Genomic DNA, 461,373 nt, shown 5'->3' with positions numbered 1-461,373 from the left:
CCGGCAAACACCACGATCAGCAGAATCGCAAAGAGGAACGCCGGGATCGCATAGCCGACGATGATCGCCGAACTGGTCCAGACGTCGAAGTGGCTGCCGTGTCGCGTGGCCTTGGCAATCCCCAGCGGGATCGACACCAGGTACATGATCAGCGTGCTCCACAGCCCCAGCGAGATCGATACCGGCATCTTTTCCTTGATCAGGTCGATGACCTTGGCGTCGCGGAAAAAGCTGTCGCCGAAATCCAGCTTGGCGTAGTTCTTGACCATGATCCACAGCCGTTCCGGGGCCGACTTGTCGAACCCGTACATGTGCTCGATTTCCTTGATCAGCGCCGGGTCCAGCCCCTGCGCGCCGCGATAGGACGAACCGGCCACCGACACCTCGGCACCGCCGCCGGCGATGCGGCTGGTGGCGCCTTCGAAGCCTTCGAGCTTGGCGATCATCTGTTCCACCGGGCCACCGGGCGCGGCCTGGATGATCACGAAGTTGATCAGCAGAATGCCGAACAGGGTCGGGATGATCAGCAACAGTCGCCGAAAAATATACGCCAGCATCTGATTACTCCGTGCCCACAGGGTCGGCTTGCAGTTTGGTTTCGACTTCTATCGCCGGTTTTGCGTTCGGCTTGACCCACCAGGTGTTGATGCCGATGTCATACTTGGGTGAGACCTTCGGGTGACCGATGTGATTCCAGTAAGCCACGCGCCAGGTCTTGATGTGCCAGTTGGGCACTACGTAGTAGCCCCATTGCAGCACGCGATCCAGTGCGCGGGCATGGGCCACGAGGCTTTTGCGCGAGTCGGCGTTGATCAGGTTCTCGACCAGTTGATCGACGATCGGATCCTTCAGGCCCATGGTGTTGCGGCTGCTGGCCTTGTCGGCAGCGGCGCTCATCCAGTATTCGCGCTGTTCGTTACCCGGCGAGTTGGACTGCGGAAAGCTGCCGACCATCATGTCGAAGTCTCGCGAGCGCACGCGGTTGATGTACTGCGAAACGTCGACGCGACGGATCACCAGATCAATGCCGAGGTCGCTGAGGTTGCGCTTGAACGGCAGCAAAACCCGCTCGAACTCGGTCTGCGCGAGTAAGAATTCAATCACTACAGGCTTGCCCGTAGCGTCGACCATCTTGTCGTCGACGATCTTCCAGCCGGCCTCTTGCAGCAGTTGATAGGCCTCGCGCTGCTGGGCGCGGATCATGCCGCTGGCGTCGGTCTTGGGGGGCTCGAACGCTTCGCTGAACACCTGCGCCGGTAGTTTGCTGCGGAACGGCTCGAGGATCGTTCGTTGATCAGCATCGGGCAGGCCGGTGGCGGCCATTTCCGAGTTCTCGAAGTAGCTGCGAGTGCGGAAGTAGGCGCCGTTGAACAGTTGTTTGTTGGTCCACTCGAAATCGAACAGCAACCCGAGCGCCTGACGCACCCGCACGTCCTGGAACACCGGACGGCGCAGGTTGAAGACAAACCCCTGCATGCCGGTCGGGTTGCTGTTGGCAATCTGCTCCTTGATCAACCGTCCTTCAGTGACGGCCGGAATGTTGTAGGCGTTGGCCCAGTTTTTTGCGGCCATCTCCAGCCAGTAATCGAACTGGCCGGCCTTCAAGGCTTCAAGGGCGACGGTGTTGTCGCGGTAGTAATCGCTGGTCATCGTGTCGAAGTTGTAGAAACCGCGATTGACCGGCAGGTCCTTGCCCCAGTAATCCTTGACTCGCTCGTAGCGCACCGAGCGTCCGGCCTTCACTTCGGCGACCTTGTACGGGCCGCTGCCCAGCGGAATCTCCAGGTTGCCCTTGTTGAAATCACGATCGGCCCACCAGTGCTTCGGCAGCACCGGCAACTGGCCGAGGATCAGCGGCAACTCGCGGTTGTTGCTGTGCTTGAACTTGAACAGGACTTTCAGCGGGTCTTCGGCGATCACTTCGGACACGTCGCTGTAGTAGCCGCGAAACATCGGCGAGCCTTCCTTGGTCAGCGTGTTGAAGCTGAACACCACGTCGTCGGCGCGCACCGGGTGGCCGTCATGGAAGCGTGCTTCGGGGCGCAGGTAGAAGCGCACCCAGCTGTTGTCCGGGGCCTTTTCGATTTTGCCGGCGATCAGGCCGTATTCGGTGAACGGCTCGTCAAGGCTGTGCTTGGTCAGGGTGTCGTAGATCTGCCCGATGTCATCGGCCGGCACGCCTTTGCTGATGAACGGGTTGAGGCTGTCGAAGCCGCCGAATCCGGCCTGACGGAACACGCCGCCCTTGGGCGCGTCGGGATTCACATAATCGAAATGCTTGAAATCGGCCGGGTATTTCGGCGGCTCGTTGTACAGGGTCACGGCGTGTTGCGGGGCGGCAAAGGCCAGCCCGGCGAACAGTAAGCCGCTGGCCTGGACGAGCAGGGCGCGGATAGGGTTCATCGATCTTTCTCCGAAGACTTCAGCCACCACGCGCTCAAGCCCAGGGTGAAGGGCGGCGTAGTGACGAAGGCCAACCGGTTGCGGTAGGCCAGACGGTGATAATTGAGGTACCAGTTGGGAATGCTGTAGTGCTGCCAGAGCAGCACGCGGTCGAGCGCCTTGCCAGCGGCGACCTGCTCGTCGCGAGTGCGCGCGGCAAGCAACTGTTCGAGCAGGTGATCGACCACCGGGTTGGCGATGCCCGCGTAATTTTTGCTGCCCTTGACCCCGACCTGACTGGAATGGAAATACTGCCACTGCTCAAGGCCCGGGCTTAAGGTCTGGTTGAGCGTCATCGAGATCATGTCGAAATCAAATTGATCGAGGCGCTGTTTGTACTGCGCCCGATCCACGGTGCGCAGGCGCGCGTCGATGCCGATGCTGTTGAGGTTCTCGATGTAGGGCTGGTAGAGGCGCTCCAGGTTCGGATTGACCAGCAACAGCTCGAACCGCAGCGGTTGGCCTTCAGCGTTTTGCAGGCGCTGCCCGTTGAGCTTCCAGCCGGCTTCGGCGAGCAACGCCAATGCCTTGCGCATGGTTTCCCGGGGAATGCCGCGACCGTCGGTTTTTGGCAGAGTGAACGGTTCGATGAACAGCTTGGCCGGCAGTTGTTCCTTGTACGGCTTGAGCATCAGCCATTCCCCCCCGACCGGCAGGCCGGAGGTTGTGAATTCACTGTTGGGGTAGTAACTGGTGGTGCGCTTGTAGGCATCGCTGAACAGTGCGCGGTTGGTCCACTCGAAGTCGAACATCAGGCCCAGCGCTTCGCGGGTCTTCACATCGGCGAAGGTGGCGCGGCGGGTGTTCATGAACAGGCCCTGACTCTGGGTCGGGATCTGATGCGGAATCTGCGCCTTGATCACGTCGCCACGGCGTATCGCGGGGAAGTTGTAGCCGTTGGCCCAGTTCTTCGCCTGATGCTCGATGTAAATGTCGAATTCGCCAGCCTTGAACGCTTCGAAGGCGACATCGCTGTCGCGGTAGAACTCGACTTCCATGCGATCGAAGTTGTACTTGCCGCGATTGACCGGCAAGTCCTTGCCCCAGTAATCCTTGACCCGTTCGAAGATCAACTGCCGGCCCGGCGTGACCGAGGTGATGCGATACGGCCCGCTGCCCAGTGGCGGTTCGAAGGTTGTGGCCTTGAAGTCGCGGTCTTTCCAGTAATGCTGCGGCAGCACCGGCAATTCGCCGAGGCGCAGAATCAAAAGTGGATTGCCGGAGCGCTTGAGCACGAAGCGAATGCGCTGTTTGTTGAGAATGTCGACCCGCAGCACTTCCTGCAGCGCGGTGCGGTACAGCGGATGACCGTCCTTGAGCAGCGTTCGATAGGAGAACGCCACGTCATAAGCGGTGATCGGCGTGCCGTCGTGGAAGCGCGCCTCGGGACGCAGGTTGAAGACGACCCAGCTGCGATCTTCGCTGTATTCCACCGATTGCGCGATCAAGCCGTAACTCGACGCGGGTTCGTCACCGGATGGCGAATACTGGCCGGTGCCGACCATCAGCGGCTCGTTCAGCTCGTTGATGCCGTACTGAAGGAAATTCGCTGTGGTGACCGGGCTGGTGCCCTTGAACGTGTACGGATTGACCGTATCGAAGGTGCCGAACGCCATCACCCGCAACGTACCGCCCTTGGGCGCTTGCGGGTTGACCCAGTCGAAGTGGGTAAATCTGGCCGGGTACTTGAGCGTGCCGAACTGCGCATAACCGTGACTTTCGGTAATCGTCGCGCTTGCGGTTGAGCTCAAGGCCAGGCTGATCAGGAGCAGGAGGAGGGGACGCTTCAAGTCAGATCCGATCCAAGCGGCTTGGGCTTTGTGGGCCGTACAGTAACAGCTTGTCTGGGCAGGAAAAAGATGTGGGTTAATGCGCGGTTAATCGTTTGCGCGAAGAGCCCCTCACCCTAACCCTCTCCCGGAGGGAGAGGGGACTGATCGTGGTGTCTGGGCGAATTGCACCGACGTGTTGCACCGAGTCGAACTCAAGTTTTCAAAAGCCCCTCACCCTAACCCTCTCCCGGGGGGAGAGGGGACTGATTGCGGTGTCTGGGCGAATTGCACCGACGTGTTGCACCGAGTCGAACTCAAGTTTTCAAAAGCCCCTCACCCTAACCCTCTCCCGGGGGGAGAGGGGACTGATTGCGGTGTCTGGGCGAATTGCACCGACGTGCTGCACCGAGTCGAACTCAAGTTTTCAAAAGCCCCTCACCCTAACCCTCTCCCGGGGGGAGAGGGGACTGATTGCGGTGTTTGGGCGAATTGCGCCGACGTGTGATACCGAGCCGAATTCACGATTTGAGAAGCCCCTCACTAACCCTCTCCCGGAGGGAGAGGGGACTGACTGTGGTGTTTGCGAGAGCTGCGCCGACGTGCGATACCGAGTCGAACTCGGATGTTGAACAGCACGGAGGTCGGCTCCCTTTCCCCCTCGCCCCCTTGGGGGAGAGGGCTGGGGTGAGGGGGATGGATCTAAAGCACACCACAAAAACGTGATCAAAAAAAAGCCCCTGCAAACTCAGGGGCTCTTCGATCAGTGCGGCTGATAAACCGTGAGCATCTGCCCCGGCTTCAACGCTTTACCCGCACCCGGATTCCAGCGCTTGAGATGCTGCATCTCAACGTTGAAACGCTTGGCCACCACGTACAGCGTGTCGCCGCGCTTGACCTTGTACTGGGTCTGCTGCGCGCTGTCGTCCTTGCCTTTGTTCTTGCTGTTGGCCGCAATCACTGTGTTGACGCGCCCAGATTTGCGAGCCGGCGCACGCTTGGTGTTGTCCTGCATCACCAGGGTCTGGCCGACCTTGAGGTTCTTGCCGGTCAGCTTGTTCCAGCGCTGCAGATCCTTGACTTCAACCTTGTTGGCCTTGGCGATGGAGCCGAGGTTGTCGCCACGCTTCACGCGGTAAGCGCGCTTGAGTTTTGCCACCTCGGAAGGATCGGCACCCTCGAACACCGGCTTCAGCGAGCGCGGGCTGATCAGCTCGTCAGGCCGCATGGTCTGCAGGCTGGCGGTCAGCAGTTGCGCCTTCGACGTTGGCACCAGCAGATGCTGAGGGCCGTCGATGGTGGTGCGCTGCTTGAACGCCGGGTTGAGCTGGAACAGTTCGTCTTCGTCGATGTTCGCCACCGCGGCAACCTTGGACAGGTCCATGCGCTGGTTGATTTCGACGACCTGGAAGTACGGTTCGTTGGCGATCGGGTTGAGGTTGACCCCGTAGGCCTCTGGCGCCAGCACCACTTGCGACAATGCCAGCAGCTTCGGCACGTACGCCTGGGTTTCCGCCGGCAGCGGCAGGTTCCAGTAGTCGGTCGGCAGGCCAAGCTTTTCGTTACGTTCGATCGCGCGGCTGACCGTGCCTTCGCCGGCGTTGTACGCGGCCAGGGCGAGCAACCAGTCGCCGTTGAACATGTCGTGCAGGCGAGTCAGGTAATCCATCGCGGCCGTAGTCGAGGCAGTGATGTCGCGACGGCCATCATAGAAACGGGTCTGGCGCAGGTTGAAGTAACGCCCGGTGGACGGAATGAATTGCCACAGCCCGACAGCATCGGCGCGCGAATAGGCCATCGGGTTGTAGGCGCTTTCAATCACTGGCAGCAGGGCCAGTTCCAGCGGCATGTTGCGTTCTTCGAGGCGTTCGACGATGTAGTGAATATAGAGACTGCCGCGTTCGCCGGCGTTCTCGAGGAAAGAGGGATTGCTGGCGAACCACAGGCGCTGTTGCTCGATGCGCGGATTTACGCCGAGGCCTTCCTGCAACTGGAAGCCCTGGCGCATGCGTTCCCAGATATCCTGGGGAACCTGTGGGCTGGGCTTCTCGGTCAGCCAGATCGGCTTCTGCTTGGCTCGCGCAGCAATGTTCGGCGTATGGGTCGCTTCAGTCTGCGGAGCATGGCTGGAACAGCCCGCCAGCGTGGCGGACACAGCCACCGCGATGGCTTGCGCCAGGCGGGTCAATGCGTCTGAATTGACGGACTTACGTATGGATGACGACATTGGCTGGAAGTAAGTTCCGGGCAAAAATGTCGGGCGATTCTAGAAAGCGCACCCCTTGCGGTCAACCATTCAGAATTTTTGTACCAGGCAAGAGGGTGCTTAGAACTTATCTTTCCATGCCCGCAGAGCCGCAAATACCTCACTCGGCGCCCGGTTTTGAGCGCCTGCCCGTTCGTCCACTTTTTGTGTAACTAATGTTTCACTGGTGCGCAAAAACGGATTTGTGAGCTTTTCCAGGGCCAGGGTCGAAGGCAGGGTCATGACGCCGTTCTGCCGTTGTCGGGTGACTTTTTCCAGACGGGCGGCAATGTCCGGGTTCGTCGGCTCGACGGCGGCGGCGAACTTGAGGTTGCTCAGGGTGTATTCATGGGTGCAGTAGACCAGCGTATCTTCCGGTAACGCGGCGAGACGGCTGAGCGAGTGGTGCATCTGTTCCGGCGTGCCTTCGAACAGTCGCCCGCAACCGGCGGCGAACAGGGTGTCGCCGCAGAACAGCAGACCGTGATGGTAGTAGGCGATGTGTCCCAAAGTGTGACCGGGCACCGCATGGACAGCGAAGTCCCAGCCAAGCACGCTGACGGTATCGTTGTCCTTGAGCGCGACGTCGCGCCCCGGAATGCTTTCGCTGGCCGGGCCGTAAACAGTCGCGCCGCTCGCGGCTTTCAGGCGTTCGACGCCGCCGACGTGATCATGGTGATGGTGGGTAATCAGGATGTCGCTCAAGACCCAGCCCGGATGGGCCTCGATCCATGCCATCACGGGCGCGGCATCGCCCGGATCGACCACCGCGCAGCGTTGGGTACGGTGATCCTGTAACAACCAGATGTAGTTGTCGGTGAACGCGGGCAGGGCACTGATCTGTATCATCGTCGGAATTCGCCAAGCGGAAAACATTGGCGCATCTTAGTAGTTCCTGGCGCTTTGGAGAATGCGATGAGTGATAAAGCGTTCGCACAGGCTGATCCTGACTGGCTGGCCCTGATCGGCGCAGCCCGTGAATGGCTGTCCGGCCCGCTCGGGCAATTTCTGCTCGATGAAGAGCGGCGCATGCTCGAAGACGAGTTGGGCCGGTTCTTCGGCGGTTATCTGGTGCATTACGGGCCGTCGGCCGAAACCCCGCCGGCGGCGCCGCAGGTGCAGCGCAATGTGCGTCTTGGCGCGCCGTTGCCGGGCGTCGAGATTGTCTGCGAAGAGCAAGCCTGGCCGCTGAGCGAGCACGCCGCTGACGTGGTAGTGATGCAGCACGGTCTGGATTTCTGCCTGTCGCCCCACGGTTTGCTGCGTGAAGCGGCAAGCAGTGTGCGCCCCGGCGGGCACTTGCTGATCATCGGCATCAATCCGTGGAGCGCGTGGGGTTTACGCCATGTTTTCGCCCATGACGCCTTGCGCCAGGCGCGCTGCATCTCGCCGTCACGGGTCGCCGACTGGCTCAATCTGCTGGGCTTTGCGCTGGAGAAACGCCGCTTCGGGTGCTATCGTCCGCCGCTCGCGTCACCCAAGTGGCAGGCCCGCTTGGCCGGCTGGGAACGCAAGGCCGGTGACTGGCAACTGTCGGGCGGCGGCTTCTATTTATTGGTGGCGCGCAAGATCGTGGTTGGCTTGCGACCCTTGCGTCAGGAGCGCCGCGAGCCGATGGGCAAGCTGATTCCGCTGCCGATGGCCAAGGTCAATCGCCGCCGCATTGAACCGTAAACCTTCTTTTACTTGTGGCCGGGCATGTCCCGGCCCGGGCCATCGTCGATCCGTGATCGGCGAGGCAGGCATTTATTCTGGATAGAGTGGCATGAGCGAAAGCGTTGAAAGCGTCGACACCGTAGAGCTGTTCACTGACGGTGCCTGCAAAGGCAATCCTGGCCCGGGCGGCTGGGGCGCCTTGCTGGTGTGCAAGGGCGTTGAAAAGGAACTGTGGGGCGGCGAAGCCAACACCACCAACAACCGCATGGAATTGCTCGGCGCGATTCGCGGCCTGGAAGCCTTGAAGCGGCCGTGCGAAGTATTGCTGGTGACCGACTCGCAGTATGTGATGAAGGGCATCAACGAGTGGATGGCCAACTGGAAGAAACGCGGCTGGAAAACCGCTGCGAAAGAACCGGTGAAAAACGCTGATCTGTGGAAAGAGCTGGATGAGCAGGTCAACCGCCACAAGGTCACCTGGAAATGGGTGCGTGGGCACATTGGTCATCACGGTAACGAGCGGGCGGACCAGTTGGCCAACCGTGGGGTGGATGAAGTGCGCGGTTACAAACAGACCTGATTCCCTCCGTTGCACCATGGTGCCCCCAATCGCGAGCAGGCTCACTCCTACAATTGGAATGCATTTCCCTGTAGGAGTGAGCCTGCTCGCGATGAATGATGACGCGCTAACTCAGAAATACGCGTGTTAACATCCGCGTTTTTTGCAAGATCGACCCGTTGAGAGCTGAACACTGATGGCCACCAGATCCGTTGTACTCGATACCGAAACCACCGGCATGCCGGTGACCGATGGTCACCGGATCATTGAAATCGGCTGTGTCGAACTGATCGGTCGGCGCCTGACGGGCCGGCATTTTCACGTCTACCTGCAACCGGATCGCGAAAGTGACGAAGGCGCCATCGGTGTTCACGGCATCACCAACGAATTCCTCGTCGGCAAGCCGCGTTTCAACGAAGTCGCCGATGAGTTCTTCGAATTCATCAAGGGCGCGCAGCTGATCATCCACAACGCGGCGTTCGACGTTGGTTTCATCAACAACGAATTCGCCTTGATGGGGCAGAAGGATCGCGCTGACATCACGCAGCACTGCTCGATCCTCGACACCCTGATGATGGCCCGGGAACGTCACCCGGGGCAGCGCAACAGCCTCGATGCATTGTGCAAACGCTATGGCGTCGACAACTCCGGCCGTGAACTGCACGGCGCCTTGCTCGACTCGGAGATTCTCGCCGACGTCTACCTGACCATGACCGGTGGCCAGACCAGCCTGTCGCTGGCGGGCAATGCATCGGACGGTAATGGCTCGGGCGAGGGTGCGGACAACTCGGCGACCGAGATTCGTCGTTTGCCGGCAGATCGTCAGCCTGCGCGAATCATTCGTGCGACTGAAGATGAGTTGGCGGCGCATCTGGTGCGGTTGGAGATTATTGCCAAGTCTGCCGGTGGCCCGGCGTTATGGACGCAGATCGCCGAAGCCGACGCCCAAGCCTGAAGATCAAAAGATCGTCCGATCGCGGCCCGAACCTGCGGCAGCTCCTACAGGGGATCACATTCCAATGTAGGAGCTGCCGCAGGCTGCGATCTTTTGCTTATGACGCCATGAAGCCAACTGGCCACCCTCGCCACATTCGCTGCAACCCTCTACCCTGAGTGCATTGGCAGCTGTAAACCTGCCGCCTCAGGACACTGAGCCCCATGTACAAAGATTTGAAGTTCCCGGTGTTGATCGTCCATCGCGATATCAAGGCCGACACGGTCGCCGGTGACCGTATCCGTGGCATTGCCCGGGAGTTGGAGCAGGAAGGTTTCAGTATCGTTTCGGCTACCGACTACGCCGAAGGTCGGTTGGTGGCGTCGACCCATCATGGCCTCGCGTGCATGCTGATTGCTGCCGAGGACGCCAGCACTAATTCCCATCTGTTGCAGAACATGGCCGAACTGATCGGCCTGGCGCGGGTGCGTGCGCCGGAACTGCCGATCTTTGCCTTGGGTGAACAAGTCACGTTGGAAAACGCCCCTGCCGACGCGATGGCCGAGCTCAACCAACTGCGTGGCATTCTCTATCTGTTCGAAGACACCGTGGCGTTTCTCGCCAGGCAAGTCGCGCGGGCGGCGCGCAAGTATCTGGATGGTTTACTGCCACCGTTTTTCAAGGCCCTGGTGCAGCACACGGCGGACTCCAATTATTCCTGGCACACCCCCGGTCATGGCGGCGGTGTGGCTTATCACAAGAGTCCGGTGGGGCAGGCATTTCACCAGTTCTTTGGCGAAAACACCCTGCGTTCGGATTTGTCGGTGTCGGTGCCGGAGCTGGGTTCGCTGCTCGATCACACCGGGCCGCTCGCCGAAGCCGAGGCGCGCGCGGCGCGCAATTTCGGCGCTGACCACACCTTTTTCGTGATCAATGGCACCTCGACCGCCAACAAGATCGTCTGGCACTCGATGGTCGCGCGCGATGACTTGGTGCTGGTCGACCGCAATTGCCACAAGTCGGTGTTGCACGCGATCATCATGACCGGCGCGATCCCGTTGTACCTGTGCCCGGAGCGCAATGAATTGGGGATCATCGGCCCGATTCCGCTGAGCGAGTTCAGTCGCGAATCGATCCAGGCGAAGATCGACGCCAGCCCGCTGACCAAGGGGCGTGCGCCGAAAGTCAAACTCGCGGTGGTGACCAATTCGACCTACGACGGCCTCTGTTACAACGCCGAGCTGATCAAGCAAAGTCTCGGCAACAGCGTTGAAGTGCTGCATTTCGACGAGGCCTGGTATGCCTACGCGGCGTTTCACGAGTTCTTCGCCGGACGCTATGGCATGGCCACCTCACGCAGCGAAGACAGCCCGCTGGTGTTCACCACCCATTCGACGCACAAATTGCTCGCGGCATTCAGTCAGGCCTCGATGATTCATGTGCAGGACGGCGGTGCGCGGCAACTGGATCGCGATCGGTTCAATGAAGCGTTCATGATGCATATCTCGACGTCGCCGCAGTACAGCATCATCGCTTCGCTGGATGTGGCGTCGGCGATGATGGAAGGCCCGGCCGGGCGCTCACTGTTGCAGGAAACCTTTGATGAAGCGCTGAGCTTCCGCCGTGCGTTGGCCAATCTGCGCCAGCATATCGCTGCCGATGACTGGTGGTTTTCGATCTGGCAGCCGCCGGGCGTCGAAGGCATTGACCGCGTACAGACAGAGGACTGGCTACTGCAACCGGATGCCGACTGGCATGGTTTTGGTGAAGTCAGTGACGATTACGTCTTGCTCGATCCGATCAAGGTCACGCTGGTAATGCCGGGCCTCAATGCCGGCGGAGCGCTGAGCGACAAGGGCATTCCGGCGGCGGTGGTCAGCAAGTTCCTCTGGGAGCGCGGGCTGGTGGTCGAGAAGACCGGCCTGTATTCCTTTCTGGTACTGTTCTCGATGGGCATTACCAAGGGTAAATGGAGCACGCTGCTGACTGAATTACTGGAATTCAAGCGCAGCTACGACGCCAACGTGCGTCTGGAAAGCTGTCTGCCTTGCGTCGCCCAAGAAGATGCCGGGCGCTATCGCGGCATGGGGTTGCGCGATTTGTGCGATCAACTGCATGCCTGTTACCGCAGCAATGCCACGGCCAAACACCTCAAACGCATGTACACCGTGCTCCCCGAGATCGCCATGAAACCCGCACATGCTTACGATCATCTGGTGCGCGGCGAAGTCGAGGCGGTGCCGATCGATGCGCTGGAAGGGCGGATCGCTGCGGTGATGCTGGTGCCGTATCCGCCGGGGATTCCGTTGATCATGCCTGGCGAACGCTTCACCGAGGCGACCCGTTCGATCATCGATTACCTGAAATTTGCCCGCACGTTCGATAGCAGCTTTCCCGGTTTTGTCGCTGATGTGCATGGACTGCAACACGAAGACGAAGGCAATGGGCGGCATTACACCGTCGATTGCGTCAAGGAATGAGGACTTTTCCGAGTATGCAACCGGTCATGAATCCAAAATACCCAGGGCTGTCGGTGCGTGTCGCTGACGAAGGTTTTGCGCCTTATATCTGGGGCAGCGACTTCAGCTTCGAGGTCGCAGCCTACGGCGCAGCGGTGATTGGCAAAGCGGTCGAGCAGTGGCCGGTGACGCCGATCGTGCCTTATCGCAAGTGCTACGGCATCGACCCCGAGGAGTTCAGCAGTTACCGTGATGCGCCTGACAGCGCGATTTTCATGGCCTATCTGGACGATGAACCGGTCGGTCATCTGGTGATCAGTACCAACTGGAATGGCTTTGCGCATATCGATGAGCTGGCGGTGCACGCGCCGGCGCGGCGGCATGGCGTGGCCAAGGCGTTGCTGGATGTCGCGCAGTTCTGGAGTCGCAAGAAAAAGCTGCCGGGGATCATGCTCGAAACCCAGAACAACAACCTCGGTGCCTGTCGATTGTACGAGCGCTGCGGTTATGTGATTGGTGGTATTGACCAGTTGCGCTATCGCGGTATTGATCCGAACACCGCCGAAGTAGCGCTGTTCTGGTATCGATTGTTCGATAATCCGCTGGAGAGTCCCGTCAGCTCGCCAGCATCGCCTCGGCTTGTTCCGTAACGATGGTGAGCAGCGTCTGAATCGCCGCTGATGGCGCGGCGTGCTTGAAGGTCAGGGCGTACAGGCTGATCGGCACGGCCGGCGACAGCGGGCAGACATCCAGCCCGGCAGAGCGTGCGCCCAGTGCAGTGAACGGGTCGACGATGGCCAGGCCTTCGCCAGCCTCGACCATGCTGCGCATCATCTGATGGGTTTGCACGCGGGTCTGGATGCTCGGTGCGGGGCGCAGGGCCTGGAGCTTGTTTTCCAGCGCCGGGCTCAGTGGGTCCTGGCCTTCGAGGCCGACCATGGCCTGACCGGCCAGATCCTGCAGGGAAATGTATTTCTGTTTCGGTTGTAGCCAGCCATGAGGCGCGAGCAATTGCAACTTGCCCTGGGCCAGTGGCTGGCAATCAATGTCGGGATGTTCGGGGTCGTGCAGGCTTAGACCGAGATCACTTTCGCGCAGCAACAGGTTACGGACGATGTCGCGGGTCGGTGCACTGAGCAGGCTGCACGGCGCATCCGGCAGACGTCGGCGCAGGGCGGCGAGGCTTTGTGGCAGTAATTGTTGCGCCAGCGGTGGGGTGCCGATGATGCGCAGGGGCGGGGCGAGGTATTGCTTGAGACTGCTGGCCAAACGCTGCACTGGCTCCAGCGCGTCGTAGACGTGGGCGATTTCGACCTGCAATGCCCGCGCTTCGGGCGTCGATTGCAGGCGCCCGCGCACGCTGGCGAACAGCATGAACCCCAACTGACTCTCGGCTTCGCGCAAACGCTCTTCGACCTCGGCCACCGGCAACTGCAGCCATTCGGCGGCGGTGCCCAGGTGACCGGTCTGCAAGAGCGCCTGGATCACTTCGATATGACGTAAACGCATGCGTGAAGTCCATGTTCAGCAGGTGGGGTCAGTGGCTGAATCCTACCCCAAGTCTGCGCATATGACTTCTGCTCATAACGATGAGTTATGAAGCGACGGTTGGCTCAGGCTCACGGATCAGGGTGATCCCTGACTGAACCAGGAGAAACTCGTTCTCGTTGACCTTGTTGACGCGATCGCCAATGGCCAGTTTGTAAATAGGCTCCGAACCAGTGGAACCGTCTACCGACGGGTTGGATTCCTGGAACTCATGCACGGAATAAACGCGGCCTTCCGCATCTCTTGCATGGAACTGACCGACGAGTACTGCTGCCATCTGCTTAGAACCTCTGGAGATAAAACGCTTGATTTGCGGCTTGGTAGACCGCCATCAAGGCCTGTAAGTTTTCCTACAGGAAAAAAATAATCAACACGCGGGAATTTCCCTCGGGTGCTGGTGGAATCGTCACCGAATCATCTATAACTACTCGCTCCTCCCACGGACAATCGAGAGTCTTCCATGAGCAATGTCTACAACGTCGCGGTAGTGGTCGGTAGCCTGCGCAAAGCATCGATCAATCGCAAGGTCGCCCTGGCGCTGGCGGAGCTGGCCCCGGCGAACCTCAAGCTTGAGATTGTCGAGATAGGCGATCTGCCACTTTATAACGAAGACATCGACGGTGATTCACCGCCGGCAGCCTACAGTACTTTCCGGGAAAAAGTGGGTTCATCCGACGCGGTGCTGTTTGTCACGCCCGAGTACAACCGTTCAGTACCGGCGCCGTTGAAGAATGCCATCGACGTTGGCTCGCGGCCTTATGGCAAGGCCGTCTGGAGTGGCAAGCCGGGGGCGGTGATCAGTGTCTCGCCCGGTGCCATTGGTGGTTTCGGCGCCAACCAGCATTTGCGCCAGTCGTTCGTGTTTCTCAATGTGCCGTGCATGCAGCAGCCGGAGGCTTATCTGGGCGGCGCGGGCTCGGCGTTTGATGAGGCGGGCAAGTTGAGCGAAACGGTGAAACCTTTTCTGCAGAGTTTTATCAATGCGTACGGACAATTCGTAGAGCAACACAAGAAGTAACTTCACCGAATCCCCTGTGGGAGCGAGCCTGCTCGCGAAGGCGTCGTCAGCCGTTGCATCAATGGCGACTGACAGTGCGCTTTCGCGAGCAGGCTCGCTCCCACAGGTTATCTTTCTGGCTCGGCACTCGTCGTGGCCTTTTTACCTCACTCTTTGAAGGCTGTTGCGGATGCTCGCTGCGTCACTGATTTTCCTGCTGACCATCACCCTTGTCATCTGGCAACCCAAAGGCCTCGGCGTCGGCTGGAGTGCGACGCTTGGCGCAATCCTGGCGCTGATTTTCGGCGTCGTTCATCTCAGCGACATTCCGTTGGTGTGGCAAATCATCTGGAACGCCACCGGCACCTTTGTCGCGCTGATCATTATCAGCCTGCTGCTCGACGAAGCCGGGTTCTTTAATTGGGCGGCGCTGCACGTGGCGCGTTGGGGGCGGGGTAGCGGGCGCAAGTTGTTTGCTTTTATGGTGCTGCTTGGCGCACTGGTGTCGGCGTTGTTTGCCAACGACGGCGCGGCGCTGATTCTCACGCCGATCGTGATTTCGATGCTGCTGGCGCTACGCTTTTCCCCGGCCGCGACCCTGGCATTCGTGATGGGTGCAGGATTTATCGCCGACACCGCGAGCCTGCCACTGGTAGTGTCGAACCTGGTCAACATCGTTTCGGCGGACTTCTTTCACATCGGCTTCAACCGTTATGCGGCGGTAATGGTGCCGGTCAACTTCGTCAGCGTGGCGGCGACGCTGGGCATGTTGCTGTGGTTCTTCCGTCGCGACATTCCCAAGGCCTACGACCCGGAGCAGCTTGAGCTCCCAGAAACCGCGATCCACGACAAAGCCACGTTCTATGCCGGTTGGGCGGTGTTGGCGATTCTGTTGATCGGCTGTTTTGCCCTTGAACCGCTGGGCATTCCGATCAGCGCGATTTCCGCCGTGTGCGCCGCGCTGCTGTTGGGTATCGCCGCGCGCGGCCACAAGATTTCCACGCGCAAGGTGATGAAAGAAGCGCCGTGGCAGATCGTGATTTTCTCGTTGGGCATGTATCTGGTGGTCTACGGCCTGCGCAATGCCGGGCTGACCGGGTATCTGGCCGGTTGGCTGGATGTCTTCGCAGGGCACGGCGTGTGGGGCGCGGCCATGGGCACCGGGGTGCTGACGGCGTTGCTGTCGTCGATCATGAATAACTTGCCGACGGTGTTGATTGGCTTGTTGTCGATTGACGCCAGTCAGGCGAGCGGGGTGGTCAAGGAGGCGATGATCTATGCCAACGTGATTGGCAGCGATCTGGGGCCGAAGATTACCCCGATTGGCAGTCTGGCCACGTTGTTGTGGCTGCATGTGCTGGAGCGCAAGGGGATTCACATTGGTTGGGGCTATTACTTCCGGGTCGGGATTGTGCTGACGGTGCCGGTGTTGTTGGTGACGTTGGCGGCTTTGGCTTTGCGGCTTTCGCTCTAGACCAATTCGGCCCCAATCGCTGGCAAGCCAGCTCCCACAGGGATTTTCTGTGTGCTCACTACCTGGGCCACACCACAAAGCCAACTCCCACTAGCTCTGTGGTGGCTCACTACCTGGGCCGCACCACGAAACCTGTGGGAGCTGGCTTGCCAGCGATGGGGCCGGTACAGGCAATACAAAATCTCAGGCCTGGCCGGGTACATTCGGCCAAAGATCCGATACCAGAAACAACCGCTCAGCCTCTTCCCATTCCCCCCGCGCATTCTCGGTCAGGCGCACCATCAACTGCGCCGGGGCTAGCGGCTCGAGGTCTTCCAGCCACATCCGTAAATGCTCCAAAGTCCAGGTCTGATCCGCCGGATAATGCGCTGGTGCCAGCCAGGCATGCCGGGGCAGGGGTTGCCAGCGCCCGGCCGGGCGTTGTGCGACAAACGCTGGCCAATCCTTCTGATGCAACCAACTGCCGCGCAAATGCTGCGGATGTGCACCATTCGGTGAATCGGACTGCCCCGGCCACGGGTACAGCAAATAGCCGCCCAACCACAGTTGCGCGCTGAACACCTCGATATCCAGCGCCGCCAACACCTCACGGCTTTCCGCGCGCGCCGAGATCGGCAACTGATGTTCGGCCAGATGCGCCAGTTTACGATCGAGCCGATCATGACAACCCGGCCCCAGCCACTGCGCTGGATCACGACCGTCGCCATTCTGCGGGCCGAGGTAGAGCTTGATCGCCAATTCCAGGTGATGCACGCCATCGCGGTCACGCAGAAGCATGTCCAGCTCGCCAAGTGTGTGGCCCTCGCGGCGGATCGGCAGGTTGGCGGCAATCAGCTCAATGCCCGGCGCATGCTCCACGGCAAACTGCCAAAGTCGTTCGTAATACAGGCCCAGACGTCGCGTGCGTGCCTGCGACAACCAATGCAGCAAGCCATAACTGTCACGGTCGAGCTGACGCAACCAGTGCTCCAGACGTTCAGGGTCGGCCACCCAATCGCTGCCGGCCAGCGGATGACGCTGCGGCCACGGTGTGGTGGCGAGCATCGGAGGGGCGAGGATCACCCACGCCAGATCGCGCACTTCCGGGTGGCGTAATTGGTGAGGCAACTGGAGCAAATCTGGAAATAGGATCATCTTGCGAGCATAGCCGTAAACACGAGCGCACCCTTGAGGCTGAAAGGATTTTGTCTATCTGGCGCTTTCGCCCATAATCGGGTTTTTCGCGTTTTCGATTGTCCGCAGAGGTCCCATGGAGCAATTTCGTAATATCGGCATCATCGGTCGCCTGGGCAGTTCCCAGGTGCTGGATACCGTCCGCCGACTGAAACGCTTTCTGCTCGATCGTCACCTGCATGTGATCCTCGAAGACACCATCGCCGAAGTCCTGCCGGGCCACGGCTTGCAAACCTCGTCGCGCAAGATGCTCGGCGAAGTCTGCGACATGGTCATCGTCGTCGGCGGTGACGGCAGTCTGCTCGGCGCTGCGCGGGCGCTGGCCAAACACAATATTCCGGTACTGGGGATCAACCGTGGCAGCCTCGGTTTTCTGACAGACATTCGCCCGGATGAGCTGGAAGTCGAAGTCGCCAAGGTGCTCGACGGCCACTACCTGGTGGAAAACCGCTTCCTGCTGCAAGCCGAAGTGCGCCGGCATGCCGAGGCCATCGGTCAGGGCGATGCGCTCAATGACGTGGTGCTGCACCCCGGCAAATCGACGCGGATGATCGAGTTCGAGCTGTACATCGACGGCCAGTTCGTCTGCAGCCAGAAGGCCGACGGCCTGATCGTCGCGACACCGACCGGTTCTACCGCGTACGCGCTGTCTGCCGGCGGGCCGATCATGCATCCCAAGCTCGATGCCATTGTGATCGTGCCGATGTACCCCCATATGTTGTCGAGCCGGCCAATTGTGGTCGATGGCAACAGTGAGCTGAAAATCGTCGTGTCGAAAAACATGCAGATTTACCCGCAAGTCTCCTGCGACGGGCAGAACCACTTCACCTGCGCGCCGGGCGACACCATCACCGTCAGCAAGAAAGCGCAGAAGCTGCGGCTGATTCACCCGCTCGACCACAACTACTACGAAGTCTGCCGCACCAAGCTCGGCTGGGGCAGCAAGCTGGGTGGTGGAGGCGACTGATGCTCGATCCCGCGCGCAGTTATGACCTGATCGGTGACGTGCACGGATGCGCCCTGACCCTCGAACACTTGCTTGACCGACTCGGTTACCACAAGCAGGGCGGGGTCTGGCGGCATCCATCGCGCATGGCCGTGTTCGTCGGCGACATCATCGACCGTGGCCCGCGCATTCGCGAGGCGCTGCATATTGTCCATGACATGGTCGAGGCCGGTCAGGCCTTGTGCATCATGGGCAACCACGAATTCAACGCCCTCGGCTGGAGCACCCCGGCGCCACCGGGCAGCGGCAAGCAGTTCGTGCGCGAACACACGCCGCGCCACGCACGCCTGCTGCACGAAACCCTGACCCAGTTCGAAGACCATCCTGGCGACTGGCATGATTTTCAGCGCTGGTTCTATGAGCTGCCGCTGTTTGTTGACGCCGGACGCTTCCGTGTTGTGCATGCCTGTTGGGATGCCGGTCTGATCGAGCCGTTGCGCGCGCAATTCGCTAATGGCTGCATTGACGAACACTTTCTTCAGGCGTCCGCCGTGCCCGGCAGTTTCGCCTGCACCGTGTTCGATCGTCTGTTACGCGGCACCGACATGCGCCTGCCGGATGGTCTGACCATGACCAGTGGCGATGGCCTGGTGCGTTCGTTCTTCCGCACCAAGTTCTGGGAAGACGACCCGAAAACCTACGGCGACATTGTCTTCCAGCCTGATGCTCTGCCAGAACCGGTGGCGCAGAAACCGCTGACCTCCAGCGAAAAAAACACCCTGCTGCGCTACGGCGTCGACGAGCCATTGCTGTTCGTCGGCCACTATTGGCGCAGCGGCAAACCGGCGCCGATCCGCCCGAACCTTGCGTGTCTGGATTACAGCGCGGTGCTCTACGGCAAACTGGTCGCTTATCGTCTGGATCAGGAAACACGTCTGGATCCGCATAAATTTGTCTGGGTCGATGTCGAGCGGCCGGAGGTGCTGCAATGAGTGCGGTAGCGGTATTGCGTCTGCCATTGGCGGTGGACTTGAGCGGTTTCGTCAAACTGCTGCAACGCATGCAGGTCCCGCATCGGGTCAGCGAAGAGGCGGGCGAACAGGTGTTGTGGGCGCCGTCGGAGATCAGCGAAGACGTGCGTTCGCTGTACGAACGCTTCCCGGCCGGCGATCCTGATCAGCAACTGGACATCCCTGTTGCGCAGACCCTCAAGCGCCCAAGCTTCGCTGAGCAATTGAAGTACGCCAAAGCCACCGGTTTCATTCTGCTGTTGTGCCTGATTGTCGGCGGCTTGACCTACCTCGGCGAAAACCTGCAGACGTTGCGCTGGCTGACCTTCCTCGATTTTCAGGTGGTTGGTGAATACATCCATTTCGTGCCGTTGGCCGACAGTCTGGCGGCGGGGCAGTGGTGGCGTCTGGTCACGCCGATGCTGATCCACTTCGGCATCCTGCACCTGGCCATGAACGGCATGTGGTATTGGGAGCTGGGCCGGCGCATCGAGTCGCGTCAGGGCAGCATCAACCTGATCGGCCTGACACTGCTGTTCAGTCTGGTGTCCAACTACGCGCAGTTTGTCTGGAGCGGCGCGACCTTGTTTGGCGGCCTGTCGGGCGTGCTGTACGGTTTGCTCGGACATTGCTGGATCTTCCAGCTGCTGTCGCCGAACCCGGCCTATCGCCTGCCGCGCGGCGTGCTGGTGATGATGCTGGTGTGGCTGCTGGTGTGCATGTCCGGGCTGATCTCGATGATCGGCTTCGGCGAAATCGCCAACGCCGCCCATGTCGGCGGGTTACTCATCGGATGCTTCACCGGTTTGTTGGGCGGTTTGTATAACCGCCGTAAACTGGCCGCCTAAATTTTCAGCAGATAAAGAGCACGGAGACCCTGATGTCCTCTTTTAACGACATGATCAACAACATCACCCCGGACATCTACGAGAGCCTGAAACTGGCCGTGGAAATCGGCAAGTGGTCCGACGGTGGCAAGCTCACCGCCGAACAGCGCGAGCTGTCGCTGCAGGCGATGATCGCCTGGGAAATCCAGAATCTGCCTGAAGACCAGCGCACCGGTTACATGGGCCCGCAGGAATGTGCATCGAAGTCGATCGAAGTGCCGAACATCCTGTTCAAGTCGGATGCCATCCATTGATCGAGATTGGCCGCGGTGCAATCAGCAAAATGTCGGCGCGCCTTGACGGGCCGAACGTGCAATACGCGTTTCGTCTGGATGACGTCGAGGTGCCGGTCAACCCGTTGATCGGCACCACGGTGCGTCTGGAATACCTGGGGGCGATCCACTGCACCCATTGCGGGCGCAAGACCAAAACCAGTTTCAGTCAGGGCTATTGCTACCCGTGCATGACCAAGCTGGCGCAGTGCGACCTGTGCATCATGAGCCCGGAGCGTTGCCACTATGACGCCGGCACCTGCCGCGATCCGGCGTGGGGCGAGCAGTTCTGCATGACCGATCACGTGGTTTACCTGTCCAATTCGTCGGGCATCAAGGTTGGCATCACTCGTGCAACGCAACTGCCGACGCGCTGGATCGATCAGGGTGCGTGTCAGGCGTTGCCGATCATGCGGGTGTCGACAAGGCAGCAATCGGGCTTCGTCGAAGATTTGTTCCGCAGCCAAGTGGCCGACAAAACCAACTGGCGTGCATTGCTCAAGGGCGATGCGGCGGCGGTGGATCTGGCGCAGGTGCGTGACCAGTTATTTGAAAGCTGCGCCGAAGGCCTGCAAGGTTTGCAGGAGCGATTCGGCCTACAAGCTATTCAGACGATTGCCGATGTAGAACCTCTCGAAATCCGCTATCCGGTCGAGCAATACCCGGCCAAAATCGTCAGCTTCAACCTGGACAAGAACCCGATTGCCGAAGGCACCCTGTTAGGGATCAAGGGCCAGTACCTGATCTTCGATACCGGCGTGATCAACATTCGCAAGTACACGGCTTATCAGCTCGCCGTGCATCAATAAGGACTTCAGCATGCGCACCGAACAACCGAAGATGATTTATCTGAAGGACTATCAGGCGCCCGAGTACCTGATCGACGAAACACACCTGACCTTCGAGTTGTTCGAGGATCACAGCCTGGTACACGCGCAGTTGGTGATGCGCCGCAACCCGGCCCGTGGCCCGGGCCTGCCACCGCTGGTGCTCGATGGTCAGCAACTGGAGTTGCTCTCGGTGACCCTGGCCGATAAAGAGCTTGGCGCTGCTGACTATCAATTGTCCGAGAACCATCTGACCCTGCAGCCGACCACGGAAACGTTCACGGTCGACACCAGCGTCAAGATCCACCCGGAAACCAACACCGCACTGGAAGGCCTGTACAAGTCCGGCACGATGTTCTGCACCCAGTGCGAAGCGGAAGGTTTCCGCAAGATCACCTATTACCTCGACCGCCCGGACGTGATGAGCAAGTTCACCACCACCGTGGTCGCCGAGCAGCACAGCTATCCGGTGCTGCTCTCCAACGGCAACCCGATCGCCTCGGGCCCGGGCGAAGACGGCCGGCACTGGGCAACCTGGGAAGATCCGTTCATGAAACCGGCGTACCTGTTCGCGCTGGTGGCCGGTGATTTGTGGTGCGTTGAAGACAGCTTCACCACCATGACCGACCGCAACGTCGCATTGCGCATCTACGTCGAGCCGGAAAACATCGACAAGTGCCAGCACGCGATGACCAGCCTGAAGAAGTCGATGCGCTGGGACGAAGAGGTTTACGGTCGCGAGTACGATCTGGACATCTTCATGATCGTCGCCGTCAACGATTTCAACATGGGCGCGATGGAGAACAAAGGCCTCAACATCTTCAACTCCAGCGCCGTACTGGCCCGCGCCGAAACCGCGACCGACGCCGCGCACCAGCGCGTTGAAGCGATCGTCGCGCACGAATACTTCCACAACTGGTCGGGCAACCGCGTGACCTGCCGCGACTGGTTCCAGCTGTCGCTGAAGGAAGGCTTCACCGTATTCCGCGATTCCGGTTTCTCCGCCGACATGAACTCGGCCACGGTCAAGCGCATTCAGGATGTGGCGTACCTGCGGACTCACCAGTTTGCTGAAGATGCAGGTCCCATGGCCCATGCCGTGCGTCCGGACAGCTTCATCGAGATTTCCAACTTCTACACCCTGACCGTGTACGAAAAGGGTTCGGAAGTGGTCGGCATGATCCACACCTTGCTCGGCGCCGAAGGCTTCCGCAAGGGCAGCGATCTGTACTTCGAGCGTCACGACGGTCAAGCGGTCACCTGCGACGATTTCATCAAAGCGATGGAAGATGCCAACGGCGTCGACCTGACCCAATTCAAGCGCTGGTACAGCCAGGCCGGTACACCGCGTCTGGCAGTGAGCGAGTCTTATGACGCCGCCGCGAAAACCTACAGCCTGACCTTCCGCCAGAGCTGCCCGGAAACCCCGGACAAAGTTGAAAAACTGCCGTTCGTGATTCCAGTCGAACTCGGCCTGCTCGACAGCAAAGGCAACGAGATTGCCCTGCGTCTGAGCGGCGAAGCAGTGGCGCAAGGCACCACCCGCGTGATCTCGGTGACCGAAGCCGAGCAGACGTTTACCTTCGTTGACATCGCCGAACAGCCGCTGCCATCGCTGCTGCGCGGCTTCTCGGCGCCGGTGAAGCTGAGCTTCCCGTACAACCGCGATCAATTGATGTTCCTGATGCAGCACGACAGCGACGGCTTCAACCGCTGGGATGCCGGTCAGCAACTGTCGGTGCAGGTCCTGCAAGAGTTGATCGGCCAGCAGCAGAAGGGCGAGAGCCTGAAGCTTGATCCGCGCCTGGTCTCGGCACTGCGTACGGTGCTGTCGGACGAATCGCTGGATCAGGCGATGGTCGCTGAAATGCTCTCGCTGCCAGGTGAGGCGTACCTCACTGAAATCAGCGAAGTGGCTGACGTCGATGCGATCCATATCGCCCGTGAGTTCGCACGCAAGCAATTGGCCGAAGGGTTGTTCGAGGCGCTGTGGCTGCGTTATCAGGCCAACCGCGACCTGTCGAAGAAAACCCCGTACGTGGCCGAGGCCGAGCACTTTGCTCGTCGCGCGCTGCAGAACATTGCGCTGTCTTATCTGATGCTCAGTGGTAAGCCGGAAGTACTGGCGGCGGCGCTGGAGCAGTTCGAAGCGGCCGACAACATGACCGAGCGCCTGACTGCGCTGGCGGTACTGGTCAACTCACCGTTCGAAGAGCAGAAGGCGTTGGCGCTGGCCAGTTTCGCCGAGCACTTCAAGGACAACCCGCTGGTCATGGATCAGTGGTTCAGCGTGCAGGCCGGCAGCACTCTGCCAGGCGGTCTGGAGCGCGTGAAAGCGTTGATGCAGCACCCAGCGTTCAACATCAAGAACCCGAACAAGGTGCGTGCGCTGGTCGGCGCGTTCGCCGGGCAGAACCTGATCAACTTCCATGCGGCGGATGGTTCGGGTTATCGCTTCCTCGCGGATCTGGTGATTGAGTTGAACGGGTTCAACCCGCAAATCGCTTCTCGCCAATTGGCACCGCTGACGCGCTGGCGCAAATATGACGATGCGCGTCAGGCGTTGATGAAAGGCGAGCTGGAGCGGATTCGGGCGTCGGGGCAGTTGTCGAGTGATGTGTATGAGGTTGTGAGCAAGAGCCTGGCTTGATGGGCCCCTCACCCTAACCCTCTCCCAGTGGGAGAGTGGACTGACCGAGGTGTCTTTGCGCTGTCGCCGACCTGAAAGTCCGAGTCGAACTCAGAATCTGAAAAGCCCCTCACCCTAACCCTCTCCCAGAGGGAGAGGGGACTGATTGAGGTGTTTTTGCGCTATACGCAGACCTGAAAGTCCGGAGTCGAACTCAGAATCTGAAAGGCCCCTCACCCTAACCCTCTCCCAGTGGGAGAGGGGACTGACCGAGGTGTCTTTGCGCTGTACGCCGACCTGAAAGTCCGAGTCGAACTCAGGTTTTGAACGGCCCCCGATCTGCTCCCTTTCCCCCTCGCCCCCTTGGGGGAGAGGGCTGGGGTGAGGGGGTAAGATTTATGCATCAACACAACTCCCTAAGCCGTACGCACAAAAAAACGCCGCATTAACCAATGCGGCGTTTTCATTTCCCGAAAAATTACTTCAGATCAAACCGATCCAGATTCGTCACCTTCGTCCACGCCGCAACAAAGTCCTTAACAAACTGCTCCTTCGCATCCGAACTGGCATACACCTCGGCCAACGCCCGCAGTTGCGCATTGGAACCAAACACCAGATCAACCCTTGTCGCCGTCCATTTCACGTTCCCGCTTTTGCGGTCACGCCCTTCAAACTCATCCGCATCCCGTGAAGTCGGTTTCCACTCCACCCCCATGTCCAGCAGGTTGGTGAAGAAGTCATTGGTCAGCGCTTCAGTCTGGCTGGTGAAAACACCATGACGGGATTGCCCGACGTTGGTGTTCAACACCCGCAAGCCACCGAGCAACACAGTCATTTCCGGCGCAGTGAGGGTGAGCAGTTGCGCCTTGTCGATCAGCAGCGCTTCAGCAGAAACGGTGTACTTGGCCTTGCTGTAATTACGGAAGCCATCGGCAATCGGTTCGAGGAAAGCGAAGGACTCGACATCGGTTTGCTCCTGAGAAGCATCAGTGCGGCCCGGTGTGAAAGGGACAGACACCGAATGCCCGGCGTTTTTCGCCGCTTGTTCGATGCCAGCGTTGCCTGCGAGCACGATCAGATCCGCCAGCGAGACTTGCTTGCCGGCGGCACCACCGTTGAACTCGTTTTGAATCCCTTCAAGCGTACTCAGCACCTTGTCCAACTGCTCAGGCTGATTGGCCTGCCAGAATTTCTGCGGTGCCAGACGCAGACGACCACCATTGGCGCCACCGCGTTTATCCGAACCACGGAACGTTGACAGTGCCGCCCAAGCCGTCGAGACCAGTTGCGAAACGGATAGGCCCGACTCAAGGATTTTGCTTTTCAGTGCCGCAGCGTCGCTGTCGTCGATCAGCGGGTGCGTGACGTCTGGAATCGGATCCTGCCAAAGCAGTTCTTCGCTCGGCAGTTCCGGGCCGAGGTAACGGGACAGCGGGCCCATGTCGCGGTGGATCAGTTTGTACCAGGCGCGGGCAAAGGCATCGGCCAGTTGGTCGGGATTGGCGAGGAAGCGCCGCGAGATCTGCTCGTAGGCGGGGTCGAAGCGCAGCGCCAGGTCAGAGGTGAGCATGGTGGGCGAGAGTTTCTTGTTCGGATCATGGGCATGCGGAACGGTGCCGGCACCGCCGCCATTTTTCGGAATCCACTGGTGGGCGCCAGCCGGGCTTTTGGTCAGTTCCCATTCAAAACCGAACAGGTTTTCCAGGTAGTTGTTGCTCCACTTTGTTGGTGTGGTGGTCCAGGTCACTTCGAGGCCACTGGTAATGGTGTCGGCGCCCTTGCCGGTGCCGAACGCATTGCGCCAGCCCAGACCTTGTTCTTCGAGGCCGGCCGCTTCCGGCTCAGGCCCGACGTTGTCGGCAGGGCCGGCGCCGTGGGTTTTACCGAAGGCGTGACCGCCAGCGATCAGTGCCACGGTTTCTTCATCGTTCATGGCCATGCGGCCAAAGGTTTCGCGGATGTCGTGGGCCGAGGCCACCGGGTCCGGATTACCTTCAGGACCTTCAGGGTTAACGTAGATCAGGCCCATTTGCACGGCGGCGAGGGGGTTTTCCAGATTGCGTTCGCCCTGATCGGTGCGGCTTTCCTCTTTACCGTGCAAGTCCGGCTCGGCCACCAGTGTGCCGTCACCGGGCTCCTGCATCGGCGCCTTGTCCTTGCCATAGCGACTGTCGCCGCCGAGCCATTCGTGTTCCGAACCCCAGTAAACGTCCTCGTCCGGTTCCCAGACATCGGCACGGCCACCGGAATAGCCGAAGGTTTTGAAGCCCATCGATTCCAGCGCGACGTTACCGGTGAGGACAATCAGATCCGCCCAGGAAATGTTACGGCCATATTTCTGCTTGATCGGCCACAGCAGACGGCGGGCCTTGTCGAGGCTGACGTTATCCGGCCAGCTGTTCAGCGGCGCAAAGCGTTGCTGACCGGAGCCGGCGCCACCACGGCCATCGGCGGTGCGATAGGTGCCGGCGCTGTGCCAGGCCATGCGCACGAAGAGAGGGCCGTAGTGCCCGAAGTCGGCCGGCCACCAGTCCTGAGAGTCGGTCATCAATGCGGTGAGGTCTTGTTTCAGCGCCTGGAAATCCAGGCTCTTGAAGGCTTTGGCGTAGTCGAAATCCTTGCCCAGCGGGTCGGACTTGGGCGAGTGCTGGCTGAGGATTTTCAGGTTGAGTTGATTCGGCCACCAGTCACGGTTCGTCGTACCACCACCGGCGGCGTGGTTGAACGGGCATTTCGATTCGTTTGCCATGTTCGGGTCCTTATCAGGTCTGCTACGGCCGGCTCGTGCCGACTTCGGACTAGTAAGGCTAGACCCGACTTGGAGAGTCAGCTAATAGGCCGACTATTGGGCGCCGATAGGGAAAGTCTTTCGGCGCTTTCACAGTACGGTGCAGGACTCGGCATATGTCCGATGCCCGCCCGAAACCCTCGTCCTTGAGCAGCTGTTGTGCTGAGTGAAGCAAGAAACGTAATGACAGAAAGAAATGTTATTGTATAACATTAAATCGGTTTCATTTTGTTTCTGTCAGCGTTTTCTGCGAACGCTGACAGCGATCTTCACTTTTAGCTCATGGAAACTCTGCAATGCCTGCCCGTTCCCACCCCCTGCAACGACGCCTCAATCCGTTGGCTGCGGCGCTGCTTTTTGCAGCGCCGGTGTTCGCTGCCGACACCCTCGAGCTGCAACCGCAAGTCATCACCGGCAATCCGCTCGGCAGCCAGACACTCGCTTCGCCATCGACGGTGCTCAGCGGCGACGACCTCACGTTTCAACAGAAGGGCAGCCTCGGTGAAACCCTGAACAAGCAACCCGGCGTGTCCTCGTCGTACTTCGGTCCGGGTGCGAGCCGGCCGATCATCCGCGGTCAGGACGGTGACCGCATCCGCATCCTGCGCAACGGCGTCGGCGCGCTGGATGCTTCGTCGCTGTCTTACGATCACGCGGTGCCGCTGGACCCGGTCAACATCGTGCGTGTTGAAATCATCCGGGGCCCAGCAGCCCTGCTATACGGCGGCAGCGCCATTGGCGGAGTGGTCAACGCTTTTGATAACCGCATTCCGACCGAGGCTATCGACGGAATCCATGGCGCCGGTGAGTTGCGCTACGGCGGTGCCGACACCACGCGAAGCAGCGCCGGCAAACTCGAGGCCGGTAACGGTCAGTTCGCCTTGCACCTGGACGCCAGTGCCCGCGAGTTCAATGATCTGAAAATCCCCGGTTACGCGAAAACCGCTGGCGAACGCGCAAACGACGACGGCGACTCGAAAAAGCATCGACTGGCCAACAGTGATGGTCGCCAGGACGGCGGCGCGGTGGGCGGGTCTTACACTTGGGATGACGGATACGCCGGCCTGTCCTACAGCAACTACGACTCCAATTACGGTTCGCCCGCTGAACAAGACGTGCGCATCCGCATGCAACAGGAGCACTACGCCTTCGCCTCGGAGATACGCAATCTCGATGGGCCATTCAGTTCGATCAAGCTGGATGCGGGCTACACCGATTACGAACACCGCGAAATCGAAGGTGGCGAGGTCGGTACGACGTTCAAGAACAAAGGTTACGAGGCGCGTGTCGAAGCGCGGCATCAGCCATTGGGGCCGTTCAACGGTGTGATCGGTGCGCAGGTCAGTCGCAACGAGTTCTCGGCGCTGGGCGAAGAGGCGTTTGTCCCGCAAACCGATACCGATGCCGGCGCACTGTTCATTCTCGAAGAGTTGCAAGCCACCGACCGACTGCTGTTCACCCTCGGCGGACGGCTTGAGCACACCACGGTCGATCCGAACGCCAAGGGTAACGAGCGCTTCGCCAACGCCGATCGATCCAGCAGTTTCACCGCTGGCAGTCTGTCGTCCGGTGCGGTGTACACGCTGACGCCGATCTGGTCGGTGGCCGCGACGCTGGGCTACACCGAACGTGCGCCGACATTTTATGAGCTGTACGCCAACGGAGCTCACGTCGCGACCGGCACTTATGAAGTTGGCGATGCCGGGCTGTCGAAGGAAAAAGCCGTGTCCAGTGACCTGGCGCTACGTTTCGACAATGGTACGCACAAGGGCAGTGTCGGCGTGTTTTACAGCCACTTCTCCAATTACATCGGCTTGCTCGGCACGGGCCGAACGCTGAATGACGAGGGCGAAGAGGACGCCGACGGCATCCCTGAATACACCTACTCCGGCGTGCGGGCGCGCTTCAGCGGCATTGAAGCCCAGGATCACTGGAAACTCGGCGAAAGCGCCTACGGCAAGTTTGCCTTGGAGTTGTCCGGCGATTACACCCGCGCGAAGAACCTCGACACTGGCGAAGATTTGCCGCGCATCGCGCCGCTGCGGCTCAACACCGGGCTGCTGTGGGAACTGGACAAGTGGCAGGCGCGCATCGATGTCGAACACGCCAGTTCACAACATCGCGTGCCGGACAATGAAAGCAGCACTGACGGCTACACCACACTGGGCGCCAATGTCGGGTATCACTTCGATGTCGGTCAGAGCCAATGGCTGGCCTTCGTCAATGCCGAGAACCTGACCAATCAAACCGTGCGTTATGCCAGTTCGATCCTGCGCGACATTGCGCCGGCAGAAGGGCGCAGCATTCAGGTCGGGTTGCGCACAACGTTCTGATAATCACTGATTTCCACCGTAGGAGCTGCCGCAGGCTGCGATCTTTTGCTTTTAAAATAGAGATCAAAAGATCGCAGCCTGCGGCAGCTCCTACACAGACGTTGTCAGGTGGATTGAGCCGTGTCGTCCTCCGGCACGTCATCGAGAATATCCTCTTGCCCCGGCAATTCAGTAATCACACTGAAGTCCGTCACTTCAACTGCGCCCAATCCATAACCCAGCAAATGGAAAGAAAATGCTTTGCGCTCTTGCGGGTTGTCGAAGCTGAAGTTCATTTCCAGTGGTTGCTCGGCGGTTGCGACCATCTCCTGCGGCAGACCGATCTGCACGTCCTGTTCAAACTCCTTGGCCTTGAGCTGAATGTACGCTGCCTGTTGCGGATCGACTGAGCGTACGGTCAGACGCACGCGAGTGTGCGAGCCTTTGGGCATTTCCAGATACTGCGCGCCGATCAGGTTGTCGGCCCAGTCATCCTTGATCTGCGCTTGCAGCGGGATAACGTTGGTGCTGCCGAACTGATAGCGATGATTGAGCGGTGTGCGCAGCAGCGAAAGGTCGAGGGCATTGGCGCGGGCGGCGATCTGCCGGGCCGGGTGGCCGCTGTAGTTACCTTTATAGAGGGCATTTTCGGCGATGAACCCGGCGCTTTCGTAGTAGCGGCAGCGACGCGGCATGTCGCACTCGGAAAAGATCCCCTGACCGTTGTGATAGCGCAGCTTGCCGTTGGTGAACGACATGATTTCGCGGCCGCTGTCGTAATCGCGAAACAGCGAGCGACCGCTCAGCGCGGAAGGCACCGGCAAATCGAAGTAATCGAGAATCGACGTACTCAGATCGACGTGGCCATAAACGCCTTTGTTCAGTCGTGGCAGTTGCGCTTGCTCCGGCGCCAGGGTCAGATTGAAGCCCCACGAAGAAGCCAGTCGCACGCCGTCGATGCCGTGGGATTCGTCCGAGGTGATCACCACCAGCGTGTCTTTCAGAACGCCTTGGCGTTCGAGGCCGTTGAGAAACTGCTCCAGCGCATCGTCGAGATAACCGACGGCGGCCTGTTTTGGCGTTTCGAAGCGCTCCAGATATTCCTCGGGCGCGGAGTAGGGCTGATGGGTGCCGACGGTCAGTAACGTCAGCATCCACGGCTTTTTCTGCTTTTTCAGTTCGCCGACATAGTCCAGCGCGCCCTCGAAAAATGCCTTGTCATCCTTGCCCCACGGGAACTCCAGATAGTTGCTGTTGGTGAACCACTCCAGACCGTGCGTCGCATCGAAACCGATGTGCGGCATGATCTTGTCTTTGGCCATGAAGCGCAGCCCGGCACCTTGCAGATAGTGCGTGCTGAAGCCGTGTTCACGCAGTTGCGCCGGCAGGCAGGCCTGATTGCGCTCGTTGAGGGTCAGCATCTCCACGCCTTTGGGCGTGCCGTTGTTGAGCTTGTCATAATCGCCGCAGAGCATCGAGTACAGACCGCGAATGGTCTGATGTGTATGCAGCACGTAATCCGGGGTGTTCATGCCGCGCTCGGCCCAGCGACTGAGGTTGGGCATCAGGTCTTCCTGATAATGACTGCCGATGGCTTCGCGGTTGGCGCGAATGTAGGCACCGGGAATGCCTTCCAGGGCGATGATCAGTACGTTGCGCGCTTGCCCCGGTGCGGCCAGCAGTTTCTGCCCATTGAGGTCGACGTCGGTGAGACCGGCCATGGCCGGCGCGGGTTCTTCGACATCGCCGTCCAGCCATTCCTCGCCCCGAATCTGCAGATCGGCGACCTCAGTAGCCAGCAACTGGTGCGGCAGGTTGTACTGGCGCCACGGATCCGCTTCACTCGGCCACAGGTTCTGCGCGCCCCAGTGCGCGGCGAACAACACCAGCGGTGCGCTCCAGGCGGCGCGTGGCAGGGGCGGGCGCGGTAGATCGCGGTTGGCAAACCGGGTTGCTAACCAGAACAGCAGGGCCAGCAGCAAGGTGATACCCAGCGCAGGATGCGCCAGCCCGCCACCGGTGGAATTTTCCACGAACTGCGGATCGATCAGGTAATGAATATCCGAAGGCGTCGGCAGACGCCCGACGGCGCTGACCAGTTCAGCGGTCGCCACGGCCAGCAGTCCCCAGAACAGCAACACCGGCAAGGCCAGCCACCACGCCCGGCGATGCAGCAACACGACCAGCAGGCTGCCAATGGCCAAGTCCGACAAATAACCCAGAGGTGCCGACCAGCCCAGTGCCGCACGTAGGCACACCGGCACAATCAGCACGAGAAATATCAACGAAAAGAGGCGGGCATGCGGCTGCCGCAACCGGTTAAAAAGAGCGCTCACAAAAAAGACCTTCCAGCCATTAAGTCGTCATAAAAGTGTGCTCGATGATACCAAGGGTGGGCTGTCTGATCGCCCTTTTAAACGCTCAACTGATGCGCTGGTGCGCGAGCTCTCGAAGGTGACGTCGCGCCTGCAGCCCTGATCGGCCCTCGGGTCAAACGGCAATCGGCGATATTGCTACCGACGGATTTATTGTTTCAGGCTGTTTATGCCGCCAAATCATCACCGGTATCCAATGTAGTAACAGCGCAACGCTGCGATCTTTCTAAACCTCGGAATCAAAAGCCCGCAGGCTCATTGCGCTCAACAACCCGTGCTATCGATATGCGATAAAGATATTTAATTTCTATTTTTTATAGCGATAAAGTCAGGCCTTTCAGCACACCACCCCCATGCTGCGAGGTTGTCATGGCCACACCGTTCAAACGTTCCGCACTGACTCTATTGGCCGCTTCCCTGGCCGCGAGTTCGTTGTTCAGCACCGGCGCTCAAGCTGAGGGCAAGATCAGCATCGCTCAACAATTCGGCATCGGTTACCTGATTCTCGATGTGGTGCGCGACCAGAACCTCATCGAAAAACACGGCAAAGAGCAGGGTCTCGACATCAAGGTCGACTGGAACAGCATTTCCGGCGCCACGGCGATGAACGAAGCATTGCTCACGGGATCGCTCGACGTGGTGTCTGCCGGCGTGCCGCCAATGCTCACCGTGTGGGATCGCACCAAAGGCAAACAGAACGTCAAAGCCATCGCCGCACTGGGCTCAATGCCCAACTATCTGCTGACCAACAATCCGAACATCAAGACCCTCAAGGACTTCACTGACAAGGACCGGATTGCCGTGCCTGCCGCCGGCGTGGGCTTCCAGTCGCGCACCTTGCAGATCGAAACCGCCAAGGAATTCGGCGACGCGCAGTACAAGAAATTCGACGATATCTCGGTCAGCCTGCCGCACCCCGATGCGACGGCTGCGCTGATTGCCGGCGGCTCTGAGATCAACTCGCACTTCTCCAGCCCGCCGTTCCAGTACCAGGCGTTGCAGAATCCCAACGTGCACAAAGTGCTGAGCTCCTATGACGTGCTTGGCGGCCAGGCGACGTTCAACGTGCTGTATACCACGGAAAAATTCCACGACGAAAACCCGAAAACCTACAAGGCGTTCTATGACGCGTTGGCCGAGGCCGAGAAGATCATCAAGGCTGACAAGCCGGCGGCGGCTCAGGCGTACATTCGTGTCGAGCAGTCGAAACTGCCGCTGGCCCTGGTCGAGCAAATCGTCAAGGACCCGGAAATCGATTTCACCGTGGTGCCGCAGCGCACCTTCATCTATGCCGAGAAGTTGCAGGAACTGGGCGTGCTGAAGAACAAGGCCGACAGCTGGAAGGATTATTTCTTTGAAGAGGCGCATGACGGCGCGGGTAGTTGAGCGAATGGCATGAAGCCTCAAGAATCATCTTCACCGGGCGATACCAGTGGTCAACGTGCGCCGAATCATCTGATTCGGCGCAACGCATGGATTTTTTGACAGGCACGGTATTAAAGAATGCTACGGAAAGTTTGCAGCACATTGGCAACCTGGGGGGCTATCACTCTAAGTGTTGCCGTATTGAACGGGTGCACGACGGCGCGATACGACGGTCAGCGCGCGCCGGATCCGGCCAAGGCTGTGATTATCGGCTCCATCATCGAAGGCTATCTGACTCAGCCGCACGGCCTGACGGTCAACATCAAACAGCAGGGAGAGCCAGACACAGCCATTACCCTGACCACGCTGTACAACGAAGACGACCAGCCGTCCCCGAACCTGCTGGGGCATCTGTTCATGTACGAGGTGCCGCCAGGACGCTACGAATTCATCGATTGGAACTATCAGTTCTATATGGGGCACGCCGTTGCCCGGCCGTCCTCGACGGTATTCACCGTGAAGGCAGGGCAGACGCTTTACATCGGTAATCTCTACGCCAATGCGCTGACGTACTGTTTGTCCAACGTCAATGATGCCGAAGAAACCGTCGAGCGCCTCAAGGGCAAATACCCGATCCTGCAAAGCCGCACGATCATCAATCTGACCTCCGAAAGCGCCTTCAAACCGTGGCCCACCTCTGATGCCAAAGACAACGGCAAAGGGCTTTGCGTTTTTTGAAGCACCATCGGCCGGGCACTTTTTTCCAAGGAATAAATTGATGAATCGCACCGCACTACTTTGGGTTGGCCTGCTGGCCAGCCTGACCCTGCTCAGCGGCTGTGCCGCCGGGCCTGATTTGAAGGGACAACCATTTTTTACTGCAGTGGAAAAGGCGCAACCGGAGCAGGCGACACTGTACTTCTATCGGCCTGCCGCGAGTGTCGGTTACTTCGTGACCCCGACGATTACGATCAATGGAAACGCCGTCGGAGTTTTACCTTCCGGCGGGTTTTTCCGGACAACCGTGCCGGCCGGTTCCTACCGGATCGAGTCGACTACTCCGCCATTTGTCAGCAGCAGCGTCAACAAACGCTTCGACTTGAACGTCGAAAGCGGCCATGTCTATTTCATCGCCGATGAGACCAGTTCCCGAGCGTTCAGCGATGACCATGCGCTGGGTGAAGTGAACGACGCCTATTATTCGGGCACGCATTTCTACTTCCGTTATGCATTGGTACCTGCGGAAGAAGCGTTGCGGACGATCAAGTGGTGTCAGCAGGTGCCAGTGGCCGTCAAGTGATATTCGAAAACGGCAGAACCCGGTCAGTGTTCTGCCAATTCGTCCCGGTATTGTGCTACTGGCTGGTCCTTGCTTCAGCGCCGAACTCCTGGAGCTTATGGAGGCGCGGTCACGCCACCTCTTCGCGCTTCACCACCAGCGTCAAAATGTCATAACTGGCCACCAGATCACCGAGCTGGTTGGTGACTTCCACATCCCACGCCACCACTCCTTGCGCAATGCCTTGCGGGCTCTTCTTGCCCTGGTCGATCTTGCGTTTGCAGGTCAGGCGCGCCTGGATGGTGTCGCCGATGCCTACCGGGTTGATGAAACGCAAGGTGTCGAGGCCATAGTTGGCCAACACCGGGCCGGGGGCGGCGGAAACGAACGGGAGTTTGGTCGAACCGTGATCGAGGCTTACACCGAACTGAAATCCGTGTGCATCGCCCACTGACCTCAAACCCTGTAGGAGCTGCGGCACGCTGCGATCTTTTGATTTTGATTTTCAAGAAGCAGGATCAAAAGATCGCAGCGTGCCGCAGCTCCTACAGGGGGATCGTGTCAGGCTTCACCGTCGTCGAAGATGCTTTCTATGGGCATTTCAAATGTCCGGGCGATCTGGAACGCCAGCGGCAAACTCGGATCGTAGCGTTCGTTTTCGATCGCATTGATGGTCTGGCGCGAAACGTTCAAGCGTTCCGCCAGATCGACCTGCGACCATTTGCGCTCGGCGCGCAGTTCCTTGAGGCGGTTTTTCATTGGTAGCGGCGTCGCGCAATTTGCAGGCCGACAATCCACATCAGACCCATCACCGGCCACACGCACGTCCAGGGAATGTGCGGTGCGCCGACGTTTTCCAGAAAGCCATAACTGAAGGTCAGCAATGCCGAGGCGGCGAAGGCAAAACCCAGGGCTTCGAACTGGATGCGCAGATGCATTTCATCCATGCGGCGCATGTTGCGCACGATGGCCCAGCACATCAGGCCTGCCGGAAGGATCGGGGTCAGTGCCACTACGGATCGCAGAAAAATGTTGGCATCCAGCAGGTATTGGCTGGCGATCAGGGAAAGGCTCAACACCAACACGTAGAGAACCAATGCGGCGCCCAGTTCGAGGTAGTAGCGGTTCATTCTTCACTTCCTATGTAAAAGACCTTTTACATCCTCGCTGAAGCATTCCCTGATGTAAAGCACGCTTTCCATCAGTTCAAAAAAACGGGGCGGCATGATCATCAATCATGCCGCCCCGCAGATGTTTCAGTCAGTGCGATCAGTGCATTTTGCTGTGATCGTGACCTTCCATGTTGGTCAGCGCGCGAACCGGCGCTTTGACTTCGATGGTTTCTTTCTCGCCTTTGGCGTTCTCGACGGTCAGGGTCAGCGGCACGCTTTCGCCTTCCTTGAGCTGACCGGTCAGGCCCATCAGCATCACGTGGTAGCCGTTCGGATCAAGCTTGACGGCTTTGCCGGCTGGCAGCTCGACGAACTTCACCGGGCCCATGCTCATGACGTCATTCTTCATGGTCATTTCGTGGATCTGCACGTCTTTGGCCACGGGTGTCGCAACGCTGAGCAACTTGCTGTCGCTATCGGCGGTCAGGGTCATGAATGCACCGCTGGCGGACTGGGTCGGCACGGTGGCACGAACCCAGGCATCGTCGACTTTGGTCGCTGCAGTCGCCTGGAATGCCAGACCCAGCAGAGAAAAACCGATGACAGCGCGTTTGATGTGGTTCAGAACAGGTTGCATCAGCAAACCTCCATAACAGTAAGCAAATCTTCCGTGCATTGTTCTGCCGAAAGCGAGGTGGACAGACCGAGGCGCAAGCCGCCGTTGGAGTCGTAAACGTAACTGGTGGCGGTGTGCGAGATGGTGTAGGTGTCGCCGGCCGGGACTTTCTCGTAGAACACGTCGAATTCCTTGGCCGTGGCCGCGGTTTCCTCAAGCGTGCCGTACAGCGCAACGAAGGTCGGATCGAAGGCTTTCATGTAGGCGTCGAGGATTTCCGGCGTGTCGCGCTCTGGATCGAGGCTGATGAAGATCACCTGCAAACGGTCGCCATCGGCGCCCATCAGCTTCTTGATTTTCGCCGCGCGGGCAAGGGTGGTCGGGCAGACTGCCGGGCACTGGGTGAAACCGAAGAACACCATCGGCATCATGCCGCGAAAGCTCGACAGCGTCATGGTTTCGCCATCGGTGTTCTTCAGTTTGAAGGTGCGCCCCATGATCTTGTTACTCAGATCCTTGCCGTACTTGTACGACAGTTGGCCGCGGGTGTCGCAGCCGGCGAGCAGGCCGAGCCCGAGCACGCCCATTCCCGCAAGCACCTTGCGGCGAGTCAACAAAGCCGTCATCTAATACCGCCTTTTGCAGCCCGTCAGTCGGCAGGACTGGCGGGGGGTTAACCGTAAAAGCGGCGCATGATACCAAACTGAGACCAGACGACGGCTGCGGATCGCCGTGCGGTGTGGGATCGAGCGACAAAAGGTGTAAGAAAAAGTGACGTAGGCTCACTGCACGCGCGATTCATCTCCCCGCCAGCCGCCGCCCAGCGCGGTGTAAAGGTTGACCTCGGCGACCAGTTGCGCGAGACGGTCGGTGATCAATCCTTGCTGCGAACTGAACAGCGAGCGCTGCGCATCGAGGAACGTCAGGCTGCTGTCGACACCGTTCTTGTAACGATTCTGCGCGAGGTTGTAATAGGTCTGCGTGGCCTCGACCAGATCGCGTTGCGCCTGCAATTGCTGCTGATAGGTGGCGCGCGCCGCCAGCCCGTCGGCGACTTCCTGAAACGCCGTTTGAATCGATTTTTCGTATTCGGCGACGGCGACGTCTTTCTGCAATTTCGAATAATCGAGGCTTGCGCGCAGGCTGCCGGCGTTGAAGATCGGCAGGCTGATCTGCGGCTGAAACGTCCAGGCACCCGAGCCGCCGCCAAACAGTCCGGAAAGGTCGCGACTGGACGTGCCGGCGTTCGCCGTCAGGCTGACACTGGGGAAAAACGCCGCCCGCGCCGCACCGATATTGGCGTTGGCGGCTTTGAGTTTGTATTCGGCCTGGAGAATGTCCGGGCGTCGTTGCAGCAAGTCCGAGGGTAAGCCGGCGGGCAGTTGCTCGACCAGATCACTGGCCAGTGGTTGCCCGGGCAAGGACGGCGACACCGGTGTGCCGACCAGCAACGTCAGGCTGTTGAGATCCTGCGCGACCTGGCGCTGATAGCGCGCCAGATTGGCCCGTGAACTGTCGACGCTGGTTTGCGCCTGAGCCTGTTCCAGTGCCGAAGGTTTGCCAGCATCGCGATTGCGCGTGGTCAGGTGCAGGCTCTGCTCGTCGGCGACGAGGGTGTCGCGGGTCAGCTCCAGCAGTTCCTGGTCGGCGCGCCACGTCAGGTAGGCATTGGCGACGTTGGCCACCAGACTCAATTGCGCACTGCGCCGCGCCTGCTCGGTCGCCAGCCAGCTTTGCAGCGCCTGCTCGCTGAGACTGCGCACCCGGCCGAAGAAATCCAGTTCGTAGGCACTGATGCCGAGGTTGACCGTGTAGGTTGAATTGATCAGCGCTTTGCCTTGGGTCACGCTCGGCGGCATGCGCTGGCGTGATTCGCTGGCATTGGCCGACACCGCCGGGTACAGGTCGGCACGCTGAATGCGGTACTGCGCCTGGAACGCTTCGACGTTGAGCGCCGCGACGCGCAGGTCGCGGTTGTTGACCAAGGCGCTTTCGATCAGTTGCTGCAGGGCAGGGTCGTTGAACAGCGTGCGCCAGTCTTCGCTGGACGTTGCTGCCTGCGTTGGCTGCGGATATTGCGCGGCAACCGGTGAAGCGGGCCGCTGGTAGTCGGGTATCAAGGAGCAGCCGGCCATCAATATAGCTAAGGACAGCAGAGAAAATCGCAACGTCAACATCAAACAGCCTCGTTCATGAAAGAGCGGATGCCTGGAGTGAATAACCCGTAAGCCAGACCCTCCCCCCCGTAGGAGCTGCGGCACGCTGCGATCTTTTGATCTGGTTTTTAAACAAAGCAGAATCAAAAGATCGCAGCGTGCCGCAGCTCCTACAGGGGGGGGAAGTCAGTGGGGGATTTTGAACAGGCTCAGGCCCCGGCCATCCATTTCGCCAGCCCATGTCGGCCACTGACCCCCAGTTTTGCGGTGGCGCGCTTGAGGTAGGTCTCGATCGAACTGTTCTTGACCCTTAACTGTTGGGCCATCTGCGGCACCGTGCCACCGGTCAGGAGCCCCAGGCACACCTCCTTTTCGCGCACCGAGAGCACAATGCCGCTCAGCCCCAGGCGCTCATCAAATACCTGCGCCAGCGGGGCCTGATCCAGTTCAGCCAATGGCTGGCGCGGTTGTCGGGCGAGGATTTGCCGACTGATCTGCGCATGGCGCTCGATCAGCGGCAGCAAGGTGTCGGAGAGGCTCTTGAGAAATGACAGTTCCGGCAGGGAAAACACGCGCTGGGTGTGTGGTCGGAAAAACGAGATGACGCATCGGCGATTCGAGGTGCGCGAGACCAGATTGCACTGGTGGACGCTGTGCTGCGGATGGCGTGGCTGGAGCGAGGCTTTCAGTTGGATCAACAGTGAGTCGTTCATCTCGATCATCTTCTGCAACAACGGATGATCGTCCGGTCGCTGCAACGGGGCGGGCGGCGGGAAGGTCTGCACTTGGCCGGCGCTGCCCAACGGCTTGATCTCGACCACGCTGGCCTGACGCTCATCCAGCGTCCACTCGCTCAGATCGACACGGTTGACCGGTACCAGCGTGTCGACCAGCTGGAACATGTTGGTGGCGAAGTGATCGTCGCCCGTGCTTGCAATCAGTTCTCCCAGTTGCCAATAAAAAAGCGGGTTTTCCATGTTGCGAATGCTGCCGGTCAGATTCATATCCTTGTCATCCCTGGTTCAGAGCCATCACTGAATCGTCTGCCGTCTGTGTAAAAGCCGCCCACGCAGTCATTTCTCCTTGAACATGATCCGGAGCAGGATTTAAGCCTATGGATTTGTCCTACGTCTGTAGGGGAAAACAGGGACACAAAGTGCCACTATTTTTGAATCCTGGCGCCGGGGTTCTGGCGGGGCCGATGAGCGGCGACGGGTCGCAAGTGACTGTTCAGTCATGCAGAGGCCGCGAAAACCGGGGATTGGCCATGGCCGATCGGCGGCGTTCAGGCAAATGGCGGCGTTGCTATGTGGTTCTTTTCCTACAAGCTTTTCAGAATTTCCTCTCCGAACTTGTAGGCAGTGCCTGCGCTTACCGCGACAGTAAGATCAAACAGGCGCGTGCAGACGTTGTGGTTGTCCGGGTTTCAGGTGTCATGTCAGTGCGGGGGCCGATGCTTGAATACGCGGCAAATTACATGAGATGGATCTTATGCCGCCTATTTCTGCCAACGTGGCGGACGATCAGTCCGCGCCTGTCGAGACGTACCCTCTGACTGCCGCCCAGCGGGATATCTGGCTGGACCAACAGAGTCGCGGAGATTCGCCGCTGTATAACATTGGCGGTTATGTCGAACTGAGCGGGCCGCTGGACCCGCTGTTGCTGCAATCGGCACTTGAACGGCTGGTAGCCGCAAACGATGCCTTGCGCATTGTTCTGTCAACGAACGTTGGTCACGATGGGTTGCCGCTGCAGAAGTTTGCGCAGGATTTGCCGGTGGCCATGCCGCTGCATGATTTCAGCCAGCACAGCGATCCACGGTCGGCCGCTCAGGCGCTGGTGGAAAAGCACATGGCGCAGGCTTACACATTGAGCGGACAGCCGTTGTTCCGTTTCAGCCTGATTCGCCTTGATCGTCACCGTCACTGGCTGGCGGCGCAGGCCCATCATTTGATCATCGATGGCTGGGGGTTCGGTCTGCTGTTCAAGTCGGTGGGTGAAATCTACAGCGCGTTGTGCCGTGACGAGCAGCCAAACGTAGCGGCGCCGTCCTATGTCGGCTTCATCGACGATGATGCGTCCTACCAGCAGTCATCGCGTTACGAACTCGATCAACGCTACTGGCTGGACAAGTACCGCAGCATTCCCGAACCCTTGTTGACTCCCTGTCATCGCGAACCCCTCGGCGCTGAAATGGCGCCAGGCCAAATCCATGTCGAGGCTTTTCCGACGCTGTTGCACGAGCGCATGAAAGACACGTCACGGCAGTTGGGCGGCTCGGCGTTTCATGTACTGCTGGCTGCGCTGCACGTGTATTTCAGTCGTACTGCCCAACGTGACGAGTGGGTGGTCGGCTTGCCGATCCTCAATCGCTCCGGTGCCCGCTTCAAAGGCACTCTAGGGTTATTCACCCAAGTCAGTGCAATGCGCATGGGCTTTGGCCGAACACTGTCATTTGGCGATTTGATCAAGGCGATAGGCACTGGCCTGAAGCAGGATTTCCGCCATCAACGCTATCCACTGAGCGAGATGAACCGCGCGCTGGGCCTGTTGCGTGAAGACCGCTCGCAACTGTTCGAGCTGTCGGTGTCCTACGAACAAGACGACCATGACTACCGTTACGGCGATGCGCCGGGGCACGTGGTCAAGGTCTCCAACCAGCACGAAGCGACACCGCTGGCCATTCACCTGCGCAGTAACCGCTACAACGACAAGGCCTGGCTGCATCTGGTGTACTCGCCGGCCTATTTCACGGCAGACGAGATCGCATCGTTTACCGAGCACTTGGTGCTGATCCTGGAGCAAGGCCTGGAGTCTCCTGAGCGGATCGTCGCCGATTTCAACCTGATCAGCCCGGCACAACTCGCCCGGTTGAATGAATGGAATGACACCCGAGTCAGCTATCCGCAAAACCAGACCATTCATCAACGCTTCGAGTCGCGCGTGGCTGAACAGCCGGACGCCGTAGTCGCGACTTATCAGGGGCGGTCGCTGAGTTACGCCGAGCTGAACCGGCAAGCCAATGCGCTGGCCCATCATCTGCTGGGCCTCGGTGTACGGCCCGATGACCGGGTGGCGATTGTTGCCCGCAGAGGCCTGGAAAGCTTGGTCGGGCTGCTGGCGATTCTCAAGGCTGGCGCCGCTTATGTGCCGATTGACCCGGCGCATCCCCCCGAGCGCCTGAGTTATCTGCTCAGCGACAGCGCTCCGATGGCGCTGCTGACGCAAAGTGATGTGCGCGAGCGCTTGCCTGCCACAGCGCTGCCGGTGATTGAGCTTGATCGGCGCGAGTGGGCGCTCGACAGCGTCACCAATCCTGAGGTGGCCGGGCTGAATCCTGGCAACCTCGCCTACGTGATTTACACCTCGGGCTCGACCGGGTTGCCCAAGGGCGTGATGGTCGAGCACCGCACCTTGTGCAATCTGGTCGACTGGCACTGCGAGGCTTTCGGCCTCGGCCCAGGGCAGCACACGTCGAGCCTGGCCGGGTTCGGTTTCGACGCGATGGCGTGGGAGGTCTGGCCGGCGTTGTGTGCCGGGGCGACAGTGGATTTTTCACCCGCGAGCGACGGCAGCGAAGACATTGATGCGCTGCTCGCCTGGTGGCGTGCGCAGCCGCTGGACGTCAGCTTCTTGCCCACGCCGATTGCGGAATACGCCTTCAGCAAACAACTCGATCACCCGACCTTGCGCACCTTGCTGATCGGCGGCGATCGCCTGCGCCAGTTCAGCCGCGCGCAGGGTTTTGCGGTGATCAACAACTATGGCCCGACCGAAGCCACGGTGGTTGCCACTTCAGGACTGATCGCACCGGGGCAGGCGTTGCACATCGGCAAACCAGTCAGCAATGCCACGACTTACCTGCTTGATGATCAACAGCGCCTGGTGCCGATCGGCATCATTGGCGAGTTGTATGTCGGCGGCGCGGGGGTTGCACGGGGCTATTTGAATCGCCCGCAGTTGACGGCCGAACGCTTCCTCGACGACCCGTTCAGTGCGCAGCCGGATGCGCGCATGTATCGCACCGGCGATCTCGCCCGTTGGCGCGTCGACGGCAATCTTGAATACATCGGTCGCAACGATGACCAGGTCAAAGTCCGTGGTGTGCGTGTCGAGTTGGGTGAAATCGAAGCGGCACTCGCCAGCCATGATGCTGTGAGGGAAGCCGTGGTGCTGGTGCGTGACGGCCAACTGTTGGCGTGGTTCACCGAACGTGAATCGCTGGACATCCTGCAACTGCATGCGCACCTGACCTCGCGCTTGCCAGCCGCCATGTTGCCGGCCGCTTACGTTTGTCTGGCGAGTCTGCCCCTGACGGCCAACGGCAAGCTTGACCGCCAGGCCCTGCCGCCACCGGGGCCGGAAGCGTTGATCCGTCGCGAATACGAGGCGCCACAGGGTGACGTCGAAATTGCCCTGGCGCAGATCTGGGCCGAAGTCCTGCAGGTCGAACGGGTAGGGCGTCACGATCATTTCTTTGAGCTGGGCGGCCACTCGTTGCTGGCCGTCGGCCTGATCGAGCGCATGCGTCAGATCGGCATGAGCAGCGATGTGCGGGTGCTGTTCAACCAGCCGACACTGGCCGCGCTGGCTGCGGCGGAGGGCAGCGGCCGCGAAGTCGCGGTGCCGGCCAACCGTATTGCCGCCGATTGCACGCACATCACGCCGGACCTGCTGCCACTGGTGCAACTCGATCAAACGATGATCGAGCGTATCGTCGCAACCGTGCCGGGCGGTGCCGCCAATGTGCAGGACATCTACCCGTTGGCGCCGTTGCAGGAAGGCATTCTCTATCACCACATCACCGCCGCACAGGGCGATCCGTACCTGCTGCAATCACTGCTGGCGTTCGACACCATCGAGCGGGTCGAGGCCTTCGCCGCTGCGTTGCGTCAGGTCATGGCGCGCCACGACATCCTGCGCACGGCAGTGGTCTGGGAAGGGCTGACGTCACCGGTGCAGGTGGTGTGGCGCGAGGCGATTTTGCCGGTGCAGGAGGTCGAACTGGATCCTGCTCACGGCGCGATCATCGATCAATTGCACGAGCGTTTTGACGCGCGGCGCTATCGCCTCGATGTGAGTCAGGCTCCACTGCTGCGCCTGATGTTTGCCCGCGATTCCGCGCATAACCGCGTGGTCGGCATCTTGCTGTTCCACCACTTGGCAATGGATCACGTCGCACTGGAGGCGATGCGCGAAGAAATTCACGCCAGCCTGTCCGGGCACGGCGAACCGCTGGCAGCACCGGTGCCGTACCGCAACTACGTGGCGCAAACGCGCCTGGGCGTCAGCGAGCAGGAGCATGAAGCGTTCTTTCGGCAGATGCTCGGTGACATCGACGAACCGACCTTGCCGTTCGCGCTGCAGAACGTCCAGGGCGACGGCAGCAACATCGAAGAAGCCGAGCAAGCCGTGGCGCCCGAACTCTATCAACGCATGCAGCAGCAGGCACGTCTGGCCGGCGTGAGCGTTGCCAGCCTGATCCACCTCGCCTGGGCGCAGGTGCTGGCGGCGACGTCCGCTCAGCAAAGTGTGGTGTTCGGCACGGTGCTGATGGGCCGCATGCAGGGCGGCGCGGGGGCCGACCGTGCGCTGGGGGTGTTCATCAACACCTTGCCGCTGCGCGTTGATGTCGGCGAAGGCGCGCGCGTAGCGGTGAAATCCACCCATGCACGGCTGAGCGCTTTGCTCGGCCATGAGCACGCTTCTCTGGCGCTGGCCCAGCGTTGCAGTGGCGTCGCCGCACCCGCGCCGCTGTTCAGCGCCTTGCTCAACTACCGGCACAGCGATGATGTCGAGCAAAAAACCTCCCGCCAGACCTGGCAGGGTATCGAGACGCTGGCCAACGAAGAGCGCACCAATTACCCGTTTACTTTGAGTGTCGATGACCTCGGCACCGGTCTGAGGCTGACCAGCAGAACCTTGTCGAACATTGGCGCGCAACGGATTTGCGCTTACGTGCAGGCGGCTTTGAACGGTTTGGTCGAGGCGTTGGAAACTACCCCGCAACGGCCGTTGAACAGTCTGCCGTTGCTGCCGCAAGAAGAGCTGCACCAGCTGCTGGTCGAGTTCAACGATACGGCAATCGATTGCCCGATGGAGCAGCCGCTGCAGGCACTGTTCGAACAACAGGTTGTGCGCAAGCCGGATGCCATTGCGGTGCAATTTGCCGAGAAGTGCCTGACCTATCGTGAGCTGAACGAGCAGGCCAACCGCTTGGCCCATCATCTGCGCGGGCTGGGCGTTCAGCCGGATGCGCGGGTAGCGATCTGCGTCGAGCGCGGGCCGGAACTGGTGGTCGGTCTGCTGGGCATTCTCAAGGCTGGCGGAGCGTATGTGCCGCTCGATCCGGATTACCCGCTGCAACGGCTGAACTACATGCTGCAGGACAGCGCGCCGGTTGCGCTGCTGGTACATGCCGCGACGCGTGATCTGCTTAGCGAACCCGGCGTGCCGCTGCTCGATCTCGACCTCGTCGCCTGGCAGGACCAGCCGCACGATAATCCGCAGGTGCCGGGTCTCGGCGCGACGAATCTGGCTTACATGATCTACACCTCCGGCTCCACCGGCACCCCGAAGGGGGTGATGATCGAGCACCGCAGTGCCTGCAACATGGTGCACTGGGGCTCGCAGTTGGCGCCGCCCACCGAACACGGGGCGCTGCTGCAAAAGGCGCCGTACAGTTTCGACAGTTCGGTGTGGGAGATCTTCTGGCCGCTGTGCTCGGGCATGCGCCTGGTCCTTGCGCGCGCCGATGGCAACCGCGATTCGGCCTATGTGACGCAAGTGATTCGCGAGCAGAACATCACCGTGGTCAAATTCGTGCCGGCGCTGTTGCAGCAGTTCATCGAACAGAACGACGTCAGCCAGTGCACCAGCCTCACCGACGTGCTCAACGGCGGCGGCGAATTGACCGTCGCGCTGGCCCGGCAAGTGCGTGAGCGCCTGCCGTGGGTGCGCCTGCACAACGTCTACGGGCCGACCGAAACCACGGTCGACAGCAGCGGCTGGACGCTGGAACCTGGCGAGCCGCTGCCGCCGACACCGGTGCCGATCGGCAAGGCGCTGAGCAACACGCGGCTGTATGTCCTTGATGCCTGCGATCAACCGGTGCCGCTTGGCGTCAGCGGGCATTTGCACATTGGCGGAGTGGGCGTGGCGCGCGGCTATCTGGGGCTGCCGCAATTGCAGGCCGAGCGTTTTATCGACAGCCCGTTCGTGGCCGGTGATCGTTTGTATCGCACCGGTGATCTGGTGCGTTACGACGCTGACGGCAATCTCCAGTTCCTCGGGCGCAATGACTTTCAGGTCAAGCTGCGCGGGGTTCGTCTTGAGCTGGGCGAGATTGAAGCGCGTCTGCTCGAACACCCGGCCATCCGCGAAGCCGTGGTGCTGGTGCGCGATGAGCGACTGGTGGCTTATTACAGCGTCCGTTCCGAGCTGGCTGCACCGACGCTTGAAGCATTGCGCGCGCATGTGCTGGCGCAGTTGCCGGAGTTCATGGTGCCCGGCGCTTACGTGCTGCTGGCGGCGCTGCCGTTGACGCCCAACGACAAAATCGATCGCAGGGCGTTACCGCAACCAGGGGCGGAGGCGCTGCTCAGCCGGCCTTATGCCGCGCCCGAAGGCGACGTGGAAAGTGCCTTGGCGCAGATCTGGGCGCAGGTGCTCAAGGTCGAGCAGGTGGGGCGCGACGACAACTTCTTCGAACTGGGCGGGCATTCATTGCTGGCGGTGAGTCTGGTTGCGCGCATGCGTCTGGCCGGGCTGCATGTCGATGCGCGGACGCTGTTCAGCCAGCCGACACTGGCCGCGCTGGCGGCACAGACCTCGCGGCAGGCCAGGCAGGTCGAAATCGCCCAGACCACCATCCCGAGCCTCAACCGCAAACGCCGTCTCTGACGGCGACCACAAACCCTGTAGGAGTGAGCCTGCTCGCGATGGCGTCAGGTCAGGCGATATGTTCGTGACTGACACACCGCAATCGCGAGCAGGCTCACTCCTACAGGGGCCGGTTGTGTGGCCCAGATCCTATATGGCTTGTCCCCGCTTCCCATGTCAGACACCCACGCCCCGATGTTTTAGTTTTTCCAGGCTGCGCGCCGCGTGCACGGACTCGCTGCTGCGCGCTCCTTTTTTTCGTATTTACAGCAGGTTACCTCATGCATTTCAGCGAACTGATGGCTGTTATTTCCACCCATGCGATCCGCCTTCAACAGGAAGATGAAGACCTGGTCATTCTGGGCAGCGACGACGCGCTGGATGACGCGTTGTGGGACAGCCTCTCGGCGCACAAGGCGCAATTGCTGGAACTGGTCGCCCAGCATGGCGGCGACTGGCTGAGCCCGGCCTTTCGCATCACCCCGGACATGCTGCCACTGGTGAATCTGCAGCAGGATGCCCTCGACCGCATCATTGCCACGCTGCCGGGGGGCGCCGCCAACGTGCAGGACATTTATCCATTGTCCGCATTGCAGGAGGGCATGCTGTATCACCATCTCTCGGCGGCTGCCGGCGATCCTTACATTTCCCAGGCGCGGTTCGCGTTCGACAGCCAGCAGAGGCTGGACGCCTTCGCCGACGCGTTGCGCTGGGTGGTCAAGCGTCACGACATTCTGCGCACCTCCTTTGTCTGGGAATATCTCGACGAAGCGGTGCAGGTGGTCTGGCGCGAGGCGCCGCTGGTGTGTGAAGAAATCAGCGTCGACAGCGAGCGTGATGTGCTCACGCAGTTGCTCGAACGTCACGATCCGCAGCACTTTCGCCTCGATATGCAGCGAGCGCCGCTGCTGCGCATGGTCTATGCGCAGGATCCCGCGCAGGGCCGAGTCGTTGCGTTATTGCTGTTTCATCACATGATCATGGATCACGTCGCGCTGGATGTGTTGCGTCGGGAAATCCAGGCCTGTCTGCTCGGGCAGACTGCGCAAGTGCCTGCGGCGGTGCCGTATCGCGATCATCTGGCCATGGCGCGCAGTGCCGGCAATGAGCAGGCGCAGGAAGCGTTTTTCCGCGAGATGCTCGCCGACATCGACGAGCCGACACTGCCGTGTGGTTTGCAGGATGTGCAGGGTGACGGCCACGCTATCGAGGAAGCCGCGTTGCTGCTCGCCAGCCACTTGAGCCGGCAGTTGCGCGAGCAGGCGCGGCAGCTCGGCGTAAGCGTGGCAAGCCTGTTGCATCTGGCGCTGGCGCGGGTGTTGGGGCAATTGTCCGGACGCACGGCGGTGGTGTTCGGCACCGTGTTGCTGGGGCGGATGGACGCGGGCGAGGGCGGCGAGCAGGCGCTGGGGATGTTCATCAATACCTTGCCGCTGCGCGTTGATGTCGGTGAGCAAAGCGTGCGCGCTGGCGTGCTGGCGACTCATCGGCGCCTGACCGCTTTACTGGCCCACGAGCAAGCTTCGCTGGCTTTGGCGCAACGTTGCAGCGCCGTCGCGGTGCCAACGCCGCTGTTCAGCGCGATTCTCAACTACCGGCACAGCAGCGTCGAAGAAGTCGCTGACGTGGTCGACATCGCCCCCGGTGTGCAGGTATTGGGTGCCCGCGAGCGCACCAACTATCCGCTGACCATCAATATCGATGACCTCGGCGTGGATTTGCGCATCACTGCGTTGGCGGATGCGGCGCTGGGTGCCACACGCGTGGCGGCTTACCTGAATACCGCGCTGGAAAGTCTGGTCGCAACCCTGCAAAACTCGCCCGATGCAGCGTTGCATACGCTGCACATTCTGCCGACCAGCGAACGCGAACACCTGTTGCGTGGCGCCAATCTACCGCTGACGCAGTTCCTCGAAACCCCACTGATCCACCAGCAGTTCGAAGCCCACGCACAGGCTCGACCTGACGCCACGGCACTGATGTTCAACGGGCTGACACTCAGCTACGGTGAGCTCAATCGCCGTGCCAACCAGGTCGCCCATTACCTTCTGGCGCTGAACATTCGTCCCGATGATCGTGTGGGCATCTGCGTCGAACGCGGCCCGCAAATGATCATCGGCCTGCTCGGCGTGCTCAAGGCCGGCGCCGGTTACGTGCCGATCGATCCGGCTTATCCGCTCGACAGAATCAGTTTCACCTTGCAGGACAGCGCCCCGGTGGCGGTGCTGATGCAAGCGGCGACGCGTGATCGCGTGGCCGCTCTCGAGGTGCCGCAGATCGACCTCGACAGCGCTCACCTCAAGGCCGAACTCGACAGCGATCCGCAGATTCCCGGGCTGACCCCGGCGCATCTGGCGTATGTGATCTACACCTCCGGTTCCACCGGTTTGCCCAAAGGCGTGATGGTCGAGCACCGCAACGTGGTGCGGCTGTTTTCTGCCACCGATGACTGGTTCCAGTTCAATCAGCAAGACATTTGGGCGCTGTTCCATTCCTTCGCCTTCGACTTTTCGGTATGGGAAATCTGGGGCGCGCTGGCGTTCGGCGGGCAATTGCTGTTGATCCCGCAAGCCGTCAGCCGCTCGCCGGACGACTGTTATGCATTGCTTTGCGAAACCGGTGTGACCGTACTCAATCAGACGCCAAGCGCCTTCCGCCAACTGATCGCCGCGCAGGGTCGCAGCCAGTTGCAGCATTCCTTGCGGGAAGTGATTTTCGGTGGCGAAGCCTTGGAGCCGGGCCTGCTCAAACCGTGGTACGCGCGGGTCGGCAATGCCGGTACACGGCTGGTCAACATGTACGGCATCACTGAAACAACCGTGCACGTGACCTATCGACCGTTGCAGGCCGCCGACGCTCTGTTGGTCGGCGTCAGCCCGATTGGTGTGCGCATTCCCGACCTGCAACTGTATGTCCTCGATGCTCAGCATGAACCGGTTCCGGTCGGCGTGATCGGCGAGTTGTACGTCGGCGGCGCCGGGGTGGCGCGCGGTTATCTGAATCGTGAGGCGCTAACGAGCGAGCGCTTTATCAATGATCCGTTCAGTGAAAATGCCAATGCACGGTTATACAAAACCGGCGACCTGGCGCGTTGGGCCGCCGACGGCAGCCTCGAATACCTGGGGCGTAATGACGATCAGGTGAAAATTCGCGGTTTCCGCATTGAATTGGGCGAAATCGAAGCACGCCTGTCTGCCTGCGCAGGTGTGCGCGAAGCGGTGGTGATTGCCCGTGAGGACAGCCCTGGCGATCAGCGTCTGGTCGCCTATTGGCTGGCCGACGAAGGCGCCGCACCGGATGTCGCGCAATTGCGCGATCAACTGCTGGTGTCGCTGGCTGAGTACATGGTCCCTAGCGCCTTCGTGCGTCTGGACGCTTTGCCGCTGACCGCCAATGGCAAACTCGACCGCAAAGCCCTGCCGGCCCCGGACAGCGACGCCTTCGCCTATCGTGGTTTCGAAGCGCCGGTCGGTTCAGTGGAAAACCTGATTGCCGGGCTCTGGCAGACATTACTCGGTGTCGAGCAGGTCGGCCGCCATGACAATTTCTTCGAACTCGGTGGTCATTCGCTGCTGGCGGTGAAGCTGATCGAGCGTATGCGCCAACAGGATTTGCATTGTGACGTGCGCGTACTGTTTGGTCAGCCAAGCGTGGCAGCGCTGGCGGCGAACTTGAACAGCGAACGTGCCATCGTCGTTCCCGACAACCTGATCGAACCGGGTTGCACGCGCATTACTCCGGCGATGCTGCCGCTGGCCAATCTCGATCAAGCCGCGATCGACCGTGTCGTTGCAACGGTGCCGGGCGGCATCGCCAATGTGCAGGACATCTATGGCCTGGCGCCATTGCAGGCAGGGATTCTCTATCACCATCTGGCGACCAGCGCCGGTGATCCGTATGTGTTGCAGGCGCAATTCGCCTTCGACGGTTTGCCACAGATCAAAGCCTTCGTTCGCGCCTTGAACGGTGTAATCAAACGCCATGACATTCTGCGCACCGGCGTGGTCTGGGAAGGGCTCGAAGAGGCCGTGCAAGTGGTCTGCCGTGAGGCGCCGCTGGCGCTGGAACGCGTCGATGCCGATGAACTCGACGGCGACGTGCTGGAGCAGATGCAGGCGCGTTTCGATCCACGCCACTACCGTCTGGACCTCAATCGCGCGCCGCTGATGCGCTTTGTCTACACCGAAGATCAGCCGCACGAGCGCTGGATCGGCATTCTTCTGCTGCACCATATCGTCCTCGATCACACAGCGCTGGAAGTGCTGATTGCGGAAATGAACGACGTCATGCTTGGCCGCAGCATCGACTTGCCGCCGCCGGTGCAATACCGCCACTTTGTCGCACAGGCGCGGCTCGGCGCCGATGATCAGGCGCACGAGGCGTTCTTCCGCGAGATGCTCGGCGACATTGACGAGCCGACCGTGGCGTTCGGTCTGCAGGACGTGCACGGCGATGGCAGCGATATCCTCGACAGTCATTTGGAACTTGATGGCGGCCTCGGCCAGCGTTTGCGCGAGCAGGCGCGGCGCTTGGGTGTCAGCGTGGCCAGTCTGGTGCACCAAGCCTGGGCTCAGGTGCTGGCGCAGGTTTCCGGTCAGCAGGACGTGGTGTTCGGCACCGTATTACTCGGGCGTATGCAGGGCGGAGAGGGCGCTGATCGGGCGTTGGGCATGTTCATCAACACCTTGCCGCTGCGCGTCAGCGTCGGTGTCGAGTCGGTGGAGAGCGGCGTGCGTGGCACCCATGCGCGCCTGGCGCAGTTGCTCGGCCATGAGCAAGCCTCGCTGGCGCTGGCCCAACGTTGCAGCGGTATCGCCGGTTCGCAGACGCTGTTCAGCACCTTGCTCAACTATCGCCACAGTGCGCCGGAATCGGCCGCGGTAACGTGGGACGGCGTGCAGATTCTCAGCTCGCGCGAACGCAGCAACTATCCATTGGTGGTCAGCGTCGACGACCTCGGCGAAGGTTTCCGCTTGAGCGTACAAGCCGTGCCGCAAGTAGACGGCGCGCGGGTTTGTGATTACCTGCAAACCGCGTTGCACAGTCTGGTCACGGCACTTGAGTACACGCCGACGGCGCCGTTGCAGCAACTGACGATCGTGTCGCCAAGCGAACGCCAACGGGTGCTGGTCGGCTTCAATATCAGCGGTCGTGAATACCCGCCCGCGCAGACCGTACCGCGTCTGTTCGAAGCGCAAGTCGCGGCGCGGCCCGAGGCGCTGGCGGTGGTGCAGGGCGAGCAACAGTTCAGCTACCGCGAACTGAATCAGCGCGCCAATCGCCTCGCCCATCACCTGACCGGCCTCGGCGTGCAGGTCGATGACCGTGTTGCGCTGTGCCTGCGTCGCGGCCCGGACATGCTCGTTGCGCTGCTGGCGATTCTCAAGGCCGGCGCCGGTTATGTGCCGATTGATCCTGAATACCCGGCTGAACGCATCGCCTACCTGTTGCAGGACAGCGACCCGATCGCGGTGCTGGCGCAGGCCTCGACGCGCGACCTGCTTGGCGCTGTACCCGTGATCGATCTCGACGCCAACGACTGGCGGCACTTGCCTGACACCAACCCGGCCCTGTCGAGGCTGACTCCGGCGAATCTGGCCTACGTGATCTACACCTCGGGTTCTACCGGGCAACCGAAAGGCGTGATGGTCGAGCACCGCACCCTGGAAAACCTCGTGCACTGGCACGCCGAAGCTTTCGATCTGCACGCCGGCAGCCACACCGCCAGCGTCGCCGGTTGCGGTTTCGATGCCATGGCCTGGGAAGTCTGGCCGGCGTTGTGCGTCGGCGCGACTTTGCATCTGCCACCGTCATCGATCAAAAACGAACACCTCGATGAACTGCTCGAATGGTGGCGCGCGCAGCCGTTGCAGGTGAGTTTTCTGCCGACCCCGGTGGCCGAATATGCCTTCAGTCGTGAATTGGGCCATCCGACCCTGCGCACATTGCTGATCGGTGGCGATAAATTGCGCCAGTTCCCGCGAGATCAGACGTTCGATGTGATCAACAACTACGGCCCGACCGAAGCCACGGTGGTGGCGACGTCCGGGCGCATTGAGCCCGGCCAGGTTCTGCACATCGGCCGGCCGATTGCCAATGCGCGGGTTTATCTGCTGGACCGTCAGCAACAACCCGTGCCGAGCGGTGTGCAGGGCGAGTTGTATGTCGGCGGCGCCGGAGTTGCGCGCGGCTATCTGCATCGCCCGGAACTGACCGCTGCGCAGTTCCTCGACGACCCGTTCAGCGACGAGCCGCACGCGCGGATGTACCGCACCGGCGACCTCGCGCGCTGGCTGGACGACGGCAATATCGAATACCTGGGACGCAACGACGATCAGGTGAAACTGCGCGGTGTACGGATTGAGTTGGGCGAAATCGAGGCGGCGCTGAGTGCCCACGATGCGATCCGCGAATGCGTGGTGCTGGTGCGCGACGGACGCTTGCTCGCCTGGTTCACGGAAATCGCGTCGGTCGAGATCAGCGCCTTGCACCAGCATCTGCAAGCGCGACTGCCGGACACTTTAGTGCCCGCGGCTTACGTGCGCCTGGGCAGCCTGCCGCTGACCGCCCACGGCAAACTCGACCGCAAGGCCTTGCCCGAGCCGGATCAGGACGCGTGGCTCAGCCGTGCATATGAAGCGCCACAAGGCCCGGTCGAAACAGCGTTGGCGCAGATCTGGGTCGACGTACTCAACATCGAGCAGATCGGCCGCCACGACAATTTCTTCGAACTCGGCGGCCATTCGCTGCTGGCGGTGAGCCTGATCGAGCGCATGCGTCAGGCCGGTCTGAGCGCCGATGTGCGGGTGCTGTTCAACCAGCCGAGTCTGGCCGCGCTGGCGCGGGCCTTGGGCAGTGGCCGGGAAATCAAGGTGCCGGCCAATCTGATTGCGGCCGATTGCACACACATCACCCCGGACATGTTGACCCTGACCACACTGGATCAGGCCAGTATCGATCGTATCGTCGCTACGGTACCGGGTGGCGCCGCCAATGTGCAGGATATCTACCCGCTGGCACCGCTGCAGGAAGGCATTCTTTATCACCATTTGAGTGCCGAGCAGGGCGATCCGTACCTGCTGCAATCGCGTCTGGCCTTCGACAGCCTCGAACGTTTGCAGACTTTCGCCGCACACTTGCAGCAGGTCATCGACCGTCACGACATTCTGCGCACCAGCGTGGTCTGGGAAGGCCTGCCCAACCCGCAGCAGGTGGTCTGGCGTGAGGCGCAGATGGTCGTGCAGCAAGTGGGGCTGGATGCGCAGGACGGTGACATTCTCGAACAGTTGCACGCACGTTTCGATGCACGGCATTACCGCCTCGACCTGAATCAGGCACCGCTGATCCGCATGGTCTACGCCGAAGATCCGTTGCAGCAGCAAGTGGTCGCTATCGTGCTGTTCCATCACTCGATTCTCGACCACACCGCGATGGAAGTGATCGGCCGGGAAATGCACGCGTTGATGTTCGATCAACTCGACACGCTGACGCCGCCGATGCCCTACCGCAACTACGTGGCGCAGGCCCGCCTGGGGGCCGACGAGCAGGAGCACGAAGCGTTCTTCCGCGAGATGCTCGGCGATATCGATGAACCGAGCTTGCCCTTCGGCCTGCAGGATGTGCAGGGCGACGGGCGTGGCATCGAAGAAGCGCTGCAGCCGGTCGATGCCGCGCTCAATCTGCGTTTGCGTGAACAGGCCCGGCAATTGGGCGTCAGCCCGGCGAGCCTGATGCACATGGCCTGGGCGCAGGTGCTGGGCGTGGTCTGCGGGCGCCGCGACGTGGTGTTTGGCACCGTGTTGATGGGGCGCATGCAGGGCGGTGAGGGCGCCGATCGCACGCTGGGGGTGTTCATCAATACCTTGCCGCTGCGAGTTGATCTCGCTGAAGGCGTGCGCGCCGGAGTGAAAACCACGCACGCGCGGCTGACGGCGCTGCTCGGCCATGAGCACGCCTCGTTGGCGCTGGCGCAGCGCTGCAGCGCCATGACCGGTTCGACGCCGCTGTTCAGCGCGTTGCTCAACTATCGACACAGTGCCGCCGAGCAGCAGCCGCACGACGGCCAGGGCATCTGGCAAGGCGTGCGCATGCTCGGCGGCGAGGAACGCAGCAATTATCCGCTGACCCTGTCGGTCGATGATCTGGGCGAAGGCTTCGCCCTCAATGTGCTCGCGGTCGCAGAGATCGGCGCGCAACGGATTTGCAGTTACCTGCACACCGCGCTCGAACATCTGGTGACGGCACTGGAGCAGGCGCCGCAACGTCCGCTCAACCGTTTGCCGGTGCTTTCGGTGGCGGAATACGAACACTTGCTGGTCGGCTTCAACCAGCACTCAGCGGCCTATCCGCGTGGCGCGACGATTCAGCGCTTGGTCGAGGCGCAGGCCGAGCGGCAGCCGCATGCACTGGCAGTTGTTCAAGGCGCGCAGCAACTGACCTACGCGCAGCTCAATCAGCGCGCCAATCGTCTGGCCCATCACTTGCTCGGCCTCGGCGTGCAGCCCGACGACCGCGTCGCGGTGTGCCTGCGCCGCAGCCCGGACATGCTCGTCGCGTTGCTGGCGATCCTCAAGGCCGGCGCCGGTTATGTGCCGGTCGATCCGGCGTATCCGGCAGAGCGCATCGCTTATCTGTTGCAGGACAGCGCGCCGATAGCGGTGCTGTCGCAAGCTGCGACGGCTGATTTGCTTGGCGCCGTGCCGCTGATTGATCTGGACAATCCCACTTGGCAGCACTTGTCCGAGAGCAATCCGCAACTGCCGACGCTGACGCCAGCGCACCTTGCCTACGTGATCTACACCTCCGGCTCCACCGGCCAGCCGAAGGGCGTGATGGTCGAACACGCGACGCTGGAAAACCTCGTGCACTGGCACTGCGAGGCCTTTGACCTGCGCACCGGCAGCCACACGTCGAGCGTCGCCGGATTCGGGTTTGACGCCATGGCGTGGGAGGTCTGGCCGGCGTTGTGTGTCGGCGCGACCCTGCACCTGCCGCCGCAGTCGGTAAGCAACGAGCATCTCGACGAGTTGTTGGCGTGGTGGCGTGCGCAGCCGTTGCAGGTGAGTTTCCTGCCGACGCCGGTGGCCGAATATGCGTTCAGTCGCGACCTCGGCCATCCGACTTTGCGCACGCTGTTGATCGGTGGCGACAAGCTGCGGCAGTTGCCGCGTGAGCAGACCTTCGCGGTGATCAATAACTACGGCCCGACCGAAGCCACGGTGGTTGCCACCTCCGGCGCGGTCGAGGCCGGGCAAGTGCTGCATATCGGTCGGCCAATGGCCAACGCGAAGGTTTACCTGCTTGACGACCAGCAGCGCCCCGTCCCGGTCGGCGTCGCTGGTGAGTTGTATGTCGGCGGCGCCGGTGTGGCACGCGGGTATCTGCATCGCCCCGAGCTGACTGCCGAGCGCTTCCTCGACGACCCGTTCAGCGACGAACCGCAGGCGCGCATGTACCGCACCGGCGACCTCGCACGCTGGCTCGCTGACGGCACCGTTGAATACCTGGGGCGTAACGATGATCAGGTCAAGTTGCGTGGCGTGCGCATCGAACCGGGTGAAATCGAAGCGGCGTTGAGCGCTCACGAGGCCGTGCAGGATTGCGTGGTGCTGGTGCGCGACGGCCAGTTGCTGGCGTGGTTTACCGAACGCCTGAACGTCGACATCGAGGACTTGCGCAGTCATCTGCAGACGCAGTTGCCGCCAGCCCTGGTGCCTGCCGCTTACGTGCGCCTGCCAGCACTGCCGCTGACCGCCAACGGCAAACTCGACCGCAAGGCGTTACCGGAGCCGGATCAAACGGCGTGGCTGAGCCGCGAATATGCCGCGCCGCAAGGTGCGGTGGAAATCGCGCTGGCGCAGATCTGGTCCGAAGTCCTCAACGTCGAGCAGGTTGGCCGTCACGACAACTTCTTCGAACTCGGCGGGCATTCGTTACTGGCGGTGACGTTGATCGAACGCATGCGCCAGGTCGATCTGAGCACCGACGTGCGCGTGTTGTTCAGCCAACCGACGCTGGCTGCACTGGCGGCGGCGGTGGGCAGTGGGCGCGAGGTTGCAGTGCCGGATAATCTGATTCCGGCCGATTGCACGCACATCACTGCGGACATGCTGCCGCTGGTGCAACTGGATCAGGCCAGTGTCGAGCGTATCGTTGCGACCGTGCCGGGCGGCGCGGCAAATGTGCAGGATATTTACCCGCTGGCCCCGTTGCAGGAGGGGATTCTGTATCACCACCTCAGCGCCGCGCAGGGCGATCCGTACCTGCTGCAATCGTGCCTGGCGTTCGACAGCCTCGAGCGTTTTCAAGGGTTCGCGGCGGCGCTGCGTCAGGTCATGGCGCGTCACGACATCCTGCGCACGTCGATTGTCTGGCAAGGGCTCGCGGCGCCGGTGCAGGTGGTCTGGCGCCATGCCGAGCTACCGGTCCAAGCCGTGGCGCTGGCGCCCGCGCAGGGTGAAGCCATCGATCAGTTGCGTGCGCGCTTCGATGCGCGGCACTGGCGAATGGACTTGGATCAGGCACCGCTGCTGCGTCTGGTGTATGCCCTCGATCCCGATAATCAACGCGTCGTCGCCATGCTGTTGTTCCACCACATCGCCATGGACCACACCGCGTTGGCGGTGGTCAGTGAAGAAATGCAGGCGATTTTGCGCGGCGATGAGCGATTGCCGGTCGCCGCTGTGCCGTACCGCAATTATGTTGCGCAGACTCGTCTTGGTGTCAGCGAACAAGAGCACGAAGCATTCTTCCGCGAAATGCTCGGCGACATCGACGAACCGACACTGCCGTTCGGTTTGCAGGACGTGCACGGCGACGGCAATGACATCGAGGAAGTCAGCCAAGCGCTGCCCGCCGTGGTGGCGCAGCGTTTGCGCAGTCAGGCGCGCTTGCTCGGCGTCAGCGTCGCCAGCCTGTTCCATCTCGCCTGGGCGCGGGTGCTGGCGGCAACGTCCGGTCAGGAACGGGTGGTGTTCGGCACGGTGCTGCTTGGCCGCATGCAGGGCGGGGCGGGCGCGGATCGCGGGTTGGGCATGTTCATCAACACCTTGCCATTGCGCGTGGATGTCGATGAGTCCGACGTGCGCGCCGGAGTCAAGGCGACCCATGCGCGGCTCAGTGCGCTGTTGGCTCACGAACATGCGTCGCTGGCGTTGGCCCAGCGTTGCAGCGGTGTCGCCGCGCCGTCGCCGTTGTTCAGCGCAATGCTCAACTATCGGCACAGCGACAGTGAGGCCCGTCAGAACGCCAAGCGTGAATCCTGGCAGGGCATCGAATCCCTGGCCGGCGAGGAGCGCACCAATTACCCGTTGACCCTCAACGTCGACGATCTGGGCAGTGGCTTCCAACTGACGGTGATGACCCCATCGCGCATCGGTGCGGCACGCATCGGCCAGTTCATGCAGAACGCGCTGATCGCGCTGGTTGCAGCGTTGCAGCACACCCCCCAGCAACCGCTGAACCGCCTGACGGTGTTGCCGGAGGAGGAGCGGCAGGCGTTGCTGTTCGGCCTCAACGACACCGCCGTCGATTACGATTTGCAGCAGACGCTTCATGGCTTGTTCGAGGCGCAGGTGCAGCGTACGCCGGAGGCTGTGGCCGTCGTTGCCGGCGAACAGGCATTGAGCTATACGCAACTGAATGAACGCGCCAACCGCTTGGCCCGGCACTTGATCAGCCTCGGCGTGCAAGTGGATGCACGGGTGGCGATCTGCGTCGAACGCAGTCTGGAAATGGTCATCGGTCTGCTGGCGATCAACAAGGCCGGCGCCGGTTATGTGCCGCTCGACCCGGCCTATCCGCCGGAACGTCTGGCCTACATGCTTGAGGACAGCGCGCCGGCCGTGGTGCTGGTGCACCGGGCGACCCGCGAGTTGCTGGCAGACATCTCGGCACCGCTGATTGATCTCGACCAGAACACCTGGCAATCGCTGTCTGCCGACAATCCGAAGATCCCGGATCTGACGCCGCAACACAGCGCCTACGTGATCTACACCTCCGGCTCGACCGGCCAGCCCAAAGGCGTGGTCAACGAACATGCCGGTGTGGTCAACCGCTTGCTGTGGATGCAGGACGCTTATCGCCTGACGGCTGCCGATTCGGTGTTGCAGAAAACTCCGTTCAGTTTCGACGTGTCGGTTTGGGAGTTCTTCTGGCCGTTGATGACCGGCGCGCGGCTGGTCATGGCGCGGCCCGACGGGCACAAGGATCCGCAATACCTGAGCGAAGTGATCGAGCGTGAACACATCACCACGCTGCACTTTGTGCCGTCGATGCTCGACGTGTTCCTCGCCAACAGCGACACCGCGCGCTGCGACGGCGTGCGTCGGGTGATGTGCAGCGGTGAGGCGCTGCCGGGCAGTCTGGTGCGGCGTTTCAAACTCCAGTTAACGGGCAGCGAGTTGCATAACCTCTACGGCCCGACTGAAGCCGCCGTCGATGTCACTGCGTGGAACTGCGCCGGGCCTATCGAACAGACTCCGGACAACACGCCGATCGGCAAACCGATCGCCAACACCCGCCTGTACATCCTCGATGCGCAACAGCAACCGGTGCCGCAAGGCGTAGTCGGTGAGTTGTACATCGGCGGCGTGCAGGTGGCGCGGGGGTATCTGAACCGACCTGAGCTGAATGCCGAGCGCTTCCTCGACGATCCGTTCCAGGCCAACGGGCGGATGTACCGCACCGGTGACGTCGCGCGCTATCGGGCGGACGGCAACATCGAGTACCTGGGCCGCAACGATGATCAGGTGAAGATTCGCGGCCTGCGCATTGAACTGGGCGAAATTCAGGCACGGCTTGCCCGGATCGAAGGTGTGCAGGAGGCCGTGGTGGTCGCCCGCGAAGACGTGCCGGGCGACAAACGTCTGGTCGCGTATTACACCGGTGAACGGCTGGAAATCGACGTATTGCGCAGTCATTTGCTCGAGCACTTGCCGGATTACATGGTGCCTGCCGTGTTCGTGCATCTCGACGCTTTGCCGCTGAGCCCCAACGGCAAACTCGACCGCAAAGCACTGCCGGCGCCGGATCAGCAATCGCTGAAAGCACGCGAATACGAAGCCCCGGTCGGTGAAGTCGAAATCACCCTCGCACGGCTCTGGGCCGAACTGCTCAACGTTGAACGGGTAGGGCGTCACGACCACTTTTTTGAGCTGGGCGGTCACTCGCTGCTGGCGGTCAGTCTGATCGGCCGGCTGCGTCAGGAAGGCATGGAAGCCGACGTCAGGGCGTTGTTTGAACAACCGACCCTGGCCGGCTACGCCGCAATTACCGAAAGAATGGAGATCGTCCTGTGAATGTGCTCGAACTGTTGGCAACCCTGAAGGCAAAAGACATTCAGTTGGCGGTGACCGATGAGCAATTGCGCGTCAATGGCAACAAACAGGCGTTGAGCGACCCAGCGCTGCTGGCCGCGCTGCGTGAGCACAAACCGGCGTTGATCGAACTGATCAAGGCCGGCCAATATTCTGCCACCCGCGTCGGCCAGATCGATGTACCGGCCAACGGCATTCTTCCCGGCACTACGCACATCACCCCAGCGATGGTGACCCTGGCTGAAGTCGATCAGCCAACCCTCGACCGCTTGATTGCCGAGGTACCGGGCGGCGCCGCCAATGTGCAGGACATCTATCCCCTGGCGCCGTTGCAGGAAGGCATTCTCTATCACCACGCCAGCAATGAGCAGGGCGATCCGTACGTCATGCAATCGTACTTCGCGTTCAGCAGCCGTGAGCGCTTGCAGGATTTCGCCGAGGCGTTGCAAAAGGTCATCGATCGCCACGACATCCTGCGCACGGCGGTGCATTGGGAGGGGCTGGACGTGCCGCTGCAAGTGGTCTGGCGCCAGGCGCAGCTGCCGATGGAAGAAGTCGCGGTGGACGCCAGCGAAAGCGCTGTGCTGCTGCAATTGCACGAGCGCTTCGATGCGCGGCATTTCCGTCTCGACGTCAAGTACGCACCGATGATGCGTCTGGCCTACGCGTGGGATGAGGACGGCCAGCGTGTGGTCGCGACGTTGTTGTTCCATCACATGGCGCTGGACCACTCGGCGCTCGATGTAGTGCGTCACGAACTGCTCGCCTGCCTCACCGGCCAGGATCAATCGCTCGGGCGCCCCGTGCCATTTCGCAATTACGTCGCGCAAGCACGGCTGGGCATCAGCGAAGCCGAGCACGAGGCGTTTTTCCGCGAGATGCTCGCGGACATTGCCGAGCCGACGTTGCCCTATGGCTTGCAGGATGTGCAGGGCGACGGCCTCGGTATCGCCGAGCTGAGCCTGCCGGTCGATCCGCTGCTCGGCCAGCGTCTGCGCGCGCAGGCGCGGCAGCTTGGCGTGAGTGCCGCGAGCTTGTTCCATCTGGGCTGGGCGCAGGTGTTGGCGGTGGTCACCGGCAAGCAGAATGTGGTCTTCGGTACGGTACTAATGGGGCGCATGCAAGGCGCCGAAGCCACCGAACGGGCGCTGGGGATCTTCATCAACACCTTGCCGCTGCGGGTCGATGTCGATGCGCAAGGCGTGCGTGCAGCGGTGGAGGCGACCCACAAACGCCTGACCACGCTGATGCGTCACGAACACGCGCCGCTGGCGCTGGCACAGCGTTGCAGTGGTGTGGTCGCGCCGACGCCGTTGTTCAGTGCCTTGCTCAATTACCGTCACAGCCACACGGCGGCGACCGCGAGTGCCGAGACCCTGGCTGCCTGGGAAGGCATCAGCACGATCAGCTCCGAAGAACGCACCAACTACCCACTGACCCTGAGCGTCGATGATTTCGGCGATGCGTTCAGCCTGACATTACTGGCCACTACCGAGGTCGAACCACAGCGCCTCTGCGGTTACCTGCACTGCGCCCTGGAAAGTCTGGTACTCGCGCTGGAACAGGCGCCGGACACCGCGCTCAATCAACTGCCGATTCTGCCGGCGGCAGAGCGCGAGCAGGTGCTGCTAGCGTTCAATGCCACTTACGCCAACTACCCGACGACGTTGACCATCGCCCAACGTTTCGAGGCACAAGTGGCGCAGCGGCCCGAAGCCGTGGCTGCGCAATACCTCGGTGAGCAATTGAGTTATGCCGAACTCAACCGGCATGCCAACGCGCTGGCCCATCATCTGATCGCGCTCGGGGTCAAGCCTGATGATCGCGTCGCCATCGTCGCCCGGCGTGGCCTCGATACGCTGGTCGGGCTAGTGGCGATTCTCAAGGCGGGCGCCGGTTATGTGCCGGTCGACCCGGCGCACCCGGCCGAGCGTCTGCACTACTTGCTCAGCGATAGCGCCCCTGTCGCCGTGCTGATTCAGAACACTTTGCGTGAGCGTTTGCCGGCGCTGACGGTGCCGGTGATCGATCTCGACCCGTTGACCTGGCCGCTCAGCGAGACCCTTGACCCGCAGGTGCCGGGTCTGACCGCCGCCCATCTGGCCTACGTGATCTACACCTCCGGTTCCACCGGCCTGCCCAAAGGCGTGATGGTCGAACACCGCACCTTGTCGAATCTGGTCGATTGGCATTGCAGTGCATTTGATCTGTGCGCCGGTCGCCACACCTCAAGCCTTGCCGGCTTCGGTTTCGACGCCATGGCCTGGGAGGTCTGGCCGGCATTGTGCGCTGGCGCGACCCTGCACCTGGCACCGACTCACGAAGGCAGCGAAGACATCGATGCATTGCTCGACTGGTGGCGCGCGCAGCCACTGGACGTGAGTTTTCTGCCGACGCCCGTGGCCGAATACGCCTTCAGCCAGAACCTCGAACACCCGACGCTGCGCACACTGCTGATTGGTGGCGACCGCTTGCGCCAGTTCAGCCGCAACCAGCAGTTCGACGTGATCAACAACTACGGCCCGACCGAAGCCACCGTGGTCGCGACCTCCGGGCGAATCGAGGCGGGTGACGCTTTGCATATCGGCAAACCGGTAACCAATGCCACGGTGTACCTGCTCGATGAACAGCAGCGTCCGGTGCCGATTGGCGTCATGGGTGAGTTGTACGTCGGTGGTGCGGGGGTCGCGCGTGGTTATTTGAATCGCGCCGAGCTGAGCGCCGAACGCTTCCTTCATGACCCGTTCAGCACTTCGCTGAATGCGCGCATGTATCGCACCGGCGACCTCGCACGCTGGCGCGCCGACGGCACGATTGACTACCTGGGGCGTAACGACGATCAGGTGAAAATCCGCGGCGTACGCATCGAGCTTGGCGAAACCGAACCCCGCCTCAATCAGTTGCCCGGCATTCAGGAGGCCGTGCTGCTGGCCCGCGAAGATGAACCGGGCCAGCCGCGTCTGGTGGCGTATTTCACCGAGCAGAGCCAGGTCGAACCGCTGGCCGTGGCCGAGCTGCGCGCGCATCTGTTGACCCAGTTGCCGGACTACATGGTGCCGGTGGCCTTCGTCAAACTAGACGCACTGCCGTTGACCGCCAATGGCAAGGTCGACCGCAAGGCCCTGCCAAAACCCGAGCGCGCGGCGTTATTCACCCGCGAATACGAAGCACCGCACAACGAGCTGGAAAGCGCCTTGGCGCAGATCTGGGCGCAGGTGCTGCACGTCGAGCGAGTAGGGCGTCAGGATCACTTCTTCGAACTCGGCGGCCATTCACTGTTGGCCATGCGCATGGTGTCCCAGGTTCGGCAGCGCCTTGGCGTCGAACTGGCGCTGGGTGATTTGTTTGCCAACGCCGAACTGGCGGCGGTCGCCGAGGCCGTGGCGCAGGCCGGGCGCAGCACGCAACCGGAGATTGTCGCGGTGGTCCGCGACGGCGCCTTGCCGCTGTCGTTCGCTCAGCAACGCTTGTGGTTTCTGGCGCAGATGGAAGGTGCCAACACCGCGTACAACATTCCCATCGGCCTGCGTCTGCGTGGCAGTCTCAATGAACAAGCCCTGCAACAGGCCTTGGCGCGCATCGTCGCGCGGCATGAAACCCTGCGCAGCCGTTTCGCCCAGTACAACGATGCAGCGCAAGTGCTGATCGCCCCGGTCGACAGCGGTCTGCTGCTGCGCGTTGAAGACCTGCGCCAGCTCCCGCAAGCCGACGAGACCTTAGCGGCACTGATTCAGGGTGAAGCCTCGGGGCCGTTCGATTTACAGGACGATGCGCTGATTCGCGGACGGCTGGTGCGGCTGGCCGACGATCATCATGTGCTGTTGCTGACCCTCCATCACATCATCTCCGATGGCTGGTCGATGGGGGTTTTGACCCGTGAACTGATGGCGTTGTATCAGGCCTTCAGCCATGGCCAGCCAGATCCGCTACCGCCGCTGACGCTGCAATACACCGATTACGCGGTGTGGCAGCGGCGCTGGCTCAGCGGTGAGGTGCTGCAGCGCCAAAGTGAATACTGGCAACAGACCCTGGCCGGCGCGCCGGCGCTGTTGACGCTGCCGACTGACCGCGTGCGCCCGGCGCAGCAGGATTACGCCGGCAGTACCGTCGACGTGGTGCTCGACGAACGCCTGAGTGCCGGACTCAAGGCCTTGGCCCAGCGTCACGGCGTGACCATGTACATGCTCATGCTCAGTGCCTGGGCGAGTCTGTTGAGTCGGTTGTCCGGGCAATCCGAAGTGGTCATCGGTTCGCCGGTGGCCAACCGCACGCGGGCTGAGATCGAAGGCCTGATCGGCATGTTCGTCAACACGCTGGCCTTGCGTATCGATACCTCGGGCGAGTTGAGCAGCGAAGCGCTACTGGCGCAGGTCAAAGCGCGGACGCTGGATGCGCAGGCGCACCAGGACCTGCCGTTCGAACAAGTGGTGGAAATCACCAAGCCTGCGCGCAGCATGGCGCACAGTCCGTTGTTTCAGGTGATGTTCAGTTGGGACAGCGGCCATGGCGCCGGTCTGAGTCTCGGCGCCCTGACCCGGGAAAGCGTCGCCGAACCGAGCCACTTCGCCAAGTTCGATCTGTCGCTGACGCTGGCAGACGCGCCGGGCGGGATTCGTGGTGTGCTGGAGTACGCGATTGCCCTGTTCGACGAAGCAACCATTGAACGTTATGTCGGCTACTTCCAGCGACTGTTGCAGGCCATGGTCAGAAACGATCAAGCGGTGCTGGAGCGGGGGGCATTGTGGGACGACGACGAGCGCCAGCGTCTGCTGGTGGATCGGATCGCAGCCGCCGTCATCCACGATCTTGAGCAGACCGTTCACGGCCGCTTCGAAGCGCAGGTCTTGCGCACGCCTGACGCTGACGCGGTGGTGGCCGGTGAGCAGTGTTTGAGCTATGCCGAGTTGAACCGCCGCGCCAACCGCCTCGCGCATCACTTGCGCCAGTGCGGCGTGGGCTGCGATTCGCGGGTGGCAATCTGCGTCGAGCGCGGGCCTGAGCTGCTGGTCGGTCTGCTGGCGATTCTCAAGGCTGGCGGTGCTTATGTGCCGCTGGACCCGGGATATCCCGCCGAGCGTCTGGCTTACATGCTTGAGGACAGCGCGCCAGTGGCTGTGTTGGTGCATGCACCGACGCGCGCGCTGATCGGCGAGTGGGCCGGCGTGTTGGTCGATTTCGACCAGTGCACCTGGCGAGACCTTGCGCAAAGCAATCCGCAGGTACCGGGCCTGAGCGCCGCGAACCTGGCTTATGTGATTTACACCTCCGGTTCCACCGGCACACCGAAAGGCGTGATGGTCGAGCACCGCAACCTGGGCAATTTGCTGCACTGGAGCGCCAGCCTGTGTCCGCTGGCGACCGGCGCTGCGCTGTTGCAGAAAACCCCGTTGAGTTTCGATGCTTCCGTCTGGGAGCTGTTCTGGCCGTTGACCTGCGGCATGCGCCTGGTCCTCGCCGGCCCGGACGATCATCGTGATCCCGCCGCGCTGGTGCAGCTGATTCGTCAGCAACAAATCAATGTCATCCAGTTCGTACCGGCGCTGTTGCAGCAATTCCTTGAAGTGGAAGAGGTCGGCGAGTGCCGTAGCCTTAGCGATGTGTTCTGCGGCGGCGGTGAGCTGACTGGTGCGTTGGTGCGCAGCGTGCGTGAACGTCTGCCGCAGGTACGCCTGCACAACGTTTATGGCCCGACCGAAGCCACCGTCGACAGCACGGTGTGGACGCTGGAGCCTGATTCGCCGGTTCTGGAGAGCACGCCGCCGATTGGCAAACCGTTGTGCAATACCCGCGTGTATGTCCTCGACGCTCATCAGCAACCGGTGCCATTCGGCGTGGTCGGCGAGATCTATCTGGGCGGTGTGCAGGTGGCGCGGGGCTTTCTGAATCGACCTGAGCTGACGGCCGAACGCTTCCTCGACGATCCGTTCAGCGATCAGCCAGGCGCGCGTTTGTACCGCACCGGCGACGTCGCACGGTATCTGGCCGATGGCAACATCGAGTACCTGGGACGCAATGACGATCAGGTCAAGATCCGTGGTTTGCGCATCGAACTGGGTGAGATTCAGGCACATCTGGCGCACATCGACGGCGTGCGTGAAGCGGCGGTGCTGGCCCGTGAAGACGTGCCGGGTGATCAGCGCCTGATCGCGTACTACAGCGGCGAGCCGTTGGACATCGATCAACTGCGCAGCGAACTGCTCAAGCACTTGCCGGACTACATGGTGCCTGCCGTGTTTGTGCATCTGCCGGCCTTGCCACTGAGTCCCAACGGCAAACTGGATCGCCAGGCCTTGCCGGCCCCTGACCCGTCGGCGCTGCTGACCCGCGCCTACGAAGCCCCGCTCGGTGAAGTCGAAACCGTCATTGCCGGTATCTGGGCCGAGGTGCTGAAGGTCGAACGGGTAGGGCGCTTTGATCACTTTTTCGAGCTGGGCGGCCATTCGTTGCTGGCGGTCAATCTGGTCGCGCGCATGCGCCGCGCCGGCCTGTCGGCGGATATTCGCGTGCTGTTCGGCCAACCGACGCTGGCCGCATTGGCAGCGGCCGTGGGCGGGGAGCCTGAAGCGGCGGTGCCGGCAAATCTTGTTCCGGCGGGTTGCGCGCGCATCACGCCTGATTTGCTGCCACTGGTGGCGCTGGATCAAGCGACCATCGACCGAGTCGTCGCGAGTGTCCCCGGCGGCGCGCGCAACGTGCAGGATATCTACCCGCTGGCGCCGCTGCAGACGGGCATCCTGTTCCATCATTTGTCGTCCGCTCAAGGTGATCCGTATGTGCTGCAAGCGCAGTTTGCCTTCGCCGATGAACAGCGATTGCAGGCCTTCACCGAAGCACTGCAACGGGTGATCGAGCGCCACGACATTCTGCGCACGTCGCTGTTCTGGGAAGGCCTTGAAGAGCCGGTGCAAGTGGTCTGGCGTCAGGCTTTGTTGAGCTGCGAGGCCTTGGCGCCGGATGCCGAAGCGGGCGATGTGCTGAGCCAGTTGCGTGGCCGATTCACCATCGATAACTATCGCATGCCGGTCGCCGAGGCACCGCTGATGCGCGTGGTGTACAGCCGTGATGTGTCCAATCAGCGTGTGGTGGCGTTGTTGCTGTTCCATCATCTGGTGATGGATCACGTGGCGCTGGAGGTGTTGCAGCATGAGATGCAGGCGTTTCTGCTGGGCAACGCAGCTCACTTGAGCGAGCCGGTGCCGTATCGCAATTACGTGGCGCACACCCAGGCCGGTCTGAGTGAGCAAGAGCACCAAAGCTTCTTCCGCGAAATGCTCGGCGCAATCGATGAACCGACCTTGCCCTACGGTCAAAATCTTGCCCATGACGGTCCCGCGCAAGAAGCGCAGTTGACGCTGGAAAACACACTCAGCCACAGCGTCCGGCAACAGGCACGGCGCTTGGGTGTCAGCGCCGCCAGCCTGATGCACCTCGCCTGGGCGCAGTTGTTGGGGCAATTGTCCGGGCGCGATGCCGTGGTGTTTGGCACGGTGTTGCTCGGCCGATTGCAGGGCGGTGAAGGCTCGGAGCGCGCGCTCGGCGTGTTCATCAACACCTTGCCGCTGTGCATCGAGCTGAACGCTCACAGCGTCAAAGGCGCCGCACTGGCGACTCATGAACGCTTGAGTCAGTTGCTGGCTCATGAACATGCGCAACTGGCGCAGGTGCAGCAATGCAGCGGCATGCCGTCCGGTACGCCGCTGTTCAGCACGCTGCTCAACTATCGTCACAGCGCCCCGGTCGGGCCGATTTCCGCCGAGGTGCAAGCGGCGTGGCACGGTATGCAATTGCTCGAGGCCGAGGAACACAGCAACTATCGCCTGACCCTCAGCGTTGACGACCTCGGCGAAGACTTCCGCCTGAAGGTATTGGCCGGGGCCGGCATTGATGCGCAGCGCATCTGCGGGTACATGCAGGGTGCGTTAAGCGTGTTGCTTGATGCGCTGGAGCACACGCCGCACGCGGGCTTTGATCGGTTGTCGATCCTGCCGGCAGCAGAGCGCGAACAGTTGCTGGTGGATTTCAATGCGACCGAAGCCGACTACCCGCGCGGGCTGACGATTGCCCAGCGCTTCGAATCGCAGGTCGCCGAGCGTCCGCAAGCGGTGGCGGCGATGTTTGCCGGGCAGCCGCTGACTTACTTGCAGCTCAATCGCCAGGCCAGTGCGTTGGCGCATCACTTGATCGCCATCGGGGTGAAAGCCGATGACCGCGTGGCCATTGTCGCCCGTCGGGGTCTGGACACACTGGTCGGGCTGGTCGCTATTCTCAAGGCCGGCGCCGGCTATGTGCCGATCGATCCGGCGCATCCCGGCGAGCGGATCAGCTATTTATTGAGTGACAGCGCGCCGGTTGCGGTGCTCACGCAAAGCGATCTGCACGAGCGACTGCCGGTGCTGAGCGTGCCAGTGATTGATGTCGACCTGTGCGCATGGCCGGCGCAGGCGCAGCACAACCCTGCGTTGCCGAACTTGAGCGCTGCGCACTTGGCGTACGTGATCTACACCTCCGGTTCGACGGGGCTGCCCAAAGGGGTCATGGTCGAGCATCAGACGCTGTCCAACCTGATCGACTGGCACTGTGAAGCATTCGACTTGCACGCCGGCAGCCACACCTCAAGCCTTGCCGGGTTTGGGTTCGATGCGATGGCGTGGGAAGTCTGGCCGGCCCTGTGTGCGGGCGCGACCTTGCACCTGGCACCGACTCACGACGGCGCTGAAGACATCGATGGACTGCTCGACTGGTGGCGTGCGCAGCCGCTGGACGTGAGCTTTTTGCCGACCCCGGTCGCCGAATATGCATTCAGCCAGAACCTCGATCACCCGACCTTGCGCACCTTGCTGATCGGTGGCGATCGCTTGCGTCAGTTCAGCCGTCAGCAGCGCTTCGCTGTGATCAACAACTACGGCCCGACTGAAGCCACCGTGGTCGCGACTTCCGGGCGTATCGACGTCGGTGCGGCGTTGCACATCGGCCAACCGGTGGCGAACGCGGCGGTTTATTTGCTCGACGAGCAGCAACGCCCGGTGCCAATGGGCGTGATGGGCGAGTTGTACGTCGGTGGCGGCGGAGTCGCTCGGGGTTATCTGAACCGCGCCGAGCTGACGGCCGAACGTTTCCTGCGCGACCCGTTCAGCCGCACGCCGAATGCACGCATGTACCGCACCGGTGACCTTGCCCGCTGGCGCGAAGACGGCTCGCTCGACTACTTGGGACGTAACGACGACCAAGTGAAAATCCGTGGCATGCGCATTGAATTGGGTGAAATCGAGACCCGCCTCAATCAGCTCACCGGGATCAACGAAGCAGTGCTGCTGGCCCGCGAGGACCTACCCGGTCAGCCGCGACTGGTGGCGTATTTCACCGAGCAGGCCGAGATCGAACCGCTGGCGGTGAGCCAATTGCGCGCACAGCTGTTGACGCAGTTGCCGGACTACATGGTGCCGACGGCGTTTGTCCGGCTCGAGGCTTTGCCGCTGACCGCCAATGGCAAGGTCGACCGCAAGGCGTTGCCGAAACCGGATCTGGCCGCACTGCCCACCCGCGAATACGTGGTGCCGCAAGGCGAGCTGGAAACCGCACTGGCGCAGATCTGGGCCGAAGTGCTGCAAGTCGGACAGGTCGGCCGTTACGATCAGTTCTTCGAACTCGGTGGCCATTCGCTGTTGGCGATGCGCATGGTCTCGCTGATCCGTCAGCGCCTCGGCGTCGAACTGGCGCTGAGTGAGCTGTTTGCCGACGCGCAATTGAGCGCAGTCGCCGAAGTATTGAGCCGCGCCGGGCGCAGCGCGCTACCGGACATTGTGCCGGCAGCGCGTGATCAAGCGCTGCCGATGTCCTTCGCCCAGCAACGCCTGTGGTTCCTGGCGCAGATGGCCGGTGGTAACTCGGCGTACAACATCCCCGTCGCCTTGCGCTTGCGCGGTCACCTCGACGTCGATGCCTTGCAAAAGGCGCTGGCGCAGATCGTGGCCCGTCCCGAAACCCTGCGCAGCCGTTTCATCCCCGTCGACGACACCGCGCAGGTGTCGATTGCCCCGGTCGACAGCGGTTTGCTCTTGCGCGTTGAAGACCTGTACCAAGACTTGCAGGCAGAGCACACCTTGCAGGCATTGATGGCGCAGGAAACCTCGACAGCGTTCGATTTGCAGAACGACTCGCTGATTCGCGGGCGGCTGGTGCGCTTGGCCGACGAGCATCATGTGCTGCTGTTGACCGTGCATCACATCGTTGCCGACGGCTGGTCGATGGGCGTACTGACCACTGAGTTGATGGCGTTGTATCAAGCGTTCCGCCAGGGACAGCCTGACCCGTTGCCAGCCCTGACCCTGCAATACGGCGACTACGCCGTGTGGCAACGGCACTGGCTCAGCGGTGAAGTGCTGCAGCGGCAAAGCCAATACTGGCAGCAGAGCCTCGATGGCGCGCCGGCCTTGTTGACGCTGCCCACCGATCACCCGCGACCGGCGCAACAGGATTACACCGGCGGCAATATCGAAGTGCTGCTGGACCCGCGCTTGAGCGCAGAGCTCAAGGCCTTGAGCCAACGTCACGGCGTAACGCTGTTCATGACCGTAATGAGCGCCTGGGCATTGCTGATGAGTCGTCTGTCCGGGCAATCCGATGTGGTGATCGGTACGCCGGTGGCCAACCGTAGCCGCGCCGAAGTCGAAGGCTTGATCGGCATGTTCGTCAACACGCTGGCCTTGCGCATCGACACCTCGGGCGCTCCGAGTGTCGAAACGCTATTGGCGCAGGTCAAGGCGCGAACACTGGAGGCGCAAGCACATCAGGATCTGCCGTTCGAACAAGTGGTGGAAATCACCCGACCGCTGCGCAGCCTGGCGCATAGCCCGTTGTTCCAGACCACGTTGAACTGGGACAGCAGCGTCGGTCCGCAATTGGCGCTGGGCGAGCTGACACTTGAGGGCGTCGCCGGTTCGGGCGATGTCGCCAAGTTTGATCTGACGCTGACACTGGGCGAGGTCAACGGTGTGATTCGCGGTTCGCTGAACTACGCCACGGCGCTGTTCGATGCGCTGACGATCGAGCGGTACATCGGGTACTTGCAGCGCTTGCTTGAAGCGATGATCAGCAGTGATCAAACGGTGTTGGAGCAGGTGCCGTTGCTGGCAGCTGATGAGCGTCAGCGCTTGCTGCGTGACTTCAACGCCACGGCGCGCGATTACCCGCAAACACTGACCGTGCACGGTGTTTTCCAGCAGCAGGCAGCGGCGCATCCCAAAGCGGTGGCGGCGGTGCATGGTGCGCATTCGCTGAGCTACTTTGAGCTGAATGCCCAAGCCAACCGTTTGGCCCATCACCTGATCGCTCACGGCGTGCAAACGGGCGACCACGTGGCGATCCTGCTGCCGCGTTCGCTGGAACTGCTGGTGGCGCAACTGGCCATTGCCAAGTGTGCGGCGGCGTACGTGCCGCTGGACATCAATGCGCCGAGCGAACGCCAGGCGTTCATGGTCGAGGACTGTCAGGCAGTGGCGCTGTTGACCTTGAGCAGTGAAATCATCGCCTACGCCGCGCCGCGCATCGATCTCGACACGCTGACCCTCAACGGCCAGCCGACGCACAATCCGAATCTTGTGCAGTCCTCCGAGACGCTGGCGTACATCATGTACACCTCCGGTTCCACCGGCACGCCGAAAGGGGTGATGGTGCCGCACCGGGGCATTGGGCGGTTGGTGCTCAACAACGGATACGCCGATTTCACTGCGCAGGATCGTGTGGTGTTCGCCTCGAACCCTGCGTTCGACGCCAGCACCATGGACATCTGGGCGCCGCTGCTCAACGGCGGTCGCGTGGTGGTCATCGACCATCAAACCCTGCTTGATCCGAATGCCTTCGGCCGTGAACTGAGTGCCAGCGGCGCGACGATCCTGTTTGTCACCACCGCGCTGTTCAACCAGTACGTGCAACTGATTCCGCAGGCGCTCAAGGGCCTGCGGATTCTGCTGTGCGGCGGTGAGCGTGGCGATCCGGCGGCGTTCCGGCGACTGCTGGCCGAGGCCCCGGCATTGCGCATCGTGCATTGCTACGGCCCGACCGAAACCACCACTTACGCGACAACCTTTGAGGTGCGCGAGGTGGCGGAAAATGCCGAAAGCGTGCCGATTGGCGGCCCCATCGGCAACACGCAGGTGTACGTGCTCGACGCGTATCAGCAACCGGTGCCGATGGGTGTGACCGGCGAGCTGTACATCGGCGGGCAGGGCGTGGCGCTGGGTTACCTGAACCGGCCGGATCTGAGCGCCGAGAAATTCCTCCGCGATCCGTTCAGCGAAACACCGGGTGCGCTGCTCTACCGCACCGGCGACCTCGCGCGCTGGCTGGCGCCGGGGCAACTCGACTGCATCGGCCGCAACGACGATCAGGTGAAGATCCGTGGCTTTCGCATCGAACTGGGGGAAATCGAAAACCGCCTGCTGAACTGCCCGGGGATCAAGGAAGCGGTAGTGCTGGCGCGCCGCGACGGTCAGGACGCCACGCGTCTGGTGGCGTACTACACGGCGCACGATGGCGTCTTGGACAGCGCCGAACTGCACGCGCAGTTGCACGCTCGACTGCCGGAATACATGGTGCCCACCGCATGGGTGCAACTCGATGTCTTGCCATTGAACAACAACGGCAAGGTCGACCGCAAGGCACTGCCGGCGCCGACCCAGGAAGCGCTGCTCAGTCGGGTTTACGAGGCACCGGCCAATGCACTGGAAACCCGCCTTGCACGGGTCTGGGCCGAGGTGTTGCAGGTCGAACAGGTTGGTCGCCACGACAACTTCTTCGAACTCGGTGGTCATTCATTGTTGGCGATGCGCATGTTGTCCCAGGTGCGTCAGCAGTTGGGCGTGGAACTGGCGCTGGCCGATCTGTTTGCCAACCCGGAGCTGGCGGCGGTCGCTCAGGTCCTGGGTCAGGCCGAACGCAGCACCTTGCCCGAGATTCTGCCGGCACCGCGAGATCAGGCGCTGCCGCTGTCGTTCGCCCAGCAACGCTTGTGGTTCCTCGCACAGATGGACGGCGGCAACACCGCCTACAACATTCCTCTGGGCTTGCACCTGCGTGGCCGACTCGACGCCGTGGCCCTGCAACGGGCATTGGCGCGAATCGTTGCGCGCCACGAAACCCTGCGCAGCCGTTTCGCGCAATTCAACGACGAAGCCCAGGTACTGTTTGCCCCGGTCGACAGTGGCCTGCCGCTGATCGAGGAAGATTGGCGGCAACAGCCGCAGACCGACGAGGCCTTGCGCACATTGCTCGAAAGGGAAGCGCGCGGGCCGTTCAATTTGCAGGATGAGCCGCTGATTCGTGGACGTCTGGTACGTCTGGCCGATGATCACCATGTGCTGTTGCTGACGATGCACCACATCATCTCCGACGGCTGGTCGATGGGCGTGCTGACCCGCGAACTGATGGCGCTGTATCAGGCGTTCAGCCATGGCGAGGAGGATCCGCTGCCGCCGCTGACCGTGCAATACGCCGACTACGCGGTGTGGCAACGGCGCTGGCTGAGCGGTGAGGTGTTGCAGCGTCAAAGCGATTACTGGCAGCACACGCTGGCCGGTGCGCCGGCGTTGCTGAGCCTGCCGACTGACCGTCCGCGTCCGGCACAACAGGATCACCACGGCGGCAGTGTCGAAATCGTGCTGGACGAGCAGACCAGCGTCGGTCTCAAGGCGTTGTGTCAGCGTCACGCCGTGACGCCGTACATGGTCATCATGAGTGCCTGGGCGATGTTGCTGGCTCGCTTGTCCGGACAGTCCGATGTGGTGGTCGGCTCGCCGGTGGCCAACCGCACTCGCGCCGAGATCGAGGGGCTGATCGGCATGTTCGTCAACACGCTGGCTCTGCGTATCGATACCTCGGGCGATCTGACAGGCGCAGCGCTGCTGGCGCGGGTCAAGGCGCAGACCTTGGCGGCGCAGGCGCATCAGGATCTGCCGTTCGAACATGTGGTGGAAATCACTCGACCGTTACGCAGCCTTTCTCATACACCGTTGTTCCAGACTCTGCTGAGCTGGGACAGCAGCGTTGCGCCCGCTTTGGCACTGGGCGGCCTGACGCTGGAAGGCGTCGCTGGGGAAAATCACTTTGTGAAGTTCGACCTGTCGTTGAGCCTCGGTGAAACTCTGCAAGGGGTTCGCGGCTCGTTGCGCTATGCGACGGCGTTGTTCGATGAGTCGACGGTGCGTCGTTTTGTCGGTTACTTCCAGCGTTTGCTGGCGGCGTTGGTCAGTGATGATCAGGCTGTGTTGGCGCAAGTCGGGCTGCTGGCGGCGGATGAGCAGCAACGCCTGCTCGGCGAATTCAATGCGACGGCGGTTGATTGCCCGGTCGAGGAGCCGATTCAGAGCCTGTTCGAAGCGCAGGTGCAGCGTCAGCCGGATGCCATTGCCGTGCAGATCGGCGAACACAGCCTGACTTATCGCGAACTGAATGCCCGCGCCAACCGTCTTGCGCATCATCTGCGCGAGCAGGATGTGGGGCCGGATGCGCGGGTGGCGCTGTGCGTCGAGCGTGGACTTGATCTGGTGGTGGGTTTGCTCGGCATTCTCAAGGCCGGTGGCGCTTATGTGCCGCTGGATCCGGCTTATCCGGCGGAGCGCCTCGACTACATGCTCAGGGACTGCGCGCCGGTGGCAGTGCTGGTGCAGACGGCGACCCGATCGCTGTTCGCCGCGACCGATGCGCTGCTGATCGACTTTGATCAATGCACTTGGCATGACCAGGCAGACAGCAATCCGCAGGTGCCCGGTCTGAATGCTTCGAATCTGGCGTACATGATCTACACCTCGGGTTCGACCGGCACACCAAAAGGCGTGATGCTTGAACACCGTGGCCTGTGCAATCTGGTGTATTGGGGCTCGCAGATCTGCCCGCCGACCACAGACGGCGCGCTGTTGCAGAAAGCGCCTTTCAGTTTCGACGGGTCGGTGTGGGAGTTCTTCTGGCCGCTGACGGCGGGGGTGCGGCTGGGATTGGCACGGCCGGGCGGTCACCGGGAACCGGCGTATCTGGCGCAAGTCATTCGTCAGCAACGCATTACGGTGGTCAAGTTTGTGCCGGCGTTGTTGCAGCAGTTTGTTGAACTGCAGGACGTCAGTGAATGCACCAGCCTCACCGATGTGTTCTGTGGTGGCGGCGAACTCACGGCGGCACTGGCCGCTGCTGTGCGCCAGCACCTGCCGTGGGTGCGCCTGCATAACGTGTATGGCCCGACCGAGGCCACGGTCGACAGCACGGCGTGGACGCTGGAACCGCACATGCCGGTGCCATTATCTGAATTGCCAATCGGCAAGGCTATCTGTAACACCCGACTGTATGTGCTCGATGCACACGATCAGGCTGTGCCGCACGGCGTTATTGGCCAGTTGCACATTGGCGGTATCGGCGTGGCACGCGGTTACAGGGGACTGCCGCAGATGCAGGCCGAGCGCTTTATCGACAGCCCGTTCGTAGCCGGTGATCGCTTGTACCGCACTGGCGATCTAGTGCGTTACCGCGCCGACGGTAACCTCGAATTCCTCGGGCGTAACGACTTCCAGGTCAAGCTGCACGGCTTGCGTCTGGAACTCGGTGAAATCGAAGCGCGGTTGATTCAGCACCCGCAGGTGCGCGAGGTGGTGGTGCTGATGCGCGACGAGCGACTGGTCGCCTATTTCACTGCGGTTGATCGCCGTGCTGTGCCGGCGATCGATACGCTGCGCGCGTTCGTCCTCGAGCAGTTGCCCGAATACATGGTACCGGGCGCGTTTGTTGCGCTCGACGTCTTGCCGTTGAGTCCCAACGGCAAGATCGACCGCCAGGCGCTGCCGGCACCAGGCCTCGACGCCGTGCTCAGCCGGCACTACGAAGCGCCTCAAGGTGAGGTCGAAACCTTGCTGGCGCGGGTCTGGAGTGAGGTGCTGAATGTCGAGCAGGTTGGACGTCACGACAACTTCTTCGAATTGGGCGGGCATTCATTGCTGGCGATGCGTCTGGTCAACGTGCTGCAGCGGGCGGGGCAACAAGTGACGCTGGCGGAGCTGTTCCAGCGGCCGAGCATCGAGGCGCTGGCCGCGCTGCTCAGTCAGCGCAGTGGTGTGCCCGAGCAGCCGGAAGGACTGGTCGTGGTGCGACCGGGCGAGGGCGGCAATGCGCTGTTCCTGATCCATGAATTCAGCGGTCGGGATGTGTATTTCCCGGCATTGGGGATGCACATCGAGGGGCAGTTTCCGATTTACGGTTTGCCCGGTGTGCCGTTGGGGCAGCCGCAATTGCGCACCCTTGAATGCATGGCGGCGCGGATGGTCGGGATCATGCGCTCGGTGCAGCCGCACGGGCCTTACCGTCTGGCCGGGTGGTCGTTTGGTGGCTTGCTGGCCTATGAAATCGCACAGCAATTGCTCGGTCTCGACGAGGCGGTGGCGTTTGTCGGCCTGCTCGATACCTACGCCCCGCACTCGGCCAGCCAGGATAAAACCCGCTGGAGCGGCGAGCATCGTGACAAGCGTCAATTGCTCGAACATTGTCGGGCGCGTTCGCAGATGCTTGGTGAACAAGGGCTGCAAGCGTTGGCTGATGTCGAAAGGCTTGAGGCTGAAGTCGAACTCATCGCGTTCGATGAACTGTTCCAGCGCTGCTGCGAACAGCAATTGCCTGACCCGGAACTGGCCGCACTGAGCGCAGCAGATGCCTGGAGTTACTTTGACCGTGAGGCCGCTCATGGCCTGGCGCTGGCGCATTATCGGGTCAGCCCGGCCAGCCAACCGGTGCACTTGTTCCGCGCTCAGTCACTGATGCCGGGGCAGGCACAGCCGAGTCCGACCCGTGGTTGGGAGAACAAGGTCGGCAGCGGTTTGCTGCGCTGCATCGATGTGCCGGGGGATCACCGCAGCATGATGAAAAAACCGGATATCCAGGCACTCGGCCAGGCCTTGAGTCAGGCCATGGCCGCTGCGCAGGCCCCGCAACCACAGGCTTATCAACCCATGTTGACGATCCAGAGCGGGCACGCCGGGCATGCGCCGATCTTCTGCGTGCCGGGGGCGGGCGACAGTGTCACCGGGTTCATTCACCTGACCGAAGCACTGGGCCCGGAATGGCCGATTTTCGGTCTGCAACCGCGCGGGCTCGATGGCAGTGGCGTGCCGCACAGTTCGGTGGAAGCGGCGGCGAAGTGTTATCTGCACGCCGTCGAACAGCTGTGTCCGCAAGGCCCGGTGCACCTGATCGGCCATTCGTTCGGCGGCTGGGTCGCGCATGCCATGGCGGCGCAGTTGCAGGCGACGGGGCGTGAAGTGGCGTCCTTGACCCTGATTGACAGCGAAGCACCCGGTGGCAACGGCACGGCGGGCAAACCGTATACGACGACCGCCGCGCTGGAGCGTTTGATCGAGACGTTGCAACTGTCCAGCGGCAAGTCGTTGGGCATCGATCCGCTGGTGTTCGCCGAGGCTGACGACGCTACGCAAATGTCCCTGCTGCACGAGGGCATGGTGCGCGCCGGTGTGTTGTCTGCGCGTTCGTCAGCGCAGGCGATGCACGGCCCGGTACGCACTTTTGCCACGGCACTGCGCACGGTCTATCAACCGCAACTGGCCTACACCGGCCCAGTGCGGCTGGCGCTGGTCGATGACCCGACGCTGGATTCGTGGGGCAATCAGCGCGAGCAGGCGGCGATGGTTGAAGGGTGGCAGCGCCAGGTCGCGGATCTGGTGGTGTGGTACGGGCCGGGCAACCATTTCACGATTCTCAAGGCGCCCAACGTCTTCAGTTTCGCAGCGTGGTGGCATGACGGCCGGAAAGTGCCAGCGGGCGAAATATTGTCCTGATTGTTGTTTATCTAGCAGAGCCCGGCGTCACGCCGGGCTCGATCCTGAACGGACTTGTGGGCATTTATGGAAAAGTCGAAGTGGCGCAAAGCCGGTATGGGTTTGGCGTTGGCGGTGGTGGCGGGTTTGGTGTTCTACACGGTGCAGGCACCGGCCGAGGCGCCGCAGTACCTGACCGCCACGGTCGAGCGCGATGACATTGAGAACGCAGTGCTGGCCACCGGCGTGCTCGAAGGGATCAAGCAGGTTGATGTCGGTGCGCAGGTCTCTGGCCAACTGAAGTCGCTGAAGGTCAAGGTCGGCGACAAGGTGAAGAAGGGGCAGTGGCTGGCGGAGATCGATCCGCTGGTGTTGCAAAACACCCTGCGTCAGGCTCAGGTCGATGAGGAAAACCTGCAGGCGCAAAAACGCGCCACGCAGGCCCAGCTCAAACAGACCAAAGCGATTTACGAGCGCTATCAGAACCTGCAGGAAGATGCGTCGATTTCGCGCCAGGATTTCGAAACCGCCGAATCCAACTATCAGGTGCAGCAGGCCAATCTGATGTCGCTGGATGCGCAGATCAAAAGCGCGCACATCCAGATCGACACGGCCAAGGTCAATCTGGCGTACACGCGGATTGTTGCGCCGATCGATGGTGACGTGGTCGGCGTGGTCACTCAGGAAGGCCAGACAGTGATTGCCAGCCAACTGGCGCCGGTCCTGCTGAAACTGGCGGACCTGGACACCATGACGGTCAAGGCGCAGGTCTCCGAAGCCGATGTAATCCATATCGCGCCGGGGCAAGAGGTGTATTTCACCATTCTTGGCGAGGACAAACGCTACTACGCGAAATTGCGCGGTACCGATCCAGCGCCGCAGAATTTTCTCGAAACCCCGCCCGCCGGCACGCCGAAGCAAAGCAGCGCGGTGTTCTACAACGCTTTGTTTGAAGTGCCGAACCCCGACCATCGCCTGCGCATTTCGATGACCGCGCAGGTGCGCATCGTCCTCGACACCGCCAAGGCAGTGCTGACCGTGCCGGTGGCGGCGCTCGGCCCGCGCAATGCCGATGGCAGCTTTCCGGTGCGGGTGCTGGATGCCAAGGGGCACGCGCAGTCGCGCAATGTGCAGACCGGGATCAACAACAACGTCAAAGTGCAGATCAATGATGGTCTGGCTGAAGGTGATCGCGTGGTCATCGGTGATCCGCTGACTAATGTGGCGGGGGCCTGAGCATGACTGAGCCACTGTTACAGCTGACCGGCATCACCCGCAGTTTCACTGCCGGCGACCGCGAATTTCTCGCGCTGAAGAACATCAACCTGACGATCCATGCCGGGGAAATGGTCGCGATCATCGGCGCCTCGGGCTCCGGCAAATCAACGCTGATGAACATCCTCGGTTGCCTCGATTACGCCACCGCCGGCAGCTACAAGATCAACGGTCAGGAGACCCGTGATCTGGACAATCAGGCACTCGCCGAACTGCGTCGTGACTACTTCGGTTTCATCTTCCAGCGTTACCACTTGCTGCCGCACCTGAGTGCGATGCACAACGTCGAGATGCCGGCGATTTATGCCGGTACCCCCCAGCTGCAACGCCATGCCCGGGCCCGAGAGCTGTTGGCGCGACTGGGCCTCGAAGGCCACCTGACGCATCGGCCGAGCCAGTTGTCTGGCGGCCAACAGCAGCGGGTCAGTATCGCCCGGGCGTTGATGAACGGCGGCGAAGTGATCCTCGCCGATGAACCCACCGGCGCCCTCGACCCGGCCAGCGGCAAAGAGGTGATGCGCATTCTGCTGGAGCTTCACGCGGCCGGGCACACGGTGATTCTGGTGACCCACGACCCGAAAGTCGCGGCCAACGCCGAGCGCATCATCGAAGTCAGCGACGGCGAAATCCTCAGCGACCGTGCCAACGAACGTGACACCACGCACTTGCTCAGCGATGAGCCGGTGGCGCCGAAAGCCGCTGCGTCGCGGCGCCTGGTCGCCAGCCTCGGACTGTTCAAGGAAGCCTTCAGCATGGCCTGGGTCGCATTGATCTCGCACCGCATGCGGACGTTGCTGACCATGCTCGGCATCGTCATCGGCATCACCTCGGTGGTATCGATCTCGGCGGTCGGCGAGGGCGCCAAGAACTACGTGCTCAAGGACATCGCGGCCATCGGCAGCAACACCATCGATGTCTATCCCGGCACCAGCTACGGTGACAAGCGTGCGGCGGCCATCGAAACCCTGACGCCGGCCGATGTCACGGCACTGAGTCAGTTGTACTACGTCGACAGCGCCACGCCGATGATTGGCCGCAGCCTGTTGTTGCGCTACCGCAATATCGATCTGGATGCCCAGGTCAACGGCGTCAGCGATCAGTACTTCAAGGTGCGCGGCATCAAGATGGCGGCGGGTATTGCGTTCAGCGAAAGCGATGCGCGGCGCCAGGCGCAGGTGGTGGTCATTGATCACAACACCCGTCAGCGTTTGTTCGGGCAGGATGTCGATCCGTTGGGCCAGGTGATCCTGATCGGTAACCTGCCGTGCACGGTGATCGGCGTCGCCGCACAGGATAAAAGCCTGTTTGCCTCGGGCAAGACCCTCAACGTCTGGGTGCCCTATGAAACCGCTGCGGGGCGGGTGTTGGGCCAGCGTTATCTGGACAGCATCAGCGTGCGCATGAAGGACGGCCAGCCGAGCAAAGTGGTGGAAGAGCATGTGACCCAACTGCTGCTGCAACGCCATGGCAGTAAGGATTTCTTCACCAACAACCTCGACAGCGTTTTGCAGACCGTGCAGAAAACCAGTCGTTCGCTGGCGTTGTTGCTGTCGCTGATTGCGGTGATTTCCTTGGTGGTCGGCGGCATCGGAGTGATGAACATCATGCTGGTGTCGGTGACCGAACGCACCCGCGAGATCGGTATTCGCATGGCGGTCGGCGCGCGGCAGTCGGACATTCGTCAGCAGTTTTTGGTGGAGGCGGTAATGGTCTGCCTGTTGGGCGGGGCGATCGGGATTTCCCTGTCGTACGCGATCGGGCATCTGTTTTCGCTGTTTATCAAGGAGTGGGAGATGGTCTTCTCGTTGACCTCGGTGCTCACGGCGGTGATCTGTTCGACATTGATCGGCATCGTCTTTGGCTTCGTCCCGGCCCGCAACGCCTCGCGCCTCGACCCGATCGAGGCACTCGCCCGCGATTGACAGCCCGCGCTTGTTGATCGTTCCCACGCTCCGCGTGGGAATGCCTTTAGGGACGCTCTGCGTCCAGTGACGCGAAGCGTCACGGGCTGCATTCCCACGCAGAGCGTGGGAACGATCAACAGCGGCGTTATCGAACAGCGGTTCTGCAGTGTTATCAGGCAGCGCTCGATGCCGAGGTTTCCTGTGGCGAATACATCCAGCGCATCAACGAATGCCGGCCACTGATGCCCAGCTTGATCGCCGCCCGTTTGAGATAGCTCTCCACCGTGTTGACCTTCAGTTGCAATTGCTCGGCCAGTTCCGGTGCCGTGTGCCCGGCGAGCAGGCCGATGCACACCTCGGTTTCACGGTTCGACAGGCTCAGGCCCAATTGCTGCAAACGTTCGGTGAAGCGCAAGCGCAGGGTTTGCAGCCCGGTGCCCTCGGGGGCTTCGCTGGGGCTTTCGGCTTCAGGGCAGGCGGGTTGCACGGCGTTGATATGTTTCTCGACCATCGGCAGCAGCACTGGGGAGATGTCTTGCAACAGGCTGCGCTCCCGGGCGGAAAAACGTTGCGACTGACCGTTGCGGTACACCGAAATCACGTAGCGAAAACCGTCCTTGCGTCGGGTCAGGTGCAGTTGCGAGGCATCGGTGACGTTGGCTGATTCTGCCGGCGGCAGCTCGTCGCTGGGCATCGCGCTGTGTTCCGAGAACAGCGTTTCGGCCAGCAGTGCTGGCTCTTTCAGCGGTTCGGGGCCGTTGCGAAGGGATGTACGGCTTACCGACTCGACACGCATCTGGCGGATGTGCGTGGCGTCCACCGCCAGTTGAGTGAGGATCAGGTCGTGAAGCATGCGCGGAAAATGCCGGCTGCCGGTGCTGGCAATTACTTTGCCAATCTGCGGGAACAGCTGTGAGTTCATGTCATTCATCCATGAGTTGCAATGGGCGGCTCGTGTCCCGCAGGCGCCGGGGGTGAAGCTCCTTGACCGGTGAAAACGCCTCGGGAACTGGATCCTATCCTAGTACAACGTTTCAGCGACCGCTTAATGAAGGTGTTATTAGTTCATAACCGACGCACACCTCGCCTTGCCGACGGCCGTTTACTTGCGCAACGCCAGGTAGGATTTGCCCAGATCGCCGGCCCAGCCGTCCAGCACGATCTTGACGTCATCGGCGCTCAGCGCCTGTTTGTCGTTCTCCAGTGGCACGCCGATGCCCTTGCGGATCACTTCGGCGACCACCTCGCCGGTCGAACCATCCTCGAACGATACTTCGGTGGTAATTTCGCTGTCCTGGTCGCGAATGCCGGTGGCGATGCTCACGCCTGCTGCGACCAGCGTGACCGGCAGCCATTCATAAAAGCGCAAACCCTGGGTGCGGGTCGCGACCCGGGTAATCGCCGGTCGCACGATGAGGGTGTCGGGCCCCGGTGTCGACACCAGGCGCATGACTTTGCCCAGTTCCTGTCTGAGCGCCGCGTCATAGTATTCGGTCACGCCGGACAACGTGCTCAGCGGAATCCGCTCGGTCGGTGCGACGCTCGGGTAGAACTGGCTGGGCGCCAGATAGGCCTGGGTATAACGGCCTCGGGCCAATGCCGGGCTGACCCATCCGAGTACCGTCTGCCCCGACGGTGACTGGCGTTCGCTCAACAGGCTGTAGTCATGCAGAAATCCACTGTACATCTTCGGTTCGACGGTTTTATTGCTGCATGCCGGCAGGCTCAAGGTGGCTGAAAGCACCAGCGACTTCGAGAAATTGCTGATCATCAATGGCTTTCCTTGTGGGCTGGCGGGGCGTTGTCCGAGCACTCGATATGCAACTGGCCGTGGCGCATGATCCAGTGCACGAGGTCGGCGACTGGAATCGAATGCACGTATTCCACCCAGTGCGCGTTGTCCGGGCTGAATTGTTCGAAGTAGCGGCGCAGGACGATGCGCTCCTGATTGCCGGTCAGGCCCAGGCATGACTCCTGAAACAGAATCGGCGTATCGTGCCCGGGTGCCGTAGTGCGCTGGCTAAGGATCAACGGACGATGGCTGGCGCGGCCCTTGGCGGTGTACCTCTGATTGAATTCCTTCATGGGAGCCCCCTGCGATGAAAGTCCCGCAGAGTGCCCGAGGAGGATTGCCCGGGAATGTCCGATTGTTGTCGGCGCGGAAGGAATGTTGCGTGATTGAAATAAATGACCCGAACGGCGAAATGGTTTTAGATGCGCTCTTTTTTGGCCCTTGGATCCTGTGACCGTGAGCAGATTGCTGATCGTCGATGACGACATGGAAGTGCTGTCCCTGCTGAAGAAGTTCTTCGTTCAGCATGCCTACGAGGTCGATGTCTCGCCAGATGGCGTGGCGATGTGGGCGGCCATTGCGCAGCAGCGCCCGGACACCATTATTCTCGACGTCATGCTGCCCGGCGAAGGCGGCCTGAGCCTGTGCCAGAAAATCCGCGCACAGATGGGCATTCCGATCATCATGCTCACGGCCATGGCCGAGCTCAGCGATCGCATCGTCGGCCTGGAGCTTGGCGCCGACGATTACCTGACCAAGCCTTTCGCACCACGCGAATTGCTCGCGCGGGTGCGCGCCGTGCAGCGTCGTGCCGGCGAGCAGCCAAGTCCCGCCAGTGAACGCCCGCGACCGGTGATTGTGTTCGCCGGTTGGCACCTGGATATCACCTGTCGCGAGTTGCGCTCGCCGGAGCAGGTGATGATTCCGCTGTCCGCTGGCGAATTCGACCTGTTGGTGGTGTTTCTCGATCATCCCCAGCGCATTCTCACCCGCGAACAATTGATCGACCTGACGCGTGGCGAAGGCCACGACGCCTTTGATCGCAGCATCGATGTCCAGGTCAGTCGCCTGCGACGCAAGATCGAGCCCGACAGCAAGCGTCCAGACCTGATCCGCACTGTGCGCAACGGAGGCTACATGTTCACCGCCAAGGTCAGCCGTTCGTGATCCGCCGTCTGTTGCGCCGCGATACCCTGCGACGGCGGATTGCCCTGACCATCCTCGCGGCGATGCTGGCTTCACTGGCACTCAATGCCTTGTTCGTCCAGGTCGCCGGCATCTGGGCGCGCCCGCCCATTGAACGCACCGGCCTGCTCGAACAGATTGCCGTGACCACGCGGCTGATCGAAGCCGCCCCGACGTCGCTGCGCCCGCAACTGGCCAGCGCGGCAACCAGTTCGATGCTGAACGTGGTCTGGCACGCTCGGCGCGCCGACTTCGATCTGCCTGCGATCGGCACGCCAATCGAGGCGGGCAGGGGGCCGGTGATGCAACAACTGCTGGGTGACGACCGTGAAATCGAAGTGTTCAGCCCCGATGACTTTCCGCGCGACAGCCAGCGCGCGCACTACGTCGCGCTGGTGCAATTGGTCGATGGCAGCTGGTTGTCGTTTACCCCGCCGCAACGCAGTTGGGGCCTCGACGTCGGCACGCGGATCGCGGTGGTCATCGCCCTCGGATTGATCGCCACCTTGCTGGTGGCATGGCTCGCCACGCGCCAGTTGGCCACTCCGCTGCAGCGCTTCGCCAGCGCCGCCCGGCGCTTTGGCAGCGATCTGCGGGCGCCGCCGATCAACGTCGAAGGCCCGGACGAAATACGTCAGGCAATCATCGCCTTCAACACCATGCAGGCGCAGATCCAGCATTTCATCGCCGAGCGCACGCACATGCTCGCGGCCATCTCCCACGATCTGCGCGCGCCGCTGACCCGCATGCGTTTGCGCAGCGAGTTCATGGAAGACCTCGATCATCAGCACAAACTGATCCGTGACGTTGAAGAAATGCAGTCGATGATCAACGCCGCGCTGGCGTTCTTTCGTGAGGACACTCACCGCGAGCAGCCCACCGCGTTCGACCTGTCGGAGTTGCTGCAAACCATCATCGACGATTACCGCGACCAGCACCTCGCTGTCGACTTCAGTGGCCCCGCGCATCTGGTGTATGAGGGGCGGCCGCTGGGCATCAAGCGGGTGATCGTCAATTTGCTGGAAAACGCCGCCAAATACGCGCAGCAACCGAGCATCGCACTGAGCGGTAACGACCATACGATCTGCATCGAGGTGTGCGACCAAGGGCCGGGGATTCCCGAGTCGGCGCTGCAACGGGTTTTCGATCCGTTCTATCGCCTTGAAGCTTCGCGCAATCGTGACACCGGCGGCGTCGGGCTGGGGCTTTCGGCCGCGCAGGCGATCGTGCGCGAGCAGGGTGGTGAGCTGACCCTGCGCAATCGCAGCGGCGGTGGCCTGGTGGCGCGGGTCGAGCTGCCTCGGGACCTGTTCGACTGAGACCATCAGCGACCACGCTGCGGTTTACCGTCATTTCCAACAGCTGATGAGGGACCGCTGCAGGGACTTCGACCTGCAACCCTTGCGCCTGCTTGCGGACAGTTTTTTGTCGGCAGTCGCGAAGCCGTCGAGCCGTTCTACGAATAACCTTGCAGCGCGAGGACGGCAGCCTTGGCAATCTGCGCGTCCTGAGCGGATTTGACCCCGGACACGCCCACCGCACCGATCACTTGTCCGTCGACAATGATCGGCACGCCACCTTCAAGCGAGGTCAGCAGCGGCGCCGAGAGAAACGCGTTGCGACCGTTGTTGACCATCTCTTCATAGACATTTGATTCGCGGCGACCGAGGGCTGAAGTGCGGGCCTTTTCCATGCAGATGTAGGCGCCGATCGGTGCACAACCGTCGAGGCGCTCAAGCGCCAGCAAGTGGCCGCCATCATCGACCACGGCAATACTCACCGGCCATTGGTTGCGCTGCGCCTCGGTGCGCCCGGCGGCGAGGATCAGCGCGACTTCTCTCTGGCTCAATACGAATTTGCTGTTCATGGTTTTTCCTGCGCGAGAAGGGACTCTTCAAGCACCTCGATCCAGTGCCTGACCGGCGTGCGGCCAGCGCTGTCGAGGTGAATCTGGCAACCAATGTTGGCGGTGACGATGAGGCTGGGCGAGGCGCTTTCCAGCGCATTGATCCTGTTATCGCGCAATTGCCGGGAAAGTGCAGGCTGGGTGATCGAATAGGTACCGGCGGAACCGCAGCACAGGTGACTGTCGGGCACTGGCGTGAGGTGAAACCCCAGCCGTGTCAGAACACTTTCCACCGCGCCACCGAGTCTGAGCGCGTGCTGAAGCGTGCACGGACAATGAAACGCCAGACGCTGATCGTTGTGCGCCACGACCAGTTGTTCCAGCGGTTCCGCCTGCAGAATCTCCACCAGATCCTTGCTGATCGCACTGATTTTGGCGGCTTTCATTGCGTAGGCCGGATCGTGTTCGAGCAGGTGAGCGTAGTCCTTGATGAAGGCGCCACACCCGCTGGCGGTTTGCACGATCGCCTCGGCGCCGCTTGCGATCGCCGGCCACCACGCATCGATATTGCGCCGCGCGCGCTGCAGTCCGGCCTGTTGGGCGTCGAGGTGATAGTCAATCGCACCGCAGCAACCGGCCTCGCTGATCGGCAGGATGCTGATGCCCAGACGGTCGAGCACCCGCGCGGTCGCGGCGTTGGTGTTGGGCGACAGGCTGGTCTGTACGCAGCCTTCGAGCATCAGCATCGTGCGGGCCCGCGTTCGCGCTGGTCTGGGTCTGGCCGGCGCAATGTGTCGCGGTAGCTTCATTTGCACAGCCTGCGGCAGCAGTGGACGCAGTCGTTCACCGAGGATCAGCAACGGTTTGAACAACCGCGGCTCAGTCAACACGCTGCGCAAACCCTGGCGCAACAGACGCTGGCCGGGACTGCGCGGCACTGCATCATCGACCACCGCACGGCCGATATCGAGCAGGTTGTGATAGTCGACACCGGACGGGCAGGTGGTCTCGCAATTACGGCAGGACAGGCAGCGGTCGAGATGTTGTTGGGTGGTGGCGCTTGCGGTATTGCCTTCGAGCACTTGCTTGATCAGGTAAATCCGGCCGCGTGGGCCATCCAGTTCATCGCCGAGCAGTTGATAGGTCGGGCAGGTGGCGTTGCAGAACCCGCAATGCACGCAACTGCGCAAAATGCGCTCGGCTTCTGCGGCGCGCGTAAGGCGCAGGGATTTTTCGCTCAGGGTGGTTTGCATGATCAGATCTCTGCGTACATTCGGCCCGGGTTGAAAATCCCTTGCGGGTCCAGTTGCGTCTTCAGTGATTGCTGATAGCGCAGTAACGCCGGTGCCAGCGGCTGGAACGGTTGTGCGCAGTTTGCATGGCAGCTGGCGTGACCGCTCGCCTGGGTGGCGATGGCGCGGATGATCAGGGCGTCGGCGTCGGACTTCAGCCAGCGCTGGGCTCCGCCCCAATCGATCAGTTGTTCGCCGGGCAGGCTCAACGGGCCTGTGTGCGGCGGCACTGACAGGCGCCAGAGCGGCCTTGGATCGGCAAAAAAGGCCAGGCGCTGAGCATTCAGATCGGCCCAGTACGCCGTGTCCAGCGGTTCACCCCCGAGTCGGTCATGAGCCGCCGTCACCGATCCTTCACCGCCTTCCAGGCGCAGATGCAGGCGTTGCCCGTCGTGGCTGGCGGCGCTGATCGGAACCGGTTGTTGGCCCCATTCGGCGAGTTTGAGCAACGCACGTTCGCGGCTGATTTCCAAGGCAATGCTCAGGCTGTGACGTGGTTTCGGCAGGACTTTCAGCGAGACTTCAGTGAGCAATCCCAGGCAACCAAAACTGCCAGCCATCAGGCGCGAGACATCGTAGCCGGCAACGTTCTTCATCACTTCGCCGCCAAAACGCAGATGTTTGCCGTGGCCGGTAATGATCCGCGTGCCCAGTACGTAATCGCGCACGGATCCGGCCCAGGGGCGGCGCGGCCCGGACAACCCGGCAGCGAGCATGCCACCGACGGTGGCACCCGCCTCACTGTGTGGCGGCTCGCATGGCAGCATTTGTCCGGCCGCGTCGAGGGCCGCGTTGAGTTCGGCCAATGGCGTGCCGGCGCGTGCGGTGATCACCAGTTCCGTCGGGTCGTAGCTGACAATGCCGCGATGCACGCGAGTATCGAGCAACGCGCCGTGGGTCACGCGGCCCAGATGGGCCTTGCTGTTGCCGCCCTGGATGCGCAACGCAAGTTTGTCATGTAGCGCCTGCTCAACCTGTTGCAGCAGTTCGGCGGCGGCGTCGTTGTCATGTTCGACCGTCATCAGAAACGCTCCAGATCGGGGAAGGGCAACTGGCCGTGATGGACATGCATCGCACCGAATTCGGCGCAGCGGTGCAGGGTCGGAATATTTTTCCCGGGATTGAGCAGGCCGCCGGGGTCGAATGCTGCTTTGACGGCATGGAACAGAGTCAATTCATCACTGCTGAACTGCGCGCACATCTGGTTGATTTTCTCGCGGCCGACACCGTGTTCGCCGGTGATGCTGCCGCCGACCTTGACGCACAACTCAAGGATCTTGCCGCCCAGGGTTTCCGCGCGATCCAGCTCGCCGGGCTGGTTGGCATCAAACAGAATCAGCGGATGCATGTTGCCGTCGCCAGCATGAAAGACGTTGGCCACGCGCAAATCGTATTCGATGGACAAATCGGCAATTGCCTGAAGCACGCCGGGCAATTCGCGGCGCGGGATGGTGCCATCCATGCAGTAATAATCCGGCGACAGCCGGCCGACGGCAGGGAAGGCATTTTTGCGTCCGGCCCAGAAACGCACGCGCTCGGCCTCGTCTTTGGCCTGGCGCAGTTCGGTGGCACCGGCATGTTGCAGCACCTGACGCACGCGCTGGCAGTCGTCGTCGACATCGGCTTCGACGCCGTCCAGTTCGCACAGCAGAATCGCTTCGGCATCGATCGGGTAACCGGCGTGGATAAAATCCTCGGCAGCACGGATGGCGAGGTTGTCCATCATCTCCAGGCCGCCCGGAATGATCCCGGCGGCGATGATGTCAGCAACCGCGCGCCCGGCTTTTTCCACCGAGTCGAACGCCGCGAGCAGGACTTTCGCAGTTTGCGGTTTGGGCAGCAGTTTGACGGTGACTTCGGTGATCACCCCGAGCATGCCTTCGGAGCCGGTGAACAGTGCGAGCAGATCGAAACCGGGTGAGTCCAATGCGTCGGAGCCGAGCGTCAGGCACTCACCCTCGACAGTGAGCATCTCGATCTTGAGCAGGTTGTGCACGGTCAGACCGTATTTCAGGCAGTGCACGCCACCGGCGTTTTCCGCGACATTGCCGCCGATGGAGCAGGCGATCTGCGAAGACGGATCCGGCGCGTAATACAAACCATGCGGTGCGGCCGCCTGGGAAATCGCCAGGTTGCGCACGCCCGGCTGGACCCGCGCAAAACGTCCGGCAGGGTTGATTTCGAGTATCCGGTTGAAGCGCGCCATCACCAGCAGCACGCCTTTTTCCAGCGGCAGGGCACCACCGGACAGACCGGTACCGGCGCCGCGCGGCACCACTGGCACGCGTTGTTGATGACAGATTCTGAGGATGGTCACGACTTGTTCGAGCTCGCGTGGCAGCACCACCAGCATCGGTGTGGTGCGGTAGGCCGACAAACCATCGCATTCGTACGGTTTCAGCGCCTCTTCACTGTGGAGGATTTCCAGCTCCGGCATTTGCGCCCGCAGCGCGCTGAGCAGTGCGGGTTTATCGGTGGCCGGTAACACGCCATCAACGCGTTCGTCGTAAAGAATATTCATCGCGGGCAGGCAACCCTTGGTTATTGTTTTTGACAGGCCGACGCCACATGGGCGTGCTTGCATCATTGGGCGCACGGGCAATACTGTCTACGTCGTCCGGTACTGGTCGAACCAGTTCTTTTTGCCGGGTTTTTCGTATGAAGCCCCTCAAGTCTTTTAAAACAACAAGATGCGATGCAATCGTTAAGCAGGGAGATGCAGGGTTATGGCTGGTCATACCAGTGAAGGACGGACTGTGCAGGTGGCGGATGTGGTTTGCGAACGTGTCGAGCGATTGATCGTCGACGGCGTGTTGAAGACCGGGCAACTATTGCCCTCTGAACGCCGGTTGACGGAAAAACTCGGCGTCTCGCGCACCGCGTTGCGTGAAGGCCTGAAACTGCTCCGCGCCCGCGGGATCATCAGCACCAAGCAGGGTAAAGGCTCTTTTGTCGCCGACCTTTCCGGGCAGGGCGTCGCATCGCCCCTGATGCACTTGTTCAGCTCGCAACCGCGCACCCTGTACGACTTGTTTGAAGTGCGCAGCCTGCTGGAGGGCGAGTCGGCGCGGCTGGCGGCGTTGCGCGGCACCGAAGCGGATTTCGTCCTGATCACCCGCAGCTATCAGGCTTTGCTCGATGCGCATGGCTGTGAGCTGCAAGCATCCGAACATGCGCGGCTCGACCACGCATTCCATCTGGCGATCTGCGAGGCTTCACACAACCCGGTGCTGGTGCAGACCCTGCGCTCACTGACGGATTTGTTGCTCAACACGGTGTTCGCCTCGGTCAACAATCTCTATCACCGCGAACCGCAAAAACGCCAGATTGACCGCCAACACGCGCGCCTCTACAACGCCGTGACCGGGCGCCTGCCTGAACAGGCGCGCAAGGCTGCTGTCGCGCATATCCAGAGCATCAGTGACAACCTCAAGGAGATCGAAAGCGAAGAGCAGCGGCTGGTGCGCGCGACGATGCGCCTGGAGGGCTGGACTTGAATGTCGAATGATTGTCCGTTTCAGGTTGACGGTGAAACACATTCCAGCCGATTTATCCCGTCCCTGTGCGTCAGTAATCTGTACCCAACTTGAACGCAACAACAAATTCAAAAACTCAAAAGGGAAGCAGACCATGACCACTCCAACCTACAACCGCCTGAACAAAGACGACGCCATCGTGCTGCTGGTCGACCACCAGACCGGCCTGATTTCCCTGGTGCAGGACTTCTCGCCGAACGAATTCAAGAACAACGTGCTGGCCTTGGCCGATCTGGCCAAGTTCTTCGAACTGCCGACCATCCTCACCACCAGTTTCGAACAAGGCCCGAACGGCCCACTGGTGCCGGAGCTGAAAGAGATGTTCCCGGACGCGCCGTACATCGCTCGCCCTGGCCAGATCAACGCCTGGGACAACGAAGACTTTGTCAAAGCGATCAAGGCGACCGGCCGCAAGCAGATCATCATTGCCGGTGTGGTAACGGATGTCTGCGTTGCGTTCCCGACCTTGTCGGCACTGGCGGAAGGGTTTGATGTATTTGTGGTGACCGACGCGTCCGGCACCTTCAACACCACCGTGCAACAGGCAGCATGGAGTCGCATGACCCAGGCCGGTGCACAGATGATGAACTGGTTCTCGGTGGCGTGTGAGCTGCACCGCGACTGGCGCAACGACATTGAAGGCTTGGGCAATCTGCTGTCGCAGCGGATCCCCAACTACCGCAACCTGATGAACAGCTACTCGGCGCTGACCGCTCAGCAGAAATAAGCCCCAAGTGCGCCAAGCGAAAAGCCTGCCCTGAAAAGCAGGCTTTTTCATTGAGTTCGAATCAGAGTCTCGACAGCGGCATGGCCGATAGCGCGATGTTGGGTTTGGTGTGTCTTGAGCACGGTTTGTTGTCGATGGGTCTATTCTCCGCCAGAAAGGCCTGGACATCTTCGATACTGGCTTGGAAGGAAAGATGTTCGGACTCTTTTAGTTAAACGGGGTCTTTGAGTTTGAGCGGGTTTTGAAGGCAGTTGCCGACCGTCCCCGCGGTTAAGCTGTTTACCGATGTGCTGCGCGAAACCCCGCGATAGCATTCCGCATGCGTTCAGACCCGATCAACCTCCGGTCAGCGATATCATTCAATTTGAAGGACTCGCACTCTGTTGCTGCGCGTTCAACGCGCTACTTGTATCCTTGCGCCGGTCGAGGACATACGACCGCTGTTATTGCCTTGAATCAGTAACGGCCGGAACGGGAAACCGGACTTTCCATTAGGTACTTTCGTGAAGCGTGATACCCACCTCGTCATCCTCTTGCTGCTGGTCATCGGCTGCTCTCTGGCGTCCCTGACCATCTGGAAAGTGCTGTCCTCGCGCGATCGAGCGCTGGAGGAAGTCAACGTGCACGGGTTGAACCTGACCCAGGCACTCGAGACCTATTCCGAGGGAATTGTCCGGCAAAGTTCGCTGCTGTTGCTCGGGCTGGTCGAACGCCTGGAAACCGAAGGCAGTGGCCCCGCGCAGATCCAGCGCTTGGGTGCGTTGATCAACCGCCAACAGCCGTTGATGCCACAAATGAGCGGGATCACCATCTATGACCGTCAGGGCCATTGGCTGATGTCGTCGAACCGGCCGATTCCGGCGGGGGCCAACAGCAGTGATCGGGCCTACTTCATTCATCATCGCGACGACCCGAGCCGCGAACCCTTTATCGGGCCACCCATCCGTAGCCGTTCCAATCAGGAGTGGGTGATCACCGTCAGCCGCCGTTTCAATGATGATCGTGGCGAGTTTGCCGGGGTCGTGGCCGTGACGTTGGGCGTGGAAAACTTCCTGCGCCTGTTCGGCAAACTCGACGTCGGACAGGAAGGTGCTATCGGCTTGTCGTACACCGACGGCACGTTGCTGGTTCGCTATCCGTTCCGCGAGCAGGACATGGGCCGCAACTTTTCCAAGTCGCCGATCTACGCCAAATACCTGGTCGATCAATCGGTCGGTACCGCGTCGTATACCTCCAGCCTGGATGGCGTCGAACGCCTCTACGCCTTCCGCAAAAGCGAGAAGTTGCCGCTGATCACCACGGTCGCCATCGGCAAACGTGAAGCACTCACGGCGTGGCGAACCGAGGCGCTGTTGTCGGCGGTGGTGGTGGCGGGGCTGCTGGGACTGACCGGCCTGATCGGCTGGTGCTTGATCCTCGATATCCGGCGCCGGACCCAGGTTGAAGGCGAACTGCGCATTGCTCAGCAGCAGTTGCTCGGCTCGAACCGACAACTGGAACTGCTGGCCATGAAGGATGCGCTGACCGGTCTGGCGAATCGGCGCTGCTTCGACCAGACCCTGGCCACAGAGGCTCGGCGGGCACAGCGCGACGGCTCATCGCTGGCCTTGCTGATGATCGATATCGACTATTTCAAACTGTTCAATGATGCGCTCGGGCACGTTGCCGGCGACGCCTGTCTGCAGGCCGTCGGTCACGTGCTGGATGCGTGTGTGCGACGGCCGTCGGATCTGGTGGCGCGCTACGGTGGCGAAGAGTTCGCCGTGATCATGCCCGACACGGACATTGACGGTGCTGCGGTAGTGGCGCAGCTGATTCTTCAGCACTTGCAGCAGGAAAACATTGCCCACCCCACCAGTCCCGTGACCCGCGTGAGCCTGAGCATCGGCATCGCCGCTGCGCGAGGTGCGCACCTGGACCCGGTGCACGGTCTGATCGAGTGTGCCGATCAGGCGCTGTATCAAGCGAAGACGGCGGGGCGCAACAGGTTCATGAAGTCCTCTGCGCAACCCTTATTCGACGTCGATGGACAGCAAACCATTGACCCGTGATACCAGTGTGTCGACGGCAAAAGGTTTGGTCAGCACCTGCATGCCCGGGCCGAGTTGACCGTTACCGATCACCGAGTTTTCTGCGTACCCGGTAATGAACAAGGTCTTGAGCTTCGGCCGGATTTGCCTGCCCGCATCGGCCATCTGCCGGCCATTCATGCCGCCCGGCAAACCGACATCAGTGATGAGCAGATCGATGTGCGCGCTGGAGCGCAGTGCTTCCAGTCCTTCAACGCTGTCGGCCGCTTCGAGCAAGTTGTAGCCGAGGTCGTTCAGCACGTCTTTGAGCAGCGTGCGAACGGTGGGTTCGTCGTCGACAATCAGGATGGTTTCGCCGGCCTTGGCATGAGGCGTTGCCGAGCTTTGCGTGTCATCGTGATTGCGTTGCGTTTCGCCGACATAGCGCGGCAGGTAAACGCACATGGTCGTGCCTTGGCCCACGGTCGATTGCACCCGCACCTGTCCGCCTGATTGCTTGGTGAAACCGTAGATCATCGACAGCCCAAGGCCCGTGCCCTGGCCCAACGGTTTGGTGGTGAAAAACGGGTCGAAGGCCTTGGCGATCACTTCCGCACTCATACCGGTACCGGTGTCGGCGACCGACAGGCACAGGTATTGCCCTTCGGGCATTTCCCGGACGCGCGCCGATTCAGCATCCAGGGTTCGATTGGCAGTTTCGACGGTAATGCTGCCACCATCGGGCATCGCATCGCGGGCGTTGATGCACAGGTTGAGCAGGGCGTTTTCCAGTTGGCTGGCATCGACCAGCGCCGGCCACAGATCGGCGGCGGCGACCGTTTTCAGGCGAATGCTCGGGCCGACGGTGCGCTGGATCAGTTCGCTCATGCCGGCAATCAGCGCGTTGACCTCAGTTGGCCGTGGATCGAGGGTCTGTCGCCGGGAGAAGGCCAGCAGGCGATGGGTCAGGGCGGTGGCGCGTTTGGCGGCGTCCTGAGCGATCAGCATGTATTTGTCGATGTCGTTCAGACGGCCTTGGCCGATGCGTTTTTCCATCAGTTCAAGGGAGGCGCAAATGCCTGCCAGCAGGTTGTTGAAGTCATGGGCCAGACCGCCGGTGAGTTGCCCGACCGCTTCCATTTTCTGCGATTGGCGCAGCTTCTCTTCGGCCTGCATCAGTTCTGCGGTGCGCGCCGAGACGCGTTGTTCCAGTGTGTCGTTGAGCGCCTTTAACGCGGCGGTGACCCGGTCGCGCTCGGCTTCGACGTTGCGCCGGTCTTCGACATCGATAAGCACCCCGGGAAAGCGCAAAGGCGTGCCGTCTTCGGCGCATTCGACGCGTCCGTTGGCTTCGATCCAGGTGTATTTGCCATCCGCACCGCGCACTCGGTATTGGTGCGAATAGGCACCTCCACGGGCAATGACTTCGTTGATCGCGGTTGTGAGTCCTTCCCGGTCATCCGGGTGCACGGTCATCACCACTTGCTCCAGGCTCAGACCGTCGAGGCCCCAGGCCGGGTCGAGGTCGAACACCCGCGCGAAGGCTTCATCGACGCTGAAGCGATCGCTGGGCAAGTGCCAGTGCCAGGTACCGATAATGGCGCCAGCGGCAAGGGCCAGTTGCACGCGTTCGACGTTCTCCCGAGCGACCGCCTCGCTGATGCGTAAACGTTCTTGCGCGTCGCGGCGTTCGGTGACATCGCTGAAGAAGATCGCAATCTGCCGATCGGCCGGGTCGCCGACACGCACGGCACGCACATCGAACCAGCGTTCAAAGGTATTGGCGTAGTTCTCGAAGTTCGCCGGCTCGCCGGTCTTGGCCACATGGCCGTAGGTCTCGAACCAGAAGCTTTCCAGGTTGGGCGCAAACTCGGTGACCCACTTGCCTCGCAGGTTGACCCCGGCCTGACGTTCGAACGCCGGGTTGGCCTCGACGAAGTAATAGTCGATGGGGTGGTCGTCGGCGTCGAATTTGACTTTGACGATCGCGAACGCGGCCTCGATGGTTTCCAGAATGGTGCTGAAGCGCTCCTCGCTGCGGCGCAACGCGGTTTCGGCGCTGCGCGAGCGGGTCAGGTCGAGCATCGCACCGATCATGCGTTCGGCCTGGCCCTCGGCATTGCGGATCAGATGGCCGCGATCAAGCACTTCGGCGTACGAACCATCGTGGCAGAGGAAGCGGTACTCAGCGCTCCAGGTCGTGCCTGAACCGTCAATCGCCGAGCGAATCGAAGTTGTCACGCGCGAGCGATCCTGCGTGTGAATCTGCGAAAACCGCCAGTCACACGTCGGCTCGATGGCTGCTGACGCGTAGCCATACGCCTGTTGCAGCGAGTCGTTCCAGATGACCTGGTCGGTCTTCAGATCCCAGTCCCAGACGGCGTCGCAGGTCGCCTTGACGGCCAGCCGCAGGCGCGTGACTTCGGACTCAAGCTCCTCGCGAGTAAGCTCTTTCAGGATGTCCACCCTTCATGCGTTGTGAGTTGTTTGCCTTGCGTGCAATCAGCGAACGGCCGTGAGCTTCACAAGTTTTGTCAGCCATTGACCCGAGGTCTCTGGTTTAAGTTGCACGAGGTCCAAGGCTTGCGCGCTTTCATAACGATTCGCCGCGATCCAGTCGGTCGAGCAGACTCTGCCCGCGTTGCCACAGTGCCTGCTGTTTTTCTTGCGGCATGCGATCGAGGTTTTTGTACATCATGCCCATGCGCTGATTGCCGCGCAGCAGGTCGCTGTGGCGCATCAGAAAATGCCAGTACAACGCATTGAACGGGCAAGCGTTGTCAGCCGTGGTTTCACGCACCGAGTAAGCACAGTCGCGACAGTAGTCGGACATCCGATTGATGTACTGGCCGCTGGCGCAATAAGGCTTGGAGCCGAGGTAACCGCCATCGGCATGCATGACCATGCCGAGGGTGTTGGGCAGCTCGACCCAGTCGAACGCGTCCATGTAAATGGCCAGGTACCACTCACAGATCTGACTCGGCGCGATGCCGGCGAGCAGGGCGAAATTGCCGGTGACCATCAGACGCTGAATGTGATGAGCGTAGGCGTGCTTGAGGCTTTGGCCGATGGCCTGGCGCATGCAGTTCATCTGCGTGGCGCCGGTCCAGTAAAACTCGGGCAAAGGCCGGGTGTTACCGAAAGCATTGCCCTCGGCGTACTCAGGCATGGTCAGCCAGTAAACGCCGCGGACGTATTCGCGCCAGCCGATCAGTTGACGGATGAAACCCTCGGCCGCGTTCAGTGCGATGCTGCCGGACCAATAGGCAGACTCGACATCGCTGCACAGCTGCCGTAGATCGAGCAAGCCGATATTGAGCGCGGCGCTGATACGCGCATGGAACAGAAACGGTTCGCCGCTGGCCATAGCGTCTTGATAGTCGCCGAAGCCGGCCAGGCCGTAGTCGAGAAACCACGCCCACAATGCCTGGGCGTCGGCGTGTGTCACCGGGTAGTTGAAGGTATCCAGACTGCCGTAGTGACTGGCGAAGCGTTCTTTGACCAGTGCGAGCACGTCGAGGGTGATGGCATCGTTGGCAAAACCAACCGGGTAGGGCGCCTTTACGTGTTTAGGCAAGGTTTTGCGATTGTCTTCATCGAAGTTCCAGGCGCCGCCGACCGGCGTGCCGTCACCGTTGAGCAACAGGCGACTTTTGCGGCGCATCTCGCGATAGAAGAACTCCATGCGCAGCTGCTTTTTGCCAGCAGCCCACACGCGGAATTCGTCGCGAGCGCAGAGGAAACGGTTGTCAGCATGCCAGTGGATCGGCAAGCCACAATCCTTGAGCGACTGCTCCAGACGCCAGTCTCCGCACTCGGTGACGTGCAACGCGTGCGCCTGTAGCAGCGCCTGCCAGCGCCTTAATTCGCCGGGTACCGAGCCGCTGTTCTGCGGGTCGTCGAGGGTCACGTAATGCACGCGCAGACCCTGCTGCTCCAGCGCCTGAGCGAAGTGACGCATGGCGCTGAAGATCAGCGCGATCTTTTGCGGATGATGGGCAACATGGGTGGCTTCCTCCATGACCTCGACCATCAGCACACAGTCGTGCTCGCGATCCAGATCTGTCAGTGAAGCCAGATCAAAAGACAGTTGGTCACCGAGGACCAGGCACAGCCGATGGGTTTTGTTCATGTGCACGGATTCAGCGTAATGAATGGCAGCAGGGCGCAGAGCGGACGCTTGAGTGCTAATGGTGAATAGTTGTACAGATTGTAGTTGATGTATAGGTTTTTGTCGGTCAATCAATAAAAAAGCAGCGATCTGCCCTTCAAAGCTCGATCAAGACTGCGGCATTCGCCACGAAGCTGACTCGGTTCGGTAATCCTGACTTTCGCGGCAAATAAGAATAAGTTTCAATTACGCAAATTACTGGTATACCATGCGCCGCGTTTTGCTGGCAGTTCTGCCCTTCGTTTTGGCTTATTCGTAAGGTTCTCACCTCATGCGTCGAACTCTGCTTTCCATCTGCGTGCTGCAAGCCTTGTCGCCTTCTTCGTGGGCTGAAGAGGCCGATACAAAAACTTCAGCCTTGGAGCTGGAAGCCACCGACGTCATCGGTGCCGCAGACTACGAACGTGCCGACGGGCCGGTGCAAGGCTATCGCGCCACGCGCTCTGCCAGCGCCACGCGCACCGATACCTCGATTCACGAAACGCCTCAATCGATCAGTGTGGTGTCCAGGGATGCCGTCGAAGACCTCGGCGCCACGCGTCTGCAGGACGCACTGGATTACGCCGGTGGCGTGGGCCGGGCGAACAATTTTGGCGGGCAGGGGCTGACCACGTTTACCGTTCGCGGCTTCACCACCGGCGAGTTTTACCGCAATGGCTTCCCGATCAATCGCGGCTATCCGAACATGCCTGACGCCAACACCATTGAACGTCTGGAGGTGCTGCGCGGGCCGGCCACAATGTTATACGGACGTGGCGACCCTGGCGGCACCTTCAATGTGGTTTCCAAGCAGCCGTTGCCGGAAAGCAAGGTCACATTGGGCAGTCAACTGAATGACCAAGGCATGAAACGCGGCACGCTGGACGCTTCCGGTCCGATCGACGAGGACGGTCGACTGGCTTACCGACTCAATGTCATCGGCGAGGGTGGAGATACTTTCCGCGATCATGTCGAGACTGAGCGCTATGGTGTGGCGCCGGTCGTGACCTGGCAGGCAACCGATGCTACCCGGGTGATCTTCGAGGGCGACTTCATGCGCAACAACGCGCCGCTGGACCGTGGCGTCACGCGTTACCCCAAGCAGATCGGCACCGCCTCGCGTGACACGTTCTTCGGCGAGAAAGACGTTGGCAAGTTGCATAACGACAACAACATGGCGCAGTTGCGTTTCGAGCACATGCTCAATGATGACTGGACATTGGGCGGCGGTTTCCAGTGGCTCGACGGCTCGCTCAAGGGCGACGCGATCGAGGCGAATGGCATCGGCGCTGATGGCCGAACACTGGGACGCAACTTCAACTACCGCAAGCTCGAGTGGACAGACAAGGACAGCCAACTCAACCTGACTGGCCACTTCACCCTGGGCGGCTTGCAGCACACGTTGCTGGCCGGCGTCGAGTACGAAGATTACGACTACCAGTCGATTATCCAGCGCTCCAGCGGTGCAATCGGCGCCTACCCGATCGACATTTTCAACCCGGTCTACGGTCAGCCTCGCCCGGCATTGACCCGAACACCGACTCACGACAAAGAAAATCTCAAAACCTACGCAGCGTTCGTGCAGGATCAAGTGGCGCTGACCGAGCGCTTGAAAGTGCTCGCCGGGGCGCGTTTCGAGCGTTTCGAACACGATTATGAAACCTACGTGCCGGGCGGCAAAAACTGGCAGGCCAGTGACAACGCGGTCACTCCGCGTTTGGGCGTGTCCTACGACTTGACCGACGCGGTTGCGCTTTACGCCGACACCGCGCGCTCGTTCAAACCCAACACCGGCGCCAGTCGCCAGGGCGGTGGTTTTGAACCCGAGAAAGGTAAATCCTGGGAGATGGGGGTGAAGTGGGAGGCGCTGGATCAGCAGTTGAGCGTCGATGCTGCGATCTATCAGATCGAAAAGCGTAACGTGCTGACCACCGATCCCGTGGACTCGACGTTCAGTGTGGCGGCGGGGGAAGTGCGCAGTCGTGGTTTTGACTTGAACGTCGCCGGCAATCTCACCCCTGAGTGGCGAGTGATCGGCGGTTACGCCTATGTGGATGCCGAGGTCACCAAGGACAATGTGATTCGTTCTGGCACACGCCTGATGAACATCCCGCAGAACAGCTTCAGCCTGCTCAACGTCTATGAGTTTCAGGACGGCACTTTCAAAGGCCTGGGTCTGGGCACAGGGTTGAAGTATGTCGATGAGCGCGCCGGGCAAACGGCCAACACCGCGTTCTCGATGGGCAGCTACACCGTCGTCGACCTGCTCGGTTTCTACAAGGTCAACGACAAAGTGCGGCTCAACCTCGATGTGAAGAACCTGTTTGACCGTGATTACGAAGAAGGCGCGTTCGGCAACGTCTACGCCTATCCCGGTGCGCCGAGAACGGTGCAGGTCGGGATTGCCTATACGTTGTGATTCGCAGCGGGGGCCGTTGGCCCCCGCTGAGATCAGGGCTTAGCCGGTGACGCATCCTTGCGGTGTTTTCCCGGCAAAGCTGTCCAGCAGACTGGCCACCACCATCTCCCCCATTCGCGTACGCGTCTGCAATGTCGCGCTGGCGCGATGCGGCTGCAATACCACGTGTTCGTTGCCGAACAAGGCTTGCGGCACGTTCGGTTCATCGACGAACACGTCCAGCCCGGCACCGGCAATTTCGCCCGCGGCCAAGGCCGCCACCAAGTCGGTCTCGTTGACCAGTTTGCCCCGTGCCACGTTGATCAGATAGCCACCCTTGCCCAGTGCCTGTAGCACTTCTGCGTTGATGATGGCTTCAGCCTTGTCGGCAGCGGCCGCGAGAATCAATGCATCGCTGTCGCGGGCCAACTGCTTGAGGTCGGCAACGAAGGTGTGGTTCACATCGCTCATTGGTTGCAGATCGGTGTAGCTGATCGGACAGCCAAATGCGGCGGCGCGAGTGGCGACCGCACGGCCAACCCGGCCCATGCCGACGATGCCGATACGCATGCCGGAGACCTGACGAGCCAGAGGCAACGGTGCCAGCGGAGTCGCGCTGTGCGGCCATTGGCCGGAGCGCACGTAGCGATCGCTGGTGCACAGGCCGCGGCATACCGACAGCAGCAAGCCGATGGCGAGGTCGGCGACGTCTTCGGTCAACGCGCCGATGGTCGCCGTCACGCGGATTCCGCGATCCCGGGCGTACGCCAGGTCAACGGCATCGGTACCGACGCCGTTGACCGCCACCACTTCAAGCTTGGGCAGTTGCGCCATGACAGCCTGGGTGATGCCGGTGTGGCCGCCGGTGATCACGCCACGAATGTTGGCGCCGTGTTCCTGCAAATAGGCCGGTTTATCCGCCTGTTGGAAGTAGCGTCTGACGGTAAACAGTTCGTCGAGACGCGCATTGATTTCAGGTATCAGGATCGGGCTGAGCTGCAAGACTTCTGGCTTCATGTAAACCTCACTTACCGAATAAAAGGCCGGCTCAACCGCGGCCGGCAAACGGCATGGCGGTGGCCATGACGGTCATGTTCAGAACGTTGGCCGACAGCGGCAGGCCGGCGATATAGCGCACGGCATCGGCGACATGCTTGACGTCGACCATTGGCTCGACGGCGACAGTGCCGTTGGCCTGGCGTACGCCTTTGGTCATGCGCACCGACATTTCGGTCAAGGCGTTGCCGATGTCGATCTGGCTGCAAGCGATGTTGAATTCGCGACCGTCCAGCGCCAGGGATTTGGTCAGCCCCAGCACTGCATGTTTGCTGGCGGTGTAAGCACTGCTGAACGGACGCGGCGTGTGTGCCGAAATCGAACCGTTATTGATAATCCGGCCGCCCTGAGGCTGCTGGCGACGCATGAGTGCGAAGGCGCCACGGGCACACAGGAAAACCCCGTTGAGATTGGTGTCGATCACGTTTCGCCATTGTTCGAACGTCAGTTCATCCAAGGGCACGGCGGGGGCATTGACCCCGGCATTGTTGAAGACTACATCCAGGCGTCCGTAGACCTCGGCAATGCTTGCGAACAGCGCATCGACACTGGCCGCGTCGCGCACATCGGTGGGCACCGCCAAGGCTTCGTGGCCTTCGCTCGCCGCCAGTTCGACCAGCGTCTGCAAAGGTTCCGGCCGGCGCCCGGCAAGCACCACGGTGTAACCGTCGGCCATCAGGCCAAGCGCCACGGAGCGGCCGATGCCACTGCCAGCGCCGGTGACCAGCGCGACTTTCAAAGGTTGAGTGATGGACATGTTGTTGTTCTCCTGTCTTCAAATCACAAAGGCGTGCGAGCGGTTCAGGCCCGTGGGCCGACGCGCATTTCGAGTTGGCCGATACCGTCGATTCCGGCGTTGATCACATCGCCCGGATGCAATCCGTCGACGCCGGCCGGGCTGCCGGTCATGATCAAGTCGCCGGCCCTGAGCGCCACGGATCGGGAGATCCGGCTGATGACTTCAGCGACCGACCAGATCTGGCTGTCGAGGCTGTCGCGCTGACGTTCCTCGCCGTTGACGTTCAGCCACAACTCACCTTCGGGATGACCGGCGCGTGTCACCGGCACAATCGCCGTCATCGGCGCGGCGCCGTCGAACACCTTGGCTCCTTCCCACGGCAAACCGTTGCTCTTGGCGGTGCGCTGAACATCGCGACGGGTCAGGTCGAGCCCGGCAGCGTAGCCCCAGACATAGGCCAAGGCTTCGCTTTCAGGGATATCGGCGCCGCCTTCACCGATGGCCACCACCAGTTCGATTTCGTGGGCGAAGTCTTCGGTCAACGACGGGAACGCCACCTCACCGATAGCATCGACAACGCTGCTCGAAGGTTTCATGAAAAACACCGGCGGCTGGCGCGACTGCCCTTGGGTATCTGGCCATGGGTAATTACGGCCGACACAGAACACTCGACCGACGGGAAACCGTTGTTGACTGCCGACGATGGGCAGGGTCACGGGCAGATCCGGGGTGAAGGCGTATTCGGTCATGTTCATCCTGTTGTTGTCCTTGTCTGGAGAGTCAGCGTACGGCGGCAATCGTTGGCGAAGTTGGACGAATGCCGCCTCTTGTTGGAGAAAACGGTGTTCGTGGGCTCAACGCACCTTCAATTCGATGCGGTACAAGCGGCCCAACAACAGCGAATAGGAGAGGGTGCCGATCAGGGCCACGCCGCCGATAAACCAGAAGGCCCAGGCAAATGACCCGGTGGCGTGAACAATCGCGCCAATCACGATGGGCGTGACGATGCCGCCGATGTTCGCGGCCAGGCTGGTGATCCCGCCGGTCAGCCCGATCAGTTCCTTGGGCGCCACTTCTGACACTGCTGCCCACGAAGATGACGCGATGCCTTGCGCGAAGAACGCGATGCTCAGTACGGCAATGCAGATCAGGTTCGAGTCGGTGAAATTCACCAGCACGATGGACATGCCCAGCATTGAACCGATCACCAGCGGCAACTTGCGGGCAAATGACATCGAGTAGCCACGGCGGATCAGCAAGTCCGAGACAATGCCGGCGAGAAGGATGCCGACCGTGGCGCCCACGAATGGCAGGACGGCGAAGATCCCGGCCTTGATCATGGTCAGTTTGCGTTCTTCGATCAGGTAGGTGGGGAACCAGGTCAGGAAGAAATACAGCGCCGAAGTGCTGGCGAACTTGCCGATGCAAATCGCCCAGATTTGCCGATAGCTGAACAGTTCAGCGATCTGTCGCCAGTTGAATTTGGTGCGCTCCTGACTGCTTTTGACCAAGCCACCACCGGCTTCGATGTATTGCAATTCGGCCTTGCTGACTTTCTTGCAGTTCAACGGGTCGCGATACAGATACAGCCACAACACGCCGAATACGATGCCAAGCACGCCGGTGCTGTAGAACACGTGACGCCAGTCGAAGGTGGTCGCCAGCCAGAGCAGGGCGCCGGTGAACAATGCCGTGCCCAGGTACTGACCGCACACGTAAATGCTGCTCGCCAGCCCGCGCTCTCGCGCCGGGAACCACACCGTGACCGCGCGGCTGTTGGCCGGAAATGCCGGGGCTTCCATGGCGCCGACCGCCAGACGCAAGCCGAACAACGAAGCGAAGCCCGTGGCAAACCCCTGGCACACGGTCACCGTTGACCAACTGATCAATGAAACACCGTAAGTGAAGCGCGAACCGAAGCGGTCGGCGATAAACCCGGCAGGCACCAGGGCTAAGGCATACGTCCAGGCAAATGCCGAGAAAATCAGGCCCATCTCGATCTTGTCCAGACCCAGGTCCTTGGCCATGAACGGCGCGGCGATCGAGATATTGACCCGATCGATGTAGTTGATGATCGTCGCAATCAGCAGCAGCGAGAGCATGAACCAGCGACGCCGAGAGGGCAGGCGTTGCGGCACCACGGCGTCTCGTGGGCCGGCGATCACCGGCGGCACGCTGGCTTGGGAAGCATGTGAATTGGACATGAAGAGACCTCGTTATTGTTAGAAGAATCGAGATGTTTTCGAGCAGCCGAAGGCGTTGCCCGCGAGGGTCGGGGCATAGCAATCGAACGGAACTGGCTGTCGGCGGCGGACGTTCAGAGACGTCTTGCGGGCGGCGTGATCGGAGGGATGTCGGGAGGGGCGGCGAGGGGCAATAGCAACATCATGACGTGCACACCTTTGATTATTTTTGGAGGAGGTTGGGCTGCGTCGTTCAACAGTGGTCGTACAACATCGGTAAATCAACCAAGGGGTTAGATCATTTTTTCTCGATGGGAATCGCGTTGTGAAACGTGTCCAAGAATTCAAATGGGCGAATGGCCGAGGGTTTTATTCGAAGACTCTTTCAACATATTGATAGTTATAGAAAAAATATTTCTCTTGGTTGCAGGGTTTTTTGGACAGGCAAAACGCCACCGCCCAGGCAAAAAAATCATTCCAAACGGATGTCATCGTATGACTGCTTGCGTGCGCGGCTGGCTTTTCGGCAAGATGAAGGTCGCCTGCTCACTGTAAATACCCGTCGAGGATTGCGCGCCGATGTCGTCCCCCAGTCGTATTCCCACTTATGTCATGCAGCAGCGCAGCGAGCTGACGGACTTCTACATCCGCGACAAAAAGGGCCGTCGGGCCGAGACCGGGCCCCATCGTCACGAGTATTTCCAGATTCAGGTCAACCTCGGTGGCGACACCGTGCAGCACATCGGCAACGTCGTGCGTCCATTCCCGCGTAACACGCTGGCGTTCATCCTGCCGCACCGTGTGCATGTGATCCCGCATCCGGCGGACAGCAATTTCATGGTGATCAATTTTTCCCAGACCTTTCTTTTGCCGCACTTGCAGTGCGATCCGATGGATCTGGAAGAAGTGTCAATCCTCTTGGCGCCAGAGTTGTCGCCATTCCGTTTTCAGGAGCATCTGGATTTCATTTTGGGCGATCAGGATTTCCACAAGGTCTGTGCCTTGATCGAGCAGATGCGCACCCTCGACGAAAATCGTCAGTTTGGTACGCGTGAGATGCTCAAGGGCTTGCTGTTGCAACTGATTGGCAGCGTGTGTTTTCTGTATGCCGAACCACTCAAGCGTCTGGCCGAAGAGAATGCGGCCGAGGTCAGCCGCCGGGATGCGCTGAGCCGAATGTTCGAATACTTGCGCAAGAACATCGCCGACCCCGACCTCAATCTGATCAAAGTGGCGGCGGCGACGTACCTGTCACCGACCTACCTGACGCACTGGCTACGCAAGGAAATCGGCAAAACCTTCACCGAACTGGTGCTCGAACGCAGGATGCACGCGGCGCGCAATTTCCTGCTCAACAGCACGCGCTCGGTGGGCGAGGTGGCGCGGCTGTGCGGCTTCGCGGACGAGGCGTATTTCTCCCGACGTTTTCGCCAGATTCACGGCCAGCCGCCGGGGCAATTTCGCCGCCGGCAACTCAACCCCGATACGCCGCAATCGCCGCTCAATACCTGACTGTGCCGTTCGCCTGAACCTGTTCGACGTACTGCGACGCTTCGCTCGGTGATGCTGTTTTTTAGCCTGCCAACGTCGCGTTATCGATCACGAAGCGATATTTCACATCGCCCTTGAGCATGCGCTCGTAGGCGTCGTTGATCTGATCGGCGCGGATCAACTCGATGTCGGAGACGATGCCGTGTTGGGCACAGAAATCCAGCATCTCCTGAGTCTCGGCAATGCCGCCGATCATCGAGCCGGCAATGGTGCGGCGCTTCATGATCAGGTTGAACACGTTCGGTGACGGGTGCGAGGTGGCGGGCGCGCCGACCAGGGTCAAGGCACCGTCGCGCTTGAGCAACACGAGGAAGGCGTCGAGGTCGTGCGGCGCAGCGACGGTGTTGAGGATCAGGTCGAAACTTTTCGCATGCGCGGCCATTTCCTCCGGGTTGCGCGAGACCACGACCTCATCGGCACCCAGTGCTTTTGCCGCTTCGCGTTTGGATTGCGAGGTGGTGAAGGCGACAACGTGCGCGCCCATGGCGTGGGCCAGTTTGATGCCCATGTGACCGAGGCCACCGATGCCGACCACGCCGACCTTCTTGCCGGGGCCGGCGTTCCAGTGACGCAGCGGCGAGTAGGTGGTGATGCCGGCGCAGAGCAACGGTGCGACGGCGGCCAATTGCGCCTCGGGATGGCCAATGCGCAACACGTAGCGTTCATGCACGACAATGTTTTGCGAATAGCCGCCCAGCGTCCAGCCCGGTGCGTCCGGGGTCGGGAAGTTGTAGGTGCCGATCATGCCGTCGCAATAGTTTTCCAGGCCGCTTTCGCAATCGTCGCAGTGTTTGCAGCTGTCGACGATGCAGCCGACACCGACCAGGTCACCGACTTTGTAATCCGCGACATGAGCGCCGACGGCTGCGACGCGACCGACAATTTCGTGCCCCGGCACACAGGGAAATTGCGTCCCGGCCCATTCGGCGCGGACCTGATGCAGGTCCGAATGGCAGATGCCGCAGAAGGCAATGTCGATCTGCACATCGTGGGCGGCGGGGGCGCGGCGGTTGATCTGCATCGGCTCAAGGGGTTTGTCGCCAGCGTGGGCGCCGTAGGCTTGTACAAGCATGGGAACATCCTCAATCGTTTGGTCGTGTGGCCATTGTTGCGGTACTGCCGGGCTGCGCAGTAGTGCATTCCTGTGCAATCCTTGCCTGATCCTGTGAGTCGTTGTGACGTTGCGTTGACAGACGCCCGTCGCGTTTATCGTTAATCTGCCGACTCGCTGACTAAAACAAGATAAAAAACGGAGTCATTGATGCAACCGATTCGTCTCGGTCTGGTGGGCTACGGCAAGATTGCCCAGGATCAACATGTGCCGGCGATCCTCGCCAATCCGGCGTTTACGCTGGTGTCTGTCGCCACCCAGGGCAAGCCTTGCGCCGGCGTGGAAAACTTTCAGTCGTTGGCTGAGTTGCTGGAAAACGGCCCGGCGGTTGACGCGATTGCGTTCTGCACACCGCCGCAAGGCCGCTTCGCTTTAGTGCAGCAGGCATTGGCTGCCGGCAAACATGTGCTGGTGGAAAAGCCGCCGTGCGCGACCTTGGGGGAAGCGCAGGCGCTGGTTGATCAGGCGGCAGAGCAGGGCGTCAGCGCGCTGTTCGCCTGGCATTCGCGTTACGCGCCGGGGATCGCACTCGCGCGTGACTGGCTCGCCTCGCGAACCTTGCAAAGCGTACAGATCGACTGGAAAGAAGACGTGCGCAAATGGCATCCGGGGCAGACGTGGATCTGGCAACCCGGTGGCCTCGGCGTCTTCGATCCGGGCATCAATGCCTTGTCGATCGTCACCCATTTGCTGCCGCTGCCGCTGTTCGTCGAATCCGCAGAACTGCGCGTGCCGGGCAACTGCCAATCGCCGATTGCCGCGTCGATCAAGATGTCTGACGCACGCCACCTCGATGTGCGTGCCGAATTCGATTTCGACCATGGTCACGACGAACTCTGGAGCATCGAGATTCGCTGCGCCGAAGGCACACTGCGTCTGGACAACGGTGGCGCACTGTTGAGTATCGACGGGGTGCGCCAGACGGTGTCGGAGGAGGGTGAATATCCGGCGGTGTATCGGCATTTCCAGCAGTTGATCGCTGACAAGGTCAGCGATCTGGATTTGCAGCCGCTGCGTTTAGTGGCCGACAGTTTTTTTGTCGGCAGCCGAGTGTCAGTCGAGGCGTTTTATGACTAGCGCTGATTAGGCGCCATAAACCGGGTAATCGACATAGCCTTCGCCGGCCCCGCCATACACCGTGGCGGGATTCAGCGCATTCAACGGCCAGTCATTGGCAATGCGCGCCGGCAGGTCGGGGTTGGCCATGAACGGGCGACCGAACGCGACAAAGTCCGCCAACCCGGAGTCGAGCAGACGCGCACCCGATTCGGCGTTGTAGCGCCCAGCATAGATGATCGCGCCGCTGAAGGTGTCGCGCACCGCCTGACGAAATGTCTGCGGCATCGCCGGGGCGTTGTCCCAGTCGGCTTCGGCGATGGACAGATAGGCAATACCCACGTCTTCCAGCACCTTGATCGCCTCGATGTAGGTGGTGTGAGGATCTTCCTCGACCATGCCCAGATAGGTCCGCGCTTCATCGGTGGTGGTGAACAGCGGCGCAAAGCGTACACCGACTTTTTCCTTGCCGATGCACTCGGCGACGCCGGCCACCACTTCCTTCAGAAAACGCAGGCGATTGTGCAGCGAGCCACCGTATTGATCGGTGCGCAGGTTGCTGTGGGCAGAGATGAACTGGTTGACCAGATAACCGTTGGCGCAGTGCAGTTCGATGCCGTCAAACCCGGCTTCCATCGCATTGCGCGCCGCTTGAATGTACAGCTGAACCAGTTCCTGGACTTCGTCGGTGCTCAGTGCGCGCGGTGCGGACGGCGGCACCAGTTCACCGGCACCGGGCGCGGTTTCGATGAACACGCTGACTCGGTCAGTGGCCACTGCGGAGGCAGAAACGGGAGCGGCGCCGCCCGGCTGCAACGCAGTGTGAGATACGCGGCCCACGTGCCACAGTTGCGCGAAAATCACGCCGTCGACGGCATGCACCGCTTCGGTGACTTTGCGCCATCCGGCGATCTGCTCAGGGGTGTGAATCCCGGGTGTCCAGGCGTAGCCCTGGCCTCGGGGTTCGATCTGCGTGCCCTCGGTCACCAGCAGACCGGCGCCGGCACGCTGCTGGTAATACTCGGCCATCAGCTCATTGGCGATGTTGCCCGGTTGCGTGCTGCGCTGACGTGTCAGCGGTGGCAGGACGATGCGGTTTTTCAGGGTGTGCAGGCCCAGTTTGGCAGGGGTGAAGTAGGGGCTATTCATGTTTATTAGACCAGTCAACTATTAAATGGGGGCGAAAAAAACGCCGTGCAACACGCACGGCGTTCAGAGGACGTAGACGCTGGGTCTCAGCCCAACATCTTCAGCAGTTTTTCAGCGACAGCGGCAGAGCTGGCGGGGTTTTGACCGGTCACCAATTTTCCATCGACGACCACATGAACCTGCCAGTCAGCGACTTTCGAATAGTAGCCGCCGAGACGCTGGAACTCGTCTTCGATGAGGAACGGCACCACGTCAGTCAGGCCGACGGCGGCTTCTTCGGCGTTGGTGAAACCGGTGACTTCGCGATGCTGGATCAGCGGTTTGCCGTCAGCTGCGAGCACATGACGCAATACCCCGGGCGCATGGCAGACAAAACCGTGCGGTTTGTTGCTGCGGTCGAACGCTTCGATCAGGGCGATCGAGTGTTTGTCTTCAGCCAGATCCCAGAGCGGGCCGTGGCCACCTGGGTAAAACACGGCATCGAAATCGTCGGCGCGGACATCGGCCAGCAGACCGGTATTGGCCAATGCCTGCTGGGCAGCCGGGTCATTGCGAAAGCGATCGGTCTCGGCGGTTTGCGCATCGGGCTCATCGCTTTTCGGATCGAGCGGAGGCTGGCCACCGGCTGGCGACACCAGCGTGATGTCGGCGCCCGCGTCCTTGAAAGCGTAGTAAGGGGCGGCGAATTCTTCCAGCCAGAAACCGGTTTTCTTGCCGGTGTCGCCGAGCTGATCGTGGGAAGTCAGAACCATCAAGATTTTCATAGAGCACCCTGGGTTGGTCAGGTGATAGCGCTGCACGAGGCATTCGTGTCGCATCGACACCCGATGAATTAGGTTGACGGAGCGCAGCATAGTTTCCTATTAGACCAGTCGTCTAGTAATTTTTTCAACGGAGGTTTTTCCCGCCCGGCTGTGGCAAACTCCGCAGCCTGTGAAATATACGACTGGTCTATTGTCTGGACTTTGCGCCCCATGAAACCGACTTACGACGATACGCGCCAACACTTGCTCGACACCGGCCACCGGATGATGGCCGAGAAGGGCTTCACCAGTGTCGGCCTCAATGAAATCCTGCAAACCGCTGGCGTGCCCAAGGGTTCGTTCTATCACTACTTCAAATCCAAAGAGCTGTATGGCCAGGCCTTGCTCGAGGATTATTTTGTCGGCTACCTCGCCGACATGGAGCGACGCCTGACACTCCCGGGGCTGACGGCGTTCGAGCGGCTGATGGATTACTGGCAGGGCTGGCAAAATCGCTGCACCCTCGAAGGCCATGGTGATGAGTGTCTGGTGGTGAAGCTCAGCGCCGAGGTCGCCGATCTGTCCGAGTCGATGCGCCTGACCTTGCGCGACGGTGCCGAGCGCGTGGTGGCGCGCATCACCGTGTGCATCGAAGAAGGCCAGACGCAAAAGAGCCTGCCGGCGGGCGATGCGCGGCAACTGGCAGAGACGTTGTATCAGCTGTGGCTGGGTGCAAGTCTACTCAACAAGCTGCAGCGGACGGGGCAATCGCTGAACACCTCGATGGCGATGACCAAGCAACTGTTGCGCGTCTGAGGCCGGCATGCCCGGTGCATCAGCCGTTTACCCATTGCTCGCGAAATTGCAGCAGAAAATCCACGAAGACCCGCACGTGCTGGGGCACATAGCGACCGTGGGGATACAGCAACGTGTACGGTCTTGAGCGACCGCTGAAAGGTTCAAGCACCTCAATCAGACTGCCATCGGCCAACTCCCGCTCGACGATGAACCGATAGGTCTGGAACAGTCCCGCACCGTGTTTGGCCAGGGTGACGCCACCGAGCACGTCATCGGAGCAGGAATAACCTCCGGCTGCGAGTACTTCACGATCCTTGCCATTGTCCTGAAATAGCCAGGAAATCTGCCGGCCGCTGCTCGGCAGTTCGAACTGAATGCATTCATGCTCGAGCAGATCTTCAAGTGTCTGCGGCGTACCCGCTGCGTGCAGGTATTGCGGCGAGGCGACCACCACCAGTTTCGCGTCTTCCAGCAAACGCGCAATCAGGGTCGAGTCCGGTTGTGCACGCACGCGAATCGCCAGATCGTAACCTTCGCCGACGAAATCTATATTGCGATTGCCCAAATGGATATCGACCGTGACCTGCGGGTATAGCGCCCGGAATTTCGGCAGCAGCGGCAGGATGCGGTGGTGGCCGTAAGTGGTGGGCAGGCTGATGCGCAAGCGCCCCGACGGCGTGGTCTGCGTGCCCATGACTTCTTGCTGGGCTTCGACCAGTTGGGTCAGTGCCTGACTGCATTGTTCGAAGAATTTCCTGCCCGCGTCGGTCAGGCGGATGCTGCGTGTGGTTCGTGTAAACAGCCGCGAGCCGAGGCGTTTTTCCAGACGCAGAATCGAGCGGCTCACCGCCGCCGGTGTCACCCCCGCGAGCAGTGCGGCAGCGGTGAAGCTGCCGGCGTCAGCGGCGAGACAGAAGAGTTCGATACTGCCCAACTGCAAATCTTCAAAGTGGCGTTTCATCATGGCTGGCACCGAGGAGCATTCCTCCAGATGTTTACCACATGAATCGCCACCCGCGCTGAAGTGGCGTCGTGATCAATGCCCCGCGCTCTGGCCACCGTCGACATGCAGAATCTCACCGGTCACGAACTTCGCGGCGTCCAGATAAAGGATTGCCTGCACGATGTCGTCGATCTCACCCATGTGGCCAAGCGGATGCAGATTGCCCAGGGCTGCGTGGCTTTCTTCGGCGTGCATGGGCGTCTTGATGATGCCCGGCGACACCGCGTTGACGCGAATCCCGCGCTTGGCGTATTCGATGGCCAGGGATTTGGTCGCAGCGTTGATGCCACCTTTGGTCAGCGAGGCCAGCACCGACGGCACGCCGTCAATTGCATGATCGACCAGACTGGTAGTGACGCTGACCACGTGTCCGCTGCCATGCTTTTCCATTTCGGCGATGGCCAGTTGCGAAATATGGAAGAAGCCGCTCATGTTGGTGGCCACCACTCGGGCGTAGTCTTCCCGGCTGTACGCGGTGAACGGCTTGGCAACAAAGATGCCGGCATTGTTGACCAGCGTATCGACGCGACCGAAACGTTCGACGGCGGCACGGATCACCCGTTCGGCAGTTTGCGGATCGGCGATGTCGCCAGCGATGGTCAATACCTGCGGATCAGCGGATTCCTTGATCGAGCGCGAGGTCGCCACGACCTGATAGCCACGCTCGCGAAAACCATTGACCAGACCCGCTCCTATGCCTTGCGAGGCGCCTGTGATAACGACAACTTTGCTGGATGTGCTCATGATGATTTCCTCAGGAATTGAAGATTAATTGCCCGACAACGATTGGCGGTATTCGGTTGTGGTCATGCCCGCGTAACCCCAGTTATCCGTATCGACTTCCTCGATCACGATGTGCGTGAGCTGCGGATCCTTGTTGAGCACTCGTTGCATGGTCTCGGTGATTTCCTTGATCACTTGGGCTTTCTGCTCCCGGCTAACGCCGTCGCGGGTAATGCGTACGCTGATGAAAGGCATGGACTGTCTCCGATCGCAGGCCCGTCGGGGTGAGGGGCTGCTGTTGGAGAGAACTGTAGGAAGTTGTCAGTAATTGATAAATGCGCCTTGAGGTACTTCATTTATGCCGTGGTGTATCGAATGGCAGCGGTTGTTCACGCGATTGTCCGTTTCAGGTTGACGGTGAAACACATTCCAGCCGATTTATCCCTTTTCGATGCGTCAGTAATCTGTACCCAACTTGAACGCAACAACAAATTCAAAAACTCAAAAGGGAAGCAGACCATGACCACTCCAACCTACAACCGCCTGAACAAAGACGACGCTATCGTGTTGCTGGTCGACCACCAGACCGGCCTGATTTCCCTGGTGCAGGACTTCTCGCCGAACGAATTCAAGAACAACGTGCTCGCCCTGGCTGATCTGGCCAGGTTCTTCGAACTGCCAACCATCCTCACCACCAGTTTCGAACAAGGCCCGAACGGCCCACTGGTGCCGGAATTGAAAGAGATGTTCCCGGACGCGCCGTACATTGCTCGCCCTGGCCAGATCAACGCCTGGGACAACGAAGACTTTGTCAAAGCGATCAAGGCGACCGGCCGCAAGCAGATCATCATTGCCGGTGTGGTGACAGACGTGTGCGTAGCGTTCCCGACCTTGTCGGCGCTGGCAGAAGGGTTTGATGTGTTTGTGGTGACTGATGCGTCCGGCACCTTCAACACCACCGTGCAACAGGCTGCGTGGAGCCGCATGACCCAGGCCGGCGCACAGATGATGAACTGGTTCTCGGTGGCGTGTGAGTTGCACCGCGACTGGCGCAACGACATTGAAGGCTTGGGCAATCTGCTGTCGCAGCGGATTCCCAACTACCGCAACCTGATGAACAGCTACTCGGCGCTGACCGCGCAGCAGAAATAAGCCCCAAGTGCGCCAAGCGAAAAGCCCGCCCTCAAAAGCAGGCTTTTTTTGTTGGCGCGCCGTTCGTCCAGTGCCCGGCACTTGCGCCGCGTCGTTGTCTCTCACGTTCAGGCACGGATTTCCCGTGTGTCAGAACGGAGAGCGAGGCATGGACATCGATGAAAACGCACCGGGCAACCGGTCACAGCAAGAAGTGACACGAACGACCGACAATGAGACGGGGCATGACCCGAAACGCGATCAGCCCGAGGTTCCATTGCCCGCCGATGACGAGGCGCTGCTCGATGAAGACATGACGGACGTGGCGGCCAACAATTCGGTGTCGAGTGAGCATCCCGAGTCGCAATGATTGAATTGAACCAGTGTTGAGGGGCGGACCATGAGCAGGTCATTCAAGGTCGGCGACGCGGTTCACTGGAACAGCGAGGCCGGCGAAATTCGCGGCAAGGTTGTCAACGTGCACACCCGCGATGTCGAGTTCATGGGGCGCCATCGACCTGCTTCAAAGGAAGCACCGCAATACGAAGTCAAAAGTGACAAGACCGGGCATCTGGCGATGCACCACGCGGCCGCGCTCCATCCTGCGAACTGAGCGATCTAATGCGACGACACATATTCAGATGACGTTGTCGGTGCCGGCAACGCATACGTCGCCTTCATCCATTCAATCTCGGCCTGCGGTGTCCGGCCGAAAAAGCGTTTGAACTCGCGACTGAATTGCGAGGCACTTTCATAGCCGACGTCGAACGCTGCCGCCGATGCGCTCATGGCTTGGCGCAGCATCAGCAACCGAGCCTGATGCAGGCGTGTCGACTTCAGGTACTGCATCGGCGAGGTATCGGTCACGCTGCGAAAGTGCAGGTGAAAACTCGGCACGCTCATGCTCGCTTCGTGGGCCAGTTGCTCGACGTCGAGGCGTTGCTGATAACAGCTGTGGATCTTGCGGATCGCTCGGCTGACCTTGCCAAAATGCCCCTGACGCTGCAGCGCGGCGCGCATTGAGCCACCTTGCCCACCCGTGAGAATGCGGTAATAGATCTCCCGCACCAGCGCTGGCCCGAGGATCTGCGCTTCACCGGCCACGCTCATCGCCTCAAGAAAACGCAAGGTCGTGGCGCGCAGTGCGTCGTCCATCGGCGAGGCGTACATGCCTTTGGGTTGGGCATCGCTGGCGCCATGCACTTCATCGACTTGCAGCATCAACTCGCTGGCCAGATGGAAATCCAGGTGCATGTAAATCGCGAGCATCGGCTCGGCCGCCGTGGCGTCGGTCTCCATGGTGAAAGGAATCGGCACGGAGACGACAAGATAGTGCTGGGCGTCATAGACGTAGGTGTCTTCGCCCAGATAACCGCGTTTGCGACCCTGACAGAGGATGACGATGCCGGGGTCATACAGCACCGGGGTGCGGGTCAGCGGCCGATTCGAGCGCAGGAAACGCACGTCATCGAGTGCGCTGAGGTTGTAGCCCTCGACCGGCGCAAGGGTGTCCATGAGTTGCACCATGCGGGCGGTGGTTGCATCGGCCTGGGTCATTGCGTCCTCTGTCAATGGTCGGTGGAGCGGGTCAGGGCTTGCCATTGATCGATCTCGTCGAGCGCTCGTTGCAGCTTGTCACGCACCAGCGACAAAGCATCGCTACCGAGCAGCAGATGGGCGGGCGGCGTCGGGCTGGCGATGATCTGCAACAGCGCTTGCGCAGCCTTTTGCGGGTCGCCGAGCTGTTTGCCGCTTTTCTCTTCCCGGGCTTTGCGGATCGGGTCAAAACTGGCGTCGTAGTCGGCAATGCTGCGCGCCGTACGTTGCATCGATCGGCCGGCCCAGTCGGTGCGAAACGAGCCGGGCGCTACAGCCGTGACGAAGATATTGAAAGGCTTCAGCTCTTTGCTCAGGGTATCGGAGATCCCTTCAAGCGCAAATTTGCTGCCGCAGTAATAGGCGATGCCGGGCATCGTGATGGTGCCGCCCATGGAGGTGATGTTGAGGATATGCCCCGCCCGACGCTGGCGAAAGTAGGGCAGGAAGGCCTTGGTCATGGCGACCGTGCCGAACACATTGACGTCGAACTGTCGGCGCATGTCGTCCAGCGGCGACTCTTCGAAAATGCCTTCGTGGCCATAACCGGCATTGTTGACTAGCACATCGACCGGGCCGTGAGTCGCGTCCACCTCGGCGACAACGCTGTCGATCCGCTGGAAGTCGGTGACATCGAGCAGCACTGCGTATGCATTGTCCGGGGACAGCGCCTGGAAGTTTTGCAGGTCGGTTTCATTGCGCACCGTACCGATGACGCGATGACCTGCAGCCAGCGCGGCTTTGGCCAAGGCGTGGCCAAAGCCGCTGCTCGCGCCGGTGATGAACAGGGTTTTGCTACGGTTCATGACAATCTCCCAAAGGCTGGTGTGAAGTCATGGTAGCGATCAGGCAGCGAGGCACCTATGCCGGTTCGTCTTGCAGCCTTGCCTATTCCTATGAACCGCCCGACGGGCCGAACATCTCGCTGACGCTACGGATCAGCGCGGCGGTGGTGCTCCACAACAGGATTGCCAACAAGCCACAGATTGTGGCGCCACGCTCACTTCTGACCGACATCAAGGTTCCCTGATTTCCGGTTCATTCGCGAGTACGGGCTGACCATGCGATTCAGTCAACAGCTCGCGTATCCACTGCGCCTCCTGACGAACGTCCGCGATTTTGTCTTCTGGCAACGCCTGTTGCGCGCGGGCGAGGTGGCTGAGGGTCTTCTGCTTGTGGCGAAGTTTGTGCTGCCATTTGATCAGGAATGCCGGGCTGCGCGCCTGCATCTGCAAGGGACCGAAATACAACTCCTTGTCGGTGTAGCTGACCACTTCGGCGCGCTCGGCGACGATGATTTCGTAGTCGAAGCGACTTTCGCGCAGCACTTCCTCGCTGAGGATGCGATAACCGTTTTCCATCAACCACAGGCGCAACGGTTGCTCGCCACCGTTGGGCTGCAGGATCAAGCGTTCGCTGCCGCTCAGGTGCGCCTTGCCGCGTTCGAGGATGTCGCGGATGGTTTCGCCACCCATACCGCAGATGCTGATCGCGGTAATCCGGTCTGCGGGATTGATCGCCGCCAGGCCATTGGCCTGGCGCACGGTGATTCGCGCTTGCAGGTCGTTTTCGCGCACCGTGCGCTGCGCCGCCTGAAACGGCGTCAACGCCACCTCGCCGGCCACTGCTGCCTCAATCGCGCCACGGCGCATCAACGCCACTGGCAGATAACCGTGATCGGAACCGATATCGGCCAGCCGCGCACCCGCCGGCACGTGTGCGGCCACACGCTCAAGGCGCATGGACAAAGTGTTTTCGTTCAACGGCAACCCCTGATTTGCCTGCTGTTTGCGGCATCGTTGGCGGGAAAAAGGGGTGCGACTTTGTCGGGCTAAGGTTGGCCTGTCAAATTCTGTCGACGAAATTGAATAATCAATTAGCAACGCTGAGCACTGAATGGATGCGAGCGCTTGTTTCAGGCCGCGACGCCGAGGAGTTATCTTGTAATAGAAACCTGAACATCGAACTTCACATCCCTTCGTGTCTAGTCAACAATGCGCGCACTGTTCCGGGGTAGTTCAGCGGTGGAACGCTCGGCTCTGGACCGAGTGGGCGCTGGTTCGAATCCAGCCCCCGGACCCATTTTTTACATTGCAGAGTCACAGGGAAGTATGTCCAGGCACGACAGTGAATTCGACGAGCGCAGTGGAGTGAGTGCCGGTTATGCGGTGTTCCAGCTCTCGCGGGCGTTGACCGCTTCGCGGAGCGATGCGGGTCAGCAGGCACGCAATCGTATCGAGCGCTGGCAACGGGTTGTCGAACATCTGCTGCAGGGCAGCGCACAGTACGGTTTACGCATGCCATTCGCCGATTTGCCGACGTGGGTCACACTGGAAGTGGTGACAGGTGGATTTGCCACTGGGCGACTGATTGCTGGTGGTGCTTTGACTGCCTACGAGCGCCAGTTGGCTGCGTCGATTCCTGGCATCCGTGCCGGTCATGAACGGCTCGATCTGAATGCCTGGCACCTTTCAGATGCAGGAGTCGCATCGCTGCAAGAACGTTTGGCGAAAGGCAGTTATCAAATCGATGTTCCGGAGGAGGCCGCACTGCTGACAGTGTCATGGCTTCTGCGGCATCAGCGTAATGACGAAGCGCGAACGTTGATCGAACAGATCGCACCTTTCTTCGAAAGGCTGCGTTTCTTCCCGACTGCCGTTGACGAACCACTGATCTCGACGGCTGAGGTGCATGTTTTTGATACCGCCAGTGTCAGGCAGCGGCTGACGCGGCAATCGGCTCAACCGCGTCTCGCTGTTCAAAAACATGTTGTAGAAAACCGACTGCCTCTCTACGACGCTGCGGTCTCACTGTTTATTTTGACGTATCAGGACGGCTGGCCTTGCCGACACTATCCTGACGGCTGGTTTGAGCGCGCAACCTTACTCGGCAAACAGATCGCTGAAACCTGTGGCACTGAATTCAATAGCCGAGGACCCTTCAAGAACCGGGCAGCAGAACTGTTTGCGTTACTCGCTCAGAGTTCCCGTGATCAAGCAGCATTGACGGGCCGAGACGTCGGTCGCGTCCGGCGAATTGTCGATGACTTTGTCGCCAAACATGGCCATCCCGAATCCCGCGCACACTCGATTAAACGGGAAGAGCAGCGAAATCACGTGGCTGCCCCCGGACATCATTTGATCGCCCATGCTGTAGCGGAGCGTCTGGAAAATTATCCGGGTGCGGACGGCGTCGAGGACTTTGCTCCACTGTTGAAACCTATCACCGATGAAGAGACGAAGCGTCACGCACTGATCGTAGGGACGATCATTCCGGCTGCTGTTCGCCGACGCCTGGAGCGTTGCCGCAAGGGCACAATCGCCGAGCTGATTGACCATGGCTTGATCTCATCCGGCGATACTGTGGCGCAAGTACTGCCTGCGATGACGGCTGAAATCTGTAACGCCGGATATCGAGACGGAACGCTTCAGACATTGGGAGGTGCTACGTACCGTGCCTTCCGCCGTCGGCGGTCATTGTTGCTAGTCAACCTGCAAAGTCAGGTCAAAATTGCAGAGCTGCCTTGGGTAATGGCTTTAGAAGCTGAGCGTGAGACGAACGCCAACTCCGTTACGGGCGCTAGACAAGCTTTGGTTGAAGCCTCCGCGTTAACTCTCTCTGCGTTTCCGCAAGCGATTCTTCCTAACAAGTTACTGCAGGAGTTTGTTTCTCTGGCTCAAACGGCTCAGTTGGACCTTCCCTTCGTCGAGGAAGTGGCTGCTGACATTTTCATGGGGACTTTCTCCAACAAATTTTCGAGAGCGGCCAGACAATCGGCCAAGCTGATCGCTGGAACGCTTTACGCCCGCTATTACGACATTGATACAGATGGACTGGCGAGCCTTCCCGATCACCGCCGATCGCGGCGCAGAATAAACAACTCTGATGCATTGGCGACGCTGTGCGCACAGCGAGCAAATGCCGTCCTGGGCACGTGGCAGCCAGCAGTCAACGGTACAATCCTCGAACAGCAACAGATCCTGACAACACAAAACCTTGCGGTATTGTTTGGCGAACTCGAGCTCAAAATACTGCTGCAACACCGTCTAAGTGCATTGGCGCTGTCGTGCTTTAAATGGATCTGCAAACGCCACCAAACGCACCTATCGCTCTACCATGCTCGTCTGCTGATGTTGAAAAACACCGCGTATGCGTGGCGTCAGATGATGTTTTATCTGTCGATGCTGGATGGAGAGCTTTTGCATTCGGCACTCGAAAGTCTTGAAGCGCATTTTGCGACGCAATCCGGTGAGTTCCGAGAAAGATTTCTGCCCGCCATGGTCGGGTTGCGTGTTGCCGCTGCAGGAAATCGGCTGACGCTGAGTCGCCAAAAGGATGAGGGTGCAAAGGTTTTTTTGGGTTGGACCACTGAGCGACATTGGCTAATGCCCTCTTAACATCTTTGTCTCCAGACCACAGGAAATCTCCCCGAGCACAAAAGCCTGCTCTCGAAAGCAGGCTTTTGGATCAAGCTTCCGTTTCAAAAACGATTCAGCCTGTACGGTTCGCTGACTGGCAGGCTGCAGGTCTTTGTTACCACCGTAGGCAAAGCCATCCGCACCACCATCTCCGCCGTCACCGCCGCCTGCGTCAACCCTAAATGCTGATGCCCAAATGCAAGCAACACCTTGCCATCACAGACTTGATCAATCACCGGCAACGAATCCGGCAACGACGGACGAAAGCCCATCCACGGTGTCGCTGCTTCGGCACTCAGATCCTTGCGAAACAAACCTTGACTCAATCGATGCAGTTGCCACGCGCGCTCCATGCTTGGCGGCTTTTGCAACCCGGCGAACTCGACGGTGCCGGCCAGGCGCAAGCCTTCGGTCATTGGCGTCATGATGAATTTGCGCTCCAGCGAGGTGACGGGGAAGGGCAGGCGATCGTGTTCCTGCGGCAGCATCAGGTGATAGCCGCGCTCGGTGTCCAGCGGGACTTTTTGGCCGGTGAGTGCGGCGGTGAGTTTCGCCGAGTGCGCACCACAGGCAATCAGCGCGCGGCTTGCACTGACGCCGCCGTTGCCGGTGACCAGCGAAACGCCGTGCTCCTGCACATAGCCCCCTTGCACCTGTTGTTGCAGAAAACTCACGCCACTGGCTTTCGCCGCTTCCACGAGTTCGCAGACCACGCGATACGGGTCGATGAAGTGCCCGGTGCGCGGGAAGAACAGGCCGCCCTGAATCTGTTCGCTGAGTTGCGGCGCGGTGTCGCGGATGGCGCTGGCCTGCCAGTAATCGACCGCGACCTGCTGCTGAGCCATCCGCGCTTGCAGGGCTTCGATAGCTTGGCGGGACTCAGGCTTTTCGAACACCAGCAATGAACCATCGACCTTGAGCAAGTCCGGCCGCTGGATGTCGGCGAGCAAGCGCTGCCACGCATCCAGACTGCTTTCATTGAGCGCGCGTAATCCGGCCACGGTTTTCTGAAACGGTTCCGCCCTCAGATTCAGCAGCAGCCGGGTGAACCACGGCAAGGCGCGGGGCAGGTATTTCCAGTCCAGGCGCAGCGGCCCCATTGGGTCCATCAGCATGGCCGGCAGGCGTTTGAGGATAGAAGCGTCGGCAATCGGGAACACCTGTTCGGTCGCCAGATGCCCGGCGTTGCCGAACGAGGCGCCGTGGCCGGGCGGTTGCTGATCAATGACCACCACGCGCAATCCCTGGCGCGCCAGACGCAGTGCGCAGGCGACGCCGATGATGCCGGCGCCGACCACCGCGATGTCGCAGGAGACGTTATTGGCCATGGTTGGAGGCTTCCCTTTGCCCGTCGAGCAAGCGCCGCAGGTGCAGCGGATTGGCCTGTTTCAGTGCGGCGGGTAACAGGCTGTCGGGGAAATCCTGATAGCAGACCGGGCGCAGGAATCGCAGGATAGCGGCGCTGCCGACCGAGGTCGTGCGCGCGTCGGAGGTGGCCGGGAAAGGTCCGCCATGCACCATCGCATCGCAGACTTCCACACCGGTTGGCCAGCCGTTCACCAGCAGGCGACCGGCCTTGCGCTCCAGTGTCGGAAGCAAGGTGCGAGCCAGTTCAAGGTCGGCGTCGTCAAGGTGCAGGGTGACGGTCAGTTGGCCTTCGAGTTGCTCGGTAACCTGACGGATTTCGTCGTCGCTGGCGCATTGCACGATCAACGACGTCGCACCGAACGCCTCGGCTTGCAGGTTGTGATCGCTCAGGAAATTCGCCGCTTGCGTGACGAAGACATGCGCCTGCCCCTGATTCGCGCCGGTGCCGATTTGCCCCGCCGCAACGATACGCGCACCGGCGTTTTCGGCTAGCGCCTTCACAGCCGATGCGTAAGCGTTGTAGATACCCGGCGTCAGCATCGTTTGCGCCGCACGAGTCTCGATGCACCTGGCTGTTGCCCCCATGAACTCATCGAGGGCCGGGCCTTTACGGGCAATCACCAATCCCGGATTGGTACAAAACTGCCCGGCGCCCAAGGTCAGCGAGCCGACAAACCCTTCGGCCAATGCCTCTGCGCGGTTTTGCAACGCCGCCGGAAACAGCAACACCGGATTGATCGAACTCATTTCCGCATACACCGGAATCGGCTCGGGCCTGGCCTGCGCCGCTTGAATCAATGCCAATCCGCCAGCGCGGGAACCGGTAAAGCCGACGGCTTTGATGCGCGGATCACTGACCAGCGCAATGCCGACTTCGCGGCCAGAACCGTACAGCAACGAAAAAACCCCTTCAGGCATACCGCAGGCTTTTACCGCTCGAGCGAGCGCGTGGCCGACCAGTTCGCTGGTGCCGGGATGCGCGCTGTGTGCCTTGACCACCACCGGGCAGCCGGCCGCCAGTGCCGAAGCGGTGTCACCACCGGCCACCGAAAATGCCAGGGGGAAATTGCTCGCACCAAACACCGCCACCGGCCCAAGAGCAATCTGGCGCTGACGCAAATCCGAACGCGGCAACGGTTGGCGCTGCGGCTGTGCGTTATCGACACGTACATCCAGCCATTCACCGGCGCGCACGGTGCGCGCGAACATTCTTAATTGTTGGCAAGTACGTCCGCGCTCGCCCAGTAAACGCGCTGGGGGCAGGCCGGTTTCGGTGTGTGCGCGGTTGATCAATTCATCGCCGAGGGCTTCGATTTCAGCGGCAATGCTTTCCAGAAAGTCGGCGCGGGCACTGAGGGTGGTTTCGCGGTAGGCGTCCAGCGCCGCCCAGGCCAATGCGCACGCCTGTTCGACGTGCTCGGCCGAGCCACCGGCATAGGCCGGTTCCAGCGCAGCGTTCGTGGCCGGGTTGATTCCGTGAATGGCGGCGCGGTTGCCCGCAACCGTGTGCTGCCCGATCAGCATGTGGCCCGTCAGAGTCATGGTGTCTTCCTGATGAAAAAAGAGGGAGGCCTGCCGCGCAGCACAAGGCTTCGCGGCAGGTGAGGGGAGGGTCAGGCGAAGTTCTCTTCCGCCGACCAGTTCTCGTACCAGTGACGGAACAGCGAGTACTGCTGCTCGGCATAACGTCGTTGCGAGTCACTCAACGCATCGGTTTCGTTGAAGTGCAGGGTGTATTCCTTGTCACCGTTGAGCACCATCAGATGCTTGTAATACAGCACCAGATCGCAGCCCTCATCGAACGACGACAGCACTGCCAGTGCCGATTCCAGTTCTCGCGCCTGACGTCGGGCCTTGGCATCACCCTTGGCCGCTCGCTTGCTCAGCGCTACCAGTTGCAGCACTTCGCGGGGCAGGGCGTTGCCGATGCCGGTGATGGCGCCGGTGGCGTTGCAGTTGACGAAACCGTGCACCACTTGCGTGTCGACGCCGACCATCAGGGTCACGTCATCGTCCTTGGAGGTGATGTTTTCCGCGGCGTAACGCAGGTCGGCGCCACCGCCGAATTCCTTGAAGCCGATCAGGTTCGGATACTCGTGACGCAGTTCGAAGAACAGGTCAGCGCGGGTGGCGAAGCCGTAGTAAGGGCTGTTGTAGATCACTGCCGGCAGATTCGGTGCGGCTTGCAGAATGGCCGCGAAGTGAGCCTTTTGCGCGGCCGGCGAAGCGCCACGGGACATTACGCGTGGAATCACCATCAAGCCTTGTGCACCTACTTTCGCTGCGTGCGCTGCGTGGGAAACCGCTTCACGAGAATTCACCGCGCCGGTGCCGACAATCGTCGGAATACCGGCGGCGACCAGACGCGCCACGCCTTCCTGACGCTCGGCTTCGGTCAGCAGCGGCCAGTCGCCCATCGAACCGCAGTAGACCACCGCGCTCATGCCGATATCGATCAGCTCGCGACCCTTGGCCACCAGTGCGTCGAAGTCCGGTTTGCGTTGGGCGGTGCACGGGGTCATCAGGGCTGGCATGCAACCGGTGAAGATGTTGTCGCTCATTGTTTTAACTCCTTGGCACATCATTCAAATTGAGGTGAAAAGTCAGCGCGGCGGCTCAGATGCCCCACGCGAACGGGTCGGTTTCGTCGATCAGCAGCGTGCTGTCGGCGGTCATGTACGCGCGGCCAGTGATGAACGGGCGAATGCGTTCGCCCTCCCATTCGAAGCGGCCTTCGAACTGGCTGCCGGTGATGCTTGCCTGCACCCAGGTCGCGCCGGGTTGCAGCTTGTCGTCGGCGGCGAGGCAGGCGAGTTTGGCGCTGGTGCCGGTGCCGCAAGGGGAGCGGTCGTAGGCTTTGCCGGGGCACATGACGAAGTTGCGGCTGTCGGCGTTGGCGTCGTCAGCGAACAGTTCGATGTGGTCGATCACCGCGCCGTCTTCGCCGTAAATGCCTTGGTCTTCGAGGGCCTTGAGCATCGCCCAGGTGTAGACGGTGAGGTGTTCGACGTTGTCCATCGTCAACGTTTGGCCGTGCTCCGAGACGAGGAAAAACCAGTTGCCGCCATAGGCGATGTCACCCAATACCTGGCCGAATCCCGGCACGTCCACCGGCACCTGTTTGCGGTGGCGATAGGCGGGGACGTTGCCCAGCGTGACGGAGCCATCGTCATGCAGCGTGGCACTGACCGGGCCGACCGGCGTGTCGATCTTGTGCACGCCCGGCTGGATTTTTCCCAAGTACTGCAACGAATTGATCAGGCCAATCGTGCCGTGGCCACACATGCCGAGGTAGCCGGCGTTGTTGAAGAAAATCACCCCGCAGGTGGCGTTCGGCGAGACCGGCTCGCAATACAGCGCGCCAACCAACACATCGTTGCCACGCGGTTCCAGCAGGCAGGCGCGGCGCCATGCATCATGCTGATTGCGCAGGGCATCGCGTTTTTCCACCATGCTGTTGCCCGGCAGATCAGGGAAACCTTTCATCACCAGGCGCGTCGGTTCGCCGCCGGTGTGGGAATCAATGACGTGTAGTTCTTTCATGAATCGATCCCGTTGGATGAGTTCAGTAAGCGCCGGCAGGGCGCGCGGACACGGTTGAGGCGGGCGCTACGACTTCGCTTTCCTCGTCATCTTCTTCAAGACGCAGCAGGTGCGCCGGTACGCCTGTTGCGGCGCCCCAGTAATAAATGCCGGTGGCGCAAGCGGCGACAACGATGGTGTCGAAAGGGTGAATGAGGATGCCGAGACCGCCGAAGGTGCCGAGTTTCGACAGGACGATGGTCACCGCGTAGAAAGCGATCAGCCACGCCGAGGAGCGCACCTGACGGGCCAGATTGAGGTGAGCGGTCGGCACGAAGCGGCCGCACAGCAGATACACCACGAACATCAGGATCTGCAGGCCAAGTAGCCATGACACGGTGCTCCAGCCTGACCAGTAAACGATCAGCGCCGCGATGATGAACGACACCGGCCCGAGTACGCCCATGCACTTGACCCGGAACGGGCGCGGCATGTTCGGCGCGTTGCGGCGCAGGGCAGCCACGGAAACCGGGGCCACGGCGTAGCTCAGCACCAGCGCAGCGGAGACCACGTTGATCAGCGCTTCCCACGACGGGAACGGCAGGGTCCAGAACACTGACAGGGCAAAGGTCAGCCACAACGCCGGGCGCGGAATGCCGGACTTCTCATCAATGTGGGTGAAGACTTTGAAGAAGGTCCCGGTCTGCGCCCAGCCGTAGATCACCCGCGGGGTCGCGTTCATGTAGATGTTGCCGCAGCCACTCGGCGAGATCACCGCGTCGGCCACCACCAGATACGCCAGCCAGCCCACGCCCAGCGCCAAGGCGATGTCGCGATAAGGCAGGGCGAATTCCTTGCTGATACCGGCCCAGCCGTTGGCGAGCATTTCGGTCGGGATGCTGCCGAGAAAGGCCATTTGCAGCAGTACGTAAATCAGCGTCGACAGCAGCACCGACAGGATCAACGCAATGGGAATGGTGCGCTGCGGATTCTTCACTTCACTGGCCACCGAGATGATCGGCGTCAGTCCCAGATAAGCGAAAATGACGCCACCCGCCGACACCGCCATCTCGACACCGGACAGGCCGAACGGCGCAAAGCCCTGAACCTCGAAGTTGGCCGGTTTGAAGAAGGTGAACAGCACACCTATCACCAGCAACGGCACGATGAACTTGAACACGCTGATCAAATTGTTGGCCTTGGCGAAGGTCTTCACGCTGCGATAGTTGAGCAGGAAAAACACGCACAGCAGACCGAACTGCACCATCCAGCCGAGAATCGTCGGATCGCCGCTGCCAGCCTTGGTCAGGCCGGGAAACCACGCCGCCGCGTATTGGCGCGAGGCAACCACTTCGATCGCCACCAGACTGGAAAACGCGATCAGCGTGATGAAGCCCATCAGATAACCGAGCAGCGGGCCGTGGGAGTAAACCGGGTAGCGCACCACGCCGCCGGCACGCGGCAAGGCCGCGCCCAGTTCGCAGTAAACGATGCCCAGCAACAGCACGGCAAAACCGCCCAGCAGCCAGGAGAAAATCCCTGCCGGCCCGGCAATGGCGGACACGTGACTGGCCGCGAACAACCAGCCGGAGCCGAAGATCGCGCCGAGTCCGATAAATGTGAGGTCGATCAGTGAAAGCTGTTTTTTGAACTTGCCTTGGCCTGACATGGCATCGCCTTCTTGTGAGTTATTGGATAGGCAGTTGTGTCACTGGGACGGCCAGACTTTGAACTCATCGAGGGCGCGGCGATTGATGTTTTGCGATGGGTTGGATGACGAATTCAGCACAATCGCCCAGATGAAACGCTGCTCTCGACATGCGCTGAACGATGCTGCAATCTGCACGCGAACGCCGCAGGGCGGGCCCTTGGCCAATCTACGTCACGAGGGGGGATTGTTTGATGCAGCACGCGTTTTCACGCCTGGCCCAAGGCGTTGGCGGCAATCGTCCGCAAACCCTTGAAGAGCTGTTGGCCGGCGCGGCATTGCTGTTGCCGATGCTCGACGTGATCCCCAATGCGGCGATTTTCATCAAGGATGTGCAGGCCCGTTACGTCCTCGCCAATCGCACATTGGTGCAACGTTGCGGGTTAAAAGACTTGCGTCCATTGCTCGGTAAAACCAGCGCACAGGTATTTCCGGCGCAACTGGGGCCGGGCTACACCGAGCAGGATCGCAAAGTGCTGGAGGAGGGCTTTGTGCTGGAGGACCAGCTGGAGTTGCATCTGTATGGCAGCCGCGAACCGGGCTGGTGCCTGACGCACAAGCAGCCGTTGTACAACCGCGATGGCGAGATCATCGGTCTGGCGGGTATCTCGGTCGATCTGCAATCGGCCAGCGAAACCCACCCGGCATTCGAGCGGCTGGCCGCTGTCGATGAGCATATTCGGGCGAACTTCAATCGCCGTGTCACCCTCGGTGAACTGACGCGAATTGCCGGTATTTCCGTCGCGCAACTGGAACGCTACTGCAAACGCGTGTTCCACCTGACACCCCGGCAGATGATCCAGAAAGTGCGCCTGGAACATGCCCATCGATTGCTGCATACGGACTTGCCGATCACTGAGGTCGCGCTGCAATGTGGCTACACCGATCACAGCGCGTTTACCCGTCAGTTCAAGGCTTCGACCGGATTCACCCCACGCCAGTACCGCCAGGCGACGGGGCACTAATGGCCTGCTATGGAGGCGAGAAAAGACATTGAACCATGAATTGTGGCTGGAGCCCGATGGCTTGGAGTTGTTCGTGGTGTCCGGGCCTCATGGAGATGAGGCGCGAGCGCTGCTTGAACCGGGGTCGAAGCTGGTTTGGGAGGTCTGCGCCGACAGCTATTTTGACGCGATGACCCAGTACTATGCGTACATGGATTGGGGGGTATGGACGACCGACTTTCCAGAGCACGATAAAACCAGTTACCGGGATCGTGGTTGGGACACCAGCCCAAAGGGGAAATAAAGTCAGTGTTGCCCCCCTGTAGGAGATTTTCAGGCCAGTACGGTGAGCCATGCCGACAGCAGCAGTAACGACGCCAATACTGCGTTCATGCGCCTGAACGCTTGCGGTGAGCCGATCAACCGCCTGCTGCCCACGCCCAGCAGCGCCCACAACGTCATGCACGGCAACGACACCAGCAGAAATGCCAGCGACAACACCAACAGTTGCAGCGTCTGGTCGCCGCCTCCGACAAACACACTGACCACTGCCATGGCCATCATCCACACCTTGGGGTTGACCAGTTGCAGCGTTGCCGCGCCGAGCACGCTCAAACCTTGTTCTTGCTGCTCTGTCGGGTTCAGTGATGGCGGTGCACTGCGAAAGATCTGCAAGGCCAGCCAACTCAACCAGAGCACGCCGCCCCAGGCCATGGCTTGCTGCACACGAGGAAAACGCAGCAGTGTTTCGCCGGCACCGAGGCCCACCACCAGCACGATGAGCGCCGCCGCTGCGCAGGCACCAAAAATGATCGGCAGCGTGGCCAGCAAGCCTTGGCGCGAGCTGTGGCTCAACACCAGAATATTGGTTGGGCCGGGAGTGATGGTCGCAACGAAAGCAAACAGCAGGAAGGGCAGTAATGACGCCATGGTGCAGATTCCCTGAAAGTGAACACAGGGGGCCATGATTACTCGTCAATGTGCGTCAGTCTGGAAGGTTTGAGCAGCGCTTGCGGTAGTCCGCCGGTGTCAGTTGGTAGGCGCGGCGGAACCAGCGCCCCAAATGACTCTGATCGGCAAAACCCAGCACGCTGGCCACCTGCGCCGGTGTTTCACCGCGTGCGAGCAACTGCCGTGCCTTGGCCAAACGTAGCTGGATCAGATACGCGTGCGGCGCCAGGCCGAAGGCTGTCTTGAAGGCGCGGCTCAGACGAAAACGATCCACCCCGCAAACGCGCGCCAGTTCATCGAGGCCGATGTCTTCATAGGCATGTGCGTGCAGATAGTCCCGCGCCAATTGCGCCACCAGCGGCAGGCGCGGATCGAAATCCTGACGCTTGCGCCAAGCGAGATGGCCCGTGAGCGAGCCCAGCAGACCATCGATGGCGGTTTGGCGAACGATGCGCAAGTCGCCGTCGTGCAGTGCGTGGAAGGCTTGATGAATGGCTGTAGCCAGACGCGGGTCCTGGCTCAGGGTGTCGGCAAAACCGGGCTGGCTGTCGGACGGCGCGTCTTCGAACAGCGCGTGCATTTCGCGCTCCAGCCAATGCGGGTCGAGGTATAGCATCGAATAGGTAAAGCCGTCCTCGGTCGGTGCATGGCCATCGTGAATCTCCCCCGGTTCCAGCAAGATCGCCTGGCCCGGCGTGCTGCGATGGCGCACGCGGCGGCAATTGAACTGCTGAACGCCTTGCTCGGTGACCCCGACGAGAAAGCTGTCATGCCAGTGCGGGTCGTAGGCATGCCCTTCGAAGTGAGCACGAATCGATTCAATCCCGGTGTCGACATCCTGGGACAGATCGATCCAGTTGCGTTTATCCACGGAAGGCTCCAGGGCTCGGCTTTGAAAAATGCGGCCTCATAAAATACCGCGCAACGCAGCTGGGCGTTTAGAAGATTTGTGCAGAAAGGCAAGTGCAAACGGCTAGACTCAACGGCACACGACCCTTTAGCGACAGGTGCAACGCGATGATCGACCGACGCTCGCCATGGGTTCTGCCTACCCTGATCGTCTTCAGCCTGACGCTGGCCGCCGGCTGCTCGAACCGCAAGCATTATCCACCCTCTGGCGTCGGTGACAGCTGTTACGCCAAGGCCTTGCCGACCGTTGGCGAGGGAGGTCTGGCGTGGGGCTCCAGCCTGAACATGGCGCGGCAGAAATCGATGAATAACTGCATCCGCTACGCCGGCCGTTCAGGCGGCACGCCGAATACCTGTCAGGTGGTGTTGGCCAAGTGCAAATAGCGTTTCATTGGCTTGGGTGCGTTGGTTGTGTGCGTATGAAGCAGCGATTTCCAGGCGAAAAAAAACCGCCTTTGCGGGGCGGTTCTTTTGTAAACCTCGGTTTGCGGCCGGGGTTGGTGCTTCACTAGCCAAACTGACGTGCAGGAATGGTAGGAGCCTTTGCGTCACCTTGCAACGTTAATCTGTGCTTTGATCCGGTTTTTTCAGCGTTGTTTATTCGAATTAATCATGCAGAAATAACGATTTACAAAAGCAGAAAGTTTCTCTGCATGAGAACCTTTGATTGAAGGTTATGATGCCGACGCTCAGATGTTCGTTCGAAGGTGAGGTCTGGCTGGCAACTCAACGGTTTCATTCCCTCTGACACGGTTTTGCACCCGTGCCGGGATGATGGTTCAGAGGGCATTCAACCGGCCGCCTCACTAGCCAGACTGACGTTTAGGCTGAAGGCACGCATGATCCGGTAAGTTTGCTGGAGGTTTGGCCCCCTGACCTGGAGGCCAAAACGTATGAAGCATTTGCTGCGTACGCTGAGCCTCGTATGGAGATCGTTCAAAGCGTTGAGCTTTTACGAATTCCTGCGAGACCACTTTGACGATCTGAAGTAACGACCGTTACTGTGGGAAAACCCGTTTCAGTCTTGTGCTGGGACGGGTTTTTTTTGTTGTATAAAGCTGTCAAAAGTACGAACTTTCTTTTTGGCGGTCTGAAGGGCTGTAGGGCGTTTCCATTGGCGGCTGTAGGCAATCATCGCGCGGCCCAACTATTGACTGCATCAATAACAACCATTAATTCAATGAAGTTCTCATATCAGTACCGCAGCGTAAGATCGGCTCCATTCCCAACCACGCAATCGGAGCACATCACCATGAAACGCCAAGTCCTTCTCGGTATCGCTTTCTCGATCTTCGCACTGAATGCTTTTGCCGCCACCGAAACCGATCCATTGTTCAGCGATGCAGTTGCCGCTACTGAAACCGATCCATTGTTCAGCGATGCAGTTGCCGCTACTGAAACCGATCCATTGTTCAGCGACGCAGTCGCGGCCACTGAAACCGATCCTCTGTTCAGCGACGCCGTTGCTTCTGATGGCTCGGATCATCTGCAAGGCAATCGGGTCGCAGAAGGTGGCGCGGATCGCCTGATCGAACGCCGTGCAGTCTGAATGCACGCGCTTACCGCAGCAGCCAACGAAAAGCCCGGCCAGATCAGCCGGGCTTTTTTGCTTGAGCGAGCACGACACGCTGGTAAAAGTGTTCGATTACCGGATACCCGGTCCGTCGTGCGATTGCCCACATCAGAACCGGGGCGTACTGTGACCGGTGAAGCCGTGAAACCATAATAATGACAAGATCGAGCACCGCCCCATGGACAGCCATCTGCTGAGTGATCGCAGCAGCGTGTTTCGTCACGCTGACCCTTACGCCGTCTCCGACTATGTCAACCAGCACGTCGGCCAGCACTTCATCGGCCTGTCCAGGACCGCCCATCCGCAAGCCAGTCTCAATCACCGCAAACTTGCCGATCTCGATCTCGCACGCATCAGTTATGGCGGCAGTGTTCGCGTGACATCGCCGGCGCTGGAAACCGTTTACCACCTGCAAGTCCTGCTGCAAGGCAATTGCCTGTGGCGCGGGCACAAACACGAGCAGCATCTGGTGCCGGGCGAACTGTTGCTGATCAACCCGGACGATCCGGTCGATCTGACCTACTCGGACGATTGCGAGAAATTCATTCTCAAGGTGCCGGTCAGTGTCCTTGAAACAGTGTGCGACGAGCAGCGCTGGATACGCCCGGCGAGCGGTATTCGATTCCTGCGCAATCACTATCAGCTGAATGAGCTGGAAGGTTTCACCAACCTGCTGGCAATGGTCTGCCAGGAAGCCGAGGCCAGCGATCCGTTGTTGCGGGTGCAGGAGCATTACGCGCAGATCATCGGCAGCAAACTGATTTCGCTGATGAACACCAACGTCAGCCGTGAATGCCTGAGCTCACCCAACATCAGTTTTGAACGCATCCTCGATTACATCGAACGCAACCTTAAACGCGACTTGCCCGCCGAACATCTGGCCGCGCAAGCCAGCATGAGCCCGCGCTCGCTGTACACCTTGTTCGAACGCCAACTGGGCGTCACGCCGATGCAATACATCCGCCAGCGCAAGCTCGAACGCATCCACGCCTGCCTTAGCGACCCGAGTTGCCCGGTGCGCAATCTGACTGAACTGGCACTGGATTACGGCTTCCTGCACCTGGGCCGCTTCTCCGAAAGCTATCGCCAACAGTTCGGCGAACTGCCGTCGCAGACCTTCAAACGCCGCCACTGATCCCTCCCTTCGAAACACGCTGAATCATCTGCCGGACCATCCTGCACAAAACGGATAGCGGTCTGCAGGATTCGGCTATTGCCCCGCGCATCGCCTCCCTAATCTGACCTGGCCTGAACAATAACAATGGAGGCCCCGGCCATGTCCCTGGGAATCGACTACCTCAATGCCATGCTTGAAGAAGACAAGGAGAAGGGCGCCTACCGCTGCAAGCGGGAGATGTTCACCGATCCGCGTCTGTTCGAACTGGAGATGGCGCACATCTTCGAGGGCAACTGGATTTACCTCGCCCACGAAAGCCAGCTCCCCAACAACAACGACTTCCTGACCACCACCATGGGGCGCCAGCCGATCTTCATCGCGCGCAACAAGGACGGTGTGCTCAATGCGTTCCTCAATGCCTGCAGCCATCGTGGCGCGATGTTGTGCCGGCACAAGTCCGGCAACCGCTCCAGCTACACCTGCCCGTTCCACGGCTGGACGTTCAACAACAGCGGCAAACTGCTCAAGGTCAAGGACCCGAGCGAGGCCGGTTACCCGCAAGGCTTCAACTGCGAAGGCTCCCATGACCTGACCAAAGTTGCGCGGTTCGAATCCTATCGGGGCTTTCTGTTCGGCAGCCTGAGCGCCGAGGTTAAATCCCTCGCGGAGCATCTGGGCGAGTCGGCGAAAATCATCGACATGATCGTCGACCAGTCGCCAGAAGGCCTGGAAGTGCTGCGTGGCTCCAGTTCCTATATCTACGAAGGCAACTGGAAACTCACCGCCGAAAACGGCGCCGACGGCTACCACGTCAGCTCCGTGCACTGGAACTACGCAGCGACTCAAAATCAGCGCCAGCAACGCGAAGCGGGCGAAGCGATCAAGACCATGAGCGCCGGCAGTTGGGCGAAAAAGGGCGGCGGTTTCTACTCCTTCGATCACGGTCACCTGCTGCTCTGGACCCGCTGGGCCAACCCCGAAGACCGTCCCGCTTATGAGCGCCGCGACGAACTGGCCCGTGATTTCGGCCAGGCCCGCGCCGACTGGATGATCGAAAACTCGCGCAACCTGTGTCTGTACCCGAACGTGTACCTGATGGATCAGTTCAGTTCGCAGATCCGCATCGCCCGGCCGATTTCCGTCGACAAGACCGAAATCACCATTTACTGCATCGCCCCCAAAGGCGAGAGCGCCGAGGCCCGCGCCAAGCGCATTCGCCAGTACGAAGATTTCTTCAATGTCAGCGGCATGGCCACGCCGGATGACCTGGAAGAGTTCCGCTCGTGCCAGACCGGTTACGGCGCCGGGCGCGGCTGGAACGACATGTCCCGAGGCGCGACCCATTGGGTTGAAGGTGCCGACGCTGCCGCCGAGGAAATCAACCTCAAGCCATTGCTTTCCGGCATGCGCACCGAGGACGAAGGTCTGTTCGTGCTGCAACACAAGTACTGGCAGGAAACCATGCTCAAAGCCGCTGCCACCGAGCCACAACTGATCTCTGTGGAGGCCGTGTGATGAGCAACCTCTACGACACCGTGCGCGATTTTCTCTACCGCGAAGCGCGTTATCTCGATGACGGCCAATGGGATCAATGGCTGGAACTGTACGCCGCCGACGCGACTTTCTGGATGCCGGCCTGGGACGATAACGACACGCTCACCGAAGACCCGCAAAGCGAAATCTCGCTGATCTGGTACGGCAACCGTGGCGGCCTCGAAGACCGCATCTTCCGGATCAAGACCGAGCGCTCCAGCGCGACCATTCCCGACACCCGCACCTCGCACAACCTGAGCAACATCGAGATCGTCGAGCACAGCACCGACCAGTGCCAGGTGCGCTTCAACTGGCACACCCTGAGCTTCCGCTACCAGGTCACCGACAGCTACTTCGGCAGCAGTTTCTACACCCTCGATCTGCGTAGCGAACAGCCGCTGATCAAGGCCAAGAGAGTCGTGCTGAAAAACGATTACGTCCGTCAGGTCATCGACATCTACCACATCTAGTCGACACGACGAGGTGCACCATGAATTTCCAGATTGCGCTTAATTTTGAAGACGGCGTCACCCGTTTCATCGAGGCTGGCGGCCATGAAACCGTGGCCGACGCGGCGTACCGACAAGGCATCAACATCCCGCTGGATTGCCGTGACGGCGCCTGCGGCACCTGCAAGTGTTTCGCCGAAGCCGGGCGTTACGACATGGGCGACAACTTCATCGAAGACGCCTTGAGCGCCGACGAGCTTGCGCAAGGCTATGTGCTGACCTGCCAGATGCGCGCTGAAAGCGATTGCGTGGTGCGAGTGCCGGCTGGCTCGCAGGTGTGCAAGACCGAACAAGCGAACTTCCAGGCATCGATCAGCGCTGTCCGGCAGTTGTCCGAAAGCACTATCGCGCTGTCGATCAAGGGCGAAGCGCTGAGCAAACTGGCGTTCCTGCCGGGTCAGTACGTCAACCTGCAAGTGCCCGGTAGCGAGCAGAGTCGCGCCTACTCCTTCAGCTCGTTGCAGAAGGATGGCGAGGTCAGCTTTCTGATTCGCAACGTGCCCGGCGGCTTGATGAGCAGCTTCCTCACCGGGCTGGCCAAGGCTGGCGACAGCATGAACCTGGCCGGGCCGTTGGGCAGTTTTTACCTGCGGGAAATCAAGCGGCCACTGCTGTTGCTGGCCGGCGGCACGGGCCTGGCACCGTTCACCGCGATGCTGGAGAAAATCGCGGAGCAGGGCAGCGAACATCCCGTGCATTTGATCTACGGCGTGACCAATGATTTCGATCTGGTCGAGCTCGACCGCCTCGAAGCCTTCGCCGCGCGCATCAGTCATTTCAGCTTTGGTGCGTGCGTGGCCAACCCGCAGAGCGCGCACCCGCTCAAGGGCTACGTCACCCAGCACATCGAGCCGCGCCACCTCAACGCAGGCGACGTCGACGTGTACCTGTGCGGGCCGCCGCCGATGGTTGAGGCGGTCAGCCAATACATCCGCGAGCAGGGCATCACCCCGGCGAACTTCTACTACGAAAAATTCGCCGCAGCGGCTGCCTGAACCCCAATTTTCGAGGTTGTCATGAACAACAGATTCTCCAACAAGGTCGCGCTGGTCACCGGCGCGGCGCAGGGTATCGGCCGCCGCGTGTGCGAACGCCTGTTGCGTGAAGGTGCGCAAGTGGTTGCCGTTGACCGCTCCGAACTGGTTCACGAGCTGCAAGGCGAGGGGGTTCTGGCGCTGACGGCTGACCTCGAACAGTACGCCGATTGCGCCCGGGTCATGGCCGAGGCGATCAACACTTTCCGCCGTCTCGACATCCTGATCAACAATGTCGGCGGGACGATCTGGGCCAAGCCGTTCGAGCATTACCAAGTCGAGCAGATCGAAGCCGAAGTGCGCCGTTCGCTGTTCCCGACCCTGTGGTGCTGCCATGCGGCGTTGCCGTACATGCTCAAGCAAGGGCGCGGCGCCATCGTCAACGTCTCGTCGATTGCCACCCGCAGCGTCAATCGCGTGCCGTACGGCGCGGCCAAGGGTGGCATCAACGCACTCACCGCGTGCCTGGCCTTCGAAAACGCCGAGCGTGGCATTCGCGTCAACGCCACCGCACCGGGCGGCACCGAAGCTCCGCCGCGACGCATCCCGCGTAATGCCGGCGAACAGTCGGCGCAGGAGCAGGCCTGGTATCAGGAGATCGTCGCGCAAACCCTCGACAGCAGCCTGATGAAACGCTACGGCAGCCTCGATGAACAGGTCGGCGCGATCCTCTTTCTCGCCTCCGACGACGCCTCGTACATCACCGGTGTGACCTTGCCGGTCGGTGGCGGCGACCTCGGTTGATCACTCTGTAAAGGACACAGACATGCAGCGAATTCTGATTGAAAGCCTGTCGACGATCATCGTCGACTTGCCGACCATCCGCCCGCACAAACTGGCGATGCACACGATGCAGAAGCAGACCCTGGTGATTCTGCGCCTGCGTTGCAGCGATGGCATTGAAGGTATCGGCGAAGCCACCACCATTGGCGGTCTTGCTTACGGTTATGAAAGCCCGGAAAGCATCAAAGCCAATATCGACGCGCATCTGGCCCCGGCGCTGGTGGGCATGGAAGCGAACAACATCAACGCGGCGATGCAGCGGCTCGACAAGATCGCCAAGGGCAATACTTTCGCCAAGTCCGGCATCGAAAGCGCACTGCTCGATGCCCAAGGCAAGCGCCTCGGTCTGCCGGTCAGCGAGCTGCTCGGCGGCCGCGTACGTGACAGCCTTGAAGTGGCCTGGACCTTGGCCAGCGGCGACACCGCCCGTGACATTGCCGAAGCCGAACAGATGCTCGAGGCGCGCCGCCATCGCATCTTCAAACTGAAGATTGGCGCCAACCCGCTGGAACAGGATCTCAAACACGTCGTGGCGATCAAAAAGGCTCTCGGCGAGCGCGCCAGTGTGCGCGTCGACGTCAACCAGTATTGGGACGAGTCCCAGGCAATTCGCGGCTGTCAGGTGCTCGGTGACAACGGCATCGACCTGATTGAGCAGCCGATCTCGCGGGTCAATCGTTCCGGACAGATTCGTCTGAACCAGCGCAGCCCGGCACCGATCATGGCCGATGAATCGATCGAAAGTGTCGAGGACGCCTTCAGCCTCGCCGCCGACGGCGCCGCCAGTGTCTTCGCCCTGAAGATCGCCAAGAACGGTGGCCCGCGCGCCGTGCTCAGAACCGTACAAATCGCCGAAGCCGCCGGCATCGCGTTGTACGGCGGCACCATGCTCGAAGGCTCCATCGGCACGCTGGCCTCGGCGCACGCCTTCCTCACGATCAGGCAACTGACCTGGGACACCGAACTGTTCGGCCCATTGTTGCTGACTGAAGACATCGTCACCGAAACGCCACAGTACCGCGATTTTCATCTGCACATCCCGCGAACTCCAGGCCTGGGCCTGACGCTGGATGAAGAGCGTCTGGCGCGTTTTCGCCGCCACTGAATCAGGAGAGCCACCATGCTGTTCCACGTAAAAATGACCGTGAAATTGCCCGTCGATATGGACCCGTCACTGGCCACCCGGCTCAAGGCTGACGAGAAGGAACTGGCGCAACGGCTGCAACGCGAAGGCGTATGGCGGCACCTGTGGCGCATCGCCGGGCACTACGCCAATTACAGCGTGTTCGACGTGCCGAGCGTCGAGGCACTGCACGACACGCTGATGCGCTTGCCGTTGTTCCCTTACATGGATATCGAGATCGATGGCCTCTGCCGGCATCCGTCGTCGATCCACAGCCACGATCGCTGACCCAACCCGGTCCCTGTAGGAGTGAGCCTGCTCGCGATAGCGGTGTGTCATTCAGCATCGATGGTAACTGGCAGACCGCTATCGCGAGCAGGCTCACTCCTACAAGGGACGGTGCTGGAACTCAAGAACTGCGTCGACAAAACAACAAGATGAGGTAAACCACCATGACCGTGAAAATTGCCCACACCGCCGAGCTGCAAGCCTTCTTCAAAGAAGCCGCCGGTTTTGCCAACGACGAGGGTAATTCCCGTCTGAAAACCATCGTCCTGCGCATTTTGCAGGACACCGCGACAATCATCGAAGACCTCGACATCAGCGAGGACGAGTTCTGGAAAGCCGTCGATTATCTCAACCGCCTGGGCGGTCGCTCAGAGGCCGGGTTACTGGTCGCAGGGCTGGGTATCGAACACTTTCTCGACCTGTTGCAGGACGCCAAGGACGCGCAGATCGGTTTGACCGGCGGCACGCCGCGCACCATCGAAGGGCCGCTGTATGTGGCCGGAGCACCCCTGTGCGAAGGCGAATGCCGCATGGATGATGGCAGCGAGGAGGGCATCGCCACCGTGATGCGCCTCGAAGGCCAGGTGTTCGATCTTCACGGCCAACCGTTGGCCGGTGCCACGGTTGACCTGTGGCACGCCAACACCAAGGGCACTTACTCGTTTTTCGACCCGAGCCAGTCCGAGTACAACCTGCGTCGACGCATCATCACCGACGCCGAAGGCCGTTACCGCGCGCGCAGCATCGTGCCGTCCGGATATGGCTGCGACCCGCAAGGCCCGACCCAGGAATGCCTGAACCTGCTTGGTCGCCATGGCCAGCGTCCGGCCCATGTGCACTTTTTCATCAGCGCCCCGGGGCATCGGCATCTGACGACGCAGATCAATCTGTCGGGCGACCAATATCTGTGGGACGACTTTGCTTATGCGACCCGTGAAGGGCTGGTCGGGGAAGTGCTGTTCCACGAGGACGACGTCTCTGGACGCCATGCCGAGCTGAAGTTCGACTTTCAGCTGCAACCGGCGCCGGATGCCAGTGCCGAACAACGCAGCCAACGCCCACGTGCATTGCAGGACGCTTGATACCGAGTCGTCAGTGCCCCTCACCCTAACCCTCTCCCAGAGGGAGAGGGGACTGACCGGGGGATCTTGAGTGCTACGTCGACCTGAACGATATTTGCCGAATCCAACCCGGTTGTTCAGGTCGATGCATACCGCAAGACAACACGGTCGGCTCCCTCTCCCCCGGGAGAGGGCTGGGGTGAGGGGAGTGACCGAGGTAATCTTGAGCACTACGTCGACCTGAACGTTTTGTACTGAATCCAACCCGGTTGTTCAGGTCGATGCATACCGCAGGACAACACGGTCGGCTCCCTCTCCTTCGGGAGAGGGCTGGGGTGAGGGGAAATCAGACCTAAGGTAATGCGAAAAAGATATTGGCTACGTATTTTTAAGATCGTTTAGTTTTGTCGCAACGACGAATCAAAACGCATCAAACCGATAGACCCCCGATTGCCATGACGGCACACGCTGAATCGATCACAGGTTCTTCAGGTTTGATTCACACGGGAGTGAATCATGCCGCATACCCTCGACATCACCGCATTACCGACCCTTGATCTGTCCTTGTTCGAAGGCACGGCGCAGCAGCGTTACGCGTTTCTCGATGACTTGCGCCAGGCGGCCCGCGACGTTGGGTTCTTCTATCTGACCGGCCATGGCATCGACTCTGCTTTACTCAAGCAAGTGCAAGAACACGCTCGCCAGTTTTTCGCCTTGCCTGACAGCGCCAAAGCAGCGGTCGGCATGATCAACTCGCCGCACTTTCGCGGTTACAACCGTGCTGCCTCCGAGATCACCCGTGGCCAACCCGACTGGCGCGAACAGTTCGATCTGGGCGCCGAGCGCGAGGCCTTGCCAATACAAGCGGACAGCCCGTTCTGGGCGCGGCTGCAAGGGCCCAACCAGTGGCCGGCGGCATTGCCGGAATTGAAACCCTTGTTGCTTGAATGGCAGCAGGCGATGACGCACATGTCCCTGCGTTTACTGCGCGCCTTCGCTCAGGCCTTGTCGCTGCGTGCCGATGCTTTCGATCAGCTCTACGGCGACCGACCCAACGAACACATCAAGCTGATGCGCTATCCCGGTCAGTCGCGCGAGGCGAGCCATCAAGGCGTCGGCGCGCACAAGGATTCCGGGTTCTTGAGTTTCCTGTTGCAAGACCAGCAGGCCGGTCTGCAAGTCGAGATCGAAGAGGGCCGCTGGATTGATGCGCTGCCACGGGAGAACACGCTGGTGGTGAACATCGGCGAACTGCTCGAACTCGCTTCCAACGGCTATTTGCGTGCCACGGTGCATCGCGTCGTGTCGCCGCCGCAGGGTAGCGAACGCCTGTCCATCGCGTTCTTCCTCGGCGCACAACTCGACGCCACGGTGCCGCTGTACCCGTTGCCCACCGCGCTGCTGCGCGAGGCGCGCGGGCCGGCGAGTGATCCGCTCAATCCACTGTTTCGCGACGTCGGCTGCAATTACCTCAAGGGACGTCTGCGCTCGCACCCCGATGTCGCCCAACGCTTCTATGCCGACGCGCTGCTGCCACCAGCGCCAGTGCGCAAAACCGCCTGATTCATCACTCGCTCAAGGATTATCGACATGTTGAAACAAGCCGGTTTGACCCTCGCCGTGCTCGGCACACTGGTGACTTCATTCAGTGCTCAGGCACTGGAACCGTTGCGCGTCGCCGCCGACCCGGTGCCTCACGCGCAGATCCTTGCGTACATCCAGAAAATCGATCCGCAACTCAACCTCAAGGTCATCGAAATCCCCAACGGTGTGAACTCCAATGAGCTGTTGGTGCACGGTGATGTCGACGCCAATTACTTCCAGCATTTGCCCTATCTGAAATCCCAGGAGCAGGCGCTCGGCGAGAAACTTGCGGTGGCCGCCACCGTGCATATCGAACCCTTGGGCATTTACTCGCGTCGCCACAAAAGCTTCGCTGACGTGCCGAATAAAGGCACCGTCGCTGTACCGAACAACGTCACCAACCTGAGCCGCGCGCTGTACCTGTTGCAAGACAATGGCTTGATCAAACTCAAACCCGGTTTCAACGATCCGGCCACTGATCAGGCAACACCGAAAGACATCGCCGAAAACCCGAAACAGCTGAAGATTCTCGAAATCGAATCACCGCAGATCCCGCGCTCGCTGGACGATGTCGATCTGGCGGTGATCAACGGCAACTACGCGCTCGACGCAGGCCTGGTGCCGGCCAAGGATGCCTTGGGCCTGGAGAAAGCCGAGCACAATCCTTACGCGAATATTCTGGTGACCACCCCGAAACTGCAGAACGACCCACGTATCGCGCAACTGGCCAAGGATCTGACTTCGCCGCAAGTCGCCAGGTACATCACCGATCACTTTGCCGGTTCGGTGATTCCAGTGGCAGGCAGCCAGCCATGATCACCGTCGAGCAATTGAGCAAAACCTATCCGTCAGCGACGCAACCGGCACTGCATCAGGTATCGCTGAGCATTCCCGACGGCGCGGTCTATGGGATTCTCGGGCGCAGCGGCGCGGGCAAGTCGACGCTGTTGCGTTGCCTCAATCTGCTCGAACGTCCCGACAGCGGACGGATTCTGCTCGATGGCGTCGACCTGATGAAGCTGTCCGCCAGCGATCTGCGCCAGCAACGCCAGCGCATCGGTATGATCTTTCAAGGCTTCAACCTGCTGCATTCACGCACGGTCTTCGACAACATTGCCGTACCGCTGGAGATCGCCAATGTCGGCAAACCGTGGCGTCACGTGCGGGTACGCGAGCTGCTGGAACTGGTCGGTTTGACTGACAAGGCGCAGGCGTTTCCTTCGCAATTGTCCGGTGGCCAGAAACAGCGCGTGGGCATTGCCCGTGCGCTGGCGGCGGAGCCGGCATATTTGTTGTCGGACGAAGCGACCAGTGCCCTCGACCCGGAAACCACCGCATCGATTCTGGAACTGTTGCGTGACATCAATCGGCAACTGGGGTTGACCATTGTGCTGATCACCCACGAACTGGACGTGGTCAAGTCGATCTGCGACCACGCCGCGTTCATGGCCAACGGGCGGATGGTGGAGGCTGGGCCGGTGCCGCGTCTGATGGCTGATCCACAATCGAGCCTGGGCAGTTCGTTGCGCCCGACCTGCGGATTACCGCTGGGGCATGCGGCCCCCGGCCTGAGTTTTCTCAAACAGTACGGCGTGCGGGCAGCACAATCATGAATCGCTCAATTGACTGGTATGAAATCCTGCAACTGGTGCTCAACGCCACCGGGGAAACCCTGTACATGGTGCTACTCGCCGGGTTGTTCACGCTGCTGATCGGTTTGCCGCTGGGCGTGTTGCTGTTTATCAGCCGCCGCGGTGGGCTTTACCCGATGCCACGGCTGAATACCGCGTTGAGTGCACTGGTCAACCTCGGCCGTTCGCTGCCGTTTGTGGTGATGCTGATTGCTCTGATTCCACTGACCCGACTAGTGGTCGGCACGACCCTGGGCAGCACCGCCGCCGTAGTGCCGATCACCATTGGCGCGTTTCCATTCTTCGCGCGCATCGTCGAAAACGCGCTGGACGAAGTCGACAAGGGCCGCATCGAAGCGATCCTTGCCATGGGCGGCGACATCGGCCATGTGATCTTCAAAGTGCTGTTGCCCGAAGCACTGCCGGCGTTGCTTGCCGGGATCACCCTGACGCTGGTGATGCTGATCGGATTCTCCTCGATGGCCGGGGTCATCGGTGGCGGCGGGCTCGGCGATCTGGCGATCCGTTACGGCTATCAGCGCTTCAACAATGAAGTCATGGTTGCCACTGTCGTGGTGTTGGTCATCCTCGTTCAAGGCGTGCAGAGCCTGGGCGATCGATTGGTGCGTTCGCTGGCTCATCGCCGCTAAGGAATTTTATGAGTGCGCCTGTCGCCGTGGCCCGCGAGCCGCTGATTCGTGTGCGTGAGCTGAGCAAATCCTTTGCTTCGAACCGCGCGCTGGATCGCGTCAGTCTGGATATTTATCCCGCCGAAGTGGTGGCATTGCTCGGTGCCAATGGCGCGGGCAAGTCGACCTTGGTGAAGATCCTGGCGGGCAGTCAGACTGCCGATGCCGGCGAGATCAGCGTCGAGGGTCAGAATCTCTGTTTCAACTCGCCGTTGTCTGCGCGCCGGGTCGGGATTGTCGCGGTGCATCAGCAGATCAACGATGGCATCGCCCCAGGTTTGAGCGTGGCCGAGAACCTGCTGCTCGATGAGTTGTGCAAGCCGGACGCGGACTTCTGGCTCAATCGCAAACACCTGCTGGAGCGCGCCGCAAGCATTGCCGCCGGGCTGGGTTTGACCTTGCCGCTGGAGCAACCGATCGAACATTTGGGGCAGGCCGAGCGCCAATTGGTGGTGCTGGCGCGGGCCTTTGCCCTGCAGCCGCGCCTGCTGATTCTCGATGAGCCGACGGCGGCGCTCTCCGATGCCGAGGCGCAGCGCCTGTTCGCCTTGATCGACACCTTGCGTAGTCGTGGGGTGGCGATTGTGTACATCTCCCATCGACTGTCCGACCTGCAACGCGTGGCCGACCGCGCCATCGTCCTGCGTGATGGACGGATGGCGGGTGACTTCACGGCACAGCAATTGCCCGAGGCGGTCAGCGCCATGCTCGGCCAGGCGCTTGGCGAGCATGCGTATGTGCCGCGCGTGCCAGGGCGAGCAGTGTTGCAGCTTGCAGCGATGAAGATACTGCCACGCTCTCAAACCTTCGATCTGACCCTGCATGAAAACGAGGTGGTGGTGCTCACCGGGCTGTTGGGCGCCGGTAAAAGCGAGATTGCCGAAGCGCTGTTCGGTTTGCGTCACGCGACGTCAGGTAGCGTGCGACTGGACGGTGTCGAAGGGTTTGCGCGGTCGCCACGAGAGGCGATTCAGCGCGGTGTTTTTTTCGCCGCCGAAGACCGCGCCAGTCAATCGCTGGTGCCGGACTTTTCCCTGCGTCGTACGCTGACCTTGCCGTTTCTCGAGCGCTTCAGCCGTGGCGGGTTCATCCGCAACCGCGCCGAAGCGGCAGCGGTCGAGGCGCAAGTGGCGGCGCTGGGGATCAAGACTGCCGGTATCGATGTGCCGATGACCGCGTTGTCGGGCGGCAATCAACAGAAAGTCGTGCTCGGCCGCTGGCTGCTCGGCGAAGGGCGGGTATTGATCCTTGATGAACCCTTTCAAGGCGTCGACGTGCGCGCCCGCCGCGACATCGGCCAACTGCTGCGCGACAGCGCCGAGGGGCGCGCGACTTTAGTGATTTGCGCCGACGTCGATGAAGCCCTGGAAATTGCCGACCGCATTCTGCTGGTGCGCGATCACGCGGTGGTCGCCGAGTACCCGCGTGCCGGCCTCAATCGTGCTGATCTGGTTGCCGCACTGGCCGGCAGCGACGTGACCGAACATTCCCCTCAAGCCACGCCAAGGAGCAGAGCGAGTGCCTGATTCAAGTTCACTGTTATCGACCGAGCCGGCACGTGCCGAACGTCTGCTGCACGGGCTGATCCGCTATGGCCTGCTGTGGCTGCTGGCGCTGATCGTGGTGTTTTTCAGCGTTGCCGAACCAGCGTTTCTGCGGGTCGGCAACCTGTTCAGCATTCTGCAGTCGGTTTCGATTGGGGCGCTGCTGGCGCTGGGCGGGACGCTGACCATGGCGGTCGGCGGCCTCGGCCTGGCGATTGGCGCGGTGGCGGCGATGAGCCTGATGATTGCCAGTTACGTGATGGTCGTGCTCGGCTGGGGCGCGGTGCCGGCGGTGTTGATCAGCCTTGCCGGCGGTGCGCTGGTCGGGCTGCTCAACGGTTGGCTGATCGTCAAATTGCGCGTGCCGGACATTCTCGCAACGCTCGGCAGCATGTTTCTGGTGATCGGTGTGCAACTGATTCCCACGGGCGGACGCTCGATTGCCGTCGGCATGACCTTGCCCAGCGGCGAAGAAACCGAGGGCACCTTCAACGCTGCGTTTCTCGCGTTGGGGCGCGGGCGGTTGTGGGAGGTGGTGCCGATTCCGGTGTTGATCACTGCCGTGGTTGCGCTGGCGGTGTGGCTGTTTCTCGAACGTACGCGCATTGGCCGTCTGTTCTATGCCATCGGCGGTAACGAGCAGGCGGCGCGGCTTGCCGGTGCGCCGGTGCAGCGCTTCAAGTTGTTGGCCTACGTGCTCTCGGCGGTGCTGGCGTCACTGGGCGGTGTGTTGCTCGCGGCGCGGCTGGGGCGCGGTGATGTCAGTTCCGGCAACGGTCTGGTGCTCGACGCGTTGGGGGCAGCGCTGATCGGTTTTGCCGTGCTCGGCGCAAAGAAGCCCAATGCGTTCGGCACGTTGATCGGTGCGCTGCTGGTGGCGTCGCTGCTCAATGGCCTGACCATGCTCAACGCGCCGTATTACGCGCAGGATTTCGTCAAGGGACTGGTGCTGGTGCTGGCCCTGATGTTCACCTTCGGCCTCGCGCATCGGGCGCGCTGAGCCGCATTCATTCAAGGAAGTGCTATGCACGGTTCAATCAAACAGTTCGTTGCCGGTGCGTTGCTCTCGGCCATGGCCCTGAGTGTTCAGGCACAGGCCTTGCCCGGTGCACCGGCACCGTTCGATAAAGGTCAGGTGCAGATCGCGTTGGTGGGTTACCTGTTTTCCGGGGATTTCCCCGAGGCGTATTTGCGCGGTGTAGAGCAACAGACTGAAGCGCTGGGCGCCCATTTGCGGGTGTTCGATGCGCGGCAGCAAGCGGCGAGTCAGGGCGAGATGATCGATCAGGCGATTGATCTGGGCGTCGACGGCATCATCGTCCAGCTCGGGCTCGCCGAAACGCTGAAAGCGCCGATTGACCGGGCCATTGCCAAAGGCATCAAAGTCGTCGCCTTCGACGTTGACCTGAACACGCCGCAAGTGACTCAGGTCGAGCAGGATCACCACGCTTTGGCACGCTTGGCACTGGATCAGGCGGTGAAGGACAACGGCACGCGTTTCGATGCTGGCTACGTCTACATCAGCGGCTTCACGCCGATGGAGCGGCGCGACGAGATCTGGAGCCAAGTGAAGCAAGCCAATCCGGGGATCATCGAAAAGGCCCGTTTCGGCACGCTGAACCCGCCGATTGCCAATTCTGTGGCCGATCAGGCCAGTGCGGTGCTCCGGGCTAATCCGGGGATCAGCGTGATCTTTGCGCCGTTCGATGAATTCGCCAAAGGCGCGAAAATCGCCGTGGATGAAGCGGGCTTGGCGAGCAAAGTGAGGATCTACAGCGCGGACATTTCCACCGCCGATATCCAGATCATGAAAGAGCCGGACAGCGCCTGGGCCGCGACGGCGGCGGTCAATCCGCAAGTGGCCGGGGCGATCAGCGTACGCAGTCTGGCGATGTTGATTGCCGGGGAAAATCCTGGGCATCAGGTGCTGGTGCCGCCAACGTTGATCACTCGCCAGCAACTGCTGGATCTGGACGTGAAAAACGTTCGAGATCTGGCGCAGAAACTCCCGGCCTTCGGTGATACCGCCAACGTCGCGCGGGCACCGTGGATTCCGGTGGTCAACTAGAACATTTGCCACGACATCGCCCATGTGGGAGCGAGCCTGCTCGCGAAGAGGTCTGATCAGTTGATATCTCTGCTGACTGACCCACCGCTTTCGCGAGCAGGCTCGCTCCCACAGGGGTAACGCGTAGTTGCGCAAACTGAGGGAGTTCTGGAGCTTACATGCACAACAAAGCTGCACGCCTACACAAAAGCCGTTCCCCGGCAGCGGATCCGTTGTTCGGTAATCGACTGCCCCCAGGCCAAGTGCTGACGGAGCGATTTCCCATCCTGCACGAAGGCGAAATACCCGAATACGACCTCGCCCATTGGTCGTTGCGGTTGTTCGGCACGCTCGCCCGACCGATCGAATTGCGTTACGCCGATCTGCAGGCACTGCCACAACGGCAACTGCGCTGCGACATCCATTGTGTGACACGCTGGTCGAAGTTCGACACCGAGTGGAGCGGGATACATCTGCAGGATCTGTTGCAGGCTTTCAATCTCCAGCCGACATCGGCGTTCGTCATGGCTCATGCCGACCACGATTACCAGACCAACTTGCGACTCGATGATTTACTTCACCCGGCCAGCCTGTTGGCCACTCATTACAACGGCCAGCCCTTGACCGCCCAACACGGCTGGCCGTTGCGCCTTGTGGTCGCCGGGCGGTATTTCTGGAAGAGCGCGAAGTGGTTGCGCGGTCTGGAATTTGTTAACGAGGAGCAACCGGGGTTTTGGGAGCGCAATGGCTTTCATCTGCACGCCGATCCGTTTGCCGAACAGCGCTTCAGTGGTGATGAACTGGATATTGCCGAGGATGCCTGGGTGGAAAAAGAATTCGACTAAGTAGCGTCTGATGCAAATCAAAACTGTAGGAGTGAGCCTGCTCGCGATAGCGGTGTATCAGTAAGAAAGTTGTCAGCTGACACACCGCTATCGCGAGCAGGCTCGCTCCCGCAGGGGACTGCATTTCAGTGTGAAAAATTGGTGTTAGTTGGTTGAGGTGTTGGCTCAGCAACACTTCTGCTGAACTAAGAACAATCCTTTAGAGCGATCTAACCTAAGCGTTATTGGTTCTTTTGCGAGTTGCGGCAGCTCGTCTAGCATCAGGCTCCAAGGGGAAACGTCTCAGCTGGGGAAACTGCAACTCATCGTAAAAAAACCTTCACTGCCTTCCAGAAATCCAAAACTACAGCAGACATTGCCGCGCATTGCTTGCCGAACTTTATTGTCGGCAACGGCCGGGTGTTAACTGCGATTCAAGGAGCTGTCATATGTATTACCGTTCCCGTTCATTACTGGCGGCCGCTGTCGTGTCCGCCATTTGGCAACTTCCGGCCAACGCCGAAGAAACTTCGGCAAGTGCTGACAGCGAATCGCGACTCGGCACCGTGTTGGTCACCGGCACCCGTGGCACTTCACGCACCGTGCTCGATTCGCCGGTGCCGGTCGATGTACTCACCGCTGAAGACCTGAAAACCGCCGGCGCCGCTGATGGCGAACTGGGTGCAGCCTTGCAGACGCTGTTGCCGTCCTTCAGTCTGCCGCGCCAATCCAACTCCGGCGGTGCCGACCATGTGCGTGCTGCGCAATTGCGCGGCATGAGCCCGGATCAGGTGTTGGTATTGGTCAATGGCAAGCGCCGCCACACCTCGGCGGTGGTCAACGACTCGTCGAAAATCGGTCGTGGCACCGCGCCGGTGGATTTCAACTCGATTCCCATCAGTGCCATCAAACGTATCGAAGTGCTGCGCGACGGCGCAGGTGCGCAATACGGCTCCGACGCCATCGCCGGAGTGATCAACATCATCCTCGACGACGCGCCCGAGGGCGGCGAGGTCTCGACCAGTTATGGCGCCTATCACACGCACCAGGACGCCATCGGCAAGACCACCACCGACGGCCAGAACAGCGTGACCACCGCGAAGATCGGCACACGGCTTGGCGAGGAGGGCGGCTTCATTCGCGGCGGCACCGAGTACAAGGATCGCAACCCGACCAACCGCGCCGGTTTTGATGGCTTTGCCGATACCCCGAACCAGCGCAACTACGTGATGGGCGACGGCCTCGCCCGCGACGTCAACCTGTGGTTCAACAGTGAGCTGCCGTTGGCGGGCGGCAAGGCCTACAGCTTCGGTACCTACAACCAGCGTCACACCACCGGCGCCGAGTTCTATCGCTATCCGTACGAGCAACCGCAGTTCTACCCCAACGGCTACTTGCCGCAATCGCTCGGCGACAACAAGGATGTTTCCGCCACAGCGGGCTTCAAAGGCATGATCGGCGACGACTGGGACTTCGACAGCAGCGTCACCCATGGCCGCAACCGCTTCGATGGATCGACCCGGCGCACCCTCAATGTCAGCCTCGGTGAAGACTCGCCGACGAAATTCGATACCGGCGACTACGAACTGCGCCAGACCACCAGCAACCTCGATTTCAGCCGTGAATTGCGCCTCGGTGGACGCTCGTTCGTGCTGGCAGTCGGCGGTGAGTATCGCTACGAAAATTACCTGACCTACGCCGGCGACGAGGCTTCCTACATCGGCTCTGGTGCCGATGGCGCCAATGGCTTGCGGCCGAGTGAAGAATCGGATCTGGACCGCAATGTGTTCGGCACTTATGCCGAGTTGTCCGGCGACCTTACCGACCGCTTCTTCGTCGACGGCGCCACGCGCTGGGAACATTACGATGACGCTGGCAGCAAGCTCACCGGCAAACTCAGTGGCCGCTACAAACTGACCGATCAGTGGGCATTGCGCGGTGCGGTCTCGAACAACTTCCGCGCACCATCGCTGGCGCAAAGCGGCTTCCAGAACACCACCAGCAACTTCGGCGATGGCGGTACGCTCACCGATATTCGCGTGCTCTCGGTCAACGATCCGATCGCCCGTGCACTGGGCGCGGAAAAGCTCGATCCGGAAACCTCGAAAAACTTCAGCCTCGGCCTGACCTTCCAGCTGAACGAACGCTTCGACGCCTCGCTGGACGTGTTCCGCATCGACGTCAAAGACCGCATTACCCTGTCACAACGCATTGGCAGCGATGCCCTGGAAAGCTACATCAATGACAACTTCGGCGTAGCGGGAGTGCACGACGTCAACTTCTTCACCAACGCCGCTGACACCCGCACCCACGGCGCCGAACTGGTGCTCAACTATCATCAGCCGTTCTATGAAGGGCAACTCGGCTTGACCACGGCGTATACCTATAACCACACCAAAGTCACCAGCACCAAAGGCACGCCATCGCAACTGACGGCGTTGGGCATCGGCACTGACGCACTGGTTGGCGTCGAAGAAACCAACACCCTGACCGACGCCGCGCCGAAGGACCGCTTCATCTTTTCCGCTAACTGGGCCAGCGAGCATTGGGGTTTGCTCGGGCGCCTGACGCGTCAGGGCGAGACCACCCGCGTGTTCGATTTCGGCGATTCGCAACCGGAGCAAACCTATGGCGCGGTATGGCAACTGGACGCCGAGGTGAGCTACAAATTCACCCCGAAATTCAACATTGCCGTGGGTGGCAACAACCTTACCGACAACTACCCGGAACGCTCCGGCTCGGCGATCAACTACGGCGGCAACCTGCCGTATGACGTGCTCTCGCCGATCGGCACCAACGGCGCCTACTACTACGCCCGCGCCACTTATGGTTTCTAACGCGGGGCCGGGGCGGCATCTGCCGGTGTTTCAGGCGTTATTGATCACGCTGGGCATGGTGATCACTACCGACATCCTGAAAACCGCGCCGACCGTGGCACTTAACGTCGCGCCAGAACATTTCTACCTGGTGTGGGGGCTCGGCGGTGTGGCGTCGATGATCGGCGCGCTGTGTTTTGCCGAGATGGCCACGGCATTTCCGCACCCGGGCGGCGACTATCATTTTTTGCGCACGGCTTACGGTGAACGCATGGGATTGCTGTTCGCCTGGTCGCGGTTTTCGGTGATGCACACCGGATGGATCGCGTTGTCGGCATTCATGTTTGCCGATTACTTCAACGCGGTAGTTCCGCTGGGGCAGTACGGCTCGGGGTTGTTTGCCGGGGCGATCATTGCCGCCCTGGTGCTGCTCAATCTCACGGGCAAGCACATTGGTTTCATCACTCAGACGTTGTTGGTGGGCTTGCTCGCGTTGGGTTTTCTGAGCATTGCCAGCGCCGGTGTCTGGCTGCAGTGGCAGGGCATCGAACCACCGGTAGCGGACGTTTCGGTCACGCCGGAGCACACCGGTATGGCCGGATTTTCGGCGGCGATGATTTTCGTGTTCCTGGCCTTCGGTGGCTGGAGCGATGCGGCAACATTATCGGCAGAAGTGCGCGACGGTCGACGGGGCATCTTCATCGCCATGATCGGAGCGCTGGCGGTGCTGATGAGCATCTATCTGGCGCTCAATTGGGCGTTCGTCGCAGGTCTGGGATTCGCCGGACTGGCGGCGAGCAACGCGCCGGCGGTTGAGCTGCTGAACCGCGCGTTCGGCGCACCCGGGGGCATGCTGATTCTATTGATGGTCGGTATCGCCGCCATCGCCAGCATTAACTCGACCCTGCTGGTCGGCGCCCGGACTACCTACGCTGCCGCCCGTGATGTGCCGCAACTGCGCAGTTTCGGTGACTGGGACGACCGTCACGGCGTGCCGCGCAAAGCCTTGCTCGCGGAAGGCGCGGTGGCGTTGCTGTTGGGGTTGTTCGGCAGTTTTACCCAGAGTGGTTTCAACACTATGGTTGAGTATTTGACTCCGGTGTACTGGCTGTTTCTGAGCTTGAGCAGCGTCGCGTTGATCATTCTGCGGCGGCGCTTTCCCGACGTGCCGAGGCCGGTGCGGGTGCCGTTGTATCCGCTGTTGCCGCTGCTGTTTTTCGGGTTGTGCCTGTACATGCTGTATTCCAGCGTGACAATGGTCGGCTATGGCGCGTTTCTGGGGATTGCTGTGTTGCTGGTGGGGGCGCTGATTCTGGCGGGGTTGAGCCGCGTGGCGTCGACGCCTCGGCAAGCTCTTGGGCAGATATCGGACTAGAACGACACCTCGGCCGGTTGCGACAAACGCAGCACCGACAGGTCGCCGGTGATGCGTTTGTACGCCAGGCGAATCGCTTCGATGTCACGGGAACGCTGCACGCTGTTCTCATGCAGGATCACAATGACCTTGGTGCTCAAGCGCTCAGGCTCTTTTGCGCCTTTATCGCGCCATTGACCATACGCGTCGAGCACACTGAAGCCATCGGGGAAGCGCGGTGTGACTTCCTTGTCGAGAAATTCGCGCCAGCGCGCCGGGCTGACGAGACCTTCCTTGCCATCGATCGAACCCACCGAAAAGTACAGCTCGGTGCGCAGCCATTGCGCCTGCGCCGGCCGCGCGGCATCGCCTTGCAGCGTCGAACTGGCGGGATCATGGGTGTGAACGGAAGCGGGAGGAGGGCTGGCACAACCGGCGACTGCGAGGAACAGTGCCGCCAGTAAAAGACGTTGAGGCATGGAACATCCTTATTGAACGGTGGGTGAACCGCTGAAGTATAAGGCTGCCGTTCGACCGTCAATAAAGACCTGAAAAGCAGGCAGTCAGGCGTTTCGGGAATAACCCGAAACGCCTGCGGCACTCACTCGACCACTTCGATCTTGAATTCGCCATAGCTGCGATTCTGGGTGAGGTCGATCGGCACGAACATCCCGTACGCCTGCAAATAGGCATACATCGCAGTGCTTTCACCGTAGCGGTAGTGCCTGCCTGTACAAGTGATGACTTTGGCGCTGCCCGTCAACGATGGAAAGAACGCACTGGCAGGCTTTTGTGCTTCCACGGCGCAGTCAAACCTTGTGTCCTCCGGTTCTGGGGCTTTCTGGAAGCGGGGGCTGGATCTTTGTTCGGTGTAGCTCAGAAGCGCACCGACAGGCATGTTCGTCCAGTCACCGGTGAATCGCAGATCGGTGATCGCGTTTTTTTTCACGGTGATCCCGTAACGGTCAGTACGGTAATCGATGTCGGCCAGGTCGATCAGACCTCGGAAAGTGATGTTGACCGATTGATGGTTTTTATCGTTGTAGCGTTCTGTAAGCTGCTTGCCCGGCTCGTATCCAAGGTAGCGGCTGTCCCTGCCCAAACGTCCCAGCGCCAGCCGCTCGGGGTTGTTCGAGAGCAGGTACGACATGCCCGCCTCCTGAAACTGCCTGCGCCGATCAGCCTCGTTTGGGTCTTTGAAGATCACGCGCAAGCGTTGAATGGTGTTTTCCGGGACCGGCAATTTCAATGCTTCAATGGATTTCGTCACGGAGGCAGGCAGGACTGGATCAGGCAATACGAATGGCGTTTGCTCTCGGCCGGAGAAAGGTTTCAGTGCCGCCAACACCTGCGGTGTGGCACATGCGGTTGCCAGCAGTTGACGGTTGTCGGCGTCCAGAGTTTTCTCGGCGACGGCGTCAACGCTGATCGCGCCGGCTATCACGCGGCTTTGCTTATCAACGTAGAAGGTACTGAGCGAGGTCAATTGTTGTTTAGCGCAATCAGCGCTCCAGCGCATACGCTTCTGCGCATACAGGCCATTTTCGCGGGGCAGAAGCGTTTCGCCTGCGGGTACCCGGGCGGACCAGAAGAATATCTGGCCGTCTTTTTGATTCAGGCTGGCACGATCAATCAGCTGCCATTCCTGTAACTCCGGCGCCGAAATGACCCGCCATTGTGCCACCGGTGTCTGAGCACAAACCTGTTTGAATTGAGGACTCTGCAGAAACAGTTTTTTCTGTTCGGCAGGCATTTGCTTGTCTTCGTTTGCGCCACTGTTTCGAACAGCCACAAACTGAAGCATGCCCTTGTTGGTCAAATGCGCCATTTGTGCATCGGGCAGATGACAGTCGGCGTTGAAGTTCGCCAGTTGAAGTATTCGCCGCCCCTCAGTCGCCATCACGTAATAGCTGACGTGATCGCCATCGCGCACGATGGTATTCGGGTCGGGTTGACCGAGCATCGCCTCATCAAACGCGATCCGCCCCAGCGCTTCGAGATCGGCACTCGTCTGTTTGGGGGGCGGGGGGCTCTGGCATCCGTAGAGGGCGAGGGCAAGCAAAGACAAACAACTGAAACGGCGGATCAAGGCATCCATGCGGAGGGCACACTGTCGGATTAAAAGGGATGGCACATTAACATTTCGGCAGTGACGACGAAGACTTTACCCTGCCCTCGCCAACAGGCTCTCCAATACACCGCATAGCCTGCAGGAGCTGTCGAGTGCAATGAGGCTGCGATCTTTTGATCCTGTTTTTTAAGATCAAGATCAAAAGATCGTGGTGTGCCGCTGCTCCTGCGGGGGGGTCAGGGACTGCTGGGTGGGGGAGTGGCGAGGGCGATTCCCGCTGCGCCAAGGCGCTTGAGAATCTCGAACAGCAAGTCACTCTTGGTCACCCCGACGATCCTCGGGCTGCCGACATAGCCGGTCACCGTCAGGGTAATACCGTCCGGCGACAACTTGCTGAAACGCACGAACGACGCGGGTTTATCGAGGATGGTTTCGTTCTCGCGATAGGTGTTGAGCAGCAGGTCCTTGACCTCTTCGGGGTCGATGTCCAGCGGGAACATCAACTCCAGCGACGCCACACCCTGAGCGCTGCCACCCAGCGTAACGTTGCGCAGGTTCTGCGAGATCAGTTGCGAGTTCGGCACGATCACGATCGAGCGGTCGCTGAGCTGGATTTCCGTGGCACGCACGTTGATCCGGCGGATGTCGCCCTCGACGCCGCTGATGCTGATCAGATCGCCGACCTTCACCGGGCGCTCGGTCAGCAGAATCAGGCCGGAAACGAAGTTCTTCACGATCTCCTGCAAACCGAAACCGATGCCCACCGACAGCGCACTGACGATCCACGCCAGGTTGGTCCATTGCACGCCCAGCGAAGACAGGGTCATGAGGATCACAAAGGCATAACCGATATTGGAAAACAGCGTGCTGAGCGACGCACACATGCCCGGGTCCATGTCGGTCTTGGGCAGGAACTCGTTGTCGAGCCAGCGGCGCAGGGCGCGGATCAGCCAGATGCCGATCATCAGCGCCAACACTGCGTTGAGCAGATGCGCCGGGACGATATTGAACTTGCGCAAGCCGGCGCCGCCGAGGATCGCCATGATATTGGTCGCCAACTGCCCGAGCGTGGTGCCGATGCCGCCGACAAACAGCGCGATCACCGCTAGCAGCAACAGCGCTGCGCGGCTGAACCCGGACAACAGAATCGAGATCTGCTCGAGCCGTCGATCACTGGTTCCCAGCAACTGTTTGAGCGCCTTGCCACTGGCGTGTTTGGGCGAAAATACGTGCTCGCAGCTGTCCTTGATGACCTGGATCAGCAAGTAGAAACCCGACAGCACGATGTAGGCCCAGACCACTTCATAGGTGATGAACCGGCTCAGCGAGATATAGCCAGTGAGCAGGGCAATCGCCGAGACCAACATCGAAATACTGGCGATGGTGTACACCACGCCGGAAAACGTACTGCCGGTGGCCGAGGCATCGTTCGCGGCGACCAACGCCTTGCGCACCTTGCCCACGCGCAACAGCAACGACACGACAATCACCATGACCACAATCGAGATGACGCCGCGCCCGGCCACGACAATCTGACTGCTCATGCCGGTAGAGTTGCTCACCTGCACCAGCGTCACCAGCACCAGCAGCGTGCCCGACAGAATGCGCGGATACGGCTTCATCGCCAGCGCCACGGGGTCGGCAATCGCCGGCAACCGCCATGACGGATGCTGGGTGGACAACAACGCGCGGCTCAGGCCGGTGATCAGCACACAGGCATAAACGGCTTTTTCGAACTCCTCGGAAAATGTCTCCAGCACCGGCGTCAACGGCTCGTGACGCGTGCAGGCATAGAACAGCAATTGCAGGGCGAGGCCGGTGGTAACAATCGTCGCCAGCGCCGAAGCGAACGCCAGCGCACTACGACGCAAACGCCCCTCCGGCATGCGATGAATGCATACCCACGTCAGCCCGCGCTCGGCCAGCCGGCGCCCGAACGTCCAGATAACCAGCGCCAGCAACACCAGGAAACTGGTATAGAAGCGCTGCCCCGGCGCCCAGACCGTGGCCCAGGTTTCGCTGACCTGGGCGACGAAAAAACGCCAACGCTGACGATCATCTTGCGTTGGATTGACCAGCGGCGACCAGAAGTCCGGGCTCAACACACTGTGGGTGCCCAGCGTCAGCTCGCTCTCGAGCAAGGTGCGACGGATACCGGCGATCTGCGTAATCAGCTCCGCCGCGCTTTGCTTGAGCGCCGCCAGACTCTTCAGCGACGCATCGATTTTGTTCTTCTGTTCCGCCAACGACGCCCGGTGCGCAACGATATCCGCCTGTTCGGCGGCCACCTCGGTCGCTGGCGCCGCGCCCAACACACTCAACTGCACGGCCAACTGCGCCTGCTGCGGCAGCAACGCCGCCGACAATTTATCGACATCCAGAATGAACGCCTGCACCCGATCCTGCGGGCCTTCGAGCTGGTTGTAATTGTTTGCCGAGGAAATTTGTTGCTTGAGGCCGTCGAGGCGCTGCTGCAAGGCTTGCAGGTCGTTTTGTGAAATCACCGGCAGCGGGGCGACAGCGGCCACCGAAGGCGCAGGCAATTCGGCTGCCCACAGCACCGGACAGCTGCAGATGAGCAAGACGAATAGCACTGAAAACAACGACTTCAAGCTGTTGCGCATGGGACTGGCCGACTCTCGATGGACACACAGTCTATGAGGTTAGGTGATCAGGCCGGATGGGGCGGAAAAGTTTCAGGACCGGTGTTGTCTGGATCAGTAAAACCCGGCCCTTCAACATGATAGACAGTCGGTTCTTCGGAAAAATGCTCCTCCAGTCCGAGCATGAACAACCGATGGTCTTCGCTCGCTTCAAAACCCGGGGTGTGATCCTCAAGTGATCGCCAGCGCACGATCAGGTTGAAGACTTCGGGCGTTTCGATCCCCTGTGCGAACACGTGGCCGAGGTAACCCTTGGCGCGAGTGAGCAACGGCGCCACTTCAGCAAACGCGTGTGTGAAACGTTCAATGCGTTCTTTATGAACGGGGAGTACAGCGATCTCGTAAATCATGGTGTACCTCAGGAAGGAATGCGCGGGTTGAAAGTCCGTGCTTACGCGATCAGGGATGGCTCGACAGCGATTGCGATTTTTCCTCGAATGCCGTTATTCGGACTTTCCAGCCGTGCGTGGGCGAGCCCCAGGTCGGCCAGCGCATAAACGGCACCCACATGGGGGCGTAGTTGGCCGCGCGCGACCAATGCGGCCAACTCATCAAGCTTGCCGCGATTTTGTCGGGTGAAAACGAAGTGATAGCTGGCGTTCCTGCCCCAGGCCTGTACGAGGTTCTGCGGTTGGGCAATGTCGACAATCGTCACCACGCGGCCAAGTTGCGCGAGCGCGTCGGGGCTGCGCGACAAGGTGTTGCCACCGATGGTATCGAACACGACATCGACTCCCTGGCCAGCGGTTTCGCGCATGATGACGTCGACGTAATCCTCTTTCTCGTAGTCGATGACCACGTCGGCGCCCATGCTTCTTGCAAACTCAGCGTTGGCTTCGCGCACGGTCGTGAACACTTTCGCGCCCATCGCTTTCGCCAACTGGATTGCCACGTGGCCAACGCCACCCGCGCCGCCGTGCACGAGGATGGTTTCTCCCACCTGCAGCGCCGCACGCCCGACCAGCGCTTCCCACGCTGTGCCGCCCACCAGCGTCAGGCTCGCCGCTTCGAGATGGCTTAGCGATGGCGGCTTCCTGCCAATAATGCTTTCAGCCGCAACGTGGTACTCGGCATAACTTCCCGGCCCGTCAAATATTTGCGGCGTGTACCAGACCTCATCGCCCGCAGCGAACGCCATCACACCCGGCCCGACCGCTTCGACAACCCCGGATACGTCATGGCCGGTAATGGCCGGCAGTGGCACCAGATCGGGGTAATCGCCACGGCGGACCTGGTAATCCAACGGGTTGATAGAGGTTGCATGCACCCGCACCAGCACCTGTCCGGCCTGCGGTACGGGCTTGGGAACGTCGCAAAGTTCGAACGATTCCGGACCACCAAATGATTTAAGCACCATCGCTTTCATTGTAGTTCCTTATATCTATAAAAAGGGATATCGAGATATCTCGATATGTTGTGGTAAAAAATTACAGCTCTTTTCCTACGATCTCGGCCAAGGCACTGATGGTTGCTTCATTGCGCTTGTAGTAGGTCCACTGACCGATACGCCGGACTTCCACCAGGCCCACTCGCTGCAGTGTCGCCAGATAACCAGACACCGTTGACTGCGACAGCCCGATACCTTCCTGAATACTGCTGACGCAGACACCCACCGTGAGAACGTCACCTTCATCCTGTGGCGGGAAGTTCTTTGCGGGATCCTTCAGCCCCTTCAGAATTTGAAGGCGCGTAGGGTTGGAGAGGGCTTTGAAGATTTCGAGTAGGTCCATGTCGCTGAGGATATCGAGATTTACCGATATGTCAATACAAGTATCCGTAGCGTAGATTGGAGCCGGTACCGTCACGATGTTGCTTGCGAGATACAACGGCACCCAGCAGATAGCTCGTAGTAACTGCCGCCGAACGAACAGAAAATTCAGCTTTTGGGTGTCGTAGCAAACGAATCCTTCTACGCTCAAACGATCCAGCGGAAGGACTTGCCAGAATGGATTACCTGATTCGCACCGCGACCCCGGCGGATGCTTCGGCGATCAGCCGGACCATCATCAATACCCTTCGCCAGTCCAACGCGCTGGACTACTCATCCGACATCATTGATCAGGTTGAGCAAAGTTTTTCACCACGGGCGGTTCTGGATTTGCTGGCCCGGCGTCAGGTACTCGTAACCACGGTCGACAATCACATCGTGGCAACGGCGAGCCTTGATCACGACGTGGTTCGCAGCGTGTTCGTCGACCCACGACATCAGGGGCAAGGTATAGGCAGACACCTGATGGAGCGGATTCAAACAGTTGCCTTGAGCGCAGGTATCGACTCGCTGCGTGTTCCCTCATCCATTACCGCCGAAGGCTTTTATGCAGCACTTGGCTTCAAGAAAGTCCGGGATGAATACCATCAGGCGGAGCGCACGATCATCATGGCGAAGGCGCTGGAACAGTAGAAAAGTCATCATGGAATTCAGGCAATCGTCCGCAGGCCGCCGCGCCGAAAACCTTCAGGGCAGAAGATGGATGAGTTGCGGTTCCAGAGCATCTGCGCCCATGTCGAGCAGGGCGAGGGTGACCGGAAGTTTGAAACGCCGACGCCCGGCGCTGCCTGGGTTTATGTAGAGCCGATCGCCGCGCCATTCGATCAAGGGCTTGTGGGAATGGCCGGTGATGATCAGTTTGATGGAGCTGTCGAGGAGGGCGGCGACGTCGGCAATGTCGTGGGTCAGCAGGGCTGGCCAGCCATTGAGGTCGAGGGTGAGGTGGTCCGGGAGGTCGGCGGCCCAAGGGAGATTTAGATCGTTGTTGCCCCGCACCGCCTTTACCGGCGCGACTTCGGCCAGTTGCGTGAGGATTTCGGCGGCACCGATGTCGCCGGCGTGGATGATCAGTTCGGCACCCTGAACGGCGTTCAGGGCTTCGGGGCGGAGGAGGCCGTGGGTGTCGGAGATGATGGCTATTTTCATGGGGCAGAGATTAGCAGGGTTGGTCTGCATGGCAGCGGTCAGCCAGTGAACATGGACCTTGATAAGAGATACCGCCGGTATACTGCTCGATCAAACTGACGCGCACGTTGCCGAGGCTATCCGCGACCGGGTTAAACAGCCTGAGATGCCGCTCCCCCGATGATCTTCCAAGGAACTTGCAATGCCTGCAGGCAAACGTGAACTGGCGCGCATGGAGCGCCGGCTGATCTCCACGCTGACGGACGCGTGCGAAACAGCAAAAACTGAAATCAAAGGCTTCACCTGGCTCACCCACACGGCTGACCTGAGCGCACTGGCTGAAACCCTGAACGTGATCTGGGTGTTCGAAACCCTCGCGGATAGAAAGCTCGCTCAGGTTGAGGCGAAAGTGCGCATCTTCGAGCTGACGGCTGTAGCGTTGAGTGAGGCCGGTATCGAGCTGAAGCTTACCGATCGCAATGTCCGCTTCGACTCGGAGCAAGAGTGTCAAAACATTCATGGCGGCGATTGGGGGAAGCGACTGAAGGGCGTATCCGCTCGTCAGAACTGATCAGTCTCACAACGAGGCACCGCAAAGGCTTCGCGGTGATGGCTATGCAGGTCAGGGGTGAGGCCCTTGCATAACGCTTCACAAAAGAATTTGAACCGCTCTCGGACACGCTCGCCTAATGATTAGCCTATGGGTATTCCCACAGGCGATGTGCCAATACCGGCATGCTCCGAGAGGTGGTCAACGTGGCTAAAGACGATAAGAAAAGCAAAGGTGAAGCTTCCAAAGCCAGCAAAGAGTTGAAAGACAAAAAGGCATCACCGACGAAGAAAGCTGCGGCGGCCTCGACGCTTTCGAAATCCTCTGACAAGGACAAGAAAGACAAGAAAAAAGACCCTGAACCGAAGAAGTCCGCCAAGAAAGCTGACAGCAAGCCCGAAAAAACCAAGAAATCAGACAAGGCAGAAAAGCCTGCGAAAAAGAAAAAGTAGTCTCTGCTGCCTGCCAGGGCTTCGCGCCCTGGCGACTTCAGACAATGGTTAGAGCGCGGATGTCATCCAAACGATTTATCAGCGGTTGCTGAGCCACTTCCAACCCGTGGCGAACGCTCTGAAGAACGCCCGCCCAGGCCGTTAGAAATCAATTCGGCATCAGCACCGTATCGATGACATGAATCACGCCGTTGGATTGCATGACGTTCGCGACGGTGATTGCAGCCTTGCCACCTTTTGCTTCCACCAACCACAGTTTGCCGTCGTGCAACATGACGGTCAGCGATTCGCCCTGAACGTTTTTCAGCATCACTTTGCCACTGTGCATTTTCGCGTCATCCATCAACTGCTTGGCGGTGTGGGTGCCGGCGACGACGTGGCAGGTCAGGATCTTCGTCAGGTCTGCCTTGTGGTCCGGTTTGACCAGCGTATCGACAGTCCCGGCGGGCAGCTTGGCGAAGGCCTAATTGTCGGGGGCGAAGACGGTAAAGGGGCCTTTGCTGTTGAGCGTATCAACCAGTCCGGCAGCCTTGACCGCGGCAACGAGCGTCGTGTGATCCTTGGCGTTGACGGCGTTTTCGACGATGGTTTTCGTCGGATACATGGCGGCGCCACCAACCATGACGGTGTCCGCGGCGAAACCGAGTCCAGCGCCAAGGCTCAGTACTGTGAGCAGGTAAGGGCAATGCGTTTGATGAACGTGTGCATGATGCATCTCCTGAATTCTTCGACCCTTCGGGTGAGGGTGATGAATTTACGGAGCAGGGGGGGAATGGATGCAGTGTGGGGGGGATTTTGATCGCGGTTTTTGATTGGCGCAGGGCGTTTGTGGATGGCTGCTATCGGCCACAAGCGGACATTCTCACAGTATCTTGATAGACATCCTTGAGGCCTGAGAGGCTCTCTGAAATTGGGGACGACTCACTGCGACTCCACCTTAGGGCCGCGCTGTACTCGTCCTCATAACTACCTGCCCAGAAGTCTGCTTGAGGTAAGGACTAAATAGTATTGCTGCCCTCAACGAATGTGCCGCCGACATGCAATTGCTCAAGGATTTTGAGAGCCAAGAGGCCATAGACTACTTCAGGCTTGGTGTCATTTCGGACGTACCGGATGTGGGTAACGACATGTGAGGTGCCAAAGCGTCGATTCGCCTCCGATGTTCCTTCGAGTACGCTTGCAACGATATCAGCCTCAACTAATGGTTCGTGATTACATGCCCCCTGCGGCGGGAGACACTCACAGATCGGCTCATGCTGCTCACCAACTCCTAGGCGCAGTTGCAGGAGATTATGCCGAGGCCCAGTAATACGTGAAGCGGCAAGGTACTCTCCGTGGCGGACGAAATGCATGTGATGTGGCTCTACTGTTTGGTTAAAGGGTGCACTCTAGCCCATCGTAGAGGCTCAATCATGCCCGTCGAGTGGAGCAGCTTGCTGGCATTAGTGGCAACCACTCTGAAGGAATGTCCGTCGTTCTTTCACAGTACTGAATCGGTCCTTCTTCCGTAGACGCTTTCAAAGGACCGATTCTGGCCGAAAGCAGGCATTCACAAGCGCCTTTCGGACGTAACGCCAAGTGTCCTTAAACACAACGCAAAAAACGTTAAACAATCACGACCTTCAGCGATGCGACCGCGCCGATGGTGACGTGCAATTCAACCGCAGCCGCCGCCAGACTGCCCAAGCGGGCGACGCTCTCGAATACTTTGAAATTGTGCAGAGGGGGGAATGCCATTTCATCTCCGTAACAACAACGCATCGGACCGCAGTTTTGTTTACAGGAACGCAGTTTGCAGCTTGGTGATTACTTCTTCGACCGACAGCCCCGGCGCCTCTGGAGGTGTCGGGTTTTCTCCAAACTCCCTCCAGATAAACAGTGTCAGCTCGGCACCGTCAGTCGCCGCGAGAGCGTTTTCAGCGTAGGCAAAGTTTGCCAGTTGTCGATAGCGCTCATCCTTCCAGAACAAGTCTTCGACCCAGTGATAAACCGGAATGAAATGGAAGTGAATGGGCCAGTCCGGTTGATGACCAAAGCGGCCAATGTAGAGATGCGCAGGAGTTAATATTCGCTCCATGATCTGCTGGGTCTTGGCGAGCAGGCCACCCATTTCCGCCAGGGCTTCAGCCGATAAGTCAGCCAATGAAGAGGTTTTGAGTTTGGAGCCCAGCATCAGATAGCCGGGGAGGGCACTTGCCAGGTGGTGGTTGATAAGCCAGTGGTCGGTTTCATGAACAATGAACTGCGGGGCAATATCCATCTGCCGTTTGTCCTGATGAAGTGGATGCGGCAGAGTAACAAAGCTTGTTTGGCAAAGCTGCGAATGACAGCGTGTGGCGTCAGCCATTGAACGCTGCACAGCCATGGATAAGGGAGGGAACCGGATGAACCACGAAGCGCAGCTCAAGGCTTTGCTGGCTCAAGATCGAGTACGAGTGCAGGTTCTGCGGACTGTTCGTGGCCTTGAATTGCCGGACTGCTGGGTCGCGGCAGGTTTTGTGCGCAGTCTGGTCTGGGATCACCTGCATCAGCGCAACGCCGATGCCCCCTATCATTCGGCCACCGATGCGATGACCTGTTGGCCGGAAACCGCCACGGCGGTGGGCGTCAGGTTGGGGGGTGACGACGAAATAGAAGTGGCGGCGCCGCTGGGACTGGACGATCTGTTCTCGTTGGTGGTGCGGCCAACCGGGCGATTCCGCACTGAAAAATACGCGCTGTTCCTGGACCGGGTTCAATCCAAGAGATGGCAGGAAATCTGGCCGGAGTTGATCGTCGTCACGGCGTGATGAGGGACATACGCCAATTTGCGTAAGCGGACTCAAGGTTCGCCAATCCTGATTTGATCATTGGCAATGAGCGTTGTGTTGCTAGAGGAAGCCGCCCTTGACCTGCTCACTGATCAGGTCAGCCATCTTCCGCACCGGTTCAGTCATGCTGCGGCGAGAGCGATGAACCAGGCCGATATCCCGGTGAAAAGTGTGCGCCCCGAGGTCGAGTGCCCGCACGCCTGCCGGCCATTGCGGTTCGGGCGTTGTTTGCGGCACCAGCGCAACGCCGACAGCGTTTTCCACCAGTTTGACAATCGCCTCCAGCTCATCCAGTTCGCACACCTCATGCAAGGTGAAATGCGTTTGCCGCAGAAAGCGGTCGACCTGTCTGCCGCCGAAGGATGATCGGTCATAGCGAATGAAGGGTTGGCTGGAGAGCAGTTCAGACCAGTCTTCTCCCGGCACGTCGCGCGGCACGATCAAGCGGTAGGGCTCCAGCGTCAGAGTCGTCCAGCGCAGATCGCTCTGCAGCGAGAAAGGCGGGCGAATGATGACGGCCATGTCGATCTCGCCAGCGTCGACGAGGTTCACCATCTCCATCGACAGCCCCGGGACCACACGCGTGCGGCACTGCGGACAATGTTGGTGAAACTTCGCCAGCGCATCCGGCAAATAGGAACGCTGCACCGACGCGATCGCGCCGATGTTGACCAGCACACTGGGCGGTTGGCCCATCGTCGTCGAGCCCAGATTTTCGTAAAGCCTGAGCAACTCCTGCGCTTGCAGAAGAATCTGGTGGCCCATTTTGTTGAGGTGCGCCGAGCGGCCTTTCCTGTCGAATATCTCGAAGCCGAGTTCAGCCTCCAGCCGCTGGATTTGTGCGCTGACGGCGGCCTGCGTGAGGCCGATCTTGTTGCCGGCCGCAGCGAATGTGCCTTCGCGCGCCACAGCGATGAGTGTCTTGAGTTCTTTGATCATTCACAAATATTAATTGTGTTTCTAAGAAATATATATTGATTTTTCTGTTTGGTTTTCCGTCCTAGGATGTTTCCCATCCCCGGCAACGGCTGAACCGAGAGCGCCAATGACGGTGGGAATTCGCCAACCAACAAAAATATCCGGAGTTCTGATGAGCCTTTCACCTTTCCACCTGGCAATCCCTGTTTACGACCTGGCTTCAGCGCGGACCTTTTACGGTGAGGTATTTGGTCTTGAAGAAGGGCGCTCCAGCACACAGTGGGTCGACTTCGATTTTTATGGTCACCAACTGGTCATTCACGAACACCCGAAAACCGCCTCGCAAGAGAGCGTTCACAGCAACCCGGTCGATGGTCACGATGTGCCGGTGCCACACTTCGGCATCATCCTGGGTTGGGCGCAATGGGAAGCGCTGGCCGAGCGTCTGAAGTCGTTTGGGACCGAGTTTGTGATCGAGCCGTACGTTCGTTTCAAAGGTCAGGTGGGCGAGCAAGCCACCATGTTTCTGTTCGACCCGTGCGGCAACGCCCTCGAGTTCAAGGCCTTCAAGGATATGAGCCAACTGTTCGCCAAGTAACAACAGGCATGGCACAACCGCGTTGTGCCATTTGATCTCTAGTGAGCTGGAAGCTCATGACTCTAGCAACTGCGCATTACCCGCAGACCTTTCATTCCAACAAGAAGGCTAGACATGAAACGTATTCCCTTGGTGTGGCAAATCGTTGCCGGGCTGTTGCTTGGCGTGCTCGTCGGTTGGTACTTCAATACGCATCCGCAGTATCAAACATGGGTCAGCGCCGAGATCTTAAAACCGCTCGGTGACATCTTTATCAAGATGATGAAGATGGTGGTTGTACCGATTGTGTTCTGTTGCATGATCCTGGGGATTGCAGGCGGTGGCGACAGCAAGTCGTTTGGCCGGATGGGGGCGAAGTCGCTCGGCTACTTCTTTGCGATTACCGCGCTGGCGATCGTCATAGGCTTGTGTTTCGCCAACCTCTTCGAGCCCGGCACCGGGACCGATATTTCAGGCGTCTCGCACAGTTCGGCGGCCATTAACCTGGAACCTTCGAAAGGCGCCTTGGTGATTTTGCAGAACATCGTTCCAGACAACGTGATCGTGGCGATGTCGGAGGCGAAGTTGCTGTCGGTGTTGTTCTTCGCCGTGCTGTTGGGCCTGGCATTGAACGCATTGCCGAAAGACAAAAGTGCGCCTTTCATCGCCGTGGTTCAGAGCCTCTCTGATGCGATGTTCAGAGTCGTCTCAATCGTCATGGCCTACGCGCCAATCGGGGTGTTTGGCATGATCGGCGCGACGGTAGCGACGTTTGGTTTCGCCTCATTGTTGCCGCTGCTCAAGTTGATTGGCGTGGTGTATCTGGCACTGATGGTTTTCGCTTTGGTGGTGCTGGGTGGCATTTGCTACTTGATTGGCGAAAACATTTTCAAGTTGATCCGCTACTTCCGCAACGAGTTGATTCTGGCGTTTTCCAGTGCAGCCTCAGCGGCGGTCATGCCGCAATTGATGACCAAGCTGGAGAGCTACGGTGTACCGCGTCGGATCGTCAGTTTCGTGGTGCCGGTGGGCTATGCATTCAATCTCGATGGCGCGTCGATTTTTCTCGGCGTGGCGACAATCTTTGTCGCGCAGCTTTATGGCATCGACCTGTCGTTGTCTCAGCAGATTCTGCTGGTGGTGACGATGGTGCTGACCTCCAAAGGGGCGGCAGGGGTGCCGGGTTTTGCCATCATCATTCTGTCAGCCACATTGGCTTCAGCCGGGCTGCCGTTGGAAGGCGTGGCGCTGATTGCCGGCATCTTCAGGATCATCGACAGCGGCACCACCACGTTGAATGTATTGGGTAATGCCATTGCACCGCTGGTGATCGCCAAGTGGGAGAAGGTCGAACTGCAACCGCTACCCGCTCACCCAGCGGCAAGGGTCTAGCCGGGACAACGCAGCTTTGCGGTTGCTCCGATCACACGTGCACGTCTGCTGACACAGGGACGTTTTTTTTGGGTTTATTTACTAGACGACCGGTCTATTGATTGTGAGGATTTATGACGGATTACGCTTCAGACACCGACCTTTTTTCACCCGTAACCATGGGCGCACTGCAACTGGCCAACCGGATTGTCATGGCTCCGGTGACCCGTAGCCGAATGGCCGAAGACGGCGTACCGAATGAAATGCACGCGACGTACTACGCCCAACGCGCCAGTGCCGGCCTGATCATTGCCGAGGCGACGAATATTTCCGCGCAGGGCCGAGGCTATGCGATGACGCCGGGAATCTGGTCGGAAGAGCAGGTCGCCGGCTGGAAAAAAGTTACCGACGCCGTACACGCAGCGGGCGGCAAAATCGTCAGCCAGTTGTGGCACGTGGGGCGTTTTTCCAGCGTCGAGTTACAGCCCGGCGGCGCTGCGCCGGTGGCGCCTTCGGCGATCAAGGCGGAAGGCAGCACGTACACCGAGAAAGGTTTTGTCGAGGTGTCGATGCCGCGCGCACTGGAGACCTGGGAAATTCCAGGGATCATCGAGCAGTACAGGCTGGCCGCCGAAAATGCCAAGCGCGCCGGTTTCGATGGCGTGGAAGTCCACTCCGCCAACAGCTATCTGCTCGACCAGTTCCTGCGCGACTCCACCAACCAGCGCACGGACCGATACGGCGGCTCCATTGAAAACCGCGCTCGACTGACTCTGGAAGTCACCCAAGCCGTGGTCTCGATCTGGGGCAGCGAGCGCGTCGGGATTCGTCTTTCGCCGGTCACGCCGGACGCCGGTAATACGCCGCCCGACAGCAATGTCATGGCGACTTACGGTTACCTGATCCGGCAACTCAATCCCCTCAATCTGGCCTATCTGCATTTCGTCGAAGGCGCCACGGCCACCTCGCGCACCGTGCCTGAAGGTGTGGATCTGGATGCATTGAGTGCGCAGTTCACAGGGGCATTCATCGGCAATAACAACTACGACCTGGGGATGGCACTGGAGCGTCGGGCGCAGGGCCGGATTGATGCGGTGGCGTTTGGTCGTCTGTTCATTTCCAACCCCGACCTCGTGACGCGTCTGCGTCGTGGGCTCGAACTGACCATCGCGCCACGCGAGAGTTACTACGGCGGTGGCGCCAAGGGTTACACCGACTGGCCAACCGCCAACGCCTGAAAAACCACGACCTGCGCCCGGTACGACGCAGGGTCGCCAACGCATTATCGCCAAGAGGTGTGAGCATGAATTATCTGCAAAACAAGGTCGCCATCGTCACGGGCGCATCGTCTGGTATCGGCGCGGCAACCACCCGCGCGCTGGCCGCAGAGGGTGTCCGCGTGGTGGCTGCGGCACTGGATACAGAGGGCCTGGAAGCCTTCGTCGGCCAATTGCGCGAAACCGGCCATGAAGTGCTCGCGTTCACCACTGACGTCACTCAAGCGGAGCAGACCCAGGCACTGGCCAGATTCGCCCGGGAAACTTACGGCACCGTCGACATTCTGGTGAACAACGCCGGGCTGATGCTGTTTTCCAACTGGGTCGACCTGGCCGTGCAGGATTGGGAAAAGATGATCGACGTGAACATCAAAGGCTATCTGAACGCCATCGCGGCGGTGCTGCCTGTGATGCTCGAGCAGAAGTCCGGGCAGATCCTCAACATGGACTCGGTGGCGGGCCATCAGGTCGGCCCGGCCGCAGGCGTTTACAGCGCCACCAAATTCTTTGTCCAGGCCATGACTGAGTCCATGCGCAAGGAACTCGGTGTGCAGCATGGCATTCGCGTCAACACGGTCAGCCCCGGCGTGATCAATACCGGCTGGGCGGACAAGGTCAGTGATCCCGAGGGGCGCAAAGCGGCCCAGGCGCTTAACCGGATCGCCATCGCACCGGACGATATCGCCCGCGCGGTGATCTACGCACTCAACCAGCCGGAAAACGTCACCGTCAACGACTTGATCATCTCGCCGACGCGCCAGGATTGGTGACGTTTATAGCGGCTGTTTTGCCCCATTTGCTTTACCCGAAAGCGACTTTGATCGCTCGTCTACATCAAGAGGAAACAACCATGTCAAAAAACATCAAGGCAGTATCGACCGCTGAATACAACGCTGTCATCGCCACCGCCAATCAGTATGTCGAAGGTTTGCGGGTCGGCAGCGCTGCTGGCGTTGCACAGGCCTTCCATAAAGATGCAGTGATGTACGGTTTCACCAACGGCGAACTGCTGGGTGGCCCGATCAGCAACCTGTTCGATTTTGTCGAGAAGAACGGTGGCGCCCCTGAAATCACCACGCGCCTGGACGTACTGGCAATCACCCCGACCACCGCCGTGGTGCGTGTCGATATGGAGAACGATGCGATTGGCGCCGACTACAACGACTATCTGACGCTGATCAAAATGGACAGCGTCTGGAAGGTGATTGCCAAGGTGTATCACCAGTTCGACGCGTAAGCATCAACCGGTCCCGGCAGGCCTGTTGCCGGGATCGGCGAACTGTCTATTTGAAGGGTTTATACGATGACAATGGTTGAGTATTCCGCTGTTCTGGAGGGCAATGCAGAGCAGGTCTGGGACGTCTTGAAGAAATTTGGCGAGATCCATAAATGGCATCCTTCGATTGTGAACAGCGAGATCGAAGGCGGCGTGCCTGATGGCCTGACAGGTTGCGTTCGCAGACTGGTCCTGGCCGATGGCACTGTGGTCAGGGAGCGCTTGTTGTCGGTCGATGATCGAGGATTAACGCTGTCCTATCGTTTCGAGGAAGCACCCTTGCCGCTGGATAATTACGTGGCGACGGTACGGTTGGTTGCGTTGACGGAGTGCAGCCAGACGCTCGTTACCTGGTCAGCAAGTTTCGACCTGCAACAGCCGAATACGGCCGAGCAGTATCAGGCGTTGATTCGCAGCCTGATTGTCGAGGGACACAAGGGGCTTCAGGCATTGCTGTTTCAGTAATGTACGACGCTGGCCAGTGGCGAGCGGCATTTCATTCGCCACTGGTTTGTCATTACGGCGTTATTTAAAACGCGTCCAATACCCGCGTGTCGACACCCACCACCTCCGGGGGCATTTCGTTGATCAACACAACGGCGTCATCCCCACGGTTCAGATAGACCAAGTAGTCGCCAGTCTCGAAGGTGATTTTGAAAGCGACCAGCCGGCTCTGCTGATCCGGCCACTTGTCGATAACGCCTTGAACCTGTGTGATGAGCTTGCCTGCAACCGCGAGGCGGGATAACTCGGCCAGCAAATCCTCTCGCCGCCACGAGCATTCACCATCCTCCTCAATGCGAAAAGATGCTGGTATTTGCAGCTCCGCTTGATCGGCGCCGACACTTTCACCATCGCTGAGCAGGTACATCGCAAGGGTTTGATCTTCGCCAAACCGCCATAGCAGTGAACCTGCATCTCGCGGGCACGGTTCACCGTTGAAATAGTACTGGTCGTGCAGCAGCGCGTGAAGTGTCTGGCCTACCAGTAAGCGTGCCTGGCTTAAATCCACGGCCATCCTTTCGCGAGAGGCGATAAAACGGTTCAACACTTAGCACTACCTCTTGATGCGGGGTCAGCAGGCTGCGAATTTTAGCCGGGCCGGGCGTATTCTGTCGCCGCCAGCACGCTGATAAAGTGCATGCGGCACGGTGTTTCGGCTGGAGTGTTCTTTGGGGGCGTCATGAAGTTTTCAGAAATATTGTGGGGCTGGTATGGCCAGGATGAGTACAGCCGGGTTTTTTCCGTTTGCGAAGGGTTGCAGGCGCTTGATTTTTTGGCCATGACGGCGGATTTGCAGCGATGTGGGATTCCGTACTGCCCGGCTTGTGAAACCTGGTCTGAAGTGATGTTGCCACTGGAAAGAACGCTCACCGCTTGCGGCAGCGCGTTATCCGTAGAGATCAGAACGCGCCTGCAACTTCTCTGGGAGCAGTGTAATGCGCTGACTGACGCGGCTTTTCACTGTGACGACTGGTTCATGTTCGATCATGAAGAGTGGCAGCCACTTCGGACCACAGCTGCAGCGTTGATGCAGTTGATGGATTGGGAGGAAATCGAACCCTTCCGCGAACAATTACTGGAAGACTGCCGCAACGCTATCCGTGGCATAAAACCGCGAGTCTGCGAATAAGCGCCAATCACTGGTGAGGGGCATTCCTCAGGGGAATGCCACGCATAAAATTAATGAATTTTGCTTGTCTCCGTTCACGGCGTAAGTTGCTCAAATAACAAGGAGCAACGCCATGCAATCGACCTCCGCAAAAAAATTCGACACCGCCCGCGCCAGCGAATACGCCCAGCAAAGTCGTATCGCCCTGGCCGGTTATGACGCCTGTCACGATCTGGCCGCGTGCATGTTGGCCGCCAGTCTCGGCCAGTCTCGATCGGCCAGGGTGCTGGTGGTCGGCGCGGGTGGCACGGCGCAGGAGATCATTGCGATGGGCGCGCTGGAGCCGGGTTGGACGTTCACCGCTGTCGATCCGTCTGCGCCGATGCTGGAGGCCGCGACGCAGCAGTTACAGGCTAACGATCTGTTGCACAGAACGCAGGTGCATCTGGGGCAGGTCGATGATCTGCCGGCGGATGAGAGCTTTGATGCAGCGACCTTGATCGGCGTGCTCCATCACCTGCCGGGCGATGCGGCCAAGCAGCAAATCCTGCGCGCGGTTCAGGCTCGACTCAAGCCAGGCGCGCCATTGATTGTGGCGGGCAATCATTACGCCTACGCCAGCCAACCGTTGTTGCTTCAGGCGTGGGGCCAGCGCTGGCGGCAGCAGGGTGCGAGTGCGCAGGAGGTACAGGCCAGGCTGGGGAAGATTCTGCAGGGCGCTGATCCTCCGCATTCCGAAGCTGCGGTTCAGCAGTTGCTGCATGACGCCGGGTTTGGTGATGCAACGCGATTTTTCAGCAGTCTTTTCTGGGGCGCCTGGCTGGTGTGTAAAACGCTCTGAGCGCGGGTCTTACAGGGTTCTGCGGCTGATTCAGATCGGTCTCGTGTTGCCGGTTTGGGATGGCAAGATCAGAAGATCGCAGCCTTCGGCAGCTCCTACATTGGAATAGAGTTAACTGTAGGAGCTGCCGAAGGCTGCGATCTTTTGATCTTTAAAAATGCTGCTCGACGACATAACGGCTCGGCACTTCCCCCAGCAATTGCTTGAATACCGTGGCAAACGCGCTTGAACTGCTATACCCCAACGCCATGGCAACCTGAGTGACCGACTGACCTTTGCCCAGCATCACCACCGCTGCGAGCAGACAAGCCTGTTGCCGCCATTCGATAAAACTGATCCCGGTGTGCAGTCGGAAATGCCGGGTGAAGGTGCGCCGGCTCATTCCTGCACGTACGGCCATCTCATCGATACCCACTTCCAGCGAAGGGAGGTTCAGGAACTCGCGACACACCGACGCCAGACGGGGTTCTGCCGGCAGCGGCGCATTCAGCGACAGTACGGGCATCGCGGCAATCTCGTGCAGCAGCAGACTCATCAAATGACCGTCGCGCCCTTGGCTGGAATAGCGCGCCGGCACGTCAATGGCTTTCAACAGCAACTGCTGCAGCAAGGGCGACACGTCGAGTACCTGGCATTGGTCCGATAACCCCAGTCGCTGCGCCGCCTGTTTGCGGATATAGGTGTTGTGCAGGGTCACCGGCCCACGCATTTGCATGGAGTGGGGGAGGTGTGCGGGCACCCAGATGCCGCGCTGGGGTGGAACGACCCAGTTGCCGTCGCCGGTGAACACGGTGATGACGCCGCTGGCGGCGTAGGCGAACTGACCCCGTTGATGATCGTGCAGCGGGAACAACGTACCGTCCGCGTAATCAACGGCGGTCACGACCGCATCGCGTGGTGTGTTCTGGTAGGGATGACCGGTGAATGTGCGCATGGCCCGATTCTAATGAAAGATGGCCTGTGGCTGAAAGCGGGCCAGCTCGATTGCTTGCATATTTCTCCCGGTACGAGCACTTCCGCTCGGCGTGGGGACGATTGAACATGCAAAAGAAACACCTTCTACTGGCGATTCTGGTTACAGCGGTGTGGGGGCTGAATTTCCCCGTGACCAAGCTGGGCCTGGCCAACATCGATCCGTTGTTGCTGACCGCGTTGCGTTTCGCGCTGGCGGCGTTGCCCTGGGTGTTTTTCGTCGAGCGCCCACGGGTAGCGTTTCGATGCCTAGCCGCTTACGGACTGATCTTTGGCGTCGCGATGTGGGCGTTGATCAATCAGGGCATCGCATGGGGAGTGCCGCCGGGCACGGCATCACTGCTGATCCAGTGCAGTGCGTTTTTCACTTTGGGCTGGGGCGTGATTTTTTTTGGCGAGCGTCTCGGGCGCCCGCAATTGCTCGGCGCGCTGTTGGCGGCCGCAGGGTTGCTGGGCATCGTCTTGTGCAGCCCTGGCGCCGCGTCGAGGGCAGGGCTGGCACTGGTGATTGGCAGCGCGATGGCCTGGAGCGTCGGCAACGTCATCATCAAAGTGTCGAAGGTGCGCGAGATCTTCGCGTTCGTGGTGTGGGCCAGCCTGTTTCCGCCGATCCCGCTGATGTTGCTGACGTGGGCTCTGCATGGCTCGGCACCCTTTATCGCACTGCCTGCGCAGCTCAATGCGATGACCGTGTTTTCACTCGCGTTCCAGGTGTATGCAGCGACGCACTTCAGTTATTGGGGCTGGAACCTGCTATTGCGCGAATACCCGATCTCGCGCGTGGCTCCGCTGTCGCTGTTGATCCCGGTGTTTGGCATCTTCAGTTCGATGGCGATTCTCGGCCAACATCCGAGTCCTGCGGAATGGGGATTGATCCTGTTGGTGCTGGTGGCGATCGTATTGGGTTCAGGGTACTTGCAGGGCGTGTGTTCGCGCCGTCGTGCGCGAATGGCCTGAGCATCGTTGACGGGGCGATGTGGCATTTAGGGACGAGCTTGAGTATCCACCTGGCCGCTAGTGGACCGATCAAACGTCGCGCCACCTTGGAATCTGCAAACGCGCCCTCATAATAATGGCTATACCAATGCCCTCAAGAGGAAGCACAGATCATGACCCGTCAAACCGAAACTGCCATTCTCGCCGGCGGCTGCTTCTGGGGCATGCAGGACTTGTTGCGCCGTTATCCCGGCGTGCTGCAAACCCGCGTCGGCTATACCGGCGGCGATGTGCCGAATGCCACATACCGCAACCATGGCAATCACGCCGAAGCCATCGAGATCGTCTTCGATCCGGCGGTCATCAGCTATCGGCAGATCCTCGAGTTTTTCTTCCAGATCCACGATCCGAGCACGCCCAACCGTCAGGGCAATGACCAGGGCCCAAGCTATCGTTCGGCAATCTATTACCTCAACGAAGCGCAACGCGATATCGCCGAAGACACCGCCGCTGACGTCGACGCATCACGCCTGTGGCCAGGCCGAGTGGTGACCGAAATCGAACCGGCCGGACAGTTTTGGGAAGCGGAACCGGAGCATCAGGATTACCTCGAACGTATCCCGAATGGCTACACCTGCCACTTCATCCGGCCGAACTGGAAACTGCCGAAACGCTGAGAGACTTCAGCAGGGCGCGTGTTACTTCGCCGCAAACCGAAAAGCCCCTGAGATCAGGGGCTTTTTCGTTATAGCTCATAGGGTTTTTCTTTTATGTAGTGAATGACAGCCACGTCCATGGCGCAGCCTCCGATTTGAGTGGCTGACGCTATCGCGCTGTGCCGCTGGTTATCCAATTTCCTGCGTTCTTGTCATAACCCGGCAACTCAATCGCATCAGCCTTCGGCGAAAGAATTTTCCCGAACACCTTCTCCAACCCGGCGCCGTCTAATCGCAAGCTTGCGGCTGATTCAGCGACACAACATAAGCGCTGAACATGTCTGCCAGCGCGTCGGCAAACACGCTGATTTCCTGCTCGCTGCGTGGGCTGGAGGAAAAGTCTTTTCCGGTAGAACTCAGCGTGGTCAGGATCAAATCGCAGGCCGCTGTGCGAATCGCGTCAGTGACTTGCGGCAACAGTTCGAGCATGAAGCTGGCGAAGATCTGCCGTCCTGCCGCGCGCACCTCATGGGCTTCGGGCGCATCGCGATAGAGCGGCGCGGCATCGTTGAGCGCGCCGCGCATCTGCGCTTCCTCGCACTCCGAACGAATGAATACCTGGACCAGCGTGCGCAGGCGATCCAGTGGTGGTTGTTCCGGCTGCTGCAAAATTTGCTGGAGCATTTGCGTGGTGTGCAGCCACTCATCACTCTGCAAGCGGAACAGAATCGCCGCCTTGTTGGGGAAGTACTGGTACAGCGAACCGATGCTCACGCCAGCCTTTTCGGCGACTCGGGCGGTGGTGAAGCGGGTGGCGCCATGCTCGGTCAAAACCTGAATAGCCGCCTGCAAAATCGCTGCGACAAGATCTGTCGAACGCGCTTGCTGTGGCTGTTTACGCGAGGAAATACGGGCGGTCTGGCGGTCGGTCATGGCTGGCTCGGACGTCCTGGGGAATGCGAATAGCGGATGCGACGAATCACTCGCATCATTTAAACGCGATGAATCACTCGCATTTTAGTCCCCAACTGACGGAAAACAAGCATGACCACCCTGACCTCTGAACCACTGGCGAGCTTGATCGAACGCCTTTACAGCCAAGCCAGCGCCGCCACCAGCACGGCGCTGAACGATGTATCCGGCGAAGAACGCGATCGCCTGATGCACAGCAAAACCGACTACCTGAAACTCTACGGATTACTCAAAGACCTGTGGCTGCCGGTCTCCCGCGACACCGGCAAACTCCTTTACATGCTGGCGCGCAATACCCAGGCCAAGGCGATTGTCGAGTTCGGCACATCGTTCGGTCTGTCCACCCTGCACTTGGCCGCCGCACTGCGCGACAACGGTGGCGGTGTGCTGATCGGCAGCGAATTCGAGCCGGCGAAAATCCAATTGGCGCGCCAACACTTTGTTGCCGGCGGGGTCAGCGATCTGGTGGAAATTCGCGAGGGCGATGCGTTGATCACCCTGGCCAGTGACCTCCCGGAATCTGTCGATTTGCTGTTGCTCGATGGCGCCAAGGCATTGTATGGCGATGTCTTGAGCCTGCTCGAAAAGCACCTGAAACCGGGTGCAATGGTCGTCGCCGACAACACCGACTATTGCCCGGAATACTTGGCATACGTGCGCGCGCCGGAGAACGGTTACCTGTCCGTACCGTTTGCCGACGACATCGAGCTGTCAATGCGCCTGGGCTAAAACCGACCGCCTCAGGGGCCACCGAAAGGTGGTCCCCGAGGGCCGTAATCAAGGCGTGCTTCGGATCGAAGTTAACGCCGGTGACGGTTGTCCGGCCGCTCCAGTCCCAGATGATCGCGCAGGGTGGTGCCGCTGTATTCATGGCGGAACAGCCCGCGCTGTTGCAGCAACGGCACCACGTCATCGACGAATTCATCCAGGCCTTCAGGCAGGAACGACGGCATGATGTTGAAACCGTCGGCGGCCTGTTCGACGAACCATTGTTCGAGGGTGTCGGCGATGGTTTTCGGCGTACCGATCACCGTGTGATGGCCGCGCGCGCCCGCGACTTTCAGGTACAGCTGGCGAATGCTTAGATTCTCGCGCCGCGCCAGATCGATAAACAAGGCCTGACGACTCTGCATCGAATTGCTCGGTGGCAGCTCCGGCAACGGGCCGTCCAGATCATATTCGGAGAGGTCAAAACCGCCGGCCATGCCTGCCAGCATCGCCAGCCCGACACGCGGCTCGACCAGATCCTGCAGTTGTTGGTATTTATCTTCCGCCTCGCTTTGCGTGCGGCCGATGACTGGCGAAATCCCCGGGATGACTTTCAATTGCTCAGGGCGGCGTCCGTAGCCGGCCAGACGACCTTTGACGTCGGCATAAAAGGCCTGGGCGTTGGCCAGCGTCTGCTGTGCGGTGAACACCACTTCCGCGGTGCGTGCGGCGAGTGCCTTGCCCGGCTCCGACGAGCCGGCCTGGATCAGCACCGGATAACCCTGGGGCGTGCGAGGAATGTTCAGGGGGCCGCGCACCCGGTAGTTATCGCCATGGTGATTGAGTACATGCAGTTTGTCCGGCTGAAAAAACACCCCGCTGCTTTTGTCGCGGACGAAGGCGTCGTCTTCAAAGCTGTCCCACAGACCGGTGACGACATCGATGAATTCTTCCGCGCGCTGATAACGGTCACCGTGCTCGAAATGTTTTTCGCGGCCAAAGTTCAGCGCTTCCAGATCGGTCGCTGAGGTCACCAGATTCCAGCCGCTGCGCCCGCCGCTCAAGTGATCGAGGGAAGCGAATTTGCGCGCCAGTAGATAGGGTTCGTTGTAGCTGGTCGACACCGTTGATACGAGGCCAATACGTTCGGTCACTGCGGCTAGCCCGGAAAGCAGCACCAACGGGTCGAAGACGTCGCCGGCCGTGGTGAACTGGCCGAGTTCCGGCGAGCCCATCAGGGCCAGATTGTCGGCGAAGAATATCGCGTCGAACTTGCCGCGCTCGGCGGTGGTGGCGAGTTTCCTGAAATGCTGGAAATCCAGGCCGCCGCCCGACCATGCACGTGGATGGCGCCACGCGGCGAGGTGATGGCCGCTGCTCATGAGAAACGCGCCAAGGCTCATTTGTGCTGTTTTCATAGTGTCCTCAGAAGTCATAACGCAAGGTCACGCCGGCGGTGCGCGGCTGGCCTGGCGAGGCGGTGTAGAGGCCATTGGAACCACTGCCAACAGCCAGGTAATACTCACGATCAAAAGCGTTTTTGACCCACAGCGAGGCGTCGAGCAAACCGTCGCCATAGTCCACCCGTGCGCCGAATGAGAAGTTGGCGAGGCCGTAGCCATCGATCTTCGCCAGGTCGGAATTGTCCAGCGTGCCTTCGCTGTCGGAGCGGTAGGCATAGCTGCCGGTGGCGTAGGGTTCGATACCGTCGATGCGCGGCCATTTGTATTCGCCGTTGACGTTGCCGATCCAGCGCGAGGCGCCGGCTACGCGCTGGCCGCTGAGGTCGCAGTTGGTTTGCCCCGGATTTTCCGAAGGGCAGGGCGCGTCTTTGAATGACAGGTAAGTCACGTCGTTGAACGAGCCGTTGACGTTTAACGTCAGGCCGCGAACCGGAACGGTGGTCGCCTCGAACTCGAAGCCACGCGAGCGCACGGTGCCGGCGTTGGTCAGCAACTGATAACCGGTCAACGAACCGGGCGGCTGGTAATAAGTGGTGGCTTGATAGCCGTTCACCCCGGTCCAGAATACGTTCGCGTTGAGTTGCAAACGGTGATCGAACAATTGGCTTTTAATGCCCAGCTCAGCATCGTTCGCGCGTTCCGGGCCAACCAACAATGACTCGGCGCCAGCGCTGGGCGCCGAACCGACGGCGAGGTTGACGCCCCCGGATTTCTCGCCGTGGGACAGCGAGGTGTAGCCCAGCACGTCATCGCTGAAGTGATAGCTCAAACTGGTCAGGAACGATGGCGCCGCGTTGTGCATGTGCAGGTCGCCAGTGTCATAGGCGCCGACCTGACTTGCGCGCACCGCGTTGCCATTGACGACTCCCGGAATCACCACCGGCGCGCCACCGCCCTCGGGGGCGAGGCGTTTCACGTTGGCGTCTTTTTCTTCATAGGTGCCACGGATGCCGGCGCTGAAATCCAGGCGCTCACTCAAGTGCCAGGTGCCTTGGGCAAACAGGGCGTAGCTCTCGGTGTCGATCTTGCCGTTGACCTTGCTGTTGACGTTGTTCAGCGCATTGAGATTGGTGCCGATCAGGTTGAGATCGGCCAGCGGTCCGAGATTGGTAAAGATCCGATTTCCGAGGTCTTGCTTGAAGGCATAGGCGCCGACGACGTAGTCGAAAAACTCGCCCTTGGGCGAGGCCAGACGCACTTCCTGGGAGAACTGCCGGTCGTGCACTTCGTAGCCGAAGTCGTTGATCACCGGGACGTCCAGTTGGTCGGCGTCGTTGGCCGGGTTGAAATGCCAGCTACGATAGGCGCTGATCGACGTCAGGGTATAGCCGCCGGCGAGGTTCCAATTGGCTTCGACGGAACTGGCGTTCTGGTGGACGCTGACATTCTGCCGGCCGTCGATGTTGCTTTCGCCCACCTGCGGATTAGCCCCGACCAATGCCGCCCGGCGCCAGAACAGTGGGCCGGCGCCATAGATCACGCTGCTGCCGCTGCTGGAGTTTTCCGTGTTGTATTCGTTGATCCAGCGCAGGCTGAAATCATCGTTGGGTTTGAACAGCAACTGCCCGCGCAGGCCTTCGCGTTCACCGCCGAGCAACGTGCGATCGTCATGCCGGTTGTTCAAGTAGCCGTCATCGCGGGTGCGGTAGAACGACAGGCGCGCGGCGAGGGTGTCGGTCAACGGCCCGGACACAGTGCCTTTACCCTGAAAATAGCCGTCCTGCCCACCCGACACTTCGAGGCTGCGTTCGGGCGTAAAGGTCGGGCCGCGCGTGGTGATGTTGAGCACACCGGCCGTGGTGTTCTTGCCGAACAACGTACCTTGCGGCCCGCGTAACAGCTCCAGTTGCTCAACGTCGAGCATGTCGAACGCGGCCATGCCGGGGCGGCCCAGATAGACGTTATCCAGATAAATCCCGGCGCTGCCTTCCAGTCCATCGCTGGCTGGGTTATTGCCGATCCCGCGCACCGCGAAGCTGGAAACCCGTGCGTGAACGTAAGCGACGTTGACGCTGGGCAACGCCTGTTGCAGGTCCTGAATCTTGTAGATGCGCTGGCTTTCCAGATTGGCGCCGCTGAGGGTGGTGATCGGCGTCGGTACGTCCTGCGACTGTTCTTCGCGGCGCCGCGCTGTCACGGTGACCTGTTCAAGCCGTGGGGCGGCGTCGTCGGCGTTGGCCGTTGGATTTTCGCGTTGATCGGCGGCAACGCTGACGGTCGAGCAAAGGACAGCGGGCAGCGCCAGCCATAAGGAAAAACCCAGGGGCTTGAGGCGATGGGCCGTGGTGGCCGGGTAACGTAACAGCATGGACGCAAAGCTCCTTGTTTGGCCGCGCGACGCTATCGGTCGGGCTCGGTAGGAGGGCCATGCTAGAGCGTGTGAAGAGGGGAAAAGGGGCCTGCGCGGACAACCTGTGGTCCGCCGCAGACAATTGATTCAAACGGCTATCGAGATCGCCCGCCCGGAGGCTAAAGCAGGCGGTCGTGGCACATAGCGTTCGGGTAACGACGGCGCATCATCGCGGCGCCATTTGCCGGGGCTTTCGCCGGTCCAGCGACGGAACGCGCGATTGAAACTGCTCGGTTCATTGAAGCCCAGTCGATAGCAGATTTCGTTGATCGAGCAGTCGGTCTGGCGCAGGTAACTGAACGCCAGTTGTCGACGGCAATCGTCGAGCAATGCCTTGAAACTGCTGTCGTGCTTGAGCAAGTGTCGATGCAGGTTGCGCACGCTCATGCCGAGTTCATCGGCGACTCGACTTTGCTGCACTTCGCCCACCGGCAAGTAGCGAATAATCGCACCGCGCACCCGCTCCGGCAGGTTCAGGCGGCGCTGGCGTTCAAGGTAAGCGTTGAGCACGTTGTCCAGTCCCTGGGCCACGGCGTGATTGGCCGTGGTCAGCGGTGCATCCAGCCAGCGATTGCTGTATTCGATGGCGTTTTCGCCGGCATTGAAGCGGATCGGACAACCGAGCAATCGCGTCCAGCGCTGCGGATCCTGTGGCGCCGGGCGAGCCAGGCGCACGCCGTGCACGATGGGCAGATTGACCCAGGTCTGGCGGGTGAAGCGTACCGCGCAGGCAATCGACGCTTCGGTGGCGATCTGCTCCACCTCGGCGCCGACGGCCACCCCGTAAACCATGCGCGTGGTGTGCGGGCCGCGCACCAGACTCATCGCCGCCGACGTGGTGATCACCGGCGCAAAACGCACGCCGCGCTGCAATGCCTCGATCACCGTCGAGCTGCTTTGCGCGGCGAAAAACAGCCCATGGAAGTCGGTCGGATAACTGTACTGCGCCACTTGCAAGCCAAAGCATTCGTCATCACTGACGCGCCGCGCCGCCCGCCAGAATGCACTCATGACGGGGAGGGCGATGCGCTGGTCGGGATCATGCAGATGACAACGACTGATACCGGCCTCGCGCAGCAGCGGGGCAGCGTCGATGCCCTGTGCTTCCAGCGTGCGGGCGATGACTTGGGCCCAGGTGGCAATGGTATCGGTGCTTGGCATGCTGTTTCTCCGGTTGGCTCGGTTATCTGTCCACGGGATGACTCAGGCGAGGCCTTCGGCAGCCAGTGTCCGCACCACCGATTCGCGTGCACGGAAGCGCCCGAGCGCGGCTTGCAACGCAGGGAAGTCGCCTAACACACCGACGCGGGCGCTCCAGCCGAGGAACACGCCGAGGTAGGCGTCCGCCACGGTAAAACGATTGCCGACCAGATACTCCGCCTGCGCCAGATGCGCCTCAATCGGCTTCAGTGCGTTCGCCAGTTGTTGCAACGCGCGCTCGCGGATGCCGGGGAATGCCGCCTCATCGGCGCTGTAACGCTCAGGCCGATTGATCGGCCGAAACGCGGCGACGTGCACCTCGGTCGCCACGTAACCGAGCCAGCCTTGAATCTGTGCACGCTCGACTGAACCTGCCGGCGCAAACAATTCCGTGCCGGGTTTCAAATCGGCGAGGTACGGCAGGATCGCGGTATTTTCAGTCAGCAGGGTTTTGTTATCGAGCAATAGCGCGGGTACGCGGCCGGTCGGGTTGATCTGCCGGTATGGCGAGTCCTGGTCGCCGAACGTCACCCGCTCGACTTCGATCGGCAGTTGCAATTCGTGAATCACGACATGGGCGGCGAACGAGCAGGCACCAGGAAAAATGAACAGGGTGGTCATGGGTAGTCCTTGTTTTTAACGGCTGGCTTGTGGGGTTTGCGAAGCGCTGTCGGTGGTTTGCAGTGCGGCATTGATGAAGCTCGGTTCAGCCCAGTTCTTCACCTCGAAACCTTTGCGGATCAGTTTCGCGTTGAGCGCGAGATCCACACTGCGCTGCAAGTTGTCGAGGAACGGCGCGTCGAGCTGCGGCGCGAAGATTTTCACCAGCGACTGATCTTTGGCATCGGTGGTGAGGATATCTGCGGGGAAACTGGCCAGTTTCGACACCAGATTAATGTAGTCCTGTTTGTGCTCGTCGTTGCGCAACCAGGTGATCGCCGGTTGCTGTGCCTTGATCAATCGCGCGACCAGTTCCGGGTGCGCGTCGACAAACGCGCCGCGCCCCAACAGCACGGCTTGCATGCTGCCGGCGCCATCGAGGTCGACAGTGGTCAGCGGCAGCTCGGCGAGACCGCGTGCCTTGAGCGCAATCACCCCGGCTCCGGACCAGGTCGCGTCGATTTGTTTGGCCGCCAGCGCCGCGTTGGCGGCGTTGTAGTCGAGGTTGACCACCTTGTAGTCGCTCTCTTTCAAACCTTGATGGGCCAGCGCCGAAGCAAACGACAACTGGGTGGCGGTGCCGCGAAAGATCGCCACACGTTTACCCTTCAACGCTTCGAGCGTGGTAATGCCCGAACCCGGCTGCACCGCCAGATAGAGTTTGACGTCACGGGCGGTTGCACTGAGCAAGCGCGTGTCGAGACCACCGGCCTTGCCGATGATTGCCGGCAAATCGCCGAGGTAAGCGAAGTCTTCCTGATTGTTGGCCAACGCTTCATTGATCGCCGGCCCCGCACCTTTGAAGAAGTCCCAGCGAATCTTGATGCCGTCCTTCTCAAACTCTTTCTCCAGCGTTTGCCGGTCGCGCAACACATCGACGATCCCGGCGCCACTAGGCGTGGGGCCGGCACTGATGTCCGGCACGGCGATGCGGATTTCTTTGACCGGTTCGGCCAGTGCCAGGCTGGAAACCAGTAGTGCGGCGAGGGTGAGCGCCGCTCTTGGGAAGGATAACGAAGGGGTTCGAATCACGCGTCTGCTCCTGCAAATGCCGGCGTGGTGCCGGATCGAAGACGCAGGTATAGCGGCGTGTTGATGCGGAAATAAAATACTTAAAAATATGCTGTTTATTCGTTTGTGGCATATGGCCGATGGATCAACGGCTGCGCGGACGATGCCTGGAAGGCATAAAAAATATGCGTCGAAGCGTGCAAGCTGACCTAGTGATCGCGCAGGTCTAAACCAGATTGGCTGGGCCACTGCGTTGGCTTCACCTTCCGCCAAGGACATGCCGACCGCCAACGATGACACCGACTACATGAGTGCGGTGCTGGATCTGACCGAACCCTATGTATTGAGTGTGCCGGATACCCATGACCGCTCATGGGCGCGCCCATTATTATCGGCAACAACTATGACCTTTGGGTCAGCAACAGCATGAAAGATGCTTTTTGCGAGGTACTAACCGCTGTCGCGACCTTGGAAGGTCATAATGTTGAGGCTATTTATGAGGAGGCGCCGGGTGTGGCCGGCACCTAGGGTATTTCAGGCGTGGGTATCGTTCTCGACGAGTTCTATCTCTATCTTGGCGGGTCGATGTATGCCGAGTACGGCTAGACGAAGTCAGCGAGTCTTGCGGACTGTCGCCAGTCGCTGCAAAGCGCATGGCACACCTGTTGGCATGCACTGAGAATGGCGTCCTTTACCGGGAACCGGGTCATGTCGAGCTAGACGAACGATTCGATGAATCACGCAATGAAGCCGCGAAACTCGCCGAGTTCACAATGCGACATACATGATGGGGTGCAGTCATCAAACTACGTTATTCAAAAGGGTCAGGTCTGCCACCGACGCATCTGACATTGATCAGCTGCGCAGACTCCGCTACTGGTAGCCTGGTGTTTGCCTGCACTGAAGTCGGGGAGTGCAGAGTTCAGTACACATCACGTGCCGAATTGTTGTGCATGCTCAATAGTCTTTTGCGTCAGCGCGTGCCCATTGCTGTTGGTGGCATGGTCCCGGGACCTGCCGACGAAGTCGACATGTTAATAGCGAACGCAGTACTTGAAGGCCCCTATATAGCACTGTCGTGGTCCGGTCCGCAGCAATGGACCCTGCGCGAAATCGGCTCCACCGCTGCTGAGTGGCAGCCAGTCCCTGATGCTCAAAGTATGGCAAATGTGTCATTCGACCCGAGGTCCCTGAAACGCTCGGGCTGAATTGGCCAGGAAATCAGTACAAGTTCGGGCGGTTCATTGCTTCTGGCAGTAAATGCATGCGGTCGCAACAAGCAGCGGTTGGCTTCGCTCAGATTGAGATTGATCAAACTGGTCTTTCACCCAGCCGCTCTACCAACCTGACGAGATAACCGTCGGGATCCTGGACGATGAATTCGCGTTGGCCTATTTCTACATCATTGGCCCGATACCAAGTGTCTTTGCATTCTCGATAGAGTGGATGTCTGGCCTGATCAAGCTGTTTGATGAGGGGGGCGACAGCCACAACGTCAATCTGCAGGTTGATGCCTCTTCCAAACGGTGCAGTCAACGGAGCCGTCAGCCATTGCCCCACTTGTGATTCAACCTGCTCAAGCATGACTTGAGCACCATTCAAATCAAGGTAGGCAAACCCATCTTCCCGGCGTTCATAAACTACCTTGAAACCGATGCAGGAAACCCAAAAGGCCAGGCTGCTCTCCAGGTGGGTGACCATTAACTCCGGAACCAGTTTGTTACGCTCGAACATTAGGTGACTTCCATTTCACAAGGTCGATTTTTTGCAGGCAGGCTGGATCAGCTCTCAGCCGACTCCCCCGAATCCGCAACCACCAGCCCCTCAGCCTCCATCTTCGCCCGCTCAGCCTTACTAATATACTTCGGCTTCTTCGGCGCCAACTTCGCGCTAGCCTTCTTGGCCTTTTCCTTGAACAACTGTTTCAGTTTCTTCTGACGATTCATGTGTGTTACTCAGTAAGCAAAGGTAAAAAACCAACTATCGAAGGGCGTAAACGCAGGTTTCCAGCGCGGTGCCATCAGCCAACGTCACCTGCGTCAAAACACGCTGATACTCAGCCCCTTCAAACTCATCAAGCGCTGCCCAATGAGCGTGAAAATTCCCGGAAGAAAACACGAAGCCCTCAATCACATCGCCATCGTCGGCCAGGACCAACCCCGGAAAGCCCATTTGCGCGCCCCAGCCGGCTTGCGCCAGTTGGCCCTTGAGTGAGGCCGGTTGCCAGGTGCCGCCGATGTTCAACATGACGTGCTCATTCGGTCGCCCCGGGCCAAGGGTTCCATAAACGAATAGATGCTCCACGTGTGTTCCTTGCGATCAAAAGGGGCGAATCCTGACGCATGGATCGGGTTCAGGCAACGTCAATTGCTCACAGGGCGATAAAGTCGCGCACGGCCTTGATGGTTGGCGCTGGCGCTTCCTCCATCAGCCAGTGACCGGCTGCGGGGATCACCACTTCGGTGACGTTGTCGGCGGCGTTGCGCATGACGATGGCTTCGTTGTTGCCGAAGGATTTTTCGCCGCCGACGGCCAGTACCGGCATGGTCAGTTTCTGTTGCAGAACCGGCGCGTTATCGATGGCGTCCTGACGGATGCTGCGGAACTGGGCGAATGCGGCGTGCATGGCGCCGGGGCGGGCGTAGAGTTTGGCGTAATGCTGGCGAGTGCCTTCGTCGACCTTGGCGGGCGTGCCGGCAAACTCGTTCCAGAAGCGGTCGAGGTAGATACGCTCGCGCCCGGCCACCAGACACTCCATGTCGGCGCCGCCGAAGTCGAAGTGCCAGAGCATCGGCGAACGCACGATGTCGTTCCACGGCGTGATGCCGGGTACGGGGGCATCCATCACCACCAGCCGATCAGTGAGTTGCGGATACCGCGCGGCATAGGCGAACGCGACCATGGTGCCGATGTCATGGCCGATCACCACCGAATGTTCGATTTTCAGCGCGCTCAATACTCCACGAATGTCTGCCGCCTGCGTCTTTTTGTCGTAGCCGCCGTCCGGGATCGACGACAGGCCCATGCCGCGCAAGTCCGGCACCACCACGGTGTGGTCCCGCGCCAGGTCCGCCGCCAGCGGCGCCCACATGTCGCCGGTATCGCCAAAGCCATGCAACAGCACCACGGCCGGGCCTTTGCCGCCAACGCGCACGTGCATTGTTGCGCCTTCGACTTTGATGTCCTGGGTCTTGAAGGCAGCGGGGAACGGCGTGACGTCAGCGTGAGCCGGCAGGCTGAGGGCGAGCAAGGTCAGCGTTGTGAAAAACAGGCGGGTCATGGGACGAATCCAGGCGTGTGGGGGATGGAATGAGCGTAGTCGTATCCGCCATTTGCGCCTGTGAAGGCGCTGTGCATGAATCGGCGTGCACGTGGTCGATGCGCTGGCGCCGTACTTTCCCGGCGTCGATGTGCAGCCGCTGTACCCGGGCCGATGGCACTACGCCGAATACCCGGATCAGCCACAGACTGCCGGTAGCTATCTGATCGACCGTCTGGTGAAGGAGCGCGGCCTCGATCCGGCGCGTTACATCCGTGCTGGCAACGCCGCTCCTGCCCCGATCAACTAAACTGTCTCACAGCGACCAAAAGACATCGGTTTACTTAACGCAGAGGGAACGCCGCATGATTGGATCACGGGCATTGATTGCAGCGGTTGCATCGCTTGCGCTGATTCTCAGCGCGGCAACGTCAGCCGATCCCGGCAATGGTAATGGCAATGGCAAAGGCCAGGGCAACGGCAAGGGCAATCCCCAGAACATGCAGGGCCACGGTAACCAGAAAGGCAATTCCAGCAAGGGCAACAACGGCGGTGGCGACTGGAGTCATGGTCCCAGCATTGATCGCGGCAATGTGCTCGGGATTGTCGGCGGCTACCGCGACTACTGGAGCCCTGGGCCTACGCTGCCTCCCGGTATTCAAAAGAACCTCGCCCGGGGCAAACCGCTGCCGCCGGGGATCGCGAAAAAACTGGATGGACGTCTGACTGGGCAACTGCCGCATTACGATGGCTACGAATGGCAACAGGCGGGCACGGATCTGATCCTGGTCGCGCTGGCCACCGGGCTGATTTATGAAGTGCTCAATGGCGCGTTTGATTAAGTTGCCGCTTGGCTGAACGGGCGGTGCATCCTTGCACCACCCACCCCGATCAAACGATTTTCAAAGCGCTCAGCACGATCAGCGATTGCTCGGCAAAGGCCTGGGCCTGTTCGGTCAGCGCGGCGATATTGGCTTCGGCAGTGGTCAGCGTTTTGCCGTCCTTGAGCAGCACTTCGTTTTGCTGGGAGATGACGCTCCACACCAGTTGCGCCCATTCCGCCGGGTGCTGTTTGCCTTGGCGGATCGCTATCAGGAACAGTTGCTGGAAGCGGCTGACCGCGACGCCACCGCCGGTGACCGGGCTGCTCAGCACCTGAATGTCGGCGTTGAACAGGGCGCGTTTACACAGTTGCAGGTTGAACGCGGCGCAGCGTTCGTACACCAGCGCTTCGGTGGCTTCGCTCTGGCAGGGGGCTACGGCGCCCATGCCGACCAGGATGGCGAGGGCTTGCTCGAGATCGTCATAGGCCATCGGCGCCACGTCGGCGAGCAACTGCTGCATGGTTTTGGCTTCATACGTCTGGCCCGCCAGCGCATCGAGGACCGGGCGGTAAATCTCCGGTTGCAACGAGGCTTCGCCAGCAGGGCCAGTGACGCTGGACGCCACGTTTTCTGCCGGCTGCATCAGGATAAATCGGGTCTTGAGCATGCGCGACCGACGCTCGGCAGCGCTAAGTCGGTTGGCACCGCGCACGTACAGATCGCGACGGAAAGCCTGATTGACGAAGTAGTCACGCGCCTGTTCACGCATGATCGGATGCTCGATACCGTCGAGAAAGGCCTGCCCCTCGGCGCTCAGATTGAGCGCATCGACCGAGTCCATCGGCACCGCCGTCGTGACGTAGTCGAGCTTGGCCGGGGCCAACGCATCGGCCATGTCGGCGAAAAACATGCAGTTCCAGTCGCGATTGAAGTATTCGTGGGCGACGTATTGGCGATCCTGGCCTTTGATGGTCTGCAGCCTGGCGCCCAGGTGCGGCGCGGCAATCGCGTACTTGGGATTGGCCGCCAGCAGCGCCTCGGAAAACTGCAACGCGGCATCGATGCGCTGATCCGGGCGGGCCGAGTGGCTGGCAAAGCGGTCATGCAGGCTGAACAATTGGCGCAACGGCGCTGAAGGCGACCAGCCCGGCAAAGCGTTGTAGCTGACGTACAGATGACCACCCGGTTTGAGGTGGCGGCGGGCGAACTCGACGATCAGTTTGTGGTTGTCACGGCTGACCCAGCTCCAGATGCCATGCAGGCTGATGCTGTCGAACTGCGGCAAATCATGGCGCGCCAGCAGTTGCTCGAAGCTGTCGTCATACAGCTTTGCGCCATTGTTGCTGAGTTCCGCCAGTTCAATGGCATGGGCCGCCTGACCCGGATGGAAGTCCGTACCGACGAAACCGGCAGGATTGGCTGTGGCGTGGATGTTGATCGACACGCCCTGACCGAAGCCGAGTTCGCAGTGGTAACCGTCGGGATTGTCCAGACTGGCAAAGCCGCGCAACAACAGGCAGTAACGCTGGAAAACCGGATTGATTTCCCGGCTATAGCTGTAGGTGTAGCCTTCGTCGGTGAAATAACCTTCGTTCCAGGCGTTGCTCATAGGTGCAGCCTCTTGCATCAAAAATGAGGGATGGGACTTGCGTCGTTCAATCTGGCGCTGTCCATCAGGGTGTTGTCGGCAGGATCGAACCATTCGATAGGGGCCATGCGGATATTTCGCAGGCTCACGATTGTTCATTGTCGCAGCTGTCCGCCGCTCACAAGCGCATGCCCATTTCCAGCGCACGCGTCTCGAACCCGAATTCCGCATACATACGCACCGCGCGTTCGTTGAACGGCCAGACCGTCAGGCGCAAGTCCTGGGCATCCTGCTCGATGGCCCAGTGTTTGACCCGGTGCATCAACGCGCGGCCAATGCCTTTACCCCAGAACGGCTCGGCCACGCACACCGAGCCAATGCGCACGACATTTTGCGGTTGCACCAATGGCCCGGTACTGGCCGACACGCTGGCCGTAATAAACGCAACGACATGATTGCCCACGCTCGCGAGGAATACCACCTGGCCCGGTTTTTCGAAAACGCTGGACCAGTGCGGCAAGTCGCGTGCGAAATCCCCAGTCGCGGCGGCGTAGATATCGGGCCGGGCTGCATGGTGTACCGAATTGAGCAATTGGCCCAGCTCGCACATCGCCAGTGCATCTTCGACGGTGGCAGTTCGATAGGTTATGTCTTTATCCATGACGGGTGACGCTCCTTGGTCATGTTGGGGGCTGGTCTGCGCGGGTGTGCGGCTTGGGCCGTGTCCAGCTGCAATCCTGCATGGCTTGGCAGGCAACACTTTACCAAGGTTGCAAGTCAGCAGGTGCAGACACGCTGCCGGACCTGAACCTGGGTCGCTTTTTCAGGCAAATCTGTACATTGAATCCTTCGGCGATAAACCAATAATCAAGCGCTCGAATTCTTGGATATTGGGCACTGTATGGAAACGCTACGCATTGATCACGCTTTACCGGCAATCGACTCCTGGGGGTGCGCATGAGCCTTCATCTTCGCAACAGACGCCTGACTGTGCCGCAACTGGTGGCCATGAAAGGCCAGGAGAAAATCGTTTCCCTCACGGCGTATTCCAGCCCCATCGCCAAGTTGATCGACCCGATCGTCGACTTTATTCTGGTCGGTGATTCCACGGCCATGGTCGGTTACGGCCGAGCCTCGACACTGAGCATGCAGCTTGAGGAAATCATCGGCCACACCCGCGCGGTGGTCGACAGCACGCGCCTGGCCTGCGTGATTGCCGACATGCCGTTTGGCAGTTATCAGGAATCCCATGAGCAGGCATTTCGCAATTGCGCGCAGGTGCTGGCGCGCACCGGTTGCGATGCGGTCAAGCTGGAAGCCAACAAGGCTTTGGCGTCGACGGTCGAGTTTCTGGTGGCGCGCGGTATTCCGGTGATGGCGCATGTCGGGTTGATGCCGCAGTTCGTCAACGTCATGGGCGGCTTCAAGGCACAGGGCCTGACTGCTGAAACGGGTGCGTTGATTGCCGAAGACGCGCGGGCCAATCTCGACGCCGGCGCCTTCAGCCTGGTGCTGGAGGGCGTCGCTGAAGGCGTGGCCCGGCAGATTACCCTGGACTCGAAAATGCCCACCATCGGCATTGGCGCCTCGCCTGCCTGCGACGGGCAGGTGCTGGTCACCGAAGATGTGCTGGGCCTTGGCGGTGAGCATTTGCCGCGCTTCGTCAAACGCTACGCCGACGTCGGCGCGGTGATTCGTGATGCGTGTGCGCGTTTTGCCGACGATGTGCGCGATGGCCGCTTCCCGGAGGCGCGCCATTGTTATGGGCTTTGAGCGCGGCTAGGTTTCGGCGTCGATAGCCTGCGCCAGTGTCTTCAGCGCCTGAGCAATGTCCTTGTCCCAGTCGACGGTGTAGCTCAGGCGCAGATGCTGTTGCCATGCCCCTTGCTGGCTGAAGATTTCCCCGGGGGCGATGACGATGCGCTCAGCCAGCAAACGCTCGAACACCCGTTGCATGTCTACCGGATGCAGCGCTTTGAGCCAGAAGCTGGCACCGCCGTGCGGGGCGATCGCTTGCCAGCGGCCATTGGCGTGTTGCTCCAGCAACGTCTGCATCTGGTGCATGTGCTGGAGCAATATCGTTCGCAGCGTTTTCAGGTGCGGGTCAATGCGCTTGGACAGGTAGAGCCTGGCGATGGCTTTCTGTCGAATCGTCGAGAGACGAAAGCCGCGCCCGAGAAATGATCGTTGCAATTGCGGCCCTTGCTGGCGGCACAGGACATAGCCGTAAGGGGCTTCGGCACCGATGATCTTATCGAAGGTCGAGAACACCAACAGCCTGTCCGGATCGGCAAAGTCGCGATAGCGCGCGGCTGTGGGAGAGAAACAGAACTCGCCCCAAGTGTCATTTTCGAACAGCCAGATATCGCGCTCGGCCAGCCAGCGACAGATCTGCTGTTTATCCTGCGCCGGCATCAGCCCGCCCTGGGGGATATTCACCGTTGAGGAAAGCACGGCCAGGCGCACCGGTTCGCGCGTGAGCACTTCGTTGAGCGCGGGCAAGTCGAAGCGCCCGTCGTCGCCGAGCGGGATTTCGATCACACGAATCTTCGCTGCCTGCAACTGACGCAAAATCGCCCACGAGCAGGGCGATTCCACCAGTGCGACGCTGCCATTGAGGTCCAATGCAGTCAGCGACAATTCGAACACGCTGCGCAAGTCCGCGCCGATATACACCTGCTCGGCCTGCCAATGATTTTCAGCGGAACGGGTGTAGCGTTCGGCCACGGCAGCGCGTAATTCGGCCTCGCCAAATGGCTGATACAGCGGCGCGCGAGACTGCGGGTATTGGCGAGTCAGTTCGCGCTCCATCATCAACAACGGCTGCTGCAGCGACAGCAGCATCGCCGGAGCATCGCTGCTCAGCGCAAGCATGCCCGGCTGACGGGCGCTGGCAAAGACGTTATCCAGCAAATTGCCTGAGCGGGGCGTCACAGGCATCGCCGACACTGCTCGGGTGAAATAACCGAATCTGGCTTTGGCGTGGATTCGGCCCTCGTCTTCGAGCAGGGCATAGGCGTATTTGGTTGTCGACACTGAAACGCCGAGACGCTCGGCCAGTTGCCGCAGGGACGGGAGTTTCTGCTCGTTCGCGCCAGTGGCTGTCTCGATCAGGCCGACGAGATAGTGATAGACCGCCTGATAGGCGAAAGAAGCGTCCTTGCGTGTCGTCACGCGGTGATCCTTAAGGGGCGAGTCGGTCAGAATTCTACTGGTATTGGGCAAATACCAGAAACGTCACTTCCGGCAACGACCTTCGAAGTCGGCTATACCCTAACCGGGTATGGCGCAGTGCCATATCTGTGCAAGTTACAAGCATGGAGCGTGAATATGCGAAATCAACTGCTGGTAGCCGTTTCGTTGCTGGCGTTAGGGGGGTGTCAGTCAATAAAGATTCTGATGACCGATACCGTTGAGCCTGCCAGTGGCGAAGGCGAGAAAACCCGGGTTATTCCGATTGTAGTAGAAACGTTCAAAGGAAACGGTTCGCAGTGGGAAAAGCTATTCGGAACCGCTGATCAATACGCATGGGCAAATAAGTGCCATGTCTCATTGCCTGATCGCAACTTAGAGCCGGCGCCGGTTCCTGCGCAAGTGTTAACAGCGGTGGGTGGTGTCGTGTGGGGGCTGGCCGTTGATGCGGTCAACTCCAAAATAGATGAAATACAAGAGCGATCCGTCAAGTCCTGGGCAGCGACATGGACGGGAACCAGAGGTGGCTTGAAAGTCCCGCAATGCTTTGCGGTGGTGCGCGTCAGTGCCGAAAAGGTGCCGAAAGCGCAGATGGCGATCCTGTTCGAAATCAAGGGCGTCAATACCGGTAACGCAAATGCGCCAGCGGTTCAGTGGGCGCCGTTATTGGTTGCGTCGCGAACCAGTCTGGCGCTGACCAAGCGCGAAGGAGAGGCCGGCACCATCGGACTGTCGCTGTCAGTAGCGGCGAAATCTTTCAAGGAGGGTGAGTTCACGGTCAAGGCGAGTGACCCGATCAGTGTCAGCGGCATTGTTGTGTCTACGCCAGGAGAGAATGCGCCGCTTCACGTCAAGTCAGTGACGGATGACCAGTATTCGGACCCTTTGCAGTTTTACGCGAAAGACGATGCGGCGAGTGTCTATCTGAAGTTTGCCATTGTCGAAAGCGGTTCGATGGCCGGCTTGAACACCAAAGCCAAGGCCGAGTTCAAGGCGTGGACCGACGCACTGGGACCGGTTGCAGCGGATGCCTGGAAGAAAAAACTGACTAAAGCGGATGATGAATGATTTTCAGGTTGTAGCGATGTTTTTCAAGAGGCTGGCGGTCACCGAGCAGGGGGATCGTCAGTTATTTTTTGGCGGGTGCGATTTCATTGTGCTATTACCATAGGACCTCATCCGCAGTGCCCTTTGGTAAAGACGCCTACGCAAGTATCAGCGCCGCAGTAGGGAAGGATCCGAGAAACACTGGACCAGGGCCTCGCCGTAGTCTTGCGTCTCCCTCTGTCTTGATTGCTTTCCTGTGCGCTGGAGGCTAGACGTGAGATGCCTGTCCCGGATGATGTTGCAGATCAGCTGAATTTTGACGCTGAAGATCTTGAGCGAATCTTCAATGACCCTGCCGCCTATGCCCAGGCTGTCGAGGTGTTGGCGCAGATGCGGCTGGGGCGAGACGATACCCCAAGCGCTGACGGTCTGAATGCCGGTGCCGATGGCGTCGATGTAGATCGGGCCAGCAACTGGATCGAAGTGCTCAAGCTCAAGGATTGTCTTTCCTCGTTCCTGTTGGGGCTACGCGGGCGAGGTGTCTGGCCTGCACCAGCCGTTGATCCTCCCGTAGACCCCGACGATTCTGCAACGTCATTCGATACTAAAAAGTTAGGTGATTTTCTAGTCCGGCTGGAATCCTTTCGATGCACGATCCGCGTTCAAGGGAATGTGAAAGGCTCCGGCATTCTGGTCGGACCAAGTTCGGTTCTGACCGCCTGGCATGTCATCGCCAAGGCGGGGCAAAAGCCCGAGCAGGAGTTGTTATCGAAAATCGATGTGGTGCTTGCAGACGGGCGCAAGATCGACGTTGCATTGTTGTCGGCCTCATCGCCTTGTGGTGAGGTGGAGTGGCCTCCAGTGGGTGGCCGCGCACCCAAAAATGACAGCGAAGTCGAACATGCGCACGATATTGCGCTGTTGCGTCTGAAAAAGCCGGCCGGCATTCATCTGACTTACGCGAACCTTGCCGCACCGCCCTATGCGTTCAAGGGGACTCCCGATGTAATGTTGGTTTCCTACCCAGAAGGCCAGTGGGATGGTATTGAGTTCGCCAGACTGCAACGGCTGCGTAATTTGACGGCGCGCTGGGGCTATAGCACGCGCACAAACAAGACAGGCTCTTCGGGCGGTGGTTGCTTCGACAACCAATTCGCTTTGACAGGTATACATCAAGGACGGGCGCAAGGCCTTGGCCGGCTGATCCCATTGATTCGTTTCCATGAGCACGTCAAAGAGGCCATCGCCAACGACGAACTGCCCCCAATGCTCTGGTCGCTTGACGGCACCCCGCAGAGCAATTTGATTGTCGGGCGCGACGACTTTTTCATTGGCTACCAGACCGCCATGCGCGGGTCGCCACGCGCCAGAGGGTTATGGATTCGCCGGGTCGATCTAGTCAATGATCTGTCCGGTTTGCCTTTCACCTTCCTGATGCTCGAAAGCCTCGTGGCACGCAGCCCGAGCACTCGTCTGATCCGCATCAGTTTCGATGCGATTGTCCATGACCTGCCGAATGAAATCGCCCGCCGCGCAACCGACGCCGGGCTGAGCGTCCAGCCGCCGACGCCCCAGGCTGGCGCAGGCATCGACCAGACCGAGCCTGAGGCGATGATCGCTGATCGTGCCCGGCGCGTGGCGCAATCACTCAATGAACGTGCGCATGAGCAGGGCATTCGCCTTTGGGTCTTCTTCGATCACCCGGCGGTCATGTTCGGCGATGAGCCCCGGTGGGCGTTGACCGCCTTCGTCGATCAGGCTATGCGCCTGGAAAACCTGAGGATTGCCCTCGCAGGTTTTGAAGCCGTGCAGATGCCCGGTGCGCAGTTCGAGTTTCCCGGCGACGCCCTCGGTGAGGGGCCGCCCGGGCTGATGACCGAGTATCTGTCACACGTTAATGCCAAAGATCTCTTGAGCCTTATCGATACCGCAACTCGCGACTTGAGACGCCCCATCAGCAGGGAGTTCGCCGAGGAATGGGTGGAGGAGGCACTGGAGGGGCTTGTCCCTGTCAACGGACAGTACGGCAGCACTTTGCGCACCACGATTGCCGAACGGTTGCAGAAACGCCTGCAAAAACTTTGCAAAAAAGGACCTCGGCCATGAATTCCACCAAGGAGAAGGATGCCTTGCTGTTTGCTGCGCTGTCCGGGCCTTTCAAGCCAGGCCAGGCACTGACGACGCTAAAAGCTGCGAGCGGGCCTGGGGAGTTCGCGATGGCGGCGACCCGTTTGGCTGACTTTTGCGATACCCGACCCGCCGATGCAGAAGGCTTCTGGCTCATTCGCACACCAGCTCGCCACGCACTTCTCGAAGCCTTGAGCGAGCCGGCATTGGTCGCGGGCGTGGCGAAACGGCGTCGTTTGGAGACTGATCAACAAACCCGGGACCTTCTCGCCGTACTGCTGGACGAGCCGCCGCTGTCACGCGCACAGATTGAGGAAACTCTGCAAACGGCGCGTGAACGGGAGGCATTCGAGCGCATCATTCTTGCGCTTGATCGAGCAGGGGCACGTGCGCCGAGCCACGATCTGCTGGCACAGGCACACGCGGCGCTGGTCAGGTTGGACCGGGAAAAGAAAATGGCGCAGGTTGCCGAGCGCGGATTTTTCGGCCGAGAAATGGAGTATGCGCGAGTCGCCGCATGGCTGGACTTTCCTGCGTTGGCGCCGCCTGCGAGTTGTCTGTTTCTGAGTGGGGCACCGGGTATTGGCAAGTCGACGCTGTTGGCGGAGTCGGTTCGGCGCACTTACGCGCAGCAGCGGCCGTTGATCTTGCGGCTTGATTTTGACCGCGCCGGGCTCGATGTCCAGGATTTACTGGGCCTGACCATGGAGGCCACGCGACAGCTCGCAGACCAGATGGATAGCGGCATCAAGGAGTTGCAAGACGCTCGACTCAAGGCCGGCGAAGTGTTCGACAAGGAAAAGGCCAGCCATTCGACCCATCGTCATGCGCTGCCAACCACCCTTGTCCGCCGGTTGGGCGCGGCGGTCGCCTCATCACGGCGCCCGGTGCTGGTGGTTCTCGATACGTTGGAGGTGCTGCGCAGTCGCGGCGAAACCCATCCGGTCAGACTGTTCGATTGGCTCGACAGTCTGCTGGAGCACGGCGTGAAGCCAATGCACGTACTGGCGGCGGGGCGCGGTGACGCGCTCGACAGTGTGCAGCGCATAGCAGACAAACTGTCGAATAGCCGTCCCCGACACCTTGAGCATTTCGAACTGATGGGGCTGGATCACCCTGCGGCCAGTGAGTTTCTGTTCAAGCTCGGTGCACCGCAGCGCTACTGGCGTGAATTACTTGAACTGGCCCAAGGCAATCCGCTCAAGCTGCGCTTGGGGGCTGAAATCGCCAAGCGTACCGGCGACAAACGCTTGCCAAGGCGTAAACGCGGCGAAGAGATCAGCTCGGCGTTCCTCTACAGATTGCTCCTGTCGCGTATCGACGACCCGCTGCTCAAACGGCTGGCCCACCCGGGCCTGATCGTCAGGCGTATCAATGCCCAAGTGATTCGCGAAGTTCTGGCACCGGCATTGGGCCTTGGCAAGCTGACCATTGAGCACGCGGAAAAGCTCTGGGAACAATTGGCGACGCAGCACTGGCTGGTCGAGCCCGATCCCGGCGCACCGGGGTTTCTCAAACATCGCAGCGATATGCGCGCATTGTTGCTGCCTCTGCTTTACAGCTCCAGCGCGGTCAAATCGGCACGAGTGGATGCGGCGGCGCTGCGCTGGTTTGCCAAGCTCGATCAGCCTTGGGCTCAGGTTGAAACGGTGTATCACCAACTGCAACTGACTCGCGTGGGAAATACGCTGCCGAGCGTGCCCAGTCAAATTGCCGCGCAGTTTGATGAACAGACGCTGGAAGAGTTGCCCCGCCCGGTGGCTGACGGCTTGCGCGTCATTCGCGGCGAGCGCACCAGCGAGTTGCGTGGAGACTGGTCGACCGGTTCACCGGGTCGCGAGGCGGTGATCGTGCGTGAAAGCCTGACGATACTCAAACGTCAGGACTGGGTGGAGGGCGCATATCTGGCGCGCAGCATTGTCAGTGAGGGCGACCTGGATGTTCGCTCACCGGCGGCAGACGCGGTGCGCATGCTGCTTTGGCGATCGGGGCAGTGGGCTGAGGCGAAGCGCTGGCTGGCGGAGCGCGATCGCTTCACCGACTCAGACGCTGACGTTTATGAGTTGCCAGAAGAACTGGCATTGGTTCGGCTGGAAATGCGTGCCGAATTCAGCCCGGATCGGCTGCGTCAGCGCTGGCGGGAATGGCAGCCTGGCATAGAACGCCTCGCCCAGGCTGCGGATTCGGCGAGTGACGACTGTGCTCATCTTGGGGCGCTGGCGTTGTTGATGGACAATCTGTCCACGCCTTGCGAGTTCACTTATCGGCAAAAACGCAATGGTAATTTCGCCGCAGCAGCTCGCAATGTCTGGCTTGACGGTTCGGGCGACAGAGCAGCCGGGGCGGTCGATTTCGGTTATCAGCGCATGGCTCGCTTCATCCCGCAGAACTCTACACAGAATGCATTCGAGACCGGCCGGGTACTCGCCACACTGACGCCGTATGCGTCTTTCGCCAAAAACCTGATGGTAATACCGCAGAATCGCGAGTTACTCGGTGCCGCCGAGCGTTTTGCCGATATGGTCGGCCGGGCTGGCGGGCTGATTGAACAGTGGCCACCAGAACCTGTACGGATGAACTCCAACGACCCTTTGGGGACGTTGACCGACATAGGTCTTTTTGCCGACTGGGCACAGGCCAGTGCATTTGTCGGCCGCGACGAAAACCTCTTGCTGATTGGCCGCGCCGCCGAGCGCTGGCGACGAACCATGGCCGGTAATTGGTCGATCGGGCGGCGTTTTGGCCGTTGGGAGCAGCGCCCGTTGCTGGATAACACCGTCGAGACGCGCTTGCGTTTCCTGCTCGGTTCGAAAAATCCTTTGCAACAGGCCCAGGAGCAGCTGCGGGTGTGGGATGAAAGCATGCCCTCTGCTGCGCTGTGGTCGTTGTTACGCAAACGGATCAATGCACCATTGGCTGTGCAAAAAGGCCAGTCTGCGGATCCGGAATTACCTCGCGTTATTACCCGTCAATTGCTGTCGCGCGCAATCCCCGCACTATTCGCGCCTGCACTGACAGTTTTGATCCTGCACGGTGAACTGTGAAACAGGGGAGGTTGGCATGACGAACGAAGAGCGGATAAACAACTTGAAAGCGAAGCTGACGCCAGAGATGGAAGCGGCGGTTCAAGAAGCTTTCAATAGCGGCCGGCTACCGGAATCGCTATGGGGCGGATTCTCCGACGCGAGTCTTGAGTCCATAAAAGCCGGTGGTGGCCTTGAGCCGATACTGGGGCAGGGTACCCCGGGTAATTTCGAGGCGATAATCAAACTGGTCGGGCGCCCATCAATGTTGGTCAGTAATGACCGCGTGGAGCTGCAACCTTTGCCGAGATTGCCGCCGCAAACCTCCACCTTGATCCGTGGTGTCGAGCAGTGGATTCCCTCGGTGGGTCGCATCGAGTTTCGCAATCATCATATGGCTTGGGGCGGTACAGGCTGGGTGGTAGAGCATTCCGGGGCGGGCACGCTGGTCGTGACTAATCGTCATGTTGCCAAACTGGTCGCCCTCCGTAACGCGGATGGCACCGGGGTGTTCCTGCGCAACACATCCGGCATACGCATGGGCGCCGCCATCGATTTTCGCGAAGAAGTCCACAGCCAGGTCGGCGACAAAAGCCGTACTGTAGCGCTGACCAAGGTTCAGTATCTGGCCGACGATGCCTCCGCCGACGTCGCCTTGCTGTTGATCGAGGCGGCAGACTTTGCCTTGCCTACCCCCATGCAACTGATTGAAGACACTGAGTCTGTTCAAATAAACGATCTGGTCGCATTGATCGGCTATCCGGCCTACGACTCACGCAATAACGCCGATGCACAAGCGAACTACTTCGGCCAACTCTATGAGGTCAAGCGCTTCGCTCCGGGTTTGATCATGCAGCCGCCAGGCGCCAATCAGGTACTGTCCTATGACTGCACAAGCCTGGGCGGCAACTCCGGTTCGCCGGTGATCCGCCTGAGCGACGGCAAGGTTGTCGGCTTGCATTTCAGCGGGGCTTACCTGCAGGAGAACAGTGCGGTTCCAGCGGCGCGGATACTGGAACTGGTACGGGGTCTGCGTCCGGTTTCCGTGCAGTTGCAGGCGCAGGCGCACACGACTGCACTGGTTGAAGCCGCCGATGGCAGCCACAACGCCGCCTGGTTCAGTCAACGAAAAGGCTTCGATACAGCCTTTCTGAAAACTGCTGAGACAACGCAGACGGTCAAAACCCCTTGGCCCGTATTGAGCGCAGATCTGGAGCTTTCTCTTGCCGTGCCAAGTGACACCCCCGAGCAACCCAATGAGCTGCGCTACACCCATTTCGGCGTCAAGTATTCAGCCACCCACAAACTGCCATTGATCACTGCCGTGAACATCGATGGCGCGGCAGCCGTGCGGATCAAGCGGGGTACCGACAAGTGGTTTGCCGACGAGCGAATTCCCCGGGACATTCAACTCGGGGCGCAAAACTTCCAGGACGAAGAGATCGACCGCGGCCACATGGTTCGACGTGAAGACCCGAACTGGGGCAGCCAGCAGGAAGCCGAACAGGCCAACTTCGACACCTTTCACTACGTCAATGCCGCCGCGCAACACTCGCGGTTGAACCAGGGCAAGGCACTCTGGCAGGGTCTGGAAAACTACATTCTCGACAGCGCACGCACCCATGGTTTCAAGGCCTGCGTGTTTACCGGTCCGATCCTGCGCAAGCAAGGCTCAGAAGAGATTGAAGTATGTATTGACGGCGCCATTGCGCCGCTGGAGTTCTGGAAACTGGTCGCGACCCTCGATGCTGAGGGCAAAGCGTTGCACACCACGGCCTACGTTCTGAGTCAGGGCCAGTTGTTACGCGATCTTCTGGAGAAACGCTCCCGGCACGAGGCGGTGGAAGGAATCGAACTGGGTCCTTACCGCACATTCCAGGTGGCGATTGTCGATTTGGCAGAGGCGACGGGTTATGACTTCAGTGCCTATGTCGCCAGTGACCCGTTGACCGGCATTCAGGCCGGACAGGAAGCCGTTGCCCACGGCGAGCCAGTGTTCATGCAACTCGCCGAGCTGAGCGAAATCATTCTTTGAAGGGTAAGGGAGCGAGATGCCTGAGTTAAATCAAGCTGTCGACAGCGAAGCCATTGACCCGCAAAGTCAGCCGCCGCAGCCATTTGCAACCGAGTGCGATCTGGTGATGAAAGGAGGCATCACCAGCGGCATCGTCTACCCATTGGCGATCAAGGAACTGTCCAGCGCGTTCCGGCTGCGCTCCATTGGCGGTACCAGCGCAGGCGCCATTGCTGCAGCTGCTGCGGCGGCGGCAGAACTGGGGCGACAGCGCTTCGAGGCCGGGCTGGTAGCCGCCGACCCCGAGGGTTTCGTCAAACTGGCCAAACTGCCTGGGTACCTGGGTTCGCCGTCTGCGGACGGGCGGGGCACAAAACTCTCAGCGCTGTTCAAACCGTTGCCGGCGCTGCGATCAATCTTCGATGTATTGATGGCCTGTGTGTCTGATCAGCAGCCCGGCGCACGTATCCTGGCGGTGCTGGCGACGTTGCTGCGTCGTCATTGGTTGGCCGCAGGACTGGCGCTGATCGTGGGAACGCTGCCCCTGTGGTTCAGCGCATCGAGTTGGGCTGTGGCGCTCTGGCTTTTGGGCTTCAGCGCTTTGCTGGGGGCGGGCACCCTGTTCTGGCGATCCGCCCGACTGCTTTTTCAGGAACTGCCGGGCAATGGCTTCGGCCTCTGCTCGGGCATGCCCGAAAACGACGATCCGCAGCAAGATGAAGCGCTGACCCAGTGGCTGAGCGGCTACATCGATGATCTGGCCGGCCAGGCACAGGCGTTTCCCGGGCAACAGAAACCACTGACCTTCTCTGATCTCCAGGCACATGGCATCGACCTGCAGATGATGACCACTTGTCTGACGTTGGGCAGGCCTTTTCGACTGCCATTCGATGATGACGAGAACGTGCGCGAGAACAAACAGTTCATGTTCAGGCGCTCCGAGTTCGCCAAGTTATTCCCGGCACACGTCGTCACCTGGATGGTCGCCAACGCTCGGCCGCCAGCCGAAGATCAACGGCGCACGGACGCTGCCCCGGCAGATGTCGACGATCTGTTCAATTTGCCAGAGCCGGGTGATCTCCCAGTCATTCTGGCCGCGCGCATGAGCCTCAGTTTTCCGTTGTTGCTCAGCGCGGTTCCGTTGTACTGCATCGATTACCGCAAGAAGCTTCAGACGCAGCAGTACGTTGCCCCTGAGCGTTGCTGGTTTACCGACGGTGGAGTGGGCTCGAACTTCCCCATTCATTTCTTCGACAAGCCACTGCCGACTCGACCGACCTTCGGTCTTGACCTCGGCGTGGCCGACTCGGCAAGCGATCAGCGGGTCGTGTTCGCGCAGGATAACGGCGGTGCACGGCTGACCTACTGGCGCCGTTTTACCGAAGGAGGCGGGGCGGGATCGATCATCGGATTTTTGTCCGCTGCGCTCAGTGTGGCCAAGGACTGGAATCATGAAACCCTTTCACACCTGCCGGGTTTTCGTGACCGTATCGGCCTTGTTCGGCTGACCGCCGACGAAGGCGGGCTGAACCTCGCCATGCCGCAGAGCCGCATCTTGCAACTGAGTGAATATGGCGCGACCGCCGGGCGCGAGTTTGTGGCCCGCTTCGGCGCGCCTGGTAAAACCCTTGAAATGAACTGGGAAAACCATCAACTGATCCGTTTGCGGCTGCTGCTCGCATCGCTTGGCGAACAATTGCAGCATCTGGACAAAGGGCTGCAAGTGACAGCCGGCACGACGGGCGATTACAGCAGGTTCTTCAGCCAGCCTGTCGGCCCGCAATCCTATCGCTTCACGGGTCTTGGCCAATGGTCAGCGGACCCCGCGACAGGCTTGTATGGCAGTCAGGCAGGATTGGCCAAGTGGACGCTCGAGCAACTGCTGTCGGTGCCGCGCATGGCTGCGGCAAGCCAACAGACAACGCCCGGTACCCGCCTGGACAAGCGTGTACCCAAACCCCTGCCGGAGTTGAAGTTGCGCCCACGAATATGACCTGATCCGACCTGCAACCGATTGCCGCAAGCGCCGGTTTCTTCTTCGCAACGCACGTAGAGGATTGCACCGATGGGCCAGCTTGAACTGCTTGAAAAATGGCGCCGCATGGCTGTAAGGCTGCAGATTGAACACGAGGTCAGTGCGCGGGATTTCGAGCGAGTCAGCTGGAAACTGGGTATTCCCTGTGTTGCGCTTTCGGCAGTGGTGAGCGCCAGTGTGTTCAGTTCGATCAATGACCAATCGCTGGTCTGGCTGCGTTATCTGGCGGGATTTGTCTCGATCCTGACCTTGGTGCTGAGCTCGGTGCAAACCTTCCTGAATTTCGAGACGCGAGCCTCGGCGCATCAGGATACGGCGGAAAAACTGGGAGCGCTGGCGAGGGAAATTCAGGAGCAACTGGCCTCTGGCAGCCCAGAAGGCTCGCTGGCTGCCGTGGTGACCGATATGCGTAAACGCCTGGATACCATTTTGGCGGACGCACCCACTCTGCCCAAGTCGACGATTCGTCGACTTGGCGAGGGGATCACTGACCCCGACAAGCAAATGCCGGCCACGGTCTAAACGTTATCGAAGTTGCGGCGCAGGTCACGTTGCACGCTGGCTGACATGCTTGGGCCCCGCCAATGCCCAGGCAATCAAGCCGAACAACGGCACAAACACGATCAACACAATCCACACGCCTTTATTGCTCGATTTCCCCTCGCTCTTGCGCACCCGATTGATGGCCCAGAGTTCGATTAGCAGAAGAACTGCCGCCAGTACGATCCACACGGTTTCGATTTGCATTGGCTACCTCCTGATGGTCTGTTCGTTAGGTGGCGCGTGGTACGGCGGGGTCATTTTTTTTTTTTTAATGCGTTGAGTTGGCGGGCCAGATCCAAAGCGACGCGGCCGCTGTTGAAGGTCGGCAGCAGGTGAGTGAAGGGGATTTCGAGGATGCGCTTCTCGCGCACCGCGCGCAGTTGTGACAGCACCGGGTCGTGGTTCAACAGGTAGCGTTTGCGGCGGGCGGGAGACCATTCGGCATCGGCGAGCAGGATCACGTCCGGGTCGCTGGCCAGCAGGGTTTCGCGGTTGACGGTGACTCGGTACAGGTCGATGTCGGCGAACACATTGCGTGCGCCGGCGGCGGCCAGCAGCGGCGTGACGAAGCCGCGCTGGCCTTCGCTGTCGAGGCCTTTGACTTCGCTGTCGAGATAGAACACTGACAGCGGTTTACCTGTGCCGGTCAAGGTACGGGCGCTGGCGAGGTCGGCTGCCATGGACTCGATCAACGCCTGGGCTTTTTGCTGTCGGTGCAGCAGCTTGCCCAGCGTCAGCAAGTCATTGCGCACATGCGCGAAGTAATCCAGCGAATGCCCGTTGCAGGCCGATTCCAGCAGATACGAACCGACGCCATTGCGCGCCAGTCCCGAGCGTGAGGTCACCCCGTCGCCGAATGCCGTGGCAAATCCACCGATCACCAGATCCGGTTTCTGTGCGTAAAGCACTTCGCTGGCCGGGTATTGCCGCGCGATCACCGGTACGCCGAAGTACTCGGATGGCAGTTGCCCGGCATCGGTGTCATCCAGATAGGCTACGCCGACCAGTGCTGGCCCGGCACCCAGTGCCAGCACGAGATCTGCCGCATGCTGATTGAGCGCGACGATGCGTGAGGGCGCAGCGGCGCGCCAGTCCTCGCCGCAATTGCGATAAAGCTCGGCGAGCGCCGGTGTCGTGCAGAGCAGAGCACCCAACAACAGCCACAACCGGCTCATGTCCGCGCCTTGATCAACAGATCCGCGACCACCTCACCGCCCACCAAATGCCCCTCGACCAGCCGCTGTACATCTTCCTTGCTGTGCACGCCATACCAGCAGCGCTCCGGATACACCGTCACGATTGGCCCCTGATTGCACGGAAACTGGCAGTGCGTGCGTGTCAGCAAGACCCCGCCCGGCGTCTCGATGCGATCATGCGCGAACAAATGCCGGCGCAGGGTTTTCCATAACTGCAAGGCGCCACGCTGGGTGCAGCGCGGGCCGGTGCAGAGGAACACATGGCGCGCGTGCTCGGGCACGTGCGACCAGTCCGGGTGCGTGTCGACGCCGTCGACGGTTTTGATCTCACTCATCAGAAGCGGTACGTGTAGCGCACTTCGGAGGTGAACGGCCGGCCGAGGTTATTGACGTTGCTCGAACGGCTGGTGACGTAATCGCGATCAAAGAGGTTTTCCACCAGCAGGCTCACGCGGTGCTGGTGGGCGTTGTCGAGGTAGCGATAGGCGTCGGCGTCGACCACTGAATAGTTGCCGTACTCGACCTGCTTCGAGCTCTTGATGTCGCGAATGTAGCGGATCGCAGCGCCGGCACCCCACAAACGGTTTTCCGCTTCATAGCCGACCCGCGAACGGGCGAAGAAGCTCGGAATATCGTTGATGGTCACACCGGTGCGCGACTCGGTGAGGTTGCGGGTCATGTCTGCTTGCAGGCTCCACTGCTCGTTGAGCGCGAGCTTGGCGTCGGCCTCGAAACCGCGCATCTGGATCGTGCCTTCGCCGTTGACCCACTGAATGTCATCGAGGGTGATCAGATCGTCGATCTTGCGTTTGAACAGGGTCACGCTGGCGCTGAATTCACGATCCAGCAGGAAGCCTTTGTAGTCGACACCCAGTTCGGCGTTGCGGCTTTTTTCCGGTTTCAGGTTGCGATTGCCGATCTCGTCGCCCGGCTCGTTGACGAACAGTTGCTCGGCGTTCGGCAATTTGTAGGCGCTGCCGTATTGACCGCGCACCGACCAGTTGTCGTTGAGGTCATACAGCGAAGTGAGCATGCCGACCGTGGCGCTGTCACCGCCGCCCATGGCTTCGTGGCGTACACCGATGCTCGGGTGCCAGTCGGGCAGGGCGTCGATCTGCGGGCGCAGTTGCGTGTAGAGCGCGTGGGCTTCGGCCTTATCGTTGTCGATGATCAGCACATCGTCCTGGCCCTTGAACCACTGGTTGTCGCTGCCGAACACCAGTACATGGCCGCCGGGCAGTTCAGCCTTGCCTTCTGCCTGCACGCCCCAATCGGTGAAGCCCCAATAGTCGTTGTGGTTGATGACTTTGGTACCGCCGCCCTCGACGTTGTTAACGCGGGTGTAGCGCGTGTCCCAGTCGTTGATATGGCCTTTGACGAAGTAGCTCAGACGCTCATTGATGGTCTGCTCGAAAGTCGCCGTGGCGATCTGCTGTACGCGATCGTTGGTGGTTGTGTGGTTGTCCACCGGGCGGGCGAAGTCGAGGTTGGCGTCGGCGTATTGGTAGAACAGCTCCAGCCTCGCGTCATCGCCGAACGACTGAATCGCCTTGCCGCCAAACGTGGTGACTTCGTAGGCGCGGTTTTTCTCACTGACGTTTTTCATGTCGCGATTGCGATACGGCTGATAACCGTCGGAGACGTTGTGGCTGACATACGCCAACAACCCGAGATCGCCGAAACCGTTAGTGAAGATATTTTCGACCCGCGCATCTTCGGTGGTGCCGCCGAAGCTGTCGACGCCCAGGTTGACCTCGCCGGAGGCTTTGCGCAATTGCGGGCTGCGGGTGACGATGTTGATCACGCCGGAAACGGCCTGAGTGCCGAACAACAGACTCTGGCCACCCTTGAGCACTTCGATGCGTTCGATGGCGTTAGCCGGCAGGGTGTCCAGATAGAGGCCACCGTACAAGCGATTGTTCAGGCGCACGCCATCGAGCAGGATCAGCGTGTCGTCGTTGCGCCCGCCCAGCAGCGAATAAGTGCCGTAGTCGAACGGTCCGTTTTTCGGCGCCACATACAAGCCGGGAATGAACATCTGCATCACGCGGCTGACATCGGCACTGGGCCCGGCGCGTTCAATCTGTTCGCGGGTGACGATCTCGACCTTGCTGCCGAACTTGGCCATGTCAGCAACCGTAGTGGACTCCACCGACGGTGCGGAAACGATTTGCTGATTGAGTTCCAGTGGCGCGTCATCCGCCAGCAGCAGAGGGCTGAACAGGCAGCCAAACAAGAGGGTTGGAGCAGAAGTGTTGAAAGGTCGAATCATTGTCTTCTCGAAAAGGATCTTCGCAGAAGAGCATGCAGGAGAAGGCATCGCGCACAGCCAATACCGGCCCATGCCCGCCCACCGCAGGATTTTGCCAAACGAAATTTCAGGCCGGTCTCCGGGCTCGCGCGTATCGAGGCTTTCACCTTCCCATGGCCGTGCGGCCACAGTGGTGTATCGAAAGCATCACGCGCATACCGTTGCGGGGGCAGCACCGGACTTGTTCGAAAAGAACGTACCGGTTTCCCGTTTCACCCCATGCACGGCGGCATGGGACACCTGAAACTGGGCGGCATCTGAACATTCGACAGACCGTTCGTCAACTTGCCAATCCAGGTCCTCGACCCGCGAATTACCAACTTTGGAAATAACTACTAAGGTCTATAGCGGTCATCACAACGCAATATTGCGCGGCGTCGACAGGCGTGAGGGATACGCCAGGCACGCTGAACAGGGAGGTTTTCATGCACGGTGCCAGCGGCCCATCTCATGGCGGACACGTCCCGCATTTCATGCGCAATGCTTTACTGGTCGCCATGGCCAACACCCTGATGCTCGCAGATGTTCAGGCCGCGTGCGGGCCCTTGGCGGCGGGAGCCTACAACGTCTCGCAAACCTGCTTGCCTGCCTCCGGTGTCGATGCGTCGATCAACACTCAGACGGGCACCACCATTACCACCACCGCCGGTTCCTCGCTGAACAGTCGTGGCAACAATGCCAACACCACGCTGACACTCAGCGGCACCACGGTGGACAGCACGCCACCCACGGCCGCCAACGCAGTGTTTGCCAATGTCATCGGCACCACCGGCAACGCCAGCCTGAGCGTCAATGGCGCCACCAACACGGTCAATGTCGGTGGCAGTGGCCTCGACGCACTGGCAATAACCAATGCTGGCGCCGGGTCGTCGACGTTCTCGGTGAGTTCCGGTACCACGCTGAACATCCTCAACACCGTGGTCGGCAATGAGCACGACGGCATCGACATCAATGCCAGCGGTGGCGGGGCGATCAACCTCAATCATCAGGGCAACGGCCAGATCACTTTGCTTGGCGGCAACGGCATCTGGACCAAAGCCACGGGCAGCGGCGAGACCAACGTTAGTGTCGGGAGTGGCGTGAGCATTCTGGTCAATAACGATGATGCACTGTCGGCCGGGCTTCCGATCATCGACGACACTTTGCCCACCGCTGGTATTGGTAACCATGCCGGTGTCCACACCCGGGCGGTGAATGGCAACACCACACTGATCAACGCGGCGAACGTGCAGAGCATCGGCATGAACGCTTTCGGCTTGTTCACCGAAGGTGGCAATGGCATTACCCGCCTCACCAACAGCGGGACGCTGAGCACCAGCGGCCTCAACGGTTTTGGCATTCGTTCTTTTTCCACCCTCGGCAGCATCGCCATCGTCAACAACGGCGCGATCACCACCACCGGCGGCGCCGCGCACGGCATCTATGCCAACGACAACGTCGGCGGCAGCGGTTCGATCAGCATCGAGAACAATGCCGCCATCAACGTTGGCAGCACGGCCAATACCGCCGGTTCGCGGGCGATCTATGTGATCAAGCGCGGCACCGGTGATGTCTCGATCACCGGTAGCGGCAATATCAACGTCCTCGGCGACATCAACACCACCCGGGCCTACGCGATCATTGTCAGCGCCGAAAACAACAATGTGCTGATCGATTACTCGGGCGACCTGTTCGCCAGCGGTTTCGGCGCGGGCGGCATTCGGGTCGACTCGACCGGGGGGAATGTTCAGGTCAACTATCGCGGCGACCGTATCGAAACCCTGCACAGCAACGCCAACGGCATCTATGCCTCGACGCAGTCGCCGACGGGCACGGTCAACGTCAATTCCGCCGGCACGATCATCACCCACTCGAACGCCGGTTCGGGCGACGGCACGGGCATTGGCTCCTTTGGTATCCAGGCGCTGACGCTGGGCGGCGACGTGGGTGTCGTGTTCAATGGCCCGCTGATCGACGTCAACGGCCAGGGCGCGGCGATTCTGGCCGGTAATGCCTTCAACTCGGGCAGCGGGCTGGGCACGTTGAGCGTCAACAACAGTGGGGAATTGATCGCACGCGGCGATCAACAGCGCGGCATCCGTACGCTGTCGGTTACTGGCGCGCAGAGCGTGGTCAACAGCGGCTCGATCCAGACACTCGGCGCCAACAACAGTCAGGGCATTCTCGCCGAGGCCTCGGGTGCGGCCAGTGTTTCGGTGAGCAATAGCGGCGCGATCACCACCCAAGGCACAGGGGCGTCGGCGATTGACGCATTGACCGAAGGAGGCAGCGCCAACGTCATCAACACGGCCACCATTCAGGGCGGGCGGGGCGACAGCCGCGGTGTCGGCCTCGGTGGTGCGAGCCAGACACTGAACAACTCTGGCGTGATCAGCGCGCTCAGCGATGTCGCCGTACGCGCCGATGCGACCACACCGGGCACGACGTTTGCGCTCAACAACAGCGGGCAAATGACTGGCGCCGTGAATGCCGTCAGCGCGGCCAGTTCAGTGGCCAACAGCGGCACCTGGACGCTGCGCAATTTTACTGACAGCAGCGGCAGTGGTACTCGCGATACCTGGGGCGTTGCCGTCAGTGATCTCGGCGCATCGGGCGCCAACAGCATCGACAACAGCGGTGTGATTCGTCTGGCGGCGCAACCGGCGACGGGCATCGTCAACTTCAACGCCAGCGGCGCCTATCTGCCTTTGGGGCAAACGGCCAATAGCCCAACGCTGGGCGGTGCCGTGCAGGGGCAGTTGCTCGGTGTAAACCGATTCACCCATAGCGGCACGCTCGACCTTGCCGCCGGCAGCAACACGGTCGGCAATGGGTTGCCGATCCGCGGGGCCAACCCCGCCGGCACCGAGGGCGGCGGGGTGTTCGTGTCCAATGGCGGCAGGCTGCTGCTTAACACCACGTTGAATGGCGGCGGCGCGAACAGTCTCTCCGACATGCTGGTGGTGGATTCGACGACCACCGCCAGTGGCCGCACCACCGGCGTGATCGTGAGCAACGTCGGCGGGCAGGGCGAGCTGACTCAGGGCAACGGCATTGCGGTGGTCGAACTGCTCAATAAATCCGAAGCCGCGAGTGACGCCAATGCGTTTCAACTGGCCCGGCGGGTGGTCGCCGGCCCCTACGAATATCGCCTGCAACAAGGTGCCGAGGATGGCAGCGGCAAGGACACCTGGTATCTGCGTTCGGACGCCGTGCCTCCGGACGGTCCTCCCGGTCCTGATCCTGATCCCGTTCCATCCCCGGTGCCGAATTACCGCCCGGAAGTATCGCTGTACGGCGCCGTTCCGGCGCTGGCCCTGGTTTACGGCCGGACGATGGGCGACACTCTTCACGAGCGGGTCGGCGAGGAGCGACTGAATCGCGGTGATCCGTTGCCCAAGGAAGACGAATCCACCTTGGCGCCGGCGATGGGCTGGGGGCGGGTGATCTACCGCAGCGGCAAACAGGACGGCGACCGCAAAAATGCCTTGGGCAACACGCCCGAATACAACTATGACCTGACGGCTTTCCAGGTCGGCACCGACCTCTACCGCAAGGACCGGCCTGACGGCAGTCATGAGCAGGCCGGGCTGTCGTTGTCCGCCGGCACCATCGATGCAGGCGTCAGCCACTACACCCGGCGCGCCGCCGGCGAAGACACCGCGCGCGCTTACGGCCTCGGCGCGTATTGGACGCGCTTCGGCCCCTCCGGCTGGTATCTGGACGGCGTATTGCAGCTCAACCGCTTCGACATCGAAGCCAAACCCAACGACCTGGCCAAACTGAAAACCCGTGGCTGGGGCTACACCGCGTCGCTGGAAAACGGCTACCCGTTTGAAGTCGACAAGGACTGGTACATCGAGCCGCAATTGCAGGCGATCTACAGCTACGTCGATCTGGACAGCAGCGATGACGTCGGCGCGAAGATTCGCTTCAAGGACGTGGATTCTTTGATCGGCCGCGCCGGTGTGCGTATCGCCAAGGACTGGGACACCGAGGGCGTCGATAAAACTGCACGGCGCACCAATGCGTGGATCCGGCCGAGTGTCTGGCATGAGTTCAAGGGGCAGCCGAAGACCGAGTTTTCTTCCGAGTCGGGATACATCCCGTTCGAGTCAGACCTGCAGGGCACGTGGGGCGAGGTCAATGTGGGGGTGGACTACCAGGCCAATCAGCGCACCACGTTTACCGCTTCGGCGGGTTATCGGCAGGGGTTCGATGGAGACAGTCATGGGTATGACGCGATGTTGGGGTTCAAGATCAATTTCTAGCGCACTCGGGTACACCGCATAACCCTGCAGGCGAAGGCCTGTAGTGGATGGCTTGCTGACGTTCATCCCTATATCCTGCACGCCTGTTTGATGGATTGATTTAGGGAAGAATTGCATGCCGTTCAGGGTGATGGTGGTCGGTGGTTACGGAAACTTTGGCAGCATTGTGTGCCGGCATCTGGCGCTGATGCCGGACATCGGCCTGGTGCTTTCGGGCCGTGATCCGCGCAAGTTGCAGCGCAAAGTCGATGAACTGAATGGTCAATCGGTCAATGTCTGCGAAGGCTGGTGCGGCGATGCCATGGGCAGCGAGTTCAAAGCCGCATTGCGCACGCTGAACGTTCAGTTGGTCGTGCATACCGGCGGGCCGTTTCAGGGACAATCCTATGCCGTTGCGCAGAGTTGCATCGACGCTGGCGTGAACTACTGCGATCTGGCGGACTGCCGCACTTTCGTCAACGGCATCGACGTTCTCGACACACGGGCGAAGCAGGCCGGTGTGGCCATCCTCAGCGGTTGCAGCTCGGTGCCGACGCTGTCCTCCGCCATCATCGATGAACAGCGCCAGCGTTTTTCACGCATCGACTCGATCGAACACGGCATTTCTTCGTCAGCGAAAATGCCCGGGCTGTCGACAATCGAAGGCGTACTGGCTTACGCCGGCAAACCGATCAAGCAACTGAAAAACGGTAAGGTGCACGAAGTGTCCGGCTGGCTGGACCTGACCTTGCGCAAAATGCCGCAGATGGGCACGCGGCTGCTGGCCAACGTCGATGTGCCGGACATGGATATTTTCGCCGGTCGTTATGGTGCGCAGACCCTGAAGTTCAAGGCAGGCGCCGGGCTAAAACTCGGCGGCATCGCCAACGGTCTGCTGGCCCAGGCGCTGAAAATCGGACTGGTGCGCGACCATGCTTTGTGGGCTGCAAGATTGCATCGATTAGGCACGCGCTTCGAGCGTTTCGGCGATGGCAAAAGCGCGATGTACATCGACGTGCTGGGCCTTGGTGTTGACGGCAAACCGCTGTCGATGACCGCGCAACTCACTGCAATGAATGACAAGGGCCCGGAAATCCCCAGCTGCGCCGCCGTAGCCCTGGCGATGAAAATGACCCAAGGCTACGTGCCGTCACCCGGCGCCCGACCGTGCGTGGGCGAAATCAGCGTCGCCGAGTACATGGCCGCGATCAACGATCCGGTCAACCTGAGCCTGGCCGTGAACTTCTCGGACGGGCAGCGCTGACATGCTCTATCTGTGCCTGAAGTACCTGCACATCATCGCCGCGATTTTCCTGTTCGGCTTCGGCATGGGCTCCTACCTCTACTTGATTGCCGCCAGCCGCACACGCAACCCGCAAGTGATTGCCCACGTCGCACGCATGGTCGTGGGCTTCGACACGTGGATCACCACGCCGGCCGGGTTCGTGCAGATCATCACGGGTTATCTGTTGATGCGACTTTCCGGGCTGAGCATGAGCACCGAGTGGGTGCTGACGTCGTTGATCATTTTCCTCTGCGTCGGCTCCCTGTGGCTGCCGGTGTTGCTGTTGCAGAAGCGGCTGTGCGTGATGGCATCAAGTGCGAGCGAGGCGGGGGCGGGGGTTGATGAACAATATCAATTGGGTTACCGCAAATGGGTCTGGATGGGGGTGCTCGGATTTGCCGGAATGTTTGTCATCGTGCTGATGATGGTGACGAAGATGACCCCGGTGCAGTTGTTCAGCTTTCTGCTGTAGGCGCCGTTGCTTTGAGGAAGCGCTGTTCATGGTCAGGCGTGGGCAGCAGGCAGGTGTCGTATTTGCCGAACAGGCGATAGCGGTTCAGCGCAATGCGGTCGTAAGCCCAGTCGCGCAGGCCCCGGGGGAAGATGCGCAGCAGTCGCAACGGCTGCCAGCGGGCGGGCAATTGGCTGATGATTTCGAAGAAAGCGTTAGAACGTTCCCAGTAGTGGCGGGCGCGGAGGGCCGCCATGGTGTCGAATTGATCAATTGGCAGACCGGCCCACGCCAGAAACGCCTGGCCTTCGGGAGATTGCACGGCGGCCAGACGTACGCGGCGTTGGTGGTCGTGGCGGATAAGGAACCGCGCCCAGCCATTGCAGAGCTTGCAGACGCCGTCGAACAGGACCACGGATTCGCCGGGGTTGAGGAGCGGGGCGGGGGTTGGGCGGGGGTTTGAACTCGGCATGGGGTTTGTGTTCAAGAGCAATTGTGGTGTCGCAAGCATAGACTTAAGGGAGCCGTTCGTGAATGTCTCCCGCCTCAGCCGACGCTGTGATTAGACAAATAAGTTAAGTCGCTTCTTTCGGTGTTTTGCGCATCACTCATGAGCCTGACTAAAGAATTGAGCTTTGGCGGGCTGAAGGGCAGCCACATCCGGAGCGCGATCTCTATTGAACAGGTTCTTTTTACTCGGAATTAGATGATATCATTGCGCCATACTTCAAGGAGGGTCAGCTTAAATGTGCAAAGCGTTTTTCGTTATTCTTGTAATCGGTACTATCACGGGGCTTACCTATTTACTCAGCAAAAAAAATGGCGGCGATATTCGGGTGGTGTGGTACTTGTCTGCGCTGACCGCAATGATTGTATTTTTTGTAGCCAAGATTGCGATTGGTACAGGCGTTATCGTGGGTGATGAATTTGTTGGTGAATATGGCAAGTTGCTCAGCCACTTTACCGGCATCATGCTCGACTTCAAAAAAGATTTCCTGATTGTGACGTGCATTGCCAGTCTGGTCTTGGTTCCTCAGTTCATTTGTTACCTGCTCAGCGGGCTATCGGGTAATGCGAAACCCCCAATGTTGATGGGTATAGTTTTGTCGTTTTTTTTCTGGGGAATTATCAAGTCGTTGGTCGTTTGCGCCTCGATTCTCATGACCCTATGGGGTTTGTATTTCTTTGGTTATATACCGACGTCAGATGAAACCAGCTGGTTTTTCCTTAAAGCCGGGTTGTCCTTTCTGTTGCTGGCATTCGGCATCATTTCCCTATATCGCGAAGGTGAACAGCTTGCTAATTGGGTAGGTGAGCATGTGCCGAAGTTGAGAGCAATTCATAAATGTTTTACCCGTAACGAGAAAGCTTCGAGCTCTGGAGAGGCGGTCAATGCAGTCGACGTGCTCGAATTGTCTCAGTCACTGATGAGGCTAACGTCCGACATTCACCGGATCGCGCTCAAATACAGAGAGTCTGCAAAAGGCAGCAAGTAATCGTTTGTCGCTTGATTTCGCCTGCCGTGCATCACTGTCTGACCCTGTAGTCGAGGCCAGTGAATCTCAGGGGCAGAGCACTTTCGGGTGGAATGTGGGTGGAATGGGGACCAGGTGGAATGGGGACAGATTTATTTATCAGACTAAAAAAGGGACAGATTTATTTTCAGAGAATAAATCTGTCCGCTTTCTTCGTCCCCTTTCTTCCCGGATAAACATCAACCCGATGGAACTGAGTACTTCGACGGCCAGCTTCTCGAAGCTGTGCAGCGCGCACAGTCGACAGATTAGTCGTCATTGATTCATAACAATCTATTTGTCTGGTACGCATATGGGCATCAACCTACTGACCGAATCCATGCTGGGCCACTGGCGTGCTCCCTCAGGGAACTGGCAATGCGAATTCCAGTTCGGCACTCGATTGATTTACGTCGAACACCACAATGACGAACCACCTCGCGCCAGGCTCGTCGCTGCGCAACGTATGGTCAACGCCGCGTGGGATGATTTGCCCCAAGTATTGAAGTTTGCCGAACAGCACTGCAAAGCAAAGATGCCCGAGCTGATGCGGTTGTATGAAACCCGGATGCCTTGGGAGTCTCCGTTGTTCGTGTACTCGCTCCATTTCGATATCGATAAGCCTTATCCAAGTTATGCTATTTCCAAGAACCCCGACTTCGATTGGGATTGCATCCTCATCGATGAAGATGAATGGTGCCAAGAACACAGTGTTCGCATGGAGCAATATGATCCAGGGGATGATTATTGGGTTTACGTCAGGCGCGTGGGGTATCAGCAATTCGAGCTTGTGGATTAGCTTGGCGATTGACTATGCGAGAGTGTCAGATTCGACCGTCAGCTTTCGGCCAATTGCGGCCCATCAATTAAAGGCGCTTTTGTCCGAAAAGCACCATTCAAAAATATTTGAAGCACGACGCGCAGGCACCGACCTCAAGGACGATGTAGCCCTGTCGCATCCCGCCAGTACATGGTTTGTTCGAACTGAAAGCTAACTAGAAAGAAGGCTGAACACGACTGAGATATTGATTGGGCGACTTTTTCCAAATCTTCCATAGCCGACTCTCCCTCTGGTTCAGGCCCTTTAATTCTGATGGTACAACGCACAGCGACAGGAAAGTCGATACCCATTGTATTCTCAGCATAAATCGTGTGGTCACCGAAGGCGTCATCGGTACTTAATTTAAGTCCTGAGCTAAATTCAGCGTATAGCCCATCTTCTGTTACCTCGACTTTTCGAGCACCAGCATTCTCAAGTGCATTGCTCAATGTCAAAATTGTGAGCGTACTATCAGCTTCCAAACATAGATCAAGACTCATCAATTCTCCCTTTTTCCCGCAGAACACTTGCACCAAATTTCAATGCAACCGTCGCGACAGTGTATTTGACTAGCGGTATGAATGTCCGCTTTTGGCCGAAAGCAGACGCCCAATGCAATCTTGATCCCTTTGTGACAGCAACCCGACTGCCGCCACAAAGGGATGTCCACTCAATCCACCGGCACAACTTTATCCAGTGCTTTATTCACCGCCAGTTCCCCCAGCATCACCACTTGCGCAATCCCCAGCGCAGTTTTGCGGTGGCCTGGGTCCAGGAGGGCGGCGAAGTTGCAGAGCATCTCGGTGGCTGAGCTGAGCGATTCGCTGGCGTTAACGAGCAGGGACTCGCTGTCGTAGTCGGAGTTGGCCAGAAACATGGGAACGTGTTTTTTGTCGCTGCCCATGATGCGCTGGGTTGGCGTCAGGTAGTAGTCGAGGGCGCGTTCGGCGGCTTCGTGGAATTTCCTGGAATCGGGAGCTTCGTACGGGGAGGCCGGATCTGTTTCCGGCGGGTTCGGCGTGATCTTGAACATGTTCTTCTTTTTCCTGTGGTGTGGCCGCCGCACCGAGCTACTAAACAGGGGGGGGCAGCTGTACGCAGGTTAGTAGACCGGGGAAAAGAAGAAAGCCGGCGCGCCCGAGGGCGCCCTACGCACAGCCGCCATCGAGTGCAGGTACGCAAATACCTTCTGATGGACGCTTGAGCACTTTCATTTACCACGGGCTACTAAACCCGATCACTGGGAATCAGTGACGCGAACAAAGTTACCGGTGGCCTTTGAGGCGCACAAGCCGGCGGATTCTGGCGTAGTCGTAGGCAATGGCGCAAGACGTTGTAGCCTCAAGCAAGTAACGCGACGTGTCTTTTAAACAACCACAAAAAACTCCTAAACATGCCTCATCAACGCGCCGTTCAAAATGACACTCGTCGGCCCGCCCTCCAGCTCAGGCAATGGCCTGGAACCCTCACGCCCGGGCACGCACCAACACTAGGTTGCAACCCAAAAAAGACGAGGAGGGATACCCATGTCACTTCAACCCATTTTGTTTCTGGGCGGCTCCGGCGCCATCGGCCACCGTTCTGCCAAAGCCCTGCGCGCCGCCCACCCCGACGTACCGTTGCTGATCGGCGGCCGCGACCTGGCCAAGGCTCAACAAGCCGCCGAGGAAATGGGCGGGGCGCAGGGCGTGGTCATTGATCCTGCGGCCGATGATCTGGGTATGGGCGATCGCCCGGTCAGCGCCGTGGCGGTTTTCTACATGGATCATTCCCTTGCCGGGTTGCGTTTCGCGCAGCAGCGCAAGGTGCCGCACCTGAGCATTTCGTCCGGCATTTTCGAGATTGCGCCGCAAATCGCCAGTTACATCCATCGCCCTGACGCATCTGCCATCGTGCTGGGTTACGAGTGGATGGTCGGTGCAACGACGGTGGCGGCGCTGCACATTGCTGAGGCGTTTGCCCGGGTGCGCGATATTCGCATTGATGCGTTGGTTGACGAGCAGGACGGCGGCGGGCCGACCGTGGCCAAAGATTTTGAACACTTGAGCAAAATGCTGCCCGCCGCCCTGACGCGGCGCGATGGCAATTACGTCTGGCGTGAAGGTGAGGAGCAGAACGTCAGCTTCCGTGCGCTGGACGGCACGTCGATGCAAGCCTCTGGCTTCTCGTCCATCGATGTGACCGGGCTGGCTGCCGCCACCGATGCGCCCAATGTGCAGTTCAATCTGGCCAGCGGGGTGAGCTCTTCGCGACGCGCGGGTCGGCCGATGTCGACCGAGATCCTCATCGAAATGGTCGGCGAGGATCGCAAGGGTCGGGCGTTGCACACACGGCATGCCGTCGTTCACCCGGCAGGCGCCGCAGCGTTGACAGGGCTCAGCGTCGCCATGTTGTTGGAACGACTGCTTGGGCTGGATGGCAAACTACCCACTTCGGCAGGTCTGTACTTTCCTTATCAGCTGCTCGATGCCGGTGCGTATCTGAAGCGTTTGAGTAAAGAGGGCGGTGAGCTGCTGGAATTGAAAGTGCACTAAGGCAAGTTTCTTTCGTTAATGCTGACCGTTCTGATAGATCCGCTGGCGAGCCTTGATGTGCTCGCCAGCGGCCCTTTGCCCTCACGGCGACTGCCAAGCCCCACCATCTGCCACCGGCACCTCACCCAGATCATAAGGGTTGACCCCTTCAAGACAACCCACATTGAAACCAAACTCATGCGGATTGGTACTGCGTCGATGGTGGGTGTAAATACCGCAATTCCCGCAGAAAAAATGCTCGGCCACTTGCTGGCCAAAGCTGTACTTCAGCAATGCAGATTCACCGCGAATCACCTTCAGATCCGCCGCCGGCACCGCCGCCACAATCGCACCTCGGCGTTTGCAGAACGAGCAGTCGCAGCGGTGCGGCGGGGGCAGGCCGTCGGGCAAATGGATTTCGAGGATGACCGCACCGCAATGGCAACTGGCGCGGTGGTCACGGCGGATCAGCGTGTTGCCGACTTGTTTGAGCATGACTATGCCTCCATCCAGTCCACCGTTGCCGTTTCGCGCCATTTCACGTCGGTGATGCCGAAGCGCTCGGCCTGGGGTTTGGAGATGACTTTCAACGGTGGTTTGCCGGGTTTGGGAATCGGCGCGATGCCGGCATCGCAACTCGCCCAATGCCATGCGTCGGCGTTGCGCATGGTTTTTGCGCGGATGACGAATGATTTTGGCTGGCCGTGAAGTTTGTATTCGATGACTAAGATGTCGACGTTGCTCATGCGTTCCTCCTTACGCTCATACGCAAATGAGTTTTGCCGACGAAAAAAATTCAAAGGATTTTCGGGGTTTGTTTCAGGCCGCTGGCAATTGTTTTGCTTTGAACGGTTGGAACCGGCGGTGACCTAAAGATCAAGCCTTTGCCAAGCAGACAGAACACGAAAAATCCCCTCGATTTCAACCCCGGAGGTAGCCGGTGAACAAGACGATCAGCGCCGAGGATTTGAACATTCAGCTCAAGCACAACGATGACGCTGCACTGTTCAAATGGCTGCTTGCCAGTTTCCTGATGGGTAAGCGGATACAGGCCGAAATAGCCGCCGAAGCCTATCGGGTGATTGCCGATAAACACGGGCGCGATACACCGCGCAAACTGGCTGCGTGCAGCCATCGTGAGCTGGTCGCGATGCTCTGGGAGGCGCATTACGTGCGTTATGACGAGACCACCGCCGTACGGCTGCACGCCTTGGCGCGCAGGTTAAACGACGAGTATGCGGGCACGGTCAGCCATATGGTCGAGGCCAGCGCTGATCGCCCGGCGTTTGAGAAGCGACTGGCGGAATTCGACGGCATCGGCCCGAAGACCGTGGAAATCTTCATGCGCGAGGCAAGCGCTGTGATCAGCCTTTGATCGTGGGCCGTGACGAAAAGCGCTCACCGCCCAAGTCATGCAAAGCCTATTTGACTCGACGGCCAGAACGATTGATCGCCAACAGGCACAGCCCGACCAGCAATGCTGCACCTGCAACCAGTAACGCCGAAGGTTGCATCGGTTGGCGCAAGCCTGCTGCTGTGTGCCGCTGCGATATCGCCAGTGGTCGGGTTTCAACAGTCGCTTCGTCAAGCGTGTGGAATGGCGTAATAGCTTCTGCCTGAAAGGGCATTTCCTCGATGCTCAGACGCAGGCCATCTGACAGTTCCAGTGTCCGCGCGGTGATCGTGCCGACGATTCTGTCCGGATAAACCGGTTCGCCATTGGGATCGAGTTGGTCATACAGGAAATTCTGCCCTTCGAGCCAGCCCACGGCCGTTTGCAACTCGGGACCCAGGTAATACTTGCCGTCGAGGAAAAATCCGGGGAATTGCGGCGCGCGCTCGACGCTTTCAATGCGATAACGCTCACCCGGTTTCATACCGGTTTCAGGGGCAATCATGGTCAATCCCTCCGCTGTAGGTTCAGCGGTAGAGAACAAGGATCGACCGTCGTTCCATGTAAAAGAGGAAAGGTAGCGGTTGTCCCGGACCGGATCTGTAACAGGCGAAAACAACTTCGCCCGACCAAGGCCGGGCGAAGCGGTGTGGCGCTAGCTCAATCAGTAATCCCAAATCGCCGGAATCCAGCGGAACGCTTCACCATTGATGGCAACACGGCCGACCGACGGGAAGGGCAAGTGTGTGGCGACAAACAGCTCGCCGCTGGCGGCCGCTTCCTGCAGCAAGCGCACACGCACGCGCACCGCTTCATCGGGATCGTGCTCGAAGCCGTTGTGCCAGTCCGGGTGATCGAAGGCCACCGGGAACAGGGCGTCGCCGGCGAAGGTCAAGCGTTCCTCGCCGGAGGTCACGTAGACCACGCAATGGCCCGGGGTGTGACCGCCGGTGAGTTTGGCGACCACGCCGGGAGCGACTTCGAACTCATTTTCGAAGATGCGCAGTTTGCTTTGGTACTGCTGGATGAACGCGTTGGCGGTCGAGCGCAATACATCCGGCACCGGTGCGGGCATGTCGGTGCAGGTGAAGTCCGGCGAGGTCCAGAAGTCGACTTCGGTGGCGGTGACGTGGATGCGCACGTCGTCGCGCAGACGGTTTCTCACCGTGTCGACGAGCAGTCCGCCGATGCGGTCCATGTGCATGTGGGTGATGACGATATCGGTGACGTCTGCGAGGTCGATGCCGGCCGCCGCGAGGCGTTTGGGAAACTGCCCGGCGCGGGGGAAACCGGGGAACTGGCCGCCAAGTCCGGCGTCGACGAGGATCACCTGTTCGCCGCTGCGCACCACCAGCACGTTGAGTGCCCAGTCGAACGCGTCGGGGCCCAGGTACATCTCTTGGAACCACTCAGCGCGGTCGGCAGGATCGGCGTTGGTCGACATGGTCTGGGTCGGCAGCGGCAGGACGCCGTCGCTGATTACCATCACGTCGATGTCACCGAGGCGCAGCGCGTAGCGCGACGGCACCAGCTCTTCGGTCGGGGTTTGCAGGGTGGCGCTGTTGGCGGTGAAGGAATCCAGATGCATGGTCATGGTGTTCTCCTTTTTATCAGGCAAGACATCGGTTCTTGGGCGCTCGGGGCAGATCAGGCCACCGGAATCGCCGGGTCGGCAGCGGCCAGAGCGGCGCTACGCTCGGCGACCGGCGGGGAGATCCACCCGCTGGTGGTTTGCGGCTTCCGGTCCTTGGCTTCGTCTTTCACCAGTTTCAGCTGGCGATCCCAGCCCTCGGTGTACACCGCGCCCCAGGCACCCAGGTCGAGGCAGGTGACGTACTTCGGTTGACGGTATGTGGTCGGCGCGACTCCGAGCAGATCGGCGATGGCGTTGTTGCCGGCATGACGGCCGAGGCTGATGGCGTGCTGGCAGGACATCACCGAGAAGTTGCCGACGTCATCGGTGGCGGCACGGGCGACGTCACCGGCGGCGAACACGTGCTCAAGGCCTTGCACTTTGAGGTTGCCATCGACGTGCAACCGACCCTGACCATCGCGCTCGGCGTTGAGCTGTTCAGTCAACGGACTGGCGCGGAAACCCACGGTCCAGATCACCGTGTTGCTCTCGATGTGGCGACCGTCGGCGAGGGTGACGCCGTTGGCATCCACAGCAGCGACCGTGGCGTCGACGATCCACTCGATACCCAGTTCTTTGGAGGCCTCGATGATGGACGGGCGGATACCGTCGCCCATGGTCGCGGCGATGTCTTTGCTGCGGTCGACGATGATCACCCGAACGTCTTGATCGTCACCGAGAATGGCGCGCAGACGGCTCGGCATTTCGGTCGCGGTTTCGATCCCGGTGAAGCCACCCCCGGCGATGACGACGGTATTGCGGGCCTTGCTGACCGGTTGACTGGCCAACGAAATCAGGTGACGTTCCAGGCGCGCCGACGATTCGATCTGGTCGACGTCGAACGCATGTTCTTTCAGACCCGGCACTGGCGGACGGGCCAGTTGGCTGCCGCTGGCCAGCACCAGTCGATCGTAAGAAAGCTCACCCGGGCGACCGCTTTCATCGCGATAACCAACGCGACGTGCCTGGCCGTCGATGCTCTCGGCGGTGCCTTGGACGAAACGCACACCGACCGCAGCGAACAGTGCATCCAGCGGCGCGTACATGTTGTGCACATCGGGTTCGTAGAAACGCGGGCGGATGCGCAGTTCGGCTTGCGGGGCGAGCAGTGTGATCTCCACGTCGTGACGGTCATGCATATCCAGCAAACGCGCGGCGCTCAATGTGCTCCACAGCCCGCCGAACCCTGCACCGATCACCAATAATTGCTGTTTCATAATGTGCTCCCTGACGCTGATGGATGGATAAACCCGAGTCGTTTTCGACTCTGGCGTGACGTTACTGGCCACCGCAAACTGCTTGCCGTACTGCATGGCGCTTAATCGCCCGCTGTCGAAAACGATGTTATGGCGTGGGGGCTGCGGGCGCAGTTGTCCATCGGTGTGCGTCGATTACGCATGCGTTGAAGGGGGGTATACGAAGGTATCGAACGGTAGGAGCTGCCGAAGGCTGCGATTTGTTGATCTTGTTTTTAAAAGGCAACATCAAAAGATCGCAGCCTTCGGCAGCTCCTACACGGGAGGGGTTCTATTAAGGGCTTGTTTGATATGGCTGAGCAAGTCATCGGCCTGGAAGGGCTTGGGCAGGCAAGCCACCACTCCGGGGACTCGGGTGTTCACGTCATCGGGATGAGCAGTGACGAAAATCACCGGAATGCGCCAGCCTTGCGCGTGCAACGCCTCATTGAGTTGCAGGCCGCTCATGCCGGGCATCTGGATATCGGAAATCAGGCAGTGCGCCTGCTCGGGCCCTGTTGATTCAAGGAAGGTGCGGGCGTCGGGAAAGGTCCGTACCCGATAACCGCTGGCGCGCAACAAGCTTTCCAGCGCACTGCGAATGGCCTCGTTGTCGTCAACCACTGCAATGACAACCGTGTTGTGCATAGGGCTCCCTGACCGGATGGGCATGCGTGACGACTCCTGTCGTTCTTGCACCATACGCCGTCCGCGCTGGGGCAAAACTATACCTAGGTATAGCGCGTCGAGACCCTTTGATAGTCAGCGCTTCCGGCGATCAGCCTTCACGAGTGAAGCGACTACGGTAATCACGCGGAGAAATCGACAGGTGACGCTGGAAGCAGGCGCGCAGACGCTCTTCATCACCGAAACCGCAGAGGCGCGCGACCTTGCCGATGTTGTGCGCCGAGTTTTCCAACAGACGCTTGGCCGCTTCGAGGCGGAACAGTTCGATGGCTTTGGATGGCGTGCGGCCGGTGTTCTGTTTGTAGACCCGGGTAAAATTGCGCAGGCTCATTCTGGCCTGCTCGGCGAGACGCTCCACACTCAGTTTGGGATCGCCGAGGTTGTCCATCAGCCAAAGGTGCAGCGGCTCGAACAATGGGCTGTCCTGCACCTGCGCTTGCAGCAACGTGCTGTATTGCGCCTGACCACCGGGCCGCTTGAGGTACACCACCAGTTCGCGGGCGACCTGCAAAGCCACTTCGCGGCCGGCATCCGCCTCGACCAGCGCCAGCGCCAGATCGATACCGGCCGTGACACCCGCCGATGTCCACACCGCCCCTTGCTGGATGAAAATCGCATCGGCATCCACTTCGATCGTCGGGAAGCGTTCGCGCAACGTCTCGCACATGGCCCAATGCGTTGCGGCGCGACAGCCGTCGAGCAGGCCAGCCTTGGCCAGCAGGAACGCGCCGCTGCACACCGAGACCACGCGTTGCGCGCTCGGCGCCTCGCGACGCAGCCAGTCGGTCAGTTGGCCATGCTCGTTGAGGGACTGGCAGATGTCCGGGGCACCGGGGACGACGAGGGTATCCAGTGCGGCCATGTTCAGATCGCGTAGCGCGCGGGTGTCGACGGCCAAACCTTCGACGGTGTGCACCAAGCCGCCTCCAAGGCTGGCGGTGTGCAGCTGATAACCCGCTTGACCGCGTTCGGCCATTGCTTTGCTCGCGGCCCAGAACACCGTTTGTGCACCGCTGAGGTCGAGCAGGCTCATTCGCGGGTAGGCGATGAAAACCACGTCGCGTGATTGCGCGGTAGAAGTGCCGGGCTGCGGGGAAACACTGGACATCGAAATCTGCCTGTTCAATCGGCTGAAGCGGGGCGGTTACGGCATGGCCGATATTCAGGGTTTTCTGGCCTGTCGGCAACGCGCGCCGACTGCTAGCCTGCTGCGCGACCGTTTGGCTGGCATCTGGCTGCGTTTGCCATCATGGACTAGATTTATTCACCTGCACATCGCACGCGTTGCGATCTCGCCGAGGAGACAGCATGACCCTGTGGTCGCATTCCAGCCCCAGCACCACCCCGCCGACGTTGCGCGAGCCAGTGGTTTATGTGGTCGACGACGACGCCTCGATGCGCCAGGCCCTCGACGGTTTACTGCGCTCCATTGGCCTGCAGGTGCAGACCTTCGAAACCTCTCAGGATTTTCTCGCCGCGGCCAAACGTGACGTGCCCGGTTGCCTGGTGCTCGATGTGCGCCTGCGCGGTGAAAGCGGCCTGACTTTTCAGGAGCAGATGGAAAAGACCGGCGTGCGTATTCCTATCGTATTCATGACCGGTCACGGCGACATCGCCATGACCGTCAAAGCGATGAAGGCCGGTGCGGTGGACTTTCTCGCCAAGCCGTTTCGCGATCAGGACATGCTCGACGCCGTGGCCAGCGCGCTGGCCCGGGACAGTGCGCGGTTGCTTGCCGAGCAGTCTGGCGCGGTTATGCGTCTGGCTTACGAGACGCTGACCGTGCGTGAGCGTGAGGTGCTGGGGTTTGTCATCGCAGGGCTGATGAACAAGCAGATCGCCGCGCAACTCAACCTCAGCGAAGTGACGGTGAAAGTCCATCGCGGCCAGGTGATGAAAAAACTGTCAGCCCGCTCAGTGGCGGATCTGGTGCGTATCGCCGAAGCCCTGGGCATCGAGCCGGCGCGCCGCAACGGTTGAACAGCAACCCTATGACGGTGTCGACACAGATGGCCAGCAAAAAGCAGATGTTGTGGGACGACGGCGAGCGGGTGTTTGCTCGCGAACTCGACCAGAGAGAGGGTCGTCGCAGTGTTCTGGTGATGCGCCCGGCCCACGCTCAACCGCTGCCCGCGACCCTTGATCGCCTGGCGCATGAATACAGCCTCAAGGACGATCTCAATGCTGAATGGGCGCTGCAACCGCAAGCCCTTGAACGCGCAGGCGCAACGACACGCCTGTTATTCGACGATCCCGGCGGCGAGCCGCTGTCGCGCTTGCTGATCGCGCCGCTGGACACCGAGACCGGCCTGTTGCTGGCGATCAACATCGCCGTGGCGCTGGGCCGCCTGCACCAGTGCGGTCTGGTGCACAAAGATCTCAAGCCGCAACACATGCTGGTCAATTGCAGCGACGGCCAGGCACGCCTGACCGGCTTCGGCCTCGCCTCACGTCTGCCCCGTGAACGGCAAGCGCCGGAGCCGCCGGAAACCATCGCTGGCACCCTGGCCTACATGGCACCGGAACAAACCGGGCGGATGAATCGCTCGATCGATTCGCGCAGTGATCTGTATGCCTTTGGCGTATCCCTTTATCAAATGCTCACCGGCTCGCTGCCGTTCAGCGCCAATGATCCGATGGAATGGGTGCATTGCCACATCGCGCGCTTACCGATGCCAGCGTGCGAACGGGTGGCCACCGTGCCGGCGATGCTCTCGCGGGTGGTCATGAAGTTGCTCGCCAAGACCGCTGAGGAACGCTATCAAACCGCTGCCGGGGTCGAGCATGACCTGCGCCGTTGCCTGAACGATTGGCAGCGTGCCCGGCACATCGAGACTTTCACGCTGAACGAGCAGGGCGCGATCGATCGCCTGTTGATCCCGGAGAAACTCTACGGGCGCGAGCGCGAAGTGCAAACGCTGATCGATGCGTTCGCACACGTAGTGCAGAGCCAATCGCCAAAACTGGTGCTGGTGTCCGGTTACTCAGGCATCGGCAAGTCCTCGGTGGTCAGCGAGTTGCATAAAGTGCTGGTGCCGTCGCGGGGGCTGTTCGCCTCCGGCAAGTTCGACCAGTACAAGCGCGATATTCCCTATGCGACGCTGGTTCAGGCCTTTCAAGGACTGGTGCGCACGCTGCTGGGCAAGCGCCGCGAAGTGCTCGTTGAATGGCGTGCGGCGCTTTTACAGGCGCTGTCACCGAATGCGCGGTTGATGACCGAATTGATCCCCGAACTCAAGCTGATTATCGGCGAGCCACCACCGGTGCCGGAGCTTGAACCGCAACAGGCGCAGCAACGTTTCATGCGAGTGTTGCAGCGCTTTATCAGCGTGTTTGCCCGACCGGAACACCCGTTAGCGCTGTTCCTCGATGACCTGCAATGGCTGGATGCGGCGACACTGGATCTGCTCGAAGATCTGCTGACCCGCGCGGAGGTTGGCTATCTGCTGCTGGTTGGCGCCTACCGCAATAATGAGGTTGATGCCGACCATCCGCTCAGCGGCAAACTCAAAGCCATTCGCAATGCCGGCGCGCACATCGACGAGATTCGCCTGAACCCGCTCGCCGGTGTGCACATCGAACAACTGATTGCCGAAGCCCTGCGTTGCCCACCCGCGAGCATCGTCACTCTGGCGCGGCTGGTACTGGACAAGACCGGCGGCAATCCGTTTTTCGTTATCCAGTTTCTCCAGGCTCTCGCCGAGGAAGAACTGCTGATTTACGACCATCAATTCAGCCGTTGGCGCTGGGATCTGGAGTTGATCAACGGCAAAGGTTACACCGACAACGTTGTCGATCTGATGGTCGGCAAGCTGGCGCGTTTGCCGTTGGAAACCCGCCAGGCCCTGCAACAGCTGGCGTGTCTGGGGAACGTCGCGCGGATCGACACGCTGGCCACTGTGCTCGATCTGTCCCCGGCTCGCGTGCACGCGGCGCTGTGGCCGGCGGTGCGCCAGGATCTGGTTGAACGTCTGGACGGTGCCTGTGCGTTTGCTCACGACCGTGTGCACGAGGCGGCTTACTCGCTGATCGCCGAAGCCGAACGTGCGCAGACGCATTTGCGCATTGGCCGGCTGTTGGCGCTGCAAACGTCGGACGAAGGCCGCGAAGAGGCAATCTTTGAAATTGTCGGCCAGCTCAATCGCGGCGCCAGCCTGATCAGCGCCCGTGCCGAACGTGAGCAGTTGGCCGAATTCAACCTGCTCGCCGGTCAGCGCGCCAAGGCTTCGACCGCTTACACCTCTGCGTTGACCTATTTGGGCGCGGGCGCGACGGTGCTTGGCGAACAAGGCTATGACAGCCGCCATGAGTTGGCGTTTGCCCTGGAGCTGAACCGCGCCGAGTGCGAATTTCTTACCGGACAATTGGCGCTGGCCGACGCCCGACTGCAGGTTCTGGCCGAGCGCGCGGCAACCACAGTGGAGCGCGCGGCGGTGACCTGTCTGCACATGGATGTCTACCTTTTGCTCGATCGCAGCGACCGCGCGGTTGCCGTCTGCCTGGCCTATCTGCGTCAGGTTGGCATCGACTGGACGGCACATCCGGACGATCAGCAAGTACGCCGGGAATACCAGCAGATCTGGGTGCAACTGGGTGAGCGCAGCATCGAACAACTGATCGACTTGCCGTTGATGGAAGATCCGGCCTCACTGGTGACGCTGGATGCGTTGAGCAAGCTGTTCGCACCGGCGTTGCAGTCGGACGCCAACCTTGCCTGCCTGACCATTTGCAAAGCGGTCAGCCTGAGCCTGCAACATGGCAATTGCGATGCCTCTTGCGTGCTTTATGCCAACGTCGCCCGCGTCGCCGGGCGGCGCTTCGGCGACTATGCCGCTGGCTACCACTTTGGCCGTTTGGGGTGTGATCTGGTCGACCGACGTGGCCTGACACGCTACGAGGCGAGCACTTATCTGTGCTTCTCGATCTTCGTGGTGCGCTGGATGCGCCCGGTGCGCGAGTGCCGCGAATTGCTGCGCCGTGCACTCAGCGCCGCCAACCGCATCGGCGATTTGCCCTACGCGGCGTATGCCGGCAACAGCCTGATTTCTGACCTGCTGTTTATTGGCGAACCGCTGGCGGAGGTGCAGGTTCAGGCCGAAGCGGGGCTGGCCTACGCGCAGAAAATCCGCTTCGGGCTGGTGGTGAACTTCATGAGTTGCCAACGAGCATTGATCCGCATGCTGCGCGGGCAGACTGTGGAATTTGGCAGTTTCAACGATGAACAATTTGATGAAACGCGCTTCGAGGCGAAACTCGCTGCGCCTGATCTGGCGTTGGCCCGTGGCAAATATTGGGTGCGCAAGTTGCAGGCGCGCTATCTGGCCGGGGATTACGCGGCAGCGGCTGATTGCGCGGCTCAGGCCCGGGAATTGATGTGGGTAATTTCTTCGTTTTTCGAGGAGGCCGAATACCACTTCTACGCAGCGCTGACATTGGCTGTTCATGGCGACGCCGATACCGATCCACTGCAACGCTTGGCAGAGCACCACGATCAACTGCAAATCTGGGCACAACAGTGTGCCGAAACCTTCGCCAGTCATGTAGCGCTGGTCGGTGCCGAAATCGCTCGGGTTGCGGGGCAACCGATCGAAGCAGAGTTGCTGTACGAGCGGGCGATTCAATTGGCGGTGGATAGCGGCTTCGTTCACATTGAGGCTTTGGCCAACGAACTGGCGTCGCGTTTCTACGGTGCTCGCGGTCTGGCGAAAATCGCCCGCGTCTACCTGCAAGACGCACGCTACGGTTACTTGCGTTGGGGCGCCGATGGCAAGGTGCGGCAACTGGAGCGGCGGCACCGTTTTCTGCGCCAGGAAGACGCGCAGCCGAGCGCGACTGCGACCATCATCACCGCCGTTGAGCATCTGGATCTGGCCACAGTGCTCAAGGTGTCCCAGGCCGTGTCTGGCGAAATTGTTCTCGACCGGTTGATTGAAACGGTCATGCGCACCGCCATCGAACAGGCCGGCGCCGAGCAGGGTGTGCTGATTCTCACCGAAGGCGAGACGCCGTATATCGCCGCGCGAACGCGCATTGGCGACAGCGCCACATTACTGTGCAATGAGCCCATCAATGCCGCGGCGCTGGCCGAATCGGTGCTCTACCAGACCCTGCGCACCGGCGAAAACCTATGTCTGGACGATGCCGTCGCCGATCCGGCATTCGCCGCCGATCCCTACATGCACCAGCACGGCGCCCGCTCGATTCTGTGCCTGCCATTGATGAATCAGGGGCGGGTCGCCGGCGCGCTGTACCTGGAGAACAACCTGTCGGCGGGGGTGTTCAGCCCGGCGCGTATTGCCGTGCTGCGGCTGGTCGCTTCACAAGCGGCAATCTCGCTGGACAACGCACGGCTGTATCGCGACGTCGCCGAGCGTGAAGCAAAGATTCGCCGGCTGGTCGACGCCAACATCATCGGCATCATTGTCTGGAGTGTCGAAGGAGAAATCATCGAGGCCAACGACGCTTTCCTGCGCATGGTCGGCTATCAACGAGATGATCTGCTTTCGGGGAAAGTGCATTGGCGCGACATGACCCCACCGGCTCGGCGCGCCGAAAGCGAAGCGGCGCTCGCGACGGCGCTCCGCACCGGGCGTGCCCAGCCGTTCGAAAAGGAATACATCCGCAAAGACGGCAGCCGCCTGCCGGTGATCGTCGGTCTGGCCGCATTCGAAGCCAGTCAGCAACAGGGCGTGGCGTTTGTCCTTGATCTCAGCGAACGCAAACAAGCGGAAGAACAAGTACGCGAAGGCGAGCGCCGTTACCGCCAGGTACAAGCGGAACTGGCCCACGCCAACCGCGTGGCGACCATGGGCCAGCTGGCGGCGTCAATCGCTCACGAAGTCAACCAGCCGATCGCCGCCACCGTGACCAATGCCAACGCCGCGTTGCGCTGGCTCGGCGCACAACCACCGAACACCGGTGAAGTCGAACTGGGGCTCAAGCGCATCATCAACGATGGTAACCGCGCGGCCGACGTGCTCGGTCGCATCCGCGCGCTGATCCGCAAGACACCACCGCAACGGCAAGCGCTGGATCTCAATGCGGTGGTGGAGGAGATGGTCGGGTTTACGCGCAGTGAGGCGACTCGATATGGGGCGATGGTGTCCGTGCAACTGGCCAGCGACTTGCCGGCGGTATTGGCCGACCGGGTTGAGTTGCAACAGGTTCTGCTCAATCTGATCGTCAACGGCCTCGAAGCCATGGCGGTGATGGCGGAGGGCGTGCGTCGGCTGTCCATCACCAGCGATGTTGCCGGTGGAAACGTGCGGATTACCGTCAGCGACTCCGGGCCGGGATTTGCCTGCGAGCGCGCGGAAGAAGTCTTCACCGCGTTCTACACCACCAAACCCACCGGACTGGGGATGGGCCTGTCGATCTGCCGCACGATCATTGAGGCGCATGGCGGACGCTTGTGGGCGGAGGCGAATGCGCCTTGTGGGGCGCGGGTTGTGTTGGCGTTGCCGGGGTATAAGCAAAGTCCTTTCGCCGAAGGCGGATGCGATTGAGTTGCCGAGTTATGAGGCACTGCAGCGAACATAGGTTGCAATGTGCGCGAGGTGACCAGTCGGTGTTTATCGTGAACACATAGTTCTCGAATGTCGATATCAGACACGATCATGGCGCAATCAGGCTACTGACTCATCGGGCAGGCCGGGTAAGGTGAGGTGTCTTTAAGTCAAGATAACCTCATAAAGATCATGGGGTTGATAAGAACTGCGGCGGTTGAAGGGGGCTTCTTTCGGGAAGTCCTGCAGGCAACGATGATGATCGTTTGCCCGCATCAATTAGCTTGAATGTCGATCAGCAGAGAATAAAAAAACCAATGATCAGCCCTAACTCCATGGATTCGAGTAGCCAATTGGCGCAGGGCTTCAAGCCTCGTCACGTCACCATGCTGTCCATCGCCGGGATCATCGGCGCCGGTTTGTTCGTAGGTTCAGGGCATGCCATTGCCGCAGCGGGGCCGGCGGTTCTGCTGGCTTATCTGTTCTCCGGTTTGCTGGTGGTGCTGGTCATGCGCATGCTCGGTGAGATGGCGGTGGCCAATCCGGATACCGGCTCATTCTCGACCTATGCCGATCAGGCGATCGGGCGCTGGGCCGGTTTTACCATCGGTTGGCTCTACTGGTGGTTCTGGGTGTTGGTGATTCCCATCGAAGCGCTGGCGGCCGGGCATGTGCTGAATCAATGGTTTCCACAGGTGGATGCCTGGTTGTTCGCCTTGGGCTCGATCATTGCACTGGTGGTGACCAACCTGTTCAGCGTGTCCAAGTATGGGGAGTTCGAATTCTGGTTCGCCATGGCCAAGGTTGTGGCGATCATCGGTTTTATCGGTGTCGGTTTTGCGGTGTTGATGGGCTGGATTCCCGACAGGCAAGTCAGCGGGTTGAGCGGGTTGATGGCCGACCACGGCGGATTTGCGCCCAACGGTTTGTCGGCGGTTGTCGGCGCCTTCATCACCATCATGTTCAGCTTCATCGGTACTGAAGCGGTGACCATTGCCGCTGCCGAATCGAATGATCCGTCGCGAAACATTGCCAAGGCCACGCGCTCGGTGATCTGGCGCATCGGTGTGTTTTACCTGCTGTCGATCTTCGTGGTGATCTCCGTGGTGCCGTGGAATGATCCGTTGCTGGCCGCGGTCGGCTCTTATCAGCGCGCGCTGGAAATCATGAACATTCCCCACGCCAAGTTCATGGTCGACGTGGTCGTGCTGATCGCCGTGGCGAGTTGCATGAACTCCTCGATCTACATTGCCTCGCGCATGCTGTACTCGCTGGGCCGGCGAGGCGATGCGCCGAAGATGCTGAAGGCTACCTCCTCGGCAGGCGTGCCCCGAGCAGCGGTGATTGCCAGTACCGTGCTCGGCGCGTTGATCATCGTGTGGAGCTATTTCATGCCCGCCGGGCTGTTTCAATTCCTGCTGGCCAGCTCCGGCGCGATTGCCTTGCTGGTGTATCTGGCGATCGCGGTATCGCAGTTGCGCATGCGGCGGATTTTGCGTCAGCGCAATGTCGAGCTGACCTTTCGCATGTGGCTGTTTCCATGGCTGACCTGGCTGGTGATCGTGTTCATCTGCGCAGCGCTGGCGGTGATGATGATCACCCCGGAACACCGCACCGAAGTCACCACCACCATCGGTCTGGCGTTGGCGATTTCCTTTATCGGCCTGGTGACGTCGCGTCACCCTGCGCCGGCGGCGACGGTCACGTCGGTGGGGTAAAAAATCGGCAGCTCATTGCGCTGAACCTTTCGCTGGCGCCCGGATTTGCGTCAAAGCCTGAATGACACTGGCTGCCATTTTTTCAGGACTGATCGTCCCGTCCAATCGCAACACCGAGGCCTTTTGCGCTGATAACCACGCCTCGTGCCAGGCGCGATTGCGTCCTGAAAAGTCCGGATTGTCGTACTGCGAGGCCCATTCTCGAAAGGCGACATGTATCTCATGCATGTCGCCACCCGGTGCAATCCGCTCTCCAAAGCGTTGCTTTTCCCGTGCCGCCAGCCGTTCGAGGCGAACGGACGTTGGTGTGACAACGAACACAATCAGATCGGCATGGGCAATCAACGCATCCCCCCAATCAATACAAGAACCCGTCAGCACCCAATCGTCGTCACCGAGTTCTTGCTGCATCAATGAAACACGCTCACTGACCGCACGCTTGGTTGTGAACGGAGGATTGGTAGGCATCCAGAAGAAATCGTCGACATCGACCTGGTGTATGCCCAGTAGAAGGGCGAGGTGCTGACCCAAAGTCGTCACGCCCGCACACGAAGCGCCTGTAATGTAGATCCGCAATTCTTCCTCCTTGAGTCTTGGCCGGTTTCGGGGGCAGCAATATATCAAGATCTCCTTGCGTGTCAGTGCCGCTATTCAGGACTCACGGTTTATCACTGCCGATTCCGCATCCGTATAGTTCTTGCGCCATCAGGCGGTTGGCCATAAACCCTCCTGTTCAGGTCAATGAAGCCGGTGAGTCACCGGCACAAGGAGGAATCATGGACGCCAGCGCAATTCCCGAAGGTTTCGCCCCGTTTACCCGCAGCAGTCCGCTGCTTGATCTGCTTGGTCCGATCTACGCGAAGGGCAGCGGCCTACAACTGGAACTGGGATTGCTGACCGACTCACGCCATGCCAATGGCCGGGGCACCTTGCATGGCGGCGTGTTGGCGACGTTGGCCGATGTCGGTATGGGTTACGCCATGGCCTTTTCCAGCGACCCGCCACAGCCATTGATCACCGCGAGCATGACCCTGGATTATCTCGGCGCGGTAAAAATGAACGAGTGGCTGCAAGTGCGTCTGGAATACTCGAAAAAAGGACGCCAACTGGCGTTCGCCGCCGTCAGCTTGCATGTCGGGGAGCGAACGGTGGCGCGGGCCAGCGCGGTGTTTGCGGTGCCGATGGGTTGAAAAGGCATGGCCATCAAGGCGTTGGTCCACAGACCACAGCATGATGCTGATCGAATGAGTGTGGTCCAGTGGAATGACGGCATGTAGTCGGTAGTGGCTTGCCAACCACTGCTTTCGGCCAATAGCAGACATTCGATTGAGTGCCTCCTCGAACCAACCTGCCGATCTTCACCTAGCGATTGCGGCGTTTCTAGCTACGCTTGCCAGCAAGAGACTGGCGTAAGTACGCCAGCTCTTGAATTGCGGACTCGGGAGCCAACATACATGGATAGCATGCAGGACGTTTACCCATCAGCGACCGTTCTGGTGGTCGACGATACACCCGATAACCTGATGCTGATCGCAGAGTTGCTCAAGGACAAATATCGGGTCAAGGCCGCCAACAGCGGCGAAAAGGCCCTGCGCCTGCTACAGGCAGACCCGCTTCCCGACCTGATCCTGCTGGACATCATGATGCCGGGCCTGTCCGGTTATGACGTTGCCGAGCAGCTCAAGCTTGACGCTCGCATTCGCCACATACCGATCATTTTCCTGACCGCCATGACCGCTACGCAGGACGAGATTCGCGGCTTGAGCCTCGGTGCTGCGGATTACATCACCAAGCCGATCATTCCCCCGGTTCTGATGGCCAGGGTCGAGACTCAGATCAAGCTCAAGGCCGTTGCCGATTTCCTGCGCAATCAGAACGATTTTCTGGAGCAGGAAGTGCAACGGCGCACCCGCGAGGTGATCGCCATCCAAGATGTCACGATCCACGCCATGGCCTCGCTGGCTGAAACCCGTGACAACGAAACCGGCAACCACATTCGCCGCACCCAGCACTACATCAAACGCCTGGCTGAACTGTTGCGCAATCACCCGCGCTTCCGGGACTTCCTCGACGAGGACACCATCAAACTGCTCTTCAAATCGGCACCGCTGCACGATATCGGCAAGATTGGCATTCCTGATCGCATCCTGCTGAAACCGGGACGGCTGACCGCCGAAGAGTTCGAGATCATGAAAACCCACACCACATTGGGGCGCGACGCCATCCAGCACGCCGAGGATCAGTTGGGAATAAACGTCGACTTCCTTCATCTGGCCAAGGAAATTGCCTACGGCCACCAGGAAAAATGGGATGGCAGTGGCTATCCACAAGGTGTGGCCACCGATGACATCCCGATCAGCGCCCGATTGATGGCCGTGGCGGATGTCTACGATGCGCTGATCAGTCGCCGCGTGTACAAGCCCGGCATGCCCCACGAGCAGGCGGTGAAAATCATCCGCGAAGGCCGGGGCTCGCATTTTGATCCGGACATCTGTGACGCGTTTCTCGCCAATGCCGAACAGTTTCGCGCAATTGCCGAGCGATTTGCCGACAGCGACCAGGACATGGCCAGGCAGTTAGCCCTGCTTGAGCAAATTGCTGATCGTCCCTGAGCCCCGCGCATCACTCTGCACATCCAGCTGAAAGAGGCCGTTTATGAACAGACTGTTCGAGATGCTCGAGCGCCTGTCCCTGCGCAGCAAATTGATCATCGGCTTCGCGGCGTTGATGACATTGATCCTGATACTCGGCGTGCAAAGCCTGCGCACCCAGTATTCGCTCAGGCATGAAATGCAGCAGTTGTACCAACAGGATCTTGCCGGTATCCAGCATGTGCAGGAAGTTCGGGTGCAACTACCGCATCTGTTGCTGGCCATGCAACGGGCGATCGCGACCAATAACGCCGACATCCGCATCAGCGCCAGGGCGCAGATGGACCGCGCCCAAGAGCGCCTCCTCGAAGCGTTGGCGCAGGTGCGTCCAACACTGCGCAGACAGAGCAGCATCAGCAGCCTGCTGGAATTCGAACGGGTATTACAGCGTCTGCAAAAAGATGGCGATGAAGCGTTGGAGTTCGCCGGCAAGGGGTCCTTGGGTCAGGCCTTGATGTTGCTCAACAGTAAGGATTTTCTTGCGTTGGAACAGGGCGGCGACGGGTTGCTCAACCAGATCGAGAAAAACAAGGAAGCCGACATCCACGATACGGCGAAGAACCTCGCTGAGTACGCCCAGCGCAGCAGCATGATCACCTATGTCTTGCTGTTGGGCGGTTCAACGCTGGCTTTGCTGTTGACCTGGCTGGTCAGCTATTCCATTCGTGTGCCGCTCAACCGTGTCCGCGTGGCGGTTGATGAATTGGCGTCGGGCAAGCTGGACGGCCAGATCCCGCACACCGACCTGCGCAACGAAACCGGCGACTTGGCGCGGGCCATTGCCACGCTGCAAGTGGAGGCTTGTCAACTTGAACGCCAGCGTTGGGTGAAAGGCCATGCCTCGCTCCTGCAAGTGGATCTGCAACAGGCAGAGACGCCACAGCAGTTGGCCCAGGCTTTTTTCAGCCGCATCGCGCCCCGTTTGGGCATGTGCCAAGGGGCGCTTTACGTGCTTTATGAGGGCGCGTCGCGCCTGCAATTAGTCGGCGGTTATGCGGTGGACAGTGAGCACCCGTTGCCCGCCGAGCTTGAGCTCGGTGAGGGGTTGCTTGGCCAGTGCGCACTGGATCGTCAACCCCGTCAGCTTGAGGATCTGCCCGAATCGTTCTGGCATGTGCGCGCGCAGTTGGGCGCAGCAGCCGCCAGCCATCTGATGGTGCAGCCGGTGCTGCGTGGCGAGCGCCTGCTCGGGGTTGTGGAAATGGCTGGCTTTCACTCGCTGGAGGAGAAAGAGGCGTTGCTCTTGCAAGAAGTCCTGCCGAGGCTGGCCGGTGCGATGGCCATTATGGAACGCAGCGAAGCAGCCCAAGCGCTGCTGCAGGAAACACGGCGCCAGGCTGACGAAATGGGCGCGCAAACCTTGCTGCTGGAACACCAAGCCAGAGAGCTGGAGGCCCAGCAAGCAGAACTGCGCGCCACCGAGGCCTGGTACCGCGGCATCATCGAGGCAGCACCGGACGGCATGCTGGTGCTGGGAGCCGACGGCCGCATCCTCATGACCAACCCGCAAATGGACACCTTGTTTGGTTACGCTCCCGGCGAGCTGATTGGCGCCAGCATCGAGCGTCTGGTACCGCAGGCTGCCCGCGAGCGGCATGTCAGGTTACGCGACGGCTTCATTGCCAGTGGCGGAACCCGGCAGATGGGCGGCGATCTGGACGATTTGAGCGGAGTACGCAAAGACGGCAGCCTGTTCTCCGTGGAAATCGGCCTTTCCCATTTGCCCCGCCTCGAGGGGCGTGGCGTCTGTGTGTGTGCCTCGGTGCGCGATGTCAGTGAGCGCCGGGCGATGGAAGCCAGGCTGCGAACTGCCAGCGATCGCCTGAACCTGGCACAAGAGGCCGGTGACATCGGGCTATTCGACGTGGATCTGGTCAGCGGCACAAACTATTGGACTCCCCAGCTTGAAACACTGTTCGGACTTGAGCCTGGCGGCTTCGGTGGCTCGTTGGCGCACTGGAAGGCGCTGGTGCATCCCGAGGATGTGGCGCGAGTCAGCAGCACGTTCGAGAACGCCGTTCAGAGTGGCGATGATCGCGTCGAGTTCGATTTCCGGATCGTGCGTAAAAACGACGGGCAGGTGCGTACGTTCCGCTCGCTGAATCGCTTCTCACGCACGCCTGACGGCAAGCCATTGCGCGCAACCGGCATCAACATCGACGTCACCGCACTGGCAGAGGCTAGGGCTGCAGCGGAAGAGGCCACGCTGGCCAAGAGCGAGTTCCTCGCCAACATGAGCCATGAGATCCGAACACCGATGAACGCCATCATCGGCATGAGCCACTTGGCGCTGCGTACAGAACTGGATAAACGCCAGCGCAACTACATTGAAAAGGTGCACCGATCAGCGGAGAACCTGCTGGGAATCATCAACGACATCCTCGACTTCTCCAAGATCGAGGCCGGCAGGATGAGCCTCGAACACGTGCCTTTCCGCCTGGAGGACGTATTCGACAGTTTCACCTCGATGATTGGCCTGAAGACCGAGGACAAGGGCCTGGAGTTGTTGTTCCAGATCCCGCCCGACTTGCCCACGGCACTGCTGGGCGATCCTCTGCGGTTGGGGCAAGTGCTGATCAACCTGGGCAACAACGCAGCCAAATTCACCGAGCACGGCGAGATCGTGGTCGGAGTGGAAGAAGTGGGGGCGCACACGGACAGTGTACAACTGCATTTCTGGGTCCGCGACACAGGCATTGGCATGACCGTCGAGCAGTGTTCACGCCTGTTTCAGTCATTCAGCCAGGCGGACAGTTCGATCACCCGCAAATACGGTGGCACCGGGTTGGGGCTGTCTATCTCGAAGAAACTGGTGGAGCTGATGGCCGGCCGAATCTGGGTCGAAAGTGAACCGGGGATCGGCTCTACATTCCATTTCCAGGTGCAACTCGGCGTGCAGCAAAACGTGCAGCCGCGCCGTATGTTCAAGGCCGGCGAACTGCTTGGTATGCGGGTACTGGTCGTGGATGACAACACCAGTGCCCGTGAAATTCTCTCGGGCATGGCACGCAGCTTTGGCCTGGAAGTGGATGTCGCGCAGAGCGGTAGTCTGGCGCTGCGCATGCTGGCCGACGCCGAGCACAAGGTATTGCCTTACGATCTGGTCTTGATGGACTGGCGGATGCCCGGCATGGATGGCATGGAGGCCGTGAGCAGAATGCATTCCGCCAGTCTGATGCGCACACCATCGGTCATCATGGTGACCGCCTTTGGCCGCGAAGAAGCCCGCGAAGAAGCCGAACGCCAGGGCCTCCAGTTGCCGGTGATACTGACCAAACCCGTTACGCCGTCCTCGTTACTCGAAGCCATCGGTGTCGTGCTGGGCAGAGACACGAACAGCGATACTCGGGCTGGCGAACGCTCCCTACAGAATGCCGATACCGTCGCCAGTCTCAAGGGAGCGCGGCTGCTTCTGGTCGAAGATAACGAACTGAATCAGGAATTGGCCAGCGAGCTGCTGGAAAGTGTCGGAATACGCTTGCGACTCGCCACGCACGGCCAAGAGGCCTTGGATATCCTCGGCGAGGATGGCGACTTCGATGGCGTGCTGATGGACTGCCAGATGCCAGTGATGGATGGCTACACCGCCACCCGGCAAATTCGCCAGCAACCGCGCTTCAGCACTCTGCCGGTGATCGCCATGACCGCCAACGCTATGGACGGTGACCGCGAGCGTGCGCTCGAATGCGGCATGAACGACCATATCTCCAAGCCACTGAATGTCGAAACCATGTTCGCCACCATGGCAAAGTGGATCAAGCCACGAGCCGCTCAAGCACCACTGAACGCAGTCTTCGCCGATGGCTTGCCAGATCGTCTTGAGGGCATTGATCTGGCGGCGGGTCTCGCCACCTGCATGGGGCGGCGGGATCTCTACTTACGTCTGCTCTGCAAGTTTCGCGATACTCAGACAGACTTTGCCGGGCAATTCCAGGCCGCACGAATCGATCCGGATCCTGGTGCCGCGGGACGGCTGGCGCACAGTTTGCGCGGCACCGCCGGCAACATCGGCGCCAAGGCTGTGGCGCAGGCCTGCACGTTGTTAGAACAGGCCTGCCAGAACGGCGAGCCGGCTACGGTAGTGCAAGCGCTAGCGATGCAGGTCGAGCATTGCTTGCTCCCGACCCTGGCGGCTCTGGCCGACCTTAAAACAAACACACCGGCCTCCATGGATGGCTACCCGCTGGACGACTCGGCAATCAGCGAGCAACTGAACAGGCTTATTGTTCTTTTGGACGAAGGTGATACGGCGGCTTCGGACGTGCTGGTGGCACTGCGCAATATGCCACTCGATCGAGCGATGGCAGAACGGCTGGCACTCGCCGCGGCGCAGGTGGAACTGTTCGACTTTGATCGCGCCTTGCAGCTCATTCAGGATAAATGAGTTGGGTAGCAGGTAGCCGCTAACCATTAACTGCGATTATCGAGTCGACCCAGTCCTGGCCAATACCTGGAACCCCAAGGATCCCGGGTACATGCCGATCAGCTAAGCTGTCTGCTCAGACGACTTGAGCAGTGCACGATGCAGCGAACAAATCCGCTTTCATGTTGGGAGTCGACGGGCAAAGGAAATGTTTAATTTCTTTTTGACGTTTTTGTTCGTGTTGATCCCCACGGCGTCACTTTCACTCGACAGTTATCTGCGTTACCGAGTGGCAAAAAACCGCCCGGTGAGCAAGGCGTGGAAAGGTTGCAATCACGTGCTTGCGATCCTGCTGATCATGCAGTTGCTGGGTTTGGCGCTGTACTTCTTTTACCTCGCCTGAGCCTGAACGTTTATGCCAGTTTGTCAGGCACCTTAACGGCCTCGATGCGCGCCGAAATCCATTGCCGACTGTAGGCCAGAACGCCCTGAGCGAGGGCCGTGGGGAAGTGGATAAAGCCGTGGGGCGAGGAGGGCAGCAGGTACATGTCGACCGGCGCCGATTGCGCCCAGCGTTTGGCCATGTCGAGGGTGTCGTCGCGCAGTGGATCGAGTTCACCGGCAAACAGCAGGGCGGGCGGGAAACCGCTGAAGTCGCCGTACAGGGGTGATAGCGGTGGCTGACGGCGCTGTTCGTCAGTCAGCTCCGGGGTGAGCAAGCGCAGTGCCTCGACCATGCCGGGGCCGTCCAGCACCAGTGTGTCGGCAGGCGCGCTGCGTACGCTTGGGGTTCCGGTCAGGTCGTAGACGCCGTAATACAGCAGCGCGGCGCTGATGCGTTGCAGCAACTCCGGCCACTGCTTGAGCGCCAGCAAGGTCGCCGCGGCCAGATGACCGCCCGCCGACTCACCGATCACCACGACGGGCAGACCGGCAAATTCGGCATCACTCAATACCCCGCGAGTGGCGCTGAGGCAGTCTTCCAGCAGACCTTCAAGCGGCGTCGAAACCGCTAATCGATAATCGACCGAGACCACCGTCACCTGACAGGTGTTGACGATGGCGATGTTGAAATTGTCGTCCATCTGCGCATTGCCGATCACCCAGCCGCCACCGTGAAAGTCCAGCACCACGCCTTTTGCCGGACCTTTGGGGCGGATGATCCGCACCGGTACATTCCCCAGCATCTTCTGCTCAGCCGTCAGACCATGCTCGCGCAACTTCCTCGCACCGCCGACCTGACTGACGCGCAACAGTGCCTGAATCAAGCGCGGTGTCAGGCGATTGCGGATCTTGAAACGCGGCAGCCAGGCGAGTTTGCGGTTGAAGGCGCGCACCTGCGCCAACTCGCGCTGGCCTTGCGGCCACGGTGTTTCGGTCCCCCAATTGGCATTGGTCATCAGCGGTTCTTGATCAGGATGGAGAAATTCAACGCGGCGGCCACGCACAACCACGCCAGATACGGAAACAGGATCAGACCCGTGATCAGGTCCAGTTGTATCGCCAGCACCACCATTGCCGCAACCACCAGCCACAGCACCGTGAGAATCACCATCGCCGCCAGCACCTGATGCGCGCCGAAGAACACCGGCGTCCACAGTGTGTTCAACGCAATCTGCGCCGCCCACAGCGCCAGCACAGTCTGGCTGCCGGGGATCAGGCTCAAACGGTAACCGGCCCAGGCCAGCAGCAGGTAGATAATCGTCCAGGCCACGGGGAACGCCCAGTTGGGCGGGGTAAAACCGGGTTTGTTCAGTGTTTCGTACCACGGCCCCGGTTTGAACATCACGCCGGTGGCTGCCGCTGCTGCGCAGGCCAGAAGAAAAATGAAGAAGGTCATCGCCGATCCTTGGCTGAAATCAGCCGGTAAGGGGTTTAAGAAAAGGACGCCCCGGCGCGCGAAAAGTTTGCTATGAAATCCAGATTGACCGGAGAGGCTATCCAATTTGAACTAAAAACTGACCACCGCGTCAGGATAATCAGTTGCCTTTTTCTACTGACGCGGATGACATCATGTACACCTATCACATCGATTACCGATTCAACGGCGAGCCTCGCACCTTTCTGCTTGAACTCAAAGAACAGCAGCTGGCCGAGCACGAGGCCGCGATGCATCTGCTCGAGTTGCACCTGGGCGACGCGGAAAATGGCCTGATCATGCCCACTGCGGATTCGACGGCCGAGGAGATTCTCGAGCAGGCCAAGCGGGTAGGGATTACGCAAATAACGGTTGTCGGCAAAACCAACTGAAGCGCGAAGCAGACGTTGGCTCATGCGCAAGGTTCTTCGAGCTTAGACCGGTATCGCTGCTTCCAGCGCTCCGTGCTCTACGTACGCTCTCTCTCTATAGAACCGCCAAAACTCATCCGCCGGCATAGCCTTACCAAACAGCCAGCCCTGACCAAACTGCACACCGTGACCGCGCAGGTAATCGCGCTGCGCTTCGGTCTCAATGCCTTCGGCAACGATCTGCAGACGCAGACTCTTGGCCATTTCGATGATGTGGCCGGTCACTGATCCGGTGGCCGCGTCTTGCTCGATGTTATCGACGAACGACTTGTCGATCTTCAGCACATCCAGCGGCAATTGCTGCAAATGCTGAAGACTGGAAAAACCGGTGCCGAAATCGTCGATGGCCGCCAGATAGCCCAGCTCGCGGGCGCGATTGACTGTCGTGCGCGCGGCGTCGATCTCGACGAAACCGCGTTCGGTGGCTTCTAGCCAGATCTGCTGTTGCTGCACATCGGCGCGGCATAATGCGGCCTCCAGCTTCGGCAGAAAGCGGCCGCTGCTGACGTCTTTGGCCGCCAGGTTGATTGCCACGTGCAAGCCGCGCTCCTTGACCAGCAACGGGCCGAGGTCGCGCATCACATTGTCGATGACCTGATCGGTGATCGGCAGAATCAAACCGCTGTGCTCGGCCAGGGGGATAAACGCATCGGGGCAGACCCGCGTACCGTCCGGGTGCTGCCAACGCACCAGTGCCTCAGCGCCAACGCAGGCGCCGTCGTCCAAGCGAATAATCGGTTGATAGTGAACGACGAACTCACGGTTGCGCACCGCCAATTGCAATTCGGCCAGCGGCGACAGGCGTTCGCGAGTGCGGCGCACGATCAGCAACACCAGCACGCCGGCGAGTAAACCGCCGATGGGCAGCATCAGCATTTCCCGGCGAACCAAGCCCTGCATCAGCTCATGGCGGGACAGCGCGGCGATCGCCACCCCGTCGCCGCCGTGCACGAGGGGGTAGAGGTAGCCGTCGTCGAGCCCCGAGTGCGGACCAGAATGCACCCGAGCGAGAAAGTGTTCCGCGCCGGGGCGCGAGGCGCTGACCAGTTGCCCGGCAGCGGGGCCGACGGCCAGATGCAGATCCTCATCGAGCGTTACATGCAGGAACTGCTGTGGATCGACCCGCACATTGAACGCGGCGTATTGCAGAGCCATCATCGGCTTGGCCGCGACGATGCGCGACTGCACACCGAGGGATACGCGCACACCGTCGGCGGTGATGAAGTCTTCCTGCCAAGGCGCCGCATGCTGGCCGACCGTACCCCACGAACCGCAGGCGTAAATCTCTTCTTCGACGTAACCGATCGACTTCACTGACAGGGTGTTGATGGTCAGCAGCCGCATCTCGTCGATGCTCTCCGGCGTGCAGGGGGCGAGGTTCGAACCGGCGATGCTCTTCAGCGCACCGGCTGCTTCGCTGAAGGTGCCATTGGCGCGGCTGGAGGCCACCGCCGCGAGGGTTTCCAGGCGCTGCTGCGCCGCCGCCAGATTCAACATCCAGGCGACGTAACCCATCAAAAGGAGCGGAAGCAAGACACACGGAAGGCCCAGGAGAACGCTCCCCCAGACAATGCGTTTTTTGTTCATTTGGCGCCACCTTGGCCACAAGGCCTGTGACGTGCGCACAGCACGGCTGTTTTCAGCCACTGCACAATAACGCCGCCGGGATCGGCGGATATTGTTGTAGATCAACTATTCCACTGCCTGACCCCAATCCCACAGGTTTTGTGGCAAAACCAATATCTCCAGCAGTCCCGAGATCCTTGTGGGAGCTGGCTTGCCAGCGATAGCGGTGGGTCAGATTGCCAATCAGTTACCTGACACGACGCCATCGCTGGCAAGCCAGCTCCCACAATTTTCGCGTCAGACTCAAAAACCACCAGCATCCAGAGTGCCGTGACTCACTCCACCATCCCACCCGATGGACAATTCACGCACCCCATGGCCCATTCGCGCAGGCATTTCCGTGCAGCGCGAATTTGTCATATTCGGTCTAAATCCGGTGCAGATAGTAGGCAGCCCAACGCTAACCGAAATGAGGCTGCACCGTGTTCCAACGTCTGCTGTGTTCGCTGTCCGTACTGAGCCTGTCCATCACCGCCGCCCATGCTGCCGAAACAGTGCCGCTGGACACCCCGCGCCTGAAAGGCATGGACAATTTCCGCGATGTCGCCGGCACCACCACCGCGTATACCACCGCTCACGACGGCACCATGCGCGCTGGCGTGTTCTACCGCGCCAACGCGGTAACTCCAACTGCCTCTGACTTGGCGACCCTCAACAGCCTCGGCATCAAAGCCGTTTACGACCTGCGTACTCCCAGTGAAATCGCCGCCACTCCCGACACAATGATCAGCGGCGCGACCTGGCAGAACATCGACATCATCGGCAGCACCACCTCCGGCGCGAACATCACCACCGTCTCGTTCAAAAGCGCCGCCGACGCCATCGCCATGATGGAGCAGACCAACCGTGCCTTCGTCAGCGACGCCGGCATGCGCGGCCAGTTCGGCAAGCTGTTCAATGAACTCGCCAGCGTCGATGCCGCGCAACTGTTCCACTGCACTGCCGGCAAGGACCGCACCGGCTGGACCGCCGCCGTGTTGCAGAGCATCGCCGGTGTCGACAACGCGACCATCATGGCCAACTACCTCGCCACCAACGACTACACCGCCGCGCGCGTCGCCGCCACGTTGAAAGCGATGCCCGCCAGTATGGCCGCCGTGTATGAGCCACTGCTCGGCGTGCAGGCCAGCTACCTGCAGGCCGGCCTCGACGAAGTCACCGCGCAATACGGCAGCATGGACAACTACCTCAAACAGGGCCTCGGCCTGTCGCAGGAAACCATCTACGTCCTGCGCGGCAAACTGGTCGAATACAACAGCCTGCCGGGCCAGGCCGGGCTGATCGGCAACGCCGCAGCCGGTGCCGAATTGCTCCGCCAATTGCAGAACACCAACCTGTCCGGCACCTACAGCGCCTACAACTACTACCTGCAATCGGCCATTGATGCCGGCACTCTCGGCGGTGTCGAATCCCAGGTCGGCGGTCAGGTCCACGCCGACGCCGCCAGCTACCTGCTGCGGCAAAACGCGATGATCGAACAAGCCGCCGCACCATTCGCCAGCGGCAGCGACCTCAAAGTCGGCCAATACCGCCTCTGGACCACCGCGCTCGCCGGCTACCTCGGCACCGACGGCTCGGCCCACGCCGAAAGCAGCAATGAACACAGCCAAGGCCTGATGGTCGGCATCACCCAGCGCCTCAGCGAACAACGCAGCGCACGCGGTGGCTTCGGCTACAGCAAAGGCACGGTCGGCGGCGCGGGGGGCGAAGCCGACACCGACTTCACCTTCCTCAACGTCGGCGCCCGCTACGGTTTCACCAGCCTCGAACAAGGCCTGTTCCTCGACGCCAACGCCAGCGCCGGCTACATCGACTACGACAGCAAGCGCGACCTCGGCGGCGGCCTCGGCACCGCAAAAGGCGACACCCACGGCAACCTCAGCGGCGCCACGCTTGCACTCGGCTACCGCGCCCCAATCAACGGCATGACTTTCGAACCAAGCCTCGGCTTGCGCATCAGCCACCTCGACCTCAATGGCTTCACAGAGAAGGGCAGCGAACTCTCCCTCGACGTCGACGACAACAGCGCCACCCGCCGCAGCGCCGTCGCCAACCTCAACGTCGCCTTCGCCCCCGTGGCCATGGGCGCATGGCAACTGGTGCCGGGCGTACAAGTGGGTTACGAACGCACACTGGGCGACAACGAAGTCGACAGCCAAAGCCACCTGCTAGGCCTCGACATCGAACAACGCGCCGCCTTCGACAACCGCGACCAATTCAGCGGCGGCGTCAACCTCATGGCCAACCTCGGCGCCCTCAGCCTCGGCGCAGAAGTGGGCGCCAACGGCGGTGGCGACAGCCATGGCTTCAACGGCGGCCTCAAGGCCAGCTACGCGTTCTAAAAGACACAAAAAACTGTAGGAGCGAGCCTGCTCGCGAAAGCGCCAGATCAGCCAACACCAAAGTAGACTGACCCACCGCCATCGCCAGCAGGGCTCGCTCCCACAGGTTTTGTGGGATGTCGACAATCTCCGGCACACCAGAAATCCTTGTGGGAGCTGGCTTGCCAGCGATTGGGCCAGCCCAGCCAACATCACCATCGACTGACCCACCGCCATCGCTGGCAAGCCAGCTCCCACAGTTTTGTGGCATGCCATCAATCCCAAAGACACCTCAAAAAAATGTGGGAGCTAGCCCTGCTAGCGATTAGGCCAGCACAATCAACATCACTGTTGATTGAGCCACCGCCTTCGCAAGCAAGCTCGCTCCCACAATTAGCATTCCAGCCTAAGAACCGATCAACCCCGCCCGCGCAAATCCGCCGGACTCACCCCAAAAGCCCCCTGAAAATACTGACAAAACCGCCCCACATTACTAAACCCGAACCGCAACGCCACCTCGGTCACCGACCCAGAACCCCGCTGCCTCAAAACCTCATAAGCCCGCTCCAGCCGCACCTGCCGCTGATACGCCACAATCGACATCCCGACAAACCGCCGAAACCCCTCCTGCAACGCGCGCTGACTGACATGGCTCAACCGCGCCAGATCCACACCACTGACCAACTGCTCCGGATGCGCCTGAATAAACTCCACCGCCAGCTTCACATGCCTTGGCGCAACCATCGGCGCCGGCCGCCGCAATGCCTCGGAAAAATTATGCGGCCACGCCTCCAGCACCGCGTCAATCAACATCTCGCGCAACCGCGACGGCATCAACGTCCCGCTGTTGAGCAACAAATCAAACTCAGCCCCCGTCGCCAGGTCAATCAACGCCCGAATCCCCTGAAACGCTGCAGTGTTCAGGTCCACGCTGGGTGCAAAAACGATCTTCTGCAGAATCGGTTTATCCAACAGCATCGACAACCGCTCGGTAAGCTGATGACGATTGATCGACATGCCGTGATGCGCATGATCATCAACAAAGCGCATCGAACGAATATCGGCCTTATCAATCGCCAGACCCACCTGCGTCACACCGATGGACTCGGTCGCGTGGTTGAAAACAATCTTGCCCGCCGTGGGGATCACAAACGTGATCTCATCCTGCGGATCGGGAAACGAAACGCTGAAATCGCCGTGGTAATGCATGCGCCGGAAACTGACGCCATCGTGCCGCCCATAAACGCCGCCGATGATGATGTTCGACGGCAGCGGCGGGGAGTCGGAATAACGGTTACCGAAGAATCGGGAGAACAACGCGCCGAAGTCATCGGAACGAAGATTGTCGGAGCGCAGGATGATTTGCTGGCGAACAGGAGTCGGAAACACCTTGGCGGCACCTTCGGTTGGGGGCTCTAGGACTGGGGTGTAGGGCAGGGCGCCGAGCAGATTAGCAGAGGCAATATGACGCGTTTGTGACAGTCAGAAACATGTCGTTACAGCGCCGCAACACGTTTGAGCAACGGACACTCGGCAGGCCATGCCCGACATGGCAACCTGCTCGCATCCGTACTCAGCAAAAAAACAAAGGCATCGCGCCGAGCGCCCAGCCTTGTTTACCGAGACCTGAAAGCATTCAAGTTAATTGGAGCGGCAATGCAAGCCAACACGCAAACACTCCCCATCAGCCTGACCCCGGAACTCGACTTCGACCAAACCGCCGCCAGCGCTTTCGGCGAATCGCTGACCCGCGAATACACCCAAGCCACGCCATTCCCGCACATCGTCATCGACAACTTCCTGCAAGCCGACGTCATCGCCAGCATCCGCGAACACTTCCCGGTCGAACCGACCAACAACGAACAAATCTACGAACGCGGCTACAAAGGCCAACTCAAACGCCAGATCAGCCCCAACGCCTGCAGCCCGTACCTGAAGAACGTCTTCAACACCTTCAACTCCGCACCAATGCTGGAGTTCCTCGAAAAACTCACCGGCATTCAAGGGCTGATCCCTGACCCTTATTTTGCTGGCGGTGGATTACACGAAACCAAAACCGGCGGCTTCCTCGGCGTGCACTCGGATTTTCGACTGAACAAAAAGCTCAATGTTGAGCGGCGGCTGAACGTGATTATTTACCTGACGGAGGACTGGCAGGAAGCGTACGGCGGCAACCTGGAGCTTTGGGATGTGGGGATGAAGAAATGCCTGAAGAAGGTGCTGCCTATTTATAACCGGTGTGTGATTTTTAATACGGATAAGGACAGCAATCATGGGCATCCGGAGCCGTTGACTACGCCGGAAGGCATCACTCGGCGGTCGATTGCGCTTTATTACTACACGGCGAGCGGGGTGAGTGGGGAGCCGGGGCAGAGGAATAAAACGCACTATAAGCCGCGGCCGAAGGATCGGTGGAGTTTGAGGTATTACGTAAATAAATTTTTGAAAAAGACAGGATGAAGGCTAAACCGAGCTTGATAATGGCGCTGATTCTGTGCTCATCGAATGTGCAGGAAATCGCGCAGGCTGATGCCGATGACTTTGGAGAGGTGCGCGCCGAAGTCGTCAGAACTGAAATTGCCGGGGAGAAGAATTATTTTTAAGGGTTGGGGAGCACCCTGCCTCGTTCCTAGCATAAAAATAATTGAAGTGAAGAAATCGAGCTAGTATTAATTATTCGCTTTCGTGCTTGATGGGCTAAAATTTAAATGGAGTTAAAAACAATGGATATTGAAAGCGTTGTAGTTATGCTGGATAGCAATGAAGTCTCTACTGATTTGATTGAAATAGTTGGTCGGGAACAGGCGGCTGCAAGGTTGAGTTCGAAGAAAATAAAGTATGACATTGAGAATAAGGTTTCCGAATTAATAGGCTTGATGGGTTCTAATGAAGTATACAAGGCAAAAATGCTCGCCCGTGCCCTTGTAATCTATTCTCCCGACAAGTCAATGGCTGAGATGAGGAGTGCTGGCGCATTCAGGTGTTCAAAGTATAAGTTTAAGACCAGTGTTGCTCAAGCTGTTGTCAAGGATCTTATAGCGTTCGGTGAAGTATTGAAACTTGATTTTGAGTTAAAGGGTTACTTGGACTCAGTAAGTAGCTTGCTTGCTTTTGGTTCGAAGGTTCGACAAATCCATGCTGGCGTTGTGGAAGTCGTAAAAGGTAGAAGGAAATTTGTTGTTAAAACCTTGCTGGCAAATTTGGAGATACTCTTCGCGACTCGTATGCCGGATTTCAACAAAACTTTATCGTCAGATGATGTTGAGCACTACAGTAATGAAGATCTTGCTGAGGCTTTTAGTTATATATTAAGGCTGCATCGAGATGAGTTTGGGGTTCGTAATGAATATTTTCAACATGTGGATGAGTCGGCTGTTAGTACACAGTTATACTGGGGTTTGTTAATTGATGCTGCGAAAATCTGCAATTACAAGGAGGCGGAGTTGCTTTTGGATGGGTTTCCGTTTAAGGCAGTTCGGCGGGCCGGTGACTTGGTTGTAGCGTCTATCGATCCTCGAGTGGAAAAATCAATTAGGCTCGGGTATATACAGACTATTCAGCAGATGTTGATTCGGAGGAAGGGCTTAGAAGAATATGTTTTTAATGAGCGAAACGAAAATAGACCCGCGTCTATTAAAAAATTTGCTGAAGAATTTTACGATGCTGGCAAGGAAAAAATAATATTTGTAAATCCACTGCCATTACCTCGGTATGTTTTAGGTTTTGTAATGGATCCAGAGCTTTTTAAGCCTTTCTCCACAGATGGTCTTTTTGAAGAAGAAATTGAAGCGCTTGTGCAGTTGGGTATAGAGAATTATGACTATGGGTCTTTGAAGGATGTTGATATTCGTGATGGTATAACAGCGCTTGATATTATGAAGGTTCAGCGGCTATTTAGGTTTTTCAGCGTTATTTATCAACGCGCTATTGCTGATCATGTTGCCAGTGATAAATATACGATTGCTTTGAGATCTGTACTGCCCACTTTCAGTGAAAGCCTACTCGAGCAGATTGTTCAAATGGTGCTTCCTGGTCGTGATTCCAAGAAAGCATTGTCCTTAATATCGTTAGAGCTTTCAAGTGCTGATCATATTGATATACAGTACACGCCGCTGATAAAGCTGAACGGGCATTATATTGTTGCTCCTGCACTTGTGGCTAATTCGAATCTTGCTAGAAACATATTTTGTGGGCAAAAAATTAAGCATCCTTTCCCGGGTGATATCGACCCAATGCAGAATATGCTTTTTCAAGCCCTAGAGTCGCAAGGGTTCTCGGTTGTGCAAGAACTGAAAATTAACTTTCAGAAAAGAGAGATTGAAACAGATATAGTCGCTTTTAAGGATGGTAAGTTATTTTTGATTGAATGCAAGAATCCCTACCATCCATGTAATGTACATGAAATGCGGAATAGCTTTGATCATGTGTCTTATGGTGCACGCCAGTTGAGTATCCGTAAGGAGTGGCTGGGTTCTGTAGAAGAGCAAAAAAGACTGTTCGCTGCTGCAAAATTTAAATATGAATCGGTGGATCAAATATATACCTGTGTAGCGGTGGCGAATAGAGTTTTTAATGGGTGTGAGGTAGGTGGGCATCCTGTCCGGCAAGGGCATGAATTGATAAATATGATAAGTTCAGGTGTCGTTAATATTGCCGGCGTGACGAGGCGGGTCTGGGAGGGTCTTGAATTTAAAGTTGAAGATCTCATCTCGTATTTGAATGGTGATACTACAGTGAAAGACTGTATGGCATCTTTCGTTGATATTGAAGTGAGCTACGACCTTAAAGGGCAATCCCTTACGTTTGGAACCTACGTTCTCGATATGGAGCGTTTGGTGGAGATTTCAAAAAGATATCCTGAAGTAAGCTGACTTGGTCGATTGTTCCTGTGGCTAATATCAAATATGTCCGGAGGTTAGCCACAGGAAAGTTGGTTTGCTTATATTCGTGTCCGACGCCCCTTGAGACGGGTAGAAAAAGGGGCCAGACCACCATAATCTAAAATGGTCGGGCGCTAGATATCCCTTAGTGGTTGGCATTCGAAGGATGGTCGACGGCGGGGGGGGCGGGCGAAGCGGTTGTGAGTTCATTGTATAAAGAACAGATGGAGTTTTCGTATTGCGGCATCTTCTGAGTGGACCACAACTGACAAAGATCAGAACGGCACTTTCAGAGCCATTCAACGATTTCCCGGTCGAGTATGATTTTGTCGCGGATAAGGTCAGAGGCGTCGATCCTGAAATCCTTTACGAAATCCTCTATTCAGAGGTCGCTCCTGTGTGTTTCACCAATCTTGTGGCCGCTGTACCACCGGTGTGGACAGGGTTCGATCCCGACATTCTCCAAAAGTCGATAGAGGAAAGGATAACCGCGAGAAAGCGTAATTGGTTTCGCCGGCAGTTCGACAAAGTGCTGGTGCGTTGGCTGAAATACAACTATGCCTACATCTGGAAGGAAATCGTCAGTAGGTTGTGAGCCAGAGAGGTTGACGTGGCTTGGCTCGCTGAAGCTTGAAGGCTGGTGACGACTACGGCTACTTATCCACGCTAAAAGGCAGCCTTTGTCCGAAAAACTGGGAGATTGCGAGATGCTGCGCGGAGCTGAGAGCAGTGAGGTTTACCAGGAATACTACGAGATCCTGCGTACTCCCGAGGCTAAACACGCGTTCTTGTACGTCATTGGATGGGCATCAACGCTGAAAGGCTATGACTGCTACCCAGGCTCGCACGGACACATCAAAGATTTTCGTTTCTTGCGTAACTACGACTGCGATTTTGCATTCATTCCGAACCAAAAGTGGATGTTGTTCTATTTCAGGAAGCCATGCCTCCGTCTCCCAAAATTTTCGCGTGATGAAATTATTGGAAGATTTCCCTGCGCAAAAGAGAATAAGTCCGGAGAGTTCACTGTCCGGCTTAAAAATATGAGCGACGTCATGCGCTTAGTTTGTTACATCGAAACCTAGGTGTGACCACGGTTTGTGGCATTAGGCGGTTCCAAACGGCCACATTAGGCCGAAGTGGTTTGTGCTGAATTTGTAGAAAAGCACTATGTAGGGCTAGGGCATTTCCCACGGGTAAACATAACCCCACAAACGCGTTTAAATTACACAACCCGTTACGCCACAAAGGCTACAACGCCTTGCGCCGTTGCCTACGCGTACGCCAGAATCCGCCGGCATACGCGACTATGCAGCGGGCTATATCGTTTCCTTGTCACTGAAAACAGTGATCGGGTTTGGTAGCCCGGTGTTAGTTGTACAGCCCACTGTCGTCGAGATTTCTCGCTCGATTATGGTGGCCATGTATAGGGCGTCCTAGGGCGCGCCGGATCCTAACACCCGGTCTACCAACCTCTGCATGGCCGCCACCCTTCGTTTGGTAGCGAAAGGGTGAAGCCTCCTTTAAATGTGTTAGGAGCTTCATCAATGTTCAAACCAACGCCAAACCCACCGGACATCGATCCGATCCCGTACGACCCATCGCTAGAACCCCAAAAGATAAAAGAGGCGACCGACCGCGCCATCAACTTCTATCTCAACTCCGGCTCACTGAAGCTTTCAATCCCTACCCGTAAGTCCAACAAGATCTTCCTGGTCGATCCCGCCGTGGACGAGGAAACCTTGCTCGTCGAAGCCTGCGAGTCGTTAGCCGCTGCCAGTGACATGGCGCGTGATATTGGCGATGTCGTTGACCACTCTCAGCGGCGGGCCATGCTGATGCTGCATCAGGTGATCATGCTGAGTGAGCTGATGGTGAATCGAGTCCTGGATGGGCGCCGTTTGCCGCACTAGTTGCTGGCTCGTTTACGGGGATGCCGCGCGCTCTGTGCAGGGGCTGCCATAGGTTGCGATTTTGGAAAGCAGATCAAAAGATCGCAGCCTGCGGCAGCTCCTACATGGGGGTAATTTATTTCGCGGTAGTCGTTTTTCTTGGAGTGCCTTGTTGGGTGCTTGCTGGAGATTCAGTTGATGTCCGAAACCACACACAATCCGCCGCTGACAGATCCGGTGTCGCCGTATGAATCGTTTGATTCGAGAAAGCTTCACGCGGCGGCGGAGCGGGCGCTCGATCATTATCTTGTGCCTGAGAAGATCATGGCCACGCCTTACAGCCCCAGCACTTTGTTTATGGTCAATCCGCAGTCCGATACCGAAACCTTGCTGGTCAATGCTTGCGAATCTTTGGCTTCGGCGACGGTGATGCTGGGGGATTTTGCCGGGATGCTGGAAGGGCCGAATCGCAATACGTTGTTGGGGATTGCGCAGGTCGTGATGTTGGGGGAGTTGGCGGTGAACAAGGCGCTGGATAACGTCGAGCTGAAGGCCCCGGCTTAGGAAGGGCAAGTCACTTGGTGGCAAAAAAGAATGGGGACGGCGTTATTGTTTGAAAATAACGCCGTCCCCATTTTCGTTTGCGTGGCCGCATCGTCAGGTTGCGAGGGAAATCAGCGTATCGCCCATCCTGCTCGAAGTACACGCGCAACCCGTTCTGCTCATCCTCACTACGGCTCGGCAGCAACAACGCCGCCGTGACGAACAGCGAGAGTGTCAGCATCACCAACATTAGAAATTCGAGAAACGAGAAGCTCTGTTTCACCACCGACAGTGCGTTGACCGCCCACCAGAATTGCAGCTGCATGGTAAACAGCATCACCGCCCAGACCAGCGCCACCCAATCTGGCTTGGCGACGCGGCGGATGCGGAACACCGTTAATACTCCGAGTAACAGGCGGGTGACGGAGAGCCCGAGGATCATTGAGAGGACGGTGGCGACGATCGGGAAGTTGCTCATCTTGCCTCTCGTGAACTCGGTTCTGGCTGTAAGGGTGTTTTGGGCAGACTAGGTGGGGCGGGTAGGACCGTCAAACGTGGCTGTGCGGTTGGGTTGGCAGAAAACGCCTGTAGCGCCTTGCTGCGCGGAGGTAATGAATTAGGATGCCCGCAGGCTGGAATGGATCTTCTCGACTAAGGATGTGTGTTTATGGAATCTGCTTTTTCGCAAGTCACCGAGCGTTTGAACAACCGCCGGTTTTCTGTGGCGAATAACGCTCAGGGCTTATCCGATGCGCGCACGGTGTTTGAATACTTCGTCGAAGGCGCGGCGGTTTGGGGGACTTATGCGGGTGGGCATATTCGCCAGGGCAACCAGGTCGGGCGGGTGACCGGGCCGGACACTATCGAGCTGCTTTATCAGTGCATCACCACGGATGGTGAGATTCGTGCAGGTTGGTCGCGGGGCGTGGTGGGGGTTGATGAGGCGGGGCGGACGACTTTGCGGTTTGTGTGGGGTTGGTTGTCGGGGGCCGAGGGTGGCGGGGAGTCGAGTTATGTTGAGGTGGTCGCTTAGCGATGGGGCATCTTGTGATTATCGCGTGCTGCTCGGCACTAATCTTTCAACGCAAGGATGGCCATGTCTGTAGATCTTGATGAGTTGCTGGAGCGTGTCACCGATGAGCAATCGTTCATCGATTTCGTCGCGGCGCTGGGTGCTGATTTCTCCCGTGAGCGGGCACTGGAGAAGGCGACACCATCGTCTGCTTATCAGGCGGGTGCGTTAGGCTGGGAAAATGGATCGGTCGATACGTTTCTTGATGCTGCGGCTGCTTGGGCGATGGCTACTTCGAGGAATGCTCAGGCGGATGCTGCCGTTTCTAATGTCTGGCAACGGTGCGCGGAGATTTTGTTGGCTGGGAAGTTTTACGAGTGAGGCTCGCAGATCATCCGCTTTAGGCCTGCATTTTTTTGATAAGAAAACGCCCAAGGGTTTGGCGTGTCCTGGATGGTTAGGACCGCGTACTTCCTTGGGCGAGATGGGAGCAGATTAAGTGGGGGCAATGTAGCCGTCAACTCTTCGCCATTACATCCCACGTCCGCATCACCTGCGTAATCGCCGCATCAATGCTTTCAATCGGCGTGTCATCCCGGGCGAGGATGGAAATCCCCTGCAGGAAGCTGTCGAACACGGTCGCCATGGCGGCTGCGTTCGCGTCGTCGGCTAACAGTCCTTCACTCACACCCCGCTCGACACACGCCACAATCCCGGCGCGGGTTCGGGCGCGGGAGTGGGTGAGGGCTTGGGCGACGTGGGCGTTTTCCGGGCTCGGGGCGCTCATGACGCCGAGGGTGACCATGCAGCCTTTGGGGTGGCCGTCGTCGCATTGCATGCGTGCCGATTGGCGCAGTGCGGTTTCGATGGCTTGGCGTGGCGGCAGGGTTTCGTCCCACAGGCATTCGGTGACTTGGGCGTAGGTTGCCAGGTAACGCTGCACGCATTCGTCGAACAGGGCTTCTTTGGAGCCGAACGCGGCGTAGAAGCTTGGCGCGGAAATGCCGCCGCCCAGTTCAGCCTTCAACTGTGCGAGGGACGTCGCGTCGTAGCCGTGTTGCCAAAACAATTGCATGGCTTGGTCGACGGCGTCGTCGCGATCGAATGCGCGGGGGCGGCCGGTTCTGGCCATAGCTGAAACTCCTCGGAAAGTGATTTGGATACTAGTCGATACATAAGTCGTTGACAACGGGCCTCGGCTGCCGCCAGTATTTTATATCGATCGGTACGCAAGTCTGAATTTCCAAACTCAAGGAGTTTCCCGTGACACCTTCATTGACTCTCTCGGCGGCGCCCAAACGCCTGCCCATTGGCGCGCTGTTGGCGCTGGCCATGACCGGTTTTATCTGTATCGTCACCGAAACCCTGCCCGCAGGGCTGTTGCCGCTGATCAGCGAAGGCTTGGCGATTTCGCCTTCGATGGCCGGGCAGATGGTCACCGCGTATGCGCTGGGCTCGGTGCTGGCGGTGATCCCGATGACCATCGCCACGCGCGGCTGGCGGCGGCGCAATGTGTTGCTGCTGACCATCGTCGGTTTTCTGCTGTTCAACTCGATCACGGCGCTGTCGTCGCACTATGGCGTGACGCTGGTGGCGCGCTTCTTCGCGGGTGTCGCGGCAGGGTTGGCGTGGAGTTTGTTGGCCGGTTATGCGCGGCGGATGGTCGAGCCGGATCAGCAGGGCAAGGCGTTGGCGCTGGCGATGGTGGGCACGCCGATTGCCCTGTCATTGGGCGTGCCGCTCGGCACTTGGCTGGGCGGGTTGGTCGGGTGGCGCACGACGTTCGGGTTGATGTCGGCCCTGACCTTGATGCTGATCGTTTGGGTGTTGGTGAAGGTGCCGGATTATCCGCCGCAGCCTGCGCATCAGCGTCTGTCGTTGCGCCGCGTGTTGACCACGCCGGGTGTCCGACCGGTGCTGGCGGTGGTGATCAGCTGGATGCTGGCGCACAACATTCTCTACACCTACATCGCCCCGTTTGTGGCGCCGGCGGGGTTGGCGGATCGCGTGGATCTGGTGTTGTTGGTGTTTGGTCTTGCGGCGTTGGCGGGGATTTGGTTGACGGCCAAACTGGTTGAGCCGCTGTTGCGCAAGACCGTGTTAGCCAGCCTGGTGATGTTTGCCGTGGTGTGTGTGGGGTTTGGATTTTGGGGCCGTGTGCCTGAGGTGATTTACCTCGGCGTGTTGCTGTGGGGATTGAGTTTTGGTGGCGCGGCGACTTTGTTGCAGACCGCGTTGGCAGATGCGGCGGGCGATGGCGCAGATGTGGCGTTGTCGTTGAATGTGGTGGCATGGAATAGCGCGATTGCCGGCAGCGGCGTGGTCGGCGGGGTGTTGCTGGATCGGTGGGGGGTTGCATCGTTTCCGTGGGCGATGGTGGTGTTGGTCGCGGTCGGGTTTGTGATTGCCTGGAGCGCTCGGGCGCACGGGTTTAAAGCGGGGCCGCGTGGTGCGGGGGCGGGGGCTGTGGTCGGGCACTGAGGTTGGGTGTCAGGTTGATGTGTTTTTGATGGGCTGACGTCATCGCTAACAGGGCTAGCTCCCACAGGGATGTGGGTGGGATTGGGATTTGTGGTTTGAGGTGAAAACCCATGTAGGAGTGAGCCTGCTCGCGATGGCGGCGGCTCAGTCAGCCTGATGTCGGCTGGACGGATGCTATCGCGAGCAGGCTCACTCCTACAAAGAACGTGGTCTAGCCCTGCGCTTCATCCTTCAAATCATCCAGCGTATCGACGATCGCCTCATCGCGGTCGGCCATCGCGTCTTGCATGTCTTTGGCGATGGTGGTCTGGATGGTCATGACTTTTTGCGCCAGATCGCGGCCCTGTTTCGAATTGAGGATGATTGCCATGGCCTGCTCGGGGTGCTGGTTGGCGCGAATCATCAGGTCGAGTTCATCGTTGTCGAAGTGATCAGCGTAGATTTCCACGACCATGTCCTTCAGGTCGTCGGGATCGATGTTTTCCCGCACGACGTTACGGATCTGCTCGCGCTCGAGCATCGGATAGCGGGTGGCGTAACCGGTGGACACCATTTCGATCATGTTGCCGTATTGCTTGGTCATTCCGCTGGACTCGACCAGTTTCTCTGCCTTGTCCTTGCTACCGCCGCAACCCGCCAGCGCCACGGCCATCAATACGGCCAGCGTTACTTTTTTCATGCTCATGAGCATCGTTCCTTGAAAGATTTGAAGTGCAGGAGGCTTAACGGCGACTCAGCGCGTAGGCGCCGGCGATGATCACCAGCACCACACCGCCGATGAATGCGCCGAGCGCAGGGAACATCGCCGCCGGCCACATCAGGCCCCGGCCGAGGTTGTAGAAGAAGCCTGCGTGGGAGTAGATGGAGCTGAACAGCCAGGAGTAGAGCGCGTAGATCAAGCCGATGACCAGATAACCGGAGATTATCTTTCCTTTGAGCGACATGAAGTCTTCCTTGTGCGGGGGTGAAGCAGGGGATGGATTTTGAGTAACATACTATTTCAGTAGTGGCACATCAATGGCATTGCTGACTCATCCGCTGAGCTTCACTCACACAAGCGCTTGATAAACCGGTTGTTCTTGTCTGCAAAGGCCTTGCTGTCAGCGCTTCACCAGACTGTCTTGCTGCTTCCAGGCCTGCTGCAAGAACTCGTTGATCAACGTTGCAACCTGCTGCTGGATAACCCCCCGAGGACGCGCAGCCTCGCCATCGCCACAAATGATTCCATCGCCAGGCACGTCTTCTTCAAGCAGTGCCACGGCACCCGGTTTGCACATGGCCAGGAAAGTGAAATGGCTGGCATCGCGGATCTCGACATACTGCGTTGACGCCTGCGGCAGGCGTTTGGCGAGGTCGGCTGACTCCAGTTGCGCAGGCAGATCCTGCGACGGCGCACCGGCAGCGATCACCAGCGCCGGCACCGGCAGTCCCGCCAGGCTTTCACTGGTCATCCCGCGCGAAAAACCGAGGTCGAGGGAAACCACGGCGGTGACGCGTTTGTCGCGCAAGTCGCTGGCCAATTGAGTTTTCAGTGCGGGCGTGCTGGCCGGATTGATCTTGTCGTAATTGATGCAACTGGCCAGTTGTGAATGAACCTTGCAGTCACGCGCAAACAGCTCCGGATCGAACCGCGCCCCGGCGATTTCAATGGCCGTCCAGCCGCCGAGCGAATGGCCCACCACAGCAATCTGGCGCGGTGCGACGGCGCCAAACTTCTGCGGCTGCGAGGTCACCGCCGCGATCGCCCGGCTCAGGTCGACCGGCCGCTGCCACAACTGCTCGGCGGCTTGCGGGCTACGGTCATGGGTGGTGGTGCCGGGGTGGTTGACCGCCGCGACGATGTAACCCTGCTGGGCCAACGCACTCGCCAGCCAGCCCTGATTGCTCCAGTTGCCCCGATAACCATGGGAAAGCACCACCAGTGGATGCTCGCCTGCGCTGGCCGGGGCGTCGCGCACGGCGGCATTGCCGACAAACACCACATCGTCGGCGATCAATTGTGGCGTGGCGGTGGTTGTGCCGGGATACCAGACCACCATCTCCAGCGCACGCTCATTGTGCGGGTCGGGCAGGGTCGAGGACTGGAAACCGATAGCGTTGACGTCAGCGAGAGCGCTGGTGGTCAGGCAGGTTAGAAGCAGGGCACCGAGAGCTGGTTTCAATGAGTGGATCTTCCATGATTGGGCGAGGGGGATAGCAATTTGCAATCCGCTGGCAGTGTGCAACACAGTTTGCACACTTTAAAGCTCCCCGCGCGCGATATTCAGGCCCGGCCGCAAGTGCCCCTGAATATCACTCCACGCACAGTTTCGGGGTAATAAGGATTTCCCCGGAAGCGTCGGCTTTACTTGTCCCTTCGACATTGTGCGCAGGATCTTTACGACCGCTCCACTCGACGGGATACGGCCCGGTCGGGGCCAGTATCGTTTGCATTCGAGTCATGAAATCAGCGTCGCTTCGGGCGTAGAAAACCCACTCTCGACGTTGCTCACCGGTCACTGTGCACACCCACTTCGCCAGGCCGTTTTCCGTTGCGGCCGACTTTAGCAAAGCTTCCATTTCATTCATGCGCACCAGATCGCGAGGTCGCGGCAGGAATTTCCGGGAAGTGTAGTTCCAGCGGATTTTCATCTTGAACGGCAACGCTTGCTGCTCCGCCGCAGAAATTTTGTTGGCAGTGTGGTAGCTCATGGGGCCTGGGATATCCGGGTAGTCGGAATCCTGTAGAGGGAACTCCCCCGGATCGGCGAGACGTGCTTGTGTATAAAGATCAGGACCAGTGCCAAGAATGGCCTTGAGTGCCGCATCTCTTTCGTCATTACGGTCAACCACACAGTCCTCGTAAGCGGCACTCTGGCTTGGGCCTTCATCCAGGCACGGGTCGCGATCGACCGGTGGCGGTGGATGGGAGCATCCAGCGTTGAGCAGAGCTGATGATGCCAACAGCATTAGCAGCGGCAAAGTGCGATTAAGGGTGTTTCGGTCGTTGGATTTAATGCGATTCAAAAACGTGCCTTCCTTGGGAGGGGCGGGGGAATAGTTTGGCGGCGAGAGGCGTGCCGGAAATGCCTGATTAATGCCGTTTATCAAATCAGCGACTTTTTGAAATCACGCTACTCATGTATTGATTCAAGTCGCGAAAGTCTTCAACGCTCCAGGCGTGCGGCGCTATTTTTACGCCGTTCTCGCGCAGGGTTCTCGGAATCAAGTCGCCATTGGGGCGAAGGATGATCGAGGAGACGATGACCCCCGGATAATCATTCAGGCGTTTCTTGAAGGCGGTTGTTGTCAGGTCAGGTGTCGGCGGCTGGCTTTTATTTGCCAAGGGGCCTGTTGCTTTGATATCTGCTCCGTGGCACATCGCACATCGCTGTAGATAAAGATTCTTGCCATTGGCGTTATCGGCAACGGACAAAGATGTTTGAACGATTGACAGAATTCCAAGCGCCGCGATGAGCAGTACTTTCATTTTTTCACGTGTCCTTGTGGCGGACCGGGCAATTCGGTCCGCATTTTACGATCATTGTTCCAAGTCACCGATTGCAAGAACAGCGGGTGCGTATTTGAGGTACCACTGACGTTGGCCAGTGACAAGGTCGCTTGAACTCTTGAGTTGAGTTTCGGGCATGGAGGCGAAACTTTCTTCCCTGTGGTTAATGCGCTGCAGTTGGCCGTTGATAACCTTGTAGAGCGCCCACCCTTTGCTTTCCATGCACAGACGACTGCCTTCATTGATGATTTGCGCTTCGGAGTCGCCCAGTGAACGCCGTACCTGCACACCTTGACCGTTCTTGTTGTAACTGGCGACCTGAAATTGAACGCAGGCATTCAGGCTCTGGCTGAACTGAGCGGATGAAGGTTTATTGTTCTGTGCCTTGAAATAGACGCTGCCATCTTTGAAGTCCATATCCGCCCGATCGGACTCGACACTTTGTGCGGTGCTTGAATAACTGTTGTGTAGTGTCGAGGGGGAAGCACAGCCGTTGAGCAGGCTACCGACCAAGGCAACCATTAACAGCGAAGGGGAAATGCGCATCGAGACATCCATGGAAAATTGTATGAGTGAATCCGTATTGCCAACACGGACTCATGCAATTTGCGATTAACTGGCTTTGGCAATCGCCGCTTTCAAATCAGCAAGTCCAACCACCAAGGGTGTAGGCAGCCCTTGTTTTTCAGCGGCGATGAGCCATTCATCGAGACTGTCTTTAACCCTTTTTGCTGCTTTCAGGAGATCTGGCGCGGCGGTAATCAGCCTGGCATTAGCGTTTGACGCCGTGCCGAAACTGTAACGCCCTTCATGCAAGTCCACGCTGCTCATGGAGCAGATCGAAAGGTTCAAACTGCCAGGACTGCTAACTTCGGCTGTCTCATCCAGAACCCAAGGTCCCGGTGTATGTGTGAATTCGCTCAATAGCCTGCTCCGTGATGCTCAATGGTTCGCGTGATTCAGGGCGGACCGGACAACCGGTCCGCATTTTACGATCAGCTCTGGCAGAAGCGGATGCGGTTGCCGAAGGGGTCGTACACTTCCAGGACCTTGCCCCAGTCCTGTTGCATAACACTCGGACGTCCGTATCCGTAGCGCTTGTTCAATAATTCTTCGCCGAACGATTCGATGTTATGCATCGGCACAAACACCGTCGAGCCTGGACTTGCATCGCCATGATGTTCGGAAAGATGCAGTTGCAGGCCATTGCGGCTGATCCCCAGGTAGAGCGGTAGATCCGCTTCGAACCGGTGCTCGAATTCGACACTGAAACCGAGAAAGTCGAGGTAGAACTCGCGGGCTTTGGTTTCGTCGAAAATTCGCAGGATCGGAATGGCTTTATCGAAGGTGATTGCGGATTCGGGTATTGCCGCAGGCAGCATTGCCGATGCGGTATTCCAGTCCTTGTAACCCAACTGCTGCGCGACTGTTTCCAGTGCGGCGCAATGGGTCATCGCTTGATCGCGCGACTCCAGTGCGGCGCGCAGCCGTTTGGCCATCTGCTTGGCTTGTTCGATTGAAAGCATCGTATCTCCTGTGGTCGAGATATTCTGGTGCTCGCGTTGCCAAACCTCGACTTCAAGAAATGCGCAGGGATTTGGGGAAAAGAAGCAATGCTTTCACCTTTCCTTTCGGAAGCGAGCGGCAGGCAGCATCAGCCTGCGCCGATGATACACAGCGGCCCAACACAACGAAAGCCGCTCCCACGCCCCTGTAGGAGCTGCGGCACGCTGCGATCTTTTGATCTTTGAATGCAAGATCAAAAGATCGCAGCGTGCCGCAGCTCCTGCAAGAGCGTTTGCAAAACCAGGCCGGGACGCGCCTTCACTCACCACAGGCGCGCTTCAGCTTCATCGAATTTATCGGCGACTTTCAAAAATGTATCTGCCCATCCGCTGCTGAGACTGAGCTCTTGAAGCGGTCCGGTAGGAGCGAAAAGCACGGCGATGTGAAGCTTGTCGGGTAGCGCGCCAGCTCTGAGCGAATGAAGCAGCAACTCCAGTTCGGTTTTTGCCGCATCCTCATCCGCCCAAGAAGACCAGCTGAAATCATTGTCAGGAAGCGATACCAACTCGATCGAGGCTTCCAGTACCTGGATCAGTAGTTCACGAGGACTGCTGTGTTGTGGGAGGCCCTGAATCAACTGTTTCGTACTGGTAGTTTTCATAACGCATCCTTGGCTTGGTAGTGCAGATGTTTGAGTGACTTCGCAGTTGGTACTCGGCTTGCGGGGCGCAGCAGCAAGATGCCCTCAAGCCTGGGAGCGTTCGATCTCATGGGCCAGTCCCGCAGCTTTCTCTCGCAACTTGCTGAACTTTTCGTTCAGCTCGACATGGTCTGACTTCCATGAAAGCACCCGACCATCAAAGCGCTGGCCGAGAACGACGTCGTTGAAAGAGCCCATCCCGCCATAGGCCTTCAATAGATACTCGATCCCTGAATAATCAGACTGCAGCAATCGGCTTCGGGCGTTGCGCATCCACAAGCTCCAGTGAGTATCACCATCGCTCTCAAGCAACGTTGCGAGCTGCTCAAGCGTGCCGATCAGCTCTTCTGTTTTCGGTCCCATTGCTGCCTTCGCCAATGAAGTTTTAGCGCTTACTTTATCTGAAACACACTGGAAATGAGCTTCAATGCTTTTTCCCCATCAGCCTCATAAAGTCCGTGCAAATGCGTCTGATCAGAAAGTTGATGCAGGCGGAAATGGTTATAAAACGCTTGCCCAAGCCGCTGACTCTGGAACTTGCCCTGACGCCAAAGACTGAGAAAGTCAGCATAGGCAGCACTCTCGATTTCAAGTCTTAAAGGTTTGTCCATTCAAGCCACCGTCTCGAAAAAGTGTCAGAGCAAACTCCACGAAACCCCGACATAAACCCCCATCCCTTCACCCGGCGTTGAACGCGCGGCATCCAGTCCTTTGTCGTCATAACCCGGCGTAACTGTCGCCGCGTAGTGCTTGTTGGTCAAATTGCGCATGTCCAGCCAACCTTGCCAGTCGCCCTTCGGCGCGTTGTAGCCGAGGGTAGCGCCGAACAATGCGTAAGGGTCGGCGTAATAACTGTCTGCGTAATCCACGGCAACTTTGGAAACCAGTTGGGTATTTACCGCGGCGAAGAAACCTTGCGGCCAGTCATAGCGCAATTCACCCTGGTAGTAGTGCATCGGCAAGCCCGGCAAGCGGTTGTCACCGAAGCGATCATCGTCGCGATAGTGGAAATCGCTGAAGGTGTAGGCCTGACGCAGGCTCAACTGGCGGCCATCGGCAGCCGACCAGAGTTTGCTGTTGAGGCTGGCTTCAATACCTTGGTGCACAGTCGGGCTGGCGTTCAACTCATAAGGCGTGACGGCATTGGCATCCGGCAGCACCGAGAGCAGCTCATGCCGCACTTGCGCGTAGTACCACGCCAGGCTCCATTCGCCAACGGCACTGTCGCCGCGCCCACCCAGTTCCAGCGTGGTCGCTGTCTGGTTTTGCAGTTTGACCGGATCCTTTTGCGTGCCGGTTGCCGCGCCGTTGCCGGCCGGGAAGCGCACGTTGGAGCTGTAGATCAGCGACCACGGGTGCGGTGCTTCGACCGAGCGGCTAAGGTTGCCGAACACTTGCAGGTCGGGGTTGATCTGGTAGCGCAGACCGATACGCGGGGCATAGTCCCAGTCGTTCATGCTGGTTTTGCCGCCGCTCTGCGGGTAGGTCACGTCACTTTCTCGACGGGTGTAGATGGCGGCAAGCCCGGTGGTCAGCCAGAGGTCGTCGGCGAGTTCCAGGTCATTGCCCAAGTGCAGAACGGTGTCCGAACCCTGATACGTGAAGTCGCGCATTTTTGTGCCCGACGCATAACCGGCGGTGTTGCCGGACGGAACTCGCACGAATTCGCTGGCGCCGTCATTGGGCAAATGTTTGGTCACGCGCAAGCCGAGATTGCTGCGGCTTTCCATGCCGAAAATCGTGTCGCGGCGTTTGTAGTCAAAGGTACCGCTGACGTCGGTGTAGGCGACTTTCAGGCGGTTCGGGCCTTCGCGCAGGTCCATCGGGTAATCGTGATAGACCAGGCCGGTCTGGATGCTCGAGTCATCGTCGATGTACCAGGTGGTTTTGTTGCCGATGAACGTGCTGCCCGGTTGCTTGCGGCTGTCGTCGCGCGCCACATAGGACGGATTCGCCGCTCGCGACGAGTGTTCGATAGAGTGCTTGGTCACGCGGCCGGCGAGGTCGTTGTCGGTTTCGCGGTAGCGGATGTAGAAGCGCGTTTCCAGGTTCGGGTTGAAGCGATAGCCGAAGTTGGCGATCACGCCTTTGCTTTCGCTGGCGGTGTGATCCTGATAACCGTCGGCGTTGGCGTCGGTCAGCGACACGTAATAGTCGAAGTCGCCCAGTACTTGTCCCGAACTGACCTGACGCTGCTGATAACCATGGCTGCCGGTGGCGTAACGCACTTGCAGTTTCGGCGCGTTGTAACCGGTGTGGCTGACGTAATCGATGGCGCCGCCGAGTGCCAGCGAGCCGCGATCAAAGCCATTGGCGCCGCGCAACACTTCAACGTGATCGACCCACAGTGGTTCGAGCAATTCATAGGGTGTGCCGCCGGGGCCAGTCAACGGCAGGCCATCGAGCATGGTGAACAGCCCCGAGGCATGGGCGCCCGGTGCGCGGTTGATGCCCGAACCACGTACCGAAATCTTCACCCCTTCGTTGCCCGCCGACTGCGCATAAACCCCAGGTTGATACGCCAGCACATCCTGATTGCTCGCCACGCGGCCCTGCAATGGCTGGCGCATGTCGACGACGTTGGTGCCGCCGGGCACCTGTTCGAGTCGGGTTTTGGCTTCTTCGACGCTCGCGTCTGAACCGCTTTGCTCGTCGGCCGAAATCAGCACTTGCCCCAGTTCCAGGCCTTGAGTCTCGGCCATTGCCGGGCAGGCGAGGGCCAGGCCCAGCAGGGCGGTGGGCAGGGATTTGGACGCGGGCATCGAAAAAACTCCAGGCAGACAAGGGCAAGGCAATGAACAGTGCGACGCAATAAAGAACGAAGGAAACACATGGCAATTTTGCTTTTTGCCGGGTCATGGCAAACGGCACGTCATGAACTAACCTCACGTGTCTGGTTTGTCCCGTCAATCAACACTCTGTTTCTGCATTTATTGGAGAGAGGCCAAGGTCATGGCAAAAGGCAAAAAGAAGGTCGCCACGGCGCCTGAAAGTCCGAAGCTGAAAAACAAGGATTACCTCGAGCATTTGCGCAAACTGCACGTCGAACTGGTCAAGTTGCAGGAATGGGTGATTGCCAAGGGCGTTAAGGTTTGCATCGTTTTCGAAGGCCGCGACGGCGCTGGCAAGGGCGGGACCATCAAGGCATTGACCGAGCGCGTCAGCCCGCGTGTCTTTCGCGTGGTGGCGTTGCCGGCGCCGACCGATCGCGAGAAAAGCCAGATGCATGTGCAGCGCTATCTGCCTTATCTGCCGGCGGCAGGTGAAGTGGTGATCTTCGATCGCAGTTGGTACAACCGCGCCGGTGTCGAGCGGGTGATGGGCTTCTGCACCGACGAACAGGCTGACAAATTCCTCAAATCGATTCCGTGGGTCGAGCACGCCATCGTTCAATCGGGAGTGATCCTGCTCAAGTACTGGCTGGAAGTCAGCCCCGAAGAGCAGACCCGCCGGCTTGAGGCGCGCATCAACGACGGACGCAAAACGTGGAAACTGACGCCGATGGACCTTAAGTCCTACAGCCGCTGGTACGACTACTCACGGGCGCGGGACGAAATGTTCAAGCATTCCGACACCGAACACGCGCCGTGGCTGGTGGCCGATTCCAACGACAAGCGCCGCGCCCGGTTGAACATCATTACCGATGTGCTCAGCCGCATTCCTTATGAAGATGTGAAACGCGACAAGGTCGAATTGCCGAAACGGCAGAAGCCGGGCAAGTACCGCGATCCGGATTATCCGTATAAACGCGTAGCGGCAAAGTTCTGACGAATTGCGCCAGACACAGTGGGGGGCTGGCCAGCAAAAAACCTGTAGGAGTGAGCCTGCTCGCGATAGCGGTGTGTCAGCCAATACATCCGTCACAGACAATCCGCTATCGCGGGCAGGCTCACTCCTACAGAGGCGGTGGTGTATCCATCATTGCTGATCGGCGAAGCCCTTTGGAAACAAGTAGTCCATCCGTCGACTGCGCTGAACCATCGCGATCTCGTTTCTTTCTACCCGTGGAGCCCTTCACGAGATCATCCCTGATGTTCGATCAGCGCAAACAAGACAAATTGGCGGCATGGCGAAAACTGGCGACGCAAGCGCAGATGCGTCTGGACCCGGAACAACAGTACGACGAACTGCTCAAGGCCGCCGATGAAATGGAAGAGCAAGGTCTGATCACCAGCGCCGAGTGGCGGCAGTTGGTGCGTGATGCGGGCAATGTGTTTACCGCCGAATTGGGTCGATCACCCAGCTAAAACGCTCAGGTTACCCGACCCTTTTTTGATTTCAGCTGTACACCTCTGGAGTCCTGCAACAGCCGAGCAAACGCGACTTTGTCGATCGGCCGACTCATGAAGTAACCCTGCACCTCATTGCATTGATCGACTCCGAGAATATCCAATTGCTCTTCGGTCTCGACGCCTTCGGCCGTCACGGTCAGGCCCATGGCTTTGCCCAGGCCGATGATCGCCTGCACCACCGCGCGATCATTGGTGCCGCTGCTGATCGAGGCAATGAAGCGCTTGTCGATCTTGATCCCGTCAAAAGGATAAGCGCGCAGGTAACCGAGGGACGAGTAGCCGGTGCCGAAGTCGTCCATGTTCAGGCGCACGCCGAGTTCTTTCAGGGCATTCATGGTGGTCAGGGCGCCGTCGGTGTCGTTGAGCATCACGTTTTCGGTGATCTCCAGTTCCAGGCGACTGGCCGGGAAACGGGTTTGCACCAGCACTTCGCGAACATCCTCGACCACATCGCTGACCGCAAACTGCGCGGGCGACAGATTGACCGAGAGCAGAATGTCTTCCGGCCAGCCCAGCGCGGTTTCGCAGGCCTCGCGCAGCACCCAGCGGCCGAGCGGGACAATCAGATCGGTCTGCTCCGCCAGCGGGATGAACAGGTCCGGGCCGAGCAATCCCTTGGTGGGATGCTGCCAGCGCACCAGCGCTTCGACCGAAACGATGTGCTTGCCATCGATCTTGTAGCGCGGCTGATAGTGCAGGATGAATTCGTTGTGTTTGAGCGCATGGCGCAGGTCGTCTTCCATCTGCCGGCGGGTCTGGATCTGATCGCTCATGTGCGCTTCGAAATAGCACCAGGTGTTCTTGCCCTCGGACTTCGCTTGATAGAGGGCGATGTCGGCGTAACGGATCAGGTCGCTGGGCACGTAACCGTGGCGCCGGCTGAGGGCGATGCCGATGCTGGCGCCGATGTGCAGCGGATGGTGTTCGAAGACCACCGGTTGATGCAGGCTGCCGATCAGGCGGGTGCAGAATTTGTCGATTTCGTGCGGGCTGTCCATGCCGTTGAGCACCACGATGAATTCGTCGCCGCCCAGTCGCGCGACGATGTCGTGTTCGCGGGTGCACTCACGCAGGCGCACGGCGACTTCCTGCAGCACGGCGTCACCGGCCGGGTGGCCGAGCGAATCGTTGATCGGTTTGAAGTTATCGAGGTCGATCATCAACAGCGACAATGGCGGCGCGTGCTCCTTGAGCAGCAGCGCTTCATCCAGATAACGCGCGAGTTTGTTGCGATTGGGCAGGCCGGTGAGGGCGTCGTGCATCGACAGATGCTGGATCTGCGCATGGGCGGCGACTTCGTCGGTGATGTCGCTGGCGGTGCCGCGATAGCCAATGACCGCGTGCTTGTCGAAGATCGGCCGCGCGGACAGCCGACAGTGGCGCTGCTGGCCGGAGTGGTCACGGTAGGTGCAACGCAAGTCACTGGCGCTGTTCTCCTCGGTGAGGTTTCTCAGCCACAGTTCCAGTGGCGTGGTGTCACAACTCAACAGGTGGCCGATGTCTTGCCCCAACCACAGGGTTTGCGGGTAACCGGTCACTTCGCTGAAGCGCGCCGACAGGTACGTCAGCGCGAGGGCGCGATCGACCTCCCAGATCCAGTCGGACGCGGCTTCGGCCACGGCGCGAAAGCGTTCCTCGCTGGCTTCCAGCTCGCGGTTGGCGTTTTCCAGTGCTTGATTGGAAGTTTGCATGACGGCAAAACTCTGGTCGACGTACTGCGATGATCGCAAGGCGTGACGGAAGAAGTACGCGGTCAGCAGCATCAGCACCACAATCGTCGCGCCGAGTGGCGGCAGCAATGACCACAATAAATGTTGCCCGGGCCGTTCCAGATCAGCGATCAGGCTATAACCGGTGCTGTCCAGCGGCACCCGAGGGCGCTGCGGGTCGATGGTCTCGTCCGGCGCCAGGGTCAGGTTGTTCAAGCCGTAACCGCTGCCAATCAGACGCAACTTGGTTGGGGTGAGTTTGTCGACGAACACCAGCACCGATGAGGTCTGAGGGTCGCCAAGGGGCCGCTCATCGTTGGGAATGATCGCCGCCGCCGACACCAGCGCCGGCCAGCCTTCGAACAGTGAATAGCGGCTGACCGGTTTGGTCAGATCACCTTGGCCCAACACTTGATCGAGTAACTCCGTGGCGCTCACCTGAACGAACGCGGGCAGCTCGGCATCGACCATTTGCCCGCGCACCACCGCGTAACGGGTGCCTTCGCGGTTCAGCACGAACACGCCGTCATAGCCGTCACTGGTGAACAGGGTTTTGCCGAGGTTCTGCTCGGTGTAGGCCCAATCGGTGTCGACCTGACCGCTCAAATGCTCGTAGGCGGTGGTCCAGTAGGCGTAGCTGGTGATGTAGTTTTTCGAGGCAGTGATACGGTTTTCCAGCGCGCGAGCCGAGTAAAAGCGGGTTTTGTTGATCTCTTCGCTGTCCAGGCGCTCGGCGATACCCAGCAAAGCGACCGCCGCCGCAATCACGCCACTGACGAACAGCGCTCCGACCGCGAAGGCCAGGCGGCGAGTGACGGCGCTCTGGCGCGGTGGAAGCGGGGCTGCATAACTGGAAATGTCCATGTGCTCGTCCTTGATCCGCTGTCTTCTGAATCTAGAACCCTGGCACGGGCGCAATGTTCAGATTCTTCTGGGCGACTGCACTGAAAGCGTAGTGAAACCCGCGCGAATTGCCTCCCCAAGTGCAGGACGCCGATCAGCGGCCAATCCCGAAAGGGCAAGACTTCCCGCGCAAAAACCGGATAATGGCGGCCATTCGTTTAGCCGTATTCTGGTAATCCCGCATGGAAATCAAGGTCAACTTTCTCGACAACCTTCGACTTGAAGCCAAGTTCGACGACTTCACGGTGATCGCCGATCAGCCCATCCGCTACAAGGGCGATGGTTCGGCACCGGGGCCGTTCGACTACTTTCTGGCGTCGTCGGCGTTGTGTGCGGCTTACTTTGTGAAGTTGTACTGCGACACGCGCAACATCCCCACGGAAAATATTCGCCTGTCGCAGAACAACATCGTCGACCCGGAAAACCGCTACAACCAGATCTTCAAGATTCAGGTGGAATTGCCGGCGGACATTTCCGAGAAAGATCGTTTGGGCATCCTGCGCTCGATCGATCGCTGCACGGTAAAGAAGGTCGTGCAGACCGGCCCTGAGTTCATCATCGAAGAAGTCGACAACCTCGACGCCGATGCGCAGGCGCTGTTGATGCCGGTTGTCGGTTCGGACGCTGGTACTTTCATTGCCGGCAAGGATCTGCCGCTGGAGCAGACCATCGCCAACATGTCGGGGATTCTGGCTGACCTGGGCATGAAGATTGAAATTGCCTCGTGGCGCAACATCGTGCCCAACGTCTGGTCGCTGCACATTCGCGATGCGCATTCGCCGATGTGCTTCACCAACGGCAAGGGCGCGACCAAAGAAGGCGCGCTGGCCTCGGCACTGGGCGAATTCATCGAGCGCCTGAACTGCAACTTCTTCTACAACGATCAGTTCTGGGGCGAAGAGATCGCCAACGCCGAGTTCGTGCATTACCCGGACGAGCAATGGTTCAAGCCTGGCCCGAAAGATGAGTTGCCGACGGAAATCCTCGACGAGTACACCCAGAAGATTTACAACCGCGATGGCGAGCTACGCGGCTCGAACCTGTTCGACACCAACTCCGGCAACACTCAGCGCGGCATTTGCTCGCTGCCGTTCGTGCGCCAGTCGGACAATCAAGTGGTGTACTTCCCGTCCAACCTGATCGAAAACCTCTACCTGAGCAACGGCATGAGCGCTGGCAACACCCTCGCCGAAGCGCAGGTGCAGTGTCTGTCGGAGATCTTCGAGCGCGCGGTCAAACGCGAAATCCTCGAAGGCGAAATGGCTTTGCCGGACGTGCCGCAAGCAGTGCTGGAGAAGTACCCGAGCATCCTCGCCGGCATCAAAGGCCTGGAAGAGCAGGGCTTCCCGGTGCTGGTCAAGGATGCATCGCTGGGCGGTGAATTCCCGGTGATGTGCGTGACCCTGATGAATCCGCGCACTGGCGGCGTGTTCGCCTCGTTCGGCGCGCACCCGAGCCTGGAAGTGGCGCTGGAACGCAGCCTCACTGAATTGCTCCAGGGCCGCAGTTTCGAAGGCCTGAATGACTTGCCGCAGCCGACCTTCTCCGGTCAGGCGGTTACCGAGCCGAACAACTTCGTCGAGCACTTCATCGATTCCAGCGGTGTGGTGTCGTGGCGTTTCTTCAGTGACAAACCTGATTTCGAATTCGTCGAGTGGGACTTCTCGGGCCAGGGTGAAAACTCCAACGCCGAAGAAGCCGCGACGTTGTTCGGCATCCTCGAAGACATGGGCAAGGAAGTCTACATGGCGGTCTACGAGCACATCGGTGCCAAGGCCTGCCGGATTCTGGTGCCGGATTACTCGGAGATCTACCCGGTCGAAGACCTGATCTGGGACAACACCAACAAAGCCCTGCAATTCCGTGCCGATATCCTCAACCTGCACAACCTGAGCAAGGTCGGCCTGCGCAATCTTGCCCAAGGCCTGGAAAACAGCGAGCAGGACGATTACACCGAGATCACCACGCTGATCGGCATCGAGTTCGATGACAACACGCCGTGGGGCAAGCTGACCATTCTGGAACTGCGCCTGCTGATCTGCCTCGCCTTGCAGAAGTACGATCAGGCCAAAGACCTCGTCGAAGCCTTCCTGCAATACAACGACAACACCGTCGAGCGCGGCTTGTTCTATCAAGCGGTCAACGTGGTGCTGGAGATGGAACTGGACGAGGATCTGCAACTGGAAGACTACGAAGCCAACTTCCGCCGCATGTTCGGCAACGAGCGCATGGACGCGGCGATTGGTTCGGTCAATGGCAGCGTGCGCTTCTACGGCCTGACGCCGACCAGCCTGAAGCTGGAAGGTCTGGATCGGCATCTGCGCCTGATCGAGAGTTACAAGAAGCTGCACACGGCGCGGGCCAGTTTTACCGCCCGGTAAATGAAAACCCGTGGTGAGGAATGCCTTCACCACGGGTTTTGCGTTCACTGCAACGGCACGTAGATGTCCGTTTGCCATTGCTCTTGAAGCGTCTCGGGATAGCCGCTCTGGTAACAGAAAAACAGCGGCTGATCTCTGAGTGCGCTGGGTTTGCAGTGCATGGAATAACCCTTAGGTCATGGAGATCCCTGAATGCCTGAAAAAATCGTCAAATCCAAACTGGTCAACTTTCTGGTGGCCGACGTTGAAGTGAATTACGAAGAGGTCGGCAATTTCTACGACAGCGTCGGCGCCGGCAATGTGAACGTGCTGGCCGGGGTGATGCAATCGTTCCAGCAAGCCTATGGTGGCCTGTGGGTCGGCGGCAGAATGCGATTGACCAAAACCGCACTGCACCTCAACGCCAACGCCATGAACCGCTTGGTGCAGGACGGCACGCTGGACATCGAGATTCCGATCGGAATGATCAAGGGCGTGTGCATCGACGGCGGTTTCATCACTCGGATCATCCGCCTGGATACCGATGCCGGGTGCGTGATGTTTCGTTGTTTTGGCGCGAGGGAAGTGGTTGCGCTGATCGAAAAGATGATCGTGCCGCGTGTTTCGTTGGCGGTGCTCAAGCGGGGAATGCATCGAAATCAGTGACAGATTTGGGAACCTCCTGGCGGGCGAAATGGCCCCAAGAGCGCCTTCTAGCCCCTGAAAAATAATAACTGGCTGTTTTAAAACAAATTTTTTTCATTTTTTGCTTCACAGATGCAACGAATGTTGGTAAATTGCCGCGCATTCGCACACAGACAGTTACACGGTGTGAGATACAGGGGCGTCGCCAAGCGGTAAGGCAGCAGGTTTTGATCCTGCCATGCGTTGGTTCGAATCCAGCCGCCCCTGCCATATTCAAGAAAACGCCAGTTCGCGAGAACTGGCGTTTTTTTATGCCTGCGATGTGTTAAATGCTGGATCTGCCGAGGCCATCGCGAGCCGATCCAGCCCATTCACCGTCGATTCAACCTGCCAACTCGACTTCCTGCCCCCGCGCCCAATCCGCCACCAGCCGCGCCGGTGTCCCGCACACCTTGCGCTTGTAGACGAAGTGGCGGCATTTCTCGGCAAACCCGCTGCGGTTGTAGAGCATGTCTTCCTGCATTTCTTGCAGCTCGCTGTCGCGGCATTGCTCAATCAGCGCTTGATCAATGCGCGACTTGCGCTCGCGCACGGCGGCGTAGGTCGGATCGCTAAGCACGGCATTGGCGCGTTGCAGCAGCCACAGGGCAAACTCATCCGGGCAGCGCGGGCCGACTTCCTGAACCATGCCCAATTGCAGCGCCTGATGGGCGCTGACCGGCAGGCACGCCTGGGTCAATTGCTCGGCCATTGCCGGTCCGACTGCGCGGGGCAGGCTGTACGTCCAGTATTCCGAGCCATACAAACCCATGCTCTTGTAGTGCGGGTTGAGCACGATGTCGGCCCGGGCGAAGACAATATCGGCCGCCAACGCCAGCATCACTCCGCCAGCGCCAGCATTACCGGTCACGCCGCTGACCACCAGTTGCCGCGCACTCAACAGCTCTGCGCAGACATCATCGATCGCCTGAATATTCGCCCAGGCCTCGGCGCCGGGATCTTGCGCCGCCTGAATCACATTCAGATGCACGCCATTGGAAAAGCTGCCACGCCCGCCCTTGATCAGTAGCACACGCGTGTCGCGCGACTTGGCCCAACGCAACGCTTCGACCATGCGCTGGCACTGCTCGGTGCTCATCGCGCCGTTGTAGAACTCGAAGGTCAGCTCGCCGACATGCCCCGACTCACGATAGCGCAGCGGTTGATACGCCTCGTCGCTGAACGGCTGGCTGGCGATCGACCAGTCCAGTCTCGGCACATCGGCCAATTGCCCGGCGAGCACATGCCGCGCCGGTTGCTTAAAGGTTTCTTCGCCCGGTTGTGGTTTGCACCGTAGCGAACCGAGCCACACGCTGTGATCGCCTGCCGCCACCAGTACCGCATCGTCGTGCACAGCGAGAATCTCGCCGGGCAGGCCGCTGCGCGTATCCAGATGTGCGTCGTACACGTAATACTGGCCGCCGGCGAGGCTTGCCAACACCCCCGGCTGGCCATCGGCAGCATCAATGCTGCGTTTGATGAAGCGGGCGCAGTCGTGCCAGCTGAAGCTGCGATCCACCTGTTTCATGTTCGGTTGCAGGCGGCCGCGGACGGTCGGATTAGCGTAATCCAGCGGCACCGGCACAAAGCCGTCGACGAATTTCTCCACCACCTCGCGAATGCAACGAATCGCCGCATCGCTGACCCGACCGTTGTACAGCTCGGATTTGCGCAGCCCCGACGGCAGATTGAATTCGCACGTCGCCCAGACCGGGCCAGCGTCCATTTCCTCCACCGCTTGCAGGGCGGTGACGCCCCAGCGTGACAGTTCGTTGCTGATCGCCCAGTCCAGCGCGCTGGCACCACGATCGCCGACGATGCCTGGATGAATGATCACCACCGGACGTTGCGTGTTGCGCCATAACGCTTGCGGTACGCGATCCTTGAGGAACGGGCAGATCACCAGGTCCGCACCGCTGTGTTCAATCTGTTCGCATACCGCGGTTTCGTCGGTGAACAGGACGACGCTGGGCGAGTGCCCGGCCTGACGCAATTCCAGCCAGGCGCGTTGCGTCAGGCCGTTGAACGCCGACGACAGCAGGATGATGTTGAGTGGTCGCATGAATGTTCTTCCTTGAATGGGATCAGCCGCGGGCTCCCGGTGAGCCGTCCTTGGCCTTCGATGGAGCCGGAAGATTAATCAGTGTCCAGGCGTGCACTCGTGACCAGGGTCAACATTGTGTTGGCCAGCATTTCTGCGGTGATGAAAGGTGTTATGCAAAATAGTTTGTTTGTGATGATTTTTTATTCCTTCAAATGTTTTCGACACTATTGCACAGTCGCGCCTGATCAGAGCCGGACGATCCCGGCAGAACGATGATTTTTCGCGGCGGGTGGACCCCGTTTCAGGGAGCAAGGCATGGGTGGGCATAACCCGCATTACCAGATCATTGGGCAAATGTTCCAAAAGGACTATCGCTGGCTGTGCGCGGCTGTCGGCCGCACGTTGGGTTGCCCGCACGGTGCGCAGGACATTGCATCGGAAACGTTTCTGCGGGTTCTGGCGCTGCCTGATCCAACGGCCATTCTTGAGCCGCGCGCACTGTTGACCACCATTGCCCGGCGCTTGGTCTATGAAGGCTGGCGTCGCCAGGATCTTGAACGTGCCTATCTGGAAAGTCTGGCACTGGCGCCGCAACCGGTGCATCCATCGCCAGAAGAACGCGCGCTGGTGATCGAGGCGTTGCTGGCGGTGGATCGCCTGCTTAACGGTCTGTCGGCCAAAGCCAAAGCGGCGTTTCTCTATCACCAGCTCGACGGTTTGACTTACAGCGAGATCGGCCAGCGCCTCGGCGTGTCGACCAGTCGCGTGCAGCAATACATGGTTGAAGCGTTCAAGCGTTGCTATCAGGCGATGCAGGCATGAGGCCCGACGAAACGCTGGTCGATGAGGCGGCGCAATGGATGGCGTTGTTGCAGTCGGGCGACGTCAGCCTCGGCGAGCGGGCGGCGTTCGATGCCTGGCGCGCGGCCGATCCACGGCATCAGCAGATCATCGAGCAAATGGGCGGTGGATTGAAACTGTTGCGCAATCCGAGCCTGAGTGGATTGCCACGCAACAGTCTGCTGCACAGTCTGAATGCGCCGTCGAGTCGTCGGCGTTTTATCAGCGGCAGTTTGAGCGTGCTCGGTGTTGCCGTGTTGGCCGGTTTGCTCGGTCGGCGTTACGGCTGGCTGCCCGAAGCGGGTGAACTGTCGACCGGCACCGGAGAGCGGCGCGATTTCACCCTGCAGGATGGCAGCGCGTTGACCCTCAATGCGCGCAGCCGGGTGGTGCCTTTGTTCGACAGCACTCAGCGGTTGCTGGCACTGCGCAGTGGTGAGTTGCTGGTCGACGTCGCCAAGGATCCGTCGCGACCGTTTGTGGTCGAGACCGAACACGGTCGCATGCGCGCGTTGGGGACGAAGTTTCTGGTGCAGCAGGGCGACGATTCCACGCGTCTGGTGATGCTCCATTCGCAGGTCGAAGTGCTCACGGCGGGTGGCGCGCGGCAGGTGGTCGGGGCGGGTGAGAGTCTGACTTTCAACGCGGCTGGCGTGCTGTCCATGGAGCGCAGCAGAGGCTACGAAGGCGCCTGGACGCAAGGTCGGCTGGAGGTACGCGACCGTCCGCTCAGTGAAGTCATCGACAGCCTGCGTCGCTATCGGCGGGGCATTTTGCATGTCAGTCCAGAGGTCGCCGATCTGCGCCTGAGCGGTCTCTATCCGCTGGATGACAGTGACCGCACGTTGCAATTGCTCGAACGTTCGCTGCCGATCCGCGTGACCTGGCACAACCCCTATTGGGTCTCCATCGCCCCCCGCGCCAACCCCCTGTAAGCAGCTTTCAAGATCTGCGGCAGCGCGGTGCGTTCTATTCGGTTATAGGGATATGACTTCTTGGCCTAAATGCCGGCCTATAAAAAGCGCCGGCCCGCTGCTCATTCCCTGCAGATGCCTTCAACAGGGAAGCCCCTCGATGTTCTCATTCAAACAACAATTACCTCGACTGACCCTCGCCGCTGCACTGGCCATGGGTGTTGCGCCGTTGCCAGCACTGGCGCAGGAAGCCGTTGCGGCGGTGTTCACGTTCGACATCGCCAGCGGCCCGCTCGACGAAGTGCTGCTGGATATCTCGCGGCAGACCGGCGTGCCGATTTCCTTCAGTCAGGATCTCGTGCAAGGCAAGCGCAGCCCGGCGGTGCGGGGTGCCTTGGGGGGCCGGCAAGCGGTGGAAAAGGCCTTGCTCGGCAGCGGCCTGCAAGTCGAGCAAAGCAATCAGGGTTTGAGCATTCGTGAAGCTGACGCTGCCGCACCAGTGCCAGCCAAAGTCACTGCCGTGGCGCCCGTCACCAACGCCGATTACCGCATGGAAAAAGTCACCGTCACCGGCTCGCGCATCGCCCGAGCACAGAGCGACGGCGCGACGCCGGTCAACGTCATCACCCATGAAGAAATGGAAGCGCGCGGCTACAAGAACGTCTACGACGCCTTGGCCACCCAGACGCAAAACACCGGCATGACCCAAGGCGAAGACTACGGCAACACCTGGCAACCGGCCGCCAGCGCGCTGAACCTGCGCGGCCTCGGCCCCAACCATACGCTGGTGCTGATCAACGGCCGGCGTGTGGCGGATTACCCCACGCCGTACGACGGCAAGGTCAATTTCACCAACCTGGCGAATATTCCTTCAGCGGTGATCGAACGCATCGAAATTCTCAGCAGCGGCGCCTCGGCGATCTACGGTTCGGATGCGATCGCCGGGGTGGTCAACATCATCCTCAAGGACAAGATCAACGGCGTCGACGTCAACCTCAAGGGTGGCACCAGCGAACGCGGCGGTGGCGACAACCAGCGCTTGCAGATCAGCGGCGGCGGCAGTTGGGGGGATTTCGACGGCCTGTTCGGCCTCGAGCTGACCAATCGTGACCCGATCTGGGCCGATGACCGTGGCTTCATGCAAAGCGGCCCGTTGGCGGATGTCGGCTACCGCCGCGATCTGAGTAACAGTCGCTATCTCGGCCCGGGTTGCGGCGCCTATCAGGGCACGTTCGACAACAAGCTGTTCAACAGTGGCGGGCGTTGCCGCACCGATCAGATGTACAACGATTACTGGACCGTGCAGACCCAGAAGGAAAACTACGACGGCTACACGCGTGGCACCTGGCATTTCAGCGACAGCGGCCAGGTCTTCGCCGACTTGATGTTCGGCCTTGACCATATCCAGAACAACACCCGTGGCCCGACCTTCACCTCGCCGGACTTCATCAATCAGAACAGCGGCAATCTTGAGCGCTGGTATCGGCGCTTCGGCGAAGAGGAAATCGGCGGGCGCACCAGCAATAACAGCAAGTGGCGCGACACGTCGTGGACCGGCACCCTCGGTCTCTCCGACAAGATCGCCGACACCGGCTGGAGTTACGATCTGGCAGCCAATCGCTCGGAATATCGCAGCGTCAGGACCACCCGTTATACGCCGCTATCATCGATCCAGGATTTTTACCTCGGTCCGCAGTTGGGCGTGAGCGGCGGTTATCCGGTGTTCGCCCCGGATGCCTCGCGGCTCGACCGGCCGCTGACGCCGCAGGAGTGGCAGCAGTTTCGCGGCAACCTGACCCAGAGCAGCAAATCGGTGTCGACCAGTTACAACGCCTCGGTCAATGGCGATCTGTTTGATCTTCCGGCCGGCCCGGTGGGGTTTGCCGGTGTGCTGGAGGCGGGCAAGCAGGAATACCGCGTCGACCCGGATGACGGCCTCAACGATGGCAGTTTCTACGGCGTCAGCCCGGCGCAAAGCTCCGGTGGCTCCCGCAAACGTTATGCGGCGGGCGGCGAGTTCAGCATTCCGGTCACCGACACCGTGCTGGCCACGGCGGCGGGGCGTTGGGATCAGTACAAGTTCAGCGGTCGCACCGAGCAACAGAAAACCTACAACCTCGGTCTGGAGTGGCGTCCGGTCACCAGCCTGTTGCTGCGCGGCAGTTACGGCACCAGTTTCCGCGCGCCGGACCTCAACTACATCTATCAATCCGACAGCAACGGTTACTACCCGGCGCAGATCGACTACTACGGTTGCAGCCAGGGCGTGGAGGGCGCCTGTGATCGCGGGCGGGTCGATTACACCCAGAGCGGCACCGCGAATCTGGAGTCTGAACGGGGTAAATCCTGGACGTACGGGTTTGTCTGGTCGCCGTCGCGCAACTTCGATTTCTCTACTGATTTCTGGCGTGTGGAGATCGACGATTTGCTGACCACCGTCGACGAAAACCGTTTGCTGCAAGAAGAAAACGAATGTCGCAATGGCATCCAGGACATCAACTCGGCCAATTGCCAATCGACCCTGGCACGCATCGATCGCAACGCCGGCAACGCGGCCATTGATCCGAACCAGTTGCAGCGCGTGCGAGTGAATGCCATCAACGCTGCCAGCGAACGTGTCAGTGGCCTGGACTTCAAGAGCAACATCCGCTGGGGCGCCGGGCAATACGGCGCCTTCAGTTCGGCGCTGGGTTACACCCTGGTGCTGTCGCATTACTACAAGGAGTCGGACGAAGCACCGACCCAGGATTGGCGCACCTCGCGCACCAACTACGACTGGCGCAGCAAGGTCAACGCCAGCCTGACCTGGGATTATCAAAAAGCCACGGCGACGCTGATGGGCATTCGCTACGGTTCGGTCACCAATGGCGCAGGGGACGGGCGTTTGTCGCCCTGGACGGTGTTCAACGCCAGCGCACGTTACAAACTCAATGATCGGGCGAGTGTCGGGCTGACCGTGAACAACCTGCTCAATCAGGTTAAACACGATGAGTCGGCAGGCTGGCCGTACTACCCGACCGGCAACTATGACCCGTACGGGCGGCAATGGTGGCTGGACGTGAGTTATCACTTCGGCGGCTGAGGGCAGGTATCTCGCGTTTACGTCCTACGGAAAATGGCGGGTTTTGCGGCAAGCAGGGGATATTTCCGACGACCTTTTCAGGTTGGTCGTCGGAAGCGCGATCTATAGCATTGGATCTGACATTGAAGTCGCTGAGCAGCTTGAACGCTCAGGCTCCCAGATAAAGGATCGATTATGCGTACCCCACTCATTGAGCATGAAACCTCTGTTTATTCCCTGCGCAACTTCTGGATCGACGATCGCGCCAGATGCCCCATGGAGGATGTCGCGATGTCCACAGCAAAAGTGCCCCGGCTGACGGGGCTGAAGAAGGTCGCGGGCAAGCCTGTCGAGCTACTCGTGAACGGCCAGGACCTCGGTGACGACGCCATGCTGATTGTCCGCCTTACCGAGGAGGGCTTTGAGCTGAGCGACGTCGTCAACATGCTTTCAACTTCCGAAATGTACCTGCGCGAAGACATGGTCAAACGCATCACCGGCAGGTCTGTCAGAACCGTGCAGCGGCTGTTGAAGGAAGGCAAATCGATACGGCTCGACTCACAGCAGAGTGTTGTCGCCTACCAATATGCGCTGGTGCTGGAGATGGCCACTCGTGCGTTCGGGGGGCTGTCACAGGCGGAAATATGGATGCAGAAATCCATCCCTTACCTTAACGGCTACGTGCCGTTGGCGTTGACTCACCATCCGCTGGGTTTCCAGATGGTCGAGCAATACTTGTGTCGGGTTCTGTATGGGGGTTACCCATGAATCCTTTGCCCTGGGACGGTCACTGGTATGGCTGGCGCCTGGATCAGGAGGCCTATGGAGATACGTGGGACAGCGGGATGGGTTCAAAACTGAAGGGCGGTCGATGGAATGCGCCTGGCCGGCGAGTCGTCTATGCATCTGTTGACCCGTCCTCGGCCATTCTGGAGGTGGCGGCCAATAATAGTTTTGATGCACTGGACAGAGAGCCATATGTGCTGACGTGCTTTGAAGTCATCCGCGATGCACGGGTCAAAGTCGTTCAGCCTGAAGAGGTACCGAATCCTTACTGGTTGAGTCCCGCGTGGCCGTCGCCCAATCAACAGCGGTTTGCCGACGCTTTACTGGATGAGCATCCGTTTGTCCTGATTCCCTCGGCGGCAACCCGCCACTCGTGGAATCTGCTGGTGAGCTGCGACCTGGCAGCGGGGCAGTTCAAGATGGTCTCTCAAGAACGTTTTGGCCTGGATACACGGTTGCTGCGGGAGATGGCATCGGCTTGATATGGAGGCATGGCATTCTTTGCATAACCTCAGCACCCAACAGTCTAAGTCGCCCTCTATAAATCCTTATTCGTCATTGCACATCCCTGCATAAACCAAAACGCAGGGATGGCTGTTCATGATTCAGTTTTCACCCGTCAAATCGCCTTTGAGCCTGGCCTTGCTGCTGGCTATCAACACGCTGCCGGCCATCGCCGCTGACAGTTCGGCAAACGAACCCACGACCCAGCTGCAACGGGTGGAAGTCACCGGCACGGCAATCCGCCGCGTCGATGCCGAAACCGCAGTGCCGGTGACCATCCTGCGCGTCGAAGAGTTGCGCGAGCAGGGCGTCACCACCACCGAGGAGCTGGTCAGCCGGATATCCGCCAACCAGTCTTCGGTTGGTTCCGGTCGCTCGGTAGGGTCGAGCAGTGGCGGCGCGTCGTATGCGGATTTGCGTGGCATTGGCCCGAATAAAACCCTGGTGCTGCTCAACGGCCGGCGTCTGAGCAACAACGCCACCAATGCGATCAACGGCTCGGGTGTCGATCTCAACACCATCCCGTTCGCCGCCATTGACCGTGTCGAAGTGCTGCGTGATGGCGCCTCGGCGTTGTACGGCACCGACGCGATTGGCGGGGTGATCAACTTCATCACCAAGACCAGCCTTACCGAAGGGCAGATCAGCACCAACTACGACACGCCAACCCATTCGGGGGGCGGTGAAAGCCGCAACTTCAGCGGCAGTTGGGGCTTCGGTGATTTGCAGGAGGATCGCTTCAACGTGTTTGGTGTGGTCAGCTACGACAAGCAGCAACGCCTGGCCGCTGAGGATCGCGGCTACACCTACAACTATCAGCCCAACCGCGGACTTGATTACACCTCCGGCACCGCCTCGCCGGCCAACTGGAGCCAGGGCAGTAACGCCACCAACCCTTTGGCCGGTTCCGGTTGCAACGCACCGGGTTTGCTGGCGCGCAACGGCATCTGCCGGCAGAGCCTGTGGAACTACCTCGATCTGGTGCCGGAAACGGAGAAGACTTCGGCCTTCGCCAAAGCCACCGGCAAGCTGTCGGACGATCACAACGTCAGCCTCGAATACTTCTGGGCGCAAAACGAAAACCGCACGCAAATCGGCCCAGGCACGTTGATGGGTAATCAGGTCAACCCCGGCACTGCGTTCTATCCGGGCAACGGCATCACCCCAGGGCCGAACGGTTTTGCCCTCGACCCGACGCAACCGGTCGATGTGAACTGGCGCGAAACCGCCGTTGGCGCGCGTCAGCACGAAGACGACAACACCAGTCAGCGCTTGCTGCTGAGTTTCGACGGCACGCTGGTCGGCTGGGATTACAACCTCGGCGCCTCGTACAACCAGAACAAAGTGGTCAACAGCATTCAGGATGGTTACGTCAACGACCGCGCCGTCAGCGCCGGTATTGCCAATGGCGTGATCAACCCGTTCGGTCCGCAGACGGCTGCCGGTTCCGCGCTGTTGGCGGCCAACGCGGTGGACGGTGATTACGCCACGGCGGTAGGGCGAGTGAAGGCCATCGACGGGCGCATCAGTCGTGAAATCGGCGACTGGTTCGGCGCCGGCCCTTCGGCATTGGCACTGGGCGGCGAGTATCGCAAGGAAGACTTCCATCAGGATTTCGCGCAATTTGCCGGCGACGTGCAAAGCCTTGGTGTTGATCCGAACGGCAGCGTTGCCGGGGATCGCAGCGTTTCCGCCGAGTACGCCGAGGTCAATGTGCCGGTGCTCGACAGCCTCGAACTGTCCGCCGCCGTACGCCACGACAAGTACAGCGACTTCGGCAGCACCACCAATCCGAAATACTCGTTCCGCTTCCAGCCGTTCAAGGAACTGGTGGTGCGCGGTGCCTACAGCGAAGGGTTCCGCGCACCGTCGTTGTATGAGCTGTACAACCCGACCTTTACCAGTTTCACCAATGCCAACTACAACGATCCGCGCTTGTGCGCTGGCGGCAATCCGAGCAATGGCGGCATCGCCAACCGTGACTGCGCGCAGCAGTTCAATCGCACCAGCGGTGGCAATACCGATCTGAGCCCGGAAACCGCACGCAACGTCACCCTTGGCTTTGTCTACCAGCCGTTCGAACGCCTGAGCGCCGGGCTGGATTTCTGGTGGATCGACATCGCCAACCAGATTGCCGAGTTTCCGGAATCGGCGGTGTTCGAGAACCCTGAGTTGTACCCGGATCGCCTGGTGCGCAAGCCGGATGGCTCCATCGATCATATCGTCACCGGCCTGGCCAACCTCGGCAAGATCAAGACCAATGGTGTCGATGTCAGCTTCGATTACCGCTTGCCGAGCACGCCGTACGGCAATTTCGGCATCGGCCTGCAGGGCACTTACGTCACCCGCTATGACTACCAGCAACAACTCAAGGGCGACTACATCGACAAGCTCGGCGATTTCCGTGGCGGTGACTTTGCGTCGGCGGGTGCCGTGGCGCGCTGGCGTCACAGCCTGACCGGCAGCTGGAACTACGGCCCGTTCGGCGCGGCCCTGACCAACCGCTACACCAGCGGTTACCACGACTCCGATCGCGACACCCACGATTACGTCGGCTCGTACAACGTCTGGGACTTGGCCGGCACCTACACCTGGCGCAAGACCCTGAGCGTGACCCTCGGCGCGAAAAACCTGTTTGACCGCGAACCACCGTTCAGCAACCAGACGTACACGTTCCAGAGCGGCTACGACCCGAAATACAGCGACCCGTTTGGCCGGACGCTGTACACGCGGGTCAGTTACAAGTTCTGAAAATTCTCAGAGATGGCGGGTTTTAGTCACCGATTGATCTAAAGCCTGCCCTATAAAAATCGCCGGCCTGTTGCACATCACAGGTAGGCAGGATGTGTGGTGACTGTTCCGGCGTTATCGCGAGCAGGCTCACTCCTACATTGGATTTGTATTCACCGCAGACCTTTGTAGGAGTGAGCCTGCTCGCGAAGAGGCCAGTAGCAACACCGTGTAAAAGGATCTGCCCATGTTCTCAAGGCTCATTTTATTCAGCGCTTTTACGCTTTTAACCCCGCTCGGTTTGGCCGCCCCGCAACCAGCGTTAACGGTCTACGGCGAACCCGCCAAATACGCCCCCAACTTCCAGCACCTGGCCTACGCCAACCCCGACGCGCCGAAGGGCGGCAGCCTGCGCCGGTCTTCCCTGGAAAGTGGCCCGTTCGACCACCTGATTCCTTACACCGATAAAGGCACCGGCGTGGCCGACATCGATGGTTGGCTCTACGCGCCTCTGGCCTATCGCAGCAAGGATGAACCCTACAGCGTCTACGGTCTGGTGGCGCAGCAGATGGAGCTAGATCCGGATCGCCGCTGGATACGCTTCTACCTGAACCCGAAGGCGCATTTCGACGACGGCACACCGATCACCGCCGAAGACGTGCGTTACACCTTCGAGCTGTTCACCACCCAGGGCAGCCTCAAATACCGTCAGCAGTTTCGCGATGTCGCTGAAGTCGTCGTGGAGTCGCCGACGCAAGTGCGCTTCCTCTTCAAGAACAACGACAGCCGCACCTTGCCGCTGGACCTGGCGACACTGCCGGTGCTGCCCGAACATTGGTGGCGCACCCGCGATTTCGCCGAGGGCGGCGGTTTCGAGATTCCGCCGGGCAGCGGCCCGTATCGCATCAGCGCGGTGGATGCCGGGCGCAGCGTGAAATTCCAGCGTGTGCAGGATTGGTGGGCCAAGGATCTGCCAATCACTCGGGGCTTGTACAACTTTGATCAGTTAGGCGTGGAGTTCTTCGCCGACACCGAGGTGTCGCGGCAGGTGCTCAAGGCCGGTGGCTTCGATTACAACCGCGAGTTCTCCGCCACCAGTTTCACCATCGGCTACGCGGGGGCTGCACTGGAACAAGGCAAATTGCTCCGTGAGCATCTCGCACCGGGTGCTGCGCAAGGCGCACAGGGCTTTGTGTTCAATCTGCAGAAAGCGCAATTTCAGGATCGTCGCGTGCGCCAGGCGATCGCCATGCTCTGGGATTTCGAATGGAGCAACCGGCAAATGATGCGCAGCATGTACCTGCGCCAGCGCAGCTTCTTCTCCCACAGCGCACTGGCGGCCACTGCATTGCCGGATGCCGAAGAGCTGAAGATTCTTGAGCCGTTGCGCGGGCAGATTCCCGATGAAGTATTCACCACGGTGTTTGAAGCACCGAAAACCGACGGCAGTGGCAATATCCGCGCCGAACAATTGCAGGCACTGAACCTGCTGGAGGCCGCTGGCTGGAAACCTCAGGGCGATCAGTTGGTGAACGCCAATGGCGAGCCTCTGCACTTCACGTTTCTCAACGGCCAGAAAGGTTTCGAACGGCTGTTGTTACCGTTCAAACGCAACCTGGCGCAGATCGGCATCGGCTTCGATATCCGCCAGGTCGACACCGCGCAATACACCAACCGCGTGCGCAATCGTGACTACGACATGATCGTTGCCGGTTATCCGGTGAGTCAGGCACCGGGCCGGGAGATGTTCAATTACTTCGGCTCCGACGGCGCCGACGATCCTGGTTCGAACAATTACATGGTGCTGCGCGATCCGGCCGTCGATGCACTGCTCGAAGGGTTGGTGCAGGCCGACAATCGCGAGAGTCTGCTGCGCCATGCTCATGCGCTGGATCGGGTGTTGCAGTGGGGCTATTACTGGGTGCCTAACTATTACCCGCCGGGAATTTCCACGGTGTGGTGGAACCGCTTCGGCCGTCCGGCGATTGCGCCGCTGTATGACGCCGGCCTCGACACATGGTGGGAAATCAGCTCGACCGCACTGACCACAACGCAGATGCACAAGGAGTACGGCCATGTGGGGTTATAGTCTGCGGCGTTTACTGCTGATCGTGCCGACCTTGCTCGCGATCCTGCTGGTCAACTTCGTTATCGTGCAAGCCGCACCCGGTGGCCCGGTCGAGCAGGCCATTGCGCGCTTGCAGGGGATTGGCGTGGGGGCCGCAGTGGGTTCCAGCCATGTCGAAACCGTCGGCGGCGAGTCTCGCGCCACCCGGGGGCTGGACCCGAAACTGGTGGCTGATATCGAGCGTCAGTACGGCTTCGATAAACCCGCCAGCGAGCGCTTGTGGCTGATGCTCAAAAGCTATGCGCAACTGGATTTCGGCCAGAGTTTCTTTCGCGGTGCCAGCGTCACCGAATTGATCTGGCAGAAACTGCCGGTGACCGTGTCGCTGGGCCTGTGGGCGACGCTGATCACCTATCTGGTGTCGATTCCGCTGGGCATTCGCAAAGCCGTGCACAACGGCTCGGCGTTCGATGTCTGGAGCAGTGTGGCGATCATCATCGGTTATGCGCTGCCGGGATTTCTCTTTGCGCTGCTGCTGATCGTGGTGTTTGCCGGTGGCACGGCGCTGGACTGGTTTCCGGTGCGCGGACTGGTCTCGGACAACTTCGCCGAACTGTCGCCGTGGGCCAAGGTGGCCGACTATTTCTGGCACTTGGTGCTGCCGGTGACTGCCTTGGTCATCGGCGGTTTTGCGACCTTGACGATCCTCACCAAGAACAGCTTTCTCAACGAGATCTCGCGACTGTACGTGGTGACCGCGCGCGCCAAAGGGCTGAGTCAAAGGCAGGTGTTGTACGGCCATGTGTTTCGCAATGCGATGCTGCTGGTCGTCGCCGGTTTGCCGCAAGCGTTGGTGACGGTGTTTTTCGGCGGCTCGTTGCTGATCGAAGTGATCTTTTCCCTCGATGGCCTCGGCCGCCTCAGTTACGAAGCGGCGGTCGCGCGCGATTACCCGGTGGTGTTCGGCTCGCTGTTCATCTTCACCCTGTTCGGCCTGCTGATAAAACTGCTCGGCGACCTTTGTTACACGCTGGTTGACCCGCGTATCGACTTCACCGCGAGGGCTGCCTGATGCTGACGTTATCTCCAATAGGCCAGCGTCGTTGGGCGCGTTTCAAAGCACATCGGCGTGGCTGGTGGTCGTTGTGGCTGTTCCTCGCGCTGTTCGGCCTGAGCCTCGGCGGTGAGCTGGTGGCCAATGACAAACCGCTGCTGGTGACGTATCAGGGCGACTGGTATTTCCCGGCGTTCAAGCGCTACACCGAGCAGGACTTCGGCGGTGAGTTGCCGTTTCAACCGGACTATCGCAGTGCTCAGGTGCGGCAATTGATCGAGGGGCAGGGCGGGCGAATGTGGTTTGCGCCGATTCCGTTCGCGTTCGACACGGTCAATTACGACCTCACGGAGCCGGCGCCAAGTCCGCCCAGTGGCGACAACTGGCTGGGCACCGACGATCAGGCGCGCGACGTGCTGGCGCGGGTGATTTTCGGCACGCGCGTGTCGCTGTTGTTTGCCTTGGCGCTGACCGCGGCGAGTGCGCTGATCGGCATCGCCGCCGGGGCGTTGCAGGGCTACTACGGCGGTTGGGTCGATTTGATCGGTCAGCGCTTGCTGGAGGTTTGGTCGGGGCTGCCGGTGTTGTATCTGCTGATCATTCTGTCCGGGTTTGTCGAGCCGAATTTCTGGTGGTTGCTGGGGATCATGGCGCTGTTTTCCTGGTTGAGTCTGGTCGATGTGGTGCGGGCCGAGTTCCTGCGCAGCCGTGGCCTGGAATATGTGAAAGCGGCACGCGCGCTGGGTGTGGGCGATGCGCAGGTAATCGTTCGACACATTCTGCCCAATGCCATGAGCGCCACGCTGACCTATCTGCCGTTCATTCTCACCGGCGCGATTGCGACCTTGTCAGCGCTGGATTTTCTCGGTTTCGGCATGCCGGCCGGCAGTGCTTCGCTGGGGGAGTTGATCGGTCAGGGCAAGAGCAATCTGCAAGCACCGTGGCTGGGCTTGACCGCGTTCTTTGCCTTGGCGCTGATCCTTTCACTGCTGGTTTTCATCGGCGAAGCCTGCCGCGATGCGTTTGATCCGAGGACTTGAGATGCCTGAACATCTGATCGAAATACGCGACTTGCGGGTAGCGTTCAATGGCCAGCCCGTGGTGCACGGCATCGACCTCGACATTCGCCCCGGTGAGTGCGTTGCTCTGGTTGGGGAATCCGGCTCCGGTAAATCGGTGACGGCGCACAGCATTCTGCAATTGCTTGACCCGACCATCACGCGGATCGACGGCAGCATCCGTTATGCCGGCGAGGAGCTGCTTGGCGTGCATGAGCGCTACTTGCGGCAATTGCGTGGCAACCGCATCGCGATGATTTTTCAGGAGCCGATGAGCTCACTGAACCCTTTGCACACGATTGAGCGGCAACTGGGCGAAAGCCTTGCGCTGCACAAGGGGCTGGCCGGGGCGGCGGCGCGGTTACGGATTTTGGAACTGCTGGAATTGGTCGGCATTCAACATCCGCGCGAGCGGCTCAAGGCCTATCCGCATCAACTCTCGGGCGGTCAGCGACAACGGGTGATGATCGCCATGGCGCTGGCCTGCGAGCCGCAGTTACTGATTGCCGACGAACCGACTACCGCGCTGGACGTGACCGTGCAACGCAAGATTCTGCTGTTGCTCAAGGAGCTGCAAGAACGGCTGGGCATGGCGCTGCTGATCATCAGTCATGACCTGAATCTGGTGCGAAACATCGCTCAGCGGGTGGCGGTCATGCGCGGCGGTCTGATCGTCGAACAGGCGTCGTGTGAACAGTTGTTCAGTGCGCCGCAACATCCTTACAGCATCGAATTGCTCAACGCTGAACCGGGTGGCGAAGCGTTGTGCCGGGAGCCTGCGGAGGACGTGCTGGAGGTGCGTGATCTCAATGTGCGCTTCCGTTTGGGCGGCGGATGGCTGCGCGCGAAGTCGTACTTGCACGCGGTCAATGGCATTGATTTGAATCTTCAGCGCGGCAAGACCTTGGGGATCGTCGGCGAATCCGGTTCCGGCAAGTCGACGCTGGGCCAGGCGATTCTGCGTTTGCTGGATGCCCAGGGCAGCATCCGCTTTCAGGGCGAGGCGCTGGAGCAGTTGAGCGGCAAGCAACTCAGACCGCTGCGCAAACGCCTGCAAGTGGTGTTTCAGGATCCGTTCGGCAGTCTGAGTCCGCGCCTGTGCGTGGAGCAGATCATCGCCGAAGGTCTACAGGTGCATAGCGATTTGAATGCCGCTGAGCGCGAACGGGCAGTGATCGATGTGCTGCGTGAAGTCGGCCTCGACCCGGCTACTCGCCATCGCTATCCCCACGAGTTTTCCGGTGGTCAGCGGCAACGCATCGCCATTGCCCGGGCGCTGGTGCTCAAGCCCGACTTGATCCTGCTGGATGAACCGACGTCGGCACTGGATCGCACGGTGCAGAAGCAGATTGTCGCGCTGTTGCGGCGTTTGCAGGCGGAGTATGGCTTGACCTATCTGTTCATCAGCCACGATCTGGCGGTGGTGCGAGCACTGGCGCATGACTTGATCGTGATGAAGGACGGTGAGGTGGTGGAGCGTGGCGAGACGAATACGCTGTTTCATGCAGCGCAGCATCCGTATACCCGAGAGTTACTGGCCGCTTCGTTCACCGGGTAACCCTGTAGGAGCTGTCGAGTGAAACGAGGCTGCGATCTTTTGACTTTGCATTCTAAAAAACAGGGTCAAAAGATCGCAGCGTGCCACAGCTCCTACAGGGCCGAAACGCAAAAATCCCGCCACAGGGGGCGGGATTCTTGTGTCACTGAACGTCGCTGTTACGACGGGAACAGCTCGGACAGTTTCATCGACAGCATCATGTCGCCTTCAACGCGCAGCTTGCCGCCCATGAAAGCCTGCATGCCGTCGGTTTCGCCGCTGACGATACCTTTCAGGGTTTCGCTGTCCAGCACCAGCGTGCAGTTGGCGTCCGGGTTTTCACCTTCCTGGATGTCGCAAGTGCCGTCTTTGACGATCAGCGAGTACTGCTTGTCTTCGTCGGTGATGTTGAAACCGAAGACCAGATCCAGGCCGGCAGCAGCGGCTGGGTTGAACTTGGCTTGCATTGCTTTTACGGCATCGGCTACGGAGGTCATGGTTCGATCCTTATGAGGTTGATTACAGCAAGGTTCACAGTTATCCGGACTCAGCGGAAAGTGATGAGTTCCGGAGCCTTCAGCAGTTGCAGGTGTGCATGACTGTTGAAGGAAGCCAAAGCCACCTCACGACCGCGAAACTTCAGCTGGTTGAGCGAGGTGTTGACGATTTGCCAGTTCAATTCAAAAGCCTGTCGGGCAGGCATTTGGGTAATGAGGTGGAGCAGGGCAGTGATGGTGCCGCCGGAAGTGAACACGGCGATTTTCTGGTTTTTATCGGCCAGATCAAGGATCCGGTGCAGCCCGGCCTGGACGCGTTCGACGAAACCCAGCCAGCTTTCCAGCCCCGGCGTGTCGTAAGTGCCGGCCAGCCAGCGTTCGATGATCAGGGCAAAAATGCGTTGGAACTCGCCGCGGTTCTGCGCGGCGTTGCGCAGGATGTCGAGGGCTTCCGGCTCGTCCGGCAGCATCGCCGGGAGCAGGGCGCGAATCACCGCGTCGGCATCGAATTCGTTGAACGCGGAATCGGTTTCCAGGATCGGCACCGGCAGGCCTTTGGCAGTAAATTGCTCCAGGGCGCTGGTGGCCGTGTGCTGCTGACGGCGCAGGTCTCCGGCGAGGCAGCGATCGAAGCTGATCCCCAGTTCAGCGAGGTGCTGACCGAGGATTTCTGCCTGACGCACACCGGTCGGTGACAGGACGTCATAGTCGTCTGCGCCAAAGGAGGCCTGGCCATGTCGAATCAAATAGATGCTGCCCACGTCCGCGTCATCCCGGTACGTTGAAGGTTTGGCGAGGTTATGAGGATGCTGTCGAGCTGTCAATGAAAAAACATACGCTTGTTTGAAATGCCCGTTACAGGGGTGTTGCCAGAGGTTTCACGGCTGGCCGACGAGCCGGCGCATGGGTATGCTGGACTTATCCCGAGCGTGTGTTTTGCACCCGCGCATTGTTTTAAGGAGTCGCTGTGGAGTTTTTCACCGAGTACGCCAGTTTTCTGGCCAAGACCGTCACCCTGGTGATCGCCATTCTGGTGGTGCTCGCCAGTTTTGCCGCGTTGCGCAGCAAGGGCCGGCGCAAGTCGGCGGGGCAGTTGCAGGTCAGCAAGCTCAATGATTTCTACAAAGGCCTGCGTGAGCGTCTGGAGCAGACCTTGCTCGACAAGGATCAGCTCAAGGCTTTGCGCAAGGGCGAAGCCAAGTCCGAGAAGAGCGAGAAGAAGCAGAAGAACAAACCCGAGGCCAAACCTCGCGTGTTCGTGCTGGATTTCGACGGTGACATCAAGGCCTCGGCTACCGAGAGCCTGCGTCACGAAATCACTGCGCTGCTGACCCTTGCCACACCGAAGGACGAAGTCGTGCTGCGACTCGAAAGCGGCGGCGGCATGGTGCACAGCTATGGTCTGGCGTCATCGCAACTGGCGCGTATCCGTGAAGCAGGTGTGCCGTTGACTGTCTGCATCGACAAAGTTGCCGCCAGCGGCGGCTACATGATGGCTTGCATCGGTGAGAAGATCATCAGTGCGCCGTTCGCGATTCTTGGCTCGATCGGTGTGGTGGCGCAGTTGCCCAACGTCAACCGCCTGCTGAAAAAGCACGACATCGATTTTGAAGTGCTCACCGCCGGTGAGTACAAGCGCACCCTGACCGTGTTTGGCGAAAACACCGAGAAGGGCCGGGAGAAGTTTCAGGAAGACCTGGACATCACCCATCAACTGTTCAAGAACTTCGTCGCTCGCTATCGCCCGCAACTGGCGATTGACGATGTCGCTACTGGTGAAGTCTGGCTCGGCGTCGCGGCGCTGGATAAGCAACTGGTCGATGAACTCAAGACCAGTGATGAATATCTGGCAGACCGGGCGAAAAAGGCCGAGGTCTATCACCTGCACTATGCCGAACGCAAAAGCTTGCAGGAGCGGATCGGCATGGCCGCCAGCGGCTCGGTCGACCGCGTACTGCTGAGCTGGTGGAGTCGCCTGACCCAGCAACGCTTCTGGTAAATCGAACGGGCATAAAAAAACGCCGGTCACATGACCGGCGTTTTTTTGTCTGCACTAAACCTTCAGCGGCGACGGAACAGCGGCAGCGGTTCGTCAGTGGCAGCCTGATAGGTCACCGAGAAATCCTTCAGACCTTCAAGGGCTTCGTACGGGTCTTTATCCGGGCGCACGGCAAAGGCGTCAAAACCGCAGCGGTGCATGTAGAACAGCTGATCGCGCAGCACGTCGCCAATCGCCCGCAGTTCGCCTTTGAAACCATAACGGTCGCGCAGCAGGCGGGCATTGGAGTAGTTGCGGCCGTCAGTGAATGCCGGGAAGTTCAGGGCAATCACCTGAAACTCGGCGACGTCTTCACCGATTTCCTCGGCTTCTTCGTCAGCGTCCAGCCACACACCCAGACCGCCGTCGCGAGCCTTGAGCATGCGGCTGTGTTCACGCCACAGTTGCAGCGGAACGATCAGGTCGTCGCAGTTGCTGATCTCGTCGATGTTGAAATCCTTGGGCAGCAAGTGCCAGGTTTCGTCGACGACCTCGTTGTTCTTAATGATTCGCTGCATAGACGCGTTCCTTGAAGAGGTCGATGCCAATACGCTGATAAGTGTCGATGAAGCGCTCGTCTTCGGTACGTTGTTCAACGTACACGTCGATCAGCTTCGAGATCACGTCAGGCATGGCTTCCTGAGCGAAGGACGGGCCGAGGATCTTGCCCAGGCTTGCGTCACGGCTGGCACTGCCGCCGAGGGAAACCTGGTAGAACTCTTCGCCTTTCTTGTCCACACCGAGGATGCCGATGTGGCCGACGTGGTGGTGGCCGCAGGCGTTCATGCAACCGGAGATGTTCAGATCCAGTTCGCCGATGTCGAACAGATAGTCGAGGTCGTCGAAACGGCGCTGGATCGATTCGGCGATCGGGATCGACTTGGCGTTGGCCAGTGAGCAGAAATCACCGCCCGGGCAGCAGATGATGTCGGTCAGCAGGCCGATGTTCGGCGTGGCGAAACCGCCTTCACGCAGTTCGCCCCACAGGGTGAGCAGTTGGCTTTGCTCGACGTCGGCCAGAATGATGTTCTGCTCGTGCGAGGTGCGCAGTTGACCGAAGCTGTAGCGATCGGCCAGATCGGCGACGGCATCGAGCTGCTTGTCGGTGATGTCGCCAGGCGCCACGCCGGTCGGTTTCAGCGACAGGGTCACGGCGACATACCCCGGCTTCTTGTGCGCCAGGGTGTTGCGGGTACGCCAGCGAGCGAAACCCGGATGCTCTTTGTCGAGATCGGCCAGTTGCGCGGTCTGGTTTTCCAGCGCCTTGTAATCCGGGTCGACGAAGTGCTTGGCCACACGCTGCAGTTCGGCGTCGGTCAGTGTGGTCTGGCCACCGCGCAGGTGTTCCATTTCCGCATCGACTTTCTGCGCAACCACTTCTGGCGTGAGGGCTTTGACGAGGATCTTGATCCGCGCCTTGTATTTGTTGTCGCGACGGCCGTAGCGGTTATAGACCCGCAGGATCGCGTCGAGGTAGCTCAACAGATCCTGCCACGGCAGGAACTCGTTGATGAACGCGCCAACCACCGGGGTACGACCGAGGCCACCACCGACCAGTACGCGGAAGCCCAGTTCGCCAGCGGCGTTGTGCACCGGCTCCAGGCCGATGTCGTGGACTTCAATCGCGGCGCGGTCAGCGGTCGAACCGTTGACGGCAATTTTGAATTTACGCGGCAGGTAGGCGAATTCCGGGTGGAACGTAGTCCACTGACGGACGATCTCGCACCATGGGCGCGGGTCGATCACTTCGTCGGCGGCCACACCGGCAAACTGGTCGGTGGTGACGTTGCGCAGGCAGTTGCCGCTGGTCTGGATCGCGTGCATCTGCACGGTGGCCAGTTCAGCGAGGATGTCCGGGATGTCTTCCACCGCCGGCCAGTTGAACTGCACGTTCTGCCGCGTACTGATGTGGGCGTAGCCCTTGTCGTAGTCGCGGGCAATCTTGGCCATCATGCGAGTCTGACGCGAAGTCAGTTGGCCGTAAGGCACCGCCACACGCAACATCGGCGCGAAGCGCTGGATGTACAGGCCATTTTGCAGGCGCAGAGGGCGGAATTCTTCTTCGCTCAGCTCACCTGCCAGATAGCGTCGGGTCTGATCACGGAACTGCTTGACGCGGTCCTCGATGATCCGCTGATCGTACTCGTCGTATACGTACATATAAGTCCTGTTCTCAGGCTTTGGGCCACTCGGAAAACGCTGCGTTTTCGCTTGCTGGAGTCCGATGGTGCCTCTGCAATTCTGCGCGCACGGCCGCGCGCTCCCTAAGGGAGCCGGGGCAATATACCCGTTTGCAGTTATGCGCAAAAGTGATGTTTGAGTATATGTAAAGAACCAAATCGCCTAACGAGAATAGCTGTCAACTAACCCACATTTGTCGTGCGGACAATCATCGTCTTAACTGTGGTCGAGTCTTTCTGCAATCACCGATAAAACCGATAAGAGGCGATGCAATGAGCAATCCGACCAAGGCAAGAAAAAGCGATAGCAGTGTCGATGCATGGGCCATTTTGTTCCTGATCATTCTGGTTGTAGGAACAGCGGTATTCTGGGTCAGTCATCAGTAAACGACCCATCCGGGCCCGCTCCCGACGATTGTCGGACAAAAAACGGGATCAAGCGTCAATAGCCGATTGATCGATGGCTATAATGCGCGGCCATATTTCCTTGGGCCCGGATGCTTCATGTTCAAGTTTCTCCATATCGGTCTTCTTTTGCTGGGCACAGCCTTGGGCAGCAGTGCGCGAGCAGAATCGGTGCTGTTTTTGAATCCGGGCTCGACCGAAGAAGCGTTCTGGATCAGTTACTCGCAGTTCATGCAGTCGGCTGCGCGCAATCTGGGCATCGATCTGCAGATCCTCTATTCCCAGCGCCAGCCGGAACTGACCCTCGCCCAGGCCAGAATCGCCCTGCAGGGGCCCAACCGTCCCGACTACCTGATGTTCGTCAACGAACAGTACATCGCGCCACAGATTCTGCGTCTGGCGCAGGGCAGCGGCGTGAAGTTGTTCATGGTCAACGCAGCATTGACTGCCAATCAGCAAGCGCTGGTGGGCGAGCGTGCGGACCGCATCGGCAGCCTGGTGCCGAATGACGAGGAAGGCGGTTACCTGATGATGAAGGAACTGATTCGTCTGCACCCCCCGGTTGCCAAGGATCAACAGATCGAGTTGCTGGCGTTCTCCGGTCTGAAGATCACGCCGTCGGCGCAGTTGCGCGAGCACGGTATGCAGCGTGCCTTGGCCGAACATCCGCAGGTGCGCTTGCGGCAACTGGTTTACAGCGGCTGGACCCAGCAACGCGCATATGAGCAGGCCAGGCAACTGGTCAAGCGTTATCCCGAGGTTTCGCTGGTGTGGTCGGCCAACGATGAAATGGCCTTCGGTGCCATGCGCGCTTTTGCCGAGGCCGGTAAAACCCCCGGCAGGGATGCGCTGTTCAGCGCCGTCAACACGTCACCTGCCGCGTTGCAGGCTGTCGTCGACGGGCGGTTGAGCGCGTTGGTGGGTGGCCATTTCACCCTCGGTGGCTGGGCGCTGGTCGAGTTGCATGATCATGAGCTTGGCGTCGATCTCGATCAGTACGGCGGCCGCGATCGGCAGATTCCATTGCTGCAACTTGTCGACAAGTCTCACGCTCGACAAATGCTGGTCATGGGCAAGTCGCCGAACTATGGCGTGAACTTCCGCCAACTCTCGGCGAAGGGCCGACCAGCCTCATATCGCTATCCGTTCAACCTGCAAACCCTGATGCACTGAGACGCTTCAAACCCCGGCGAAATGCAGCACCACTTTGACGATGACCAACAGCGTCAAGGCAAATACCGCCGTGAACAGAATGCCCAAAATGACGAAATAGCCGGGTTTGCCATGGGTGAAATCCCTCGCCCGGTTTTTTCCGCTCTGCACCCCGAACGCCGCGGCCATGACGCTGTGCAGCATCTGCCAGAAGCTGGGTGGCTTGTTGTCGACTGGATCGTCCATAAATCCCCCGTCTGCGTGTGTGTCCCAGACAGCATAGTCAATTCACCGAAGAGTGCCCTTGCCGTGCGCTGCTCAGCTGAAGCGATTGGTAACAACTCATCGCCGATGCGATAACTATGTACCGCAGTTCGCCCCGCCAGGAATGGTGTCCTGTCGTTCCACTTTTCAGGAGCGACAGAATGACCATTCATCCCCCGACGCTGCCCGCAGCTGCGCAGTCTTCCAACCCTCCGTTGAACCTCGATAAGCAGACGCTGGCCAGCGCCAGTCTTCACGGCAAGCGTATCGAGCAGATGGTCCCCGATTGGTTGATCGACGCCAGCCCCGAGCGCCGCGCTCATATCAAGAGCGCGGACACGCAACTACCAGACTGGTACCAGGCGCTGTCCGACGAGCAACGGCGCAATCTGCAAGCGCACATCACCGAAGGCTTTCTTGCCCAGTCGCGACTGGACAAGAGCATGGCAGCGCTTGAAAGCATCGAAGCATTCGCCGAGGCTCAGCTGCTCAAAGCGCTCAAGGACCGATTCAGCGTCGAGCTCGACGTCAACAAAACCCTGCTGTGTCTCCGGCATCCGTTGCAAGTCAGCGTGCTGGAAATCGAAGTGTCGACCTTCGAAGTGTTGAAGCTCTCCATGCTGCAAGCCGCCCTGCACAATTTCGAAGCGGCGGAATGCGAGGAGGGGGCCTTTCATCGCGAATCCGGATTTTTCGTCGCCGCTTCGACCGCCGATACGTTCCAGGCGGTGACACTCAATATCACTGTCAGCCAGTTTCTCTCGCTGTGTCGAACACTGGATATCGGCGCGCTCTATCAGACGCGTGTGAAAGCGTTTTTCCAGTCGAGCGGAACATTGCGTGAGCAATTCATCAGCAGCCAGAAAACCGCGATGCGCGCAGCCGCTGAACTGGCGTTGCTGAAGAAGGACATCGAGCCAGACGACTATCGAATGCTCCTGTCTGTCGTCGATGGCGAAGTCCACCCGCGCCTGGGCAAGAAATCCGTATGGTTTCGCGACCTCAGCCTGATGAAACGCCGGATGACCGGCTGCGTGGTGTTCAGCATCAGCGAACAGTATCGCTACACCAACGATTTCATCGTCTACATCCCCCATGACCCGGAACATCCCCTCAAACGCTACACCTCAGCGCAGATGCGCGAAGTCTTCAAACGCAAGTTCACTGCACGGGACGCTTCGCCGTCGAGTGAGCCGGCAACGGCCTACCAGCGTTTTTTCAGTCAGTTCTTCACCTATGCCGACCGCCCTTATTACTTCAGTCAATTCACCCGGCCTGCGGCGGATGCACCGGTAGACCCGTTACGTTCGATCTGGGTAAAAGTCGTCCAGATGTTCCCGCCGGTCTCGGTTTTCACGCAGATCAAGGAACTGCCGCCCGAGCACCAGGGCAAGCGTGAACCAGAGGAAGATCCTTATCTCAATCCGTTCGGTATCGTGCGCAACGGCGTGGCAGGCATTTGGGCCGCCAATACCGATCTGTGGCAGTACCTTTTTGAACAGCATTGCGACAAATTCATCGCCGATGCGCGTGCCCGCGCCGTACCGACCGCGGATGTCGACGCGAGCGTGCGGGCGAAACGGCTCAATCACTTGCTGGAATTCGGCATGCTCGCGTTGAACATGGTGTCGATGTTCGTACCGGTGCTGGGCGAGATCATGATGACGGTGATGGCCGGGCAATTGCTGTATGAGTCGTTCGAGGGTGCTATCGAATGGACTGAAGGTGATCGCCAGGCGGCCAAGGGACACTTGGTCGATGTTGCAGAAAACCTCGCGCTGATCGGAGTAATGGCAGGTGCAGGCAAGGGCCTGGGCAGATTGACTGCAGCCAAATCGGTGCCGGTGATCGAGAAGGCCGAGCCCATTGAAGGCCTCGACGGCAAGCCACGTTTGTGGGCACCTGATCTTGCGCCTTATGAAAGCACAGACGGGCCGTCCGCCGCGTCTGTCCCTGATGCGCAAGGCCTGCATCGACTGAACGGCAAGACCTACATTCGTCAGCAGGGCAAGGTGTATCAAACGGCCTTTGATGAACAACTGAAACAATGGCGCATTCTCCATCCGACTGACGCGTCAGCCTATCGGCCCATTCTCGAACACAACCGGCTGGGCGCCTGGCGACATACCTTCGAGCGACCGCTGACCTGGGATCGATTGACGCTGCTGCGGCGTATCGGCCATTGCACCGAGGCCTTTTCCGATGAGCAATTGCTCAACATCGCGGATCTCAGCGGTGTCAGTGATGATGCTCTGCGCCAGATGCATCTGGACCATTCGCCTGCGCCACTGGCGTTGGCCGATACATTGCGCCTGTTCGAGGCTGACCAGGCCGTGAGCCGGATCATCGAGAACATTGAGGACGGTTCCACCGTTGATGAACCTTTCCTGCTGACATTGTCATTGCTGCCACAAATGCCTCGATGGCCCACCGGGCGCGTGCTTGAGGTTTTCGACGGCCCGGGTTTGTCAGGCGCGAGTGTCAAGCATGGTGACGCGTCACTTTTTCCAGGTGACGCTATCAAGGCACCGATTCAGATCGCCCGCGCCGATGTGCTGACTGCTCAAATGCCCGCCATCCTTCTTGAGGCGCTGGACGAGCAGGAAGTAGTCCGCCTGCTGGGATCTGAAGCGGCCCGCATCAGCGCAAACCGGCCCGTCGAGTTCAGAGCGCAATTGGTGGACTTCCTGAAAACCCGTCAACCGACAATGTTCGAGCAGCTCTATGCCGAACCGACATTGCAGGCACCGTGGATCAGCCGGCTACAAAAGGCCACGCCCGGGCTCGGCAGTTCTGCAGCGATCAGGGTATGCATGCAGGCCAATGCCGAAGAGCTTGCGCGATTGGAAACAGGCGGGCGGTTGCCGTTGCGGTTGCTTGAAGAGTCGCGCGGGTACGCTCAAGGCAGGCGCTTCGATCATGCGGTCGTCGGGTTACACATGGAGAACCTGGCCGCATCCGGGAGTCAGTGGCTCGCGTTGCGCGTACTCGAAAGACTGCCTGGCTGGTCAGACGATGTGCGTCTCGAGGTACGCGAGGGCAGCACTCACGGACCCTTGATCGATAGTGTCGGCAGCGAATCCTCGCGGCAACTGAAATACCTGGTCAAGCAGGGGCCCTCCTATCAGGCCTTCAACGAACGCGCAGAGGAGCTCAATGGCATTGCTCGGCAAGGCGATAATTTTTTTTCTTCGGTCATGCATGCCTTGCCCGACACATCCCGTCAGGCCTTGGGGCTTGCTGACGTCAGTCAGAGTGCATCCCTGCGTCGTCTGGTGATTGATCACGTGCATCAGTATCGTGCTGAACTGGCTCACTTGGCCGGCAAGCGTCATGGCGCCGGCAAACGCTTCAAACCGGCGCTGCGAGTGCCCGGTCATGGCCTCGGTTACTACGCCAGTGGACGCGGGCAGGGCGTCAATCCACTGCTGGTGACACGGGTGCAGAATGTTTATCCGGGCCTCACCGATCAACAAGCGGGCGGCTTCATTCTTCAGCAGCTGGCGTCGGGAAAGACTGACCTGCAGATCTACGAGCTTCTGCAAAGGCGCATGCGTGAATGGCAAGAGCTCGACTCGACACTCGCCGAATGGCAGGGCGAGTCGACGCCAGAACTCTCGCTGCAATCGTTGATCGGTGGCAGAGCGAGCGTCGTGCGCAATATCAAACAGAGTTGGCGCGAGTCACCGCTGGCGCAGGACCATCCGCGTTATGCACAGCTGGAATTGATCTGTGATGAACCGTTACCAGCCTTGACTGCGGACTTTTCGCATGTGCGTGAGTTGAGCGTACGCGGCCGCTGCATCACGGATGCGAATGCCGACTCACTGCTGGCTGTTTTCCCGAACCTGGAAAATTTGCGCATCAATGCGACGAGCGAACTGTTCAGCAATGTGCCGCAAATCTTGCAGGGGATGCCGGCGTTGAAAAGTCTGACGCTTTACAGCGCCGTCCCGTTTGCCGCTGACATGCCTGCACGGTTGGGCATGTTGGTCCGGATTGAAGAACTGACCGTGTGTTCTGCAAGCTACCAGCCGATCACATTCAACGTCAGTCACCTGCAAAAGCTGCGCAAGCTGGAGATCGTCGCCTACTCCTTGCTGGAGTGGCCGACCGGCGTGCTTGAACTGCCGGAGCTCGAACGACTGAGTCTCAAGGATACCGGGATCAGTAACTTGCCTGAGGGGTTGCTCAAGGGGCACGAAAAGTTATGGTCCGGATTGTCACTGGACTGGTCGAGATTTTCCCGCGAAAACTTCAAGGTCGCCTACGAGTACGCCAGGACACTGCCCGCGCACCTTATAGACCGCGAAGCGATGGTCCGCGATTACTGCAAAGGCGAGTTGCAGCGTTTGGGCGAAGGCCTGAGCCAGGCGGCGCAAAGTATCTTCGAGCGGTTTTTCCAGCAATGGCCTGATGAACAACAGCGCTACGCCGCAATCGAAGCCCTGAGCGAGCAGTTTGCAACGCTCGACAAACAGCTCGGCGAGTGGCTGCAAAAGGGCATGGCCTATCAGGAAACGCTCAGGGAAGTAATCGGGCGATCCAACGCCATCCATGCCATCAGGAGCAATTGGCGCAAAGGGCTTTTCAAGCGATACGGTTCGACGGTTTCCGCTTCGACCCTTGATTTATCGGGATTGATGCTAAGCGAGCTGCCGAAATTGCCTGCCGATGCGTTTTCTCATGTGCGTACCTTGCTTCTGCTGGGCCAGCGCGTCGATGCCTTGCAACTGCGCGATTTCGTCAGCGCCTTTCAAGAAGTGCAAACGCTCGACCTGAGTGACAACGCCCTGCACGCGTTGCCGATTGAACCTGGCAGCCTGGCAAGGCTGAACCGGCTGGACCTTTCCGACAATCTGTTGGTGAACACTGAGCAGTTGCAGTCAAGCCTGGAGGCGTTCCCGGCGCTTGAACAGCTGGACCTGCATAACAACCCGTTAACCGGGTTGAACGTCGGTGGCTTGTCGCGCTTGAAAGCGCTCAATCTGCGCAACGTCGATCTGCAAGCGTGGCCTGCGGGCGCTGAAGATCTGGCTCAACTGACCTGGATGGATGTGCGCAATAACAACATCACCACGCTGCCACAGACCCTGCTGGACAGTCATGCGCTGATCAACAGCAATCTGTCCGGTAATCCTTTGTCGCCAGCAACGACGGTTGCGCTGCGAGCTGCGCAACAGCGTATCGAGTTTGAAATCGGACTGCCCGAAGGTGCGCTGCAAGCATTTGCCGATGAACCGGTCCCGCTGACCTTTCCACCAGCAGAGAGCGGACTCTCCATTGCCAGGCAATTGCTGCCACTTCCCCAGGCGGCAGTTGGCGAAGGTGAAACGCTGATGATCAACATTCTTCAGCGTATGCAGCCGGCCTTTACTGCCGAACAGGCTTCGCAGTTGATTGGCCAGATGCGCAGTAGCGGAGCGACGGATGCCGAAATAGTTGCTCGTATCGGCGCTTGGAACCAGACTTTCGAAACGCTGGTGCGGCGACTCAATGGCTGGCTCTACACCCGCGAAATTCGCGGTGCGGACTGGGTTGTCTCTTCGCAAACCCGCAGTCTGGCGGCCTGGAGAGTTCTCACCTGTTGGCGGGCAAGGTTGCCCAACATGGAAGGTGTGACGCAAGCCGTGCTGAACCTGAACGGTTTGCAACTGGGAGACATACCGGCATTGCCGGAAGATTTTGCGCATGTCCGCACGCTCAACCTGACCGGCACAAGGGTGACTGTCGAGGGCGCCAACGGTTTTCTCGGTGCCTTTACCGAGCTACGGACTCTGGAGCTTGGCGGCAATGAACTGGAAGCGTTGCCGCAGTCGATCCGGAACATGTCTGCGCTGGAGCGTCTGGAACTGTCGAGCAACCGTCTCTACGATCCCGAACGCTTGTACGAGTCGCTTTCCGGGCTTGAACACCTGACCTGGCTGGATGTGAGCTACAACAACCTCGAGTCCTTCGATGTCAACTATTTCGGGCGGCTGGAAGCTCTCGATTTGCGCAACAACAATCTGTACGCATGGCCGGAAGGTGCGCTGGAGTCGGAGCATCTGCGCACGCTCAATTTGAGCCGTAACGACATCACCACGCTGCCCGACGACGCACTTGACGGTAGCCACGAACAATTGATGAACGGTACAGACTTGACTGACAACTACAACTTGTCCGAAGAAAGCCTCGTGCGGCTCAGGGCCTATCAGGCGGAAGGTGAGCGCCATCGGGTACTGGGTTTTTCACGCACGGATCTCGAAGAGATGGTTGACGATGCCGCCGGCGGCTTGACCGAAACGTCTGACAGCATTGAATCCGACGAAACCCTACCTATCGATCCGTCGCAGGCGCAATACAAAGCCCCATGGCTTGCCAATCTTCCTCCTGAACAACTGGCGGCTCGGGATACGCTCTGGGAGCAACTGGCTGCTGAACCGGACAGCGCGGCGTTCTTTCATCTGCTTGAGCGACTGCAGGACACCCGAGAGTTCAGGGTGGCCAACGCGGATCTGACACGGCGGGTATGGACCGTCATGGAAGCGGCCGCGGCTGATACCGAACTCAGGGAGGTGATTTTCGCCGGGGCTACCACCCACGGAACCTGCGTCGATGGACGCATCCTTACCTTCAGCGGGCTGGAAACCAAGGTGTTCACCCATAACGCGTTGCTGGATTTACCGTCAGGTCGATCAGACGCAAAAGGTGGGGTGTTGTTGAGTCTGTCGCGACGACTGTTTCGCCTGGACAAAGTCGACGAATTGGCAAAAGCGGCGGCAGCACGCAGTGGTTTCGATGAGGCCGAGGTGCGCTTGGGTTATCGAATCGGTTTGACCGCCGGCTGGGAGGATGGCCTGGAGTTGCCGGGGCAGCCGAAAAACATGACCTATGCTTCGGGCGTCAGCCCGCAACAACTGGTGGAGGCGCGAACAGAAGTCAGCAACGCCGAGCGGTCCGACAAGTTTCTCGAAGATCTGATTCAGCGCGATTACTGGGTGGAGTACCTTCAGGAGAAGTTCCCCGAGGACTTCAGGAAACTGGAAGAGTCACACTTGCTTGACGACGGCAAAGATGACGGCCTGAGCGCCGACGATCCCGAGTACTTGAGCCGGTTGTTCGACCGTACGGCCGAACGCAACGTGAAGATGATCGAGCTTTCGCAGCAGGAGATCGATGCAATCAATGCCGCAAGAACACCTGTATCCGGCGCTTCAAGTCATCCATCCAGCGCATGAACTGCATGCGCCGCTCCCGACGCCGGTTAAACCGGCGCCGGGATTGAGCCGAGTGATCAGTTGTCGTAACCGAGGTTCGGTGCCAGCCAGCGCTCGGTTACGCTCAGCTCCTGGCCTTTGCGCGAGGTGTAACTTTGCACTTGATCCTTGTCGACCTTGCCCACGGCGAAGTATTGCGCTTGCGGATGGGCGAAGTACCAGCCACTGACTGCTGCGGCCGGGAACATCGCGTAGTGCTCGGTGAGGAACACACCGCTGCGTCCTGCGCGCATTTCGGCGGCTTCAGGGTCGAGCAGGGTAAACAGTGCGGCTTTCTCGGTGTGATCCGGGCAGGCCGGATAACCCGGCGCAGGGCGGATGCCGCTGTACTGCTCTTTGATCAGCGCTTCGTTGTCGAGGGTTTCGTCCTTGGCGTAACCCCAGTGCTCTTTACGCACTTGCTGGTGCAACCATTCGGCGCAGGCCTCGGCGAGACGGTCGGCGAGGGCTTTGACCATGATCGAGTTGTAGTCGTCGCCAGCGTCCTGATAGGCCTTGGCCACTTCTTCGGCGCCGATGCCGGCGGTGGTGATGAAACCACCGACGTAGTCGGTCACTTCGCTGTCCTTCGGTGCAACGAAGTCGGCCAGCGAGAAGTTCGGCTTGCCGTCGGTCTTGATGATCTGCTGGCGCAGGTGATGCAGTTTTGCCAATGGCTGGCCATCATCGCCGTACAACTCGATATCGTCGTCATGCACCTGATTGGCCGGCCAGAAGCCGAATACGGCGCGGGCGCTGATCAGCTTCTCGTCGATCAACTTGGCGAGCATTTCCTGCGCGTCCTTGTACAGCGCGGTGGCGGCTTCACCGACCACTTCGTCTTCAAGGATGCGCGGGAACTTGCCGGCCAGGTCCCAGGAAATGAAGAACGGCGTCCAGTCGATGTATTCGGCCAGCACCTTGAGATCAATGTTATCCAACACCTTGCTGCCAGTGAATGTCGGCTTGACCGGCTGGTAAGACGCCCAGTCGAACTGTGGCTTCTTGGCGATCGCGGCGGCATAGCTCAGGCGTTCGGTGCGCGCGCTGCGGTTCGAGGTGCGTTCGCGCACATCGACGTATTCCAGGCGCGTCTTCTCGACGAAACCGGCCTTCAGTTCCTTGGACAGCAGCTGTGTCGCGACGCCGACCGCACGCGAGGCGTCGGTCACGTAGACCACCGCATCGTTACTGTATTTCGGCTCGATTTTCACCGCCGTGTGTGCCTTGGAGGTGGTCGCGCCACCAATCATCAGCGGCAGCTGGAAATCCTGACGCTGCATCTCGCGAGCAACATGGACCATCTCGTCAAGGGAAGGCGTGATCAGACCGGACAGGCCGATGATGTCGCACTTCTGCTCTTTGGCCACCTGCAGAATCTTCTCGGCCGGCACCATCACGCCGAGGTCGACGATGTCATAGCCGTTGCATCCGAGCACCACACCAACAATGTTCTTGCCGATGTCGTGCACGTCGCCTTTCACGGTCGCCATGAGGATCTTGCCCTTGGCTTCCGGCTTGTCGCCTTTTTCCAGTTCGATGAACGGAATCAAGTGGGCCACGGCCTGCTTCATCACACGGGCGGATTTCACCACTTGCGGCAGGAACATTTTGCCGGCGCCGAACAGGTCACCGACGATGTTCATGCCGGACATCAGCGGGCCTTCGATCACTTCGATCGGGCGGGCGAACGACTGGCGCGATTCTTCGGTGTCTTCAACGATGTGCGTGGTGATGCCCTTGACCAGCGCATGCTCAAGACGCTTGTTCACCTCCCAGCTGCGCCACTCTTCAGTCTCGGCTTCCTTGACGCTGCCGTCGCCCTTGTATTTGTCGGCGATGGCGAGGAGGGCGTCGGTGCCTTCCGGGGTGCGGTTGAGGATCACGTCTTCAACGGCGTCGCGCAGTTCCTGCGGGATCTGGTCGTAGATCTCCAGTTGACCGGCGTTGACGATGCCCATGGTCAGACCGGCGCGAATCGCGTACAGCAGGAACACCGAGTGGATCGCCTCGCGCACCGGGTTGTTGCCACGGAACGAGAACGACACGTTGGACACGCCGCCCGAGGTCAGCGCATACGGCAGTTCGTCGCGGATGTAGGCGCAGGCGTTGATGAAGTCGACAGCGTAGTTGTTGTGCTCTTCGATACCGGTGGCGACGGCGAAGATGTTCGGGTCGAAGATGATGTCTTCCGGCGGGAAGCCGACTTCGTTGACCAGAATGTCGTAGGAGCGTTTGCAGATTTCTTTCTTGCGCGCTTCGGTGTCGGCCTGGCCGGCTTCGTCGAACGCCATCACCACCACTGCGGCGCCATAGCGCTTGCACAGTTTGGCGTGATGGATGAATTGCTCGACGCCTTCTTTCATGCTGATCGAGTTGACGATGCCTTTACCTTGAATGCACTTGAGGCCGGCTTCGATCACTTCCCATTTCGACGAGTCGATCATGATCGGTACGCGCGAGATGTCCGGCTCACCGGCGATCAGATTGAGGAAGGTCACCATGGCCTTCTTCGAATCGAGCATGCCCTCGTCCATGTTGATGTCGATCACCTGCGCGCCGGCTTCGACCTGTTGCAGGGCGACTTCCAGGGCTTCGGTGTAGTTGTCTTCACGGATCAGACGGGCGAATTTTGCAGAACCGGTGATGTTGGTACGTTCGCCAACGTTGACGAACAACGAGCTGCGATCGATGGTGAACGGCTCCAGACCCGAGAGGCGGCAAGCCTTGGGGATGTCCGGAATCTGCCGCGGCGCATAACCGGCGACGGCTTTGGCGATGGCTTCGATGTGCCCCGGCGTGGTGCCGCAGCAGCCGCCGACGATATTGAGGAAACCGCTCTGGGCGAATTCTTCGATGACCTTGGCGGTTTCCGACGGCAGTTCGTCGTACTCGCCGAATTCGTTCGGCAGGCCGGCGTTCGGGTGCGCGGAAACGTGGGTGCTGGCCTTGTTCGACAGCTCTTCCAGGTACGGGCGCAGTTCACTGGCGCCGAGGGCGCAGTTCAAACCTACCGAGATCGGCTTGGCGTGTGCAACGGAGTTCCAGAACGCTTCGGTGGTCTGGCCCGACAGGGTGCGGCCGGAGGCATCGGTGATGGTGCCGGAAATCATGATCGGCAGTTCGATGTGCAGCTCTTCGAACACGCCTTGCACGGCGAAGATCGCGGCTTTGGCGTTGAGGGTGTCGAAAATGGTTTCGATCAGGATCAGGTCGGCGCCGCCCTCGATCAGGCCTTTGGTGGCTTCGGTGTAGTTTTCCACCAGCTCATCAAAGGTGACGTTGCGGTAGCCCGGGTTGTTGACGTCCGGCGACAGCGAGCAGGTGCGGCTGGTCGGGCCGAGCACGCCGGCAACGAAACGCGGCTTGGCCGGGTTCTCGGCGGTCTTGGCGTCGGCAATCTTGCGCGCCAGACGTGCGCCTTCTACGTTTAACTCGTAGGCCAGTTCTTCCATGCCGTAATCGGCCATGGAAATGCGCGTGGCGTTGAAGGTGTTGGTTTCGAGAATGTCGGCGCCGGCATCCAGATAGGCTTTCTCGATGCCACCGATGACATCGGGACGAGTGATCACCAACAGGTCGTTGTTGCCCTTGACGTCACTTGGCCAGTCAGCAAAGCGTTTGCCCCGATAATCCTGCTCTTCGAGCTTGTAGCTCTGGATCATCGTGCCCATACCGCCGTCGAGTATCAGGATGCGCTCTTTGAGAGCTTGCTTGAGAGCTTGAAGACGGACGCTGCGATCGGACATTTGGACTACTCGGAAAGACCATTACGAAGGAGCGGGATCATAACAAACCTGTGCGGTTTTAGAGCATGTGGCGCTTTTGCATGAATATCACTCATGTTGGTACGGTCGTCATAATGTAGAATCGCGGCGTTTTTTTAAAAATTCGGGATCAGCAGCATGTCTTACCGCGTCATTGGTTTTGTGTTGCTGTTTCTCAGCTGGAGCGCCATGGCGCAAGAGCCAGCGGTTGCACCTGCGATTTCCCCTTCTATTTCGTACGTCCGCGACATCCAGCCAATCTTCACCGAGAAGTGCGTGGCCTGCCACGCCTGCTACGACTCCGCCTGCCAGCTCAATCTCGGCAGTGGCGAGGGCGCAGCCCGTGGTGCGAGCAAAATGCCGGTGTATGACGGCGAGCGCACTGTCGCGGCGCCGACCACCCGATTGTTTTACGACGCCTTCGGCAAGCGCGCCTGGCAGCAAAAGGACTTCTATTCGGTACTCGACGCCCAAGGCAGCCAAGCGGCGTTGATGGCGCGGATGTTGGAATTGGGGCACAAGACGCCGCTGACGCCTAACGCGAAACTTCCCGAAGACATCATCTTGGGTCTGAATCGGGCAAACCAGTGCGCCATGCCCGCCGAATTCGAGGGTTACGCCGGGGCGCACCCGAAAGAAGGCATGCCGCTGGCAGTCACTGGCCTGACCGATCAGCAATACCAGACCTTGCAACGCTGGCTCGCCTCTGGTGCGCCGATTGACGAACAAGGCCTGGCGCCGAGCGCGAAAGAATCCCTGCAAATCGTCCAGTGGGAAAATCTGTTCAACAGCCCCGGTGCCCGCGAAAGCCTGGTTGGCCGTTGGTTGTACGAACACCTGTTCCTCGCGCACCTTTATTTCAAGGACGGCGAGCCGGGGCATTACTTCCAATGGGTGCGTTCGCGCACGCCGACTGGCCAGCCAATCGACCTGATCGCCACCCGCCGCCCGAACGACGATCCGGGTACGCAGGTGTATTACCGCTTGTGGCCGGTGCAAGGGGTGATCGTGCACAAAACCCACATCACCTACCCGCTGAGCGCGGCGAAGATGGCGCGGGTCAAAAGCCTGTTTTACAGCGGCAACTGGCAGGTCAATGCCTTGCCGGGCTACGGCCCGCAGAGCCGCGCCAATCCGTTCGCCACGTTTGAAGCGATTCCGGCGCAGGCGCGTTATCAGTTCATGCTCGATAACGCCGAATACTTTGTCCGCACCTTTATTCGTGGACCCGTGTGCCGTGGGCAGATCGCGACCGACGTAATCCGCGACAACTTCTGGGCGCTGTTCCAGGCGCCGGAACACGCCTTGTACATCACCGATCCGAACTATCGGGGCCAGGCCACGCCGTTGCCGGCGATGCCGGGGCAGAACGACGACGTCGGCAGCGTGCTGAGCCTGTGGCACAACTATCGCGACAAACGTAATGAATACGAGGCGTTGCGTCGCGACAGCTATGCCGAAGTCCCTGCGCCAAGTTGGTCGACGCTGTGGGCGGGCAACGACAACGCGTTGCTGAGCATTTTCCGCCACTTTGACAGTGCTTCGGTGACCAAGGGCTTGATCGGCGAAGTGCCGCAGACGATGTGGTTGTTCGACTACCCGCTGCTTGAACGCACCTATTACCAGTTGGCGGTCAACTTCGACGTGTTCGGTAACGTCTCCCACCAGGCGCAGACTCGCCTGTATTTCGACTTGATCCGCAACGGCGCCGAGCAGAATTTCCTGCGCCTGATGCCGGCCGATTCGCGCGAGGACTATCTGGACGATTGGTACCAGAACAGCGGCCAGTTCAAGATGTGGCTCGATTACGAAGCGATTGACGACGATAAGCCGACTGCGCTGAAGCTCGACGAAAAAGACCCGAAATACGACTTCGCCATGCAATTGCTGGCGCGTTACGGCGACTTGAATGCGCGGCCGGATCCGATCAATCGCTGCGACGGCGCTTACTGCTCGCGGCCGAATATCGACCCGGCGCTGCAAAATGCCGAACAGGCCTTGAGTCGCCTGACTTCGCGCCCGGCGGCCGGTTTGAAGGTGATTGATCAGTTGCCGGAAGCGACGATGCTGCGCGTCGAAACCGCCAGCGGCAAACGCGAGGTCTACAGCCTGCTGCGCAATCGTGCACACAGCAACGTGGCGTTCCTGCTCGGTGAGTCGCTGCGCTATCAGCCTGGACTGGACACGATCACCATTTTCCCGGGCGTGCTCAGCAGTTATCCGAACTTCATCTTCAACATCCCTGCCGATCAGGTGTCTGAATTTGTCGATGCAATGGAAAACGCCAAAGATGCCAACCGTTTCGAGAAAATCGTCGAACGCTGGGGAATTCGCCGCAGTCATCCGCAATTCTGGTTCTATTTCCACGATTTGACTCAGTACATCCACGAAACCGACCCGGTGGAAGAGGGCGTGCTGGACATGAACCGCTACGAGAATCTTTGATCGTTTGCGGCAGGCTTGCTGTCCCAACTTCAAGCGACACCGCAAAACCCCTGTAGGAGTGAGCCTGCTCGCGATAGCGGAGAATAAGGCACTGGAGATGTTGAATGTGCCGCCGCCATCGCGAGCAGGCTCACTCCTACAAGGGATCTGCGGTGGTTTCAGGACTTGTGATCGGGAGCGGGCAATGTTGATTTCAGTGCAGGCCCTGCGTGCGATTGCCGCGTGGACGGTGGTCTGCCATCACTTCATGCAGATCTTCTTCGACTTTCAGGCGCGTGGGCCCATCGGGCAGCTGTTCATCGACAAGGGCGCGGTGGGCGTCGATATCTTCTTCGTCATCAGCGGTCTGGTGATTTTCCTCTCGACCGAAAACAAACCGCTGCCGCCGGCGCGCTTTCTGCTGTACCGCCTGTTTCGCATCGTCCCGGCGTATTGGCTGTACACCGTGCTGATGGCGCTGCTGGTGGTGTTCGCCCAGCCGCTGTTGCCGGATCAGACGGTGGACTGGAACCATCTGCTGTTGTCGTTGCTGTTCATTCCCACGGAAAACCCCGGCGGCTACGGCTTCTATCCGACGCTGAATGTCGGCTGGACGCTGAATTACGAAATCCTGTTTTACCTGCTGTTTGCCTGGGCGTTGCTGTTCCGCCTGCAGGTGCGCCTGCTGGTAGTCGCGGCGTCGCTGTTTGCTGTGAGTCAGGCGTGGACCGGGTTTGGCTGGATAAGCGAGTTTTACCGTTCGGACATTGTCTATGAGTTTCTGCTGGGGATCGGCATCGGCATGCTCTATCGCCGGGGCTGGATCGGTGCGGGACTGTGGCTGCCACTGACGGCCATCGTCGCGGCGTTGCTGGCGATTTATCATTTGGCACCGGCGCCGAGGCTGCTCAATTGGGGTGTACCGAGTGCGGTGTTGGTGATGGCGTGTATCTCGCTTGAGCGTTATGTCGAGCGCAGCCGTGTGCTCAAGCTGCTCGGTGATTGTTCGTATTCGGTGTATCTCATGCACGTTCTGGTGCTGTCGGCGGGCGGTTTCATCGCGCGACGCTATGGCATCAACCCGTATTTGATGTTTGTCGTGTGCGCGCTGGCGATCGGCGTCGGCTCATGGCTGAGCTACGAATGGGTAGAAAAACGCAGCTATCGCTGGCTCAAGGCGCGAATCGACGATGAGCCTGACGAGAATCTTTCCCGACAAAAATACTAGGACTTTGTCCGGCGCAACGATTGGCGTAAACTGCGCCCAAGCCTGCGAGGAGTTTCCATGACCGCTATTACCATTACCGACGCCGCCCACGATTACCTGGCTGATCTGCTCTCCAAGCAGAACACCCCGGGCATCGGCATCCGCGTCTTCATCACCCAGCCTGGCACTCAGTACGCCGAAACCTGCATTGCCTACTGCAAGCCGGGCGAAGAAAAACCTGAAGACACCGCGCTGGGGCTGAAAAGCTTCACCGCTTATATCGATCACTTCAGCGAAGCGTTTCTCGATGACGCCGTTGTCGATTACGCCACCGACCGCATGGGTGGCCAGCTGACCATCAAGGCGCCAAACGCCAAAGTACCGATGGTCAACGCCGACAGCCCGGTCAACGAGCGCATCAACTATTACCTGCAAACCGAAATCAACCCGGGGCTGGCCAGCCACGGCGGTCAGGTCAGCCTGATCGATGTAGTTGAAGACGGCATCGCCGTGCTGCAGTTCGGTGGCGGTTGCCAGGGCTGCGGCCAGGCGGACGTGACCTTGAAGGAAGGCATCGAGCGTACTTTGCTTGAGCGCATTCCGGAGCTGAAAGGCGTTCGTGACGTGACCGACCACACGCAGAAAGAAAACGCCTACTACTAAGTAAGGTGTTCACTGCGAAGCCGTCACAAACCAGGCAATGCATTTTCCCGTGATGAGTGCATTTGTCTGGTGCCACAAGATCAAAAGATCGCAGCCTTCGGCAGCTCCTACAGGGAAACACATTCCAATGTAGGAGCTGCCGAAGGCTGCGATCTTTTGCTTTCAGGGTCTGTAAAGGTGTGCATGCCCCGCGCGGTACAGCGATGACTCGCTAAACACCTCACTCCCTAATACCCGCCCGACGAGAATCAACGCCGTACGCCGAAACCCCTTGGCCTCAACCTTCCCGGCAATATCCGCCAGCGTCCCCACCACCCAATCCTGATCCGGCCACGTCGCCCGGTGAATCACTGCAATCGGGCAATCAGCGCCGTAATGCGGCAGCAGTTCCGTCAGAATCTTGTCCAGATGATTAACGCCCAAATGAATCGCCATGGTCGCACCATGCTGCGCCAGACTGCCGAGTTCCTCACCCGCTGGCATCGCGGTCTTATCGGCATAACGCGTCAGAATCACGCTTTGTGAAATGTCCGGCAGCGTCAGCTCCGCGCCCAGCAACGCCGCACACGCGGCCGTCGCGGTCACGCCAGGGATGATCTCGAACGGAATATTCAGCTCGCGCAGATAACGAATCTGCTCACCAATCGCACCATACAGGCTCGGATCGCCGGAATGTACCCGCGCCACATCCTGACCCTTTGCGTGGGCGGTTTTGATCAGTTCGATGATCTGTTCCAGATGCAATTCGGCGCTGTTGACTACCGTGTCAGCCTGATGACCTTCGAGCACCGTCGCCGGTACCAGCGAGCCTGCATAAATGATCACCGGGCAACTGCGGATCAGCCGCTGGCCTTTGACGGTGATCAGTTCCGGGTCGCCGGGGCCGGCGCCGATGAAGTAGACGGTCATCGTAGAATCCTGTGAAAAAGAGGCGCAGCAATCGCTTCAGATGAAGATTGCTCATGATCGATGGCGGGGATTATCGGGTTTTTACGCGGCGCCGGCCAATGCGAAGGTGGCCTGGGCGTATTTCTGCCGGGAAATCAGCAGTTTTGCCGGTGCCTGAATCAACTGTTCGGCAAGGGCCAGCGCAGCACTTTCCGCCACGCCGTAGCAACCGGTGCGTTCGTAAGCGATCTCGGAACGGTGGCTGAGTCGCTCTTGGTAACTGGCCAACTCCTCGCTGCTGAAGTACAGCAATGGCAGCGCCAGTTGTGCGGCGAGTTCCTGTAAACCGGGTTCATCGCGTTTCAGGTCGATACTGGCCAAAGCCTTCACCGCATGAAGCTCAATGCGATGCGCCTGTAACGCCTGATCCAGTAACGCGCGCAGCGTGCTTGCCGGGCAGCCGCGCTGGCAGCCCAGGCCGACCACGAAGGTCGGCGCTGCGCTGTCATTCGTCATGCGTGGTATTGACCATCGATTTTGCGGCGGAACAACCAGGCGCTGATCAGGCCCAGGGCCAGCCAGAACACTACGTTGGTCAGCTGCGAAGCGATTTTGAACTGCGCTTCCAATGCTTCAGGGGCGAGCATCGAATGCACTTGCGGCTGAGGCGCGCCGATCACGTGCGGCACGGCGAGGATCGCCACGCCGAGGATTTTCATCAACCAGTGCCGGCTGAATGCGATCAACGACAGGCCGACAGCGGTCGACGCGGCAGTACCGATCCACCACATCTGTCGCGAGGCCAGATCGGCTGCAGCGGTGCCCGGCAATTCAGGTGGCAGGCCCAGAGTGGGCGCCAGCACGAATGTTGCGTAACCGGCCAGCCCCCAGAGCAGGCCTTGCGAAGTTTTGGTCGGCGCGCGCAGGGTGTACAGACCCGCAAGCATCAGGGCGAAACCCACGGCCACCACCAGGTTGCCGCCAGTGGTCGAAACCACGCGCTGCCAGCCGTCTGCCGGCTCCCAGGCCTCGGTATCATGAGTGTGCGCAGCGGTGCCAGCGGCGTGTTCGTGGACTTCGGCAACCGGTTCGGCCTTCTCAAAGGTTTCCGCCTGGAGAATCAGCGGTGAAACCCAGAAGCTTTGCAGCAGGGTGAGGAGCAGGGCGGCCAGCAGGCCAGTGAAACCTGCAGTTTGAGCAATTCGCTTGATCATGTCGGCAGGTCTCAGTGGCACGGGAACGCGGCGCTGTGGCGGGTATCGTGCGCGGCGTTGTGCACTGCTTCGATATGCGAGAAACCGGCGAAATAGACCAGGCTGGCACCCAGAATCGACGCGAAGACAGCGGCGGTCAGGCGTTGGCTCAGGGTGGTGGTGCTGGCGATTTTGTCCGTGTTGCTGCCGGTGCTGCTGATGATCGACATGGCGCTTCCCTCTGGAGTGTCAGCGGGTGATTCAGAGCGCATAAAACCCCTGCGGGTCGAGCACGCAGGGGTTCGAACAGCGCCCGCCCACCGCGGGTTTGTTATGTTCAGCGACGCAAAATGCGTACTGTGCGTTGCGGGCCGGTCTCCGGGCTCACGAGGGGTTGGCATCTGGCCTACCTGCAAGCGTCACCTTCCCATGCCGTACTGGCACAGTGGATCTGACGCTTCGCTCGCTTACCGTTGCGGGGGCAGCACCGGACTGACATGGGCTTGAGTAAAGCACATGATTCACCGGTTTCCCGTTTCACCCTGTGAAGGGCACCCGTAACAAGGTGTGTAGGAGAGCATGGGTTGGGGATTTTAGTCAATTTTGTGGGTGTATATCCGTTGCTGCGGGTGTTGCTGATTAGGGTTCCGCCCTTACGGCGACTCACTTTTTTTCAAACGCCGGAATGCCGGCCCAGCAAAAAGTAAGCAAAAAACGCTTGCTCCTACGTGCGGCCCGCTCGCTGGGGCTCGGGGTTCCCTCGCTCCGGGATTGATCCGGGCGCAGCGCCTACGGTTTGCTGCGCTGCACCTACTCTCGCTGTGTTTGGCTGCGCCAAACGGTCGCTGCGCTCCCACCCCCGGATCAATCCCTCCACTCAGCCTTCCGACGTCGCCTTACAGATCAAGAGCTGCAGCCGAGCTAACGCTCATCCTGTTGAGTGGTGAAGAGCAAAGCGTGGTCGGCTTTGGTTTTGTGGTGGATTCGCCCCTCACCCCAGCCCTCTCCCGAGGGAGAGGGAGCCGATTTTTGGGCTTTTCAAAATGCGCGTTCGACGCGGTATCGCACGTCGGCGTACCTCGCCCAAACAACTCGATCAGTCCCCTCTCCCTCCGGGAGAGGGCTAGGGTGAGGGGCTCGTGATCTGGCTTTGGCTCTTGATCTGGCTTTTGATCTGGCTTTTTTGCCCCTTCGGCAGGCCGAGCGGAGGTGTTCATCCGGGGGTAGGCGCGCAGCGCCGTGCGGCGCAGCCGCATTCATCGAGAGGAGGTGCAGCGAAGCAAACCGTAGGCGATGCCCCCGGATGGACACCGTAGCGAGGGAACACTGAGCCTCAGCGAAGTGCCGTACGCCGGGGCAAAGCCTTTTGGTTCCTTTTTGGCGTTTGAAAAAGGGACTCGCTGTAAGAGCGAAACCGCCAGCGGCAGCACCCACAGCAACGGATACGCCCCAAAAACCAAAACTCAACGCCCATTGACCCACCCTTAGACGATGCGTAGCCTTGCGCTTTCGAGGTTCTTCGGCCGCTGCCGAAGCTAAGAAGGGAACGCGGTCAATGCCGCGGCTGCCCCCGCAACTGTGAACGGCGATGTTCGCTGCCACGCCACTGCCAGCTCAACCGATGAGCCCGCGGGAAGGCGCAGCAAACGCCAGGCCCACCGCCTGAACGCCGTCAGCCAGGAGACCTGCCTCGTCACAGATTCTCACTACAACCGGGCGGGGTGATCCGGTGGCGAACTCTCCAGGCATGCGCGTGCGTTGCCGGTTCTCGTCCCGTATGCCCGCCGCTTGCCAAAGGGCATACCGATGAAAACACTGGCCAAACTCCCCGTCACTATCGTCACCGGCTTTCTCGGCTCGGGCAAAACCACGCTGCTGCGCCATATGCTCGACAACGCCCAGGGCCGTCGCATCGCGGTGATCGTCAACGAGTTCGGCGAGTTGGGCATCGACGGTGAAATCCTCAAGCAATGCACCATCGGTTGCACCGAAGAAGAAGCCACCGGTCGCGTTTACGAACTGGCCAACGGCTGCCTGTGCTGCACCGTTCAGGAAGAATTCTTCCCGGTGATGCGCGAACTGGTCGCCCGCCGCGGTGACCTCGATCACATCCTCATCGAAACCTCGGGCCTGGCCTTGCCGAAACCGCTGGTGCAAGCCTTCCAGTGGCCGGAAATCCGCAGCGCCTGCACCGTTGACGCGGTGATCACCGTGGTCGACAGTCCCGCCGTAGCCGCTGGCACCTTCGCCGCGTTCCCGGATCAGGTCGACGCCCAGCGCAAACTCGATCCGAACCTCGATCACGAGTCGCCGCTGCACGAACTGTTCGCCGACCAACTGGCCAGCGCCGACCTCGTCATCCTCAACAAGGCCGACCAGACCAGCCCGGAAGATCTCGCTCGTGTACGTGCCGAAGTCGCCGAAGAGTTGCCACCGGCGGTGAAAATCATCGAAGCCAGCAACGGTCGTCTGCCGCTGGACGTGCTCATCGGCCTTGGCGCCGGTTCCGAAGAGCACATCGACAGCCGCCACAGCCATCACGACCATCATCACGGTGAAGACGATGATGACCACGATGACCACGATCACGACGCTTTCGATTCAATCTCCATCGAACTGCCGCAAGCCGATGAAAGCCTGCTGCTCGACGCCCTGACGCAACTGGTGGTCAAGCACGGCATCCTCCGTGTCAAAGGTTTCGCCGCCATTCCAAACAAGCCAATGCGTTTGCTGATCCAGGGCGTTGGCACGCGTTTCGACAAACATTTCGACCGCCAGTGGGGAGCTGATGAAGCGCGCGTCACGCGCCTGGTTTTGATCGGTCAGCAACTCGACGCCGCGCAACTCGAAGCGCAATTGCGCGCCGCGCTCAGCGTTTAAATCATGCACCTGCTCAGGACTCAGCCCGGCGGATTCGTCTCGGATGACAACATTGCCGACCTAGGCCAAACCCCCGCCGAGTTGGTGATCCTGTGCAGCGGCGACTCCAGCCTGGCGCTGCTCGCCGAAGCCGCGCAGCAGTTGCCGGAAGATTACCCGAGCCTGCGTCTGGCCAACCCGATGCAGGTGCAGAATCACGCTTCGGTCGATTTGTACGTCGATGAAGTGCTGCGCCACGCCAAAGTGATTCTGATCTCGTTACACGGCGGCATCGCCTATTGGCGTTATGGTGTCGAGCGTTTGGTTGAACTGAGCGAGCGTGGCGTGCAGGTGATTCTGGTGCCGGGCGATGATCGGCCCGATCCGGAACTCAGCGACTTGAGCACCGTCAACGCAGAGGATCGCGACCGGCTCTGGCAGTTTTTGCGTCAGGGCGGCATGGGCAATGCGCTGGATTTCTTCCGTTGCATGGCCAGCCGTTGGCTCGGCCGCGATTACGTCTGGGAAGAACCGCAAACCCTGCCGCGCACGGCGATTTACCACCCGACTAAAAACACCGCTGCACTGAGTGACTGGCAAGCCCAATGGCTGCCTGAGCAACCGGTTGCGGCGGTGTTGTTTTACCGCTCGCATTTGCAAGCGGCGAACACCGCGTTCATCGATGTTTTCTGCCAGCGCTTGCAGGTGGCGGGGCTTAATCCGTTGCCGATCGCGGTGGCCAGTTTGAAAGAACCCGGCTGCCTGTCGGTGGTCGAGGATTGGCTGGATGAAGTCGAGGCCGGGGTGATTTTGAACACCACCGGTTTCGCCCAGTCCAGCCCCGAAGCGCCGCACCTGCGGCCGTTTCGCCGCAACATTCCGGTTATTCAGGCGATCTGCGCGCAGGACAACGAGCCCGGCTGGCGCGACAGCGAGCAGGGTCTGGGCCCGCGCGATCTGGCCATGCACATTGCCTTGCCGGAACTCGACGGGCGCATCATCAGCCGGCCGATCAGCTTCAAGGATCTGGCCTGGCGCAGCGAGCGCAGTCAGTCCGATGTGGTCTGCTATCGCGCGCAGCCTGAGCGCATGGATTTTGTCGCTGAACTGGCGCGGCGCTGGATCGATCTGGCGCGGGTGCCGAATGGCGAAAAACGCATCGCGTTGATTCTCGCTAACTACCCGACCCGCGATGGGCGCATCGGTAACGGCGTCGGTCTCGACACGCCGGCGGCAGCGCTGAACATCCTGCGAGCATTGCAAGCCGAGGGCTATCCGATCACGGCAGAGTTGCCGGACAGTGGCACTGAGTTGATCCAGCGATTGCTCGGTGGCGTCAGCAACGATCTCGACACAATGGACCTGCGCCCGTGCCAGCAAAGTCTGGCGATGGACGCTTATTTGGCCATGTTCAATGCGCTGCCCAAAGCCAATCGCACTGCCGTGATTGAGCGTTGGGGATCGCCGCAAAACGATCCGATGTGCCGCGACGGGCGGATGATGGTCGCCGGTCTGCGCTTCGGTCTGACCTTCGTCGGCATTCAACCGGCGCGTGGTTATCAGGTCGATCCGAGCGCGGTCTATCACGATCCGGATCTGGTGCCGCCACACGGCTATCTGGCGTTCTATTTCTGGTTGCGCAACACCTACGGAGCGCACGGCGTTATTCACGTCGGCAAGCACGGCAATCTCGAGTGGCTGCCGGGCAAAGGCGTCGGCCTCTCGGAGAATTGCTGGCCGGATGCACTGCTCGGGCCGCTGCCGAACATCTACCCGTTTATCGTCAACGACCCGGGCGAGGGCGCTCAGGCCAAGCGGCGTACGCAAGCGGTGATCATCGACCACTTGATGCCGCCGCTGACCCGCGCCGAAACCTACGGGCCGTTGCGCAATCTGGAGCTGTTGGCCGACGAATATTACGAGGCGCAACTGCTCGATCCGCGCCGTGCCCGTGAGTTGCAGCGCGACATCCTGCAACTGGTGCGCGACACGCAGATTGATCGTGAACTGCAACTGGATGCGGGCCTGGACAGCGACGCCGATGCGGCGATCTGGCTGCCGCGTCTGGACACGTATTTGTGTGATCTGAAGGAATCGCAGATTCGCGATGGTCTGCACATTTTTGGCGAGTCACCGACGGGGCGACTGCGCATTGATACGTTGTTGGCCTTGCTGCGGATTCCGCGAGGGGACGGAAAAGGCGCGCAATCGAGCCTGCTGCGGGCATTGGCCAAAGCGTTTGAACTGGGTTTCGATCCGCTCGACTGCGCGTTGGCCGAGCCATGGGCCGGCCCGTGCCCCGAAGCGCTGCAAGCGCAAAGCAACGAATCCTGGCGCACCGCCGGCGACACCCGCGAACGCCTCGAACTGTTCGCCACTCAACTGATCTCCCAGACACTGCAATCCCCTTGTAGAAGTGAGCCTGCTCGCGATAGCGGAGTGTCAGTCGCTGAAGATTTACCTGATCCACTGCTATCGCGAGCAGGCTCACTCCTACAGGGACCGCGTTGGGCGGAGGTCAGTGCAATCATTCAGAATCTGCGCGAAGTCGTCGCCCCACGCCTGGACGCCTGCGGCCCGGCTGAAATGCGCGGTCTGCTCGACGCCCTCGGCGGTCGTTTTGTCCCCGCCGGCCCCAGCGGCGCACCGAGTCGTGGCCGCCTCGACGTCCTGCCCACCGGGCGCAACTTCTACTCGGTCGACGTGCGCAACCTGCCGACTACGACGGCGTGGCGCATCGGTTTCCAGTCGGCCACGCTGATTCTCGAACGGCACTTGCAGGATCACGGCGATCACCTGCGTCAACTCGGGCTGTCTGTCTGGGGGACGGCGACCATGCGCACCGGCGGCGACGACATCGCCCAGGCCATGGCCCTGATGGGCGTACGTCCGGTATGGGCGACAGGCAGTCAGCGCGTCGATGACTTCGAGATTTTGCCGCTGAGTCTGCTCGACCGTCCGCGTGTCGATGTGACCTTGCGTGTCTCGGGATTCTTCCGCGACGCCTTCGCCAACCTGATTCGCCTGTTCGATGCCGCCGTGCAAGCCGTGGCAGCGCTGGACGAGCCGGACGATCTCAATCCACTCGCCGCTAAAGTACGTGCCGAACGCGAGGCGCTGCTGCAATCGGGTCTCGATGAAGACACCGCGCGGCGTCAGGCCGGATGGCGAATCTTCGGCGCCAAACCCGGCGCTTACGGGGCCGGCGTGCAGGGCGCGATCGACGGGCGCCTGTGGCAAACCCGCGAGGATCTCGCCGAGGTCTATCTGAACTGGGGCGCTTACGCCTATGGCGGTTCGGATGAAGGCACGGCTGCCCGCGAGCAATTCGTCCAGCGCCTGAGCCAAGTGCAAGCGGTGCTGCAGAATCAGGATAACCGCGAGCACGACTTGCTCGATTCCAACGACTATTACCAGTTCCAGGGCGGCATGCTGGCTGCCGTCGAAAGCCTGCGCGGCGAAGCAGCGGCCAGTTATCACGGTGATCACAGCCAGCCGGATCTGCCGAAGATTCGCACCTTGAAAGAAGAGCTGAACCGCGTGATCCGCTCGCGGGCAGCCAATCCGAAATGGATCGATGGCGTCAAACGCCACGGCTATAAAGGCGCGTTCGAAATGGCGGCGACGGTCGATAACCTGTTTGCGTTTGATGCGACCACGCAGTTGATCGACGATCATCAATACGCGCTGCTCGCCGATGCTTATCTGCTGGATCCGGCGACCCGGGAATTTGTTCGTGAGCATAATCCGCACGCGCTGCGGGATATGACCGAACGGATGCTGGAAGCGCAGCAGCGCGGGATGTGGCAGGAACCGGGGGCTTATAAAGAGGCGCTGGAGAATCTGCTGTTGGATATTGAGGAAGATATGTAGCGTCCTCAGGAAAGTCACCCCCTCACCCCAGCCCTCTCCCCCAAGGGGGCGAGGGGAAAAGGGAGCCGATTTGTGTGCTGTTCAGAATCGAAGTCAACTCGATAATTCAGGTCGGCGTACCTTGAAAGAACACCTCGGTCAGTTCCCTCTCCCTCTGGGAGAGGGCTAGGGTGAGGGCCACCCCGACTGACACACCACCACCCAAGAACACCCACGACCACGACAGAGAAAACCCAAATGACCGACACCCCGCATTTCCCGCTCTCCGCCGTGGTCGGCGCCAATGACCTGAAACTCGCTCTGTGCCTCACCGCCATCGACCCGAAAATCGGCGGTGTGCTGATCGAAGGCCCGCGCGGCATGGCCAAATCCACGTTGGCCCGAGGCCTGGCCGATCTGCTTGCCAGCGGCCAGTTCGTCACCTTGCCGTTGGGCGCCACCGAAGAGCGCCTGGTCGGCACGCTGGACCTCGATGCCGCACTGAGCGAAGGTCGCGCGCAGTTTTCTCCCGGTGTGCTGGCCAAGGCGGACGGCGGCGTGCTCTACGTCGACGAGGTCAATCTGCTGGCCGATCACTTGGTCGATCTGCTGCTCGACGTCGCCGCCAGCGGCACCAACCTGATCGAGCGTGACGGTATTTCCCATCGGCACTCGGCGAAGTTCGTCCTCATCGGCACGATGAACCCGGAAGAAGGCGAATTGCGCCCGCAATTGCTCGACCGCTTCGGTCTGAACGTTGCCCTCAGCGGCCACACCGCGCCCATCGAGCGGGGCCAGATCATCCGGCGTCGACTCGATTTCGACAGCGATCCGCAAGGCTTCTGTGCGCAATGGCAAGGCGAACAACAAGCCTTGCGCACTCGTTGTGAACACGCTCGCGCGGCCTTGGCCAACATTGCGCTGGACGATACTGCGTTGGCACAGATCCCCGAATGTTGTTTTGCTGCCGGGGTGGAGGGCCTGGGCGCTGATCTGGTTTGGCTGCGTGCGGCTCGTGCCCACGCGGGACGGCGCGGGGCAGCGGAGATTGGCGGAGAAGACATCGACGCCGTTGCCGAGTTTGCCCTGCGCCATCGTCGTCGTGAGCAACCGCCAACGGCTCCGCAACAGTCTGCACAGTCGCCGGCCGAGACTCAGGCCACAAAGCCGAGCGAAGGGCAGGGCGAGTGGGGCGACATGCCTGCGCCCGCCTTAGCCACTGGCGCCCGCCGCGAAGTGCCGAGCTGGCCGCTACCAAAAAAGCCGTAAGCATTCGCCCCCGATCCGCAGCGGGGGCGAATGCCAAACCCCGGGCCGGACAACTGGACGGTGGACGTCAGGGCAAACGCCATGCGGCCCGCAGCGGTACGGTGAACTGGCCGGGCACCTTGCTCAATGGGCGTCCTCGAGTGCGTGAAGATCTGCTGTTCCAATTGCGCACGCGTTCGCCCCATGAACTGTGGCTGGTGATCGTCGATGCGTCGGCTTCGACTCGTCGTCATCATGCCTTGAGGGACGCCAAGGGCTTGCTCGCGCAGTTGTTCGATGACGCCTATCGACAGCGTGCGCGGCTGGCATTGTTGACCGCCAGTGGCACCACGCCGAAATGGCAGGTGCAGGGTTTGAAAGCGTCCAGCGGACTGGGCGTCTGGCTTGATCAGTTAGGTGCGGGTGGCGGTACACCGTTGCTGGCGGCGCTGGCGCAGGCACAGCAATGGTTGACGGTTCGGCGCAAGCGCTTTCCTGCCGAACAACAGCGATTGCTGGTGGTCACCGATGGGCGCTTGAAGGATCTCGGTGCGATGTCGGCAGTAGCCTGTCCGGGGCTGTTGATCGACATTGAGCGCGGGCCGATTCGACTAGGGCGGGCCAAGGAACTGGCGGCGGCGCTCGAGGCGGATTATCGGCATATCGACGAACTTTGAAGGTTGCGGTGTCTGAGCGGGCCTCTTCGCGGGCAAGCCCGCTCCCACAGGGTTCGATGTCAAACCAAGCATCACATTCACATCTGAGACTTCTGTGAGAGCGAGCCTGCTCGCGAAGCTTTTCAGCTTGATACAGATTTTGAAATGATTTGCCGCTGTAGGAAATGTTCCCAAAGCCTGTACGCTCCAAGGCCATTTTTCATTCAGGATTTGCATGAACACCCTCTTGGAACCTCCCAGTTGTAGTTCCCCCACGCGCCATTGCGCGGTCTTGACGCACTCGCAGCATCCGGTTTTCCGACACCCGACTATCGTTGTTAACGCGGCTCTTGAGCCTTCGCGTTGCGCTTTGCCGTGTCCGGCAGCCTGAATTCACTGAAGAGAGATCGAGACGTTTTATGGAATGGTTAGCGGATCCCACGGCCTGGTTAGGCCTGTTGACATTGATCGTGCTGGAACTGGTGCTGGGTATCGACAACCTGGTGTTCATCGCAATCCTTGCGGACAAACTGCCACCGCATCAACGTGACCGCGCGCGGATCATCGGCCTGTCGTTGGCACTGATTATGCGTCTGGGCCTGTTGGCGAGCATTTCCTGGCTGGTCACCCTCACGCAGCCGTTGTTCGAAGTCTTCGACAAGAGCTTCTCCGGCCGTGACTTGATCATGCTGTTCGGTGGTGTGTTCCTGTTGTTCAAAGCAACGATGGAATTGCACGAACGCTTGGAGGGTCACATTGGCGAACGGTCGACGAATACCGCGTATGCCTTGTTCTGGCCGATCGTCGCGCAGATCGTGGTGCTCGATGCAGTGTTCTCTCTCGACGCGGTGATTACCGCCGTGGGCATGGTCGATGAGCTCGCGGTGATGATGATCGCGGTGATCATTTCCATTGGCCTGATGATCGTTGCCAGCAAACCGTTGACGCGCTTCGTCAACGCCCACCCGACGGTGATCATGCTGTGTCTGGGCTTCTTGATGATGATCGGCTTTGCCCTGACCGCTGAAGGTTTGGGCTTCCACATCCCGAAAGGTTATCTGTACGCGGCCATCGGTTTCTCGATCCTGATCGAGGTGTTCAACCAGATTGCCCGCGCCCGACGCAAGCGTTCGATGCAGGGCCTGCGCCCGATGCGCGAGCGCACGGCCCACGCGGTCATGCGCTTGCTCGGTGGGCGCAAGTTGGCGGTGGAAGAGGTTGGCGAGGAGATTTCCGACCTGCTGGACGATGGCGAGGCACCGACTGCCGAGCTGTTTGATCGCCGCGAACGAGTGATGATCAGTGGCGTGCTGCAACTGGCGGAGCGCCCGATCCGCGCCCTGATGACCGTGCGCGCCGATGTCGACAGCATCGATCTGGCTGATGACGCGGAGGCGATTCGTACGAAGTTGATGCATTCGTCCTACTCGCGCCTGCCGTTGATTCGTGACGGTGCGGTGGATGAACCCTTGGGTTTCGTGCACAAGAAAGAATTGCTCAAGGAATACTTGGGCGGTAATGAACCGAATCTGGAGCATTTGGCCCGCAAGACTGTCAATCTGCTCGACAGCTACTCGATTCTGAACGCGCTGGAGCAAATGCGCGGTGCGTCGACGCACATTGCCTTCGTGGTCAATGAATTCGGTGATTTTGTCGGTGTGTTGACCATGACCGACATCCTTGAGTCGATTGCCGGTGAGCTCCCCGATGCCAGTGAAATCGAAGGCCCGGACGTCGTCGAAGAGCAGGGCGGATTTATGGTCAGCGGTGCATTGAACCTGACGCGGGTTCGCCAGCGCACCGGTTTTGGCGCCGAGCCGACCGAGGACTACCAGACCATGGCCGGGTTGGTGATGAGCTTGCTGGACCGTTTGCCGATGAAGGGTGATTGCCTGACGCATGAAGGTTGGCAAATGACCGTTCTGGCGGTTGAGGAGCGGCGGGTGACGCGGGTGTTGTTGGTTCCCGAGGCCGCGTAATACCGAAGCCAGCTAAATCTACTGATGAAAAGTGTACCGATCCTTGCCGGTATGCTTTGACTCATACAATGCCGCATCCGCCTTGATCAGCGCCTGGTTCAACGTGTCGTTGTCCTCCACGCAGGTCAAGCCGATGCTGATGGTCACTGGGTGCCGTGTGGGTTGCTCGCGCACCAATCGGCACAGTTCGGTCGCGAGGGCTTCAACGTCTTCGCGCCGCACGCCGGCCAGATAAATCGCAAACTCTTCACCGCCCAGCCGGGCGTAATCGAACGGCAGCATGACGGTTTTGATATCGGCGGCGATGCGTTTCAGCACCTCATCACCGACGTCGTGGCCATAGGTGTCATTCACTTTCTTGAAGTTGTCGATGTCGATCATTGCCAGGTAGTGGTCATGTTCGCGAGGCACGGCTTGCAGATGTTGTTCGGCGACGGTCATGAATGAGCGACGGTTAGGGATTTCCGTGAGGGGGTCGTTATAGGCCTGATCCAGCAGCAGCCTGGACATGATGTAGTTGTAGAGCTTGGCTTCGCGCAATTTCAGAAAGGTGTAGATGGTCAGTGCGCAGAGAAACACGCTGTAGCACGCGGTCAGTACACCCCTCAGTTCGATCAGGCTGATAGTGGTATTGATGAAGGGGTTGAGCAGTACCCAGATCAGCACCTGAACGACAAAGAATGACCAGCGACTCAGCGGCAGCACCGAGATGCTGTAGAGCATGCTGGCGGCCGCGAGCACCAGCCAGGAACTGTGTACGGCGGGTGGCAGACCGTTGACGATAAAGCGTATGCCAACGGTCAGTCCCAGCACGAACAGCACGGTGATGACATTGAAGTGATGAGCCTTGCGGGTGAAGGCCAGCACCACGGTCAACACCGCAAACAGCGCCAGGAAAATCATCGAGCGCCAAGTGAATCCCTGACCGCCGAGGAAACTTACGATCAGGTCGAATAACAGCCACATGCCAATGCTGACGATGTAGATCAGCAGGCTGAACGACTGCATGCGCTCGAATTCATGCTGGATGAACTCCGCCCGCAATTCGGCGGGCGCAGTTTTCTTCAGTACTTGCTCTTCAATGGTTTTGTACATCGCCGCCCTGATGGTTGCGCTGGTTGTCGAGAATCACTCGGCCCCATGGACGATAGCGCAGTGAAAACACTGCGCCGGCATGACACCCGGTCGATGTCGCATCCGGGGCGACGGGTTCGGCGCGGAAGGGCTGGCCTTCACGGCTGACCTGACGAAACGCTTCACGCACAATGCCGACGGAGCAGGGCAGTGCGCTGGCATAACCTTCACGCACGAACACCGGCAAGCGACCTGTGCCGGCGCCGTCCTGCCACCACACCTGAATGCCCAGTGCGCTCAAATCGCCCAGCCACTGCCCGTTTACCGTTGGGGCCAGTTTGCCGGCACTGAATGCGCTGACATGCAGCGGCGCATCGATTTTTGCGGCGAAATCCTTGAGCTGCTTTTGCAGCGTCATACGACGGTCCGCCGCGAGAAAGTGGAAGTCATCGAGCTCCAGCGGCAAGTACCAGCCTTGTACCGTGAGTTTCCAGTCTTCGCGCAGTAGGCGCTGCTGAGCCAGCGACTGACCCAATTGCGCTTGCCAATATTTGCCGAGGGCGGCGCTGTCCAGTTCGTCGATGCGTTGGTAATAGGCCGGGTCCATCTTCAATCCCAACACCAATTGCAAACCTTGCTGTTGGGCGAGCTTGAGGCTGTTGGCGAGCCAGCCGTTGGCGCCGCCGAAATAGGAGTCGCCATAGGCGGTCCATTGCACAATCAGGGTTCGCGCGCCCTGTCTGGCGGTGTCCTGCCAGATTTTCTGCCACTGCGCCTGACTGAGGCTGGCATCGACATTCAGCGGTTGATAGAACACACGCTCATCGGCTCGAGCGACGAGTGAGCCAAACATCAGGCAGAAACACAGCATCCAGCGCGCCATCAGAAATTCCACTCCACGCCCAGCAGCACACCGTTGCCACCTTCATACAGATTGCCGCCCAGGGACTGTTGATATTCGGTGCGCACCGTCAGTTTGGAACGGTAGGCGTTGTAGCGATCATCGTCGTACCACCACTGCCATCGCAGGCCGACACCGGTGCGCAGGTCTTGCCGCCAATCGTTGCTCGGATCCTGGCTGGCGAACTCGAGGAAACCATACGGCATGATGGTCTGCGCGCCATTTAACGGCAGCTTCCAGGTATGACCTTGCTGGAAACGGGACAGCCATTGGTGATCGCCAGCCTTGGTCCACCACGCAGCGTCGAGGTAGAGGAAGCGCTCATCCCATTCGCTTTCGTCAACGCGCCAGTCGTTGCGGTATTTGCCCTGATCGAGGAACGACGCGGTGGCGCGCAGCAGGTAGTCGGTAGTGGTGTGGCCGTCCTGGCGGTGGTCATCGAGTTGGTCCGAGAGTTTGTCGGGATTGATCAACTGGCCGAGGCTCAGGCCGTGGTTGTCCTTGTCGTCGAACTGGCTTTGCTTGTAGATCTCGCCGTAGAGGTTGATGTTTTGCGTACCCCACGGCTTGTAACGCAAGCCCACGCCTGCCGCCACGGATTCGGCGTAGCGGGTGCGGCTTTGCCCGCCGAGCAACACGCGACCATAAACCGAAAGCGAGCTGCCAGCGCGGCTTGGTTCCTCACCCAGAGCGTGATCCCACATCGCAACCTGGACGTTTTGCGAGTTGGGGCTGCGATTTGAACCCTGGCTGTCGTCGTCACGCAGAAAGTCGTTAGTCGATACGCCGGCAGGTGACCAGGTACTGGCGATAGTAAAATTGTCGCGCCGGGACAGCGCTTCATGGGCGCGGCGCTGACGATAACGCCGGGCCTCCATGCTGCCGTCCTCATCGTCGGCGGCCACCGGGTTCTGTTCCAGATCGATAACCCGACGCAGCTCTTTACGTGCCGAGGCACTGTCCTCGATTTCGTCGTAACGCCAGGCCAGGGTTTCGCCAAGGTGATAGTCCTCGGGAAAATCGCGGGTCGCCTGTTGCAGATAGGGGATGGCCGTTGCGCGCTCTTTGCGGCTTGGCGCACCGGACAGACGCATGCCGTAGTCGGCGCGATAACGCGGATTGGCTGGATCGCGGCGCACCGCTTCGGCAAGCCAGGCATCGCTTTGCGCCAGGTCGCCAGCCTTTTGCGCGGAAACCGAAGCGGCATAAAAATGCCCGGCGTCCGGAGCGATTTGCAAGGCTCGGCGTTGCCGTTGCAGCGCCTCGGCATGATCGCCGCGAGCGTCGGCGATGGCCGCGCCAAGCGACCATTCATTGGCGCCGCGAGTGCTGCTTTGTTGCCAGAAGCGCTCGGCCGCTTGATTGTCACCGGCATTCAATGCACTTCGGCTTGCAGTCAGGCGTGCATTGTCGGTGAGTTCGGCGGCCGGAATGCTGCGCCAGATGGCCAGTGCGCCGGTGGAGTCGCCCGCCGCCTCCAGCGCATAGGCCAACGGCAAGCGACTGCTGCGATCGCCCAGTTTTTCTGCCTGCTGGTAATACACCACGGCTTCGCCCGGACGATCAGGCATCGCACAGCGGGCGAGGGCGCGATAGTCGCCAGCCGCTTGCGGGTGACTGCCGATGGCTTGTTGGACCGCATCGCATTGCCCGGTTTCGGCAAGTTGTGCGAGCAGTTGGCCACGGGTAGCACCGTCGATATGACTGATCAAAGAGGCCATACGCCGTTGTTGCGCGGGCGTGATGTCTTTCGACGACGCGTAAAGCCCCGCCAAACGCTGCAGAGCTACAGGCGGCAGGCGCGCGCCGTGACGGTCGTAAGCATTTTCCAGCAGTTGCCGGGCGTGGGCGCGATCACCGCTTTGCAGTGCGAGGAAACTGGCCTGATTCAGTGAAGCCAGGTTACCGGTTTGCCGATAGTGGTATTCCCACAGCGTTTGCTCTTCCGTACGGCGCCCCATGCGTTGGGCCAGTTCGGCCCTGCGCTTGACCACCGCCGGGGTCTGCGTCTGGCCCGCGAGCCAGACCATTACTTTGCTGCTCTCGCCCTGTTCCTGCCAGACATCGACCAGTTGCGCCTGGCGACGACTGTCCCACGGCTCGGGCAAACGCGTGCTCTGCAGCAAGTCCGTCGCTTGCAGGCGCTGAGCGAGGACCAGCCAGGCTTGCGGATCCTCTGATGGCTGGCACTGGCGTAGTTGCGTCAAAGCGGCTTCGGGGTCATGGCGCGATAGCCACTCGGTGGTTTCCAGGCACGGACGCTGTAAATCGTTGCTCAGACGTTGCACGGTGGGGACGTCGTCGGTTTGCCGCGCCAGTTCCCACAGGCGCTGGCGTTGCGCCGGGTCGGCCAGGTCGGCGGCGGGCAGGGATTGCAGCCAGCGTTGCGCCTGTTGGTCGTGGCCCATGGCGATGGCGCGATCGACCATCGCCAGACGCACCTTGCGCGCCGCTTGCGGGTCAGGCGCCTGCTGCAACAGCTGTTGCAAGGGTTTTTCATCGAGACGTTGCACGTAGGCATTGGCCAGCCGCTGCCAGCCTTCGGCGTCCAGCTGTTTGCGGGCCGCAAGCGGCGCCAGTTCGTCGATGGTGCCGCTCCAGTCGCGCAATTGTTCCGACCAGTTGGCGCGGGCCAGACGCAGAATGTTTTCATCGCCCTTGGGCGAAAGTGGCGCCAGCCAGTCGTGGGCCTTGGCCGCACCGCCGAACTTGGCCAGGCTCAAGCTGTAAGCCTGCCAAAGCCGTACGCGGTCGTTGAGGTCGCTGGTAGCCATCCATTGTTCGACTTGCGTGCTGCTCGGCGGATCCTGCTCGATCCAGGTCAGACGCAAGTCGAGCACTGCTTCACTGTTGTCCTTTGGCAATGCCTGAATCGCATCCTTGTAGCGACGCTGTTTGGCCAATGACTCGACGAGCAAGGCCCTTGCCTCATCGTTTTTCGGCACCTTCTCCAGCAAGTGCCGCATCAAGCGTTCAACTTCTTTCCAGTTGCCCTTTTTCGCCTCGCGATAGCTGCGATCCATGTAGGGATAGCTGCGAAACTGCTCGAAATCACTCAGCGGTGCGGCTTGCAATGGGTACGCTGTGCTCAGGCCGAGCAACAGGCTGCCCAGCAACAGGGTGTGACGCTGAACAGGCCTCATGCGACCTCCCGGACGATGCGGTAGGCGGCTTGTTGTTCGCTGGCCTGGTCGGCCAGTGCCTGATCGAGTACTTCCTGGGTGATCATGCCCCGGGAGATCAGGTGTTCGCCGAGTGACATCTTCTCGGCGTCGAAATCGATCAACGCCTGATTGAACAGGGTGGGGGGCACCATCCCGCGTACCTGCAGCAAATTGCCCAGCAACACCTGATGGCGGCTGACGCGTTCCAGCAAGGCTTCATCGTCCTGGTGACGCTCCAGCACTTCAAGCATATGACGCACTTGCGCATTCTGACGGGGGCTCGCGTACCAGTGACGAATCCCCAAAGTCACCCGGCCCTGCGGTGCCAGTCGGCAGCGTACCGGGCGTTTCAATTGACGGCTGATCGCGCCGAGCGACACCTGACTGACCGGGCCTTCCGACGCCAGCACCAGGGTTTCGCCATCTTCAGCGACCGGCAGCACGCCATAGTGCGAGGCCACGCGGCGCGGCACGGCATCGATCAGGCGTTTGTCGAGTTTGAATGGATTGAGCGGCGCCCACTCCAGGTCGAGTTGTTCTGCCAGCGCCTGCACCAGTTGCGTACTGTCGATGTACTCGCGCAACAACAATTCACGTCCCAGACGTCGACGTACCGGACTGGTGATCGCCGCTTCCAGTTGTTCCTCGGTCAGCAAGCCTTTTTCCACCAGACGATGGCCCAGCGGTGTGCGTTGGGCTTTGGTCAGGGCGGGGAACTCATGGGTGGTCTTGTCCCACGCCACGCGGCGGGAGTCGCCCATTTCCATGACCTGTTTCAGCGCGCGCAGATTGGCGAAGAAGTTCACGAAGTTGCTCCACATCATTCGTGGTGCCGACAGCAGGCCCTCGCCCAGTCCGTAATAACGGGTGACGAACCAGCCGCGCTGGAACAGGCGGTTGAGCAGCATGAAACCGTTCAGCCAGAGCAGCACGGGCAGGATGGAACTGTCGGAGAGAATCGACGGGTAACGCCACGACTCTGGAGAAACCACCGTCACCAGCCACATGACGATCAATACAACAAACAGCAGGTTGACCAGAAAACTCAGCATGTAGGCAATCAGGCCGCGTCGGTCGCGCCAGAGGAAATAGTTGAGCAGGCCCTTGCGGCTCCAGCCAAGGTTCTTGGTGCCCTGAAACACGATGCCGACGATCCAGCGCGATTTCTGCCGGATCGCGTGCTGCAAATCTCGAGGAAAATGTTCACGGACACAGATCACTTGGGAGAACTCGCGGTTCATGCCGAACACCCACGGTTGCTCCAGCGCCAGTTTCGGATTGCTGACCGAGTAGCGGGCGAAAATGCACTTCATGCCTTTCTGCTTGAGGCGGAAGCCGATGTCGTAGTCTTCGGTGAGACTCTGTACATCGAAAGCGATACCGTCGCCGTCTTCGAGCAGGGCGCTGATGGCCTTGCGGCTGAAGCAGGTGCCGACGCCGGCGCTGGGCACCTGACCGGTCAAGGCCTCGCGGACGATGACGTCCTTGCCGTGGTTCTCGGCGAACTCATCGACATAGTGACCGGCAGTGAAGCCTTTCCATTCCGGTGCATAGGGGTAGACCGGGATCTGGATCAGGTCCTTGTTAGGCAGAAGATAGTTGTACAGACGCAATTCCATCGGCGAAATCACGTCTTCGGCGTCGTGCAGGATGAACCCGGCGAACTGGATTTTTGCCTCGCTTTCAAAGCGCAGGATCGCGTCGATGATGTTGTTCAGGCAGTCGGCCTTGCTGGTCGGGCCAGGGCGGGCGCAGACCACTTTGTGCACGTTGGGGTAATGCTGGCAAACCGCATCGACGTCGGCTTGAGTTTCGCAGTCGTTGGGGTAGGTGCCGACAAAAATCTGATAGTTCTCATAGTCGATGGTCGAGGCAGCAAGGCGCGCCATTTCGCCGACCACACCGACTTCATTCCATGCCGGGACCATGATCGCCAGCGGTTTTTCCGGGATCGCGTACAGACGCTCCTCATCGGCGCGCTCGAATTTTTCGTAGATCCGCCAGCGCCGGATCAGCCTGCGGCCCCAGTACACAAGGTCGATGAACAGGTCATCCAGACCCAGGATGAACATCAACAAGGCGAGGACAATCGCCACATATTTGAGAGCAAACAACACATACGCAAAGAAATCGACCCAACCCAGACTCATACCCCGTTACCCGCCGCCGAGCGTGCGCTCAACCAGGCGTGCAGGCGGGAGGCAATCAATTCGCTGGCGTGACCATCGCCATAAGGGAAATGCACACGGCTCATGCGCGTATAGGTCTCTTCGTCGTCGAGCAGTTGCGCGGCTTCCTTGATGATGCGGGCCTTGTCGGTGCCGACCAGCAGCATGGTGCCGCTTTCCAGCACCGAGGGCCGTTCGGTGACGTCGCGCAACACCAGCAGCGGTTTGCCGATGGCGGGGGCTTCTTCCTGCACGCCGCCGGAGTCGGTGAGGATGAAGTGCGCACGGCCCATGAGCCAGACGAAATTCGGATAATCCTGTGGTGCGACCAGATAGATGTTGGGTTTGTTGGCGAGCATGCCGTACACCACCTCCTGCACCAGCGGATTGAGGTGTACCGGATAAACGAATTGCACGTCCGGGTAACGCTCGGCGAGTTCTGCCAAGGCCTGACAAATATTCTGAAAACCATCGCCGAGGTTTTCCCGACGATGGCTGGTGACCAGAATCATCCTGCGCTGATCATCAAGCACTGCCAAAGGTGAATCAGCTGCTGGCTGCCAATCGGTTTGTTGCTGGTGGGCACGCATCCACAACAAGGCATCGATCACCGTGTTGCCGGTGATTTCGATGTTGTCTTCGGGCACGCCTTCGCGCAGCAGATTGGCGGCGGATTTCGATGTCGGTGGGAAGTGCAGGTCGGCGATGACGCCGGTCAGGCGTCGATTGGCCTCTTCAGGCCACGGTGCGCGCAGATTGCCGGTGCGCAGGCCGGCTTCAACGTGGCCGATGGGCAGTTGCCGATTGAACGCGGCGAGGGCGGCGATGAAGCTGGTGGTGGTGTCACCGTGGACCAGCACGATGTCCGGTTTGACCCGTTCGTAGGCCTGATCAAGCTGTGCCAGCAAATGCTGCGACAAACCGTTGAGGGTCTGGCCCTGGGTCATCACGTGCAGGTCTTCATCCACCGTCAGCTCGAAGGCGTCCAGCACCTGAGTGAGCATCTCGCGATGCTGGCCGGTGGAGCAGATGTTCAGTTGGATGTCAGGCCAGTGACGCAGAACCCGAGCGAGCGGGGCCATTTTGATGGCCTCCGGGCGAGTACCGAAAACCATCATGACTTTAAAAGACATTGACCCCCTCCTGGACTTTGCAACGCTGGGGCGAAACGCCTTTCGCGTGTTCTCTTACTGAGAAATAAAGAAAAGCAGCCGGATGGGAGCTTGTCCAATCAGGTTTGGGGCTTGTTTGTTACCGATGATTCAGGAAGAAAGTGCCATCAGTTGATGGCTTTTTGGATGGAAACTTCAGGAAAAGTCCCATCGGCTTGCGCGTGGGATCGTACAGAGGGTGCGCAGGGTCTGCCGAAGCCAGGTCAGATCATGCGAGGGTTTGCGGGGGGCGGAGGGGGCTTTGGTCCTGCCGATATGCTCGGCGAAAACCCGTGCAAGCGTTTCTTCGGTGCCGATGCCTTTGAGCTTTTTCACCAGCCTGCCATTCTTGTAGAACAGCACTGTCGGCGTGCCGGTCACTTGCGGATGGCGGGGCGACTCGCTGGTGTTGAGCATATAAATGTCGGCGCGCTGCCGGTACGGCTCGGCTGTCTGACGAAAGATCGGCCCGGCCCATTCGCAGGCCGGGCAGTGTTCGTTGGCGAAATAAAGAATCACTGGGCGCCAGGTTTTCAGGGCTTTGCAATAAACCGGAGCCAGATCGGTATTCGATGCGATGGCTTTCATTGAAATCTCCTTTTCAATGACCTTGTAGGTTCAATGACGTTAAAGGAGAGGGGGCAAGAAGGTCTACTGTCAGAAATTACAGGTGCGCGTAAAAACCGTGAGTTTTTTCCTACGAATTTACGAGAGCTACCCGACGAGCAAGACAGAAACGTCGGAAAAGAACGCATGATATCTTCAGTCGCATTGGAGTCATGACTCGTTTGGAGTGCTATTTTGGGTGCCACTCAAAGCCCCTTAAGGAGTACCGTCATGGCACACATCATTCTTTCTCACGTAGTTGCGAGTATTTCCGAATTGAAAAAAAACCCGATGGGAACCGTCGCCGCTGGGGGGGGGGGCAGTCAGTCGCGATTCTCAACCGAAATGAGCCAGCGTTTTACTGTGTACCCGCCAAAGAGTACGAGACGATGATGGCGCGCCTGGAGGACCTGGAGTTGATAGCGCTCTGCAAGGAGCGGGAAAATGACCCGACTATCAAGGTCTCGATAGATGACTTATGAGCTGGAGTGTCAAGGATGAAATCTTGATCGTCACCGTGATAGCTGTCGGTAAACGGGAACGGGGCGATGGTTATAAAGAAGCCGCCAAACGCTGAATTGCTTTTAAAAGCTGAATCCATGTCTCAGGGTTTGCACCGAACCGGATCACCCAAGCCCCAAATGGGAACCTCCTACTCGCGGTGTGTAGCCCACAGTAGCGCGTTCAATCCAAGTTGCGTCTCGCGATAACTTCCCTGCTTGCTGCATCCCATTGATTCCAGAAACATTTCAATCCATTGCAGATTCTGACTGAATCCTGTGGCACACTTTCTGCTGTCTATTCCGTAGTAACAAACCGTGTTCCGGTATAGCGGAATAAACACAAATCTGGAGTGCTTGCCATGCATCGCCGTCCTTCGTTGTTCAAAGCGTGTGTTTTTGTTTTCGCGGCTTCGTCCGCTGTCATGGGTATGGCCCAGGCAGCCGACGGCAAGCTCGACAGTGTTCTGGCCCGGGGGAAATTGATTGTCGGCACCGGCAGCACCAATGCGCCGTGGCATTTCCAGGGCGCGGACGGCAAGTTGCAGGGTTTTGATATCGACATTGCGCGGATCGTCGCCAAAGGTCTGTTCAACGATCCGAGCAAGGTCGAGTTCGTGGTGCAGTCGTCCGATGCGCGGATTCCCAATCTGCTGACCGACAAGGTCGACATGAGCTGCCAGTTCATCACCGTCACCGCCAGTCGTGCGCAGCAAGTCGCATTCACGCTGCCGTACTACCGCGAAGGCGTCGGCCTGTTACTGCCGAACAACAGCAAGTACAAGGAAATCGAAGACCTGCAAGCCGCCGGCGACAGCGTCACCGTGGCGGTGCTGCAGAACGTCTACGCCGAAGAACTGGTGCACCAGGCACTGCCCAAAGCCAAGGTCGATCAGTACGACAGCGTCGACTTGATGTATCAGGCGGTGAACTCCGGCCGCGCCGATGCCGCCGCCACCGACCAGTCCTCGGTCAAATACCTGATGGTGCAGAACCCTGGCCGCTACCGCAGTCCGACCTATGCCTGGAGCCCGCAAACCTACGCGTGTGCGGTTAAACGCGGCGATCAGGATTGGTTGAATTTCGTCAACACCGCGTTGCATGAGGCCATGACCGGTGTTGAATTCCCGACTTACGCGGCGTCGTTCAAGCAATGGTTCGGCGTAGATCTGCCGTCGCCCGCCATCGGTTTCCCAGTCGAATTCAAATGATCCCGTGAGAGTGGGGCGATTCACGTCGCCCCGCTCAAGGTACTGCTGACCATGAACTATCAGTTGAACTTTGCCGCCGTGTGGCGCGATTTCGACACCTTGCTGGCGGGGCTCGGTCTGGGCCTCGAACTGGCACTGGTGTCGATCGCCATCGGCTGCGTGATCGGCCTGCTGATGGCGTTTGCGCTGCTGTCAAAGCATCGCGCCCTGCGGGTGCTGGCTTCGGTGTACGTCACGGTGGTGCGTAACACGCCGATTCTGGTGTTGATTCTGTTGATCTACTTTGCACTGCCGAGCCTTGGGATCCGTCTGGACAAGATCCCTTCGTTCATCATTACGTTGTCGCTGTATGCCGGCGCATATCTGACTGAAGTGTTCCGCGGCGGTTTGCTGAGCATTCCCAAAGGGCAGCGCGAAGCCGGACTGGCGATCGGTCTTGGCGAGTGGCAGGTCAAGGCCTATGTCACCGTGCCGGTGATGCTGCGCAATGTTTTACCGGCGTTGTCGAACAACTTCATCTCGCTGTTCAAGGACACCTCGCTGGCCGCCGCGATTGCGGTGCCGGAGCTGACCTATTACGCGCGCAAGATCAACGTCGAAAGCTACCGGGTGATTGAAACCTGGCTGGTGACCACGGCGTTGTATGTCGCGGCCTGTTACCTCATTGCCATGCTGCTGCGATACCTGGAGCAGCGTTTGGCAATCCGCCGATAGGAGGCTGCGATGTACGAATCTCCCAGTTGGTTACATGAATTGTGGGTCGCCCGTGAACCGCTTTGGCAGGGTTTCCTGACCAGTGTGCAAGTGTCGGCGCTGGCAATTCTGCTCGGCACGATGCTCGGCGTGGTCGCCGGTCTGGTGCTGACCTACGGCAAGTTCTGGATGCGCGCGCCGTTTCGTTTTTACGTCGATCTGATTCGTGGCACGCCGGTGTTTGTGCTGGTGCTGGCCTGCTTCTATATGGCGCCGGCGCTCGGCTGGCAGATCAGCGCGTTCCAGGCCGGCGCCTTGGGCCTGACGCTGTTTTGTGGCTCGCACGTCGCCGAAATTGTCCGTGGCGCGCTGCAAGCCTTGCCCCGCGGACAGATGGAAGCGAGCCAGGCCATCGGCCTGACGTTCTACCAATCCCTCGGCTACGTGTTGTTGCCTCAGGCACTGCGGCAGATCCTGCCGACCTGGGTCAACTCATCCACCGAAATCGTCAAGGCCTCGACCTTGCTCTCAGTGATCGGCGTCGCCGAATTGCTCCTCAGCACCCAACAGATCATCGCCCGAAACTTCATGACCCTGGAGTTTTACCTGTTCGCCGGTTTTCTGTTCTTCGTCATCAACTACGGCATCGAATTACTCGGCCGGCACATTGAAAAGCGGGTGGCCTTGCCATGACTGAAGCTCAAGTTTCCAACGTTCAAAACGGCCAGCCGCTGCTGGACATCCGTGGTTTGCACAAGCAGTACGGTGCGGTCGAAGTCCTTAAGGGGGTCGACTTGAGCATGCAGCGCGGCAACGTGGTCACGCTGATCGGCTCCAGCGGTTCGGGTAAAACCACGCTGCTGCGCTGCGTGAACATGCTCGAAGAGTTTCAGGGCGGGCAGATCCTGCTCGACGGCGAATCGATCGGCTATGACGAAACCAACGGCAAACGCATCAGGCACGCTGAAAAAGTGATTGCCCGCCATCGCGCAATGACCGGCATGGCGTTCCAGCAATTCAATCTGTTCCCGCATCTGACCGCGTTGCAAAACGTCACCCTGGGCCTGCTCAAGGTGAAGAAGATGCACAAGGACGAAGCCGTAGTGCTGGCCGAAAAATGGCTGGAGCGCGTCGGTTTACTGGAGCGGCGCAATCACTTCCCCGGCCAGTTGTCCGGTGGTCAGCAGCAGCGCGTGGCGATTGCCCGTGCTATCGCGATGAACCCGAGCCTGATGCTGTTCGACGAAGTGACTTCAGCCCGCGACCCGGAGCTGGTCGGCGAAGTACTCAACGTGATCAAGGGCCTGGCCGAGGACGGCATGACCATGCTGCTGGTGACCCACGAGATGCGTTTTGCGTTTGAGGTCTCGGACAAGATCGTTTTCATGAATCAGGGGCGAATCGAAGAGCAGGGGCCTCCCAAGGAGCTGTTCGAACGCCCGCAATCACCGCGTCTGGCTGAGTTTCTGAAAAGCACGCGGTTTTAATCTTTCGTTTTGTAATCAGGAGAAATACCCATGAGCATTACTCGTTACGGCACCGGCAGCACCGCCGCTGGCGGCCAGCCACGCCCATTCGCGCGCGCTGTTGAGGCGGATGGCTGGCTGCATGTGTCCGGACAGGTGCCGGCGGTGGATGGCGAGATCATTGTTGGTGGCATTGTCGAGCAGACCCACCAGACCATGACGAACCTGATCGCGATTCTTGAAGAGGCCGGTTATGGCCTGGAAGACGTAGTACGCGCCGGGGTGTGGCTGGACGATCCGCGTGATTTCAGCAGCTTCAACAAGGTTTTCGGCGAGTACTTCAAGCCCGAACATGCACCGGCGCGGGCCTGTGTGCAGGCGAGCATGATGGTCGACTGCAAGGTCGAGATTGATTGCATTGCGTACAAGAAGAAACCCTGACCAATACGCGGATCGTTCCTACGCTCTGCGTGGGAATGCCTCTCGGAACGCTCCGCGTTCCAAGGGACGCAGAGCGTCCCGGGCTGCATTCCCACGCGGAGCATGGGAACGATCATTAGCGGTAAACTCCCGGCGACTTTGAATGGGAACCACTGAAATGACCGAAGACACCATCAAGCGCAGGGCCCGCGGTCTGGACCGGGCGTTCGATATCCTCGATTTCCTCAAGGAAGTCGGCCAGCCGCTGCGCCCGAACGACATCGCCAACGGCATCGGCAGCCCGAAATCCACGGTCTACGAACTGGTCGCTTCGCTGCTGGAACGACGGATTCTCGAGCCGGTGGGCAAGGACGGTCATGTCTATCTGGGACGGCAACTGTACTTTCTCGGTCAAGCGCATTTGCGCCATTTCGACCTCAGTCGCGAGGCTGATCACGCCCTGCAGGAGATCGTCAGCCAGACCCGTGAAACCGCGCAGATGTGCTTGCTCAACGGGCGCAAATACACGGTGGCGTTGATGAAGGAGGGCGAGCGGCATTTCCGCATTGCCTCCGACATCGGCGAAAACGCGCCGATCCCGTGGACGGCTTCCGGACGCCTGCTGCTCGCGCACTTGAGTGATCAACAGATCATCGACCTGATCGACGAAGACGACTACATCCTGCCCGATGGCGAGCGTTTGCCTCTGGAACGTTTTCTCGCGGAAATCCGGCAGGCGGGTATCGATGGATTTTTCTCCTTCGACAGCGTCGCCGACACCTTCACCCATTGCTTCGCCGCGCCGGTCAAAGACCGCAATGGCATCGCGATTTGTACCTTGTGCATCGTCGCTCCACGGGCCGATGCGAAGAACAATTACAACGACTATCGCCGGGTTCTGATCGAGAGCGCCAACAGCCTCGCCCGGCGTATCAACGAATAACCGCGGCTGCCTGCGGCCGCGTAAAAAGTGAGGAGTTCGACCATGACGACTGCCATCAATACTGCTGTGGAAAAGGGCGACGCGGCCATTGGCGCGCACCTGACGCGTGACGTCAGCCTGCCAGCGCTGGTGCTGCATCGCGAGGCGCTGGAGCACAACATTCGCTGGATGCAGAAGTTCGTCAGCGACAGCGGCGCGCAACTTGCGCCTCATGGCAAAACCAGCATGACCCCGGCACTGTTCAAGCGTCAGCTCGACGCCGGCGCGTGGGGCATCACCCTCGCCAGCGCGACCCAGACTCGTGCCGCTTACGCCCATGGCGTACGCCGCGTGCTGATGGCCAACCAATTGGTCGGCACGCCGAACATGGCACTGATTGCCGATCTGCTCGTCGATTCCGCGTTCGATTTCCATTGCATGGTCGATCACCCGGACAACGTCGCCGATCTCGGCGCTTACTTCGCCTCGCGTGGAGTGAAGCTCAACGTGATGATCGAATACGGCGTCGTTGGCGGACGTTGCGGTTGCCGCAGCGAGCAGGAAGTCATCGAACTGGCCAAGGCGATCAACGCCCAACCGGCGCTGGCCCTGACCGGCATCGAGGGCTACGAAGGGGTGATTCACGGCGATCACGCAGTCAGTGGCATTCGGCAGTTTGCCGCGTCGCTGGTGCGTCTGGCGGTGCAGTTGCAGGACAGCGGCGCGTTCGCGATCGCCAAGCCGATCATCACCGCTTCGGGCTCGGCGTGGTACGACCTGATTGCCGAATCGTTCGAAACGCAGAACGCGGCAGGGCGTTTCCTAAGCGTGTTGCGTCCGGGCAGTTATGTGGCGCATGACCATGGGATCTATAAGGAGGCGCAGTGCTGCGTGCTCGACCGTCGCAGTGATTTGCACGAAGGTTTGCGCCCGGCGCTGGAAGTCTGGGCGCATGTGCAGTCGCTGCCGGAACCAGGTTTTGCAGTGATTGCACTGGGCAAGCGTGACGTCGCGTTTGACGCCGGTTTGCCGGTGCCGTTGTTGCGTTACAAGACGGGCGTCGTGCCAGCCGTGGGCGATGATGTCAGTGCCTGCAAGGTCACGGCGGTGATGGATCAGCACGCGTTCATGACGGTGGCGCCGGGCGTTGAATTACGTGTGGGTGACATCATTTCCTTTGGTACGTCGCATCCGTGCCTGACGTTCGACAAGTGGCGTGTGGGGTTGTTGGTGGATGAGCAGTTGTCGGTGATCGAAAGCATGGAGACTTGTTTCTAAGGCTCGAGACCGAGTCGAGGCCAATCGCTGGCAAGCCAGCTCCCACAGGGTTCAGTGTTGATTAAAAAATTTGTGAGCGACATGAATCCTTGTGGGAGCTGGCTTGCCAGCGATGAGGCCCGCCCAGACATCCGCGCATCAACGGAGACAGCACAAGATGAACACCCTGAGCCCCTTGGGCCCGAACACCCCGCGCATCGCCCTGATCGGCGAATGCATGATCGAACTGCAGCAACGCGCCGACGGCAGCCTGCAGCAAAGCTTCGGCGGCGACACGCTCAACACAGCGGTGTACTTGTCCCGCGCAATGGGCGACAAGGCCCGGGTCGACTACGTCACCGCGCTGGGCGACGACAGCTTCAGCGATGCCATGTGCCAGATCTGGACCAGCGAAGGTATCGGCCTCGATCTGGTTCAACGCCTGCCGGGTCGCTTGCCGGGCCTGTATTGCATCCAGACCGACGCCAACGGCGAGCGTCGTTTCCTTTACTGGCGCAACGAAGCGGCAGTGCGCGATTGTTTCACCACCCCGGCAGCCGAACCGATTCTGGCGGCGTTGCCGGATTACGACGTGTTGTATTTCAGTGGTATCACCCTGGCGGTGCTCGGTACGAAGGGCCGTGAGCGATTGATCCAGAGCCTGATCGAAGCGCGTCAGCGCGATGCGCGGATTGTCTTCGACAACAACTACCGCCCGCGCTTGTGGGCTTCGGTGGACGAGGCGCGCGAGGCCTATCGCAGCGTATTGCCGTACGTTGATCTGGCATTGTTGACGGTGGATGACGAACAGGCACTGTTTGGTTTTGCCGATTGCGATGCGGTGTTTGATGCTTACGCGCAGTTCGGCACCCCGGAAGTGGTGCTCAAGCGCGGCGCTGAAGCCTGTTTGATTCGCTGTGATGGCGAGGCATTTGAAGTGCCGGCGCAGAAGGTCGAGAAAGTCGTGGACACCACGGCGGCGGGGGATTCGTTCAGTGCGGCGTATCTGGCTAGTCGACTGCTCGGCGGGAGTACGGAAGAGGCTGCCGAGGCGGGGCATCAGTTGGCCAGCCGGGTGATTCAGGTGCCCGGGGCATTGATTCCCAGAACCTGAATGCAATCCCTGTAGGAGCTGCCGAAGGCTGCGATCTTAAAAACCAGATCAAAAGATCGCAGCCTCGTTTCACTCGACAGCTCCTACAGGAAAGCGATATTTAATCCCGGTAAAACACCTGCACCAGGTGATAGCCGAACTTGCTCTTGATTGGCCCATGCACCGTACGCAGTGGTTTTTTGAAGATCACCGCGTCAATCGCGCCGACCATCTGCCCAGGCCGCACTTCACCCAGATCGCCGCCGCGCTTGCCGGACGGGCAGGTCGAAAATTTCTTGGCCAGTACATCGAACGCTTCACCTTTGGCGATGCGTTGCTTGAGCTGTTCGGCCTCTTCGGCGGTTTTTACCAGAATGTGGCGGGCTTGGGCTTTCATCTTGCGATCCCTGATAACGGGGTGACGGCGGGGCGCGGATTATGCCTCAAGTCACGGATTTTGACTGATCATCGTGCGGATCTTGTTCGCCAGCAGCTCAATGGCAAAGGGTTTGGCGACCATGTCCATACCGTCTTCGAGAAACCCTTGCCGCTCGGCGGCCTTTTGCGCGTAACCGGTCATGAACAATATTTTCAGCCCTGGGCGATGCTGGCGGGCGATCTCCGCCAGTTGCCGGCCGTTCATGCCAGGCAGGCCGACATCCGTGACCAGCAGGTCGACCCGCAGATCAGACTCCAACAGCGGCAAAGCGGTTTTCGCATCTTCGGCCTCAAAGGCCTGATAACCCAGCTCGCGCAGCAGGTCGAGCACCAGCATGCGCACCGCCGGATCGTCCTCGACCACCACCACGGTTTCGCCGGTTGCAGCCGGCGCCGGCTGCTGGATCGGCGCACTGGCCGGGCGTTCCAGCTCCAAGCCCTGCAGGCGTGGCAAGTACAGGCGCACACATGTGCCTTGCCCCGGGAGGCTGTCGAGGCTCACATGCCCGCCCGATTGCTGAGCGAACCCGTAAATCATCGACAGCCCAAGCCCGGTACCCTGACCAATCGGTTTGGTAGTGAAGAACGGATCGAACGCCTTGGACCTGACCGACGCCGTCATGCCCGAACCGTTATCGCTGACCGCGAGCATCAGGTAATCACCGGCCTTGACCGGCTCCAGCGTGGTGATGTCGCTGCCATCGAGGTAGACGTTGGCGGTTTCGATCAGCAACTCGCCGCCGTCAGGCATTGCATCGCGCGCATTGATCACCAGGTTGAGCAGGGCGTTTTCCAGTTGGCTGACGTCGGTGCTGACGGGCCAGAGGTCATCGGCCAGCTGCAACTTGAGTTCGATCGGATCACCTTTGGTCCGGCGGATCAGATCTTCCAGGGAATGAATCAGCTCATTGACGTTGAGCTGCTTGCGATCCAGTGACTGGCGTCGCGAAAACGCCAGCAGACGATGGGTCAAGGCTGCTGCACGATTGGCCGAGGAGACTGCTGCTTCGGTAAAACGCCCGATCTCGTTGGCGCGGCCATCGGCAATATAGCGCTGCATCAAATCGAGGCTGCCGATGATTCCGGTGAGCATGTTGTTGAAGTCATGGGCAATGCCGCCGGTGAGCTGACCGACCGCTTCCATTTTTTGCGCATGGCGCAACGCATCCTCGGCACGCTCGCGTTCGAACATTTCGTTCTGCAGACGCTGGTTGGCCTGCGCCAGTTGTTCGGTGCGGGCGCTGACCCGCTCCTCGAGCGTTTCATTGAGGTTGCGCAGGGCTTCTTCGGTTTTCTTGCGCTCGGTTTCATCGATCACGAAAATGTAGAAACCGTTGACCGCGCCGTCCGCACCGTGACGAGGCAAGTAGTTCATCAAGGCGTGGCGGTTGCTGCCGTCGCGGTGCGTGGTGTACAGGCTGAAGGAACAAGACCTGCCAGCCAGTGCTTCGGCAATGTACGGCGCGCGCAGGAAGTAGGCTTCCTCGCCGATAACGTCGCGAATGGTTCGACCATAGAGTTCTTGCGGGGTCAGGCCATACCAGTCCAGATACGCCGCGTTGTTGAGCCTGAAACGTTCTTCGCGATCGACATAGCTGATCAGGATCGGCATGGCGTTGATGATCAGCTGCAATTCCGTCTGGCTCTGGCGCAACGCCTGCTCGGTGTGTTTGCGCTCAGTCAGGTCCAGCGCGGCGCCGAGAAAACGCACTGGCCGACCGTGATGGTCCTTGTAGCAGCGGCCCCGGGCAAACACCCAGCGCAACTCGCCATCGGGCTGCAACAGGCGATATTCCTCGGCGTACTCGGTGCCGTGGGTGATGCAGTGCTTGATGCTGCGCGCGATCATGGCGCGGTCTTCAGGGTGCACGCCTTGCAGGTAAGCGCTGATCGGCAGCTGATCGGCTCGGGCCGGATCGACGCCGTGCAACTGCGCAAAGTGGCTGTCAGCAATGAAGCGGTCTTCGCCGATGTCCCAATCCCAGGTGCCGACAGCGTCAGTGGCGGCCAGCGCCAATTGCAGACGTTCCTCGGATTCGCGCTGGGCCTTGAGGCTTTCTTCCGAGCGTTGTTTGAGTTCGAGGGCGATCCGCCGCCGTTCATTGGTTTCGATGGCGGTGACCAGAATGCCGGCCACTTGCGCGGTTTCATCGCGGATCGGGCTGTAGGTCAAATCCAGCCAGAAGTCGGATTCCTGCCCTTCACGTTGCAGGGTAAAGCGTCGCTCGCTGTAGGTGCGCACCTGGCCTTGCAGGACGGCGCTGTAGATCGGGTCGGTAAAGTCTCGAAGTTCAGGCCATACCAGATGCGCCGGTTGTCCGAAAGCGTGCGGATGCTTGTTGCCGGCGAGCATGGCGAAGCCGTTGTTGTAGATCTGCGTGAGCTGCGGGCCCCAGAGCAACAGCATCGGCATCGGCGAGTGGAGCACGATGTCCACGGCGGTGCGCAGGCTTTGTGGCCAGGCACTGGCATCGCCCAGCGGGCTGCGGCTCCAATCGGTGCGGGCGATCAGCGCCTGAGCATCGTCGTGGGTGGGTACGGCATTCATCGCGTCAGTCCTGCGTGTCGTTCGTTAAGCGGCGTCTACTATTCTTCAGGGACGGTAGACGCTCAATGTACCGCTGCGTCACGGCAGCAGGGCATGTCTGAATATTGGAAGCTTCGCGGGTACTGGTGGCCATGGAAATCGATGCACTGTTAACACGTTTTGCCCGGGAGCACGGCTCGGACTTGTTCTTGTCTACGGGAGCGCCACCCAGTGCGCGTTTTCAGGGGGTGCTGACGGCGCTGAGTGCGCAGCCGTTCAGACCCGGCGAGGTCGCGACCATCGCCAATTCCCTGATGGACGCCGAACAGCGTCAGGAGTTCGACCGCGATCTGGAAATGAATCTGGCGATCTCGCGCGCCGGTATCGGACGTTTTCGGGTCAACCTGTTCAAACAACGCAATGAGGTGTCGATTGTAATCCGTAACGTCAAACTCGACATTCCACGTTTTGAAGACCTCAAGCTGCCGCCGGTGCTGCTCGAAGCGGTGATGCTCAAACAGGGGCTGATCCTGTTCGTCGGCGCCACCGATTCCGGTAAGTCGACGTCACTGGCGGCGTTGATCGATCATCGCAATCGTCACAGTAGCGGGCATATCGTGACCATTGAAGACCCGATCGAGTACATCCACCGGCACCAACGGTCGATCATCAATCAACGCGAAGTCGGTGTCGACACGCGCAGTTTTCATGCCGCACTGAAAAACACCCTGCGCCAGGCACCTGACGTGGTGCTGATCGGTGAAATCCGCGACCGCGACACCCTGGAACATGCGCTGGCATTTGCCGAAACCGGGCATCTGGTGCTGTCGACCCTGCACGCGAACAACGCCAATCAGGCGCTTGAGCGAATCATCAACCTGTTTGCCGAGGAGCGCCGGCCGCAGTTGCTGCATGCCTTGGGCAACAACCTCAAGGCCTTTGTTTCCCAGCGATTGGTGCGCACGCTGGACGGCCAGCGGCGGGCTGCGGTCGAGTTGCTGCTGGGGACGCCGACCATCGGCGACCTGATCCGGCGTAATCAGTTGGGCGAGCTCAAGGGCATCATGGAAAAATCCACCGAGCTGGGCATGCAGACGTTCGATGGCGCGCTGCACGCACTGGTGCTGGAAGGTGCAATCAGCGAAGACGAGGCGCTTAAGCATGCCGACTCGGTGAACAACCTGCGCCTGCGCTTGAAATTGCAGGCCGATGCTGCACCGGCGCCACCCACCTCGGGTGAGTGGGGCTTGATGGAATGAGCGGACTCAGTCGTCGAGTTCAGGGCGCTGGCGAAACTGCTCCAGCGCTTCGGGATTGGCCAGCGCGTCGGTGTTCTTGACCTTTTCGCCGTGCACCACATTACGCACGGCCAGTTCGACGACCTTGCCGCTGATCGTGCGTGGAATATCGCTGACCGCGACTATCTTCGCCGGCACATGCCGTGGTGTGGTATTGGCGCGGATCATTTGCCGAATCTGCTGTTGCAGAGGGTCGTCGAGTGTTACGCCGTCTGCCAGACGCACAAACAACACCACGCGCACGTCGTCTTGCCATCGCTGACCGATGGCGACGCTGTCGAGCACTTGCGGGACTTTGTCCACCTGACGATAGATTTCCGCGGTGCCGATACGTACGCCGCCGGGGTTGAGTACGGCATCCGAGCGGCCATGAATCATCATGCTGCCGTTGGGCAATTGTTCGGCGTAATCACCTTGCGCCCAGACGCCGGGAAACAGACTGAAATAGGATTGCTGCAGTTTGCTGCCATCCGGGTCATTCCACAGGCCGATCGGCATCGCCGGGAAATGCCGGGTACAGACCAGTTCACCTTTCTCGCCGGTCACCGGTTGACCGGCGTCGTTCCAGACTTCAACGGCCATGCCCAGGCTCTTGCCCATGATTTCGCCACGACGCACCGCTGACAGCGGATTGCCATTGACGAAGCACGAGACAATATCGGTGCCGCCGGACATCGACGCCAGGCACACGTCGGTTTTGAAGTCGCGGTAGACGAAGTCATAACTTTGCGGCGACAGCGCCGAGCCGGTGCACAGCAGGGTTTTCAGGCTGCGCAGATCATGGCTGTCGCGCGGTTTGCTGCCATCGCTTTGCAGGGGCGCGAGAAACTTTGGGCTGGTGCCGAACACGCTGATGCGTTCATCGTCGATCAGATCGAGCAACCGCTGATGATCCGGATAGAACGGCGAGCCGTCGTACAGGACTACTGCGCTGCCGACCGCGAGGGCCGATACCAGCCAGTTCCACATCATCCAGCCGCAGGGGGTGTAGTAGAACAAACGCTCGCCGGGGCCAAGATCACAATGCAGGCCATGTTCCTTGACGTGTTGCAGCAACACGCCGCCGGTGCTGTGCACAATGCATTTCGGCACGCCGGTGGTGCCACTGGAATACAGCACGTAGAGCGGATGATCGAACGCCACCGCGACGAAATCCGGATCGCCGCCGGGTTGATAAAAGTCATCCCAGAGCGTCACTTCGGCGCGTGTCCGGTAATCCGCGAGGCGCGCTTGCGGGCGTGCGTAGGGCACGACAATAAGCTGCTTCAGTGTTGGCAGCCGTTGGAGAATTTCATTGAGCTTGGTGGTTTGGTCGATCTCTTTACCGGCATAGCGATAGCCGGCGCAGGTGATCAGCACCTTCGGCTCGATCTGGCCGAAACGGTCGATGACGCCGTGCGTGCCGAAATCCGGCGAAGAGCACGACCAGATGGCGCCGAGGCTGGTGGTCGCAAGCATCGCCACCAGCGTCTGCCAGGTATTCGGCATGCACGCGGCCACCCGATCGCCGAGGCCGACGCCGCAAGCCTGCAAACTGGCCTGGAAGCCGGCGACATGCTCGGCCAGTTCGGCCCAGCTCAGTTGCTCGCGCTGGCCGTTTTCCGCCACTGCCACGACCGCCACGGCATCGTCACGGCGGCGCAGCAGGTGTTCAGCGAAGTTCAGGGTGGCACCGGGAAACCATTCGGCGCTGGGCATTTGTGCACCCTCACGCAGCACCGCATCAGGTTGAGTGTGAAAACGGATGTCGAAGAAATCGACGATGTCCTGCCAGAATTGTGGACGCTGCTCGATGCTCCATTGGTGCAGGGCAGGGTAGTCGTCGAGATTCAGCGCATGACGCTGATTGACCGCGCGCCGGAAGGTGTCCATGCGCGATTGGGCGATACGGTTGGCGTCGGGTTGCCAAAGGATGTCGGACATTGTTTGCCTCTTGTTTTAGCTTCAGATCCAGACACGGGCAGGCACACTCCACAGGTAGTCAGCAGATTCCAATTTCACCCTGCACCTGTGGGAGCGTGGCTGGCCCGCGATGAACGTTAACGCGGTCTTTCAACCGACTACTGCGCCAACCACCCACCATCAATATTCCACGCCGCGCCCCTTACCTGGCTACCCGCCTCACTGCACAGAAACAACACCAACTCGCCCAAATGCTGCGGTGTGACGAACTCCAGCGACGGCTGCTTTTCAGCGAGCAGGTCATGCTGCGCCTGTTGCGGATCGACACCCTTGGCGGCGCGATCATCGATCTGCTTCTGCACCAGCGGCGTCAACACCCAGCCCGGGCAGATTGCATTGCAGGTGACATTGCTGGTCGCGGTTTCCAGGCCAACCACTTTGGTCAAACCGATCACCCCGTGTTTGGCCGCGACATACGCAGCCTTGCCGGTTGAACCGACCTGACCGTGCACGGAGGCAATATTGATGATCCGCCCCCAACCTTTCGTGCGCATGCCCGGCAGGCTCAAGCGCGTGCTGTGAAATACTGACGACAGGTTGATCGCAATGATCGAATCCCACCGCTCGACCGGAAATTCCTCGACAGCGGCGACATGCTGGATGCCAGCGTTATTGACCAGAATGTCGACGCCGCCGAACTCACGCTCGGCGTAGGCGATCATCTCGGCGATCTGCGCCGGGTCGCTGACATCGGCCGGATGATGGCCAACCCGGCCGCCGAACTGGCCGACTTCGGCGATGACGCTCGTGGCATCACCAAAACCGTTGAGGATCAGGTTGGCCCCAGCCTTGGCCAGACTTAACGCAATACCCAGGCCGATGCCGCTGGTGGAGCCGGTAACCAGTGCGGTCTTGCCGGAAAGAGTGGTCATGAGTACCTCACACAATGCCAGTGGCGTAGAAAGTGCCGATCACGACGAAAACCGCAAGGGTCTTGATCAGCGTAATACAGAAAATGTCTTTATAGGCTTCGCGGTGGGTCAGGCCGGTGACCGCGAGCAGGGTGATCACCGCGCCGTTGTGCGGCAAGGTATCCATGCCTCCACTGGCCATCGCCGCTACACGGTGCAGCACTTCCAGTGGAATGTTCGCCGCGTGCGCGGCGCTGATGAACTGCTCGGACATCGCCGCCAGCGCGATACTCATGCCGCCCGACGCCGAACCGGTGATCCCTGCCAGTAACGTCACGGTGATGGCTTCGTTGACCAGCGGATTGGGAATCTGCTTGAGCCAGTCAGCCAAGACCAGAAAGCCCGGCAGCGAAGCGATTACAGCACCGAATCCGTATTCCGACGCAGTGTTCATCGCCGCCAGCAACGCGCCACTCACTGCGCTTTTGCTGCCCTCGGCGAGCTTGCTGCGAATCGCCTGAAAGCCGAACGCCAACACCATCAGAATGCCCACCAGCAAAGCCGCCTGCACCGCCCAGATTGCCGTCAGCTTGGCTATTTCGGTGGTAACCGGCGTAGCCATGCCCGGTAGCGCGAGGCTGTGGGTCTTGCCGTACCACTGCGGAATCCACTGGGTGAACAGCAGGTTCATGATGCCCACTGCCAGCAGCGGCGACAGCGCAATCCATGGGTTCGGCAGCTTCAGGTCTTCGGCTGTTTCCGGTTCGTTGCGCAGCTCGGTCCCGTAGCCTTCACCGGCGCGCTGCGCCTTGTTGCGCTGACGTTGCAGAAACAGCATGCCGGTGCAGAAGACGAAAATCGTGCCGATCACGCCCAGCCACGGCGCCGCCCAAGCGGTGGTATTGAAGAACGTGCTGGGGATGATGTTCTGGATCTGCGGGGTGCCGGGCAGGGCATCCATGGTGAACGAAAACGCCCCGAGGGCGATGGTCGCCGGGATCAGGCGTTTGGGGATATTGCTCTGGCGGAACATCTCGGCGGCAAACGGATACACCGCAAACACCACGACAAACAACGACACACCACCGTAGGTGAGCAGGGCGCAGACCAGTACGATCACCAGCATCGCCTGTTTGGTCCCGAGCAGACGAATGGCGGCAGCGACAATCGAGCGTGAGAAGCCCGACAGCTCAATGAGTTTGCCGAACACCGCACCGAGCAGGAATACCGGGAAATACAATTTGATGAAGCCGACCATTTTCTCCATGAACACCCCGGTAAAGGCTGGGGCGACGGCAGACGGATCGGTCAGCAGCACGGCGCCGAGGGCGGCGATCGGTGCAAAGAGAATAACGCTGTAGCCACGGTAGGCCGCGAGCATCAGCAGCGCGAGGGCTGCCAAGGCAATGATCACACTCATGGTGTGTCTCTCCAGAATTGTTATTTTTGTGGTTGATACGGGTGCAGGAGAGGCTAAAGCGAGATTTGTGCCATATATCTAAGTTATTGAAATATAAAGATATTAGGTGTTTTTGTGGGGCGTGTTTCAATGGGTTGTCTCCGTTTGGAGACTTTTTCGGCAGATCAAAAGATCGCAGCCTTCGGCAGCTTCTACACTGGAATGACTGAACCTCCGTAGGAGCTGCCGAAGGCTGCGATCTTTTGATCTTTAAATGGATAATCTCAAATCAGAGATCAAGTCTCGTTATTGAGACTCGGCAATCCCCAACGCAACCATTTTCTTATACAACGTCGACCGCCCAAGCCCCAACCTTGCCGCCGCTGCCGGCACTTTCCCCGCGCACTGCGCCAGCGTTGACTGGATCAACTGCCGATCAAAGCGCTCGCGAGCCTGCGCATAGGTTTCCACGGGCAGCGTTTCAATCGTAGGCGCAGAGCTGCGCTCAACCTGAGTCAACGTGCCGATGGCGGCGCGAATATCGCTCTCTGTCAGCATCAGGTCATCGCTAAGCAACGCCGCCCGTTCCAATACATTGCGCAGCTCGCGGATGTTTCCCGGCCAGGCATGCTGGCCGAGCAGTTGCAGCGCATCGTGGTGCAATTCGTGCTGGCTGCGCAGTTCTTCCAGAATCGCTTCGCTCAGTGCCGGCAGATCGTCAAGACGCTCGCGCAATGGCGGTACCTGGATCGGCAGTACGTTGAGGCGGTAATACAAGTCGGCGCGGAACTCGCCGCGTTTGATCGCCGCTTGCAGATCCGTCGACGTCGCGGCAATCACTCGCACATCGCTCTGGATCACCTCGTTGGAGCCGACCGGTTCAAACTCTTTTTCCTGCAGTACGCGCAGCAGCTTGCTTTGCAACGGCAGCGGCATGTCACCGATCTCGTCGAGAAACAGTGTGCCACCCTGGGCAATCTGCAGTTTACCGGTGCGGCCCTTGCGGTCGGCGCCGGTAAACGCGCCCGGTGCGGTGCCGAAAAATTCCGCTTCCAGCAATGCCTCGGGAATCGCCGCGCTGTTGATGCTGACGAACGCCTTGTGCGCCCGTGGCGAAGCACTGTGGATCGCTTGCGCGAGCAACTCCTTGCCGGTGCCGGTTTCACCGAGCAGCAATACCGGCGAATCGGCGCTGGCACTGCGTCGCGCACGACGTTTGACTTCAAGGCTGGCCGCGCTGGTGCCGATGAAGTGGGCGAAGTTGTATTTGGTCTGGCGGGCGCGCAGCAGCGAACGCGTCGAGGCCAGTTCTTCCTGCATGCTCAGGTAGCGCTTGAGCATCGGCGACAAGGTGCGTAATTCATCGAACAGGGCAAAACCGATGGCGCCGATGACGCTGCCAGCATCATCGTGGATCGGCAGACGCATCACCACCAGCGGCTCTTTCGGGGTGTCCTGCATGTCCAGCAGGATTGGTCGCCCGGTGCGCACCACTTCGCGCAGCAGGCTGCCGGGGATCACGCTTTCGCAGGGTTTGCCGATGGCTCCGGCAGCGGACTCGAGGCCAAAGCGACGGGCGTAACGCTCGTTCATCCAGACGATATTGGCATCACGATCGACAATCACCGTGCCTTCGCTCGATTGCTCGATGATCTCGAACAGCGAGCGGATCGCCAGGGTGCGCACCCGTTGGTAGTCCTTGAGGCTTTCGGTGGAGTTCATGTGCAGGCAGATCCGGAATTCGGGTTGTTAATGGCGGCCTCATCGCTGGCAAGCCAGCTCCCATAAGGTTCGCGATTGTTCACAGATGGGGTGCGCACCCGTGAAACCTGTGGGAGCGGGCTTGCCCGCGATGGCCGCGACTCGGTTTTACGCCTGGCGCCGATCATGCCTGGCGCGGATGTGCCGCCGCCAACAGCTCTCGGGTATACGGATGCTGTGGCGCATCGAACACCTCATGACTGGCACCGCGTTCGACCACTTGGCCATCCTTGATCACGATCATGTCGTGGGCGAGGGCGCGTACCACCGCCAGGTCATGACTGATGAACAGATACGTCAGGCCATGCTTTTCCTGAAGATCACGGAGCAGGGCGACCACTTGTTTCTGCACCGTGCGATCGAGTGCCGAAGTTGGTTCGTCGAGCAGGATCAGCGCCGGTTTCAGTACCAGCGCCCGAGCGATCGCAATGCGTTGTCGCTGACCGCCGGAAAACTCGTGTGGGTAGCGATGGCGGCTTTCGGGGTCGAGGCCGACTTCCTTGAGTACGCGGATCACTTGCTCATCACACTCATTGGCCGTTGACTCGCAATGCACCTCAAGCCCTTCGCTGATGATTTGCGCCACCGACATGCGCGGGCTGAGACTTCCGAACGGGTCCTGAAACACCACCTGCATCTGTCGCCGCCAAGGCCGCAGTTGCTTCTGGTCCAAACCATCGAGCGCGGTGCCCTGGAAACGGATACTGCCCTCGGAATCGAGCAGGCGCAGGATCGCCTGACCCAATGTCGATTTTCCCGAACCGGATTCACCGACGATGCCCAGAGTCTTGCCGCGCTGGATATTCAGGCTGATGCCGTCCACTGCACGCAGGTATTGCTTGCGCTGAAACAGCCCGCCACCGATGACAAACTCGACTTTAAGGTCTTCGACTTGCAGAACATTCTCACGCTCATCACGGGGCAACGCTTGGCCGTCGGGTTCGGCGTTGAGCAGCACGCAACTGTAAGGGTGTTTCGGCTCGGTAAACAGCGTTTCGCACGGTGCCTGCTCGACAATCTGCCCGGCCTTCATTACGCAGACGCGCTGAGCGATGCTGCGCACCAGATTGAGGTCGTGACTGATCAACAGCAGGGACATGCCCAAACGTTGTTGCAGGGATTTGAGCAGCAGCAGGATCTTGCGCTGCACCGTCACATCGAGTGCGGTGGTTGGCTCGTCGGCAATCAACAGTTCCGGTTCGCAGGCCAACGCCATGGCGATCATGACGCGTTGCCGTTGGCCGCCGGACAACTGATGCGGATAAGCCTTGAGCCGCTCCTCGGGTTTCTGGATGCCGACCAGGCCGAGCAATTCAAGGATGCGTAACCGTGCCGCCTTGCCGCCAAGGCCACGGTGGAGCAACAGGGTTTCGCCTATCTGTTTTTCGATGGTATGCAGCGGATTGAGCGAGGTCATCGGCTCTTGAAAGATCATCGCGATGCGGTTGCCGCGCAGTTCACGCAACACCTTCGGGTCGGCCCCCACCAGTTCCTGGCCACGATAACGAATGCTGCCAGTGGTTTGTGCATCGCCTTCAGGCAGTAGTTGCAGAATCGAATGCGCGGTCACCGATTTGCCCGAGCCTGATTCGCCGACCAGTGCCAGGCACTCGCCGGGACGAATATCCAGGCACAGGTCGCGCACCACGTTCTGGCCATGGAAAGCGACATTGAGGTTACGAATTTCAATCAGGTTGTCAGTCATGGTCACGCTTCAGGATCGTGGGTCGAACGCGTCACGCAGCGCTTCGCCGATGAACACCAGTAAGGAAAGGATCAGCGCCAGGGTGAAAAACGCCGTCAACCCCAGCCAGGGCGCCTGCAGGTTCTGCTTGCCCTGACCGATCAGTTCGCCCAGCGAAGCGCTGCCGGCAGGCATGCCGAAACCAAGGAAATCCAGTGCGGTCAGTGTCGAGATTGCCCCCGTCAGAATGAACGGCAGATAACTCAGCGTCGCGTTCATGGCATTCGGCAGAATGTGCCGGACAATCACTTTGCGGTCAGTCAGGCCCAATGCGCGCGCAGCTTTGACGTATTCCAGATTGCGCCCACGGAGAAACTCGGCACGTACCACATCGACCAGCGCCAACCATGAAAACAGCGCCATGATCCCCAGCAGCCACCAGAAGTTCGGCTCGACGAAGCCCGAGAGGATGATCAGCAGGTACAGCACCGGCAACCCTGACCAGACCTCGAGCAAACGCTGTCCGAGCAGGTCGACCCAGCCACCGTAATAGCCCTGTAACGCACCGGCCGCAATGCCAATCAGCGCACTGACGAATGTCAGCATCAAAGCGAACAGAATCGATACGCGCGCACCGAAAATCACCCGCGCCAACACGTCTCGCGCCTGATCGTCGGTGCCCAGCCAGTTGACGCCCGTCGGTGGGCTTGGTGCCGGTTTGTTGAGGTCGTAGTTTGGCGTGTCGTCACTGAACGGAATCGGTGGAAACAGCAGCCAGCCGCCGTCCTTGCGAATCAGGTTCTGCACATAGTCGCTGCGGTAATCGGCCTGAAACGGCAATTGGCCACCGAACTCCTGTTCGGTGTGGCGCTTGAATACCGGGAAGTACCACTGGCCCTGATAACTGACCACCAACGGCTTGTCGTTGGCGATCAGTTCGCCGCCCAGCGTCAGCACAAACAGACCGATAAACAGCCACAACGACCACCAGCCCCGGCGGTTTTTCTTGAAACGTTCGAAACGCCGGCGACCCAGCGGCGAGAGCTTGAACATCAGGCATTCCTCGCGGCGAAGTCGATACGCGGGTCGACCAAGGTGTAGCAGAGGTCGCCGATCAGTTTTATCAGCAGGCCGAACAGGGTGAAGATGAACAGCGAACCGAACACCACCGGATAGTCCCGCGATACTGCCGCCTCGTAACTCATGCGGCCGAGACCGTCGAGAGAGAAGATCACTTCAATCAGCAACGAGCCGGCAAAGAACACGCTGATGAACGCCTGGGGAATGCCCGAGACCACCAGCAGCATTGCGTTACGAAACACATGCCCGTACAGCACGCGGCGTTCGCTTAAGCCTTTGGCGCGAGCCGTGACCACATACTGACGCGTGATTTCATTGAGGAACGAGTTTTTGGTGAGGATCGTCAACGTTGCAAAGCCGCCGATGACCAGCGCAGTCACCGGCAGTACCAGGTGCCAGAAGTAGTCGGCGATCTTGCCCAGGGTCGACAGCGAATCAAAGTTGTCCGAGACCAGTCCGCGCACCGGAAACCAGTTCAACGACGTACCACCGGCAAACACCACGATCAGGAACATCGCAAACAGAAACGCCGGCATCGCATAACCGATGATGATTGCCGTGCTGCTCCAGATATCGAAATGGCTGCCGTGGTGCACGGCTTTGCGAATGCCCAGCGGGATCGACACCAGATAGGTGATCAGCGTGGCCCAGAGTCCGAGTGAAAGGGTTACCGGCATTTTTTCGAGAATCAGGTCGGTGACCGTGGCGCCTCTGAAGAAGCTTTTGCCGAAGTCCAGCTGCGCGTAGTTTTTCAGCATCAGCCACAAGCGTTCATGGGCCGGCTTGTCGAAACCGTACTGTTTTTCGATATCCTTGATCAGTTGCGGATCGAGGCCACGACTCGCCCGAGAGGTACTGCTCATGGTTTCGCTGGAACCGCCGCCGACATTGCCACCGCCGATCCCTTGCAGGTGCGCAATGGCCTGCTCCACCGGGCCACCCGGCGCGGCCTGGATGATGACGAAATTGACCAGCAGGATAATCACCAGCGTCGGAATGATCAGCAGCAGGCGCCGTAATATGTAAGCCCACATCAGTGCGGCCCTCCGGGTCTGCTTCGACTGATTTTTTCAGCGGTCATCTGTTGATTGGTCAGCGCCGTGCTGCTGATCTCCCACCAGCTATCGATGGCTTCGTCATTGCTGGCTTGAACTGTCGGTATGCCAAAGCGGTTCCACCAGACGGTCGACGTGCCTGGCGGGTAGTAATTGGGAATCCAGTAGTAATTCCATTGCAACACCCGGTCGAGGGCGTGCGCGTAATGCAGCATGTCCGATTGGGTAGAGGCGCGGATCAGTCCGTTGATCAACGTGTCGACTGCCGGGTTTTTCAGGACCATGTAGTTGTTGGCCCCCGGATCGTTGGCCGACGCGGAACCGAAGTAGTTGAGCAGCTCGCCTCCAGGCGCGGTGGTGACCGGATAGCCAGTGACGATCATGTCGTAGTCGCGGCTCATCAGGCGATTGACGTACTGCGAGGAGTCGATCCGGCGGATGTTGAGGTCGATGCCGATCTGCTTCAATGTGCGCTTGTACGGAAGCAGCAGGCGATCCATGCCGTTCTGACTGACCAGAAACGTGAAACTCAGGGGCTCACCTTCAGCATTCACCAGTTGATCGCCGTCCGGTTTCCAGCCAGCCTGTTCGAGCAGTTCGAGGGCTTGCAGTTGTTTGTCGCGGATGATGCCGCTGCCATCGGTTTTCGGCGCTTGGAAGACTTTCGTGAAGACTTCGTCGGGGATCTGTCCACGCAGCGGTTCAAGGATTTTCAACTCGGCGGCATCGGGTAAATTTCCCGCGGCGAGGTCGGTGTTGGAGAAGTAGCTTTGCTGACGGATGTACAGGTTGCGCATCATCTGCCGATTGCTCCATTCGAAATCCCAAAGCATGGCCAGCGCCTGACGCACACGACGGTCCTGGAACATCGGTTTTTGCAGATTGAACACAAAACCCTGGGCCGATTGCGGGGCCTCGGTGGCCAGGTGAGCTTTCTGCAGACGTCCGTCGCTCAACGCCGGGCTGTCGTAGCCGATCGAGTATCCGGTGGCGGAGAACTCGCGGTTGTAGTCGTAGGCGCCGCCGCGCAACACCTGGCGGGCAACGTCGGTATCGCCGAAGTACTCGATGCTGAAATGGTCGAAGTTGTACAGGCCACGACTGACCGGCAAGTCCTTGCCCCACCAGTCGGCATTGCGTTCGAAGGTGATGCTGCGCCCGGAGTCGACCTTGCCGACGCGATACGGTCCGCTGCCCAGCGGCGGTTCATAACCGCCACCGCCGGCGAAGTCGCGACTCTTCCACCAATGCTCGGGGAACACCGGCAGGGTCGCGATATCCAGCGGCAGGGTACGGTTTTCGTTGTTCTTGAAGTCGAAACGCACGGTCAACGGTGCTTCCACTTCGACGCCTTTGACGTCGGCAAACTGAGTGCGATAACGCAGACTGCCCTGTGTCATCAGCAGATCGTAGGTATAGCGCACGTCTTCGGCGGTGATCGGTTTACCGTCGGCGAAGCGTGCCTTTGGATTGATGAAGAAGCGTAGTGAAAGCCCGTCATCCGAACGCTCGATCTTTTGTGCCACCAGACCATAGACGGTGTAAGGCTCGTCCATCGAGCGCTGGGCCAGCGGCGAATACAGCAGGCCGTCGATCTGCGTGACGCCGATGCCTTTGTCGATATACGGCAGCAAATGGTCGAAGTGACCGATTTCTATTGCCGAGCGGCGCATTGTCCCGCCTTTCGGTGCTTGCGGGTTGGTGTAGTCGAAATGGCTGAAACCGGCAGGATACTTGGCGGGTTCGCCATACACGGTCAGCGCGTGTTGCGGTGCAGCATTCACACCGCAGGCGCCCGACAGCAGGGCGAGGGCGGTAAGGATCAATGTTGGGAAAACCAGTCGCATTGTCAGCCTTGGAACCGGGTAATCGATAAGCGCAAGTTGTACGCGAGAGGCGCGCCAGTCGCCAGCCGTATGTGTAACTGAAACACAACGGCCCACCAAAAGGCGGGCCGTTGCAGAGCAATCGGACGACGAATCAGTCCTGACGGCTGGTGACTTCCAGCAGGTGATAACCGAACTGGGTCTTCACCGGGCCTTGCACGACGTTGATCGGTGCACTGAAGACCACGGTGTCGAATTCCTTGACCATCTGGCCAGGACCGAACGAACCCAGGTCGCCGCCCTGACGGCTGGATGGGCAAGTGGAGTTGGCCTTGGCGACTTCGGCGAAATCAGCGCCGCCTTCGATCTGGGCCTTGAGTTCGTTGCACTTGTCTTCGCTGGAAACCAGGATGTGGCGGGCAGTGGCTTTAGCCATGGGGAAAATCTCCGATCTATTTCAGTAAAGTGTGGAGCCTACCGGATTCAGTGGGTGAATTCTCGGCAAAGTTCCATTCAGTGGGTTCGCCCCCGATTTACAAGTGCACGGCCTGCAGGCGCATGGCGTGCTCTATATAGAGGTCGATCGGATCAGGTGTGAGTGATCGCAAGACCTTGGGCCTGCGCAGGCTGTCGAGGTGATCGAAAGGATAGTCCGAACGGATCACGCTGCCCAGATGCGAGCTGTAGCGACCGACGAGTCCGTCGTTCTGCCAGGCTTCGGTGCAAAAGTGTCCGGAAAAGGCCCGGCACACGGCATGTAACGGGTCGAGCGGACGAGGATTGGCCAGCGGATTTTCTGGCAGTGTGCCGCTCCACGAATAGTACCGAACGCCATTGACCTGTTCCGCACCTTGCCCTCCCCAGACAGGAGGCAGACCTTGCGGGTATTTACGATTGAAACGCGCAACACCTTCGGTGGTCAACGCGTTGAGTGCTGCTATGGCGTTCTGCGGCAACGCGAGTTGACCGCTGAGCAACGACAGGAAGTTCGCGAACTGCGTGGCGATTTCCTCGGCGAGATGTTCCGGTATCTGTCCGGGAACCAGCGCTTTGCGCAACAGGTCAGCCAGTTCCGAGCCATGATTTGGGCCGCTGACCGAAGTGACGGATGCGACGCTGCTGGATGCCAGTGCGGCAGCGTAACGGCATGCCAGGGCACCCTGACTGTGCCCGATCAAATTGACCTTGCCTGCTCCTGTGTCTTTCAACACCCGCGCGATCTGCATGAGTAATTGCTGGCCACGAACTTCGTTGTCATGAGTGGCCGATAGCTGCGGCACAAACACTCGGTTGCCCGCACCCTGCAATGCCTGCTTGACATCTTGGAACAGCTCGAAACGGCCTATCCGCTCAAAACCGAACAGGCCGTGGACCAACAGGATGGGATAGCGAGTTGTTGCATTCCGTTGCATGTTCCTACCTCTTTTCCAGACGTTCATAGGTGATTCCGCCGGATCACTGTAAATCACGTTGTCATGCAGTCGGTGTCCGAAAATACCGCAGTATTGAAGTGAAAAAGGACTAAAAGCTGTACGACATTTCAGCTCTGTTTGCGGGCATGGTCGGAACATTCAGCAATCTTTAGCGCTATTTTGACGGGTTCAATACCTGTGCCTTACGCCTTCAGACGCATTTCCCTCCGCTATGGAGTTGTCGAGGCTGACATCGAAAGCGCAAGCGTTGCTATTTAATGGCTCTCATTCGACGTTGTTGTGATCAGCGACGTTTTATCCAGGGAATGGAGCCACGAATGACCATGTATGACGCTAATACCGATGCTTGCAAGACGCTCGCAACAGACACCTCATTGCTGGATACCCATTCGGCCCTGCAGCCAAAACTGAGTTTCCGGGTGCAAGGCGAGACACTCGAATTCAGCTATCGGCCATGGCCTGTTACGGAGGCTGCGACCGTCCGGCATTTGCCTGCGCCGGCTCTCGAAGTTCTGGAGGGCGGAATGATCGATCCCTCACTGAACAAGGCCTTTGTTCGGGTTGCGCCTTACCCGCAGATGAAATGTGGTGACAAGCTGGTCTTGAATTGGTGCGGTCTCGATGCTGATGGACTGTCCTACGAATCTGTAACTTCGCGTTTTGTCAGTGCCGCGCAAGTGGGGCACGAGGTCGTGTTCGTCATCAAGGGTGTGCACATCGCCATGCTGGAACGCGGCTCGGTGGAAATTCACTGGACGCTGTTCAGCGTCAATCTGCCTGAGCCGATTTCATCTGATCGCTTGCAATTGAACGTAGGTGATCCCGAACCTGATCTGCTGGCACCACTTATCGAAGAGACCGTAGGCGGGACACTCGATCCGGCGCGTGTCGAGAAAGGTACAAACGTGATTGTGCGTCCGTATGCACGGATGGCCGTCGGGGACCGGATCCTGCTTGGCTGGCAAGGTGCAAAAAGTGAAGAGACGTTCAGTGATGAGTTGATGGTCGAAGCTTTTGCCGTTCGCGAAGAGCTTTCTTTCTGGATTACCCACGAACACTTGGCCTCGCACACCGGACAAACGGTAAGCCTCAGTTATCAGGTCATATCGGCAGAGGGTGAATTGAGGCAGTCGGCGATCTTGAGAATCCTGATCGCTCCCCTCGTTCGAGGCGAGCTGGCGGCACCGCAGGTTCTGGATGCGGAGGGTGGCGAACTTGATGTCGCCGATTCCATTGATGGCGTGACGGTGGTCATCGTCGATGCTCAGGCAGAGGAGGGCGAGTTGGTGTACTTGCGCTGTGATGGTGAGTATTTCAATCACCGTGATGATCGCGACATCACCCGGGAAACCGCCGGGGAGCCTCTGGTGTTTATTGTGCCGCACCGATTCTGGCGGGAGCACCGGGAAACGGTGGTGCAGGTGTCGTATACGGTGGAGCGACTGGATGATGTCAGTCAGGCTTCCAGCGCTACCCGCATACGTGTTCGTGCGTAATTTCCGTGCGGGCTGATCAGCCTTTCAGCCTTTGCGGACCAGGTGTCCGCAAAGGCTGTTGGCGAGGTCAGGCCTGAGATTGCGCGCGAAGCCGTTCGGCGGCGTTCAGCAGCAAGCGCTCCGTTGCGGCGAAACCCAGGCAACCGTCGGTAATCGAGACGCCATAACGCAAAGAGGCACTGAGTGGCTGGCAACCTTCGAACAGGTGAGACTCGATCATCATGCCGATCAGAGAACGGTCACCGTGCAGGCGTTGCTCCACTACATCGTTGAATACATCAGGCTGGCGCAACGGGTCTTTACCGCTGTTGGCGTGACTGCAATCGACCATGATCCGGCTCGGAATCTTCAAGCGGGTCAAGTCGGCGTGGATCCGGGCGACGCTTTCGCGGTCGAAGTTTGGCCCTTGATGGCCGCCACGCAGTACCAGATGGGTATCAGGATTGCCTGTGGTCTGGACAATGGCCGGATGCCCCTGGCTATCAACGCCGAAGTGTCGGTGCGGGTGGGAAGCGGAGCGCATCGCATCGACTGCCACGGTCACGCCGCCATCGGTGCCGTTTTTGAAACCGACCGGCATGCTCAGGCCGCTGGCCATCTCGCGGTGGATCTGCGATTCGGTAGTGCGTGCACCGATCGCGACCCAACTGAGCAAATCGTCAAAGTATCCGGCTGCCATGGGTTGCAGTATTTCAGTGGCGATTGGCAGCCCGCGGCGGATCATTTCGATCATCAGCTCGCGGGACAGCGTCAGACCACCGGCCATGTCGTCACTGCCGTCCAGATGTGGATCGTAGGCCAGGCCTTTCCAACCGATGGTGGTGCGCGGCTTTTCGACATAGGCGCGCATGACCAGCAACATCATATCGCTGACTTCGTCGGCGAGGCGTGCGAGTTTGTCTGCGTATTCAATGGCGGATTGCGGGTCGTGGATCGAGCAAGGTCCGACGATCACCAGCAGGCGCGGGTCGTCGCCATCAAGAATGGCCCGCACCGCTTGGCGGTGGGCGGCAATCTGCTGACTCAGGGCGCTGGTCAGAGGCAATTGCTGTTTGAGTTGCAACGAGCTGGGCAAGCGCAGAGTCAGTGCTTCGTTGGCAGAATCAAGAGTGGAAAGTGGCAGGGCAGAAACGGACGAGTTCATATTCGGTCTTCCTGGGCAGGCGGCGGGTGTTTCCCGCTCGCTCGGCCCTATTGGGGTGTTCGACAGTTGGCCGTATTGGCTACGTGTGTGTGCTTGCCACCTGTAGGTGACCGATCGGAGGCGGCAGGCTGTCCCGAGCGGAGGCTGGTAAATCGCCAGGCGAAAAAACGGTCGTAACGGTAATAAGTGGCGTAGGTCATGTCGTAATCCTCAAAGTGTCTGGTGTGTTGCTGGAAAATTTGTGCCTGAAAAAACAAAACCCCCGGTCGGGAGGCCGACCGGGGGTTGAGATTTCTCAGGTGGCGACCCGTCTTCATGGGCGCCGTGTGGGGTATCAGGCGCGCTAGTGGCTAAACCAATACCCAAAATAAAAGCTTGCAGGAGCGCAGACGTCATTCACCCGGGCAGACGAAACCGAGCGCGAGGCGCTTGCGGTACGTAGCTGTGAAAGGGTGTTGAACATGGTCTGTCTCCGATGAATGCGCCGAGCTTACTAGAGGCAGATACGCATCAGCAATCAGAAAATGCTATCGATTGCACAGGACAATGCCTATCGCTTGAGCGCCGCAACAGTTGTGACACACTCTGCGCTTTGCCTGAAACCAAGGACGAAACATGACAACTCTGACCATTGCTGCTGCTCAATCGGTTTCCATTGCCGGTGATCCCGCCGCAAACATTGTCCGGCACATGGAATTCATCGAATTGGCGGCGCTACACGGTGTCGAGTTGCTGGTGTTTCCCGAGTTGTCGCTGACCGGTTATGAGGGTGAAGTGGCGGCGGCATTGGCCATTGATCCGCAAGACGCCATGCTGCAACCGTTAAGGGATCTGGCACAAAAGCGCGGCATCACGACTGTCGTCGGCATGCCGATTCGTCAGGAGGGCAGTTCGGCAGTATTGATTGGTGCCTTGGTATTGGGCGCCAATGGCACGCTTGGGGTTTACAGCAAACAGCATCTGCATTGCGGTGAAGAGCTCATTTACTCCGCCGGGAACGGTGGCGCAGCCCTGCAAATCGGCGCGGACACGGTGGCCCTGGCTGTCTGTGCCGATTTTTCTCACGCCAGCCATGCGGCGGCCGCTGCCGAGTTGGGCGCCGGTCTGTACGCTGCGGGCGTATTGATCGGCGAGAAGGGCTACGAACCTGACACCGCGATGCTGCAGGGATATGCCCGGCAACACTCGATGGTGGTATTGATGGCCAACCATGGCGGTCTCACCGGAGGCTGGCAATCGGCCGGGCGCAGCGCCGTGTGGTCTGAAGACGGCATGTTGATCATTGCCGCTCCCGGTGCTGGCGATGAATTGGTGATCGCTCGTCGCGAAGGAGGCTCATGGCAGGGGCAGGTCGTCAGCCTCGCGAAGGCTGTATGACCTTTCAAATGCGCCGGGCCACGCAGGATGACCTGGCATTTGTGCGAACTTTGACCTGCGAGAACATGCTGCGCTATTACAATGATTACGATTTGTTGTGGCAGGATGAGGCGTTCGACGTTGCCTGGGCCGGACGTGATAACTGGTTGATGATCCGTGAGGAGGCGCCCTTGGGGTTTTTCAGCCTCAGCCGCGATGCGCGGGCGCTGTATATCCGCGAACTGCAGGTGACGCGGGCGTTTCAGCGCCAGGGCGTGGGTTCCTGGGCGATTGATCAGGTTATTGCCATGGCTCGCCGCGACGGTAACCCCGCTGTGCGTCTAACGGTATTCAAAAATAATCTGGCGAAAAACTTGTATCTGAGAAAAGGCTTTGCAGTACAGGGTGAGGACGAGTGTTTCCTGAGGATGCAGCTCGATATCGGTACACCTGTGCTCTGAAACCCACGGCTGGCAAGCCCTCAATGATGAATTGAAACTTTTTAAATGCTGCTTGCCGCTAGGTCTGTCTGGCAGTTTTTGCTAAGGTGTCCGGCATCCCAATAAGACCATATCGCGAGGTGTCTGCTTGATTAGGGGGCTAGTGGTCGATGACCACGATCTCGTTCGTACAGGCATTACACGGATGCTGGCCGATATCGATGGCTTGCAGGTGGTGGGTCAGGCCGAGTCAGGTGAAGAGTCCCTGATCAAGGCGCGGGAATTGAAACCCGACGTGGTCCTGATGGACGTCAAGATGCCCGGCATCGGCGGTCTGGAAGCCACGCGCAAACTGTTGCGCAGTCAGCCGGATATCAAGGTGGTTGCCGTTACCGTGTGTGAAGAGGATCCTTTTCCTACAAGGTTGTTGCAGGCAGGCGCGGCGGGTTATCTGACCAAAGGCGCAGGGTTGCCGGAGATGGTTCAGGCCATTCGCCTGGTATTCGCCGGCCAGCGCTATATAAGCCCGCAGATCGCTCAGCAGTTGGCGATCAAATCCTTCCAGCCGACCAACGATTCGCCGTTCGATGCCTTGTCCGAACGGGAGATTCAGATCGCATTGATGATTGTCAGCTGTCAGAAGGTACAGATCATTTCCGACAAGTTGTGTCTGTCGCCGAAAACCGTCAACACTTACCGTTATCGCATTTTCGAGAAACTCTCGATCAGCAGTGACGTCGAGTTGACGCTTCTGGCGGTGCGTCACGGCATGGTTGATGCCAGCGCCTGATCATGACTGAAGCATTCGATTCCGGCGCCTTTCTGTCCACCGTCAGCGGGCGCCCTGGCGTTTATCGCATGTTCGACAGCGACGCGCGTCTGCTGTATGTCGGCAAAGCCAAGAATCTCAAGAAGCGTCTGGCCAGCTATTTTCGCAAGACCGGGCTGGCACCGAAAACGGCAGCACTGGTCGGGCGTATCGCCCAGGTCGAGACGACCATCACTGCCAATGAAACCGAAGCGCTCTTGCTTGAGCAAACGCTGATCAAGGAATGGCGACCGCCGTACAACATTCTGTTGCGCGACGATAAGTCCTACCCTTACGTGTTTCTCTCCGACGGACAATTCCCACGTCTGAGCATCCATCGCGGCGCCAAGAAAGCCAAAGGCAAATACTTCGGCCCGTATCCGAGTGCCGGTGCCATTCGCGAAAGCCTCAGCCTGCTGCAAAAAACCTTTTTTGTTCGGCAGTGTGAAGACAGCTACTACAAGAACCGTACCCGGCCATGCCTGCAATATCAGATCAAACGCTGCAAGGCACCCTGTGTGGGACTGGTCGAGCCTGAGGTCTATGCCGAGGATGTACGTCACTCGGTGATGTTCCTCGAAGGACGCAGTCATGCACTGACCAATGAGCTGTCAACGGCGATGGAAGAGGCGGCGATCAACCTTGAATTCGAGCGCGCCGCTGAATTGCGTGACCAGATTGCACTGCTGCGTCGGGTTCAGGATCAACAGAGCATGGAAGGCGGCACCGGCGATATCGACGTCATTGCGGCGTTCGTCAACCCGGGCGGTGCCTGCGTTCATTTGATCAGCGTGCGCGGCGGACGGGTGCTGGGCAGCAAGAATTTCTTCCCGCAGGTGGGTATTGAAGAAGATGTCTCGCAGGTCATGGCGGCGTTTCTTGGCCAATACTTCATCAGCAGTCCGGAGCGCGACCTGCCAAGCGAATTGATCGTCAACGTCGTCCACGAAGATTTTCCGACACTGGTCGAGGCGATTCACGAGTTGCGTGGCCGCGAACTGACCATCAGTCACCGGGTGCGCGGAACGCGAGCTCGCTGGCAGCAACTGGCTGTAACCAATGCCGAGCAGGCACTGGGCGCACGTCTGGCCAACCGTCAGCACACGGCTGCGCGTTTCGAGGCTTTGGCAGAAGTGCTGAACCTGGAGGAGCCGCCACAACGCCTGGAGTGCTACGACATCAGTCATTCCAGCGGCGAAGCGACCGTCGCGTCCTGCGTGGTGTTCGGCCCGGAAGGTGCGATCAAATCCGATTATCGTCGCTATAACATTGAAGGTGTTACAGCAGGCGACGATTACGCTGCCATGCACCAGGCCTTGACCCGACGCTTCAGCAAGTTGAAAGACGGCGAGGGCAAGTTGCCGGATATTTTGCTGGTGGACGGTGGCAAGGGGCAGTTGTCGATGGCCCGCGACGTGCTTAACGAACTGGCCGTGCCGGATCTGATCCTGCTCGGCGTGGCAAAGGGTGCGACGCGCAAGGCTGGTTTCGAAACTCTGTATCTGAATGATGCAGCGCACGAGTTCACCTTGCGCGGCGACTCGCCGGCACTGCATCTGATTCAGCAGATCCGCGACGAGGCTCACCGTTTTGCAATTACCGGACACCGCGCGCGTCGTGGCAAAACCCGCCGTACGTCAACGCTGGAAGGCGTTGCGGGAGTAGGGCCGACCCGTCGACGCGATTTGTTGAAACATTTTGGTGGATTGCAGGAGCTGACTCGTGCAAGCATCGAAGAGATCGCCAAAGCCCCGGGGATCAGTAAAAAGCTCGCAGAGTCGATTTATGCAAACCTGCATAGCGAGTAGAATGCCCCTTCACCTCGTAGCCAGTTGTGCCGATGAATATCCCTAATCTGATTACCGTTCTACGCGTCCTGCTCATTCCGATCTTCATTTTGCTGTTCTATCTGCCTTACCAATGGAGTTACATGGCCTCCGCCTCGGTGTTTGCCTTCGCGGCAGCAACGGACTGGCTGGATGGTTATCTGGCTCGCCGACTGGAGCAAAGCACGCCGTTCGGAGCGTTTCTCGATCCGGTTGCCGACAAGCTGATGGTCGCCGTCGCACTGGTTCTGCTGGTGCAGGAACACGGCAATCTCTGGCTGACACTGCCAGCGGCTGTCATCATTGGTCGCGAGATCGTCGTTTCGGCATTGCGTGAATGGATGGCCGAACTCGGCGCCCGTGCACACGTTGCTGTATCGAACCTGGGTAAATGGAAAACCGCTGCGCAAATGCTCGCGCTGGTGATCCTGCTGGCCAATCCACGGGACTTCACCTTCTGGGTCGTTCTCGGTTACGCCTTGCTGATGGTCTCCGCCGGCCTGACGCTGTGGTCGATGGTTCAGTACCTGCGCGCTGCCTGGCCGCATCTGAAGACCGATGTTGAAAAGAAATAAAACTTTTTTGAATCAAGGGGTTGACGGAGCTTCTTAATTCTATAGAATGCGCATCACCAAGCGGGAATAGCTCAGTTGGTAGAGCACGACCTTGCCAAGGTCGGGGTCGCGAGTTCGAGTCTCGTTTCCCGCTCCAAGTTAAAACGCGTTTGTTGTTGTGCTACTGATAACAGACGTTTTGAGGCCGAGTAGCAAAATGGTTATGCAGTGGATTGCAAATCCACCTACGCCGGTTCGATTCCGACCTCGGCCTCCACTATAAACAAGCTCCGTAGATCCATGATTTACGGAGCTTTTTTATTTCCAGTGCGCAGCAAGATTTAGTCTTGAAATCAGCCACTGCGAACTTGCTTCACCGGGACGTGATGTATATATTTCCCGCTCGGCTGTTTAAACCTGCATCCTGCCAGGATCGCGACTCAGCAGCTGGAAAGAGCAACACCGCGCTACCGCCCGAATGGCGAAATTGGTAGACGCATGGGACTTAAAATCCCCCGCTCGTAAGGGCGTGCCGGTTCGATTCCGGCTTCGGGCACCATGAATATCAAGGGCTTGCGTGAGGTTTCTCATGCAGGCCCTTATTATTTGTTTTCCGCAATTTTTGAGTCTGCTCCGCTACCTAATTGGTCGGGCTGATTTTTGTGCCGATCCTTTCCAGATGTAATTCTCGCTCATTACTGCGGAAGTCCCTGAGCTGGTACTTGGCCTGCATGATGTCGGCGCTTGTTTCTGCTTTTGTCGGCGCCGGCCCAGCCACGAAGATCTTACAAACCTTTTTTCTCTACTCGTGCAGCCTCGCGCGCCGCGTCAAACCTCCCTCGCAAAGAAGCTGAAGGAAGGCGAACCACAGGCGATGCACCAGGTTTGAAAGGATTGCCATTGGCCGACGCTGCGCAAAATCACCTAGGCGCGATTGAGGAAGCTTGTGGGGACTGCTGTTTGTCTGGGCGACACAAACCCGGATCAACACCGCCAATTACTACCTGGCAACGTTGAACATGCAGGCGTTCTTCGGGCATTTTGGCGTGCGCGGTTCGTATTTGCTGTGGGCGTTGGTGGTCGGGGTAATCGTGTACGGCTTGATGCTCGCAGAGGGGTTTGCCTACCTGCTCAAGGCGCTGGCCTATCAGGGGATTTTCGTCGTAGCCGTATGGTGTTGCAATCCGCCGATTATCTCTGCCGGGGCGAACGGTAACAATTGCAAAGACCGCTCTATACAGGCGCCGTTGCCGGATTCTGTATAGAGCGGAGTTGGCGGTATGGACTATGTATCGAGGTAGCTCTCAAGTAGCTTGATTCTTGGAACCATTTGGCGCTCGAAACTGAACTCTCGGAGGATGGCCCGGCGTCCAGATTGGCCGAGTTGGTAAAGTTCCTCTCGATTGTCCATGTAGTACTGGAGGCGAGCGCAGATCATTGCGTAATCACGATTGATGATTTCCATCTCTTCAGGGGCGAAAATACGGGAGCCATCAAGATTCTGGTTCATGCTCTGGAAATCAGTCAGTAACATTGCAACGCCCTGCAGGCCCGCTTCGACGACACAGGTAGTCGGGAAGCCATCAAAGGATTCCGGGTAGGCTGGATCAAGTGCGGAATGTTGAATGTTTGGCGAGAGTATTACATCCATGGAAGCATAGAAGTCCGGGAAGAACGTTGCGGGCCTTGTTCCGTAAAACGTTACGTTACGCGCATCGCCCAGATCTATTATTGTCGCGTCGAACCCGCCGACGACATGGAAGTTGATTGATGGGTTGTTCGAGAAAGCTTTAATAACATCTGCAAAAACGTCATAGCCCTTTTCTGCACCGATGGCCGAATAGCGCTGCGCAACGAAGCAAACGTTGATGGCAGAATGATTGATAGAGCGCGGCAGGGGAGGCATCTCTGAATACAGTTCAGGGATGATTCCGCCAAAAATATGAACTATTCGTTCGGGACCACAGAAACCCTTGTCTATCAGATACCGGTAGGAGGTTATCTGGGTGGTGATTATTTTTTTAACCTTTGGGTTATCACAGAGACGCCGCAGCGACTCATCGGATCGCGGGTAATTGGGGGCAAAACCACCCCCTGGATAGAGCGTGAAAACAAGATGATCAGCTGAGGGCACACCAATCTGGGTGAAGAAAATATCGGCAAGATTCAGGAATACGCAATAGGCTACCTTGGGGTTGCCGATGTGATTTCTATCGAAGCGCCGGAGTCTTTCCTTGCTGATGTCGTTTGCTTTACAGAAGTCATCGACCTGATTCGAAAGTGCACTCTGCTCGCCAAAGCTGAACAGCTTTGCGTCGGGGCGGGTCTGCACGGAGCTGTCTTTAATCGACGTCAGATAGGTGGAAAACTCCCCATAGCGAAAAGATGAAATTTTCGAGGGGAACGCTGAATCAAGGAGCAAGAGGCGTGTTTCTGATGGTGGCGCAGTGTTTACTGCTTTTGCGTCAAGTATTTGATTTTTTGCGCTTCTGCAAATGCTCTCCAGTTCGGGTTGCAAGCCGTGAAGCTCCGGGTTCCTGGCAAATTCCTGTTCTGCAAGGCTTATTTCCCCCGCCTCGAACAGCAAATCTGCGTATATCGCGGAAAGGACCTGCGACTCAGGAAAGAACGACAGGAGTTTTGCTGTAAGCGCTTTGATCTCATCGATGCTTATTGTGCTTTCGTACCTTATCCAGCAGCCAAAGAGGAACGAGGCTGCCTGTTCAAAATATCCTGCTAGAGATGTCGCTGGTGTGCTGTCTGGCAAGGCATCACTGTACAGCGTAGCCGCGGCTGAAATCCGCTCATGGGTTCCGCTTTCCAATTCTAGAATGATATGCAGTGTAAGCGCCATCTGATCCGATGAGTTGTGCTCCAGTGCGAGAGAAACTCTCTTCATCGCATCAGCGGAGCGCAGGTTCAATGGGTAACGGCCTTCACCATGTCCTGCATCAATATAGTGCTGAAGCGGATCGACCCCCGCCGCCTGAATGTCCGGGTATTGTTTCAAGTAGAACTCTTTGTCGAGAAGCGCCTCGCACATTAACGCATGGGCGTTTTGCACATTGACTGGCGTTTCCTCAACTCGTTCAGGAGCTGTTTCGTTCGCGGTTGCGTTGATTTTGGCTTTTTTGCCGGAGAAAAAACGGAACAATCTTTCCATTCGTCTAACTGTCCATAAGGTTTAAAGTTAACGGCGGCGTGCCACCGTTAAAATTTTGATGCTGGAAATCTTCTTGTTTCCAGAACCGCTTATTGGCTAACTTTTGCATCCGCAGCATTTGTTGATCCTATACGACCGGCAATAGTTTTGCCGAGGGCAATACCAGGCAGCTCAACGAAACGGTAAACCAGATAGCTAAAGGTATAGGTGAGCAATATTACGATTAGCCAAATTGCCAGCGTGCCGGATATAAGTGACCATCCCGATCCCTTCGCCGCCATGCCGATCCGGGAGCCAACGATGGCAAGGAATAGGCCATGGAACAGATACACTGAATAGGAAACATCTGACATAAATGTCACAACCCTGCTGCGGCAAACCGTCTCTAGTACAGTCAAGTAACGTGCTACAGGACGATAGGGCACCAGCATGATTGCGATCAACGCCACCAGAGCGGTGAGGTAAAGTACTTGGTATCGGTAAATGTCGCCCAGCTTAGTGCACATTAGAAGTGCCAATAACACGTAGGCGGCTCTGTGCCATTTCGATGAGTTCGATATTGATGCGGCGCGATAAATCAATATGCCCGCGACAAATATCGGCAGTTTGAAGAACAACATAGAGGGTTCAAAAAAGAAATTGGCTTTGCCAGCGGCTACCGCTTGGTCAAATAGCCACATGAATGCGTACGAGAAGAGCGCCAGCGCGATTGCTGTTTTCCCCGTGCCAAATCGCTTCATCGCCAGGTAAATGAAAGGAAATACGACGTAGAATTGCATTTCCAGACTGAGACTCCAGTCCGGTAAAAACGTCGAGAAAGAATAGGTGGGAAAAAGACCGAATAGAAACGAGATGTGAAGCAGCAGATTGCCAACGGTGTAATTTGTTCTTGCTGGATCATAAACCCAATCACCTTGCCAGAGGGAGGGGTTCAATTCGCGCAGATGTGTATAACCACCAAGATAAATTGGCGCGAGGGCGACGACTAGAAACAGACAAAGATAATACGCAGGGGCCAATCGGAAATAACGACGCACGTAAAACCGTAGCCAGTTGGCAGGGTTTGACATCGGCTCGGTCGTTTCACGAGCCTGAACGGTATAAGCCATCAGTAGTCCGGACAAAACCATGAAGAGGTCAACAGCAATTTTGGGTGCTGGAACCGACATCTCCAACCATGAACCGCCCCAAATGAAACAGTGTCCGGTGACTACCCAAAAAGCCGCGAAGGCTCGGATACCGTTCAAAAAAGAGGTGTCTCTATTCATTTTTGCAACTTTCCATCCAGCGCGGGTTAAGCGTTAATGTTAACACGATGCCACTGTCTGATTTTTAGTCCCGCCCGTCGTGGGATACTTCTTTGCAGAAACAGCTGATCAGAGCATCTGAACCTCAAGCCAATCCCCCGCGTCAGACCAACAACTCCAAGGTATCAAACAACCTGACATCCTCCGCCCGCGCCGAACGCGCACGCCGGCGGATCACTTGGATCAGACATTCGACAAAACACTGCGCCGCCACGCCCAACTACACGTTGCGGGTGGTCACGATACAACGAATCGGTTTTTTGTCGAGCATAGGCTCCATCCTCTGCGACCCGATGCATGCGCTTGGGACTCCAATCTTGCCGACCATGCTTGAGTCACCACGTCAGAACGGTCGCTTTGCCTTGAATCACGTAGCGCTCCTGAGCCTCTTTATACTCAACTCGCCTTTTTCGACTTGATCGAAGACAGACAATTTGAAGGTCAGCGTGTATCCGCGCTGACTGCGCCTTTTTGCTGATTCCAGTACGTTCTCCTGAAAAAAGATCAGAAGCTGTAAACCTGATTCCGGACGTGAGACTGAGAATAAAAAAGGGGCCGAAACATTCGACCCCTTTTTTGTGCGTCAAACGAAGCGTTGTTGAGCAAAGCCGCGCGGTAAACGCTGGCGGCCGCCCATTGCAGTGAGACGTTCCTGCCACTCGGTACGCCAGTTCACCAGGCTGTGGCTGGGGTTGGTCTGGCGCGACGCTCGGCGTGCCGCATTGCGTTGATCCTTGCGGGCTTGTTTATACGCATCGGTATTGCGGCAGCTGCGGCACTTGACGCGATTGAGTTCGCGGCTCGCCGTGAGGTGTTGGCCCTTGTGACCACAGGCCAGATGTCCATCTGAATTGAAATGAATAACCATCAGACGCCTCCTTCGTGACGTGTATCTTTTTCGACCACGCACGACAGCAGGTGTTCATCAAAATGAAACCCCGGTAGAACACCCGCAAGTAACTCTGGCGCGTGAAAGCGCTTACCTGAACCGTGGCAGCGGCCGATCAACAGGCTTGAGCGCCGACAGCGTATTGCGGATCAATGGTGCGTCTTTCTCGATGTCGTTCAGACGATCGCGGATGCGCAGGGCGGTCGGGTGCCCGCCTTGGTGATCGACCCAGTCGGCGATCTCTTTGCAAGCGGCCGCGAGGCGTGCCTGCCGGGCGTCGAGCAGGGTGAGGAGGGTGGTGATGGACTCTTTTTCGGACATGAAACACCTCCGTTTTTACGAAACCTGAGCTGCAGCAAAAAGCCCGCGAGTCGCGAGCCTTCTGCCGTTGGGGCGCTGCTCCGTCAGCTGGTTTGAGTATAGACCCGCTTTTGCTCGGCATCAGCCGGAGGACTGGCGGGCCGTTAGTGGCGAACTGACTTTGTTGAGGCGCTGGCATTCGCGCTGGGCATCCTCTTGCGCGTCATAGCCATCACCGATGAACCCGCCGGTACGCGTGTCGCAGATGCGGAACCAGCCAAGGGCTTCGGCAGGATCATGCTGGCTTTCTCCGGCACGTCGACCGTGAATGATGATCTTGTTGCAACGCTTCACGACGAAAATGTCTTCCATGGCGTCACCGCAGCTGATTCGTGTCAGATCAACTATAGAAGGCCGCGGCAATCGTGCAAAAAATACACAGTTCAGCTCGTCGGTTGCCACTGCCAGCCAGTGGGGTGCCAACTCAGGACATGGCTGGGATTCAACGCCTTCAGAAATGCCGGGTCGTGGGAAACCGCGACAATTGCCCCTGGAAAAGTCTGCAAGGCGTGTTCGAACGCTTCCACAGACCTCAGGTCGAGGTGATTGCTCGGCTCATCAAGCAACAGCAATTGCGCTGGCACCTGGCGCCACAACGCCAGTGCAAGCGCCGCTTTCAGGCGTTCGCCGCCACTCAGTGACGCGCAGGGCAAAGTTGCCCGCCGTGCATCCAGTTGCAGGTGCGCGAGGTAGCTGCGCAAGGTGCCTTCGTCTAACGGCGTCCGTTGCGCCTGCAACTGCTCGACAATTGCAGTTCGTCCATCGAGCAGGCGCAATTGCTGATCGAGAAAGGCCAAAGGCACATGGGTGACGCATTCGCCGCTCGCCGGGCGCAGTTCGCCGGCGAGCATTCGCAACAGGCTCGATTTGCCGCAGCCGTTCGGCCCGCTGACGGCAATGCGCATTGGCCCATGAAGGGCAAGGTTCAGGCGGGCTGTCGGTGCGTCGACAGGTAACCACGGCAGACAGGCATCGATCAACGTGCAGACCTGTCGGGTACTCGGTACCGCGCTTCCTGGCAGGTTAATCAGCACGCCTTCCTCGGGCAGGACTTTCGCGTAGGCCTCGCGAACGCGCGCGTCGAGATCGGATTTGCGTGCTTGATGGCCGACTTTTACCTGCCCCATGATCTCTTTCGCGGCGGCTTTCAGCGCCGCTCGTTCGAAGCCGGAAACGTTAGCGGTGTCGGCGTTACGCCGACTGCCGGCAGCGTGGCGCTGGATCGTGTCGTGTTCGCGTTGCAGCCGTGATCGCTCACGCTGGCGCTCGTTGCGCGCCTGATCAAGCTGAGCCTGCGCCGCGGCTTGATGGATTCGACGCTGCTCGACGAATTGGGTATAGCCGCCGCTGAAAACGTTCGCGCCCAACGGCGTGAGTTCGACGATGCGCTGCATCCGCTCGAGCAGCTGCCGGTCATGGCTGACGATAATCAAGCCGCCACGCCATTGTTCAAGCCTGCGCATCAGCCATTCGCGACCGCTGCTGTCGAGGTGATTGCTCGGCTCATCGAGCACCAGCAATTGTGCGTCGCTCACCAGCGCGCCGATCAGGGCGACTTTCGCCTGTTGGCCGCCGCTGAGGCGCTCCGTCAGATCGGTGGTTGCGATATCGCCGAGGCCGGCTTCGTCGAGACTGTTGCGCAGGCGGTCCGGCAGATCCCAGCGCTCTGCGGCAAGGTCGAAATCGGCAGCCGAGGCCCGACCTTCATTTATCCTTTGCAGTGCTGCCAGTACCGTGGCGCTGCCTGTCGCCTCGGCAACGGTCTGCCCTGGTTGGGCGATGAACGATTGTGCAACGTAATGCACGGTTGCACAGCGTGTGACCGTGCCGGCAGTAGGGCGCAAATATCCGGCAATCAGGCGTGCGAGCACGCTTTTGCCGACCCCGTGGCGGCCAACGATAGCGGTTGGCAGTTGATCGAACTTCAGATTCAGGGCGTCGAAAATCATCCCGCCATTGGCAAAATGAAAGCTCGATTGATTCAGGGAGACGAGTGCGCGCGTACGCGAGACGTGAGTCATCGGCACCTCCAAAAAATCTCGTGAAAACAGACACGCGCCAAAAAAGGCGTGTCGCGAGGGCATTTTTAGAAGGCTGGGTTGTTCACGTCTGCGGTCGTCCTGAAGAGAGGAAGATGGCTAGCCTAGAGAACCTTACAGCGATAATCAAGGCGCGCCCGTCATCTCGCTCATCTGTTCGAGAAACATCGCCAGCGCTACTTCCTCGGCTCGCAGCCCTTTGCGCATACGTGGTCGCGGCAGATCGGCAAGGGCGCCGAGCATGAATTTTTCCACCACGGCAGGGTGGATATAGCACTTGCGACACACCGCCGGCGTGTTGCCCAACTGTTTGGCCACACCTTTGACCATCTCGACGACATGGCGCTTGGCTTCGGTTTCCGTTTCGTGAGTCAGCTTGCGTAGCACCGCCAAAGCCAGTGCACTGCCCGCCCAGGTGCGATAGTCCTTGGCGGTAAAGTCGGCGCCGGTCAGGGTTTGCAGATAGGTGTTGACGTCGGACGAGCTGACCGTGTGTCGTTGACCATTTTCATCAAGGTACTGGAACAGGTTCTGCCCGGGAATTTCCAGGCAACGCTTGATGATCCGCGCCAGACGCCGATCCTTGACGGTGATCTGATGTTCGATGCCGCTCTTGCCCCGGAACTGGAAGAGGATCGCGCTGCCGTTGATCTCGACATGGCGGCTGCGCAACGTAGTCAGGCCATAGGAGCGATTATCCCGGGCGTACTGTGTGTTGCCGACCCGAATCAACGTGGCGTCGAGCAACGTGATCACCGTGGCCATGACCTTGTCCCGGCTGAAACCGGGTGCGGCCAACAGTGTTTCCAGCTGTTTGCGCAGTTTCGGCAACGCCACACCAAATTCGCGCAGGCGCGAATACTTGTCAGCATCGCGCACTTCGCGCCAGCGCGGGTGATAGCGATATTGCTTGCGGCCCCGGGCGTCGCGGCCGGTGGCTTGCAGATGACCGCGCGGGTCGGGGCAGATCCACACATCGGTATAGGCCGGCGGCACGGCCAGGGCGTTGATGCGTGCGATTTCATCGGGAGCGATGATGCGCTGGCCCGACGGCGTGAAATAGCTGAACTTGCCGCGCAGCTTCTTGCGTGTAATGCCGGGCTGGATGTCATCGACATAATGCAGGTCGGATGGCAGTGCGTCATTCAGCGCGGTGTCGGGCATGGCGGCTTCCTTCGGTGGCGCGGCGGTCTGTAGAACGATTGACCGCGCGCGGTGGCCGTCGTGCCGAATGATTTAGGCGAGGACGGCGACGGCCTTGATCTGCGCCCAGAGCTGCTGCCCTGGATGCACGCCTAACTGATCCCGCGAAAACCGCGTGATCCGTGCCAGCAGCGGCGTACCGGCAGCGTCGAGACGAATCAGCACATGCGCAGCGTTGTCGGCGGCCTGCTCGCTGACCACCGTCACCGGCAGACGATTGAGGATGCTGCTGAACTCATCGTTGTGCAGCGCGAGGCTGATGTCCCGCGCATGTACTTTGCAGCGCAAGGCCTGCCCCAATGCCATCGGTGCGTGTGTCACTCGTATGGCTATTTCGGTGGCCGGCAGTTGCAGGCTGAGCAATTGATAATCGGCATCGTAGCCGCTGACCTTACCTTCAATGATCACCCCGGCGTCGTCGCCCAGCGCCATCGGCAAGTCCAGGCGTGCCAGAGTTTCGCCGATCGGTCCGCTGGCCAATGCCTTGCCTTCGCTGAGCAGCACCAGGTAGTCGGCGAGCCGTGCGACTTCGTCCTGCGCATGGCTGACGTACAGCAGAGGAATATCCAGTTCGTCATGCAGGCGTTGCAGGTACGGCAGGATTTCGTTTTTACGCTGGCTGTCGAGCGCGGCCAGCGGTTCATCCATCAGCAGCAGTTTCGGGCTGGTCAACAAGGCGCGGGCGATGCCGACACGTTGGCGTTCGCCGCCGGACAGGTGCTGCGGATGACGCTCCAGCAGATGCCCGATGCCGAGCAGTTCGGTGGCCTGTGCCATGTCGACCCGGCGTTGAGACCTGGCGATGCGCTTGAGACCGAATTGCAGATTGGCCAGCACTGACAGATGCGCAAACAGGCTGGCTTCTTGAAACACATACCCGATGGCGCGCTTGTGCGGTGGTACGAACAGGCCGTTGTCGCTGTCCTGCCAGACTTCGTCGTTGATCTGCACGAAGCCTCGTTCGGCGCGCTCCAGCCCGGCGATACAGCGCAGGCAAGTGGTTTTGCCCGAACCGGAATGACCGAACAGCGCGCTGACACCGCGTCCCGGCAAATGCAGATCGACGTCGAGGCTGAAGCCTGAGTAGGCGAGTTGCAAACGTGCATCAATCATCGATCAGCTCCAGTCTGTGCGGGTCTTGCGGCTGGAGTACAACGCCAGCAATACGAGGAACGAGAACACCAGCATCGCTCCGGCGAGCCAGTGGGCCTGAGCGTATTCCATCGCTTCGACATGGTCGTAGATCTGCACCGAGACCACGCGGGTCTTATCGGGAATGTTGCCGCCGATCATCAGTACCACGCCGAATTCACCGACGGTGTGCGCGAACCCGAGGATCGCCGCGGTGACAAAACCGGGACGCGCCAGCGGCACAATCACGCTGAAAAAAGTGTCCCAAGGATTGGCACGCAGTGTTGCAGCCACTTCCAGTGGGCGGGTGCCGATCGCCGAGAACGCGTTTTGCAACGGTTGCACCACGAACGGCATGGAGTAAATAACCGAACCGATTACCAGCCCAGTGAAGCTGAACGTCAGCGTGCCCAGCCCCAGCCATTGTGTGAACTGACCGAGAAAGCCGTGCGGGCCCATCATCAGCAACAGATAGAAACCGATCACGGTGGGTGGCAGCACGAGGGGCAGGGCGACGATCGCCCCGATCGGGCCGCGCAACCACGAACGGCTGCGCGACAACCACAGGGCAATCGGAGTGCCGACAACCAGCAGGATGACAGTGGTCAGGGACGCCAGTTTCAGGGTCAGCCAGATCGCCGCGAAATCGGCACTCGTCAGCGACATTTTAAAGCTGGTAGCCGTAAGACTTGATCACCGCAGCGGCTTTCGGGCCTTTGAGGTATTCAACCAGTGCCTTGGCGGCAGCATTGTCCTTGCCTTTGTTGAGGATCACAGCGTCCTGTTTGATCGGGTCGTGCATGCTGGCAGGCACGATCCACGCCGAACCGCTGGTGACTTTGCCGTCCTTGAAAATCTGCGACAGGGCGACGAAGCCTAGCTCGGCGTTGCCGGTAGACACGAACTGGTACGCCTGAGTGATGTTCTGACCTTCAACGATCTTGGTTTTGGTCGCTTCGGTCAGCTTGAGCTTTTCCAGTACCTGGGTGGCGGCCAGGCCATAGGGTGCGGCTTTCGGGTTGGCGATGGACAGGTGTTGGTATTCGTTCTTCTTCAACACCTCGCCTTTAGAGTCGACATAACCTTCTTTGGCCGACCACAGTGCCAGGGTGCCGATGGCGTAGGTGAAGCGCGAGCCTTTAACGGTATCGCCTTCTTTTTCAAGTTTTTCCGGGGTCGTGTCGTCAGCCGAGAGGAACACTTCGAACGGTGCGCCGTTCTTGATCTGAGTGTAGAACTGGCCAGTGGCGCCATAGGCTGCGACCAGTTTGTGCCCAGTGTCTTTTTCGAAATCGGCCGCGATCGCCTGGATCGGTGCGGTGAAGTTGGCGGCAACAGCTACCTGTACTTCATCCGCCTGAGCAGCACTGGCGGCGAAGACCGCGAGCAAGGAAACCAGGCCGGCAGGGGCAAAACGAGAGACACGAATGGTCATGTAACAGCTCCGTGGTTGGCGAGTGCATAGGGCAGCTATTGTTGGAAGTGGACTGCGCCGATGCGAGGGGTAAGTTCGCTATATAAATAAATATATAGCGAAATGCCGCCAAACAGGAAGTGCTGATTAAAGCCAGAGTGGGGGGCGCTCGACTCCCCACTCAACTCGACATTACTGGCGTGTGAGTTTCGCCAGTGCGTCTTGTGCCAATTGCCGGGTCAATTGCGCGCTGTCCAAGTCCCGGCCCAAAGTGAATGCCTGACCGGCCCAGAGGTTGGCAAACTCTGCTTCGTTGATCGCTCTCAATGGCATCAACGCACCGCCGGCCAAGGGAAATGCCGGCGCCTTTGGCGACATCGGGCCGAGCTCACGCATGACCCGGTTGAGAATGCCACGCGCCGGACGTCCGGTGAAGAGATTGGTGATCGCGGTTTCGCTTTCCTTGGCCGTGCGCAGCGCCTTGTGGTGCGAGGCGCTGACTTTCGCTTCCGGTGTGAACAGATACGCGGTACCGACCTGTACCGCTGACGCCCCCAATACGAACGCTGCCGCCACGCCGCGAGCATCGGCAATGGCTCCGGCGGCAATCACCGGTACGTTCACCGCATCGACCACCTGAGGTACCAAGGCAAACGTACCGACCTGACTACTCAGGTCATCACTGAGAAACATGCCGCGATGGCCACCCGCCTCATACCCCATGGCAATGATCGCGTCGCAGCCGTTCTGTTCCAGCCAGATTGCTTCATCGACAGTGGTGGCCGAGGAAAGAATTTTTGCCCCGGTTGCCTTGACCCGATCGAGCAGGGATTGCTCTGGCAGACCGAAGTGGAAACTCACAACCTCAGGTCGAAATTCTTCCAGCACTTCGCACGCTGCCGCATCGAACGGCGCGCGATTGGACACCGGCGTCGGTGCGTCGAAATCGGCATGCAGTTCGCGGTAATACGGCTCCAGCAGATGCTTCCATTCACGTGCGCGTTGCTCATCCGCCGCCGGTGGCTGATGGCAGAAAAAGTTCACGTTAAAGGGCTTGTCGGTGTGTTGGCGAATGGTTTTCAGCTCGTCGCGCAATTGCTCGATGCTCAGCATTGCTGCGGGCATTGAACCCAAGCCACCGGCATTGCACACGGCGATAACCATGGACGAATTCGTCGCACCGGCCATCGGGCCCTGGATGATCGGCAGTTCGATACCAAGCAGATCAAGAATGCGCGTGTCTGGCCATTGGCTCATGAAGGCTGTTCTCCGAACGGTGAAAGGCAGAGCCGGTTTTTTAACAGTAAAAGCGGATCAGCAGCCAGTGCGAAATTCAGAACAACCCATGCAGTTTTTCAGCGTCGGTGAAACCCGCCGCCACCGCCGCCAAACGAGTGGTTCATGAATTGCGAGGAGTTGTGGAAATTGTTGGTCCGTTGGTTGCCGAAGTTGCGCGCCGCAGAGTCGCGGTTGAGGTTCTGCAATTGCGCATTGTTGTTGATGGGTGCGCTGCGGGTCGCGCCGCCGCCAACCATCGACTGCCAGCCGTTGTCGGTCTTTTTATACACGTTGCCATCGTGACCTGCGTAAACGTTGTCGCCAACACGTGCAGCGCCGCCGTTGCGTGCGCGAATGCCGCCATATTGGGTGGTGTTGCCAGTGTTGGGGTTATACACGGCGCCACGATTGGCGGTGACCTGCGTGCCGTTGCGCGCATTGCCGGCGGGGCCCCGTCCGCCGGCAATTGCGCCACCGTTCGGTCCGACCGCCACGCCCCTGCGGCCAGCGGCGTAATTGCCGTTGTAGACATTGTGGACGGCGCCGCGTTGACCGGCAGCCGCGACGCCGGTGCGGGGGTTGTAGGAAGCGCCGACCTGTCCGGCCCAGCGATTGCCGGTCCAGGCGTTGTAACCGGCGCCGTAGCGGCTGACTGTGGCCCGGTCGCCCCACTGATGATAAATGTTGCCGGTGGTTCCGGCCCAGCCACCGGGCCCCCAGGCTCCCGCGCCGCCGTGATAACCGTAAGCGGCGCCGCCCCAGGCCAAAGGTGCTGGATACAAGTGCGGCCCCCAGGCGTAGCCCCAGCCGTAATTGCCCCACCCCGGATAGGCGCCCCAGCCCCAGCCCATCGCGACAGTGCTGCCGCCCCAGCTCCAGCCGAAGCCGAAACCGAAGGCCCAGCCGGTCCAGGGGGTATAGCGGATGGCGACACCAAAACCGTAGGTGACTGGCGGACCGTACCAGACACTGCCGACCCACGGCGTATAGGGATAACCGGTGCCGTAGACCACGACGCCTGTCGCAGGATCGAGGTTTGATCCCTGGTAGCCCGGCGTATAACCGACGACGACGGTATCGCCGCTGGACTCATAGACTTTGACGTACGTGAGGTAATGCATCGGCGAGTTCGGCGGGATCGAATAGATCACCGCCGGCACCGAACTGGCCACGGTCCACGGGCCATTCACCGTTGTTGCTGTGAACCAGACACCGTTTTCCACCGCCCACCAACTGTTGTTGTCGACCCGGATGATCGGCGTGGCGCTGTTGGCCACATACTGCAGCGGCGTACTGTCGATCGCCTTGAGTTGTGGTTCGCCGTCGAACTGTGGCGCAGTCATTTTCACCGCGCTTTTCTTGATTGCCGAGGTCTGTGGAATGGTTGCGGCAATCGCCGCTTCCTTGGCTTGAGGGGTGCCGGCAACGGAAGCCTTGACGTTCTCTTTCGCGCTGTCATCGGGGATGTTGGCGAAATCTGCCGGCAGCTTGTCTGCCGGGGCAAACGTCCACGGGCCGTTCATGTCACTGGCGCGAAACCAGCGACCGGAAATCAGCACGTAGCTGTTCTGGTCGCCGATCTCCTTGAAAATGTGCCCGGTGGTATTGCTCACGTACAACAGGCCTGTACCTTGAATGGGCAGCCACTGCGGCGCGCCATCGGTGACCAGCAACTCGGTGGGCGTCGTGGCGACAACGATCCTCGGCTGTGGCGGCTTGGCGAGGCTGGGAATCTTGTCTTTCGGATCGCTCTGCCCGGTCAGCAGATCGACTTGTCGGCTCTTGATGGCGGCCTGCTTGGCTTTCTCCAGGTCGGCAGGTGGCGAGGGCAGGTGCGTGTAATCACCGTTCAACTGGTCAGCGACCATCCAGCCATCGAAGACATGCAGGTAGTGCTTGCCCTGTTCATCCTTCAACAATAACGGGCGAGTATTGATTACACGTTGCAGCGAGGTGCCTTCTACAGGGCGATACGCGGCGTCGCCATCGATATAGACGAGCAATGCCGGAACCTCGGAACTGATGATGGTCGGCGGCGTGTTTTCCAGTGGTGCGCTGTCGGCTTTCCGTTCGGCCGAGAGCACGCCGACAGCAGCTTCCAGTTGATCGAGTGAAATGGTTTTCTTGCGGCTTTCGGCATCTTTTTGCAGCGCTGCGAGCCAGGTGTCGGCCTGACTGGCATCGGCTGGAAAATCTGCCTTGATGATTTTGTATTGATCGAGAGCGACCCAGCGTGTGGCCTTATCGACCAAGGTGTGCGCGCTGAACCGGACGATGCCGTAAGTGGACTTGCCATCATTGCCGGTGGCTTCGACTGCCGCGCGGGCGTTGAGGGTGTAGCCATCCCAGCTGTCGAGTTGTGGTTGATAGACCGTCAGTCTGGCCTTGTCGCCGGTAATGACCTGCGGCCACGACGGCACCATTGGCGCTGCTTGCGGCTGCGTAGCGTTGGGGGCCGCCCACGCGTTGCCGAAGGCCAGCAGGCAGAGGATCAACATCACGAACAACGAACGCGGGCAAGACATCGTCAGCTCCATCGACAGGCCGGTCTCAAAACAAATGACGGCGAAAGTACGACCGTCGAAAAAGCATAGCCGCCCGCCATGGAAATACCTGGCGGATTCATGGATTGGCGGAAAGTCGAGTGTGGCAACGTGTTGCGATGTGGTATTTCAAGGGGCGAGATCTTGAAACCAGCCAAGAGAGGCCGTCATGTTCAACGCCATTCTGATCGACAAAGACGACAGCGGTTATCGCGCCAACCTGCAACAGGTCAACGATGATCAATTGCCCGAAGGCGATGTTACCGTGCGCGTCGCTTACAGCACGCTGAATTTCAAGGATGGCTTGGCAATTACGGGCAACAGCCCGGTGGTGCGAAAGTTTCCGATGGTGCCGGGGATCGACCTGGCGGGAACTGTCGAAGCCAGTTCCCACGCCGACTATAAAGTCGCCGATCAGGTGCTGCTCAATGGCTGGGGTGTCGGCGAAAATCACTGGGGCGGTCTGGCGCAGAAGGCGCGGCTCAATGGCGATTGGTTGATCCCATTGCCCAAAGCTTTTACTGCGGCGCAAGCCATGGCCATTGGTACGGCCGGTTATACGGCGATGCTGTGCATTCTGGCGCTTGAGCGCAACGGCGTGACGCCAGAGCAGGGTGAAGTGTTGGTAACGGGGGCCAATGGCGGTGTTGGCAGTTTTGCCATCGCACTGCTGAATAAACTTGGCTATCGAATTGTCGCGTCTACCGGGCGCGTCTCCGAGCACGAGTATCTCAAGCAACTGGGCGCCGGCGAAATCATCGATCGTGCAACGTTGTCAGCGCCTGGCAAGCCCTTGGCCAAGGAACGCTGGGCAGCGGTGATCGATTCGGTCGGCAGTCACACCTTGGCCAATGCCTGCGCCAGCACTCGCTCCGAAGGCACCGTCGCCGCTTGTGGTCTGGCGCAAGGCATGGATTTCCCGGCTTCGGTGGCGCCGTTTATTTTGCGTGGCGTGACCCTGGTCGGTATCAACAGCGTGACGCAACCCAAGGCACGCCGTGTGCAAGCATGGGAGCGTTTGGCCAGGGATCTGGATTTCTCCTTGCTGGCATTGATCAGTCATGAAATCGGCCTGAGTGAGGCCATTGACGTAGCGCCGAAGTTGCTCGCCGGACAGCTTCGCGGGCGGGTTGTGGTGGACGTCAATCGCTGACCCTGTAAGCGTCGTCCCCGAGTCAGTAGCACTCTACATCGGCGTCCATCAGGCCAGCGTCTCGCGCTCAAGCAACTGGCGTTTGCGTTCGACGCCCCAGCGATAACCCGAGAGATTGCCATCGCTGCGCACGACACGATGGCACGGGATCGCTACTGCCAGACGATTGGCGCCGCAAGCCTGGGCTACGGCGCGCATGGAAGTGGGGGCGCCGATGCGTTGGGCAATGTCAGCGTAACTGGCCGTGCTGCCTGCCGGGATTTCGCGCAACGCTTGCCAGACGCGTTCCTGAAAAGCCGTGCCTCTGACGTCCAGGGGCAAATCCAGGCCAATCGCCGGCGCTTCTATAAATCCCACGACCTTGGCGATCAGTTGCTCAAAGCCGCTATCGCCACCGATCAGGTTGGCTTTGCGAAATTGATCCTGCAGATCACAGACCAGTTGGTGCGGGTCGTCACCCAACAGAATCGCGCAGACGCCACGTTGGCTTTGCGCCACCAGAATCGCCCCGAGCGAGCATTGCCCAACGGCAAAACGAATGTCGTTGTTCTGCCCGGCCGCGCGGAAATCGCCGGGCTTCATGCCTAGCACTTGATCGGCTGATTCATAGAAACGGCTGTTGGAGTTGAAACCGGCATCGTACAGCGCGTCGGTGACCGAACCACCGTCTGCCAGGCGCTCCCGCACCCGACGCGAACGATGGGCGGCGGCATAGCCTTTTGGGGTCAGGCCGGTAGCGGCTTTGAAAACCCGATGAAAATGGAAAGGGCTCAAGCCGGCGGTCTCGGCAAGTTCATTCAGCGCCGGAGGCGTGTCGGCGACTTCAATCTGCCGACAGGCTGTGGCCACTGTGGCGGCATGTTGCGCGCTGACGTCGGTTCGGTCCTTGCTGGCGCGTTTGCTCGGCCGATAGCCTGCCGCTTCGGCCTGCTCGGCGCTCTCGAAAAATTCGACATTCTGCGGTTTCGGCAACCGCGCAAGGCTGCTCGGGCGGCAATAGATGCCGGTGGTTTTCACCGCATAGACAAACAGCCCGTCTGCTCGTGGATCACGCGCAACCACGGCGATCCAGCGTGGATCGGTTTCGATGTCGAGAGGAGGTGCAAGCGTTTTCATGTGGGTTGATCCGTTGACCTGTTTGATTCAGGTTAACCAGAGCCAGCAAGCGCAACACTCCGGGCCTTGCGGTCAAATTTTGGCTGTTTCGCCCGCTACGCGAAAGGTCAGGTTGATCCGTTGTTCACCCAGACGTGAATGGTGACCGTGCTTGATCGGCAAGACGCCATGAAAGCGCAGCCGATCAACGCCGCCCCAGATCACCATGTCGCCATGCAACAGCGCGATCCGTTGGCTTTTGTCACTGCGATTGAAACCACCGAACAGAAACATTGCCGGTAACCCGAGTGACAGCGAAACAATCGGTGCCGCGTAGGATTTTTCGTCTTTGTCCTGATGCAATGACATCTTGGCGCCGGGAACATATTGGTTGATCAGGCAGGAATCTGCCGTGAAATCTGCAAACCCCGCTCGCGCTGCCGCCGAATGTGCCAGATCGGCAAACACCGCTGGCATCGAGGGCCATGGCAAGCCGCTGAGCGGATCGGCGCTGGAATAGCGATAACCGCTGCGATCGGTGATCCAGCCCAATGCTCCGCAACTGCTGGTGCCCACCGACATGCTGAAGCCGCCGGGCGTAAGCATGTGCCGCAAAGGGGCCGCAAGTAGAATCCCGTCCAGCTCCTTCAGCAGTTGATCGATGACCGGCAGGGCAAAACCGCGAAGCAGCCATGACTGTTCGCCAATTTGTTCGGCGCGTGGATGCTGTTCGGGTTCGTGGTCGGCGAACAAATCGAAATTGCTCGGTTGCATGAAGGTCATGACGCGTCGTGAAGGTGATACCTAGGGTATGCCGTTTCCACTGTGCAGGCGAATGACACCGTGACGTACGGTCACCCGAAACGCGAGGGCAACGCGCAAGACAGCCGTGCTACTGGCGTCGGCGGGGGATAGCGCAAGTATGTGTACTCGCCACGACCGAAACCGTGGCGGGCCATGATCACCTGCGCGCAAAACGGCTCGGTCTGCAGCAGCGGACGGAGGATCGCACCGCCGCCCTGATCCCGTCGCCGCACAAGGCTTGCCCTGTCGAGCGATTCCTGTCGGGAAGATGACATCGACATGCTGACTCCTTGACTCATGGCCGAAGAACGTCAGTCCAGGCAGGGCCCTGCCGCAGAACACTCCACCGCTTGCGGTGAAATTCCTGTCGATGCTTACAGCGCTTTGCTGACGGCGATGTCGCTGATCAAGTCTTCCTGGTCATGAAGCTTGTCCAGTTCAGCCTTGGCTTCCTCTTCGGTGCCGTTTTCCAACTGAGCGAACTCAAAACGGCGTTCACCGTTGAGTTTGTATTTAATGACGTACTTGGTCGTTTGGGCCACGGTCATGCTTTCCTTGTTTGGGCAGAGCGTTTCAGCTGAGTTTGGTGCTGGAGCGGCGGATGATCTTGATCGAGTGGGTCAGGGTCGGTTTGCGCGTGACGCTGATCGGCCGACGGTTGACGGTGTCGATGGTAATGTTCCAGAAACCGGTGCTCGGCGCTGTGATGCGGGCCGGGAAGGTGTCAAAGGCGCCGCCGTGATAGGTGTGACGACCGCCGTTTTTGAAGCTGCGGAAGTTGGCGTCGTTCATCAGACGGATGTTGCACATTTGCGAGCATTGGATGACGACGATGTCGTCTTCATTGAGGTGCTCGCGCTGGTGAATAAATTTCATGGGCGCCTCCAGAAGGGCTTTTTCTACAAAATCAAAACGATAGCTTGTCGATGAGCGCAGTTTATCAGCCCGCACGGGTTATTATCTGGCCGTCGGGCGTTGGTTTGACAATTTTGAACAGATATTCGCAGTCGGATGCGGGTTAAATGCAGAAGGCCCCGGAGAAAAACGGCATTTGTGCTGTCGGACGGTCTTTAACGGAGGTTTTGTATGAAGTGGGGTGTGGTGTGTGTGCCGTTGGTTTTGGCTATGGCTGGTTGTGCGAATGTTTCCGAAATCAATGAAACATTGCCGACCATGAGCGTGATCTCCGGCAAGAAGCCCCATGAATATGCTCAGTGCCTGGCAGAAAAACTCGCGGACAGCCGTGGCGCATTGCAGGTGCAACCGCACAAGGATGGCGTTCAAGTGATCGTTCCGGGGAAATTGTCCTCAGGCCCTGCCGCCGTATTTGATATCGAAGACCGCTCCGGCGGCAGCAGCATCAAATTGCATGAACGCATGTCGAATGTGCCGGTACGTCCCCGCGACGTGCAAAAGGCGGCCAATGCGTGTATTTCCGGCTGATAGACTGACAGTCATCAGCACCAATGCCGTCGCAGTCTTGCTGTGACGGCATTTTCATTTCTGGAGTCGCGATGAAGCGAGAGCAAGTACGGGAACGCCACGCAGAGGGCCTGATCTCTGCCACCCATGTTATCCAGAACCCGGCGAATCCGGGCGAGTGGATCGTGTTTTTCAAGAAAAGCGCCGGGCGCAGTTATTTCCTGGTGGATGACAACGATGAGGTCGAATCTTTCGGCCGGCTCGACGATTTGATCGAAGTGGTGCGCGGCCTCGGGATCAAGTTCGCCGAAATTCACATGTAAGGCTCACTTGCAGACCACCACCACACTGCGGTTTTTGTAGTTGCCGACGTCGACACCCAGGGTCTTGTCGCTTTCCTTGGGTTGAGGCGTGCCGTCAGTGCCAACGATGCGATAACCGGTGCCCGCGCAAGAAGCATCCGCTTTTTCGTAGCAGGTGGCCCAGGAATTGGCCTCACCGGAGCAATCGATGGACAGGCCCTGTTCGCCATTATTCAGATACGTGGTTTCGGACGTGGCGCAGCCGCTCAGCGTCAATACCGCAAGAAGGGGCAGCAATCTGTTCATATTCATGGTTATGTCGTCTTCAGCATGGGGGTCTAGACGCTCTGACAGCGCCGGTGTGAAAAGGTTATAGCGATTGGCCACTTGTTTGCACGCGGGTACAAAAAAGCCCTGCGCAAGGGCAGGGCTTGGGGCATGTTGCAGTCGATCAGTCCTGATCTTTGCCACGACGCTTTGCCGATGCAGGCGTGTCGGTGAACACCGACGCCACATCAGTCGCCATCTGCTCGCTGTCGAAGGGACCGGCGATGTGTTCGCCGTTGGTCGTGGTCAGCGTCCACTTGCCGTCCTTCTTGTCGATCACATACCCGTTGACGATTTTTACCGCGGCCATCTATCTGTCTCGTTCGCTGGTTCAAAGGCGCCATGATACCGGCAAATGCTCGCATTGGGGGCGATGCGCGTATGGTGGTCGAGTTAATCGGCATCTTTGGGCTAAGCTGAGTGCGCTGCCTGAAGACGTCAACGGAACTATCGGCGAGAATATTTCTCTATGATGGCATCGGTTAGCCAGTGCGGGGCATTGTAAGGTGCACGCCGCCTGATTAGACTGCGCCGAAACTCGTACACACAGCCTTTTCAAGGACTTATATGATCAAGAAATGCTTGTTCCCAGCAGCCGGTTACGGTACTCGCTTCCTGCCAGCGACTAAAGCCATGCCCAAAGAAATGCTGCCGGTGGTAAACAAGCCACTGATCCAGTACGGCGTTGAAGAAGCTCTGGATGCTGGCCTGACGGAAATCTCCATCGTCACCGGTCGTGGCAAGCGCGCTCTGGAAGACCACTTCGACATCAGCTACGAGTTGGAAAACCAGATCAAAGGCACCGACAAAGAGAAATATCTGGTCGGTATCCGCAAACTGCTCGACGAGTGCTCGTTCTCCTACACCCGTCAGACCGAAATGAAAGGTCTGGGCCACGCGATCCTGACCGGTCGCCCGCTGATCGGTGACGAACCGTTCGCCGTGGTACTGGCGGACGACCTGTGCGTCAACCTCGACGGCGACGGCGTACTGACCCAGATGGTCAAGCTGTACAAGCAGTTCCGCTGCTCGATCATCGCGATTCAGGAAGTCGATCCGCAGGAAACCAGCAAGTACGGCGTTATCGCTGGCGAAATGATCCGCGACGACATCTATCGCGTGCACAGCATGGTCGAGAAGCCAAAACCGGAAGACGCGCCGTCGAACCTGGCAATCATCGGTCGTTACATCCTGACCCCGGACATCTTCGACCTGATCGAACAAACCGAGCCAGGCAAGGGCGGCGAAATCCAGATCACCGATGCGCTGATGAAACAAGCCCAGAACGGCTGCGTCATGGCCTACAAGTTCAAAGGCAAGCGTTTCGACTGCGGTGGTGCTGAAGGCTACATCGAAGCGACCAACTTCTGCTTCGAGAACTTCTACAAGACTGGCAAGGCTTACTAAGAGCGCTTGACTTGTCTGTAAGAAAAACCCGCTTCGGCGGGTTTTTTCATTTTGCGCCCCATATGATTGGCAGTGCTTGCCCAACGAGCATCTGCAGGTATGCTGATCCCCTGCCGAGGAGATAGAAATGGCCTACGATTTTGACCTTTATGTGATTGGTGCCGGTTCCGGCGGTGTGCGCGCTGCGCGTTTTGCGGCCGGGTTCGGTGCGAAAGTGGCGGTGGCGGAGAGCCGTTATCTGGGCGGGACCTGTGTCAACGTTGGCTGCGTGCCGAAAAAGCTGCTGGTGTACGGCGCGCATTTCGCCGAAGACTTTGAGCAGGCATCCGGTTTTGGCTGGAGTCTGGGTGAGGCGAATTTCGACTGGGCGACCCTGATCGCCAACAAGGATCGCGAGATCAATCGCCTCAACGGCATTTATCGCAATCTTCTGGTCAACAGCGGTGTGACCCTGCACGAGGCGCACGCGAAGATCGTTGGCCCGCACGAGGTTGAAGTGAACGGCCAGCGCTACACCGCGAAAAACATTCTGATCGCGACCGGTGGCTGGCCGCAGATTCCGGAGATTCCGGGGCGCGAGCATGCGATCGGTTCCAATGAGGCGTTTTTCCTTAAGGAGCTGCCAAAGCGTGTATTGGTGGTTGGCGGCGGTTACATCGCCGTTGAGTTCGCCGGGATTTTCCATGGCCTCGGCGCAAACACTACGCTGTTGTATCGCGGCGATCTGTTCCTGCGCGGTTTCGACGGTTCGGTACGCAAGCATTTGCAGGAAGAGCTGACCAAGCGTGGTCTGGATCTGCAATTCAATGCTGACATCGCGCGTATCGACAAGCAGGCTGACGGTAGTTTGAAAGCCACGCTTAAAGATGGTCGCGAGCTGGAAGCGGATTGCATTTTCTATGCAACCGGCCGGCGTCCGATGCTGGACAATCTTGGCCTGGAAAACACCGATGTGCAGCTCACCGACAAAGGCTTCATCAAAGTCGACGAGCAGTACCAGACCAGCGAGCCATCGATTCTGGCGCTGGGCGATGTCATTGGTCGTGTGCAACTGACGCCAGTGGCATTGGCTGAAGGCATGGCCGTGGCGCGTCGTCTGTTCAAACCTGAGCAATACCGTCCGGTGGATTACAAGATGATCCCGACGGCGGTGTTCAGCCTGCCGAACATCGGCACGGTCGGTTTGACCGAGGAAGAAGCGCGCGAGGCGGGCCACGATGTGGTGATCTTTGAAAGCCGTTTCCGACCGATGAAGCTGACCCTGACCGAGTGCCAGGAGAAAACCCTGATGAAGCTGGTGGTCGATGGCAAGACCGACAAAGTCCTCGGCTGCCATATGGTCGGTCCGGACGCAGGCGAGATCGTGCAGGGTCTGGCGATTGCGCTGAAGGCTGGCGCGACCAAGCGTGACTTCGACGACACGATCGGGGTGCACCCGACGGCCGCCGAAGAGTTTGTCACCATGCGTATGCCGGTCGGCGCTTAAGCGTCTTTCGCTTTGCTGGTGTCTGGCGCTGCTGCAACGGTAGCTGCCAGGCGCTGGCTTTCCTCCAGGCTCGTCTGAGCCTTATTCAATTCCTTTTCCAATGACTGGTTGAGCAGTGTCTGCTCCTCGACGCTCTGTTTGAGTGCCTGGCTTTCCAGTGTCGCAACGCGCAGGCGTTCCTGGAGGAGGGTGCGTTCGCTGTCGACGCGGGCCGCTTGCTCCAGCAGTTGATCCTGACGCTGATTGCTCTGTTTGAGCTGATCCTGCATCAGGCTCAGCTCACGCTGCGTGCCACGGTTTTCCGTGAGCAGGCGTTCGTTGTCGCGGTGCAGTTGCGTGATCTCGTCCTGGCGGACCAGCGCACTTTGCTGCGCCTGACGCAACTCGGCCTGAATCTGCTGCACCTGTGCTTCGTGACGGCTCTGTTCCTGCTCGCGCTGCTCTTTGCTGGCGTTGCGATAGTGCTCTAGTGCGTCACGGGCGTGCAGGTGTTTTTCTTCCAGCGAGCGGATCTGCTCGTCCTTGTCCTGCAAACGCAATTCAAAATCGGCCAGCGCCTGATTGAGCCCGGCATTGCGGGTTTGCTCGGTTTGCAGCATCGACCGTGTGTTGCCAAGCGCTTCGGACTCACGCGCCAGTGCGGCGCCTTGAATGTCGTGCTCGTGTTCGAGCTTTTCCAGTGCCTGGCGGGTCTGTTTCAGCTCCGACTCCAGCGCCTCGCGCTGCTCCTCGAACTGCTCGCGGGCCTGCTCGATAGGCTCTTGCGCCTGTTCTTTGAGGCGTTGGGCGAGGCGCGAGACGAGGGCGCTCAACTCGTCATCGATGGGCTCTGACGACGCTTCAACGGGCTGTGCGCCGTCGTCCAGCTCTTTCAGGTAACGATGGATCGTGGTTTTCGAGCCGGTGTTGCCCATTTCAATGCGTACTGCATCGATGCTCGGGTGTTCGCCACGGGCGAGGATCGCTGTGCGCGCGATCTGCACCAGTGCTTTGGTAATGCCGCCACGGGCCATGTGAACTCCTACGGTTACGTACTGTGGTACATGCCACTAAAGTACGCAGTGTACCATCCAGAAAATAAAGGTAAACCTTTGATGAAAAAGACGCGGGATATACTGGTATTACCCAGTGTCAGGCGGCAAAATGCGTTTCTGCATCCCTGTCTCAGTACGCCAGCGAGAAAACAGCCCATGAGCGATCTGGATCGCTATCTGCAAGCCGCCACGCGCGATAACACCCGCCGCAGCTATCGCGCAGCCATTGAACATTTTGAAGTGAAGTGGGGCGGGTTTCTGCCGGCCACGGCTGACAGCGTGGCGCGATATCTGGTGGCTCACGCCGGCGAGCTGTCGATCAATACGTTGAAGCTGCGTCTGTCAGCGCTGGCGCAATGGCATAACAGTCAGGGCTTTGCCGATCCGACCAAAGCGCCGGTGGTGCGCAAAGTCTTCAAAGGCATCCGGGCATTGCATCCGGCGCAGGAGAAACAGGCCGAGCCGTTGCAACTGCAGGATCTGCAGCGCGTCATCGATTGGCTGGAGCATGAGGCGCAAACGGCGAGAGAGCAGCAGGATCGGCCGTTACTGCTCAAGGCTTATCGTGATCGCGCACTGATTCTGCTGGGATTCTGGCGCGGCTTCCGCAGCGATGAACTATGTCGCTTGCAAATCGAGCACGTGCAGGCACACGCCGGCAAAGGCATCACCTTGTACCTGCCACGCAGCAAGGGCGATCGGGAAAATCTCGGCCAGACCTATCAAGCCCCGGCGCTGCTCAAGCTCTGCCCGGTGCAGGCTTACATCGACTGGATCACCGAAGCCGCGCTGGTGCGTGGCCCGGTTTTTCGCAGCATCGACCGCTGGGGCAATCTCAACGAAGAAGGTCTGCATGCCAACAGCATCATTCCTCTGCTGCGTCAGGCTTTGCAGCGCGCCGGCATTGCTGCCGAAAACTACACCAGCCATTCCCTGCGTCGAGGCTTCGCAACTTGGGCCCATCAAAGCGGCTGGGATCTGAAATCCCTGATGAGTTACGTCGGTTGGAAGGATATGAAGTCCGCGATGCGCTATGTTGAAGCCAGCCCATTCCAGGGGATGGCTCGGATTACGGATAACCCGGCTTCGTCGTAGATATCGTTTTCTTCTATTAATACAGTCAGCTAATAGCGAAAACAAATCAGCAGCATCAGGTTTGCCAATGAGCCATCCGTCGAGTGAGTGGGTAGGATTCACCCATCGAATTCACAACCACTGACGGAGAGTCATCAATGCCTATCATCAACAGCCAAGTAAAACCGTTCAAAGCTACCGCGTTCAAAAACGGCGACTTCGTTCAAGTCTCGGACGCTGACCTGAAAGGCAAGTGGTCGGTCGTGTTCTTCTACCCAGCCGACTTCACCTTCGTTTGCCCAACCGAGCTGGAAGACCTGGCTGACAACTACGCTGCTTTCCAGAAACTGGGCGTAGAGATCTACAGCGTTTCCACCGACACCCACTTTGCCCACGCTGCCTGGCACAACACTTCGCCAGCCATCGGCAAAATCGAATACACCATGATCGGCGATCCGACCCACGCCATCTCCCGCAACTTCGACGTACTGATCGAAGAAGTTGGCCTGGCTGACCGTGGCACCTTCGTGATCAACCCTGAAGGCCAGATCAAAATCGTTGAACTGAACGATGGCGGCGTTGGCCGTGACGCTTCCGAGCTGCTGCGCAAGATCAAGGCTGCTCAGTACGTTGCTGCTCACCCAGGCGAAGTTTGCCCAGCCAAGTGGAAAGAAGGCGAGGCCACTCTGGCACCGTCCCTGGACCTGGTCGGCAAGATCTAAGTCTGTGACACGCAACTCAGGGCGGTACGCCGCACCTTCTTAAGTACGCTGCACCGCCCAATAAAAATGCCCGGGCGAGATTCGCTCGGGCTTTTTTTCGCCTCAAATAAAGGAAATCGCCCGTATGTTGGACGCCAATCTTAAAGCCCAGTTGAAATCGTACCTGGAACGGGTCACCCAGCCGATCGAGATCGTTGCTTCCCTCGACGACGGTGCGAAATCCCGTGAAATGCTCGAACTGCTGAAAGACGTTGCCAGTCTTTCGAGCCAGATTACCTTGATCGACAGCGGTGACGACGCGCGCAAGCCATCGTTCTCGATCAACCGCCCGGGCGCGGACATCAGTCTGCGTTTCGCCGGCATCCCGATGGGCCACGAATTCACTTCGCTGGTACTGGCCTTGCTGCAAGTCGGCGGCCACCCTTCGAAAGCCAGTGTTGAAGTGATCGAGCAGATCCGTTCGCTCAAAGGCCAGTTCAGCTTCGAGACTTACTTCTCGCTGTCCTGCCAGAACTGCCCGGACGTGGTCCAGGCGCTGAACTTGATGGCCGTGCTCAACCCGAATATCCGCCACGTCGCTATCGATGGCGCGCTGTTCCAGGACGAAGTCAATGATCGCAAGATCATGGCTGTGCCGAGCATCTACCTCAATGGTGAAAACTTCGGTCAGGGCCGCATGGGGCTGGAAGAAATTCTCGCCAAACTCGACACCGGCGCCATCGAGCGTCAGGCCGAGAAAATCAGCGCGAAAGAAGCCTTTGACGTATTGGTCGTCGGCGGTGGGCCCGCCGGTGCTTCGGCAGCGATCTATGCCGCCCGTAAAGGCATCCGCACCGGTGTAGCAGCTGAGCGTTTCGGCGGTCAGGTGCTGGACACCATGGCCATCGAGAACTTCATTTCCGTGCAGGAAACCGAAGGGCCGAAACTGGCCACGGCGCTGGAAGAACACGTCAAACAGTACGACGTCGACATCATGAACCTGCAGCGCGCCGACAAGCTGATCCCTGGCAAGAACGGCGAATTGCATGAAGTGCGCTTCGCCAGCGGCGCAACCCTCAAAGCCAAGAGCGTGATCCTGGCGACCGGTGCGCGCTGGCGTGAAATGAACGTGCCGGGCGAGCAGGATTACCGCAACAAAGGCGTGGCGTACTGCCCGCACTGCGATGGCCCGCTGTTCAAAGGCAAGCGCGTGGCGGTGATCGGCGGCGGTAACTCCGGCGTTGAAGCGGCCATCGACCTGGCCGGTATTGTGTCCCACGTAACGCTGCTGGAGTTCGACGTGCAGCTGCGTGCTGACGCCGTGCTGCAACGTAAGCTGCACAGCCTGCCGAACGTCACCGTGATCACCAGTGCGCAAACCACTGAAGTCACCGGTAATGGCGAGAAGGTCAACGGCCTGCGCTACAAGGATCGCAATACTGATGAGCTGCGCACGGTCGAGCTCGAAGGGATTTTCGTGCAGATCGGTTTGCTGCCGAACACTGACTGGCTGAAGGGCACTATCGAGCTGTCGCCGCGTGGCGAGATCATTGTCGATAACCGTGGCGAGACTTCGATCCCGGGGATCTTCGCTGCCGGTGACGTGACGACTGTGCCATACAAGCAGATCGTGATTGCGGTGGGCGAGGGCGCCAAGGCTTCGTTGAGTGCTTTTGATCACTTGATCCGCACGTCGGCCCCGGCTTAAACGTCCGGCCAGAAATGAAAAACCCGTGAGTGATCACGGGTTTTTTATTGCGTGTGAAACGTTGCCCCTCACCCCAGCCCTCTCCCGAGGGAGAGGGCACCGACCGAGGTGTCTGGCGTTTTCCATCGACTTGAATGACCGAGTCGATTATGGATTCGGTAAAGATCTTTCACGTCGGCGGAATTCTTGAATATCCCCCAATCAGTCCCCTCTCCCTATGGGCGGTCCGACGTTTCGGGAGGGTTAGGGTGAGGGGCTTTTCAGCCTTTACAGCGGCGCAGGCTGAATGATCTCGACCCAGTAACCATCCGGATCCTTGATGAACGCCAGGCTTTTCATGCGGCCATCGCTCAGGCGCTTCTGGAAATCACAGCCCAGCTCTTCAAAACGTGCGCACGCAGCAACGATATCCGGTACCGAAATGCAGATGTGGCCAAAACCACGTGGATCGGTATTTCCGTTGTGATAAGCGAAGTCCGCGTCGTTCTCGGTGCCGTGGTTGTGCGTCAGTTCGAGAATGCCCGGGATCGATTTCATCCACTGGGTACGTGCAGCGGCGTCGGCCGGGATCTGCGCCTTGTCGACCAGTGCGAGGAAGTACAGGCTGAACTCGGCTTCGGCGAAGTCACGTTTTTCGACCAGCGAGAAACCCAGCACGCGAGTATAGAAGTCCAGGGATTTGGTGATGTCCTTCACGCGCAACATGGTGTGGTTGAAGACAAAGTGTTGGGTTGCGCTGTCTGGTGTGGCGGTGACGCCGGGAAAGGTGTTCAGTTCGTGCAGGCTCATGGGCCCTCCAATAACTATGGGCGAGTGATGGGCGCAATGATACGCATGCCCGCCGGCATCGCCAAATGAAAGGCGGGCTTGCCCTGAAAGTGAGCGAGGCTCAGACTTTACGGCTCAATTAGCGAGTGCGCCTGGCAATGATCCGACTGTTCAAATCCCTGTTTGTTTTTTCCGCTTTGTCCCTTGGCGCAACTTGCGTGCTGGCGGATGCACCGGACGTCACCTGGCCTGCAGGCTGGGAGGTTGAAGCGCTGCCGCAAGCGTCGCCGCAGGTTTCCCGGCAACGGGCGGTAAAGAACGATGCCGAGGGCAATCAGGTGATGGTGATGGAGTTGACCATGACGCAGGTCGAGACTGGCCATCAGGTCAACTTGGAGGGCGTGCTGCTGGAAATGCGCAAGTCCATCCAGAAGGGTTTCTTTCAGGACGGCTACCAGAGTGTCTGTAACAAAATCCATCCGGCAACGCTCGGTTCTTTGTCCGCGCTGGAGACGACTTGCACGATCACTGAAAACGGTCGACACGTGTTGTCGCAAACCCTGGTCGCCGCAGTCGAGGTGGACAAGGCCTATGTTCTTTCCTACGCAGGACAGGCCGAGGTGTATAAGGCTAGTGCCGATGAAATAGTGGCGGTAAAAAACAGCCTGAAACTTTAGTCATCTGTTCTATGCGTGACTCGACTAGATACCCGAACGGATTAAGCACAAAGTTAAACGTAGACCGCGAATGGCAACATCACGCGGCGAAACGTTTAAGGTTTTTCTCAGCAGCGTTACAGACTATTCCTAACTTGCTCGATGAAATTAATTTCATTTGTTAGATATTGTCAATAAAAAAGCCCTGCATAGAGCAGGGCTTTTTTTGTTGGCGTGAGATTAACCGCGCAACCAGGAATCAACGGTGGCGGCACCGTATTGTTCTTTCCAGGCTTTCAGGCCGCGGTGGTTACCACCCTTGGTCTCGATCAGTTCACCGGTGTGCGGGTTTTGATAAACCTTGACCACGCGTGCGCGGCGGGTTTTCGGTGCTGCCGAGGTTTGCAGAGCGGATTTTGCCGGATTCGGATCGAGAATGGAGATGATGTCTTTCAGGCCTTTGCCGTAGGTTTTCATCAGCCCCTGGAGCTTTTCTTCGAATTCGATTTCTTTCTTCAACCCGGCATCGTTCTTCAGCGATTCCAGCTGCTTGAGCTGTTCCTGAAGGGCCTTTTCAGCTGCACGAAATTCAGCGAGTCTGGACAATATCTTTACTCCAATAGTGTGTTTGGCTGATACCAACCGCAAACAAAGCTATAAGCCAAGAGCCTTGAAACGACTCCGTGATAAATGGCTCACCTGCGAATTTTTGCTCAGGTTGAAAAAATTGTAGTAGTTAATGCGTCCAGAGTAAATCCTGATGTTGTCTTCATGTAACAACAGCGGTCTTTTGTATCAATTTGGTGCGCCTGATCGGCGTGTCAAGCTTAACGCCAGTAAGTTAATGTTGACTTAATGCGCTGATGAAGTCGGCGGCAGGCATTGGTTTTCCGAAGAGATAGCCTTGCAGAAAGTTGACCTGGTGCGCGGTCAGGTAGTCCGCCTGCGCTTGAGTTTCGACACCTTCGGCAACAATCCCCAGATCAAGCTTGGCCGAGAGTTCGATAATCGTGTCGAGAATATGCCGTGACAGCGCGTCGATCCCGATCATGGCAACGAAACTCTGGTCGATCTTGAGAAAATCGACATTGAACTTGCGCAAATAGCCAAGGCTGGAATGGCCGGTACCGAAATCGTCGATGGCGATCTTCACCCCCAAGGTATGCAACTGTTCGAACAGTTGGTGAGTGATGTCGGTCGGTTCAATCAGTTGGCGCTCGGTCAATTCCAGGATCAGGCTAATGCTGCCAGGCGCGAACGCTGCGAGAAACTGGCGGCATTCGTCAACCAGTTCCAGGTCCCGACAATGACTTGCGGTGATGTTGATGCCGAGGTGGAAGGGCGTGGCGAAGCTTGATGACAGTGGCCCCAGTACGGCGGCGGTCTGCTGCATCAACGAACGGGTCATCGGCACGATCAATCCGGAGTGTTCGGCAAACGGAATGAACAGGTCCGGGCGTACCAGGCCTTCTTTGGGATGATCCCATCGCATCAGCACCTCTGCGCCAGACCATTTTTTGCTGTCGCCGTGCACGACGGGCTGGAAGTAGGGGATGAACTCGCCAGCTTCCAGCGCACGGAGCATTTCATGGCTGGGAGACGTCGAGCGTTTTTGCAAGACATGACCAATCGCACCGGAGACTATTCCAAAGAACATCAACAAGCTGAACAGCGGCGGATATTCGTCCGCCATGTAACGCCACGTTTCGCCTTGCGGGTAACCGGCGGCGACACTGAAGGCATAGCGCGACGACTGCAGCATGCTTTGTGCAATCGGCAGCGCGGGAAGGCTGCCTTGGTGCACTTTGCCGTCGGCGGACAGCCAGTTGTCGCCGACCTGCAGCAGCAACAGGGTTTGCCGGCCAATCAAGCGCAGAATGTTGCTCAAGTGATAACCGTCAAGCGTGGTCAATGCGCCGCCACGACCCTCACCCAAGCGGTAAACCAGCAGCGCGGTATCGGGCGTCACCGGGTTGCCGTTCATAAGCCACAACTTGCCCTCGTGGTAATCGCCGGAGTTGACCGCTTCCTTGTAGTCACCGAACAGCGAACTGCAATAGAGATTGTTGTCCCAGACCAGATTGGTCGAGCGTACAAACGGTCGGCGAGTGACCTGCTCGCGCAACGCCAGTTTCACCTCTTCGCAGGTTTTTCCGGCCAGTGGCAGTAGGTCTTTGGCCGCCTGCGCAGTGTTGTCGAGCATCAACTCGAACTGGCGCAGCGCCTCGGTGGCGGTCTGCCGGGTGCTCTGCTGCAAAGTGCGCTCGGCCTGCATGTAGAGAATCACACCGCCGAGCGCCACTGGAAGCAGGCCGCTGAGCAGGGTCACGACGAGGCGGGTGCTGCGTTTTCGGCGAGGTCTGACGGTCAATGGCATGGGCGCATCCTGTCGCGATGAAGGGGACTCTTGAATGCAGGCTGGAGAATGGCGCGCTGCTGAAAAACAGTTGAGCCATCGGGGAGGATAGATGGCAGATGCCGCTTGCGCCGCTCAGGGATGATTTATCCGCGTGGCCAACTCGATAAAGGCCAGTGTGGCCGGTGAGGCCTGGCGCTGATCAAGGACGGCGAGGCCGACCTGGCGTTTGACTTGCGGCGACAGCGCAACTTTCACATACCGTGGATTCTGCGCCTGCGGTAGCGAGCTTTCAGCGACGACGGTGATGGCATCGCCACGACTGACCGTGTCGAGAGTGCTGAGCAGTTGCGAGCAGCGAAAACGGATATTCGGTTGCAGGCGAGCAGCGCTGAACAGTCGCGACACCAGCTCCGAAGATCCCGCTTCTGTAAGCACGAATGGGTCGTCGCACAGCTCCCTGAGGTTCACCGTCGAGCGCGTCGCCAAGCGATGGTCAAGCGGCAGCAGGGCAACCATCTGGTCTTCGATCACGGCAAAGGTGTCGAAGCGCTCTTCAGGCAGTACCACGAAACCGATGTCGATCCGCCGCTCTTCCAGCCACTGGATCACCTGTCGATCGGGTCCTTCATCCATATGCACTTCGATGCCTGGATAGGCGTCGCGATAGCGCTGCAATATCGCCGGCAACAGCTTGACCGAGGAAGTCGGGCCGAATGAACCGATGCGTAAAGTGCCGCGCTTCATGCCACGGGCATCGGCAGCCTCCTGACGCAACGTGTTGGCCAGACCCAGCATGGCCCGGGCACGCAGCAACAACTGTTCGCCGATATCGCTGAGCGCTACTTGTGACTGATGCCGACGCAGCAGTTCGACGCCCAGTTCCTGCTCCAGTGATTTCAGCGCGTGCGACACCGCTGACTGGGAAATGCCCAAACGATGGGCGGCCAAGGTAAATCCGCGCAGCTCGGCAACCAGCGAGAAGATTTCCAACTGTGTGAGAGTCATGAGTATTTACTCATTTTACGATGAACAGGAATGAGATGGATCATACGCCATCCTTCAGTTACCCGGATTCAAGCCTTATGCATAATCTTCAGCAAACCCAACCGACAACCACCGACATGCCGGTCTATCTGACGTTGGCGGCAGTCACCATGGTATGGGGCGGGACTTTTGTCGCCGGGCGTTTTCTCGCTGGTAGCCTCAGCCCGATGTTCGCCGCCAGCCTGCGCTTCCTGCTTGCCAGCGCAGCGTTGCTCGGATTTCTGTGGCTGGCGCGAATTCCGTTGGCACGGCCTGCGCCACGGCAATGGCTGCAACTGGCATTGCTGGGGTTCTTCGGGATTTTCTTCTACAACGTGTGTTTCTTTTATGGCTTGCAGTACATCAACGCCTCGCGTGCTTCATTGATCGTTTCGTTGAATCCCGCGGTGATCGGCCTCGCGTCGTGGTTGTTGTTCAAAGAACGTCTGGCACGCGTGAAAGTCATTGGCATCGTGGCGTGCATTGGCGGTGCTGGCGCGGTAATCGTCAGCCGCAATCCACAACTGCTGGCAGCAACGCCCGACGCCTGGATCGGTGACGTACTGATCCTCGGTTGCGTGCTGGGCTGGGGGGTGTATTCGTTGTTTTCCCGCAGTCTCAATCAGGCGCTCGGGCCGGTGCAGACCGTGACGTACTCGATCCTGCTCGGCACGCTGATGCTGTGGACGCTGGCGGCGGTGCGCGGCGAACTGAGCTGGACGGCGTTGCTCGACCTGGGCGTGACGCAGTGGTTGAGTCTTGTCTATTTAGGCGTGTGCGGTTCGGCGCTGGCGTACATCGGTTACTACGACGGCATTCGCAAAATCGGCGCGACGCGGTCAGGGGTGTTTATCGCCTTGAGCCCTTTGACTGCCGTGTTGCTGGGCGCGCTGCTGCTCGGTGAGCATCTGACGCTAGCCATGTATCTGGGCGGTGCGTTGATCCTGGCGGGCATTTATCTGTGCAACAAACCCCTTGCGCCGTCGGCAAAAAAGCGGATTTTATAGAGAGAGCAGACAAGCCTATTTACGCTGTGTAGAATCGGGTTACGCATACAATAATAATCGTCTTCTGGCAGCAGAAGCCTCGCCCGCAAGAGCCTTGGGTCGACAATGAAGATATTCGGGTTTCAACTGATCTACGGTGACTTCCTCGCCCGCAGTGTGCGTGGCATCTCCTGCGCGCCACCCACCAACCTCGCATGACTGACAAATAACCCTGGTTAATTTGATAAGAATGATGAGGCGTCACCATGACAGATTTATACGAAAACCCAATGGGCCTGATGGGCTTTGAATTCATCGAGCTCGCATCGCCGGTGCCGGGCACCCTGGAGCCGATCTTCGAGATCATGGGCTTCACCAAAGTCGCCACCCACCGCTCGAAGAACGTGCACCTGTATCGCCAGGGCGCGATCAACCTGATCCTCAACAACGAACCGAACAGCGTCGCTTCGTACTTCGCCGCCGAGCATGGCCCGTCCGTTTGCGGCATGGCGTTCCGCGTCAAGGATTCGCAAAAGGCCTATAACCGCGCACTGGAACTCGGCGCTCAGCCGATCCACATCGAAACCGGCCCGATGGAGCTGAACCTGCCAGCGATCAAAGGCATTGGTGGCGCGCCGCTGTACCTGATCGACCGTTTCGGCGAAGGCAGTTCGATCTATGACATCGACTTCGTGTTTATCGAAGGCGTTGATCGCAATCCGGTTGGCGCTGGTCTGAAAATCATCGATCACCTGACGCACAACGTGTATCGCGGTCGCATGGCCTACTGGGCGAACTTCTACGAGAAGCTGTTCAACTTCCGCGAAATCCGCTACTTCGACATCAAAGGCGAGTACACCGGCCTGACCTCGAAAGCGATGACCGCGCCGGATGGCATGATCCGCATCCCGCTGAACGAAGAATCGTCCAAGGGCGCAGGTCAGATCGAAGAGTTCCTGATGCAGTTCAACGGCGAGGGCATCCAGCACGTTGCATTCCTCACCGACGACCTGATCAAGACCTGGGATCAACTGAAGAAAATCGGCATGCGCTTCATGACCGCACCGCCGGACACCTACTACGAAATGCTCGAAGGCCGCCTGCCGAACCACGGCGAGCCGGTCGATCAACTGCAATCGCGCGGCATCCTGCTTGATGGCGCGTCGGAGCAGGGCGACAAACGCTTGCTGCTGCAGATCTTCTCGGAAACCCTGATGGGTCCGGTGTTCTTCGAGTTCATTCAGCGCAAGGGTGACGATGGTTTCGGCGAGGGCAACTTCAAGGCCTTGTTCGAATCGATCGAGCGTGATCAGGTGCGTCGCGGTGTACTCGCTACCGAGTAATCCGCTACACCGATAGACACTGTAGGAGTGAGCCTGCTCGCGATAGCGTTTTCAGATCCGGCAATGCTGGTGACTGAATGACCGCAATCGCGAGCAGGCTCACTCCTACATTTTTTTTTGTTTGGCTTAAGGACGGCGTTGGCGCATCAGATGTTTGAAGCCTTCGAACACCAGCACCACAACCGCCATCCAGATCGGAATATACGTCAGCCATTCGCCAGACTTGATGCTCTCGCCGAGCAGCAGCGCCACGCCGAGCAACAGCACCGGCTCAACATAACTCAACAATCCAAACAGACTGAACGGCAGCAGGCGGCTGGCAATGATGTACACCACCAGTGCCGAGGCACTGATCAAACCCAGTAGCGGGATCAGCCACATCAACCCCGGGTATTGATCGAACACGCCCAAACCTTGCTCACCCCCACGCACGAACCAATACGCGACTGGCAGCATCAGCGTCATATCAACCCAAAGCCCGCCGAGGTGATCGGTCTTCAGGTATTTGCGCAGGACGAAGTACAGCGGATAGCCGACCACGACCACCAGTGTCGCCCAGGAAAATCCGCCAACCTGATACAGCTCATTCAATACACCCAGCGAAGCGAAGAACACCGCGATTTTTTGCAGGTACGACAGGCTTTCGCCGTAGGCGATCCGTCCGGTCAGCACCATGGCCAGCGGCAGCAGGAAGTAGCCGAGCGACACATCGAGGCTATAGCCATTGAGCGGTGCCCACATGAACAGCCACAACTGCACACCGAGCAGAGCGGAAGAGACGATCAGCCCGGCGATCAGTTTTGGCTTCGCGGCCATCAGCCGAACCAGCTCCAGCACCCGTCGCCACTCGCCAGAGACCAACATGAACACGGTCATGCACGGCACCGTCAGCAGCATCCGCCAGCCGAAAATTTCCACGCCGCTCAATGGGGTGAGCAGCGAGGTGTAGTAATACATGACGGCAAACAGCACCGAGGCCGAAACCGATAAAGCGATACCTTTAGACAAACTGTCCTCGCGGGTGGGTGATCAAACGGGGCGCGAAGGATACGTGGTTTTTGTGCTGAATATTGGCCGCCTGCTCATTATTTTCAACACGTACACCCCCCAATTGTAGGAGCTGCCGCAGGCTGCGATCTTTTGATTTTAAAAAAAACAGATCAAAAGATCGCAGCCTGCGGCAGCTCCTACATGGATGGCGTCAGGCTGAGTGGGTTTTGCGGCCGGACACAAAATGACTGACATCGTTGAAGCCCGGTGTCGATGCATGCCCCGGTGTCACCAGCGAATCGATAAACGCTTCATCTTCAGCGGTGATCTTCACCGCCTGCGCCTTGGTGTACGCATCCCACTGTTCTTCCGTACGCGGCCCGACAATCGCCGACGTCACCGCGCTGTTGTTCAACACCCAGGCAATCGCGAACTCGACGATTCCGACGCCACGTTGTTCGGTGTACTGATGAATTTGCTGGGCAATGCGCAACGACTCCACGCGCCATTCGGTTTCCAGAATGCGTTTGTCCTGACGCCCGGCGCGGCTGTTGGCATCCGGTGTCACGTCCGGCGCGTACTTGCCACTGAGCACGCCACGGGCCAACGGGCTGTAAGGCACCACACCGAGGCCGTAGGTTTGCGCGGCGGTAATCTGCTCGGTCTCGGCCTGACGGTTGACGATGTTGTACAACGGCTGGCTGATCACCGGCCGATCGACGCCCAGTTTGTCGGCGATACGAATCACCTCGGCAATCCGCCAGCCGCGATAGTTCGACAGGCCCCAATAGCGAATCTTGCCTTGGCGAATCAGATCGCCAATCGCCGAAACGGTTACTTCCAGCGGCGTGTTGTGGTCTTCGCGGTGCAGGTAATAGATGTCGAGGTAGTCGGTGCCCAATCGGGTCAGGCTGGCGTCCAGACCATTGAAGATATGCTTGCGGCTGAGGCCGCTGCGGTTTGGCACACCGTCCACCGGGCCGAACCCGACCTTGGTCGCCAGCACCCACTCATGCCGATTGCCGGCTATTGCTTCACCGACGATCTCTTCCGAACGACCGTTGGTGTATACGTCGGCGGTGTCGATGAAGTTGATGCCCTGATCCCAGGCCTTGTCGATGATGCGCAACGACTCTTCGGTACTGGTCTGCTCGCCGAACATCATCGTGCCGAGGGTGAGGGTGGACACCTGCAAACCCGAATGCCCCAGTGTGCGATAGCTCATGCCGAAATCCTTTTGTCGGTGGGAAACCTCAACAAATAACAGATGCGTAACAGGGCGCAAAGTGAATTGTTGCGGCGTTTAAACGCAAAAAGATCGCAGCCTGCGGCAGCTCCTACAAGGAACACATTCCAAGGAAGGAGCTGCCGAAGGCTGCGATCTTTTGATCCTGCTCTTGTAATTAAGCCCGCAACGTCCGCGTCATCCGCAGCGCCAACAGACTCCCGCCAACAATCACACCCGCCAGCAGATACAACGCCGCATCAGTCGAGCCGGTGCTGTCCTTGACCCAACCGACCAGGTACGGGCTGAGGAAACCGGCCATCTGCCCCATCGAGTTGATCAATGCCAGACCACCGGCTGCAGCGCCGGCACTCAACATGGCGGTCGGCACTGGCCAGAACATTGGCAGGCCGGTCAGCGCGCCCATGGTCGCAATGGTCAGGCCGAGAATCGCAATCGCCGGGTTGCCCGCAAAGTTCACCGCGATGACCAGGCCGATCGCGCCCATCAGCATCGGCACCACCAAGTGCCAGCGACGTTCTTTGCGCAGATCCGCCGAGCGACCGACGACCAGCATGAACACCGCCGCCAGCAGATACGGAATCGCGCTCAACCAACCGATCACCAGGTTATCGCTGAAGCCGAGGTTCTTGATGATCGACGGCAGCCAGAAGTTGATCGCATACACGCCACTCTGGATACAGAAGTAGATCAGGCCGAATGCCCAGATTGCCGGGTTCTTGAACACGGCAATCAACGAATCGGAAGTGGTTTTCGGCTTGTTCGCCAGGTCTTCGGCCTGATCCGCTTCAAGCACCGCGCGCTCGTGCGGGGTCAGCCACTTGGCATTGGCGAAGCTGTCGCTCAGCAGGAAGTAGGCGAGGGCGCCAAGGACCACCGTCGGAATGCCCTGCAGCAGGAACATCCACTGCCAGCCGGCCAGACCGCCCTGGCCTGCGGCGAAGTGATTGAGGATCCAGCCAGAGAACGGGCTGCCGAGCAAACCGGATACCGGGATCGCCGACATGAACAGCGCCATGATCCGGCCACGACGGAAGGTCGGGAACCATTGCGAGAGATACAGCACGACGCCCGGGAAGAACCCGGCTTCGGCCGCACCGGTAAACAGGCGCAGGGTGTAGAACTCGGTCGGGGTGGTGACGAACAACAGGCAGGTCGACAGTGTGCCCCAGGTAATCATCATCAACGCAATCCAGCGTCGAGGACCGAACCTGGTCAACGCCAGGTTGCTTGGTACGCCGCACAGCACGTAACCGATGAAGAAGATGCCGGCACCGAGGCCGTACACGGTTTCGCTGAATTTCAGTGCGTCGAGCATCTGCAGTTTGGCGAATCCAACGTTGACCCGGTCGAGGTAGTTGAACAAGTAGCAGATGAAGATGAAGGGGATTAAACGCAGGGTGATGCGTTTATAAACGGCATTTTTATCGTCGTCGATGGTCTGGGTAGCTGCGGCGCTGTGCGACATAGCGGCTCTCTCTTTATTATGATTTTTTGCGATGCAAAGGGTAACGTTGATCGCCCTGAGAGTCTCGGCCAACCTTGGCAGGATTGTCTTTGTGCCTGAGCACAGGGTTTGCCGCCAGACCCTGGGGGGGTAAACAACCGCCAGTGTCAGAAAATAAGGATTGCCGCCGTTATGTTTGAACTCGATCACGACCTCGCCCAGGACATCGTCGACCGGGCCATGGCCATTTTGCCCTACAACGTCAACGTCATGGACAGCCAGGGTCTGATCCTCGGCAGCGGCGAACCCGAGCGTATCAACACGCGTCACGAAGGTGCGCAACTGGTGCTGGCCAACGGTCGCGTGGTGGAAATCGATGCGCAAACCGCTGTGCATTTGAAAGGCGTGCAACCGGGGATCAACCTGCCGCTGCTGCTCGATCAACGTCTGATCGGTGTACTCGGCATCACTGGCGAGCCGGAGCAACTGCGCACTTACGCTGAGCTGGTGCGCATGACCGCCGAAATGCTCGTCGGCCAGCGCAATCAGCAGGCCGAGCAGCAGTGGCGGCGGCAGCGCTGCGACGATCTGTTGGCATTGCTGTTGAGCGAGGCCGGAGATTCGCCGCGGTTGATTGATGAGGCGCAGCAATTGGGGCTCAAGCCGCAATTGACGCGGGTGCCGTACCTGTTTGAGCTGGGTCTGGAGCATGGGCCGGGACAAACCGTCGATGCGCTGAGTGCCTGGCTGACCTCGCGCTATCCCGACAGTTGGTGCGTAAGTTCGGCCAAGTCGTCACTGCTTTGGTGTCGGCCAGCGAGTCACAACGTCGAGCATGATCGGCTGCTGGAAAAACTCGATGGTCTGGGCTGGAACATTTTGCGCATTGCCGTCGGCGGCCAGGCGGATGGCTTGCTCGGGCTGCGACGTTGCTATCGACGGGTCGGCGATTTGCTCGCCTATGGCCGTGAAGTGTTACCGCATTCACGCTTGCTGACGCTCAATCGCTATCGCTTGCCGGTGATGTTGTGGCGGCATCGCAATGACGATGCGCTGGATGAATTGCTCAAGCCGCTGCGCAAGGTGATCGCCAAGGACGGCAACGGCCAATTGCTGGCGACGCTGCGCAGTTGGTGCGAACACGACGGGCAGAGTCAGGCGTGTGCGGATGCGTTGGGCATTCACCGCAACAGTTTGCGCTATCGGATGGAGCGGATTGCCGAGTTGAGTGGGGTTGATCCGTTGCGGCTGGACGGGATGTTGGCGCTGTATCTTGGGGTGCAGTTGCTGCCGCAGATCGACCCGAATTGATCGGTGTCCCCAAGGACGCCATCGCTAGCAGGCTCACTCCTGCAATTGGAATGCATTCCCCTGTAGGAGTGAGCCTGCTCGCGATGGCGGCGGTACATTCGCCGCAGAGTCTTTTGTGGAAATGAACAATAAACGCCCACGCCGCTTGTGCAGCGGACCGGCGTCAATGCGCATGCCGACTGGCAGCATGAGGGGCATTGGAACTGGAGAATTCGCATGAAAATCGTCATCGCCCCCGATTCGTTCAAGGACAGCCTGAGTGCCCAAGGCGTTGCCGAGGCCATTGCTTTGGGTCTGGCGCAAGTCTGGCCGCAAGCCACGCTGGTCAAATGCCCAATGGCTGACGGCGGTGAAGGCACGGTCGAGTCGATTCTCGCGGCCTGCGAAGGCGAGTTGCGCCGCACCCGTGTGCGTGGCCCGCTCGGCGCACCGGTTGAAGCCGCGTGGGGCTGGTTGCCGCACAACTGCACTGCGATCATCGAAATGGCTGAAGCCAGCGGCTTGCAACGGGTGCCACCGGGGCAGCGTGATGCCTGTATCACCAGCACATTTGGCACCGGCGAACTGATTCGTGCGGCGCTGGATGCCGGCGCGCAACGGGTGATTCTGGCGATTGGCGGCAGTGCGACCAACGATGGCGGCGCCGGTACGATGCAGGCGCTGGGGGTGAAATTGCTCGATGCGCAAAATCAGACGCTGGTACCGGGCGGTTTGGCCTTGGCGCAACTGGCGCGAGTGGACATCAGCGAACTTGATCCGCGTCTGGCGCATGTGCGATTTTATATCGCCGCCGACGTGAATAATCCGTTGTGCGGCCCCCACGGCGCATCAGCGATTTTCGGCCCGCAAAAAGGCGCTTCGCCGGCGCAGGTGCAGCAACTCGATCAGGCGTTGGGGCACTTCGCCGACCTGTGCGCAGAGGCGCTGGACAAAGATGTGCGCGATGAGCCGGGCTGCGGTGCAGCGGGTGGTTTGGGGTTTGCCGCCAAGGCATTTCTCGGCGCGCAATTCAAAGCCGGGGTAGAAGTGGTCGCCGAACTGGTCGGCCTCGCTGAAGCCGTTAAAGACGCGGATCTGGTGATCACCGGCGAAGGCCGCTTCGATGCCCAGACCTTGCGCGGCAAAACCCCGTTTGGTGTGGCGCGCATCGCCAAGCAGCACAACGTGCCGGTGATCGTGATCGCGGGCACCTTGGGCGAGGGTTATCAGGAACTCTACAACCACGGCATCGATGCCGCTTTTGCGCTGACCAGCGGCCCGATGACGCTGGAGCAGGCCTGCGCAGAAGCACCACGCTTGCTGCGCGAGCGCGCTACCGACATTGCCCGAGTCTGGCGACTCGCCAGCAAAAACTGACCCGCCTCTGTAGGAGCTGCCGAAGGCTGCGATCTTTTGATCTTTTTTTTAGAGCAAGTCCAAAGATCGCAGCCTTCGGCAGTTCCTGCATCAATATTGGAATCGCAGTGTTTCATTCATGTAACACCCTGAAAAATAGTTGATCTTGCCCCGCAATCTTCCTAAAGCCTGGCCGATACAGCTAACAGGCGCGCACACACCCCCAAAACAGTGACGCCGGACTGAAGCCCACCCCGCGGGCCAGTGATAACGGCATGGACGCTCGTAGTTTTTATCTTCCGAGAGTCCAATCATGTCCTTGCGTAACCTGAATATCGCGCCCCGTGCCTTCCTCGGTTTTGCCTTCATCGCCTTGCTGGTGGTCGTGCTCGGCGTGTTTGCCGTCAACCGCATGTCGATCATCCGCCAGGCTTCGATCGACATGGAGTCGACGCAACTGCCCAGCGTCACGCATCTCGCTGTGGTGACGGAAAACGTCCTGCGTCTGCGCATCCTGTCGTTCCGCGTGCTGGTCAATCGCGAACCGGCCGGTTTGCAGGAAGCCCAGACCCGCATCGCCACGTTGGTCGACAAGGTTCGCAGTGCCCAGGCCAGTTACGCCGCACTGCCGGCGGGCGCGGAAGAACGTGCGTTGTATCAGACGTTCGCCAGCACGCTGGACAACTACCTGCAAGCGCAGAACCAAATGATGGAGCTGTCACGTCAGGACAAAATCGATGAGATGCGCAGCCTGATCAACACGCGGATCAAGGACGGCACCGACCAAATGGGCCAGCAACTCAACAAGCTGATTGCGATCAACGCCGCTGGCGCTAAAGCCGCTTCGAAGCAGGCCGGTGAAAAATACGACAGTGCGATTTTCGGCATTGTCCTCGTCGCCATTGTTGCCGCGCTGGCCACGGTGCTGCTGGCCTGGTTGTTGACCCGCAGCATCGTCACCCCCTTGAACCGCGCCGTCGCCGCTGCGCGCACCATTGCCGAGGGCAACCTGACCAAGGTCATCGAAATCGATGGCAACGACGAGCCGGCGCGCCTGCTGGAAGCCTTGGCCGCGATGCAGGCCAACCTGCGCAAAACCATCGAACAGATCGCCGGTTCCGCCACGCAACTGGGCGCCGCTGCCGAAGAGCTCAGCGCCGTGACCGAAGAAGCCTCCCGTGGCCTGCAGCAGCAAAACAACGAGATCGAACAAGCCGCCACCGCCGTCAACGAGATGACCGCTGCCGTCGAAGAAGTTGCACGCAATGCGGTGTCGACTTCAGAAGCGTCGAACCAATCGACCCACGCCGCGCGCGAGGGTCGCGATCAAGTGGTGAAAACCGTCGACGCAATCCAGACCATGACCCATGACGTGCAGAACACCGCGCAAATGATCGAAGGCCTCGCTGCGCAAGGTCGTGACATCGGCAAAGTGCTCGACGTGATCCGCGCCATCGCCGAGCAGACCAACCTGCTCGCACTCAACGCCGCGATCGAAGCCGCGCGTGCCGGTGAGGCCGGTCGTGGTTTTGCCGTGGTTGCGGACGAAGTACGCGCGCTGGCCCATCGCACCGCGCAGTCGACCCAGGAAATCGAAAAAATGGTCGCCGGCATTCAAAACGGCACCGGCGAAGCGGTTTCGTCGATGCAACAGAGCAACCAACGCACCCAGTCCACCCTGGAAATGGCCCGTGCGGCCGGCGTCGCGCTGGAGCAGATTACCCAGTCGATTCATCAGATCAACGAGCGCAATCTGGTCATCGCCAGTGCTTCGGAAGAGCAGGCGCAAGTGTCGCGTGAGGTCGATCGCAACCTGGTCAACATTCGTGACCTGGCCACGCAATCGGCTGCCGGGGCCAACCAGACCAGCGCCGCCACCCATGAACTGTCGCGTCTGGCGGTAGATTTGAATGCCATGGTGGCGCGTTTTGTGATTTGAGATAGGGTGAAGACTGGAGACCGCGCCATCAGGAGACGTGCATGCGCTATTCAGCCTTGACCCAACGAATCGCCGGGGAAGGAGCCGCTGCCTGGCAGATTCACGATCGAGCGCTGGAGTTGCGCGCCGAGGGCGTTGATGTTCTGTTGTTGAGTGTGGGCGATCCGGATTTCGATACACCGCTGCCGATCATTCACGGCGCCATCGACAGCCTGTTGGCGGGCGACACGCATTACTCCGAAGTCCGTGGTCGGCTGGCATTGCGCAAGTTGATTGCCGAACGCCATCGGCGGCACAGTGGTCAGGCGGTCGATGCCGACCATGTGATCGTCATGCCCGGTGCGCAATGCGCGGTGTATTCGGTGGCGCAATGTCTGCTCGATCCGGGCGATGAGGTGATCGTCGCCGAGCCGATGTACGTCACTTACGAAGGTGTGTTTGGGGCGTGTGGCGCGACGGTCGTGCCAGTGCCGGTACGGCCGGAAAATGGTTTTCGCGTCGATCCGGCGGATGTCGCGGCACGTATCACGCCGAGGACCCGCGCCATGCTGCTCAACAGTCCGAACAATCCCTCTGGCGCCAGCCTGTCGCTGTTGATCTGGCAGGAACTGGCGGCGCTGTGCGTGCGGCATGATTTGTGGCTGATCAGCGACGAGGTCTACAGCGAACTGCTTTATGAAGGTCAGCACGTCAGCCCGGCGAGTTTGCCGGGTATGGCTGAACGCACGGCGACCATCAACAGCCTGTCAAAATCCCACGCCATGACCGGATGGCGCATCGGCTGGATGATCGGGCCGAAATCGTTGGCCGAGCATTTGGTCAATCTGTCGCTGAGCATGCTCTTTGGGCTGCCGGATTTTGTGCAGAAAGCGGCGGAAGTTGCGCTGGCCTCGTATCTGCCGGAAGTGACGCAGATGCGCGAGGAGTATCGGCTGCGTCGTGACCTGGTGTGCGAGCGTTTGCAGGGGTGTCCGGGGTTGTACCCGATCCGTCCCGATGGCGGCATGTTCGTGATGGTCGATATACGCCAGACCGGGCTCGGCGCCCAGGCATTCGCCGAGCGGCTGCTGGAGGGATATGGGGTTTCAGTGTTGGCGGGAGAGGCGTTCGGGCCGAGTGCGGCGGGGCATATTCGTATCGGCCTGGTGGTGGATCGGGTGAAACTGGCGGATGCCTGTGCGCGGATTGCTCTCTGTGCGGCGCAGCTTTTACGGGCGCGTAGTGCTTGATGGTTTTGTGTTGCCTGCATTGGCCCCATCGCTGGCAAGCCAGCTCCCACAGTGATTTGAGGTGGACATGATATTTGTGTCCGCTCGAAAATCCTGTGGGAGCTGGCTTGCCAGCGATGGGGCCAGATCAGGCAATAAAAATCTCAGCCCTGCCAGGCCAATGGATTCACCAGATTCGCCGGTTTTTCCCCACTCAACGCCGCCAACAGATTCTCCACCGCACACCGCGCCATCGCCTCGCGCGTTTCATGCGTCGCCGAACCCATGTGCGGCGTCGCCACGACGTTGTTCAACTGCAACAACGGTGAGTCATGCTGCAACGGCTCACGCTCAAACACATCCAGCCCGGCCGCGCGTATGCGGTTATTGCGCAAGGCTTCGATCATCGCCGCCTCATCCACCACTTTGCCCCGGGAAATATTGATAAAGATGCTTTGCGGGCGCATCAACGCAAACTGCTCTGCCCCGATCAAACCTTCAGTCTGCGCGGTCAGCGGCAAGGTCAGACAAATGAAATCGGCCTGCTGAAGCAGATCCTCAAGACTACGATATTGCGCATCAAACCGCGCCTCGACCGCCGGCTTGCGCGACTGACTGTGATAGAGCACCGGCATGCCAAAACCGAAATGGCCACGCTGCGCCAACGCCTCGCCGATGCGCCCCATGCCGATGATCCCCAGCGTCTTGCCATGCACATCGGTGCCGAAATGCGCCGGGCCGATGTTGCGGCTCCATTGACCGCTACGCACCATGTTCGCCAACTCGACCACACGCCGGGCGGCGGCGAGGATCAGGGCGAAACCGGTGTCGGCGGTGGTCTCGGTGAGTACATCCGGCGTGTTGGTGAGAAGGATCTTGCGCTGCGTCAAGTAATCGATGTCGTAGTTGTCGACGCCGACCGAGACGCTGGCGATGGCCTCAAGCTGCGGCGCCAGATCGAGTAACGCGGCATCCAGTTTCAGGCTGGCACCGAGCAGGCCGTGAGCGCGGGGCAGGGCGTCACGCAGTTGCATGAGGCCGTCGGCGTCGAGGCTTTCGATCAGCGCGACCTCGCACTGTTCCTGTAGACGCGCCATCAGCGCTGGCGACAGTTTCTTGTACAACACGACTTGTTTTTTCATGACAAAAATCTCTTCAGGAATGCGCCGGCACGGCACGCGTGGCGACGGCTTTGGCAACGACGCGATCACTGGCGCCGGGCTTGAGGAACATGGTCAGCACCACCGACAGCAGCAACGCGCCGCTCATCAACAGGTACGAAGCGCCGGGCGAACCGGTCGAACTGTTCAGGTAACCGACCAGATACGAGCCGCCAAATGAACCGAGCGCGCCCATGCTGTTGATCAGCGCCATCGCGCCACCGGCCACGTTGGCAGGGAGAATCTCCGGGACGATCGCAAAGAACGGTCCATAAGGCGCGTACATGCAGGCGCCGGCAATCACCAATAGCGTGTATGACCACCAGAAGTGTTCAGCGCCCAAGGCGTAGGAGCCGTAAAAGGCAATGGATGCAATCAACAGCGGTGGCCAGACAAAGCGTTTGCGCTTTTGCAGTTTGTCCGAGCCCCACGACACGGCGAGCATGCCGATCACCGCCGCCAGATACGGCAGCGCCGACAGCCAGCCAGCCTCGATCATGTCCATTTGCGCGCCGGCCTTGAGGATCGACGGCAGCCACAAGACAAAGCCATAGACGCCGATGCTCCAGCAGAAAAACTGCAGCGCCAGAATGATCACCTTCGGCGAACGGAACGCCTCGGCGTAGTTCTTCACGGCTTTGATACCGACCTGCTCGGCAGCCAAGGCACTTTCCAGGTCGTGCTTTTCCTCATCGCTCAGCCACTTCGCCTGGGACGGACGATCATCGGCCAGACGCCACCAGATAAACGCCCACAGCACCGCCGGCAAACCTTCGATGATGAACATCCAGCGCCAGCTGAAATGCTGCACCAGGTACCCCGAGACCACTGACATCCACAGCATCGTTACCGGGTTGCCGAGGATCAGAAAGGTGTTGGCACGCGAGCGTTCAGCACGGGTAAACCAGTGGCACAGATACACCAGCATCGCTGGCATCACTGCTGCTTCAACCACGCCGAGCATGAAACGGATGACGATCAGCCAATAAGCGTTGGAGACCACGCCGGTCAATGTGGCGAGGCCGCCCCAGAGGATCAGGCTGACGAAAATCAGCTTTTTCACACTGTGTTTTTGTGCGTAGATCGCACCGGGTACCTGGAAGAAAAAGTAACCGAGAAAGAACAGCGCGCCGAGCAGCGACGACAGTCCCGGAGTGATCATCAAGTCGGCGGCCATACCGGACGCGGCAGCGAAGCCATAGTTGGCGCGATCAAGATACGCCAGGCTGTAGGTGATGAACACAATCGGCATGATGTACCACCAGCGGCGGGTGGCGAGGGTTGCGGTTTTCATGGGTGTTGCTCCTGAGCTTGTTGTTTTTGTCGCAGCAGGTTCAATAAATCGGTTGTCTCTCAGGGCCTCATCGCGAGCAGGCTCACTCCTACAGGAGAACGCATTTCAAATGTAGGAGTGAGCCTGCTCGCGATTGGCGTCTTCGAATTCGGTAAATAGTTCAGCCCGGGTTGGAAGGCCCTCCATATCCCCGCGACTCTGCACCGCACGACTGCCAATCCAGTTCGCCCGCTGCACCGCCTCGGCAAAGCTCTGGTGTTCCAGCAAGGCGCTGATCATTCCCACGGCAAAACCATCACCGGCGCCCACCGTGTCGACCACCTTCGCCACCGGCACCCCGGCGACAAAACCCTGAGCCTGATGAGTGCGGTAGTAGGCGCCTTCCGGCCCGAGTTTGATCGCCACCGCTTCCGCACCTTGATCCAGATAAAACGCCGCAATGTCCGCCGGGTCTTCAAGCCCGGTGAGCAAGCGGCCTTCGCTCAATCCCGGCAACACCCAATGGGCGAGGGCGGCGAGGCGGTTGATCTCGCGGATCATTTCGCGCTCGCTGGCCCACAGGCTTGGGCGCAGGTTGGGATCGAACGACACGCTGCGACCGGCGCTGCGCATGCGCGTCATCAGTTCGAAAGACATCTCTCGCGCTGAGGCCGACAGCGCTGGCGGAATGCCGGTGGCGGGCAGGTGTCGCGCGCTCAGCAGGTTGGCGGTAATCGACTGCGGTGACAGATGACTGGCCGCCGAACCGCGCCGGAAATATTCGACCTGCGGATCGCTACCATCGTCGTTGCGGGATTTGAACTGGAAACCGGTCGGGTGCTGTTTATCGACATCGACATGACTGCAGTCCAGGCCTTCTTTAATCAACGTCTCGACCACAAAGCGCCCAAGCGAATCATTGCCAACCCGACTCAGCCACGCGACGTTGAAACCCAGGCGCGAAAGGCCGATGGCGACATTGCTGTCGGCCCCGGCGATGCGCTTGTGGAAGTGCTCGACCGTTGCCAGATCTCCGGTCTGCTCAGCGACCAGCATCGCCATGGTTTCGCCGAACGAAAGAATATCGATCTCAGACATGAGCAGGCTCCAGACGCGATTGGCCGAGGCGGGCGAGGGCGGCGACGTGTTCGCTGGTCAGTTGCAACAGATCCTCGCCCTGCAACGGATATTCGGCGGCGCGCATAACGCCTTGGGCCATGTGCCGCAGCAGTTGTTCCCACAGATGCAGGTCACTGACGGCAGGCGGCACCGCGACCAGTTTGCCGTCGGCGCGACGGGCCACGGCTTTGCAGTGCACATAGCCGACATGCCGCCCGAGCAGGCGGGCGGCGCTGGGGGCGGACGGGTCCTGCCCCTGCCAGTGGCCGATGTCGAAAGTCATCTTGATCGGCAGGTTGTGCTGCTCGACAGCGTTGAAGAAGCGTTGAAACGGTTCGATACGCCCGCCATGCAAGGTTTGGTCGTTTTCCACCAGCAACTGCACGGGGCTGTGCTGCAAACGCTCGGCCAAGGCTTGCAGATCGTTATTGTCGGTGAAGTAGCCGAGGGAGACTTTCAGCCATTTCGAACCGAACGCTTCGGCCTGTTGCAGGGCGGTAATCAATTCGGGATTCGGTGGTGCCTGACCGGCCAGCCACAGTTCGGTGGGCGAGGAATAGATGCTCTGCAGGCCCTGCGCCTGAGTGGCCTCGGCCAGTTGCGCAGGGTCTTCGCGCGTCAGCAATTCTTCGCGCCACTCGATGCGATTGGCCCCGGCGGCAGCCAGGATATCGATGAATGAAGCTTGTCCACGCTGACGCACAAGCTCGGCGCCGTAGCTGGACAGACTGATGGAAACGTCGGGTTTATTCATTGTTATTGACCTCTGAAACCGGTTTCATTTTTGTTCAAAAAAATATCAGGTGTTCTGTATTGTCCTTTCCGACGCTATCGCGAGCAGGCTCACTCCTACAGGGGAACGCATTCCAAATGTAGGAGTGAGCCTGCTCGCGATAGGTCAGCTCAAACAACGCTAATCCCCAAGGTTGACCCACGCTCAACCAGCACCGGCGCAAAATCCACCACCCGCGCCACCTCATCATCCCCACGCAAACGCTTGAGCAAACACTCAAACGCCCGCGCACCAATCTCTGCCGTCGGCTGAGCCAGTGCGGTAATCCCGCTGCCCACCAACGGATACCAATCCAGATCATCCAGGGCGATGAACCCGACATCCTCGAACAACCGGCAACCCATCTGGCGCAACGCAGTCGTTGCGGCCAGCGCTGCCACGCCATTGGCGCAGAACAACGCTTTTGGTCCGGCACCGGGCGTATTTAAAAAGGTTTGCAGTTGTGCGCCCAGCTCATCGCCGGTTTCCAGCACCACCCCAGTCAGCGCCGAGCGCTGAGCAATCTGTGCCTGAAAACTGCTGACCCGCTCGATCCGCGAACTGGTGCCGTCATAGGGTTCAGTCACCAGCACCAGATTGCGATAACCGCGCTGCTCCAGATGCATCAGCGCCATCTCCACAGCTAGCGGGTTGTTCAGCCCGACCATGTCGCTGTCGAGACCGTCGACCTTGCGATCGACCAGCACCAGCGGCATCTCGCGACGCAGTTCGTGCAACTCGTCACGGTGATGGCCCAGGGTGTTCACGATCAGTCCTTCGATGTTGTACGAACGCAATAGGGCCAAGTGCTGGCGCTCCTGCTCGTCATCGCGGTCGGTGTTGCATACCACCAGGCTGTAGCCGTGCGCCCGGCAGGCGGTTTCCACCCCGTGCATCACGGCAATTGAATAAGGGTTACGGATATCGGCCACCAGCATGCCGATCAGGCGCGTGCGCCCGCGTTTCAGGCCGCGCGCCATTTGGTTGGGGCGGTAGCCGAGTTCGCTGATGGCTTGCTCGATGCGCAGGGCGATGGCATCAGAGAGCAGGGCGCGGTCATCGCCGATGAAGCGCGAGACGCTGGCCTTCGAGACCCCGGCGCGCTCGGCGACGTCGAGCATGGTCACGCGGCTGCGTTGGGCGGTGGAGAAGTCGTTCATCGTGGCGGCAACTTTCTTGTTGTTGGAGTGTTTGAAACGTCATTGAAACCGGTTTCAGGAAACACCAATCGGCGTGTGTACGTCAAGGTGCGTTAATCACGAGCCAACCTGCGTCAGAGGTCTTTCGCCGACGAGCGGTCGCTTTACCTGTCAGATCTGACAGTAGGCAAGTCTGTTCGCTAAGCGCTTAATTCCCTCAGCGTTGCGAACGGAATTTTACAGGGCCGTCAGCCAATGAATTCTTTCTCTATCGAAACAAATAACATCGGTATTTTTGCGGTTCCGCTAACGATCGATGGCGTCGGCACGGGCGGTGCACTTCCACCTGACGCACCCGTTAAAGGCGTGATCATCCGTATACCCATGTGGCCGAATCCGTCGGTCATTCCTGGTAACTTCGATCTGATTGAAATCATGGTTCTGGAACCCGGAGCCTCCGAGGCAGAAGAACAGATTTTTCACAGTGAACGCCTTCCAGTACCTGTGACCGTCCCTGATTTTTTTATCCTTCCACCTCGATATTTACAGCGTGACGGCGATATCCGGCTCAGATATCGCGTTACTGCGCAAGATACTGGTAATCCTGATACGTCCTTGCCGCAATGGTACATCGTCAGCCGACTAATTCCCGTCAACTTGTTGGAGCCGGAATTTCCAAGTGCGACTATCTGGGGGTATCTCAATTGCAATTCAGTACCCAAAGTGTGGGAAACAGTACAAATCAAAGTGCCTGCGCAGCCTGGACGGTTTGCCGAAAAAGACGTCGTCACTCTGGATTGGGAAGGTTTTCAAAGTCTCAATGGCGTTAGGCCAATCAAAGGAACGGCGGGACGGTTCTCCAAAACATTGACCCTGGCAGATGCTAATTCAACTGACGGATTCTCGTTTGAGCTGACTTCCCAACATTACGCCAAATATATTGAGCCGATGGCAAGAGATGCTTCTGCTCTTGCCACCTACACCTTGCATCGAAATAACACCGCTTTGGGAAAGTCAGAAACTGGCCTGGTCAAATTCGACCGGGTTGTTCCTGGTAAAAGTAATTTTTGTGGGCCGGTAACAAGTGTGTTGGACGTTTCTGAAAGCAACAAAATGTTAGCCAAAGAAGTTAGCAGTCTGCAGTCGCGTAGTTTTCTATTGGGCGATAACGTTAATTATCCAATAAATGGCATGTTGATGGAGCGTACGAATATGAATATGCAGGCGAAACTTGGGACGGGTGTGCTGGCGTTGCCTCCTGTTATTGTAGGCAATTTGCCGGATGGTCGATTGACTTACGAGCAGTTGGTCGTTAATAAAAAAATTACTGTGCACTTGACTGATATTGATGATAAGGGCCCGGACGGGGCAGCAAGGATTGAACTTTATCTTTTTCCCAAGGGAACAGTTCCTGTCGAGTTCGACCCAACGTTTGTTGTTGTGACGAAAACCAAAGCCGCCGAGCCCGGTGGAGACTGGACATTCCCTATTGTGTTCGAGGTCGATATCCCGGCCAGGGTAAGGGAGGTCTTCAATGCGAACGGTGATTACACACCTTTTGAATTGTCGTTCTTCATTTATGATGCATTCGATAACGTCGATACCTCCAGTCCCCACACCGAGATCCTGCTGGATCAGACTGCGCCTTACCAACGCCAACCCGGTGGTCCGAACGGCACAGGTATACGGCCTACGCTGTTGACCTTGGGTGCGGGGTTTCCTCCAGTTATCGATGATGCCTGGCTGCTCAATCCTGCCAACAGTGGTGGTTTGAATTTAACCATTCCCACGGCTTATCAGAAGTTCGAAGCGAGCAAAGATAAGGTCAATTTTTATATCTCGACGCAAACCACGTTTTCTCTGATGCAGGGTGAAGGCGCGGTGGTCGAAGACTTTCCAGTGCCAACCGGCGGTGTTATCAATGTGCCGCTCAGCTATTTGTCGGCGATGAATGAAGGGTCTTACTTTTATTCCTACAACCTGATCGATTTGCCGGGCAATGTAAGCAATAACTCGGCTATTACCACGCTGTTCAGGCGCGTCAAGACTCCTGCGCCGGTATTGGAAGTTCCAAGAATCCCTGTCACGGGGCCCAATGGCAGTGTTCCGATTACCTTGTCCACTGCTGCTGATCCAACCAAAGTCATCATGGAAATCGACTTTCCGTTGAATTCGCTTCCGGGTGATCGAATCATTCCGTACTTGACCTCTGATCAGGCCGGGGCAGCGATTGCGTTGCCTGAACAACCGATTCCGCCGGCTGGTACTGCCGGGCCTCTGCTTTTCGAACTGGATTTTGACATCATGTCCCAGCTCTTTGGCGATGCCAATGGGACTCAAGAGGTGGAGTTTGAGTACTGGTACGAACTGGAGCGCTCAACAATCACGCCTAACCCGACTTCGGCGTCTGTGTTTGCCATCGTCGACTTTTCCTATGCCGGGCCTGAGCAACCGAATCTGCCCGACTTGCCGAACATCAACATTTCTCCTGTCGTGGTGCAGGGCGCTGGGACTCCGGCGCCAGCACCAAACACACTGGGTCCGGCACAGGCTGGTATTGCGGCAACGATGAACTGGCCTTTGTGGACTGATGTAAACCGTCCGATCACCGGGCGTGAAATCGTCAAGTTCTATTACCAGGATAAACAGGTCGGCGAACCCATTCCGGTACGGGTGGGCGACACAACCGTGCAAACGACATTGCCTTGGGAAACCATTCGCCTGGAGGGGAACGGTACGGGGGCAGACGCTCGCAAAGCGTACATCACCATCGAGTACCCGGGCAGCGCCAACGTGATGAAGCAGAAGATACCTACCGATGTCCAGGTGACTGCTATCGTGATCAATGTACCCGCGCCTCAGCTTATCGTGTCAGCGTTCCGAGCTGCGAGTGGAACTGTTGTGCCGGAGCGGATTATCACCAGCATCAACTGCCCTAGCCTTAATCATCCTGTTACGGTGAACGGTCCAATGCCGCCGTATCAGCCGCGTAATTTGCGGATCCGGATTATCCGCGATGCCAATATCCCGACTGGGGCAACGGTCGATCTGACGTTCGTGGGGCGCACCACAAATACTCCAGCTGGCACGGATATTCCCAACACCACTATCACGGATTCCGCCCCGATGCCGCCAACGGGAGATCTAGAGTTCCGTCTTACCGATTATGAGGCGATCAAAACGATCCAGTTGCCGAGTACTGCACCAGGGACTCGTCCAGCCACCCGTTACGCCCGCATTGCCTACACGGTCAACGGCATTACATCCGAAACGATCGTCCCTGTGGCGCTTCTGAATACGAGTCTGGTGTATTGCGACATTGAACGGCCTGAAGTAACTCCTTGATTCGGCGTATGAGTTCGTCAGCGCTGGTGAAAGTCAACTGGCTTTTCTTTCATCAGTGCTGGCGATTTTTTACTTTCGAATGCAAAGCCTCGTACATGAAAATGAGATAAGTCCTACCTCGACGAGGATGTGTCCTACATATAACTGGCTTGGTAAACCGTAGTCTGACGGCCGTCTCGGATTGCCCTCACATATCAGTCATGGGGGGAACCGCGTTCGTCAGGTAATGTTACCGAGTAGGGCCTAAATATGTCTTCAATATCAGATTCCGCGTTTCCCAGAAGCACTCTTCATTTTTGTTTGCTTACATGTATTCCAATTTTATTTGATTCGGGATTGTCCCACGCCTCCACCGTTCCAGCAGGCACCACGCAAAATATTGATGCCACTACACCATTGGATACCTGGCAACTTGAAACCAATGCTTCGTTGATAGGCCTTGGCGCCGAAACTCTCGCTATCACTGGTACGGTGGGCAGTACTGTCAACTTGACCGGCTCTACCGTTACCTCAGCATCTGCTTCACAAGGAATGTTCCTGACCAACGCCAGTGCCATATTGAGTCGCACTACTGTCACCAGTGCGGGCGGGATTGGTATGTCAGCGGTTCGTGGCGTTGCCAGCGTCGGAGGATCGACGGTGACCTTGCGTGACCAATCGGTAGTTCAAGGCCTACAAGGCGGGGTCGCGGGCAATCGGTTCAGCAATATCGATATCCAGAACTCCACTGTGCAAGGCACCGGAGGCAGCAGTTTTGGTATTCGATTGCTTGAAGGCACACTGTCCGCCACCTCAAGTACCCTCACGGGTGGACGCAACGGTTTGATCGTCGGAACCGACACTCAGGCATCGGCCATCATTCCATCAACGATCGTGCTTGATGGTACGCGAGTGGTAGGTCAGGGCGGCTCCGCCATTTTCGTGGGCTTCAATGCGCCGAATTTCCCTACCATTGCCAATATCACAGTACGTAATCATTCGACATTGATCGGCGCCAACGGCACCTTGCTTGAGGTCGGTCCTGGTGCTTCCGCAAATCTTGTCGTGGACGACAGCGTTCTAAAGGGGAATGTCGAAGTGGCTTCCGGCAGCTCGGCAAATGTCACGCTGCAAAACAATGCAACCTTGAGCGGCAACTTGCAAAACGTTACCAGCGCGACACTCAATAATCGGGCGAATATGACGGGCAACGTCATAGGTGCATCTACCATGTTGATCGACAATGCTTCCATGTTGACCGGCGACTTGCAGAATGTCGCCAACACCACGATCAACAATCAAAGCGTTATGACCGGCAACGTTTCAGGTGCCGCGAACAGCGTTTCGGCCTTGCGGCTGGACAATGCTTCCACGCTGATAGGGCAAGTCAATGATGTTGCCAACTTTGCCATCGGCAATCAGGCGTTGTGGCAAATGACCGCCAGCCAATCTGTGAGTAACCTGGCGCTCACCAATGGCGGCAGGGTGAAGCTGGGCGACGGCCAACAGTATTTCCAGCTTGATGTGGCGAATCTGTCGGGCAGCGGTACGTTCGAGATGGGCACCGACTTCAACAGGGGCATCAGTGATCTATTGAATGTGACGGGCAGTGCAGCCGGTAATCACCAGTTATTGGTTTCAAGTACAGGGCTGGACCCTGTCAGTGATGCGTCAATAAAAGTGGTGCAGAGCGTCGCCGGTACTGCCGAATATGGTTTGGTCAACAGCAAAGTGGATGCCGGTGCATTCACTTACAAATTGATCAAGGAAGGAAACGACTGGTATTTGCAGCCTGACAAGGAAGTTGTCAGTACACCCACACGCTCGGTCTTGGCCATTTTTGGTACGGCTCCCACGGTGATATACGGCGAGATGGCATCGTTGAATAACCGCATGGGCGATCTTCGCAATAACAGCGAGTTGACCGGTGGCTGGGTTCGCTCTTACGGCAATCGATATTCCATCAGCAATAACGCTTATGGCGATGGTTACAGCCAAAATCAGTATGGTTTGTCCATGGGTGTGGACACTCCAATCCAGCTCGCGGATGAAACAGTATTGTTTGGCGTTTTCGCAGGGTACAGCAAGTCCGATCTGGACTTGAAACGCGGCAGTTCAGGCGAAATCGACAGCACCTCGATCGGTGTCTATGGTACGTGGTTGGGTGAGAGTGGCTATTACCTGGATACTGTTGCCAAGCTCAATCATTTTCGCAACGATGCCAAAGTGACGATGAGTGATGGCACTCGTACCAAAGGTGATTACAACAACCTTGGCGCGAGTGCGTCGGTGGAGTTTGGTAAGCACATCGACATCAGCGAGGATTACTACGCTGAAGTTTTCACTCAGTGGCAGGCTGCGTCTGTGCAAGGCAAGGAATATACGCTGGATAACGGGTTGCGCGCTGACGCCGACACTACACGCTCTATGCTTGGCAAGGTGGGCGTCACGCTAGGCAGAGGTACGACCTTGGCGGATGGCAGTATCGTGCAGCCTCATGTGCGCGCCGCGGTAGTCAACGAATTTGTGAAAAACAACGAAGTGCGCATCAACGATAATAAATTCAATAACGATTTGTCCGGTGGGCAGTTTGAAGTGGGGGCCGGAGTATCATGGACATTGACTGGCCGTTGGCAGATGTACGCAGAGGTGGATACCAGCAAAGGTGAAAATGTCAGCAAAGACTTTGGTATGGGCATTGGTGTCCATTATCAATTTTGAGTCATAAAAAAAGGGAGGCTTAGCCTTCCTTTTTTTTTAATGCTTTTATTCATCCAGCCTTCAAAACCTGAAAATTGCCTTTCAGGGTAAACGTGTCGCCCTCTGTACCTGGATACTCAAGAGCTGCCTGGAAACTGCCTTTGACGTTGTCTCCAAGCGCTGGCTCCAGTTTGATATTTCCAGAGACGCTTTCATAGACAGTCCCATCAGCATCTTTAAAACTAAAGTCCACATCAGCGCGCGATCTCAACTCATAATCGCCAACGGCGAAATTGGCCGGTAATGAAATGTACACTGTCCGAGCAGCCAGGCTTTTTGCCTTTGTCTTTGCGGCGGGTCGATGTACGGCTGTAATAAGAACGGCGTCGGTTTTTTGTGGCCCGGATTTCACGTTGTCTATCAGTCGAGAAGTGGCGATAAACTCTGGAAATTCTGTTTTCGTAGCAAATGCTGCTGCATTGACATAGTTACCGTCTGCGAAGCTGGTGCGCTTGATTACCGCTTTCATGGAATCGGTCTCCGTTACGAAAGAAGAGGTACCCAAAGGCCTTAGCCCTAATCCTGGATGAGCCATCTAATACTGTCCGTATAGGGATTGTATACTGTCACTGTTGACAGTTTACGAAGTCTCCAATCTGTGAAACTAATGGTTCTTGGATAACATCGCCGGTTGCCAAGTAATTGTCGTCTTCCAGGCCACCTTCAACTAAACAACCCTGCCGCAATATTGATCGAGAAGCCCAATATCGCCGTGTTGAATACGAACCCGATCAACGATTGCGCCAGCACAATCTTGCGGATATCCCGCGTCGCCACGCCCACATCCGCTGTTTGCACCGCCACGCCGATGGTGAACGAGAAGTACAAGAAGTCCCAATAGTTGGGCGTGGTCAGTCCTTCGGCGAAACGCAGCGCCGGTTCCTTGCCATCCCAGGTGTAAAACAGGCGGGCGTAGTGCACGCAGAAAATCACTCCGATCAGTAGCCACGAACCGATCACTGTGAGTGCGGTAAACCCGTAATGCATGAGCTTGCGCGCGGTTTCCAGGTCTTTGCTGCCCGCCAGTTCGAAGGTGATGGTCGCCAGACTCGCCAGCGCGGCGATGCACACCACGAACAGCACCAGCCCGGCATTTTCGTCTTCGACTTCAGCGATGCGTTTGACGTCCGGGGCCTTGGCGCGCACGGTCAGCCAGAACATCAGGATCAGGTAAGTCCAGACACCGGCGTTCCAGCCAATGAGGATTTTACTGACGATGGAGTCGGCGGGTGCCAACAGGCCGGTGGCAAGGCCGAACAGGGCGGCGGCAGACAGGCGAGGGTGGGTGCGAGCGAGAAAGCGCATGGGGACTCACTTGGTGAACTGTCCCAGCACCATAGCTCACACAACCTTGCTTTTGTAGGAGCTGCCGCAGGCTGCGATCTTTTGATCTTCAAAACAACATCAAAAGATCGCAGCCTGCGGCAGCTCCTACTTTTGCATCAGTGCCTGGTGAATCGTTGTACGAGCTTCATGACGACGACGAAGAAGACCGGGACGAAGATCACCGCCAGCGTCGCGGTGATCATGCCGCCGATCACCCCGGTCCCGATGGCTTGTTGGCTTGCGGAACTGGCGCCAGTGGCGATGGCCAGTGGCACCACACCGAGAATGAACGCCAGCGACGTCATCACGATCGGACGCAGACGCAGACGTGCTGCCTGCAACGTCGCATCGATCAGGTCATGCCCTTCGTCATACAAGCTCTTGGCAAACTCGATGATCAGGATCGCGTTCTTTGCCGAGAGGCCGATGATGGTGATCAGCCCGACCTTGAAGAACACATCATTGGGCATGCCGCGCAACGTCACGGCCAGCACCGCGCCGAGCACGCCCAGTGGCACCACCAGCAACACCGAGGTTGGAATCGACCAACTCTCGTACAGCGCCGCCAGACACAGGAACACCACCAGCAAGGACAGACCGAGGAGGATCGGCGCCTGATTGCCGGACAGGCGTTCCTGCAACGACAACCCGGTCCATTCCTGACCAAGGCCTTTCGGGCCCTGCGCTACCAGACGTTCGATTTCGGCCATGGCCTCACCGGTACTGTGCCCCGCTGACGGTTCGCCGGAAATCGCAATCGCCGGATAACCGTTGTAACGGGTCAACTGCGCCGGGCCCTGAATCCAGTTGGCCTGCACGAACGCTGACAGCGGCACCATGTGCCCGGTGTTGTTGCGTACGTGCATTTTCAGCAGGTCGGCGACCTGGCTGCGTTGATCGCCTTCGGCTTGCACGACGACACGCTGCATGCGCCCCTGGTTGGGGAAGTCGTTGATGTAGCTGGAACCGACGGCGGTGGACAGCACATTACCAATGTCGGCAAACGATACGCCCAAGGCATTTGCCTGCTTGCGGTCGACGACCAATTGCACTTGCGGCGCTTCGGCCAGCGCGCTTTCGCGCACGTTCATCAGTACCGGGCTTTTCTCCGCTGCCGCGAGCAGTTCGGTGCGCGCCTGCATCAAGGTCGCATGGCCGAGGCCGCCGCGATCCTGCAAACGGAACTCGAAACCACTCGATGTGCCCAGGCCATCCACGGGCGGTGGCAGTACCGAGAACGCCATGGCGTCCTTGATCTCGCTCAACGCGATATTGGCGCGGTCGGCAATCGAGCTGGCGGAGTCATCACTGCCGCGCTGCGACCAGTCCTTCAAGGTCGAAAACGCCAAGGCTGCGTTCTGGCCGCTACCGGAGAAGCTGAAACCGAGAATCACCACACTGTCGCTGATCCCTGGCTCGCCGGCGTTATGCGCCTCGAGCTGTTCCGCCACGGCCACCGTACGATTCTTGGTCGCACCGGGTGGCAGTTGAATGTCAGTGATGGTGTAACCCTGATCTTCCACCGGCAGGAACGAGGAGGGCAGACGCGCGAAGCACAGACCGAGCCCCACCAGCAGGACGACGTAGATCAGCAGGTATCGGCCACTACGTTTCAGCGCATAGCCGACCCAGCCCTGATAACGATCGGTCAGGTGCTCGAAGCGGCGGTTGAACCAGCCGAAGAACCCGGATTTCTCGTGATGTTCACCCTTGGCAATCGGCTTGAGCAGCGTTGCGCACAGCGCTGGGGTCAAGGTCAGGGCAAGGAACGCCGAGAACAGAATGGACGTGGCCATCGACAGCGAGAACTGTTGGTAGATCACCCCGACCGAGCCCTGCATGAAGGCCATCGGAATGAACACCGCCACCAGCACCAGCGTGATGCCGATGATTGCGCCAGTGATCTGCGTCATCGCCTTGCGTGTGGCTTCCTTGGGCGACAAACCCTCGGTGGCCATGATCCGTTCGACGTTTTCGACCACGACAATCGCGTCGTCCACCAGAATGCCAATGGCCAGGACCATGCCGAACATGGTCAGCACGTTGATTGAGAAGCCCAGCGCCAGCATGGTCGCGAACGTGCCCATCAATGCCACTGGCACCACCAGTGTCGGGATCAGCGTGTAACGCACGTTCTGCAGAAACAGGAACATCACCGCGAACACCAGCAACATCGCTTCGCCCAAGGTGTAGACCACTTTGGTGATCGAGACTTTGACGAACGGTGAAGTATCGTACGGGATCTTGTATTCCACCCCCGCCGGGAAATAGCGCGCCAGCTCATCCATCTTCGCCCGCACCAGCGTCGCGGTGTTCAGCGCGTTGGCCCCCGGCGACAGCTGCACGCCGACGGCGGTGGACGGCTTGCCGTTGAGGCGCGTGCCGAACTGGTATTCCTGACTGCCGATCTCGACCCGCGCCACATCACCGATGCGCACGGTGGAGCCGTCGCGATTAGCCTTGAGCACGATGTCGGCGAACTCTTGCGGCGTCGACAACTGACCTTTCACCAGAATGGTTGCGGTGATTTCCTGGCTGGACGGGTTTGGCAAATCGCCAATGCTGCCGGCGGAAACCTGGGCGTTCTGCGCGACGATGGCGGCGTTGACGTCCGCCGGCGTCAGGTTGAAACCGATGAGTTTCTGCGGATCGATCCACACGCGCATCGCTCGCTCGGCGCCATACAGCTGCGCCTTGCCGACGCCGTCGAGACGCTTGATCTCGTTCATCACGTTGCGCGCCAGATAATCGCTGAGCGCGACGTCGTCGAGTTTGCCGTCACTGGACGTCAGGGTGATCAGCAGGAGGAAACCGGAGGAGACTTTCTCCACCTGCAAGCCTTGCTGATTGACCGCTTGCGGCAGACGCGACTCGACCACTTTCAGGCGGTTTTGCACGTCGACCTGCGCCAGCTCCGGATTGGTGCCAGGCTGGAAAGTCGCCTTGATCGTCGCACTGCCAAGGCTGCTCTGCGATTCGAAGTACAGCAGGTGATCGGCACCGTTGAGCTCTTCTTCGATCAGGCTGACCACGCTTTCGTCGACGGTTTGCGCCGACGCACCAGGGTACACGGCATAGATTTCGATCTGCGGCGGCGCGACATCGGGGTATTGCGCCACCGGCAATTGCGGGATGGCGAGCGCACCGGCCAGCAGGATGAACAACGCGACGACCCAGGCAAACACCGGACGGTCGATAAAGAATTGCGGCATGGAAAAGCGTCCTGCTTACTGACCAGAAGTCTGGGCAAGTGGAAGAGGGGTATCGTCGATCTGCACTTTTTCGCCAGGACGGGCGTGCTGCACGCCTTCGACGACGATGCGGTCGCCGGGCTTGAGACCGCCGGTGACGATCCAGCGATCGTTTTGCACCGCGCCCAGTTGCACCGGTTGCTGCGCCACACGCATTTGCTCGTCGACGGTCAGCACTTGCGCGATGCCGGCGCTGTCACGTTGAACGGCGCGTTGCGGCACGGTAATACCGTTCTGGATCTTCGCCTGTTCGATGCGCACCCGGATGAAACTGCCCGGCAGCAGATCGAGGTCCGGGTTCGGAAATTCGCTGCGCAAGATGATCTGGCCTGTGCCCGGATCAACCGTGATATCGCTGAACAGCAGTTTGCCCGGCAACGCATAGAGACTGCCGTCATCCTGAATCAGCGTGACCTTGACCTGATCCTGACCGACCTCCTGCAACTGCCCGGAGCGGAATGCACGCCGCAGTTCGTTGAGTTCGCGGGTCGATTGCGTGACGTCGGCGTGAATCGGGTTCAACTGCTGAATCAATGCCAGCGGCGTGGTTTCGTTCTGCCCGACCAGCGCGCCTTCGGTGACCAGCGCACGCCCCACACGCCCGGAAATCGGTGCGACGACGGTGGCATAACCCAGATTCAGTTTCGCCCGCTCGACGGCGGCCTTGTTGGCCGCGACGTCGGCGGCGGTTTGCCGGGCATTGGCGCGCGCGTTGTCGTAGTCCTGACCACTGATGGCCTTGTCGTCGATCAGCTGCGCGTAGCGTTGTTCCTGCAGTTTTGCCTGGAAGGCATTGGCTTCGGCTTTGCGCAGCGCGGCTTCTGCGCTGTCGAGGTCAGCCTTGAACGGCGCCGGATCGATGCGGAACAGCACGTCACCCTTTTTCACGTCGCTGCCTTCTCGGAAGGTGCGCTGCAGCACCACGCCGGCAACCCGTGCGCGGACTTCGGCAATGCGCGGCGCAGCGACGCGGCCGCTGAGTTCGCTGCTGATCGACAGGGGATGGGCCTCGATGGTTTCGATGCGCACGGTGGCCGGTGGCGCCTGTTCCTCGGCGTTCGAGGACGAGTCACAGGCACTCAGCGTCAGCGCCATTGCGATCAGGCCGAGCCCGGCCAACAGTTTGTTCGACATTTACCACCCCCAATATTGATGCCTGCATCCTACGGCCAGTCGCCGAGAGTAGCGGTGAAGCTTTGTAGGCGCTGTGTGAAATTGTGTAAGGGTTTTACTCAGGGGCGGCTGAGGGCGTATATCCTTTAGCCCTTGAAATTTATTGCGACAGTTGCATCGTCATCGCGGGCTTGCCCGCTCCCCCAGGGATCGGTTGTGGACACAAATCATGTGAACACCCGAAAGCACTGTGGGAGCGGGCTTGCCCGCGATGAGGCCTGCAATGTCGCCACTGCACTTTCTGGAACACCTCCATGCCCAACATCCTCCTGGTCGAAGACGACACCGCCCTCGCCGAACTGATTTCCAGCTATCTGGAACGCAACGGCTATTCCGTCAGTGTCATCGGCCGTGGCGATCACGTACGTGAGCGGGCGCGGGTCAATCCGCCGGACCTGGTGATTCTCGACCTGATGTTGCCGGGCCTCGATGGCCTGCAGGTGTGCCGCTTGCTGCGGGCCGACTCGGCGACGTTGCCGATCCTGATGCTCACCGCCCGCGATGACAGCCACGATCAGGTGCTGGGCCTGGAAATGGGCGCCGACGATTACGTCACCAAGCCCTGCGAGCCGCGTGTTTTGCTCGCGCGGGTACGCACCTTGTTGCGCCGCAGCAGCCTCGGCGAACCGTTGACGGTCAACGATCGCATCGTCATGGGCAACCTGTGCATTGATCTGTCCGAGCGTACCGTGACCTGGCGCGAGCAACCGGTGGAACTGTCCAGCGGCGAGTACAATTTACTGGTCGTGCTGGCCCGGCATGCCGGCGAAGTGCTGAGTCGTGACCAGATTCTGCAACGTTTGCGCGGCATTGAATTCAATGGCACCGACCGTTCGGTGGACGTTGCGATCTCCAAGCTGCGGCGCAAGTTCGACGACCACGCCGGTGAGGCGCGCAAGATCAAGACCGTGTGGGGCAAGGGTTATCTGTTCAGCCGTTCCGAGTGGGAATGCTGAGCTGATGTTTCGCATCCTGTTTCGCCTGTACCTGGTGACGATCATCTCGTACAGCGCGGCGATCTATCTGGTACCGGACCTGGTGGTCATGGCATTCCGTGAACGCTTCGTCACCTATAACCTGGATTATTCGCGCGGCCTGCAATCGCTGATCACCAAGCAGTTTCATGCTGCACCGCACGAACAGTGGCCGGCGATTGCGGCGTCGATGGACAAGGATTTCCAGCCGTTGCACATCGTCCTTGCGCGCATCGATAACGCCGATTTCACCGCGATCGAGCAGCAACGACTGCGCCGTGGCGAAAACGTGGTGCGCATCGGCGACTGGGGCTGGCGCACGCTGGCAGTGACACCGCTCAATGACGATATGGCGGTGCAAATGGTCGTGCCGCCGGACCCGATGGACGTCAATCTGTTGTACTGGAGCATTAACGTGTTGATCGGCGCGAGCCTGCTGGCGTGCCTGCTGCTTTGGTTGCGCCCGCACTGGCGCGATCTCGAACGCCTCAAGGGCACTGCCGAACGCTTCGGTAAAGGTCATTTGAGCGAGCGCACGAAAATCGCCCAGAGTTCGAACATCGGCAGTCTGGCCAACGTGTTCGACACCATGGCCGGCGACATCGAAAACCTGTTGAATCAGCAGCGCGACCTTCTCAATGCTGTCTCCCATGAACTGCGTACTCCGCTGACGCGTCTCGATTTCGGCCTCGCGCTGGCGCTGTCCGACGATTTGCCGGCCGCCAGCCGCGAGCGCTTGCAGGGCCTGGTCGCGCACATTCGTGAACTCGATGAGCTGGTGCTTGAGCTGCTGTCCTACAGCCGCTTGCAGAACCCGGCGCAATTGCCGGAGCAGATTGAAGTCTCACTGGACGAATTCATCGACAGCATTCTCGGCAGCGTCGATGAGGAGCTGGAGTCGCCGGAAATCGTCATCGACGTGTTGTTGCATGGTCAGCTCGAACGCTTCTCGCTGGATCCGCGCCTGACCGCCCGCGCCATCCAGAATCTGCTGCGCAATGCCATGCGTTACTGTGAGAAACGCATTCAGATCGGCGTGCAGGTCAGTGGCGAAGGTTGTGAGATCTGGGTGGACGACGACGGGATCGGCATCCCGGACGATGAGCGCGAGCGGATTTTCGAGCCGTTCTACCGGCTGGACCGTAGCCGCGACCGGGCCACCGGTGGTTTTGGCCTGGGTCTGGCCATCAGTCGCCGGGCCCTGGAAGCGCAGGGTGGCACCCTGACCGTGGAATCCTCACCGTTGGGTGGCGCACGCTTCCGGCTATGGCTGCCCACTACCACCTGAAACCACTGTAGGAGCTGCCGCAGGCTGCGATCTCTTGATCTTGAAAACACCCTCAATAGATCGCAGCCTGCGGCAGCTCCTACACGGGTCAGATCAGTTCGTTTGACTGGATCAGACCGACCCCGGCCAGTTGCATGCGCTCGATTGCTGCTGCCAGTGATCCCTGCAGATCGATCGCCCGGCAGGCATCCAGCACGACAAATGCGTTGAAGCCTGCCGTGCGTGCATCCAGCGCGGAAAACATCACGCAGAAATCCAGCGCCAGTCCGACCATATAGACCGTGTCGATGCCACGCTCCTTGAGATAGCCGGCGAGCCCGGTGACCGTCGTGCGGTCGGCTTCCAGGAATGCCGAATAACTGTCGATGTCCGGGTTGCAACCTTTGCGGATCACCAGTTGGGCATGAGGCAAATTCAGTTCCGGATGGAACTCGGCGCCGGGCGTAGCCCGCACGCAATGATCCGGCCACAGCGTTTGTTGGCCGTAAGGCAACTCAATCACATCGTAAGGCTCGCGCCCGGGATGGCTGGAGGCGAACGAAGCATGACCGGCAGGGTGCCAGTCCTGGGCAATGATGACCTGCTTGAAGTGGCCGCCGAGACGGTTGATCAGCGGGACGATCTGATCGCCTTCCGGTACGGCCAACTGTCCGCCTGGGGTGAAGTCGTTCTGCACGTCGATGACCAGCAGCGCGCTGCGCGGTGAAATCTGCATCGGTATGTCCTCCTTGGATAATCACGCGCACAGGATAGTAGCAACGGCCGTCATGCGCTCAATCGTTCGATCAGGTGTCTGGCCAGAGCATCAAGTTCCGGCGCCGGGTTATGCCCGATCAACATCCACGCATGCTCGCGCGCGGTCCAGTACACCACGTTCATGGCGTGTCGCCGTTCGTGAGCCAGCGGCTGGCTGCCGCTGTTGGCGCGGGTGACGCACAGGGCCATCGGCCCATGTCTGGCATCGAGATAGGTGATTTGCGCGATCGGCACGCCGTCGTATTCGAGCAATTGCGCGCGCTTGAGCTCCGCGCCGGGCAGCCTCAGCGTGGCCGGTGCCAGACTCAAGCCCAATCGCGCGTCCACCGTGCGCAACTGCGCGCGCTGACTGGCTTCGTCTACCGGCAGATGATCGAGCGTCTGCGGGACATAAAGCGCCATGTAGTCGCCGACCCGTTCGCGCCAGCTGTGGTCTTGCGCCGCTTGCCAGCCGAGCAACAGCCGATCGGCCAACACGCCGCCAGCCACCAGGGTGGCGGCCGCCGCAGCGATAAACCAGCGTCGGCTCAGGCCCGGATGTTCCGGTGACGCAATACCGTCGAGCCGAGCCTGCAAACGTTCCAGCGGCGCCTGCTGCGCCAGTTCATCGTAGGCCGCTTTGTACGGCAGATTGCTGCGGCTCAGCCATTGCACACGCAGGCTGAGCAGCGGATCGTCGGCGATGGCACTGTCGAATTGGCTGCGCTGTTCGCGGTCGAGTTCGTCGTCCAGGTACGCGACCAGTTGTTCATCCGAAGGTGTGTTCATGACCGGTCTCCTTCGGTGGTTTTCGGCACCGCTTGCAGCGGCGGGTATTCGGCGAGTTTCAGGCGTGCGGTGGCCAGGCGACTCATCACCGTGCCGATCGGCACTTGCAGGATCTCGGCGACTTCGCGGTAGGACAAGCCTTCGACATAGGCCAGATACACCGTTTCACGCTGGGTCTCGGGCAGGACGTCGACGCGCCGAATCACTTGCGCAGCCAGTACATGGGTTTGCGCGGCGTATTCACCATCGAACGCCAGATGGCCGTCGGCATCGACCTGTCCTGCGCCCTGACGCACGCGCCGCGCGCGCACTTCATTGAGCCAGATCGAATGCAGGATGCTCAGTAGCCAGCGGTCCATGCGCGTACCGGCGATATATTGAGCAGAACGCTCCAGCGCCCGCACGCAGGTGGCCTGGACCAGATCCTCGGCGACATGCCGATTGCGCGACAGCAGCAGACCGTAGCGCCACAATCGCGCCAGATGCTGTCCGAGTTCTGCTCTGAATGCCTGATCGCTGACGATGATGGCCTCCGCTTTTGATATCAGGTTTTCGATGAGTCGTTAATGGCTTGCGCCAGGTCCTGGTATTCCTCGCACGCCGTGCCGCAGATCGACTGGATCTGCCGCAACTGTTCTTGCGCGAGGTCGACGCGGCCTTTGATCACGTAGGCTTCGCCGAGGTATTCGCGCACTTGCGCGTATTGCGGATCGAGTTTCACCGATTGCAGGTAATAGCTGATGCCTTCGTCGGTACGCCCGAGTTTGCGCGTGGCGTACCCGCGATAATTCAGCGCCTTGGCGGTGTTCGGCTGTTTCAGCGTGTCGAGTAACGCCAGTGCTTCATCGTAGCGACCCGCCTTGGCCAGGCGATAGGCGTAATCGGTGCGGTCGGCATCGGGCAGCAGGCTGCTGGTCTGCAATACGCATTTTTGCGTTTTGCTGTCCCAGACCTGGCCTTTCGGGCATTCGGGCTTCTGCACCGGCTCGTCTTCGTCACCATTGGCGAAGGCCAGATGGCTGGACATGGCAGCCGCCAGCAGCAGCGGGGCGGCGAACATAACGGAACGGATAGTCATGGGCAAGGCTCCACAGGGGGTTATGTTTCACTTTGAACACCACAGGGTGAAATTTTATTCATTGCTTAGTCAGTGACTGTTCAAGTCAGGCACAAATTCCGGCGCTATGCTCGCAAGCGTCTGCCGTTGATCCGAAGCTCTGCGATAAGGGGGACTGCCATGAACGATCATCTGCATCATTCCACTGGGGGCTACAAAACCGCCGCTGATACCTACGTCAAAGGGCGGCCGAATTACCCACCGCAAGTCAGTGACTGGCTGACGACAACGCTAGGTCTGGATGGTCACAAGACGGTGATTGATCTGGGCGCCGGCACCGGCAAATTCACCGGTCGGTTGGTGGCCACAGGCGCGCAGGTTATCGCCGTCGAACCCGTGGCGCAGATGCTCGAGAAACTTTCTGATGCCTGGCCGCAGGTGTTGGCCGTGCATGGCACGGCGACCGATCTGCCGCTACCGGATGCGTCGGTCGACGTGGTGATCTGCGCGCAGGCGTTTCACTGGTTTGCCAGCGAAGCCGCGTTGACCGAGATCGCTCGAGTGCTCAAGCCTGGCGGCAAGTTGGGGTTGATCTGGAACCTGCGCGACACCCAAGTGAGCTGGGTGCCGAAGCTGGACGCCATCGTTAATGCGCTGGAAGGTGATACACCGCGTTATTACACCGGCGAATGGCGCAAGGCGTTTCCGCACCCGGCGTTCGGGCCACTGCAATTGCAGCAGTTTCACAATGGGCATACCGGCTCGCCGGAGGATGTCTTGTTTAACCGCGTGCGTTCGACCAGTTTCATTGCCGCACTGCCGGACGCACAACGGACGAAGGTTGATGAGCAGATTCGCGCGCTGATCGCGTCCGAGCCCGAGTTGCGCGGCAAGGATGTAGTAACAGTCCCCTACGAAACCGCAGCCTTCGTGACACGAAAATCCCTGTAGGAGCTGCCGCAGGCTGCGATCTTTTGATCTGGTCTTCTAAAATCAGCATCAAAAGATCGCAGCCTGCGGCAGCTCCTACAGGGTGGAATGTTGCAGTACATCTCCTCAAGTCAGTCCCGCATTTGGCCGAACCGCCACTGTGATGCCTTGTTATAGTTCGGGCCTCATTTTCAGCCCGGTAAAGGATCACTGCCATGACTCAATACTCCGCTTTCAGCGTCGAACTGGCCGACAACATCGCCCATGTGCAAATCAATCGCCCGGAAAAAATCAACTCGATGAACGCGGCATTCTGGAGCGAGATCGTCGAGATCTTCCAGTGGATCGACGACACCGACGAAGTGCGTGTAGTGGTGCTCAGCGGCAATGGCAAACATTTTTCCTCTGGCATCGATCTGATGATGCTCGCCGGCGTCGCCAATGAACTGGGCAAGGACGTCGGCCGCAACGCGCGCCTGCTGCGCCGCAAGATCCTCACCCTGCAAGCCTCGTTCAATGCCGTCGATAACTGCCGCAAACCGGTGCTCGCAGCGATTCAGGGTTACTGCCTGGGTGGCGCCATCGATCTGATCGCCGCGTGCGACATGCGTTACGCCGCCGAAGACGCACAATTCTCGATCAAGGAAATCGATATCGGCATGGCCGCCGATGTTGGCACTTTGCAACGGTTGCCACGGATCATCGGTGACGGCATGCTGCGTGAACTGGCTTACACCGGCCGCACCTTCGGCGCTGACGAGGCGCGCAGCATCGGCCTGCTCAATCGCGTCTACAGCGACAAGGACGCGTTGCTCGAAGGCGTGCTGGAGATCGCCCGCGAGATCGCTTCGAAATCGCCGATCGCGGTCACCGGCACCAAGGAAATGATCAGCTACATGCGTGACCATCGCATCGACGACGGCCTCGAATACGTTGCCACCTGGAACGCCGCCATGCTGCAATCCACTGATTTGCGCGTGGCCATGGCCGCCCACATGAGCAAACAGAAACCCGAATTTCTGGACTGAGAAACCATGACAGCTCGCTGGACCACTGCAGTACTCGACACCGATCAACCGGGCGGCTGGGCGGTTGCGCGCAGCCCGGACGGTTTTTTGTTTGATGACAACGGCGCGCTGTTCCCACGCGAATGGCTCAAGCGGCAGGACTTGTCGATCCTCGCCGAGCACGGCATTGGCCATCTCGACGGCGAGCCGGTGTATCTGCTCGAACTGCGCAGCACCAGTGAGGTGCCGGGTTGCAACTGGAAAGGCCTGAGAGCGTTCATGCTCGATGGCGATCACACCATCTACAAAGTGCTCGGTTACGCCGCGCAGATCGGCACCTGGGCTCGCGAGCACCGTTTCTGCGGCAATTGCGGCCAGGCGATGACGCAGGTGCCGCGCGAACGGGCGATGTATTGCCAGCCGTGCGACTTGCGCAGTTATCCGCGTATTTCGCCGAGCATGATCGTGCTGATCACCCGTGGCGACGAGATTCTGCTGGCGCGTTCACCGCGTTTCGTCAGCGGGGTGTACAGCACGCTGGCGGGGTTCGCTGAACCTGGCGAGTCGGCCGAGGATTGCCTGATTCGTGAAGTGCGCGAAGAAGTGCAGATCGAAGTGAAGAACATTCAGTACCTGGGCAGCCAGTGCTGGCCGTTCCCGCATTCGATGATGCTCGGCTTCCATGCCGAATATGCCGGTGGCGAAATTGTCTGTCAGGAAGATGAGATCGAAGACGCCCAGTGGTTCAACGTGCACGACCTGCCGCCGTTGCCGGCGTCCAAGTCGATTGCCCGTTACCTGATCGACGTCTACGTGGCGCGGCGCTTAGGCCACGCTGAACCAGTGCTGCCAGGCTAGGCGCACGGTCAAACCCAGCACCACGGTGATGAACACCGGGCGAATGAACTTGGCGCCACCGCTGATCGCGGTGCGCGCGCCAAAGAACGCGCCGACCATCACCGACAGGCCCATGCTCAGGCCGATGATCCAGTCCACTTGCCCGGAAAACACGAACACCGACAGCGCCGCAATGTTGCTGACGAAGTTCATGCTGCGCGCCACACCGCTGGCCTTGACCAGGTCGATCGGGTAGAGCAGCAGGCTGCTCACCGTCCAGAATGCGCCAGTGCCAGGCCCAGCCACACCGTCATAGAAACCGAGGCTGAAACCTTGGGTCGACTGCCATTTCTTTTTGATCGGCGCATCGCTGTCCAGCGGTGCTTTGGGCGTACCGCCGAACAACAGATACAGACCGCAAGCGAAGACGATCACCGGGAGCATCTTGTTCAGCCATTCGGCCGGCAGGTAATGGGCGACGATGGCGCCGGTCAATGCACCGACCAGCGTGCCGACAATCGCGTGCACCCACTGCCGTGGGTGGAACAGTTTGCGGCGGTAGAAGGTGAAACTGGCGGTGGCCGAACCGAAAGTCGAACTCAACTTGTTGGTGCCGAGCACCAGGTGCGGCGGCAGGCCGGCAGTCAGCAACGCTGGCGTGGTCAGCAGGCCGCCACCGCCGGCGATGGCGTCGATGAAACCGGCAATGAAGGCGACGATGGCCAGAATGGCCAGAGTGGTGAGGTCAACGCTGAGTTCGAAAGGCATGGAATCGGCTTATTCGGCAGGGCGCAGAACGTGAGCTGCGGGGAGGGCGGTCATGTTACTCATTTCCAAGTGTTGCGGCGACCCGTCTGACGCCTTCGCGAGCAGGCTCGCTCCCACATTTTGAAATGCATTCCACCCTGTGGGAGCGAGCCTGCTCGCGAAGGCATTCTTCATGCCGACCCCAAACCAACTGTTGTCCACACAACAACCCGCCAACAAATCCCACCTCTACAAAACATCTGCACCACACAACAAACCCAACAAAACCGGGCATTCCAGGCCTGGCACGCTTGCTGCTCTACCACTCTCATCTCTCAAATGTCCCGAGGACACGCCAATGAGTCAGCAAGCGGTAAAATTTGCCTACTGGGTGCCGAACGTCAGCGGTGGGCTGGTGGTCAGCAAGATTGAACAGCGCACGGATTGGGGCATCGACTACAACCGCAAGCTGGCGCAAATCGCCGAAGCCGCCGGTTTCGAGTACGCGCTGACGCAGATCCGCTTTACCGCCGGTTACGGCGCCGAGTTCCAGCACGAGTCCGTCGCATTCAGCCATGCACTGCTTGCAGCGACCAGCAAACTTAAAGTGATCGCGGCGATTCTGCCCGGGCCATGGCAACCGGCGCTGGCGGCCAAGCAACTGGCAACCATCGATCAACTCACCAATGGCCGCATCGCGGTGAACATTGTCAGCGGCTGGTTCAAAGGCGAGTTCCAGGCCATCGGCGAGCATTGGCTGGAGCACGACGAGCGTTATCGCCGTTCCGAGGAGTTCATCCGCTCGCTGCGCGGCGTGTGGAGTCAGGACAACTTCACCTTTCGCGGCGATTTCTACCGTTTCGACAATTACACCCTCAAGCCAAAACCACTGGGCCGTCCGGAGATTTTTCAGGGCGGCAGCTCGCGGGCAGCACGGGACATGGCGGCAAGGGTCTCGGACTGGTATTTCACTAACGGCAACAGCGTTGAGGGGATCAAGGCGCAGGTTGACGATATTCGTCAGAAAGCGGCGGCGAACAATCATTCAGTGAAAATTGGCGTGAACGCCTTTGTCATCGCCCGCGACACTGAAGAAGAGGCCAGAGCCGTACTGGCGCAGATCATCGATCAGGCCGATCCGGAAGCAGTGAATGCCTTTGGTGATGCCGCGAAACAGGCGGGCAGGGCGTCACCGGGAGGAGAGGGCAACTGGGCGAAATCGACGTTCGAGGATCTGGTGCAGTACAACGACGGTTTCAAGACCAATCTGATTGGCACGCCGTTGCAGATTGCCGAGCGGATTGTCGCGTTGAAGGCGGTGGGGGTGGATCTGGTGTTGGCGGGGTTTCTGCACTTTCAGGAAGAGGTCGAATATTTCGGCCGGCGGGTGTTGCCGCTGGTGCGCGAGTTGGAGGCCGAAAAGACCGCTGCCGTCGCCTGAACCCCACACATCCCCTGTAGGAGTGAGCCTGCTCGCGATGGCGTCTGAACATTCAACTTATAGGTTGACTGACACACCGCTATCGCGAGCAGGCTCACTCCTACAGTTGGAGCTGTGTTGGCTTACAGGCCGAGGTCAGACAGGCTTGGGTGATCATCCGGGCGCCGGCCCAGCGGCCAGTGGAACTTGCGCTCGCTTTCCTTGATCGGCATGTCATTGATGCACGCATAGCGCTGGAACATCAGGCCTTGCTCATCGAATTCCCAGTTCTCGTTGCCATAGGAGCGGAACCAGTTGCCTGAGTCATCGTGCCATTCATAGGCATAGCGCACGGCGATGCGCGTATCGGAGTAGGCCCACAGTTCCTTGATCAAACGGTAATCCAGCTCTTTCGCCCATTTACGGGTGAGGAAGGCCTGGGCTTCTTCACGGTTGTTGGCGAACTCGGCGCGGTTACGCCATTGGGTGTCGAGGGTGTAGGCCAGCGATACCCGTTCCGGGTCGCGGGAGTTCCAGCCATCCTCGGCCAGTCGAACTTTCTCGATCGCCGATTCACGGCTGAAGGGCGGTAATGGCGGACGTACCTGGGCTGCAGTAGACATGTTCAGTCTCCCGATCTAATTAATAATTGAACAACAAGTCCGGCTTATTAAGGCATTACAGGTCCAATAACTTTCGCGCCATGCATTGCGCATTATCGGCGGCACTGTGATCACCCATCACAAGCGCTACGGTAATGGCACCGTCAATCAGGATCAGCAACTGTTTGGCCAGCAGTTGCGGATCCTCGGCACCATGTTCGGTACACAGCTCGCACACGTAGTCGAGCAGCTTCTGTTTGTGTTCTTTGGCGACCAGCCGTACGGGGTCTTGCGGGTCGCCGGTCTCGCCGCTGGTATTGATGAAGGCGCAGCCGCGAAAGCCTTCCGAGGCGAACCAGCCTTTGAGCACGGTAAACAGGTTGAGCAGGCGATCGGCCGGGGTTTCGGCCTGATCGACGGCGCTTCTGTACCAATGCATCCAGCGGATGTCGCGGCGTTGCAGGGCGGCGACGGTCAGTGCGTCCTTGTCGGCAAAGTAACGGTAGATGCTTTTTCTGGAGACACCGGCGGTTTTCACCAGAAGATCCATGCTGGTGGCAGCGATGCCACTTTTGTAGATCAGCTTTTCGGTGACGTCCAGAATGATGTCGCGCGTGTCGTTGCTAGTGATTTCGTTCATGTGGCAAACAGTAGAACGATTGTTCTCCTTGGTCAAGCGGGTATTTTTGTCGATTGTGAAATCGTCTTCGCGAGCAGGCTCGCTCCCACAGGGGAATGCGTTTCAAAGGTGAGAGCGAGCCTGCTCGCGAAGACGCCATTACAGACACTAACAAGACCCGAAGGATGCGATGGTGTAAGCTCTCGGGTTCTTCGGATTCGACCCATTGCGAGCCCTATGCCGTTGCTTTTCAAACGCTCCTTGCTGCCTAAATTGCGCAGCTTCCCGCTGACCGCCGAGGCTGTGACCATTCTGTCCGGCGCCGCCGAGTTCCGTCGTTGCCTGCTGGAGAAAATCGCCGCAGCGACCCAACGCATCTACATCGTCGCGCTGTACTTGCAGCAAGACGAAGCCGGTCAGGAAATCCTCGATGCCCTCCACGCCGCCAAGCTCAAGCGTCCCGAGCTGGAAATCGCCGTGGTCGTCGACTGGCTGCGTGCGCAACGCGGGTTGATCGGTGCCGGCAAACAGCCGGGCAATTCGGCGTGGTATCAGGAAATGACCCGCACGCACGAAAGCGAAGTGCCGGTCTACGGCGTGCCGGTGCAGACCCGCGAACTGTTCGGCGTGCTGCATTTGAAGGGCTTCGTGATCGACGATTGCGTGGTCTACAGCGGTGCGAGCCTGAATAACGTCTACCTGCACAAGTTCGACAAGTACCGTTTCGACCGCTACCACGTGCTGCAAAGCCATGAGCTGGCGGACTCGATGCATCATCTGGTCAAGCATGGCTTGATCGAGTCGAAAGCCGTGCATCGCCTCGATCTGCCTAACCTGCCGACCACCCGCAGCCTGCGCAACGACATCGGCGACTTGCGCAGCCGTCTCAAATACGCGACATACGACACCGCCACGGGCAGCACCGCCCGAGACGGCTTGTCCGTGACCCCGTTGCTCGGCGTCGGCAAGAACAACCCCTTGAACCGGGCGATTCTTGAGCTGATCGCCAGCGCGCAAAAGCAGCTGACCATTTGCACGCCGTACTTCAATCTGCCACTGGGCGTGATCCGCGAGATCAATCGCGCGTTGGCCCGTGGCGTGAAGATCGACATCGTGGTCGGTGACAAGACTGCCAACGATTTCTATATCCCGCCGAGCGAGCCGTTCAAGGTCATCGCGGCGCTGCCGTACCTGTACGAAATCAGTCTGCGCCGCTTCGCCAAACGGCATCAGCGCAATATCGACAGCGGCCAGTTGAACCTGCATCTGTGGCGTGATGGTGACAACACCTATCACCTCAAGGGCATGTGGGTCGATCAGCGCTATACGCTGCTGACCGGCAACAACCTCAATCCACGGGCGTTCCGTCTGGATCTGGAGAATGCGTTGTTGATTGATGATCCGAAGGGGGAGTGGCTGGCGCCGCGAGCGAAGGAGCTGGAAGAGATTTTCCGCCATACCACGCGGATCGACAGTTTTCAGAATCTGGAGACGCTGCCGGAGTATCCGGCCGGGGTGGCCAAGTTTCTCAAGCGCGTGAGTCGGGTGCGGATTGAGCGGTTGCTCTACCGGATACTTTAGCGCTGCTGAAAATGCCATCGCTGGCAAGCCAGCTCCCACAGTGTTCTTGGTGATCCACAAATATTGTGTACACCAAGAACCTGTGGGAGCTGGCTTGCCAGCGATGGGGCCCGCTTAGACGCTACAAAAAATCAATTCAGCCCCAACTTGCCACGCAACGTGGACAGATCTTCCGCCAGTGTATTCACCGGCCCGACCAGCGCTTTACGGTCGTTATCCTTCACCTTGTCATAGGTTTCAAACCCACCCTCCTTGGTCTTGTACTTGGCCAGAATCTTGTCGACGGTGGCAAAGTTCTTGTCGACCTTCGCGACAAAAGCCTTGTCTTGCTTTTCGATCTGCGGACGGAACAGATCAACGATTTTCTTCGCACCGTCGATGTTGCCCTGGAAGTCGTAGAGGTCGGTGTGGCTGTAGCGATCTTCTTCACCGGAGATCTTGGTCGCGGCGACTTCTTCCAACAGTGCAGCAGCTCCACCGACGACTTTTTCCGGTGGGAACGTCAGGCCGGCCACGCGGGTTTGCAGGTCTTTGACGTCGCTGTTGAGCTTGTCCGCCAACTCGTTCAAGCCTTGGGTGCTTTTCTCTGAGAACAGCGTGTATTCGATGCGGTGGAAACCGGTGAAGTCTTCAGCTTTCACGCCTTTCTCGTGGTCGTCGACGCGGGAGTCGATGGAGGCATCGAGGTCACTGAACAGTTCGGCAATCGGCTCGATCGACTCGTAGTAAACGCGGGTCGGTGCGTAGAGTTTTTGTGCGGTGGCCAGGTCACCTTTTTTCACCGCGTCGGTGAACTGCTGCGTGTGGCTGCCCAACTCATCGAGTTGTTCGGTGACGTAAATCTTGTAGTCCGACACCGGTCCGACCAGATCCAGCGGTGCCGTGGCGGCAAACGCTGACAGCGGGGTGTTGAGCAAACCGAGGGTTAGCAATAACGCGAGTGGCGTCTTTTTCATGGGGGCGGCTCCAGTGTTGGGATTGTTCTATGCAGCTGTTTTCGGTTGTGTGGCGTTAAGCAGCGAGCGACCGATGAAATCCTTGTCGCCCGTGACACCCGGCAGGGTGAAGAAGTAACCGCCGCCAACCGGTTTGAGGTATTCCTCAAGCGGCTCGCCGTTGAGACGGGTCTGCACGGTGATGAAGCCTTTTTCCAGGTCGGCCTGGTAACAGATGAACAGCAGGCCCATGTCGAGCTGACCGTTCTTGTTCACGCCGTTGGAATAGTTGAATGGCCGTCGCAGGATCAGGTTGGCCTGAGTCGCAGCCGTGCGCGGATTAGCCAGGCGAATGTGCGCGTCGAGTTTGGTCAGTTTGCCTTCGGGGTCTTTGCGGTAATCCGGCACTTCGGTTTCATGGCTGCCGCCGATAGGCGCGCCGGAGGTTTTCACCCGGCCAAGGATGCTTTCCTGTTCCTGCAACGGTGTGCGATCCCAGCGTTCAACGAAGTTGCGAATGATCCGCACCGCTTGATAGCTGCCATGCGCGGCCCAGGCCGGTTCATCGCTGCCCGCTTGCACCCAGACGATGCTGTCCATGGCTTTGGCATCGTTGGAGTCCGGGTTGGCCGAGCCGTCACGGAAGCCGAGGAAATTGCGCGCCGATTGCGCCGGCACACCGGGTTTCGCCGGGGCTTGTGGCGGCACGCTGCCTTCCTGTTTCCAACGCACCAGCAGCAGGTCGGGGAGGTTTTTGACGATGTCACGCAGGGCGTGGATGTTGGTGTCGGTGGTGTTGGAGCAAAACTGCAAACTCAAGTCGCCGTGGCAGCAGTCAGCCTCCAGCGCATCGTTGGGGAAGCCGACCATGCGGATCAGGCGTTTGGGCTTGGCCTCGGCCAGACCGAAGCGCTCATCGAACAAGGATTCGCCGACGGAGACGGTAATGGTCAGGTTGTCCGGTGTCACGTTCGGGCCGAGGATGCCGGAGTCCGGCGGCGGCAGTTTCGGGTCGATCTGTGCGACCGGGCCGCCCTTCATCAGAAACGCAATGCGCTCGTTGAGCGTGCGGAACAACCGCTCGAGGTCTTCGCGATCACTGGCCAGCACGTCGAACGACACCAGCATGCCGGAGGCCGGGCGCGGGGTGACGATGCCGGTCTGGTGCACACCGTGGAAATCGTGGCGGTCTTGGGTCTTGTCGCTGCTCGGTGCTTCGGTGACTTGCGCCGGCGCGGCGGCCATGGCCGGGCAGCTCAGGGCTGAGCCGGCAAGGGCGACACCGGCGGCGCCCATGCCCATCAGGACACGGCGACGTTGCAGGTTGAGGTTTTCTGATTCTTTCATCGCTAATTCGTCTTCTGCTTACAGGCCGGAGAGGCCGAGGGCGGGATCGATGCCATCCAGTGCGTCGGCCAGAGCCTGGGCCTTGTCGGCAATCTGCTTGCGTTGTGCGCCGCTGACGGAGTCGTAGCTGGCGTAGCCGTCCTTGATCTTGAAACTATCCAGCGTGGTATCGAAATCGGTCAGCGCAGCGTCGATTTTCGGCAGCAGATCGGCGGCGGATTTGCTCAGCATTGGCCGCAGCAGATCGACGACTTTGTGCGCGGTTTGCGCATTGGCGGCGAAACCGTTGAGGTCGCTGTGGCTGTAGCGTTCCTCTTCACCACTGGCGGCGCGCACGTCGGCCAATGTGTTGAGGTTGCGCACGACGATGTTGACCAGTTGCTCGGGTGGCAGGCTCTGCGCGAGCAGTTGCTGTTTGAGCGTGGTGACGTCGCTGAGCAGGCGCTGGGCAACCGGTGCCAGATCGTCGAGTTTGCGCTGCTGGAACAGGCCGAATTCGAGGCGATGGAAGCCGACGAAGGCTGGATCCTGCTCACGTTTTTCGAAGTAATCGGCGCGGGCGTTGATGCTGTTGTCCAGTTCTGCCAGACGCTGCGCAGCCGGGGCCAGATGTTGATACGCCGAGCGTGCTGGCAGGTACAGCGCCTGAGCCTGACTCAAATCGCCGCTTTCAATAGCTTGATTGAGTGCGGTCACGGCTTTGATCAGCGCGCTGCTCTGACTGGCCAGATACACACGGAATTCCGACAACGGCCCGACGAAAGCGACCATTGATGGTTTGGCCTTGGCCGCCGCGTCAGAGGCTGCCGTCGGCGTCACATGCAGGGTGCCGCGTGGGTTGCTGAGCAATCCGCAGGTGATCGCGTAATCGCCGGGTTGCAGATTGGCGTTGATCACCTGGCTCAGGCCCGGCGCGATGTTTTCGCGCTCTTCGACAACCAGCACACCGTCGAGGATTTCCCATTCCACCGCGCGGTCGGAGCGGTTGACGATGCGGAAACTGGCGCGGCCGGCCGGCACGGTCAGCGCATTCGGCTCGCAACTGCCCGGGTGAATGTTCACCACCACTTCGTCGTGATTGTGCTGACGTTTGGCCGCGGCCATTTTCGAGGCGTACCAGAACAGGCCGCCGGCGGCGATCATGATGACCACCGAACCGGCCACCGCCCAGCGCAAGGCACGGGGAGGGGAGGCCTGAGGAGTATTAGGCTTTGACATGGATGCCCTTATTGGCTGGAAACGGAAGACGATTGCGCGGAGCGCTTGGGGGCGGGAGCCGGATAAAAGAACATCACCAGCGCCACCACCAGGTAAATCAGATACGCCCCGAGGGTGCTGACGGTCGGCGCATCCTGATAACCGAACATGCCGGCCAGCACCGAGCCCAACGGGCCGTCCATCGGCAGCGTCGCGCTGAAATCGAAGAGCACGGTTTGCAGGTGATTCCACAGCCCGGCTTCATGCAGGGCTTGCACGGAATTGGCGAGAATCCCGGCGGCCACCACCAGAATGAACAGGCCGGTCCACTTGAAGAACGCCGAAAGGTTGAGGCGCATGCTGCCGCTGTAGATCAGGAAGCCGACGATGATCGCCAGAATCAGCCCGAGCAGGGCACCGATCGGCGCGCCCGGGCCTTCGCTTTGCTGGAACACCGCGAGCAGGAAGAACACCGTTTCCAGACCTTCGCGAGCGACAGCGAAGAAGACCATGGCGATCAGCGCAATGACCTGATGCTTCGAAGAGGTCAGCGCGTGATCCAGCGAGGCTTGCAGCGAATGCTTGATCGAACGCGCGACCTTGCGCATCCAGAACACCATGGAGCTGAGAATGCCCACGGCCACCAGGCCGACGATGCCTTCGAACAGTTCCTGCTGCTTTTGCGGGAATTCGGCACTGACCAGTTCCAGACCGCCACCGACCAGCAGGGCGAGGGCGGCGGCGAGGAATACGCCGATCCACACGGCGGGCATCCATTGGCCACGGCCAGTCTGTTGCAGGTAGCTGGCGATAATGCCAACGATCAGCGCGGCTTCAATGCCTTCGCGCAGCATGATCAGGAAGGGAACGAGCATTCGGTATCCAACAAGTCATTCGAAGAGGTTACAAGTTGTAACATAATGAAAGTCATTCTCACATGACATTGATTGACATAAACCTGAACAGTTGCTGAACGACCTCAATTTTTGCCTCGCATTGATCCTTGTAGGAGTGAGCCTGCTCGCGATGGCGTCGTATCAGTCAGCGCTGATTTTTCAGACCCAGCGCTATCGCGAGCAGGCTCACTCCTACAGGGGGTTCGTGTTGAATTCGCCACCTGCGGTAATATGCCCACCACTCAAAAACAACAAGGTTCACCGCGCTCCATGTCCGAAAAAGACACCATCGCCGTTCAACTGGTGCGTGAAGCGCTGCTGCAGAGTTGTGCCCCGGGCGTGGCCACCGACGAAGTCTTGAGCAAGGTCGGCATTGCGCCGGCGTTGCTGCAAACCGCGCAGGGTCGGGTGCCGGCCTCGCAGTACGCGAAACTCTGGCGCTTGTTGGCCCGCCGCGGCGATGACGAGTTTTTCGGCATGGACCCGCGCAAGCTCAAGTCCGGCAGCCTCGAATTCCTCTGTCGCAGTGCGATGGCGCAACCGACACTGGCAGCGGGTTTGAGCACGGGGTTGAGTTTTCTCTCACTGATGCTGGAGCGCATGCCGGCGCAACTGGTGCACCAGCAAAGTCTGGCGGAAATTGTACTGCTGGAGGGCGACGCCGAACCGCGCCGCGCTTTCACCTATTTCACCTATTGGATGATTGTCCACGGCGTCGCCTGCTGGCTGGCGGGGCGGCGGATTCCGATTCTGGCCATTGAATTGCGTTGCCCAGAGCCGGATTTCACCGATGACTACCGGGTGATGTTTTCCGAAAACCTGCGGTTCGATCGGTCACGCACGCGGATGATCTTTTCTGCCGATTGCCTTGATCTGCCGATCAAACGTTCCGCCGAAGAGTTGAAGCGCTTTCTGGCCCATGCGCCGGCCAACATTCTGGTGAAGTACCGCGACCCGGAAAGCCTCGCCAGTCGGATCAAGCAGGATCTGCGGCAATTGCCCGCTGAACAATGGCCGGAAACCGAGGCGCTGGCGCAACAGTTATGCATGTCGGCCTCGACCTTGCGCCGGCGCCTGGCCGAGGAAGGGCAGACCTATCAAGGCCTCAAAGACAGCGTGCGCAAGGAATTGGCGATTATCTGGCTGGCGGAACCTTCGATCAGTTTTGTCGAGATTGCCAGTCGATTGGGGTTTGCCGATGCGAGTTCGTTCTATAAGGCGTTTCGCAAGTGGTCGGGGTCGAATCCCGGCCACTACCGCACGCTGATCCTGAATGAGGTTGTCTGATCCAACACATCCCGACGCTTGATCGTTCCCACGCTCTGCGTGGGAATGCCTCAAGGGACGCTCCGCGTTCCAGCTCTGGAGCGGACGCAGAGCGTCCAAGGCTGCATTCCCACGCAGAGCGTGGGAACGATCAGTGTGGTAGCAGTCTTGGCCAAACCAGTCAGCCACTTTGATGGCTTTGACCATTGCCCCAACCCCCACACAGCGCGACTATCCCTCTGTTGTTTACGCTTCCCAGCCTAATAAAAAACAGAGGGATTCTGGCAATGCGCGATTACTTGTCTGCCACCGCACAGTTCAACTATCAGCACACCGTGGATGCCGCGCTCAGCGGTACGCTTGAGGCGCTCAACGCCTGCGTCGAATGCTGCGACCGGCATGCCTTGCCGGGGCGTATCGCGCTGTTCTGGGAAGGCCGCGATGGCGCCAGTGCGACGTACACCTTCAGTGATCTGCAAGACAAAGCCGCGCGTTTTGCCAATTTTCTTCTCGCCCAGGGCGTGCAGAAGGGCGACAAGGTCGCCGGCCTGCTGCCGCGCAACATCGAATTGCTCATCACCGTGTTCGCCACCTGGCGCATCGGCGCGGTGTATCAACCGCTGTTCACCGCGTTCGGCCCCAAGGCCCTCGAACATCGCCTGAACAGCTCAGGCGCCAAAGTGGTGGTCACCGACGCGGTCAACCGGCCGAAACTCGCTGAAGTCGCTGATTGCCCGACATTGGTCACCGTCGGCGGCACCAAGGGCCAAGGCATCGTCCGTGGCGATTTCAGTTTCTGGGCCGAATTGGCCAACCATTCCAGCGTCTGCGAACCGGTGTTGCTGACCGGTGAAGACCCATTTCTGCTGATGTTCACCTCGGGTACCACCGGCCCATCAAAGGCGCTGTCAGTACCGCTCAAAGCCATTGTCGCGTTCCAGAGCTACACCCGGGACGCCGTGGATCTGCGCCCGGAAGATTCGTTCTGGAACGTCGCCGATCCGGGCTGGGCCTACGGCATCTACTTCGGCGTGACCGGCCCGTTGTCGATGGGGCACCCGATCACCTTCTACGATGGCCCGTTCACCCTCGAAAGCACTTGCCGGGTGATCAACAAGTACGGCATCACCAATCTCACCGGATCGCCAACGGCTTATCGTTTGTTGATTGCCGGTGGCGATGAGTTCGCCAAGTCGATCAAAGGCAAGCTGCGCATCGTCAGCAGCGCCGGCGAGCCGCTGAACCCGGAAGTGATTCGCTGGTTCGCCGACAATCTCGACGTGGTCATTCATGACCATTACGGCCAGACCGAACTGGGCATGGTCCTGTGCAACCACCACGGCCTCGACCACGCGGTGCACGTCGGCGCCGCCGGTTTCGCCTCGCCGGGCCACCGTATCGTCGTGCTCGATGACCAGTACAACGAACTCGGTGTCGGTCAGCCCGGCATTCTCGCCATCGACCGCCCGCAATCACCGATGTGCTGGTTCGGCGGCTATGAGGGTGCGCCAACCAAGGCCTTTGTCGGCGATTATTACCTGAGCGGCGACACCGTCGAGTGGAATCCGGACGGCAGCATCAGCTTCGTCGGCCGCAGCGACGACGTGATCACTACCTCCGGCTACCGCGTCGGCCCGTTCGATGTGGAAAGTGCGCTGATCGAACACCCGGCGGTGGTCGAGGCGGCGGTCGTCGGCAAACCGGACCCGGAGCGCACCGAACTGGTCAAAGCCTTCGTCGTGCTGAGTGCGCAATACCGCGCCGCGCCGGAGCTGGCCGAAGAGCTGCGCCAACACGTACGCAAGCGTCTGGCGGCGCATGCGTACCCGCGTGAAATCGAATTTGTCAGCGAATTGCCCAAAACCCCCAGCGGCAAATTGCAGCGCTTTATCTTGCGCAACCAGGAAATCGCCAAGGCTCAAGAGGCTGCGGCGCATAACGTTTCAGCTTGAATCAGGAAATACAGTCATGCAGATCGAGAACAAGGTTTTTATCGTCACCGGCGGCGCATCCGGCCTCGGTGCGGCCACCGCTGAATTGCTGGTGAGTGCCGGCGCCAAAGTGATGCTGGTGGACATGAATGCCGAAGCAGTCGCCGCACAGGCTCAGCGTCTGGGCGCGCAAAGCGTGGTTGCCGATATCAGCAACGAAGCCGCCGCCGAAGCCGCCGTGCAAGCGACCGTCAAAGCCTTCGGCAGCCTCAACGGTCTGGTCAACTGCGCCGGCATCGTCCGTGGCGAGAAAATTCTCGGCAAGAACGGCCCGCATGCGCTGAGCAGTTTCGCGCAAGTGATCAACGTCAACCTGATCGGCAGCTTCAACATGCTGCGTCTGGCCGCTGCGGCCATCGCCGAATCCGAGGCCAACGCTGATGGCGAGCGTGGTGTGATCATCAACACCGCATCCGTCGCTGCATTCGACGGCCAGATCGGCCAGGCGGCGTATTCCGCTTCGAAAGGCGCAATCGCCAGCCTGACCCTGCCGGCCGCCCGCGAACTGGCACGTTTCGGCATCCGTGTAATGACCATCGCCCCAGGCATTTTCGAAACGCCGATGATGGCCGGCATGACCCCGGAAGTTCGCGAATCGCTGGCCGCCGGCGTGCCGTTCCCGCCGCGCCTGGGCAAGCCTGCGGAATACGCTGCGCTGGTTCGGCATATCATCGAAAACAGCATGCTCAACGGCGAGGTGATCCGTCTCGACGGCGCCTTGCGCATGGCCGCCAAGTAAGGAGGATTTGTCATGACTATTTCCAACGATCCGATTGTTATCGTCAGTGCCGTGCGCACGCCAATGGGCGGTTTTCAGGGCGAACTGAAAAGCCTTACCGCGCCGCAACTCGGTGCTGCTGCAATCAAGGCTGCGGTTGAACGCGCCGGTGTCGCCAGCGACGCGGTTGATGAAGTGCTGTTTGGTTGCGTATTGCCTGCGGGACTCGGTCAGGCGCCTGCGCGTCAGGCCGCGCTCGGCGCCGGACTGGATAAATCGACCCGTTGCACCACCGTCAACAAGATGTGCGGCTCGGGTATGGAAACCACCATTCTGGCTCACGACATGCTGATCGCTGGCAGCGCCGACGTGGTGATTGCCGGCGGCATGGAAAGCATGTCCAACTCACCGTATCTGCTGGATCGCGCGCGCGCCGGTTACCGCATGGGCCATGGCCGCGTGCTTGATTCGATGTTCCTCGACGGCCTCGAAGATGCCTACGACAAGGGGCGCCTGATGGGCACCTTCGCCGAAGACTGCGCCGAAACCAACCACTTCAGCCGTGAAGCGCAGGATGCGTTTGCCATCGCTTCGACCACGCGCGCGCAGCAGGCGATCAAGGACGGCAGCTTTAAGGACGAAATCGTCCCGCTGACCGTGACCGTTGGCAAAGAGCAGGTGCTGATCAGCCATGACGAGCAGCCGCCGAAAGCCAAGCTGGACAAGATTGCCTCGCTGAAACCAGCATTCCGCGAAGGCGGCACAGTGACGGCGGCGAACTCCAGTTCAATCTCTGACGGGGCGGCGGCGTTGGTGCTGATGCGTCAGTCGCAGGCGCAGAAGCTGGGTTTGAAACCGTTGGCCGTTATCCATGGTCATGCAGCGTTCGCCGACACCCCCGGCCTGTTCCCGGTGGCGCCGATTGGGGCGATCAAGAAGCTGATCAAGAAAACCGGTTGGTCGCTGGGTGATGTTGATCTGTTCGAAGTGAACGAAGCGTTTGCTGTGGTTGGCATGGCGGCGATGACGCATCTGGAAATCCCGCATGACAAGCTGAACGTGCATGGCGGCGCTTGTGCGCTGGGCCATCCGATTGGCGCGTCCGGTGCGCGGATTCTGGTGACGTTGCTCTCAGCGCTGCGCCAGCGCAACCTCAAACGCGGCGTGGCAGCGATCTGCATCGGCGGCGGCGAAGCCACGGCCATGGCCGTGGAATGCGTGTATTGAGCCCAACACCAATCCCCTTGTAGGAGTGAGCCTGCTCGCGATGACGTCGTATCAGTCACCACTGATTTATATGACCCACCGCTATCGCGAGCAGGCTCACTCCTACAGGGAAAACGGTGCGACTGATATTTAAGGATTCACCATGATTCCCAACGAAGACCAAACCCAGATCCGCGACATGGCCCGGCAGTTCGCCGAGGAACGCTTGAAGCCGTTCGCCGCCGAGTGGGATCGCGAGCACCGTTTCCCCAAGGAAGCCATCGGCCAGATGGCTGAGCTGGGCTTTTTCGGCATGCTCGTGCCGGAACAGTGGGGCGGTTGCGACACCGGTTACCTGGCGTACGCCATGGCCCTGGAAGAAATCGCTGCCGGCGACGGCGCCTGCTCGACGATCATGAGCGTGCACAACTCGGTGGGTTGCGTGCCGATCCTCAAGTTCGGCAACGATGATCAGCGCGAACGTTTTCTCAAACCGCTGGCCAGTGGCGCGATGCTCGGCGCTTTTGCATTGACCGAACCCCAGGCTGGTTCCGATGCCAGCAGCCTGAAAACCCGCGCGCGTCTGGAAGGCGATCACTACGTGCTTAATGGCTGCAAACAGTTCATCACCTCGGGGCAAAATGCCGGGATCGTCATCGTCTTTGCCGTGACCGATCCGAGCGCCGGCAAGCGCGGCATCAGCGCGTTTATCGTGCCGACCGATTCACCGGGCTACAAAGTTGCTCGCGTCGAAGACAAACTCGGCCAGCACGCCTCAGACACCTGCCAGATTCTCTTCGAAGACGTCAAAGTGCCGGTAGCCAATCGATTGGGCGAAGAGGGCGAGGGCTACAAGATTGCCTTGGCCAACCTCGAGGGCGGGCGCGTCGGCATCGCTTCGCAATCGGTGGGCATGGCCCGCGCGGCGTTTGAAGCGGCGCGGGATTACGCCCGTGAGCGCGACACCTTCGGCAAGCCGATCATCGAACACCAAGCTGTCGCTTTCCGCCTCGCCGACATGGCGACGCAGATCGCCGTCGCGCGGCAAATGGTTCATTACGCCGCCGCTCTGCGAGACAGTGGGCAACCGGCACTGGTCGAGGCATCGATGGCGAAACTGTTCGCTTCGGAAATGGCCGAGAAAGTCTGTTCGATGGCATTGCAAACCCTCGGTGGATACGGTTACCTCAACGACTTCCCGCTGGAGCGCATCTACCGCGACGTGCGCGTCTGCCAGATCTACGAAGGCACCAGCGATATTCAGCGCATGGTCATTTCGCGCAATCTTTAAGAAGGAATTTTTATTCATGACGTACGAAACCATTCTGCTCGAAACCCACGGCCGCGTTGGCCTGATCACCCTCAACCGCCCGCATGCGCTGAACGCGCTGAATGCGCAACTGGTCAGCGAAGTGAACCAGGCCCTTGATGCGCTGGAAGCCGATGCGAACATCGGTTGCATCGTCCTCACCGGTTCGAAAAAGGCCTTCGCCGCCGGTGCCGACATCAAGGAAATGGCCGAGCTGACCTACCCGCAGATTTACATGGACGATCTGTTCAGCGACAGCGATCGCGTGGCCAACCGGCGCAAGCCGATCATTGCCGCCGTTAACGGTTTCGCCCTAGGCGGTGGCTGTGAGCTGGCGTTGATGTGCGACTTCATTCTGGCCGGTGACAACGCCAGATTCGGCCAACCGGAAATCAACCTCGGCGTCCTGCCGGGCATGGGCGGCACCCAGCGTCTGACCCGCGCCGTGGGTAAAGCGAAAGCCATGGAGATGTGCCTGAGCGGGCGCATGATCGATGCGGTGGAAGCCGAGCGTTGCGGCATCGTTGCGCGGATTGTGCCGAGTGACGAGTTGCTGGATGAAGCGCTGAAGGTTGCTGCGGTGATTGCCAGCAAGTCGCTGCCGATTGCGATGATGGTCAAAGAAAGCGTCAACCGTGCCTTTGAGGTCAACCTGACCGAAGGCGTGCGTTTTGAGCGCCGGGTGTTCCATGCCGCGTTTGCCACGCAGGATCAGAAGGAAGGGATGGCGGCGTTTATTGCCAAGCGTGAGGCTGAGTTCAAGGGCAAGTAACGCGACTAAAGCGAAAAGCCCCTCACCCTAACCCTCTCCCGGAGGGAGAGGGGACTGATTGGGGGATATTTCAGATTTACGCCGACCTGGAAGTGCTTTATTTGAATCCGTAATCGACTCGGTCTTTCAGGTCGATGTATGACGCCATACACCTCGGTCGGCCCCCTCTCCCTCGGGGAGAGGGCTGGGGTGAGGGAAAGGGGCCAACACCATTACAACTGATAGTTCTTCAGCTCCCGCGCAATGACCATCCGCTGAATCTCGCTCGAGCCTTCATAGATCTGGGTAATCCGCGCATCGCGGTAGTACTTCTCGACCGGATAATCCTCCAGATAGCCATACCCGCCATGAATCTGGATCGCCGACGAGCAGACCTTCTCGGCCATCTCCGACGCAAACAACTTGGCCTGCGAAGCCTCGGACAAGCAAGGTTTGCCCGCCGTCCGCAGTCGCGCCGCATGCAGGATCATCAGCCGCGCCGCGTTGATCTGCATGTGCATATCGGCCAGCAGGTTGGCGATGCTCTGGTGCTCATTGATCGGTTTGCCGAACTGGATACGGTCGCGCGAATACACCAGCGCCGCTTCAAACGCCGCACGGGCAATACCCAGTGCTTGCGCGGCGATGCCGATGCGTCCGCCTTCAAGGTTGGACAGGGCAATCGCCAGACCCTTGCCGCGCTCGCCGAGCAGATTGGCCTCGGGAATGCTGCAGTTGTTCAGGGTCACCGCACAAGTATCGGAAGCGCGGATGCCCATCTTGTGTTCAGTGCGATCAACGATGAAACCGGCGGTATCGGTCGGCACCAGAAACGCCGAAATACCTTTCTTGCCCAGGTCTGGATCGGTCACCGCAAACACAATCGCCAGTTTCGCCCGTTTACCGTTGCTGACAAACTGTTTGGCGCCGTTGATCACCCACTGGCCGTCACGCAGTTCGGCGCGGGTGCGCAGGTTGTGCGCTTCGGAGCCGGCCTGCGGTTCGGTCAGGCAGAAGCAGCCGATGGTTTTCCCGCTGGCCAGATCCGCCAGCCAGGTCTGTTTCTGTGCTTCGCTGCCGTAGTTGAGCACCGGGCCGCAGCCGACCGAGTTGTGAATGCTCATGAATGCGCCGGTCGCGCCATCACCCGCAGAAATTTCTTCCACGGCCAAGGCATAGGCCACGTAGTCAACGTAGGTGCCGCCCCATTCCTCGGGCACCACCATGCCGAGCAAACCGAGTTCGCCCATTTTCGCGACGAGCGCATCGTCGATCCAGCCAGCCTTTTCCCACGCCTGCGCGTGCGGTGCGATTTCGCCACGGGCAAAGTCCCGGGCCATGTCGCGGATCATCACTTGTTCTTCAGTCAGTTCGAGATCGTGCATGGCTCAGCTCCCGCTCTCATCAAAACCGTGGAAGAAACTCGCGACATGCGCAGCGTCCAGCGCAGCAAGAGTCGGCGGGTTCCAGCGTGGTGACTTGTCTTTATCGATCAGCAGGGCGCGCACGCCTTCGATCAGGTCGCCACGGGCGAACCACTGGCGATCCAGATGCAGCTCCAGGGCGAAGCAATGTTCCAGGCTCAGGTGCCGACCGCGCCGGAGCATTTCCAGGGTCACGGCCATGGCCAGCGGCGAACGGGTTTCCAGCAGGTTGGCGGTGGTGGTCGCCCATTCATGGCTGTCGGCAACGGTCACCGCGCGCAATTGCTCGACCATGCTCGGCACATCCGGCAGGGCGAAAAAGTGATCGATAGCCGGGCGCAGGGCCTCAAGCGGCGCATCGGGCAGGGTCTGCACGGCGTGTTTGGCCAGCAGGTTCTGCAGCGCCTTGAGCGGCGTGTCCTGCCATTCCATCTGATCGAGTTTTTCGTCGAGCAGCGCCAGTTTGCTGCTGTCCAGATACCAGTCCGCCAGGCCGCAATACAGCGCATCGGCGGCACGGATCTGCACGCCGCTGACGCCCAGATAAATCCCCAGCTCACCGGGAATGCGCGGCAGGAAATAGCTGCCGCCGACATCGGGGAAATAACCGATGGCCACTTCCGGCATCGCCAGTCGGCTCTTCTCGGTGACCACGCGCAGATCGGCGCCTTGTACCAGGCCCATGCCGCCGCCGAGGACAAATCCGTCCATCAGCGCCAGCACCGGTTTACGGTAGTGATGAATCGTCAGGTCGAGGGCATATTCCTCGACGAAGAAATCTTCGTGCAGCGTATCGCCGCTCTTGAAACTGTCGTACAGCGAGCGAATGTCGCCACCGGCGCAGAAAGCTTTTTCACCGGCACCGCGCAGGACTACCGCGTGAACATTGGCGTCAGTCGCCCAGGCGTCGAGCTGCTGTTGCAGCAAACGCACCATGTCGAGGGTGATGGCATTGAGACCGGCGGGGCGGTTGAGGGTCAGGTGACCGATACGGTTGCGAACCTCGGCCAGCACCTCGTTTTGCGTGGCATCCATGGACTGGGTCCGCGGGGATGAAGCCTGAGCTGTCATCAGTAACTCCCTGCTTTTATTGTCTTTATTCGAGAAGCTCGCGCGCGAGCGTTACCGGATCGTAACAGTGCAAATTTGCCTTGTACAACGGGGATATGTGCAGGGCCTGTCTGCGTTTTTACCTTGCCCGAAATATACGCGGACTCATGTAGGAGCTGCCGCAGGCTGCGATCTTTTGATCTTGAAAAACAGGATCAAAAGATCGCAGCTTGCGGCAGCTCCTACATAAGGGGTCAGGTGAAGGTCGCGGTGATGCTGCGGCGTTTGGCGTGCAGTTCGCTGGCGTGGATCAACTGTTCCAGATCCTCGGGAGTGATGTCGATGAAGGCTTCCATGTCGGCCAGTGCCAGCTTGAGGTCTTCGGCGGTGATTGCCTGATTGTCGACCGGGGCTACTGCGGGCGCCGGTTCAGCGGGGCGTTTCGGGTAACGAATGCGCGTCAGGTTGTTATAGGCGAGGGCACTGAGCAGCATGCACGCGGCACCGAGCATCACCGGTTCCATGGCTTTCCAGTCCATGGCAATAGTCGCAGGATCAGCCAGCACCAGCGTCAGCGCCAAAGCGCCCGCCGGTGGGTGCAGGCAACGCAGCCAGCACATCAGAATCAGCGCCATGCCCGCCGCCAGACAGGCGCTGCCCAGGGTTCGGCCAAGTACGTGAGCGACCAGCAGCGCCACGACACCGGCACACAAATACCCGCCGAGAATCGACCACGGCTGGGCAAGGGCGCCGGAGGACACGGCGAACAGCAACACCGCGGAAGCGCCCAACGGCCCGATCAGATGATAAGCGACGTCATGGCCGAACACCTGCGCGCACAACCACACACTGAACAACGTGCCCAAGGCCATGCCGATGGCGGCGCGGCTCCATTCGGTTGGGCGGGTGTTTATGGCAGCGGGCAACCAGCGAGCGAGCATGTGAAACTGATCCTTCTACAAAATCCGGGCAAAAAAAAGGACTTGTCCGGCATATCCGGAAAGCCCTCGAAGTGTTCCAACATTGGGGGAGGAACGCACACAGTGTGCCGTTCAATCTCGATGCTGACAAATTCATATAAATGCAGTTTGAGTGCATTATTATTGCACTGAAGCCGCGCGGCGACCGCTGGCGACACACAAATAGCCGCCGACCGCCGCCAATGCGCTCAAGGCGTAGAACATCATCGGCGCCGGCGTGTGCATCAGCAGAAACCCGCACATTACCGGGCTTGCAGCACCGCCGAGTGCCGCCAGATTCTGCGCACCGTAGTAACTGCCGCGCAGTTCCTCGGGGGCGAGCGTGTCGACGAAGAGGAAATCCGCCGGGTAAATGATCATCTCGCCGAGGGTGAAGATGAACATCGCCACGCACCAGCCGATGAGGCTGTCGGCCATGCTGAAGCCGATCAGCCCGAGGATGAACAGCGCGGTGCCGCCGGCGATCCACTGGCGCAAGTGTTCGCGCTTGAGGAATCGGCCGATCTGGTATTGCAAGAGGATGACCGTGATCGCGTTGCAGGCGAGCAGGGCGGCCATGGTGTCGAGCGTTTGTTGCTGGGTGTGGGTGGCCAACAGGTATTGCGACAGGTACAGGGTGAAGCGCCCGTGCACCAGCGTGCTGAGCAGGCAGCCCAGGGTAAACAGGATCATCGTGCGGTCGTTTTTCAGGATGATCAGGGTGTTCAGAAAGCTTTGCGGCTGGCCGACCGGGGCGATCGGATTAGGCTCGTTCGCTGCGCCCACCAGCAGAAAAATGCTGCCAATGGCAATCGCGCCGGCGACGATAAACGGCGCCGAAGGCTGGATACCGGCAATCACCACGCCGATCATCGGGCCGACGGCGTAACCGATGTTGGTCAGCGTGTAGTTGAGGGAAAACGCCTTGACCCGCTGGCCCACCGGCAGGTTTTCACTGAGGATGGCTTTGGAGCAGATGAGGAACAGCGCCGACGCCGTTTCGCTGATGATCAACACCAATGTGACCAGGTACAGATTCTGCGCGAAGCTCAGCAGGATCAGGCCGATGCCGCTGGAGAGCATGGTCAGTATCAGCAACTGACGCTTGTCCAGCCGATCGATGATGTAACCCCCGTACAGCGACAGCAACGTGGCGCTGAATACCGCGATGCCCAACAGCAGACCGACGTCTTGCGGATTGAGGCCGAGCTTGTTGCTGAGGAACAGGGTCAGTAGCGGGCTGATCAGGGCGCGGCTGATGACGACGGTCAGCGAGCTGATCATCAACCGGCGGATGAAGCGCGAATAGGTGGCCACGAAGGGTCAATGTCCTTATTTCAAATGCTTGGCGGGCGTGCGTCATCCTCCCCGCGCAACCATCACCGGTCAAGCCGCCACACCACAAATCCTCTGTAGGAGTGAGCCTGCTCGCGATAGCAGAGTGTCAGGCATCATAGGTTAGGCTGACCCACCGCTATCGCGAGCAGGCTCACTCCTACAGGGGATTTGTACTGATATCAGGAGAGGGGCAGGGCCATCGCGTCAGCGGGCCTTGCGAGGCGAATGATCATATTCATGTAGGAGCTGCCGCAGGCTGCGATCGTTTGATCGGGATTCAAAAAAACAAGATCAAAAGATCGCAGCCTGCGACAGCTCCTACAAGAGGCTTCAAGCGACGTCGGACTCATGTGGCCACTGTTGCAGCGGGATCGGCAATTTGCGCGATTCGCCACGGCCCATCGGGAAGTAGTGGAAACCGTTGCGCGCCAGACGTTCGGCGTCGTACAGATTGCGCCCGTCGAAGATCACCGGGGTGTTGAGGCGCTGCTTGATCAAATCGAAATCCGGCGCTTTGAACTGCTGCCATTCGGTGCAGATGATCAATGCGTCGGCGCCGGGCAGTACCGATTCCGGCGTGCCCATCAGCATCAGTTTCGATTCGTCCGGGTAGAGGTTCTGGGTTTCCTGCATGGCTTCCGGGTCGAAGGCGCGCACGCTGGCACCGGCCGCCCACAGTTCTTCCAGCAGCACACGACTTGGCGCATCACGCATGTCGTCGGTGTTGGGTTTGAACGCCAGCCCCCAAAGGGCGAAAGTCTTGCCGCGCAGATCACCCTTGTAGAACGCGTTGATGCGCTCGAACAACTTGTGTTTCTGCCGCTGGTTGATCGCCTCGACCGCTTGCAGCAAGTCGCTGGAGCAGTGCGCTTGTTCAGCACTGTGGATCAACGCACGCATGTCTTTGGGGAAGCACGAGCCGCCATAACCGCAGCCCGGGTAGATGAAGTGGTAACCGATGCGCGTGTCGGCACCGATGCCCTGGCGTACCGATTCGATGTCGGCGCCCAAGTGTTCGGCGAGTTCGGCGATCTGGTTGATGAAGCTGATCTTGGTCGCCAGCATGCAGTTGGCGGCGTACTTGGTCAGTTCGGCGCTGCGCAGGTCCATGAACATGATGCGGTCGTGGTTGCGGTTGAACGGCGAGTACAGGTCGCGCATTACGTCGCGCACCTCATCACCTTCACAACCGATAACGATGCGGTCCGGACGCCGGCAATCGGCAACCGCCGAGCCTTCCTTGAGAAATTCCGGGTTGGAGACGATATCGAACTGCAGCAGGCGGCCGACCTTGATCAAGGCCTTTTCGATATGCGTGCGCAACGTATCGCCAGTGCCCACCGGCACCGTGGATTTCTCGACGATGATCAACGCCTGCTCACGATGACGGGCAATCGCGTCGCCGACCGACAGCACGTAGCGCAGATCCGCCGAGCCGTCCTCCCGCGATGGCGTACCGACGGCAATAAACGCCACCCGAGCGTGCTGCACGGCGAGTTTTTCATCGGTGGTGAATTGCAGGCGTTTCGAATCGAGACCTTCGCGCACCAGGCTGGCCAGCCCCGGTTCGAAAATGCTGACATGGCCCTGGCGCAACAGGTCGACCTTCTTCTGGTCGACGTCCATGCACACGACATCATGGCCGACCTCGGCCAACACAGCCGCCTGCACCAGACCGACGTAACCGCTGCCAAATACTGTGATTTTCATGGAGCACTCCTGAATGCGGGCGCACGAGCCGGACGCGTGTTGATGGTGATGACCCCGAGCATGACCAGCGCCACGCCCAGCGATTTGCTGAAACTGAAGGATTCGTTGAACAGCGGCAGACTGGCCGCCAGCAGGTACACCAGCGCGTAGCTGATGCTCAGCAGCGAGTAAGCGCGGCCCAGCGGCAGATCGCGCAGGGCGGCGAGCCAGCAGAGCATCGACAGGGCATAGGCGAAGATCGCCGCAATGACCACGGCCGATGCGCGCAGGTCGAGGCTTTCGATGTGCAGCCATTGTTCTGGTGCGGGCAGACGCGTCATGCTCCAGCGCATCGCGAGTTGCGCGGCGCTGACCAGCAAAACGCTGCCGAGGGCGAAAGTGATTCCGCGGCGCTTGTTCATGTCTGCTGCCCCAGCAAAACCACGCCGCCGATCACCAACGCCACGCCGAGCCAATGCTGACGGTCGATGGGTTCGCGGAAGACGAAGCGGGCGATCAGGGTGATCAGCACAAAGTTGAGGCTGAGCATCGGGTAGGCGATGCCGACTTCCAGGCGCTGCAACACCACAAGCCACACCAGCAAGCCTGAACCGAGGGCGAACAGTGCCAGCCACAACCACGGCGAACGCAGTTTGTCGGTCCACGTCGACTCGACCCCGCGCCAACTCTCCACGGCGTACTTTTGCGCCACTTGGCCAAGGCAGGTCAGCAGGCACGCGGCCAACAGCAGCAACAGGCTCATGACGCCACCTTCGGCAGGATCATGATCACCAGGTTGCCCTGCTCAAAACGGACGCCGTCCTTTGGCAACTTGTCGATTTCGTCCAGTTCGTCCTGCCCCTTGACGCGCATCACCACGCCGACCGAACCGCTGCGGCGCGCCTCACGCATCCACTGTTGCACTTGATCGAAGTCAACCCGTTGTTGAATGCCGTCAGGATAGGCAAGGCCATATTTCAATTCGCCTATCGTGTTGGACAACGCGACTTGCGGTGTTTTCAGACGCCAGGCCAGCGCCGACGCCGCGCCCAGGTCGTTGCTCAGCAGGTGGTCGGTCTGTGCCAGCTCGGTGAGGTGATGCTTGATGAACTGATCCGGCATCTTGTTGGCGACCACTGATCTGGGCATCGCTGCCGGCAAAACGGCGATCAGCAACAGGCTGCCCAGCGCCGGCGCCGCCCAGCATTGCAGCGGCAGGAAGGCTTGCAGCAGGTTGGCGATGATCCAGCCGATCAAGGCAATGAACACCAGCACCATGCTGTGCAGTTCGTGGTCGTACACCGGTTTGGTCAGTTGCAGATACACCAGCGCAATCAGCGTGACGATGCCCAGCAGCAGATTGAGCACACCATTGATGCTCAGCGCCCGACCTTGTTCCAGACGCAAGCGGTCGGCCAGCGCATTGCCGAGCAGCAACGCCAGCGGCAGCAGGCACGGCAGGATGTAGGTCGGCAATTTGCCGTTGCTCAGGCTGAAGAACAGCAGCGGCATCAGCAGCCACAGCAGCAAAAACACGACTTTGGGCTGAGTTCGGGTCTGCCAGGCTTGTTTGAATGAAGTCGGCAGCAATCCCGCCCACGGCAAACTGAACGCCACCAGCAGCGGCAAGTAGAACCACCACGGCGCATCATGCTGGGCATCGTCACCGGCAAAGCGGCGGATGTGTTCATGCCAGAAGAAGAACCGCCAGTAGTCCGGCTCCTGCGCATGCACCGAGAGCACCCACGGCAAGCTGACGACGATTGCGATGGCAATCGCCACCGGGCCGTACATCAGCAGTTCACGCCAGCGTTTTTGCCAAAGCATCCACGGCAAGGCGATCAGCACGGGCAGCAGCCAGGCGAGAAAACCCTTGGTCATGAAACCCATGCCGCAGGCCAGCCCCAGCACTGCCCAGGCAACCATTCGCTTGCCGCTGGTTTGACTGTCGACGGCAAACCACAGCGCCACCAGACTCAGGTTGACCCAGAAGGTGAATTGCGGATCGAGGTTGGCGTAACCGGCCTGACCGGCAACGATGGTGAAGCTCATGTAGAGCAGCGCGCAAACAAAGCTTTTGTGCGGCTCGTTCCACAAGCGCCGGGCGATCAGATAGCACAGCAACACGCTCAACCCGGTGCTCAGTGCCGAGGCGAAGCGTACGCCAAACAGGTTTTGCCCGAACAACTCTTGCCCGAGTGCAATCATCCAGTAGCCGGCAATCGGCTTCTCGAAATAGCGCAGGCTCATGAAGTGCGGCGACACCCAGTTGCCGCTCAGCAGCATGTCCTGGCTGATCTGCGCGTAGCGAGATTCATCGGGAATCCACAGGCCATGCGTACCCAGTGGCAGCAGGTAAGCCAGCAGACCGATTCCCAGCAAGAGCAACGGCAATGCCCAGCGTTTGGTCATGCGCCTTGCACTCCCAGCCAGCCTTCACGACCATCGAGCGCGCCACGTTGCACGCGGCCCACGGGCAAGGTGTTGAAGAACTCGGGCAACAAATCGCCCAGCGGAGTGAAGTCGATGTGGCGCTGACGCGCAGCGGCCAGCAGTTGACGAAATTCTTCAGCCATCAGAATCCCTTCGACCTCGGCATGAATGGTGTAGACGTTGAGCTGTTGCGCACGGAAGTGATCGAGAATGAAACCGTTGAAATCCCGCGCCGCAACGATGGGGCCGACGACTTCATCGAAGGTCGGCAGGTCCACCGGAATCTGCGGCGTGCCCGGCGTGCCGTCGGCCAGCATCGGACGAAACAGCCGCGAGCCCCGGCAATCGCTGTTGTAGCGAAAGCCGAAGGCTTGCTTGGCCTCGATCACGCGCTCGTCGGCACGCCAGCCGGCGGCGGCCGAACACTCGACTTTCGCGCCGAGAATGTCGCTCAAGGTGTCGACGCCCTGACGGATCTGCTCAATCAGTTGTTCGTTGCTCCAGCGCCCGGCGTTGGCTTGCCAGCCGTGGTGATCCCACGCATGCAGGCCAACCTCATGACCGGCATCGCGGGCCTGACGCATCAGGTGCCCGAGATCACGGCCAATCGGTTTACCCGGCCACGCGGTGCCGGCCAGCAGAATGTCCCAGCCATACAGGCCGGCGGCGTTGGAACGGAGCATCTTCCAGAGAAACTGTTGGCGGATCAGGCGCCACAGATGCCGGCCCATGTTGTCGGGGCCGACACTGAAGAAAAACGTTGCCTTGATCTGCGCCTCGTCGAGCATTTCCAGCAAGCGCGGCACACCTTCACGGGTGCCGCGAAAGGTGTCGACGTCGATGCGTAGTCCGGCCTGCATCAACCTGCCTCTTTGTTAGAGAGCTCCGCTTGTTCGAGCATCGCCTCGCGCAAGAAGAAATCCAGCGTATTGCCAATGGTCTCGCGCATTTCCACGGTCGGCGTCCAGTCGAGCAGGCGCTTGGCGTTGGCGATGCTTGGCTTGCGGTGCTCGACGTCCTGATAACCGGCGCCATAGAACGCCTTGCTCTCGACGTCGCGGAAACCGGCGAACGGCGGGAAGTTGCTGCGCAGCGGATGCGCTTCGAACTGGCGCAACAGCTCTTCGCCCAGTTGACGAATACTGGCCTCGTTGTCCGGGTTGCCAATGTTGATGATCTGACCGTTGCAGACGTCGTTGTCGTTGTCGATGATCCGCGCCAGTGCCTCGACACCGTCAGCGATGTCAGTGAAACAGCGCTTCTGCTCGCCACCGTCGAACAGGCGGATTGGCGTGCCTTCGACCAGATTGAGGATCAATTGGGTGATGGCGCGGGAGCTGCCGATGCGGGCCGAATCGAGTCGATCGAGACGCGGGCCCATCCAATTGAAAGGACGGAACAGGGTGAAATTCAGGCCCTTGGCGCCGTAGGCCCAGATAACCCGGTCCAGCAACTGCTTGGACACCGAGTAAATCCAGCGCTGCTTGTTGATCGGGCCGACCACCAGGTTGGAGGTGTCTTCGTCGAAATGCTTGTCCTGGCACATCCCATAGACTTCCGAGGTCGACGGGAAGATCACGCGCTTGTTGTACTTGACGCAGTAACGCACCAGTTTCAGATTTTCTTCGAAGTCGAGCTCGAACACGCGCAGCGGGTTGCGGGTGTATTCGATCGGCGTGGCGATGGCCACCAGCGGCAGGACCACATCGCACTTCTTGATGTGGTACTCGATCCACTCGGAGTGAATGCTGATGTCGCCTTCGACGTAGTGGAAGTGCGGATGGCTGCGCAGGCGGTCGATGGCGTCGGAACCGATGTCCAGGCCATAGACTTCGTAACGGTCATCACGCAGCAGGCGCTCTGACAGGTGATTGCCGATAAAACCGTTGACCCCAAGGATCAACACTCGGGTACGACGCGGCGCACGACCGGATTCAGCGCCGCGCAGCAGCGAGCCGTCGACCAGACCCAGCTCATTGGCCAGTTGCGGGCCGCTGAGGAACAGACCGGTGTCGTTGCGTTGACCGGAGAGGATCACCAGCGAATCTTCACCGCAAGCAATGCGCAGCGGATCGACGCTGATCACCCGGCCCGGCGCCTGACTGTCATTGCCTTTGACGACTTCCGCGCTCCAGACGATCAACTTGTGTTCGCCGACGGCGCAGAACGCACCCGGATACGGTTGGGTGACGGCGCGGACCAGATTGAACAGCTGCTCGGCAGGTTTTGACCAAAGCAGCTTGCCGTCCGCCGGCGTACGACGACCGTATACGCTGGCTTTCGATTCGTCCTGCGGGGTTTCGCTGGTCTTGCCTTGCAGCATCGCTGGCAAGGTGTCGCGCAGCAGATCGGTGGCGGCGATGCGCAGTTTGCCGTGCAGGCTCAGCGCGGTGTCGCTGCGCTCGATGGTCACGGGTTGCTGGGCAACGATGGCGCCGGCATCGGCACGTTTGACCATGCGGTGCAGGGTGACACCGGTTTCAGTTTCACCGTTGACCAGCACCCAGTTCGCCGGGGCACGGCCACGGTAGCGCGGCAGCAACGAGCCGTGCAGGTTGAACGCGCCGTGTTTTGCGGTGGCCAGCAACGATTCGCTCAGCAGGTTGCGGTAGTAGAACGAGAACACGTAGTCCGGATTGAGCTTGGCAATCCGCTCGATCCACAGTGGGTGGTTGACGTCTTCCGGCGCGTGCACCGGGATGCCCTTGGCGGCGCACAATTGCGCAACCGATCCGTAGAACGCGTTCTCTTTCGGATCATCGGCGTGAGTGAATACCGCGGCAATGTCATAGCCACTGTCGAGCAGGGCTTGAACGCCGGCGCAGCCGATATCGTGATAAGCGAATACAACAGTTTTTGCGCTCATGAGAGAACCTGATCATTGGAGGAGGAGAGACCGTCGACGGTGATGGCGCGCGGCGGCATGGCGGGTTGGCCGCGCAAGACTTTTTCAACGAAGAAACGCGGGCGGGCACGCACGTCGCTGTACATGCGCCCGAGGTATTCGCCGAGCAGGCCCATGCCGATGAACTGGCCACCGGTGAACACGAACAGCACAGCGAACAGCACGAACATGCCGTCACCTGCCCAGCCGGCACCGAACACCAGGCGCAGCACGATCAGTGCGGCGGCGAACAACACGCCGAGCCCGGCCATGGCGAAGCCGACAATGCTCAGCAAGCGCAACGGGGTGGTAGTCATGCAGGTGATCAAGTCGAACATCAGATTGATCAGGCGCATCGGGCTGTACTTCGAATCGCCGTGTTCACGCTCGGCGTGGGCAACGACGATTTCCGTGGTGTGGCGAGCGAAGCTGTTGGCCAGAATCGGAATGAAGGTGCTGCGTTCACGGCAGGCGAGCATCGCGTCGATGATCGTGCGCCGGTAAGCGCGGAGCATGCAGCCGTAGTCGCTCATGGCGACGCCGGTGGAGCGCTGCACCGCAAGGTTGATCAGCTTCGACGGATAGCGGCGCAACGCCGAATCCTGACGATTGCCGCGCACCGTGCCGACGACGTCGTAACCCTTTTCGGCTTCGGCGATCAGACGCGGGATTTCTTCTGGCGGGTTCTGCAGGTCGGCGTCGAGGGTGATCACCACGTCGCCTTTGCACTGTTCGAAGCCGGCCATGATCGCCGCGTGCTGACCGTAGTTGCGGTTAAGGATGACCGCCACGAATGGACTGTCTTCGCGGGTCGCGGCTTCCTCAAGGAGGTTGGCAGAGTCATCACGGCTCCCGTCGTCGATCAGGACGATTTCATAGTCGTAACGCAGCATCCGGCATGCCGCTTCGGTACGGCGCAGCAGTTGCGGCAGGCTGTCCTGTTCGTTGTAGACCGGGATGACGATCGACACACAGCGGATCGGATAGGGTTTCACAGGCGTTTATCCATGAGGGTGGCGATGGCCCCGACCACGCGATCAAGGTCCTGATCGGTCATGTCGGGGAACAACGGAATCGAGCACAGCCGCGCCGAGTTCCATTCGGTGTTGGGCAGGTACAGGTCGGGGTCACGCTGGCGATACCAGGTGTGCAGGTGGGTGGCGATGAAATGGATGCCGGTGCCGATGCCTTGGTCCTGCAAGCCTTTCATGAAAGCTTCGCGGTCCATGCCGCAGCGCTCGCTGTCGATGCGCAGGATGAACAGGTGCCAAGCGTGTTGTTGCGCGTAGGCGGGCAGGGCCAGCGGTTGCACCGGCAGGCCTTCGAGTTTTTTCCGGTAGGCAGCGGCCAGTTCGGTGCGGCGGGCGTTGATCGCGTCCAGACGCTCCAATTGCACCAGGGCAATCGCGGCGTTGATGTCGGCGAGGTTGTATTTGAAACCCGGTTCCATCACTTGCGCCTGCGGCTTGCGGCCACCGGTCAGGCGATCGTAGGCGTCAACCCCCAGACCATGGAACTTGAGCATGCGCACGCGGCTGGCCAGCGCTTCGTCGTCGGTGACGAACATCGCGCCTTCGGCACAGGTCATGTTCTTGATCGCGTGGAAGGAGAAAATCGCCGTGCCTTGCGCGCCAACGTGACGGCCCTTGTAACGGGTGCCAGCGGCGTGGGCGGCGTCTTCGATGACGGCGATGCCGTGCTTGTCGGCCAGCGCATACAGCGGATCGAGATCGAATGCGGCACCGGCGTAATGCACCGGGATGATCGCTTTGGTGCGTGGGGTGATCGCCGCTTCGATGCGCGCAGCGTCGGTCATCAGCGTGTCACGGTCGACGTCGATGAACACCGGTTTGGCGCCGAGCAACGAGATCATGTTGGCGGTCGACACCCAGGTTTGCGAAGGCGTTATAACTTCATCGCCCGGGCCAATGCCCAAGGCGAGCAACGCGATATGCATGCCACCGGTGGCCGAAGAAAGTGCTATGGCATGTTTGCAACCGACATAAGCGCCGAACTGTTCTTCGAGTGCCTGACATTCAGGGCCAGTGGTAATCCAGCCAGAACGTAATACTTGTGCAACGGCGGTTATTTCCTCTTCGCCGATACTCGGACGCGAAAACGGCAGGAACGCTTGACTCATAAGAACCTCGGGGCGACAGCCATCCTTCAGCCAATTGTCTGAAAAACACGGGATTTCAAGGGTTTGGGATACCGGCCGGGGAATGCCTGATTGACTTTTAAGTCCACGGACGGCAGGTTGTAGGCCTTTCGGGGCAACCTGTTGTAATTAAGGTTATGCCGCTTTTTGTGAAAGGAACATCAAAATACGGTTGGCCATTCGTCTATCTGTAAGCCATACAGCCACCGTTCAGACTTCTTCCGTTTATCGGCACTTTTAATAGAAAAGTCCTACAGAAGAGTCGCTCCTTATATAAGTTTCTTTGCACTTTCAGTTTGTTTTGTTGAACTGTTTTCTATTCAAGGCCGTTTCGTTTGATTGACTTGTCGAGTACTGAATCCACCCCGTCCACCACTAATCCGCTGACGATTTATCTGGCACGCCTGGCGCCTTCCAGCCAATTGACCATGCGTTATGTCTTGCAGGACGCGGCCGACCGCCTCGGTTTCGAAGACGTCGACATCGAGGAAATCCCCTGGCACGGATTGCAACCCGAAGACGTCGTGGCGCTGGTGGCTGCGTTGCGCGCCGACGGCTATGCGCCGAACACCTCTTCGCTGTATGTCAATGCTGTGCGCGGCGTGATGAATGAAGCCTGGCGCATGAGTCTGATCAGCCAGGATCATCTGCTGAAGATGCGTTCGGTCAAAGGCATTGCCGGCACGCGCTTGTCTCAGGGGCGCAATTTGAAGCGCACCTTGATTCACGAACTGATGGAAGTCTGCGCCGCCGATCCGCGCCCTCAGGGACTGCGCGACGCAGCGGTGATTGCGCTGTTGTACGGCACCGGCATGCGCAAATCGGAATCGGTGGATCTGGATTTGAATCAGGTCGACTTCAGTGAGCGCAGCCTGACCGTCACCGGCAAGGGCAACAAGCAACTGATCAAGTACGCACCGCAGTGGGCGTTCGCCAAGCTGGACGCGTGGCTGGAGTTTCGTCGCGGGCAGCTCAAGGAGGGCGAGCGCGACGACACCTTTCTGTTCAACCGCATCCGCCGTGGCAGCCACATCACCCGCGAGCGCATCACCAAACACGCGATCTACTACATTGCCCGTCAGCGTGGCACTCAGGTCGGGGTGAAGATCATGCCCCACGATTTCCGTCGTTCGTTTATTACCCGGGTGATCGAAGAACATGACCTGTCGATCGCGCAGAAGCTGGCGCACCACAGCAACATCCAGACCACCGCCAACTACGATGTGCGTGATGACAACGAGCGGCGGCGGGCGGTGGATCGCTTCGATCTGTAGGCCCCGTCAGGACGGGGAAGGGCAGGTGCGAGCGTTGCCGGTTGCCGCCCGACTGATCTGCTCGGCCAGCCGTTTGACGTTGTGCTGCTGGGCGCCCACCAGATCATCGATGGTCGGGCCGGACGGTGTCTGCAGGGTCGAACGGCAGGTCAGCAAGCCATTGTCAGTGGCGCCGACGGGCCGCAAGCGCCATTTGGCGTCGATCAGGCCGTACTGACCGGGGATCGAGTCGAAGCGTTGCACTTCGATGCGCACCGAAACGTTGCCTTGGCCACTGGTATTGCTCAGTTGATCGGCCAACGCACCGCGCAACTCATCCGCCAGTGTCGCCCCCCACCAATCGGTTTCCA

The 461,373-nt window shown here is 59.5% G+C and carries 373 protein-coding genes, 5 tRNA genes, 8 pseudogenes and 3 riboswitches (2 of these 389 cut by a window edge); of the genes and pseudogenes, 188 read left to right on the top strand and 198 right to left on the bottom strand.

The window, feature by feature from the left end; translation table 11 throughout:
- From AK821_RS15550 to gloB, 5 genes are all read right to left on the bottom strand, one after another.
- Window positions 1-557, bottom strand: partial view of a microcin C ABC transporter permease YejB gene (locus AK821_RS15550; RefSeq protein WP_008088514.1) — the 5' portion only. The gene continues 517 nt to the left of window position 1, outside the view; 557 of the gene's 1,074 nt are visible here — the first part of the coding sequence; it begins with the start codon at window positions 555-557; its stop codon lies off the left edge, out of view.
- Window positions 558-561: 4 nt separating this feature from the next.
- Window positions 562-2,403: an extracellular solute-binding protein gene (locus AK821_RS15545; protein WP_064390488.1), complete on the bottom strand. Its 1,842-nt coding sequence runs from the start codon at window positions 2,401-2,403 to the stop codon at window positions 562-564.
- Window positions 2,400-4,232, bottom strand: a complete 1,833-nt coding sequence (locus AK821_RS15540; RefSeq protein ID WP_064390487.1) for an extracellular solute-binding protein — start codon at window positions 4,230-4,232, stop codon at window positions 2,400-2,402. Before AK821_RS15540 ends, AK821_RS15545 begins: the two co-directional genes overlap by 4 nt.
- A 742-nt stretch (window positions 4,233-4,974) precedes the next feature.
- Window positions 4,975-6,438 carry a transglycosylase SLT domain-containing protein gene (locus AK821_RS15535; protein WP_064390486.1) on the bottom strand — a complete coding sequence of 488 codons (1,464 nt, stop codon included), beginning with the start codon at window positions 6,436-6,438 and terminating at the stop codon, window positions 4,975-4,977.
- A gap of 99 nt (window positions 6,439-6,537) precedes the next feature.
- On the bottom strand, window positions 6,538-7,305 hold the full coding sequence (gene gloB / locus AK821_RS15530) for a hydroxyacylglutathione hydrolase (protein WP_064390722.1): 768 nt from the start codon (window positions 7,303-7,305) through the stop codon (window positions 6,538-6,540).
- A 66-nt stretch (window positions 7,306-7,371) separates the two neighbouring features.
- Here gloB and AK821_RS15525 point away from each other — a divergent pair, with 66 nt between their 5' ends.
- The 5 genes from AK821_RS15525 to AK821_RS15505 all read left to right on the top strand — a co-directional run bounded on the left by AK821_RS15525 (window position 7,372) and on the right by AK821_RS15505 (window position 12,714).
- Entirely contained in the window at window positions 7,372-8,130 is a 759-nt protein-coding gene (locus tag AK821_RS15525) for a methyltransferase domain-containing protein (RefSeq protein WP_064390485.1), read from the top strand.
- A gap of 91 nt (window positions 8,131-8,221) precedes the next feature.
- The gene (gene rnhA / locus AK821_RS15520; RefSeq protein ID WP_064390484.1) at window positions 8,222-8,692 is read left to right on the top strand and encodes a ribonuclease HI; all 471 of its coding nucleotides are present in this window, start codon (window positions 8,222-8,224) and stop codon (window positions 8,690-8,692) included.
- A 175-nt stretch (window positions 8,693-8,867) separates the two neighbouring features.
- On the top strand, window positions 8,868-9,626 hold the full coding sequence (dnaQ, locus tag AK821_RS15515) for a DNA polymerase III subunit epsilon (protein ID WP_008088528.1): 759 nt from the start codon (window positions 8,868-8,870) through the stop codon (window positions 9,624-9,626).
- 203 nt (window positions 9,627-9,829) lie between these two features.
- Window positions 9,830-12,085 (top strand): Orn/Lys/Arg decarboxylase N-terminal domain-containing protein, encoded by a 2,256-nt coding sequence (locus AK821_RS15510; RefSeq protein ID WP_064390483.1) that lies wholly within the window; start codon window positions 9,830-9,832, stop codon window positions 12,083-12,085.
- 14 nt (window positions 12,086-12,099) lie between these two features.
- Window positions 12,100-12,714, top strand: a complete 615-nt coding sequence (locus tag AK821_RS15505) for a GNAT family N-acetyltransferase (RefSeq protein WP_064390482.1) — start codon at window positions 12,100-12,102, stop codon at window positions 12,712-12,714.
- Here AK821_RS15505 and AK821_RS15500 read toward each other — a convergent pair.
- Window positions 12,680-13,573, bottom strand: a complete 894-nt coding sequence (locus tag AK821_RS15500) for a LysR family transcriptional regulator (RefSeq protein ID WP_064390481.1) — start codon at window positions 13,571-13,573, stop codon at window positions 12,680-12,682. The genes AK821_RS15505 and AK821_RS15500 overlap by 35 nt on opposite strands.
- An 85-nt stretch (window positions 13,574-13,658) precedes the next feature.
- Window positions 13,659-13,889, bottom strand: a complete 231-nt coding sequence (locus AK821_RS15495) for a hypothetical protein (protein WP_064390480.1) — start codon at window positions 13,887-13,889, stop codon at window positions 13,659-13,661.
- 183 nt (window positions 13,890-14,072) lie between these two features.
- Between AK821_RS15495 and AK821_RS15490 the strand changes: the two genes are divergently transcribed.
- Both AK821_RS15490 and AK821_RS15485 read left to right on the top strand, forming a co-directional pair.
- Window positions 14,073-14,630, top strand: coding sequence for an NADPH-dependent FMN reductase (locus AK821_RS15490; protein WP_064390479.1), 558 nt, complete (start codon window positions 14,073-14,075; stop codon window positions 14,628-14,630).
- A gap of 169 nt (window positions 14,631-14,799) precedes the next feature.
- Window positions 14,800-16,083, top strand: coding sequence for an arsenic transporter (locus tag AK821_RS15485; RefSeq protein WP_064390478.1), 1,284 nt, complete (start codon window positions 14,800-14,802; stop codon window positions 16,081-16,083).
- A 183-nt stretch (window positions 16,084-16,266) separates the two neighbouring features.
- Here the strand turns inward: AK821_RS15485 and AK821_RS15480 are convergent, their stop codons facing one another.
- Window positions 16,267-17,217, bottom strand: coding sequence for a DUF1853 family protein (locus AK821_RS15480; RefSeq protein WP_064390477.1), 951 nt, complete (start codon window positions 17,215-17,217; stop codon window positions 16,267-16,269).
- A gap of 115 nt (window positions 17,218-17,332) precedes the next feature.
- Between AK821_RS15480 and AK821_RS15475 the strand changes: the two genes are divergently transcribed.
- From AK821_RS15475 to pepN, 6 genes are read left to right on the top strand one after another with little or no spacing between them, the layout of a single operon-like run.
- Window positions 17,333-18,223 carry an NAD(+) kinase gene (locus AK821_RS15475; RefSeq protein WP_003224174.1) on the top strand — a complete coding sequence of 297 codons (891 nt, stop codon included), beginning with the start codon at window positions 17,333-17,335 and terminating at the stop codon, window positions 18,221-18,223.
- Window positions 18,223-19,194: a metallophosphoesterase gene (locus AK821_RS15470; protein WP_064390476.1), complete on the top strand. Its 972-nt coding sequence runs from the start codon at window positions 18,223-18,225 to the stop codon at window positions 19,192-19,194. Before AK821_RS15475 ends, AK821_RS15470 begins: the two co-directional genes overlap by 1 nt.
- A complete protein-coding gene (locus AK821_RS15465) occupies window positions 19,191-20,060 on the top strand; it encodes a rhomboid family intramembrane serine protease (RefSeq protein WP_064390475.1) in 870 nt (289 codons plus the stop codon). Before AK821_RS15470 ends, AK821_RS15465 begins: the two co-directional genes overlap by 4 nt.
- A gap of 32 nt (window positions 20,061-20,092) precedes the next feature.
- On the top strand, window positions 20,093-20,353 hold the full coding sequence (locus tag AK821_RS15460; protein WP_007919229.1) for a YeaC family protein: 261 nt from the start codon (window positions 20,093-20,095) through the stop codon (window positions 20,351-20,353).
- A complete protein-coding gene (locus AK821_RS15455) occupies window positions 20,350-21,180 on the top strand; it encodes a DUF2797 domain-containing protein (protein ID WP_007919231.1) in 831 nt (276 codons plus the stop codon). Before AK821_RS15460 ends, AK821_RS15455 begins: the two co-directional genes overlap by 4 nt.
- Window positions 21,181-21,190: 10 nt before the next feature.
- On the top strand, window positions 21,191-23,848 hold the full coding sequence (gene pepN / locus AK821_RS15450) for an aminopeptidase N (protein WP_064390474.1): 2,658 nt from the start codon (window positions 21,191-21,193) through the stop codon (window positions 23,846-23,848).
- A gap of 457 nt (window positions 23,849-24,305) precedes the next feature.
- Here the strand turns inward: pepN and katG are convergent, their stop codons facing one another.
- Window positions 24,306-26,576 (bottom strand): catalase/peroxidase HPI, encoded by a 2,271-nt coding sequence (gene katG, locus AK821_RS15445; RefSeq protein WP_064390473.1) that lies wholly within the window; start codon window positions 26,574-26,576, stop codon window positions 24,306-24,308.
- A gap of 335 nt (window positions 26,577-26,911) precedes the next feature.
- On the opposite strand from katG, the gene AK821_RS15440 reads away from it, so the two are divergent.
- On the top strand, window positions 26,912-28,948 hold the full coding sequence (locus AK821_RS15440) for a TonB-dependent receptor (RefSeq protein ID WP_064390472.1): 2,037 nt from the start codon (window positions 26,912-26,914) through the stop codon (window positions 28,946-28,948).
- 104 nt (window positions 28,949-29,052) lie between these two features.
- On the opposite strand, the gene AK821_RS15435 is transcribed toward AK821_RS15440, so the two are convergent.
- A complete protein-coding gene (locus tag AK821_RS15435) occupies window positions 29,053-31,263 on the bottom strand; it encodes an LTA synthase family protein (RefSeq protein WP_064390471.1) in 2,211 nt (736 codons plus the stop codon).
- 408 nt (window positions 31,264-31,671) lie between these two features.
- On the opposite strand from AK821_RS15435, the gene AK821_RS15430 reads away from it, so the two are divergent.
- The 3 genes from AK821_RS15430 to AK821_RS15420 all read left to right on the top strand — a co-directional run bounded on the left by AK821_RS15430 (window position 31,672) and on the right by AK821_RS15420 (window position 33,967).
- Window positions 31,672-32,688, top strand: coding sequence for an ABC transporter substrate-binding protein (locus AK821_RS15430; protein ID WP_064390470.1), 1,017 nt, complete (start codon window positions 31,672-31,674; stop codon window positions 32,686-32,688).
- A gap of 180 nt (window positions 32,689-32,868) precedes the next feature.
- Entirely contained in the window at window positions 32,869-33,405 is a 537-nt protein-coding gene (locus AK821_RS15425; protein ID WP_224790846.1) for a hypothetical protein, read from the top strand.
- A 40-nt stretch (window positions 33,406-33,445) separates the two neighbouring features.
- Window positions 33,446-33,967 (top strand): DUF2846 domain-containing protein, encoded by a 522-nt coding sequence (locus AK821_RS15420; protein ID WP_064390468.1) that lies wholly within the window; start codon window positions 33,446-33,448, stop codon window positions 33,965-33,967.
- A gap of 109 nt (window positions 33,968-34,076) precedes the next feature.
- Here AK821_RS15420 and AK821_RS15415 read toward each other — a convergent pair.
- The 7 genes and pseudogenes from AK821_RS15415 to AK821_RS15385 form a co-directional block, all read right to left on the bottom strand.
- Window positions 34,077-34,334 (bottom strand): annotated as a pseudogene (locus AK821_RS15415) (MaoC/PaaZ C-terminal domain-containing protein); the annotation flags it as partial.
- 173 nt (window positions 34,335-34,507) lie between these two features.
- Window positions 34,508-34,705, bottom strand: coding sequence for a helix-turn-helix transcriptional regulator (locus AK821_RS15410; protein ID WP_064390466.1), 198 nt, complete (start codon window positions 34,703-34,705; stop codon window positions 34,508-34,510).
- Complete coding sequence (locus tag AK821_RS15405) at window positions 34,702-35,076, bottom strand: hypothetical protein (protein ID WP_064390465.1); 375 nt, start codon at window positions 35,074-35,076, stop codon at window positions 34,702-34,704. Before AK821_RS15405 ends, AK821_RS15410 begins: the two co-directional genes overlap by 4 nt.
- Before the next feature lie 139 nt (window positions 35,077-35,215).
- Complete coding sequence (locus AK821_RS15400; RefSeq protein WP_064390464.1) at window positions 35,216-35,695, bottom strand: copper chaperone PCu(A)C; 480 nt, start codon at window positions 35,693-35,695, stop codon at window positions 35,216-35,218.
- Entirely contained in the window at window positions 35,695-36,300 is a 606-nt protein-coding gene (locus AK821_RS15395; RefSeq protein ID WP_008079652.1) for an SCO family protein, read from the bottom strand. The genes AK821_RS15400 and AK821_RS15395 overlap by 1 nt, the downstream gene beginning before the upstream one ends.
- A gap of 156 nt (window positions 36,301-36,456) precedes the next feature.
- Window positions 36,457-37,851, bottom strand: coding sequence for an efflux transporter outer membrane subunit (locus AK821_RS15390; RefSeq protein ID WP_064390463.1), 1,395 nt, complete (start codon window positions 37,849-37,851; stop codon window positions 36,457-36,459).
- A 188-nt stretch (window positions 37,852-38,039) separates the two neighbouring features.
- Window positions 38,040-38,834, bottom strand: a complete 795-nt coding sequence (locus AK821_RS15385; protein ID WP_064390462.1) for a helix-turn-helix transcriptional regulator — start codon at window positions 38,832-38,834, stop codon at window positions 38,040-38,042.
- A gap of 487 nt (window positions 38,835-39,321) precedes the next feature.
- On the opposite strand from AK821_RS15385, the gene AK821_RS15380 reads away from it, so the two are divergent.
- The 5 genes from AK821_RS15380 (at window position 39,322) to AK821_RS15360 (ending at window position 80,025) form a co-directional block, all read left to right on the top strand.
- Window positions 39,322-45,732 carry a non-ribosomal peptide synthetase gene (locus AK821_RS15380; RefSeq protein ID WP_064390461.1) on the top strand — a complete coding sequence of 2,137 codons (6,411 nt, stop codon included), beginning with the start codon at window positions 39,322-39,324 and terminating at the stop codon, window positions 45,730-45,732.
- 260 nt (window positions 45,733-45,992) lie between these two features.
- A complete protein-coding gene (locus tag AK821_RS15375) occupies window positions 45,993-59,009 on the top strand; it encodes a non-ribosomal peptide synthetase (protein ID WP_064390460.1) in 13,017 nt (4,338 codons plus the stop codon).
- Window positions 59,006-76,849, top strand: a complete 17,844-nt coding sequence (locus AK821_RS15370; protein WP_064390459.1) for a non-ribosomal peptide synthase/polyketide synthase — start codon at window positions 59,006-59,008, stop codon at window positions 76,847-76,849. The genes AK821_RS15375 and AK821_RS15370 overlap by 4 nt, the downstream gene beginning before the upstream one ends.
- A gap of 66 nt (window positions 76,850-76,915) precedes the next feature.
- Complete coding sequence (gene macA, locus AK821_RS15365; RefSeq protein ID WP_064390458.1) at window positions 76,916-78,064, top strand: macrolide transporter subunit MacA; 1,149 nt, start codon at window positions 76,916-76,918, stop codon at window positions 78,062-78,064.
- A gap of 2 nt (window positions 78,065-78,066) precedes the next feature.
- On the top strand, window positions 78,067-80,025 hold the full coding sequence (locus AK821_RS15360; protein ID WP_064390457.1) for a MacB family efflux pump subunit: 1,959 nt from the start codon (window positions 78,067-78,069) through the stop codon (window positions 80,023-80,025).
- Between the two features lie 154 nt (window positions 80,026-80,179).
- Here AK821_RS15360 and AK821_RS15355 read toward each other — a convergent pair whose 3' ends face one another.
- From AK821_RS15355 to AK821_RS15345, 3 genes are all read right to left on the bottom strand, one after another.
- Entirely contained in the window at window positions 80,180-80,929 is a 750-nt protein-coding gene (locus AK821_RS15355) for a helix-turn-helix transcriptional regulator (protein WP_064390456.1), read from the bottom strand.
- A 180-nt stretch (window positions 80,930-81,109) separates the two neighbouring features.
- Window positions 81,110-81,778 carry a DUF3313 domain-containing protein gene (locus AK821_RS15350; protein WP_064390455.1) on the bottom strand — a complete coding sequence of 223 codons (669 nt, stop codon included), beginning with the start codon at window positions 81,776-81,778 and terminating at the stop codon, window positions 81,110-81,112.
- A complete protein-coding gene (locus AK821_RS15345) occupies window positions 81,778-82,092 on the bottom strand; it encodes a hypothetical protein (RefSeq protein WP_064390454.1) in 315 nt (104 codons plus the stop codon). Before AK821_RS15345 ends, AK821_RS15350 begins: the two co-directional genes overlap by 1 nt.
- A gap of 163 nt (window positions 82,093-82,255) precedes the next feature.
- Between AK821_RS15345 and AK821_RS15340 the strand changes: the two genes are divergently transcribed.
- The 3 genes and pseudogenes from AK821_RS15340 to AK821_RS31415 form a co-directional block, all read left to right on the top strand.
- A complete protein-coding gene (locus AK821_RS15340) occupies window positions 82,256-82,966 on the top strand; it encodes a response regulator (RefSeq protein WP_236708316.1) in 711 nt (236 codons plus the stop codon).
- Window positions 82,963-84,303, top strand: a complete 1,341-nt coding sequence (locus AK821_RS15335; protein WP_064390452.1) for an ATP-binding protein — start codon at window positions 82,963-82,965, stop codon at window positions 84,301-84,303. The genes AK821_RS15340 and AK821_RS15335 overlap by 4 nt, the downstream gene beginning before the upstream one ends.
- A gap of 10 nt (window positions 84,304-84,313) precedes the next feature.
- Window positions 84,314-84,450 (top strand): annotated as a pseudogene (locus AK821_RS31415) (gfo/Idh/MocA family oxidoreductase); the annotation flags it as partial.
- Here the strand turns inward: AK821_RS31415 and AK821_RS15330 are convergent.
- From AK821_RS15330 to glcD, 4 genes are read right to left on the bottom strand one after another with little or no spacing between them, the layout of a single operon-like run.
- Complete coding sequence (locus tag AK821_RS15330; RefSeq protein WP_064390451.1) at window positions 84,441-84,851, bottom strand: heme-binding protein; 411 nt, start codon at window positions 84,849-84,851, stop codon at window positions 84,441-84,443. The pseudogene AK821_RS31415 and the gene AK821_RS15330 sit on opposite strands and share 10 nt — an antisense overlap.
- The gene (gene glcF, locus AK821_RS15325) at window positions 84,848-86,083 is read right to left on the bottom strand and encodes a glycolate oxidase subunit GlcF (protein ID WP_064390450.1); all 1,236 of its coding nucleotides are present in this window, start codon (window positions 86,081-86,083) and stop codon (window positions 84,848-84,850) included. Before glcF ends, AK821_RS15330 begins: the two co-directional genes overlap by 4 nt.
- Before the next feature lie 2 nt (window positions 86,084-86,085).
- On the bottom strand, window positions 86,086-87,144 hold the full coding sequence (gene glcE, locus AK821_RS15320; protein WP_064390449.1) for a glycolate oxidase subunit GlcE: 1,059 nt from the start codon (window positions 87,142-87,144) through the stop codon (window positions 86,086-86,088).
- Window positions 87,144-88,643, bottom strand: a complete 1,500-nt coding sequence (gene glcD, locus AK821_RS15315; RefSeq protein WP_064390448.1) for a glycolate oxidase subunit GlcD — start codon at window positions 88,641-88,643, stop codon at window positions 87,144-87,146. Before glcD ends, glcE begins: the two co-directional genes overlap by 1 nt.
- 205 nt (window positions 88,644-88,848) lie before the next feature.
- Between glcD and glcC the strand changes: the two genes are divergently transcribed.
- The 3 genes from glcC to AK821_RS15300 all read left to right on the top strand — a co-directional run bounded on the left by glcC (window position 88,849) and on the right by AK821_RS15300 (window position 92,436).
- Window positions 88,849-89,619, top strand: coding sequence for a transcriptional regulator GlcC (glcC, locus tag AK821_RS15310; protein ID WP_064390447.1), 771 nt, complete (start codon window positions 88,849-88,851; stop codon window positions 89,617-89,619).
- A gap of 133 nt (window positions 89,620-89,752) precedes the next feature.
- Window positions 89,753-90,385 (top strand): isochorismate family cysteine hydrolase YcaC, encoded by a 633-nt coding sequence (ycaC, locus tag AK821_RS15305; RefSeq protein WP_007916011.1) that lies wholly within the window; start codon window positions 89,753-89,755, stop codon window positions 90,383-90,385.
- A gap of 503 nt (window positions 90,386-90,888) precedes the next feature.
- Entirely contained in the window at window positions 90,889-92,436 is a 1,548-nt protein-coding gene (locus AK821_RS15300) for a sensor domain-containing diguanylate cyclase (protein ID WP_064390446.1), read from the top strand.
- Here the strand turns inward: AK821_RS15300 and AK821_RS15295 are convergent.
- Window positions 92,398-94,860, bottom strand: coding sequence for a hybrid sensor histidine kinase/response regulator (locus AK821_RS15295; RefSeq protein ID WP_064390445.1), 2,463 nt, complete (start codon window positions 94,858-94,860; stop codon window positions 92,398-92,400). The two genes, AK821_RS15300 and AK821_RS15295, sit on opposite strands and share 39 nt — an antisense overlap.
- Before the next feature lie 127 nt (window positions 94,861-94,987).
- Window positions 94,988-96,526, bottom strand: a complete 1,539-nt coding sequence (locus AK821_RS15290) for a cryptochrome/photolyase family protein (RefSeq protein ID WP_064390444.1) — start codon at window positions 96,524-96,526, stop codon at window positions 94,988-94,990.
- Window positions 96,527-96,836: 310 nt separating this feature from the next.
- Between AK821_RS15290 and AK821_RS15285 the strand changes: the two genes are divergently transcribed.
- Window positions 96,837-98,963, top strand: coding sequence for a TonB-dependent siderophore receptor (locus AK821_RS15285; RefSeq protein WP_064390443.1), 2,127 nt, complete (start codon window positions 96,837-96,839; stop codon window positions 98,961-98,963).
- Window positions 98,964-99,002: 39 nt separating this feature from the next.
- Here the strand turns inward: AK821_RS15285 and AK821_RS15280 are convergent, their stop codons facing one another.
- The 4 genes from AK821_RS15280 to AK821_RS15265 form a co-directional block, all read right to left on the bottom strand.
- Entirely contained in the window at window positions 99,003-99,959 is a 957-nt protein-coding gene (locus AK821_RS15280; protein ID WP_064390442.1) for a 2-hydroxyacid dehydrogenase, read from the bottom strand.
- A 31-nt stretch (window positions 99,960-99,990) separates the two neighbouring features.
- On the bottom strand, window positions 99,991-100,749 hold the full coding sequence (locus tag AK821_RS15275; protein ID WP_064390721.1) for an SDR family oxidoreductase: 759 nt from the start codon (window positions 100,747-100,749) through the stop codon (window positions 99,991-99,993).
- A 50-nt stretch (window positions 100,750-100,799) separates the two neighbouring features.
- Window positions 100,800-101,492: a fumarylacetoacetate hydrolase family protein gene (locus AK821_RS15270; protein ID WP_064390441.1), complete on the bottom strand. Its 693-nt coding sequence runs from the start codon at window positions 101,490-101,492 to the stop codon at window positions 100,800-100,802.
- Window positions 101,493-101,591: 99 nt separating this feature from the next.
- Entirely contained in the window at window positions 101,592-102,941 is a 1,350-nt protein-coding gene (locus AK821_RS15265; RefSeq protein WP_064390440.1) for an MFS transporter, read from the bottom strand.
- A 327-nt stretch (window positions 102,942-103,268) separates the two neighbouring features.
- On the opposite strand from AK821_RS15265, the gene AK821_RS30320 reads away from it, so the two are divergent.
- Both AK821_RS30320 and AK821_RS15260 read left to right on the top strand, forming a co-directional pair.
- Window positions 103,269-103,475: a hypothetical protein gene (locus AK821_RS30320; protein WP_152974171.1), complete on the top strand. Its 207-nt coding sequence runs from the start codon at window positions 103,269-103,271 to the stop codon at window positions 103,473-103,475.
- Window positions 103,476-103,499: 24 nt separating this feature from the next.
- Window positions 103,500-104,432: a helix-turn-helix transcriptional regulator gene (locus AK821_RS15260; protein ID WP_064390439.1), complete on the top strand. Its 933-nt coding sequence runs from the start codon at window positions 103,500-103,502 to the stop codon at window positions 104,430-104,432.
- A 61-nt stretch (window positions 104,433-104,493) separates the two neighbouring features.
- Here AK821_RS15260 and AK821_RS15255 read toward each other — a convergent pair whose 3' ends face one another.
- Window positions 104,494-105,543 (bottom strand): NAD(P)-dependent alcohol dehydrogenase, encoded by a 1,050-nt coding sequence (locus AK821_RS15255; RefSeq protein WP_064390438.1) that lies wholly within the window; start codon window positions 105,541-105,543, stop codon window positions 104,494-104,496.
- A gap of 189 nt (window positions 105,544-105,732) precedes the next feature.
- On the opposite strand from AK821_RS15255, the gene AK821_RS15250 reads away from it, so the two are divergent.
- Window positions 105,733-106,659, top strand: a complete 927-nt coding sequence (locus AK821_RS15250; protein ID WP_064390437.1) for a Gfo/Idh/MocA family protein — start codon at window positions 105,733-105,735, stop codon at window positions 106,657-106,659.
- A 6-nt stretch (window positions 106,660-106,665) separates the two neighbouring features.
- Here AK821_RS15250 and AK821_RS15245 read toward each other — a convergent pair whose 3' ends face one another.
- Together AK821_RS15245 and AK821_RS15240 are read right to left on the bottom strand one after the other, a co-directional pair.
- A complete protein-coding gene (locus AK821_RS15245; RefSeq protein ID WP_064390436.1) occupies window positions 106,666-107,787 on the bottom strand; it encodes an alkene reductase in 1,122 nt (373 codons plus the stop codon).
- Window positions 107,788-107,873: 86 nt separating this feature from the next.
- A complete protein-coding gene (locus AK821_RS15240; RefSeq protein WP_064390435.1) occupies window positions 107,874-108,551 on the bottom strand; it encodes a type 1 glutamine amidotransferase domain-containing protein in 678 nt (225 codons plus the stop codon).
- A 210-nt stretch (window positions 108,552-108,761) separates the two neighbouring features.
- Here AK821_RS15240 and AK821_RS15235 point away from each other — a divergent pair, with 210 nt between their 5' ends.
- Complete coding sequence (locus AK821_RS15235; protein ID WP_064390434.1) at window positions 108,762-109,346, top strand: TetR/AcrR family transcriptional regulator; 585 nt, start codon at window positions 108,762-108,764, stop codon at window positions 109,344-109,346.
- Between the two features lie 19 nt (window positions 109,347-109,365).
- Here AK821_RS15235 and AK821_RS15230 read toward each other — a convergent pair whose 3' ends face one another.
- The 3 genes from AK821_RS15230 to AK821_RS15220 form a co-directional block, all read right to left on the bottom strand.
- Window positions 109,366-110,289 (bottom strand): LysR family transcriptional regulator, encoded by a 924-nt coding sequence (locus AK821_RS15230; protein ID WP_064390720.1) that lies wholly within the window; start codon window positions 110,287-110,289, stop codon window positions 109,366-109,368.
- A 75-nt stretch (window positions 110,290-110,364) separates the two neighbouring features.
- Window positions 110,365-111,075, bottom strand: a complete 711-nt coding sequence (locus tag AK821_RS15225; RefSeq protein ID WP_064390433.1) for an SDR family NAD(P)-dependent oxidoreductase — start codon at window positions 111,073-111,075, stop codon at window positions 110,365-110,367.
- Between the two features lie 24 nt (window positions 111,076-111,099).
- On the bottom strand, window positions 111,100-111,309 hold the full coding sequence (locus AK821_RS15220; RefSeq protein WP_064390432.1) for a tautomerase family protein: 210 nt from the start codon (window positions 111,307-111,309) through the stop codon (window positions 111,100-111,102).
- Between the two features lie 264 nt (window positions 111,310-111,573).
- Here AK821_RS15220 and ycaC (AK821_RS15215) point away from each other — a divergent pair, with 264 nt between their 5' ends.
- From ycaC (AK821_RS15215) to AK821_RS15205, 3 genes are all read left to right on the top strand, one after another.
- Window positions 111,574-112,206 carry an isochorismate family cysteine hydrolase YcaC gene (gene ycaC, locus AK821_RS15215; protein WP_064390431.1) on the top strand — a complete coding sequence of 211 codons (633 nt, stop codon included), beginning with the start codon at window positions 111,574-111,576 and terminating at the stop codon, window positions 112,204-112,206.
- Window positions 112,207-112,354: 148 nt separating this feature from the next.
- On the top strand, window positions 112,355-112,555 hold the full coding sequence (locus tag AK821_RS15210; RefSeq protein WP_064390430.1) for a hypothetical protein: 201 nt from the start codon (window positions 112,355-112,357) through the stop codon (window positions 112,553-112,555).
- Window positions 112,556-112,585: 30 nt separating this feature from the next.
- Window positions 112,586-112,798, top strand: a complete 213-nt coding sequence (locus tag AK821_RS15205) for a DUF2945 domain-containing protein (RefSeq protein ID WP_064390429.1) — start codon at window positions 112,586-112,588, stop codon at window positions 112,796-112,798.
- Window positions 112,799-112,803: 5 nt separating this feature from the next.
- On the opposite strand, the gene AK821_RS15200 is transcribed toward AK821_RS15205, so the two are convergent.
- Entirely contained in the window at window positions 112,804-113,742 is a 939-nt protein-coding gene (locus tag AK821_RS15200; protein WP_064390428.1) for an AraC family transcriptional regulator, read from the bottom strand.
- Between the two features lie 11 nt (window positions 113,743-113,753).
- Window positions 113,754-114,587, bottom strand: a complete 834-nt coding sequence (locus AK821_RS15195) for an oxidoreductase (RefSeq protein WP_064390427.1) — start codon at window positions 114,585-114,587, stop codon at window positions 113,754-113,756.
- A 29-nt stretch (window positions 114,588-114,616) separates the two neighbouring features.
- Between AK821_RS15195 and AK821_RS30815 the strand changes: the two genes are divergently transcribed.
- Window positions 114,617-114,811, top strand: a complete 195-nt coding sequence (locus AK821_RS30815) for a hypothetical protein (protein WP_161806654.1) — start codon at window positions 114,617-114,619, stop codon at window positions 114,809-114,811.
- Here the strand turns inward: AK821_RS30815 and AK821_RS15190 are convergent.
- Entirely contained in the window at window positions 114,798-115,544 is a 747-nt protein-coding gene (locus AK821_RS15190; protein WP_330219030.1) for a tRNA (adenine(22)-N(1))-methyltransferase, read from the bottom strand. The genes AK821_RS30815 and AK821_RS15190 overlap by 14 nt on opposite strands.
- Before the next feature lie 244 nt (window positions 115,545-115,788).
- Between AK821_RS15190 and AK821_RS15185 the strand changes: the two genes are divergently transcribed.
- Together AK821_RS15185 and AK821_RS15180 are read left to right on the top strand one after the other, a co-directional pair.
- Window positions 115,789-115,863 (top strand) — tRNA-Gln (locus tag AK821_RS15185).
- A 68-nt stretch (window positions 115,864-115,931) separates the two neighbouring features.
- Window positions 115,932-118,178 carry a hypothetical protein gene (locus AK821_RS15180; RefSeq protein ID WP_152974170.1) on the top strand — a complete coding sequence of 749 codons (2,247 nt, stop codon included), beginning with the start codon at window positions 115,932-115,934 and terminating at the stop codon, window positions 118,176-118,178.
- 83 nt (window positions 118,179-118,261) lie between these two features.
- Here AK821_RS15180 and AK821_RS15175 read toward each other — a convergent pair whose 3' ends face one another.
- From AK821_RS15175 to AK821_RS15155, 5 genes are all read right to left on the bottom strand, one after another.
- Complete coding sequence (locus tag AK821_RS15175) at window positions 118,262-119,527, bottom strand: NAD(P)/FAD-dependent oxidoreductase (protein ID WP_064390425.1); 1,266 nt, start codon at window positions 119,525-119,527, stop codon at window positions 118,262-118,264.
- Entirely contained in the window at window positions 119,517-121,109 is a 1,593-nt protein-coding gene (locus AK821_RS15170) for an aldehyde dehydrogenase (NADP(+)) (protein ID WP_064390424.1), read from the bottom strand. The genes AK821_RS15175 and AK821_RS15170 overlap by 11 nt, the downstream gene beginning before the upstream one ends.
- Window positions 121,110-121,180: 71 nt before the next feature.
- A complete protein-coding gene (locus AK821_RS15165; RefSeq protein ID WP_064390423.1) occupies window positions 121,181-122,128 on the bottom strand; it encodes a dihydrodipicolinate synthase family protein in 948 nt (315 codons plus the stop codon).
- Between the two features lie 55 nt (window positions 122,129-122,183).
- On the bottom strand, window positions 122,184-123,110 hold the full coding sequence (locus AK821_RS15160; RefSeq protein ID WP_064390422.1) for a 4-hydroxyproline epimerase: 927 nt from the start codon (window positions 123,108-123,110) through the stop codon (window positions 122,184-122,186).
- A gap of 22 nt (window positions 123,111-123,132) precedes the next feature.
- A complete protein-coding gene (locus AK821_RS15155; RefSeq protein ID WP_064390421.1) occupies window positions 123,133-124,758 on the bottom strand; it encodes an APC family permease in 1,626 nt (541 codons plus the stop codon).
- Window positions 124,759-124,991: 233 nt separating this feature from the next.
- On the opposite strand from AK821_RS15155, the gene AK821_RS15150 reads away from it, so the two are divergent.
- Complete coding sequence (locus AK821_RS15150; protein WP_064390420.1) at window positions 124,992-125,762, top strand: AraC family transcriptional regulator; 771 nt, start codon at window positions 124,992-124,994, stop codon at window positions 125,760-125,762.
- 312 nt (window positions 125,763-126,074) lie between these two features.
- Here AK821_RS15150 and AK821_RS15140 read toward each other — a convergent pair whose 3' ends face one another.
- Window positions 126,075-126,671 carry a LysE family translocator gene (locus AK821_RS15140; protein ID WP_064390418.1) on the bottom strand — a complete coding sequence of 199 codons (597 nt, stop codon included), beginning with the start codon at window positions 126,669-126,671 and terminating at the stop codon, window positions 126,075-126,077.
- A gap of 55 nt (window positions 126,672-126,726) precedes the next feature.
- Window positions 126,727-127,563 (bottom strand): AraC family transcriptional regulator, encoded by an 837-nt coding sequence (locus tag AK821_RS15135; RefSeq protein WP_064390417.1) that lies wholly within the window; start codon window positions 127,561-127,563, stop codon window positions 126,727-126,729.
- 146 nt (window positions 127,564-127,709) lie between these two features.
- Here AK821_RS15135 and AK821_RS15130 point away from each other — a divergent pair, with 146 nt between their 5' ends.
- The 20 genes from AK821_RS15130 (at window position 127,710) to AK821_RS15035 (ending at window position 149,132) form a co-directional block, all read left to right on the top strand.
- Window positions 127,710-127,985, top strand: coding sequence for a hypothetical protein (locus tag AK821_RS15130; RefSeq protein WP_064390416.1), 276 nt, complete (start codon window positions 127,710-127,712; stop codon window positions 127,983-127,985).
- Window positions 127,986-128,853: 868 nt separating this feature from the next.
- Window positions 128,854-129,150 carry a hypothetical protein gene (locus AK821_RS15125; protein ID WP_064390415.1) on the top strand — a complete coding sequence of 99 codons (297 nt, stop codon included), beginning with the start codon at window positions 128,854-128,856 and terminating at the stop codon, window positions 129,148-129,150.
- 202 nt (window positions 129,151-129,352) lie between these two features.
- Window positions 129,353-130,309, top strand: coding sequence for an AraC family transcriptional regulator (locus AK821_RS15120; protein WP_064390414.1), 957 nt, complete (start codon window positions 129,353-129,355; stop codon window positions 130,307-130,309).
- Between the two features lie 141 nt (window positions 130,310-130,450).
- Window positions 130,451-131,806 carry a benzoate 1,2-dioxygenase large subunit gene (gene benA / locus AK821_RS15115; protein ID WP_064390413.1) on the top strand — a complete coding sequence of 452 codons (1,356 nt, stop codon included), beginning with the start codon at window positions 130,451-130,453 and terminating at the stop codon, window positions 131,804-131,806.
- Window positions 131,806-132,294 carry a benzoate 1,2-dioxygenase small subunit gene (gene benB / locus AK821_RS15110; protein WP_064390412.1) on the top strand — a complete coding sequence of 163 codons (489 nt, stop codon included), beginning with the start codon at window positions 131,806-131,808 and terminating at the stop codon, window positions 132,292-132,294. Before benA ends, benB begins: the two co-directional genes overlap by 1 nt.
- Window positions 132,295-132,314: 20 nt before the next feature.
- The gene (gene benC, locus AK821_RS15105) at window positions 132,315-133,328 is read left to right on the top strand and encodes a benzoate 1,2-dioxygenase electron transfer component BenC (RefSeq protein ID WP_064390411.1); all 1,014 of its coding nucleotides are present in this window, start codon (window positions 132,315-132,317) and stop codon (window positions 133,326-133,328) included.
- 21 nt (window positions 133,329-133,349) lie between these two features.
- Window positions 133,350-134,111, top strand: a complete 762-nt coding sequence (locus tag AK821_RS15100) for a 1,6-dihydroxycyclohexa-2,4-diene-1-carboxylate dehydrogenase (RefSeq protein ID WP_064390410.1) — start codon at window positions 133,350-133,352, stop codon at window positions 134,109-134,111.
- Window positions 134,112-134,133: 22 nt separating this feature from the next.
- Complete coding sequence (locus AK821_RS15095) at window positions 134,134-135,255, top strand: muconate cycloisomerase family protein (RefSeq protein ID WP_064390409.1); 1,122 nt, start codon at window positions 134,134-134,136, stop codon at window positions 135,253-135,255.
- A gap of 15 nt (window positions 135,256-135,270) precedes the next feature.
- Window positions 135,271-135,561 carry a muconolactone Delta-isomerase gene (gene catC, locus AK821_RS15090; RefSeq protein ID WP_064390408.1) on the top strand — a complete coding sequence of 97 codons (291 nt, stop codon included), beginning with the start codon at window positions 135,271-135,273 and terminating at the stop codon, window positions 135,559-135,561.
- 164 nt (window positions 135,562-135,725) lie between these two features.
- Window positions 135,726-136,643 carry a catechol 1,2-dioxygenase gene (gene catA / locus AK821_RS15085; RefSeq protein WP_064390407.1) on the top strand — a complete coding sequence of 306 codons (918 nt, stop codon included), beginning with the start codon at window positions 135,726-135,728 and terminating at the stop codon, window positions 136,641-136,643.
- 495 nt (window positions 136,644-137,138) lie between these two features.
- Window positions 137,139-138,185 (top strand): isopenicillin N synthase family dioxygenase, encoded by a 1,047-nt coding sequence (locus AK821_RS15080; protein ID WP_064390406.1) that lies wholly within the window; start codon window positions 137,139-137,141, stop codon window positions 138,183-138,185.
- Between the two features lie 27 nt (window positions 138,186-138,212).
- Window positions 138,213-139,022: a MetQ/NlpA family ABC transporter substrate-binding protein gene (locus tag AK821_RS15075; protein WP_064390405.1), complete on the top strand. Its 810-nt coding sequence runs from the start codon at window positions 138,213-138,215 to the stop codon at window positions 139,020-139,022.
- Window positions 139,019-139,819: a methionine ABC transporter ATP-binding protein gene (locus AK821_RS15070; RefSeq protein ID WP_082355451.1), complete on the top strand. Its 801-nt coding sequence runs from the start codon at window positions 139,019-139,021 to the stop codon at window positions 139,817-139,819. Before AK821_RS15075 ends, AK821_RS15070 begins: the two co-directional genes overlap by 4 nt.
- Complete coding sequence (locus AK821_RS15065; protein WP_064390404.1) at window positions 139,816-140,487, top strand: methionine ABC transporter permease; 672 nt, start codon at window positions 139,816-139,818, stop codon at window positions 140,485-140,487. Before AK821_RS15070 ends, AK821_RS15065 begins: the two co-directional genes overlap by 4 nt.
- A gap of 8 nt (window positions 140,488-140,495) precedes the next feature.
- Window positions 140,496-142,052, top strand: coding sequence for a sugar ABC transporter ATP-binding protein (locus AK821_RS15060; protein WP_064390403.1), 1,557 nt, complete (start codon window positions 140,496-140,498; stop codon window positions 142,050-142,052).
- On the top strand, window positions 142,045-143,070 hold the full coding sequence (locus tag AK821_RS15055) for an ABC transporter permease (RefSeq protein ID WP_064390402.1): 1,026 nt from the start codon (window positions 142,045-142,047) through the stop codon (window positions 143,068-143,070). The genes AK821_RS15060 and AK821_RS15055 overlap by 8 nt, the downstream gene beginning before the upstream one ends.
- A gap of 24 nt (window positions 143,071-143,094) precedes the next feature.
- A complete protein-coding gene (locus AK821_RS15050) occupies window positions 143,095-144,138 on the top strand; it encodes a substrate-binding domain-containing protein (protein WP_064390401.1) in 1,044 nt (347 codons plus the stop codon).
- 158 nt (window positions 144,139-144,296) lie between these two features.
- The gene (locus AK821_RS15045; RefSeq protein ID WP_064390400.1) at window positions 144,297-144,962 is read left to right on the top strand and encodes a sulfite oxidase-like oxidoreductase; all 666 of its coding nucleotides are present in this window, start codon (window positions 144,297-144,299) and stop codon (window positions 144,960-144,962) included.
- Between the two features lie 428 nt (window positions 144,963-145,390).
- Window positions 145,391-147,778 (top strand): TonB-dependent receptor plug domain-containing protein, encoded by a 2,388-nt coding sequence (locus AK821_RS15040; RefSeq protein WP_064390399.1) that lies wholly within the window; start codon window positions 145,391-145,393, stop codon window positions 147,776-147,778.
- Complete coding sequence (locus AK821_RS15035) at window positions 147,768-149,132, top strand: APC family permease (RefSeq protein ID WP_064390398.1); 1,365 nt, start codon at window positions 147,768-147,770, stop codon at window positions 149,130-149,132. Before AK821_RS15040 ends, AK821_RS15035 begins: the two co-directional genes overlap by 11 nt.
- On the opposite strand, the gene AK821_RS15030 is transcribed toward AK821_RS15035, so the two are convergent.
- The 6 genes from AK821_RS15030 to AK821_RS15005 all read right to left on the bottom strand — a co-directional run bounded on the left by AK821_RS15030 (window position 149,129) and on the right by AK821_RS15005 (window position 155,575).
- Complete coding sequence (locus tag AK821_RS15030) at window positions 149,129-149,590, bottom strand: DUF3574 domain-containing protein (RefSeq protein WP_064390397.1); 462 nt, start codon at window positions 149,588-149,590, stop codon at window positions 149,129-149,131. The two genes, AK821_RS15035 and AK821_RS15030, sit on opposite strands and share 4 nt — an antisense overlap.
- Window positions 149,591-149,712: 122 nt before the next feature.
- Window positions 149,713-151,209 (bottom strand): hypothetical protein, encoded by a 1,497-nt coding sequence (locus AK821_RS15025; RefSeq protein ID WP_064390396.1) that lies wholly within the window; start codon window positions 151,207-151,209, stop codon window positions 149,713-149,715.
- A 209-nt stretch (window positions 151,210-151,418) separates the two neighbouring features.
- Window positions 151,419-153,806 (bottom strand): DUF3772 domain-containing protein, encoded by a 2,388-nt coding sequence (locus AK821_RS15020; protein ID WP_064390395.1) that lies wholly within the window; start codon window positions 153,804-153,806, stop codon window positions 151,419-151,421.
- A 47-nt stretch (window positions 153,807-153,853) separates the two neighbouring features.
- Window positions 153,854-154,195: an antibiotic biosynthesis monooxygenase family protein gene (locus AK821_RS15015; RefSeq protein ID WP_064390394.1), complete on the bottom strand. Its 342-nt coding sequence runs from the start codon at window positions 154,193-154,195 to the stop codon at window positions 153,854-153,856.
- Window positions 154,196-154,236: 41 nt separating this feature from the next.
- Window positions 154,237-155,211, bottom strand: a complete 975-nt coding sequence (locus AK821_RS15010) for a zinc-dependent alcohol dehydrogenase family protein (protein WP_064390393.1) — start codon at window positions 155,209-155,211, stop codon at window positions 154,237-154,239.
- Window positions 155,212-155,272: 61 nt separating this feature from the next.
- Window positions 155,273-155,575, bottom strand: a complete 303-nt coding sequence (locus AK821_RS15005; RefSeq protein WP_064390718.1) for an ArsR/SmtB family transcription factor — start codon at window positions 155,573-155,575, stop codon at window positions 155,273-155,275.
- A 215-nt stretch (window positions 155,576-155,790) separates the two neighbouring features.
- On the opposite strand from AK821_RS15005, the gene AK821_RS15000 reads away from it, so the two are divergent.
- A complete protein-coding gene (locus AK821_RS15000; protein WP_064390392.1) occupies window positions 155,791-156,246 on the top strand; it encodes a GNAT family N-acetyltransferase in 456 nt (151 codons plus the stop codon).
- Window positions 156,247-156,300: 54 nt separating this feature from the next.
- Here AK821_RS15000 and AK821_RS14995 read toward each other — a convergent pair whose 3' ends face one another.
- Window positions 156,301-156,759: a metallophosphoesterase family protein gene (locus AK821_RS14995; protein WP_064390391.1), complete on the bottom strand. Its 459-nt coding sequence runs from the start codon at window positions 156,757-156,759 to the stop codon at window positions 156,301-156,303.
- A 181-nt stretch (window positions 156,760-156,940) separates the two neighbouring features.
- Here AK821_RS14995 and AK821_RS14990 point away from each other — a divergent pair, with 181 nt between their 5' ends.
- Together AK821_RS14990 and AK821_RS14985 are read left to right on the top strand one after the other, a co-directional pair.
- Window positions 156,941-157,309, top strand: coding sequence for a hypothetical protein (locus AK821_RS14990; RefSeq protein ID WP_064390390.1), 369 nt, complete (start codon window positions 156,941-156,943; stop codon window positions 157,307-157,309).
- Window positions 157,310-157,485: 176 nt separating this feature from the next.
- A complete protein-coding gene (locus AK821_RS14985) occupies window positions 157,486-157,740 on the top strand; it encodes a hypothetical protein (protein WP_064390717.1) in 255 nt (84 codons plus the stop codon).
- 148 nt (window positions 157,741-157,888) lie between these two features.
- Here AK821_RS14985 and AK821_RS14980 read toward each other — a convergent pair.
- The 3 genes and pseudogenes from AK821_RS14980 to AK821_RS14975 all read right to left on the bottom strand — a co-directional run bounded on the left by AK821_RS14980 (window position 157,889) and on the right by AK821_RS14975 (window position 160,000).
- Window positions 157,889-158,344, bottom strand: a pseudogene (locus tag AK821_RS14980) (fasciclin domain-containing protein).
- A 1,001-nt stretch (window positions 158,345-159,345) separates the two neighbouring features.
- Window positions 159,346-159,477: a hypothetical protein gene (locus AK821_RS30305; RefSeq protein ID WP_437180750.1), complete on the bottom strand. Its 132-nt coding sequence runs from the start codon at window positions 159,475-159,477 to the stop codon at window positions 159,346-159,348.
- Window positions 159,478-159,517: 40 nt separating this feature from the next.
- Window positions 159,518-160,000: an HIT family protein gene (locus tag AK821_RS14975; RefSeq protein WP_064390389.1), complete on the bottom strand. Its 483-nt coding sequence runs from the start codon at window positions 159,998-160,000 to the stop codon at window positions 159,518-159,520.
- A 124-nt stretch (window positions 160,001-160,124) separates the two neighbouring features.
- Between AK821_RS14975 and AK821_RS14970 the strand changes: the two genes are divergently transcribed.
- The gene (locus AK821_RS14970) at window positions 160,125-160,529 is read left to right on the top strand and encodes a nucleotidyltransferase family protein (protein ID WP_082355450.1); all 405 of its coding nucleotides are present in this window, start codon (window positions 160,125-160,127) and stop codon (window positions 160,527-160,529) included.
- Window positions 160,530-160,610: 81 nt separating this feature from the next.
- Here the strand turns inward: AK821_RS14970 and AK821_RS14965 are convergent, their stop codons facing one another.
- On the bottom strand, window positions 160,611-161,489 hold the full coding sequence (locus AK821_RS14965; protein WP_064390388.1) for a LysR substrate-binding domain-containing protein: 879 nt from the start codon (window positions 161,487-161,489) through the stop codon (window positions 160,611-160,613).
- Between the two features lie 151 nt (window positions 161,490-161,640).
- Between AK821_RS14965 and AK821_RS14960 the strand changes: the two genes are divergently transcribed.
- The 6 genes from AK821_RS14960 to AK821_RS14935 all read left to right on the top strand — a co-directional run bounded on the left by AK821_RS14960 (window position 161,641) and on the right by AK821_RS14935 (window position 166,434).
- A complete protein-coding gene (locus AK821_RS14960) occupies window positions 161,641-162,066 on the top strand; it encodes a VOC family protein (protein WP_008085681.1) in 426 nt (141 codons plus the stop codon).
- A 114-nt stretch (window positions 162,067-162,180) separates the two neighbouring features.
- A complete protein-coding gene (locus tag AK821_RS14955) occupies window positions 162,181-163,437 on the top strand; it encodes a cation:dicarboxylate symporter family transporter (protein WP_064390387.1) in 1,257 nt (418 codons plus the stop codon).
- Window positions 163,438-163,550: 113 nt separating this feature from the next.
- Window positions 163,551-164,654 (top strand): alkene reductase, encoded by a 1,104-nt coding sequence (locus AK821_RS14950; protein ID WP_064390386.1) that lies wholly within the window; start codon window positions 163,551-163,553, stop codon window positions 164,652-164,654.
- Window positions 164,655-164,719: 65 nt separating this feature from the next.
- Complete coding sequence (locus AK821_RS14945; protein ID WP_064390385.1) at window positions 164,720-165,463, top strand: SDR family oxidoreductase; 744 nt, start codon at window positions 164,720-164,722, stop codon at window positions 165,461-165,463.
- 80 nt (window positions 165,464-165,543) lie between these two features.
- Window positions 165,544-165,930 (top strand): nuclear transport factor 2 family protein, encoded by a 387-nt coding sequence (locus AK821_RS14940; RefSeq protein ID WP_064390384.1) that lies wholly within the window; start codon window positions 165,544-165,546, stop codon window positions 165,928-165,930.
- 66 nt (window positions 165,931-165,996) lie between these two features.
- Window positions 165,997-166,434 (top strand): SRPBCC family protein, encoded by a 438-nt coding sequence (locus AK821_RS14935; protein WP_064390383.1) that lies wholly within the window; start codon window positions 165,997-165,999, stop codon window positions 166,432-166,434.
- A 64-nt stretch (window positions 166,435-166,498) separates the two neighbouring features.
- On the opposite strand, the gene AK821_RS14930 is transcribed toward AK821_RS14935, so the two are convergent.
- Window positions 166,499-167,020, bottom strand: coding sequence for a hypothetical protein (locus AK821_RS14930; protein WP_064390382.1), 522 nt, complete (start codon window positions 167,018-167,020; stop codon window positions 166,499-166,501).
- 132 nt (window positions 167,021-167,152) lie between these two features.
- On the opposite strand from AK821_RS14930, the gene AK821_RS14925 reads away from it, so the two are divergent.
- Together AK821_RS14925 and AK821_RS14920 are read left to right on the top strand one after the other, a co-directional pair.
- The gene (locus AK821_RS14925) at window positions 167,153-167,602 is read left to right on the top strand and encodes a hypothetical protein (protein WP_064390715.1); all 450 of its coding nucleotides are present in this window, start codon (window positions 167,153-167,155) and stop codon (window positions 167,600-167,602) included.
- Window positions 167,603-167,714: 112 nt separating this feature from the next.
- Window positions 167,715-168,422 (top strand): class I SAM-dependent methyltransferase, encoded by a 708-nt coding sequence (locus AK821_RS14920; protein ID WP_064390381.1) that lies wholly within the window; start codon window positions 167,715-167,717, stop codon window positions 168,420-168,422.
- A 151-nt stretch (window positions 168,423-168,573) separates the two neighbouring features.
- Here the strand turns inward: AK821_RS14920 and AK821_RS14915 are convergent, their stop codons facing one another.
- On the bottom strand, window positions 168,574-169,356 hold the full coding sequence (locus AK821_RS14915; RefSeq protein WP_064390380.1) for an AraC family transcriptional regulator: 783 nt from the start codon (window positions 169,354-169,356) through the stop codon (window positions 168,574-168,576).
- Window positions 169,357-169,463: 107 nt separating this feature from the next.
- On the opposite strand from AK821_RS14915, the gene AK821_RS14910 reads away from it, so the two are divergent.
- Both AK821_RS14910 and msrA read left to right on the top strand, forming a co-directional pair.
- Window positions 169,464-170,351 (top strand): EamA family transporter, encoded by an 888-nt coding sequence (locus tag AK821_RS14910; protein ID WP_064390379.1) that lies wholly within the window; start codon window positions 169,464-169,466, stop codon window positions 170,349-170,351.
- A gap of 152 nt (window positions 170,352-170,503) precedes the next feature.
- Window positions 170,504-171,007 (top strand): peptide-methionine (S)-S-oxide reductase MsrA, encoded by a 504-nt coding sequence (msrA, locus tag AK821_RS14905; protein ID WP_064390378.1) that lies wholly within the window; start codon window positions 170,504-170,506, stop codon window positions 171,005-171,007.
- Window positions 171,008-171,274: 267 nt separating this feature from the next.
- Here the strand turns inward: msrA and AK821_RS14900 are convergent, their stop codons facing one another.
- Window positions 171,275-171,919: a TetR family transcriptional regulator gene (locus AK821_RS14900; RefSeq protein ID WP_064390377.1), complete on the bottom strand. Its 645-nt coding sequence runs from the start codon at window positions 171,917-171,919 to the stop codon at window positions 171,275-171,277.
- Between the two features lie 111 nt (window positions 171,920-172,030).
- Between AK821_RS14900 and AK821_RS14895 the strand changes: the two genes are divergently transcribed.
- Entirely contained in the window at window positions 172,031-172,687 is a 657-nt protein-coding gene (locus AK821_RS14895) for an O-methyltransferase (RefSeq protein WP_064390376.1), read from the top strand.
- 71 nt (window positions 172,688-172,758) lie between these two features.
- Here AK821_RS14895 and AK821_RS14890 read toward each other — a convergent pair whose 3' ends face one another.
- From AK821_RS14890 to AK821_RS14870, 5 genes are all read right to left on the bottom strand, one after another.
- Entirely contained in the window at window positions 172,759-174,084 is a 1,326-nt protein-coding gene (locus tag AK821_RS14890; protein ID WP_064390375.1) for an LLM class flavin-dependent oxidoreductase, read from the bottom strand.
- A 7-nt stretch (window positions 174,085-174,091) separates the two neighbouring features.
- Window positions 174,092-176,437: a TonB-dependent receptor gene (locus AK821_RS14885; RefSeq protein WP_064390374.1), complete on the bottom strand. Its 2,346-nt coding sequence runs from the start codon at window positions 176,435-176,437 to the stop codon at window positions 174,092-174,094.
- 129 nt (window positions 176,438-176,566) lie between these two features.
- A complete protein-coding gene (locus AK821_RS14880) occupies window positions 176,567-177,640 on the bottom strand; it encodes an AraC family transcriptional regulator (RefSeq protein ID WP_064390373.1) in 1,074 nt (357 codons plus the stop codon).
- A 42-nt stretch (window positions 177,641-177,682) separates the two neighbouring features.
- The gene (locus tag AK821_RS14875; RefSeq protein WP_064390372.1) at window positions 177,683-178,300 is read right to left on the bottom strand and encodes a glutathione S-transferase C-terminal domain-containing protein; all 618 of its coding nucleotides are present in this window, start codon (window positions 178,298-178,300) and stop codon (window positions 177,683-177,685) included.
- Between the two features lie 15 nt (window positions 178,301-178,315).
- Entirely contained in the window at window positions 178,316-179,368 is a 1,053-nt protein-coding gene (locus tag AK821_RS14870) for an ABC transporter substrate-binding protein (RefSeq protein ID WP_442965591.1), read from the bottom strand.
- A gap of 259 nt (window positions 179,369-179,627) precedes the next feature.
- On the opposite strand from AK821_RS14870, the gene AK821_RS31410 reads away from it, so the two are divergent.
- Both AK821_RS31410 and AK821_RS30810 read left to right on the top strand, forming a co-directional pair.
- Window positions 179,628-179,780, top strand: a complete 153-nt coding sequence (locus AK821_RS31410; protein ID WP_371920164.1) for a DUF1254 domain-containing protein — start codon at window positions 179,628-179,630, stop codon at window positions 179,778-179,780.
- The gene (locus AK821_RS30810; RefSeq protein ID WP_161806653.1) at window positions 179,723-179,878 is read left to right on the top strand and encodes a hypothetical protein; all 156 of its coding nucleotides are present in this window, start codon (window positions 179,723-179,725) and stop codon (window positions 179,876-179,878) included. Before AK821_RS31410 ends, AK821_RS30810 begins: the two co-directional genes overlap by 58 nt.
- A gap of 783 nt (window positions 179,879-180,661) precedes the next feature.
- Here the strand turns inward: AK821_RS30810 and AK821_RS14865 are convergent.
- The 4 genes from AK821_RS14865 to AK821_RS14855 all read right to left on the bottom strand — a co-directional run bounded on the left by AK821_RS14865 (window position 180,662) and on the right by AK821_RS14855 (window position 182,630).
- Window positions 180,662-181,084 (bottom strand): bleomycin resistance protein, encoded by a 423-nt coding sequence (locus tag AK821_RS14865; RefSeq protein WP_064390371.1) that lies wholly within the window; start codon window positions 181,082-181,084, stop codon window positions 180,662-180,664.
- 47 nt (window positions 181,085-181,131) lie between these two features.
- The gene (locus tag AK821_RS29495; RefSeq protein ID WP_082355447.1) at window positions 181,132-181,296 is read right to left on the bottom strand and encodes a DUF2986 domain-containing protein; all 165 of its coding nucleotides are present in this window, start codon (window positions 181,294-181,296) and stop codon (window positions 181,132-181,134) included.
- A gap of 34 nt (window positions 181,297-181,330) precedes the next feature.
- On the bottom strand, window positions 181,331-181,654 hold the full coding sequence (locus AK821_RS14860; protein ID WP_064390370.1) for a gamma-glutamylcyclotransferase family protein: 324 nt from the start codon (window positions 181,652-181,654) through the stop codon (window positions 181,331-181,333).
- A gap of 67 nt (window positions 181,655-181,721) precedes the next feature.
- A complete protein-coding gene (locus tag AK821_RS14855) occupies window positions 181,722-182,630 on the bottom strand; it encodes an alpha/beta fold hydrolase (RefSeq protein WP_064390369.1) in 909 nt (302 codons plus the stop codon).
- Window positions 182,631-182,715: 85 nt separating this feature from the next.
- Between AK821_RS14855 and AK821_RS14850 the strand changes: the two genes are divergently transcribed.
- Together AK821_RS14850 and AK821_RS14845 are read left to right on the top strand one after the other, a co-directional pair.
- A complete protein-coding gene (locus AK821_RS14850; RefSeq protein ID WP_064390368.1) occupies window positions 182,716-182,919 on the top strand; it encodes a hypothetical protein in 204 nt (67 codons plus the stop codon).
- Between the two features lie 55 nt (window positions 182,920-182,974).
- Entirely contained in the window at window positions 182,975-183,451 is a 477-nt protein-coding gene (locus AK821_RS14845; protein ID WP_064390367.1) for an anti-virulence regulator CigR family protein, read from the top strand.
- Window positions 183,452-183,500: 49 nt separating this feature from the next.
- Here the strand turns inward: AK821_RS14845 and AK821_RS14840 are convergent, their stop codons facing one another.
- Both AK821_RS14840 and AK821_RS14835 read right to left on the bottom strand, forming a co-directional pair.
- Complete coding sequence (locus AK821_RS14840; protein WP_064390366.1) at window positions 183,501-185,042, bottom strand: class I SAM-dependent methyltransferase; 1,542 nt, start codon at window positions 185,040-185,042, stop codon at window positions 183,501-183,503.
- A 157-nt stretch (window positions 185,043-185,199) separates the two neighbouring features.
- Window positions 185,200-185,682 carry a GNAT family N-acetyltransferase gene (locus AK821_RS14835; protein ID WP_064390365.1) on the bottom strand — a complete coding sequence of 161 codons (483 nt, stop codon included), beginning with the start codon at window positions 185,680-185,682 and terminating at the stop codon, window positions 185,200-185,202.
- Window positions 185,683-185,978: 296 nt separating this feature from the next.
- Between AK821_RS14835 and panB the strand changes: the two genes are divergently transcribed.
- Window positions 185,979-186,794, top strand: coding sequence for a 3-methyl-2-oxobutanoate hydroxymethyltransferase (gene panB, locus AK821_RS14830; protein ID WP_064390364.1), 816 nt, complete (start codon window positions 185,979-185,981; stop codon window positions 186,792-186,794).
- A 6-nt stretch (window positions 186,795-186,800) separates the two neighbouring features.
- Here the strand turns inward: panB and AK821_RS14825 are convergent, their stop codons facing one another.
- A complete protein-coding gene (locus AK821_RS14825; RefSeq protein WP_064390363.1) occupies window positions 186,801-188,195 on the bottom strand; it encodes an aminotransferase-like domain-containing protein in 1,395 nt (464 codons plus the stop codon).
- A 156-nt stretch (window positions 188,196-188,351) separates the two neighbouring features.
- Here AK821_RS14825 and AK821_RS30300 point away from each other — a divergent pair, with 156 nt between their 5' ends.
- The 6 genes from AK821_RS30300 to AK821_RS14795 all read left to right on the top strand — a co-directional run bounded on the left by AK821_RS30300 (window position 188,352) and on the right by AK821_RS14795 (window position 198,981).
- Window positions 188,352-189,281 (top strand): hypothetical protein, encoded by a 930-nt coding sequence (locus AK821_RS30300; protein WP_152974167.1) that lies wholly within the window; start codon window positions 188,352-188,354, stop codon window positions 189,279-189,281.
- Window positions 189,282-189,539: 258 nt separating this feature from the next.
- The gene (locus AK821_RS14815) at window positions 189,540-191,366 is read left to right on the top strand and encodes a S1 family peptidase (RefSeq protein ID WP_064390361.1); all 1,827 of its coding nucleotides are present in this window, start codon (window positions 189,540-189,542) and stop codon (window positions 191,364-191,366) included.
- On the top strand, window positions 191,363-194,431 hold the full coding sequence (locus AK821_RS14810; RefSeq protein WP_064390360.1) for an ATP-binding protein: 3,069 nt from the start codon (window positions 191,363-191,365) through the stop codon (window positions 194,429-194,431). The genes AK821_RS14815 and AK821_RS14810 overlap by 4 nt, the downstream gene beginning before the upstream one ends.
- A gap of 16 nt (window positions 194,432-194,447) precedes the next feature.
- Complete coding sequence (locus tag AK821_RS14805) at window positions 194,448-196,445, top strand: DNA/RNA non-specific endonuclease (RefSeq protein WP_064390359.1); 1,998 nt, start codon at window positions 194,448-194,450, stop codon at window positions 196,443-196,445.
- Between the two features lie 16 nt (window positions 196,446-196,461).
- Window positions 196,462-198,417 (top strand): patatin-like phospholipase family protein, encoded by a 1,956-nt coding sequence (locus tag AK821_RS14800; protein WP_082355446.1) that lies wholly within the window; start codon window positions 196,462-196,464, stop codon window positions 198,415-198,417.
- A gap of 72 nt (window positions 198,418-198,489) precedes the next feature.
- Window positions 198,490-198,981 (top strand): SLATT domain-containing protein, encoded by a 492-nt coding sequence (locus tag AK821_RS14795; RefSeq protein WP_064390358.1) that lies wholly within the window; start codon window positions 198,490-198,492, stop codon window positions 198,979-198,981.
- Window positions 198,982-199,005: 24 nt separating this feature from the next.
- Here the strand turns inward: AK821_RS14795 and AK821_RS14790 are convergent, their stop codons facing one another.
- Genes AK821_RS14790 through AK821_RS14775 form a run of 4 tightly spaced genes read right to left on the bottom strand, consistent with a single transcriptional unit; the run spans window position 199,006 to window position 202,470 of the window.
- Window positions 199,006-199,206: a PLDc N-terminal domain-containing protein gene (locus AK821_RS14790; RefSeq protein ID WP_064390357.1), complete on the bottom strand. Its 201-nt coding sequence runs from the start codon at window positions 199,204-199,206 to the stop codon at window positions 199,006-199,008.
- A gap of 50 nt (window positions 199,207-199,256) precedes the next feature.
- Entirely contained in the window at window positions 199,257-200,177 is a 921-nt protein-coding gene (locus tag AK821_RS14785) for an ABC transporter substrate-binding protein (RefSeq protein WP_064390356.1), read from the bottom strand.
- Window positions 200,174-200,533 carry a (2Fe-2S) ferredoxin domain-containing protein gene (locus tag AK821_RS14780; protein WP_064390355.1) on the bottom strand — a complete coding sequence of 120 codons (360 nt, stop codon included), beginning with the start codon at window positions 200,531-200,533 and terminating at the stop codon, window positions 200,174-200,176. Before AK821_RS14780 ends, AK821_RS14785 begins: the two co-directional genes overlap by 4 nt.
- Window positions 200,533-202,470: a TonB-dependent receptor plug domain-containing protein gene (locus tag AK821_RS14775; RefSeq protein WP_064390354.1), complete on the bottom strand. Its 1,938-nt coding sequence runs from the start codon at window positions 202,468-202,470 to the stop codon at window positions 200,533-200,535. Before AK821_RS14775 ends, AK821_RS14780 begins: the two co-directional genes overlap by 1 nt.
- A 92-nt stretch (window positions 202,471-202,562) precedes the next feature.
- Window positions 202,563-202,768, bottom strand: a riboswitch (cobalamin riboswitch).
- Window positions 202,769-202,934: 166 nt separating this feature from the next.
- On the opposite strand from AK821_RS14775, the gene AK821_RS14770 reads away from it, so the two are divergent.
- From AK821_RS14770 to AK821_RS14760, 3 genes are all read left to right on the top strand, one after another.
- Window positions 202,935-206,759 carry an autotransporter outer membrane beta-barrel domain-containing protein gene (locus AK821_RS14770; protein ID WP_064390353.1) on the top strand — a complete coding sequence of 1,275 codons (3,825 nt, stop codon included), beginning with the start codon at window positions 202,935-202,937 and terminating at the stop codon, window positions 206,757-206,759.
- Window positions 206,760-206,874: 115 nt separating this feature from the next.
- Window positions 206,875-208,002, top strand: coding sequence for a saccharopine dehydrogenase family protein (locus AK821_RS14765; protein WP_064390352.1), 1,128 nt, complete (start codon window positions 206,875-206,877; stop codon window positions 208,000-208,002).
- 1 nt (window position 208,003) lies between these two features.
- A complete protein-coding gene (locus AK821_RS14760) occupies window positions 208,004-208,495 on the top strand; it encodes a DUF2269 family protein (RefSeq protein ID WP_064390351.1) in 492 nt (163 codons plus the stop codon).
- Here the strand turns inward: AK821_RS14760 and AK821_RS14755 are convergent.
- Window positions 208,479-208,946 carry a thiol-disulfide oxidoreductase DCC family protein gene (locus tag AK821_RS14755; protein WP_064390350.1) on the bottom strand — a complete coding sequence of 156 codons (468 nt, stop codon included), beginning with the start codon at window positions 208,944-208,946 and terminating at the stop codon, window positions 208,479-208,481. The two genes, AK821_RS14760 and AK821_RS14755, sit on opposite strands and share 17 nt — an antisense overlap.
- A 274-nt stretch (window positions 208,947-209,220) precedes the next feature.
- Between AK821_RS14755 and AK821_RS14750 the strand changes: the two genes are divergently transcribed.
- Window positions 209,221-209,970, top strand: a complete 750-nt coding sequence (locus AK821_RS14750) for a hypothetical protein (RefSeq protein ID WP_064390349.1) — start codon at window positions 209,221-209,223, stop codon at window positions 209,968-209,970.
- Between the two features lie 331 nt (window positions 209,971-210,301).
- On the top strand, window positions 210,302-210,787 hold the full coding sequence (locus AK821_RS14745; protein WP_064390348.1) for a hypothetical protein: 486 nt from the start codon (window positions 210,302-210,304) through the stop codon (window positions 210,785-210,787).
- A gap of 134 nt (window positions 210,788-210,921) precedes the next feature.
- Here AK821_RS14745 and AK821_RS14740 read toward each other — a convergent pair whose 3' ends face one another.
- Both AK821_RS14740 and AK821_RS14735 read right to left on the bottom strand, forming a co-directional pair.
- Entirely contained in the window at window positions 210,922-211,308 is a 387-nt protein-coding gene (locus AK821_RS14740) for a hypothetical protein (protein ID WP_064390347.1), read from the bottom strand.
- A 170-nt stretch (window positions 211,309-211,478) separates the two neighbouring features.
- Complete coding sequence (locus tag AK821_RS14735; RefSeq protein ID WP_064390346.1) at window positions 211,479-211,841, bottom strand: DUF6124 family protein; 363 nt, start codon at window positions 211,839-211,841, stop codon at window positions 211,479-211,481.
- A gap of 493 nt (window positions 211,842-212,334) precedes the next feature.
- On the opposite strand from AK821_RS14735, the gene AK821_RS14730 reads away from it, so the two are divergent.
- The gene (locus AK821_RS14730) at window positions 212,335-213,342 is read left to right on the top strand and encodes a saccharopine dehydrogenase (protein ID WP_064390345.1); all 1,008 of its coding nucleotides are present in this window, start codon (window positions 212,335-212,337) and stop codon (window positions 213,340-213,342) included.
- Window positions 213,343-213,423: 81 nt separating this feature from the next.
- On the opposite strand, the gene AK821_RS14725 is transcribed toward AK821_RS14730, so the two are convergent.
- Window positions 213,424-213,816, bottom strand: a complete 393-nt coding sequence (locus tag AK821_RS14725; RefSeq protein ID WP_064390344.1) for a GFA family protein — start codon at window positions 213,814-213,816, stop codon at window positions 213,424-213,426.
- Window positions 213,817-213,818: 2 nt separating this feature from the next.
- Window positions 213,819-214,067 carry a DUF6555 family protein gene (locus AK821_RS14720; RefSeq protein WP_064390343.1) on the bottom strand — a complete coding sequence of 83 codons (249 nt, stop codon included), beginning with the start codon at window positions 214,065-214,067 and terminating at the stop codon, window positions 213,819-213,821.
- Window positions 214,068-214,261: 194 nt separating this feature from the next.
- Between AK821_RS14720 and AK821_RS14715 the strand changes: the two genes are divergently transcribed.
- Window positions 214,262-214,696 (top strand): DNA methylase, encoded by a 435-nt coding sequence (locus AK821_RS14715; protein WP_064390342.1) that lies wholly within the window; start codon window positions 214,262-214,264, stop codon window positions 214,694-214,696.
- A 46-nt stretch (window positions 214,697-214,742) separates the two neighbouring features.
- Here AK821_RS14715 and AK821_RS14710 read toward each other — a convergent pair whose 3' ends face one another.
- The 5 genes from AK821_RS14710 to AK821_RS14690 all read right to left on the bottom strand — a co-directional run bounded on the left by AK821_RS14710 (window position 214,743) and on the right by AK821_RS14690 (window position 219,377).
- A complete protein-coding gene (locus tag AK821_RS14710) occupies window positions 214,743-215,219 on the bottom strand; it encodes a hypothetical protein (protein ID WP_064390341.1) in 477 nt (158 codons plus the stop codon).
- Window positions 215,220-215,378: 159 nt separating this feature from the next.
- Complete coding sequence (locus tag AK821_RS14705) at window positions 215,379-216,308, bottom strand: MBL fold metallo-hydrolase (protein WP_064390340.1); 930 nt, start codon at window positions 216,306-216,308, stop codon at window positions 215,379-215,381.
- Between the two features lie 53 nt (window positions 216,309-216,361).
- Complete coding sequence (locus AK821_RS14700; protein ID WP_064390339.1) at window positions 216,362-217,564, bottom strand: NAD(P)/FAD-dependent oxidoreductase; 1,203 nt, start codon at window positions 217,562-217,564, stop codon at window positions 216,362-216,364.
- 294 nt (window positions 217,565-217,858) lie between these two features.
- Window positions 217,859-218,230: a response regulator transcription factor gene (locus AK821_RS14695; RefSeq protein ID WP_064390712.1), complete on the bottom strand. Its 372-nt coding sequence runs from the start codon at window positions 218,228-218,230 to the stop codon at window positions 217,859-217,861.
- A 130-nt stretch (window positions 218,231-218,360) separates the two neighbouring features.
- The gene (locus AK821_RS14690; RefSeq protein WP_064390338.1) at window positions 218,361-219,377 is read right to left on the bottom strand and encodes a GlxA family transcriptional regulator; all 1,017 of its coding nucleotides are present in this window, start codon (window positions 219,375-219,377) and stop codon (window positions 218,361-218,363) included.
- A 200-nt stretch (window positions 219,378-219,577) separates the two neighbouring features.
- On the opposite strand from AK821_RS14690, the gene AK821_RS14685 reads away from it, so the two are divergent.
- The 3 genes from AK821_RS14685 to gabP all read left to right on the top strand — a co-directional run bounded on the left by AK821_RS14685 (window position 219,578) and on the right by gabP (window position 227,492).
- Complete coding sequence (locus AK821_RS14685; RefSeq protein ID WP_064390337.1) at window positions 219,578-220,249, top strand: response regulator transcription factor; 672 nt, start codon at window positions 219,578-219,580, stop codon at window positions 220,247-220,249.
- A 29-nt stretch (window positions 220,250-220,278) separates the two neighbouring features.
- Complete coding sequence (locus tag AK821_RS14680; RefSeq protein WP_064390336.1) at window positions 220,279-225,774, top strand: trifunctional serine/threonine-protein kinase/ATP-binding protein/sensor histidine kinase; 5,496 nt, start codon at window positions 220,279-220,281, stop codon at window positions 225,772-225,774.
- A gap of 317 nt (window positions 225,775-226,091) precedes the next feature.
- On the top strand, window positions 226,092-227,492 hold the full coding sequence (gene gabP / locus AK821_RS14675) for a GABA permease (RefSeq protein ID WP_064390335.1): 1,401 nt from the start codon (window positions 226,092-226,094) through the stop codon (window positions 227,490-227,492).
- Window positions 227,493-227,504: 12 nt separating this feature from the next.
- Here the strand turns inward: gabP and AK821_RS14670 are convergent, their stop codons facing one another.
- Window positions 227,505-228,068 (bottom strand): ATP-binding protein, encoded by a 564-nt coding sequence (locus AK821_RS14670; RefSeq protein ID WP_064390334.1) that lies wholly within the window; start codon window positions 228,066-228,068, stop codon window positions 227,505-227,507.
- A gap of 200 nt (window positions 228,069-228,268) precedes the next feature.
- Here AK821_RS14670 and AK821_RS14665 point away from each other — a divergent pair, with 200 nt between their 5' ends.
- The 4 genes from AK821_RS14665 (at window position 228,269) to AK821_RS14650 (ending at window position 234,909) form a co-directional block, all read left to right on the top strand.
- Entirely contained in the window at window positions 228,269-228,682 is a 414-nt protein-coding gene (locus tag AK821_RS14665) for a PaaI family thioesterase (RefSeq protein ID WP_064390333.1), read from the top strand.
- 264 nt (window positions 228,683-228,946) lie between these two features.
- Window positions 228,947-230,104: a response regulator gene (locus AK821_RS14660; protein ID WP_064390332.1), complete on the top strand. Its 1,158-nt coding sequence runs from the start codon at window positions 228,947-228,949 to the stop codon at window positions 230,102-230,104.
- A gap of 43 nt (window positions 230,105-230,147) precedes the next feature.
- Window positions 230,148-234,527, top strand: coding sequence for a response regulator (locus tag AK821_RS14655; protein WP_064390331.1), 4,380 nt, complete (start codon window positions 230,148-230,150; stop codon window positions 234,525-234,527).
- A 187-nt stretch (window positions 234,528-234,714) separates the two neighbouring features.
- Window positions 234,715-234,909 (top strand): hypothetical protein, encoded by a 195-nt coding sequence (locus AK821_RS14650; protein ID WP_064390330.1) that lies wholly within the window; start codon window positions 234,715-234,717, stop codon window positions 234,907-234,909.
- 10 nt (window positions 234,910-234,919) lie between these two features.
- Here AK821_RS14650 and AK821_RS14645 read toward each other — a convergent pair whose 3' ends face one another.
- Together AK821_RS14645 and tspO are read right to left on the bottom strand one after the other, a co-directional pair.
- Window positions 234,920-235,906, bottom strand: a complete 987-nt coding sequence (locus AK821_RS14645) for an alpha/beta hydrolase (protein WP_064390329.1) — start codon at window positions 235,904-235,906, stop codon at window positions 234,920-234,922.
- A complete protein-coding gene (gene tspO / locus AK821_RS14640) occupies window positions 235,906-236,346 on the bottom strand; it encodes a tryptophan-rich sensory protein TspO (RefSeq protein ID WP_064390328.1) in 441 nt (146 codons plus the stop codon). Before tspO ends, AK821_RS14645 begins: the two co-directional genes overlap by 1 nt.
- Window positions 236,347-236,519: 173 nt before the next feature.
- Between tspO and AK821_RS31050 the strand changes: the two genes are divergently transcribed.
- Window positions 236,520-236,756 carry a hypothetical protein gene (locus AK821_RS31050; protein WP_236708318.1) on the top strand — a complete coding sequence of 79 codons (237 nt, stop codon included), beginning with the start codon at window positions 236,520-236,522 and terminating at the stop codon, window positions 236,754-236,756.
- Between the two features lie 42 nt (window positions 236,757-236,798).
- Here the strand turns inward: AK821_RS31050 and AK821_RS14630 are convergent, their stop codons facing one another.
- Entirely contained in the window at window positions 236,799-238,310 is a 1,512-nt protein-coding gene (locus AK821_RS14630) for an EAL domain-containing protein (RefSeq protein WP_236708315.1), read from the bottom strand.
- A gap of 533 nt (window positions 238,311-238,843) precedes the next feature.
- On the opposite strand from AK821_RS14630, the gene AK821_RS14625 reads away from it, so the two are divergent.
- The gene (locus AK821_RS14625; protein WP_064390325.1) at window positions 238,844-240,763 is read left to right on the top strand and encodes a tyrosine-protein phosphatase; all 1,920 of its coding nucleotides are present in this window, start codon (window positions 238,844-238,846) and stop codon (window positions 240,761-240,763) included.
- Window positions 240,764-241,159: 396 nt separating this feature from the next.
- Here the strand turns inward: AK821_RS14625 and AK821_RS14620 are convergent, their stop codons facing one another.
- Window positions 241,160-242,131 carry an AraC family transcriptional regulator gene (locus AK821_RS14620; protein ID WP_064390324.1) on the bottom strand — a complete coding sequence of 324 codons (972 nt, stop codon included), beginning with the start codon at window positions 242,129-242,131 and terminating at the stop codon, window positions 241,160-241,162.
- Window positions 242,132-242,398: 267 nt separating this feature from the next.
- Between AK821_RS14620 and AK821_RS14615 the strand changes: the two genes are divergently transcribed.
- The 6 genes from AK821_RS14615 to AK821_RS14590 all read left to right on the top strand — a co-directional run bounded on the left by AK821_RS14615 (window position 242,399) and on the right by AK821_RS14590 (window position 248,078).
- On the top strand, window positions 242,399-243,202 hold the full coding sequence (locus AK821_RS14615) for a 2OG-Fe(II) oxygenase (protein WP_064390323.1): 804 nt from the start codon (window positions 242,399-242,401) through the stop codon (window positions 243,200-243,202).
- Between the two features lie 20 nt (window positions 243,203-243,222).
- Window positions 243,223-243,345 (top strand): hypothetical protein, encoded by a 123-nt coding sequence (locus AK821_RS31145; RefSeq protein ID WP_256585524.1) that lies wholly within the window; start codon window positions 243,223-243,225, stop codon window positions 243,343-243,345.
- A 120-nt stretch (window positions 243,346-243,465) separates the two neighbouring features.
- Complete coding sequence (locus AK821_RS14610) at window positions 243,466-245,613, top strand: hypothetical protein (RefSeq protein WP_064390322.1); 2,148 nt, start codon at window positions 243,466-243,468, stop codon at window positions 245,611-245,613.
- A gap of 247 nt (window positions 245,614-245,860) precedes the next feature.
- Entirely contained in the window at window positions 245,861-246,217 is a 357-nt protein-coding gene (locus tag AK821_RS14605) for a DUF7079 family protein (protein WP_064390321.1), read from the top strand.
- 952 nt (window positions 246,218-247,169) lie between these two features.
- The gene (locus AK821_RS14595) at window positions 247,170-247,535 is read left to right on the top strand and encodes a DUF6124 family protein (protein ID WP_064390319.1); all 366 of its coding nucleotides are present in this window, start codon (window positions 247,170-247,172) and stop codon (window positions 247,533-247,535) included.
- A gap of 177 nt (window positions 247,536-247,712) precedes the next feature.
- Complete coding sequence (locus AK821_RS14590) at window positions 247,713-248,078, top strand: DUF6124 family protein (protein WP_064390318.1); 366 nt, start codon at window positions 247,713-247,715, stop codon at window positions 248,076-248,078.
- Window positions 248,079-248,190: 112 nt separating this feature from the next.
- Here AK821_RS14590 and AK821_RS14585 read toward each other — a convergent pair.
- A pseudogene (locus tag AK821_RS14585) lies at window positions 248,191-248,535 on the bottom strand (hypothetical protein); the annotation flags it as partial.
- A 189-nt stretch (window positions 248,536-248,724) separates the two neighbouring features.
- Here AK821_RS14585 and AK821_RS14580 point away from each other — a divergent pair.
- Both AK821_RS14580 and AK821_RS14575 read left to right on the top strand, forming a co-directional pair.
- Window positions 248,725-249,090, top strand: a complete 366-nt coding sequence (locus AK821_RS14580) for a hypothetical protein (RefSeq protein ID WP_064390317.1) — start codon at window positions 248,725-248,727, stop codon at window positions 249,088-249,090.
- Between the two features lie 63 nt (window positions 249,091-249,153).
- Entirely contained in the window at window positions 249,154-249,450 is a 297-nt protein-coding gene (locus AK821_RS14575; RefSeq protein ID WP_201783039.1) for a DUF7660 family protein, read from the top strand.
- Window positions 249,451-249,586: 136 nt separating this feature from the next.
- Here AK821_RS14575 and AK821_RS14570 read toward each other — a convergent pair whose 3' ends face one another.
- Window positions 249,587-250,201, bottom strand: coding sequence for a TetR/AcrR family transcriptional regulator (locus AK821_RS14570; protein ID WP_064390315.1), 615 nt, complete (start codon window positions 250,199-250,201; stop codon window positions 249,587-249,589).
- 131 nt (window positions 250,202-250,332) lie between these two features.
- Between AK821_RS14570 and AK821_RS14565 the strand changes: the two genes are divergently transcribed.
- Window positions 250,333-251,550 (top strand): MFS transporter, encoded by a 1,218-nt coding sequence (locus AK821_RS14565; RefSeq protein ID WP_064390314.1) that lies wholly within the window; start codon window positions 250,333-250,335, stop codon window positions 251,548-251,550.
- A 211-nt stretch (window positions 251,551-251,761) separates the two neighbouring features.
- Here the strand turns inward: AK821_RS14565 and AK821_RS14560 are convergent, their stop codons facing one another.
- The 12 genes from AK821_RS14560 to AK821_RS14505 all read right to left on the bottom strand — a co-directional run bounded on the left by AK821_RS14560 (window position 251,762) and on the right by AK821_RS14505 (window position 260,008).
- A complete protein-coding gene (locus AK821_RS14560) occupies window positions 251,762-252,235 on the bottom strand; it encodes a hypothetical protein (RefSeq protein ID WP_064390313.1) in 474 nt (157 codons plus the stop codon).
- Window positions 252,236-252,272: 37 nt separating this feature from the next.
- Window positions 252,273-252,494, bottom strand: coding sequence for a hypothetical protein (locus tag AK821_RS14555; RefSeq protein WP_064390312.1), 222 nt, complete (start codon window positions 252,492-252,494; stop codon window positions 252,273-252,275).
- A 156-nt stretch (window positions 252,495-252,650) separates the two neighbouring features.
- The gene (locus AK821_RS14550) at window positions 252,651-253,712 is read right to left on the bottom strand and encodes an alpha/beta hydrolase family protein (protein ID WP_064390311.1); all 1,062 of its coding nucleotides are present in this window, start codon (window positions 253,710-253,712) and stop codon (window positions 252,651-252,653) included.
- A 130-nt stretch (window positions 253,713-253,842) separates the two neighbouring features.
- Window positions 253,843-254,556, bottom strand: coding sequence for a DUF695 domain-containing protein (locus tag AK821_RS14545; RefSeq protein ID WP_122660630.1), 714 nt, complete (start codon window positions 254,554-254,556; stop codon window positions 253,843-253,845).
- 85 nt (window positions 254,557-254,641) lie between these two features.
- Window positions 254,642-255,019, bottom strand: coding sequence for a c-type cytochrome (locus AK821_RS14540; protein ID WP_064390309.1), 378 nt, complete (start codon window positions 255,017-255,019; stop codon window positions 254,642-254,644).
- A gap of 51 nt (window positions 255,020-255,070) precedes the next feature.
- Window positions 255,071-255,586 carry a hypothetical protein gene (locus AK821_RS14535; RefSeq protein ID WP_064390308.1) on the bottom strand — a complete coding sequence of 172 codons (516 nt, stop codon included), beginning with the start codon at window positions 255,584-255,586 and terminating at the stop codon, window positions 255,071-255,073.
- Window positions 255,587-255,652: 66 nt separating this feature from the next.
- A complete protein-coding gene (locus AK821_RS14530; protein WP_122854971.1) occupies window positions 255,653-255,964 on the bottom strand; it encodes a hypothetical protein in 312 nt (103 codons plus the stop codon).
- Between the two features lie 71 nt (window positions 255,965-256,035).
- Complete coding sequence (locus AK821_RS14525; protein ID WP_064390306.1) at window positions 256,036-256,566, bottom strand: glyoxalase superfamily protein; 531 nt, start codon at window positions 256,564-256,566, stop codon at window positions 256,036-256,038.
- Between the two features lie 302 nt (window positions 256,567-256,868).
- The gene (locus AK821_RS14520; protein ID WP_064390305.1) at window positions 256,869-257,207 is read right to left on the bottom strand and encodes a hypothetical protein; all 339 of its coding nucleotides are present in this window, start codon (window positions 257,205-257,207) and stop codon (window positions 256,869-256,871) included.
- 84 nt (window positions 257,208-257,291) lie between these two features.
- Window positions 257,292-257,609, bottom strand: coding sequence for a DUF6966 domain-containing protein (locus AK821_RS14515; RefSeq protein WP_064390304.1), 318 nt, complete (start codon window positions 257,607-257,609; stop codon window positions 257,292-257,294).
- Between the two features lie 29 nt (window positions 257,610-257,638).
- Window positions 257,639-257,857, bottom strand: coding sequence for a hypothetical protein (locus AK821_RS14510; RefSeq protein WP_064390303.1), 219 nt, complete (start codon window positions 257,855-257,857; stop codon window positions 257,639-257,641).
- A 24-nt stretch (window positions 257,858-257,881) separates the two neighbouring features.
- Complete coding sequence (locus AK821_RS14505; protein ID WP_064390302.1) at window positions 257,882-260,008, bottom strand: TonB-dependent receptor family protein; 2,127 nt, start codon at window positions 260,006-260,008, stop codon at window positions 257,882-257,884.
- Window positions 260,009-260,198: 190 nt separating this feature from the next.
- Here AK821_RS14505 and ppk2 point away from each other — a divergent pair, with 190 nt between their 5' ends.
- Window positions 260,199-261,014: a polyphosphate kinase 2 gene (gene ppk2, locus AK821_RS14500; protein ID WP_064390301.1), complete on the top strand. Its 816-nt coding sequence runs from the start codon at window positions 260,199-260,201 to the stop codon at window positions 261,012-261,014.
- Between the two features lie 263 nt (window positions 261,015-261,277).
- On the top strand, window positions 261,278-261,493 hold the full coding sequence (locus tag AK821_RS14495; RefSeq protein ID WP_064390300.1) for a hypothetical protein: 216 nt from the start codon (window positions 261,278-261,280) through the stop codon (window positions 261,491-261,493).
- A gap of 5 nt (window positions 261,494-261,498) precedes the next feature.
- On the opposite strand, the gene AK821_RS14490 is transcribed toward AK821_RS14495, so the two are convergent.
- Window positions 261,499-264,111 (bottom strand): bifunctional diguanylate cyclase/phosphodiesterase, encoded by a 2,613-nt coding sequence (locus AK821_RS14490; protein ID WP_064390299.1) that lies wholly within the window; start codon window positions 264,109-264,111, stop codon window positions 261,499-261,501.
- A gap of 221 nt (window positions 264,112-264,332) precedes the next feature.
- Here AK821_RS14490 and AK821_RS14485 point away from each other — a divergent pair, with 221 nt between their 5' ends.
- Complete coding sequence (locus tag AK821_RS14485; RefSeq protein ID WP_064390298.1) at window positions 264,333-266,531, top strand: OsmC domain/YcaO domain-containing protein; 2,199 nt, start codon at window positions 264,333-264,335, stop codon at window positions 266,529-266,531.
- Between the two features lie 44 nt (window positions 266,532-266,575).
- Here the strand turns inward: AK821_RS14485 and AK821_RS30295 are convergent.
- Window positions 266,576-266,671 (bottom strand): annotated as a pseudogene (locus AK821_RS30295) (AraC family transcriptional regulator); the annotation flags it as partial.
- Window positions 266,672-266,723: 52 nt separating this feature from the next.
- Here AK821_RS30295 and AK821_RS14480 point away from each other — a divergent pair.
- Both AK821_RS14480 and AK821_RS14475 read left to right on the top strand, forming a co-directional pair.
- On the top strand, window positions 266,724-267,176 hold the full coding sequence (locus AK821_RS14480) for a hypothetical protein (protein WP_064390297.1): 453 nt from the start codon (window positions 266,724-266,726) through the stop codon (window positions 267,174-267,176).
- A 174-nt stretch (window positions 267,177-267,350) separates the two neighbouring features.
- A tRNA-Gln gene (locus tag AK821_RS14475) sits at window positions 267,351-267,425 on the top strand.
- A gap of 112 nt (window positions 267,426-267,537) precedes the next feature.
- Here the strand turns inward: AK821_RS14475 and AK821_RS14470 are convergent.
- Window positions 267,538-269,256, bottom strand: coding sequence for a hydrogenase maturation protein (locus AK821_RS14470; RefSeq protein WP_064390296.1), 1,719 nt, complete (start codon window positions 269,254-269,256; stop codon window positions 267,538-267,540).
- 297 nt (window positions 269,257-269,553) lie between these two features.
- On the opposite strand from AK821_RS14470, the gene AK821_RS14465 reads away from it, so the two are divergent.
- The 10 genes from AK821_RS14465 (at window position 269,554) to AK821_RS14420 (ending at window position 283,811) form a co-directional block, all read left to right on the top strand.
- On the top strand, window positions 269,554-270,060 hold the full coding sequence (locus tag AK821_RS14465; protein ID WP_064390295.1) for a sigma-70 family RNA polymerase sigma factor: 507 nt from the start codon (window positions 269,554-269,556) through the stop codon (window positions 270,058-270,060).
- Window positions 270,057-271,013, top strand: coding sequence for a FecR domain-containing protein (locus tag AK821_RS14460; protein ID WP_064390294.1), 957 nt, complete (start codon window positions 270,057-270,059; stop codon window positions 271,011-271,013). Before AK821_RS14465 ends, AK821_RS14460 begins: the two co-directional genes overlap by 4 nt.
- 139 nt (window positions 271,014-271,152) lie before the next feature.
- Entirely contained in the window at window positions 271,153-274,074 is a 2,922-nt protein-coding gene (locus AK821_RS14455) for a TonB-dependent receptor (protein ID WP_064390293.1), read from the top strand.
- A 270-nt stretch (window positions 274,075-274,344) separates the two neighbouring features.
- The gene (locus tag AK821_RS14450) at window positions 274,345-274,821 is read left to right on the top strand and encodes an antitoxin Xre/MbcA/ParS toxin-binding domain-containing protein (protein WP_177330956.1); all 477 of its coding nucleotides are present in this window, start codon (window positions 274,345-274,347) and stop codon (window positions 274,819-274,821) included.
- A complete protein-coding gene (locus AK821_RS14445) occupies window positions 274,818-275,321 on the top strand; it encodes an RES family NAD+ phosphorylase (protein WP_064390292.1) in 504 nt (167 codons plus the stop codon). The genes AK821_RS14450 and AK821_RS14445 overlap by 4 nt, the downstream gene beginning before the upstream one ends.
- Before the next feature lie 118 nt (window positions 275,322-275,439).
- Window positions 275,440-278,094: a TonB-dependent receptor gene (locus AK821_RS14440; protein WP_064390291.1), complete on the top strand. Its 2,655-nt coding sequence runs from the start codon at window positions 275,440-275,442 to the stop codon at window positions 278,092-278,094.
- Window positions 278,095-278,320: 226 nt separating this feature from the next.
- Window positions 278,321-280,162: an extracellular solute-binding protein gene (locus AK821_RS14435; RefSeq protein WP_064390290.1), complete on the top strand. Its 1,842-nt coding sequence runs from the start codon at window positions 278,321-278,323 to the stop codon at window positions 280,160-280,162.
- Entirely contained in the window at window positions 280,149-281,213 is a 1,065-nt protein-coding gene (locus tag AK821_RS14430) for a microcin C ABC transporter permease YejB (protein WP_064390289.1), read from the top strand. Before AK821_RS14435 ends, AK821_RS14430 begins: the two co-directional genes overlap by 14 nt.
- Window positions 281,213-282,235, top strand: a complete 1,023-nt coding sequence (locus tag AK821_RS14425; RefSeq protein WP_064390288.1) for an ABC transporter permease — start codon at window positions 281,213-281,215, stop codon at window positions 282,233-282,235. Before AK821_RS14430 ends, AK821_RS14425 begins: the two co-directional genes overlap by 1 nt.
- A gap of 1 nt (window position 282,236) precedes the next feature.
- Window positions 282,237-283,811, top strand: coding sequence for an ABC transporter ATP-binding protein (locus AK821_RS14420; protein ID WP_064390287.1), 1,575 nt, complete (start codon window positions 282,237-282,239; stop codon window positions 283,809-283,811).
- A gap of 158 nt (window positions 283,812-283,969) precedes the next feature.
- Here the strand turns inward: AK821_RS14420 and AK821_RS14415 are convergent, their stop codons facing one another.
- Both AK821_RS14415 and AK821_RS14410 read right to left on the bottom strand, forming a co-directional pair.
- Entirely contained in the window at window positions 283,970-284,287 is a 318-nt protein-coding gene (locus AK821_RS14415) for an SCP2 sterol-binding domain-containing protein (RefSeq protein ID WP_007912567.1), read from the bottom strand.
- 50 nt (window positions 284,288-284,337) lie between these two features.
- Window positions 284,338-285,048 carry a histidine phosphatase family protein gene (locus AK821_RS14410; protein ID WP_064390286.1) on the bottom strand — a complete coding sequence of 237 codons (711 nt, stop codon included), beginning with the start codon at window positions 285,046-285,048 and terminating at the stop codon, window positions 284,338-284,340.
- Window positions 285,049-285,254: 206 nt separating this feature from the next.
- Here AK821_RS14410 and sohB point away from each other — a divergent pair, with 206 nt between their 5' ends.
- Entirely contained in the window at window positions 285,255-286,286 is a 1,032-nt protein-coding gene (sohB, locus tag AK821_RS14405) for a protease SohB (protein ID WP_064390285.1), read from the top strand.
- Between the two features lie 62 nt (window positions 286,287-286,348).
- On the opposite strand, the gene AK821_RS14400 is transcribed toward sohB, so the two are convergent.
- On the bottom strand, window positions 286,349-286,843 hold the full coding sequence (locus tag AK821_RS14400) for a DUF934 domain-containing protein (RefSeq protein ID WP_008080464.1): 495 nt from the start codon (window positions 286,841-286,843) through the stop codon (window positions 286,349-286,351).
- Window positions 286,827-288,485 (bottom strand): nitrite/sulfite reductase, encoded by a 1,659-nt coding sequence (locus AK821_RS14395; protein WP_064390284.1) that lies wholly within the window; start codon window positions 288,483-288,485, stop codon window positions 286,827-286,829. Before AK821_RS14395 ends, AK821_RS14400 begins: the two co-directional genes overlap by 17 nt.
- 524 nt (window positions 288,486-289,009) lie before the next feature.
- Here AK821_RS14395 and AK821_RS14390 point away from each other — a divergent pair.
- Window positions 289,010-290,083: an ABC transporter substrate-binding protein gene (locus AK821_RS14390; RefSeq protein WP_064390283.1), complete on the top strand. Its 1,074-nt coding sequence runs from the start codon at window positions 289,010-289,012 to the stop codon at window positions 290,081-290,083.
- A gap of 6 nt (window positions 290,084-290,089) precedes the next feature.
- Here AK821_RS14390 and AK821_RS14385 read toward each other — a convergent pair whose 3' ends face one another.
- Window positions 290,090-290,308, bottom strand: a complete 219-nt coding sequence (locus AK821_RS14385; RefSeq protein WP_064390282.1) for a DUF2970 domain-containing protein — start codon at window positions 290,306-290,308, stop codon at window positions 290,090-290,092.
- A gap of 179 nt (window positions 290,309-290,487) precedes the next feature.
- Here AK821_RS14385 and AK821_RS14380 point away from each other — a divergent pair, with 179 nt between their 5' ends.
- Window positions 290,488-297,546, top strand: a complete 7,059-nt coding sequence (locus AK821_RS14380) for an NEL-type E3 ubiquitin ligase domain-containing protein (RefSeq protein ID WP_082355445.1) — start codon at window positions 290,488-290,490, stop codon at window positions 297,544-297,546.
- Window positions 297,547-297,602: 56 nt separating this feature from the next.
- Here AK821_RS14380 and metH read toward each other — a convergent pair whose 3' ends face one another.
- Complete coding sequence (gene metH, locus AK821_RS14375) at window positions 297,603-301,313, bottom strand: methionine synthase (protein ID WP_064390281.1); 3,711 nt, start codon at window positions 301,311-301,313, stop codon at window positions 297,603-297,605.
- 156 nt (window positions 301,314-301,469) lie between these two features.
- On the opposite strand from metH, the gene AK821_RS14370 reads away from it, so the two are divergent.
- From AK821_RS14370 to nfuA, 3 genes are all read left to right on the top strand, one after another.
- Window positions 301,470-303,776, top strand: a complete 2,307-nt coding sequence (locus AK821_RS14370; RefSeq protein WP_064390280.1) for a fatty acid cis/trans isomerase — start codon at window positions 301,470-301,472, stop codon at window positions 303,774-303,776.
- 184 nt (window positions 303,777-303,960) lie between these two features.
- Window positions 303,961-304,983, top strand: a complete 1,023-nt coding sequence (locus AK821_RS14365; RefSeq protein WP_064390279.1) for an acyltransferase family protein — start codon at window positions 303,961-303,963, stop codon at window positions 304,981-304,983.
- A gap of 57 nt (window positions 304,984-305,040) precedes the next feature.
- Window positions 305,041-305,625, top strand: coding sequence for a Fe-S biogenesis protein NfuA (nfuA, locus tag AK821_RS14360; protein WP_007912592.1), 585 nt, complete (start codon window positions 305,041-305,043; stop codon window positions 305,623-305,625).
- A 162-nt stretch (window positions 305,626-305,787) separates the two neighbouring features.
- Here nfuA and cobM read toward each other — a convergent pair whose 3' ends face one another.
- From cobM to AK821_RS14340, 4 genes are all read right to left on the bottom strand, one after another.
- On the bottom strand, window positions 305,788-306,534 hold the full coding sequence (gene cobM, locus AK821_RS14355) for a precorrin-4 C(11)-methyltransferase (protein ID WP_064390278.1): 747 nt from the start codon (window positions 306,532-306,534) through the stop codon (window positions 305,788-305,790).
- An 81-nt stretch (window positions 306,535-306,615) separates the two neighbouring features.
- Window positions 306,616-307,029, bottom strand: coding sequence for a cobalamin biosynthesis protein (locus AK821_RS14350; protein WP_008080473.1), 414 nt, complete (start codon window positions 307,027-307,029; stop codon window positions 306,616-306,618).
- The gene (locus tag AK821_RS14345) at window positions 307,026-307,727 is read right to left on the bottom strand and encodes a CbtA family protein (protein WP_064390277.1); all 702 of its coding nucleotides are present in this window, start codon (window positions 307,725-307,727) and stop codon (window positions 307,026-307,028) included. The genes AK821_RS14350 and AK821_RS14345 overlap by 4 nt, the downstream gene beginning before the upstream one ends.
- A gap of 11 nt (window positions 307,728-307,738) precedes the next feature.
- Complete coding sequence (locus AK821_RS14340) at window positions 307,739-307,936, bottom strand: CbtB domain-containing protein (RefSeq protein WP_064390276.1); 198 nt, start codon at window positions 307,934-307,936, stop codon at window positions 307,739-307,741.
- Window positions 307,937-308,058: 122 nt separating this feature from the next.
- A riboswitch (cobalamin riboswitch) is annotated at window positions 308,059-308,280 on the bottom strand.
- A 921-nt stretch (window positions 308,281-309,201) separates the two neighbouring features.
- Window positions 309,202-309,413: riboswitch (cobalamin riboswitch) on the top strand.
- Between the two features lie 99 nt (window positions 309,414-309,512).
- On the opposite strand from AK821_RS14340, the gene cobW reads away from it, so the two are divergent.
- The 5 genes from cobW to AK821_RS14315 all read left to right on the top strand — a co-directional run bounded on the left by cobW (window position 309,513) and on the right by AK821_RS14315 (window position 318,300).
- Window positions 309,513-310,586, top strand: coding sequence for a cobalamin biosynthesis protein CobW (gene cobW / locus AK821_RS14335; RefSeq protein WP_064390275.1), 1,074 nt, complete (start codon window positions 309,513-309,515; stop codon window positions 310,584-310,586).
- Window positions 310,587-310,589: 3 nt separating this feature from the next.
- Window positions 310,590-314,438, top strand: coding sequence for a cobaltochelatase subunit CobN (gene cobN, locus AK821_RS14330; RefSeq protein ID WP_064390274.1), 3,849 nt, complete (start codon window positions 310,590-310,592; stop codon window positions 314,436-314,438).
- Window positions 314,439-314,675: 237 nt separating this feature from the next.
- Window positions 314,676-315,686: an ATP-binding protein gene (locus AK821_RS14325; protein ID WP_064390273.1), complete on the top strand. Its 1,011-nt coding sequence runs from the start codon at window positions 314,676-314,678 to the stop codon at window positions 315,684-315,686.
- Window positions 315,605-316,342, top strand: a complete 738-nt coding sequence (locus tag AK821_RS14320) for a VWA domain-containing protein (RefSeq protein WP_082355444.1) — start codon at window positions 315,605-315,607, stop codon at window positions 316,340-316,342. Before AK821_RS14325 ends, AK821_RS14320 begins: the two co-directional genes overlap by 82 nt.
- Window positions 316,343-316,740: 398 nt before the next feature.
- A complete protein-coding gene (locus tag AK821_RS14315) occupies window positions 316,741-318,300 on the top strand; it encodes a TerC family protein (RefSeq protein ID WP_064390272.1) in 1,560 nt (519 codons plus the stop codon).
- A gap of 18 nt (window positions 318,301-318,318) precedes the next feature.
- On the opposite strand, the gene AK821_RS14310 is transcribed toward AK821_RS14315, so the two are convergent.
- The 6 genes from AK821_RS14310 to AK821_RS14285 form a co-directional block, all read right to left on the bottom strand.
- Window positions 318,319-319,395: a GGDEF domain-containing protein gene (locus AK821_RS14310; RefSeq protein WP_064390271.1), complete on the bottom strand. Its 1,077-nt coding sequence runs from the start codon at window positions 319,393-319,395 to the stop codon at window positions 318,319-318,321.
- A complete protein-coding gene (locus tag AK821_RS14305; RefSeq protein ID WP_064390270.1) occupies window positions 319,379-320,257 on the bottom strand; it encodes a DUF4434 family protein in 879 nt (292 codons plus the stop codon). Before AK821_RS14305 ends, AK821_RS14310 begins: the two co-directional genes overlap by 17 nt.
- On the bottom strand, window positions 320,257-323,418 hold the full coding sequence (locus AK821_RS14300; protein WP_064390269.1) for an NfrA family protein: 3,162 nt from the start codon (window positions 323,416-323,418) through the stop codon (window positions 320,257-320,259). The genes AK821_RS14305 and AK821_RS14300 overlap by 1 nt, the downstream gene beginning before the upstream one ends.
- Entirely contained in the window at window positions 323,415-325,589 is a 2,175-nt protein-coding gene (gene nfrB, locus AK821_RS14295; protein WP_064390268.1) for a cyclic di-3',5'-guanylate-activated glycosyltransferase NfrB, read from the bottom strand. The genes AK821_RS14300 and nfrB overlap by 4 nt, the downstream gene beginning before the upstream one ends.
- Window positions 325,586-326,740, bottom strand: coding sequence for a non-hydrolyzing UDP-N-acetylglucosamine 2-epimerase (gene wecB / locus AK821_RS14290; RefSeq protein ID WP_064390267.1), 1,155 nt, complete (start codon window positions 326,738-326,740; stop codon window positions 325,586-325,588). Before wecB ends, nfrB begins: the two co-directional genes overlap by 4 nt.
- A 174-nt stretch (window positions 326,741-326,914) precedes the next feature.
- Window positions 326,915-327,346, bottom strand: coding sequence for a thioredoxin family protein (locus AK821_RS14285; protein ID WP_064390266.1), 432 nt, complete (start codon window positions 327,344-327,346; stop codon window positions 326,915-326,917).
- 249 nt (window positions 327,347-327,595) lie between these two features.
- Between AK821_RS14285 and AK821_RS14280 the strand changes: the two are divergent.
- From AK821_RS14280 to AK821_RS14240, 9 genes and pseudogenes are all read left to right on the top strand, one after another.
- Window positions 327,596-327,846: pseudogene (locus AK821_RS14280) on the top strand (type II toxin-antitoxin system Phd/YefM family antitoxin).
- A 380-nt stretch (window positions 327,847-328,226) separates the two neighbouring features.
- The gene (locus AK821_RS14275) at window positions 328,227-329,075 is read left to right on the top strand and encodes a transporter substrate-binding domain-containing protein (RefSeq protein ID WP_064390265.1); all 849 of its coding nucleotides are present in this window, start codon (window positions 328,227-328,229) and stop codon (window positions 329,073-329,075) included.
- 51 nt (window positions 329,076-329,126) lie between these two features.
- The gene (locus tag AK821_RS14270; RefSeq protein WP_003225455.1) at window positions 329,127-329,789 is read left to right on the top strand and encodes an amino acid ABC transporter permease; all 663 of its coding nucleotides are present in this window, start codon (window positions 329,127-329,129) and stop codon (window positions 329,787-329,789) included.
- A 9-nt stretch (window positions 329,790-329,798) separates the two neighbouring features.
- Window positions 329,799-330,461 (top strand): amino acid ABC transporter permease, encoded by a 663-nt coding sequence (locus AK821_RS14265; RefSeq protein ID WP_008078016.1) that lies wholly within the window; start codon window positions 329,799-329,801, stop codon window positions 330,459-330,461.
- Complete coding sequence (locus AK821_RS14260; protein WP_064390264.1) at window positions 330,458-331,255, top strand: amino acid ABC transporter ATP-binding protein; 798 nt, start codon at window positions 330,458-330,460, stop codon at window positions 331,253-331,255. Before AK821_RS14265 ends, AK821_RS14260 begins: the two co-directional genes overlap by 4 nt.
- A gap of 30 nt (window positions 331,256-331,285) precedes the next feature.
- A complete protein-coding gene (locus tag AK821_RS14255; protein ID WP_064390263.1) occupies window positions 331,286-331,675 on the top strand; it encodes a RidA family protein in 390 nt (129 codons plus the stop codon).
- Between the two features lie 157 nt (window positions 331,676-331,832).
- The gene (locus AK821_RS14250; RefSeq protein WP_064390262.1) at window positions 331,833-332,597 is read left to right on the top strand and encodes an IclR family transcriptional regulator; all 765 of its coding nucleotides are present in this window, start codon (window positions 331,833-331,835) and stop codon (window positions 332,595-332,597) included.
- A 42-nt stretch (window positions 332,598-332,639) separates the two neighbouring features.
- Window positions 332,640-333,854 carry an amino acid deaminase gene (locus tag AK821_RS14245; protein WP_064390261.1) on the top strand — a complete coding sequence of 405 codons (1,215 nt, stop codon included), beginning with the start codon at window positions 332,640-332,642 and terminating at the stop codon, window positions 333,852-333,854.
- Between the two features lie 157 nt (window positions 333,855-334,011).
- Window positions 334,012-334,947 (top strand): sugar kinase, encoded by a 936-nt coding sequence (locus AK821_RS14240; protein WP_064390260.1) that lies wholly within the window; start codon window positions 334,012-334,014, stop codon window positions 334,945-334,947.
- 100 nt (window positions 334,948-335,047) lie between these two features.
- Here AK821_RS14240 and AK821_RS14235 read toward each other — a convergent pair whose 3' ends face one another.
- Together AK821_RS14235 and AK821_RS14230 are read right to left on the bottom strand one after the other, a co-directional pair.
- Complete coding sequence (locus AK821_RS14235) at window positions 335,048-335,323, bottom strand: peptidylprolyl isomerase (protein WP_007912322.1); 276 nt, start codon at window positions 335,321-335,323, stop codon at window positions 335,048-335,050.
- 51 nt (window positions 335,324-335,374) lie between these two features.
- Window positions 335,375-337,912: a PAS domain-containing hybrid sensor histidine kinase/response regulator gene (locus tag AK821_RS14230; protein WP_064390259.1), complete on the bottom strand. Its 2,538-nt coding sequence runs from the start codon at window positions 337,910-337,912 to the stop codon at window positions 335,375-335,377.
- Between the two features lie 131 nt (window positions 337,913-338,043).
- Between AK821_RS14230 and AK821_RS14225 the strand changes: the two genes are divergently transcribed.
- On the top strand, window positions 338,044-339,150 hold the full coding sequence (locus AK821_RS14225) for a PilT/PilU family type 4a pilus ATPase (protein WP_064390258.1): 1,107 nt from the start codon (window positions 338,044-338,046) through the stop codon (window positions 339,148-339,150).
- Between the two features lie 6 nt (window positions 339,151-339,156).
- On the opposite strand, the gene AK821_RS14220 is transcribed toward AK821_RS14225, so the two are convergent.
- The 10 genes from AK821_RS14220 to AK821_RS14175 all read right to left on the bottom strand — a co-directional run bounded on the left by AK821_RS14220 (window position 339,157) and on the right by AK821_RS14175 (window position 352,219).
- Window positions 339,157-341,112 carry an acetoacetate--CoA ligase gene (locus AK821_RS14220; RefSeq protein WP_064390257.1) on the bottom strand — a complete coding sequence of 652 codons (1,956 nt, stop codon included), beginning with the start codon at window positions 341,110-341,112 and terminating at the stop codon, window positions 339,157-339,159.
- 137 nt (window positions 341,113-341,249) lie between these two features.
- The gene (gene hbdH / locus AK821_RS14215; protein WP_064390256.1) at window positions 341,250-342,023 is read right to left on the bottom strand and encodes a 3-hydroxybutyrate dehydrogenase; all 774 of its coding nucleotides are present in this window, start codon (window positions 342,021-342,023) and stop codon (window positions 341,250-341,252) included.
- A 7-nt stretch (window positions 342,024-342,030) separates the two neighbouring features.
- Entirely contained in the window at window positions 342,031-343,422 is a 1,392-nt protein-coding gene (locus AK821_RS14210; protein WP_064390255.1) for a GntP family permease, read from the bottom strand.
- 285 nt (window positions 343,423-343,707) lie between these two features.
- A complete protein-coding gene (locus tag AK821_RS14205; RefSeq protein WP_064390254.1) occupies window positions 343,708-345,123 on the bottom strand; it encodes a sigma-54 interaction domain-containing protein in 1,416 nt (471 codons plus the stop codon).
- Window positions 345,124-345,286: 163 nt separating this feature from the next.
- On the bottom strand, window positions 345,287-346,867 hold the full coding sequence (locus AK821_RS14200; RefSeq protein ID WP_064390253.1) for an ABC transporter ATP-binding protein: 1,581 nt from the start codon (window positions 346,865-346,867) through the stop codon (window positions 345,287-345,289).
- Between the two features lie 9 nt (window positions 346,868-346,876).
- The gene (locus AK821_RS14195; RefSeq protein ID WP_064390252.1) at window positions 346,877-347,899 is read right to left on the bottom strand and encodes an ABC transporter permease; all 1,023 of its coding nucleotides are present in this window, start codon (window positions 347,897-347,899) and stop codon (window positions 346,877-346,879) included.
- Window positions 347,899-348,960 carry a microcin C ABC transporter permease YejB gene (locus tag AK821_RS14190; protein ID WP_064390251.1) on the bottom strand — a complete coding sequence of 354 codons (1,062 nt, stop codon included), beginning with the start codon at window positions 348,958-348,960 and terminating at the stop codon, window positions 347,899-347,901. Before AK821_RS14190 ends, AK821_RS14195 begins: the two co-directional genes overlap by 1 nt.
- Window positions 348,960-350,828: an extracellular solute-binding protein gene (locus tag AK821_RS14185; RefSeq protein ID WP_064390250.1), complete on the bottom strand. Its 1,869-nt coding sequence runs from the start codon at window positions 350,826-350,828 to the stop codon at window positions 348,960-348,962. The genes AK821_RS14190 and AK821_RS14185 overlap by 1 nt, the downstream gene beginning before the upstream one ends.
- Window positions 350,829-350,961: 133 nt before the next feature.
- Window positions 350,962-351,243: a peptidylprolyl isomerase gene (locus tag AK821_RS14180; RefSeq protein WP_007912303.1), complete on the bottom strand. Its 282-nt coding sequence runs from the start codon at window positions 351,241-351,243 to the stop codon at window positions 350,962-350,964.
- A gap of 97 nt (window positions 351,244-351,340) precedes the next feature.
- A complete protein-coding gene (locus AK821_RS14175; protein WP_064390249.1) occupies window positions 351,341-352,219 on the bottom strand; it encodes a lipase family alpha/beta hydrolase in 879 nt (292 codons plus the stop codon).
- Window positions 352,220-352,557: 338 nt separating this feature from the next.
- On the opposite strand from AK821_RS14175, the gene AK821_RS14170 reads away from it, so the two are divergent.
- Window positions 352,558-353,736 carry a hypothetical protein gene (locus AK821_RS14170; RefSeq protein WP_236708314.1) on the top strand — a complete coding sequence of 393 codons (1,179 nt, stop codon included), beginning with the start codon at window positions 352,558-352,560 and terminating at the stop codon, window positions 353,734-353,736.
- Window positions 353,737-353,803: 67 nt separating this feature from the next.
- Here AK821_RS14170 and AK821_RS14165 read toward each other — a convergent pair whose 3' ends face one another.
- On the bottom strand, window positions 353,804-354,880 hold the full coding sequence (locus AK821_RS14165) for a 3-deoxy-7-phosphoheptulonate synthase (protein WP_064390248.1): 1,077 nt from the start codon (window positions 354,878-354,880) through the stop codon (window positions 353,804-353,806).
- 615 nt (window positions 354,881-355,495) lie between these two features.
- Between AK821_RS14165 and AK821_RS14160 the strand changes: the two genes are divergently transcribed.
- From AK821_RS14160 to AK821_RS14120, 9 genes and pseudogenes are all read left to right on the top strand, one after another.
- A complete protein-coding gene (locus AK821_RS14160; RefSeq protein ID WP_064390247.1) occupies window positions 355,496-356,257 on the top strand; it encodes a carbon-nitrogen hydrolase family protein in 762 nt (253 codons plus the stop codon).
- Entirely contained in the window at window positions 356,254-356,697 is a 444-nt protein-coding gene (locus AK821_RS14155; RefSeq protein WP_064390246.1) for a GNAT family N-acetyltransferase, read from the top strand. Before AK821_RS14160 ends, AK821_RS14155 begins: the two co-directional genes overlap by 4 nt.
- 127 nt (window positions 356,698-356,824) lie before the next feature.
- Window positions 356,825-357,466 (top strand): response regulator transcription factor GacA, encoded by a 642-nt coding sequence (gene gacA, locus AK821_RS14150; RefSeq protein ID WP_082355442.1) that lies wholly within the window; start codon window positions 356,825-356,827, stop codon window positions 357,464-357,466.
- A 2-nt stretch (window positions 357,467-357,468) separates the two neighbouring features.
- Window positions 357,469-359,292: an excinuclease ABC subunit UvrC gene (uvrC, locus tag AK821_RS14145; protein ID WP_064390244.1), complete on the top strand. Its 1,824-nt coding sequence runs from the start codon at window positions 357,469-357,471 to the stop codon at window positions 359,290-359,292.
- A 32-nt stretch (window positions 359,293-359,324) separates the two neighbouring features.
- The gene (gene pgsA / locus AK821_RS14140; RefSeq protein ID WP_064390243.1) at window positions 359,325-359,885 is read left to right on the top strand and encodes a CDP-diacylglycerol--glycerol-3-phosphate 3-phosphatidyltransferase; all 561 of its coding nucleotides are present in this window, start codon (window positions 359,325-359,327) and stop codon (window positions 359,883-359,885) included.
- A 60-nt stretch (window positions 359,886-359,945) separates the two neighbouring features.
- Window positions 359,946-360,021, top strand: a tRNA-Gly gene (locus AK821_RS14135).
- Between the two features lie 46 nt (window positions 360,022-360,067).
- Window positions 360,068-360,141: transfer RNA gene (locus tag AK821_RS14130), tRNA-Cys, on the top strand.
- A gap of 195 nt (window positions 360,142-360,336) precedes the next feature.
- A tRNA-Leu gene (locus AK821_RS14125) sits at window positions 360,337-360,423 on the top strand.
- Between the two features lie 385 nt (window positions 360,424-360,808).
- Window positions 360,809-361,033 (top strand): annotated as a pseudogene (locus AK821_RS14120) (allantoin permease); the annotation flags it as partial.
- A gap of 116 nt (window positions 361,034-361,149) precedes the next feature.
- Here the strand turns inward: AK821_RS14120 and AK821_RS14115 are convergent.
- The 13 genes and pseudogenes from AK821_RS14115 to AK821_RS14060 form a co-directional block, all read right to left on the bottom strand.
- Window positions 361,150-363,027 carry a glycosyltransferase family protein gene (locus tag AK821_RS14115; RefSeq protein WP_064390241.1) on the bottom strand — a complete coding sequence of 626 codons (1,878 nt, stop codon included), beginning with the start codon at window positions 363,025-363,027 and terminating at the stop codon, window positions 361,150-361,152.
- Between the two features lie 89 nt (window positions 363,028-363,116).
- Window positions 363,117-364,295 carry an acyltransferase family protein gene (locus AK821_RS14110; RefSeq protein WP_064390240.1) on the bottom strand — a complete coding sequence of 393 codons (1,179 nt, stop codon included), beginning with the start codon at window positions 364,293-364,295 and terminating at the stop codon, window positions 363,117-363,119.
- Window positions 364,296-364,672: 377 nt separating this feature from the next.
- Window positions 364,673-364,818: pseudogene (locus AK821_RS30285) on the bottom strand (IS3 family transposase); the annotation flags it as partial.
- Between the two features lie 99 nt (window positions 364,819-364,917).
- The gene (locus AK821_RS14105) at window positions 364,918-365,202 is read right to left on the bottom strand and encodes a hypothetical protein (RefSeq protein WP_064390239.1); all 285 of its coding nucleotides are present in this window, start codon (window positions 365,200-365,202) and stop codon (window positions 364,918-364,920) included.
- Between the two features lie 111 nt (window positions 365,203-365,313).
- Window positions 365,314-365,544, bottom strand: coding sequence for a hypothetical protein (locus tag AK821_RS14100; RefSeq protein ID WP_008082703.1), 231 nt, complete (start codon window positions 365,542-365,544; stop codon window positions 365,314-365,316).
- A 120-nt stretch (window positions 365,545-365,664) separates the two neighbouring features.
- On the bottom strand, window positions 365,665-365,895 hold the full coding sequence (locus AK821_RS14095; RefSeq protein WP_064390238.1) for a hypothetical protein: 231 nt from the start codon (window positions 365,893-365,895) through the stop codon (window positions 365,665-365,667).
- 71 nt (window positions 365,896-365,966) lie between these two features.
- A complete protein-coding gene (locus AK821_RS14090; protein WP_064390237.1) occupies window positions 365,967-367,604 on the bottom strand; it encodes an ATP-binding cassette domain-containing protein in 1,638 nt (545 codons plus the stop codon).
- Window positions 367,605-367,748: 144 nt separating this feature from the next.
- Window positions 367,749-368,786 carry a DNA topoisomerase IB gene (locus tag AK821_RS14085; RefSeq protein WP_064390236.1) on the bottom strand — a complete coding sequence of 346 codons (1,038 nt, stop codon included), beginning with the start codon at window positions 368,784-368,786 and terminating at the stop codon, window positions 367,749-367,751.
- Between the two features lie 72 nt (window positions 368,787-368,858).
- On the bottom strand, window positions 368,859-369,938 hold the full coding sequence (gene modC / locus AK821_RS14080) for a molybdenum ABC transporter ATP-binding protein (protein ID WP_064390235.1): 1,080 nt from the start codon (window positions 369,936-369,938) through the stop codon (window positions 368,859-368,861).
- Window positions 369,939-369,941: 3 nt separating this feature from the next.
- Entirely contained in the window at window positions 369,942-370,622 is a 681-nt protein-coding gene (gene modB / locus AK821_RS14075; RefSeq protein ID WP_064390234.1) for a molybdate ABC transporter permease subunit, read from the bottom strand.
- Between the two features lies 1 nt (window position 370,623).
- Complete coding sequence (modA, locus tag AK821_RS14070; RefSeq protein ID WP_064390233.1) at window positions 370,624-371,391, bottom strand: molybdate ABC transporter substrate-binding protein; 768 nt, start codon at window positions 371,389-371,391, stop codon at window positions 370,624-370,626.
- 171 nt (window positions 371,392-371,562) lie between these two features.
- Window positions 371,563-372,627, bottom strand: a complete 1,065-nt coding sequence (locus AK821_RS14065) for an NAD(P)H-dependent flavin oxidoreductase (RefSeq protein ID WP_064390232.1) — start codon at window positions 372,625-372,627, stop codon at window positions 371,563-371,565.
- Between the two features lie 98 nt (window positions 372,628-372,725).
- A complete protein-coding gene (locus AK821_RS14060; protein ID WP_064390231.1) occupies window positions 372,726-375,173 on the bottom strand; it encodes a hypothetical protein in 2,448 nt (815 codons plus the stop codon).
- Window positions 375,174-375,360: 187 nt separating this feature from the next.
- Between AK821_RS14060 and acuI the strand changes: the two genes are divergently transcribed.
- On the top strand, window positions 375,361-376,344 hold the full coding sequence (acuI, locus tag AK821_RS14055) for an acrylyl-CoA reductase (NADPH) (RefSeq protein ID WP_064390230.1): 984 nt from the start codon (window positions 375,361-375,363) through the stop codon (window positions 376,342-376,344).
- 48 nt (window positions 376,345-376,392) lie between these two features.
- On the opposite strand, the gene ada is transcribed toward acuI, so the two are convergent.
- From ada to AK821_RS14040, 5 genes are all read right to left on the bottom strand, one after another.
- Complete coding sequence (gene ada / locus AK821_RS14050; protein ID WP_064390229.1) at window positions 376,393-377,460, bottom strand: bifunctional DNA-binding transcriptional regulator/O6-methylguanine-DNA methyltransferase Ada; 1,068 nt, start codon at window positions 377,458-377,460, stop codon at window positions 376,393-376,395.
- Between the two features lie 72 nt (window positions 377,461-377,532).
- Entirely contained in the window at window positions 377,533-378,213 is a 681-nt protein-coding gene (gene alkB, locus AK821_RS14045; RefSeq protein WP_082355456.1) for a DNA oxidative demethylase AlkB, read from the bottom strand.
- Between the two features lie 80 nt (window positions 378,214-378,293).
- Window positions 378,294-378,524, bottom strand: coding sequence for a hypothetical protein (locus AK821_RS29485; RefSeq protein WP_236708313.1), 231 nt, complete (start codon window positions 378,522-378,524; stop codon window positions 378,294-378,296).
- 93 nt (window positions 378,525-378,617) lie between these two features.
- Window positions 378,618-378,791, bottom strand: a complete 174-nt coding sequence (locus tag AK821_RS30920; RefSeq protein WP_163024135.1) for a hypothetical protein — start codon at window positions 378,789-378,791, stop codon at window positions 378,618-378,620.
- Window positions 378,792-378,816: 25 nt separating this feature from the next.
- Window positions 378,817-379,119, bottom strand: coding sequence for a DUF1883 domain-containing protein (locus AK821_RS14040; protein ID WP_016984992.1), 303 nt, complete (start codon window positions 379,117-379,119; stop codon window positions 378,817-378,819).
- Window positions 379,120-379,329: 210 nt separating this feature from the next.
- Between AK821_RS14040 and AK821_RS14035 the strand changes: the two genes are divergently transcribed.
- The gene (locus AK821_RS14035; protein WP_064390227.1) at window positions 379,330-379,686 is read left to right on the top strand and encodes a hypothetical protein; all 357 of its coding nucleotides are present in this window, start codon (window positions 379,330-379,332) and stop codon (window positions 379,684-379,686) included.
- Between the two features lie 71 nt (window positions 379,687-379,757).
- Complete coding sequence (locus AK821_RS14030; RefSeq protein WP_064390226.1) at window positions 379,758-379,988, top strand: hypothetical protein; 231 nt, start codon at window positions 379,758-379,760, stop codon at window positions 379,986-379,988.
- Between the two features lie 3 nt (window positions 379,989-379,991).
- Here AK821_RS14030 and AK821_RS14025 read toward each other — a convergent pair whose 3' ends face one another.
- Window positions 379,992-380,273 (bottom strand): hypothetical protein, encoded by a 282-nt coding sequence (locus tag AK821_RS14025; protein ID WP_064390225.1) that lies wholly within the window; start codon window positions 380,271-380,273, stop codon window positions 379,992-379,994.
- Window positions 380,274-380,418: 145 nt separating this feature from the next.
- Window positions 380,419-380,604, bottom strand: coding sequence for a hypothetical protein (locus AK821_RS14020; protein WP_008082671.1), 186 nt, complete (start codon window positions 380,602-380,604; stop codon window positions 380,419-380,421).
- 257 nt (window positions 380,605-380,861) lie between these two features.
- Between AK821_RS14020 and galU the strand changes: the two genes are divergently transcribed.
- Window positions 380,862-381,701, top strand: coding sequence for a UTP--glucose-1-phosphate uridylyltransferase GalU (gene galU, locus AK821_RS14015; protein ID WP_053120371.1), 840 nt, complete (start codon window positions 380,862-380,864; stop codon window positions 381,699-381,701).
- Between the two features lie 127 nt (window positions 381,702-381,828).
- Window positions 381,829-383,187 (top strand): glutathione-disulfide reductase, encoded by a 1,359-nt coding sequence (gorA, locus tag AK821_RS14010; protein ID WP_064390224.1) that lies wholly within the window; start codon window positions 381,829-381,831, stop codon window positions 383,185-383,187.
- Here gorA and AK821_RS14005 read toward each other — a convergent pair.
- Complete coding sequence (locus AK821_RS14005) at window positions 383,184-384,200, bottom strand: DNA-binding protein (protein WP_064390223.1); 1,017 nt, start codon at window positions 384,198-384,200, stop codon at window positions 383,184-383,186. The two genes, gorA and AK821_RS14005, sit on opposite strands and share 4 nt — an antisense overlap.
- 177 nt (window positions 384,201-384,377) lie before the next feature.
- Between AK821_RS14005 and AK821_RS14000 the strand changes: the two genes are divergently transcribed.
- The 3 genes from AK821_RS14000 to ahpF all read left to right on the top strand — a co-directional run bounded on the left by AK821_RS14000 (window position 384,378) and on the right by ahpF (window position 387,704).
- Window positions 384,378-385,316 carry a site-specific integrase gene (locus AK821_RS14000; RefSeq protein ID WP_064390222.1) on the top strand — a complete coding sequence of 313 codons (939 nt, stop codon included), beginning with the start codon at window positions 384,378-384,380 and terminating at the stop codon, window positions 385,314-385,316.
- A gap of 137 nt (window positions 385,317-385,453) precedes the next feature.
- Window positions 385,454-386,017: an alkyl hydroperoxide reductase subunit C gene (gene ahpC / locus AK821_RS13995; protein WP_007912224.1), complete on the top strand. Its 564-nt coding sequence runs from the start codon at window positions 385,454-385,456 to the stop codon at window positions 386,015-386,017.
- A 124-nt stretch (window positions 386,018-386,141) separates the two neighbouring features.
- Complete coding sequence (gene ahpF / locus AK821_RS13990) at window positions 386,142-387,704, top strand: alkyl hydroperoxide reductase subunit F (protein ID WP_064390221.1); 1,563 nt, start codon at window positions 386,142-386,144, stop codon at window positions 387,702-387,704.
- Between the two features lie 267 nt (window positions 387,705-387,971).
- Here the strand turns inward: ahpF and gloA are convergent, their stop codons facing one another.
- A complete protein-coding gene (gene gloA, locus AK821_RS13985) occupies window positions 387,972-388,493 on the bottom strand; it encodes a lactoylglutathione lyase (protein WP_064390220.1) in 522 nt (173 codons plus the stop codon).
- 137 nt (window positions 388,494-388,630) lie between these two features.
- Between gloA and AK821_RS13980 the strand changes: the two genes are divergently transcribed.
- Window positions 388,631-389,149 (top strand): DUF4946 domain-containing protein, encoded by a 519-nt coding sequence (locus tag AK821_RS13980; protein WP_064390219.1) that lies wholly within the window; start codon window positions 388,631-388,633, stop codon window positions 389,147-389,149.
- Window positions 389,150-389,368: 219 nt separating this feature from the next.
- Here AK821_RS13980 and AK821_RS13975 read toward each other — a convergent pair whose 3' ends face one another.
- From AK821_RS13975 to AK821_RS13965, 3 genes are all read right to left on the bottom strand, one after another.
- Window positions 389,369-389,734, bottom strand: coding sequence for a histone-like nucleoid-structuring protein, MvaT/MvaU family (locus tag AK821_RS13975; RefSeq protein WP_064390218.1), 366 nt, complete (start codon window positions 389,732-389,734; stop codon window positions 389,369-389,371).
- 235 nt (window positions 389,735-389,969) lie between these two features.
- Window positions 389,970-391,505: an EAL domain-containing protein gene (locus tag AK821_RS13970; protein WP_064390217.1), complete on the bottom strand. Its 1,536-nt coding sequence runs from the start codon at window positions 391,503-391,505 to the stop codon at window positions 389,970-389,972.
- A gap of 114 nt (window positions 391,506-391,619) precedes the next feature.
- Window positions 391,620-392,492, bottom strand: coding sequence for a LysR family transcriptional regulator (locus tag AK821_RS13965; RefSeq protein WP_064390216.1), 873 nt, complete (start codon window positions 392,490-392,492; stop codon window positions 391,620-391,622).
- Between the two features lie 77 nt (window positions 392,493-392,569).
- Between AK821_RS13965 and AK821_RS13960 the strand changes: the two genes are divergently transcribed.
- Together AK821_RS13960 and hppD are read left to right on the top strand one after the other, a co-directional pair.
- Window positions 392,570-393,517 (top strand): DMT family transporter, encoded by a 948-nt coding sequence (locus AK821_RS13960; protein ID WP_064390215.1) that lies wholly within the window; start codon window positions 392,570-392,572, stop codon window positions 393,515-393,517.
- Between the two features lie 245 nt (window positions 393,518-393,762).
- On the top strand, window positions 393,763-394,839 hold the full coding sequence (hppD, locus tag AK821_RS13955) for a 4-hydroxyphenylpyruvate dioxygenase (RefSeq protein WP_016984437.1): 1,077 nt from the start codon (window positions 393,763-393,765) through the stop codon (window positions 394,837-394,839).
- A gap of 126 nt (window positions 394,840-394,965) precedes the next feature.
- Here the strand turns inward: hppD and rarD are convergent, their stop codons facing one another.
- The 3 genes from rarD to AK821_RS13940 all read right to left on the bottom strand — a co-directional run bounded on the left by rarD (window position 394,966) and on the right by AK821_RS13940 (window position 398,543).
- A complete protein-coding gene (gene rarD, locus AK821_RS13950) occupies window positions 394,966-395,847 on the bottom strand; it encodes an EamA family transporter RarD (RefSeq protein WP_064390214.1) in 882 nt (293 codons plus the stop codon).
- Between the two features lie 193 nt (window positions 395,848-396,040).
- Window positions 396,041-397,054, bottom strand: a complete 1,014-nt coding sequence (locus tag AK821_RS13945) for an aldo/keto reductase (RefSeq protein WP_064390213.1) — start codon at window positions 397,052-397,054, stop codon at window positions 396,041-396,043.
- 178 nt (window positions 397,055-397,232) lie between these two features.
- Window positions 397,233-398,543: an MFS transporter gene (locus AK821_RS13940; RefSeq protein ID WP_064390212.1), complete on the bottom strand. Its 1,311-nt coding sequence runs from the start codon at window positions 398,541-398,543 to the stop codon at window positions 397,233-397,235.
- Between the two features lie 171 nt (window positions 398,544-398,714).
- On the opposite strand from AK821_RS13940, the gene AK821_RS13935 reads away from it, so the two are divergent.
- The 4 genes from AK821_RS13935 to AK821_RS13920 all read left to right on the top strand — a co-directional run bounded on the left by AK821_RS13935 (window position 398,715) and on the right by AK821_RS13920 (window position 404,336).
- Complete coding sequence (locus tag AK821_RS13935) at window positions 398,715-399,833, top strand: sugar diacid recognition domain-containing protein (RefSeq protein WP_064390211.1); 1,119 nt, start codon at window positions 398,715-398,717, stop codon at window positions 399,831-399,833.
- A gap of 216 nt (window positions 399,834-400,049) precedes the next feature.
- Window positions 400,050-401,189 carry a glycerate kinase gene (locus tag AK821_RS13930; protein WP_064390210.1) on the top strand — a complete coding sequence of 380 codons (1,140 nt, stop codon included), beginning with the start codon at window positions 400,050-400,052 and terminating at the stop codon, window positions 401,187-401,189.
- A gap of 292 nt (window positions 401,190-401,481) precedes the next feature.
- Entirely contained in the window at window positions 401,482-403,107 is a 1,626-nt protein-coding gene (locus AK821_RS13925) for a methyl-accepting chemotaxis protein (protein ID WP_064390209.1), read from the top strand.
- Window positions 403,108-403,148: 41 nt separating this feature from the next.
- Entirely contained in the window at window positions 403,149-404,336 is a 1,188-nt protein-coding gene (locus AK821_RS13920; protein WP_064390208.1) for a pyridoxal phosphate-dependent aminotransferase, read from the top strand.
- A gap of 143 nt (window positions 404,337-404,479) precedes the next feature.
- On the opposite strand, the gene AK821_RS13915 is transcribed toward AK821_RS13920, so the two are convergent.
- The 5 genes from AK821_RS13915 to AK821_RS13895 form a co-directional block, all read right to left on the bottom strand.
- Complete coding sequence (locus tag AK821_RS13915; RefSeq protein ID WP_064390207.1) at window positions 404,480-405,457, bottom strand: 2-hydroxyacid dehydrogenase; 978 nt, start codon at window positions 405,455-405,457, stop codon at window positions 404,480-404,482.
- 13 nt (window positions 405,458-405,470) lie between these two features.
- The gene (locus tag AK821_RS13910) at window positions 405,471-406,769 is read right to left on the bottom strand and encodes an MFS transporter (RefSeq protein WP_064390206.1); all 1,299 of its coding nucleotides are present in this window, start codon (window positions 406,767-406,769) and stop codon (window positions 405,471-405,473) included.
- Between the two features lie 105 nt (window positions 406,770-406,874).
- Entirely contained in the window at window positions 406,875-407,846 is a 972-nt protein-coding gene (locus tag AK821_RS13905) for a sugar kinase (RefSeq protein WP_064390205.1), read from the bottom strand.
- A complete protein-coding gene (locus AK821_RS13900) occupies window positions 407,839-408,621 on the bottom strand; it encodes a sugar phosphate isomerase/epimerase family protein (RefSeq protein WP_064390204.1) in 783 nt (260 codons plus the stop codon). Before AK821_RS13900 ends, AK821_RS13905 begins: the two co-directional genes overlap by 8 nt.
- A 149-nt stretch (window positions 408,622-408,770) precedes the next feature.
- Window positions 408,771-409,799 (bottom strand): LacI family DNA-binding transcriptional regulator, encoded by a 1,029-nt coding sequence (locus tag AK821_RS13895; protein WP_064390203.1) that lies wholly within the window; start codon window positions 409,797-409,799, stop codon window positions 408,771-408,773.
- A 234-nt stretch (window positions 409,800-410,033) separates the two neighbouring features.
- On the opposite strand from AK821_RS13895, the gene AK821_RS13890 reads away from it, so the two are divergent.
- Window positions 410,034-413,123 (top strand): hypothetical protein, encoded by a 3,090-nt coding sequence (locus tag AK821_RS13890; RefSeq protein ID WP_064390202.1) that lies wholly within the window; start codon window positions 410,034-410,036, stop codon window positions 413,121-413,123.
- A gap of 249 nt (window positions 413,124-413,372) precedes the next feature.
- Entirely contained in the window at window positions 413,373-415,823 is a 2,451-nt protein-coding gene (locus AK821_RS13885; RefSeq protein WP_064390201.1) for an autotransporter outer membrane beta-barrel domain-containing protein, read from the top strand.
- A 49-nt stretch (window positions 415,824-415,872) separates the two neighbouring features.
- Here AK821_RS13885 and AK821_RS13880 read toward each other — a convergent pair whose 3' ends face one another.
- The 4 genes from AK821_RS13880 to AK821_RS13865 all read right to left on the bottom strand — a co-directional run bounded on the left by AK821_RS13880 (window position 415,873) and on the right by AK821_RS13865 (window position 421,573).
- Window positions 415,873-416,331, bottom strand: coding sequence for a hypothetical protein (locus tag AK821_RS13880; RefSeq protein ID WP_064390200.1), 459 nt, complete (start codon window positions 416,329-416,331; stop codon window positions 415,873-415,875).
- Window positions 416,332-416,525: 194 nt separating this feature from the next.
- Window positions 416,526-417,167: a DUF1345 domain-containing protein gene (locus AK821_RS13875; RefSeq protein ID WP_064390199.1), complete on the bottom strand. Its 642-nt coding sequence runs from the start codon at window positions 417,165-417,167 to the stop codon at window positions 416,526-416,528.
- Window positions 417,168-417,304: 137 nt separating this feature from the next.
- A complete protein-coding gene (locus tag AK821_RS13870) occupies window positions 417,305-420,400 on the bottom strand; it encodes an efflux RND transporter permease subunit (protein ID WP_064390198.1) in 3,096 nt (1,031 codons plus the stop codon).
- 15 nt (window positions 420,401-420,415) lie between these two features.
- Window positions 420,416-421,573, bottom strand: a complete 1,158-nt coding sequence (locus tag AK821_RS13865) for an efflux RND transporter periplasmic adaptor subunit (RefSeq protein WP_064390197.1) — start codon at window positions 421,571-421,573, stop codon at window positions 420,416-420,418.
- Between the two features lie 293 nt (window positions 421,574-421,866).
- Between AK821_RS13865 and AK821_RS13860 the strand changes: the two genes are divergently transcribed.
- The gene (locus tag AK821_RS13860) at window positions 421,867-422,568 is read left to right on the top strand and encodes a response regulator transcription factor (protein WP_064390196.1); all 702 of its coding nucleotides are present in this window, start codon (window positions 421,867-421,869) and stop codon (window positions 422,566-422,568) included.
- 4 nt (window positions 422,569-422,572) lie between these two features.
- A complete protein-coding gene (locus tag AK821_RS13855; protein WP_064390195.1) occupies window positions 422,573-423,874 on the top strand; it encodes an ATP-binding protein in 1,302 nt (433 codons plus the stop codon).
- An 88-nt stretch (window positions 423,875-423,962) separates the two neighbouring features.
- Here AK821_RS13855 and pncA read toward each other — a convergent pair whose 3' ends face one another.
- From pncA to AK821_RS13835, 4 genes are all read right to left on the bottom strand, one after another.
- Window positions 423,963-424,589, bottom strand: coding sequence for a bifunctional nicotinamidase/pyrazinamidase (pncA, locus tag AK821_RS13850; RefSeq protein ID WP_064390194.1), 627 nt, complete (start codon window positions 424,587-424,589; stop codon window positions 423,963-423,965).
- A gap of 50 nt (window positions 424,590-424,639) precedes the next feature.
- The gene (locus AK821_RS13845) at window positions 424,640-425,398 is read right to left on the bottom strand and encodes an anti-sigma factor family protein (protein ID WP_064390193.1); all 759 of its coding nucleotides are present in this window, start codon (window positions 425,396-425,398) and stop codon (window positions 424,640-424,642) included.
- Window positions 425,395-425,880: a sigma-70 family RNA polymerase sigma factor gene (locus tag AK821_RS13840; RefSeq protein WP_371920143.1), complete on the bottom strand. Its 486-nt coding sequence runs from the start codon at window positions 425,878-425,880 to the stop codon at window positions 425,395-425,397. The genes AK821_RS13845 and AK821_RS13840 overlap by 4 nt, the downstream gene beginning before the upstream one ends.
- A gap of 62 nt (window positions 425,881-425,942) precedes the next feature.
- On the bottom strand, window positions 425,943-426,476 hold the full coding sequence (locus AK821_RS13835; RefSeq protein ID WP_064390192.1) for a tetratricopeptide repeat protein: 534 nt from the start codon (window positions 426,474-426,476) through the stop codon (window positions 425,943-425,945).
- A 159-nt stretch (window positions 426,477-426,635) separates the two neighbouring features.
- On the opposite strand from AK821_RS13835, the gene AK821_RS13830 reads away from it, so the two are divergent.
- The 3 genes from AK821_RS13830 (at window position 426,636) to nudC (ending at window position 429,250) form a co-directional block, all read left to right on the top strand.
- Window positions 426,636-427,406, top strand: coding sequence for a class I SAM-dependent methyltransferase (locus AK821_RS13830; protein ID WP_064390190.1), 771 nt, complete (start codon window positions 426,636-426,638; stop codon window positions 427,404-427,406).
- Between the two features lie 194 nt (window positions 427,407-427,600).
- Window positions 427,601-428,413 carry a crotonase/enoyl-CoA hydratase family protein gene (locus AK821_RS13825; RefSeq protein WP_064390188.1) on the top strand — a complete coding sequence of 271 codons (813 nt, stop codon included), beginning with the start codon at window positions 427,601-427,603 and terminating at the stop codon, window positions 428,411-428,413.
- Window positions 428,414-428,419: 6 nt separating this feature from the next.
- Complete coding sequence (nudC, locus tag AK821_RS13820) at window positions 428,420-429,250, top strand: NAD(+) diphosphatase (protein WP_064390187.1); 831 nt, start codon at window positions 428,420-428,422, stop codon at window positions 429,248-429,250.
- On the opposite strand, the gene AK821_RS13815 is transcribed toward nudC, so the two are convergent.
- On the bottom strand, window positions 429,218-429,997 hold the full coding sequence (locus tag AK821_RS13815) for a TSUP family transporter (RefSeq protein ID WP_064390185.1): 780 nt from the start codon (window positions 429,995-429,997) through the stop codon (window positions 429,218-429,220). The two genes, nudC and AK821_RS13815, sit on opposite strands and share 33 nt — an antisense overlap.
- Window positions 429,998-430,334: 337 nt before the next feature.
- Here AK821_RS13815 and sfnG point away from each other — a divergent pair, with 337 nt between their 5' ends.
- Window positions 430,335-431,417, top strand: coding sequence for a dimethylsulfone monooxygenase SfnG (sfnG, locus tag AK821_RS13810; protein ID WP_064390184.1), 1,083 nt, complete (start codon window positions 430,335-430,337; stop codon window positions 431,415-431,417).
- A gap of 122 nt (window positions 431,418-431,539) precedes the next feature.
- Here the strand turns inward: sfnG and AK821_RS13805 are convergent, their stop codons facing one another.
- Together AK821_RS13805 and AK821_RS13800 are read right to left on the bottom strand one after the other, a co-directional pair.
- Complete coding sequence (locus AK821_RS13805; protein WP_064390182.1) at window positions 431,540-432,019, bottom strand: nuclear transport factor 2 family protein; 480 nt, start codon at window positions 432,017-432,019, stop codon at window positions 431,540-431,542.
- 55 nt (window positions 432,020-432,074) lie between these two features.
- Window positions 432,075-432,638, bottom strand: a complete 564-nt coding sequence (locus AK821_RS13800; RefSeq protein ID WP_064390180.1) for a TetR/AcrR family transcriptional regulator — start codon at window positions 432,636-432,638, stop codon at window positions 432,075-432,077.
- Window positions 432,639-432,854: 216 nt separating this feature from the next.
- Here AK821_RS13800 and pssA point away from each other — a divergent pair, with 216 nt between their 5' ends.
- Window positions 432,855-434,198: a CDP-diacylglycerol--serine O-phosphatidyltransferase gene (pssA, locus tag AK821_RS13795; protein WP_064390178.1), complete on the top strand. Its 1,344-nt coding sequence runs from the start codon at window positions 432,855-432,857 to the stop codon at window positions 434,196-434,198.
- Between the two features lie 131 nt (window positions 434,199-434,329).
- Here pssA and efeO (AK821_RS13790) read toward each other — a convergent pair whose 3' ends face one another.
- Genes efeO (AK821_RS13790) through efeU form a run of 4 tightly spaced genes read right to left on the bottom strand, consistent with a single transcriptional unit; the run spans window position 434,330 to window position 438,552 of the window.
- On the bottom strand, window positions 434,330-435,154 hold the full coding sequence (gene efeO, locus AK821_RS13790) for an iron uptake system protein EfeO (protein WP_064390176.1): 825 nt from the start codon (window positions 435,152-435,154) through the stop codon (window positions 434,330-434,332).
- Between the two features lie 27 nt (window positions 435,155-435,181).
- The gene (gene efeB, locus AK821_RS13785) at window positions 435,182-436,480 is read right to left on the bottom strand and encodes an iron uptake transporter deferrochelatase/peroxidase subunit (RefSeq protein ID WP_064390174.1); all 1,299 of its coding nucleotides are present in this window, start codon (window positions 436,478-436,480) and stop codon (window positions 435,182-435,184) included.
- An 18-nt stretch (window positions 436,481-436,498) separates the two neighbouring features.
- Window positions 436,499-437,698 carry an iron uptake system protein EfeO gene (gene efeO / locus AK821_RS13780; protein WP_064390172.1) on the bottom strand — a complete coding sequence of 400 codons (1,200 nt, stop codon included), beginning with the start codon at window positions 437,696-437,698 and terminating at the stop codon, window positions 436,499-436,501.
- An 8-nt stretch (window positions 437,699-437,706) separates the two neighbouring features.
- Entirely contained in the window at window positions 437,707-438,552 is an 846-nt protein-coding gene (efeU, locus tag AK821_RS13775; RefSeq protein ID WP_064390171.1) for an iron uptake transporter permease EfeU, read from the bottom strand.
- 291 nt (window positions 438,553-438,843) lie between these two features.
- Here efeU and AK821_RS13770 point away from each other — a divergent pair, with 291 nt between their 5' ends.
- From AK821_RS13770 to AK821_RS13745, 6 genes are all read left to right on the top strand, one after another.
- The gene (locus tag AK821_RS13770) at window positions 438,844-439,860 is read left to right on the top strand and encodes an AraC family transcriptional regulator (RefSeq protein WP_064390169.1); all 1,017 of its coding nucleotides are present in this window, start codon (window positions 438,844-438,846) and stop codon (window positions 439,858-439,860) included.
- Window positions 439,861-440,126: 266 nt separating this feature from the next.
- A complete protein-coding gene (locus AK821_RS13765) occupies window positions 440,127-441,791 on the top strand; it encodes an AMP-binding protein (RefSeq protein WP_064390167.1) in 1,665 nt (554 codons plus the stop codon).
- 16 nt (window positions 441,792-441,807) lie between these two features.
- Entirely contained in the window at window positions 441,808-442,569 is a 762-nt protein-coding gene (locus tag AK821_RS13760; RefSeq protein ID WP_064390165.1) for an SDR family NAD(P)-dependent oxidoreductase, read from the top strand.
- A gap of 12 nt (window positions 442,570-442,581) precedes the next feature.
- Entirely contained in the window at window positions 442,582-443,775 is a 1,194-nt protein-coding gene (locus AK821_RS13755; RefSeq protein WP_064390164.1) for an acetyl-CoA C-acyltransferase, read from the top strand.
- Window positions 443,776-443,917: 142 nt separating this feature from the next.
- Entirely contained in the window at window positions 443,918-445,045 is a 1,128-nt protein-coding gene (locus AK821_RS13750; RefSeq protein WP_064390162.1) for an acyl-CoA dehydrogenase, read from the top strand.
- A 16-nt stretch (window positions 445,046-445,061) separates the two neighbouring features.
- Entirely contained in the window at window positions 445,062-445,835 is a 774-nt protein-coding gene (locus AK821_RS13745; RefSeq protein ID WP_064390161.1) for an enoyl-CoA hydratase, read from the top strand.
- A 212-nt stretch (window positions 445,836-446,047) separates the two neighbouring features.
- On the opposite strand, the gene AK821_RS13740 is transcribed toward AK821_RS13745, so the two are convergent.
- From AK821_RS13740 to arnB, 12 genes are all read right to left on the bottom strand, one after another.
- Window positions 446,048-447,199: an acyl-CoA dehydrogenase family protein gene (locus AK821_RS13740; RefSeq protein ID WP_064390160.1), complete on the bottom strand. Its 1,152-nt coding sequence runs from the start codon at window positions 447,197-447,199 to the stop codon at window positions 446,048-446,050.
- Window positions 447,200-447,202: 3 nt separating this feature from the next.
- A complete protein-coding gene (locus AK821_RS13735) occupies window positions 447,203-448,309 on the bottom strand; it encodes an enoyl-CoA hydratase/isomerase family protein (RefSeq protein ID WP_064390158.1) in 1,107 nt (368 codons plus the stop codon).
- Between the two features lie 233 nt (window positions 448,310-448,542).
- Complete coding sequence (locus tag AK821_RS13730; RefSeq protein WP_064390156.1) at window positions 448,543-449,229, bottom strand: HPP family protein; 687 nt, start codon at window positions 449,227-449,229, stop codon at window positions 448,543-448,545.
- Window positions 449,230-449,388: 159 nt separating this feature from the next.
- Window positions 449,389-450,564 carry an MFS transporter gene (locus AK821_RS13725; protein ID WP_064390155.1) on the bottom strand — a complete coding sequence of 392 codons (1,176 nt, stop codon included), beginning with the start codon at window positions 450,562-450,564 and terminating at the stop codon, window positions 449,389-449,391.
- 351 nt (window positions 450,565-450,915) lie between these two features.
- A complete protein-coding gene (locus tag AK821_RS13720; protein WP_064390154.1) occupies window positions 450,916-452,295 on the bottom strand; it encodes a UDP-glucose dehydrogenase family protein in 1,380 nt (459 codons plus the stop codon).
- Window positions 452,292-452,696 carry a 4-amino-4-deoxy-L-arabinose-phosphoundecaprenol flippase subunit ArnF gene (gene arnF, locus AK821_RS13715; RefSeq protein WP_064390152.1) on the bottom strand — a complete coding sequence of 135 codons (405 nt, stop codon included), beginning with the start codon at window positions 452,694-452,696 and terminating at the stop codon, window positions 452,292-452,294. The genes AK821_RS13720 and arnF overlap by 4 nt, the downstream gene beginning before the upstream one ends.
- Window positions 452,693-453,037 carry a 4-amino-4-deoxy-L-arabinose-phosphoundecaprenol flippase subunit ArnE gene (gene arnE, locus AK821_RS13710; RefSeq protein ID WP_064390150.1) on the bottom strand — a complete coding sequence of 115 codons (345 nt, stop codon included), beginning with the start codon at window positions 453,035-453,037 and terminating at the stop codon, window positions 452,693-452,695. The genes arnF and arnE overlap by 4 nt, the downstream gene beginning before the upstream one ends.
- Window positions 453,034-454,686, bottom strand: coding sequence for a lipid IV(A) 4-amino-4-deoxy-L-arabinosyltransferase (arnT, locus tag AK821_RS13705; RefSeq protein WP_064390148.1), 1,653 nt, complete (start codon window positions 454,684-454,686; stop codon window positions 453,034-453,036). Before arnT ends, arnE begins: the two co-directional genes overlap by 4 nt.
- Entirely contained in the window at window positions 454,683-455,567 is an 885-nt protein-coding gene (gene arnD / locus AK821_RS13700) for a 4-deoxy-4-formamido-L-arabinose-phosphoundecaprenol deformylase (protein ID WP_064390146.1), read from the bottom strand. The genes arnT and arnD overlap by 4 nt, the downstream gene beginning before the upstream one ends.
- Window positions 455,567-457,573 (bottom strand): bifunctional UDP-4-amino-4-deoxy-L-arabinose formyltransferase/UDP-glucuronic acid oxidase ArnA, encoded by a 2,007-nt coding sequence (gene arnA, locus AK821_RS13695; protein WP_064390144.1) that lies wholly within the window; start codon window positions 457,571-457,573, stop codon window positions 455,567-455,569. Before arnA ends, arnD begins: the two co-directional genes overlap by 1 nt.
- Window positions 457,570-458,586 carry an undecaprenyl-phosphate 4-deoxy-4-formamido-L-arabinose transferase gene (gene arnC, locus AK821_RS13690; RefSeq protein ID WP_064390142.1) on the bottom strand — a complete coding sequence of 339 codons (1,017 nt, stop codon included), beginning with the start codon at window positions 458,584-458,586 and terminating at the stop codon, window positions 457,570-457,572. Before arnC ends, arnA begins: the two co-directional genes overlap by 4 nt.
- Window positions 458,583-459,731, bottom strand: coding sequence for a UDP-4-amino-4-deoxy-L-arabinose aminotransferase (gene arnB, locus AK821_RS13685; RefSeq protein ID WP_064390140.1), 1,149 nt, complete (start codon window positions 459,729-459,731; stop codon window positions 458,583-458,585). Before arnB ends, arnC begins: the two co-directional genes overlap by 4 nt.
- Before the next feature lie 446 nt (window positions 459,732-460,177).
- Here arnB and AK821_RS13680 point away from each other — a divergent pair, with 446 nt between their 5' ends.
- Window positions 460,178-461,023 carry a site-specific integrase gene (locus AK821_RS13680; protein ID WP_236708317.1) on the top strand — a complete coding sequence of 282 codons (846 nt, stop codon included), beginning with the start codon at window positions 460,178-460,180 and terminating at the stop codon, window positions 461,021-461,023.
- Window positions 461,024-461,029: 6 nt separating this feature from the next.
- Here the strand turns inward: AK821_RS13680 and AK821_RS13675 are convergent, their stop codons facing one another.
- A protein-coding gene (locus AK821_RS13675) for a PqiC family protein (protein ID WP_064390138.1) crosses the window boundary here: on the bottom strand, window positions 461,030-461,373 show its 3' portion. Its footprint extends 211 nt past the window's final position; only the last 344 of its 555 coding nucleotides appear in the window; its start codon lies beyond the right edge, outside the window; it ends in the stop codon at window positions 461,030-461,032.

The organism is Pseudomonas sp. RIT-PI-r (genome assembly GCF_001297015.1).
Taxonomy (GTDB): Bacteria; Pseudomonadota; Gammaproteobacteria; order Pseudomonadales; family Pseudomonadaceae; genus Aquipseudomonas.
The sequence above is the reverse complement of the archived record's forward strand: the minus strand, read 5'-3'. Positions and strand labels throughout refer to the sequence as shown.

Excerpts from the sequence above, each read along its gene's own strand:
- AK821_RS15545 (WP_064390488.1), bottom strand. The coding sequence starts at position 2,403 with ATGAACCCTATCCGCGCCCTGCTCGTCCAGGCCAGCGGCTTACTGTTC.
- AK821_RS15535 (WP_064390486.1), bottom strand. The coding sequence starts at position 6,438 with ATGTCGTCATCCATACGTAAGTCCGTCAATTCAGACGCATTGACCCGC.
- gloB (WP_064390722.1), bottom strand. The coding sequence starts at position 7,305 with ATGATACAGATCAGTGCCCTGCCCGCGTTCACCGACAACTACATCTGG.
- AK821_RS15525 (WP_064390485.1), top strand. The coding sequence starts at position 7,372 with ATGAGTGATAAAGCGTTCGCACAGGCTGATCCTGACTGGCTGGCCCTG.
- rnhA (WP_064390484.1), top strand. The coding sequence starts at position 8,222 with ATGAGCGAAAGCGTTGAAAGCGTCGACACCGTAGAGCTGTTCACTGAC.
- dnaQ (WP_008088528.1), top strand. The coding sequence starts at position 8,868 with ATGGCCACCAGATCCGTTGTACTCGATACCGAAACCACCGGCATGCCG.
- AK821_RS15510 (WP_064390483.1), top strand. The coding sequence starts at position 9,830 with ATGTACAAAGATTTGAAGTTCCCGGTGTTGATCGTCCATCGCGATATC.
- AK821_RS15505 (WP_064390482.1), top strand. The coding sequence starts at position 12,100 with ATGCAACCGGTCATGAATCCAAAATACCCAGGGCTGTCGGTGCGTGTC.
- AK821_RS15500 (WP_064390481.1), bottom strand. The coding sequence starts at position 13,573 with ATGCGTTTACGTCATATCGAAGTGATCCAGGCGCTCTTGCAGACCGGT.
- AK821_RS15495 (WP_064390480.1), bottom strand. The coding sequence starts at position 13,889 with ATGGCAGCAGTACTCGTCGGTCAGTTCCATGCAAGAGATGCGGAAGGC.
- AK821_RS15490 (WP_064390479.1), top strand. The coding sequence starts at position 14,073 with ATGAGCAATGTCTACAACGTCGCGGTAGTGGTCGGTAGCCTGCGCAAA.
- AK821_RS15485 (WP_064390478.1), top strand. The coding sequence starts at position 14,800 with ATGCTCGCTGCGTCACTGATTTTCCTGCTGACCATCACCCTTGTCATC.
- AK821_RS15480 (WP_064390477.1), bottom strand. The coding sequence starts at position 17,217 with ATGATCCTATTTCCAGATTTGCTCCAGTTGCCTCACCAATTACGCCAC.
- AK821_RS15475 (WP_003224174.1), top strand. The coding sequence starts at position 17,333 with ATGGAGCAATTTCGTAATATCGGCATCATCGGTCGCCTGGGCAGTTCC.
- AK821_RS15470 (WP_064390476.1), top strand. The coding sequence starts at position 18,223 with ATGCTCGATCCCGCGCGCAGTTATGACCTGATCGGTGACGTGCACGGA.
- AK821_RS15465 (WP_064390475.1), top strand. The coding sequence starts at position 19,191 with ATGAGTGCGGTAGCGGTATTGCGTCTGCCATTGGCGGTGGACTTGAGC.
- AK821_RS15460 (WP_007919229.1), top strand. The coding sequence starts at position 20,093 with ATGTCCTCTTTTAACGACATGATCAACAACATCACCCCGGACATCTAC.
- pepN (WP_064390474.1), top strand. The coding sequence starts at position 21,191 with ATGCGCACCGAACAACCGAAGATGATTTATCTGAAGGACTATCAGGCG.
- katG (WP_064390473.1), bottom strand. The coding sequence starts at position 26,576 with ATGGCAAACGAATCGAAATGCCCGTTCAACCACGCCGCCGGTGGTGGT.
- AK821_RS15440 (WP_064390472.1), top strand. The coding sequence starts at position 26,912 with ATGCCTGCCCGTTCCCACCCCCTGCAACGACGCCTCAATCCGTTGGCT.
- AK821_RS15430 (WP_064390470.1), top strand. The coding sequence starts at position 31,672 with ATGGCCACACCGTTCAAACGTTCCGCACTGACTCTATTGGCCGCTTCC.
- AK821_RS15420 (WP_064390468.1), top strand. The coding sequence starts at position 33,446 with ATGAATCGCACCGCACTACTTTGGGTTGGCCTGCTGGCCAGCCTGACC.
- AK821_RS15410 (WP_064390466.1), bottom strand. The coding sequence starts at position 34,705 with ATGAAAAACCGCCTCAAGGAACTGCGCGCCGAGCGCAAATGGTCGCAG.
- AK821_RS15405 (WP_064390465.1), bottom strand. The coding sequence starts at position 35,076 with ATGAACCGCTACTACCTCGAACTGGGCGCCGCATTGGTTCTCTACGTG.
- AK821_RS15400 (WP_064390464.1), bottom strand. The coding sequence starts at position 35,695 with ATGCAACCTGTTCTGAACCACATCAAACGCGCTGTCATCGGTTTTTCT.
- AK821_RS15395 (WP_008079652.1), bottom strand. The coding sequence starts at position 36,300 with ATGACGGCTTTGTTGACTCGCCGCAAGGTGCTTGCGGGAATGGGCGTG.
- AK821_RS15390 (WP_064390463.1), bottom strand. The coding sequence starts at position 37,851 with ATGTTGACGTTGCGATTTTCTCTGCTGTCCTTAGCTATATTGATGGCC.
- AK821_RS15385 (WP_064390462.1), bottom strand. The coding sequence starts at position 38,834 with ATGAATCTGACCGGCAGCATTCGCAACATGGAAAACCCGCTTTTTTAT.
- AK821_RS15380 (WP_064390461.1), top strand. The coding sequence starts at position 39,322 with ATGCCGCCTATTTCTGCCAACGTGGCGGACGATCAGTCCGCGCCTGTC.
- AK821_RS15375 (WP_064390460.1), top strand. The coding sequence starts at position 45,993 with ATGCATTTCAGCGAACTGATGGCTGTTATTTCCACCCATGCGATCCGC.
- macA (WP_064390458.1), top strand. The coding sequence starts at position 76,916 with ATGGAAAAGTCGAAGTGGCGCAAAGCCGGTATGGGTTTGGCGTTGGCG.
- AK821_RS15360 (WP_064390457.1), top strand. The coding sequence starts at position 78,067 with ATGACTGAGCCACTGTTACAGCTGACCGGCATCACCCGCAGTTTCACT.
- AK821_RS15355 (WP_064390456.1), bottom strand. The coding sequence starts at position 80,929 with ATGAACTCACAGCTGTTCCCGCAGATTGGCAAAGTAATTGCCAGCACC.
- AK821_RS15350 (WP_064390455.1), bottom strand. The coding sequence starts at position 81,778 with ATGATCAGCAATTTCTCGAAGTCGCTGGTGCTTTCAGCCACCTTGAGC.
- AK821_RS15345 (WP_064390454.1), bottom strand. The coding sequence starts at position 82,092 with ATGAAGGAATTCAATCAGAGGTACACCGCCAAGGGCCGCGCCAGCCAT.
- AK821_RS15330 (WP_064390451.1), bottom strand. The coding sequence starts at position 84,851 with ATGAACAGCAAATTCGTATTGAGCCAGAGAGAAGTCGCGCTGATCCTC.
- glcF (WP_064390450.1), bottom strand. The coding sequence starts at position 86,083 with ATGCAAACCACCCTGAGCGAAAAATCCCTGCGCCTTACGCGCGCCGCA.
- glcE (WP_064390449.1), bottom strand. The coding sequence starts at position 87,144 with ATGACGGTCGAACATGACAACGACGCCGCCGCCGAACTGCTGCAACAG.
- glcD (WP_064390448.1), bottom strand. The coding sequence starts at position 88,643 with ATGAATATTCTTTACGACGAACGCGTTGATGGCGTGTTACCGGCCACC.
- glcC (WP_064390447.1), top strand. The coding sequence starts at position 88,849 with ATGGCTGGTCATACCAGTGAAGGACGGACTGTGCAGGTGGCGGATGTG.
- ycaC (WP_007916011.1), top strand. The coding sequence starts at position 89,753 with ATGACCACTCCAACCTACAACCGCCTGAACAAAGACGACGCCATCGTG.
- AK821_RS15290 (WP_064390444.1), bottom strand. The coding sequence starts at position 96,526 with ATGAACAAAACCCATCGGCTGTGCCTGGTCCTCGGTGACCAACTGTCT.
- AK821_RS15285 (WP_064390443.1), top strand. The coding sequence starts at position 96,837 with ATGCGTCGAACTCTGCTTTCCATCTGCGTGCTGCAAGCCTTGTCGCCT.
- AK821_RS15280 (WP_064390442.1), bottom strand. The coding sequence starts at position 99,959 with ATGAAGCCAGAAGTCTTGCAGCTCAGCCCGATCCTGATACCTGAAATC.
- AK821_RS15270 (WP_064390441.1), bottom strand. The coding sequence starts at position 101,492 with ATGAACATGACCGAATACGCCTTCACCCCGGATCTGCCCGTGACCCTG.
- AK821_RS15265 (WP_064390440.1), bottom strand. The coding sequence starts at position 102,941 with ATGTCCAATTCACATGCTTCCCAAGCCAGCGTGCCGCCGGTGATCGCC.
- AK821_RS30320 (WP_152974171.1), top strand. The coding sequence starts at position 103,269 with ATGGGCGAATGGCCGAGGGTTTTATTCGAAGACTCTTTCAACATATTG.
- AK821_RS15260 (WP_064390439.1), top strand. The coding sequence starts at position 103,500 with ATGTCGTCCCCCAGTCGTATTCCCACTTATGTCATGCAGCAGCGCAGC.
- AK821_RS15255 (WP_064390438.1), bottom strand. The coding sequence starts at position 105,543 with ATGCTTGTACAAGCCTACGGCGCCCACGCTGGCGACAAACCCCTTGAG.
- AK821_RS15250 (WP_064390437.1), top strand. The coding sequence starts at position 105,733 with ATGCAACCGATTCGTCTCGGTCTGGTGGGCTACGGCAAGATTGCCCAG.
- AK821_RS15245 (WP_064390436.1), bottom strand. The coding sequence starts at position 107,787 with ATGAATAGCCCCTACTTCACCCCTGCCAAACTGGGCCTGCACACCCTG.
- AK821_RS15240 (WP_064390435.1), bottom strand. The coding sequence starts at position 108,551 with ATGAAAATCTTGATGGTTCTGACTTCCCACGATCAGCTCGGCGACACC.
- AK821_RS15235 (WP_064390434.1), top strand. The coding sequence starts at position 108,762 with ATGAAACCGACTTACGACGATACGCGCCAACACTTGCTCGACACCGGC.
- AK821_RS15230 (WP_064390720.1), bottom strand. The coding sequence starts at position 110,289 with ATGAAACGCCACTTTGAAGATTTGCAGTTGGGCAGTATCGAACTCTTC.
- AK821_RS15225 (WP_064390433.1), bottom strand. The coding sequence starts at position 111,075 with ATGAGCACATCCAGCAAAGTTGTCGTTATCACAGGCGCCTCGCAAGGC.
- AK821_RS15220 (WP_064390432.1), bottom strand. The coding sequence starts at position 111,309 with ATGCCTTTCATCAGCGTACGCATTACCCGCGACGGCGTTAGCCGGGAG.
- ycaC (WP_064390431.1), top strand. The coding sequence starts at position 111,574 with ATGACCACTCCAACCTACAACCGCCTGAACAAAGACGACGCTATCGTG.
- AK821_RS15210 (WP_064390430.1), top strand. The coding sequence starts at position 112,355 with ATGGACATCGATGAAAACGCACCGGGCAACCGGTCACAGCAAGAAGTG.
- AK821_RS15205 (WP_064390429.1), top strand. The coding sequence starts at position 112,586 with ATGAGCAGGTCATTCAAGGTCGGCGACGCGGTTCACTGGAACAGCGAG.
- AK821_RS15200 (WP_064390428.1), bottom strand. The coding sequence starts at position 113,742 with ATGACCCAGGCCGATGCAACCACCGCCCGCATGGTGCAACTCATGGAC.
- AK821_RS15195 (WP_064390427.1), bottom strand. The coding sequence starts at position 114,587 with ATGAACCGTAGCAAAACCCTGTTCATCACCGGCGCGAGCAGCGGCTTT.
- AK821_RS30815 (WP_161806654.1), top strand. The coding sequence starts at position 114,617 with ATGGTAGCGATCAGGCAGCGAGGCACCTATGCCGGTTCGTCTTGCAGC.
- AK821_RS15175 (WP_064390425.1), bottom strand. The coding sequence starts at position 119,527 with ATGGCCAATAACGTCTCCTGCGACATCGCGGTGGTCGGCGCCGGCATC.
- AK821_RS15170 (WP_064390424.1), bottom strand. The coding sequence starts at position 121,109 with ATGACTCTGACGGGCCACATGCTGATCGGGCAGCACACGGTTGCGGGC.
- AK821_RS15165 (WP_064390423.1), bottom strand. The coding sequence starts at position 122,128 with ATGAGCGACAACATCTTCACCGGTTGCATGCCAGCCCTGATGACCCCG.
- AK821_RS15160 (WP_064390422.1), bottom strand. The coding sequence starts at position 123,110 with ATGAAAGAACTACACGTCATTGATTCCCACACCGGCGGCGAACCGACG.
- AK821_RS15155 (WP_064390421.1), bottom strand. The coding sequence starts at position 124,758 with ATGTCAGGCCAAGGCAAGTTCAAAAAACAGCTTTCACTGATCGACCTC.
- AK821_RS15150 (WP_064390420.1), top strand. The coding sequence starts at position 124,992 with ATGCAGCACGCGTTTTCACGCCTGGCCCAAGGCGTTGGCGGCAATCGT.
- AK821_RS15140 (WP_064390418.1), bottom strand. The coding sequence starts at position 126,671 with ATGGCGTCATTACTGCCCTTCCTGCTGTTTGCTTTCGTTGCGACCATC.
- AK821_RS15130 (WP_064390416.1), top strand. The coding sequence starts at position 127,710 with ATGATCGACCGACGCTCGCCATGGGTTCTGCCTACCCTGATCGTCTTC.
- AK821_RS15125 (WP_064390415.1), top strand. The coding sequence starts at position 128,854 with ATGAAACGCCAAGTCCTTCTCGGTATCGCTTTCTCGATCTTCGCACTG.
- AK821_RS15120 (WP_064390414.1), top strand. The coding sequence starts at position 129,353 with ATGGACAGCCATCTGCTGAGTGATCGCAGCAGCGTGTTTCGTCACGCT.
- benA (WP_064390413.1), top strand. The coding sequence starts at position 130,451 with ATGTCCCTGGGAATCGACTACCTCAATGCCATGCTTGAAGAAGACAAG.
- benB (WP_064390412.1), top strand. The coding sequence starts at position 131,806 with ATGAGCAACCTCTACGACACCGTGCGCGATTTTCTCTACCGCGAAGCG.
- benC (WP_064390411.1), top strand. The coding sequence starts at position 132,315 with ATGAATTTCCAGATTGCGCTTAATTTTGAAGACGGCGTCACCCGTTTC.
- AK821_RS15100 (WP_064390410.1), top strand. The coding sequence starts at position 133,350 with ATGAACAACAGATTCTCCAACAAGGTCGCGCTGGTCACCGGCGCGGCG.
- AK821_RS15095 (WP_064390409.1), top strand. The coding sequence starts at position 134,134 with ATGCAGCGAATTCTGATTGAAAGCCTGTCGACGATCATCGTCGACTTG.
- catC (WP_064390408.1), top strand. The coding sequence starts at position 135,271 with ATGCTGTTCCACGTAAAAATGACCGTGAAATTGCCCGTCGATATGGAC.
- catA (WP_064390407.1), top strand. The coding sequence starts at position 135,726 with ATGACCGTGAAAATTGCCCACACCGCCGAGCTGCAAGCCTTCTTCAAA.
- AK821_RS15080 (WP_064390406.1), top strand. The coding sequence starts at position 137,139 with ATGCCGCATACCCTCGACATCACCGCATTACCGACCCTTGATCTGTCC.
- AK821_RS15075 (WP_064390405.1), top strand. The coding sequence starts at position 138,213 with ATGTTGAAACAAGCCGGTTTGACCCTCGCCGTGCTCGGCACACTGGTG.
- AK821_RS15070 (WP_082355451.1), top strand. The coding sequence starts at position 139,019 with ATGATCACCGTCGAGCAATTGAGCAAAACCTATCCGTCAGCGACGCAA.
- AK821_RS15065 (WP_064390404.1), top strand. The coding sequence starts at position 139,816 with ATGAATCGCTCAATTGACTGGTATGAAATCCTGCAACTGGTGCTCAAC.
- AK821_RS15060 (WP_064390403.1), top strand. The coding sequence starts at position 140,496 with ATGAGTGCGCCTGTCGCCGTGGCCCGCGAGCCGCTGATTCGTGTGCGT.
- AK821_RS15050 (WP_064390401.1), top strand. The coding sequence starts at position 143,095 with ATGCACGGTTCAATCAAACAGTTCGTTGCCGGTGCGTTGCTCTCGGCC.
- AK821_RS15045 (WP_064390400.1), top strand. The coding sequence starts at position 144,297 with ATGCACAACAAAGCTGCACGCCTACACAAAAGCCGTTCCCCGGCAGCG.
- AK821_RS15040 (WP_064390399.1), top strand. The coding sequence starts at position 145,391 with ATGTATTACCGTTCCCGTTCATTACTGGCGGCCGCTGTCGTGTCCGCC.
- AK821_RS15035 (WP_064390398.1), top strand. The coding sequence starts at position 147,768 with ATGGTTTCTAACGCGGGGCCGGGGCGGCATCTGCCGGTGTTTCAGGCG.
- AK821_RS15030 (WP_064390397.1), bottom strand. The coding sequence starts at position 149,590 with ATGCCTCAACGTCTTTTACTGGCGGCACTGTTCCTCGCAGTCGCCGGT.
- AK821_RS15025 (WP_064390396.1), bottom strand. The coding sequence starts at position 151,209 with ATGGATGCCTTGATCCGCCGTTTCAGTTGTTTGTCTTTGCTTGCCCTC.
- AK821_RS15020 (WP_064390395.1), bottom strand. The coding sequence starts at position 153,806 with ATGCGCAACAGCTTGAAGTCGTTGTTTTCAGTGCTATTCGTCTTGCTC.
- AK821_RS15015 (WP_064390394.1), bottom strand. The coding sequence starts at position 154,195 with ATGATTTACGAGATCGCTGTACTCCCCGTTCATAAAGAACGCATTGAA.
- AK821_RS15010 (WP_064390393.1), bottom strand. The coding sequence starts at position 155,211 with ATGAAAGCGATGGTGCTTAAATCATTTGGTGGTCCGGAATCGTTCGAA.
- AK821_RS15005 (WP_064390718.1), bottom strand. The coding sequence starts at position 155,575 with ATGGACCTACTCGAAATCTTCAAAGCCCTCTCCAACCCTACGCGCCTT.
- AK821_RS15000 (WP_064390392.1), top strand. The coding sequence starts at position 155,791 with ATGGATTACCTGATTCGCACCGCGACCCCGGCGGATGCTTCGGCGATC.
- AK821_RS14995 (WP_064390391.1), bottom strand. The coding sequence starts at position 156,759 with ATGAAAATAGCCATCATCTCCGACACCCACGGCCTCCTCCGCCCCGAA.
- AK821_RS14990 (WP_064390390.1), top strand. The coding sequence starts at position 156,941 with ATGCCTGCAGGCAAACGTGAACTGGCGCGCATGGAGCGCCGGCTGATC.
- AK821_RS30305 (WP_437180750.1), bottom strand. The coding sequence starts at position 159,477 with ATGGCATTCCCCCCTCTGCACAATTTCAAAGTATTCGAGAGCGTCGCC.
- AK821_RS14975 (WP_064390389.1), bottom strand. The coding sequence starts at position 160,000 with ATGGATATTGCCCCGCAGTTCATTGTTCATGAAACCGACCACTGGCTT.
- AK821_RS14970 (WP_082355450.1), top strand. The coding sequence starts at position 160,125 with ATGAACCACGAAGCGCAGCTCAAGGCTTTGCTGGCTCAAGATCGAGTA.
- AK821_RS14965 (WP_064390388.1), bottom strand. The coding sequence starts at position 161,489 with ATGATCAAAGAACTCAAGACACTCATCGCTGTGGCGCGCGAAGGCACA.
- AK821_RS14960 (WP_008085681.1), top strand. The coding sequence starts at position 161,641 with ATGAGCCTTTCACCTTTCCACCTGGCAATCCCTGTTTACGACCTGGCT.
- AK821_RS14955 (WP_064390387.1), top strand. The coding sequence starts at position 162,181 with ATGAAACGTATTCCCTTGGTGTGGCAAATCGTTGCCGGGCTGTTGCTT.
- AK821_RS14950 (WP_064390386.1), top strand. The coding sequence starts at position 163,551 with ATGACGGATTACGCTTCAGACACCGACCTTTTTTCACCCGTAACCATG.
- AK821_RS14945 (WP_064390385.1), top strand. The coding sequence starts at position 164,720 with ATGAATTATCTGCAAAACAAGGTCGCCATCGTCACGGGCGCATCGTCT.
- AK821_RS14940 (WP_064390384.1), top strand. The coding sequence starts at position 165,544 with ATGTCAAAAAACATCAAGGCAGTATCGACCGCTGAATACAACGCTGTC.
- AK821_RS14935 (WP_064390383.1), top strand. The coding sequence starts at position 165,997 with ATGACAATGGTTGAGTATTCCGCTGTTCTGGAGGGCAATGCAGAGCAG.
- AK821_RS14925 (WP_064390715.1), top strand. The coding sequence starts at position 167,153 with ATGAAGTTTTCAGAAATATTGTGGGGCTGGTATGGCCAGGATGAGTAC.
- AK821_RS14920 (WP_064390381.1), top strand. The coding sequence starts at position 167,715 with ATGCAATCGACCTCCGCAAAAAAATTCGACACCGCCCGCGCCAGCGAA.
- AK821_RS14915 (WP_064390380.1), bottom strand. The coding sequence starts at position 169,356 with ATGCGCACATTCACCGGTCATCCCTACCAGAACACACCACGCGATGCG.
- AK821_RS14910 (WP_064390379.1), top strand. The coding sequence starts at position 169,464 with ATGCAAAAGAAACACCTTCTACTGGCGATTCTGGTTACAGCGGTGTGG.
- msrA (WP_064390378.1), top strand. The coding sequence starts at position 170,504 with ATGACCCGTCAAACCGAAACTGCCATTCTCGCCGGCGGCTGCTTCTGG.
- AK821_RS14900 (WP_064390377.1), bottom strand. The coding sequence starts at position 171,919 with ATGACCGACCGCCAGACCGCCCGTATTTCCTCGCGTAAACAGCCACAG.
- AK821_RS14895 (WP_064390376.1), top strand. The coding sequence starts at position 172,031 with ATGACCACCCTGACCTCTGAACCACTGGCGAGCTTGATCGAACGCCTT.
- AK821_RS14890 (WP_064390375.1), bottom strand. The coding sequence starts at position 174,084 with ATGAAAACAGCACAAATGAGCCTTGGCGCGTTTCTCATGAGCAGCGGC.
- AK821_RS14885 (WP_064390374.1), bottom strand. The coding sequence starts at position 176,437 with ATGCTGTTACGTTACCCGGCCACCACGGCCCATCGCCTCAAGCCCCTG.
- AK821_RS14880 (WP_064390373.1), bottom strand. The coding sequence starts at position 177,640 with ATGCCAAGCACCGATACCATTGCCACCTGGGCCCAAGTCATCGCCCGC.
- AK821_RS14875 (WP_064390372.1), bottom strand. The coding sequence starts at position 178,300 with ATGACCACCCTGTTCATTTTTCCTGGTGCCTGCTCGTTCGCCGCCCAT.
- AK821_RS31410 (WP_371920164.1), top strand. The coding sequence starts at position 179,628 with ATGCCGACCGCCAACGATGACACCGACTACATGAGTGCGGTGCTGGAT.
- AK821_RS30810 (WP_161806653.1), top strand. The coding sequence starts at position 179,723 with ATGGGCGCGCCCATTATTATCGGCAACAACTATGACCTTTGGGTCAGC.
- AK821_RS14865 (WP_064390371.1), bottom strand. The coding sequence starts at position 181,084 with ATGTTCGAGCGTAACAAACTGGTTCCGGAGTTAATGGTCACCCACCTG.
- AK821_RS29495 (WP_082355447.1), bottom strand. The coding sequence starts at position 181,296 with ATGAATCGTCAGAAGAAACTGAAACAGTTGTTCAAGGAAAAGGCCAAG.
- AK821_RS14855 (WP_064390369.1), bottom strand. The coding sequence starts at position 182,630 with ATGACCCGCCTGTTTTTCACAACGCTGACCTTGCTCGCCCTCAGCCTG.
- AK821_RS14845 (WP_064390367.1), top strand. The coding sequence starts at position 182,975 with ATGATTGGATCACGGGCATTGATTGCAGCGGTTGCATCGCTTGCGCTG.
- AK821_RS14840 (WP_064390366.1), bottom strand. The coding sequence starts at position 185,042 with ATGAGCAACGCCTGGAACGAAGGTTATTTCACCGACGAAGGCTACACC.
- AK821_RS14835 (WP_064390365.1), bottom strand. The coding sequence starts at position 185,682 with ATGGATAAAGACATAACCTATCGAACTGCCACCGTCGAAGATGCACTG.
- panB (WP_064390364.1), top strand. The coding sequence starts at position 185,979 with ATGAGCCTTCATCTTCGCAACAGACGCCTGACTGTGCCGCAACTGGTG.
- AK821_RS30300 (WP_152974167.1), top strand. The coding sequence starts at position 188,352 with ATGCGAAATCAACTGCTGGTAGCCGTTTCGTTGCTGGCGTTAGGGGGG.
- AK821_RS14815 (WP_064390361.1), top strand. The coding sequence starts at position 189,540 with ATGCCTGTCCCGGATGATGTTGCAGATCAGCTGAATTTTGACGCTGAA.
- AK821_RS14810 (WP_064390360.1), top strand. The coding sequence starts at position 191,363 with ATGAATTCCACCAAGGAGAAGGATGCCTTGCTGTTTGCTGCGCTGTCC.
- AK821_RS14805 (WP_064390359.1), top strand. The coding sequence starts at position 194,448 with ATGACGAACGAAGAGCGGATAAACAACTTGAAAGCGAAGCTGACGCCA.
- AK821_RS14800 (WP_082355446.1), top strand. The coding sequence starts at position 196,462 with ATGCCTGAGTTAAATCAAGCTGTCGACAGCGAAGCCATTGACCCGCAA.
- AK821_RS14795 (WP_064390358.1), top strand. The coding sequence starts at position 198,490 with ATGGGCCAGCTTGAACTGCTTGAAAAATGGCGCCGCATGGCTGTAAGG.
- AK821_RS14790 (WP_064390357.1), bottom strand. The coding sequence starts at position 199,206 with ATGCAAATCGAAACCGTGTGGATCGTACTGGCGGCAGTTCTTCTGCTA.
- AK821_RS14785 (WP_064390356.1), bottom strand. The coding sequence starts at position 200,177 with ATGAGCCGGTTGTGGCTGTTGTTGGGTGCTCTGCTCTGCACGACACCG.
- AK821_RS14780 (WP_064390355.1), bottom strand. The coding sequence starts at position 200,533 with ATGAGTGAGATCAAAACCGTCGACGGCGTCGACACGCACCCGGACTGG.
- AK821_RS14775 (WP_064390354.1), bottom strand. The coding sequence starts at position 202,470 with ATGATTCGACCTTTCAACACTTCTGCTCCAACCCTCTTGTTTGGCTGC.
- AK821_RS14770 (WP_064390353.1), top strand. The coding sequence starts at position 202,935 with ATGCACGGTGCCAGCGGCCCATCTCATGGCGGACACGTCCCGCATTTC.
- AK821_RS14765 (WP_064390352.1), top strand. The coding sequence starts at position 206,875 with ATGCCGTTCAGGGTGATGGTGGTCGGTGGTTACGGAAACTTTGGCAGC.
- AK821_RS14760 (WP_064390351.1), top strand. The coding sequence starts at position 208,004 with ATGCTCTATCTGTGCCTGAAGTACCTGCACATCATCGCCGCGATTTTC.
- AK821_RS14755 (WP_064390350.1), bottom strand. The coding sequence starts at position 208,946 with ATGCCGAGTTCAAACCCCCGCCCAACCCCCGCCCCGCTCCTCAACCCC.
- AK821_RS14750 (WP_064390349.1), top strand. The coding sequence starts at position 209,221 with ATGTGCAAAGCGTTTTTCGTTATTCTTGTAATCGGTACTATCACGGGG.
- AK821_RS14745 (WP_064390348.1), top strand. The coding sequence starts at position 210,302 with ATGGGCATCAACCTACTGACCGAATCCATGCTGGGCCACTGGCGTGCT.
- AK821_RS14740 (WP_064390347.1), bottom strand. The coding sequence starts at position 211,308 with ATGAGTCTTGATCTATGTTTGGAAGCTGATAGTACGCTCACAATTTTG.
- AK821_RS14735 (WP_064390346.1), bottom strand. The coding sequence starts at position 211,841 with ATGTTCAAGATCACGCCGAACCCGCCGGAAACAGATCCGGCCTCCCCG.
- AK821_RS14730 (WP_064390345.1), top strand. The coding sequence starts at position 212,335 with ATGTCACTTCAACCCATTTTGTTTCTGGGCGGCTCCGGCGCCATCGGC.
- AK821_RS14725 (WP_064390344.1), bottom strand. The coding sequence starts at position 213,816 with ATGCTCAAACAAGTCGGCAACACGCTGATCCGCCGTGACCACCGCGCC.
- AK821_RS14720 (WP_064390343.1), bottom strand. The coding sequence starts at position 214,067 with ATGAGCAACGTCGACATCTTAGTCATCGAATACAAACTTCACGGCCAG.
- AK821_RS14710 (WP_064390341.1), bottom strand. The coding sequence starts at position 215,219 with ATGATTGCCCCTGAAACCGGTATGAAACCGGGTGAGCGTTATCGCATT.
- AK821_RS14705 (WP_064390340.1), bottom strand. The coding sequence starts at position 216,308 with ATGACCATGCATCTGGATTCCTTCACCGCCAACAGCGCCACCCTGCAA.
- AK821_RS14700 (WP_064390339.1), bottom strand. The coding sequence starts at position 217,564 with ATGAAACAGCAATTATTGGTGATCGGTGCAGGGTTCGGCGGGCTGTGG.
- AK821_RS14695 (WP_064390712.1), bottom strand. The coding sequence starts at position 218,230 with ATGCACAACACGGTTGTCATTGCAGTGGTTGACGACAACGAGGCCATT.
- AK821_RS14690 (WP_064390338.1), bottom strand. The coding sequence starts at position 219,377 with ATGTCCAGTGTTTCCCCGCAGCCCGGCACTTCTACCGCGCAATCACGC.
- AK821_RS14685 (WP_064390337.1), top strand. The coding sequence starts at position 219,578 with ATGACCCTGTGGTCGCATTCCAGCCCCAGCACCACCCCGCCGACGTTG.
- AK821_RS14680 (WP_064390336.1), top strand. The coding sequence starts at position 220,279 with ATGGCCAGCAAAAAGCAGATGTTGTGGGACGACGGCGAGCGGGTGTTT.
- gabP (WP_064390335.1), top strand. The coding sequence starts at position 226,092 with ATGATCAGCCCTAACTCCATGGATTCGAGTAGCCAATTGGCGCAGGGC.
- AK821_RS14665 (WP_064390333.1), top strand. The coding sequence starts at position 228,269 with ATGGACGCCAGCGCAATTCCCGAAGGTTTCGCCCCGTTTACCCGCAGC.
- AK821_RS14660 (WP_064390332.1), top strand. The coding sequence starts at position 228,947 with ATGGATAGCATGCAGGACGTTTACCCATCAGCGACCGTTCTGGTGGTC.
- AK821_RS14655 (WP_064390331.1), top strand. The coding sequence starts at position 230,148 with ATGAACAGACTGTTCGAGATGCTCGAGCGCCTGTCCCTGCGCAGCAAA.
- AK821_RS14650 (WP_064390330.1), top strand. The coding sequence starts at position 234,715 with ATGTTTAATTTCTTTTTGACGTTTTTGTTCGTGTTGATCCCCACGGCG.
- AK821_RS14645 (WP_064390329.1), bottom strand. The coding sequence starts at position 235,906 with ATGACCAATGCCAATTGGGGGACCGAAACACCGTGGCCGCAAGGCCAG.
- tspO (WP_064390328.1), bottom strand. The coding sequence starts at position 236,346 with ATGACCTTCTTCATTTTTCTTCTGGCCTGCGCAGCAGCGGCAGCCACC.
- AK821_RS31050 (WP_236708318.1), top strand. The coding sequence starts at position 236,520 with ATGTACACCTATCACATCGATTACCGATTCAACGGCGAGCCTCGCACC.
- AK821_RS14630 (WP_236708315.1), bottom strand. The coding sequence starts at position 238,310 with ATGGGTTACGTCGCCTGGATGTTGAATCTGGCGGCGGCGCAGCAGCGC.
- AK821_RS14615 (WP_064390323.1), top strand. The coding sequence starts at position 242,399 with ATGCAAGCCAACACGCAAACACTCCCCATCAGCCTGACCCCGGAACTC.
- AK821_RS31145 (WP_256585524.1), top strand. The coding sequence starts at position 243,223 with ATGGCGCTGATTCTGTGCTCATCGAATGTGCAGGAAATCGCGCAGGCT.
- AK821_RS14610 (WP_064390322.1), top strand. The coding sequence starts at position 243,466 with ATGGATATTGAAAGCGTTGTAGTTATGCTGGATAGCAATGAAGTCTCT.
- AK821_RS14595 (WP_064390319.1), top strand. The coding sequence starts at position 247,170 with ATGTTCAAACCAACGCCAAACCCACCGGACATCGATCCGATCCCGTAC.
- AK821_RS14590 (WP_064390318.1), top strand. The coding sequence starts at position 247,713 with ATGTCCGAAACCACACACAATCCGCCGCTGACAGATCCGGTGTCGCCG.
- AK821_RS14580 (WP_064390317.1), top strand. The coding sequence starts at position 248,725 with ATGGAATCTGCTTTTTCGCAAGTCACCGAGCGTTTGAACAACCGCCGG.
- AK821_RS14575 (WP_201783039.1), top strand. The coding sequence starts at position 249,154 with ATGTCTGTAGATCTTGATGAGTTGCTGGAGCGTGTCACCGATGAGCAA.
- AK821_RS14570 (WP_064390315.1), bottom strand. The coding sequence starts at position 250,201 with ATGGCCAGAACCGGCCGCCCCCGCGCATTCGATCGCGACGACGCCGTC.
- AK821_RS14560 (WP_064390313.1), bottom strand. The coding sequence starts at position 252,235 with ATGAGCATGAAAAAAGTAACGCTGGCCGTATTGATGGCCGTGGCGCTG.
- AK821_RS14555 (WP_064390312.1), bottom strand. The coding sequence starts at position 252,494 with ATGTCGCTCAAAGGAAAGATAATCTCCGGTTATCTGGTCATCGGCTTG.
- AK821_RS14540 (WP_064390309.1), bottom strand. The coding sequence starts at position 255,019 with ATGAAAGTACTGCTCATCGCGGCGCTTGGAATTCTGTCAATCGTTCAA.
- AK821_RS14535 (WP_064390308.1), bottom strand. The coding sequence starts at position 255,586 with ATGCGCATTTCCCCTTCGCTGTTAATGGTTGCCTTGGTCGGTAGCCTG.
- AK821_RS14525 (WP_064390306.1), bottom strand. The coding sequence starts at position 256,566 with ATGCTTTCAATCGAACAAGCCAAGCAGATGGCCAAACGGCTGCGCGCC.
- AK821_RS14520 (WP_064390305.1), bottom strand. The coding sequence starts at position 257,207 with ATGAAAACTACCAGTACGAAACAGTTGATTCAGGGCCTCCCACAACAC.
- AK821_RS14515 (WP_064390304.1), bottom strand. The coding sequence starts at position 257,609 with ATGGGACCGAAAACAGAAGAGCTGATCGGCACGCTTGAGCAGCTCGCA.
- AK821_RS14510 (WP_064390303.1), bottom strand. The coding sequence starts at position 257,857 with ATGGACAAACCTTTAAGACTTGAAATCGAGAGTGCTGCCTATGCTGAC.
- AK821_RS14505 (WP_064390302.1), bottom strand. The coding sequence starts at position 260,008 with ATGCCCGCGTCCAAATCCCTGCCCACCGCCCTGCTGGGCCTGGCCCTC.
- ppk2 (WP_064390301.1), top strand. The coding sequence starts at position 260,199 with ATGGCAAAAGGCAAAAAGAAGGTCGCCACGGCGCCTGAAAGTCCGAAG.
- AK821_RS14495 (WP_064390300.1), top strand. The coding sequence starts at position 261,278 with ATGTTCGATCAGCGCAAACAAGACAAATTGGCGGCATGGCGAAAACTG.
- AK821_RS14490 (WP_064390299.1), bottom strand. The coding sequence starts at position 264,111 with ATGGACATTTCCAGTTATGCAGCCCCGCTTCCACCGCGCCAGAGCGCC.
- AK821_RS14485 (WP_064390298.1), top strand. The coding sequence starts at position 264,333 with ATGGAAATCAAGGTCAACTTTCTCGACAACCTTCGACTTGAAGCCAAG.
- AK821_RS14480 (WP_064390297.1), top strand. The coding sequence starts at position 266,724 with ATGCCTGAAAAAATCGTCAAATCCAAACTGGTCAACTTTCTGGTGGCC.
- AK821_RS14470 (WP_064390296.1), bottom strand. The coding sequence starts at position 269,256 with ATGCGACCACTCAACATCATCCTGCTGTCGTCGGCGTTCAACGGCCTG.
- AK821_RS14465 (WP_064390295.1), top strand. The coding sequence starts at position 269,554 with ATGGGTGGGCATAACCCGCATTACCAGATCATTGGGCAAATGTTCCAA.
- AK821_RS14460 (WP_064390294.1), top strand. The coding sequence starts at position 270,057 with ATGAGGCCCGACGAAACGCTGGTCGATGAGGCGGCGCAATGGATGGCG.
- AK821_RS14455 (WP_064390293.1), top strand. The coding sequence starts at position 271,153 with ATGTTCTCATTCAAACAACAATTACCTCGACTGACCCTCGCCGCTGCA.
- AK821_RS14450 (WP_177330956.1), top strand. The coding sequence starts at position 274,345 with ATGTCCACAGCAAAAGTGCCCCGGCTGACGGGGCTGAAGAAGGTCGCG.
- AK821_RS14445 (WP_064390292.1), top strand. The coding sequence starts at position 274,818 with ATGAATCCTTTGCCCTGGGACGGTCACTGGTATGGCTGGCGCCTGGAT.
- AK821_RS14440 (WP_064390291.1), top strand. The coding sequence starts at position 275,440 with ATGATTCAGTTTTCACCCGTCAAATCGCCTTTGAGCCTGGCCTTGCTG.
- AK821_RS14435 (WP_064390290.1), top strand. The coding sequence starts at position 278,321 with ATGTTCTCAAGGCTCATTTTATTCAGCGCTTTTACGCTTTTAACCCCG.
- AK821_RS14430 (WP_064390289.1), top strand. The coding sequence starts at position 280,149 with ATGTGGGGTTATAGTCTGCGGCGTTTACTGCTGATCGTGCCGACCTTG.
- AK821_RS14425 (WP_064390288.1), top strand. The coding sequence starts at position 281,213 with ATGCTGACGTTATCTCCAATAGGCCAGCGTCGTTGGGCGCGTTTCAAA.
- AK821_RS14420 (WP_064390287.1), top strand. The coding sequence starts at position 282,237 with ATGCCTGAACATCTGATCGAAATACGCGACTTGCGGGTAGCGTTCAAT.
- AK821_RS14415 (WP_007912567.1), bottom strand. The coding sequence starts at position 284,287 with ATGACCTCCGTAGCCGATGCCGTAAAAGCAATGCAAGCCAAGTTCAAC.
- AK821_RS14400 (WP_008080464.1), bottom strand. The coding sequence starts at position 286,843 with ATGCAGCGAATCATTAAGAACAACGAGGTCGTCGACGAAACCTGGCAC.
- AK821_RS14395 (WP_064390284.1), bottom strand. The coding sequence starts at position 288,485 with ATGTACGTATACGACGAGTACGATCAGCGGATCATCGAGGACCGCGTC.
- AK821_RS14390 (WP_064390283.1), top strand. The coding sequence starts at position 289,010 with ATGTTCAAGTTTCTCCATATCGGTCTTCTTTTGCTGGGCACAGCCTTG.
- AK821_RS14385 (WP_064390282.1), bottom strand. The coding sequence starts at position 290,308 with ATGGACGATCCAGTCGACAACAAGCCACCCAGCTTCTGGCAGATGCTG.
- AK821_RS14380 (WP_082355445.1), top strand. The coding sequence starts at position 290,488 with ATGACCATTCATCCCCCGACGCTGCCCGCAGCTGCGCAGTCTTCCAAC.
- metH (WP_064390281.1), bottom strand. The coding sequence starts at position 301,313 with ATGTCCGATCGCAGCGTCCGTCTTCAAGCTCTCAAGCAAGCTCTCAAA.
- AK821_RS14370 (WP_064390280.1), top strand. The coding sequence starts at position 301,470 with ATGTCTTACCGCGTCATTGGTTTTGTGTTGCTGTTTCTCAGCTGGAGC.
- AK821_RS14365 (WP_064390279.1), top strand. The coding sequence starts at position 303,961 with ATGTTGATTTCAGTGCAGGCCCTGCGTGCGATTGCCGCGTGGACGGTG.
- nfuA (WP_007912592.1), top strand. The coding sequence starts at position 305,041 with ATGACCGCTATTACCATTACCGACGCCGCCCACGATTACCTGGCTGAT.
- cobM (WP_064390278.1), bottom strand. The coding sequence starts at position 306,534 with ATGACCGTCTACTTCATCGGCGCCGGCCCCGGCGACCCGGAACTGATC.
- AK821_RS14350 (WP_008080473.1), bottom strand. The coding sequence starts at position 307,029 with ATGACGAATGACAGCGCAGCGCCGACCTTCGTGGTCGGCCTGGGCTGC.
- AK821_RS14345 (WP_064390277.1), bottom strand. The coding sequence starts at position 307,727 with ATGATCAAGCGAATTGCTCAAACTGCAGGTTTCACTGGCCTGCTGGCC.
- AK821_RS14340 (WP_064390276.1), bottom strand. The coding sequence starts at position 307,936 with ATGTCGATCATCAGCAGCACCGGCAGCAACACGGACAAAATCGCCAGC.
- cobW (WP_064390275.1), top strand. The coding sequence starts at position 309,513 with ATGAAAACACTGGCCAAACTCCCCGTCACTATCGTCACCGGCTTTCTC.
- cobN (WP_064390274.1), top strand. The coding sequence starts at position 310,590 with ATGCACCTGCTCAGGACTCAGCCCGGCGGATTCGTCTCGGATGACAAC.
- AK821_RS14325 (WP_064390273.1), top strand. The coding sequence starts at position 314,676 with ATGACCGACACCCCGCATTTCCCGCTCTCCGCCGTGGTCGGCGCCAAT.
- AK821_RS14315 (WP_064390272.1), top strand. The coding sequence starts at position 316,741 with ATGGAATGGTTAGCGGATCCCACGGCCTGGTTAGGCCTGTTGACATTG.
- AK821_RS14310 (WP_064390271.1), bottom strand. The coding sequence starts at position 319,395 with ATGTACAAAACCATTGAAGAGCAAGTACTGAAGAAAACTGCGCCCGCC.
- AK821_RS14305 (WP_064390270.1), bottom strand. The coding sequence starts at position 320,257 with ATGGCGCGCTGGATGCTGTGTTTCTGCCTGATGTTTGGCTCACTCGTC.
- AK821_RS14300 (WP_064390269.1), bottom strand. The coding sequence starts at position 323,418 with ATGAGGCCTGTTCAGCGTCACACCCTGTTGCTGGGCAGCCTGTTGCTC.
- nfrB (WP_064390268.1), bottom strand. The coding sequence starts at position 325,589 with ATGAGTCTGGGTTGGGTCGATTTCTTTGCGTATGTGTTGTTTGCTCTC.
- wecB (WP_064390267.1), bottom strand. The coding sequence starts at position 326,740 with ATGTCTTTTAAAGTCATGATGGTTTTCGGTACTCGCCCGGAGGCCATC.
- AK821_RS14285 (WP_064390266.1), bottom strand. The coding sequence starts at position 327,346 with ATGAAAGCCATCGCATCGAATACCGATCTGGCTCCGGTTTATTGCAAA.
- AK821_RS14275 (WP_064390265.1), top strand. The coding sequence starts at position 328,227 with ATGCATCGCCGTCCTTCGTTGTTCAAAGCGTGTGTTTTTGTTTTCGCG.
- AK821_RS14270 (WP_003225455.1), top strand. The coding sequence starts at position 329,127 with ATGAACTATCAGTTGAACTTTGCCGCCGTGTGGCGCGATTTCGACACC.
- AK821_RS14265 (WP_008078016.1), top strand. The coding sequence starts at position 329,799 with ATGTACGAATCTCCCAGTTGGTTACATGAATTGTGGGTCGCCCGTGAA.
- AK821_RS14260 (WP_064390264.1), top strand. The coding sequence starts at position 330,458 with ATGACTGAAGCTCAAGTTTCCAACGTTCAAAACGGCCAGCCGCTGCTG.
- AK821_RS14255 (WP_064390263.1), top strand. The coding sequence starts at position 331,286 with ATGAGCATTACTCGTTACGGCACCGGCAGCACCGCCGCTGGCGGCCAG.
- AK821_RS14250 (WP_064390262.1), top strand. The coding sequence starts at position 331,833 with ATGACCGAAGACACCATCAAGCGCAGGGCCCGCGGTCTGGACCGGGCG.
- AK821_RS14245 (WP_064390261.1), top strand. The coding sequence starts at position 332,640 with ATGACGACTGCCATCAATACTGCTGTGGAAAAGGGCGACGCGGCCATT.
- AK821_RS14240 (WP_064390260.1), top strand. The coding sequence starts at position 334,012 with ATGAACACCCTGAGCCCCTTGGGCCCGAACACCCCGCGCATCGCCCTG.
- AK821_RS14235 (WP_007912322.1), bottom strand. The coding sequence starts at position 335,323 with ATGAAAGCCCAAGCCCGCCACATTCTGGTAAAAACCGCCGAAGAGGCC.
- AK821_RS14230 (WP_064390259.1), bottom strand. The coding sequence starts at position 337,912 with ATGAATGCCGTACCCACCCACGACGATGCTCAGGCGCTGATCGCCCGC.
- AK821_RS14225 (WP_064390258.1), top strand. The coding sequence starts at position 338,044 with ATGGAAATCGATGCACTGTTAACACGTTTTGCCCGGGAGCACGGCTCG.
- AK821_RS14220 (WP_064390257.1), bottom strand. The coding sequence starts at position 341,112 with ATGTCCGACATCCTTTGGCAACCCGACGCCAACCGTATCGCCCAATCG.
- hbdH (WP_064390256.1), bottom strand. The coding sequence starts at position 342,023 with ATGACCACTCTTTCCGGCAAGACCGCACTGGTTACCGGCTCCACCAGC.
- AK821_RS14210 (WP_064390255.1), bottom strand. The coding sequence starts at position 343,422 with ATGAGTGTGATCATTGCCTTGGCAGCCCTCGCGCTGCTGATGCTCGCG.
- AK821_RS14205 (WP_064390254.1), bottom strand. The coding sequence starts at position 345,123 with ATGAACTCCACCGAAAGCCTCAAGGACTACCAACGGGTGCGCACCCTG.
- AK821_RS14200 (WP_064390253.1), bottom strand. The coding sequence starts at position 346,867 with ATGACTGACAACCTGATTGAAATTCGTAACCTCAATGTCGCTTTCCAT.
- AK821_RS14195 (WP_064390252.1), bottom strand. The coding sequence starts at position 347,899 with ATGTTCAAGCTCTCGCCGCTGGGTCGCCGGCGTTTCGAACGTTTCAAG.
- AK821_RS14190 (WP_064390251.1), bottom strand. The coding sequence starts at position 348,960 with ATGTGGGCTTACATATTACGGCGCCTGCTGCTGATCATTCCGACGCTG.
- AK821_RS14185 (WP_064390250.1), bottom strand. The coding sequence starts at position 350,828 with ATGCGACTGGTTTTCCCAACATTGATCCTTACCGCCCTCGCCCTGCTG.
- AK821_RS14180 (WP_007912303.1), bottom strand. The coding sequence starts at position 351,243 with ATGGCTAAAGCCACTGCCCGCCACATCCTGGTTTCCAGCGAAGACAAG.
- AK821_RS14175 (WP_064390249.1), bottom strand. The coding sequence starts at position 352,219 with ATGCAACGGAATGCAACAACTCGCTATCCCATCCTGTTGGTCCACGGC.
- AK821_RS14170 (WP_236708314.1), top strand. The coding sequence starts at position 352,558 with ATGACCATGTATGACGCTAATACCGATGCTTGCAAGACGCTCGCAACA.
- AK821_RS14165 (WP_064390248.1), bottom strand. The coding sequence starts at position 354,880 with ATGAACTCGTCCGTTTCTGCCCTGCCACTTTCCACTCTTGATTCTGCC.
- AK821_RS14160 (WP_064390247.1), top strand. The coding sequence starts at position 355,496 with ATGACAACTCTGACCATTGCTGCTGCTCAATCGGTTTCCATTGCCGGT.
- AK821_RS14155 (WP_064390246.1), top strand. The coding sequence starts at position 356,254 with ATGACCTTTCAAATGCGCCGGGCCACGCAGGATGACCTGGCATTTGTG.
- uvrC (WP_064390244.1), top strand. The coding sequence starts at position 357,469 with ATGACTGAAGCATTCGATTCCGGCGCCTTTCTGTCCACCGTCAGCGGG.
- pgsA (WP_064390243.1), top strand. The coding sequence starts at position 359,325 with ATGAATATCCCTAATCTGATTACCGTTCTACGCGTCCTGCTCATTCCG.
- AK821_RS14115 (WP_064390241.1), bottom strand. The coding sequence starts at position 363,027 with ATGGAAAGATTGTTCCGTTTTTTCTCCGGCAAAAAAGCCAAAATCAAC.
- AK821_RS14110 (WP_064390240.1), bottom strand. The coding sequence starts at position 364,295 with ATGAATAGAGACACCTCTTTTTTGAACGGTATCCGAGCCTTCGCGGCT.
- AK821_RS14105 (WP_064390239.1), bottom strand. The coding sequence starts at position 365,202 with ATGGTTATTCATTTCAATTCAGATGGACATCTGGCCTGTGGTCACAAG.
- AK821_RS14100 (WP_008082703.1), bottom strand. The coding sequence starts at position 365,544 with ATGTCCGAAAAAGAGTCCATCACCACCCTCCTCACCCTGCTCGACGCC.
- AK821_RS14095 (WP_064390238.1), bottom strand. The coding sequence starts at position 365,895 with ATGGAAGACATTTTCGTCGTGAAGCGTTGCAACAAGATCATCATTCAC.
- AK821_RS14090 (WP_064390237.1), bottom strand. The coding sequence starts at position 367,604 with ATGACTCACGTCTCGCGTACGCGCGCACTCGTCTCCCTGAATCAATCG.
- AK821_RS14085 (WP_064390236.1), bottom strand. The coding sequence starts at position 368,786 with ATGCCCGACACCGCGCTGAATGACGCACTGCCATCCGACCTGCATTAT.
- modC (WP_064390235.1), bottom strand. The coding sequence starts at position 369,938 with ATGATTGATGCACGTTTGCAACTCGCCTACTCAGGCTTCAGCCTCGAC.
- modB (WP_064390234.1), bottom strand. The coding sequence starts at position 370,622 with ATGTCGCTGACGAGTGCCGATTTCGCGGCGATCTGGCTGACCCTGAAA.
- modA (WP_064390233.1), bottom strand. The coding sequence starts at position 371,391 with ATGACCATTCGTGTCTCTCGTTTTGCCCCTGCCGGCCTGGTTTCCTTG.
- AK821_RS14065 (WP_064390232.1), bottom strand. The coding sequence starts at position 372,627 with ATGAGCCAATGGCCAGACACGCGCATTCTTGATCTGCTTGGTATCGAA.
- AK821_RS14060 (WP_064390231.1), bottom strand. The coding sequence starts at position 375,173 with ATGTCTTGCCCGCGTTCGTTGTTCGTGATGTTGATCCTCTGCCTGCTG.
- acuI (WP_064390230.1), top strand. The coding sequence starts at position 375,361 with ATGTTCAACGCCATTCTGATCGACAAAGACGACAGCGGTTATCGCGCC.
- ada (WP_064390229.1), bottom strand. The coding sequence starts at position 377,460 with ATGAAAACGCTTGCACCTCCTCTCGACATCGAAACCGATCCACGCTGG.
- alkB (WP_082355456.1), bottom strand. The coding sequence starts at position 378,213 with ATGCAACCGAGCAATTTCGATTTGTTCGCCGACCACGAACCCGAACAG.
- AK821_RS29485 (WP_236708313.1), bottom strand. The coding sequence starts at position 378,524 with ATGTCGATGTCATCTTCCCGACAGGAATCGCTCGACAGGGCAAGCCTT.
- AK821_RS30920 (WP_163024135.1), bottom strand. The coding sequence starts at position 378,791 with ATGACCGTGGCCCAAACGACCAAGTACGTCATTAAATACAAACTCAAC.
- AK821_RS14040 (WP_016984992.1), bottom strand. The coding sequence starts at position 379,119 with ATGAAATTTATTCACCAGCGCGAGCACCTCAATGAAGACGACATCGTC.
- AK821_RS14035 (WP_064390227.1), top strand. The coding sequence starts at position 379,330 with ATGAAGTGGGGTGTGGTGTGTGTGCCGTTGGTTTTGGCTATGGCTGGT.
- AK821_RS14030 (WP_064390226.1), top strand. The coding sequence starts at position 379,758 with ATGAAGCGAGAGCAAGTACGGGAACGCCACGCAGAGGGCCTGATCTCT.
- AK821_RS14025 (WP_064390225.1), bottom strand. The coding sequence starts at position 380,273 with ATGAACAGATTGCTGCCCCTTCTTGCGGTATTGACGCTGAGCGGCTGC.
- AK821_RS14020 (WP_008082671.1), bottom strand. The coding sequence starts at position 380,604 with ATGGCCGCGGTAAAAATCGTCAACGGGTATGTGATCGACAAGAAGGAC.
- galU (WP_053120371.1), top strand. The coding sequence starts at position 380,862 with ATGATCAAGAAATGCTTGTTCCCAGCAGCCGGTTACGGTACTCGCTTC.
- gorA (WP_064390224.1), top strand. The coding sequence starts at position 381,829 with ATGGCCTACGATTTTGACCTTTATGTGATTGGTGCCGGTTCCGGCGGT.
- AK821_RS14005 (WP_064390223.1), bottom strand. The coding sequence starts at position 384,200 with ATGGCCCGTGGCGGCATTACCAAAGCACTGGTGCAGATCGCGCGCACA.
- AK821_RS14000 (WP_064390222.1), top strand. The coding sequence starts at position 384,378 with ATGAGCGATCTGGATCGCTATCTGCAAGCCGCCACGCGCGATAACACC.
- ahpC (WP_007912224.1), top strand. The coding sequence starts at position 385,454 with ATGCCTATCATCAACAGCCAAGTAAAACCGTTCAAAGCTACCGCGTTC.
- ahpF (WP_064390221.1), top strand. The coding sequence starts at position 386,142 with ATGTTGGACGCCAATCTTAAAGCCCAGTTGAAATCGTACCTGGAACGG.
- gloA (WP_064390220.1), bottom strand. The coding sequence starts at position 388,493 with ATGAGCCTGCACGAACTGAACACCTTTCCCGGCGTCACCGCCACACCA.
- AK821_RS13980 (WP_064390219.1), top strand. The coding sequence starts at position 388,631 with ATGATCCGACTGTTCAAATCCCTGTTTGTTTTTTCCGCTTTGTCCCTT.
- AK821_RS13970 (WP_064390217.1), bottom strand. The coding sequence starts at position 391,505 with ATGCCATTGACCGTCAGACCTCGCCGAAAACGCAGCACCCGCCTCGTC.
- AK821_RS13965 (WP_064390216.1), bottom strand. The coding sequence starts at position 392,492 with ATGACTCTCACACAGTTGGAAATCTTCTCGCTGGTTGCCGAGCTGCGC.
- AK821_RS13960 (WP_064390215.1), top strand. The coding sequence starts at position 392,570 with ATGCATAATCTTCAGCAAACCCAACCGACAACCACCGACATGCCGGTC.
- hppD (WP_016984437.1), top strand. The coding sequence starts at position 393,763 with ATGACAGATTTATACGAAAACCCAATGGGCCTGATGGGCTTTGAATTC.
- AK821_RS13945 (WP_064390213.1), bottom strand. The coding sequence starts at position 397,054 with ATGAGCTATCGCACACTGGGGCATTCGGGTTTGCAGGTGTCCACCCTC.
- AK821_RS13940 (WP_064390212.1), bottom strand. The coding sequence starts at position 398,543 with ATGTCGCACAGCGCCGCAGCTACCCAGACCATCGACGACGATAAAAAT.
- AK821_RS13935 (WP_064390211.1), top strand. The coding sequence starts at position 398,715 with ATGTTTGAACTCGATCACGACCTCGCCCAGGACATCGTCGACCGGGCC.
- AK821_RS13930 (WP_064390210.1), top strand. The coding sequence starts at position 400,050 with ATGAAAATCGTCATCGCCCCCGATTCGTTCAAGGACAGCCTGAGTGCC.
- AK821_RS13925 (WP_064390209.1), top strand. The coding sequence starts at position 401,482 with ATGTCCTTGCGTAACCTGAATATCGCGCCCCGTGCCTTCCTCGGTTTT.
- AK821_RS13920 (WP_064390208.1), top strand. The coding sequence starts at position 403,149 with ATGCGCTATTCAGCCTTGACCCAACGAATCGCCGGGGAAGGAGCCGCT.
- AK821_RS13915 (WP_064390207.1), bottom strand. The coding sequence starts at position 405,457 with ATGAAAAAACAAGTCGTGTTGTACAAGAAACTGTCGCCAGCGCTGATG.
- AK821_RS13910 (WP_064390206.1), bottom strand. The coding sequence starts at position 406,769 with ATGAAAACCGCAACCCTCGCCACCCGCCGCTGGTGGTACATCATGCCG.
- AK821_RS13905 (WP_064390205.1), bottom strand. The coding sequence starts at position 407,846 with ATGTCTGAGATCGATATTCTTTCGTTCGGCGAAACCATGGCGATGCTG.
- AK821_RS13900 (WP_064390204.1), bottom strand. The coding sequence starts at position 408,621 with ATGAATAAACCCGACGTTTCCATCAGTCTGTCCAGCTACGGCGCCGAG.
- AK821_RS13895 (WP_064390203.1), bottom strand. The coding sequence starts at position 409,799 with ATGAACGACTTCTCCACCGCCCAACGCAGCCGCGTGACCATGCTCGAC.
- AK821_RS13890 (WP_064390202.1), top strand. The coding sequence starts at position 410,034 with ATGAATTCTTTCTCTATCGAAACAAATAACATCGGTATTTTTGCGGTT.
- AK821_RS13885 (WP_064390201.1), top strand. The coding sequence starts at position 413,373 with ATGTCTTCAATATCAGATTCCGCGTTTCCCAGAAGCACTCTTCATTTT.
- AK821_RS13880 (WP_064390200.1), bottom strand. The coding sequence starts at position 416,331 with ATGAAAGCGGTAATCAAGCGCACCAGCTTCGCAGACGGTAACTATGTC.
- AK821_RS13875 (WP_064390199.1), bottom strand. The coding sequence starts at position 417,167 with ATGCGCTTTCTCGCTCGCACCCACCCTCGCCTGTCTGCCGCCGCCCTG.
- AK821_RS13870 (WP_064390198.1), bottom strand. The coding sequence starts at position 420,400 with ATGCCGCAATTCTTTATCGACCGTCCGGTGTTTGCCTGGGTCGTCGCG.
- AK821_RS13865 (WP_064390197.1), bottom strand. The coding sequence starts at position 421,573 with ATGTCGAACAAACTGTTGGCCGGGCTCGGCCTGATCGCAATGGCGCTG.
- AK821_RS13860 (WP_064390196.1), top strand. The coding sequence starts at position 421,867 with ATGCCCAACATCCTCCTGGTCGAAGACGACACCGCCCTCGCCGAACTG.
- AK821_RS13855 (WP_064390195.1), top strand. The coding sequence starts at position 422,573 with ATGTTTCGCATCCTGTTTCGCCTGTACCTGGTGACGATCATCTCGTAC.
- pncA (WP_064390194.1), bottom strand. The coding sequence starts at position 424,589 with ATGCAGATTTCACCGCGCAGCGCGCTGCTGGTCATCGACGTGCAGAAC.
- AK821_RS13845 (WP_064390193.1), bottom strand. The coding sequence starts at position 425,398 with ATGAACACACCTTCGGATGAACAACTGGTCGCGTACCTGGACGACGAA.
- AK821_RS13835 (WP_064390192.1), bottom strand. The coding sequence starts at position 426,476 with ATGACTATCCGTTCCGTTATGTTCGCCGCCCCGCTGCTGCTGGCGGCT.
- AK821_RS13830 (WP_064390190.1), top strand. The coding sequence starts at position 426,636 with ATGAACGATCATCTGCATCATTCCACTGGGGGCTACAAAACCGCCGCT.
- AK821_RS13825 (WP_064390188.1), top strand. The coding sequence starts at position 427,601 with ATGACTCAATACTCCGCTTTCAGCGTCGAACTGGCCGACAACATCGCC.
- nudC (WP_064390187.1), top strand. The coding sequence starts at position 428,420 with ATGACAGCTCGCTGGACCACTGCAGTACTCGACACCGATCAACCGGGC.
- AK821_RS13815 (WP_064390185.1), bottom strand. The coding sequence starts at position 429,997 with ATGCCTTTCGAACTCAGCGTTGACCTCACCACTCTGGCCATTCTGGCC.
- sfnG (WP_064390184.1), top strand. The coding sequence starts at position 430,335 with ATGAGTCAGCAAGCGGTAAAATTTGCCTACTGGGTGCCGAACGTCAGC.
- AK821_RS13805 (WP_064390182.1), bottom strand. The coding sequence starts at position 432,019 with ATGTCTACTGCAGCCCAGGTACGTCCGCCATTACCGCCCTTCAGCCGT.
- AK821_RS13800 (WP_064390180.1), bottom strand. The coding sequence starts at position 432,638 with ATGAACGAAATCACTAGCAACGACACGCGCGACATCATTCTGGACGTC.
- pssA (WP_064390178.1), top strand. The coding sequence starts at position 432,855 with ATGCCGTTGCTTTTCAAACGCTCCTTGCTGCCTAAATTGCGCAGCTTC.
- efeO (WP_064390176.1), bottom strand. The coding sequence starts at position 435,154 with ATGAAAAAGACGCCACTCGCGTTATTGCTAACCCTCGGTTTGCTCAAC.
- efeB (WP_064390174.1), bottom strand. The coding sequence starts at position 436,480 with ATGAAAGAATCAGAAAACCTCAACCTGCAACGTCGCCGTGTCCTGATG.
- efeO (WP_064390172.1), bottom strand. The coding sequence starts at position 437,698 with ATGTCAAAGCCTAATACTCCTCAGGCCTCCCCTCCCCGTGCCTTGCGC.
- efeU (WP_064390171.1), bottom strand. The coding sequence starts at position 438,552 with ATGCTCGTTCCCTTCCTGATCATGCTGCGCGAAGGCATTGAAGCCGCG.
- AK821_RS13770 (WP_064390169.1), top strand. The coding sequence starts at position 438,844 with ATGTCCGAAAAAGACACCATCGCCGTTCAACTGGTGCGTGAAGCGCTG.
- AK821_RS13765 (WP_064390167.1), top strand. The coding sequence starts at position 440,127 with ATGCGCGATTACTTGTCTGCCACCGCACAGTTCAACTATCAGCACACC.
- AK821_RS13760 (WP_064390165.1), top strand. The coding sequence starts at position 441,808 with ATGCAGATCGAGAACAAGGTTTTTATCGTCACCGGCGGCGCATCCGGC.
- AK821_RS13755 (WP_064390164.1), top strand. The coding sequence starts at position 442,582 with ATGACTATTTCCAACGATCCGATTGTTATCGTCAGTGCCGTGCGCACG.
- AK821_RS13750 (WP_064390162.1), top strand. The coding sequence starts at position 443,918 with ATGATTCCCAACGAAGACCAAACCCAGATCCGCGACATGGCCCGGCAG.
- AK821_RS13745 (WP_064390161.1), top strand. The coding sequence starts at position 445,062 with ATGACGTACGAAACCATTCTGCTCGAAACCCACGGCCGCGTTGGCCTG.
- AK821_RS13740 (WP_064390160.1), bottom strand. The coding sequence starts at position 447,199 with ATGCACGATCTCGAACTGACTGAAGAACAAGTGATGATCCGCGACATG.
- AK821_RS13735 (WP_064390158.1), bottom strand. The coding sequence starts at position 448,309 with ATGACAGCTCAGGCTTCATCCCCGCGGACCCAGTCCATGGATGCCACG.
- AK821_RS13730 (WP_064390156.1), bottom strand. The coding sequence starts at position 449,229 with ATGCTCGCTCGCTGGTTGCCCGCTGCCATAAACACCCGCCCAACCGAA.
- AK821_RS13720 (WP_064390154.1), bottom strand. The coding sequence starts at position 452,295 with ATGAAAATCACAGTATTTGGCAGCGGTTACGTCGGTCTGGTGCAGGCG.
- arnF (WP_064390152.1), bottom strand. The coding sequence starts at position 452,696 with ATGAACAAGCGCCGCGGAATCACTTTCGCCCTCGGCAGCGTTTTGCTG.
- arnE (WP_064390150.1), bottom strand. The coding sequence starts at position 453,037 with ATGAGCCTGTTGCTGCTGTTGGCCGCGTGCCTGCTGACCTGCCTTGGC.
- arnT (WP_064390148.1), bottom strand. The coding sequence starts at position 454,686 with ATGACCAAACGCTGGGCATTGCCGTTGCTCTTGCTGGGAATCGGTCTG.
- arnD (WP_064390146.1), bottom strand. The coding sequence starts at position 455,567 with ATGCAGGCCGGACTACGCATCGACGTCGACACCTTTCGCGGCACCCGT.
- arnA (WP_064390144.1), bottom strand. The coding sequence starts at position 457,573 with ATGAGCGCAAAAACTGTTGTATTCGCTTATCACGATATCGGCTGCGCC.
- arnB (WP_064390140.1), bottom strand. The coding sequence starts at position 459,731 with ATGAGTCAAGCGTTCCTGCCGTTTTCGCGTCCGAGTATCGGCGAAGAG.
- AK821_RS13680 (WP_236708317.1), top strand. The coding sequence starts at position 460,178 with ATGCGTTATGTCTTGCAGGACGCGGCCGACCGCCTCGGTTTCGAAGAC.